The 461,373-nt window shown below is 61.5% G+C and carries 401 protein-coding genes, 3 pseudogenes and 3 riboswitches (2 of these 407 cut by a window edge); of the genes and pseudogenes, 227 read left to right on the top strand and 177 right to left on the bottom strand.

The window, feature by feature from the left end; genetic code table 11:
- Positions 1–173, bottom strand: partial view of an L-fuconate dehydratase gene (locus J2X43_RS01700; protein WP_310290388.1) — the 5' portion only. 1,105 nt of this gene lie to the left of the window's left edge; the window shows 173 of its 1,278 coding nt (coding positions 1–173); its start codon is at positions 171–173; the stop codon falls past the left edge of the window.
- A gap of 14 nt (positions 174–187) precedes the next feature.
- Positions 188–922 carry an SDR family oxidoreductase gene (locus J2X43_RS01705; RefSeq protein ID WP_310290389.1) on the bottom strand — a complete coding sequence of 245 codons (735 nt, stop codon included), beginning with the start codon at positions 920–922 and terminating at the stop codon, positions 188–190.
- Positions 923–1,233: 311 nt separating this feature from the next.
- Between J2X43_RS01705 and J2X43_RS01710 the strand changes: the two genes are divergently transcribed.
- Positions 1,234–1,563: a hypothetical protein gene (locus J2X43_RS01710; RefSeq protein ID WP_310290391.1), complete on the top strand. Its 330-nt coding sequence runs from the start codon at positions 1,234–1,236 to the stop codon at positions 1,561–1,563.
- Between the two features lie 16 nt (positions 1,564–1,579).
- On the opposite strand, the gene J2X43_RS01715 is transcribed toward J2X43_RS01710, so the two are convergent.
- Complete coding sequence (locus J2X43_RS01715; RefSeq protein WP_310290393.1) at positions 1,580–5,200, bottom strand: hydantoinase B/oxoprolinase family protein; 3,621 nt, start codon at positions 5,198–5,200, stop codon at positions 1,580–1,582.
- An 89-nt stretch (positions 5,201–5,289) separates the two neighbouring features.
- Here J2X43_RS01715 and J2X43_RS01720 point away from each other — a divergent pair, with 89 nt between their 5' ends.
- The 8 genes from J2X43_RS01720 to J2X43_RS01755 all read left to right on the top strand — a co-directional run bounded on the left by J2X43_RS01720 (position 5,290) and on the right by J2X43_RS01755 (position 13,883).
- Positions 5,290–5,847 (top strand): winged helix DNA-binding protein, encoded by a 558-nt coding sequence (locus tag J2X43_RS01720; protein ID WP_405049554.1) that lies wholly within the window; start codon positions 5,290–5,292, stop codon positions 5,845–5,847.
- 215 nt (positions 5,848–6,062) lie between these two features.
- On the top strand, positions 6,063–7,196 hold the full coding sequence (locus J2X43_RS01725; RefSeq protein WP_310290395.1) for a transporter substrate-binding protein: 1,134 nt from the start codon (positions 6,063–6,065) through the stop codon (positions 7,194–7,196).
- Positions 7,193–7,774 (top strand): ANTAR domain-containing protein, encoded by a 582-nt coding sequence (locus J2X43_RS01730; protein ID WP_112388867.1) that lies wholly within the window; start codon positions 7,193–7,195, stop codon positions 7,772–7,774. The genes J2X43_RS01725 and J2X43_RS01730 overlap by 4 nt, the downstream gene beginning before the upstream one ends.
- Positions 7,774–8,622, top strand: a complete 849-nt coding sequence (locus J2X43_RS01735) for an ABC transporter permease (protein ID WP_112388866.1) — start codon at positions 7,774–7,776, stop codon at positions 8,620–8,622. The genes J2X43_RS01730 and J2X43_RS01735 overlap by 1 nt, the downstream gene beginning before the upstream one ends.
- The gene (locus tag J2X43_RS01740; protein WP_112538741.1) at positions 8,619–9,539 is read left to right on the top strand and encodes an ABC transporter permease; all 921 of its coding nucleotides are present in this window, start codon (positions 8,619–8,621) and stop codon (positions 9,537–9,539) included. Before J2X43_RS01735 ends, J2X43_RS01740 begins: the two co-directional genes overlap by 4 nt.
- Before the next feature lie 25 nt (positions 9,540–9,564).
- Complete coding sequence (locus J2X43_RS01745) at positions 9,565–11,184, top strand: ABC transporter substrate-binding protein (protein WP_112388864.1); 1,620 nt, start codon at positions 9,565–9,567, stop codon at positions 11,182–11,184.
- 69 nt (positions 11,185–11,253) lie between these two features.
- Positions 11,254–12,198 carry an acetamidase/formamidase family protein gene (locus J2X43_RS01750; RefSeq protein WP_112388863.1) on the top strand — a complete coding sequence of 315 codons (945 nt, stop codon included), beginning with the start codon at positions 11,254–11,256 and terminating at the stop codon, positions 12,196–12,198.
- Complete coding sequence (locus tag J2X43_RS01755; protein ID WP_310290402.1) at positions 12,195–13,883, top strand: ABC transporter ATP-binding protein; 1,689 nt, start codon at positions 12,195–12,197, stop codon at positions 13,881–13,883. Before J2X43_RS01750 ends, J2X43_RS01755 begins: the two co-directional genes overlap by 4 nt.
- 43 nt (positions 13,884–13,926) lie before the next feature.
- Here J2X43_RS01755 and J2X43_RS01760 read toward each other — a convergent pair whose 3' ends face one another.
- The 9 genes from J2X43_RS01760 to J2X43_RS01800 form a co-directional block, all read right to left on the bottom strand.
- A complete protein-coding gene (locus tag J2X43_RS01760) occupies positions 13,927–14,724 on the bottom strand; it encodes a transporter substrate-binding domain-containing protein (RefSeq protein ID WP_310290404.1) in 798 nt (265 codons plus the stop codon).
- A 62-nt stretch (positions 14,725–14,786) separates the two neighbouring features.
- Complete coding sequence (locus J2X43_RS01765) at positions 14,787–15,515, bottom strand: amino acid ABC transporter ATP-binding protein (protein WP_112538745.1); 729 nt, start codon at positions 15,513–15,515, stop codon at positions 14,787–14,789.
- A complete protein-coding gene (locus tag J2X43_RS01770) occupies positions 15,499–16,152 on the bottom strand; it encodes an amino acid ABC transporter permease (RefSeq protein ID WP_112388859.1) in 654 nt (217 codons plus the stop codon). Before J2X43_RS01770 ends, J2X43_RS01765 begins: the two co-directional genes overlap by 17 nt.
- Positions 16,153–16,159: 7 nt before the next feature.
- A complete protein-coding gene (locus J2X43_RS01775) occupies positions 16,160–16,843 on the bottom strand; it encodes an amino acid ABC transporter permease (RefSeq protein WP_112516446.1) in 684 nt (227 codons plus the stop codon).
- Between the two features lie 48 nt (positions 16,844–16,891).
- Complete coding sequence (kduD, locus tag J2X43_RS01780) at positions 16,892–17,647, bottom strand: 2-dehydro-3-deoxy-D-gluconate 5-dehydrogenase KduD (protein ID WP_310290410.1); 756 nt, start codon at positions 17,645–17,647, stop codon at positions 16,892–16,894.
- Between the two features lie 4 nt (positions 17,648–17,651).
- A complete protein-coding gene (gene kduI, locus J2X43_RS01785) occupies positions 17,652–18,488 on the bottom strand; it encodes a 5-dehydro-4-deoxy-D-glucuronate isomerase (protein ID WP_310290413.1) in 837 nt (278 codons plus the stop codon).
- Positions 18,485–19,255 carry a GntR family transcriptional regulator gene (locus tag J2X43_RS01790; RefSeq protein ID WP_310290416.1) on the bottom strand — a complete coding sequence of 257 codons (771 nt, stop codon included), beginning with the start codon at positions 19,253–19,255 and terminating at the stop codon, positions 18,485–18,487. The genes kduI and J2X43_RS01790 overlap by 4 nt, the downstream gene beginning before the upstream one ends.
- Positions 19,256–19,451: 196 nt before the next feature.
- Positions 19,452–21,365 carry a DUF5054 domain-containing protein gene (locus J2X43_RS01795; RefSeq protein WP_310290418.1) on the bottom strand — a complete coding sequence of 638 codons (1,914 nt, stop codon included), beginning with the start codon at positions 21,363–21,365 and terminating at the stop codon, positions 19,452–19,454.
- 237 nt (positions 21,366–21,602) lie between these two features.
- Complete coding sequence (locus J2X43_RS01800) at positions 21,603–22,616, bottom strand: substrate-binding domain-containing protein (protein ID WP_112388853.1); 1,014 nt, start codon at positions 22,614–22,616, stop codon at positions 21,603–21,605.
- A gap of 180 nt (positions 22,617–22,796) precedes the next feature.
- Here J2X43_RS01800 and J2X43_RS01805 point away from each other — a divergent pair, with 180 nt between their 5' ends.
- The 17 genes from J2X43_RS01805 to J2X43_RS01885 all read left to right on the top strand — a co-directional run bounded on the left by J2X43_RS01805 (position 22,797) and on the right by J2X43_RS01885 (position 42,524).
- Positions 22,797–23,825 carry an ABC transporter substrate-binding protein gene (locus J2X43_RS01805; protein ID WP_112388852.1) on the top strand — a complete coding sequence of 343 codons (1,029 nt, stop codon included), beginning with the start codon at positions 22,797–22,799 and terminating at the stop codon, positions 23,823–23,825.
- Positions 23,826–23,903: 78 nt separating this feature from the next.
- On the top strand, positions 23,904–26,144 hold the full coding sequence (locus tag J2X43_RS01810; protein WP_310290425.1) for an iron ABC transporter permease: 2,241 nt from the start codon (positions 23,904–23,906) through the stop codon (positions 26,142–26,144).
- The gene (locus J2X43_RS01815; RefSeq protein ID WP_310290427.1) at positions 26,141–27,202 is read left to right on the top strand and encodes an ABC transporter ATP-binding protein; all 1,062 of its coding nucleotides are present in this window, start codon (positions 26,141–26,143) and stop codon (positions 27,200–27,202) included. Before J2X43_RS01810 ends, J2X43_RS01815 begins: the two co-directional genes overlap by 4 nt.
- Positions 27,203–27,231: 29 nt before the next feature.
- Entirely contained in the window at positions 27,232–28,032 is an 801-nt protein-coding gene (locus J2X43_RS01820) for an inositol monophosphatase family protein (RefSeq protein WP_310290429.1), read from the top strand.
- A gap of 172 nt (positions 28,033–28,204) precedes the next feature.
- Complete coding sequence (locus J2X43_RS01825) at positions 28,205–28,936, top strand: FadR/GntR family transcriptional regulator (protein ID WP_112538782.1); 732 nt, start codon at positions 28,205–28,207, stop codon at positions 28,934–28,936.
- 48 nt (positions 28,937–28,984) lie between these two features.
- On the top strand, positions 28,985–30,493 hold the full coding sequence (locus J2X43_RS01830; protein ID WP_310290432.1) for an ABC transporter substrate-binding protein: 1,509 nt from the start codon (positions 28,985–28,987) through the stop codon (positions 30,491–30,493).
- A 60-nt stretch (positions 30,494–30,553) separates the two neighbouring features.
- Positions 30,554–31,501 (top strand): ABC transporter permease, encoded by a 948-nt coding sequence (locus J2X43_RS01835; protein WP_112388847.1) that lies wholly within the window; start codon positions 30,554–30,556, stop codon positions 31,499–31,501.
- On the top strand, positions 31,498–32,370 hold the full coding sequence (locus J2X43_RS01840; RefSeq protein ID WP_112538753.1) for an ABC transporter permease: 873 nt from the start codon (positions 31,498–31,500) through the stop codon (positions 32,368–32,370). The genes J2X43_RS01835 and J2X43_RS01840 overlap by 4 nt, the downstream gene beginning before the upstream one ends.
- A 21-nt stretch (positions 32,371–32,391) precedes the next feature.
- Entirely contained in the window at positions 32,392–34,176 is a 1,785-nt protein-coding gene (locus tag J2X43_RS01845; RefSeq protein ID WP_310290438.1) for a gamma-glutamyltransferase family protein, read from the top strand.
- Between the two features lie 3 nt (positions 34,177–34,179).
- Entirely contained in the window at positions 34,180–34,935 is a 756-nt protein-coding gene (locus J2X43_RS01850) for a DUF1028 domain-containing protein (RefSeq protein ID WP_310290440.1), read from the top strand.
- A gap of 27 nt (positions 34,936–34,962) precedes the next feature.
- Positions 34,963–36,783: an ABC transporter ATP-binding protein gene (locus tag J2X43_RS01855; RefSeq protein WP_310290442.1), complete on the top strand. Its 1,821-nt coding sequence runs from the start codon at positions 34,963–34,965 to the stop codon at positions 36,781–36,783.
- 275 nt (positions 36,784–37,058) lie between these two features.
- Positions 37,059–38,555: a DegQ family serine endoprotease gene (locus tag J2X43_RS01860; protein ID WP_405049555.1), complete on the top strand. Its 1,497-nt coding sequence runs from the start codon at positions 37,059–37,061 to the stop codon at positions 38,553–38,555.
- 149 nt (positions 38,556–38,704) lie between these two features.
- A complete protein-coding gene (locus J2X43_RS01865) occupies positions 38,705–39,376 on the top strand; it encodes an amino acid ABC transporter permease (protein ID WP_310290447.1) in 672 nt (223 codons plus the stop codon).
- A complete protein-coding gene (locus J2X43_RS01870; RefSeq protein ID WP_310290448.1) occupies positions 39,376–40,047 on the top strand; it encodes an amino acid ABC transporter permease in 672 nt (223 codons plus the stop codon). Before J2X43_RS01865 ends, J2X43_RS01870 begins: the two co-directional genes overlap by 1 nt.
- 1 nt (position 40,048) lies before the next feature.
- Positions 40,049–40,783: an amino acid ABC transporter ATP-binding protein gene (locus tag J2X43_RS01875; protein ID WP_310290452.1), complete on the top strand. Its 735-nt coding sequence runs from the start codon at positions 40,049–40,051 to the stop codon at positions 40,781–40,783.
- A gap of 9 nt (positions 40,784–40,792) precedes the next feature.
- Complete coding sequence (locus J2X43_RS01880; protein ID WP_310290454.1) at positions 40,793–41,710, top strand: N(4)-(beta-N-acetylglucosaminyl)-L-asparaginase; 918 nt, start codon at positions 40,793–40,795, stop codon at positions 41,708–41,710.
- Between the two features lie 22 nt (positions 41,711–41,732).
- On the top strand, positions 41,733–42,524 hold the full coding sequence (locus tag J2X43_RS01885) for a transporter substrate-binding domain-containing protein (protein WP_310290456.1): 792 nt from the start codon (positions 41,733–41,735) through the stop codon (positions 42,522–42,524).
- Positions 42,525–42,557: 33 nt separating this feature from the next.
- Here J2X43_RS01885 and J2X43_RS01890 read toward each other — a convergent pair whose 3' ends face one another.
- The 4 genes from J2X43_RS01890 to J2X43_RS01905 all read right to left on the bottom strand — a co-directional run bounded on the left by J2X43_RS01890 (position 42,558) and on the right by J2X43_RS01905 (position 47,306).
- Complete coding sequence (locus J2X43_RS01890) at positions 42,558–43,559, bottom strand: LacI family DNA-binding transcriptional regulator (RefSeq protein WP_112389053.1); 1,002 nt, start codon at positions 43,557–43,559, stop codon at positions 42,558–42,560.
- Positions 43,560–43,830: 271 nt separating this feature from the next.
- Positions 43,831–44,409 carry a sugar transferase gene (locus J2X43_RS01895; protein WP_405049556.1) on the bottom strand — a complete coding sequence of 193 codons (579 nt, stop codon included), beginning with the start codon at positions 44,407–44,409 and terminating at the stop codon, positions 43,831–43,833.
- A gap of 1 nt (position 44,410) precedes the next feature.
- A complete protein-coding gene (locus tag J2X43_RS01900) occupies positions 44,411–45,346 on the bottom strand; it encodes an NAD-dependent epimerase/dehydratase family protein (RefSeq protein ID WP_310290461.1) in 936 nt (311 codons plus the stop codon).
- Positions 45,347–45,392: 46 nt separating this feature from the next.
- A complete protein-coding gene (locus tag J2X43_RS01905) occupies positions 45,393–47,306 on the bottom strand; it encodes a nucleoside-diphosphate sugar epimerase/dehydratase (RefSeq protein ID WP_310290464.1) in 1,914 nt (637 codons plus the stop codon).
- 728 nt (positions 47,307–48,034) lie between these two features.
- On the opposite strand from J2X43_RS01905, the gene J2X43_RS01910 reads away from it, so the two are divergent.
- The 30 genes from J2X43_RS01910 to J2X43_RS02055 all read left to right on the top strand — a co-directional run bounded on the left by J2X43_RS01910 (position 48,035) and on the right by J2X43_RS02055 (position 82,118).
- Positions 48,035–49,324, top strand: a complete 1,290-nt coding sequence (locus J2X43_RS01910) for a nucleotide sugar dehydrogenase (protein WP_310290467.1) — start codon at positions 48,035–48,037, stop codon at positions 49,322–49,324.
- 24 nt (positions 49,325–49,348) lie between these two features.
- Positions 49,349–50,404 carry a Gfo/Idh/MocA family oxidoreductase gene (locus J2X43_RS01915; RefSeq protein WP_310290468.1) on the top strand — a complete coding sequence of 352 codons (1,056 nt, stop codon included), beginning with the start codon at positions 49,349–49,351 and terminating at the stop codon, positions 50,402–50,404.
- Position 50,405: 1 nt separating this feature from the next.
- Positions 50,406–50,984, top strand: coding sequence for an acyltransferase (locus J2X43_RS01920; RefSeq protein WP_310290471.1), 579 nt, complete (start codon positions 50,406–50,408; stop codon positions 50,982–50,984).
- Between the two features lie 21 nt (positions 50,985–51,005).
- Positions 51,006–52,088 (top strand): DegT/DnrJ/EryC1/StrS family aminotransferase, encoded by a 1,083-nt coding sequence (locus J2X43_RS01925; RefSeq protein ID WP_310290473.1) that lies wholly within the window; start codon positions 51,006–51,008, stop codon positions 52,086–52,088.
- Between the two features lie 174 nt (positions 52,089–52,262).
- Complete coding sequence (locus J2X43_RS01930) at positions 52,263–55,196, top strand: PEP/pyruvate-binding domain-containing protein (RefSeq protein WP_310290476.1); 2,934 nt, start codon at positions 52,263–52,265, stop codon at positions 55,194–55,196.
- 3 nt (positions 55,197–55,199) lie between these two features.
- Positions 55,200–55,868 (top strand): gamma-glutamyl-gamma-aminobutyrate hydrolase family protein, encoded by a 669-nt coding sequence (locus J2X43_RS01935; protein ID WP_310290479.1) that lies wholly within the window; start codon positions 55,200–55,202, stop codon positions 55,866–55,868.
- Positions 55,865–56,752 carry a methyltransferase domain-containing protein gene (locus J2X43_RS01940; RefSeq protein WP_310290481.1) on the top strand — a complete coding sequence of 296 codons (888 nt, stop codon included), beginning with the start codon at positions 55,865–55,867 and terminating at the stop codon, positions 56,750–56,752. Before J2X43_RS01935 ends, J2X43_RS01940 begins: the two co-directional genes overlap by 4 nt.
- Positions 56,749–57,537, top strand: coding sequence for a phosphocholine cytidylyltransferase family protein (locus J2X43_RS01945; protein WP_310290485.1), 789 nt, complete (start codon positions 56,749–56,751; stop codon positions 57,535–57,537). Before J2X43_RS01940 ends, J2X43_RS01945 begins: the two co-directional genes overlap by 4 nt.
- Positions 57,534–58,493, top strand: a complete 960-nt coding sequence (locus tag J2X43_RS01950) for a methyltransferase domain-containing protein (protein ID WP_310290487.1) — start codon at positions 57,534–57,536, stop codon at positions 58,491–58,493. Before J2X43_RS01945 ends, J2X43_RS01950 begins: the two co-directional genes overlap by 4 nt.
- Positions 58,490–58,978, top strand: coding sequence for a hypothetical protein (locus J2X43_RS01955; RefSeq protein ID WP_310290490.1), 489 nt, complete (start codon positions 58,490–58,492; stop codon positions 58,976–58,978). Before J2X43_RS01950 ends, J2X43_RS01955 begins: the two co-directional genes overlap by 4 nt.
- A 101-nt stretch (positions 58,979–59,079) precedes the next feature.
- Complete coding sequence (locus J2X43_RS01960) at positions 59,080–59,805, top strand: hypothetical protein (RefSeq protein ID WP_310290493.1); 726 nt, start codon at positions 59,080–59,082, stop codon at positions 59,803–59,805.
- Between the two features lie 16 nt (positions 59,806–59,821).
- Positions 59,822–61,105, top strand: coding sequence for a hypothetical protein (locus J2X43_RS01965; RefSeq protein ID WP_310290496.1), 1,284 nt, complete (start codon positions 59,822–59,824; stop codon positions 61,103–61,105).
- On the top strand, positions 61,083–62,204 hold the full coding sequence (locus tag J2X43_RS01970; RefSeq protein ID WP_310290499.1) for a hypothetical protein: 1,122 nt from the start codon (positions 61,083–61,085) through the stop codon (positions 62,202–62,204). The genes J2X43_RS01965 and J2X43_RS01970 overlap by 23 nt, the downstream gene beginning before the upstream one ends.
- Positions 62,205–62,234: 30 nt before the next feature.
- Complete coding sequence (locus J2X43_RS01975) at positions 62,235–63,371, top strand: N-acetyl sugar amidotransferase (protein ID WP_310290502.1); 1,137 nt, start codon at positions 62,235–62,237, stop codon at positions 63,369–63,371.
- 30 nt (positions 63,372–63,401) lie between these two features.
- Positions 63,402–64,019, top strand: coding sequence for an imidazole glycerol phosphate synthase subunit HisH (gene hisH, locus J2X43_RS01980; RefSeq protein ID WP_310290504.1), 618 nt, complete (start codon positions 63,402–63,404; stop codon positions 64,017–64,019).
- A complete protein-coding gene (locus tag J2X43_RS01985) occupies positions 64,012–64,773 on the top strand; it encodes an AglZ/HisF2 family acetamidino modification protein (RefSeq protein ID WP_310290507.1) in 762 nt (253 codons plus the stop codon). Before hisH (J2X43_RS01980) ends, J2X43_RS01985 begins: the two co-directional genes overlap by 8 nt.
- A 1-nt stretch (position 64,774) precedes the next feature.
- A complete protein-coding gene (gene asnB / locus J2X43_RS01990; protein WP_310290510.1) occupies positions 64,775–66,622 on the top strand; it encodes an asparagine synthase (glutamine-hydrolyzing) in 1,848 nt (615 codons plus the stop codon).
- A 45-nt stretch (positions 66,623–66,667) separates the two neighbouring features.
- Positions 66,668–67,519 carry a hypothetical protein gene (locus J2X43_RS01995; RefSeq protein WP_310290513.1) on the top strand — a complete coding sequence of 284 codons (852 nt, stop codon included), beginning with the start codon at positions 66,668–66,670 and terminating at the stop codon, positions 67,517–67,519.
- Positions 67,520–67,675: 156 nt separating this feature from the next.
- Positions 67,676–69,031, top strand: coding sequence for a hypothetical protein (locus J2X43_RS02000; RefSeq protein WP_310290516.1), 1,356 nt, complete (start codon positions 67,676–67,678; stop codon positions 69,029–69,031).
- The gene (locus tag J2X43_RS02005; RefSeq protein ID WP_310290519.1) at positions 69,031–70,395 is read left to right on the top strand and encodes a lipopolysaccharide biosynthesis protein; all 1,365 of its coding nucleotides are present in this window, start codon (positions 69,031–69,033) and stop codon (positions 70,393–70,395) included. Before J2X43_RS02000 ends, J2X43_RS02005 begins: the two co-directional genes overlap by 1 nt.
- A gap of 13 nt (positions 70,396–70,408) precedes the next feature.
- On the top strand, positions 70,409–71,023 hold the full coding sequence (locus tag J2X43_RS02010; RefSeq protein WP_310290522.1) for a CatB-related O-acetyltransferase: 615 nt from the start codon (positions 70,409–70,411) through the stop codon (positions 71,021–71,023).
- Positions 71,020–72,165: a glycosyltransferase family 4 protein gene (locus J2X43_RS02015; RefSeq protein ID WP_310290525.1), complete on the top strand. Its 1,146-nt coding sequence runs from the start codon at positions 71,020–71,022 to the stop codon at positions 72,163–72,165. Before J2X43_RS02010 ends, J2X43_RS02015 begins: the two co-directional genes overlap by 4 nt.
- Before the next feature lie 6 nt (positions 72,166–72,171).
- On the top strand, positions 72,172–73,314 hold the full coding sequence (gene wecB, locus J2X43_RS02020) for a non-hydrolyzing UDP-N-acetylglucosamine 2-epimerase (RefSeq protein WP_310290528.1): 1,143 nt from the start codon (positions 72,172–72,174) through the stop codon (positions 73,312–73,314).
- Entirely contained in the window at positions 73,311–74,528 is a 1,218-nt protein-coding gene (gene wecC, locus J2X43_RS02025; protein WP_310290531.1) for a UDP-N-acetyl-D-mannosamine dehydrogenase, read from the top strand. Before wecB ends, wecC begins: the two co-directional genes overlap by 4 nt.
- 40 nt (positions 74,529–74,568) lie before the next feature.
- Complete coding sequence (locus tag J2X43_RS02030; RefSeq protein WP_310290534.1) at positions 74,569–75,705, top strand: N-acetyl sugar amidotransferase; 1,137 nt, start codon at positions 74,569–74,571, stop codon at positions 75,703–75,705.
- Complete coding sequence (gene hisH / locus J2X43_RS02035) at positions 75,702–76,316, top strand: imidazole glycerol phosphate synthase subunit HisH (protein ID WP_310290536.1); 615 nt, start codon at positions 75,702–75,704, stop codon at positions 76,314–76,316. The genes J2X43_RS02030 and hisH (J2X43_RS02035) overlap by 4 nt, the downstream gene beginning before the upstream one ends.
- 2 nt (positions 76,317–76,318) lie before the next feature.
- Positions 76,319–77,071, top strand: coding sequence for an AglZ/HisF2 family acetamidino modification protein (locus tag J2X43_RS02040; RefSeq protein WP_310290539.1), 753 nt, complete (start codon positions 76,319–76,321; stop codon positions 77,069–77,071).
- 15 nt (positions 77,072–77,086) lie between these two features.
- Complete coding sequence (locus tag J2X43_RS02045) at positions 77,087–79,225, top strand: bi-domain-containing oxidoreductase (protein WP_310290542.1); 2,139 nt, start codon at positions 77,087–77,089, stop codon at positions 79,223–79,225.
- Positions 79,226–79,290: 65 nt separating this feature from the next.
- On the top strand, positions 79,291–80,928 hold the full coding sequence (locus J2X43_RS02050) for an alginate lyase family protein (RefSeq protein WP_310290544.1): 1,638 nt from the start codon (positions 79,291–79,293) through the stop codon (positions 80,926–80,928).
- The gene (locus J2X43_RS02055) at positions 80,925–82,118 is read left to right on the top strand and encodes a glycosyltransferase family 4 protein (RefSeq protein WP_310290547.1); all 1,194 of its coding nucleotides are present in this window, start codon (positions 80,925–80,927) and stop codon (positions 82,116–82,118) included. The genes J2X43_RS02050 and J2X43_RS02055 overlap by 4 nt, the downstream gene beginning before the upstream one ends.
- Before the next feature lie 141 nt (positions 82,119–82,259).
- Here the strand turns inward: J2X43_RS02055 and J2X43_RS02060 are convergent, their stop codons facing one another.
- From J2X43_RS02060 to J2X43_RS02095, 8 genes are all read right to left on the bottom strand, one after another.
- On the bottom strand, positions 82,260–82,778 hold the full coding sequence (locus J2X43_RS02060; protein WP_310291258.1) for an RES domain-containing protein: 519 nt from the start codon (positions 82,776–82,778) through the stop codon (positions 82,260–82,262).
- Positions 82,771–83,142: an antitoxin Xre/MbcA/ParS toxin-binding domain-containing protein gene (locus J2X43_RS02065; RefSeq protein ID WP_112389052.1), complete on the bottom strand. Its 372-nt coding sequence runs from the start codon at positions 83,140–83,142 to the stop codon at positions 82,771–82,773. The genes J2X43_RS02060 and J2X43_RS02065 overlap by 8 nt, the downstream gene beginning before the upstream one ends.
- A gap of 78 nt (positions 83,143–83,220) precedes the next feature.
- Positions 83,221–84,000: a crotonase/enoyl-CoA hydratase family protein gene (locus J2X43_RS02070; RefSeq protein ID WP_405049563.1), complete on the bottom strand. Its 780-nt coding sequence runs from the start codon at positions 83,998–84,000 to the stop codon at positions 83,221–83,223.
- Between the two features lie 2 nt (positions 84,001–84,002).
- Positions 84,003–84,860 (bottom strand): hydroxymethylglutaryl-CoA lyase, encoded by an 858-nt coding sequence (locus tag J2X43_RS02075; protein ID WP_310290552.1) that lies wholly within the window; start codon positions 84,858–84,860, stop codon positions 84,003–84,005.
- Positions 84,857–86,836, bottom strand: a complete 1,980-nt coding sequence (locus J2X43_RS02080) for an acetyl/propionyl/methylcrotonyl-CoA carboxylase subunit alpha (RefSeq protein WP_310290554.1) — start codon at positions 86,834–86,836, stop codon at positions 84,857–84,859. Before J2X43_RS02080 ends, J2X43_RS02075 begins: the two co-directional genes overlap by 4 nt.
- Positions 86,837–86,843: 7 nt before the next feature.
- Positions 86,844–88,451 (bottom strand): carboxyl transferase domain-containing protein, encoded by a 1,608-nt coding sequence (locus tag J2X43_RS02085; RefSeq protein ID WP_310290557.1) that lies wholly within the window; start codon positions 88,449–88,451, stop codon positions 86,844–86,846.
- A complete protein-coding gene (locus J2X43_RS02090; protein WP_310290560.1) occupies positions 88,448–89,611 on the bottom strand; it encodes an isovaleryl-CoA dehydrogenase in 1,164 nt (387 codons plus the stop codon). The genes J2X43_RS02085 and J2X43_RS02090 overlap by 4 nt, the downstream gene beginning before the upstream one ends.
- Positions 89,612–89,695: 84 nt before the next feature.
- Complete coding sequence (locus J2X43_RS02095) at positions 89,696–93,166, bottom strand: indolepyruvate ferredoxin oxidoreductase family protein (protein WP_310290563.1); 3,471 nt, start codon at positions 93,164–93,166, stop codon at positions 89,696–89,698.
- A 260-nt stretch (positions 93,167–93,426) separates the two neighbouring features.
- On the opposite strand from J2X43_RS02095, the gene J2X43_RS02100 reads away from it, so the two are divergent.
- Positions 93,427–94,791, top strand: coding sequence for a Xaa-Pro aminopeptidase (locus J2X43_RS02100; RefSeq protein WP_310290566.1), 1,365 nt, complete (start codon positions 93,427–93,429; stop codon positions 94,789–94,791).
- Here J2X43_RS02100 and J2X43_RS02105 read toward each other — a convergent pair.
- The 4 genes from J2X43_RS02105 to J2X43_RS02120 all read right to left on the bottom strand — a co-directional run bounded on the left by J2X43_RS02105 (position 94,788) and on the right by J2X43_RS02120 (position 98,516).
- Positions 94,788–95,693, bottom strand: a complete 906-nt coding sequence (locus J2X43_RS02105; RefSeq protein WP_310290569.1) for a DMT family transporter — start codon at positions 95,691–95,693, stop codon at positions 94,788–94,790. The genes J2X43_RS02100 and J2X43_RS02105 overlap by 4 nt on opposite strands.
- A 93-nt stretch (positions 95,694–95,786) precedes the next feature.
- A complete protein-coding gene (locus tag J2X43_RS02110) occupies positions 95,787–96,818 on the bottom strand; it encodes a hydroxyacid dehydrogenase (protein ID WP_310290572.1) in 1,032 nt (343 codons plus the stop codon).
- A gap of 22 nt (positions 96,819–96,840) precedes the next feature.
- Entirely contained in the window at positions 96,841–97,269 is a 429-nt protein-coding gene (locus J2X43_RS02115) for an aconitase X swivel domain-containing protein (protein WP_310290574.1), read from the bottom strand.
- The gene (locus J2X43_RS02120) at positions 97,266–98,516 is read right to left on the bottom strand and encodes an aconitase X catalytic domain-containing protein (protein ID WP_310290576.1); all 1,251 of its coding nucleotides are present in this window, start codon (positions 98,514–98,516) and stop codon (positions 97,266–97,268) included. Before J2X43_RS02120 ends, J2X43_RS02115 begins: the two co-directional genes overlap by 4 nt.
- Positions 98,517–98,764: 248 nt before the next feature.
- Between J2X43_RS02120 and ugpB the strand changes: the two genes are divergently transcribed.
- The 7 genes from ugpB to J2X43_RS02155 all read left to right on the top strand — a co-directional run bounded on the left by ugpB (position 98,765) and on the right by J2X43_RS02155 (position 106,333).
- Positions 98,765–100,075, top strand: a complete 1,311-nt coding sequence (gene ugpB / locus J2X43_RS02125) for a sn-glycerol-3-phosphate ABC transporter substrate-binding protein UgpB (RefSeq protein ID WP_112388825.1) — start codon at positions 98,765–98,767, stop codon at positions 100,073–100,075.
- Between the two features lie 64 nt (positions 100,076–100,139).
- Positions 100,140–101,021, top strand: coding sequence for a sn-glycerol-3-phosphate ABC transporter permease UgpA (gene ugpA, locus J2X43_RS02130; RefSeq protein WP_310290580.1), 882 nt, complete (start codon positions 100,140–100,142; stop codon positions 101,019–101,021).
- Between the two features lie 9 nt (positions 101,022–101,030).
- Positions 101,031–101,879 (top strand): sn-glycerol-3-phosphate ABC transporter permease UgpE, encoded by an 849-nt coding sequence (gene ugpE, locus J2X43_RS02135; protein ID WP_112516416.1) that lies wholly within the window; start codon positions 101,031–101,033, stop codon positions 101,877–101,879.
- A complete protein-coding gene (locus J2X43_RS02140) occupies positions 101,879–102,925 on the top strand; it encodes a sn-glycerol-3-phosphate import ATP-binding protein UgpC (protein WP_310290584.1) in 1,047 nt (348 codons plus the stop codon). The genes ugpE and J2X43_RS02140 overlap by 1 nt, the downstream gene beginning before the upstream one ends.
- A gap of 179 nt (positions 102,926–103,104) precedes the next feature.
- A complete protein-coding gene (locus tag J2X43_RS02145; protein ID WP_310290586.1) occupies positions 103,105–103,638 on the top strand; it encodes a helix-turn-helix domain-containing protein in 534 nt (177 codons plus the stop codon).
- Positions 103,639–103,653: 15 nt separating this feature from the next.
- Positions 103,654–104,742 carry an HlyD family secretion protein gene (locus tag J2X43_RS02150; RefSeq protein WP_310290589.1) on the top strand — a complete coding sequence of 363 codons (1,089 nt, stop codon included), beginning with the start codon at positions 103,654–103,656 and terminating at the stop codon, positions 104,740–104,742.
- 13 nt (positions 104,743–104,755) lie between these two features.
- A complete protein-coding gene (locus J2X43_RS02155; RefSeq protein ID WP_310290592.1) occupies positions 104,756–106,333 on the top strand; it encodes a DHA2 family efflux MFS transporter permease subunit in 1,578 nt (525 codons plus the stop codon).
- A 45-nt stretch (positions 106,334–106,378) separates the two neighbouring features.
- On the opposite strand, the gene J2X43_RS02160 is transcribed toward J2X43_RS02155, so the two are convergent.
- Positions 106,379–106,954, bottom strand: a complete 576-nt coding sequence (locus tag J2X43_RS02160; RefSeq protein ID WP_310290594.1) for a TetR/AcrR family transcriptional regulator — start codon at positions 106,952–106,954, stop codon at positions 106,379–106,381.
- A 149-nt stretch (positions 106,955–107,103) separates the two neighbouring features.
- Here J2X43_RS02160 and J2X43_RS02165 point away from each other — a divergent pair, with 149 nt between their 5' ends.
- Both J2X43_RS02165 and J2X43_RS02170 read left to right on the top strand, forming a co-directional pair.
- Positions 107,104–107,823 (top strand): SDR family oxidoreductase, encoded by a 720-nt coding sequence (locus tag J2X43_RS02165; protein WP_310290598.1) that lies wholly within the window; start codon positions 107,104–107,106, stop codon positions 107,821–107,823.
- A 157-nt stretch (positions 107,824–107,980) separates the two neighbouring features.
- Positions 107,981–109,138: a metallophosphoesterase gene (locus J2X43_RS02170; protein WP_310290601.1), complete on the top strand. Its 1,158-nt coding sequence runs from the start codon at positions 107,981–107,983 to the stop codon at positions 109,136–109,138.
- Positions 109,139–109,170: 32 nt separating this feature from the next.
- Here J2X43_RS02170 and J2X43_RS02175 read toward each other — a convergent pair whose 3' ends face one another.
- Genes J2X43_RS02175 through J2X43_RS02205 form a run of 7 tightly spaced genes read right to left on the bottom strand, consistent with a single transcriptional unit; the run spans position 109,171 to position 116,294 of the window.
- A complete protein-coding gene (locus J2X43_RS02175) occupies positions 109,171–110,049 on the bottom strand; it encodes a hypothetical protein (protein WP_310290603.1) in 879 nt (292 codons plus the stop codon).
- 22 nt (positions 110,050–110,071) lie between these two features.
- Complete coding sequence (locus J2X43_RS02180; RefSeq protein ID WP_162708452.1) at positions 110,072–111,019, bottom strand: threonine/serine dehydratase; 948 nt, start codon at positions 111,017–111,019, stop codon at positions 110,072–110,074.
- Between the two features lie 20 nt (positions 111,020–111,039).
- On the bottom strand, positions 111,040–112,029 hold the full coding sequence (locus J2X43_RS02185; RefSeq protein ID WP_310290606.1) for an ornithine cyclodeaminase family protein: 990 nt from the start codon (positions 112,027–112,029) through the stop codon (positions 111,040–111,042).
- On the bottom strand, positions 112,026–113,150 hold the full coding sequence (locus J2X43_RS02190) for a DUF2817 domain-containing protein (protein WP_310290608.1): 1,125 nt from the start codon (positions 113,148–113,150) through the stop codon (positions 112,026–112,028). Before J2X43_RS02190 ends, J2X43_RS02185 begins: the two co-directional genes overlap by 4 nt.
- Before the next feature lie 39 nt (positions 113,151–113,189).
- Entirely contained in the window at positions 113,190–114,347 is a 1,158-nt protein-coding gene (locus J2X43_RS02195) for an amidohydrolase (RefSeq protein ID WP_310290610.1), read from the bottom strand.
- Between the two features lie 46 nt (positions 114,348–114,393).
- A complete protein-coding gene (locus J2X43_RS02200) occupies positions 114,394–115,347 on the bottom strand; it encodes an ornithine cyclodeaminase family protein (RefSeq protein ID WP_310290613.1) in 954 nt (317 codons plus the stop codon).
- The gene (locus tag J2X43_RS02205; RefSeq protein WP_112538306.1) at positions 115,344–116,294 is read right to left on the bottom strand and encodes a threonine/serine dehydratase; all 951 of its coding nucleotides are present in this window, start codon (positions 116,292–116,294) and stop codon (positions 115,344–115,346) included. Before J2X43_RS02205 ends, J2X43_RS02200 begins: the two co-directional genes overlap by 4 nt.
- A 271-nt stretch (positions 116,295–116,565) precedes the next feature.
- Here J2X43_RS02205 and J2X43_RS02210 point away from each other — a divergent pair, with 271 nt between their 5' ends.
- From J2X43_RS02210 to J2X43_RS02260, 11 genes are all read left to right on the top strand, one after another.
- Positions 116,566–117,228 (top strand): transcriptional regulator, encoded by a 663-nt coding sequence (locus tag J2X43_RS02210; protein WP_112388810.1) that lies wholly within the window; start codon positions 116,566–116,568, stop codon positions 117,226–117,228.
- 79 nt (positions 117,229–117,307) lie between these two features.
- The gene (locus J2X43_RS02215) at positions 117,308–118,081 is read left to right on the top strand and encodes a lysine/arginine/ornithine ABC transporter substrate-binding protein (protein WP_112538263.1); all 774 of its coding nucleotides are present in this window, start codon (positions 117,308–117,310) and stop codon (positions 118,079–118,081) included.
- 35 nt (positions 118,082–118,116) lie between these two features.
- Positions 118,117–118,821: an ABC transporter permease subunit gene (locus J2X43_RS02220; protein ID WP_310290619.1), complete on the top strand. Its 705-nt coding sequence runs from the start codon at positions 118,117–118,119 to the stop codon at positions 118,819–118,821.
- Entirely contained in the window at positions 118,818–119,504 is a 687-nt protein-coding gene (locus J2X43_RS02225; RefSeq protein WP_310290620.1) for an ABC transporter permease subunit, read from the top strand. Before J2X43_RS02220 ends, J2X43_RS02225 begins: the two co-directional genes overlap by 4 nt.
- 104 nt (positions 119,505–119,608) lie before the next feature.
- Entirely contained in the window at positions 119,609–119,839 is a 231-nt protein-coding gene (locus J2X43_RS02230) for a WGR domain-containing protein (RefSeq protein WP_310290625.1), read from the top strand.
- A 107-nt stretch (positions 119,840–119,946) separates the two neighbouring features.
- A complete protein-coding gene (locus J2X43_RS02235; protein ID WP_310290627.1) occupies positions 119,947–120,579 on the top strand; it encodes a hypothetical protein in 633 nt (210 codons plus the stop codon).
- 353 nt (positions 120,580–120,932) lie between these two features.
- Positions 120,933–122,090 carry a Gfo/Idh/MocA family oxidoreductase gene (locus J2X43_RS02240; protein ID WP_310290629.1) on the top strand — a complete coding sequence of 386 codons (1,158 nt, stop codon included), beginning with the start codon at positions 120,933–120,935 and terminating at the stop codon, positions 122,088–122,090.
- Between the two features lie 12 nt (positions 122,091–122,102).
- Positions 122,103–122,987: a sugar ABC transporter permease gene (locus tag J2X43_RS02245; protein WP_310290632.1), complete on the top strand. Its 885-nt coding sequence runs from the start codon at positions 122,103–122,105 to the stop codon at positions 122,985–122,987.
- On the top strand, positions 122,984–123,844 hold the full coding sequence (locus J2X43_RS02250) for a carbohydrate ABC transporter permease (protein ID WP_310290635.1): 861 nt from the start codon (positions 122,984–122,986) through the stop codon (positions 123,842–123,844). Before J2X43_RS02245 ends, J2X43_RS02250 begins: the two co-directional genes overlap by 4 nt.
- Positions 123,845–123,868: 24 nt before the next feature.
- On the top strand, positions 123,869–125,113 hold the full coding sequence (locus J2X43_RS02255; protein WP_405049557.1) for an ABC transporter substrate-binding protein: 1,245 nt from the start codon (positions 123,869–123,871) through the stop codon (positions 125,111–125,113).
- Positions 125,114–125,198: 85 nt separating this feature from the next.
- Positions 125,199–126,332, top strand: a complete 1,134-nt coding sequence (locus J2X43_RS02260; RefSeq protein ID WP_310290638.1) for a sn-glycerol-3-phosphate ABC transporter ATP-binding protein UgpC — start codon at positions 125,199–125,201, stop codon at positions 126,330–126,332.
- A 37-nt stretch (positions 126,333–126,369) separates the two neighbouring features.
- On the opposite strand, the gene J2X43_RS02265 is transcribed toward J2X43_RS02260, so the two are convergent.
- The 4 genes from J2X43_RS02265 to J2X43_RS02280 form a co-directional block, all read right to left on the bottom strand.
- Positions 126,370–126,579 carry a hypothetical protein gene (locus J2X43_RS02265; protein ID WP_112388800.1) on the bottom strand — a complete coding sequence of 70 codons (210 nt, stop codon included), beginning with the start codon at positions 126,577–126,579 and terminating at the stop codon, positions 126,370–126,372.
- Between the two features lie 73 nt (positions 126,580–126,652).
- Positions 126,653–127,753: a D-TA family PLP-dependent enzyme gene (locus tag J2X43_RS02270; protein ID WP_310290640.1), complete on the bottom strand. Its 1,101-nt coding sequence runs from the start codon at positions 127,751–127,753 to the stop codon at positions 126,653–126,655.
- 1 nt (position 127,754) lies between these two features.
- Positions 127,755–129,230 (bottom strand): M81 family metallopeptidase, encoded by a 1,476-nt coding sequence (locus J2X43_RS02275; protein ID WP_310290643.1) that lies wholly within the window; start codon positions 129,228–129,230, stop codon positions 127,755–127,757.
- A 30-nt stretch (positions 129,231–129,260) separates the two neighbouring features.
- Complete coding sequence (locus J2X43_RS02280) at positions 129,261–129,746, bottom strand: hypothetical protein (RefSeq protein WP_112538256.1); 486 nt, start codon at positions 129,744–129,746, stop codon at positions 129,261–129,263.
- Positions 129,747–129,857: 111 nt separating this feature from the next.
- Between J2X43_RS02280 and J2X43_RS02285 the strand changes: the two genes are divergently transcribed.
- The 6 genes from J2X43_RS02285 (at position 129,858) to J2X43_RS02310 (ending at position 136,605) form a co-directional block, all read left to right on the top strand.
- The gene (locus J2X43_RS02285) at positions 129,858–130,244 is read left to right on the top strand and encodes a RidA family protein (RefSeq protein WP_112388797.1); all 387 of its coding nucleotides are present in this window, start codon (positions 129,858–129,860) and stop codon (positions 130,242–130,244) included.
- A 25-nt stretch (positions 130,245–130,269) separates the two neighbouring features.
- Positions 130,270–131,136 (top strand): MurR/RpiR family transcriptional regulator, encoded by an 867-nt coding sequence (locus J2X43_RS02290; RefSeq protein WP_112514419.1) that lies wholly within the window; start codon positions 130,270–130,272, stop codon positions 131,134–131,136.
- Positions 131,137–131,158: 22 nt separating this feature from the next.
- On the top strand, positions 131,159–131,935 hold the full coding sequence (locus J2X43_RS02295; RefSeq protein ID WP_112538255.1) for an SDR family oxidoreductase: 777 nt from the start codon (positions 131,159–131,161) through the stop codon (positions 131,933–131,935).
- 31 nt (positions 131,936–131,966) lie between these two features.
- Positions 131,967–133,883, top strand: coding sequence for a beta-N-acetylhexosaminidase (locus J2X43_RS02300; protein ID WP_112538254.1), 1,917 nt, complete (start codon positions 131,967–131,969; stop codon positions 133,881–133,883).
- A 10-nt stretch (positions 133,884–133,893) separates the two neighbouring features.
- Positions 133,894–135,330, top strand: coding sequence for a M81 family metallopeptidase (locus J2X43_RS02305; RefSeq protein ID WP_310290652.1), 1,437 nt, complete (start codon positions 133,894–133,896; stop codon positions 135,328–135,330).
- A 78-nt stretch (positions 135,331–135,408) separates the two neighbouring features.
- Positions 135,409–136,605 (top strand): MFS transporter, encoded by a 1,197-nt coding sequence (locus J2X43_RS02310; protein ID WP_112538253.1) that lies wholly within the window; start codon positions 135,409–135,411, stop codon positions 136,603–136,605.
- 129 nt (positions 136,606–136,734) lie between these two features.
- Here J2X43_RS02310 and repC read toward each other — a convergent pair whose 3' ends face one another.
- The 4 genes from repC to J2X43_RS02330 all read right to left on the bottom strand — a co-directional run bounded on the left by repC (position 136,735) and on the right by J2X43_RS02330 (position 142,991).
- On the bottom strand, positions 136,735–138,003 hold the full coding sequence (gene repC / locus J2X43_RS02315; protein WP_112538252.1) for a plasmid replication protein RepC: 1,269 nt from the start codon (positions 138,001–138,003) through the stop codon (positions 136,735–136,737).
- A 151-nt stretch (positions 138,004–138,154) separates the two neighbouring features.
- On the bottom strand, positions 138,155–139,201 hold the full coding sequence (repB, locus tag J2X43_RS02320; protein ID WP_112388792.1) for a plasmid partitioning protein RepB: 1,047 nt from the start codon (positions 139,199–139,201) through the stop codon (positions 138,155–138,157).
- Positions 139,202–139,252: 51 nt separating this feature from the next.
- Positions 139,253–140,467 carry a plasmid partitioning protein RepA gene (gene repA, locus J2X43_RS02325; protein ID WP_112538251.1) on the bottom strand — a complete coding sequence of 405 codons (1,215 nt, stop codon included), beginning with the start codon at positions 140,465–140,467 and terminating at the stop codon, positions 139,253–139,255.
- 487 nt (positions 140,468–140,954) lie between these two features.
- On the bottom strand, positions 140,955–142,991 hold the full coding sequence (locus tag J2X43_RS02330; protein WP_310290658.1) for an NADH:flavin oxidoreductase: 2,037 nt from the start codon (positions 142,989–142,991) through the stop codon (positions 140,955–140,957).
- A gap of 145 nt (positions 142,992–143,136) precedes the next feature.
- On the opposite strand from J2X43_RS02330, the gene J2X43_RS02335 reads away from it, so the two are divergent.
- On the top strand, positions 143,137–143,766 hold the full coding sequence (locus J2X43_RS02335) for a TetR/AcrR family transcriptional regulator (protein ID WP_112388789.1): 630 nt from the start codon (positions 143,137–143,139) through the stop codon (positions 143,764–143,766).
- 9 nt (positions 143,767–143,775) lie between these two features.
- Here the strand turns inward: J2X43_RS02335 and J2X43_RS02340 are convergent, their stop codons facing one another.
- Positions 143,776–144,210 (bottom strand): ProQ/FINO family protein, encoded by a 435-nt coding sequence (locus J2X43_RS02340; protein WP_112388788.1) that lies wholly within the window; start codon positions 144,208–144,210, stop codon positions 143,776–143,778.
- Between the two features lie 140 nt (positions 144,211–144,350).
- Positions 144,351–144,554 carry a cold-shock protein gene (locus J2X43_RS02345; protein WP_112388787.1) on the bottom strand — a complete coding sequence of 68 codons (204 nt, stop codon included), beginning with the start codon at positions 144,552–144,554 and terminating at the stop codon, positions 144,351–144,353.
- 326 nt (positions 144,555–144,880) lie between these two features.
- Between J2X43_RS02345 and J2X43_RS02350 the strand changes: the two genes are divergently transcribed.
- A complete protein-coding gene (locus J2X43_RS02350; protein ID WP_310290665.1) occupies positions 144,881–147,223 on the top strand; it encodes a methyl-accepting chemotaxis protein in 2,343 nt (780 codons plus the stop codon).
- A 95-nt stretch (positions 147,224–147,318) separates the two neighbouring features.
- Here J2X43_RS02350 and J2X43_RS02355 read toward each other — a convergent pair whose 3' ends face one another.
- Both J2X43_RS02355 and J2X43_RS02360 read right to left on the bottom strand, forming a co-directional pair.
- Complete coding sequence (locus tag J2X43_RS02355) at positions 147,319–148,971, bottom strand: DapH/DapD/GlmU-related protein (RefSeq protein WP_112388785.1); 1,653 nt, start codon at positions 148,969–148,971, stop codon at positions 147,319–147,321.
- 19 nt (positions 148,972–148,990) lie between these two features.
- Positions 148,991–150,259, bottom strand: a complete 1,269-nt coding sequence (locus tag J2X43_RS02360; protein ID WP_112388784.1) for an ABC transporter substrate-binding protein — start codon at positions 150,257–150,259, stop codon at positions 148,991–148,993.
- 161 nt (positions 150,260–150,420) lie between these two features.
- Here J2X43_RS02360 and J2X43_RS02365 point away from each other — a divergent pair, with 161 nt between their 5' ends.
- Positions 150,421–151,464, top strand: coding sequence for a LacI family DNA-binding transcriptional regulator (locus tag J2X43_RS02365; RefSeq protein ID WP_112444394.1), 1,044 nt, complete (start codon positions 150,421–150,423; stop codon positions 151,462–151,464).
- A gap of 209 nt (positions 151,465–151,673) precedes the next feature.
- Positions 151,674–152,627 carry a sulfonate ABC transporter substrate-binding protein gene (locus J2X43_RS02370; protein ID WP_112388782.1) on the top strand — a complete coding sequence of 318 codons (954 nt, stop codon included), beginning with the start codon at positions 151,674–151,676 and terminating at the stop codon, positions 152,625–152,627.
- Positions 152,628–152,828: 201 nt separating this feature from the next.
- Here J2X43_RS02370 and J2X43_RS02375 read toward each other — a convergent pair whose 3' ends face one another.
- The 4 genes from J2X43_RS02375 to J2X43_RS02390 form a co-directional block, all read right to left on the bottom strand.
- Positions 152,829–153,071, bottom strand: coding sequence for a hypothetical protein (locus tag J2X43_RS02375; RefSeq protein WP_112388781.1), 243 nt, complete (start codon positions 153,069–153,071; stop codon positions 152,829–152,831).
- Positions 153,072–153,299: 228 nt separating this feature from the next.
- Positions 153,300–153,761 (bottom strand): helix-turn-helix domain-containing protein, encoded by a 462-nt coding sequence (locus J2X43_RS02380; protein WP_112388780.1) that lies wholly within the window; start codon positions 153,759–153,761, stop codon positions 153,300–153,302.
- 168 nt (positions 153,762–153,929) lie between these two features.
- A complete protein-coding gene (locus J2X43_RS02385; protein WP_310290675.1) occupies positions 153,930–154,949 on the bottom strand; it encodes a hypothetical protein in 1,020 nt (339 codons plus the stop codon).
- A gap of 4 nt (positions 154,950–154,953) precedes the next feature.
- Positions 154,954–155,994, bottom strand: coding sequence for an aldo/keto reductase (locus tag J2X43_RS02390; protein WP_112388778.1), 1,041 nt, complete (start codon positions 155,992–155,994; stop codon positions 154,954–154,956).
- 345 nt (positions 155,995–156,339) lie between these two features.
- Between J2X43_RS02390 and J2X43_RS02395 the strand changes: the two genes are divergently transcribed.
- The 5 genes from J2X43_RS02395 to J2X43_RS02415 are packed head-to-tail and all read left to right on the top strand — an operon-like array spanning position 156,340 to position 161,153.
- Positions 156,340–157,485, top strand: coding sequence for an extracellular solute-binding protein (locus J2X43_RS02395; protein WP_112388777.1), 1,146 nt, complete (start codon positions 156,340–156,342; stop codon positions 157,483–157,485).
- The gene (locus J2X43_RS02400; RefSeq protein WP_112388776.1) at positions 157,485–158,375 is read left to right on the top strand and encodes an ABC transporter permease subunit; all 891 of its coding nucleotides are present in this window, start codon (positions 157,485–157,487) and stop codon (positions 158,373–158,375) included. Before J2X43_RS02395 ends, J2X43_RS02400 begins: the two co-directional genes overlap by 1 nt.
- Positions 158,372–159,202 (top strand): ABC transporter permease subunit, encoded by an 831-nt coding sequence (locus J2X43_RS02405; protein WP_112388775.1) that lies wholly within the window; start codon positions 158,372–158,374, stop codon positions 159,200–159,202. Before J2X43_RS02400 ends, J2X43_RS02405 begins: the two co-directional genes overlap by 4 nt.
- 33 nt (positions 159,203–159,235) lie before the next feature.
- Positions 159,236–160,312, top strand: coding sequence for an ABC transporter ATP-binding protein (locus J2X43_RS02410; protein ID WP_112388774.1), 1,077 nt, complete (start codon positions 159,236–159,238; stop codon positions 160,310–160,312).
- Positions 160,305–161,153 (top strand): glycerophosphodiester phosphodiesterase, encoded by an 849-nt coding sequence (locus tag J2X43_RS02415; protein ID WP_112388773.1) that lies wholly within the window; start codon positions 160,305–160,307, stop codon positions 161,151–161,153. The genes J2X43_RS02410 and J2X43_RS02415 overlap by 8 nt, the downstream gene beginning before the upstream one ends.
- Here the strand turns inward: J2X43_RS02415 and J2X43_RS02420 are convergent.
- On the bottom strand, positions 161,150–161,980 hold the full coding sequence (locus J2X43_RS02420; protein ID WP_112388772.1) for an inositol monophosphatase family protein: 831 nt from the start codon (positions 161,978–161,980) through the stop codon (positions 161,150–161,152). The genes J2X43_RS02415 and J2X43_RS02420 overlap by 4 nt on opposite strands.
- A gap of 218 nt (positions 161,981–162,198) precedes the next feature.
- Positions 162,199–162,351: a hypothetical protein gene (locus tag J2X43_RS02425; RefSeq protein WP_162698700.1), complete on the bottom strand. Its 153-nt coding sequence runs from the start codon at positions 162,349–162,351 to the stop codon at positions 162,199–162,201.
- On the opposite strand from J2X43_RS02425, the gene J2X43_RS02430 reads away from it, so the two are divergent.
- From J2X43_RS02430 to J2X43_RS02460, 7 genes are read left to right on the top strand one after another with little or no spacing between them, the layout of a single operon-like run.
- A complete protein-coding gene (locus J2X43_RS02430) occupies positions 162,350–164,038 on the top strand; it encodes an ABC transporter substrate-binding protein (RefSeq protein ID WP_112388771.1) in 1,689 nt (562 codons plus the stop codon). The two genes, J2X43_RS02425 and J2X43_RS02430, sit on opposite strands and share 2 nt — an antisense overlap.
- Before the next feature lie 20 nt (positions 164,039–164,058).
- Positions 164,059–165,039 carry an ABC transporter permease gene (locus J2X43_RS02435; RefSeq protein ID WP_112388770.1) on the top strand — a complete coding sequence of 327 codons (981 nt, stop codon included), beginning with the start codon at positions 164,059–164,061 and terminating at the stop codon, positions 165,037–165,039.
- On the top strand, positions 165,039–165,941 hold the full coding sequence (locus J2X43_RS02440) for an ABC transporter permease (RefSeq protein ID WP_112388769.1): 903 nt from the start codon (positions 165,039–165,041) through the stop codon (positions 165,939–165,941). The genes J2X43_RS02435 and J2X43_RS02440 overlap by 1 nt, the downstream gene beginning before the upstream one ends.
- Positions 165,938–166,753 carry an ABC transporter ATP-binding protein gene (locus tag J2X43_RS02445; protein WP_112388768.1) on the top strand — a complete coding sequence of 272 codons (816 nt, stop codon included), beginning with the start codon at positions 165,938–165,940 and terminating at the stop codon, positions 166,751–166,753. The genes J2X43_RS02440 and J2X43_RS02445 overlap by 4 nt, the downstream gene beginning before the upstream one ends.
- Positions 166,750–167,682 (top strand): ABC transporter ATP-binding protein, encoded by a 933-nt coding sequence (locus J2X43_RS02450; protein WP_112388767.1) that lies wholly within the window; start codon positions 166,750–166,752, stop codon positions 167,680–167,682. Before J2X43_RS02445 ends, J2X43_RS02450 begins: the two co-directional genes overlap by 4 nt.
- A 12-nt stretch (positions 167,683–167,694) precedes the next feature.
- A complete protein-coding gene (locus J2X43_RS02455) occupies positions 167,695–168,171 on the top strand; it encodes a GNAT family N-acetyltransferase (protein ID WP_112388766.1) in 477 nt (158 codons plus the stop codon).
- A gap of 16 nt (positions 168,172–168,187) precedes the next feature.
- Positions 168,188–170,209, top strand: coding sequence for a beta-N-acetylhexosaminidase (locus J2X43_RS02460; RefSeq protein ID WP_112388765.1), 2,022 nt, complete (start codon positions 168,188–168,190; stop codon positions 170,207–170,209).
- Positions 170,210–170,214: 5 nt separating this feature from the next.
- On the opposite strand, the gene J2X43_RS02465 is transcribed toward J2X43_RS02460, so the two are convergent.
- From J2X43_RS02465 to J2X43_RS02475, 3 genes are all read right to left on the bottom strand, one after another.
- Entirely contained in the window at positions 170,215–171,417 is a 1,203-nt protein-coding gene (locus J2X43_RS02465; protein ID WP_112388764.1) for an ROK family transcriptional regulator, read from the bottom strand.
- A 136-nt stretch (positions 171,418–171,553) separates the two neighbouring features.
- The gene (locus tag J2X43_RS02470; protein ID WP_310290686.1) at positions 171,554–171,949 is read right to left on the bottom strand and encodes a hypothetical protein; all 396 of its coding nucleotides are present in this window, start codon (positions 171,947–171,949) and stop codon (positions 171,554–171,556) included.
- A 153-nt stretch (positions 171,950–172,102) separates the two neighbouring features.
- A complete protein-coding gene (locus J2X43_RS02475) occupies positions 172,103–172,591 on the bottom strand; it encodes an Lrp/AsnC family transcriptional regulator (protein ID WP_112388763.1) in 489 nt (162 codons plus the stop codon).
- Between the two features lie 84 nt (positions 172,592–172,675).
- Between J2X43_RS02475 and J2X43_RS02480 the strand changes: the two genes are divergently transcribed.
- The 3 genes and pseudogenes from J2X43_RS02480 (at position 172,676) to J2X43_RS02490 (ending at position 176,047) form a co-directional block, all read left to right on the top strand.
- Complete coding sequence (locus tag J2X43_RS02480) at positions 172,676–173,737, top strand: pyridoxal-phosphate dependent enzyme (protein ID WP_112388762.1); 1,062 nt, start codon at positions 172,676–172,678, stop codon at positions 173,735–173,737.
- 12 nt (positions 173,738–173,749) lie between these two features.
- Positions 173,750–174,850: a branched-chain amino acid ABC transporter substrate-binding protein gene (locus J2X43_RS02485; RefSeq protein ID WP_112388761.1), complete on the top strand. Its 1,101-nt coding sequence runs from the start codon at positions 173,750–173,752 to the stop codon at positions 174,848–174,850.
- A gap of 49 nt (positions 174,851–174,899) precedes the next feature.
- Positions 174,900–176,047: pseudogene (locus tag J2X43_RS02490) on the top strand (M20 aminoacylase family protein).
- 67 nt (positions 176,048–176,114) lie between these two features.
- Here J2X43_RS02490 and J2X43_RS02495 read toward each other — a convergent pair.
- Together J2X43_RS02495 and J2X43_RS02500 are read right to left on the bottom strand one after the other, a co-directional pair.
- A complete protein-coding gene (locus J2X43_RS02495; protein WP_310290692.1) occupies positions 176,115–176,585 on the bottom strand; it encodes a hypothetical protein in 471 nt (156 codons plus the stop codon).
- A gap of 63 nt (positions 176,586–176,648) precedes the next feature.
- Positions 176,649–177,644 (bottom strand): glyceraldehyde 3-phosphate dehydrogenase NAD-binding domain-containing protein, encoded by a 996-nt coding sequence (locus J2X43_RS02500; protein WP_112388759.1) that lies wholly within the window; start codon positions 177,642–177,644, stop codon positions 176,649–176,651.
- A gap of 218 nt (positions 177,645–177,862) precedes the next feature.
- Between J2X43_RS02500 and J2X43_RS02505 the strand changes: the two are divergent.
- From J2X43_RS02505 to J2X43_RS02520, 4 genes and pseudogenes are all read left to right on the top strand, one after another.
- Positions 177,863–178,522, top strand: a pseudogene (locus J2X43_RS02505) (amino acid ABC transporter ATP-binding protein); the annotation flags it as partial.
- A gap of 217 nt (positions 178,523–178,739) precedes the next feature.
- On the top strand, positions 178,740–180,470 hold the full coding sequence (locus tag J2X43_RS02510) for a PAS domain-containing methyl-accepting chemotaxis protein (protein ID WP_112388758.1): 1,731 nt from the start codon (positions 178,740–178,742) through the stop codon (positions 180,468–180,470).
- Between the two features lie 86 nt (positions 180,471–180,556).
- Positions 180,557–181,399 (top strand): alpha/beta fold hydrolase, encoded by an 843-nt coding sequence (locus tag J2X43_RS02515; RefSeq protein WP_112389043.1) that lies wholly within the window; start codon positions 180,557–180,559, stop codon positions 181,397–181,399.
- Positions 181,400–181,659: 260 nt separating this feature from the next.
- Complete coding sequence (locus tag J2X43_RS02520) at positions 181,660–182,577, top strand: GH25 family lysozyme (RefSeq protein ID WP_112388757.1); 918 nt, start codon at positions 181,660–181,662, stop codon at positions 182,575–182,577.
- A gap of 6 nt (positions 182,578–182,583) precedes the next feature.
- On the opposite strand, the gene J2X43_RS02525 is transcribed toward J2X43_RS02520, so the two are convergent.
- Entirely contained in the window at positions 182,584–183,177 is a 594-nt protein-coding gene (locus J2X43_RS02525; protein WP_112388756.1) for an amino acid synthesis family protein, read from the bottom strand.
- A gap of 168 nt (positions 183,178–183,345) precedes the next feature.
- Between J2X43_RS02525 and J2X43_RS02530 the strand changes: the two genes are divergently transcribed.
- The 9 genes from J2X43_RS02530 to J2X43_RS02570 all read left to right on the top strand — a co-directional run bounded on the left by J2X43_RS02530 (position 183,346) and on the right by J2X43_RS02570 (position 192,888).
- Entirely contained in the window at positions 183,346–185,148 is a 1,803-nt protein-coding gene (locus tag J2X43_RS02530; protein WP_112388755.1) for a helix-turn-helix domain-containing protein, read from the top strand.
- A 165-nt stretch (positions 185,149–185,313) separates the two neighbouring features.
- Positions 185,314–186,306, top strand: a complete 993-nt coding sequence (locus J2X43_RS02535; protein ID WP_112388754.1) for a flavin reductase — start codon at positions 185,314–185,316, stop codon at positions 186,304–186,306.
- Position 186,307: 1 nt separating this feature from the next.
- The gene (locus tag J2X43_RS02540) at positions 186,308–187,822 is read left to right on the top strand and encodes an aldehyde dehydrogenase (RefSeq protein ID WP_112388753.1); all 1,515 of its coding nucleotides are present in this window, start codon (positions 186,308–186,310) and stop codon (positions 187,820–187,822) included.
- A gap of 40 nt (positions 187,823–187,862) precedes the next feature.
- Positions 187,863–188,939 (top strand): LLM class flavin-dependent oxidoreductase, encoded by a 1,077-nt coding sequence (locus J2X43_RS02545; protein WP_112388752.1) that lies wholly within the window; start codon positions 187,863–187,865, stop codon positions 188,937–188,939.
- Between the two features lie 2 nt (positions 188,940–188,941).
- Entirely contained in the window at positions 188,942–189,751 is an 810-nt protein-coding gene (locus tag J2X43_RS02550; protein WP_112388751.1) for an alpha/beta fold hydrolase, read from the top strand.
- Positions 189,744–190,133, top strand: coding sequence for a carboxymuconolactone decarboxylase family protein (locus tag J2X43_RS02555; protein ID WP_112388750.1), 390 nt, complete (start codon positions 189,744–189,746; stop codon positions 190,131–190,133). Before J2X43_RS02550 ends, J2X43_RS02555 begins: the two co-directional genes overlap by 8 nt.
- Before the next feature lie 145 nt (positions 190,134–190,278).
- A complete protein-coding gene (locus J2X43_RS02560; RefSeq protein ID WP_112538246.1) occupies positions 190,279–191,112 on the top strand; it encodes a transporter substrate-binding domain-containing protein in 834 nt (277 codons plus the stop codon).
- A gap of 61 nt (positions 191,113–191,173) precedes the next feature.
- Positions 191,174–192,148: an amino acid ABC transporter permease gene (locus J2X43_RS02565; protein WP_310290707.1), complete on the top strand. Its 975-nt coding sequence runs from the start codon at positions 191,174–191,176 to the stop codon at positions 192,146–192,148.
- Positions 192,145–192,888 carry an amino acid ABC transporter ATP-binding protein gene (locus J2X43_RS02570; protein ID WP_112388747.1) on the top strand — a complete coding sequence of 248 codons (744 nt, stop codon included), beginning with the start codon at positions 192,145–192,147 and terminating at the stop codon, positions 192,886–192,888. Before J2X43_RS02565 ends, J2X43_RS02570 begins: the two co-directional genes overlap by 4 nt.
- A 9-nt stretch (positions 192,889–192,897) precedes the next feature.
- Here J2X43_RS02570 and J2X43_RS02575 read toward each other — a convergent pair whose 3' ends face one another.
- Genes J2X43_RS02575 through J2X43_RS02585 form a run of 3 tightly spaced genes read right to left on the bottom strand, consistent with a single transcriptional unit; the run spans position 192,898 to position 196,904 of the window.
- Positions 192,898–193,986 (bottom strand): lactonase family protein, encoded by a 1,089-nt coding sequence (locus J2X43_RS02575; protein ID WP_112388746.1) that lies wholly within the window; start codon positions 193,984–193,986, stop codon positions 192,898–192,900.
- Between the two features lie 12 nt (positions 193,987–193,998).
- Entirely contained in the window at positions 193,999–195,267 is a 1,269-nt protein-coding gene (locus J2X43_RS02580; RefSeq protein ID WP_112389042.1) for a glycerate kinase, read from the bottom strand.
- A 26-nt stretch (positions 195,268–195,293) separates the two neighbouring features.
- Positions 195,294–196,904 carry a GMC family oxidoreductase gene (locus J2X43_RS02585; protein WP_112388745.1) on the bottom strand — a complete coding sequence of 537 codons (1,611 nt, stop codon included), beginning with the start codon at positions 196,902–196,904 and terminating at the stop codon, positions 195,294–195,296.
- A 221-nt stretch (positions 196,905–197,125) separates the two neighbouring features.
- On the opposite strand from J2X43_RS02585, the gene J2X43_RS02590 reads away from it, so the two are divergent.
- The 4 genes from J2X43_RS02590 to J2X43_RS02605 all read left to right on the top strand — a co-directional run bounded on the left by J2X43_RS02590 (position 197,126) and on the right by J2X43_RS02605 (position 201,839).
- A complete protein-coding gene (locus J2X43_RS02590) occupies positions 197,126–198,205 on the top strand; it encodes a sugar ABC transporter substrate-binding protein (RefSeq protein ID WP_112388744.1) in 1,080 nt (359 codons plus the stop codon).
- A 106-nt stretch (positions 198,206–198,311) separates the two neighbouring features.
- Positions 198,312–199,352: an ABC transporter permease gene (locus J2X43_RS02595; protein ID WP_003592569.1), complete on the top strand. Its 1,041-nt coding sequence runs from the start codon at positions 198,312–198,314 to the stop codon at positions 199,350–199,352.
- 5 nt (positions 199,353–199,357) lie between these two features.
- The gene (locus J2X43_RS02600) at positions 199,358–200,860 is read left to right on the top strand and encodes a sugar ABC transporter ATP-binding protein (protein ID WP_112388743.1); all 1,503 of its coding nucleotides are present in this window, start codon (positions 199,358–199,360) and stop codon (positions 200,858–200,860) included.
- A 10-nt stretch (positions 200,861–200,870) separates the two neighbouring features.
- Positions 200,871–201,839 (top strand): ABC transporter permease, encoded by a 969-nt coding sequence (locus J2X43_RS02605; protein WP_112389041.1) that lies wholly within the window; start codon positions 200,871–200,873, stop codon positions 201,837–201,839.
- Positions 201,840–201,916: 77 nt separating this feature from the next.
- Here the strand turns inward: J2X43_RS02605 and gloA are convergent, their stop codons facing one another.
- The gene (gene gloA, locus J2X43_RS02610) at positions 201,917–202,330 is read right to left on the bottom strand and encodes a lactoylglutathione lyase (protein ID WP_003592575.1); all 414 of its coding nucleotides are present in this window, start codon (positions 202,328–202,330) and stop codon (positions 201,917–201,919) included.
- A gap of 161 nt (positions 202,331–202,491) precedes the next feature.
- On the opposite strand from gloA, the gene J2X43_RS02615 reads away from it, so the two are divergent.
- Genes J2X43_RS02615 through J2X43_RS02630 form a run of 4 tightly spaced genes read left to right on the top strand, consistent with a single transcriptional unit; the run spans position 202,492 to position 206,295 of the window.
- Complete coding sequence (locus tag J2X43_RS02615; protein ID WP_112388742.1) at positions 202,492–203,943, top strand: FAD-binding oxidoreductase; 1,452 nt, start codon at positions 202,492–202,494, stop codon at positions 203,941–203,943.
- On the top strand, positions 203,940–204,659 hold the full coding sequence (locus J2X43_RS02620; RefSeq protein ID WP_112388741.1) for a FadR/GntR family transcriptional regulator: 720 nt from the start codon (positions 203,940–203,942) through the stop codon (positions 204,657–204,659). Before J2X43_RS02615 ends, J2X43_RS02620 begins: the two co-directional genes overlap by 4 nt.
- A gap of 17 nt (positions 204,660–204,676) precedes the next feature.
- Entirely contained in the window at positions 204,677–205,420 is a 744-nt protein-coding gene (locus tag J2X43_RS02625; protein ID WP_112388740.1) for an SDR family oxidoreductase, read from the top strand.
- Positions 205,421–205,449: 29 nt separating this feature from the next.
- On the top strand, positions 205,450–206,295 hold the full coding sequence (locus tag J2X43_RS02630; protein WP_112388739.1) for a fumarylacetoacetate hydrolase family protein: 846 nt from the start codon (positions 205,450–205,452) through the stop codon (positions 206,293–206,295).
- Between the two features lie 34 nt (positions 206,296–206,329).
- On the opposite strand, the gene larB is transcribed toward J2X43_RS02630, so the two are convergent.
- From larB to J2X43_RS02650, 4 genes are read right to left on the bottom strand one after another with little or no spacing between them, the layout of a single operon-like run.
- Positions 206,330–206,992, bottom strand: a complete 663-nt coding sequence (gene larB, locus J2X43_RS02635; protein ID WP_112388738.1) for a nickel pincer cofactor biosynthesis protein LarB — start codon at positions 206,990–206,992, stop codon at positions 206,330–206,332.
- Positions 206,989–207,780 (bottom strand): adenine nucleotide alpha hydrolase, encoded by a 792-nt coding sequence (locus tag J2X43_RS02640; RefSeq protein WP_112388737.1) that lies wholly within the window; start codon positions 207,778–207,780, stop codon positions 206,989–206,991. The genes larB and J2X43_RS02640 overlap by 4 nt, the downstream gene beginning before the upstream one ends.
- On the bottom strand, positions 207,777–209,063 hold the full coding sequence (locus J2X43_RS02645) for a LarC family nickel insertion protein (protein ID WP_405049564.1): 1,287 nt from the start codon (positions 209,061–209,063) through the stop codon (positions 207,777–207,779). Before J2X43_RS02645 ends, J2X43_RS02640 begins: the two co-directional genes overlap by 4 nt.
- A gap of 2 nt (positions 209,064–209,065) precedes the next feature.
- The gene (locus tag J2X43_RS02650) at positions 209,066–210,010 is read right to left on the bottom strand and encodes an NAD(P)-dependent oxidoreductase (protein ID WP_310291263.1); all 945 of its coding nucleotides are present in this window, start codon (positions 210,008–210,010) and stop codon (positions 209,066–209,068) included.
- A gap of 98 nt (positions 210,011–210,108) precedes the next feature.
- Between J2X43_RS02650 and J2X43_RS02655 the strand changes: the two genes are divergently transcribed.
- Positions 210,109–210,855: a FadR/GntR family transcriptional regulator gene (locus tag J2X43_RS02655; protein ID WP_112388735.1), complete on the top strand. Its 747-nt coding sequence runs from the start codon at positions 210,109–210,111 to the stop codon at positions 210,853–210,855.
- 4 nt (positions 210,856–210,859) lie between these two features.
- Here the strand turns inward: J2X43_RS02655 and larA are convergent, their stop codons facing one another.
- From larA to J2X43_RS02685, 6 genes are all read right to left on the bottom strand, one after another.
- Entirely contained in the window at positions 210,860–212,146 is a 1,287-nt protein-coding gene (larA, locus tag J2X43_RS02660) for a nickel-dependent lactate racemase (protein WP_310290729.1), read from the bottom strand.
- Positions 212,147–212,148: 2 nt separating this feature from the next.
- Positions 212,149–212,877, bottom strand: a complete 729-nt coding sequence (locus J2X43_RS02665) for an ABC transporter ATP-binding protein (RefSeq protein WP_112388733.1) — start codon at positions 212,875–212,877, stop codon at positions 212,149–212,151.
- Complete coding sequence (locus J2X43_RS02670; RefSeq protein WP_112388732.1) at positions 212,874–213,596, bottom strand: ABC transporter ATP-binding protein; 723 nt, start codon at positions 213,594–213,596, stop codon at positions 212,874–212,876. Before J2X43_RS02670 ends, J2X43_RS02665 begins: the two co-directional genes overlap by 4 nt.
- A complete protein-coding gene (locus tag J2X43_RS02675) occupies positions 213,593–214,612 on the bottom strand; it encodes a branched-chain amino acid ABC transporter permease (RefSeq protein ID WP_112388731.1) in 1,020 nt (339 codons plus the stop codon). Before J2X43_RS02675 ends, J2X43_RS02670 begins: the two co-directional genes overlap by 4 nt.
- A gap of 19 nt (positions 214,613–214,631) precedes the next feature.
- Positions 214,632–215,501, bottom strand: coding sequence for a branched-chain amino acid ABC transporter permease (locus J2X43_RS02680; RefSeq protein ID WP_112388730.1), 870 nt, complete (start codon positions 215,499–215,501; stop codon positions 214,632–214,634).
- A 101-nt stretch (positions 215,502–215,602) separates the two neighbouring features.
- Positions 215,603–216,754, bottom strand: coding sequence for an ABC transporter substrate-binding protein (locus tag J2X43_RS02685; protein WP_310290735.1), 1,152 nt, complete (start codon positions 216,752–216,754; stop codon positions 215,603–215,605).
- A gap of 205 nt (positions 216,755–216,959) precedes the next feature.
- Here J2X43_RS02685 and J2X43_RS02690 point away from each other — a divergent pair, with 205 nt between their 5' ends.
- From J2X43_RS02690 to J2X43_RS02700, 3 genes are read left to right on the top strand one after another with little or no spacing between them, the layout of a single operon-like run.
- Positions 216,960–217,946, top strand: a complete 987-nt coding sequence (locus J2X43_RS02690) for an aldo/keto reductase (RefSeq protein ID WP_112388728.1) — start codon at positions 216,960–216,962, stop codon at positions 217,944–217,946.
- Between the two features lie 12 nt (positions 217,947–217,958).
- Positions 217,959–218,834 (top strand): amidohydrolase, encoded by an 876-nt coding sequence (locus J2X43_RS02695; protein ID WP_112388727.1) that lies wholly within the window; start codon positions 217,959–217,961, stop codon positions 218,832–218,834.
- Entirely contained in the window at positions 218,831–219,823 is a 993-nt protein-coding gene (locus J2X43_RS02700; RefSeq protein WP_162698699.1) for an aldo/keto reductase, read from the top strand. The genes J2X43_RS02695 and J2X43_RS02700 overlap by 4 nt, the downstream gene beginning before the upstream one ends.
- Positions 219,824–219,857: 34 nt before the next feature.
- Here the strand turns inward: J2X43_RS02700 and J2X43_RS02705 are convergent, their stop codons facing one another.
- The 3 genes from J2X43_RS02705 to J2X43_RS02715 all read right to left on the bottom strand — a co-directional run bounded on the left by J2X43_RS02705 (position 219,858) and on the right by J2X43_RS02715 (position 223,743).
- Positions 219,858–221,519 carry an iron ABC transporter permease gene (locus J2X43_RS02705; protein ID WP_112538245.1) on the bottom strand — a complete coding sequence of 554 codons (1,662 nt, stop codon included), beginning with the start codon at positions 221,517–221,519 and terminating at the stop codon, positions 219,858–219,860.
- Between the two features lie 52 nt (positions 221,520–221,571).
- The gene (locus J2X43_RS02710; protein WP_162698698.1) at positions 221,572–222,576 is read right to left on the bottom strand and encodes an extracellular solute-binding protein; all 1,005 of its coding nucleotides are present in this window, start codon (positions 222,574–222,576) and stop codon (positions 221,572–221,574) included.
- Positions 222,577–222,693: 117 nt separating this feature from the next.
- Positions 222,694–223,743, bottom strand: a complete 1,050-nt coding sequence (locus J2X43_RS02715; RefSeq protein WP_112388724.1) for an ABC transporter ATP-binding protein — start codon at positions 223,741–223,743, stop codon at positions 222,694–222,696.
- Between the two features lie 306 nt (positions 223,744–224,049).
- Between J2X43_RS02715 and J2X43_RS02720 the strand changes: the two genes are divergently transcribed.
- Positions 224,050–225,252, top strand: coding sequence for an MFS transporter (locus J2X43_RS02720; RefSeq protein WP_310290742.1), 1,203 nt, complete (start codon positions 224,050–224,052; stop codon positions 225,250–225,252).
- A gap of 112 nt (positions 225,253–225,364) precedes the next feature.
- Positions 225,365–227,503, top strand: coding sequence for a methylmalonyl-CoA mutase (scpA, locus tag J2X43_RS02725; protein WP_112388722.1), 2,139 nt, complete (start codon positions 225,365–225,367; stop codon positions 227,501–227,503).
- An 18-nt stretch (positions 227,504–227,521) separates the two neighbouring features.
- Here the strand turns inward: scpA and J2X43_RS02730 are convergent, their stop codons facing one another.
- The 6 genes from J2X43_RS02730 to J2X43_RS02755 all read right to left on the bottom strand — a co-directional run bounded on the left by J2X43_RS02730 (position 227,522) and on the right by J2X43_RS02755 (position 233,252).
- Positions 227,522–228,205, bottom strand: a complete 684-nt coding sequence (locus tag J2X43_RS02730; protein WP_112388721.1) for an ABC transporter permease — start codon at positions 228,203–228,205, stop codon at positions 227,522–227,524.
- A gap of 2 nt (positions 228,206–228,207) precedes the next feature.
- Positions 228,208–228,879: an ABC transporter permease subunit gene (locus J2X43_RS02735; RefSeq protein ID WP_112388720.1), complete on the bottom strand. Its 672-nt coding sequence runs from the start codon at positions 228,877–228,879 to the stop codon at positions 228,208–228,210.
- Positions 228,872–230,239, bottom strand: a complete 1,368-nt coding sequence (locus tag J2X43_RS02740) for a M20/M25/M40 family metallo-hydrolase (RefSeq protein ID WP_112388719.1) — start codon at positions 230,237–230,239, stop codon at positions 228,872–228,874. Before J2X43_RS02740 ends, J2X43_RS02735 begins: the two co-directional genes overlap by 8 nt.
- A 46-nt stretch (positions 230,240–230,285) precedes the next feature.
- Positions 230,286–231,065, bottom strand: a complete 780-nt coding sequence (locus J2X43_RS02745; protein ID WP_112388718.1) for a transporter substrate-binding domain-containing protein — start codon at positions 231,063–231,065, stop codon at positions 230,286–230,288.
- 81 nt (positions 231,066–231,146) lie between these two features.
- The gene (locus J2X43_RS02750; protein ID WP_112388717.1) at positions 231,147–232,280 is read right to left on the bottom strand and encodes an aminotransferase; all 1,134 of its coding nucleotides are present in this window, start codon (positions 232,278–232,280) and stop codon (positions 231,147–231,149) included.
- A gap of 27 nt (positions 232,281–232,307) precedes the next feature.
- The gene (locus J2X43_RS02755; protein WP_112388716.1) at positions 232,308–233,252 is read right to left on the bottom strand and encodes an ornithine cyclodeaminase family protein; all 945 of its coding nucleotides are present in this window, start codon (positions 233,250–233,252) and stop codon (positions 232,308–232,310) included.
- A 123-nt stretch (positions 233,253–233,375) separates the two neighbouring features.
- Here J2X43_RS02755 and J2X43_RS02760 point away from each other — a divergent pair, with 123 nt between their 5' ends.
- The gene (locus J2X43_RS02760) at positions 233,376–233,945 is read left to right on the top strand and encodes a helix-turn-helix domain-containing protein (RefSeq protein ID WP_112444400.1); all 570 of its coding nucleotides are present in this window, start codon (positions 233,376–233,378) and stop codon (positions 233,943–233,945) included.
- Between the two features lie 11 nt (positions 233,946–233,956).
- Here J2X43_RS02760 and J2X43_RS02765 read toward each other — a convergent pair whose 3' ends face one another.
- Both J2X43_RS02765 and J2X43_RS02770 read right to left on the bottom strand, forming a co-directional pair.
- Positions 233,957–234,325: a hypothetical protein gene (locus J2X43_RS02765; protein WP_310290747.1), complete on the bottom strand. Its 369-nt coding sequence runs from the start codon at positions 234,323–234,325 to the stop codon at positions 233,957–233,959.
- 171 nt (positions 234,326–234,496) lie between these two features.
- Positions 234,497–235,447, bottom strand: a complete 951-nt coding sequence (locus J2X43_RS02770) for a LysR substrate-binding domain-containing protein (RefSeq protein WP_112388714.1) — start codon at positions 235,445–235,447, stop codon at positions 234,497–234,499.
- 140 nt (positions 235,448–235,587) lie between these two features.
- Between J2X43_RS02770 and J2X43_RS02775 the strand changes: the two genes are divergently transcribed.
- Positions 235,588–237,756 (top strand): TonB-dependent siderophore receptor, encoded by a 2,169-nt coding sequence (locus tag J2X43_RS02775; RefSeq protein WP_112388713.1) that lies wholly within the window; start codon positions 235,588–235,590, stop codon positions 237,754–237,756.
- 27 nt (positions 237,757–237,783) lie between these two features.
- Here the strand turns inward: J2X43_RS02775 and J2X43_RS02780 are convergent, their stop codons facing one another.
- Positions 237,784–237,945, bottom strand: coding sequence for a hypothetical protein (locus J2X43_RS02780; protein ID WP_310290753.1), 162 nt, complete (start codon positions 237,943–237,945; stop codon positions 237,784–237,786).
- Positions 237,946–237,988: 43 nt separating this feature from the next.
- Positions 237,989–239,146: a fumarylacetoacetate hydrolase family protein gene (locus tag J2X43_RS02785; RefSeq protein WP_112388712.1), complete on the bottom strand. Its 1,158-nt coding sequence runs from the start codon at positions 239,144–239,146 to the stop codon at positions 237,989–237,991.
- Between the two features lie 234 nt (positions 239,147–239,380).
- On the opposite strand from J2X43_RS02785, the gene J2X43_RS02790 reads away from it, so the two are divergent.
- Positions 239,381–239,779, top strand: coding sequence for a VOC family protein (locus J2X43_RS02790; protein WP_112388711.1), 399 nt, complete (start codon positions 239,381–239,383; stop codon positions 239,777–239,779).
- A gap of 143 nt (positions 239,780–239,922) precedes the next feature.
- Positions 239,923–240,192: a DUF2934 domain-containing protein gene (locus J2X43_RS02795; protein ID WP_112388710.1), complete on the top strand. Its 270-nt coding sequence runs from the start codon at positions 239,923–239,925 to the stop codon at positions 240,190–240,192.
- Positions 240,193–240,194: 2 nt separating this feature from the next.
- Here the strand turns inward: J2X43_RS02795 and J2X43_RS02800 are convergent, their stop codons facing one another.
- From J2X43_RS02800 to J2X43_RS02810, 3 genes are all read right to left on the bottom strand, one after another.
- Positions 240,195–240,917 (bottom strand): metallophosphoesterase, encoded by a 723-nt coding sequence (locus tag J2X43_RS02800; RefSeq protein WP_112388709.1) that lies wholly within the window; start codon positions 240,915–240,917, stop codon positions 240,195–240,197.
- A complete protein-coding gene (locus J2X43_RS02805) occupies positions 240,910–241,689 on the bottom strand; it encodes a nucleotidyltransferase family protein (protein ID WP_112444412.1) in 780 nt (259 codons plus the stop codon). The genes J2X43_RS02800 and J2X43_RS02805 overlap by 8 nt, the downstream gene beginning before the upstream one ends.
- A gap of 109 nt (positions 241,690–241,798) precedes the next feature.
- Positions 241,799–242,002: a hypothetical protein gene (locus J2X43_RS02810; RefSeq protein ID WP_112388708.1), complete on the bottom strand. Its 204-nt coding sequence runs from the start codon at positions 242,000–242,002 to the stop codon at positions 241,799–241,801.
- A gap of 249 nt (positions 242,003–242,251) precedes the next feature.
- On the opposite strand from J2X43_RS02810, the gene J2X43_RS02815 reads away from it, so the two are divergent.
- The 5 genes from J2X43_RS02815 (at position 242,252) to J2X43_RS02835 (ending at position 246,283) form a co-directional block, all read left to right on the top strand.
- Complete coding sequence (locus J2X43_RS02815) at positions 242,252–243,553, top strand: hemolysin family protein (RefSeq protein WP_112388707.1); 1,302 nt, start codon at positions 242,252–242,254, stop codon at positions 243,551–243,553.
- Between the two features lie 108 nt (positions 243,554–243,661).
- Entirely contained in the window at positions 243,662–244,306 is a 645-nt protein-coding gene (locus tag J2X43_RS02820; RefSeq protein ID WP_112389036.1) for a lysophospholipid acyltransferase family protein, read from the top strand.
- The gene (locus tag J2X43_RS02825) at positions 244,303–245,253 is read left to right on the top strand and encodes a phosphatidate cytidylyltransferase (protein WP_112388706.1); all 951 of its coding nucleotides are present in this window, start codon (positions 244,303–244,305) and stop codon (positions 245,251–245,253) included. Before J2X43_RS02820 ends, J2X43_RS02825 begins: the two co-directional genes overlap by 4 nt.
- Complete coding sequence (locus tag J2X43_RS02830; RefSeq protein WP_112389035.1) at positions 245,250–245,642, top strand: hypothetical protein; 393 nt, start codon at positions 245,250–245,252, stop codon at positions 245,640–245,642. Before J2X43_RS02825 ends, J2X43_RS02830 begins: the two co-directional genes overlap by 4 nt.
- Entirely contained in the window at positions 245,639–246,283 is a 645-nt protein-coding gene (locus tag J2X43_RS02835; RefSeq protein ID WP_112388705.1) for a CDP-alcohol phosphatidyltransferase family protein, read from the top strand. Before J2X43_RS02830 ends, J2X43_RS02835 begins: the two co-directional genes overlap by 4 nt.
- A gap of 4 nt (positions 246,284–246,287) precedes the next feature.
- On the opposite strand, the pseudogene J2X43_RS02840 reads toward J2X43_RS02835, so the two are convergent.
- The 6 genes and pseudogenes from J2X43_RS02840 to J2X43_RS02865 all read right to left on the bottom strand — a co-directional run bounded on the left by J2X43_RS02840 (position 246,288) and on the right by J2X43_RS02865 (position 251,968).
- Positions 246,288–247,234: pseudogene (locus tag J2X43_RS02840) on the bottom strand (sugar kinase).
- Positions 247,235–247,256: 22 nt separating this feature from the next.
- Entirely contained in the window at positions 247,257–248,078 is an 822-nt protein-coding gene (locus J2X43_RS02845; protein WP_162698697.1) for a carbohydrate ABC transporter permease, read from the bottom strand.
- On the bottom strand, positions 248,078–249,016 hold the full coding sequence (locus J2X43_RS02850; protein ID WP_112388703.1) for a carbohydrate ABC transporter permease: 939 nt from the start codon (positions 249,014–249,016) through the stop codon (positions 248,078–248,080). Before J2X43_RS02850 ends, J2X43_RS02845 begins: the two co-directional genes overlap by 1 nt.
- Positions 249,016–250,347: an ABC transporter substrate-binding protein gene (locus tag J2X43_RS02855; RefSeq protein WP_112388702.1), complete on the bottom strand. Its 1,332-nt coding sequence runs from the start codon at positions 250,345–250,347 to the stop codon at positions 249,016–249,018. The genes J2X43_RS02850 and J2X43_RS02855 overlap by 1 nt, the downstream gene beginning before the upstream one ends.
- A 53-nt stretch (positions 250,348–250,400) precedes the next feature.
- Positions 250,401–251,060 (bottom strand): GntR family transcriptional regulator, encoded by a 660-nt coding sequence (locus tag J2X43_RS02860; protein ID WP_112388701.1) that lies wholly within the window; start codon positions 251,058–251,060, stop codon positions 250,401–250,403.
- A gap of 23 nt (positions 251,061–251,083) precedes the next feature.
- The gene (locus tag J2X43_RS02865) at positions 251,084–251,968 is read right to left on the bottom strand and encodes a dihydrodipicolinate synthase family protein (RefSeq protein ID WP_112388700.1); all 885 of its coding nucleotides are present in this window, start codon (positions 251,966–251,968) and stop codon (positions 251,084–251,086) included.
- A gap of 183 nt (positions 251,969–252,151) precedes the next feature.
- On the opposite strand from J2X43_RS02865, the gene J2X43_RS02870 reads away from it, so the two are divergent.
- Complete coding sequence (locus tag J2X43_RS02870) at positions 252,152–252,856, top strand: GntR family transcriptional regulator (RefSeq protein WP_112388699.1); 705 nt, start codon at positions 252,152–252,154, stop codon at positions 252,854–252,856.
- Between the two features lie 125 nt (positions 252,857–252,981).
- Entirely contained in the window at positions 252,982–253,944 is a 963-nt protein-coding gene (locus J2X43_RS02875; protein WP_112388698.1) for a dihydrodipicolinate synthase family protein, read from the top strand.
- Positions 253,945–254,211: 267 nt separating this feature from the next.
- On the opposite strand, the gene J2X43_RS02880 is transcribed toward J2X43_RS02875, so the two are convergent.
- Together J2X43_RS02880 and J2X43_RS02885 are read right to left on the bottom strand one after the other, a co-directional pair.
- Entirely contained in the window at positions 254,212–255,252 is a 1,041-nt protein-coding gene (locus J2X43_RS02880; RefSeq protein ID WP_112388697.1) for an Ldh family oxidoreductase, read from the bottom strand.
- Between the two features lie 12 nt (positions 255,253–255,264).
- Positions 255,265–256,440 (bottom strand): M20 aminoacylase family protein, encoded by a 1,176-nt coding sequence (locus J2X43_RS02885; RefSeq protein ID WP_112389033.1) that lies wholly within the window; start codon positions 256,438–256,440, stop codon positions 255,265–255,267.
- 132 nt (positions 256,441–256,572) lie between these two features.
- Between J2X43_RS02885 and J2X43_RS02890 the strand changes: the two genes are divergently transcribed.
- Both J2X43_RS02890 and J2X43_RS02895 read left to right on the top strand, forming a co-directional pair.
- A complete protein-coding gene (locus J2X43_RS02890) occupies positions 256,573–256,959 on the top strand; it encodes a hypothetical protein (protein ID WP_148194275.1) in 387 nt (128 codons plus the stop codon).
- A gap of 116 nt (positions 256,960–257,075) precedes the next feature.
- Positions 257,076–257,999 carry a DMT family transporter gene (locus J2X43_RS02895; protein WP_112388695.1) on the top strand — a complete coding sequence of 308 codons (924 nt, stop codon included), beginning with the start codon at positions 257,076–257,078 and terminating at the stop codon, positions 257,997–257,999.
- Positions 258,000–258,002: 3 nt separating this feature from the next.
- Here the strand turns inward: J2X43_RS02895 and J2X43_RS02900 are convergent, their stop codons facing one another.
- Positions 258,003–259,613, bottom strand: coding sequence for a DHA2 family efflux MFS transporter permease subunit (locus tag J2X43_RS02900; RefSeq protein WP_310290769.1), 1,611 nt, complete (start codon positions 259,611–259,613; stop codon positions 258,003–258,005).
- 1 nt (position 259,614) lies between these two features.
- Complete coding sequence (locus J2X43_RS02905; RefSeq protein ID WP_112388693.1) at positions 259,615–260,754, bottom strand: HlyD family secretion protein; 1,140 nt, start codon at positions 260,752–260,754, stop codon at positions 259,615–259,617.
- A gap of 234 nt (positions 260,755–260,988) precedes the next feature.
- Between J2X43_RS02905 and J2X43_RS02910 the strand changes: the two genes are divergently transcribed.
- Complete coding sequence (locus tag J2X43_RS02910; RefSeq protein WP_112388692.1) at positions 260,989–261,999, top strand: Gfo/Idh/MocA family protein; 1,011 nt, start codon at positions 260,989–260,991, stop codon at positions 261,997–261,999.
- 11 nt (positions 262,000–262,010) lie between these two features.
- Entirely contained in the window at positions 262,011–263,084 is a 1,074-nt protein-coding gene (locus J2X43_RS02915; RefSeq protein ID WP_112388691.1) for a Gfo/Idh/MocA family protein, read from the top strand.
- A 105-nt stretch (positions 263,085–263,189) separates the two neighbouring features.
- Here the strand turns inward: J2X43_RS02915 and uxuA are convergent, their stop codons facing one another.
- Together uxuA and J2X43_RS02925 are read right to left on the bottom strand one after the other, a co-directional pair.
- Complete coding sequence (gene uxuA / locus J2X43_RS02920; RefSeq protein ID WP_112388690.1) at positions 263,190–264,377, bottom strand: mannonate dehydratase; 1,188 nt, start codon at positions 264,375–264,377, stop codon at positions 263,190–263,192.
- A gap of 39 nt (positions 264,378–264,416) precedes the next feature.
- A complete protein-coding gene (locus J2X43_RS02925; protein ID WP_112388689.1) occupies positions 264,417–265,139 on the bottom strand; it encodes a GntR family transcriptional regulator in 723 nt (240 codons plus the stop codon).
- A 207-nt stretch (positions 265,140–265,346) separates the two neighbouring features.
- Here J2X43_RS02925 and J2X43_RS02930 point away from each other — a divergent pair, with 207 nt between their 5' ends.
- Genes J2X43_RS02930 through J2X43_RS02945 form a run of 4 tightly spaced genes read left to right on the top strand, consistent with a single transcriptional unit; the run spans position 265,347 to position 269,403 of the window.
- On the top strand, positions 265,347–266,522 hold the full coding sequence (locus tag J2X43_RS02930; RefSeq protein ID WP_112388688.1) for an extracellular solute-binding protein: 1,176 nt from the start codon (positions 265,347–265,349) through the stop codon (positions 266,520–266,522).
- Positions 266,523–266,575: 53 nt separating this feature from the next.
- Complete coding sequence (locus J2X43_RS02935) at positions 266,576–267,679, top strand: ABC transporter ATP-binding protein (RefSeq protein ID WP_112388687.1); 1,104 nt, start codon at positions 266,576–266,578, stop codon at positions 267,677–267,679.
- On the top strand, positions 267,676–268,557 hold the full coding sequence (locus J2X43_RS02940; RefSeq protein WP_112388686.1) for an ABC transporter permease: 882 nt from the start codon (positions 267,676–267,678) through the stop codon (positions 268,555–268,557). Before J2X43_RS02935 ends, J2X43_RS02940 begins: the two co-directional genes overlap by 4 nt.
- A gap of 3 nt (positions 268,558–268,560) precedes the next feature.
- Positions 268,561–269,403 carry an ABC transporter permease subunit gene (locus J2X43_RS02945; RefSeq protein WP_112388685.1) on the top strand — a complete coding sequence of 281 codons (843 nt, stop codon included), beginning with the start codon at positions 268,561–268,563 and terminating at the stop codon, positions 269,401–269,403.
- Here the strand turns inward: J2X43_RS02945 and J2X43_RS02950 are convergent.
- On the bottom strand, positions 269,400–270,761 hold the full coding sequence (locus J2X43_RS02950; protein WP_310290784.1) for an APC family permease: 1,362 nt from the start codon (positions 270,759–270,761) through the stop codon (positions 269,400–269,402). The genes J2X43_RS02945 and J2X43_RS02950 overlap by 4 nt on opposite strands.
- Before the next feature lie 147 nt (positions 270,762–270,908).
- Complete coding sequence (locus J2X43_RS02955; RefSeq protein WP_112388683.1) at positions 270,909–271,622, bottom strand: GntR family transcriptional regulator; 714 nt, start codon at positions 271,620–271,622, stop codon at positions 270,909–270,911.
- A gap of 269 nt (positions 271,623–271,891) precedes the next feature.
- Between J2X43_RS02955 and J2X43_RS02960 the strand changes: the two genes are divergently transcribed.
- The 7 genes from J2X43_RS02960 to J2X43_RS02990 all read left to right on the top strand — a co-directional run bounded on the left by J2X43_RS02960 (position 271,892) and on the right by J2X43_RS02990 (position 280,331).
- Complete coding sequence (locus J2X43_RS02960; RefSeq protein WP_112388682.1) at positions 271,892–272,974, top strand: ABC transporter ATP-binding protein; 1,083 nt, start codon at positions 271,892–271,894, stop codon at positions 272,972–272,974.
- 29 nt (positions 272,975–273,003) lie between these two features.
- The gene (locus J2X43_RS02965; RefSeq protein ID WP_112388681.1) at positions 273,004–274,302 is read left to right on the top strand and encodes a PotD/PotF family extracellular solute-binding protein; all 1,299 of its coding nucleotides are present in this window, start codon (positions 273,004–273,006) and stop codon (positions 274,300–274,302) included.
- 215 nt (positions 274,303–274,517) lie between these two features.
- Positions 274,518–275,432: an ABC transporter permease gene (locus J2X43_RS02970; RefSeq protein WP_112389032.1), complete on the top strand. Its 915-nt coding sequence runs from the start codon at positions 274,518–274,520 to the stop codon at positions 275,430–275,432.
- Between the two features lies 1 nt (position 275,433).
- On the top strand, positions 275,434–276,255 hold the full coding sequence (locus J2X43_RS02975) for an ABC transporter permease (RefSeq protein WP_112388680.1): 822 nt from the start codon (positions 275,434–275,436) through the stop codon (positions 276,253–276,255).
- Position 276,256: 1 nt separating this feature from the next.
- Positions 276,257–276,991 (top strand): aspartate/glutamate racemase family protein, encoded by a 735-nt coding sequence (locus J2X43_RS02980; RefSeq protein WP_112388679.1) that lies wholly within the window; start codon positions 276,257–276,259, stop codon positions 276,989–276,991.
- Positions 276,992–277,100: 109 nt separating this feature from the next.
- Positions 277,101–279,545 (top strand): glucan 1,4-alpha-glucosidase, encoded by a 2,445-nt coding sequence (locus tag J2X43_RS02985; RefSeq protein ID WP_112388678.1) that lies wholly within the window; start codon positions 277,101–277,103, stop codon positions 279,543–279,545.
- A gap of 63 nt (positions 279,546–279,608) precedes the next feature.
- Positions 279,609–280,331, top strand: a complete 723-nt coding sequence (locus J2X43_RS02990; RefSeq protein ID WP_112388677.1) for an ROK family protein — start codon at positions 279,609–279,611, stop codon at positions 280,329–280,331.
- Positions 280,332–280,410: 79 nt separating this feature from the next.
- Here J2X43_RS02990 and J2X43_RS02995 read toward each other — a convergent pair whose 3' ends face one another.
- From J2X43_RS02995 to J2X43_RS03030, 8 genes are all read right to left on the bottom strand, one after another.
- The gene (locus J2X43_RS02995) at positions 280,411–280,719 is read right to left on the bottom strand and encodes a hypothetical protein (protein ID WP_162706000.1); all 309 of its coding nucleotides are present in this window, start codon (positions 280,717–280,719) and stop codon (positions 280,411–280,413) included.
- A 94-nt stretch (positions 280,720–280,813) separates the two neighbouring features.
- Positions 280,814–281,284 carry a hypothetical protein gene (locus tag J2X43_RS03000; protein WP_112388675.1) on the bottom strand — a complete coding sequence of 157 codons (471 nt, stop codon included), beginning with the start codon at positions 281,282–281,284 and terminating at the stop codon, positions 280,814–280,816.
- A gap of 21 nt (positions 281,285–281,305) precedes the next feature.
- Complete coding sequence (locus J2X43_RS03005; RefSeq protein ID WP_112388674.1) at positions 281,306–282,514, bottom strand: hypothetical protein; 1,209 nt, start codon at positions 282,512–282,514, stop codon at positions 281,306–281,308.
- 48 nt (positions 282,515–282,562) lie between these two features.
- A complete protein-coding gene (locus J2X43_RS03010; RefSeq protein WP_112388673.1) occupies positions 282,563–283,333 on the bottom strand; it encodes a TfuA-like protein in 771 nt (256 codons plus the stop codon).
- Entirely contained in the window at positions 283,323–284,480 is a 1,158-nt protein-coding gene (locus J2X43_RS03015; protein WP_112388672.1) for a YcaO-like family protein, read from the bottom strand. The genes J2X43_RS03010 and J2X43_RS03015 overlap by 11 nt, the downstream gene beginning before the upstream one ends.
- Positions 284,481–284,483: 3 nt before the next feature.
- The gene (locus tag J2X43_RS03020) at positions 284,484–287,471 is read right to left on the bottom strand and encodes an AAA family ATPase (RefSeq protein WP_112389031.1); all 2,988 of its coding nucleotides are present in this window, start codon (positions 287,469–287,471) and stop codon (positions 284,484–284,486) included.
- Between the two features lie 224 nt (positions 287,472–287,695).
- Entirely contained in the window at positions 287,696–288,445 is a 750-nt protein-coding gene (locus J2X43_RS03025; RefSeq protein WP_112388671.1) for an SDR family oxidoreductase, read from the bottom strand.
- 185 nt (positions 288,446–288,630) lie between these two features.
- Complete coding sequence (locus tag J2X43_RS03030) at positions 288,631–291,462, bottom strand: pitrilysin family protein (protein ID WP_112444148.1); 2,832 nt, start codon at positions 291,460–291,462, stop codon at positions 288,631–288,633.
- Between the two features lie 240 nt (positions 291,463–291,702).
- On the opposite strand from J2X43_RS03030, the gene J2X43_RS03035 reads away from it, so the two are divergent.
- The 6 genes from J2X43_RS03035 (at position 291,703) to J2X43_RS03060 (ending at position 298,631) form a co-directional block, all read left to right on the top strand.
- The gene (locus tag J2X43_RS03035; protein WP_112388670.1) at positions 291,703–293,223 is read left to right on the top strand and encodes an alpha-N-arabinofuranosidase; all 1,521 of its coding nucleotides are present in this window, start codon (positions 291,703–291,705) and stop codon (positions 293,221–293,223) included.
- Positions 293,224–293,285: 62 nt separating this feature from the next.
- Positions 293,286–294,371: an ABC transporter ATP-binding protein gene (locus J2X43_RS03040; RefSeq protein ID WP_112388669.1), complete on the top strand. Its 1,086-nt coding sequence runs from the start codon at positions 293,286–293,288 to the stop codon at positions 294,369–294,371.
- Between the two features lie 139 nt (positions 294,372–294,510).
- Entirely contained in the window at positions 294,511–295,779 is a 1,269-nt protein-coding gene (locus J2X43_RS03045; protein WP_112444144.1) for an ABC transporter substrate-binding protein, read from the top strand.
- Between the two features lie 50 nt (positions 295,780–295,829).
- A complete protein-coding gene (locus tag J2X43_RS03050; protein WP_405049558.1) occupies positions 295,830–296,714 on the top strand; it encodes a carbohydrate ABC transporter permease in 885 nt (294 codons plus the stop codon).
- A gap of 1 nt (position 296,715) precedes the next feature.
- Positions 296,716–297,540 carry a carbohydrate ABC transporter permease gene (locus J2X43_RS03055; RefSeq protein ID WP_112388667.1) on the top strand — a complete coding sequence of 275 codons (825 nt, stop codon included), beginning with the start codon at positions 296,716–296,718 and terminating at the stop codon, positions 297,538–297,540.
- A 167-nt stretch (positions 297,541–297,707) separates the two neighbouring features.
- On the top strand, positions 297,708–298,631 hold the full coding sequence (locus J2X43_RS03060; RefSeq protein WP_112388666.1) for a transcriptional regulator: 924 nt from the start codon (positions 297,708–297,710) through the stop codon (positions 298,629–298,631).
- Positions 298,632–298,662: 31 nt separating this feature from the next.
- Here the strand turns inward: J2X43_RS03060 and J2X43_RS03065 are convergent, their stop codons facing one another.
- Together J2X43_RS03065 and J2X43_RS03070 are read right to left on the bottom strand one after the other, a co-directional pair.
- Positions 298,663–298,962, bottom strand: coding sequence for a YkgJ family cysteine cluster protein (locus J2X43_RS03065; protein WP_112444142.1), 300 nt, complete (start codon positions 298,960–298,962; stop codon positions 298,663–298,665).
- A gap of 67 nt (positions 298,963–299,029) precedes the next feature.
- Complete coding sequence (locus J2X43_RS03070) at positions 299,030–299,905, bottom strand: AraC family transcriptional regulator (RefSeq protein ID WP_112388664.1); 876 nt, start codon at positions 299,903–299,905, stop codon at positions 299,030–299,032.
- 213 nt (positions 299,906–300,118) lie between these two features.
- Here J2X43_RS03070 and J2X43_RS03075 point away from each other — a divergent pair, with 213 nt between their 5' ends.
- The 14 genes from J2X43_RS03075 to J2X43_RS03140 all read left to right on the top strand — a co-directional run bounded on the left by J2X43_RS03075 (position 300,119) and on the right by J2X43_RS03140 (position 316,954).
- Positions 300,119–301,585: an alpha-glucosidase/alpha-galactosidase gene (locus J2X43_RS03075; RefSeq protein ID WP_112538240.1), complete on the top strand. Its 1,467-nt coding sequence runs from the start codon at positions 300,119–300,121 to the stop codon at positions 301,583–301,585.
- Between the two features lie 124 nt (positions 301,586–301,709).
- Positions 301,710–303,797 (top strand): ABC transporter substrate-binding protein, encoded by a 2,088-nt coding sequence (locus J2X43_RS03080; protein WP_112388662.1) that lies wholly within the window; start codon positions 301,710–301,712, stop codon positions 303,795–303,797.
- Between the two features lie 118 nt (positions 303,798–303,915).
- On the top strand, positions 303,916–304,923 hold the full coding sequence (locus tag J2X43_RS03085; protein WP_112388661.1) for an ABC transporter permease: 1,008 nt from the start codon (positions 303,916–303,918) through the stop codon (positions 304,921–304,923).
- Between the two features lies 1 nt (position 304,924).
- Complete coding sequence (locus J2X43_RS03090; protein WP_112388660.1) at positions 304,925–306,055, top strand: ABC transporter permease; 1,131 nt, start codon at positions 304,925–304,927, stop codon at positions 306,053–306,055.
- A 10-nt stretch (positions 306,056–306,065) separates the two neighbouring features.
- On the top strand, positions 306,066–307,733 hold the full coding sequence (locus tag J2X43_RS03095) for an ABC transporter ATP-binding protein (protein ID WP_112389028.1): 1,668 nt from the start codon (positions 306,066–306,068) through the stop codon (positions 307,731–307,733).
- A 22-nt stretch (positions 307,734–307,755) separates the two neighbouring features.
- The gene (locus J2X43_RS03100) at positions 307,756–309,123 is read left to right on the top strand and encodes an alpha-glucosidase/alpha-galactosidase (RefSeq protein ID WP_112388659.1); all 1,368 of its coding nucleotides are present in this window, start codon (positions 307,756–307,758) and stop codon (positions 309,121–309,123) included.
- A gap of 215 nt (positions 309,124–309,338) precedes the next feature.
- Positions 309,339–310,199, top strand: coding sequence for a lytic transglycosylase domain-containing protein (locus J2X43_RS03105; RefSeq protein ID WP_310291272.1), 861 nt, complete (start codon positions 309,339–309,341; stop codon positions 310,197–310,199).
- Between the two features lie 226 nt (positions 310,200–310,425).
- The gene (gene msrB / locus J2X43_RS03110) at positions 310,426–310,917 is read left to right on the top strand and encodes a peptide-methionine (R)-S-oxide reductase MsrB (protein WP_112388657.1); all 492 of its coding nucleotides are present in this window, start codon (positions 310,426–310,428) and stop codon (positions 310,915–310,917) included.
- Positions 310,918–310,932: 15 nt separating this feature from the next.
- Entirely contained in the window at positions 310,933–312,789 is a 1,857-nt protein-coding gene (locus tag J2X43_RS03115; RefSeq protein WP_310290800.1) for a cytochrome c biogenesis protein DipZ, read from the top strand.
- A gap of 12 nt (positions 312,790–312,801) precedes the next feature.
- Positions 312,802–313,536, top strand: coding sequence for a peptide-methionine (S)-S-oxide reductase MsrA (msrA, locus tag J2X43_RS03120; protein WP_112388655.1), 735 nt, complete (start codon positions 312,802–312,804; stop codon positions 313,534–313,536).
- Positions 313,537–313,564: 28 nt separating this feature from the next.
- Entirely contained in the window at positions 313,565–314,014 is a 450-nt protein-coding gene (msrB, locus tag J2X43_RS03125; protein WP_112388654.1) for a peptide-methionine (R)-S-oxide reductase MsrB, read from the top strand.
- On the top strand, positions 314,011–314,517 hold the full coding sequence (msrA, locus tag J2X43_RS03130) for a peptide-methionine (S)-S-oxide reductase MsrA (protein WP_112388653.1): 507 nt from the start codon (positions 314,011–314,013) through the stop codon (positions 314,515–314,517). The genes msrB (J2X43_RS03125) and msrA (J2X43_RS03130) overlap by 4 nt, the downstream gene beginning before the upstream one ends.
- A gap of 142 nt (positions 314,518–314,659) precedes the next feature.
- Positions 314,660–314,956, top strand: coding sequence for a hypothetical protein (locus J2X43_RS03135; protein ID WP_112388652.1), 297 nt, complete (start codon positions 314,660–314,662; stop codon positions 314,954–314,956).
- Between the two features lie 198 nt (positions 314,957–315,154).
- Positions 315,155–316,954, top strand: a complete 1,800-nt coding sequence (locus J2X43_RS03140; protein ID WP_310290806.1) for a sensor domain-containing diguanylate cyclase — start codon at positions 315,155–315,157, stop codon at positions 316,952–316,954.
- A gap of 17 nt (positions 316,955–316,971) precedes the next feature.
- Here J2X43_RS03140 and J2X43_RS03145 read toward each other — a convergent pair whose 3' ends face one another.
- Entirely contained in the window at positions 316,972–318,147 is a 1,176-nt protein-coding gene (locus J2X43_RS03145) for a pilus assembly protein (protein ID WP_310290808.1), read from the bottom strand.
- A 204-nt stretch (positions 318,148–318,351) separates the two neighbouring features.
- On the opposite strand from J2X43_RS03145, the gene J2X43_RS03150 reads away from it, so the two are divergent.
- The gene (locus J2X43_RS03150; protein ID WP_112388649.1) at positions 318,352–319,128 is read left to right on the top strand and encodes a DUF1194 domain-containing protein; all 777 of its coding nucleotides are present in this window, start codon (positions 318,352–318,354) and stop codon (positions 319,126–319,128) included.
- A 3-nt stretch (positions 319,129–319,131) separates the two neighbouring features.
- Here the strand turns inward: J2X43_RS03150 and J2X43_RS03155 are convergent, their stop codons facing one another.
- The 5 genes from J2X43_RS03155 to J2X43_RS03175 form a co-directional block, all read right to left on the bottom strand.
- Positions 319,132–319,404 carry a hypothetical protein gene (locus J2X43_RS03155; RefSeq protein ID WP_112388648.1) on the bottom strand — a complete coding sequence of 91 codons (273 nt, stop codon included), beginning with the start codon at positions 319,402–319,404 and terminating at the stop codon, positions 319,132–319,134.
- 155 nt (positions 319,405–319,559) lie between these two features.
- Complete coding sequence (locus J2X43_RS03160; RefSeq protein WP_310290811.1) at positions 319,560–320,846, bottom strand: HlyD family type I secretion periplasmic adaptor subunit; 1,287 nt, start codon at positions 320,844–320,846, stop codon at positions 319,560–319,562.
- A 31-nt stretch (positions 320,847–320,877) separates the two neighbouring features.
- The gene (locus J2X43_RS03165) at positions 320,878–323,505 is read right to left on the bottom strand and encodes a cadherin-like domain-containing protein (protein WP_112444138.1); all 2,628 of its coding nucleotides are present in this window, start codon (positions 323,503–323,505) and stop codon (positions 320,878–320,880) included.
- A gap of 14 nt (positions 323,506–323,519) precedes the next feature.
- Positions 323,520–325,256: a type I secretion system permease/ATPase gene (locus J2X43_RS03170; protein WP_112388645.1), complete on the bottom strand. Its 1,737-nt coding sequence runs from the start codon at positions 325,254–325,256 to the stop codon at positions 323,520–323,522.
- 69 nt (positions 325,257–325,325) lie between these two features.
- Entirely contained in the window at positions 325,326–332,372 is a 7,047-nt protein-coding gene (locus J2X43_RS03175; protein ID WP_310290816.1) for a peroxidase family protein, read from the bottom strand.
- Between the two features lie 422 nt (positions 332,373–332,794).
- Between J2X43_RS03175 and J2X43_RS03180 the strand changes: the two genes are divergently transcribed.
- From J2X43_RS03180 to nrdF, 7 genes are all read left to right on the top strand, one after another.
- On the top strand, positions 332,795–334,210 hold the full coding sequence (locus tag J2X43_RS03180) for an ATP-binding protein (protein WP_310290819.1): 1,416 nt from the start codon (positions 332,795–332,797) through the stop codon (positions 334,208–334,210).
- 156 nt (positions 334,211–334,366) lie between these two features.
- Positions 334,367–335,041 (top strand): response regulator transcription factor, encoded by a 675-nt coding sequence (locus J2X43_RS03185; RefSeq protein WP_112388642.1) that lies wholly within the window; start codon positions 334,367–334,369, stop codon positions 335,039–335,041.
- A 75-nt stretch (positions 335,042–335,116) separates the two neighbouring features.
- Positions 335,117–335,313, top strand: a riboswitch (cobalamin riboswitch).
- A gap of 101 nt (positions 335,314–335,414) precedes the next feature.
- Positions 335,415–337,742 carry a 5-methyltetrahydropteroyltriglutamate--homocysteine S-methyltransferase gene (gene metE / locus J2X43_RS03190; RefSeq protein WP_112388641.1) on the top strand — a complete coding sequence of 776 codons (2,328 nt, stop codon included), beginning with the start codon at positions 335,415–335,417 and terminating at the stop codon, positions 337,740–337,742.
- A gap of 150 nt (positions 337,743–337,892) precedes the next feature.
- Positions 337,893–338,117: riboswitch (cobalamin riboswitch) on the top strand.
- Positions 338,118–338,368: 251 nt separating this feature from the next.
- Positions 338,369–338,590, top strand: coding sequence for a glutaredoxin-like protein NrdH (nrdH, locus tag J2X43_RS03195; RefSeq protein WP_310290822.1), 222 nt, complete (start codon positions 338,369–338,371; stop codon positions 338,588–338,590).
- Between the two features lie 12 nt (positions 338,591–338,602).
- Complete coding sequence (gene nrdI / locus J2X43_RS03200; RefSeq protein ID WP_112388639.1) at positions 338,603–339,013, top strand: class Ib ribonucleoside-diphosphate reductase assembly flavoprotein NrdI; 411 nt, start codon at positions 338,603–338,605, stop codon at positions 339,011–339,013.
- Positions 338,983–341,142 carry a class 1b ribonucleoside-diphosphate reductase subunit alpha gene (gene nrdE, locus J2X43_RS03205; protein WP_112388638.1) on the top strand — a complete coding sequence of 720 codons (2,160 nt, stop codon included), beginning with the start codon at positions 338,983–338,985 and terminating at the stop codon, positions 341,140–341,142. Before nrdI ends, nrdE begins: the two co-directional genes overlap by 31 nt.
- A gap of 193 nt (positions 341,143–341,335) precedes the next feature.
- Positions 341,336–342,310, top strand: a complete 975-nt coding sequence (gene nrdF, locus J2X43_RS03210) for a class 1b ribonucleoside-diphosphate reductase subunit beta (protein WP_112388637.1) — start codon at positions 341,336–341,338, stop codon at positions 342,308–342,310.
- Positions 342,311–342,316: 6 nt separating this feature from the next.
- On the opposite strand, the gene J2X43_RS03215 is transcribed toward nrdF, so the two are convergent.
- The 7 genes from J2X43_RS03215 to J2X43_RS03245 form a co-directional block, all read right to left on the bottom strand.
- A complete protein-coding gene (locus J2X43_RS03215) occupies positions 342,317–343,204 on the bottom strand; it encodes an HlyD family secretion protein (RefSeq protein WP_112388636.1) in 888 nt (295 codons plus the stop codon).
- Positions 343,201–343,410, bottom strand: coding sequence for a DUF1656 domain-containing protein (locus J2X43_RS03220; protein ID WP_112388635.1), 210 nt, complete (start codon positions 343,408–343,410; stop codon positions 343,201–343,203). The genes J2X43_RS03215 and J2X43_RS03220 overlap by 4 nt, the downstream gene beginning before the upstream one ends.
- 6 nt (positions 343,411–343,416) lie before the next feature.
- Positions 343,417–345,426: an FUSC family protein gene (locus tag J2X43_RS03225; RefSeq protein WP_405049565.1), complete on the bottom strand. Its 2,010-nt coding sequence runs from the start codon at positions 345,424–345,426 to the stop codon at positions 343,417–343,419.
- A 50-nt stretch (positions 345,427–345,476) separates the two neighbouring features.
- On the bottom strand, positions 345,477–345,953 hold the full coding sequence (locus tag J2X43_RS03230) for a MarR family transcriptional regulator (protein WP_112388633.1): 477 nt from the start codon (positions 345,951–345,953) through the stop codon (positions 345,477–345,479).
- Positions 345,954–346,047: 94 nt separating this feature from the next.
- On the bottom strand, positions 346,048–347,667 hold the full coding sequence (locus J2X43_RS03235; RefSeq protein WP_112388632.1) for a GMC family oxidoreductase: 1,620 nt from the start codon (positions 347,665–347,667) through the stop codon (positions 346,048–346,050).
- A gap of 34 nt (positions 347,668–347,701) precedes the next feature.
- The gene (locus J2X43_RS03240) at positions 347,702–348,469 is read right to left on the bottom strand and encodes an SDR family NAD(P)-dependent oxidoreductase (RefSeq protein ID WP_112388631.1); all 768 of its coding nucleotides are present in this window, start codon (positions 348,467–348,469) and stop codon (positions 347,702–347,704) included.
- A 40-nt stretch (positions 348,470–348,509) separates the two neighbouring features.
- Positions 348,510–349,415 (bottom strand): helix-turn-helix domain-containing protein, encoded by a 906-nt coding sequence (locus J2X43_RS03245; RefSeq protein ID WP_112388630.1) that lies wholly within the window; start codon positions 349,413–349,415, stop codon positions 348,510–348,512.
- Between the two features lie 86 nt (positions 349,416–349,501).
- Here J2X43_RS03245 and J2X43_RS03250 point away from each other — a divergent pair, with 86 nt between their 5' ends.
- The 5 genes from J2X43_RS03250 (at position 349,502) to J2X43_RS03270 (ending at position 355,687) form a co-directional block, all read left to right on the top strand.
- The gene (locus J2X43_RS03250) at positions 349,502–350,776 is read left to right on the top strand and encodes an ABC transporter substrate-binding protein (protein WP_112388629.1); all 1,275 of its coding nucleotides are present in this window, start codon (positions 349,502–349,504) and stop codon (positions 350,774–350,776) included.
- Between the two features lie 77 nt (positions 350,777–350,853).
- Positions 350,854–351,714: a carbohydrate ABC transporter permease gene (locus J2X43_RS03255; RefSeq protein ID WP_112388628.1), complete on the top strand. Its 861-nt coding sequence runs from the start codon at positions 350,854–350,856 to the stop codon at positions 351,712–351,714.
- Positions 351,711–352,547, top strand: a complete 837-nt coding sequence (locus tag J2X43_RS03260; RefSeq protein ID WP_112388627.1) for a carbohydrate ABC transporter permease — start codon at positions 351,711–351,713, stop codon at positions 352,545–352,547. Before J2X43_RS03255 ends, J2X43_RS03260 begins: the two co-directional genes overlap by 4 nt.
- A 12-nt stretch (positions 352,548–352,559) precedes the next feature.
- Positions 352,560–353,642: an ABC transporter ATP-binding protein gene (locus J2X43_RS03265; protein ID WP_112388626.1), complete on the top strand. Its 1,083-nt coding sequence runs from the start codon at positions 352,560–352,562 to the stop codon at positions 353,640–353,642.
- A gap of 41 nt (positions 353,643–353,683) precedes the next feature.
- Positions 353,684–355,687 (top strand): aldo/keto reductase, encoded by a 2,004-nt coding sequence (locus J2X43_RS03270; RefSeq protein WP_112388625.1) that lies wholly within the window; start codon positions 353,684–353,686, stop codon positions 355,685–355,687.
- Between the two features lie 49 nt (positions 355,688–355,736).
- Here J2X43_RS03270 and J2X43_RS03275 read toward each other — a convergent pair whose 3' ends face one another.
- The 4 genes from J2X43_RS03275 to J2X43_RS03290 form a co-directional block, all read right to left on the bottom strand.
- Positions 355,737–357,059 (bottom strand): HlyD family type I secretion periplasmic adaptor subunit, encoded by a 1,323-nt coding sequence (locus tag J2X43_RS03275; protein WP_112444132.1) that lies wholly within the window; start codon positions 357,057–357,059, stop codon positions 355,737–355,739.
- 11 nt (positions 357,060–357,070) lie between these two features.
- Complete coding sequence (locus J2X43_RS03280; RefSeq protein ID WP_112388623.1) at positions 357,071–359,572, bottom strand: calcium-binding protein; 2,502 nt, start codon at positions 359,570–359,572, stop codon at positions 357,071–357,073.
- A complete protein-coding gene (locus J2X43_RS03285; protein ID WP_112388622.1) occupies positions 359,569–361,332 on the bottom strand; it encodes a type I secretion system permease/ATPase in 1,764 nt (587 codons plus the stop codon). Before J2X43_RS03285 ends, J2X43_RS03280 begins: the two co-directional genes overlap by 4 nt.
- 72 nt (positions 361,333–361,404) lie before the next feature.
- Positions 361,405–370,350, bottom strand: coding sequence for a peroxidase family protein (locus J2X43_RS03290; protein ID WP_112538236.1), 8,946 nt, complete (start codon positions 370,348–370,350; stop codon positions 361,405–361,407).
- 318 nt (positions 370,351–370,668) lie between these two features.
- Between J2X43_RS03290 and J2X43_RS03295 the strand changes: the two genes are divergently transcribed.
- Entirely contained in the window at positions 370,669–372,075 is a 1,407-nt protein-coding gene (locus J2X43_RS03295) for a sensor histidine kinase (protein WP_112388620.1), read from the top strand.
- On the opposite strand, the gene J2X43_RS03300 is transcribed toward J2X43_RS03295, so the two are convergent.
- Together J2X43_RS03300 and putA are read right to left on the bottom strand one after the other, a co-directional pair.
- Positions 372,072–372,731 carry a response regulator transcription factor gene (locus J2X43_RS03300; protein WP_112388619.1) on the bottom strand — a complete coding sequence of 220 codons (660 nt, stop codon included), beginning with the start codon at positions 372,729–372,731 and terminating at the stop codon, positions 372,072–372,074. The genes J2X43_RS03295 and J2X43_RS03300 overlap by 4 nt on opposite strands.
- A 340-nt stretch (positions 372,732–373,071) precedes the next feature.
- The gene (gene putA / locus J2X43_RS03305; protein WP_112388618.1) at positions 373,072–376,770 is read right to left on the bottom strand and encodes a trifunctional transcriptional regulator/proline dehydrogenase/L-glutamate gamma-semialdehyde dehydrogenase; all 3,699 of its coding nucleotides are present in this window, start codon (positions 376,768–376,770) and stop codon (positions 373,072–373,074) included.
- A gap of 189 nt (positions 376,771–376,959) precedes the next feature.
- Between putA and J2X43_RS03310 the strand changes: the two genes are divergently transcribed.
- The gene (locus J2X43_RS03310; RefSeq protein WP_112389026.1) at positions 376,960–377,451 is read left to right on the top strand and encodes an Lrp/AsnC ligand binding domain-containing protein; all 492 of its coding nucleotides are present in this window, start codon (positions 376,960–376,962) and stop codon (positions 377,449–377,451) included.
- Between the two features lie 43 nt (positions 377,452–377,494).
- On the opposite strand, the gene J2X43_RS03315 is transcribed toward J2X43_RS03310, so the two are convergent.
- Positions 377,495–378,598 (bottom strand): saccharopine dehydrogenase family protein, encoded by a 1,104-nt coding sequence (locus J2X43_RS03315; protein ID WP_112388617.1) that lies wholly within the window; start codon positions 378,596–378,598, stop codon positions 377,495–377,497.
- A gap of 132 nt (positions 378,599–378,730) precedes the next feature.
- Between J2X43_RS03315 and J2X43_RS03320 the strand changes: the two genes are divergently transcribed.
- From J2X43_RS03320 to J2X43_RS03330, 3 genes are all read left to right on the top strand, one after another.
- Positions 378,731–379,162, top strand: coding sequence for an Lrp/AsnC family transcriptional regulator (locus J2X43_RS03320; protein WP_112388616.1), 432 nt, complete (start codon positions 378,731–378,733; stop codon positions 379,160–379,162).
- A 143-nt stretch (positions 379,163–379,305) separates the two neighbouring features.
- Positions 379,306–380,733 carry an aldehyde dehydrogenase family protein gene (locus J2X43_RS03325; protein ID WP_112388615.1) on the top strand — a complete coding sequence of 476 codons (1,428 nt, stop codon included), beginning with the start codon at positions 379,306–379,308 and terminating at the stop codon, positions 380,731–380,733.
- 50 nt (positions 380,734–380,783) lie between these two features.
- Entirely contained in the window at positions 380,784–381,587 is an 804-nt protein-coding gene (locus tag J2X43_RS03330; protein WP_112388614.1) for a PIG-L deacetylase family protein, read from the top strand.
- Positions 381,588–381,612: 25 nt separating this feature from the next.
- Here J2X43_RS03330 and J2X43_RS03335 read toward each other — a convergent pair whose 3' ends face one another.
- The 6 genes from J2X43_RS03335 to J2X43_RS03360 form a co-directional block, all read right to left on the bottom strand.
- The gene (locus J2X43_RS03335; protein ID WP_310291280.1) at positions 381,613–382,047 is read right to left on the bottom strand and encodes a response regulator; all 435 of its coding nucleotides are present in this window, start codon (positions 382,045–382,047) and stop codon (positions 381,613–381,615) included.
- 58 nt (positions 382,048–382,105) lie between these two features.
- A complete protein-coding gene (locus J2X43_RS03340) occupies positions 382,106–382,876 on the bottom strand; it encodes an SDR family NAD(P)-dependent oxidoreductase (protein ID WP_112388612.1) in 771 nt (256 codons plus the stop codon).
- The gene (locus J2X43_RS03345) at positions 382,873–383,868 is read right to left on the bottom strand and encodes an ABC transporter permease (protein WP_112389025.1); all 996 of its coding nucleotides are present in this window, start codon (positions 383,866–383,868) and stop codon (positions 382,873–382,875) included. The genes J2X43_RS03340 and J2X43_RS03345 overlap by 4 nt, the downstream gene beginning before the upstream one ends.
- 62 nt (positions 383,869–383,930) lie before the next feature.
- Entirely contained in the window at positions 383,931–384,971 is a 1,041-nt protein-coding gene (locus J2X43_RS03350) for a sugar ABC transporter substrate-binding protein (RefSeq protein ID WP_112388611.1), read from the bottom strand.
- 34 nt (positions 384,972–385,005) lie between these two features.
- Positions 385,006–385,773, bottom strand: coding sequence for an ATP-binding cassette domain-containing protein (locus J2X43_RS03355; protein ID WP_112388610.1), 768 nt, complete (start codon positions 385,771–385,773; stop codon positions 385,006–385,008).
- Positions 385,770–386,906: an ROK family transcriptional regulator gene (locus J2X43_RS03360; protein ID WP_112388609.1), complete on the bottom strand. Its 1,137-nt coding sequence runs from the start codon at positions 386,904–386,906 to the stop codon at positions 385,770–385,772. The genes J2X43_RS03355 and J2X43_RS03360 overlap by 4 nt, the downstream gene beginning before the upstream one ends.
- Before the next feature lie 206 nt (positions 386,907–387,112).
- Here J2X43_RS03360 and J2X43_RS03365 point away from each other — a divergent pair, with 206 nt between their 5' ends.
- From J2X43_RS03365 to J2X43_RS03375, 3 genes are read left to right on the top strand one after another with little or no spacing between them, the layout of a single operon-like run.
- The gene (locus J2X43_RS03365; RefSeq protein ID WP_112388608.1) at positions 387,113–387,427 is read left to right on the top strand and encodes a MocE family 2Fe-2S type ferredoxin; all 315 of its coding nucleotides are present in this window, start codon (positions 387,113–387,115) and stop codon (positions 387,425–387,427) included.
- A 5-nt stretch (positions 387,428–387,432) separates the two neighbouring features.
- Positions 387,433–388,656 carry an FAD-dependent oxidoreductase gene (locus J2X43_RS03370; protein WP_112389024.1) on the top strand — a complete coding sequence of 408 codons (1,224 nt, stop codon included), beginning with the start codon at positions 387,433–387,435 and terminating at the stop codon, positions 388,654–388,656.
- Positions 388,657–388,694: 38 nt separating this feature from the next.
- Positions 388,695–389,693, top strand: coding sequence for a Gfo/Idh/MocA family oxidoreductase (locus J2X43_RS03375; RefSeq protein WP_112388607.1), 999 nt, complete (start codon positions 388,695–388,697; stop codon positions 389,691–389,693).
- Here J2X43_RS03375 and J2X43_RS03380 read toward each other — a convergent pair whose 3' ends face one another.
- The gene (locus tag J2X43_RS03380) at positions 389,694–390,527 is read right to left on the bottom strand and encodes a sugar phosphate isomerase/epimerase (protein WP_112388606.1); all 834 of its coding nucleotides are present in this window, start codon (positions 390,525–390,527) and stop codon (positions 389,694–389,696) included.
- Between the two features lie 18 nt (positions 390,528–390,545).
- Positions 390,546–391,556 (bottom strand): LacI family DNA-binding transcriptional regulator, encoded by a 1,011-nt coding sequence (locus tag J2X43_RS03385; protein WP_112538233.1) that lies wholly within the window; start codon positions 391,554–391,556, stop codon positions 390,546–390,548.
- A 145-nt stretch (positions 391,557–391,701) separates the two neighbouring features.
- Here J2X43_RS03385 and J2X43_RS03390 point away from each other — a divergent pair, with 145 nt between their 5' ends.
- Both J2X43_RS03390 and J2X43_RS03395 read left to right on the top strand, forming a co-directional pair.
- Positions 391,702–392,736 carry a sterol desaturase family protein gene (locus J2X43_RS03390; RefSeq protein WP_112388604.1) on the top strand — a complete coding sequence of 345 codons (1,035 nt, stop codon included), beginning with the start codon at positions 391,702–391,704 and terminating at the stop codon, positions 392,734–392,736.
- A gap of 169 nt (positions 392,737–392,905) precedes the next feature.
- Positions 392,906–393,835, top strand: a complete 930-nt coding sequence (locus tag J2X43_RS03395) for a sugar ABC transporter substrate-binding protein (RefSeq protein ID WP_112388603.1) — start codon at positions 392,906–392,908, stop codon at positions 393,833–393,835.
- Between the two features lie 74 nt (positions 393,836–393,909).
- Here J2X43_RS03395 and J2X43_RS03400 read toward each other — a convergent pair whose 3' ends face one another.
- Together J2X43_RS03400 and J2X43_RS03405 are read right to left on the bottom strand one after the other, a co-directional pair.
- Entirely contained in the window at positions 393,910–394,155 is a 246-nt protein-coding gene (locus tag J2X43_RS03400; protein ID WP_112388602.1) for a hypothetical protein, read from the bottom strand.
- A gap of 180 nt (positions 394,156–394,335) precedes the next feature.
- Positions 394,336–394,968 carry an outer membrane protein gene (locus J2X43_RS03405; protein WP_112388601.1) on the bottom strand — a complete coding sequence of 211 codons (633 nt, stop codon included), beginning with the start codon at positions 394,966–394,968 and terminating at the stop codon, positions 394,336–394,338.
- Between the two features lie 141 nt (positions 394,969–395,109).
- Positions 395,110–395,212, top strand: a riboswitch (TPP riboswitch).
- A 112-nt stretch (positions 395,213–395,324) separates the two neighbouring features.
- Between J2X43_RS03405 and J2X43_RS03410 the strand changes: the two genes are divergently transcribed.
- The 5 genes from J2X43_RS03410 to minE all read left to right on the top strand — a co-directional run bounded on the left by J2X43_RS03410 (position 395,325) and on the right by minE (position 399,016).
- Positions 395,325–396,065, top strand: coding sequence for an ABC transporter permease (locus tag J2X43_RS03410; RefSeq protein ID WP_112388600.1), 741 nt, complete (start codon positions 395,325–395,327; stop codon positions 396,063–396,065).
- Between the two features lie 33 nt (positions 396,066–396,098).
- A complete protein-coding gene (locus tag J2X43_RS03415) occupies positions 396,099–397,037 on the top strand; it encodes an ABC transporter substrate-binding protein (protein WP_112388599.1) in 939 nt (312 codons plus the stop codon).
- A 131-nt stretch (positions 397,038–397,168) separates the two neighbouring features.
- The gene (gene minC / locus J2X43_RS03420; protein WP_112389023.1) at positions 397,169–397,915 is read left to right on the top strand and encodes a septum site-determining protein MinC; all 747 of its coding nucleotides are present in this window, start codon (positions 397,169–397,171) and stop codon (positions 397,913–397,915) included.
- 31 nt (positions 397,916–397,946) lie between these two features.
- Positions 397,947–398,762, top strand: a complete 816-nt coding sequence (gene minD, locus J2X43_RS03425) for a septum site-determining protein MinD (RefSeq protein ID WP_112388598.1) — start codon at positions 397,947–397,949, stop codon at positions 398,760–398,762.
- The gene (gene minE / locus J2X43_RS03430; RefSeq protein ID WP_112388597.1) at positions 398,759–399,016 is read left to right on the top strand and encodes a cell division topological specificity factor MinE; all 258 of its coding nucleotides are present in this window, start codon (positions 398,759–398,761) and stop codon (positions 399,014–399,016) included. The genes minD and minE overlap by 4 nt, the downstream gene beginning before the upstream one ends.
- On the opposite strand, the gene J2X43_RS03435 is transcribed toward minE, so the two are convergent.
- The 5 genes from J2X43_RS03435 to J2X43_RS03455 all read right to left on the bottom strand — a co-directional run bounded on the left by J2X43_RS03435 (position 399,013) and on the right by J2X43_RS03455 (position 406,623).
- Entirely contained in the window at positions 399,013–400,251 is a 1,239-nt protein-coding gene (locus J2X43_RS03435) for an amidohydrolase family protein (protein WP_112389021.1), read from the bottom strand. The two genes, minE and J2X43_RS03435, sit on opposite strands and share 4 nt — an antisense overlap.
- A gap of 2 nt (positions 400,252–400,253) precedes the next feature.
- Positions 400,254–401,834 carry a gamma-glutamyltransferase gene (locus J2X43_RS03440; protein WP_310290850.1) on the bottom strand — a complete coding sequence of 527 codons (1,581 nt, stop codon included), beginning with the start codon at positions 401,832–401,834 and terminating at the stop codon, positions 400,254–400,256.
- Positions 401,834–403,033 (bottom strand): amidohydrolase family protein, encoded by a 1,200-nt coding sequence (locus tag J2X43_RS03445; RefSeq protein WP_112388596.1) that lies wholly within the window; start codon positions 403,031–403,033, stop codon positions 401,834–401,836. The genes J2X43_RS03440 and J2X43_RS03445 overlap by 1 nt, the downstream gene beginning before the upstream one ends.
- 183 nt (positions 403,034–403,216) lie before the next feature.
- The gene (locus J2X43_RS03450) at positions 403,217–403,915 is read right to left on the bottom strand and encodes a GntR family transcriptional regulator (RefSeq protein ID WP_112389020.1); all 699 of its coding nucleotides are present in this window, start codon (positions 403,913–403,915) and stop codon (positions 403,217–403,219) included.
- A 146-nt stretch (positions 403,916–404,061) separates the two neighbouring features.
- Positions 404,062–406,623, bottom strand: a complete 2,562-nt coding sequence (locus J2X43_RS03455) for an FAD-dependent oxidoreductase (RefSeq protein ID WP_112388595.1) — start codon at positions 406,621–406,623, stop codon at positions 404,062–404,064.
- Between the two features lie 248 nt (positions 406,624–406,871).
- Here J2X43_RS03455 and J2X43_RS03460 point away from each other — a divergent pair, with 248 nt between their 5' ends.
- The gene (locus J2X43_RS03460; protein ID WP_310290857.1) at positions 406,872–408,059 is read left to right on the top strand and encodes an acetyl-CoA C-acyltransferase; all 1,188 of its coding nucleotides are present in this window, start codon (positions 406,872–406,874) and stop codon (positions 408,057–408,059) included.
- Positions 408,060–408,070: 11 nt separating this feature from the next.
- Positions 408,071–409,198 carry an acyl-CoA dehydrogenase family protein gene (locus tag J2X43_RS03465; RefSeq protein ID WP_112444129.1) on the top strand — a complete coding sequence of 376 codons (1,128 nt, stop codon included), beginning with the start codon at positions 408,071–408,073 and terminating at the stop codon, positions 409,196–409,198.
- A gap of 18 nt (positions 409,199–409,216) precedes the next feature.
- Here the strand turns inward: J2X43_RS03465 and J2X43_RS03470 are convergent, their stop codons facing one another.
- Positions 409,217–409,816, bottom strand: coding sequence for a YigZ family protein (locus J2X43_RS03470; RefSeq protein ID WP_112388593.1), 600 nt, complete (start codon positions 409,814–409,816; stop codon positions 409,217–409,219).
- 145 nt (positions 409,817–409,961) lie between these two features.
- Between J2X43_RS03470 and J2X43_RS03475 the strand changes: the two genes are divergently transcribed.
- From J2X43_RS03475 to J2X43_RS03530, 12 genes are all read left to right on the top strand, one after another.
- On the top strand, positions 409,962–410,861 hold the full coding sequence (locus tag J2X43_RS03475; protein ID WP_112388592.1) for an NrtR DNA-binding winged helix domain-containing protein: 900 nt from the start codon (positions 409,962–409,964) through the stop codon (positions 410,859–410,861).
- 67 nt (positions 410,862–410,928) lie between these two features.
- Positions 410,929–411,900, top strand: a complete 972-nt coding sequence (nadA, locus tag J2X43_RS03480) for a quinolinate synthase NadA (protein WP_112389018.1) — start codon at positions 410,929–410,931, stop codon at positions 411,898–411,900.
- Entirely contained in the window at positions 411,897–413,435 is a 1,539-nt protein-coding gene (locus J2X43_RS03485; RefSeq protein WP_112388591.1) for an L-aspartate oxidase, read from the top strand. The genes nadA and J2X43_RS03485 overlap by 4 nt, the downstream gene beginning before the upstream one ends.
- 1 nt (position 413,436) lies before the next feature.
- Positions 413,437–414,294: a carboxylating nicotinate-nucleotide diphosphorylase gene (gene nadC / locus J2X43_RS03490; RefSeq protein ID WP_112388590.1), complete on the top strand. Its 858-nt coding sequence runs from the start codon at positions 413,437–413,439 to the stop codon at positions 414,292–414,294.
- Between the two features lie 219 nt (positions 414,295–414,513).
- Positions 414,514–415,356, top strand: coding sequence for an alpha/beta fold hydrolase (locus J2X43_RS03495; protein ID WP_112388589.1), 843 nt, complete (start codon positions 414,514–414,516; stop codon positions 415,354–415,356).
- 227 nt (positions 415,357–415,583) lie between these two features.
- Complete coding sequence (locus tag J2X43_RS03500) at positions 415,584–415,736, top strand: hypothetical protein (RefSeq protein WP_310290866.1); 153 nt, start codon at positions 415,584–415,586, stop codon at positions 415,734–415,736.
- A 28-nt stretch (positions 415,737–415,764) separates the two neighbouring features.
- Positions 415,765–416,001 (top strand): 30S ribosomal protein S21, encoded by a 237-nt coding sequence (gene rpsU, locus J2X43_RS03505; RefSeq protein WP_112444127.1) that lies wholly within the window; start codon positions 415,765–415,767, stop codon positions 415,999–416,001.
- 53 nt (positions 416,002–416,054) lie between these two features.
- On the top strand, positions 416,055–416,249 hold the full coding sequence (locus J2X43_RS03510; protein ID WP_112388587.1) for a hypothetical protein: 195 nt from the start codon (positions 416,055–416,057) through the stop codon (positions 416,247–416,249).
- Between the two features lie 158 nt (positions 416,250–416,407).
- Positions 416,408–416,554 (top strand): DUF1127 domain-containing protein, encoded by a 147-nt coding sequence (locus tag J2X43_RS03515; protein ID WP_112388586.1) that lies wholly within the window; start codon positions 416,408–416,410, stop codon positions 416,552–416,554.
- A 245-nt stretch (positions 416,555–416,799) separates the two neighbouring features.
- Positions 416,800–417,822, top strand: coding sequence for an LLM class flavin-dependent oxidoreductase (locus tag J2X43_RS03520; protein ID WP_112388585.1), 1,023 nt, complete (start codon positions 416,800–416,802; stop codon positions 417,820–417,822).
- Between the two features lie 157 nt (positions 417,823–417,979).
- Entirely contained in the window at positions 417,980–419,383 is a 1,404-nt protein-coding gene (locus tag J2X43_RS03525; protein WP_112388584.1) for a PLP-dependent aminotransferase family protein, read from the top strand.
- A 199-nt stretch (positions 419,384–419,582) separates the two neighbouring features.
- The gene (locus J2X43_RS03530) at positions 419,583–419,975 is read left to right on the top strand and encodes a DUF983 domain-containing protein (protein WP_112389017.1); all 393 of its coding nucleotides are present in this window, start codon (positions 419,583–419,585) and stop codon (positions 419,973–419,975) included.
- 72 nt (positions 419,976–420,047) lie between these two features.
- Here the strand turns inward: J2X43_RS03530 and J2X43_RS03535 are convergent, their stop codons facing one another.
- The 23 genes from J2X43_RS03535 to J2X43_RS03645 form a co-directional block, all read right to left on the bottom strand.
- Positions 420,048–421,190 (bottom strand): Xaa-Pro peptidase family protein, encoded by a 1,143-nt coding sequence (locus J2X43_RS03535; protein WP_112389016.1) that lies wholly within the window; start codon positions 421,188–421,190, stop codon positions 420,048–420,050.
- 111 nt (positions 421,191–421,301) lie between these two features.
- A complete protein-coding gene (locus J2X43_RS03540; RefSeq protein ID WP_112388583.1) occupies positions 421,302–422,063 on the bottom strand; it encodes an ABC transporter ATP-binding protein in 762 nt (253 codons plus the stop codon).
- Positions 422,060–423,001, bottom strand: coding sequence for an iron chelate uptake ABC transporter family permease subunit (locus J2X43_RS03545; RefSeq protein WP_112388582.1), 942 nt, complete (start codon positions 422,999–423,001; stop codon positions 422,060–422,062). Before J2X43_RS03545 ends, J2X43_RS03540 begins: the two co-directional genes overlap by 4 nt.
- Positions 422,994–423,950, bottom strand: a complete 957-nt coding sequence (locus J2X43_RS03550; protein ID WP_112388581.1) for an iron chelate uptake ABC transporter family permease subunit — start codon at positions 423,948–423,950, stop codon at positions 422,994–422,996. Before J2X43_RS03550 ends, J2X43_RS03545 begins: the two co-directional genes overlap by 8 nt.
- Positions 423,947–424,852 carry a siderophore ABC transporter substrate-binding protein gene (locus J2X43_RS03555; protein WP_112388580.1) on the bottom strand — a complete coding sequence of 302 codons (906 nt, stop codon included), beginning with the start codon at positions 424,850–424,852 and terminating at the stop codon, positions 423,947–423,949. The genes J2X43_RS03550 and J2X43_RS03555 overlap by 4 nt, the downstream gene beginning before the upstream one ends.
- Before the next feature lie 15 nt (positions 424,853–424,867).
- Positions 424,868–425,713: a sugar phosphate isomerase/epimerase gene (locus J2X43_RS03560; protein ID WP_112388579.1), complete on the bottom strand. Its 846-nt coding sequence runs from the start codon at positions 425,711–425,713 to the stop codon at positions 424,868–424,870.
- Entirely contained in the window at positions 425,710–427,014 is a 1,305-nt protein-coding gene (locus tag J2X43_RS03565) for a DUF6005 family protein (protein WP_112388578.1), read from the bottom strand. Before J2X43_RS03565 ends, J2X43_RS03560 begins: the two co-directional genes overlap by 4 nt.
- Positions 427,011–428,288: an AMP-binding protein gene (locus J2X43_RS03570; protein WP_310290884.1), complete on the bottom strand. Its 1,278-nt coding sequence runs from the start codon at positions 428,286–428,288 to the stop codon at positions 427,011–427,013. Before J2X43_RS03570 ends, J2X43_RS03565 begins: the two co-directional genes overlap by 4 nt.
- Positions 428,289–428,303: 15 nt before the next feature.
- Positions 428,304–430,004 carry an IucA/IucC family protein gene (locus J2X43_RS03575; RefSeq protein WP_310290887.1) on the bottom strand — a complete coding sequence of 567 codons (1,701 nt, stop codon included), beginning with the start codon at positions 430,002–430,004 and terminating at the stop codon, positions 428,304–428,306.
- Positions 429,988–431,766 (bottom strand): IucA/IucC family protein, encoded by a 1,779-nt coding sequence (locus J2X43_RS03580; protein WP_112388577.1) that lies wholly within the window; start codon positions 431,764–431,766, stop codon positions 429,988–429,990. The genes J2X43_RS03575 and J2X43_RS03580 overlap by 17 nt, the downstream gene beginning before the upstream one ends.
- A gap of 70 nt (positions 431,767–431,836) precedes the next feature.
- Positions 431,837–432,136, bottom strand: coding sequence for a DUF2218 domain-containing protein (locus J2X43_RS03585; protein WP_112388576.1), 300 nt, complete (start codon positions 432,134–432,136; stop codon positions 431,837–431,839).
- Positions 432,137–432,179: 43 nt separating this feature from the next.
- Complete coding sequence (locus J2X43_RS03590) at positions 432,180–434,435, bottom strand: TonB-dependent receptor (RefSeq protein WP_310290894.1); 2,256 nt, start codon at positions 434,433–434,435, stop codon at positions 432,180–432,182.
- A gap of 194 nt (positions 434,436–434,629) precedes the next feature.
- Positions 434,630–435,616 carry a FecR family protein gene (locus J2X43_RS03595; RefSeq protein ID WP_112538230.1) on the bottom strand — a complete coding sequence of 329 codons (987 nt, stop codon included), beginning with the start codon at positions 435,614–435,616 and terminating at the stop codon, positions 434,630–434,632.
- A 102-nt stretch (positions 435,617–435,718) separates the two neighbouring features.
- Entirely contained in the window at positions 435,719–436,234 is a 516-nt protein-coding gene (locus tag J2X43_RS03600; RefSeq protein ID WP_112388573.1) for a sigma-70 family RNA polymerase sigma factor, read from the bottom strand.
- Between the two features lie 346 nt (positions 436,235–436,580).
- A complete protein-coding gene (locus J2X43_RS03605; protein WP_112388572.1) occupies positions 436,581–437,729 on the bottom strand; it encodes a serine hydrolase in 1,149 nt (382 codons plus the stop codon).
- Positions 437,726–438,613, bottom strand: a complete 888-nt coding sequence (gene aguB, locus J2X43_RS03610) for an N-carbamoylputrescine amidase (protein WP_112388571.1) — start codon at positions 438,611–438,613, stop codon at positions 437,726–437,728. Before aguB ends, J2X43_RS03605 begins: the two co-directional genes overlap by 4 nt.
- A gap of 2 nt (positions 438,614–438,615) precedes the next feature.
- On the bottom strand, positions 438,616–439,647 hold the full coding sequence (locus J2X43_RS03615) for a histone deacetylase family protein (protein ID WP_112388570.1): 1,032 nt from the start codon (positions 439,645–439,647) through the stop codon (positions 438,616–438,618).
- Positions 439,648–439,719: 72 nt separating this feature from the next.
- On the bottom strand, positions 439,720–440,754 hold the full coding sequence (locus J2X43_RS03620; protein WP_112388569.1) for an extracellular solute-binding protein: 1,035 nt from the start codon (positions 440,752–440,754) through the stop codon (positions 439,720–439,722).
- A 23-nt stretch (positions 440,755–440,777) separates the two neighbouring features.
- Positions 440,778–441,575: an ABC transporter permease gene (locus tag J2X43_RS03625; RefSeq protein WP_112388568.1), complete on the bottom strand. Its 798-nt coding sequence runs from the start codon at positions 441,573–441,575 to the stop codon at positions 440,778–440,780.
- Entirely contained in the window at positions 441,568–442,488 is a 921-nt protein-coding gene (locus tag J2X43_RS03630; RefSeq protein ID WP_112388567.1) for an ABC transporter permease, read from the bottom strand. Before J2X43_RS03630 ends, J2X43_RS03625 begins: the two co-directional genes overlap by 8 nt.
- Before the next feature lies 1 nt (position 442,489).
- Positions 442,490–443,599: an ABC transporter ATP-binding protein gene (locus tag J2X43_RS03635; protein ID WP_405049566.1), complete on the bottom strand. Its 1,110-nt coding sequence runs from the start codon at positions 443,597–443,599 to the stop codon at positions 442,490–442,492.
- A 109-nt stretch (positions 443,600–443,708) separates the two neighbouring features.
- Complete coding sequence (locus J2X43_RS03640) at positions 443,709–445,379, bottom strand: amidohydrolase (protein ID WP_310290903.1); 1,671 nt, start codon at positions 445,377–445,379, stop codon at positions 443,709–443,711.
- Between the two features lie 98 nt (positions 445,380–445,477).
- Positions 445,478–446,167 (bottom strand): FadR/GntR family transcriptional regulator, encoded by a 690-nt coding sequence (locus J2X43_RS03645; protein ID WP_112388564.1) that lies wholly within the window; start codon positions 446,165–446,167, stop codon positions 445,478–445,480.
- 164 nt (positions 446,168–446,331) lie between these two features.
- Here J2X43_RS03645 and J2X43_RS03650 point away from each other — a divergent pair, with 164 nt between their 5' ends.
- The 5 genes from J2X43_RS03650 to hydA all read left to right on the top strand — a co-directional run bounded on the left by J2X43_RS03650 (position 446,332) and on the right by hydA (position 451,301).
- Positions 446,332–447,126, top strand: coding sequence for a transporter substrate-binding domain-containing protein (locus J2X43_RS03650; RefSeq protein ID WP_112388563.1), 795 nt, complete (start codon positions 446,332–446,334; stop codon positions 447,124–447,126).
- A gap of 71 nt (positions 447,127–447,197) precedes the next feature.
- On the top strand, positions 447,198–447,872 hold the full coding sequence (locus J2X43_RS03655) for an amino acid ABC transporter permease (protein ID WP_112388562.1): 675 nt from the start codon (positions 447,198–447,200) through the stop codon (positions 447,870–447,872).
- Positions 447,869–448,606 carry an amino acid ABC transporter ATP-binding protein gene (locus J2X43_RS03660; RefSeq protein ID WP_112388561.1) on the top strand — a complete coding sequence of 246 codons (738 nt, stop codon included), beginning with the start codon at positions 447,869–447,871 and terminating at the stop codon, positions 448,604–448,606. The genes J2X43_RS03655 and J2X43_RS03660 overlap by 4 nt, the downstream gene beginning before the upstream one ends.
- A 28-nt stretch (positions 448,607–448,634) precedes the next feature.
- The gene (locus tag J2X43_RS03665) at positions 448,635–449,906 is read left to right on the top strand and encodes a cysteine desulfurase-like protein (protein WP_112388560.1); all 1,272 of its coding nucleotides are present in this window, start codon (positions 448,635–448,637) and stop codon (positions 449,904–449,906) included.
- Positions 449,907–451,301, top strand: a complete 1,395-nt coding sequence (gene hydA, locus J2X43_RS03670; protein WP_112388559.1) for a dihydropyrimidinase — start codon at positions 449,907–449,909, stop codon at positions 451,299–451,301.
- Positions 451,302–451,312: 11 nt separating this feature from the next.
- Here hydA and J2X43_RS03675 read toward each other — a convergent pair whose 3' ends face one another.
- Positions 451,313–451,663, bottom strand: a complete 351-nt coding sequence (locus J2X43_RS03675; protein ID WP_112388558.1) for a hypothetical protein — start codon at positions 451,661–451,663, stop codon at positions 451,313–451,315.
- Positions 451,664–451,810: 147 nt separating this feature from the next.
- On the opposite strand from J2X43_RS03675, the gene J2X43_RS03680 reads away from it, so the two are divergent.
- Together J2X43_RS03680 and J2X43_RS03685 are read left to right on the top strand one after the other, a co-directional pair.
- Positions 451,811–452,734: an MYG1 family protein gene (locus J2X43_RS03680; protein WP_112388557.1), complete on the top strand. Its 924-nt coding sequence runs from the start codon at positions 451,811–451,813 to the stop codon at positions 452,732–452,734.
- Positions 452,735–453,013: 279 nt separating this feature from the next.
- On the top strand, positions 453,014–453,796 hold the full coding sequence (locus tag J2X43_RS03685) for a phosphodiester glycosidase family protein (protein WP_112389015.1): 783 nt from the start codon (positions 453,014–453,016) through the stop codon (positions 453,794–453,796).
- 10 nt (positions 453,797–453,806) lie between these two features.
- On the opposite strand, the gene J2X43_RS03690 is transcribed toward J2X43_RS03685, so the two are convergent.
- The 3 genes from J2X43_RS03690 to J2X43_RS03700 form a co-directional block, all read right to left on the bottom strand.
- Positions 453,807–455,897, bottom strand: a complete 2,091-nt coding sequence (locus tag J2X43_RS03690) for an EAL domain-containing protein (protein ID WP_310290917.1) — start codon at positions 455,895–455,897, stop codon at positions 453,807–453,809.
- Positions 455,898–456,072: 175 nt separating this feature from the next.
- Complete coding sequence (locus J2X43_RS03695; RefSeq protein WP_112388556.1) at positions 456,073–457,245, bottom strand: MFS transporter; 1,173 nt, start codon at positions 457,243–457,245, stop codon at positions 456,073–456,075.
- 151 nt (positions 457,246–457,396) lie between these two features.
- On the bottom strand, positions 457,397–458,218 hold the full coding sequence (locus J2X43_RS03700) for a helix-turn-helix transcriptional regulator (RefSeq protein ID WP_112388555.1): 822 nt from the start codon (positions 458,216–458,218) through the stop codon (positions 457,397–457,399).
- A 192-nt stretch (positions 458,219–458,410) separates the two neighbouring features.
- On the opposite strand from J2X43_RS03700, the gene J2X43_RS03705 reads away from it, so the two are divergent.
- The 3 genes from J2X43_RS03705 to J2X43_RS03715 form a co-directional block, all read left to right on the top strand.
- The gene (locus tag J2X43_RS03705; protein ID WP_112388554.1) at positions 458,411–459,502 is read left to right on the top strand and encodes an ABC transporter ATP-binding protein; all 1,092 of its coding nucleotides are present in this window, start codon (positions 458,411–458,413) and stop codon (positions 459,500–459,502) included.
- A 22-nt stretch (positions 459,503–459,524) separates the two neighbouring features.
- Positions 459,525–460,688 carry a spermidine/putrescine ABC transporter substrate-binding protein gene (locus J2X43_RS03710; RefSeq protein ID WP_112388553.1) on the top strand — a complete coding sequence of 388 codons (1,164 nt, stop codon included), beginning with the start codon at positions 459,525–459,527 and terminating at the stop codon, positions 460,686–460,688.
- 86 nt (positions 460,689–460,774) lie between these two features.
- On the top strand, positions 460,775–461,373 hold the 5' portion of the coding sequence (locus tag J2X43_RS03715; RefSeq protein ID WP_112388552.1) for an ABC transporter permease. 268 nt of this gene lie beyond the right edge of the window; the window shows 599 of its 867 coding nt (coding positions 1–599); its start codon is at positions 460,775–460,777; its stop codon lies off the right edge, out of view.

Here is a 461,373-nt window from a genome sequence, read left to right on the forward strand (position 1 = left end):
CCGCGGCCGATGGTGAAGGTCAGGCCGTGACCGTTAAGACCCGGCTCATCGGTATCGAGGATGACATAGGCGGCGGAATAATCCGGATCGGGGTTCATCGCATCCGAGCCGTCGAGGCTCTGCGAGGTCGGGAAACGGAGATCGAAGACACGAAGGCCGGTGATGCGGGTCATGGTTCTCTTCCGGATTAAATGGTCCAGCCGCCATCGATGGCGTAGGCCTGACCTGAAGTGTAGGTGGCGCCGGCGAGATAGACGGCGAGTTCGGCGATCTCTTCGGGTGAGCCCAGACGGCCCATCGGCTGACGCGAGATGAAGGCGGCGCGCGCCGTCTCGTAATCGCCCTGCGCCTTCATGCGGTCCTGCAGCGATGGGCTCTCGACGGTACCGGGGCAGATGGCGTTGCAGCGGACACCCTGCGCCACGTAGTCGGCGGCAACCGATTTGGTGAGACCGATGACGGCGGCCTTGGTGACGCCATAGGCGAAACGGTTCGGCACGCCCTTGATGCTGGATGCGACGGAGGCCATGTTGATGATCGAGCCGTCCTTGCGCTCCAGCATGCCGGGCAGCACGGCCCGGATGGTGCGGATCATCGCCTTGACGTTGAGGTCGAGGGCGAACTCCAGATCGGCGTCCTTCATCTCAAGGATCGAGCCTGCATGGACGAAACCGGCGCAATTGAAGAGCACGTCGATCTGGCCGATCTCTGAGACCAGCGCATTGACCGCCGCTTCGTCGAGAACGTTCAACTTGTGGGTCGCAATCCCGGTTTCGGCCTTAAGCTGTGCCAGCGCATCGGTGTTGATGTCGGTGGCATGTACGGTTGCACCTGCCTGCTGGAAGGCGATCGCCGAAGCGCGGCCGATCCCCTGTCCTGCGGCGGTGATCAGAACGGTCTTGCCGGAAAGTGAAATGGTCATATGTCGGAGCCTCCCTTGATGTCGCGCATGGAAGGAGCGAAGGCGGTCTTTGCCGCTTCTTCGCTCACATTGTCATATTATCGATAAAAAACAGAACCGGAAAAAGCAATGCCGAAGTTTGCAATTGCTGGGCTTGACAGCGAGGCGCGTCCGGCCGGAGCGGCAGGCGATTTTTCCTGCGGCTATATATTCTATTAATTTAGACGCCTTATGATTGCGCCTACAAATATCCGTAACCCATTATTTAGACATCATTAAAAGACTTTCGCTTTCCTTATGAACGACCAAACGAACGACAAATTGAGCGCCCGATGAGCGAATATCAGAACCGAGCCGTCGAACTCATGCAAACGCTGATCGGCAACCAATCCACCGCGGACATCAACGACCGCCGCAACGCCTTCATCTTCAGGGCCATCGGGCTCTACCAGGCTCTGGGTGGCGACCCGGAAGCCGTGCAAGGCGTCGTCGAAAAGGTCTATGCCGTCCGCGCACCGCGGATCGACACCGCCGTCGGCGATCTCATGTACAATCTGGCAGGCGTCGGCCATGCCTCGGATCTCGACATCATCCAGGCTGCCTATAACAAGCTCGATCAGGCCACGCCTTCAGCCGTTCCGCTGAAGCGCGCCCGTACCTGATCTCCGATCGCCGGCCTCAAGCCTTCCCGTAGCCACCACCTGTCGGCGTGGTGACGATGAAGGCTTCGCCGGCTTCCAGCTGCTTGTGGGCACTGCCGATCAACACATCGAGCGCACCGGAATTCCGGCGCACGGCGTTGCGGCCAAGCTCGCCCGGCTCCCCACCTTCAAGCCCGAAGGGCGGCACGCGGCGATGGCCGGAAAGTATCGCAAATTCCAGCTTTTCGCGCGCCCGGATCGTCCTTTCCGTGCCGTCGCCCGCCGACCATTTTCCGCGGCCGCCGGAACCCTTGCGGATATGGAAATCCTCCAGAACGACAGGGAAGCGCGTTTCAAGAATCTCCGGATCGGTCAGCCGTGAATTGGTCATATGCGTGTGGACGGCGTCCGCGCCATTGAAACCCGGACCAGCGGGCGCGCCGGAGCAGATCGTCTCGTAATACTGATAGGTCGCGTTGCCGAAGGTCAGGTTGTTCATCGTGCCCTGCGCCGCTGCCATGGCGCCGACGGCGCCGAACAGGCAGTTGGTGACCGCCTGGCTGACCTCGACATTGCCGGCGACGACAGCCGCCGGATATTCCGGCGTCAGCATCGTGCCCTTGGGAACGATGATGCGGATCGGCCGCAGGCAACCGGCATTCATCGGGATATCGGCCTCGACGAGGACGCGGAAGACGTAGAGCACGGCAGCACGGGTAACAGGCTGTGGCGCGTTGAAATTGTCGGCGCGCTGCGGCGAGGTGCCGGTGAAATCGACGGTCGCCTCGCGCTTTTCCTTGTCGACGGTCACCTTGACGACGATCTTGCAGCCCTGGTCCATCTCATAGCTGAATTCGCCGTCCTTGAGACGGTCGAGCACACGGCGCACGCTCTCGGCGGCATTGTCCTGGACATGGCCCATATAGGCATCGACGACATCCTCACCGAACAACGCGATCATCTTGGCGAGCTCGGCGACACCCTTTTCGTTGGCTGCCACCTGCGCCTTCAGATCGTTAACGTTCTGCGCCAGCTGGCGAACCGGATAGCGGGCGCCGGTGAGCAGCGCCGCTAGTTCCTCTTCGCGGAAACGGCCGCGGTCGAGGAGCTTGAAATTGTCGATGTAGACGCCTTCCTCCTCGATATGGGTCGCGAGCGGCGACATCGATCCCGGCGCAATGCCGCCGATATCGGCGTGGTGGCCGCGGCTAGCCACCCAGAAGCGGATGCGGCTTCCTTCATTGTCGAAAACAGGCGTGCAGACCGTCAGGTCGGGCAGATGCGTGCCGCCATTATAGGGCGCGTTGATCAGGAACACATCACCCGGGTGAATGAGCGGATTCTCGCGGATCGCAGTCGCCACCGAAGCATCCATCGAACCCAGATGCACCGGCATATGCGGCGCGTTGGCGACCAGATTGCCTTCGGCATCGAAGACGGCGCAGGAGAAATCGAGACGTTCCTTGATATTCACCGAATAGGCGGTCTTCTGCAGCGTCACGCCCATCTGCTCGGCGATCGACATGAAGAGATTGTTGAAGATCTCCAGCATGACAGGGTCCGCCTTGGTGCCGATCGCTGTGCGCTCCGGCAGTGCCTTGATGCGGGTCAAGACGATATGGTCATGAACCGTCAGCTTCGCCTGCCAGCCGTCTTCGATGACGATCGTCTGGTTCGGCTCGATGACGATTGCCGGACCTGTCACGGTCTGCCCTGATTGCATCGCGGAGCGGAGAACGACAGCCGCGTCACGCGCTTCGCCCTGCGAATGGAAGCGCGTACGCCGCGCGGATTCAGCCTCCCCACCGGTGCTCTCCTGGTTGCTGACATCGATCTGCGCCGCGGCGCCGCCGATGGTCTCCACCTCGATCACCTCGACCACCAGCGGCTTGTCTTCGGCAACGAAACCGAAGCGGCGCTTGTGCAGCTTTTCGAACTCGACCCGCAGCCGCGCCGCATCGTCGGCTGCGGGAAACAGCGTTTCGACCGATATCAGCGTATCGGTACCGGCATAGCGGATATAGGCGCGCGCAATGGTTTCGATGGCAGACGCTGGAACGCCTTGTGCCTCAAGCTCTGGAGCGCATTCGCGCTGCAACTCACCTGAAAGCGCTGAGATTGCCGATGGTGCATTGGCATCGAGCGGAACGCCGAGCGCCTTCTGGCGGGTGGCGCGGATATCGGCAAGGCCCATGCCGTAGGCGGAGAGCAGGCCGGACATCGGATGCAGCAGGATGCTCTTCATGCCGAGCGCATCGGCCACCAGGCAGGCATGCTGGCCACCGGCGCCGCCGAAGCAGTTCAGCGCATAGCGGGTGACGTCGTATCCGCGCTGAACGGAGATCTTCTTGATCGCCTCGACCATGTTGGCGACGGCGATCCGGATGAAGCCATCGGCCACTTCCTCCGGGCTCCTGCCGTCACCGATCCGGGCTGCAAGCTCGGCGAACTTCGTGCGGACAGTCTCGACATCGAGCGGCTGATCCTGGTTCGGACCGAAGATCGCCGGGAAGAATTCCGGCAGCAGCTTGCCGGTCATGACATTGGCATCGGTGACCGCCAGCGGCCCGCCATTGCGATAGCAGGCCGGACCCGGATGAGCACCAGCCGAATCCGGACCGACGCGAAAACGATTATCCTCGAAATGCAGGATCGACCCGCCGCCAGCGGCAACGGTATGGATCAGCATCATCGGTGCGCGGACGCGCACACCGGCGACTTCGGTTTCGAAGGCCCGCTCATACTCGCCGTCGAAATGCGCGACGTCGGTGGAGGTGCCGCCCATATCGAAACCGATGACGCGGGAGAAGCCCGCCTGCTCGCCGGTCTTCGCGAGACCGACAACACCACCAGCCGGACCGGAGAGAATGGCGTCCTTGCCCTGGAACATATCGGCCGCGGTCAGGCCGCCCGAGGACATCATGAACATGACGCGGGCGCCGGTGCGCTTGATGTCGAGTTCATCGGAAACCTGCGCCACATAGCGGCCGAGCACCGGCGACAGATAGGCATCGACGACGGTCGTATCGCCACGGCCGACGAGCTTGATCAGCGGCGAGACCTCGTGGCTGACGGATACCTGCTGGAAGCCGAGCTCGCGGGCGATGCGCGCAACGGCTGCCTCGTGGGTCGGGAACTTGTAGGCATGCATGAAGACGATGGCGAGCGCCCGGTAGCCTTCGGCCCGCAATGCTTCGAGGGCGCGGCGGGCTTCGCCTTCATCGAGATCAAGTTCGACCGTGCCGTCGGCCAGCACGCGTTCGCCGATCTCTGCAACCGTATCGTACAGCGCATCGGGCTTGATGATCTCGGTGGCGAAGATCTTCTTGCGCTCCTGGTAGCCGATGCGCAGCGCATCGCGGAAACCCCTGGTCGTCACCAGCGCCAGCCGCTCGCCCTTTCGCTCCAGCAGCGCATTGGTCGCAACCGTCGTGCCCATTCGCACTTCGCCGATCAGCCCGGCCGGGATTGGCTCGCCCGCCGTCAACCCCAGATGCAGCCGGATGCCGTGGACTGCCGCATCGCGATAGGCGGCCGGATTTTCCGAGAGAACCTTGCGCGCATGCAGTTCGCCCTCGGGGTCGCGGGCGACGATATCGGTAAAGGTGCCGCCGCGATCGATCCAGAAATCCCAGCGCTTGGCGTCCGTCTCCTGCATTGAACCGTCCTCGAAATGGATTGCGGAATTGCACGTTGATAAAATATCGATAAAATGACGACATATTCTCGTCAAGACAGGAGAGCGAAATGGCTGACGGCAAAAACAGGGATATGAGTGCTGACGCCTTTCCCGGCATCACCTCGTTCGGCCCGATCGTCTCCTCCGCCCATCTCGCCGAAGGCGGCTCGCCTGCTTTGTCGGAGATCGAATACGGCCTCATCCTCGCCTCGCATGCCTTCGACAGATGGATCGTCCGCTGCATGGCGGCGGCCGGATTTCCGGGCCTGTCGCCGATGGAAATCCTCATCCTTCACTCGATCCGCCATCGCGACCGGGAAAAGAAGCTCGCCGATATCTGCCTGGTCCTCGATATCGAGGACACGCATGTGGTCACCTATGCGATCCGCAAGCTCCAGGCCGCAGGACTGCTGACAACCGGCCGCACCGGAAAAGAAAAAACGGTGAAGATCACCGACAAGGGCGCCGAAGCCTGCAACACCTATGCAGACGTCCGCAGACATCTGCTTGTCGATCCGACCGCCAACGCCCGCCCCGCGGAGCAGACGCTGTCCGAAACCGCCGCCATCCTGCGCTTCATTTCGGGCGCTTTCAACCAAGCGGCGCGGGCAGCCGCGACGCTTTAGGCACCGGCGGAAGCCGGCCCGAAAATTGTTGATCGCCACACGCCGTTTGTGGCCTTGACAAAGAACGGATGCCTGTATTTTATTCAAGCCTGCGGATTAGGCAGACGAGCCATACCGCATTCACATGACTCCGATAGTCGCTGGGCAGTTTCGCCCCATGACGCCCCATCGATGATGGGCCCGCGTCGTGGGGTTTTTGGTTTTTTGGGTTCCGCATGACCGACGCGCTGAAAATCGGCATTCTCTACTCGACCACGGGTCCTTACGGCTCGATGGGACGGGATGCGCGCGACGGCGCGGAATTCGCGCTGGCGGAAATTTCCGCCGCCCGGCAGGTGAGGATCGAGCCCGTCTTCTTCGACCCGCATGCCGATCTCGCCGCCTATCTGGAAGGCGCGCGTCAGCTGCTGCGCGCCGGCTGCCGTCATATCGTCGGCACGATCACCTCTGCCGCCCGCAAGGAAGTCATTCCGCTGGTCGAAAAACATGACGGGCTGCTGTGGTACATGTGCCCCTACGAGGGTTTCGAGGCCAACGAGAACGTCATCTATGTCGGCGGCTGCCCGAACCAGCACCTGATCCCGCTGTTCGAATATCTGATCCCGCGCTTCGGCGCCCGTCCCTATCTCGTCGGCGCCAACTATGTCTGGGGCTGGGAGATGAACCGGCTGGCCCGCGAACTGATCACCAATGCCGGCGGCGAGGTGCTTGGCGAACGCTATCTGCCGCTGGAGGAAACCGCGGTCGAGCGCATCGTTGCCGATATCGAGCAGCGCCGCCCGAGCTTCATCCTCAACAACCTGATTGGTCCGTCGAGCTACGCTTTCCTTGCCGCGATCGGCAAGCTTGCCGAGCGCTATCCGGCCTTCCGTCCGGAAAATTGCCCCGTCGTCAGCTGCGACCTGATGGAATGCGAACTTGCCGATATCGAACCCGGCAAGGCAATCGGCCAGCTCTGCGCCGCCTCCTATTTCGACAATCTCTCGACGCCCGAAAACCTCTCCTTCAAGATCCGTGTCGCGGCCCGCTATGGCGCAGGCCGCCGTGTCTCCAGCGTCTTTGCCAGCGCCTATACGGCGGTCAAACTCTGCGCCGATGCGATCATCGCCGCAGGCAGCGACGAACCGGCCGCCGTGCGCCGCGAACTCTACGACACACAGCGCCCGAGCTTGTTCGGCTCGATCGCCATCGACCGTGAAACCCATCATGCGCCGCTGCCCTTCCATCTCGGCCAGATCAATGCCGAAAACGGCTTCGACGTCGTGGCATCGCGGCCGCCGCTTGCTGCCGATCCCTATCTGACCGGCCGCAACAAGCCGGCCTCGCCGAAATTACGGGTGGTCTCATGAGAGAAACCCCGAATTTTACCGGCTGGCACGCTGCCATCATCCATCGCGAAGACAGCAATACAGAGAGACTGATCCGTCAGCTCCGGCTTCTCGGCATCCGTACCAGCCTGCAATGGGCCCCGCTTGCGGCGACCGACCTGCCCGATCTCGTCATCGTTGATGCAGACCAGGGCTGGGATGACCTGCTGCCCTGGAAGGATCCGGCTGCGGCCTGCCCCGTCGTCGCCCTTCTCGGCTCCGAAGCGCCGGGCCGCATTGCCTGGGCGCTGGAACAGGGCGCCGGTGCCATCATCGCCAAACCGATCGCCACGTCCGCCGTCTATCCGGCCCTCGTCATGGCCGTCTCTATTCATCAGGAACGCAAGAACAATGCCGAACGGCTGCAATATCTCGAAGAGCGTGTACGCCTTCGCCCTCTCGTCCATGCCGCGGTGGAAAAACTGATGGCCGCACACCGGGTCGATGAGGAACGCGCCTACGCTATCCTGCGCGATTGCGCCATGCGCCGCCGTCTGCCGATGGAACAGATCGCCGCCTTTATCGTCGGCGGTGCCGAGCCCCTGCCGGAGGCCGGTTGATGCGCGTGCTGAAAGAAATGCTGCGCCAGCCTGCGGCGCTGTTCGGCCTCGTGGTCGTCCTGCTCGTCGTCGTCATGGCGATCGCCGCGCCGTGGATTGCACCCTTCGACCCTGACAACCAGATGTTCGACGGGCTGTCGCTCGAAGGTGCGCCACTACCGCCCGGCGGGCAGTTCCTGCTCGGCACCGACACGCTCGGCCGAGACCTGTTCTCGCGCCTGCTCTACGGCGCTCGCACCTCGCTGGTCATCGGCCTGGTGGCAAACGGTATCGCGGTGGCGATCGGCCTCTTCGTCGGCATCATCGCCGGTTATGTGAAAGGTTTCGCCAGCAATGTGCTGATGCGCTTCACCGATCTGATGATGGCCTTCCCGGCGCTGCTGCTCGCCATCGTTCTCGCCGCCTTGCTGCGCCCCAGCCTCTGGATCGTCGCGATGGTTATCGCGCTGGTGAACTGGGTGCAGGTCGCCCGTATCGTCTATACCGAGACCCGCGGCCTCTCCGAGCGTGACTTCATCATGGCCGAACGCTCCCTCGGCGCCGGTCACATGCGCGTGCTCTTCATGCATATTCTGCCGCATCTGGTGCCGACGGCGATCGTCTGGGGCACGCTCGGCATCGCCACCACGGTGCTGCTCGAAGCAACGCTCTCCTTCCTCGGCATCGGCGTGCAGCCGCCGCAGGCTTCCTGGGGCAACATCATCTTCGAAAGCCAGAGCTACTTCCAGGCGGCTCCCTGGCTGGTGTTCTTCCCCGGCATCGTCATCCTGCTGACCGCGCTGTCCTTCAATCTCGTCGGTGACGCGCTGCGCGATATCCTCGACCCGACGCAGCGGGGGAGAAACTGATGTTCCTCGTTCTCCGCCGCCTCGCCCAGGCGTTTCTGATCCTGCTCGGCGTTGCCGCCATCACCTTCGTGCTGCTCTATGCGCTTCCCGCCGATCCGGCGCGGATGATCGCCGGGCGCAGCGCCACGGCACAGACGGTCGCCAACATCCGCCATGAGCTCGGCCTTGACCAGCCGCTCCTCGTGCAGTTCTGGCACTATCTGACCAACCTGCTCTCCGGCAATCTCGGCCGCTCCTATGCGCAGAAGACCGATGTCTGGACGCTGATCGTCGCCCGCCTGCCGGCGACGCTGACCCTGATGCTCGCCGGTATCGTCGTCGAAGTCATCCTCGGCTTGACGCTCGGCACCATCGCCGCCATCCGTCGCGGCGGCTTCGTCGACCGTCTGGTGATGATGGCCTCCTTCGTCGGCGTCTCGGCCCCGCAATTCGTCGTGGCGCTGCTGCTTCTCTACGTCTTCGCCGTCACGCTCGGCTGGTTTCCGATGAGCGGTTACGGCACGCTCGCCCATGTCGTGCTGCCGGCCACCACGCTCGGCGTGCTCGGCGCCGGCTGGTATGCCCGCATGGTGCGCTCGGCGATGATCGACGTGCTCAATCAGGATTATGTCCGCACCGCCCGCGCCAAGGGACTTTCCTCCCGCCGCATCATCTTCCGCCATGCGCTGCCCAACGCCATCCTGCCGATCATCGCGATGATCGGCATCGATATTGGCCAGTTCATGGGCGGCGTGGTCGTGGTCGAGGCCGTCTTTGGCTGGCCCGGCATCGGCCAGCTCGCCTGGCAGGCGATCCAGCAGGTCGATATCCCGATCATCATGGGCGTGACGCTGACATCGGCGCTCGCCATCGTCATCGGCAATCTGCTCGCCGACCTCATTGCGCCGGTCATCGACCCGCGTATCCGCACACGTTGACAGCAACCAAAGAAGGGGAACCAATATGTTCAAAAGCTGGCTTCGAATGACAACCATGGCATCGGTGGTGGCGCTGGCGCCGCTCTCGGTCATGGCACAGGATGCACCCAAGCAGGGCGGCGACATTATCGTCACCTACAAGGACGATATCGCCACCCTCGACCCGGCCATCGGTTACGACTGGGTCAACTGGTCGATGATCAAGAGCCTCTATTCGCGCCTGATGGACTATGAGCCGGGCACACCGAACCTCGTTCCGTCGCTGGCCGAAAGCTTCACCGTTTCGGATGACGGCCTCACCTACACGTTCAAGCTCCGCAAGGGCGTGAAATTCTCGAACGGCCGCGAAGTCGTCGCCTCCGACGTCAAGTATTCTATCGAACGCGCCGTCAACCCGAAGACGCAGGGCCCGGGCGCCGGCTTCTTCGGCGCCATCAAGGGCTTCGAAGACGTGACGGGCGGCAAGTCCGAAACGCTTTCCGGCATCGAGACGCCTGATGCAGGCACCGTCGTCTTCACGCTATCGCGTCCGGACGCCACCTTCCTGCACGTTCTCGCCATCAACTTCGCCTCCGTCGTTCCGAAGGAAGCTGTCGAGGCAGCAGGCGGCGATTTCGGCAAGAAGCCCGTCGGCTCCGGCACCTTCACCCTGAAGGACTGGACGATCGGCCAGAAGCTCGTGTTCGAGCGCAACAAGGACTACTTCGTCAAGGACGTCCCGCATGTCGACAGCTTCACGGTCGAAGTCGGCCAGGAGCCCCTGGTCGCACTGCTGCGCCTGCAGAAGGGCGAAGTCGATATCGCCGGCGATGGCATTCCGCCGGCCAAGTTCCTCGAGATCAAGAACTCCGCCGATGGCGCGAAGATGATCGTCGATGGTGCGCAGCTCCACACCGGCTACATCACGCTCAACACCAAGGTGAAGCCGTTCGACAACGTCAAGGTTCGCCAGGCTGTCAACATGGCCGTCAACAAGGACCGCATCACCCGCATCCTGAACGGCCGCGCAACGCCTGCCAACCAGCCGCTGCCGCCGCTGATGCCGGGCTATGACAAGTCCTTCACCGGCTATACCTACGACGTTGCCAAGGCCAAGGCGCTGCTCGCCGAAGCCGGTTTCCCGGATGGTTTCGAAACGACCCTCTACTCCACCAACACCGATCCGCAGCCGCGTATCGCCCAGGCGATCCAGCAGGATCTGGCCGCCGTCGGTATCAAGGCTGAGGTGCGTGCGCTGGCACAGGCCAACGTCATCTCGGCGGGTGGCACCGAAGGCGAAGCGCCGATGATCTGGTCGGGCGGCATGGCCTGGATCGCCGACTTCCCGGATCCGTCCAACTTCTACGGCCCGATCTTGGGTTGCTCGGGTGCGGTTGCCGGTGGCTGGAACTGGTCCTGGTATTGCAACAAGGATCTCGATGCCCGCGCTGTCGCGGCAGACTCGATGTCCGACCCGGCCAAGGGTGCTGAACGCACCGCTGCCTGGGGCAAGATCTTCACCGACATCATGGCCGATGCGCCGTGGGTTCCGGTGATCAACGAGCGCCGCGTCGTTGCCAAGTCGCTCCGCATGGGCGGCGCCGACAACGTCTATATCGATCCGACGCGCGTCATCAATTACGACGCGATCTACGTCAACCAATAAGCCCTGGCGGGTGAACGCCCTCCCGGCCCCGGCCGGGAGGGCGCCATAAGAACGAGGGAGACACACAAGATGTGCATTGCCTGCACCCACACCATTCACCGCGCCCAGCACAATTTCGGCTGGAACAAGGATTTTGCCCCGGCTGTCGTCGCCAAGCCGGGCGAGACGATCCATTTCGAATGCATGGATTCCTCGGGCGGCCAGCTCGGCCGCGATGCGACCCTCGATACGCTGCGCGATCTCGATTTCGGCAAGATCAACCCGGTTTCCGGCCCTGTCTATGTCGAGGGCGCGAAACCCGGCGATGCGCTGAAGGTGACGCTGCGCAAATTCATTCCGTCGGGCGTCGGCTGGACGGCCAATATTCCGGGCTTCGGCCTGCTCGCCGACCAGTTCAAGGAACCGGCGCTGCATGTCTGGTCCTATGACGCCAACAGCATGGTTCCGGCGCTCTTCGGCCCCGGCGGCCGTGTGCCGTTGAAGCCCTTTGCCGGTACGATCGGCGTAGCTCCGGCAGAGCCCGGCACCCATTCCGTCGTCCCGCCCCGCCGCGTCGGCGGCAATATGGACATCCGCGACCTGACCGCCGGCGTGACGCTTTACCTGCCCGTCGAAGTCGATGGCGCACTGTTCTCGATCGGCGATACGCACGCCGCCCAGGGCGACGGCGAAGTCTGCGGCACGGCGATCGAAAGCCAGATGAATGTCGAGGCGACGATCGAGCTCGTCAAGGACGCCCGGCTGCAGTCGCCGCGCTTCACCACGACGGAACCGGTCACCCGCCACCTCGACGGCATGGGCTACGAAGTCACGACCGGCATCGGCCCCGATCTGATGACCGGTGCACGCGAAGCCGTCATGCGGATGATCGATCTTCTGACGGTCGAACACGGCCTCAACCCTGTCGATGCCTATATGCTCTGCTCGGTCTGCGGCGACCTGCGCATCAGCGAAATCGTCGATATGCCGAACTGGGTGGTCTCCTTCTACTTCCCGAGGATCGTATTCTCGTGACATTGCCCACCACTACAGCGCCGGTCCTTTCCGTCCGCAATCTCAGCGTCGATGCGCGCACGCCCGAAGGGCTGAAGCCTGTCCTCAGGGATATCAGCTTCAGCCTCTCAAGCGGCGAAACGCTCTGTATCGCCGGCGAATCCGGCTCGGGCAAATCGGTGACCTCGCTTGCCATCATGGGACTGCTGCAGAAGGCGTCGCTGCGCGTCACCTCCGGCAGCATCCTGCTCGGCGAGCGTGACCTGCTGACGCTCTCGAACCGCGCCATGCGCAGCGTGCGCGGCGGCGATGTCGCCATGGTATTCCAGGAACCGATGACCTCGCTGAACCCGGTCATGTCGATCGGCGCACAGCTGACCGAGGCGATCCGCGAGCACCAGGGCAACGAGAATGCCGAGGCGACGGCGCTGAAGATGCTGGATGCGGTGCAGATAACCGATCCGGCGCGGCGGCTGAAGCAATACCCGCATGAGCTGTCAGGCGGCATGCGCCAGCGCGTGATGATCGCCATGGCGCTCTCCTGCCAGCCGAAGGTGCTGATCGCCGACGAGCCGACGACGGCGCTCGATGTCACGGTTCAGGCGCAGATCCTCAAGCTGATGCGCGAGTTGAAGGCCGAGTTCGGCACCTCGATCGTGCTCATCACCCATGACATGGGCGTGGTCGCCGAAATGGCCGATCGCGTGCTGATCATGCAGAACGGCCGGATCGTCGAGGAAGGTCCATCGCTCGCGATCTTCAACCGTCCCCAGGAAGACTACACCAAGCAGCTGCTCGCCGCCGTGCCGCGCCTCGGCGCACTTGCCGGCACCGATGGCCCGCCGCGCGTGACGCCACGCAAGATCGAGCCCGAGCGGACCGGTGCTGCACCCGTGATCGCCGTTCGCGATCTCGACGTTCACTATGGCAGCCCGGTGGGACGGTTCTTCAAGGGCAAGCCACAGGTGCAGGCCGTCAGCGGCGTCTCCTTCGACCTGATGCCGGGTCAAACGCTCGGCCTCGTCGGCGAAAGCGGGTCCGGCAAGTCAACGACGGGCAAGGCCGTGCTCGGCCTCATTCCCTTCACCGGCAGCGTGCTGATCGACGGCCAGAACATTGCCGGCCTGACGCAGCGCCAAATGCGCCCGGTTCGCCGCTCGGCGCAGATGATCTTCCAGGATCCTTATGCCTCGCTCGACAGCCGCATGGCCGTCGGCCCCGCCATCGCCGAACCGATGCTCATCCACGGCATCGGCAACAAGAGCGAGCGGCAGGATCGTGTCGCGGAACTGCTGCGCCGCGTCGGCCTGACGCCGGATGCGGCAACCCGCTATCCGCACGAATTCTCGGGTGGCCAGCGCCAGCGCATCTGCATCGCCCGGGCACTTGCCGTTGGCCCGAAGGTGATCGTTGCCGATGAAAGCGTGGCAGCACTCGACGTTTCCGTCCGCGCCAAGGTACTCGATCTCATGCTGGAGCTGCAGGAGACGATGGGGCTTGCCTATCTCTTCATCTCGCATGACATGGCTGTGATCGAGCGTATGTCGCATAACGTCGCCGTCATGCGCGGCGGCAAGATCGTCGAGACGGGAACGCGGCGGGAAATCTTCGAGAACCCGAAGGACGACTACACCAAGGCGCTGATCGCCGCGGTGCCAATCCCCGATCCCGAGGTCTATCAGAAGCGAGCGCAGGCGCTCGCTTGAAAACCCGCCGGGGCCGCAAAGCCCCGGCGTTTCTTTTTGATGCTTACTGACGCGAGGTCAGATCGTCAGGCAGTTCGGCATTGTGGAACTTTCGATAGATATCGCGCAGCACCTTGTTGTCGAAATTGGTCTTCACCCAACCATCGAGCCAGCCCTTCAGCGCCGTTTCGCCCTTGGGTATACCGATGCCGAGGTTGGTTTCCTTCTGGGTGAACTTTATCTGCAGCGGATTGGCGGTCATCTTCTTGTTGATGCCGTTGATGACGGCCGACTGGCTGGAGAGAATATCGACCTGGCCGGAGACGACGGAGGTGATCAGTGTTGCATCGTCTTCGAAGCGAACGATGTCGGCACCCTTAGCCTTGGCCGTGATGTCCTGGTCGTTGGTGGTGGCGCGCGTCACGCCGATGCGCTTGCCGTCGAGATCGGCATAGTCCTTGATCGCGGCGTCAGCCGGACCGGCAACGACGAGCGCCAGCGTTGCGTAGGGAACCGAGTAATCGATCGCCTTCTTGCGCTCTTCGGTGATGCCGAGCGAGGAGACGACCATGTCGGCCTTGCCCGTCTGGACCGAGGGAACGCGGGCAGCGTTGGTGATTTCCACCAGTTCCAGCTCGACGCCGAGATCCTTGGCGATCAGCTTTGCGGTTTCGACGTCGGAGCCTGTCGGCTTCAGGTTTTCGTCGACGAAGGAATATTCCGGAATACCCATCGCAACCGCGATGCGCACTTTTCCGGCCTTCTTGATGTTGTCGAGCACATCGGCATTAGCGGCCGATGCGAAGGCCAGCAGGCTTGCGCCTGCGATGAGTGCCAGTTTCGAAATCATTGTCGTCGGCATATGAGTCTCCTCTCTCGTTTACCCGACCCTGCGCGCATGCGTGCAGGTACTCCTCCTTGAATTCAGAGCTCTTCAGCCATGAATTCCTTCAGTTCCGGCGTTTGGGGATTGGAGAGGATGTCTGCCCCTCCCGTCTCCCAGACCTTGCCGGTATGCATGTAGATGACGCGGTTGGCGGCGCGTTTGGCGAAGCCCATCTCGTGGGTTACGACGATCATCGTCATGCCGCCGCGGGCGAGATCTTCCATGACGCGCAGCACTTCGCCCGTCAGTTTCGGATCGAGCGCCGAGGTCACCTCGTCGAACAGCATCACCTTCGGCTGCATGGCGAGCGAGCGGGCGATCGCCACGCGCTGCTGCTGTCCGCCGGAAAGCTGTTCCGGATAGTTGTCGATCTTTTCCGACAGGCCGACCTTGGCCAGAACCTCGGTGGCGATCTCGCGGGCCTGATCCTTGCGCATCGACTTCACGCGGCGCAGCGCCAGCATGATGTTTTCGGCCACCGTCATGTGCGGGAAGAGATTGTAGCTCTGGAACACCATGCCGATATCCCGGCGCAGCGAGCGCAGATCGAGCTTCGGATCCTCGACCCGGTGGCCGCAGACCTCGATGGTGCCGTCCTGGATCGTCTCCAGCCGGTTGATGCAGCGCAGCGCCGTGCTCTTGCCCGAACCGGACTGGCCGATCAGCGCCACGACTTCGCCGGCGTTGATTTCGAAGGAGACGCCCTTCAGCACCTCCAGGGCGCCGAAGCGCTTGACGACATTGGTGAGCTTAACGGCGGCCGACATTGAGTTTCCTCTCAAGCGAACGGCTCCAGACCGACAGCGGATAGCAGACGCAGAAGTAGAAGAGCGCTGCGACGCCGAAGACCAGGAACGGCTGGAACAGGGAGTTGTTGATGACCTGCGCCGCACGCGTCAGCTCCAGGAAGCCGACGACGGACGCAAGCGAGGTGTTCTTGACGAGCTGCACGAGGAAGCCGACCGTCGGCGGCGTGGCGATCTTCAGCGCCTGCGGCAGGATGACGTCGCGCAGCGCCTGCCAGCGGGTCAGACCCAGGCATTCGGCAGCTTCGAACTGGGTCTTGGCGATCGATTCCACCGAGCCACGCCAGATCTCGCCGAGATAGGAGCTCGAATAGACCATCATGCCGAGACCGGCCGCGGCTAGCGGCGGCACCGAGATGCCGAAAACGCCGAGACCGAAATAGAGCAGGAACATCTGGATCAAGAGCGGCGTGCCCTGGACGATCTGGATGTAGACGAGCGCGGTGCGCCGCAGCCAGCGGAAACGCGAGATGCGTGCCAGCATGACGAAGAAGCCGGCGATGCCACCGAGGATGAAGGCGAGCGCCGACAGCACGATCGTCCAGAGCAGGCCATCCAGCAGGTAGATCAGGTGATTGGTCGAGAAAGCTCCTAGCATCGTCACCTCACACGCCGAGCCCGAGCCGGCGGCGGCGCGGGAATGCAATGAGGCCGAGTCCGAAGAAGGCGGCACGCATCAGATAGGTGATGGCGATATAGAGAAGCGCCACGACGAAATAAGTCTCGAGCGACCGGAAGGTGTTCGACTGGATGTTGTTGGCAACGCCCGTCAGTTCCTCGGCCGAAATCTGCGAGCAGATCGAGGTCGAGAGCATCATCAGGATGAACTGGCTCGACAGCGCCGGATAGACGCGCTCGATCGCCGGCAGCAGGATGATGTCGCGATAGATCTGCAGTTTCGAAAGGCCAAGCGCTTCGGCCGCCTCGATCTGGCTCGGATGGATGGAATCCATCCCGGCGCGCACGATCTCTGCCGTATAGGCGCCCACATTGATCACCATCGCGAAGACGGAGGCGGCAAGGATCGGCAGGCGGAAACCGATGGACGACAGCCCGAAGAAGATGAAGAAGATCTGCACGATAAACGGCGTATTGCGCACCGCTTCGATATAGATGCCGACGACCGTGCGCAGCAGCGGCACATCGGACCGGCGCGCGATGGCACAGGCGATGCCGATCGCAAGCCCGATGATCACCGAAAACACGGTAATCTCGATCGTCGTCAGCGCGCCCGACAGGAAATCCTGCCAATAAGGCATCAGCGCCGCAAAATCGAACTGGTACTGCATGTCTCCTCCAGACGCGGCCCGCGAACGGACGCGAATTCACTCATTCGTTCAGCGCGCCAGCCAACCACCATCGACGGGGATCACGGTGCCGTGGACATAGTCGGATGCGGCCGATGCCAGGAACACGGCGGCCCCGCCAAGTTCGGCCGGCGTGCCCCAACGGCCTGCCGGAATACGCGCAAGGATCGCAGCGCTGCGATCCGGATCGTCGCGCAGCGCCGTGGTGTTGTTGGTGACGAAATAGCCGGGCGCGATCGCGTTCACGTTGACGCCCTTGCCCGCCCATTCGCAGGCGAGCAGCCGGGTAATGCCGGCAAGCCCGCTTTTCGAAGCGGTGTAAGACGGGATGCGGATGCCGCCCTGGAACGAGAGCAGCGACGCGATGTTGACGATCTTGCCGCGGCCCTTCTCGATCATGTGACGGCCGGCCGCCTGCGACAGGAAGAAGGCGGTCTTCAGATTGGTGTCGATGACCGCATCCCAGTCTTCTTCGGTGAAATCCACCGCATCGGCGCGGCGGATGATCCCGGCATTGTTGACCAGAATATCGAGGCTGCCGAAGGTCGAGACCGTCTCCGAGACAATATCCTTGACCGGCGCGATGCTGCCGAGATCGGCCTTGATGGCGTGGAAGCGGACACCCGCCTTGCTAACGAGCGCCTCGGTCTCGTCCATCGACGAGCGGCCGACAGCGACGATTGCGGCACCGGCCTCGGCCAGCGCCAGTGCAATGCCCTGGCCGATGCCGGTATTGGCGCCGGTGACGACGGCGGTGCGGCCCGAGAGATCGAAGGGATTGGCCATCGTCCTACCTCAGATCCGCAATGGCGATATGGTCCATATCGGTGAAGCTCTTGTTGTCACCGGCCATCGCCCAGATGAAGCTGTAGTTCTTGGTGCCGGCACCCGAATGGATCGACCAGGGCGGCGAGATGATCGCCTGCTCGCTGGCCACCAGCATGTGGCGGGTCTGCTGCGGCTCGCCCATGAAATGGAAGACGCGCTGATCGGCTTCGAGATCGAAATAGAGATAGGCTTCCATGCGCCGGTCGTGGGTATGTGACGGCATGGTGTTCCAGACGCTGCCCGCATCGATCATCGTGAAGCCCATCGTCAGCTGGCAGGACTGGCAGACTTCGGGGTGGATGAACTGGTAGATCGAGCGCTTGTTAGCGGTCGCTGCTTCCCCCGGGGTCAGATGACGCGCCTTGTCGCGGGTCAGGAGAACCGTCGGATGGGTCTGGTGCGCCGGCGTCGAGACCAGGTAGAACTTGGCCGGGCTTGCCGCATCGGCGCTTTCGAAGCTGACGTCCTTGGCGCCCTTGCCGACATACAGGCAATCATATTTGGCGAGATCGTGGCGCTTGCCGTCAACGGTGACGCTGCCTGCACCGCCGACATTGAGGGCGCCGAGTTCGCGCTCGGCAAGGAACGTCTCCTGACCGATTTCCTTCGGTGCACCAAGGACCAGCGCAGCAGCAAGGGGCGTGGCGCCACCGATCACCATACGATCATAATGCGAGTAGGTCAGCCTGATGTCACCGCCTTCGAAAACGGTCTCGATCAGGAAATGGCGGCGCAGCGTATCGGTGTCGTAACCACGGACGGCTTCCGGATGCGAAGCATGGCGGACGTCGATCTTCATTGAATTTTTCCCTTCTGATCAGCGGATGCCAAGGGAGATTTCGCATCCTCGATGAAATAGTTCGGATCCCAGATTTCGGCCTTCTCGACTTCGCCGAGCAGCTTGCCGAGATGGAAGCCCATTGCCGAGGCAGCACCCGCCTTGTCGCCTGCCTTCATGCAGTCGATGACGGTGGAGTGCTCTTCGATGACACGGGCGAGACGCCCTTCCTGAGGCAGGGTCAGCAGGCGGTAACGGTCGGAATGAACCTTGACCTGCTGGATGATCGCCCAGATGCCCGGAAAGCCAGCGATATCGCTGATCAGCTTGTGGAAATCGTTGTCGACCACATGGAAAGCGGCGACATCGTCGTCGCGCACGCAGGCGCTGAGATCGGCAAGATTACGCTCCAGCAGACGCAGACCGGCAGGGGTCATCTTCTCGACGGCGATCGAGACGGTGGTGTCCTCAAGCGCCTTGCGCACAAGGATCGCCTCGTAGAGCGCATGGCGCGGAATGCGGGATACGAAGGTTCCGGACTGCGGAAAGACATCGACCAGACCATCGTCCGACAGACGCAGGATCGCTTCGCGGATCGGCGTGCGGCTGACGCCGAACTGCGCCTCGAGTTCCTTCTCGTTCAGGAGATCCATCGGCTTGCGGCGGAGCGAGATGATGTCGTCGCGCAGCGCATTGTAGACGAGCGTCGCGGCACGTGGCGCGGCGGCTCGCTGATGCGAGAGATGGGTGACGCCGGCGAGCGAGCGCTTCTTGCGGGTCTCGCTCATCGCGTCCCGGCCCCAGTTTCAATCGTGATGCGCTGACCTGTTGTCCTCACCCGTCGCCACCTCCCGTTGGCTTGGCAAGAAGTAGTATATTAGTATCCAACTTAGTGCAAGCGGGCAAGGACAAAGACTTTTCCACAACGGAAAAGCCGCGGAGATCACTCTCCGCGGCTTACTTTTGCTATTATTTTTCAGGTACTTAAATTTCGGAAAGCCTGAAGCGCGCGACGATGTCGCCCTCGCACCACATCGGAAAATTCGTGCCCCACTTGTTGTTATGGAGATTGAACCGGATGCCGCCGGAGAAATCCGGACGCGCCTTGCAGAAGGTCATGAAGTCCCAGCTTGCGGGTGCTGCGAGCGGCGTATCCAGCGGTTCGATCTGCAGCGCACCGGTGCGCGCGGCGCTGACGACCTGCAGCTGCGCCCCGCCGCTTTCGGCGATCGCGCCCGACCTGTGCCAGAGCCCCATCTTGCGGAAACTCCACGCCGTATCCCCGGCAGGCGTGACGAAGAAGAAGCTCGCCTCCGGCATGCGATTGGCAGGTTTGGCATGCAGCGTCAGCTGAATGGAAAGCGCATCGCCTTCATCCAGGAACCGCAGCGAAACACGCTTGGGCACCCCATATGACGACGATGCGCGCTCGGGCAGCGAGAGCAGCATCATGTTGCCTGCAGCCGCCTCGAGAACCGGTGAAAACACTTGGGACAGAGCTGCGCCGGATTGGGCGAGGCCAGGCTTGTCATGATCGAGCACCGCCCATTCCTGGCGGTGCGTCAAATAGGTATCCATATGCCTGCCGACATCGGCTGCATCATAGCTTTCATAGCGATAGCCAAGAAGCGCGCCGCCGCGGCCCGAGATCACCGTCCCCGCCGGCGTTGCGATCGATGCAATGTCGCCGCTTTGACCGTCGAGCGTCACCGTCCAGCCACCGGTCTTGAGGACCGTTTCTCTACCCGCGATCACCGGAATTGCCGGAGCCGAAAGCGCGGAAACGGCGCTCGCCGCCAGTGCCGCGTCGTCAGGCTCGAGCATCGAGACCGCCTTATCGAGGTAATCGCGCTGCTCCTGCCAGGATTGTTCGGCATAGGCGAACCGGTAATCAGCCTTGCGCGCCGCCTCGAAATCTTGCCGCGACCATGCCTTGTTGTCGCGCAGATAGGACTTGATATCGACGCCGCAGGTATGTTCGGCGACCATCGCCAGCTCACGGCCAAAAGCCAGACGGCTGCGGCTCAACCCCTCGCCCGCGAAGCGGTCATAGAGCCGCTGCAGCGCCAAGAAACGGGCGGTTTTCTGCGGATCGGTGGCGCTGCCATGAATCCAGCTGTCGCCGAGTTCGATGTCGAGAACCGGAAAACGCTCGCGGGCTTCCCAAAGCAGCGCACCGTAATCTTCCAGCGTCGCCGCCCGGATCACCGCATCCGGCTCGCGATTGCGGATCTCGCGCAGCGCTTCGGCCGTCTGCGGCACGCTTTGCGGACCGATATTGTCGTTGGTATGGGCAAAGCTCAGCCCATCCGAGAAGCCTTCGGGGAAATAGGTCTCGCCATAGGAGCGCTGGTACATGACCACGACTTCGGCGCCATCGGGTGCCCGCCAGCGGAAAACATCCGGCACGTCGGGCGGCGGCGAGGCGGTGTTGACGCCGAGATGCAGGAAGCGGATCCCGGCTTCGGCGAGCAGCGGCACCATGCCGAGCGTATGGCCGGGCACATCCGTCATCTTCGCGGCGATCGTCGTCTTGCCGAAGCGGCGGTCGAGCTCCTGCGAATAGGACAGGCCGGCGCGGAAAAGATCCGGCGACATCAGCTCCGTATGCGTCGTGAACGGCAGGCCGTGCCAGCGGATCAGCCCGCGGTCGATCGCCTGCTCAAGGGCTGCGACTTCCGCGGGCGAGCGCGAATTCAGATGATCCCAAATCAGCCAGGCGCCCGTCGTCCAGATGAACTTCGGCTCATCGGCGTTCTCTGCATGGAAATGCGCCCCGGTTTCGATCGCCTGCGGAATGAACCGCTCGTGATACTGGCGGCGAACCTTTTCCGCGTGATCCGTGAAGCCGATATCCAGATGGGTCTTGAAGACCAGATGCACGCGCTTTTCTGACATGTCCATTCCGCTCGCTGGCCTCGGCAACCGCACCGGCCGCTTCGACATCTACGAGACAATGTAAACGTGTTCAAGGCGACTTTTGACGCAGGTTGCAAAGCGGAGAGGTCGGCGGATTGCGCGTCTGCCCGTTACAGACGTGAAATCAGAGCTTTATGCTGCAGAAGCAGCTTTGCGCGGAGAATCTGCAGCCTGTGAAAATCTGTGTAATCGTATGCACAGATCGACTCAACACCGTCATCCGCCGCGGATCGACCCTCGCCAGATGAGCTCCGCATGCAGCCTGATCGACCGGCCCTGCCCGTCGTCCTCCGCGCTTCCGGGTTCCGCCAGAAAAGCGACTGCCTCGCGAGCGATGGCTTCGACGGGCTGGGCGAAAGTGGTGAGATCGTAGGATGACCAGGAGGTCTGCTCGATATCGTCGAAGCCGGCGACGCAGAGCTGATCGGGGACCGACATCATGAATTGATGGCGGGCCGCGTCCATCACGCCGCAAGCGAGGAGGTCGTTGGCACAGAAGATCGCGTCGGGCCTTTCCTTGCGCGTCAGCAGCCGCTGGGCGACGACCTTGCCCGCCTCGTAGCCGGTCGGGCCGAAGCGCTCGACGGCGACCTCCATACCGAGTGCGGCGGCAGCGGCAACGAAACCGTGCTCGCGGGCCATCAGGCTGGGCGTCCCGACTTCCGAATTGGCGAAGGCAAGGCGACGGCAGCCGGCGCGCACAAAGGCGGTGAGGATGCGGCTTGCCGCTTCCTTGTCGTCGAGATTGATCCTGAACGGGCCCGGCTGCGCGTCGTCGCGGTTGATCAGCACCAGCCGCTGGCCGTTCTTCAGGCAGAGCTGGGTGATCGATTTGTCGGGTTGGCCTGACAGGATGATCGAGGCATCGGCGCGGTAGCGGATCGCCTGCCGCAACGCCCGGTCAACACTGCCGTCGGAGCGGTCGGTATTGATCAGCATGGCGATCTTGCCAGAGTTCTGCAGATGTTGCGTCACCGCCCTGATCAGCGACGAGCGGTAGGGTGTACCCATCTCCGAAACGATCAGGCAAACAATGCCGCTCTCGTTGCGCATCAGCCCGCGGGCGAGATGATTGACGTGATATCCGAGCGCCTCGGCCGCTTCCATCACCCGCTTGCGTGTCTCGGGCGCGACGCTGGCCCCTGGCGTAAACGTGCGCGACACAGCCGAACGGGAAACCCCCGCTTTTTCCGCGACTTCCTGCGCGCTGACAAAGACCTTCGTGACCAACTGAATCTCCCCTTGCACGCGACTGTGCACGATATTGCAATTGCGTGCAATATCCCCGCGAATGGATTTATGACAGTTTTGTGACAAAAACTGTTGACAGGCTTTCCTGGGTCATGCAGCATTTGCACACGCTTGCAAAGGCGATCGGCGTGGAGGCGCCGCCACATCCAGGAGGAAAGAATGCGTTCAGCTAAACTTGCCGCGGCAGCGCTTGCCGCGAGTGTGACTTTTGCTGCCTTTTCGGCTCATGCCGCTGGCAATCTCAATGTGATCTGCTCGGCAGACCAGGAAGTCTGCGACCTGATGAAGGGGCTGTTCGAAAAGCAGTCCGACATCAAGGTCAACATGGTGCGCCTCTCGGCCGGCGAGACCTATGCGAAGATTCGCGCCGAGGCCCGCAACCCGAAGACCGACATCTGGTGGGCCGGTACCGGCGATCCGCATCTGCAGGCCGCCGCCGAGAACCTGACGCTGGAATACAAGTCGCCGCTGTTCGACCAGCTGCAGGATTGGGCCAAGAAGCAGGCCGAAAGCGCCAAGTACCGCACCGTCGGCGTTTATGCCGGTGCGCTCGGCTGGGGCTACAACACCGACATCCTGAAGCAGAAGAACCTCAAGGAACCGAAGTGCTGGGCCGACCTGCTGGATCCGTCCTACAAGGGTGAAATCCAGATCGCCAACCCGAATTCCTCGGGCACGTCCTACAACACGCTGGCAACGCTGGTGCAGATCATGGGCGAGGACAAGGCTTTCGACTATCTGACGAAGCTGAACGCCAACGTTTCGCAATATACCAAGTCGGGTTCGGCACCGGTGAAGGCGGCCGCCCGCGGCGAGTCGACCATCGGCATCGTCTTCATGCATGACGCCGTGGCGCAGACCGTCGAAGGCTTCCCGATCAAGGCAGTCGCGCCTTGCGAAGGCACCGGTTACGAAATCGGCTCGATGTCGATCGTCAAGGGCGCCAAGAACCTCGAGAATGCTAAGAAATGGTATGACTGGGCACTCAGCGCCGATGCGCAGTCGCACATGAAGGACGCCAAGTCCTTCCAGCTACCGTCCAACAAGTCGGCCGAAATTCCGAAGGAAGCACCGAAGTTCGAGGACATCAAGCTCATCGACTACGACTTCGCCAAATACGGCAATCCCGATGTCCGCAAGGCGTTGCTCAGCCGCTGGGACAAGGAAATCGGCGCCAAGGCGAACTGATTTCAAGTGATCTCAATGGCCGGCTGCCGATGGCTGCCGGCCGCCAAGCATAATGCCGTGCTCAAGCGGGAGCGAACCATGAAGAACCACAATCGCAGACTGGATATCGCTCTCGTCTTCGCCATTGCCGCCCTGATACTGCTCCCGTGGTATCGGATCGAAGGCGGCTTCTTCGGCCTTGGATGGCTGTCTGATTTTCTGGGCGATCCCTCCACGGCGCCCGGCATCCTGCAGATCACCACCTATGGCCGATGGTGGCTCGCGATCGCCGTCTTCCTCGTATTGCTGGGCGGCATCGCGCGCTTCCTTCCCGATCCGAAACGCCGTGCCACGCTGCTGGCCTGGGCCGGCGGCCTGGGCGTGCTTTTCCTGACGATCGAGGGATTGGCGATCAATCTCTCCGGCTGGAGCTGGACATTCGCCGAAACCCTCTTCGGCGCGCTCCCTGACGGACAGCCGTCGATGGGCGCTGGCGCAGTGGTGACCGGCCTTGTCTTCGTGTTTCTCTTCGCCTTCGGCCTTGCCGAACGCGGCGTGATGAAAGGCGACGCCTTCGTGGTCGGCGCTATCGCCATGCTGGTGTTCCTCGTCGCCATCTTCGTCTTCTATCCCGTCGGCAGCATGTTCGTCGGCGCCTTTCAGGATTTCGACGGCTCCTTCAATCCGACCGGCTTTCTCACCAATATCCAGGATTCATCGGTCTGGAGCCTCGGCTGTGTCGTTGGCGGCGAGCGCTGCGGCGTTGCCTGGCGCACGCTCTGGCTGGCGATCATGACGGCGGCCGGATCGACGACGCTTGGCCTCTGCTTCGCGCTGGTCGCCACCCGCACCCGCTTTCCCTACAAGAAGGGTCTGCGGCTGCTGACCATCCTGCCGATCATCACGCCGCCCTTCGTCGTCGGCTTGGCGCTCACTCTGCTCTTCGGCCGCTCGGGCGTTGCGACACAGCTCGTATCTTCCCTGCTTGGCGTCGAGCCCGGCCGCTGGCTCTATGGCCTGACTGGCATCTGGATCGCTCAGGTTCTATCTTTCACACCGATTTCCTTCCTGGTGCTCATCGGCGTTGTCGAAGGCGTCAGCCCGTCGATGGAAGAGGCGTCGCAGACGCTCCGCGCCGATCGCTGGCGCACTTTCTGGCGCGTCTCGCTGCCACTGATGAAGCCCGGTCTCGCCAACGCCTTTCTGATCGGCTTCATCGAGAGCATGGCCGACTTCGGCAACCCGATGGTGCTCGGCGGCAGCCATGGCGTGCTGTCGACGGAAATCTTCTTTGCCGTCGTCGGCTCACAGAACGACCCGGCCCGCGCCGCCGTGCTCGCCATGATCCTGCTCGTCTTCACCATGTCGGCCTTCATCGCCCAGCGTTTCTGGCTACAGGGCAAGAGCTATGCGACCGTCACCGGCAAGGGCGATTCCGGTCAGCATATCGCCCTGCCGCGCGGCGTCTCGATTGCCGTTCACTCCCTCGTCATCCCATGGGCGATCTTCACCATCGTCGTCTATGCGATGATCCTGTTCGGCGGTTTCGTTCGCACCTGGGGTCTCGACAACACGCTCACCTTCGAGCACTACATTCGCGCCTTCTCGATCGGGTTCCGTGATGACGGCGGCCTGGCGTGGACGGGGGTCGCCTGGAATTCGTTCTGGACGACAATGGAGATCGCTCTGATCTCCGCCCCGCTCACGGCCGCTGTCGGCCTGCTGACGGCCTATATCATCGTCCGCCAGAAATTCGTCGGCCGCAATGTCTTCGAATTCGCGCTGATGCTGAGCTTCGCGATCCCCGGCACGGTCATCGGCATCAGCTACATCATGGCCTTCAACCTGCCGCCGCTGGAAATGACCGGCACGGCGATGATCCTCGTTGCCTGCTTCGTCTTCCGCAACATGCCGGTCGGCGTGCGTGGCGGCGTGGCGGCCATGAGCCAGCTCGACAAGAGCCTCGACGAGGCATCGCTGACGCTGCGCGCCAACAGCTTCCGGACGATCCGCAAAGTCATCCTGCCGCTGCTGCGCCCGGCGATCACGGCCGCCCTCGTCTATTCCTTCGTGCGTGCCATCACCTCGATCAGCGCCGTGATCTTCCTGGTCAGCGCCGAATACAACATGTCCACCGCCTATATCGTCGGCCTTGTCGAGAATGGCGAGTATGGCGTTGCCATCGCCTATTCCTCGGCCCTCATCGTCGTCATGGTCACGGTCATCGCCGGCTTCCAGTTCCTGGTCGGCGAACGCCGTCTGCGCCGCGAAAACCGCGTCGCCATGGCGGCACCGGCGGCCATAGCATCCGCACCTCTCGGTCAGGAGAAAACCGCATGAGCAGCAACAAACCCGGTTCCGTCGTCTTCGAGAACGTGCGCAAGACCTTCGGCGCCTTCACAGCGATCCCCGATCTGTCTCTGACCATCGAGCCCGGCACGCTGGTGACCCTGCTTGGCCCGTCCGGCTGCGGCAAGACGACGACGCTGCGCATGCTTGCGGGCCTCGAGCATCCCAGCGCTGGCCGCATCCTAATCGGCGGCAAGGACGTGACCATGCTGCCGGCCAACGAGCGCGATGTCTCGATGGTGTTCCAGTCCTATGCGCTGTTCCCGCACATGACCTCGCTCGACAATGTCGCCTACGGTCTGGAATCGTCGGGCATCAAGCGCAAGGAAGCACGCGAGCGCGCCGAGGAAGGCCTGAAGCTCGTCGGTCTTGGCGGCATGGGTCAACGCCTGCCTGCCGAACTCTCCGGTGGCCAGCAGCAGCGTGTCGCGGTTGCCCGGGCATTGGTGCTTGAGCCGCAGGTACTGCTGCTCGACGAGCCGTTGTCGAACCTCGACGCCCGGCTTCGGCGCCGCGTCCGCACCGAGATCCGCGAGCTGCAGCAGCGGCTTGGTTTCACCGCCGTCTACGTCACCCACGATCAGGACGAGGCGCTTGCGGTCTCCGACCAGATCATCGTCATGAAGGATGGCGAAGTCGCGCAGAAGGGCGCGCCGCGCGATCTCTACGACCAGCCTGTGTCGGCCTTCATCGCCGACTTCATGGGTGAGGCCAATGTGGTGCCCTGCAATGTCGTCGGCATCGATGGCGATCACGCGACGATCAATGTCGAGGGCCTGACGCATCGCATCTCCGGCCGCAACATGCGCCCCGGCCCGGCGCTGCTGGCGGTACGCCCGAACGCCATCACGCTGGCGCAGAAAAACGGCGGCGCCTTCAGCGGCCAGATCACCCATGCCGCCTATCTCGGCGACCATGTGGAATACGAAGTCAAAACCAGCAACGGCACGCTCTTCGTCGTCGATCCCGCAGTGGAAAGGGCCTTTGCGCCTTTGACAGAGGTGGAGATCGGCTTCAAGGATCGCGGCATTGCCATCATCGGCGGCTGAGCGCCGCATTTCATCAAGGGAAGATTTTCATGACGTCGCATGTCGTACCCGGGCTCGAAGCGCGCCTTGCGCTGGCCGAAGCCGTGGCCCGCGAGGCCGGAGCCGTGGCGCTCGATTATTTCAAGCGCCGCGAAACGCTTGTGATCGAAACCAAGCGCGATCCGCAGGACGTGGTCTCGATCGCCGACCGCGAGGTCGAAAACCTGATCCGCAAGCGCTTCAACGAAGCCCATCCCACCGATGGCGTTCTCGGCGAGGAATACGGCCTGGAGACCGGCACATCGGGCTTCACCTGGGTGGTCGATCCGATCGACGGCACCAGCCCCTTTGTCAACGGCATGCCGAACTGGTGCGTCTCGATCGGGCTCCTGCACGATGGCATCCCGGTCGTTGGTGTCATCTCGGCACCCTGCCACGACGAGCTCTATGCGGCGGCTCTCGGCATGGGCGCCACGCTGAACGGCAATAAGCTGTCGCTCGACCCGTCGCGTACCATCCGCAACGCCGTCACCGGCATCGGCGCCAACAACCATGTGACGCCGGCCTTCGTCGGCAAGATGGTGGAAAACCTTCTGGAAGCCGGCGGCAATTTCATCCGCAATGGCTCCGGCGCGCTGATGCTCGCCTATGTCGCGGCCGGCCGCCTGGTCGGCTATTACGAGCCCTACATGCATGCTTGGGATTGCATGGCGGGCTATTGCCTCGTCAAGGAAGCCGGCGGCTGGTACCACCCCTTCCCGACCGAAGGCGAGCGCCTGACCAAGGGATCGCCGGTTTTGGCCACCGCTCCCGGCGCCACCGACGACCTGCGCAAGATCGCGGGTATCTAAGGGATTTTCGCATCTTCGACCTGCCCAATCCGGCGTCATCGGCGCCGGATTTTTTGTGCATGGCGAAGATCGCAGCCTAATTTTTGTGCGCTGCAAAAATTGCACAAAAAACCGCTTGACGAGGTGGACCAATATGGTTTTGGATTGAACCAATAAGAAATTGGTTCGGACCATTCGCATGGATGAGACCACGGGGAACTCCAATTACGCACTCGACAAGCTGCGTGCGCTGCTGCGCTCGGACAGCCTCGATGCCGATGGCAAGCTGCCGACGGAGCGGGCACTTTCGGAGATGCTCGACGTCAGCCGCCGCGCCATCCGCCGCGCGCTCGAAGTTCTCGAAGCCGAGGGATTGATCTGGCGCCGCCAGGGATCCGGCACTTTTGCCGGAAGGCGCCCCGACGGCTGGAGCGAGCATGTGGATTCGATCGTCGCCGGCACCGACCTGATGGAAATCATGGAAGTGCGCCTGCGCATCGAGCCGCAGCTCGCTCAGCTTGCCGCCATCCGCGCCAAGAAGCACGACGTCGAGCGCATGTATGAGCTGGTCAAGAAGATCTACGAAAGCACCGATGCCGACGGCCGGGAACTGTGGGACGGCGCGCTGCACCGGCATATCGCGCAATCGGCCGGCAACCAGTTCTTCCTGACGATCTTCGACGTCATCAACCGTGTGCGCCAGGACGAAGCCTGGCAGACAATCCGCGAACGCGCCCGCGCCGCCAGCAAGACGCGCACCGTGACCTACGGACAGCATACCGCAATCGTCGATGCCATCGCTGCCCGTGATCCGGCGAGAGCCGGCGAAGCAATGCGCCAGCATCTGCTGACGCTGCAGGAGAGCCTGGTCCGCATGACCTCGCTCGACCATCAGATACCGGAGACCAAAGAAGAGCTCACCTGAAGAGCCACCGGCAATGAAGCAAATAAAAAAGAACCAGAGGAGAGTGAAATGAAGACCGCCAGTTTCGTGACGACCCTTCTAGCCGGGGCAATTGTTGCCCTTCCATCCTTTGCCGCCGAGCTTAAGATCGGCCTGCAGGACGATGCCGACGTGCTCGATCCCGCGCAGTCGCGCACCTTTGTCGGCCGCATCGTCTATACCGCGATGTGCGACAAGCTCGTCGACGTGACGCCCGACCTGAAAATCGTGCCGCAGCTCGCGACCGAATGGAAATGGTCCGACGACGGCAAGACGCTGACCATGAAGCTGCGCGAAGGCGTCAAGTTCCACGACGAAACGCCGATGAACGCGGCGGCCGTGGTCGCCACCATCGAACGCAACATGACGCTGCCGGAATCGCGCCGCAAGAGCGAGCTGACCTCGGTCGAGAAGGTCGAGGCCTCGGGCGAATACGAAGTGAAATTCATGCTGAAGAGCCCTGACGTGACGCTTCTCGCCCAGCTTTCCGACCGCGCCGGCATGATCGTCTCGCCGAAAGCTGCCAAGGAGCTCGGTGCCAATTTCGGCAATCACCCGGTCTGCGCCGGTCCCTTCAAGTTCGTCGAGCGCGTCCAGCAGGACCGCATCGTGCTCGAGAAGTTCCAGGATTACTGGAACAAGGACAATATCTTCGTCGACAAGGTCACCTACCTGCCGATCCCGGATACTACGGTGCGCCTCGCCAACCTGCGCTCCGGCGATCTCGACATGATCGAGCGCCTGGCACCGACCGACGCGGCATCTGTGAAGGAAGATACGAGCCTCACCTATGCCGACGCGATCGGCACCGGCTACATGGCGCTCTATGCCAATGTCGGCAACGGTGCGCGCGCCGACAATCCGTTCGGCAAGGACAAGCGCCTGCGCCAGGCCTTCTCGCTGGCACTCGACCGCGATGCGCTGAACCAGATCGTCTATGAAGGCACCTCGGTTGCCGGCAACCAGTCGTTCCCGCCGAACAGCCCATGGTTCGACAAGGATATCCCGGTTCCCGCCCGCGATCTCGACAAGGCCAAGGCGCTGATCAAGGAAGCCGGTTTCGACCGCGTGCCGATCGAGCTGCAGGTGCAGAACAACCCGGTCGCCTCGCAGATGATGCAGGTTGTCCAGTCGATGGTTGCCGAAGCAGGCTTCGACGTCACCATCCGCTCGACGGAATTCGCAACGCTGCTGTCTGAGCAGACGGCGGGCAACTATCAGCTCAGCCGCTCGGACTGGTCGGGCCGTATCGATCCCGATGGCAATATCCACCAGTTCATCACCTGCAAGGGCGGCATCAACGATACCAAGTACTGCAATGCCGAAGTCGACAAGCTGCTGAACGAGGCCCGCGCGTCCACTGACGATGCGGTGCGCAAGCAGAAGTATGACGCCGCGGCCGTGATCCTCAACGACGACATGCCGATCATCTATCTCGGCCATAACTCGTGGATCTGGGCGATGCACAAGAACGTCACCGGCTTCGTCGCCTCGCCTGACGGCATGATCCGTCTGACCGGCGTCAAGAAGGAAGGCTGAACCAGCCATCGCGGCGGCGGGTAATACTCGCCGCCTCTCTCCGCTCGCTCAGGATCGTTCATGTATACCTACATCGCCAAGCGGCTTCTCGTCGCCATTCCGACGCTGCTGATCATATCGGTCTTCGTCTTCTCGCTGCAGAAGCTGCTGCCGGGTGACCCCATCCTTGCCATGGCCGGTGAAGAGCGGGATCCGCAGGTGATCGAATATCTGCGCGAGAAATACCGGCTGAACGATCCGGTGCCTTACCAGTATGTTTCCTGGCTGGGCTCGGTGCTGCAGGGCGATCTCGGCATTTCGCTCAGAACCAATCAGCCGGTTCTGGAACTGGTGGCCGAGAAACTCCCAGTCACCATCCAGCTCGCCATCATGTCGATGATCTTCGCCTTCGTGATCGGCGTTCCCATGGGCATCCTGGCGGCGGTGAAGAAGAACACCGCATTCGACTACATCGCCAACCTGATCGCGCTTTCCGGGCTTTCGATCCCGAATTTCTGGCTCGGCATCATGCTGATCCTCCTGGTCTCGGTGAAACTCGGCTGGCTGCCCGCCTCCGGATACGAACCCTTCTTCAACGACCCGATCCGCTCGATCCAGACGATGCTGATGCCCTCCTTCGTGCTCGGCAATGCGCTGGCCGCGACGCTGATGCGGCACACGCGCTCGGCGATGCTGAGCGTGCTCAGCGCCGACTACATCCGCACCGCCCGCGCCAAGGGCCTTTCGGAGCGCTCGGTCGTGCTGGAACACAGCTTCCGTAATGCAGTTCTGCCGATCGTGACGCTGAGCGCCCTGCTCTTCGGCGAGCTTCTTGCGGGTGCCGTCCTTACCGAGCAGATCTTCACCATTCCGGGCTTCGGCAAGCTAATCGTCGATGCCGTCTTCAACCGCGACTATGCGGTCGTCCAGGGCGTCGTGCTCTGCACCGCGATCGGCTTCATCCTGATGAATCTCATCGCCGATATCCTCTACGTCCTTCTCAATCCGCGCATGAGGGCCTCGCTATGACCGCCATCGATCAGGTCGCTGTCACCACGGAACAGCGCGTGCCAAGCCGCGCCTGGCGCAAGCTGAAGGCCAACAAGGGCGCGCTTGCCGGTCTCTGCATCATCGCCTTCTTCGCGATCCTGGCGATTGCGGCACCTCTGCTGCCAATTCCCGATCCGAACGGCACCAGCTGGTCGGCGATCCGCAAGGCGCCATCAGCCGCCCACTGGCTCGGCACCGACGACCTCGGCCGCGACATCCTTTCGCGGATGATCTGGGGGGCCCAGGCCTCGCTGATGGCGGGCGTCTTCTCGGTAGCGATCGCCGTGATCGTCGGCGTGCCCTTCGGCCTGATGGCCGGCTATTTCGGCGGTTGGGTCGATCAGATCATCTCGCGTATCACCGAAGCCTTCCTTGCCATGCCGTTCCTGATCACCGCGATCGCGCTTGCCGCCTTCCTGGGCCCGAGCCTCACCAACGCGATGATCGCTATCGGCCTTTCGGCCATGCCCATCTTCATCCGCCTGACCCGTGGCCAGGTTCTGGCCGTGAAGACAGAGGAATATGTCGAGGGCGCCCGCTCGATCGGCCTCCGGCATTTCAGGATCATCACCCGCTACATCCTGCCGAATGTCGCCGCCCCCATTCTCGTGCAGGCGACGCTGACGATTGCAACGGCGATCATCGCCGAGGCCAGCCTCTCCTTCCTCGGTCTCGGCCAGCAGCCGCCCGCCGCCAGCTGGGGATCGATGCTGAACGTTGCCAAGAACTTCCTCTCCCAAGCCCCATGGATGGCGATGTGGCCGGGGGCGGCGATCTTCCTCGTCGTCATCGGCTTCAATCTCCTCGGCGACGGCCTGCGCGATGCGCTCGATCCGCGCGAAGCATGATTTCCTGAAAGGACATTCGAAATGACCGCATTCACGACCCGTCCCGAAATCCTCGGCACGTTCGGCGTCGTTACCTCCACCCACTGGATCGCCTCGGCGGTCGGCATGAGCATTCTCGAAAAGGGCGGCAACGCCTTCGATGCGGCTGTCGCGACCGGCTTCGTCCTGCAGATCGTCGAGCCGCATCTCTGCGGCCCGGGCGGCGATATGCCTGCGGTCCTCTATTCGAAGAAGAAGGACAAGGTCGAGGTCATCTGTGCGCAGGGCCCGGCCCCGGCAGGCGCGACTATCGAACATTACACATCAGAAGGCCTGAAGCTGATCCCGGGCGACGGTCTGCTTTCGACCGTCATTCCCGGCAGCTTCGACGGCTGGATGCTGATGCTGCGCGACTACGGCACGATGAGCGTTCGCGACGTGCTGGAACCGGCGATCTATTACGCTGAAAACGGCCATCCGATTCTGCCGCGCGTCTCCGCGACCATTGCAGGCCTCGCCTCTTTCTTCGAGAAGGAATGGCCGACATCCTACGAGACCTGGCTGCCCGGTGGCGCCGCACCCGAGCCGCTCTCCAACTTCAAGAACCCGGTTCTCGCCGGGACCTGGAAGCGGATCATCGCAGAGGCAGAAGCCAAGCGCGGCCGCGGGGAACAGGTCGAGGCTGCGCGCGATGCCTTCTACCGCGGCTTCGTTGCCGAGGCGATCGAGCGCTATGCTGGTTCGACCGAGGTGATGGATGCGAGTGGCATCAAGCATAAGGGCGTCATCACCGCCAATGACATGGCCAACTGGTCAGCCACGATCGAAGCGCCGCAGACCTACGGCTATCACGGCTGGACGGTCGCCAAGATCGGCCCGTGGGGTCAGGGACCGGTCTTCCTGCAGACGTTGGCGCTCCTGAAGGGCATCGATATCGCCTCGATGGATCCTGCCGGTGCCGATTTCGTCCATACCGTCACCGAAGCGATGAAGCTCGCCTTCGCCGACCGCGAAATCTACTACGGCGATCCCAATTTCTCGACGATCCCGATCGAGCATCTGCTGTCGGACGCCTATAGCGACGAGCGCCGCAAGCTCATCAAGCCAGAGGCATCGCTTGAGCTGCAGCCGGGTATCGTGCCGGGCTTCGAAGACCAGTATGCGCTGACGATGGAGATGCTCGGCGTCACCTCCAAGACCGGCGCGGTCTATGAGCCGACCATGGCGCATCTCTCCGAAAAGCGCGGCGACACGGTCCATATCGACGTCATCGACCGCGAGGGCAATATGGTGTCGATCACCCCGTCGGGCGGCTGGCTGCAGTCTTCGCCGACGGTGCCGGGCCTTGGCTTCTGCCTCAATTCCCGCGCCCAGATGTTCTGGCTGAAGCCCGGCCTGCCGACCTCGCTTGCCCCCGGCAAGCGCCCGCGCACAACGCTGACGCCGTCGATCGCGCTTCATGAAGGACGCCCGACCTTGTCCTTCGGCACGCCCGGCGGCGACCAGCAGGAGCAGTGGCAGCTCTCCTTCTTCCTGCGCTATGTCCATCACAAGATGAACCTGCAGGCGGCGATCGATCAGCCGCTGTTCCACACCTCGCATTTTCCGGGCTCCTTCTACCCCCGCACCCGCGAGCCGGGCAGCTTGATGGCCGAAGCGAATTTCGGCGAGGGCGTTCTCGAGGCCCTGCGCAAGAAGGGTCACAAGCTGACGGTTGCCGATCCATGGACCGTCGGCCGCCTGACCGCAGCACGCCGCGATGCCGACGGGTTGCTGCGGGCTGCGGCGACCCCGCGCCTGATGCAGGCCTATGCGGTGGGGAGATAGACCGTGACCTATTCGATCGTCGCCCGTGACCCGGACACCGGCCATCTCGGCATTGCCGTTGCCAGCCGCTTCTTCGCCGTTGGCGGTATCGTGCCGCATATCCGTGGCGGGATCGGTGCGGTCGCGACGCAAGCCTTCGTCAATCCGCTGAATGGCATCGACGGTTTGGCGATGCTTCGTGCCGGCCAGGCGCCGGAGGCGATCGTTGCGGAACTCGCCGCCCGCGACGAAGGCCGCAGTCAGCGGCAGTTTCATCTGATCGACTCAGCTGGACAGAATGCGGCCTTCACAGGCGAAAAATGCATCGACTGGGCCGGGCATCTGGTGGCCGAAAATGTCTCGGTGGCCGGCAACATGCTGGCCGGTCCCGAGGTGATCGCGGCAACGCTCGCCACCTATCAGAAGACCGCAGGCAAGCCGCTGGCCGAACGGCTGCTTGAAGCCATGCAGGCCGGTGAAAACGCCGGTGGCGACAAGCGCGGCAAGCAATCGGCCGCCCTCGTCATCTACCGCGACCAGGATTACGCTTGGCTCAATATCCGCGCCGACGATCATACCGATCCGCTGGCGGAGCTGCGCCGGCTCTATGCTGTCGCCAGCGAGCGCTACCTCTATGTCGCCGAGACGATGGCAACGCGCCAGAATCCGAGCGGCATGATCGACCGGCGCGAGATCGACGCGAAAATTGCCGCCGTCGAGGCTGCCCGCATCGCCGAAGGGCGGCCCTCGGCCTCCTTTGCCACACCGCTCAAGACCTGAGACCGAACCATGAAGCAGGAAAAAGACATGGGTGAAGCTGCAAATCCGGTGCTTTCGGTCAAGAACCTGACCACCTCGTTTCTGGTGGATGGCACCTGGAAGCCCGTCGTGCGCGACGTCTCCTTCGATGTCATGCCCGGCGAGACCGTGGCGATCGTCGGCGAATCCGGCTCGGGCAAGAGCGTTACCTCGCTGTCGATCATGAGGCTGCTCGCCAAGAAGCAGAGCAGCGTCGAAGGCAGCATCCTGCTGAACGGCAAGGACATTCTGGCGCTGTCCGACAAGGAGATGCGAAAGGTCCGCGGCAACGACGCTGCGATGATCTTCCAGGAGCCGATGACCTCGCTGAACCCGATCTTCACGATCGGCCGCCAGATCTCAGAGGCGCTGACCTGCCATGGGGAGATGACCAAATCCGAAGCCCGGGTCGAGACGATCCGGCTCCTTGAAAAGGTCCGTATCCCGAACGCATCCTCCCGCTTCGACGAATATCCGCACCAGTTTTCCGGCGGGATGCGCCAGCGCGTGATGATCGCAATGGCACTCGCCTCCCGGCCGAAGCTCTTGATCGCCGACGAGCCGACGACGGCGCTTGATGTGACGATCCAGGGCCAGATCCTCGACCTGATCAAGCTGCTGCAGGAAGAGGAAGGCATGTCCGTTCTCTTCATCACCCACGACATGGGCGTGGTCGCCGAAATCTCCGACCGCACCATCGTCATGTATCGCGGCGAAGCCGTCGAGGCCGGGCCGACCGACGATATTTTCCACCGCGGCAAGCACCCCTATACCCGCGCGCTGCTCTCGGCCGTTCCACGGCTGGGCTCGATGACCGGCCACCAGTGGCCGCTGCGCTTTCCTGTTGTCGACACCACCACCGGCGAGCGTACCGAGCCCGTGGCTGTCGCCGATACCGTCGATCGCGGCAAGACGCCGATCCTCGAGGTCAAGAACCTGACGACGCGCTTTGCAATCCGTGGCGGCGTTTTCGGTACGCGCACCGGCGCGATCCATGCGGTCGAGGATGTCTCCTTCGACCTTTTCCAGGGCGAGACGCTGTCGCTGGTCGGCGAATCCGGCTGCGGAAAATCGACGACCGGCCGATCGATCACCCGGCTGATCGAGCCGAACGCCGGCACGGTCAATCTCGACGGCTACGACGTGACAGGTCTGGATTCATCGCGCCTCCGGCACATGCGCCGCAGCATCCAGATGATCTTCCAGGACCCCTTCGCCAGCCTCAACCCGCGCATGACCATCGGCGCCACCGTGAGCGAGCCGATTGTCGCCCATGATCTCGGAACCCAGGCACAGGCGCGCGACAAGGCGGCCGATCTGCTGGAGCGCGTCGGGCTGAAACCCGACATGATGGAGCGCTATCCGCACGAATTTTCTGGCGGCCAGCGCCAGCGCATCTGTATCGCCCGCGCATTGGCGCTCGATCCGAAGGTCATCGTCGCCGACGAGAGCGTCTCGGCCCTCGACGTCTCGATCAAGGCGCAAGTCTGCAATCTCCTGATGGACCTGCAGCAGAGCCTCAAGCTGGCTTTCCTGTTCATCTCGCACGACATGGCCGTCGTCGAGCGCGTCAGCCATCGCGTCGCGGTGATGTATCTCGGCGAGATCGTCGAAATCGGCCCGCGCGAAGCTGTCTTCGGAAATCCGCAGCACCCCTATACCAAGAAGCTGATTGCCGCCGTTCCGGTTCCCGATCCGTCGCGCCGCGGCATCAAGCGCGGGCTCTCCACTGACGAATTGAAAAGCCCGCTACGCCCGCTCGGCTATGTGCCGCCAAAGCGCTGCTACAAGAGCCTCGGCAACGGCCATATGGTCCAAGTCGAGGCCTGAGACATAGACTCCAGCAGCGATGCGGGCCGCTCTCGATCCGAATATTAATTCCCTGTAATTCTTACCGTTTCGCAATGAAACGGTAATGAACATTTAATTTGTAAATGAACCCTGAGCGGCGCATATCAGTATCAAGCGCTAATTCTTCACGAACACCAGTAATCGCTAAGTAAAGCGGCGGTTTTTAATTTGAAGAGTTTGTGCATTTCGCCCGACGCCCGCGTTCCCCGGAACATCGACGCCGCTTAGCAACCATTTGCAAGGGACCACTCGCCATGTCCAATATCCTCCTCAAGCACCGCACTGCAGCGCTTCTCGGTGCCGCCCTGATTGCCGGCACTGCCGCGCTGCCCTTCACCATCAATGCCGCCTCCGCGGTTGCCGCGCCTGCCGAAGTCAGCGGCAAGTTTGCCCCCGGTGGCTCGTTCGCGCCGATCGTCGATGCCGACAAGCCGGCCGTCGTTACCGTAACGACGACGATGAAGGCCACCGACACCAGCGACCAGCAGTCCTCGCCGATGGATGAGCAGTTCCGCCAGTTCTTCGAGCAGCAGGGCATCCCCATGCCGCGCCAGGCCCCACAACATGACAGCGGCCAGCATGCGATGGCGCTCGGTTCCGGTTTCATCATCAGCCCCGATGGCGTGATCGTCACCAACAACCACGTCATCGACAATGCCATCGACATCAAGGTGACGCTGGATGACGGTACCGAACTGCCCGCCAAACTCGTCGGCACCGATCCGAAGTCGGATATCGCCGTTTTGAAGATCCAGGCTCCGAAGCCGCTGGCGACCGTCGCCTGGGGTGATTCCGACAAGCTGAAGCTCGGCGACCAGATTCTGGCCATCGGCAATCCGTTCGGCATCGGCACCACAGTGACCGCCGGTATCGTCTCGGCCCGTGGCCGCGACCTGCATAGTGGCCCGTATGACGACTTCATCCAGATCGACGCGCCGATCAACCACGGCAATTCCGGCGGCCCGCTTGTCGACCGTGACGGCCATGTCGTCGGCATCAACACCGCCATCTACTCGCCGAACGGCGGCAGCGTCGGCGTTGGCTTCGCCATTCCATCCGCCGAAGCCCGCACCATCGTCGCCAAGCTGCAGAAGAACGGCTCGATCGACCACGGCTATCTCGGCGTGCAGATCCAGGCCGTCACCAAGGATGTCGCCGATGCAGTTGGCCTGACCGATGCCCAGGGCGCTCTCGTCGCTGCCGTATCGGATGATACTCCGGCTGCCCATGCAGGCATCAAGACCGGTGACATTGTGACTGCGGTCGGCGGCGAAGCCGTCAAGACGCCGAAGGACCTGTCGCGCCTCGTTGCCGACATGTCGCCCGGCGCCAAGCAGACACTGACCGTCTGGCGCGATGGCAAGAGCGCCGAACTCAATGTCACCATCGGTGGCAATGACGACGGACAGAAGCAGGCATCTGCCGATGAAGGCGATGGCAAGGTCCAGACCGGCCCGAGCATCGGCGTCGGCCTCGCCGACCTGACGCCGGACACCCGCCAGGAACTGAACCTGCCGCGCGGCGTCACCGGTGCTGTCGTCGCCAGCGTAAACCCCGACAAGACGGCCGCTGCAGCCGGCATCCAGACCGGTGACGTGATCGTCTCGGTCAACGACAAGCCGGTGCATGGCGCAAGCGATGCCAAGACCGCTGTCGCCGAAGCCGCCAAATCCGGCCGCAAGTCGGTGCTGCTCCTGGTCGAGCGCGGTGGCAACAAAACCTTCGTGGCCGTGCCCTTCTCCGCCGCTTAGGGCCCCTCAACGGTCATGGAAGCGCCTCGCATCTCCGGATGCGGGGCGTTCTTGTCATATCTCCACAACTTCCCTGCCACGGCGCTTGACAGCATCCGCCGGTTTCAGCAATATGAAACCGGTTTCAATCGTGCTTGGGGAGAGCGATCGTGCGGTTCGACCTTTCGATCCTTTTGCCGCATATCGGCTTTCTCGCCAAAGGCGCCCTGCTGACGGCAGAGGCCTGCGCGCTGGCGCTGCTCGGCAGCGTCATCATGGGCGCCTTCGTGGCGATCGCCCGTACCTCGTCCTCCAAGGCGCTGCGGCGTGTTGCCTTCGTCTATGTCGATATCTTTCGCAACGTGCCGTTCATCGTGCAGCTGTTCTTCTTTTACTACGGCCTGCCGGAACTCGGCATCTATATCGATGCCTTTACCACCGGCGTCGTGGCGCTGTCGATTGCCGGCGGCGCCTATGCTTCCGATGTCATCCGAGCCGGGATCCTGGCGATCGACCCCGGCATCATCGAAGCGGCTGAGGTCAGCGGCCTGTCGCGCCGGGTGACTTTTACCAAGATCGTTCTGCCGATCGCGCTCAGGACGTCGATCCGGCCGCTCGGCTCGGTGCTGATCAACCTGATCCTCACATCGTCGATCCTCTCGACCATCACGCTGAACGAGCTCACCGGTTCGGCGCAGATCGTCGTGTCGCAGACCTACCGGCCCTTCGAAGTCTATGTCGTGCTGCTGGTTGCGTATGCCGTGCTCACCTATCTCGTGTCGCTTGGTGTCACGCTGCTTCACCGCCGCCTCAACCGTGACTTGATGGAGGCCGTCGGCTGATGCGCTATACCGATTTCACCTCTTACGATTTCGTGCTGCTCGCCCAGGGCCTCGGCGTCAGCGTCGCATTGTTTTTCAGCACGTCGCTGATCGGTCTGCTGATCGGCATTCTCTGGGCAGTCGTGCGCTTCTACCGCGTACCGGTGCTGCTGCAGATCGTTACCTTCGTCTCCGAGCTCCTGAAGAACTCGCCTGTTCTGGTGCAGCTCTTCCTGGTCTTCTTCGGCCTGCCGGCGCTCTTCCATATCCGCATCACGCCTGTTACGGCCGCGACGATCACGCTGTCGGCGAACACCGCCGCCTTCGTCTATGTCATCGCCGTCTCGGCGATCGAATCGATCGGCCGCGACCAGATCGAGGCAGCCCGCGTCTTCGGCCTGACCCGCTGGCAGGTGCTGCGCCATGTCGTGGCGCCACAGGCGATGGCCTTTGCGATCGGCCCGCTGATCGCGCTGCTCGTCAACCAGCTGCAGGTGACGTCGCTGATTTCGGTGATCGGCGTCGTCGATCTCACCAAGATCGGCAATATCCTGAATCTCAGGACGCTGAAGCCGTTCATCGTCTGGACCGCCGTCGGCCTGCTCTATTATGCGACCGCAAAGCTCGTCGCGCTTCTCGGCACCCGTTTCGAAAACCGCCTCAGGGCTCATAGCGCCTGGAGAGGGCTCTGACATGCTCAAAGTAGAAAACGTCAAGAAAGCGTTCGGCTCGACCACCGTCCTTGACGGCATCGACCTGACCATCAATCCCGGCGAGGTCGTCTCGATCCTGGGATCGTCAGGTTCCGGAAAATCGACGCTGATCCGCTGCATCAACGGCCTGGAAAAGCTGAATGGCGGCCGGATCCTTGTCGACGAATTCGACACCGGCAGGCCCAAGGAACTGGCCGAGGCGCGCAAGCGCTCCGCCACCGTCTTCCAGCTGTTCAATCTCTATCCGCACATGACGGTGCTCGGTAACATAACCCTGGCTCCGATCGAGGTTCTGAAGAAGCCGCGGGCCGAAGCCGAAGCAACCGCGCGCGCCCTTCTGGCTTCGGTCGGTCTTGGCGAACGTGCCGATGCCTATCCGGCACAGCTCTCGGGCGGCCAGCGCCAGCGTGTGGGTATCTGCCGGGCGCTTGCCATGCAGCCGCGCTATCTGCTGCTCGACGAAGTGACGAGCGCGCTCGATCCTGAAATGACGGCCGAGGTGCTGGCTATCCTCGCCAAGCTCGCCGAAGAGGGCACGACCATGCTCTTCGTCACCCACGAGATCGAATTCGCCCGACAGATTTCCGACCGGATCGTCTTCCTCGACAAGGGCAAGCTGCTTGTCGATCTGCCGACCGAACAGTTTTTCGCCGCCGATGGCGGCATGGCGCAGCCCCGCGTTGCCCAGTTCCTTTCCAAAATGCGTAAAGATTAGAGGTTTTTCATGCTGCTCATCGCCAACAAAGAAGCCTGGCCGGGTTTTGCTCATACGGTCGATATGCTGCGCAGCGGCGCCAACAGCCTCGACGCCATGGTTGCCGGCATCGGCAAGGTCGAGAGCGAAGTTAAGGTTCGCAGCGTCGGTTTCGGCGGCTGGCCAAACATGATCGGCGACATGGAACTGGATGCCGCTGTGATGGACGGCACTACCCGTGACGTCGGCGCTGTCGGGGCCGTACCCAATACGCTGCCGGTCGCGAAACTGGCCCACGAAGTCATGAAGCGACTGCCGCATGTGATGCTGACAGGCAATGGCGCGCGCCGCTTTGCCAGTGAAATCGGTTTCCCCGAGGACGACGTGCTGTTCGAAGACAGCAAGCGCGTCTGGTGGGAGCGGCTGGAAAAAGAACTGTCGGCCGAAGAACTGGCGAAGTTCCCGAACATTCCGCTGGCGCCGCTCAGCAAGGCGATCACCGATCCCGAGCGCGTCCGCGACACGACCGTGTTCCTCTCGGCCGATCCTACCCGCGGCATTCATGCGGCAACCTCCACGTCTGGCTGGGCGTGGAAATATCCGGGCCGTCTCGGCGACTCGCCGATCCCCGGCGCCGGCTTCTACGCCGACAGCCGCTATGGCGCGGCCGCCTGCACCCATACCGGCGAAATGACCATGCGCTGCTCGACCTCGCGCACCATCGTGCTCGCCATGAAGCTCGGCTATTCGCTCTCCGACGCGATCAAGCTTGCCGTCGAGGAGCTTAGCGAACTCAATACCGGTTTCCTTGCCGGCGTCGTCATTCATGCGGTTGACGCAAAAGGAAATCATGAGGTTGTGAATTTCAGATGCGAGGGCGAGATCAGCTACTGGCTCTGGGAGGATTCGATGTCCGAACCGGAATTGCGGACTGCGAAACAGGCATAATCAACGAAGAGGGAATGGAACAATGAAACGCTTACTCACCGCAATTGCTGCGATCGCTGTTGTCGCAGGCTCGGCTCTGCCGTCCTTTGCCGGCATGCTCGATGATATCCGTTCGCGCGGCACGATCCGCATCGGCGTGTCGCTCGGCGGCGAGCCGATCGGCTTCCGCGACGACCAGAACAATCCCGTCGGCTATGACGCCGATGTCGCCAAGCGCCTGGCTGAAAAGATCGGCGTGCCGGTCGAATTCACCGACGTTTCAGGCGACGCCCGCATTTCCATGCTGGTCTCCGGCCAGATCGACGTGGCGATCGCCAATACCTCGGCCACGCTCGAACGCGCCAAGGTCGTCAATTTCTCGATCCCCTATAACCGTGCCGGCCTGCGCATCATCGTGCAGAAGGATGCGGGCATCAAGGATCTGAAGGATCTCGCCGGCAAGAAGATCGTCGTCGGCCGCGGAACGACGGGCGAAACCTTCCTGAAGACCGCCGTTCCGGATGCGGAACTCGTCTATGTCGACCAGTTCGCGCCCGACGGCGTGCTGCAGCTGCAGCAGAAGCGCGTCGATGCGGCGATCGAGGACTCCTCGCTGCTCGACTATCTCGCGACCAAGAACCCGACGCTGGTGACGCTTGCCGGTCTCTATTCCAACGACCCGATCGGCATGGCCGTCGCCAAGGGCGACCCGGAATTCGTCCGCTGGCTCGACATGTTCGTGTCCGATTACATCCAGTCGGGCGCCTACGAGGCAAACTACAAGAAGTGGTGGGGCGCTGAAGCCAACCCGCCGGCTCTGAACCCGCAGTGGTGAGACAATAAAGGCCGCCTCCGGGCGGCCTTTTCTTTAGGAGGTGGCGCGCAGCACGAAGCGCGTCGGCACCATGATCGGCGGCTGTCCCGGCTTGAACGCCTCCGGATTGGCGATGAAATCGACGATATGCCGGACGTAATCGGACTTGTCGTAGCCGATCGACGAGATCGGATAGGCCTCGAAATCGGTCAGCGACAGGTTGTCGAAGCCATAAAGCCGGAAACGCGGCGGCCGGTTGCCCGGAAAATCCGAGCGGCAGACATCGAGAATGCCCATCGCCATGGCATCCGATGTGCAGAAGATCGCATCGGGACAATCATCACCGGCGAGCACAGCCGCAGCGGCATGTCCGCTGGCATAGGAATAGTCCCCCTGAACCGTGCGCTTCAATTCGATCCGGTGCTGTTCGAAAGCCTTGCGATAAAGACCGATACGCGCATGCTCGACCGGCGAAGAGGCGCGGCCGGTGACCAGACCCGCCGTGCGCACCCGCTTGCTGGCGGCATCCGCGACCGCCTCGAAAATACCGACGGCCTCGTCGGGCATCACGACGGGCGAGAGCTCGTCATGCAGCCCGTTCAGCATGACCACCAGATCGGAGCGGAACATCCGCCGCACGGTGGTCGCATCGGCGAAGTCCGAGAACACCAACCCCGCATCGACATGATAGGCGACACCGTTTCTAAGGAACTCTTCGACGCGTGCGACCGAACCGATGCGCACCAGGATGACCTGTTTGCCGATCGCCTGGATCTGATCGATCAGCCGGTCGAACAGGTCGAGGTCCGACAGATCGTGAATGTGGTTGACGACGACGGCGACGAGATTGACCGTCTTGGTGGTCAGGCTCTGGGCCAAAAGGTTCGGCTTGTAGCCGAGGGCATTGGCCGCATCGATGACACGCTCGCGCTTGTCGGCGGATACCGGCCGCGGCTCGGTCGAAAGGGCCCGGCTTGCGACAGCGCGGGAAACGCCGGCCAGCCGCGCAACATCGGCAATCGTCGGAGCGGCATCACGGCCGGTCGGTGCTTTCATCGTCAGTTGCTTCCCCACCTTCTTCCGGCCTGATACCGCAAGCTTGCCGTCATGGCCATGCTAAATACCAGCCATTTTCAGCCCAAACTGCCAGATTGCGCCGCGCTTCGCAATCTGGCCCAAATGGGTCAGCTCCTTAGGCGGCGAAATGCCTGCATCAAGCCCATTCACCGGAGCCAGATCACTACGGTGATAAGATAGACGAATGCTTCGAAGCGGATTGTGGTATGTGAAAGGCGGGCGGCCCCCGTAGACCGCAGCGCCAGTGGTCTCACCGGAGCGCAGCGTCGCCCTTCCCCTTGCCGAGGATTGAGCCTAGAATCATCGCGATGTCGCGCCATAGGCTGACGGTTTTGACGTACTCGGCATCGGCCGCCGCAAGCTTTTCCGGTGTCGACATGTCAATGCCAGCGATCTGGGCGAGCCCAGTAATGCCCGGCCGGACGGCGAACACGCCTTTGGCCCGGCGCGCCGAGATCACATCTGGCTGTGTCAGCAGGCAGGGGCGCGGCCCTACCAAACTCATGTCGCCGCGCAGCACATTGACGAGCTGCGGGAGCTCGTCCAGCTTGTAGGCACGCAACGTCCTGCCGATCGGCGTGATCCACGCCTCGGCGGCATCGTGAGAGCCGACACTGGGTGTACCGGCTGCCATCGTCCTGAACTTTATGCAGGTAAACGGAACCTCATACCGGCCCACACGCTTCTGCAGGAAAAGCGCGCCGCCGGGAGAAGACCGCCTCACGAGTATAACAAGCACGAGCAAGATTGGCGAAAGCACAATAAGGCCGCCCAGAGACGCGCAAAAATCAAAGAGCCGCTTGATCAGTTGGTTCATTGTCTGTGTCATTTCATGTCCGTAAAGGCACTCGTGAGTCCAGAGCGAGTGCCAGTCCCTCGCTCATACCGAAAGGCGGCGTCCAGCCCAACCGGCTACGGGTTGCGTCTATATCGACTTCCAGCGATCGCGTCAGCCGATACACAAGCTCCTGCTTGCCAAGCGCACGCCCGGCAACTTCGAGCAAAAAACCGGGGCACGGTAATAAGCGTACCGGCGAACCGACCGTTGAACCGATCAACCTCAACAGCTCCGGCGTCGATGGACTTTCACCGTCCCCGGCGAGGAAAGTGCCTCCGGCTGCTGCAGGATGTCCGCTGGCGAGGACGATCAGATCGATCAGGTTGCCAAGATAGACCATCGAGCGCCTGTTGCGAATGGATCTCAGAGGCAGCGGCAACCCACGCTGGACCAAGTTTACCAGCGCGTTGAAACTACCGCGCATATGCCGGCCGTAGACCAGTGGCGAACGAATGACGACCACCTCCATGCCCGTCTGGCCGGAGAGAGAGTGAAGTCCCTGCTCGGCCTCTAGCTTCGTAGCAGCATAGTCTGTCTGCGGATTCGGCGCGTCACCAGCTTTGAACGGCTGCCCGTCCGTGGTCCACTCACCATTCGCTTTAATGGTGCTGACGAACACAAACCTCTTCACGCCTGCGGCAGCGGCCCGTCGCGCAAGATTAAGCGTTCCATCGACATTCACCGCGCGATAGGTCTGAATAGCCGCCGGGTCGCCCTCAACTACGTTCTGATTGACCGATGCCAAATGGACGACGACATTGACGCCGGAAACAGCTGCCGACCAGTCCGTATGGCCGTTTATCTCGCCGACAGGAAATAGCCCTGGGTATGCATGCCGGCCAGCCGCCCGGAACGCAATCCCGCGCTGCCGCAGCGCCTCCTGCATTCCCTTGCCGACAAATCCCGTCGCTCCCGTCAGAAGGAACATTGAAAACCTCGTATACCGACTGGCGAATTCGCATTGCGAACGGCCATTAAACGACTTTCTTGCGCAGCGATACTAGATCGACAACCCGCTCCAAAGGGCTATATCCGGGCGCAAGCTCGGCCAAGGCGATCTTGATGCTCTGGGCATCACCTTCGCGGGCATAGTTAGCGAGCTTGTCGAGCTTCGTCGAAAGTTCGACCCATGGAAAGAATTGCTCGCGTGCGCGCCTGATCTTTGGATGGTCGGTCATCTCGGGATTGTCGCTTATCAGAAGCTCCTCGTAGAGCTTCTCGCCGGGCCTCAGGCCGGTTGTGACAATGCTGATATCACCGTCTGGATTCTGTTCATCTTGAACAGTCAGGCCAGAGAGTTCAACCATGCGGCGCGCGAGATCGATGATCTTGACTGGCTCGCCCATGTCGAGGACGTAAACGTCTCCCCCTGTGGCCATGGCGCCCGCCTGGATCACCAGCTGAGCCGCCTCGGGCACAGTCATAAAGAACCGGGTAATTTCCTCGTGCGTCAGCGTGATCGGGCCACCGCGGCTAATCTGCTGACGAAACAGGGGCACCACAGACCCGGACGATCCCAGCACGTTTCCGAAGCGAACCATCGAAAAGGTCGTGCGATCCTGGCCTTCGGACAGCGCCTGAAGGATCGTTTCAGCCAACCGCTTGGTTGCCCCCATGACATTCGTAGGCCGGACCGCCTTGTCGGTGCTGACCAGGATCATCCGATCGACTCCGGCTGCAAGAGCTGCCTTGGCAACAGAAAGCGTGCCGAAGACATTTGTCTTCACACCCTCGGCGGGGTTCTGCTCGACCAGCGGTACATGCTTGTAGGCCGCGGCATGGTAGACGGTCGATGGCCGCCACGTCGCAACAATACTGCTAATGCGATGCTCGTCGCAAACATCGGCTAGAAGCGGAACAACAGGAAACAGTTGCTCGCCGTCTGCTCCTTCCAGTTCGCTTTGAAGCGAGTAGATGCCGAACTCGTTCTGATCAAGCAGCAGCAGCGCCTTCGGACGAAGCTTTGCAATCTCCCGGCAGAGCTGGCCGCCGATGGATCCTGCCGCTCCGGTAACGAGCACGACGCGATCGCGGACATTGCGCTCCAGAAGTTCCGTGTTGGGAAGTACTGCGATCCGGCCGAGAAGATCCTCAACATCAAGATCGCGCAGGTCCGTCAATTGGGCCTGGCCGGTGGCCAATGCGGAAATATCCGGCACGGTGCGGACCGCAACTTTGGCCGAGCGCAGTCTTTCAAGAATCTCGTTGCGCCTGTTGCGATCGATTTGCGGCAGGGCAAGGAGGACCGTGCGGATCTGAAGATCGTCGCAGATCTGCTCGATTTTCTCCGGGCTATAAATCTTAACGCCGTTGAGCGACATCCCCCTCAGGCCTGTATCGTCATCCAGAAAACCAACAACCTTGAATTCGGCGGAATGACCAAGCGCGCTGACGAGCTGGCGTCCCTGTGATCCGGCTCCATAGACAAGCGTGCGGATGGGAGCCGCCATCCCGCGGATTTCGCTATATGCGTCATATAGAAAGTACCGCGCCACGAAACGTGAAAGACCCACGGCAAGCAGCAGCAACATCGGCTGCAGAATTCCGACGGTTCGCGGGATCGACGGCACGCTAATTATGCTGAAGATCAGCGTGTAGACCAAGCCATAGATCACGACGCACTTAATGACAGTGGCGAAGGCGGCCCACCCCATGAACCGGAAGATCGCTCGGTAGAGCCCAAAGGTTATGAACAACGGCAGCGCGATGACCAGCGACACCGGGATCGTCCAGAACTGTATGCCCGATAAGGCGTACCAGTCGTTGAACCGGAAGCAGAACGCGAGCCACACAGTGATAACGCAAAGGCAAGCATCGAACAGGAGCGCAATGACCCGCTTTGCCGGGCGCGGTAAAGCAAGGATATCTTGAAGGAATTTGTCAAACATGGAACAGGCTCAAGCTCAACACTTTGGGAAGCCGCGCGATAGGCGGATAACACGGATAATCGCAAACCACGTGACTACCCCTCTTCGCGCTCAGCGCGCAAACACCTCAAACGATGACTTGCGCGTTATGTCAACGCATCTTTGCGCATTCCCGAACGTAAACACACGAAAAAATGCGTTGGCCGGCATGAAATGGCACCAATTGCTAATTCTATCATTGGTGGAGTCATACTGCTCTGAGTCAGAGGGCAGCGGCTTCTCGCTCCTGGACGAAAATGACACTCTTCAGTGAAATGCGGCGCCGGAGGCTGGAGAAAGTCTGCCTTTCGCAAACGGCAATGTATTGAAATCTTATGAGTTCCGTCGTGTCCGGAGCACAATCGCGATCCACATTAACGTAGTTAGGCACCTGTCTGCGAATCGGCGATCAGCTCACACGCCATGCGGCAATACGCCAAGGAAAAATACATGGCTTTAGCCTGAACCCTTGCAGTGCTGTTTGGTTCAAGAGTATATAGCCGCGGATCTTGAGATCATGGCTTGGCTATCCGCTCCCGCCGTTCGCGAAACATCCTAGAGATGATTGTTATGGTGTGGAAAATTGCCCTTTCATGAGAGATGAAACTTTCTCCTGATACGAGGTCCCGGGGGACATCGCGTAATTACTAGGTGCCGGAGGCGCTGTGCTGAGAGCAGCAGCCATCGGGCCGCATTGACAGAAACGTGACATGGCAGAGAGCAAGATTTGTGTAATCGGTTTGGGGTATGTCGGGCTGCCACTGGCAGTGGAATTCGGCAAACAGCGACAGGTTATTGGCTTCGACATAAACGAAGCAAGAATCCAGGAATTGCGCGACGGCAAGGACTCCACGCTGGAAGTGACCGAGGAAGGTTTGCGGGAGGCCTCCCAGCTTATATTTGCTAGCGACGTGGATGCACTGAAAGATTGCGATATCTTCATCGTGACCGTACCGACGCCGGTTGATAAGACCAACCGTCCAAACCTCACCCCGCTGATCAGCGCAAGCATGATGGTCGGCTCGGTAATGCGACCGGGCGCTATCGTGATTTATGAGTCGACGGTATATCCGGGGTGCACAGAGGAAATCTGTGTTCCAGCGCTTGAGAAAGCGTCGGGCCTTACATTCAACAAGGACTTCTTTTGCGGGTACAGCCCGGAACGAATCAACCCTGGGGACAAGGTCAATACACTTACGACTATCAAGAAGATCACCAGCGGCAGTACTCCTGATGTAGCCACGGCGGTTGACCTTTTGTATCGATCCATCGTGACTGCAGGGACCTGGAAGGCGACCAGCCTGAAAGTTGCCGAGGCTGCGAAAGTAATCGAGAACAGCCAGCGCGACCTGAACATTGCGTTTGTAAACGAATTGTCCATCATCTTCGCTCGACTAGGCATTGACACGCTCGAAGTCCTGGAGGCCGCGGGCAGCAAGTGGAACTTCCTGCCGTTCCGTCCAGGCATGGTTGGCGGGCACTGCATCGGTGTTGATCCCTACTACCTCACGCACAAGGCTGAGGAAGTCGGCTATAACCCGCAGGTAATCCTGGCCGGACGACGTATCAACGATAACATGGCGCGTTACTCGGCTCGAAACGTGATCCGTCTTATGCTGAAGAACGGCATCGATGTTCCGCGGAGTACTATCGGTGTCATGGGTGTGACATTCAAGGAAAACTGCCCCGATATCCGTAACAGCAAGATTATTGACCTTGTCCGCGAACTGAATGAATGGGGCGCGAAGGTCGTTGTTGAAGACCCCTGGGCCGATCCCGGAGAAGTCGAACGGGAATACGGCATCAATCTCGCTGCGATATCGCCGGATAATCCGGTGGATTCGATCGTGGTTGCAGTGGGTCACCACGAATATCGCGCGAAATCAGCGGCTGATCTGCGCGCATTGTGCCGGGGCGATAAGCCGGTACTCGCCGACCTCAAATCCCTATTCGACCGTCACAAGGCCGCAGATGAGGGCTTTACCCTCTTCAGGCTCTAGTCTCTTTCTATAAAGGCAACTTAGGTGAACAAAATACAGCGGATAACGGGCCGGAAAATTAGGGTAGCGGTGGTTGGATGCGGTCGCATCGCCAAAAACCATTTCGGCTCAATCGAACAGCATTCTGAGGCGATAGAACTCGTTTCGGTCTGCGACATCGATCCGGAGGTGCTTGCCGCCCACGCTCAGCAATATGCAGTGCCTGGCTATGGTGACCTGGGTGAAATGCTGAAAGAGGTAACGCCCGACGTGGTCGCGCTTTGCACGCCAAGCGGCATACATGCCGATCAGGCAGTGCTGGCGGCCAGGCATGGCGCACATGTGATGACCGAAAAGCCGATGGCGACCCGGTGGTCAGACGGTGTCCGAATGGTCCGAGCCACCGATGAAGCCGGGGTTCATCTTTTTGTCGTCAAGCAAAACCGCCGGAATTCGACGTTGCAACTGCTTAAACGGGCGGTTGAAGAAAAGCGTTTTGGCAAGATCCACATGGTGCAGATCAACGTTTTTTGGGCTCGCCCGCAATCGTACTACGACCAAGCGAAATGGCGTGGCACATGGGAGCTCGACGGTGGCGCCTTCATGAACCAGGCAAGCCATTACGTCGATCTCCTCGACTGGCTCATCGGACCTGTCGAGAAGGTCCAGTGCATGACCAGCACGTATCGCGACATCGAAGTTGAAGACACCGGCGTGATGAACATCCGCTGGAGAAATGGTGCGCTAGGCTCGATGAGCGTGACGATGCTCGCCTATCCCAACAATATTGAAGGCAGCATCACGATCCTCGGAGAGAACGGGGCCGTCCGGATCGGCGGCGTCGCGGTCAACAAAATTGAGATGTGGCAATTTGCCGAACCCAAAGATTACGACACGGATATCGAAACCGCTAGCTACCAGACGACATCGGTGTACGGCTTCGGTCACCCGCTTTACTACAAGAATGTCGTGGATGTGTTGAAGCATGGCCACGAACCCGACACAGACGGCCGTGAGGGTCTGAAGTCGCTGGAACTGCTCATTGCAGCATACCGGTCGGCCCGGGACGGAAAGACGGTCTCGCTGCCGTTGGAACTCTGAAATGTCTATCACTATTCATCCGACCGCGATTGTTGATGAAGGGGCCGAAATCGGCGAGGGCAGCCGTATTTGGCATTGGGCGCATGTTTGCGGTGGTGCCAAGATTGGCGCGGGCGTATCCTTGGGCCAGAATGTTTTTGTGGGAAATAAAGTCACCATTGGCGACAAGTGCAAGATCCAGAACAATGTCTCCGTCTATGACAATGTCACGCTAGAGGAAGGCGTGTTCTGCGGCCCAAGCATGGTCTTCACGAATGTCTTTAATCCGCGCGCGCTCATCGAGCGCAAAAGCGAGTATCGGGAAACACGGGTCCGCCTTGGCGCCTCGCTCGGTGCCAATTGCACTATCGTCTGCGGTGTAACAGTCGGCGAATTCGCGTTTGTGGGCGCTGGAGCAGTGGTAAATCGCGATGTTCCAGACTACGCGCTGATGGTGGGAGTGCCGGCCAGGCAAATCGGCTGGATGAGCCAGTTTGGCGAGCGCCTCGACTTGCCGCTGACCGGTAATTCGCAAACAGTCTGTGAACATACCGGCCAAAGGTACGAGCTACGTGATGGCCGCTGCGTAGCTGTCAATTGAGTTGTCCTTCGAAGGTGAACAATGGAATTTATCGACCTCAGAAGCCAGTATAAACGCCTGAAGCCTCAGATGGATCTGGCAATCCAGCGGGTATTGGAGCATGGGCAGTTTATATTAGGGCCGGAGGTCGGTGAGCTTGAGGAGAAGCTTTGTGCCTTCACAGGCGCGCGCTACTGCATCAGCGTGGCGAATGGCACCGATGCCTTGCAAATTGCCCTGATGGCCTTGGGTGTCGGACCAGGTGATGAGATCATCACACCGGGCTTCACGTATATAGCGACTGCGGAGACTGCCGCGCTTCTTGGCGCCAAGCCTATTTATGTTGATGTCAAGGAAAACGACTTCAACCTAGATCCCGCTTTGCTCGAGGCGGCCATTACACCGAGAACACGCGCCATCATTCCGGTCAGCCTGTATGGTCAATGCGCTGATTTCGACGCAATCAACGCTATCGCGGAACGCCATGGCATTCCGGTAATCGAGGATGCCGCGCAGAGCTTCGGAGCGACCTACAAGCAGCGAAAAAGTTGCAATTTGTCCACTATTGGCTGCGCAAGCTTTTTCCCGAGCAAGCCTCTGGGCTGCTATGGCGACGGTGGTGCCATTTTTACCAATGATGAAGCACTGGCAACCGTGATGCGCCAGATTTCCCGCCATGGGCAGGACCGGCGCTACCATCACATACGCGTAGGTGTGAACAGCCGCCTCGACACACTTCAAGCCGCGATCCTTCTCCAGAAGCTTACTGTGTTCGAAGAGGAGATGGAGAAACGGCAGGAAGTTGCAGCACGCTATGGCGAGCTTCTCGCCGATGCGCACGTCAAGACTATCCCCTACATCGCGCCGCATAGCGTCAGTGCTTGGGCGCAGTACACGATCCGCGTCGCGGACCGGGCGCGTGCACAAGAAGTCCTGAAGGCTGCGGGAATTCCGACCGCTGTGCATTATCCGGCGCCGCTCAACAAGCAGCCCGCCGTAGCAAATCCCGATGCCTACCTACCGATCGGCGATCTTGTGGCAACCGAAGTCCTTAGCATTCCAATGAGTCCATATATAACGGCAGACGAACAGGCACGCGTTGCTGCCGCCCTCAGGACTGTTTAAACAAGTCTACCGTCGCCCGTGGCCCTTCGCTGCAGGCGAAGGACCAACATTTCGGAGATTTCGTTGAACAGGCCGCAAGTCATCATACTCGGAGCAGGGAAGCCGTATTCGGGGGCGTATCCTTCGGCTCTGGTACAGGCGCCAGGAAGCTCGCGTCGGGTTCTCGACTGGGTCATGGAGGCTTTCTCTGCGGTCAGGGATTCAGAGTTTCATTTCGTCGGCGGCTATCGGCTGCAGGACATCGTAGCTAAGTATCCCAACATCTATTTCTCGGTGAACCCCGATTGGAAGACCAATTCCGCGGCCGGCTCCCTGTTAGCCGCGCCTCTGGGAACCGGGCGTGACACCTATATCTGTTACTCGGACACGGTCTTCTCCCCCGAGATCGTAAATGACCTGGCCAACAGCGCGGCCAGCATAACGCTTTGCATCGATAGGCGCTGGCGCGAGAGGTATGATGGCCGTTCCCCCCAAGATATCGCCAGTGCCGAAAAGGTTCGCCTCCGAGGTGGCCAGGTCGCGCTCGGCCGTGAAATCGATGCGGCGGATGCCGACGGCGAGCTGATTGGGGTCTTAAAGTTTTCAGGCGATGCGATCGCCGCGGTCAAGGCGCTGGCTGCGAAGGAAGATCCAGAACAGTTCGCGCGGCTTGACATGCCCGGCTTGATAAACCGGCTCGTCGCGGCGGGGCTCGACATCGAGGTCGTTGAAAATCGCGGACGCTGGGCCGAACTGAATGCGCCGCAGGACCTGGCGCATTTCGTTCTCGGGACCAAGGCTGAGACCCTTGAACGGCTGCGCCCCCTGGTCAGAACAAGCATCATCGGTGAGCAGGTCTGCTTTACGGCTGGAGACTGGCAGGCAGGCAGGCAGGCTGTTCTTGATGCCGTGCGGGGGAAATTCGGCCGTATGGCCGTCATCGTCCGCAGCAGCGCCCATTCCGAGGATGGCTGGGTCACGTCGAATGCAGGGAGCTACGAGAGTATCCTGAACGTTCCCGCGGGCGACGCCGACAAGATTGCCGAAGCCGTCGAGCGCGTCATCGCAAGTTATGGAACGTCGTTGTCGACGGACCAGGTTCTGGTGCAGGAAATGCTGCACGACGTCGTGCTGAGCGGCGTGGCTTTCACACGCACGCTCACCCATCGGGCTCCCTACTGCGTGCTGAACTATGACGATAGCAGCTCCAGAACTGACAGCGTAACCGGTGGCGGGCTTCACGGTCTCAGAACCCTCTTCGTCCGCCGAAGCCGGCTCGGTTCGGCGGAGCGCCTCGATCCGCGCATTGCCAAGGTCATCAGCGCCATCTCGGAGCTTGAAGACCTCGTTGGGCATACGTCGCTGGACATCGAATTCGCGATGGACTCAAACCACGTTGTTCACATCCTGCAACTCCGGCCGTTGGCCGTCCGCCACAAGGCGAGCCATGCGGCCGATGAGGCGATCGACCTTGCCCTAGACGAGGCTGCGCGCTGGTTCGACAGCGCCAGCTCACGCGGTAGCAGACTGGTTGGCACCAAGCCGATCTTCGGCGTGATGACGGACTGGAACCCCGCGGAAATTGTCGGCACGAAGCCGCGCAATCTCGCGCTGTCCATCTATCGCCAATTGATCACCGACGACACCTGGGCGCGGCAACGCGCCGAATATGGGTACAGGGATGTTCGCCCCTGCCCTCTCATCGTCAGCTTTGCGGGACACCCCTATGTCGATATCCGTGCAAGCTTCAACTCTTTCATACCGGCGACGCTGAGCGAGTCCCTGGCCGGACGACTGGTCGATCACTATCTGGAGCGGCTTACACAGCACCCTGAACTGCATGACAAGGTGGAGTTCGACATCGCGTTCACCTGCCTGACTTTCGACTTCGAGACCATGGCGGCAGAACGGCTTGGCCCCAACGGCTTTTCAGCGAGCGACATCGCCACCTTGAAGCGCGCCCTGCTGGACATAACCAGTGAGGGGATCACACGCGTCGAGAGTGACTATGCGACGCTCGATATTCTCCAAGATCGCTATGATGCCTTGGTAGCGCGGGAGATGGCCCCGCTGGACCGTGCTTTCGAATTGCTGGAGGACTGCCGCCGCTTCGGTACTCTCGCTTTCGCCCATTTAGCAAGAAGCGCCTTTGTGGCGATGGCTCTGCTTCGTTCGCTTGAGCGGATTGGAATCACGACATCTCAGGACACAAGCCTCTTCCTGGCGTCACTGGAAACCGTCACCGGCATGTTTGAGAAGGACGGCGGAAATGTTCACGCGGGCCAGCTGTCCTTTGAGGCCTTCGTCGCCCGGTACGGACATCTAAGGCCGGGTACCTACGAAATCACCTCCGATGCCTACGCGGACGACCCGGAGCGCTACCTGAAGCCGATGGTCAAGGCGCGCAGCACGCAAAGCGTCAGCTATTCCTGGTCCCCAGCCGTTCGCACGCAGATCGGGGAACAGCTCCAGGCACTTGGGCTTGACACCAGTGTTGACGCTTTCGAACACTTCATCCGCCGGGCTATCGCCGGCCGCGAATATGCTAAATTCCTCTTTAGCCGCAACCTGAGCGCAGCACTAACGGCCATCGGCCAGATGGGCGGTCTCGACCGCGAGGCACTGTCTCACATCGATGTGAGCGACCTCAACAAACTGCGTGTTGGTGCGCACCCTGCGAATGCCACAGCGTGGCTTTCAGCGCGAGCAGAGGAAGGCGCCGGCGAGTATGAACTGCGTTGTGCCATCGAACTTCCACCGCTCGTGACCAGCATCGACGATTTTGATGCCTTTGAAAGGCCTTCGAGCGTGCCCAACTTTGTCGGGCAAACCAAGCTCCTGGCCGAGATCGTTGTGATGGCCGATGGTGAAGCCGGCACGACGGTACCGCTCACCGGCAAGATTGTGGTCATTCCACGCGCCGATCCTGGATATGATTGGCTATTTGCGCACGGCATCGGCGGTCTTGTCACCCAATATGGGGGCGCGAATTCGCACATGGCGATTCGATCGGCAGAACTTGGCCTGCCCGCCGCAATCGGCGTTGGAGAATCCTGCTTTGAGCAACTTTCCACCGCGCGCATGATTTTGCTCGACTGCGCGGCGCGGAAACTAGAGGTTCATACCTGAATCATGAAACGTATCGGCCTAACGCAGCGTGCGCATTCCATATCCGGCATCTCGGAGCGGCGCGACATGCTCGACCAACGCTGGACCGGGCTGATCGAGCGCTTGGGCGGGTGTCCGTTACCGCTGGCAAACACGGTTCAGAATCCCGAGATGTATCTTGAGGCGCTGGGCATCGACGGACTGGTTATGACGGGCGGCAACGACATCGCAACCCTTGCCGATGCGACGGACGGCGCCTCTGAACGCGACAAGTTCGAAGCTGCTGCCTACGCTTATTGCACAGAAAAGGGGATTCCGGTGCTCGGGGTCTGCCGTGGCGCACAGATGATCAACCAGCTCTCCGGCGGACGGATGGAGCGAATGCCAAACCATGTAGCACAGCGCCATGCCATTATCTGGAGCGACGTATTGCCGTCCTCGTGGCACTGCCCCCCTGCCGTTAACAGCTACCATGGCTGGGCGATCCCTGCGGACGGGCTTGCCCCTCGCTTGACCGCAGCGGCCTGGGCGAGCGACCGTTCGGTCGAGGCGTTCTACAGCACAGACGCCGCCGTAACCGGCATCATCTGGCATCCCGAGCGCGAGGATGCTTTGTCGAGCGAAGCCTTGGCCTTCCTGGCGCGGGCACTCGGCCTCGACGATAATCAGTTCAACGCGGAAAGACCGGAATGACCCAGCAGGTTTCGGGTGCAACGCCCACTCTTTCGAAGATCAAAAAGTTCGTTCGGCATTCGATGATTGTGGCAGCGTCGCTTCTGCACCAGTCTGGCATTTTCCTGATCGTTTCGGCGCGGAAACTAGTCCGTCTCACTGAGAGGCACACGATCGACCAGACCTCGGACCGGTTCATCATTGACCTGCCGACACTGCACAAGAAGGTTCGGCACGAGTTGGACCTGCAACGGCGCGAATATAACAGCTATTCGTATTTCCACGGTTATCCCTACCAGTCGCTAGGCATCCTTCAGATTTTCGGCGAACGGGGAACCGAGGAACGATTCGATGCCTACGAGCTCGCGGCCTTGATCAAGACGAGTGACCACGTCCTCGACATCGGTTGCAATTGCGGCTTTATGACACTTTATTCCGCTTTCAGGACGGGATGCAGCGCCGACGGAATCGACATCAATCCCTATATGATCCGTATCGGACAATATTGTAGCGAATACCTGCAGCTGAACGACCGCGTAAAACTCATTGCCCAGTCATTCCTCGATTACAGACCGGAACGGCTTTATTCGGTTGTCCTGTCGTTTGCGACCCATTGGACCGACGACAAGAATTATCGCGTGCAGCTGCAGGACCATCTGCTGCGAATCCACGCGATGATGGAGAGCGGAGGGCTTTTGGTCTTCGAGACTCACTCGGCCGATGTCGGCAATCCTGAGTTCTATTCGGCACTAGAAGAAATGCGCGGGCATTTCTCGTGGGATAGCTGCCGCTCGATGGCACGAGGAACACGCGAACTGTACTTGATGCGGCAACTCCCGCGACCGCCGCTTGAAGGCCAGATTGTAGACGCTGCAATTTCCGGAGTGATAGGAGACGACCATTGAAAGCTCTCGTTCTCGCGGCGGGTCAAGGTACGCGGTTGCGCCCTTTGACGGATGACCGGCCAAAATGCATGGTCGAGCTCGCTGGCATACCGCTGCTGAAGCGGCAGGCCACGACGCTACGCCGCCTCGGCATCAGCGACATAACCGTGGTTGCCGGTTACCGCGCAGACCAAATCGCCGCAGCCGGCTTTGCCACTTGCCTGAATCCGCGCTTCGCATCCACGAACATGGTTTCAACGCTCTTTTGCGCGGAACACCTGATGGACGAGAATCAGGACCTACTGATTTGCTATGGCGATATAGTCTACGAAACCCGCGTTCTCGCTGCACTGATGAAGGTGAATGCAGCGGCCACGGTTGCCATCGATAGCCAATGGCGACGGTATTGGGAGCTTCGGCTCGATGATCCGTTGAGCGACGCAGAGACCTTAAAGCTGGGCCCTGAAGGGCGGCTGGTTGAGCTGGGCAAAAAACCGAAAAGCTATGCGGACATTGAAGGTCAGTATATCGGCCTGATCAAGATCCGCGCGGATCAGGTGCGAGACCTGAAGCAGCTCTACAAAGCGATGGATCGGTCGGCGACCTACGACGGCAAAGATTTCGACAACATGTACATGACCAGCTTCATCCAGTATCAGATCGACCAGGGGTGGGACGTGCAGGTCTCGCCGGCGGACAACGGCTGGCTGGAAGTGGACAGTGTGACCGATCTGGAACTTTATCATCACATGGCGGCAAATGGGACGCTCAAGTCATTCTACGACATTCAGGAAACTCAGGCATGACAAATCTCCGGCCATCACCGGATACTACATGTGCGATATGTGGAAAGGCGGGATCTGTCCGCATCGTCGACACTTACAAGTCGATCTGGCATGACTGCGCCGAATGCGGCTGCTACTCACGTACTCAGAAAAACCACTATCCACACGAGGCTACTGCCCGTGTACTGCGCAGCATGCTGGGTGGAGTGCCAAAGCTCGGCGGCTTCCTGAAATCGTTGGCTCGCAAGGAACAGGGTGTCGATTTTTACCGCTACTATTCCGACCAGCTGACCTCACCAGATCGTGGGCCATGGGAAGGTCAATCCGACATGGTGACGGCAGAATTGCGCAGGGAAGGCTTGCTAGATGGCTGGCAGGGCAAACGCGTTCTCGAAATCAGCGGAGAGCCTGGCTACTTTGCGTTTGACCTAATGCAAGCTGGGGCAGATGTCTTGGTGTCGGCATTCGCCGATGACGTAGCGCGCGCGATGACCGACCATCTAAAGCTCAAGACTTTTACCTATGATTTCAATGCCGACGACATCACGTCCAAGGTCGAGACCCACGGAGGGGTCGAGCCCTACGATTTCATTTTTATCCGCTTTTCGATCGGGTTCTGCCTCGACGTGCCGACGCTGATGCGTAAGCTTTCGCCGCTCTTGAAGGACGGCGGCCTTCTTTATATCTCGTTCAGCCCGGCCTCGCGCGCGGTGCTGCTACGGTGGATGTTCGATGATTACACTTATCTACGCCAGTACACTGAGGAGCACCTTAACACATTCGCGACGAAAGCAGGGATGGCACTGCAGGCCCGCTTCGATGAGGGCTTCTTTCACTGGGATCAAGGACCGTTCAGCTTGCACTGGTCGCTAAGACCTGTCGCGCGCACATATTTCAAGGACTCGTCTTACTTCAGCGAGGCGAGCGAAGACGACAAAGTGCAACGCCGCGTTGCTCTGGTCTATGTAAAGGCATGATGAATTCCCGGGCCGAGATAGAGGAGACGAGCCGCGTCCAGGCACTGGTTGACCGGATCATTGACGTTGGCCAACCTATGCAGCGGGAGACGGACAGCGTTACTAACCTCGCTGCTTCCTCACTTTTCAATCTGGAGGCTTTGCTGACCCAGCAGGTCGAGCCCGCTTTGGAGCAATTGTCGAACGCACAGCTCGATAGGCTTCGACGAAAGATCGAGATAGCACGCAAACTCTATGCACGTTATGAAAGCGATCTTTCACGGCCTGCAACAACGGAGCCTCTCTCTGCCGCGGGCATCAACCAACTTTGCGCTATTATGCTGCTCGCAGCCTTGCGTCATCACGATGCGAGGTTCCTCAACTCGGCGCTTAAACTGATCGACGGCCTCATTGCGCCTGCCGGCGTACAGGTATCATCGGAACTGGTCTTGATCGCCGAGGCGACACTGGACGCCTTGGTCCCCTTGGAACGACACCAGTTATGAAGACAATACCTCTCGGCATCCTAGCGTTTCGCGGCGGCTGCCCGGTCACGGAAGCCTATCTTGCGACCTTGAAGAATCATGGGTTCCGCCCGTCCGTCATTTTGGCGATCGACTATGTTGGTGAAGGTGCGAGAGCGGCCAAACTTCAGCGCCTTCTCGGAACACGCCTCTCATCCATGCTTTTGAGGCACTGGCGAAACAGATCGGTACGCATTTCGAGCGAATTGAAGGAACGGCTTCAACGGGATTATCCTGTCAAGCTGCTGCCAGGGCGCGAACCCCGGTTTAAGAATTTTGCAGATCGTGTCGATTATCTGACCATCAAGGATTATGCCGATCCACGTTTGCGGGAGGCCATGCGCACTTGCGGCGCAGGCACCTTTCTATACTGCTCAGGCGGCCGGGTGCCTGCAGCGGTTTTTGAAGAGGGTTTCCGCATTCTGCACATCCATCCCGGAGTTGTCCCTCATGTGAAGGGATCGGATGGCCTGCTCTGGTCCATGCTGGCGCGCGAGAAACCGGGCGCAAGCTGTTTCTATATGGATGCAGGCATCGATACCGGCAATCTGATTGCGACGGCCGAGTATGCGATGCCTCGTTGGCCTGGCTTGAATGCAGCACCAGACGTGCTCTATGAGGCTCTGATCCACTGCTACGATCCACATCTCAGAGCCTCGCTGCTTGTCGATGTCCTGAAGGGACCAGGCCGAAATGGCGACGGCGACTTGGCCAGTCTCCCGGCAAGCACACAGGTGCATGGCGGCGGACACTACTACACCATGCACAGGCTGCTGCGCGACCGCGCGCTGTCCCGGTTGTGCCGCTGACGCCCGGAAGGCTGCTATGACCAAGTTCTCTATTGTCAGCGGATGGATCGCGCGCTTCAGAAAGTCCACGCTCTTGCAGCGGATAGGCGCTCTGATGACGGGTACCGTCATTGCCCAGGCCATCCAGCTTTTCAACTTGGTAATCCTCGCCAAGCTCTATCCGCTTTCGGATGTTGGTACCTACAGCATGTTTTTCGCCATTGCCAGCACGCTCGCGCCTGCCGCAATGTTGGGTTACGAGATGCTGATACCAGCCGTCCCCGACGACGAAATTAGGCCCTACCTGAAGGCAATAGGGTTGCTTCCGCTGCCAATGGCGCTTCTCGCCGCTGCGGCAGCGTTCCTGGCGGGATACGGTCACTGGGCGGCAATTGCATCGTGGATCAGTGGAGCGGCCATCCAGCGCCTAGGCGAGATGTATAACGTGCGACGCAACCGATTTCGCCATGTTGCCTCTGCACGGTTGCTTCAGGCGCTCCTGATGAGCGGCGTACTGGCAGGCTTCATTCTGAGCCAGCGGAGAGACATTGATGAAATGATCGCCGTGCAGGCGAGCCTGGTATTCGTACTCGGCGTCTCATATGCGGCGTTCAGCCTGCCATTGAGCGAACTTGCCGAAAGCTGCAGTTGGGCCGCCATGGCCAAAACATTGCGAAATGCGGCAAACGCGCCACTTTTCCTGCTGCCGTCGAACTTCCTCAACCTGATCGCCTACAACGTACCGGTTGTCGTCATCGGTAAATGGTTCGGCGCCGATCTTGCCGCACAATATGCCTATGTTCTTCGTTTCGGCTTTGGGCCAGTTAGCCTGATTGGCGGAACGCTATACCAAGTCTTTTATGGCTTGCTGACGGAAGCCGTCCGTAGCCAGAATGAAGCGTTGTTCAATCAGTTCGCCCGCGCACGCCGGATGATCTTCTTCGCAGCCGTCTCGGCGACACTGGGCATAGCACTCAGCTATCCGATCGGCTTCCGGCTCCTTCTGGGGCCGCAGTGGATGACAGCTGGCTGGATCTCGTTGATCTTCGCACCCTTTTTCGGAGCGATGATCTATCTCACGCCACTTTCCGTGGCGCTTAACACGTTCAATCGACAATATTTCGAGCTGAAGACACAGCTGCACTATCTTATCATATCCGCACTGTCGTTCGGCATCGCTATTGCATTGCACAATTCGTGGATCGGCTTCATGCTATTTTCATGGCTGGGCTGCCTGCGCTATGCTCTGCTACTCAAGGACATCAATGCAATTCTGATCGAGAGCGAGGTGATAGCCGATGGCAATCGGAAAGCTCCTTAGATACGCGTTGGGCGGACAAGGACTTCGCCAAGCCGTCGCGCTGATACGTCATCGTTTGGGTCGGACATACGACGTTGTCTTTGCCGCCGGTAGCCAAGTTGACCTTCAATGGGTGATTCCGGCCTATGCAGCGGCGCGGGCGCGCGGCCTCGCCTGTGCCCTCGCTGGCCCGGACCTCGTCACGTCTCAAGCGGGTGAATATATCAACGTCCCTGCACGCCTATTCAGGTTCCTGCGGACACGCGCCATCGTGACCGCAACAAGCGGACTAAAGGCGGAGCATATGCCGAGGCAGGCCACTCACCGTATCGCGATACCGCATTCGCTGGTGAGCCTGCATATGGTCTACCCGGCCGGTACGTTCGATCCCTACACGGATATTTTCTGCTGTGGCACGCATCACGTCGCGGAAGTTGAGGCGATGAACCAACTTGCCGGCAGAAGGGATCGACGCCCTATCCTCATCGGATATGGGAAGGCAGAACGACTGCTAGAAACCCGCCCTGGTCACGGCGTTTCCAACGACGGCAGAAAACATGTCCTCATCGGACCTTCATGGGGCAAGGGAAATATCATCGAGACCATGGGCGAGCCGCTGATCGCGCGGCTTATTGCGGAAGGCTATCGAGTGACGCTACGCCCGCATCCCTCGTTTTTCATCGCCGGGGATGCGCTGCTCGCCCCTCTGGTCGAGCGATGGCAAGGACATGAGGCCTTTACCCTGGAGAACTCCGTTGAGGAAAGCCGGGCAATTTGGACGGCGGACATGATGATTGCGGATTATTCCGGCTTCGCCATGGAGTTCGCCTTCATTCGGGAGCGGCCGGTGCTTTACATCGATGTTGCGTCAAAGGTCCTGAATCCTGACTGGAAAGCCGTCGGGACCGTTCCAATCGAACTCGCCATTCGTGACCGCATCGGGATCGTCGTTGGCGCTCAGATAGATTTGGTCATTGATGGATTGAGAAATCTCTCTCAACGCGATACGGAATGGCCCGGCAGAATCCGCGACGAGCGCGAGGCAGCCTGGGCGAATTTCGGCCATTTCGGGGATACCTGCGCCGCCGAACTTTCGAGAATGCTCGCCAAATCGGCTTAAACACTGAAATAACCTCGGATTCTGTACACCATGCAATATCAGATTTGTACTCGATGCATTATGGATACGAGCGATCCCGACATATCCTTTGATGCGGAAGGTGTGTGCAACCATTGTCGAGGGTTCGACAACAATATCCGGCTTAACTGGCATCCGGACGTCAACGGCCGGCAGAAACTTGACGAGATTGTTGCTACGATCAAGCGCCAGGGCGAAGGCAAGGCCTACGATTGCGCTATCGGTTTGAGCGGCGGCGTCGACAGCTCCTATCTAGCCTATGTCGCCCGGAAGGAATTGGGCCTGCGTCTTCTTGCCGTCCATGTCGATGGCGGCTGGAACTCGGAATTGGCGACCAAGAATATCGAGAATATCGTCCGCAAGCTTGATATCGACCTTCATACCTACGTCGTGGATTGGGAGGAGATGCGTGACTTGCAGCGCTCCTTCCTGCGTGCGGGTCTTGCCAATCAGGATGTCCCCCAAGACCATGCCTTTTTCGCTTCGCTTTATAGCAATGCGCAGGCCTACGGGCTGAGATATGTTCTCAGCGGCGGCAACATCGCCACAGAGTCAATCATGCCCGAAGAGTGGGCTTACAACGCGATGGACTTGAGGCATCTCGAGGCAGTGCATCGCCGCTTTGGCTCGATCAAGCTCAGCACGTTTCCGCGTGTTAGCTTCTTGCGTTACTACTTCTGGAATAGATATGTGAAGCGGATGCGCGTGATACGCCCGCTGAACTACATGCCCTATGTGAAGAACGATGCGATCACACTTTTGGAACGCGAGCTCGGCTTCCGTTACTACGGCGGCAAGCATTTTGAATCACGATTTACGAAATGGCAGCAGCTTTATTACCGGCCCCGGAAATTCGGCTATGACGAGCGGCGCTCTTACCTTTCCAGCATGATCCTATCTGGCCAAATGCAGCGCGACGAAGCGAAACAGGCTTTGGCCGACGATGTCGAGAACGAGCGCCAAGCTGAGGAGGAGACGGATTTTATCTTGAAAAAGCTGTCGATCAGCAAAGAGGAATTCAAGCAAATCATGGACTCGCCTCCGCGGACTTTCCGTGATTATCCTTCAAACTACATGCTCTTCAATTTCAAGACAGCGCTTCGGGAATGGTTGCGGTCCAAGGGAATGATAGTGCACCCGAACTCCTGATGCTTCAGGTCTCTTTCTGGGCGGAATGATATGATCGTGATCGTCGACTACGATGTCGGAAATCTGGCATCCGTTTGCAACATGTTGCGCAAGGCCGGGGCCGATGCAGTCATTTCACGAGACAAAAATGAAATTCTCATGGCGGACAAACTCATCCTGCCGGGGGTCGGACACTTCGACCATGGAATGAAGATGTTGCAGGGGTCCGGTTTGCGCGGCGCACTCGACGAGTTTGCCCTAGAGCTGCGCAAGCCTGTCCTCGGTATCTGCCTTGGCGCGCAGATGCTTGGTAAAAACAGCGCCGAAGGTGACCAACCAGGCCTCGGCTGGATAGACATGGAATGCCGGCGCTTTCCCGATGCTGAGGGCTTCAGAGTGCCGCATATGGGATGGGCCGAGATCCAACCCAAACATTCGTCAATGCTCTTCGACAACGCCCTAGCCGACGCGCGCTACTACTTTGTCCACGGTTACTACATGGCTTGCAACGACCCGCGCAATGTCCTTGCAACCTGCAATTATGGTATCGAATTCACGTGTTCGGTCCAGCGCGACAATATTTTCGGCGTGCAGTTCCATCCGGAAAAATCACTACGGCATGGCCTTGCCCTGATGCGGGCTTTCAATGAGTACAAATGCAATGACTAGAACCCGCGTCATTCCAGTTCTGTTGTTGCGCGGCCAAGGTCTCGTCAAGACGGTGAAATTCAAGGCCCCGAAATATGTCGGCGATCCCATCAACGCGGTGCGTATCTTCAATGAGAAGGAGGTCGATGAGCTCGTTTTCCTCGACATTGCAGCGACGCCAGAAAACCGAGAGCCGCCCTTCGATCTGTTGCGGGACATTGCCAGCGAAGCCTTCATGCCGATGGCCTATGGCGGCGGCCTGACAAATATCGAACAAATCCGCCGCGTCATCGGGCTCGGCTTTGAAAAGGTGATTATCAATAGCGCCGTCTATGGAAATCTCGAACTGATCCGCCAAGCAGCCTCAATTTACGGTTCGCAGGCGGTTGTATGCAGTATTGATGTCCGCAAGACGTGGATCGGGAGTTATGAGCTTGTCTCGCGGTCAGCAAGGAAGCGGGAACCGGTCAGTCTGCGCGACCACCTTGGCGCCGTTGAGAAAGCCGGAGCCGGCGAAATTCTTGTGAACGCTGTGGATCGCGATGGGACGATGTCCGGCTATGACCTCAAACTTATTCGCGCGGTCAGCGACGCGGTCTCCATACCGGTCATTGCCTGCGGTGGTGCCAGAAATATTGACGATTTTGTCGAAGCCGTTTCGGTTGGATCCGCTTCCGCAGTCGCCGCAGGAAGCATGTTTGTATTTTATGGCCGGCATCGGGCCGTCCTGATTAACTATCCCGAAAGGGCTCAATTGAGCAGCAGGTTGCCCTGATATGTGTGGAATCGCAGGCCTTATTGCAAACGCGGGAACTCAGCCGTTTCCGGACCTTATCCAGCAGATGACAGATGCCGTGGCCCATCGCGGACCTGACGGCCAGGGGATTTGGTCGCAGGGCAGCGTGGCCCTCGGACATCGACGCCTGTCAATTATCGATCTGTCCGAGCTCGGCAAGCAGCCGATGGCGGACGAGCAGACCGGCTGCGTCGTCACCTACAACGGCGAAATCTACAACTATATCGAATTACGCAACGAACTCATTGCGCTCGGCCGGCACTTCCGCTCCGGCTCCGACACTGAAGTCCTGTTGAGCGCTTATGAACAATGGGGGTCAGATTGCGTCCGCAAGTTCAACGGAATGTGGGCGTTCGCTATTTTCGATCCAAGGCGCAACATTGTCTTCTGTTCGCGCGACCGTTTTGGCGTCAAACCGTTTTATTATGCCGATACGGCTGCAGGTTTCGGCTTTGGATCAGAAATACGCCAGTTGCTGCCGTTGTTTCGCGAAATCAAGGCGAACGCGCGTGTCGCCATGAACTTCCTCGTGTCGCGTGTGGCGGAAGACATCGAAGGTTCTTTCTTCGCAGGCGTCAACAAGCTGCCCGGCGGGCATAACCTGATCTATCGCATCGATAGCCGCTCCTACACCGTTGAGCGTTTTTATGAGCTTACCTCCAATGCCGACGTCCTGCGCCTTGATGGGCGGCAGGCGCTTGAAGGCTTCGACTCGCTTTTTAAGGATGCCATCAGGCTGCGGCTAAGGTCCGATGTGAAGGTTGGCACATGCCTCAGCGGAGGTATGGACAGCTCCAGCATCGCAGCAATTGCCGGCGAGATGTATCGGACAGACAGCGACGGGCAGGCGTTCTCCGCCATCACTGCAATCAGCGAGGATCCGCTGACCGACGAGTCCGGCTTTGCCAAGCAGGTCGTAGACCGCGCTGGCCTGAACTGGATCACCGTCCGTCCCGATTACAATGACTTCGATAGTGCGATTGACGCTGTCGTGCGCACCCAGGAAGAGCCCTTCGCCAGTACATCGATCTTCATGCAGTATTTCGTCATGCAAGAGGCGCGCAGGGCCGGCATCACGGTGCTGCTGGATGGGCAGGGCGGGGATGAGATACTGCTGGGCTATGAGCGTTACTTCGCCGACCACTTCGCAGGGTCGCTGCTTTCGGCACGGTTCGGTAATGCGATAGGCGTTCTAGGCGGCCTTGGCCGCAACGGGCGGCCAGGCGCTCTCAAGGCACTTTTGTGGAACCTTGCTTATTTTCACGCGCCGGGGCTCAGACGCGCGGGCATCAGTATCCCAAGCAGCCTCTTTTCTGAGCAGGCCTTGGCTGCACAGAGCGTGGACCGGACGGGCGCTGATGGCACTGATCTTTTCGCTCTGCAGAAAAGAGAGATCGGGAAAACGAACCTGCCAGTTCTGCTCCGCTACGAAGATAAAAACTCGATGGCCCACGCTATCGAGACCCGGCTTCCGTTCCTCGATTACCGGTTGGTGGAATTTTCAACCTCGCTTGCAACCGAGTTGAAGTTGACTGATGGCTGGGGAAAACACCTTCTTCGCAAGGCTATGGAAACGCGGCTGCCCGCCGAGATTGTCTGGCGCAAGCATAAGTTCGGATTTGAATCGCCAGAAAGTCGCTGGATGCGCAGTCACGCCTCCGCGATAGACAGCACTCTTGCGTCTTCGGACTTGATAAGATACCTCTGCGCCCGCGATGCTCTCAAGAGAGAGGAGCTCGCGAAAATCAATCAAGGATTGCGCTGGCGGCTATACTCCCTGGCGAAATGGGCGGAGACTTTCGGCGTCGGTGGGCTGTCGTTCGACTGACAGATCAGATGCCTGAAGGCGACGTTTCAACGAGTGGAGAGGCCGATGGAGCAAGAAAAAGACCGTTTGAGCTTTTGCTGGAAGCTTTTTACTCTGGCGGTCCTGCTAATCATTGGCGTTGCGTCCAAACTTCTCCCGGGGTCAGGCGTCCACGCGCGGCTCGATGCCAGTGAAGGCACCAAAAGCGCCGCCTTCGAGGTGTCCCGGCAGTTTCGCTACGGCGAAATATCCGAACCACAGCTTGCAAAGTTGAAATGGGCCTTGCGTCAGTTGCCCGGAGATGAGCTGCAGCACCGGTACGGAGATCATCCAAGTATTCGGACCGTTGTGCTTGGCGAAATCATGCGCGCCGCCGACGCACAATTGATGGTTGCGAATTCCACTTTGGCAAAGCTTGATAAGATGGACTCCGCTGCAGTCAAAGCCAGCGCGGAAAAGTACAAGGCGGATATCGAAGAGCGAAAAAACAAGCTCCGCTCACTGATCAAGTATTGGCCCGTCATCACCAATGTGGTGCGCGAGCCGGCGCCGTGGGGCAACTTCATGTTGGTAAGCTATGAGATGAATTTGCCAGAGGGCATGAAGCTGAGCTTCTTGCCGTGCGCGCTGGAATATGGTGACGATTTCGAACCCAAGCGAGGCAAATTCGAATTTGACTGTCTTTTCATGCCGGTAAGGAACGGAAATTATCAAATTCGTCTTCCCGACCCGATTGGCTCAGATCTCGCGGATGTCAAACTCGATATCTCTGCCGACTATAGCCGAGCTACTGTTGAAGAGCGAAGCGACACCTTCGCTTTGATCGACAAGGTTCAACCGCTAATTCCAGAAACGGAAACGCTCGTCCAAGCCTATAGCCGAATGAAATCGATACTCGACGACAAGGCATATTTCTAGACGCAACCAGCCATATGCAGCAAGACAACGAAGGCAATCTTCAGTTTCTGCGCACTATGGACTTTAGTTGCGAATTTTAGAAACGCATGTGGCTGCATAAAACGCGAAAACGTCAGGCCGCTGCCAACACCAACTCACCGACCGGAGACCGAGGCAGTGTACAACATTTCACAGACTTGGATGCAATCGAAAAAGGGAGACCTTTTTCTGATCGTTGGTTTCCTTGTGTTTCGGCTCTTCCTGGACATTTCCTACGAGAAATTTCTTTATGTCATTTACTATTTCGACACGCCCATCAACTTCCTCTACGATGTTGATCTAACGCGCTACCTTTGCTCGCTGCTTATGTTCGTGTTGTTCACCACGGTCTTAAGCTCACGGCCACGGGATGTCAGCAATGTCTTTCTCGTCATGGCGACGTTCTTCCTCATCGGCCCCCTGACAAGCGAGTTCGGACTGAATGCCGCACGACCGATCGAACCGGTCATATATACAATGAGCGCGCTTTTGCTTGTGGACCTCGTTTCGAGGATGCCAATTCCTGATTTCATTTCGCGGATTCCCGTTCCGAAGGGTCCGCTGCTCGCTGTCGCGATTTCGGCAGTGGCTGTACTCTACCTCTTTGCCTGGGCCTATTTTTCGGGTGCTCTCGCCTATTTCAATCTTGACGTCCGCAAGATTTATACCTTCAGGGATAACGTTGCCGCGTTGCTGGACGTGGGCGCGCTGTCCTACCTAAATCTCTGGGTCTACAAAGTCTTCACGATCTTCCTGATCTGCGTTTGCCTGCTAAACCGGAAATTCGTCTGGCTGGGTCTCCTGCTCATTGCACAGTTCTTCTTCTTCGGGCTGACAAGCCATCGAATCGTTCTCTTCCTACCCTTCCTGGCCATAGCTGTCTGGTTCTATCTTGAACGCTTTGAGCATTTGACACCGATGCCCTACGCGGCGGCAGTCGGGATTCTTGTAGCACTCCTTCTTTTTGAGGTTCGCGACATCGAAAGCGTTGCCGAAATTGCCATCCGGCGCGCCTTTTTTGTGCCCTCGGGCATGACCTTTCAGTGGTTCGACTTCTTCACCTTCCACCCGCATGTCTACTGGGCTGACAAGGTACTAGCGTCGTTCTCCAGTGGTGAATATGTCGGGGTCAACATTCCGCGATTGCTTGGCGGATACTTCGTTCCGGGAGCAGACAGCGCTTCGAATATGGGCCTCGTTCCTGCTGGCTACGCTCAGGCAGGTATTTGGGGTGTCTTGCTTTATTCGGTAATTCTCGGCCTCGTGCTCAGCGTCTTGAACACCATCGTCCGTTCAGGTGCCCCGCTTTGGTTCGTGTCAGCGATGACTATCGGACCGTTGCGAACCGCCCTTGCCGACAGCGATCTGTTCACAACATTATTGAGTCACGGCCTTGGAATGGCCGTTATCTTGCTCTGGTTGTACCGCACGCGTTTCGTCGCTCCGGGAGTATCGAAGCAAATAGTTCCGGCTGGAAATCGGGAACAGGAATGATGCGAGTTCTGACGTGCCTGAAGCGTTACCTTGGCAGGGGACTTGAGTCGGTCGGCTTTGGTATGAAGTCCAAGATATCAAGCTATATGTTCCTGACGATCAGCTCCGCCATTGCACAGGGCTTTCTTCTGCTGATTTCGCCTGTGATTACGCGCCTCTACGGGCCGCAGGAAGTGGGTGCATTTGCGGTTATCCTCGGCTTTGGCGCGCTTGTCGGGTCAGTTGGAACGGGTCGTCTCGAACATGCGATCCCTATCGCACATGGGCCGATTGAGGCGATCCGCATCGCATTCCTTGGTGGTGTTCTCGTGACTGCCACGTCGTTGATCGTCCTCGTTGGGATCAACGTCATGCCAATGTCGATGTTGCCGGGCAGTGGTTCGTGGAAGGACTTGCCTTTTCTTGCTGTGCCCGTAATCGCAATCAGCTTTGCATTTTCGCAGTTGATCAACGCCCTCCTGCTACGCCAACGCGCCATAAGGAGCGTCGGCAAGAATAAGATTCTGCAGGGTATCGTTTCGGGATGCGGGCAGTTGGCCTTTGGGCTGGCGCATCATAGCGCCGCCGGCATGATCTGGGCACAGGCCATTGGCTACATGGTGGGCGCCATGAGTGGCCTGCGGCGGCTAAGCCTTCGCGGCGGCATGGTGCTCTGGCGAAGGGGTCCGCAACTCAAGGCGACTTTCCTTGATTACAAGCGATTTCCCTTGACGCTGGCGCCAGCCGCGCTCTTCAATCTCGCTGCCCAGCAGGTACCGGTTCTGGCTTTGAGCTACATGTACGGTCTTTATGAGGCCGGGCTTTTCGCGCTCATTATGCGTGCCTGCGGCGGCCCACTTGGTATGCTCGGGCAGGCTGTGGCCCAAGTCTACGCATCCGAGTTCCGAACCTTTCGTGACAAGCCCGAGGGTGCACTCGCCCGCGAATATCTGATGATGCTGTTTCGGCTTTCTATCGTGGGCGTATTTGCGGTAGGCTTCCTTGTCATCGTGATGAATGCCTGGGGCACAACCATCTTCGGCGCGCGCTGGGATAACATCGGCATCGTATCAACGCTTCTGTCATTGATGCTCTTTTCCGATTTCGTGACGACGCCAGTCTCGATGACACTAAGCTATCTCGGGCGCACACATGTGCAGTTGATCTGGGATGCGGCGCGATTGATTACATTGCTCATAGCGACGGCGCTGACTTATTGGCTTTCGCTGCGGTTTGGGCAGTTCATGGTTGTACTTGCAGCCGTTTGGTCCTTTAGTCTATTGATCCACGCTGTTCTGACCTGGCAGGCCTGCCGGACTTCAGGGCCTAAGAGCCAGTCGGGTGATGTCGCCTACTCGGCCGATGGTCTCAAGGATTTGCGATAATAGTCGAGTTGGTATGGTTTCCTTCGGTTACATTTTTTCAAGACTGCTAAAGAAGGCGCGCGGCAACGCGATCGCCGATAGTCTTGTTCATCCGACATCCAAGCTGGAGGCCGGCAGCACAATCATTCGTTCACGCTTCGATCGACATTCATTCTGTGGCTACGATTGCACGATCATAGATTGCGACGTGGGTGGATTTTGTTCGATCGCCGGGGGCGCCGTCATCGGAGGATCTCGTCACCCGATGGAATACGTCTCCACCAGCCCGGTCTTCTTGTCTCACCGCGACAGCGTGAAAGCCAAGTTCTCCAAGCATCCCTACCAATGGCGCGCCAGAACGACCATTGGGCATGACGTGTGGATCGGAGACAACGTTCTAATCAAGGGTGGAGTGACAATCGGTCACGGCGCAGTGATCGGAATGGGCAGCGTCGTAACCAAAGATGTCGAGCCCTATGCAATTGTTGCCGGCAATCCGGCTCGCCTCATTCGAATGCGGTTCAGCCCCGAAATTATCGAGGGGCTCCTGAAAATGAAATGGTGGGATATGCCCGATCATGAACTGAGGCGGATTGCCCCCCTGTTCCCCGACCCGGAGCAATTGCTGAGGCAAGAGGGATTTCTGTGAAGATTGTACATCTCTGCCTTTCCTGCTTCTATGTGGATGGCTTCGGCTACCAGGAGAATGAGCTGGTCCGCCAGCACGTGATCGATGGTCACGATGTAGTCGTCGTCGCGTCCACCGAGAATTTCGGTGCGGATCGACGGCTGACCTATGTCAAGCCGTCAGTATATATGGGCAAGGATGGCGCCAAAGTAATCCGATTGCCCTACCGAAAATTCCTGCCACAAAAGATCATGCGGAAGTTGCGTCCGCATCCCGGTGTATTTCGGCTGCTTGAGGAAATCGGCCCGGACGTTATCCTCTTTCACGGGCTTTGCGGCTGGGAGCTTTTTGCCGCAGCGAAATACAAACGCAGCTATCCGCGGGTGAAGCTTTACGTTGACAGCCACGAAGACCAGAATAACAGTTGCCGCAACTTTGTTTCGAAATATTTCCTGCATCGCCTTTATTACGCGTCCATCATCAAGTTATGCCGTCGGCATTTCGAGAAGGTTCTCTGCGTTTCGATCGAAACGATGGATTTCGTTGAAACGAGCTATGGGATTCCTCGGGCTGACCTGGAGTTCTATCCACTGGGCGGCCGGGTCTTCGATGAAGCGGAATATGCTGCTCGTAGGGAGCGTGGTCGCCTCAATGTCGGCATGGCGGATGGGCAAGTCATGCTGATGCAGTCCGGCAAAATGGGCCCACGCAAGAAGATACTGGAAAGTCTTCGTGCGTTCATCAAGACCGAAGGTGATCACCTTCGCTTCGTTGTCGCTGGCGCGTTCGATGAGAAAATACGCGAAGAGGCCGAGGCTCTGATCGCAACGGATACGCGAATTAGCTTTCTAGGCTGGAAGGGCGCTGACGAACTAGGCGACCTGCTCTGCGCAACAGATGTCTATGTCCAACCGGGAACACAGTCTGCAACAATGCAGATGTCCCTCTGCGCCCGTTGCCCGGTTGTATTGGACGATGTGCCGAGTCACGCACCCTTCGTAAATGGCAATGGCTGGCTGCTGAGGGAGCCCGACGACCTGCCTTCCGCCTTTCGAGCCATTGCCCGAGATCCAGATGTCTTGGCATCGATGTCCGCCCAGTCCCTAAAAATCGCATCGCGTCTCTTGGATTACCGAGCCCTCGCTGCGCGCATATTGAAGTAAGCTACCATGAAGAAAATACTCGTTGTTTTTGGGACCCGGCCTGAAGCGATCAAGATGGCGCCCCTATGCCATGCGCTTAGGGCGAAACACGGCGAATTCGATCTCCGCATCTGCGTCACTGGCCAGCATCGGGATATGCTTGATCAGGTGTTGGGCGTCTTCAACATCGTACCCGATATCGATCTGGATATCATGCGCCCGGGTCAGACCCTTTTCGACATCACAGCGCGGATACTGGTCGAAATGAAGGCTGTGATTGAGAGCGAGAAACCCGATATCGTATTGGTGCATGGCGACACGACGACGGCCTTTGCGTCCGCCCTTGCAGCCTTTTATTCCGGCGTTGCCGTCGGCCATGTGGAGGCCGGGCTACGTACGCATGACTTGCATGCTCCCTTCCCTGAGGAAATGAACAGGCAATTCGTCGGCCGTCTGGCAAGCGTCCATTTCGCCCCGACCGATAAGAGCGTTGCCAACTTGGCGGCCGAAGCCGTTCCCGCCCAAAAGATATTCAAGACCGGCAACACGGTGATCGACGCTCTGCAGTGGATACTGAAACGGTTGGCCAGCGAACCGGCGCGGGCAGATGCCATCCTTTTGAGGCTGGCCGAGCTCGTTCATTTCCCTCTGGTGTCGGAGCGGTATGTGCTCGTTACCGGCCATCGAAGGGAAAATTTCGGCCAGGGCTTCGAACAGATCACCGCGGCACTGGCAGAGTTGGCAGGCCGCTATCCGGGCGTCCACTTTGTTTATCCTGTGCATCTGAATCCGAACGTTGCTTCTCATGTACATGCTGCCCTCTCTGGCATCGAAAACATTCATCTCATATCTCCGCAGGAATACGAGCCGTTTGCTCTTTTGCTGCAACACTGCCATATCGTCTTGACGGACAGCGGTGGAATACAGGAAGAAGCACCGAGTTTGGGTAAGCCTGTTCTGGTGATGCGCGACGTGACGGAGCGGCCGGAAGCAGTCGATGCTGGCACCGTGCGCCTGGTGGGTGCTGACCAGGCTCGCATCGTCACGGAACTGTCCGCGCTACTAGACGACGCAGAGCACTATCAGGCGATGGCGCATGCGCATAATCCTTATGGCGATGGCAATGCATGTGAGCGCATCGTGACACATTTGAGGGAGATTTTGGTTTGAAGCAAAAAGTCTGTGTGGTCGGTCTCGGCTATATCGGCCTCCCTACGGCTGCCCTGCTGGCAAGCAAGGGGCATCAGGTCATTGGCGTGGATGTAAATCGCAAGGCCGTCGATACCATCAATTCGGGCCTTATCCACATCGTTGAACCCGACCTCGACGCATTCGTGCATTCAGCGGTATCGCAGGGAAATCTGCGAGCTGACATGACGCCGCACCCCGCCGATGTCTTCATCATTGCCGTTCCAACGCCATTTCATGAGGGTGGTCCCATCCCTCAACCGAACGTCGATATAGTTATGGCCGCGACGCGTAGCATAGCGCCCCACGTCAGACCTGGTAACCTTGTAATCTTGGAATCGACGTCGCCTGTAGGCACGACGCAGCAGGTCGCCGACGAACTTCGCGCTCATGGCGTCGATCCTGACGGATTGCACATCGCCTATTGCCCTGAACGCGTGTTGCCCGGGAAGATCATGACCGAGCTTGTCGAAAATGATCGCGTGGTCGGTGGCCTGACGCCGGAATCTTCACGGATCGTAGCGGAGTTCTATCGCGGCTTTGTACGCGGAGATGTTCTGGAGACGGAAGCGGCATGCGCTGAAATGTGCAAGCTCACCGAAAACAGCTTCCGCGACGTGAACATAGCATTTGCTAACGAATTGTCGATGATCTGCGACAAGAAGGGTATCGATGTCTGGAAGGTCATAGCATTTGCCAACCGGCATCCGCGTGTGAATATCCTGCAGCCCGGCGCGGGCGTTGGAGGTCATTGCATCGCCGTTGACCCATGGTTTATCGTCGCATCCGACCCGGAAAATTCCCGCCTGATCCGCACTGCGCGCGAAGTCAACAATCACAAGAGCCGGTGGGTCATTGAAAAGATCAAGGCGTCGGCACAAGGTTGGCGCGCCGCGCGCGGCGCAGAGCCGCGCATCATATGTCTCGGCCTGGCGTTCAAGCCTGACCTTGATGACCTCCGCGAGTCACCGGCGCTAGAGATCGCTCTGGATCTGAAGTCACAGGGCTACGACGTCTTGGCCGTCGAACCCAATATCGAAAGCCACGACACATTGGATCTTGTGGCAATCGAAGATGCGATCAAGCAAGACGCGTTGTTCGTTCTTCTGGTAAAGCACCGCCAGTTCCTGCGAGTGGAGATGGCTGCTGCTCTCAAGGCCAAAAACGCAATGGATTTTTGCGGCGCCTCGAACTGACCTAGAGAACACACGCGATAGAACCAAAGAGTATATTCACATGAGCCGCCCCTACAGAATATGCACGTGCTGCGTTATGGATACCAGCGACGCGCAGATTGCTTTCGATGCACAAGGTGTATGCGATCACTGCCGCGGGTTTCAACGTGATGTGAAGCCCAACTGGCATCCCGACGAGCGCGGAAAGCAACTCTTCCGCGAGATGGTGGAGAAGATCCGGCAGGACGGTAAGGGTAAGCCATTCGACTGCATCATAGGGATGAGCGGTGGTCTCGATAGTTCGTACCTGCTGCATCTCGCTGTCTCAGAGTTCGGACTGCGGCCGCTGGTATTCCATGTGGACGGCGGTTGGAACACTGACATTGCAGTCAACAATATCCAGGTGCTCGTCGACAAGCTGGGGCTGGACCTCTACACGGAGGTGATAAACTGGGAAGAGATGCGAGACTTCCAGCTCGCCTTCTTCAAGTCAGGCGTGCCGCACCTCGACATTCCTCAGGACCACGCCTTTATTGCAACGCTTTATCATTTCGCTAACAAGCACAATATCAAGTACATCTTGAACGGCGGCAATTTCGCCACCGAGTGCGTTCGCAACCCGCTGGAATGGCTCTATCATGGCACGGATATGGCGCAGATTCGCGACATCCAAAAGCGTTTCGGCACGCGAACGCTTAAGACGTATCCATTCAGCAGCATTTTGTTCCATAAGCTCTATCTGCCCTACGTGCGTGGCGTGCGTGTAGTGAAGCCGCTTAATTGGCTGCATTATACCAAGGAAATTGCGATCAAGACTTTGTCGGAACACTACGGATGGCGTCCGTACCCGCAGAAGCATTTCGAGTCGCGTTTTACCAAATTCTTCGAGGGCTATTGGCTACCAACGCGCTTCGGCTATGACACGCGCAGGGTGCAGTATTCGAGCCTGATCCTCACAGAACAGATGACCCGCGACGAGGCCCTCGAAAGGCTTAAGGAGCCTGCGGCTGATCCGGAAACGATCGACGAGGAGTTTGAATACATCGCTACAAAACTCGGCATCTCCGTCGAGGAATTGCGCCACTACCACTCAATGCCGAAAAAGACCTACCGCGACTATAAGAACCAGGAATGGATGTTTGAGATCGGCGCGAAGGTGCTGAGGTGGATAGGTGTTGAAAGATCGGTGAAGAGATGATCGCGATAATTGACTATGGCTCCGGGAACGTCGGCGCGATCGCAAATATCTACAAGCAGCTGAAGGTGCCGCACATTATCACTGGCGACCTCGCAGAGCTTGAAAAAGCCGACCGTTATATCCTGCCTGGCGTCGGTGCGTTTGACACGACGATGAAATATTTCAAGCAGTCTGGCATGGTCGATCTTCTAAACGATCAGGTTCTCGGTCGCGGGAAGAAAGTGCTCGGCATCTGCGTCGGCATGCAAATCCTTGCCGAATCGAGCGACGAGGGCGAACTTTCCGGCCTGGGCTGGATTAAGGGCCGGGTGCGGAAGATCGATGCTTCAAAGCTTTCGTCGGTGCCACATCTTCCGCATATGGGCTGGAATACCGTGACGACGCGGCCAGGCGCGCGTCTGTTCGAAGGTGTCGATACCGTCAAGGGATTTTACTTCCTTCACAGCTACTATTTCGATCCCTCAGAACAAGACGACATTGCGGCAACAGCTGAATATGGTGAGAAGATCACCTGTGCGGTTGCGCATGGCAACATATTCGGCATGCAATTTCATCCGGAAAAGAGCCATGCGAACGGTGTCGCAATTTTCCGAAATTTTGCGGAGCTGTGACCATGTTGCGATCCCGGATTATTCCCTGCCTTCTGATGCACGACGGCGGCTTGGTGAAGACGCAGCAGTTTAAGGACCCCAAGTATGTCGGGGATCCCCTGAACGCGGTTAAGATCTTCAACGAGAAGGCGGTCGATGAGCTGATGTTCCTCGACATCGATGCAAGCGTGCTGCAAAAGGCGCCGAATTTGATGTTGCTTCGAAGTCTCGCAGTGGAAAGCAGGATGCCGCTTGCCTATGGTGGAGGCATCAAGACCGCCGAGCAAGCCGCGCAGATCATCGCTATGGGATTTGAGAAAGTCTCCATCAGTTCTGCAGCGCTTGCCCGCCCTGCTTTGATCAGGGAGATGGCAGAGACCGTCGGTGGCCAGAGCGTGGCGGTGACGCTTGATGTCCGCAAAAACAGGCTGCTTGGCGGCTACACCATCTACACCAACAACGGGCGCGAGAAACACAAGACCAGCCTTGTGGAGTTCTGCCAACAGGCAGCTGAGTTGGGCGCGGGCGAAATCGTCATCAACTCGATTGACCGTGACGGCATGATGAACGGCTACGACCTCGACCTCGCTAGACAGGTCAGGGCTGCAATTTCCACACCGATGTCAATTCTCGGGGGAGCAAGCAGCGTTGATGACATGCAGAAGTTGATCGATACGGTTGGTATTGTCGGTGCGGCAGCCGGAAGCCTCTTCGTCTTCAAAGGCACCTTTCGCGCAGTTCTGATCAATTACGCCAGGCCGGCAAGGCTTGCCTGACATCGAGGCTTATGCATGAGACAGATCTTACAGGACATGGCAAATGGCGAGACCTATGTTGCCGACGCGCCGACGCCGCATGCCAGCGCCAATACGGTATTGATTCACAGTACGGTTAGCCTGATTTCGGCCGGTACAGAGCGAATGCTGGTAGATTTCGGCCGGGCATCCTATCTTCAAAAGGCGCGACAGCAGCCTGAGCGAGTCCGTATGCTGCTCGACAAGGTGCGCAACGACGGTTTGATGTCAACGATCGAAGCGGTCCAGTCTAAGCTAGCCCAGCCGCTACCTCTCGGTTACTGCAATGTCGGTGTCGTTCACGAGGCAGGCAAGAATGTCGAAGGCTTCAAGCCGGGTGACCGAGTGGTTTCCAACGGGCCTCATGCAGATGTCGTCCGGGTCGGAAAGAATCTCTGCGCTCGCATTCCAGACACCGTGGACGACGATTCTGCGGCTTTCGTGGTTGTTGCCAGCATTGGCTTGCAGGGAATTCGTCTAGCGCAGCCGACCCTCGGCGAGTGCGTTGTCGTAACCGGCGTTGGTCTGATTGGTCTCTTGACCGTGCAATTGCTGCGCGCCCAGGGATGCCGCGTTCTCGCGATCGATTTTGATGATACCAAGCTGGCGCTGGCGCGGCGTTTCGGCGCAACCACCTGCAATCCTTCGAGCGGAGAAGATCCGGTTGCCGCCGGCATGGCCTTCAGCGGAGGCGAAGGTGTCGACGCCGTGATTATTACGGCCTCCACCAAGTCAAACGAACCCGTACGGCAGGCCGCCCAGATGAGCCGCCAGCGTGGCCGGATCGTACTCGTCGGAGTGACGGGTCTCGAGCTAAACCGGGCTGATTTCTACACCAAGGAACTGAGCTTCCAGGTATCTTGCTCCTATGGTCCAGGTCGCTATGACCCGACCTACGAAGAGGACGGAGTCGACTATCCGCTCGGCTTCGTGCGGTGGACTGAACAGCGAAATTTCGAGGCAGTACTCAGCATGATGGCCTCGGGCCAGCTTGACGTGAAGCCGCTTATCACCCATCGCTTCGCATTTGACGATGCGCCCTCCGCCTACATGCTGCTTAGCGACGATAAACAGGCGCTTGGCATCATGCTGGATTACGAGCGCGACGCGAAAAATCGCGATGTGCGGAATGTGACGCTGGGCTCCCATCCTGAGAGCTTCAATCGCTCGCGCCCTGTTCTGGGCGTTATCGGTGCAGGCAACTACGCATCGCGGATGCTGATACCCGCGTTCAAGGCGGCTGGTGCGCAGCTCCACACAATCGTGACCTCCGGCGGCGTCAACGGTGTCATCCATGGCCGTCGCGCAGGTTTCGCTGAGGCTTCAACGGAAGCGAGCGCTATCTACGCAAACAGCGATGTCAACACAGCCGTCATCGTAACGCGGCACGACAGTCATGCACGCTTGATCAGGGACGCGTTGGCTGCAGGAAAGAATGTCTTCGTGGAGAAGCCGTTAGCACTATCACTCGACGAGCTGGCGGAGGTTCAGGGTGCCTATCAGAAGGCTCACGAGAGTGGAACGGGACCCCAGCTTATGGTTGGCTTCAACCGGCGCTTCGCTCCTCAACTACAGAAGATCAAATCACTTCTAGCGCCGATCTCGCAGCCCAAATCGTTCCTGATGATGATGAATGCAGGCGCAATTCCGGCCAACCACTGGACGCAAGACCGCGCCATGGGCGGCGGTCGAATCATAGGTGAGGCATGTCACATGATTGACCTCATGCGCTTTCTGGCCGACAGCCCGGTCGTGTCCGTACAGGCGCGTCGTATGGGCGACGCGCCTGGTGTCGACATTACCGAGGACAAGGCATCGATCACGCTCGGCTTCGCAGACGGTTCGTTCGGAACCATCATGTATCTGGCAAATGGCTCGCACAGTTTCCCGAAGGAGCGGGTCGAAGTCTTTGCAGCAGGCCGCGTGCTGCAACTCGACAACTTCCGCAAGCTTCGCGGTTTCGGTTGGCCCCAATTCAAGAAGATGAACCTCTGGAAACAGGACAAAGGGCAGCGGGCCTGCGCCGCCGCCTTCCTGGACGCTATCGGCGACGGAAAGAGCGCAATTCCAGTCAACGAGATTTTCGAGGTTGCTCGTGTCACAATCGAAGCGGCGGAATTGCTTCGCGCGCAATAAGGCTGCACGAAGCTAACGCTCAACTCGGTGAAAAATCGTCTCGGGATCGCCAAGAAGGACCCACAATGAATCTGGCTCGATTGGCAAGAACCGTCGTCCATCTCCAACCGGGACAGATCATCAATAGGATTGTTCGACGCGCGCCGACGCCGAGTCAACTGGAAGGTCCCGAGCTCTCCCGGCGTGAGCCGAAAGCGTTGTGGACGAACTTCACGCCGCATCCCGCAAGCATGCTGTCGCCAACGCGTTTCAAGTTCCTTGCGGAATCGTTTGAACTTGACGCTGGCGCGGGCTGGAACAATCCAGCATTGCCTCGCCTTTGGACCTATAACCTTCACTATTTCGACGATCTTCTTAGCTCAACCGACGAAGAACGCGCGCGCTGGCATCAAAGCGCCATGGCCCGCTGGATCAGGGAAAACCCGCCGGCTCAAGGCGCGGGTTGGGAAGCATATCCTCTATCGCGCCGGACAGTAAACTGGATTGCAGCTGCTTTGATGGGAGCGCCGCTTCCGGATGGTTTCGAGAAGAGCTTGACCGTGCAGGCGCGTGCCTTGAGAAGGCAGCTTGAGCATCACTTGCGTGGCAACCATCTTTTCATCAATGCCAAAGCGTTGATTTTTCTCGGCTGCTTCCTTGACGGCGAAGAAGCGGACGAGTTTAGAGCCTGTGGCCTTGACCTTATGGGGAAAGAACTTGCCGAACAGGTGCTTGCCGACGGCGCACATTTCGAGCGCAGTCCGATGTATCACGCGCTGCTGACCGAAGACATGCTGGATCTTGTTCAGCTTGGCCGAATTTATCCGGACGTTACCGCGTCATGGGCCGGGACTTGGAGTAGCGCTGCTCTTGCCATGCTCAAATGGCTGGGGGCCATGACTCATCCTGACGGTGAGATCGCGCTTTTCAATGATGCGGCGTTTCATGAGGCGCGAAACCACGCCGCTCTTGTCCACTACGCAAGAGGATTGGGCCTTGCGCCAGAGGCCGCAACGCCGGGATCTGTCTGGCTTAAGGACAGCGGGTACATTCGGCTTGTGGAGGCCCCATGGACAGTCATCTTTGACGCTGCGCCTGTTGGTCCCACCTATATTCCTGGCCACGGCCATGCCGACACGCTCTCTGTAGAGATTTCTGTTGGGTCGGAGCGGCTGGTGACCAACGGAGGAACCTCCACCTATCAGAACAATGCCCTGCGACACGTCGAGCGGAGCACGGCGTCTCACGCGACAGTGGAGATCGACGGTCAAAATTCATCGGAAGTCTGGTCGAGCTTCCGCGTCGGACGCCGAGCACGACCGAGCGACGTCTCCTTGTCCGCAAATGGCAAAGAAGCGCGCGCGTCTCATGATGGCTATCGCTTCCTGACCGGTAAGCCCATTCACCAGCGCGCGATATCGCTCGCCGGCAACGTGCTGCGAATTACCGATACGGTACATAGCTCTTCTGGGCATCACGTGACCGCACGCTTCCCATTGCATCCCTCCGTCAGGGTTGTGAAGACCCGCGACAACGGTTGGCTGCTACAAACAGCCAGCAACCGCTTGATCGAGGTTCATGTCGAGGGTTCGGCCAAGTGCTTAACCGTCGATGGACAGTTCGCATCCGAATTCGGGATTCGCTCGCCACGCAATGTTCTGGTGTGGGAGATGACCTCGCCACTGCAGCCGACCGTAACAAACTTCGAGCTGATTTCCCAATGACACGCCGTATTCTGCTTCTCACCTATTACTTCCCGCCAGATCTCTCCGCCGGATCATTCCGCGCGACCTCGCTGGTTAAGGCGCTGCTTGAGGAAAGCGGTGGTGATCTCGAGATTGAAGTCATCACCACCATGCCTAATCGCTATAATTCCGTTGTATCGGAGCGAGCCGCTCAGCGCGAGGTGAACGGTGAAACGACGATTACGCGCATTGCACTGCCGCCGCCGGGCTCCGGCCGTCTGAGCCAAGTCAAGCGCTTTATGGGATTTGCCCGCGCTGCGGCCCGTTTGGCAAAAGCGCAGAAGTACGATCTCGTAGTTGCCACCTCGAGCCGACTCATGACTGCGGTTCTGGGCACCTATATTGCACGCAAGTCCAGGTCGCCGCTCTATCTTGATATTCGAGATATTTTCGTTGAGACGATGCTGACTCTGTCAAAGGGTAAGATATCTGGTCAGCTTCTGCGTGTATTTGGCCTCTTGGAGCGCTGGGCCGTAAGGAGTGCAGACGGAGTGAACGTCGTTTCGGGTGGCTTCGTCCCTTATTTTCAGGAGAGGTATGGCCAGGACATCCGCCTGGATGTCTTCACCAACGGCGTCGACGAGTCGTTTCTAGCCGACTTCGCTCCGCTTAAGGCGAAGACGGATCCGGTCCTCGACATCGTCTACGCGGGCAATATTGGTGATGGCCAAGGTCTGGATTTGATAATTCCGGAGCTTGCTATGCGAACGGTCGGCAAAGCTCGCTTCCGCGTCGTGGGCGATGGTGGCCGGATCGACGCGCTGAAAAGCGCCTTGCAGGCCAAGGGCGTCAGCAACGTGATTCTCTTGCCACCTGTGGCGCGGGCTGAGGTCATCGACATCTACCGTGACGCCGATATCCTTTTTCTGCATCTAAATGACATTGCAGCGTTCGAGCGAGTGATCCCGTCAAAGCTGTTTGAATACGCAGCCACCGGGAAGCCGATCCTCGCTGGCGTTAGCGGCTTCAGTGCAAAATTCATCGCGGAAGAAATTGGCAACGCTGCTCTGTTCAATCCGTGCGATGTGGAAGGTGGGCTGAAGGCATTAGAGCAGCTTCAGCCAGGCACAACAAATCGTCAGGCCTTTCTCGATAAATATGACCGTAGGGCAATCATGTCTCGGATGGCCAAGCGGCTGCTGGAGGTATCGGCGAGAGGACGGAGTTAGCGCTCGGACTTTCCGCTGTCGCTCTCGCCTTGCTACTGCGATATCTCTCGCAATTTGATTTCCGCACCTTGCCAATACGCTTGAACGATAAAGTTACGGATAGTTCGCAAGACCGCTGACGAGCGCGTGTCCATATCGATGCTAGAGCCAGGACGCAGCGGTTTTCGGCAGGCGTCCTTCGGGATCGACGGCGCTAAGCTTCGGCGCGCCGGGTGTATTCCAACGCCAGAGCGCCACGCAGCGGCCGCCCGGCGACATGAAGGAGGGATAGATCACGCCATCGAAGCCTGCGGCGATCAACCGTTCCCGCAACTGGTGCGTCGCGGGAACGCGCCCGGCATCGAGTTCCAGCCGCCACTCGCAGCGGTGGATTGCGATCGTTTCCGCATGTGCTTCGAGAAATGCGGCATTGGTCGTGTCAGCAAGCCGTGCGCCTGTCAGTTCAAGCTTGGCGATGACGGCCGGATGCTGGACGAAGCCCTGATTATATTCGGCCCAAGCCGTCGAAAGTTCGCAGGCCGCATAGATGGTTGCCTCACCCACCGGGTTCCAGCGGCCGCCGAAGCGCGCTGCCCCTTCACCCGAGAGTGGCGCAAAGGCCCAGCGTGGCACGAAGGCCCGCCAGAGCTCAAGCGTGCCGGCCTCAAGGCCTTCAGGCATAGACGCCAGACCGGACGGCTTCCAGATAGGCAAGCACCTTGTCCGGCTTGCCTTCACCGACGAGATCGAAGGCGGTCTTGCCGGCCCAGCCCGGGATCGGCTGGTGCTTGAACCAGATCACGGCGCGATTGTCGTCACCCGCCATCTCGCTTGCCATGGAGAGGATGCGCACGACATTGCTGAGCGCGCCATCGACCTTCCGGGCACTCGATTTCGCCGTCAGCGTGTTGCGGGCAACACCGATCAGCCGGGCAAGTTCGGCAAGCGTAACGCCAAGCTGATCGGCAACGCGGCGCGCGGAGAGAAATGCCGACTGTCCGTCACCGTAACGGGCGGCTGCAACATCGAAGCTCAGAGCTGCCATTATCATCACCTTGGCGAAAATTGATCAACTGCTTATCAAAATAGGCTCAGCTTTCGATCAATTCAAGCGCAAAGCATGTCATGCCCGCCAAGGCGGATTGCGCTTTTCGAAGAAAGCCGCAATGCCTTCATGTGCTTCAGCCGTCTCCCAGGCATCGGCAAGCTGCCCGATCACGCTTTCGAGCAAAGCATCAGTAATCGGCGGTGCCAGCGACTTTGCCAGCGCCTTGGCGCGTGCTGCCGCTTCGGGCGAGGCCTGCAGGAAATGGCTGACCTCCACCTCGATGGTGCGGTCTAACTCCTCGACCGCAACGATGCGATCGACGAGACCGATAGCTCGCGCCTCCCCGGCATCGATCGGCTTGCCGGAGAGAAACAGCGGGCGTGCCGCAGCCGCGCCGATGCGCGCGACGACGAACGGGCTGATGGTCGCCGGAATGATGCCGAGCCGCACTTCGGGCAGGCCGAAACGCGCAGTACCGGCAGCGACGGCAAGATCGCAGACAGCCAGCAGCCCCACCCCGCCGCCGAAGCTGTTGCCATGAACCCGGGCGATCACCGGCTTCGGCAGATCGCTCAGTGTGCGATACATCGTTGCCAGGCGGCGGGCTTCGTCCATGCGCTGAGCCCGCGAAGCGGCAAACTGTTGCTGCATCCAGCCAAGGTCGCCACCGGCGCAAAAGCTCTTGCCCTCCGCAGCAAGCACGACGACGCGCACCGCCGGATCGGCTCCGATCTTCCTCGAAGCCGCGATCAATTCGTCCATCATGGCGGACGAAAGCGCATTGTGCTTCTCGCCCCGCGCCAGCGTGAGGCGCGCGATGCCATTCTCGATGGCGACTTTCAGCGTTTCAGGCATCGTCATTCACTCCTCAGGCTTCTGGCGAGGCTCGCAGCCTCCGCAAGCCGGTCCAGAAGCAGCCCCGTCTCTATTCCCTTCGCTTGGAGATGGCGGGCGACATCAAGCGTATCGACGTTGCCCTTGGCGCCCGGCGCATAGGGGCAGCCGCCGAGACCGCCGGCAGATGCATCGAACACCGCAATTCCCCGCTCCAGCGCCACATCGATATTGTCCAGCGCGCCGCCCGCCGTATCGTGGAAATGCCCAGCCAGCCGATCCGCCGGGATCTCCTCCAGCACCTCCGCCAGCATGCGGTCGACCGCCTCAGGCCGCCCCCGGCCGATCGTGTCACCGAGGCTGATCTCGAAGCAGCCAAGGTCGCGAAGCTGGCGCGCCACATCGGCCGCCGCCACAGGCTCAATCGTCCCTTCATACGGGCATTCGACAACGCAGCTGACATAGCCGCGCATGGGAATGCCATGCTCCCGGCTCGCTTCCGCGACGGGCCTAAAACGCGCTATGCTTTCGGCAATCGAACAGTTGATATTCCGCTGCGAAAAGCTCTCGGAGGCCGATGCGAAGATCGCGACCTCATCGGCTTTTGCCGCCAGCGCCGCTTCGAAGCCCTTGATATTTGGTGTCAGCGCCGCGTAGCGGATGCCGGGGCGGCGGGTGATGCGTGCCATCACATCGGACGCATCGGCAAGCTGCGGCACCCATTTCGGGCTGACGAAACTCGTCACCTCGATACGCTCGAAACCGCAGCCTGAGAGCAAATCGACGAGCGCGACCTTATCGCTGGTCTCGACGAAGCGCGCCTCGTTCTGCAGACCGTCGCGCGGCGACATTTCGACGATCGAGACGCGGCGCGGCCTCATTCCCCGAGCGCCTTCAGGCTGACCAGCACCGCACCCTCGGAAACCTGATGTCCCTCGCTGACCGCGACACTTTCCACCACGCCATCGCGGGCGGCAGTCAGCGTCAGCTCCATCTTCATCGCCTCCATGACGATCAGCGGCTGTCCCTTAGCAACGGACGCGCCTTCGGCAATACGGACCAGCTTGATGAATCCGGGCATCGGCGCCACCAGCCGGTCGCCGCCGGCGATCTCGGAGGCTGCGGTCTCAAGCGGATCGGGCAGTTCGAAAACGTGGGTCGCGCCATCGAGCCTGAGCGAAAGCTGCCGTCCATATCGCCGGGCTTCGACGAGAACCTGGCGTCCATCGGCTTCGGCATGAATGCGCCCATTGTCGCGGCTGACGATCCTGACCGGGACGACACGCTGGCCGTTATGGGCCGCGAACATGTCGAAGCCACGAGCGATAACCCGGAGGCTCAGCGTTTCACCTCCATGCTGCAGGGTGACGATGCGCTGCATCTCGCTCCAGAGCTGCCAGTGGCCAAGCGTCTCCCAGGGATCGCTTCCGCCACGCTGCATGTCGAGCGAAAGGACCGCCGCAAGCGCGATGGCCGATCCGCTTGGCGCCAGAACCGCTGTCAGGCTGTCGAGGTTCCTTTCGATCAGGCCGGTATCCGGATGACCGCTGACAAAATCCTCCTGGCGCGTCAGATTGGCGAGAAACGCCAGATTGCTGACGGTTCCCTCGATCCGCGATGCCTCAAGCGCGCTCCGCAGACCGGACAGCGCAGTCTGGCGATTGTCTCCATGAACGATCAGCTTTGCGATCAGCGGATCGTAATGCGCCGAAATCCGGTCTCCGGCCCTGATGCCTGCGTCGATCCTGGCTCCGCTTTCGGGAAATTGAAGGCGCTCGATCTTGCCGGTCGCGGGGAGGAAGCCTTTCGCTGCGTCCTCCGCATAGATGCGCGCCTCGAAGGCCCAACCGTTGATGCCAAGCTCGGCCTGCTTCTTCGGCAGCGGCTCACCCGCCGCCACTCTCAGCTGCCACTCGACGAGATCGACGCCCGAGATCGCCTCGGTCACGGGATGCTCCACCTGCAGACGAGTGTTCATTTCCATGAAGAAGAAGCGATCCGGCCAGAGACCGTCGGAAACGTCGGCGATGAACTCCACCGTTCCGGCGCCGCGGTAATCGATCGCCCTGGCGGCGCGGACCGCTGCCTCGCCCATCGCCCGGCGCATCTCCGCCGTCATCCCGGGGGCCGGCGCTTCCTCGATGACCTTCTGATGGCGGCGCTGCAGCGAGCAGTCGCGCTCGAAGAGATGCACGACATTGCCATGGCGGTCGCCGAACACCTGCATTTCGATATGGCGCGGCCGCAGGAGATATTTCTCGATCAGCACGGCATCGTCGCCGAATGCAGCCGCCGCCTCGCGCCGCGCCGCTTCCAGCGAGGCGGAAAAATCCTGTGCCTGATCGACGCGGCGCATGCCCTTGCCGCCACCGCCCGCCCGCGCCTTGATCAGCACTGGAAAGCCGATTTCGGCCGCCCTTGCCGCCAGGAAATCAGGATCCTGATTGTCACCGTGATAACCGGGCACAACAGGAACCCCGGACTGTTCCATCAGCCGTTTGGCCGCATCCTTGAGGCCCATGGCACGGATGGCGGAAGGCTGCGGGCCGATGAACACCATGCCGGCTGCTTCGACAGCTTCGGCGAATTCCGCATTCTCCGAGAGAAACCCATAGCCCGGATGGATCGCCTGAGCCCCGGAGCGGGTCGCAGCCGCAATGACGCGCTCGATCGACAGATAGCTCTCATGCGCCGCCGCGCCGCCGATGCGATAGGCCTCGTCGGCCATTTCCGCGTGAAGCGCGCCGGTATCGGCGTCGGAATAGACCGCGACCGTGCGAATGCCCATGCGCCTCGCGGTGCGGGTGATGCGGCAGGCGATCTCACCCCGGTTTGCGATCAGTATCTTGTCGAACATGGCAGCCTCACATCCTGAACAGGCCGAAGCGCGTGTCTTCGATCGGGGCATTCAGCGCCGCCGACAACGACAGGCCGAGCACATCGCGGCTCTTTGTGGGATCGACGATCCCGTCGTCCCAGAGCCGCGCCGAGGCATAGAGCGGATGGCTCTGGCTCTCGAAGCGGTCGAGCACCGGCTCCTTGAAGGCCGCTTCCTCTTCTGCGCTCCATGGCTTGCCGGCGCGTGTCAGCGCCTCGCCGCGCACGGTCGCCAGCACGCCCGCCGCCTGCTCGCCGCCCATGACGGAGATGCGGCTGTTCGGCCACGTCCAGAGAAAGCGCGGAGAGAAGGCGCGGCCGGCCATGCCGTAATTTCCAGCACCGAATGACCCACCGATCAGCATAGTAATCTTAGGAACCCTGGTCGTCGCCACTGCCGTGACGAGCTTGGCGCCGTGCTTGGCGATGCCTTCGGTCTCGTATTTCCGGCCGACCATGAAGCCGGTGATATTCTGCAGGAAGATCAGCGGGATCTTCCTCTGCGAGCAGAGCTCAACGAAATGTGCGCCCTTCAGCGCCGATTCCGAAAACAGCACGCCGTTATTGGCGATGATGCCGACGGGCATGCCGTGGATATGCGCGAAGCCGCAGACCAGTGTCGCACCATAGCGCGCCTTGAACTCGTCGAAGCGCGAGCCATCGACGATGCGGGCAATAACCTCTCTGATATCGTAGGGTGTGCGCAGATCGGCCGGCACGATCCCGGCGATCTCCGAGGGATCGTAGAGCGGCGGCTCCGGCGCCTGTAGCTCGATTTGCGTGCGCTTGGGACGGTTGAGCGCCGCAACGCTGCGGCGGGCCAGCGCCAGCGCATGGGCATCGTCGCGCGCGAGATGATCGGCAACACCCGACAGCCGCGTATGGACATCGCCGCCACCGAGATCTTCGGCCGTGACGATCTCGCCGGTCGCAGCCTTCACCAGCGGCGGACCGGCGAGGAAGATCGTCCCCTGCCCTTCGACAATGATCGTCTCGTCCGACATCGCGGGCACGTAGGCGCCGCCTGCGGTGCATGAGCCCATGACGACGGCGATCTGTGGAATGCCGGCGGCCGACATGTTTGCCTGATTGAAGAAGATACGGCCGAAATGATCGCGATCTGGAAAGACCTCGTCCTGGTTCGGCAGGTTGGCGCCACCGGAATCGACGAGATAGATGCAGGGCAGATTGTTCTCAGCGGCGATCTCCTGCGCCCGCAAATGCTTCTTCACCGTCATCGGATAATAGGTGCCGCCTTTGACCGTCGCATCGTTGCAGACGATCATGCATTCGCGGCCCATCACCCGGCCGATGCCGGTGATCAGCCCCGCCGACGGCGCATCGCCATCATACATCCCATGCGCCGCCGTCGCCGCGACCTCGAGGAACGGCGTCGCTGCATCGATCAGGCCCATGACGCGATCGCGCGGCAACATCTTGCCGCGCCCGACATGCCGCTCCCGCGCCACCTGCCCGCCGCCATTGGCAGCAACACGAACGGCCTCATCAACGAGCTTGCTCGCCTCCTGCATCGCTGCGCGGTTCGCCTTGAAGGCTTCGGAATTGGTGGAGATTTCGGATTTCAGTACGGTCATACAGTCTCCGCAAACAGTTCGCGGCCGATCAGCATACGGCGGATTTCGGAGGTTCCGGCGCCGATCTCGTAGAGCTTGGCATCCCTGAGCAGGCGGCCGGCGGCGTAGTCGTTGGTATAGCCGTTGCCGCCCAGCGCCTGGATCGCTTCCAGCGCCATGGCGGTTGCCTTTTCGGCGGCGTAGAGGATGCAGCCGGCGGCGTCCTTGCGGGTGGTCTCGCCGCGATCGCAGGCGGTGGCGACGGCATAGACATAAGCTCGCGCAGTGTTCATCGTCACATACATGTCGGCGAGTTTGCCCTGCATCAGCTGGAACTCGCCGATCGCCTGGCCGAACTGTTTGCGCTCGTGCAGGTAGGGCACGACGATATCCATGCAGGTGGCCATGATGCCGAGCGGGCCGGCGGAGAGCACGACGCGCTCGTAATCTAGGCCCGACATCAGCACCTTCACGCCGCCGCCGACCGTGCCGAGCACGTTTTCCTCGGGCACTTCGCAATCGGAAAAGATCAGCTCCGAGGTGTTGGAGCCGCGCATGCCGAGCTTGTCGAGCTTCTGGCCGGTCGAAAAGCCCTTGAAGCCCTTCTCGATCAGGAAGGCGGTGATGCCGCGCGGCCCGGCTTCCGGATCGGTCTTGGCATAGACAACGAGGACATCGGCATCCGGACCGTTGGTGATCCACATCTTGCTGCCGTTCAGCACGTAGCGGTCGCCGCGCCTCTCGGCCCTGAGCTTCATCGAGACGACGTCGGAACCGGCACCGGGCTCGGACATGGCGAGCGCGCCGACATGCTCGCCAGAAATCAGCTTTGGCAGATAGCGGCTTTTCTGTCCGGCATTGCCGTTGCGGTTGATCTGGTTGACGCAGAGATTGGAATGGGCGCCGTAGCTCAGCGCCACCGAGGCCGAGGCGCGGCTGATCTCCTCCATGGCGACGCAATGGGCGAGATAGCCGAGACCGGCGCCGCCATACTCTTCAGCGGCAGTGATGCCGAGAAGGCCCATGTCGCCGAGCTCGCGCCAGAGCGGCATCGGAAAGGCATTGTTGCGGTCGGTCTCGTCGGCGAGCGGGGCGATCCGTTCACTGGCGAAGCGTATCACGGCGTCGCGCAGCGCTTCGATTTCCTCGCCGAGCGCAAAACTCAAGCCACCTGAATACATCCGGCCTCTCTCCCCTAGACCCAGTCCACAATTCCGGACGCAAAAGCGCTTCGCACTTTTGCTGGAATTGCTCTTAGTCGCTAACTATGCGGCGTCCGGCATGCGCGCCGGCTCGCCCGTCGTCTCGTAAGCCTTCAGACGCTTGTCGATCTGCTCCATGATCGTGCGGGCGGCCGCCTCCTTGACCAGCCCGTAGCCACGAATCTCATCGAACAACGTCAGAATGGCAAGAGCTTCCGCTTCGTTGCTGCCGTTGAGTTTCGCGAGGACGCGGGCAGCGATCGCCTCGTAATCGGAGATCAACCGCCGCTCCATCTTGCGTTCATGCAGATAGCCGAAGGGATCGAGCGCCGTGCCGCGCAGGCGCTTGAAGCGTGCGAGACCGCGTAGCACCGGCAGAATCCAGGCGCCGAACTCACGCTTTTTCGGGCGGCCGTTCGGGTCCTTGCCCGAGAGGACCGGCGGCGCGAGATTGAAGACCAGACGGAAATCGCCGTCCATCTCGTTGCGCATCTTCTCCTCGAATGCCGGATCCGTCAGCAGCCGGGCCACCTCGTACTCGTCCTTGTAGGCGAGGACACGGGCATAGGTGACGGCGGCAGCGAAGGGGATCTTGTCCGAGAGGCCGACCTTTGCGGCAGCAGCCTTGGCGCGATCGACGAGAGCGCCGAAGCGGGCGGCAAGCCGCTCGTCCTGATAGGCCGTGAGATGCGCCTTGCGGTGGTTGACGACCTCGGCAAAGGACATGTCAGCAAGCGTCCTGCGCTCTTCCTTCTCGCCCATCGCGGCGCGGACCGCTTCCGGATCGTGCGCGAGAAGACGCCCCCAGTTGAACGAGGCGCGGCTGGCCTTGACGGCTACGCCGTTCATCTCGATCGCCTTTTCGATCGCTTCGAGCGACAGCGGCACCAGGCCGGATTGCCAGGCAAAGCCGGTGAGCAGGATGTTGGTATTGATGCCATTGCCGGTCAGCGCAGTCGCCGCGTGGCTGAAGTCGAGGAAGACGGAGCGGTCGCTGACGGTCTCGGCGATCGCATGCATCACCGAGCCAGTCTTGAAGTCGAAGTCGCGGTTGCGGACGAAATCGGCAACCGGCATCAGGCCGGTATTAACGATCGCCGTGGTGCGCTCGGTTTTGCAGAGCGTGATCGCGTCCTTTGAGGCACCAACGACATCATCAGCCGCCAGCAGCAGATCGGCGCCGCCATTGACGATCCGCGGCGAGGTCACGTCCTTCTGCTCGCGGCCGATGCGCAGATAGCTCATTACAGCGCCGCCCTTCTGGGCGAGACCGGCCATGTCGAGGATCATCGGCACCTTGCCGTCGAGATGGGCAGCCATGCCGAGCACGGCGCCGATCGTCAGGATGCCGGTGCCGCCGACGCCGGCGATGGCGATGTTCCAGGGGCGGTCACCGATTTCAGGAATGACCGGCATCGGAATATCTGCATCGACAGGCTCGACAGCCTTGCGCTTCTTGCGCTCGCCGCCCTTCACGGTGACGAAGGATGGGCAGAAGCCCTTCACGCAGGAGAAATCCTTGTTGCAGGTCGACTGGTTGATCTGGCGCTTGCGGCCAAACTCGGTTTCCAGCGGCTCGACGGAAATGCAGTTCGACTGCACCGAGCAATCGCCGCAGCCTTCGCAAACCGCTTCGTTGATGAAGACGCGCTTGGCCGGATCTTCCATCAGGCCGCGGCTGCGGCGGCGGCGCTTTTCGGCGGCACAGGTCTGTACGTAGACGATCGCCGAGCAACCCGGCGTTTCGCGCAGCTTCAGCATGACGGGATCGAGATGATCGCGGTGCAGGACGGTGACGCCGGGCGCAAGCTCAGGCGCCACATAGGCATCCGGATTGTCCGAGAGCAGATAGATCGGCGAGACGCCTTCATTGTAGAGCTGCTTGGTCATCAGCTGCGGCGTCATATAGCCGTCGATCTGCTGGCCGCCGGTCATGGCGACGGCATCGTTATAGAGCAGCTTGTAGGTAACGTTGACCTTGGCGGCGACCGACTGGCGCACCGCCAGAATACCGGAGTGGAAATAGGTGCCGTCACCGAGGTTGACGAACATATGCTTCTCGTCGGTATAGCGCGAAATCGCCGTCCACGGCACGCCTTCGCCGCCCATCTGCGTGAAGGTCTCGGTATTCCGGTCCATCCAGGTGACCATGTAATGGCAGCCGATACCGGCGGTGGCGCGGCTGCCTTCGGGCACGCGCGTCGAGGTATTGTGCGGACAGCCGGAACAGAAGAACGGCGTGCGCTGCAGCGGCGGCACATGGCTGCGGCTGATCTGGCCGCGCTCGGAGAGATAGGCAAGCTTCTCGGAAATCCGCCGGTGCAGCGCCGGGTCCATGTCGAGCTTCAGGATGCGCCCGGCGATGGCACGCGCAACGGCACCCACCGTCAGCGCCGCCGAGAGGCTGAGATAGGGTTTGTCATGCTCGTCGAACTTGCCGACGATGCGTGGGCGCACGTCGGAACGCCAGTTGAAGAGCTGCTGCTTGATCTGGTTCTCGATGATCTCGCGGCGTTCCTCGATGACGAGCACCTCGTCCAGACCCTCGGAGAAATGCCGGACGGCCTCAGGCTCCAGCGGCCAGGGCATGCGGATCTTCAGGATGCGGATGCCGATCGCTTCCATCTCCGCGCGGCCGAGCTCCAGCTCGCGCAGCGCCTGCAGCACATCCTCATAGGCCTTGCCCGAGGAGATGATGCCGAAGCGGGCATGCGGCGCATCATGGGTGATTTCATCGACCCGGTTGGCACGGGCAAAGGCGATTGCCGCATAGGCCTTGTAGGTCTGCAGCCGGTCGTCCTGGATCAGCGGCGGGTCCGGCCAACGGATGTTGAGCCCGCCAGGCGGCAGCTCGAAATCGGTCGGCATCACGAATTGCCGCTTCTCGCCCGAAAGATCGACGGCCGCCGTCGTCTCGACGGTATCGGCTATGAACTTCATGCCGACCCAGCACCCGGAATAGCGCGACATGGCGATGCCGAGCAGGCCGTATTCGATGAATTCGTGGATCGAGGATGGGTAGAGAACGGGAATGACCGCCGACATGAAATCATGGTCGGTCTGGTGCGGAACGGTGGAGGACTTGGCCGCATGGTCGTCACCGGCAAAACAGAGCACACCGCCGTGCTTGGAAGTGCCCGCCGCATTGGCATGTTTCAGCACGTCGCCGGAACGATCCACGCCCGGGCCCTTGCCGTACCAGATGCCGAGAACGCCGTCCTTGTTGGCTCCCGGCGAAAGACCTGCCTGCTGGCTGCCCCAAACAGCGGTAGCGGCAAGATCCTCGTTGATCCCGGGCTGGAAGGTGACCTGGTGCTGGTCGAGATAGCGCTGCGCCTTCATCAGCTGCTGATCGTAACCGCCGAGCGGCGAGCCGCGATAGCCTGATATGAAGGCCGCGGTGTTCAACCCGGCGGCATGGTCGCGCCGCATCTGGGTCATCGGCAGGCGAACCAGCGCCTGCAGTCCGGACATGAAGACCCGGCCCTCTTCGGCCGTATATTTATCGTCGAGCGATACACTCGTCGCCAGCATCTGCTCTCCTCCCGAGATCGCAGTGGTGAACCATGACGCCTAGGGAGGGCTCCTCTTCCGCTCCCTTGGCATGTAACGCGATAGTAGCACTGCGGTTGCGGAATTTCCGGGCCAAGAATGGCGCGGCCGCGCATCATTCGAAAATTAGAATGTGCCATCACGACATTTTTGCAATGGGTGGCCTTTGCCGATTGACCTTGCGGCCGCCATCTCGCCATATCCGTCGAGCCCGGTTTGGAGCGGGCGCATCGGAGGAAAACATGACCATTTCGCTCGCACCCGTCGCCCTGCCGGATTTCGGTCCGCTCGGCGAACAGCCACAGATTCCCGCCGCCACCTATGCCGCGCGCGCCGACGCAGCGCTGAAGAATGCCGGGACGGACTGGCTCGTCGTCTATGCCGACCGGGAGCATTTCGGAAACATCATGTTCCTCTCCGGATTCGAGCCGCGTTTCGAGGAGGCGCTGTTGATGCTCGGCAAAGGCGGCAAGCGCGTCATCATCACCGGCAACGAATCCGAGAGCTATACGGCGCTCGCCCGGCTGCCCGGCATCGAAGTGTTGCGCGCGCAGAGCTTCAGCCTGATGGGTCAGGACCGCTCGCAAGACCCGCGCCTCGCCTACCGTCTCAAGGATGCCGGTATCATGCCCGGAGACAGCATCGGACTGATTGGCTGGAAATATCTTTCTGCCGAGGAAGATGACGACTATGCGGAAAGCTTCTTCGTCCCGGATTTCATCGTCAAGATGCTCAGTCGCGCCATCGGCAGCGGTGGCAAGCTCCTCGATCGCACCGAGGTACTGATGCATCCGGAAAAGGGGCTGCGTTCGGTCGTCGATGTCGATCAGCTCGCTGCCTTCGAATGGGCCGCCGCACGCTGCTCGACGGCACTCTGGCGCGTTGTCTCGGGCGTGCGTGAAGGCGATACGGAATTCGAGGCGCTGGGGCGACTCGGTTATGAAGGCGATCCGCTCAACGTCCACACGATGTTTACCTCAGTCAGCAAGGGCGAACACATCATCGGCCTGCGCAGCCCGACGGCGCGAAAGCTGAAGCGCGGCGACGGCGTCACCACGGCGCTCGGCTACTGGGGTGCACTGTCATCGCGCGCCGGATTGCTTGCTGACCACGACCACGACTTCCTGAAGCCGGCGAAAGCCTATTTCGAGGCGCTGATCACCTGGTACGAAACATCGGATATCGGCGTCACCGGCGGCGCGCTCTTCGAGGCGGTGACCGGCAAGCTGAAGTCGGCGGGGCTCAACTCCGCGCTCAACCCCGGCCATCTCGGCAGCCACGAGGAATGGCTCCATTCGCCGGTACAGCCGGGATCGACGGATCGGCTCCGCTCCGGCATGCCGTTTCAGGTCGACGTGATCCCGGTGCCGATGCCCGCGGGCTGGGCGCTCAATAGCGAGGATGCCGTAGCATTTGCCGACGCCACGCTCCGGGAAGAAATCCGCCAGCGCTATCCGGCGATGCATGCGCGCATCGCCGCGCGCCGCAGCTTCATGGCGGACAAGCTGGGTGTCGCGGTCAAGGACAGCATCCTGCCGCTGTCCTCGACGCCGCTCTATCTCCCGCCATTCTGGCTGAAGTCAGGGCATGTGCTGGTTCGCGATTAAGCCGTCAGGCGGCGCCGCGAGATGATCACGAGGCGCCGTTCCCACCAGATCAATACCAGGCTGGAGCCGACGATCAGCAGGGCCCCGGCAACGACATTCAGCGTCGGGATCTCGGCCCAGATCAGGTAGCCATAGAGGAAAGCCCAGATCAGGCCGCTATATTCGATCGGCGCCAGCGTCGAGGCCGGCGCATAGCGGAAACCTTCGTAGAGGATGTACTGTCCGGCCGCGCTGATGCAGCCAAGGCCGATCATCAGCACCCATCCGAAGGCATCGGGGGTCTTCCAGACGAAGGGCAGTGCCGCGCCGCAGACGATGACGAACAGCACGCCTGTTGCCAGCATCTGGTTGACGGTGCTTTCCGTGCGGCTGACGAGACGCACGAGGATGGTGCTCCAGGCCCAGCAGAAGCCGGCGAAAAACACCATGCCGGCCGGAATAAGGCTCGGCGCTTCGGCAGGATTGGCGGCCAGGACGACGCCAATGAAGCCACCGATGCAGGCCAGCCAGCGGATCGGGCCGACATTTTCGCGCAGGATGAAGATCGACAGCACGACGGTGATGACGGGTGCCGAGAAATACATCGTGGTGATTTCGGCGAGCCCGAGATGGCGGGCCGCGGAGTAGTAGGCAAGCCAGGCGCCCAGCATCAAAACGGCGCGCAGCAGAACGGAACTTCTGTGCTGGCTTTTCAGGATCGACGGATGCCGATTCCGGTGGATGAAGAAGGCCGAGAAGCCGACGATCATCACGCTGCGGATGAACAGGATCTGCGGCACGGCATAGTCGGCGACCAGCCATTTGACGACGGCGTCCTGGATGGCAAACAGCGAATAGCCGATGCAGGCAAGGGCAATTCCCACCAGCGGGGAAGGCGCCTCATCGGTCGATCTGGAGAACATGAAAGCCTGCGATGGGAATGCGTTGAGGTGCCCCGGCCTAGCAAGACCGGGCGCCGTTGACAATGCGAGGAATAGCCCTCCGCGAAGATTTGATCAGTTGATCTTCACGCCCTTCGACCGCATGCGTGAAACCGTTTCCCGTTCGGCGCGCTTGCAGCGCATCGGCGGCAGGCCGCGGTCCATCAGGTCCATGTCCTCGAGCACCATGTCGCCCATCTTCTTGAAGGCGCTGTCGAGCGCTCCGGCGCGGTGGGCCGAGCGGATAAAGCCCTTGAGCTTGCGCACCGGATGATCGGATGGCAGCGGCTCTTCGGGATAGACATCGCTTGCCGCCACGATATGGCCTGAGGCAACAGCGGCCATCAGCGCATCGAAATCGACGACATCGGCGCGGCTGAGCAGGATGAAGGCCGCTCCCTTGCGCATGCTGGCGAAGGCCTCGGCTCCGAGAAAGCCCTTGTTCTCGCTGGTAACGGCGGCAACGACGAAGACGAAGTCGCTCTTCGTCAGCACATCCTCCAGGCTTGCCGCCTCGACATTGTTTTCCTCGATGATCGACTTCGGCTGCCAGGGATCGAAAACGCGCACCTTGGCGCGGAAGCCCGACAACAGGCGGCGCAGTGCCTTGCCGAGATCGCCGAAGCCGACGATGCCGATCTCCGATCCGGCGATCAGCCGGGCGCTGGCATTGCCCTCGCCGCCCCAGAGCTCGTTGCCGTCGCGAAAGGCAACATCGGCATCGACGATGCCGCGGGCGAGCGACAGGGCGAAGCCGAGACCGATTTCGGCCACCGGCTCGGCGAAGACCTGGCCCGTCGTCACCACATGGATGCCGCGCTGGAAGAGCACGTCATAGGGCATGTTGTTGATGAGATTGCTCTCGACATTCAGCACGCAGCGCAGCGACGTCATCCGCGCCAGCGTTTCCTCCGACAGCGGTGGCTGTCCGATGACATAGCGCGCCTTGCCGAGCACCTCGTCGCCGAGACCGGCGATATTGTCAGGATCGGCCTCGACGATCTCGTATGTGTCGCGAAGCACCCGGCGCGCTTCATCGCTGAAGATCAGATCGAGCGTGCGCGGTTCAGGCGCGCTGATCGCCAGGGGCTTTTCGGTCTTCGTCATCATGTCCTCCTCCTGCAGCCGCCTAAGGCTGCACAATCCTTATCTCAGCGCCACGCTGACCGGCATCGATCGACAGATAGGCTGCCGCCGAAATCAGCGGCCAGTCCTGCGGCCTTGCAAGCGCCACCGGACAGCCGATCCCGTAGAGTGCCTCCGCAACCATTGCGCCGGTGACGACGATCGCATCGCGCTTCAACAGGATGATCCCCGCAGGGGCTGTCTTCAGCCGGATGGCTTCGGCCAGCACCGAGCTTCCCGAGCTCGATCCCCTGCCTGCCTCCATGACAAGGATCGCGCCGGTGATCGACTGGCCGCTTTGCGGATGCCACTGGTCAATGATCCTGCCGGTCGCCGAATCGACGCCACCCCAGAAACTGAGCGGCTCGGCGAGCACGAAGGCTGCCGCCGCAGCCTTGCCTTCCATCAGTGTCGTCGCGGAAAATGCCGTCACAGCCGCACCACCTTGCCCGAACGCGCCGAGGCCATGCATTCGGCGAGCGAACCAAAGGCAACGTCGACGCCGATATTGCCGGGTGCGTAATAGGCCCACTTGCCCGAGTTGGTCATCACCGCACCCGACATGTCGCGGATGATCGCCGTGACATAGGTGCAGGTATCGATGACGAGCGTCACACCCGCAGCTTCCAGCGCCACGCGCCAGCCGCGATTTTCAAGCTCCGCCAGAACCTCGCGATTGGTGTTGATGTAGATATCGACAGCAGCCTTCCCGCCCGTGAGCAGCGGCATCAGCCGCTCGAACTCGCCGATCGAGAAATGCGGCGTTCCCATGCTGACGGCTGCAAGCGGCGTCCCTTCCGCCACGGTCGAGAGATTGCGGATGGTGTCGCGGATATCGTTGCGGCTGAGCCGGATCGTCTCCTGCGGTTCGACCCCGCCACAGGCCGCCTCCAGCGTCGGCGCCTCCGGCGTCAGACCGACGGCGTGAAACAGCGCGACGGCGCCCGCCGAGGCGGCAACGGCACCGAGCGCCTTCAGGTCGTCCTCTGAACTCTCCTCTGGCAGCCCGCGGATGACGGGGATGCGATCGCCGCAGCGGCGGCCGATGGCGTGACCGGCAGCGACACAGATCGACCCGGCATCCCGCTCACCCTCGGCAAACTCCTCGATATCGACAAGCACGGTCGCCCGCCGGTTTTCGGTGACATGAAGTCCATAATAGGGCGCCCGTCCCGCCAGCGCGCAACAGAGATCGATGAAATCGCCATAGCGGTTTGTGCGGGCGCCGAGCACCGAATTGGCAAAGACGATCGCATTCGATTCCGCCCAGGCGATCTGCGCCCCGAAGCGCGGCCGGAAGATCGTCTGGTAGGGCGCACAGGTGAAGGTCGGGACGCAGCCGAGCTCCTCATGCGCCTTCATCAGCCGCGCACCGTTGCGGCCAAGCGCCTCGTCGCCGCGGAAAAGTTCGGGATGGATGAGATCGACCGAACCGACATTCAGCGTCGTCGGCACGCGAACACGGCCGCCCCAGGACACCATCCGCTCGACGAAATCGAGGCTGACCTCGCCGAGATAGAGACAGCCGTCGATATGGGAAGCCTCAATATCCACCAGTTTTGTGGCGCCGACAGCCTCGGCGAAACGAACGAGAAGCCGCATGGCAAAAGCCGCCGCCTCACCATGGCGGCCGTCGAGCAGGGCTTTGTCATCAGGGGAAAGCTGAAGAGAGGAATGCATGGCGGCGACGCTATCAGGTCGTCTTGCGGGAGAGAAGATGGCTTGCGAATTCGACCAAAGGCGCACTCGACAAAACTGTCACAAACACTATGTCACAAAACCTTCACAATTTCATTTGCCAGTTCGTTTCTTTTCGTTTTGTATGCGGAAAGTTTCGTAACGAAACCGGCCGGTGGGATCGAGGAGGATCTACGCCGGCAGGCCGTGCTCCGTTCAAAACGGCACGGCAGGACACATAGGGAGGAACCATGTCCATTCGTTTCATGGCCGCATCCGCGGCAACCATCACCTTGTCGCTCTCGTTCGCTTCGAGTGCCTTTGCAGTGACCGAACTGCAGTGGTGGCACGCCATGGCGGGCGCCAACAACGAAGTGGTCAACCAGCTCTCCAAGGAATTCAACGAAAGCCAGAAGGACTACAAGATCGTCCCGGTTTTCAAGGGCACCTATCCGGAAGCGCTGAATGCCGGCATCGCCGCCTTCCGCGCCAAGCAGCCGCCCGCGATCCTGCAGGTCTTCGACGCCGGCAGCGGCGTGATGATGGGCGCCGAGGGCGCGATCATGCCGGCAGCCCAGGTTCTCGAAAAGGGCGGCTTCAAGTTCGACAAGTCGGAATACCTGCCCGGCATCGCCGCCTATTATTCGAAGCCCGACGGCACGATGCTGTCCTTCCCCTATAATTCGTCTTCGCCGATCCTCTATTACAACAAGGACACCTTCAAGAAGGCCGGTCTCGACCCGGAAAGCCCGCCGAAGACCTGGCCCGAAGTGTTCGAAGCGGCCAAGAAGATCAAGTCGAGCGGCGCGTCTGCCTGCGGCCTGACCTCGACCTGGCTCACCTGGATCCAGACCGAGAACCTCGCCGCATGGAACAACGTGTCCTACGGCTCCAACGAGAACGGCCTTGCAGGCACCGACGTGAAGCTCGCCTTCAACTCACCGCTCTTCGTCCAGCATTTCCAGGCGATTGCCGATCTCGCCAAGGACGGCACCTTCCGCTACGGCGGCCGCACCTCGGAAGCCAAGCAGCTCTTCACCTCCGGTGAATGCGGCATCATGACGGAATCGTCAGGCGGTCTCGGCGACATCATCAAGACGGGCATGAACTACGGTATCGGCCAGCTGCCCTACTATGAAGGCGAAGGACGTCCGCAGAACACCATCCCCGGCGGCGCCAGCCTCTGGGTCTTCGCCGGCAAGAGCGACGAAGAATACAAGGGCATCGCCCAGTTCTTCCACTTCCTGTCGCAGACCAAGATCCAGGCCCGCCTGCATCAGGTATCCGGCTACATGCCGGTGACCATGGCCGCCTATGAGGACACCAAGAAGTCCGGCTTCTATGAAAAGAACCCGGGCCGCGAAACGCCGATCCTGCAGATGATGGGCAAGGCGCCGACCGAAAACTCCAAGGGTGTGCGTCTCGTCAATCTGCCGCAAGTGCGTGACATCATGAATGAGGAGTTCGAGGCGATGCTGGCCGGCAAGCAGGATGCCAAGGCAGCGCTCGACAAGGCCGTCGAACGCGGCAATGCCGCAATCCAGCAGGCGATCGGCCAGTAAATACCGGCGTTCCCGCCCGCATCCCTTGTGGCTGCGGGCGGCCCTTCATGTCAAGGAGATCGCCGTGCAGCGCGTCGTCTTTCCGAACAAGATCCTTCCCTATTTCCTGGTCGCTCCGCAGATCATCCTCACCGTGGTTTTCTTCTTCTGGCCGGCAAGCCAGGCGCTCTATCAATCGATGCAGCGTGAAGATCCGTTCGGGCTGAAGAGCGGCTTTGTCGGCCTTGCAAACTTTCGCGACGTCTTCGCCGATCCGAATTACCTGAACTCGCTCTATGTCACCGTCGTCTTCAGCGTGCTGACGGCGCTGCTCTCGATGGTCGTGGCGCTGGCCCTGGCGACGGCGGCCGACAAGGTGGTGCGCGGGCAGACCTTCTACCGGACTCTTCTGATCTGGCCCTACGCCGTGGCGCCTGCCGTCGCCGGCATGCTCTGGCTCTTCATGTTCAATCCTGCCATGGGCACCTTCGCCTACATCCTGCGGCGCAACGGCTTCATGTGGGATCCGCTTCTGAACGGCAACCAGGCGATGACGCTGGTCATCGTCGCAGCCGCCTGGAAGCAGATCAGCTACAATTTCCTGTTCTTCGTCGCCGGGCTGCAGGCGATCCCGAAAGCGCTGATCGAGGCCGCCGCCATCGACGGCGCCCGCGGCAGCCGCCGCTTCTGGACCATCGTCTTCCCGCTGCTGGCGCCGACCACCTTCTTCCTGCTCGTTGTCAACACCGTCTATGCCTTCTTCGACACCTTCGGCATCATCCATTCGGTGACCGGCGGCGGCCCGGCCAAGGCGACGGAAACGCTGGTCTACAAGGTCTATAACGACGGCTTCGTGAACCTCAATCTCGGCTCGTCCGCCGCACAATCGGTGATCCTGATGATCATCGTCATCGCGCTGACGGCCTTCCAGCTCCGCTTCGTCGAGAAGCGGGTGCATTATGCGTGAGGGCCTGAAATGATCGAAAAACGCCCCATCGCCAGCCTCATCGGCCATTTGATGCTGATCATCGGCATCATCATCGTCGCCTTCCCGATCTATTACACCTTCATCGCCTCGACGATGACGTCGGCGGAGATCATCAAGCCGCCGATCTCGTTGCTGCCGGGCAGCCACTTCACCGAGAATTACAGCGAGGCGCTGTTTGGCGGTGTCGAGCGCGCCGTCGGCGTCAGCCTCGAACGGCTGCTCTTCAACACCTTCGTGGTGGCGATCCTCATTGCCGTCGGCAAGATCCTGATCTCCTTCCTGTCGGCCTTCGCGGTGGTGTTCTTCCGCTTCCCGCTGCGCATGGTGTTCTTCTGGATGATCTTCGTGACGCTGATGCTGCCGGTCGAGGTGCGCATCCTGCCGACCTACAAGGTGATCGTCGATCTCGGCCTGATCGATACCTACGCGGGGCTGACCCTGCCGCTGATGGCCTCGGCGACCGCGACCTTCCTGTTCCGCCAGTTCTTCCTGACGATCCCAGGCGAATTGCTGGAGGCCGCGCGCATCGACAATGCCGGACCGTTCCGCTTCATGCGCGATATCCTGCTACCGCTGTCGCGCACCAATATCGCGGCCCTCTTCGTCATCCTGTTCATCTATGGCTGGACGCAGTATCTCTGGCCGCTGCTCGTCACCAACGACGCGCAGATGAACACGATCATCATCGGGCTCAGGAAGATGGTGGATTTCACCGACGCGGCAACGCCCTGGAATTTCGTGATGGTGACGGCGATCCTTGCGATCATTCCGCCCATCCTCGTCGTGGTGCTGATGCAGCGCTGGTTTGTCAAAGGTCTTGTGGAGACGGAGAAGTAATGGCCAGGATCACCCTCAACGATGTCCGCAAGACCTATGGCGGCGGCGTCGAAGTCATCAAGGGCGTCTCGCTCGAGATCGCCGACGGCGAACTCCTGGTGCTCGTCGGCCCCTCCGGTTGCGGCAAGTCCACGCTGCTCAGAATGATCGCCGGCCTGGAAGGCATCAGTTCCGGGGAGATCAGCATCGGCGATCGCGTCGTCAACGATCTCGAGCCCTCCGAGCGCGATATCGCCATGGTCTTCCAGAACTATGCGCTCTATCCGCATATGACGGTGCGCCAGAACCTCGCCTACGGCCTGAAGAACCGGAACACGCCAAAGGACGAAATCGAGCGGCGGATCGTCAAGGCGGCGAAATCGCTGGAGATCGAACCCTTCCTGGAGCGCAAGCCGCGCCAGCTTTCGGGCGGCCAGCGCCAGCGCGTCGCCATGGGCCGCGCGATCGTGCGCGAACCGGCAGCCTTCCTGTTCGACGAGCCGCTCTCCAATCTCGATGCGAAACTGCGCGTGCAGATGCGCGTCGAGATCAAGCGGCTGCAGCGGGCATTGGCGACCACCAGCGTTTATGTCACCCACGACCAGATGGAGGCGATGACGCTTGCCGACCGGCTCGTCGTCCTGAACGGCGGCCATATCGAACAGGTCGGGACACCGATCGAGCTCTACGAGAAGCCGGCTACCACCTTCGTCGCCACTTTCATCGGCTCGCCATCGATGAACCTGCTGGAGACCAGCGGCAGCGGCTTTGCGCTCGGCAACGGCGCGACACCCCTGCCCTCCGGCACCGCGACACTCGGCATCCGCCCTGAAGACCTGCATCTCGCCGAACCCGGCAAGCCCGATGCCTTCACGGCCGATGTCCGCGTCGGCGCGGTGGAGCTCGTCGGCGCCGAAAGCTATGTCCACGGCACGCTGCCGAACACCCAGGACATCGTCTTCCGCGTCCCGGGCCGGTCGCAGATCGCCATCGACGCCCGCGTGACGATCGGCGCGGCGCAATCAGCGCTGCATTTCTTCGACGCTGCAGGCAAAAGGATCGGTTGATCCTTCCATCTGATTTTTCTGCGATCCGCGAAGGGCCAGCCGACACCACGGCTGGCCCTTCGCGTTTCGGCCATGCCGGCGCGCCGGAGCTCTGTATTTCGCAACACAAGCAAACGGCTTGCAAAGTGCAATCGGTCGGCGTATTGTAACTTTCATAATGAAAGCTACTAGGTGCCGTCATGCAGAATAAAAGCTTCAAATCCATGCAGTGCCCTATCGCCCGCAGTCTCGACCGCGTCGGCGAATGGTGGAGCATTCTGATCCTGCGCGATGCGCTGCGCGGCGTGACGCGGTTCGACGATTTTCAGAAGAACCTCGGCATTGCCACCGCGACACTGACGCGGCGCCTCGACAATCTGGTCAAGGCAGGGCTGCTGGAACGGCGAGCGTATCAGGAGCGGCCGCAACGTTTCGAATATGTGCTGACGGCCTGCGGCGAGGACTTCCGCCCGGTCATCTGGTCGATGATCGCCTGGAGCAACCGGCATTTCGCACCTGAAGGGCCGAGCCTTGTCATCGTCGACAAGCAAAGCGGCGCCTGGGCCGATCCCGTGCTTGTCGACCGCAAGACCGGAAATCCGCTCGCCAAGCCGCAATATGACGTCGCGGCCGGACCCGCGGCCAGCGAGACGCTGCGATTGCGCTATCCATTTCGCTCCGAAGCGTCCGGTACGGCGCTGATCGAGCGCCCCGCCCCCAACCAAGAACAATAAGACTGGAGCATGGCCATGAACAAGGTCGTGACTGAATCCGAACTCACCCAGGGAGCCATTTCCCTGAAGCCGAAGAGAAGCCCCAAGCGCCCGCTCGGCATTCTTGCAGTCATTGCCATCGCCGGCGGCGCCGGATGGTACGGTTATTACTGGTCGCAGACCGGCCGCTATCTCGAGACCACCGACGACGCCTATATCGGCGGCAACACCACGGCGCTCTCGCCGCGGGTTTCCGGCCATGTCGAGGCTGTTCTGGTCGATGACAATCAGCGGGTGACGGCAGGTCAGTTGCTGGTGCGCCTCGACAGCCGCACATTCAAGACGGCAGTCGATCGCGCCGAGGCGGCAGTGCGCGAACAGCAGGCGAGCCTCGACAATCTTCACGCCCAGTCGGCGCTTCAGGCCTCGCTGGTGAAACAGGCGGAAGCCGACCTTGCTGCCAAGAAGGCGGCATCCGATTTCACCGAGATCGACGCGGTGCGCTATCGCAATCTGGCAACACAGAGCACGGGAACCGAGCAGAACGCCCAGAAGGCGGTTCTGGCCGATACGCAGGCGAAGGCCGCAGTCGCCGCCTCCGACGCCGGACTGACGGCGGCGCGACAGCAGATACAGGTTCTGAATACGCAGATCGCCCAGGCGCAATCGGCGCTCGACGGCGCCAGGCTCGATGCCGAGACAGCGCGGCTCAATCTCAGCTACACGGAGGTCCGCTCGCCTGTTGATGGCTATGTCGGCAACCGGGCAGCCCAGATCGGCGCTTTCGTTTCCGATGGCAGCTATCTCCTGAGCGTGATCCCCGAAAAGGGCCTTTGGATCGACGCCAATTTCAAGGAAGATCAGCTCGCGGTCATCAAGCCCGGACAGAAGGTGACCGTGGTCGCCGACATCTATCCCGGCCACGATCTGACCGGGAAGATCAGCAGCATCGCACCGGCCACCGGCGCCACCTTCAGCGTCATTCCACCTGAAAACGCCACCGGCAATTTCACCAAGATCGTCCAGCGCGTGCCCGTCCGCGTGGCGCTCGATGACACCGCCGTCAAGGATCAGGCGCTGCGGCCCGGCCTCTCGACAACGGTGACCGTCGACACCCGTCCCTGATCAGGAATAGACCATGACAGCCCCCGTCACGCCTGCCCAGCCAAGCTGGGTTCGCAGTCTGCTGCCCTTCGTGGTGATGTGCTTCGGCATGTTCATCGCGCTGCTCGACATCCAGATCGTCGCCTCCTCGCTCCAGGATATCGGCGGCGGCCTGTCGGCCTCGCAGGATGAGATCAGCTGGGTACAGACCGCCTACCTGATCGCCGAAATCATCGTCATCCCGCTGTCGGGATGGCTGACCCGCGTGTTCTCGACGCGCTGGCTGTTCACGGCATCCGCCGCCGGTTTCACGCTGACCAGCATGCTCTGCGGCCTTGCCTGGAACATCGACAGCATGATCGTCTTTCGCGCCCTGCAGGGTCTGCTCGGCGCCTCGATGATCCCGACGGTCTTTACCTCGTCCTTCCACTATTTCCAGGGACCGCGGCGCGTCTATGCGGCAGCGGTCGTCGGCACCATCGCCTCGGTCGCGCCGACGCTCGGCCCGGTTATCGGCGGCTGGATTACCGATACCTGGAACTGGCACTGGCTGTTTTACATCAACGTTGTGCCCGGCGCCCTGATCGCCGTGCTCGTCGCCATCCTGGTGAAGATCGACGAGCCCGATATCAAGCTTCTCAAGGAAGCAGACTATCCCGGCATCCTGCTGATGGCGGTGGCACTCGGGACACTGGAATATACGCTGGAAGAAGGCACGCGCGCCAACTGGTTCGACGACCAGACGATCCGCACCACCGCGACGATCGCGGCCATCTCCAGTCTGCTGTTCTTCATCCGCAGCCTGACCTATTCGAAACCGGTCGTCGATCTGCGCGCCTTCGGAAACCGCAACTTCGCCATCGGCTGTCTGCTTTCCTTCGTGACAGGGATCGGCATCTTTTCGACCATCTACCTGACGCCGCTGTTTCTCGGCTACGTCCGCGGCTTCAATGCCTGGGAAACCGGACTTGCCGTCTTTTCCACCGGGGCTGCGTCGATGCTCGGCGTTCCCTTCTACATCATGCTCGCCAAGCGCTACGATATCCGCTGGCTGATGATGTTCGGGCTTGCCTCCTTCGGCATCTCGATGTGGGGCTTCAGCGCCATCACCCACGACTGGGGCGGCGACCAGCTTTTCTGGCCACAGGTGTTCCGCGGCTTTCCGCAGGTCTTTGCCGTCGCGCCCGCCGTGACGCTCGGGCTCGGCAGCCTGCCACCCGAACGGCTGAAATATGCGAGCGGTCTGTTCAACATGATGCGCAATCTCGGCGGTGCCGTCGGCATCGCCGTCAGCGCGGCAATCCTCAACAACCGCACCAACATGCATTTCAACGCCATCGCCTCCAACCTGACGCCTGCGAATGGTGCGATGGAGCGGCTGACGGCCGGTGTTGCGCGGCGCTATTCGGAGATCGCCGGAAGCATCAACGACGGGCAGACGGCCGCCTTGAAGCAACTTTTCAGGCTCGCCTACCGCGAGGCCTCGACCATGGCCTATGCCGATGCCTTCCGGGTGATCATGGCCGCCTTCGTCGTCGCCACGGCGCTGGTGCCGCTACTGCGCAATGTCACGCCACCGAAGAGCCCACAACCCGGCGGCGGCGGCCACTGAGAGGGAAGCGTAGTGCGACGGCGGCACGTGCCCCAAGCGATCAGCTCAACGCTTTGCGCTTTGAAGTAGTGTCTCGACCGCCGCCTTGGCGGAAGCAAAGGGTGCGGGATTGCGGCACACCTGTGACATCAGCAATGCGCCCTGGAAGAGAATGGCGATCTGTTTTCCGAGGCCTTCGGGATCGGCCACGCCGAGACGCCCGCACATGCCAATGAACCGCTGCTCGACATGGAGGCCGAGACGTTCACCGCGCGCCGCGATGCCTTCATGCTTGCCGGCATATTCCTGCGAAGCCTTGATCCCCAGGCAGCCCCGGCGGTCTGCCTCCAGCTGCATGCGCCGGCTGTCGAAACAGGCGAGGATCTGCTGGCGCGGATCGCCATCCGTGGCCATTGCGGGGGCAAAATAAGCGTCCGCGATGCCCTCGCCGTAATAATCGAGCACCGCTTCGATCAGGTCCTCTTTCGAGGCGAAATACTTGTAAAGCGTGCGCTTGGAGATGCCGCTCTCGGCCATGACGGTGTCGATGCCGGTGGCATGAAACCCGCCATCGTAAAAGCGGTCGAAGGCCAGCTTCAGGATCTCAAGCTTCTTGGCCGGGATCGGCGCGGCATCGGGCATGTCTCAATTCCTCGCGGGGCGTCTGACGACAGCTTTAGCAAACTGCGTTGACACGGTAAACAGATCTGTTTATCCATTCGCGATGTAAACAGATCTGTTTACTATATTTTCGAACCTTTGGCCGCAGCGATGGCCTGGAAGGAAAGCAAATGTCACTGAGAGATAAGACCGTCCTGGTTTCGGGCGCCAACCGCGGCATCGGCGCAGCCACCGTCAAGGAATTGCTCGGCGCTGGCGTCAAGAAGATCTACGCCACGGCCCGCAACGTCGCGTCGCTTCCCGATTTCGCCGATGCCCGCGTCGTGCCCCTGCAGCTCGACGTGACCGACGATGCCTCGGTCAGGCAGGCGCTTGCCGCCGCGCCCGATGTCGATGTGCTGCTCAACAATGCCGGGAGCCTGGCGTTCAACGATTTCATCAGCAGCACGCATGAAGAACTGAACGGCGACATGGAGACCAATTATTACGGAACGCTGCGGGTCATCCGCGCCTTCGTGCCCGGTTTCGTCGCCCGCGGCTCCGGCACGATCGTCAATGTCGTCAGCATTGTCGGCCTGGTTTCCGCCCCGCCGCTCGGCGGATATTCGGCCTCGAAGGCCGCGCTGCAGTCGCTGACGCAGACTTTGCGCGGCACATTGAAAGCATCCGGCATCGATGTCATCGGCATCTATCCCGGCCCCGTCGATACCGATCTCGCCCGGCATATCCCGCTCGAAAAGGCGACGGCGGAGCATGTCGCGGTCAATATCGTCCGCGGCATCGAAAACGGCGATGCCTATATCTTCCCGGATCCGACCGCCCTGCAGATCGAGCATCTGTGGGCGAATGACGGCCGCAGCCTGGAAGCCGCGATGGCCGCCGCCGGCTGATTGCGCCTGCGGGTTCGACGGCGTGCCGCTTCCGCAAGAGGCGCGCCGCCGAGATGGCCGAGCAGCATGGCCTCTTTTACTGGCGTGCCACAGTTCCTATTTGCTCTGGCACGCCGCTCTCGCATCATCGCGGCCGGCTTCCACTGACGGATTTTTCGTGCGCCCTTCCGCCTTCTTCGTCCGCGTCATGGCCATCGGCCTTCTGATGCATCTCTATGTCGGCATCCGGCTGATACCCGCAGCACCCGTCGATGGTGCGCTGAAGTGGCTGGCGGTCATCGCCCTTGCCGCTTCCGTGACCCTGATACCGCTTGGCATGGCAGCCCGGATGATCAGCCGCCAGCCTCTGTCCGATCTGCTGGCATGGGCCGGTCTTTCCGCCATGGGCTTCTTCTCGTCTCTGCTCGTTCTCACGGTCCTGCGCGACATCGCGCTGACCGCGCTCGCCATCGCCGGATGGGTATCGGGGGCGGGTACGCCCGTCCGGTCCTTTGCGGAATTCACCGCACTCGGCGTCCCCGCGCTTGCGCTGCTTCTCAGCCTTCTCGGCCTCTATTTCGCACGCCGCCGCGCGCCGGTGAAAACGGTTGATGTACCGGTCGCCGGACTTGATGCGGCGCTCGACGGCTTCACCATCGTCCAGGTCAGCGACATTCACATCGGCCCGACGATCAAGCGCGGCTATGTCGAAAAGATCGTCGCGACGGTCAACGCGCTGAAGCCTGACCTCATCGCCGTGACGGGCGACGCCGTCGATGGCTCGGTGCCGCAGCTGCAGGAGCACACGCAGCCGCTGGCGGACCTGGCGGCTCCCCATGGCACGTTTTTCGTCACCGGCAATCATGAATATTATTCGGGTGCCGATCCGTGGATCAGCGAGTTTCGCCGGCTAGGGCTGACGGTGCTGATGAACGAGCATGTGGTCATCGATCACCGCGGCGCGCAGGCCGTCATTGCCGGCGTCACCGATTATGGCGGCGGTCATTTCGACCCGCGGCATCAGAGCGATCCGGCCAAGGCCGCCAAGGGCGCACCCGGCGATGCGTCCTTCCGGCTGCTTTTGGCCCATCAGCCGCGCAGCGCCCCCGAGGCGTCGAAAGCGGGTTTCACGTTGCAGCTCTCCGGCCACACACATGGCGGCCAGTTTCTGCCGTGGATGTTCTTCGTGCGAATGCAGCAGCCATTCGTTCACGGGCTGGCGAAGCTTGGCGATCTCTGGGTCTATACCAGCCGGGGAACCGGCTATTGGGGACCGCCCATCAGACTCTTTGCGCCTTCCGAGATCACGCGGCTGCGCCTTGTGCAAGGCGGTTGAGGCCGCCGCCTTGCAGGTTTTTTAAGATCCGCTCAGCGTGCTGCCGTGTGCATGACGACGCCACCATCGACCGGCTCGATCGACACGGTGATCGCGGCGATGTCCTGGAGGCTCGCCACGTGGGTTCCGGCGCAATACATCTGCGCCTGCTTGCCATCGAGAACGCATTCCCAGAGGCGCCGCGTATCGAGCGTCGAGGGAACTGGCGTCAGCGAGATGGCTGTGGGCTCAGAAAGCCAGCCGCGCAGCGTCCCGTTGATTGCCTCGATGACGGCCGGCAGGTCGGCGACGAAGCGGTCGAGTTCGAAGCCCTTTTTGCGCAGCGTCTTGCCGACGCGATAGGTATCGACCGACGCCTGCTCCGACAGCAGCGCGCTGACGATCGCTTCCTTGTCGAAATCGGGATTTCCGAGCGTATCGAGCGCGGCGCCCTCCTTTGTCCAGTAGCTTTTGGCGGCGCGGTTGAGCGCAAAGGCCGAGAGGTGAGCTGCCGTGTGGGCCAGGCTGAGCTTGCGGCGGCGGTCGGCATCGACCTCGATGCTGACGGTCTCGCCAGCAGCAGGCGCATCACCTGTGATCACATGGATGACGACGCTCTTCCATTCGTCCCCGGTGCGGCCGAGCGCCCGGGCGTCTTCGCCGAAAACGAGCTCGCCGGTTTCGGCATTGGCCATGCCGGTCCAGGCATCGGTGATCTCCAGGCGCTGTCCGCCCGCCGTGATCATAACGCCGCGATCGGCGGGCTGGTCCGGCCAGCGGAAGCTCACGGGATGAACCGGCGTCTCGTCGCATATGACGAGCGTGTTGCCGTCAGGCTCTTCAGCCGCAAACAGCACCTTGCCGCTGCCGCTCACATCGCCACTGGCAAAGCCAATCCGTGTGCTGTCCCTGACATCTGTTTGAAAACGCATAATGCTATCCTTGGTAAATTGGTCAAAGCCACTGCTTGAGCAGCGCGAGATCGACATTGCCGCCGGAAACGACGCAGACGACCGGTCCCTTGCCGCGCACCCGCTCGCGATTGGCAAGGAGACCCGCCAGCGCCGCGGCACCTGCGGGCTCGGGGGTGAGCTTGCAACGCTGCATCAGAAGCTTCATTGCGCCGACGATTGCTTCGTCGTCAACAAGCAACACGTCCTCGAACCGCTGGCGGACAAGCTCGAAGCACCTCACGCCGGCGCTGGGCGCGGCCAGGCCATCGGCGATCGTCTTGACGACGGGCAGCCGTACAGCGCTTCCGGTCTTCAGGCTCTCGTACATTGCCGGCGCCCCCTCGGGCTCGATGCCAAACAGCGAAACGGGATGGTCATGGGCGATCGCAGCCTTGGCAAGCCCACCCGCCATGCCGCCGCCGCCCATGCCGAGGAAGATCGTCGCGACGTCAGGAAGATCCTCGAAGATCTCGCAGCCGAGCGAGGCATGGCCGGTCATCAGCGCATCGTCGTCATAGGAGGAGATATAGGTGAGGCCACGTTCCCGCGCTGTATCGAGGCAGAACTGCGCCGCTTCCTGCGGCGTGCCGTGCAGGATCACCTCTGCGCCGTAATCCTTGGTCGCCTGCACCTTGGTCGGGTTGGCGGTCGCGGCCATGACGACGACGGTCTTCACGCCGAGCGCCGTTCCTGCGTAGGCGAGCCCCTGCGCCGCGTTGCCGGCCGAAAAGGTGATGGCGCCGGCCGCCCGCTCAGCATCGGAGAGCGACATCAGCGCCCAGATCATGCCGCGCGGCTTGTAGGAGCCGGTTTTCTGGAAGAGCTCCGCCTTCAGATAAACGTCTTCCCCGACAAGCTTGGAAAGCGTCGAAGAGTGCCAAAGCGGCGTGCGATGGATATTCGGCTGGACGGCGGCCCGGGCGCGTTCGATATCGTCAAGCAGGCTCATATGATCCATCTCCGTCCGTTTCAGGAAAAATCGACGCTGGCGCCGAGCCCGTGCTCGGTGGCAGCCGTGTAGAGAAAATGCGCGCAGACGAGATCCTCGGCGGGAATCCCAAGCGACTTGTAGATGGTAATCTCATCGGCCGTCTGGCGCCCGGTCTTGCGGCCGATCAGGATCTCGCCGATCTCGCCGACGATGTGATCGTCGCTCACGCGGCCCTCGCGTTTCGCGGCCAGAAACTCTCCGCCCTGCAGCAGCGTCGAGGGTTTGTAATCGACGAAGAAGCGCGAGCGCGCGACGGCATCGACGTCGATCTCGCGGGCCGCGGCAACGCTTGAGCCGACCACGTTGAGATGCGCACCCGGGCTGATCATCCGGCCGGCAAGAATAGGTTCGGCCGCACCCGTCACCGTGCAGATCAGGCTTGCACCGGCAACGGCTGCTTCCACCGATCGGGAAACTTCGATGGCGCAATCGACGAGCGTCCGGCCCTCGCGGGCAAAATGTTCGGCGCGTTCCTGCGAACGGCCCCAGACACGGACGCGGTTGAGCGTGCGGACAGCCGCCATCGCCTTCAGATGCTGAAGCGCCTGTTCGCCATAGCCGAGGATCGCCAGATCACTGGCGTCGGGGCGTGCCAACAGGCGCGTTGCGAGCGCGCTGGCGGCTGCCGTTCTGATGGCGGTGACCTCGCCGCCATGGACGATTGCCACCGGCGCACCGGTCTCCGTGTCGAAAAGCGCGATAATGCCGCGATGCGATTGCAGTCCCTTGGCGCCGTTCTCGGGATAGACGGCCGTCAGCTTGGCGCCGAAGCCCGCCGGTTCTTTCATAGCCCCCGGCATCAGCCCGAAGCCCCGGCCGCGGTCTCCCGGCAGCCCCATGATCCAGCGCGGCGGCTGCAGCGTTTCACCCTGGGCGGTCTGCTGCATCGCTTGCTCCATCAGATCGATGCAGACGGGCATGGTGAGGAGTTGGCGAACAACGGGTTGGTCGATGATGCGTAAGGTCATGCTTTGTTCATTTCGGGCATAGAGGTTTCGTCATCGAGCCGGATGCGCTCGACCATTTCACGGAAGACCTGGCGGCCGCGGAACCAGACCATCTCGCGCCAGTCGTCGCTGTCGGGGCAATGCAGATCGCGCCAGCGGCGGCGCGCGGCGCGCGCTTCGGCCGAGAGGCGGTCGCCATCACGCCACAGCAGCGCATCGCTGCGTTCCAGCCGCGCCCTCTGTCCGTCCGCCAGCCATTCGCCGCCGAATTCCAGGCACATGGCGATGACATCGGCCTTGGCGATCTGGCGTTCGCAATAGCCGTAGAAATGGCCGTGCTGGATGAATTCCTCATGGGCACGATCGCCGGCCAGCGGCGCCTCGATGGTCGGGCCGAAAAGGGTGCGCGCCTTCTCAAGCTGCGGCCCGCCGGGCATGTGCCAGAGTGGAATGCCGTAGCCATAGGGGCCGTAGCCCGTGTGGATATCGACGACGGCGACGCGCCTGGCCTTGCCGCAATAGCGAGCGAAGATTTCATCGATCATCCGGCGGCTCCAGACTGGTGCCGACCCGCCATAGGATGGCGCATCCGGGAAAGAATACTGGCCGCCCTGCAGGGTCATGCCGGAGGTCAGACGGCCATGCTTCTCGCGATAGGCGGCGAGCGCCGCATTGGCCGCGCTGCGCCGGTTGGTATCGTCCTCAGGGCACATCACGTGCTCGTAGAGTTTCGCATAATCGGGATTGGCCGGAACGCAGGCGAAATCGACATAGTGACGGTTGAGGTCAACATTGTCTTCCTGCTGACGCCGGTCCCAGGCCATGCCCCAAGGATTGATGGCATGGATATGCAGCATTGCGACGTCATCGGGCAGCGCCAAGTCGCGGTGCGCCCAGCCCGTCTGGCAGGCAGAACCCGCCCAGCCCTCGACACCATGGGTGCCCGAAACCGAGACGATCAGATATGGCGCATCGATGCGGCCGAAATAGGCGATATCGGTTGCGAGCTCTTCGCCGTCTGGACCTTTGAGCGGATGAGGAAAGGTTTCGAGAATTGCCGCATCCCGGCACGCATCGAGAAATTTCTGGCGCGCCGCGGGAAAGGTCACCGAAAAATCCTCCAGAAAGCTGCGATCATACATGGCTGCATCTCCCTGATATCGTCGCAGGCATAGCGGACATCACGCCAGCGCCCCTTCCGCCGTCGCGGCAAGCAGGCTTGCGCCACGCACGAGAATGTCGTCGTTGAAGTCGTAGTTCGGCAGATGCAGCCCGGCACTTTCATCGGCGGTGCCGTTGCCGATCCAGATATAGGCACCGGGCAGATGCTGCAGGAACACGCCGAAATCATCACCCGCCATCGTCGGCGGCAGGGTTTCGACCTCGCTTTCGCCGAAAAGCTCGGTGGCCGCATCGCGCATCAGCCTGGCTTCCGCCCGCGTATTGACCACTGGCGGACACAGACCATCGTCGAAACGGATCGCACCCTCCGTTCCGGCAATTGCCGCGGCTGAGCGGACGATCTCTTCGAGGCGGCGCTGGATCAGCTGCAGCACGTCGAGGCCGAAGGCGCGGAAGGTCCCCGTGAGGACCGACTTCTTGGAAATGATATTCTGCGCGTGTCCACCCTGGAAGGAACCGATGGTGACGACCGAGGCGCTGAGCGGATCGATGGCGCGTGCGGCAATCTGCTGGACACCGGTGACGAAATGCGACCCGGCCAGGATCGGATCACCGGTCAGATGCGGCATGGCCGCATGCGCGCCGGCGGCCGTGAACGTGACCTCGAATTCCCCGGTTCCGGCCATGACGGGCCCGTCGTGGACGACGATGGCGCCGGCCCTGAGGCCCGGCCAGTTGTGCAGGCCGAAGACGCGCTCTGCCGGAAAGCGGGCGAGCAGCCCGTCATCGATCATGTGCTGGGCGCCGCCATAGCGCTCCTCGGCCGGCTGGAAGAACAGATAGACCGTTCCACGGAAACGACGCGTGCGGGCAAGGTGCATCGCCGCGCCGATCAGGATCGCCACATGGCCGTCATGGCCGCAAGCATGCATCTTGCCGGGAATCTCCGACGCATAGGGACGGCCGCTCTGTTCCTCTATCGCCAGCGCATCCATATCGGCGCGCAAGGCAATAGCTGGTCCAGGGGCCGATCCGTGAATGACGCCGACAACACCGTGGCCACCGATTCCGGTGTGAACCTCGATCCCGAGCTCGCGCAGCCGCTCCGCGACATAGGCTGCGGTCCACGCTTCCTCGAGCGACAGCTCCGGATGCACATGCATGGTGCGGCGCATGTCCCTCAACTGGGGGAAGGCATCCACTATCGTCTGAAACATGACGTCACCTCGTTGAATACGAACACCGCACGCGGCGCGGCAGGCATCAGATATCTCCGGCGATAACCGCCGATGCGATCGCCACGTCCTGCACGGCAAGACCCGTGAGCGCTGCAACGGTCACCTGACCGGCGCTGGAACGCCCCTTCGCTGTACCGGCGATGATCTGACCCAGTTCGCTGACGCGATCGAGCTCGACAGTCCGGGCATCCAGCGCACCCTTCAGGTCACCGCGCAGCGCGCCCTGGACGCGGCTATCGACGGCAACCAGATCGGCAGCGGCGAAAATATCGGCATGCAGCTCGCGCTTGTCGGGCGTATCGGCGCCCATCGCGGTCACATGCGTTCCCGGGCGGATCATGGCGCCATGGAGATGCGGCTCGTGGCTTGCGGTGGTCGTGACGATGATCCGGCAGCGCTCCGCCACATCCTCGACGCTCGATGCGACTGCGACCGTGTAGCCGTCCTTGCGCATCCGCTCGGCATAGCTTTCGGCAGCTTCCGCCCGCCGGCCCCAGACGAGGATGTTCTTGCAGGGCCTGACGGACTGCAGGAATTTCACCTGGAGCTCGGCTTGCAGACCGGTGCCGATGACACCGATCGTCTCGACGTTTTCGGGGGCCAGATATTTTGCCGCGACGGCGCCTGCCGCAGCGGTGCGGATATCCGTCAGATGGCCGCGATCGTCGAGAATGGCCGCAAGCGCGCCCGTCCGGCGATCGAAGGCCAGCATCACGCCGTTGCTGCTCGGCAGACCATGGCGCGGGTTCTCGTAGAAACCGGAGGCGATCTTGACGACATAGAACGCGCCGCCGCCGATATAGCCATACTTGATATGCACATCGCCCGGCGGGTTGTCGAAGATCAACTCGCCCGGTGGCGGGACGATGGCTTCGCCGCGCGAGAAGGAGCGAAATGCCTCTTCCACGCAAAGGACGGGATCCACCGTCTCGAGGCGCTTTTTGATTTCCTCGGGAGAAAACAGCCGTGGCGCGCTCAAATCACGCTCCTCAGAACATCGCGGCTGATATTCGCGCCACAGATGACGGCGACCGAGCGGCCGCGGGTCCACTCGGCACCGGCCTTGCACAGGCCCGCGAGTGCGACACCGGCCGCACCTTCGAGCAGCATGTGATGGCCGTCGATGAAGGTACGCATCGCCTCGGCGATCTCTTCTTCTGAAACGTCGATCCAGTGATCGACGAGATCGCGGCAGAAGGGGAAGGTGATCGTATCGGATTCGAGGCCACCGGCCGTGCCATCGGAAAGCGTATCGTCAGACGGAAGATCGAGAACCGAACCGGCCTCGACCGAGCGCGCCATCACGCAGGATGCCGCAGGCGAGCAGCCGATGATACGGGTGTTCGGCGAGACGGCCTTGATATAGGCAGCAATGCCGCCGATCAGGCCGCCGCCGCCGACGGAGATGAAGAGGTTGTCGATCGGCTGGCTCTGACGCATCAGCTCGACGCCGATGGTGCCCTGGCCGCGCATGACCTCATAGTCGTTGTAAGGCGGAACATAGAGGCAGCCATGTTCCGCAGCATAGGCGCGGGCGTGGATTTCGGTATCGATGCTGTCGTCACCGAAGAATTCCACCTCGGCGCCGAGGTTCCGGATATTGGCGACCTTCGAGGGCGATGCACCCTCGGGGACGAACACCAGACCCTTGCCGCCGATGACGCGCAAAGCATAGGCAACGGCAGCGCCGTGATTTCCGGATGAGGCGGTGACCACCTTGGTCTTCGTCGCCTCGCTGCCCATCGCCAGAATCTTGTTCAGCGCGCCGCGCAGCTTGAAGGATCCGGTATGCTGCAGGTTTTCAAGCTTGAGGAGAACCTCCTGGCCCACCCGGCTTGAAAACACCGGCGACGGCTCCAGCAGGGTTTCCCGCGCGTATGGCCGGATACGGCGCTCTGCCGCTTCGATGGTCTCGGAAATGCTCATGTAAAACTCCATTCTTGAAGGCCGGCGCAGGATCGTCTCGGCGGACAGAAGATTAGACAGAAAATCCATCGGGAGACACTGCGTCTGCATCCACAACCTCGGCTTGAGAAATTCGGTGCCGATACAGAAGCGATAAAAACCAGCGCTGAAATGCTGGTCCATGCCTCTATTACGCACTCCACTTCCTCCCTTCCAATCTCCTATACCCGGATCTCGTTTGAGACAATATGTCTGAATTGACAAAATGTCTCATCAGCCGTAACTGTTGCTTATGAAGGAAGTTCTGAAACCCTACGTCCCCGTTTGCCAGGCGATCGCAACGCTGCTGCAGCCGCATGCCGAAGTGGTTCTGCATGACCTCGCAACCGGCAACATCGCCTATATCGCCAACGCCTTTTCGAAGCGCCGGCCGGGCGACTCGTCGATGACCGATCTCGATGTGGCGATCTCGATCGACTCCTCGGTGATCGGGCCGTACCGCAAGACCAATTGGGATCGGCGCCAGCTTCGCTCCGTCACCGCGGTGCTGCGCGATCACGCCGAGCGGCCGGTCGGACTTCTCTGCGTCAACCTCGATATCTCCGCCTTCGAAGGTGCCGTCGAATTCATCCGCAACCTCATTCAGTTCTCGCCGCCGTCCGATCCGCCGGCAGCGCTCTTCAAGAGTGACTGGAAAGAGGTGGTAAGCGCCACGATCGACGCCTATCTGCGCGAGAAGCGGCTGACCGAGGCAGGCCTCAGCAAGGACGATCTGAGCGAACTGGTCGGCATTCTCGATCGCCAGGGCATTTTCTCGATCCGCAACGCGACGCCTTACATCGCCGAGGTGCTGAAGATGTCGCGCGCGACGCTCTACAAGCACCTGAAAGACCTGAGGCAGAAAAAGAGCGGCAGCAATTCTTCCGAGAACTACGGATCCTTGGAGGAAATTTAGGCCGCCCGGCGCGGAACGGCATCAGCGTTCCAAGGGCGGCTTCCGGCAAGCAACCACCATAATGATAAAGGGAACTGAGATGAACAGGACTATTGCAGCTGCAGCACTGACGGCATTCGGCCTTCTCGGACTGTCGGCAACCGCCGCCAGCGCCCAGGACACGCTGACCATCGCCACCGAAGGCGCCTACCCTCCCTTCAATTTCAAGCAGGCCGATGGCACGCTGGCCGGTTTCGACGTCGATATCGCCAAGGCGCTCTGCGACAACATGAAGGCCGACTGCAAGATCGTGGCGCAGGATTGGGACGGCATCATTCCTGGCCTTCTCGCTCACCACTACGATGCGATCGTCGCTTCGATGTCGATCACCGACGAGCGCAAGAAGAAGATCGCTTTCACCAACCCCTACTACCACACGGCTGGTGCGATGGCGGTTCTGAAGTCGGCGCCGCTGCCGGGCAACACGCCTGACGACCTGAAGGGCAAGACGCTCGGTGTTCAGTCCTCCTCGACCTTCTCGACGCTGATCGAAGACAAGTACAAGGACGCCGAAGTCCGCCAGTATGGCACCGTTGACGAAGCGCTTCTCGACCTCGTCGCCGGCCGCGTCGATGCCGTCATGGCCGACAAGATCACGCTGACCGAGTGGTTCAAGAAGTCGGGCAACGATTGCTGCGAGCTGACCGGCAACGACATCAAGGACTCGCACTACCTGGGTGACGGCGTCGGCATCGGCATCCGCCAGGCCGAACCGGAGCTGCAGGAAAAGCTGAACAAGGCTCTGGCCGCGATCGTCGCCGACGGCACCTACAAGACGATCAACGCGAAGTATTTCCCCTTCTCGATCTACTAAGCCCGCTCTGCCGAGCCCTGGAGACGAAGAGGCATATGGAAACTCTCGGATTTGGCGCGAATGGCTGGGGCGGTCAGCTGCTCGCCGGCACTCTGCTGACGGTAGAGCTGGCGCTGACGACCCTGCCCTTCGGTTTCGCGCTGGGGCTCGCACTCGCCTTGATGAAGAATGCCCGCAGCAAAGCGCTGCGGGCATTTGGCGAAGCATTCACCACCGCTTTCCGCGGCCTGCCGGAATTGCTGACGCTTCTCCTGATCTATTACGGCTCCTCCATCGCCATCCGGACGATCGGCGAATGGATGGGCTACAGCGTCAATCTCGAACTCAGCCCGTTCATCGCCGGCGTCATTGCGCTCGGCGCCGTTTTCGCCGCCTATTCCAGCGAAATCCTGCTCGGCGCGCTGCGCGGCATCGACCGCGGCCAGATCGAGGCCGGGCTGAGCCTCGGTCTCAAGCCCTTTCCGCTGTTCCTGAAGGTGATCTTTCCACAGCTTTTGCGCCCTGCCCTGCCCGGGCTCGGCAATTGCTGGCTGGCGCTTCTCAAGGAAACATCGCTGGTTTCGGTCATCGCCCTGGATGATATCCTGCGCCAAGCCTATCTGGCATCCGGCCAGACCAAGCAGCCTTTCCTGTTCTACGCCGCCGCCTGCGGCATCTACCTGCTGCTGACGATGATCTCCAGCACGGTGCTCTCGGCACTCGAGCGCTACGCCAATCGCAGTTGGGGGCATGCCCGATGATCGATCTCGACGTTTTCCAGCAATATGGCGGGCGGCTGTTCTCGGGCCTGCTCATCACCATCGAGCTGACTGTGATCTCCATTGCTCTCGGGGCGATCCTCGCCGCACTCCTCACTTGGGCACGCTTGTCTGGTCCCAAGGTGGTGAGGGCTGCAGCCTATGCCTATTCCTATGCCGTGCGCGGCACGCCGCTGCTCGCCCAAGTGTTCCTGGTCTATTACGGCTCCGGACAATTCCGGCCGGAACTGCAGGCGCTCGGCCTCTGGCCGCTGTTCCGCGAGCCGCAGTTCTGCGTGCTTCTGACCTTCAGTCTCAACACCGCGGCCTATCAATCCGAGATCTTCCGCGGCGCGGTGCTTGCCGTTCCGCGCGGTCAGATGGAGGCCGCCAAGGCTCTCGCTCTGAAACCGTGGCTGGCGATGCTGATGATCGTCGCGCCGCAGGCGGCGCGTCATGGCCTGCGCGGTTTCGGCAACGAAGTCGTGCTTGTCCTCAAAGGCAGCGCCGTGGCGAGCGTCGTCACGGTCTACGACCTGCTCGGGGCCACGCGTTTCGCCTTTCAGCGCACCTACGACTTCCAGCTCTATGTCGCCGCTGCGGTCGTCTACATCATCATCGTCGAGATTCTGAGACGCAGCTGGAACCACCTCGAGGCCCGCTTCCGCCTGAAAGGCGCCCGCTGAACGCTTCCCGGGGCCTGTATTCATCACCAACATGAATCGATCCAGCCGCACCGATTCCTATTCGTCGTTGGACGCCGGCACCGCGCGAATGCGAATCTCGGGGTATGGATGTCGTCCTCCTCACACGCCGCGATCCGGCCCGCAACATGGCCCGGTTCTATCTCGTATCGATCGAACGAAGCCTGTTCGGCGATCATGCCGTCCTGCGCTGCTGGGGCCGCCTCGGCACGAAAGGACGCAGCCGGATCGATCTCTACGCCGGGGCTGAGCAGGCCGCTTCGCGCATGACCCGCCTCGTCCGCGCCAAGCTCAAGCGTGGCTATGTTACAGGCTGATGCCTGTTCGTGACGGAACGTGCTTGTCCACAGCTGCGTTTGGCTGACGGTGGCAATCGCGCGCTTGTCATGCGATTGACTGAAACGGAATCGCTGACGAGGACATGATGGCTTTCGATTTCGGCATGCTTCCGATTGCGCTTGCGGCGGCAATCGTCACCCCATCGGCCGCGCCGCAGGACACGTCTCCGCCGATGCTGCCCTTCGGTATCGCCCAGGATATGCGTCCTTCGGCGCTTGGCTGCGAGGCGATCGATGGCGGCAGCAGCAGCGCGGACGCGACTGGACAATATGTCTGCAAGGGGGCCCCGGAAGCTAGCAGTCTCTTCAACGAGTATATTCTCGCCTATGTGAAGGGCACCGGGATCTGCAACATTTCGGCGGTCTCGCCTTATATCGCCGGCGACGAAGATGGCCGCAAGACGCGCGCCTTGTTCGCCAAGGCCTACCAGCTGATGAGCCGCCAGCTCGGAAAGCCCGACGAGACCGTCGACCATGCCGAAGAAGGCGAGCTGCGCGACAACAGTCAGTTCGAGGCCGCGATCATCAACGAAGATAGACAGATCTTCGACCAGTGGAACGATCTGTCGCTGCGTTTCGGCAACGCGGAATCTGCCAGCCTGACGATATCGGGCAGCGAGGATCTCGGTCTTGCAGTCTATGGCATCTTCCGTTTCGCCGGCAACGACGACTGCCTGCGCAAGCTGGAACTCGCCACCGGCCGTTCGGCCGGAGAGTGATCGCAGCCACCTCTGGGCTCTGCAACACGCCATCGCCGCGTTTCGGGGCGCCGCTTCTGCATGGCTTGCCGAACGCCAACCGCGGGCGTAGTCTGAGTTGAACGGGCATTTCCCTGAAAACTGTTTTCGGGCGCAACTGGTGCCGGAAATAGAAACCAGTTTCACTTATTGCACAGCGGCCGCCCCACCGGCCGCAAGTGGCGCTTGCGTTTAAACCGCAAAAACTGCGCCTAGATCGTATATGATGAAAATAAATTTCATCAATGCGCTTTCAGGCCCGTTTTCTGTTGACGGCCTCTGATTTTTGTCCCAACTTGAAGAAAATAAATTACTAAATTGGGAACGTCATCGGGATGAAAGTGGGAATCATAGGGCTGGGATTCCGGCTCGGCTACCTCGGCCATGTCTTCACGGCAATCGACAGCAGCTTCGAAATCGTCGGCTATGTCGATCCGGAACCCGCGGGCCTTCCCGGGCTGCAGGAGAAGGGCATTTCTGTTGGCAAGGCCTATGGCACGCCGCAGGAACTCCTCGCTTCCGAAAAGCTCGATCTCTTGATGATCGGCTCTCCCAATCACATGCATCTCGATCACATCCGCCTCGGCCTTGAATCCGGCCTCAAGGTTTTCTGCGAAAAGCCGATCGTCACCACCATCGCCGAAAGCATCGAACTTGCTCACCTGATGGCCAAGTTTGGTCACGAGCGGCTCATGGTCGGCCTCGTTCTGCGTTATTCGCCGCTCTACAAGGACCTTCGCGCCGTTCAGGCCGAAGGCAAGCTCGGCCACATCGTTTCCATCGAGGCCTCCGAGCATATCGAGCCCTATCACGGCGCCTTCTTCATGCGCGACTGGCGCCGCTACGAGCGCTATTCCGGCAGCTTCATGCTGGAAAAATGCTGCCACGATCTCGACCTCTATAATGGTGTCGTCGGCGCCCGGCCGGAGCGCGTCGCCAGCTTCGGCGGCCGCAAGAGCTTCACGCCCGCCAACGATCCGGCCCGCGAAGGCATCAACGACCTCGAACTCTTCCATCGCAAGCCGAGCGGCTGGATGGGATCCGACAAGGTGTTCGACAGCGACGCCGATATCATCGACTATCAAGTGGCGATCGTCGAATATGCCAATGGCGTCGGCATGAATTTCCATACCAACCTCAATGTCCCCGACCAGTTCCGCCGTTTCGCGATCATGGGATCGCGCGGTATGGCGGAAGGCGATTTCGTGCGCGGCTATCTCGATGTTCACGAGCAGTTGACCGGCAAGAAGGTCTTCGAGACCAAATATGCAGCCACCGAACTCTCGCAGCATTACGGCGCCGACGAACAGATGGCCGCCGATATTCTCGAAAGCGTGCGCACCGGCCTCGAGCTTCCTGTCTCGACATTGAACGCATTGGAAGCCGGCATTCTGGCGCTTGCCATGGATGAGGCGCGAATGAAAAAGACGATCGTCGACTTGCGTCCCGTCTGGGACCGCTTCGACGAAGCCCTTCACGCAAGAGCGGCTTGAGGAGGGCTGGAGATGGGTGTTCAACGCAGCACAGTCATCTTCGCCTGGCTCCTTCTCTTTCCGGCCGTCCTTTATGTGACAGTCATTGTCGCCTATCCGCTGCTTGACACGTTCATCCTGTCATTCACCGATGCCTCGCTGAAGAAGACCACCAATTGGGTGGGCTGGGTCAATTATAGCAAGATCTTCAACTCGACCTTCGCCGAGGTCATCATCCGGACCTTTATCTGGACGTTCTTTTCGGTGTCGATCAAGATGATCATCGGCGTCTTCGGCGCCACGATGCTGAACTCCGCCGTGCCCGGACGAGCGCTGTTTCGCGTGCTGACCATGCCGCCCTGGATCGTTCCGATGGCGATCGGCATCTTCATGTGGGGCTGGATGTATAACGGCCAGTTCGGCATGATCTCCGGCATGCTGCAGCGCTTCGGGCTCGCCTCCGGCCCCGTGGCCTTCCTTGCCGAGGGATCGACGGCCTTCTGGGCGACCATCATCACCGACGTCTGGATCGGCGTGCCGATGGTGACGCTCTATATGCTGGCGGCCATGCAGGCGATCCCGCAGGATCTCTATGAAGCGGCCTGGACAGACGGCGCCGGACGTTTCTATCGCTTCCGCCGCATCACCCTGCCGCTGATCGTGCCTTCGATGATCACCATGTCGATGCTGTCGCTGATCTCGACCTTCAATTCCTTCGACATCATCTGGATCCTGACGCGCGGTGGCCCGAGCGGCGAGACCACGACGATGATCATCGACACCTACAAGACGGCGATCGGCTCCAACAAATATGGCGAGGGTGCTGCCCGCGCCGTGCTGATCTGCATCTTCCTGTCGATCTTCTGCGTCTGCTACTTCCGCATCACCAGCCGTCTTTCTTCCGGAGACAAGCGATGAGAACGCCGCATCTGCTGATCAACCGCTACAAATGGTACGAGATCGTCGGCATCTATGCCGGTATCCTGGTGTTCCTCACCTTCGTTCTCGCTCCCTTCGGCGAGGGTTTCCTCGTCTCGCTTAAGCCGCTCAGCCAGCTGTTTTCGTCCCCCTATCGCTTCATTCCCGAAAACGGCTCGTTCGAAGCCTACCGGACCATGTGGGTGAGCGTACCGGGCTTTGCGCGCTACATCTTCAACTCCTTCTTCATCTCGACGATCGTCACGACGGTGGTGCTGATCCTCGTCGTCCCGGCCTCCTATGCCTTCGCGCGCTTCGAATTCCGAGGCGCCGGACTTCTGCTCGGCGCGTTCCTGGCGGTCAACATGTTCTCGGGCGCCGTGCTGCTCATCCCGCTCTTCCGGCTGATGCGCTCGTTTGGGCTGCTGAACACCTATTTCGCCATCATGGTTCCCGGCATCGCCTTCCTGATCCCGTCGGCGATCTGGCTGCTGCGCACCTATATGATGCGCATTCCGAGAGAGCTCGACGAAGCGGCCTTCGTCGATGGCGCCAGCCATTTCTATACGCTTCGCCGGGTCATCCTGCCGATCGCCATGCCGGGGATCACCGTCGTTGCCATCACCACTTTCATCGGTTCATACGCCCAGCAATTCATCTACGCCCTGACCTTCAACTCCAAGACGGAATACGCGCCTCTGCCGGTCGGCCTGTTTGCCTATTTCGGCCGCCAGGAAGTCGTCTGGAACGAGTTGATGGCGGCAAGTTTCGTCGGCATCGCGCCGGCGATGATCGTGATTTTCTTCCTTCAACGGTATCTCGTCAGCGGTCTGACCGCGGGCGCGGTGAAACAGTAAGACAAAACTAAACCACCAGAGAAAATGGGAGCTAAAAAAGTGACGATTCAATTCAAGACCGGCCTCATGGCCCTTGCCCTGCTCGGCTCCACCGCGCTTGGTACCATGACCGCCCATGCCGCTGACCAGGAAATCAGCTGGATCTATTGCGGCGACAAGATTGACCCCATCCATGAAAAATACATCAAGGAATGGGAAGGCAAGAACCCGGGCTGGACCGTCAAGCCTGAAGTCGTCGGTTGGGAACAGTGCCAGGACAAGGCAACGACGCTGGCTGCTGCCGGCACGCCGGTCGGCATGGCTTATGTCGGCTCGCGCACCCTGAAGGAATTCGCACAGAACGACCTGATCGTTCCGGTGCCGATGACCGACGAAGAGAAGAAGAGCTACTACCCGAACATCGTCGATACCGTCACCTTCGACGGCAACCAGTGGGGCGTGCCGGTCGCTTTCTCGACCAAGGCCCTCTACTGGAACAAGGACCTCTTCAAGCAGGCCGGTCTCGATCCGGAAACCCCGCCGAAGACCTGGGCTGAGGAAATTGCCGACGCCAAGGCGATCAAGGAAAAGACCGGTATTGCCGGCTACGGTCTGCCTGCCAAGACCTTCGACAACACGATGCACCAGTTCATGCATTGGGTTTACACCAACAACGGCAAGGTCATCGACGGCGACAAGATCGTCATCGACAGCCCGGAGGTTCTCGCAGCTCTTCAGGCCTACAAGGACATCACGCCCTACTCCGTCGAAGGCGCAACCGCCTACGAACAGAACGAAATCCGCGCCATCTTCCTCGATGGCAAGGTCGGCATGATCCAGGCAGGTTCGGGTGCTGCCGCCCGCCTGAAGGACACCAAGATCAACTGGGGCGTTGCGCCGCTGCCGCTCGGTCCTTCGGCCAAGGGTGAAGGCACGCTGCTGATCACCGACAGCCTGGCCGTATTCAAGGGCACCGGCGTCGAGGAAAAGGCAGCCGAGTTCGCCAAGTACATCACTTCGCCTGGTCCGCAGGGTGAGTACGAACTTCAGGGCGGTGCGGGCCTGACCCCGCTGCGTCCGTCGGCGAAGGTCGACGAATTCGTCAAGGCCGATCCGTCGTGGAAGCCGTTCATCGACGGTATCGCCTTCGGTGGTCCCGAGCCGCTCTTCACCGATTACAAGGGCTTTCAGAACTCGATCATCGAGATGGTACAGTCCGTCGTGACGGGCAAGGCCGAACCGGAAGCCGCTCTGAAGAAGGCTGCCGGCGAGATCGAAGCCTTCAAGTAAGCCGTATCAGGGGATCGCGGTCACTCGGCCGCGATCCTCACCGACCAACCTCATGCGCGTTCAGGCCGGGACCGGAGACAGATTTTTGGGACAGCTTCAGCTCAATAAAGTTCAAAAATTCTATGGCGACTACGAAGTTCTGAAAGGCGTCGAGCTCGACGTGAAGAACGGCGAGTTCGTTGTCTTCGTCGGACCGTCAGGCTGCGGCAAGTCTACGCTATTGCGGATGATTGCCGGTCTCGATGCCACGACCAAGGGCGACATCGTCATCGATGGCGTCCGCGTCAACGAGCTGCCGCCCGTCAAGCGCGGCATCGCCATGGTGTTCCAGTCCTACGCGCTCTATCCGCATATGACGGTGTTTGAAAACATCGCCTTTCCGCTGCGTGTCGAGAAGATGGAAGAGGAAAAGCTCAAGGCGCGCGTCGAAAACGCTGCCCGCATCCTCCACCTCGAAACCCGCCTGCAGCAGAAGCCCGGCATGCTTTCGGGCGGCCAGCGCCAGCGTGTCGCCATCGGCCGCGCGATCGTTCGCGAACCGAAAATCTTCCTCTTCGACGAACCACTGTCCAACCTCGACGCGGCATTGCGCGCCGACATGCGCATCGAGCTTGCCAAGCTGCACCGGCAGCTGAAGGCCACGATGATCTATGTTACCCACGACCAGGTGGAGGCCATGACCATGGCCGACCGCATCGTCGTGCTCGATTCCGGCAATATCTCGCAGACGGGCGCGCCGCTGGAGCTCTATCACAAGCCGGCAAACCAGTTTGTGGCTGGCTTTATCGGCAATCCGAAAATGAATTTCCTGCAGGTGACCTGCAAATCCGTCAGCGATGCCGGCGTGACTGTCGATTACCGCGGCCAGACGGCGACATTGCCGGTCGCCCCGCGTGACGGGATGGCAGGGAAAACGCTGACGCTCGGCATCCGGCCGGAGCATGTGCAGCTTGCCAATGGCGACATCTCGCTGACGGTGACGCCGAGCGTCATCGAGCGGCTGGGCGCCAATACGGTTGCCTATGCCGCGCTCGGCAGCGAAACGGAAAACTTCTGCGCCATGCTGCCCGGCAGCGTCGGCATCCGCGCCGATATACCGGTGACCGTCGGCATCAATGCCGTGGACTGCCATCTGTTCGACGAAGACGGTATCGCCTTCGAACGCCGGGTGGAACTCACCGAAATCGATATGAACCTGCTGTCTCCGGCGACAGTCTGAGGATCGCAATCGGACCGCAACAGCGGTCCGATCCCCGCTATTCCTCGATCAGGCCGTCATAGACTTCCATCAGGGCGTCGGTGATCGCCTGCCCGAGTGCGGCGCCGGCGGCCCGGACATCATCCTCGCTGCCTTCACGAGCAGCCTTTGCGAGCTCGAAACCCTGGTCGCTGACGATCAGTTTGGCGACCTCGATTGCCCACTGGCCGAAATCACCGCGATTTCCAATCTGGACTTGCTCTTCCACGCCACTCTCCTTCGCTCGATGAACCTCATCTAGCGAATGCGGCAGCGTGCGCAAGCAGCAATTGACCGATCAGTTACCAGACGAGGCCGCGCGCAGCGACTTCCTCGACGCGCGTGACGACGCCGTTACGGTGGAAGACCATCGTGTCGAAGAGGTTCGAGACCACGCAGGTGTGGTTGGGGATGATGAAGATCTTCTCGCCGATCTGCGGCCGCGGCCCTGTGCAAGCCGAGAGGTCGATGACGCCATGCTCTTCCGAGAGGCTTGAAATTTTCGCCTCCGGATACCCGACGACAAGCCCGAAGTCGTTGAAACCCTGCAGATCGGAGGTCAGTGCCTTCGAACCGGCGTCGATGACGGCACGGTCGCCATTCGGACGCGACACCACGGTCGCGACGATATGCATGGCGCAATCGTCTTCGCTGCAGTGGCCCATGCTGATCATCTGACGGTCGTTATAGATATAGGTTCCGGCGCGATGCTCCGTCGCCGACTTGACGAGATGCGCATCGAACAGGCTTGGCGTGCCGCCGTTGCTGACGATCGGGCACTCGATGCCTTGCGCCAAGAGGAGCGACAGGGTCGACTGGATGAAAGCCTCGACGGCATCGGCCGATTGCGGTTTCGGATAAGTGAGAATGCCGCCGAAGGTCAGCCCGTCGGCCGCAGCGATCCGCTTGCCAAGCGATGCCGCCTCCTCCGGCGTCTGGACCCCACAGCGGCCCGCGCCCGTGTCACATTCGACCAGCACGGTCAGCGGCCGGTGGCCGGAGAAATGGGCTGCCAGTCCGTCGATCGTCACGTCGCTATCGGCAACCACCTTCAGGCCGGAGATCCGCTCGTTGAGAGCACTAAGCCGCTCGAGCTTCTGCGGCCCGAGGATGTTGAAGGTGATGAGGATGTCCTCGAAACCTGCTGCGGCGAAGACTTCGGCCTCTGTCACCTTCTGGCAATTGATGCCCTTGGCGCCGGCCGCCACCTGGGCGACGGCGAGTGCCGGGATCTTGTGGGTCTTGATATGCGGGCGGAAGTTCAGCCCGTGCTCGTCCATATAGGACTGAACCCTGTGGATGTTAGCGGCCAGCTTGTCTTCGTCGATAACAGGTTGGGGGGTCGAGAGATCCGCGATCCTGTCACCAGCCTTGGCGACGACGGCAAACTGGTTGTCATGCATCTCAGGCGGCTCCGCGTTCGGTTCCATGTGGGTCGGCCACGATCGGCCAGATGTTTTTCGGCGCCCGGCGATAGGCCGTCGTCGCCGGATTATTGGGATAGGGCGTTCCCGCCGAGCAGTAAAGAATCTCGGCCGCGATCTTCGAGAAGGACGCGAAGAAGTGGTTGGTAGATTTGATCACCAGGATCTTCTGTTTAGCCGGATCGATGCCCATCACCGAAAACAGGCTGGGGTCGAAGCTCTGGGCCCGCGTCGAATTGAGGATGATGTCGATGCCGTCGAGCACGATATGGGCGGAATCGCCGAAGGGCGCCAGGCTCTCGCCAAACTGCATCTCGGCATTCTTCACCAGCTTGACGATCTTGACTGTGCCATCGACGGGATTGCCGGTACCGGGTGCCGACTTGGCGCCGAAGCGGAGCGGGATCTCGGCCCCCTCGCCTGCCGCAAAACAGATCTGCACGGCAACCGGATCCCAGATCGTGCCGATGGCAGCACTCTTGACGCCGCGGGCGATCAGCTCTTCGAGAATGACCGTCGCATCGCCGGCCGTACCGCCGCCCGGATTGTCCCACACATCGGCGATCACGACCGGCCAGGCGGTTGCGGCAAGCGCGCGGGATACCGCTTCCTTCTCCTCGATCTGCGGCACCATGAAGGTTCCGCGCTTGGAAAACAGCTCCATGCCGAGTTCGCGCGCCAAGGCGGCGCCCTTTTCCGGCTTGTTGTTGGTCACGACCAGAAGCTTGGTGCCCATCTCGGGCACGTCGCCGACCATGAAACCATGGACGACCGAGATTGACAGGACATCCGGGTCGTCCCTTTCGATCTTCATGATCTTGTCGACGAAGGAGCGCATCGGATCGCGCGAGGTCGGGAAAACATCGATCATCCGGCAATCGAACACCGAATTGACAGGCTTCACCCGGCCCTCCAGCGCATCGACGGCGATCCGCCAGAGATCTTCGGCGCGGTCGACGAAATCGGTATGCGGGAATTCCTTGAAATAGACGGCGAAGTTGAGCGCTTCGATACGCTTCTTCGTGAGGTGGCTGTGCGGATCGAGCTCGGCACAGATCAGCACGTCAGGCCCGACCATTTCACGCATGCGGGAAAGCAGATCGCCTTCCGTATCCTCGTATCCGGCCGCGACCATCGCACCGTGCAGGCCCATGACGATGGCATCGACGGGCAGCGCTGCCTTCAGCTGGCCGAGGATTTCGTCGCGTAGTTCCTCATAGGTGTTGCGATTGACGAGGCCGGCCGGGTCTGCCCAGGTGGCGGTGCCCTCGATCAGCTCCCAGCCTTTTTCGGCGGCGACACGGCGGCCGACGGTGATCGGGGCGGTGCAGAGCGTCGGCGTTTCGGGATGCTGGCCGGGCGGCGCATAAAGCGAAGCCTCGAAAGCGCGGCGGTCCACGCAGATCGGTGAGAAGGTATTGGTCTCGGTCGCCAGTGCTGCCGTGAAAATGCGCAAGTGATTAGGCCTTTTAATGTCGGCCCCGCGTCAACCCATCGGGTTCGGCAGGTAGCCGGTGAAACCGCAGATCTTCCACTGTCCTTCGTGGAGCCTGCAATAATAGAGTGTCTGCCACTGCATGATGTCGCGGCTGCCATCGCTCTTCGTCAGGCCGCCGTCGAACTTCTTGCGGACAAGCGCCATGTCGCCCTCGATCTCGATATCTTCGAGCGTCGTGGTGGTGAAGATCGCGGTGCGGGTATCCTCGGCAAAGCTTTGCGTGGCGAAATCCTTCGCCTGCTTCAGCCACTCGTCGCGATAGGCTTTCAGCGTCGGAAAAGCGAGGCGCCATTTGTCCGGGCTGACTTCCTTGCGGCCATCGATGCCGATGAAGCCTTCCTCGACGAAATCATGCTCGACAGCAGACCAGTCTGCAGCCAGAAAAGCGTCGATATCGCGGGGAACAAGCATCTCCCAGATGCTGTGCCTGGCGGTATCCGAGGACGGGAAAGGATTCTGAAAAGGATCACGCATGGCCGCCCCCGATTTAAATAGTTTTCATAAATGGCGTTTTTCGCTGGTCAAATTCTGCTTTCTATGGTCACTTGTCAACTTATCAAGAAAATAATTTGCAAGGAACCGGGCATGTCCATCAAACGCTATGGCACTGTTCAAACCGGCGCCGGTGGCAAGGCGCTGCCGTTCGCACGCGCTGTGGAAGCCGACGGCTGGCTCTATGTTTCCGGCCAGGTGGCGATGGAAAATGGCGAGATCATCGACGGCAATATCATTGCCCAGACCCACAAGACGATCGCCAATGTGCTCGCCATTCTCAAGGAAGCCGATTACGGCGTCGAGGACATCGTTCGCGTCGGCGTCTGGCTTGATGACCCGCGCGATTTCTGGACCTTCAACAAGATCTATCAGGAATATTTCGGCGAGCACCCTCCGGCCCGCGCCTGCGTCCAATCGTCCATGATGGTGGATTGCAAGGTCGAGATCGATTGCGTCGCTTATAAGAAAAAAGACTGAGAGCGGCGATTACGGGGGGACCGGCTTGGATATCTTTTCCACATTGCAGGAAGACAAGAGCCGGCTCTCAGCCTCCGAGGGTCGCATCGCCGAGATCATTGTCAATGATTTCGAGTTTGCGGTAAACGCGTCGATCATCGAGCTCGCCGAGCGAGCCCAGGTTTCCCCGCCGACCGTCACCCGTTTCTGCCGGCGGCTTGGCTGCGAAAGCTTCTCCGACTTCAAGGTTCAGCTCGCCCGCACCGCCCATATCGGCGTGCGCTATCTCAAGCCGGAATCGAAAAGCAGCGATCCGGCTGATGTTGCCCAGGATATCATTACCAAGGCGCAGAACGCGCTGTTCCTGCTGCACCGCTCGCTCGACCTGACGGCGATAGAGGCGGCCGTCGGGCTGATCTCCAAGGCTGAAATGATCTACGCCTTCGGCTCCGGCGGCAATTCCTCGATGATCGCCGACGAGCTGCAGAACCGTCTCTTCCGTCTTGGCCTGCGGATTACCGCCAGCTCCGACCACAGCATGCAGATGATGATGGCGGCAGCGGCAAAATCCGGCGACGTGATCATCGGCTCCTCCTTCTCCGGCCGCAATGCCGAGCTGGTCCGCTCCTTTGCTCTGGCACGCGAGGCCAAGGTGAAGACCATCGCGCTGACACAGACCGGCAGCCCCGTCGCCAAAGCCGCCGAGATCGTCGTTCCGATCGACCTGCCCGAAGGCACCAATATCTACCGGCCGACATCGACCCGCATCGCCTATATCGCGACGGTCGATATTCTTGCGAGCCTCGTCGCCTATGCCATCCAGCCGAAGGCAACGACGACGCTCCGCCGCATCAAGCAGCAACTCGTCGCCCACCGTGACGGCACCGACGACCGGCAGCTGCTTGGAGACTGATTGACATGAGAGGACAGCAGCAATGACGCAATCGGCGGCCATCGTGACGGGAGCAGCAGGCGACATCGGCGCGGCGATCGCCGCGAGACTGGCCGACGATCACGACATTGTTCTGCTGGCCGATATCGATCCGAAAGCTGCGGCAGCAACCGCGGCGAAACTCGGCAGCGCCGATCGTTTCATCCCGGTCGAATGCGACGTCACCAGCGAGAGCAGCGTTGCAGCGCTCGCCAGGCGGGCAGCGCAGATCGGAACGGTCCGCACGCTGGTCAACAATGCAGGCGCCGCCCGCGCCGTCAGTCTGCATGACACGACGCCGGAGATCTGGCGGGCGGACAATGCGCTCAATCTCGAAGCGGCCTTCCTGACCTTCCGGGCCGTCGAGGACCAGCTGAAGGCGAGCAAAGGCTCGGTCGTCAACATCGCTTCGGTCAACGGCATGAATGTTTTCGGGCATCCGGCCTATAGTGCCGCCAAGGCGGGGCTTCTGCATTTCACCCGGCTGGTGGCCGTCGAATACGGCAAGTTCGGTATCCGCTCGAATGCGGTGGCTCCGGGTACGGTCAAGACCCAGGCCTGGGAAGTCCGCGCCGCGGCCAATCCCAATGTCTTCGAGGATGCCCGCCGCTGGTATCCGCTGCAGCGTGTCGTCGATCCGAAGGATGTCGCCAATGCCGTCGGCTTTCTCGCCGGACCGCTGGCGGCGGCGATCACCGGCGTCTGCCTGCCTGTCGATTGCGGCCTGACGGCCGGTCAGGCAGAGCTCGCCCGCACCTTCTCCCAATCCGAGCACTATTGAAAAATCATAAGAGAAAACGAGAGGAACAGAAATGAAACCGGTTTACTACCGCCTGGAAAACAGCTGGAACCCGGATGGCGGCCCGAACGGTGCATTCACCTTCACGCTCTTCAATCTGTCCGGCGAGCCGCTTTCCGGTTTCAAGCTCGTCTATACCTCGCTCACCCGCGTCATCGATGCGGCAGCTTGCGGCAACGCCACCTTCCTGCGCCGCAACGCCAATTTCCATGAGTTCGGTCCGCCCGCCGGTCTCACGCTCGCACCCGGCGAAAGCTGGAGTTTCACAGTCGCCGGCCTGCACCGCAGGGCGCAGCATTGCACCGACGGCGCCAAGTCCGCCTACCTGACTCTCTCCTCGGGCAAGCATGTGCCGGTCGCCGTGTCGGACCTCTTGCTGGAAGGCCGCACCAGCGAGCCGCCGCCGGAGCTTCTGCCGGAAGGCCGTCTCGATCTCCCCTTTGCGCTTCAGCCATGGCCGGCCGAGATCAGTGCCACACCGGGCGACGGCTTTCCAGTCGTGCTCTTTCCACAGGACGCAAGCGTCGAGGAACTCGCTGCCATCTCGACGGTGATCTCGCTGACGCGGCGCCTGTTCGAAAGCGATCACTCGGTCTTCAATCTTGCCGCCTCGCCGCAGGGCCGCCCGCTGATCTTCAAGACGGATGCCGCCCTTGAGGCAGAAGCCTATCGCCTGGATTTCGCATCCGGCAGCGTGACGCTCAGCTATTCCGGTGCTGCCGGACGCCAATATGGCCTGACTTCGCTCGCCCAATTGCTGAACGGCGCTCGCGTCACCAAAGACAAATTCCGCTTCCCCCTTTCAGGGACGATATCGGACAAGCCGCGGTACGGCTGGCGCGGCTGCCATCTCGACGTCTCGCGCCAGTTCTATCCGGTTGCCGACGTCAAGCGGCTGATCGATATCCTCGCCTGGTTCAAGCTCAACATCTTCCATTGGCACCTGACCGATGACGAGGCCTGGCGTCTGGAGATCAAGGCCTACCCGCAGCTGACGGCGGCGGGCGTTCTGCGCGGGCCCGACGAACCGCTGCTTCCACAGCTCGGCAATGGTGCGGAGCCCGCCGGCGGCTTTTATTCGCAGGACGACATCCGCGAGATTGTCGCCCATGCCGGTTCGCTGAGTGTCGAAGTCATTCCCGAGATCGACATTCCCGGTCACAATGCGGCAACGCTCGTTGCACTGCCCGAACTCACCGACGGTCAGGAAGCGCCCGACAGCTATCATTCCGTTCAGGGCTATCCCAACAATGCGCTGAACCCCGCCATACCGATGACCTATGAATTCCTGGAGAAAGTTTTCGACGAGATGGTCGAGCTTTTCCCCTCCTCCTACATCCATATCGGCGGTGACGAAGTGGCAAACGGCTCGTGGCTTGCCTCGCCGCTTGCCAAGAAGGTGATGGAGAAGGAAGGCATCTCAGGCACGTTCGGGCTGCAGTCCTATTTCCTGAAGCAGGTGAAGGCGATGCTCGACAAGCGTGGCCGCAAGCTCGCCGGCTGGAACGAGGTGGCCCATGGCGGCGGCGTTGCGGCAAAGAACAGCCTGCTGATGGCCTGGGAAAATCCGCAGGTCGGTATTGAGCTCGCCAGGGAAGGCTATGACGTCGTGATGACGCCGGGCCAAGCCTATTATCTCGACATGGTTCAGGCGACGGCTTTTCAGGAACCGGGCGCCAGCTGGGCCGGAACGGTGCCGCCCGCCCATACCTACGCCTATGAGGCGGCAGGCGAATTCCCGGAAGAGCTCAAGGATCGGCTGAAGGGTGTTCAGGCCTGTATCTGGTCTGAGCATTTCCTGTCGCGCGGCTATTTCAACCGTCTCGTCTTCCCGCGCCTGCCGGCTATCGCGGAGGCGGCATGGACGCCGAAGGCCGCGAAGGATTGGCATCGCTTCGCTGCCATCGTTCCGCTGAGCCCGATGCTCTAGGATGACAGCGATGCGGATTGCGATCGGTGGAATTCACACAGAATGCAGCACCTACTCGCCGGTGCTGATGACCGTGGATGATTTTAAGGTGCTGCGGGGGGAAGAGCTCCTCGGCGCGGCCTATTTCGACTTCGTCCACGAGAGCGGTGCTGACCTGCTGCCGCTGCTTCACGCCCGCGCCGTACCCGGAGGCCCGGTGTCGCGCGTCGCTTACGAAGCCTTCAAGTCCGAGTTCATCGAGAGGCTGAAAGCGGCGCTGCCGCTCGACGGCCTCTACCTCGCCATGCACGGCGCGGTGAATGTCAAGGGCATGGACGATGCCGAGGGCGACTGGATTTCGGCAGCCCGCGCTGTCGTCGGCGATGCCTGCATTGTCGCGGCGAGCTACGATCTGCATGGCAATGTCAGCCAGACGATCGTCGACCAGCTGGATATCTTTGCCGCCTACCGCACAGCGCCGCATATCGATGTACGCCAGACGATGGTCCGTGCCTGGGCAATGCTCGTTGATGCGTTGAAGATCGGCGAGCGGCCGGGTGTCGCTTGGGCGCCGGTCCCGGTTCTCTGGCCCGGCGAGCGCACCTCGACTGAGGACGAGCCGGCAAAGGGGCTCTATGCCAGGCTGCCCGAATTCGACGCCCGCGACGGAATTCTCGATGCCAACCTTATGATCGGTTACGTCTGGGCTGATGAGCCGCGCGCGACGGCCTGCGCCGTCGTGACGGGCAAAGACAAGGCTGCGGCTATAGCGGCGGCAGAGGCGATTGCTCTCTCCTATTGGGATGCACGCGCCGATTTTCGTTTCGGCCCGGTCACCCGTCCATTGGACGAAGTCCTTGATATCGCTCAGAATTTATCGTCACGTCCGGTTATTCTTGCCGATTCTGCGGACAATCCGACCGGTGGCGGCGTCGGTGACCGCGCGGACGTTCTGCGAGCCGTTCTGAGCCGCAATCTGACCGGCGTTCTCTTTGCCGGCATCACGGATCGCCCGACGGTTGACGCATGTTTTACTGCAGTAAACTCTGCAAGGGTAACGCTATCGATCGGCGGCAGCCTGGATCCGTCGAGCCAACCGGTCGATGTGGAAGCGGAAATCCTGACCCTCGACGACCCCGGCATTCCTGCCGACCGGCAGGCCGTTGTGAGGATCGGCGGCGTGACTGTCATTCTTGCTGCGCGCCGGCGCCCCTACCACAATATCGCGGATTTCACCCGCCTCGGCCTTGATCCCAAATCCGTAGGACTTCTCGTCGTCAAATCCGGCTATCTCTCGCCGGAGCTGGCCCCGATCGCAAACCCCAACCTGATGGCTTTGACGGATGGCGTGGTTGGACAGGATATCGAAAACCTTGTCAGCCTGCGCCGGCAGCGTCCAGCCTTTCCATTCGATCGCGATTTCGCCTATACGCCGGAGGCGCGTCTTTCCGCTTCTTGGAAAGATTGACAACAACATACGGCGACTGTCCATATCGGGTGGCTTCATCCCCGCCCGGCCTGTATTCGCCAGTCTTCGATGAAGAACATGAAACGCCTTATCCCCGACGTCTTCCGCAACCCGGTCATCCGGGTGAGCATGCTTGCGATTTTCACCTTCGGCTTTGCCGGCGCGACGACCTCGCCCTACCAATCCGTCGTCGGTATTCGAGAGCTGGGTCTTTCGAACGCGCTTTATTCCGCACTGATCTTCGCGGCCGCAACCGTCAATGTCGTCGTCAGCATCCTGCTGGGCAATCTTGCCGACCGGCTGGGCGAATACCGGACGATGATGCTGATCGCCGCGATCTTCGGCGTTGCCGGTTACGGCGCCATCTATCTCATTCCGACCGAACAGGTCTTCGTGTTGAGCGCTCTTCTTATCCTGCCCGTCTATAGTTCGCTGAGCTCGCTGTTGTTCGCCAATGTCAGAGCGGCGACCGGAGACATGAACAGAAGCGATGTCGCGACCGTCAATTCGGGCGTGCGGGCGATGATCTCCCTCTCCTGGGTTCTCGTCCCGGGGCTGACCGGCATTCTGCTCTCCGGTTCGCCGACCATGCTGCCCGCCTATCTCTTTGCCTGTATTTCCTGTGTCGTCTGTCTGGCGTTGATCGGGCTGTTTCTGCCACGGCAGAGCGGCACCGACCATGCGGCCACCCATCATCTGTCCTATCTCGCTGCGCTCGGACAGGTCGTCTCGCCGAAGATCCTGAGTCGCGTGGTGGCTATCGCTTTGATCAGCAGCACGCTTCACGTCAACGGCGCGATCCTGCCGCTGGTGGTCACCGGTGCTGCGCATGGGACCGTTGCCGATGTCGGTGTCCTCGTCGGCATCGTTGCCTTCCTCGAGGTCATCTTCATCATTCTCTGGTCGCGGCTGCTGCGGGTGATCAGCCAGCTGACGGCTCTGGCCGCGGGAACGATCATCTACGCCGTCTATCTCGTGCTGCTCGCCCTCGCCTCCGCGCCCTGGCAGGTCTACGCCCTCACCCTTATCAGCGGGATTGGCGCAGCCGCCCTGATCAGTGTTCCGATCACCTATCTGCAGGATCTGATCGCCGAGCGTCCGGGCCTCGGCAGCGCGTTGATCTCGGTCAACATATTCCTCAGCGCCGGATTGAGCGCCTTGCTCTTTGCTGCGGGGACGGCTCTGACAACCTATTCCGGGACGGCATTCGTCGGTGCGATCTCGGGGATGGCCGGGCTCGCTCTGCTGCTCTTTCTCGATGGACGCCGACGTTAGGCTAAACGACTGGATTCGCTTGGATTTCAGTCCATATGGCGCTCTCATGGCCTGATTTCCCGACGTTCCAATCGTTGTTTATCCGATGTTTTCCTAGCGCAACGGAACTCAATGAATAGTTTGCTTCCATCATTGGGTAACAGGTTTTGGCGGGCCTGCCGCAGGCTCCGATATGTTCGCCCGTCGCAAAGCGGCAAGCATTGGCCATGTGTTGAACCGCCCCTCCCCGGCGCGGCGCGATAATGTCCGCAAATAGCCGCCTGGAGACGCAATCGTACTACCCTTCTGGAATATGCAGGCGATCGCGACAGCCGTATTCTGCACGCCCATCCTGCTGACGGCCTGATGATAGGCGGATGGATCGATTTGCAGCATGGTGCTGACGATGGTGCTGGCGCTGATCAGATCGCTCCACGTTCGAACACTTCCTCCCGGTCCGTAAAGAGCGATATCGGGGCAGGTTTCGGTCACTGTGGTGATCGGATAGGTAATCGACGCCTTCCCGGGTAGCAGCCTTTGTCCTTCTAAAGCGTTGTCGCCGAGATCAGCGGAGTTTACTGCGGTCAACCCATCCCCGGCATTCGTAACCGGATGTTCAGATTCAGAAATAGATTCAGATTCTGATATCTGTATGTGCCGCTCATTCTGTAAGGCATTGGCGCTCGAATTTTCGGTTTTAATCTGTGTTTCCAGTTGCTTGACGATTTCGGCGCGAAATTCCTCGAGCTCGGCCAGAACCGAGGCGATCAGATGCGGGGTTGCAACGCGTGGCAGCTTGTTGAGGATGGAATGAAACGCCTCATCGATCGCCCACCAGTCGCCATCGGCCGACTCGGCGATCGCAGCTGTGATCAGCTTCGAGATATCGCGCCTGCAAAGGGTGAGCTGTTCCTTGATGGTCTGCAGATGCAATTTCTCGGCAGCGACCTTGGCTGCGAGACGTGCGATTTCCTCAGCGCGGGCAAGCAGCGGCGCTAACGAGAAACCATAGGCATCCCGGATTTCGCCCTGACGGTCCTTGCGCGCATAACGCTTACCATTCGGACTGTCCTTGCGGAGCACCAGGCCGGAGGCGATGAGAGATGCCATATGCCGCCGCACCGTCTGCTCGGCCATGCCGTGGCATCGGATTGAAAGCTGGTTGTTAGATGGGAACACGACAAGGCTGCGCTCGGCAGAGAGTTCGCCATGTGGATAGAAGCTCAGAAGCGCATTCAGCACCGCGAGCGCCCGGTCGGAAATATCGAGCAGAGGTTTGGCTTCGCAGAGCGCGCGATAAATTTTCCACTTGTCGACCGAGGCACTGCTCTCGATCTTTTGGGCCCTGACCTGGCTTGCAAGCATGCCAAGCGTCATCGGCCGCCGCCCAAAGGGCGTCGTCACACTTCCACCATCCATTTTCTTCGCCTTCTTCAAGGCAAAAGATGTCAGCTCACCAAAAATAGGTGCCGGGGACTCTTGACTATGTGGAGTGGAAATGTGATTCTCTGGGTGTCTAGATCAGAGAGGGCTTCCACTACGGCAACGTTTTGGGGGCCTTTTCTTTTGCTTATTGATCTCCATTCTTCGATGAAATCATGTCCTTCTCGAACGCCTCGTAGAGACGATCCAGATTGTCTGCGATATAGGCGCCGAAGGCCGATCCCTTGGCTGCCTTCAGCGCGATCGTGAACTGTTTGCCGTTATCCTTGATCTTCGCCTTGACCGAACCGTCGCGTCGCTGCCATTGGCTGATGGATGCCGGCTGCGCCTGGTTTTGAGCGGTGGAAACCGGTTTGCCGTTCAGAAACTGCACAAGCATATCGAAACGCACGTCCGGTTCGGCAGCAACGAAATCGGGCGTCTCAACGAAGAGAGTTGCCCGCTCGGCGGAATTTTCTTCTTCGAACTTGACCGAAAGATCGTGCCAGCGGTCGCGGCCGGTGGCGCGCGCAGCGCCGATTGCCGAGAGAACCTCGGCCGGGATGCGGCGGGTGACCGACAGCATCTTGGAGACCGTCGTCTTATCGGCACTCAGCGCCGACATGATGGTCTCGCGGTCGAAACCGAGCGTATCGAGCTTGTCGGCAAACATCGTGCGCTCGATGAAGGAGAGGTCGGCACGCGCCGAGTTTTCCTGACCCTGGGCGATGACGTGGTCACGGTCGTCGAGCTTCTTGACCACGGCGCGAACCGGACGGCCGAGCTCCTTAGCAACGCGCGCACGGCGATGACCGAAGGCGATTTGATACTTGCCATCCTTTTGCGGATGCGGACGCACCAGAATAGGGGAGTCCTGACCGCGCGAGCGGATCGCTTCAAGCAATTCCTGAAACTGCTCGTCGGTTTGAACCAGACGATCGCTGACGAAGGACTCCTCGATGAGAGCGGTATCGAGATCGATAACCGTTTCGCCATGAGCGAGCTTTTCTTCGATATCGCGCGCCGCATCCGCCCTCGCCGCCAGCGCGTCGATGCTGCGGGTGACGGCGCCAAGCGCCCCGATTCCCTTGAAGGCAATCTGCTGCTTTTCGGCACCGGAATCGCCTTCGATATTTACCGCGGTAAACTTCTTGGAATCGTCCATCAGGCCGGAGAGGATATTCTTACGTGCCATATGTCTCCCTCCGGACGGTCGATTGGTTTCCCGTGGCGAAGCCGTGAGTTATCATTTGCGGCCCCAGGCTTTGTGGATGAGATCGGCGATCTCGCCGTTGACTGAATCCATCGCTTCCATTGCGCGGTCATAGGTGGCGCGCGTAAAGGCGCTGCGCTCGACCTCGTAAAGCGTCTGGTTGGTCATGGCCGCATCCGATATCGCGACGCTTCGCAGCATCGGATTTGTCAGAACGTGATTGCGGAACATCGAGCGCATGAAGGCGACCATCTGCGTCTGCGGCCCGTCCTGCGGGTCGTAGCGGGTCACCAGATAGCGCAGCCAGTCGAGGTTCATGTTGCCGCCGGCGCCCTTCAGGGTGTTCAGCACCTCGCCGAGCATCTGCAGGAACTGGCACATCGACATGACGTCGAGCATCTGCGGATGAACGGTGATCAGCACCGCGGTCGCGCTGCAGATCGCGCTCATCGTCAGGAAGCCGAGCTGGGGAGGGCAGTCGATGACGACGACGTCGTAATCATCTGATACCGAAGACAGCGCCTCGTCGAGACGGGCAAAGAAGATCCGGCCGTAATCGCTGGTCTTGCCCTGAGCGAGAATGCGCGGCGTGTCGTGCTCGAATTCCATGAGCTCGAGATTGCCGGGGACGAGGTCGAGGTTGGGGAAATTGGTCTTGCGGATGATTTCCTTCAGCGGCCGGCGCTCGTCGTCGTAGCGGATCGCCGCGTAAAGCGTCTCGTTTTCATCGACGTCGAATTCCGGCTGGAAGCCATGGATGGCGGACAGTGAGGCCTGAGGGTCGAGATCGACAGCCAGGACCCGGTGGCCGGTGAGGGCCAGGTGCTGGGCAAGATGGGCTGCGCTCGTGGTCTTGCCGCTGCCGCCCTTGAAGTTGACGACGGCGACGACTTGAAGATGCTCGTGGCCTTTGCGATGCGGAACGTAGCGCGTGCCGCCACGGGCGTTCTGGTCGAGAAACTGGCGCATCTCGTTCATCTGAACGGCGGTGTAGGAACGGCGCCCGGACGAGGTGACCTGGGGGAGGGGGCCTTTGCCCTCCAGCGACAGGTTCCTGAGATAGCCGCTGGTGACGCCGAGAAAGTGCGCAGCCTCCGCCAGCTGGAACTCGCGCAGATCTTTCATGGCCCGCGGCGGAAACATTTCCAGCCGGTGCTGCTTCAGCTTCTCGGACAGTTCCTGTGCCTGAGCGATGATCAACTGATCGACGTCAGAAATTGCCTTATCAATTGTCGGTGCCATATTCATGGAAATCTCGAAAATGCGATTTAAACACCCTGCGGGCCTTGAAAGCGCATTTAGCTCCGATTCTCCTTTTCTTGCAAGGCAATTAGGATTAACAGGGAGTTAACCGGATTTCTTCGAGAAGCCTTGAACAGATTGGCGGCTGAAAAGAGCGGTTTTCCGCGCCGGATAATCCTATGTATAGGCAGCGGAAGCGAACAGCGTTTCTACTTCCGTTCAGGGGAGAACATTAACCATATCACGGCATTAGCCACTGTCGGTTTTGGGTCTCGGAGGCCGCGAATCGAATCGCAATTCGTTTGCCACTGCCTATCTTGAGCCCATTTCGGCTCGCCGATCAACGGTTTACGGACCGATCTGCTGTGAACAATCCGACCGATATGAGCCGCAAAAGCGCTGGTTGCGACAAACGCCCGGCCTTGCCTCAGGCCGGGTGCCGCCTGTCTCTGCTGCGACTCGGGGACGACGCGGCTGCATTCCCGCGCCGGGATCAAAGGCGGCTTGCGATCCGCAAGCCGTCATAGATGGCGGCATGGGTGTTTCGCGCCGCCACTGCATCTCCGATCCGGAACAGCTGGAATTTGCCATCGGCATTGCGGGTGACGGTCTGCGGCTCCCCGGCCAGCAGCTGATCGTGCGATAGCTCTCCGAGATTGCTGGAGAGCGGCTTCAGTTCGAAATAGAGGTCATCAAACGGGATTGTGCCGTGATTGACGACGATCTGGTCGACGATTCGCTGCTTGGAAACGCCGCCGTAATCGCTGCCAACATGCGCCAGCAGTTGATTGCCTGTTCTCTCTGCCTGGTCCAGACGTAAGGTGACGGTGAAGATGACGTCGAGCTTTTGCAGCGTGCGCATATAGGGAACGAGGTTCATCGCCATGACCTCGGGCGCAAAGGACCGGTCCGGCGTCATGATCTCGACCTTCGCGCCTGTCCTCGCGATAATCTCCGCCGCCTGCAGGCCGGCATGATCGCCGGCATCGTCATAGATCAGCACATTGGTGCCGGGCTTCACGTCGCCCGAGATGATATCCCAGGCGGAGACAACGAGCTCGTTGCCCTTCGACAGGACATCGGTATGCGGTAGGCCACCGGTGGCGATGATCACAACATCAGGGTTTTCGGCGGCGATAGTGTCAGCCTCGGCCCAGCTGTTGAAATGGAAGGTCACACCCCGTTTCTCGCACTGGCTCATGCGCCAGTCGATGATGCTGATCATTTCCTTGCGGCGTTCGCTTTGTGCCGTCAGGCGGATCTGCCCGCCGGGATTGTTGGCGGCCTCGAAGACGACGACCTCGTGGCCGCGCTCGGCGGCGACGCGCGCCGCCTCGAGCCCGGCCGGGCCGGCACCGACGATGACGATCTTCCGGCGGGCATCCGCCTTTTCCACCACATGCGGCATCGTCTCTTCGCGCCCGGTAGCGGCGTTGTGAATGCAGAAGGCCATGCCGCCCTGGTAGATCCGGTCGAGACAGTAATTGGCGCCGACGCAGGGGCGGATATCCTCCTCCCGCTTCTCGATGATCTTTCGAACGATGTGTGGATCGGTCATGTGGGCCCGTGTCATGCCGACCATATCGACCTTACCGGAGGCGATGGCGTGGCGGGCGGTCGCAACGTCGGGGATCTTCGCGGCATGGAAGGTCGGAAAATTGGTCGCGGCGCGGATTTCGCCGGCGAAATCCAGATGCGGCGAGTTCGCCATGCCCTGAATGGGGATGACGTCGGTCAGGCCCGGATCGGTGTCGATATGCCCGCGGATGACGTTGAGATAGTCGATCAGCCCGCTGTCGCGCAGCCGTTTCGAAATCTCGATGCCGTCATTGCGATCGGTACCGCCGGGAAGACACTCGTCGGCGGTATAGCGGACGCCGAGAATGAAATCGTCGCCCACTCTTTCTCGCATCGCCCTGAACACGTCGAAACAGAAGCGCATGCGGTTTTCCAGCGAACCGCCATAGGGGCCGTCGAGTTCATTGGTCAGCGGTGAGGCGAACTGATCGATCAGGTGGCCATAGGCTTCCAGCTCGACGCCATCCATGCCGCCCGCCTTCATCCGCTCCGCGGCATCCGCGAAATCCTTGATGATGCGCTCGATATCCCAGTCTTCAAGTTTCTTCGGAAAAGCCCGGTGCGCGGCCTCGCGCTGGTGCGAGGGTGCAAGAACGGGCAGCCAGTCGCCCTTGTCCCAGCGGGTGCGCCGTCCAAGATGGGTCAGCTGGATCATGATCGCGGCACCCTGTTCGTGGACGGCATCGGTCATGTCGCGGATCCACGGGACGATCTCGTCCTTGTAGGCAAGCAGGTTGTTGAAGACGGGAGGACTGTCGCGTGAGACTGCGGCCGAGCCCGCGGTCATCGTCATTGCCACACCACCTTTGGCCCGCTCGACCGTGTAGGCGCGGTACCGCTCCTTCGGCATGCCGTCGTCGGGATAGGCAGGCTCGTGGGAGGTGACGATGATCCGGTTGCGAAGCGTCAGGTGCTTGAGCTTGTAGGGTTGCAGGAGGGGATCGTTCGACATCGCGGTGCTCCAGTGTTCATGACTGGGATCGAAGGTTATCCAGAAATGTACACCTATGTCAATTTAGAAGGCATTGCTGTTTTGCTGACAGACAGCGATGCACAAACCCGTTGTTGCCGCGATGGGAGTTTGGTACCTCTGCGCCATGGAGCGATTACAGAATGATAGCGGCTGGCGGGGCTCGCCGGATGTGTGGCTTGAGGCGGCCTATGCCTCGCTGCTCGAATCGGGCGTCGATAGCGTGCGTATCCTGCCGCTCGCGAAGAAGCTCACGCTGTCGCGCACCAGCTTCTACTGGTTCTTCAAGGATCGCGAGGAGTTGCTCGGCGCGCTGGTCGCCAGATGGCGGGACAAGAATACCGGAAATCTGGTCAGGCGTTCGGAAGCCTATGCGGAAACGGTGGCCGAGGCGATGCTGAACGTTTTCGACTGCTGGATCGATCCTGCACTGTTCGACGCCAAATTCGAGTTCGCCATCCGAAGCTGGGCGCTGCAATCGGCGGAAACGCTTGCGGAAGTGCAGGAAGCCGATCAGCTTCGGATTTCCGCCCTGACGAAAATGCTGCACCGCTTCGGTGAAGACGAAGCCAGGGCCGATGTCCGGGCCCGCACCGTTTATCTGGTGCAGATCGGTTATATCTCCATGCAGTCGCAGGAAGATCTTGCGGTACGCATGAAGCGCATCCCGGAATACGTGGAAATCTTCACTGGCCGGTCGCCGGAAAACCGCGAACTCGACAGATTCTATTCACGCCACGGCTACGTGCCGGGCTGAAAGGGCCCGCTAGTGTCCGGCGCGCGCTTCATCGATGTGTGCCTTGTTGGCCTGCTGTCTTTCGATGCTCGTGCGCATCAGTTGCCGCTTCACGTCGAGAAAGCTTTTCTGCGCCGCAAGGCGGTCTGCAGCGCTGAGCGGTTCGACCGGTCTGCCGTCGATGTCGTGGCGCATCGAATCGGGCTGGGCGCTGGCGAAATAATAGCGCTTGGAGAAAATGTGGAACGCCGTCGCCCGGCGCAGGCTGCTCACGCCATGCTCCGGCTTCAGCAGCGCCTTGATCTCGTTGAAGAGGCCGACCGCGAAGGGCAGGATGGGGTCACCGGGATTTTCGGGCAGAATTCCAATCGAACGGGTCAGCATGGCGTTGATCGCCCGGGCTTTCTCGACATCCGCTTCGGTTGCCGCAATCGGTCCGCGGCTGACAGTCCAGGCTTTGCGCATGATTTACTCCACATGGCTTCCATACGTTGCCATTGTGAAAAAACCGCGACATCCGCTGATGTTCCCGTGACGGGGACCTGATCATCGGCATCGAATGAAGGCCCAGCCGGCACACGCGTGCGGCTGGGCCTTGCAAAATATTAGAGAACTGCGACGTTTTCGGCCTTGGACTTGCCGGTCTTGCGGTCCTGTCCGACTTCGAAGCTCACCTTGTCGCCTTCGCGAAGCGAGCCGCCGCGCTGCAGAGCAGACACGTGCACGAATACGTCAGCGCCACCGCTTTCCGGGGTAATGAAGCCAAAGCCCTTGTCATCGTTGAAGAATTTTACAGTACCAGTAGCCATCAGAGTTCCTTTTACTTCTCTTAGCCGTTTTCAATCGCCGCCGGAGCCTATCGCTCGCGCGCCGGCTTATCAACGGTTTACGCCTTTTTACAGGGTGTAGTTCTTTCGCAGAAGAACGGCGTTTGGTCCAGCAATCGTTTTGCGATCGGCATCGCAAAAGCAATTTTGACGCCAAAGGCGCCTCGTGACGCCCGTCTGATTGCTTTCCAAGATATCTGTCAATCAAACATTCCTTAATCATGAATAGCTAAAATTGTAAGTCTAAAGCCAAGAATATCGGCGGCGGGTTCAACGTAAAACAATCATGACGGGAACGAGTTATTAATATGCTCTTCAAAACAACGACAGGTCGTAATCTATTCTCGATTGGCGCTTGCGGCGTCGTTGCCGTTATTGCCGCATCCGGCGTCCTTTTCTTCAGATCCTACACGGAAATACGCACAGAAAGCATGGATCAGATGCGCCAGATCGCCCGGTCCGAGGCGTTTGCTGTCGAGCGCGATATTGGCGGTACCGTCCATATCGTCGATAGCCTGGATGCCGTTTTGCAGACTTTGAAGCAGACCGGCGATGCCGATCGCACCAAGGCCGACAAGATTCTCTTGAACATGCTGCAGGCCAATCCGGCAATCCTGGCGACCTGGACCGGCTGGGAGCCGGATGCCTTCGACGGCAAGGACAAGGATTTCGCCAACAAGGAAGGTTATGACCAGACCGGCCGCTATGTGCCCTACTGGGTTCGCAGCGGCACGCAGATCACCCATACCGCATTGACCGACTATGCGACGCCGGGTCCGGGCGATTATTATCAGGTTCCATTCACGACGCGCAAGACGACCGTCGTCGAGCCCTATCCCTACACGATCGATGGCAAGGAAGTGCTGATGACCTCGGTCACCAAACCGATCATCATCGACGGAAAGCCGGCGGGCGTCGCAGGGCTCGATCTTTCGCTTCAGGATACCAGCAAGGCGCTGTCACAGATCCAGCCAATGGGGACAGGCTTTATCGGGCTCGTCAGCGGCGGCGGTAAGATTGTCAGCCATCCGAATATTGCATTGATCGGAAAGAGCCTCAGCCAGGCAGGCGATGAGACGGCGGGATGGGACGGCCTGATTGCCAAACTCGGTGCCGAGCAGCAGCTGATGGCGAGCGATGGCACTGCTTCTCTGGCGGTCGCCGTTCCCGTCAAGCTCGGCGAGGGGCCGGACTGGTATGCGGTGATATCCGTACCGAAGGCAACGCTTTTTGCCGAGCTGAATGCAATGATCCGCGATGCGCTGATCTCGACCGGCGTTGCCGCCTTGATGCTCGGCCTCGCCGGCTGGCTGATCGCACGCCGTTTTATCGGCCGGATCTCCAATGTGATTTCCGAGACGGCCGAGATCGCCGCCGGCAAGCTCGACGTGCAGATCAAGGACGCCGGTTCGAAGGATGAGATCGGCGATCTCTCCCGCTCGCTGAGCCGGCTGCTGGAGAGCAATCGACAGAAGTCCGATCTTGAAAATCAGGCTGCTGCCACGCATGCGCAGCAGGAGAAGGAGCGGGCAGAGCGCGCACGGCTGAACACGGCGCAGGAAGCCGACGTCAAATTCGCCGTCGGCGAGCTGGCGCGCGGACTTTCCAGGCTTGCAGAAGGCGACATGACGACGGTGCTCGAGCAGCCCTTCACCGCTGCTCTCGATGAGACCCGCGTCAATTTCAACGACTCGATCGTCAAGCTTCGCTCGGCGATGGTCTCCTTCTCGCAGAATGCCAATGTGATCCAGAGCGGCGCCGGCGAGGTTCGCTCCGCCGCCGATGATCTGGCGCGGCGCACGGAGCAGCAGGCAGCGTCCGTCGAGGAAACCGCAGCAGCGCTCGAACAGATCACCACTTCCGTCAAGGATTCGACCGTCCGTGCCGAGGAGGCCGGATCGATGGTCGCTCGCACCAAGGGCGATGCCGAGCGCTCGGGCGAGATCGTCCGGCGCGCTGTCGATGCCATGCATGCGATCGAGCAATCGTCGCGGTCGATCTCCAATATCATCGGCGTCATCGACGACATCGCCTTCCAGACCAATCTGCTGGCTCTCAACGCCGGCGTCGAAGCGGCGAGGGCAGGGGAGGCCGGCAAGGGCTTCGCGGTCGTCGCGCAGGAGGTTCGCGAGCTTGCCCAGCGCTCGGCTGGTGCCGCCAAAGAAATCAAGACGCTGATCGTCTCCTCGGGATCGCAGGTCAAGACTGGCGTTGATTTGGTCACCGAGACCGGCAACGCGCTATCGGCCATCGTCGGTCAGGTGCAGCAGATCGACCAGAATGTCGACGCGATCGTCAAGTCCGCGAGGGAGCAGTCGACGGGCCTTCAGGAGATCAATACCGCGGTGAACCAGATGGACCAGGCAACGCAAAAGAATGCCGCCATGGTCGAAGAATCCAATGCCGCCTGCCACACACTGGCGACCGAAGTCGCGGCGCTGGCGGAACGTCTTGCGCAGTTCAAGCTGGACGACGGCGCTAACGGAAACCGGCCTTACGACGTCTCGGGCAATACCCATAGAACGGCAAACGGCAGCAGGCTTCACGCGGTCGCCTCGCCGGCACGCACGCTCTCGACAAAGCTCGCCGTTGCCTTCGGCGGATCGGGCGGGACGACGCATTCGGCCAGCAACGACTGGAAAGAGTTCTAACGCTCGGCTGCGGCGGCAGCGAGAGTGACGGAAGGGCCGCAGCGATGGATTTCGTTGCGGCCTTTTCCGTTCTGCGGGCGCGGTCGGAGTTCTCGCTATAAACCGAGACCGACGGCGGCCGTGCGATGCACGCCCTTTGGCAAAAAGGAGAATGCGTTCGCCAGGCCAAGATACCGGGCTGCCAGATGAACGACCGACAGCCACATTTCGGTTCCCTTCAGGCTGGCCGGGCTGCCATCGGCAAAGGCGAAACCTTCGCCGTCCTGCCAGCGGTCCACCGCTCTGGCGATGATCTTCCTGGCGATGTCTTCGGCGTCGCCACGCCGGTAGTCACTCTGGCGCGCGATGAGCAGGAGAGGATGGATCGTATCGAGAAGATTGCACGCGGTGTATTTGGAGCCGGTGAAGCCCTGATGGTTCCGGTAGTTCAGCAGCACCGTTTCAAACGCTTCATGCGGCTTCGGTAGGGGCACGCCGAATTGTGCATAGGTTCCACGCGTCAGGCGGTAGAAGCCGTTGACAGGCTGCAGCCAGCCTTCCGCCGCCGTCGGTTCGCCCCATACACCTGTCGCCACGTTGACATGCCGCGTCAGCCATTCGAACAGCGCCTGGCGTGGCTGGTCCACGTTGAAATATCTCGCGTTGAAATACATGGCGGTGCCGATCGCATCGATGACGCTGCCCGCGCTCCAGGCTGCGGTTGTCCAGGGCAATCCCAGGAGCCAGCGATCTAGTTCGGCGAGATCGATCTGCACGGCCTGGATTGCCTGCTGCGGATGGGAGCCCAGGACTTCGAGTGCGTAGCCGGCAGAGAGCACATTATAGAGCGCTTTCGGGTCCTGCCGGAGCTCGGTGCCGGCGGATTGCGTTCCAGCTTCGGGGAAAAGACCTGTCTCACGGTCCTGAAGGCTCCGGAGCCGCTCGATGGTCTCAGCCACATTCAGTCCGGGCGGCAGTTCGCCGAAGCCTGCAGCAATCTCGATGGCATCGCAGAGATGGCGGGTAGCCGGGCGGGCGACGCCATCAGCTTCAAGTGACAGATAGGCATCGGCAGTTTTCCAGCGCTGAAGGATCTCCGGCCACTGATCCCGCGCCTTCTGTCCAAGCGCCTGAAGATTGCCCTCGATGCTACCGGGCCGGGATGACCGGGGCGGCTGGCCTCTCATGCGGATGACTCGCGCCGGTACGCCGCCGGCGATCGCCATCGGCGGAATTTCGCCGGAAACGACAGCACCCGCCGCAATGACCGCCCCGCTGCCGATGACGGCGCCGTCAAGCACGACGGCATTGGCGCCGATCCAGACGTCGTCTCCGATGGTGATGCCAGTCGTGGTCACCTTCTGCCGGTGGATCGGCACGCCGGGATCGTCGAAACCGTGATTAAAGCCGACGATCGACGCATGCGATGCGATCCGCACGCCATTGCCACAGGTCACCTTTCCGGAGACGCAGGCGAAGGGGTTGATGGTGCAGTCATCGCCAAGCACGACTGCACCGCGGACCAGCGCATGACCCGCGATCCATGACCGCTCGCCCATCTTCAGGCTTTCAGTGAAGACCGCCGCGTGCTCGGCGATGTAGGACGTATCGGAAAATTCCGCGCCGCAGGACTCCTGCAGCGCAGTCTTTCGTTCGATATGGTCAGGATGGTCGAGGTCGGCAGCGGCACGCTCCCACGGCAGGAACTGCAGTCTGCGCGCTTCCTTGTGCTCGTCCAACGGCTGCTGCGGACTATTGCGCTGATCCATCATGCTTCCCCGGTGCTGCTCATCCGCCGAATATGCGCTTGCCTTCCGACATGAGTTGCTTGCCCGCGTCGGATGGCGTTATCTGCTCGAAGGCGACGCTGTCGGCAGTCGCAGTCAAAACCTGCTGCGAGAACTCGGCAGCGCCGATCGGGATTGCAGGCGGATAGGGGCCGACCCTATCCTTCAACGAGACGATGTAATCGATCGTCTGCTTCGAAACCTTGTCGCCGGTGGCAGCGACGTCGCCCTGGATCTTCGCATTCACGGGAACGCCGCGTTCGGTTCCAAGAGCATGCCCGGCATTGGTGTCGTTGACGAAGAAGTTGATGAACTTCGCAGCCGTCTCCGGCGACTTCGACCAGGGCGATATCGACCATAGCGTCGAGGGCCGGTAAAACAACCCCGAGGGACCGGACGCCTCCTGCACCGGCAGCGAGCCGATCGACATTTCCGATTTTGCCAATGCACCGTAACCGGCAAGCTGATTGGAATAGGCAAATGCCATCACGGCATTGCCGCTGGCGATCGGGTTGGTTTCGATATTGCCCTTGTCGAGGGCCTGAATATCGGCGGTCACGCAACCGCCAGCCTTCGCCAGCTGATCCCAGTAATCGAACCACTCGATCGCGTCGGCTTCCTGGAAGCCCAGCTGTCCGTCCTGCGTGAACAGTGTCTTGCCGCGCTGGCGCAGCCAGACTTCGAAGACGAAGCTGTATCTCGCGCCGTTGCCGACGGCAAAGAGGCTTGCGGAACCAGCGGCCTTCTTGAAGTCGGTGCAGATCGTCTTGAACTGCTCCCAGGTCGTGGACGCCGCCGGCACCGGAACTCCGGCTTTCTCCAGCGCTGCCTTGTCGACGATCAGGGCCGCGGCGTTGAGCGATGTCGGAATGCCGGTCAATTTTCCATCGACCGTGCCGAGATCCAGTGCGCCGGAGGCGAAATCCGTCGATTTGATGATGCTGTCGCGAAACGGCGTGAGATCCAGCGTCGCGCCGCGGCGGGAATAGTCGGCAAAGGTGACTGGCTCGAGTGCGAAGACATCGGGCACATTGCGGCCCGCGACCATGGTGCTCAGTTTCACCCAATAGTCGGATGTGGCGACCTGCCCGGTAAATTTTGCGCCAGGCGCGGCGGCTTCGAACTGCTTGATGACCTCGCCAGTCCGTTTTGCCCGGTCCGGGTTGCCCCACCAGAACACTCTCAGCGATTCGTCCGCGGCGAGTGCCGCGGGAATGTCGATCAAGGCGGCGGCAATTGCACTTGCGATGAATTCTCGACGTCTCAGCATCTTCCCCTCCCAGGTCAATGCCGCCCGCTTGATGCGGCGACTGTGCAACGATAAACGAAAAAATAGATAGGGAAAGAAAAATTTCGTTGATGGAGAAAATTTCTCGAACAGTGGCGAGGTTCAACCGGCCGTGCTAATCAAGGTCCGAGGAGAATCCCTGGATGACACGCAGATCACGTATCTCTGATATTGCCGAAGCCGCAGGCGTTTCAATTGCCTCGGTGTCGAAGGCGCTGAACAACCGGTCAGGGGTCGGGATCGAGAGCCGGGAGCGGATCCTGGAGGCGGCTGCGCGTCTCGATTATCGCCACAAGACGACGGAGTTAACGGAAGCCTTTCCATCCGGTCTGGCGGTTGTGACCACAGCGGCACTTTATCTGAATTCGAAATTCTATGAGGGCGTCATTCAGGGTGCGCTCGATGCCGCAAGGGAGGGCGGCGTCGATGCCAAGGTCCATCTGCTCACGCCGGATATCGAAACCGGCAGCGTCAACGTCGAAAATCTGCTCGGTGCAGACGGCGCCTGTCTGCTTCTCGTCGGTCTCGACCATCCTGTCCTGATCGAGCAGGTGGCCAGAAGTCATGCGCCGGCGGTGATCGTCAACGGCATCGACCGGACGATGCGGCTTTCCTGCGTGCTGCCCGACAACAGATCCGCCGGCTGGCTGGCGACCACAAGGCTGCTGTCGGAAGGCCATACTGAAATCGTGCATGTAAGCCGGCTGTTCCGGACGTCGCTCAAGGAACGCTTCGATGGCTTTCGCGATGCCATGCAGGAGGCCGGAATTGCCATTGACCCCGACAGGCACCTGTTTGACCTGACGGCTGCGGGGATCCTCGAGCCTGATCTCTCGAATGCCCTGATAGACGCGATGCAGAAGGGCCGGTTCGCCAAGGCGACGGCATTCGTCTGCAGCAACGACATCATGGCGCTCGGCGTCATCGATGCCTTGCGCGCCCGCGGCAACATCCTCCCGCGTGATTATTCGGTGATCGGCATGGACGATATCTCGATCGCGCAGCACAGCACCCCGGCACTGACGACGCTTCGCATCGAGCGCGAAGAGCTCGGCCGCGTCGGCTGGGATATGCTGAAGGAGAGAGCGCTGAACGCCGAGGCGCGGGTGCGCCGCGTCGGCATGTCGGTCCGGCTGATCGAACGGGGAACCGTTGGCCCGCCGCGCCACTATCTTCGTGCGCAATAGACGCTGCGCGGGTCGCCGTCTGGCGATGAAAATGCGCCCGTATCACTTGGATTCCAGGCGGTTGAACGCTCTTTCGAGCACCCATTTTGCGAATGACGCAAAAATCAAAAATGGAATCCTTGGACTGCTCCGAAAACAGCACGATTAGTCTAGTAAAGCTGTAGACATAATTTAATTTTGGCCCAACCAATTCAACGGAGGGGCTCACTATGAAAATCTCGAGACGCGCATTTACCGTGGCCATGGCCGGCGCAATCGCCGCTCCCCTGGTCGGGGTTCGGACCGCTATTGCAGCCGACAAGGTCGTTCGCATCGGCTACCAGAAATACGGCACCCTGGTGCTGCTCAAGGGCAAGGGTATCCTGGAGAAGAAGTTCGAGACGATCGGCTATTCGGTCGAATGGACTGAATTCCCAGGTGGCCCGCAGCTTCTCGAGGCGCTGAACGCCGGAGCCGTCGATTTCGGCTCGACCGGCGAGACGCCGCCGATCTTCGCACAGGCGGCCAATGCGCCGCTCGTCTATATCGCACACGAGCCGCCGGCCCCGCGCGGCGAAGCGATCCTCGTTCCCAAGGATAGCCCGATCAAGTCGGTTGCCGATCTGAAGGGCAAGAAGGTCGCCTTCAACAAGGGCTCGAATGTTCACTATCTGCTCGTTAAGGCGCTCGAAGAAGCGGGCCTGACCTATGCCGACGTCGAGCCGTCCTTCCTCGCTCCGGCCGATGGCCGCGCCGCTTTCGAAAAGGGCGCCGTCGATGCCTGGGTTATCTGGGATCCCTTCCAGGCGGCGGCAGAGATCGCGATCGAAGCGCGCGAGCTCAGAAACGGCGAGGGTATCGTCCCGAACCATCAGTTCTATCTCGGGACCAAAACTCTGGTCGATGGCCACAGCGTGGCTATCGATGTGGTCATCGAAGCGATTTCCGAAATCGACGACTGGACCAAATCCGGCGTTGCGGCAGCAGCTGCCGAACTGTCGCCGTCCGTGGGTATTCCGGAACCGGTCCTCGTCCGCGCGCTGGAACGTCAGTCCTATGGCGTGAAGAGCCTGGATGCTTCTGTCGTCGCTCAGCAGCAGGCGATCGCCGACACCTTCTACGAGCTCAAGCTCATTCCGAAGAAGGTCACGATCGCCGACGCGGTGCGCGGCGGCAAAGCCTGACGGCTCATGAAAGCATGTGTGGCCTCAGCCGGTGGAGTTCTCGAGCATCATCGGCTGAAGGCAAATCGGACTATCGCGATTATCACCGCGAACATGGCTACCGGCAGGCTGCGCGCAGTTTGCTGTAACGTTTAAGCAGTTGAAGCAAGCATGCGAGCTATCATCTTGCCCCGGCTTTTCCGGAGCAAGAAAATGGCTCAGTCAGTGGCGAACCGCGAAAGCCGCTTCGAGCCGCTGCCCTTCCTCGGCGATCGCGGGCGCTGCGCTGCCCTGCAGATCCTGAAGCAGGGCATTCAGCGCCATATCCAGGCAATGGGCCGGGAATTCTGCATTGAGCTCCCTGGCATTCTCACGCGCGAAGGCAATCAGTCTTGCAAGGGAGGCCAGCTCCTTCAGCTGCTCTTCGCCCTTCGCGTTCCTGATGTCGATGACCGCATCTTCCATTGATACACCCCATGAGATCGTTGCCGCTGCAAACGGCCACATGACGAGGCTAGTTGAACTTCCCGCAGGACGCGCGTGACACAAGCGTGACACACGTCTAGGCGTCGGAATGCGCTTCGGAATTCAACCTGGAATCCGGATGCAACCATGCGGGTCATAGGCTGCGGAAATCAAAAGGCGCGGTCCGGATGGCCGCGCCTCGATGTCATCGTTTTGCTGGATCAGCGGTCAGCCGTTCAGCGGGACGCTGGAATCCGAAGCGACCGTGTCGGCGGCAACCTCGCGGTGGCCTTCGGCCTGTGCCATCGCCTTGACGAGTGAAACGATCTTTTCGCGGATCTGCGGATCGTTGATCTTCAGAAAGGCGCGGTTGAGAGCGAGGCCCTCTTTGGAGCGGAGGAATTCTGAAACCGGATCAGCCTTCTGCGGCATCTCCAGGCCCTCGAGCGTCAGCGGCTGGTTGTCGTCCTGCTGGAAGAAATAGCTCGGCTGTGCAGACAGCACTTCGGCGATCTTCTGCAGGCGGCTGGCGCCGATGCGGTTCATGCCTTTTTCATACTTCTGGACCTGCTGGAACGTCACGCCGATCTGATCGGCCAACCTTTCCTGGCTAAGGCCGAGAAGGAGCCGGCGCATTCTTACTCGGGAGCCGACATAGACGTCGATTGCATTCGGGGCCTTGGCGTTCATTTCTTTTTTCCGTTTACCGCGAGGGTCGATTGGCGTCCTTGCGGAGGACCGATCAATAGGGGGGGCGCGAATAGATAGTGTATGAGCAGAGTGAAAAATTCAATCGCTACTTCTGGGGATGGACCATTCGCCGCTACGCGCTTGTGTATATAGTACCAATGGGTGGCACTAGCCCCCGTCTGAAGCGCATTCGCTGCCTCTGAGCCAGGCCTCGATCGCTTCGGCAGCAGGGCTTCCAAGGCTCAAGAGATCACAGAGGACGATCAGTGGATTGGCAAGATCGAGCCCGTGGGCGCGCCTGGCGTGGAGCCAGCTGGCGGCATCCGCCGAAATCACGATCGCGAGATTGCCGGGCGCTTTGACCGGCGCGGCCCTGAGATGGGCGAGCAGGTCGGCGATGTCGACCGAGGGCGAAAGCCTGATCTGCAACTCCGGCACATCGCCGCGCCTGCCGAGATAGTAGCTCGCAGCGTAGCGCCCGGTAATCGCATAGCCGATATCATGCGTCCGGCAGAATCCATCGAGCCGCTGCGGCAGAGATGTGAGGGCATCGGCGGGAACGGCGTAGTGCTGCCAGCGCGGGCTTGCCGCCGCCGCCGTTGTTTTCACCGTATCGATGATCGCCTGCGAATTAGCGACGGCGTAGCGGTGGCTGCGGCCACGGGCCTGCGGAACGAGCCAGCCCAGCTGCACGGCATCGGAAATGGCGCTGCGCGCCGCGGTCGCCGAAACGCCGGCGGCAGCGCCGAGTTGCGACGCTTCGAAGCTTTCGTTTCGCAGATGCCAAAGGGCGCAGAGAAGGGTGAGCTTCCGGCTTCCGAAACCCTGAATTTTCCGGTCTGCCATGTCCGCTGGAGGGCCGCCCGGTACAATCTCGTTGCTGCCTTCACGCAGGATGGCCCATCCCGCATCCTGTAATACCGCGGCAAGCGGAGATGCGGCAAGCGTGGTGACCAGAACGGGCGTCGCATCCACCCGCGCAAGCGCGGTGGCAACGCGCCGCGCTTTCGCCTTGAGCGCCGGCCAGTCGGTGATCGCCGCCTGCGCCTCGCGCACGAAGAACAGCCTGATCCGGCGGCCGGATATCTCTAGTTCGGGAAAGCCAGCAGCCGCCGTCAGGTCGGCTTTCGTCGACGACAGGATCGTCTCCAATTCGCCGATGGGTGCAATCGCCGGCCGCGGAGGCATCATGTCACTGCGTGTCGCCGGGTAGCGGCGCTGCCGGATCGATCAGCCCCTGATCGCGCAAATCCGACCATAGGCCCGCCGGGATCGGCCACGCGAGATAGTCGAGATTCTGTTCGAGTTCTGCGACCGAACGGGCGCCGGGTATGACGCTGACGACAAGCTTGTGGGCCAGCGGAAACTGGAGAGCGGCAGCGGCCAGCGGCACTTTGTGGCTTTCGCAGACGGAGCTCAGCCGGGCAACGCGATCCAGCACCTCCTGCGGCGCATTGCGCGTATTGAAGGTCGCGCCGTTGACGGCGCCGGTTGCCAGAATTCCCGAATTGTAGGGGCCGCCGATGACGAGCTTCGTGCCCTTGCGCTCGCAGGCGGGAAACAGTGTGGCAAGCGGCTCCTGTTCCAGAAGCGTGTAGCGGCCGGCCAGCAGGAAGTAGTCGAACTGACCCGCCTCGACGAAATCGGACAGCATCTGCCACTGGTTGATGCCGACGCCGATCGCCTTGATGACACCCTGCGATCTGAGCTCGTCGAGTGCCGGATAGGCGCCGTCCATCGCTTCCCTGAAGCGGCTGCGGGCGCGCGGATCCTCACCCTTGGCGAAGTGGATCGCCTCGTCCGGATCGTGGATCGCCAGCATGTCGATATAATCAGTGCCGAGGCGCTTCAGTGAGCCCTCGATCGACCGGAAGACGGCATCGCGTGAATAGTCGAAATCGGCGCGAAAAGGCGGCGCCTCGTCCCAGAGAACAGGTTTGACCTCGCTGTCGGGGATCGGCACCAGATCGTAGCCGACTTTGGACGAGATGACGATTTCGCTCCGCAGCAGCGTGCGGATCGCTTCGCCAAGCCGGGTCTCCGCCAGGCCAAAGCCATAGACCGGCGCCGTATCGAAATAGCGCAAGCCCTTCTCGAAAGCAGCGTGAACGGTGTCATGCGCCACTTTCGGGTCAGTCGCGCGGTACATGTTGCCTAGGCCGGTTCCGCCCAGGCCCATGACGGTAACCTCAGGCCCATTCGCGTTGACGCTTCTCTTCTCCAGTTTTGGCATTTATTTTCCTGACACTTCTTCGCTCGATCGTCTGATGTGATGCGGGGCTTCGCGCCTTCCTGCGTTACCTCGCCATCACATACTGGCATATAATTTGTCGTACAACAATGTAACCGGACGAATGAAATCTTGCGGGTGAATTGGGATAGCGCGGCGACGCCTGGTTTGCCGGTCATGATGGTGATGTCGCGATATTATCGGTAACTGAGCCGCAATCCAAATCCCTCAAGCCAATTGATGCACAGGCGTGCAAAAAGTGGGTTTTTGTCATTGGGGTGTCATCCACCACGGATAGCTAGGCTTTCGAAGGCCTCTTGGAATGAGGCCCAGGAAGAGGAGAAGGTCATGAACAGACGCGAATTTCTAGTCACTTCGTCGGCGGTGGTGGGCCTTCTGGCGATGCCGCGCTTTGCGTTTGCAGCTGGAGAGACGATTGATCTCTACAGTGGCTCTGACGCCAACATTATCGATTTCTGGAGCAACATCGTCGTTCCGGCGTTTTCGAAGGCCCATCCGGAGCTGGCCATCAAGGTCACCGACGCCGGCGACAACACCGGTCTGCGCGCTATCGCCGATCGCGGTCTCGCCGCGCTGAAGACCAAGACCGATCCGCAGGCAGACATTTTCGAACATTTCGACCCACGCCTTCCGGCAGGCGGCATCGACGCCGGTCTCTGGGTGAAGTTCTCGGCCGAGAACATCGAAGGCTTCGACCACGTCAACCCGCTGAGCGTCGATAGCGAATACTCGCTTCCCTATCGCGGCTCGCAGGTTCTGCTGGCCTATGACACCACCAAGCTCGACCCGAAGAACGCGCCGAAGACCTGGGAACAGCTGACGGCCTGGATCAAGGCCAACCCCGGCCAGTTCATCTACAACCGTCCCGACAAGGGCGGTTCTGGCGGTAACTTCGTCCGCCGCGCCATTCATGAAGCCAATGGCCGCGACCCCAGCAAGTTCACCGTCGACAACTTCACCGCAGACTACGCCAACCAGACGCTGACTCCGGCCTGGAAGCTTCTCACTGATCTCGCTCCCTCGCTCTACGAAAAGGGCGCCTACACCGCCGGCAACACGCAGTCGATCCAGCTGCTCGCACAGGGCGTCGTCACCATGACGCCTGTCTGGTCGGATCAGATTCTGCAGGCAATCTCGCAGGGCGTGCTGCCCGAGACGACCGGCCTCGTCCAGCTAAGCGATCTCGCGCTCTGCGGTGGTTTCTCGCGCATGACTGTCCTCTCGAACGGCGCCCATAAGGATGCCGCTCTCAAGCTCGCCTCGTTCCTGCTCAGCAAGGAAATCCAGGAATCCATCATCACTGAGATCGGCGGCTTCCCGGGCGTCTCCTGGGACCACATTTCGGACGACCTTCGCAAGAAGTATGCCGACGTCATTCCGAAGACCATTCCGACCTTCCCGAGTGGCGATTGGGAAACCAACATCAACGACGGCTGGTACCGTAACGTAGCGCCGAACATCAGCCGTACCTGATGCGCAGACGGATACCCGTTCAATCGCCGGCGCGTGATGGCGCGCCGGCCAAGAGTGCCTCGGCGGGGCTGCTTCTGGTCGCCCTGCCGATTCTCCTGCTCGGCTGGCTTATCGTCTATCCGATCATCTCGGCCGTCATGGGTACGATCTTCGTGCGCCGGGCGGATGGAACTTCGCAGTTCTCGCTGGCTTCCTACCAGTTCTTCTTCACCGACAGCTACAGCCTTGCCAATCTCTGGGTAACGCTCTGGACGACCTTTGTCTGCGGCGTGCTGCTTGTCGTCATCGGATTGCCGATTGCGCTTTATCTTCGCTTCTCCCAGGGCCGCCTTGCCGGCTATGTGCAGGGGCTTGCAATCTTCCCGATGTTCGTGCCGTCGATCATTCTTTCCTACGCGCTGATCCGCACCATCGGCCCGAATGGTACCGTCGATATCCTGCTCAACGCCGTCGGTCTGCCGAAGCTGCCATCGCCCTATCTGACACCCTGGGGGCCGGTGATCGGCCTCGTCTGGGACAACCTGCCGCTGACCGTGCTGATGTTGACGGCCGGGCTCAGCAGCATCTCGAAAAGCTCGATCGAGGCCGCGCGTGATGTCGGCGCCAAGCCCTTGCGCGTCTTCATCTCGATCATCATGCCGCGCATGGGCAACTCCCTCCTGGTGACCGCATCTTTCGCCGTTCTCGGCATCTTCTCGTCCTTCACGCTGCCCTATGTTCTCGGTCCCGCTTCGCCCGAGATGATGGGGCCGTTCATGCAGCGCACCTTCTCCGACATGAACGATCCGCTGAACGCGTTGACGCAGGCGGTTATCTCCTTCGCCTTCTGCCTGGTCTTCGGCATTTTCTACGTGCGCTCGATCGCCAGAAACCGGGAGGGCCGCCGATGACGCCGGTTGAAAACACCGCTTCACGCGCCAGGATCGATTGGACCGGGATCTGCTTCGCAGTCCTTCTGACGCTGTTCATCGCATTGCCGCTGGTCGTTGTCGGCACCTGGGCCTTTACCGAGGTCTGGCGCTATCCCTCCGTCATTCCGCAGCAGTTCGGCCTGCGCTTCTGGCATCAGACGCTGTCGCGTGCGGATGTCTGGGATGCGCTGACGCTGAGCCTGCGGCTGACGGCAACCGTCACCATCCTTTCGGCGATCATCTGCCTTCCGGCGGCCTATGCCTTTGCGCGGATGAAATTTCCGGGCCGCAACATCCTCTTCCTGTCCTTGCTCGCATCGCATGCCTTTCCGAAATTTGGCCTGCTGGTGGCGATCGCCGGCATCTTCCTGCAGTTGGGGCTAATCAGCACCTTCTGGGGTGTCGTGCTGATCCAGCTCGTCGGCACACTGATGCTGATGATCTGGATTCCGGTCGCGGCCTTTCAGAATGTCGATCGCCGCATGGAAGAGGCGGCGCGGGACGCAGGTGCGGCACCACTGCGCGTCTTCTGGTCGATCACCCTGCCGCAGGCCGGGCCGACGATCGCCGCCGCCCTGCTTTTGACCTTCGTCGGCACCTTCTACGAAACCGAAGGCGCCTGGCTGATCGGTGCGCCTGAAATCCGCACCATGCCGGTGCTGATGATCACCTTCATCAACAACCAGATCGTCGTTCAGTACGGCGCTGTGCTTTCTGTGATGCTGTGGGTGCCGTCCTTCATTGCCTTGATGTTTGCCCGCCGCGTCATCGGCACGGGTGCATTCGCCCGGGGCTTCGGTGCATAATATGATCGGGTTCCGCCCGAAGAGAGGCTTTCAATGGCTCGTTTGACGATCAACGGCGTTTCGAAGAGCTTCGGCACGTCCTTCGCCGTACGCGATTTCTCGCTCGATGTCGAAGATGGCGAGCTGGTCTGCCTTCTCGGCCCCTCCGGCTCCGGCAAGTCGACGCTGCTTCGCATGATCGGCGGCTTCGAGCGCCCGACGGGCGGTTCGATCCTGATCGACGCCAAGGACGTGACCGGCCTGCCGCCGGAGAAGCGGCCGACCGGCATGGTGTTTCAGAGCCACGCCTTGTGGACGCATATGGATGTCTTCAACAACATCGCTTTCGGCCTGAAGCTGCGGCATCTGCAGAAGGCGGAGATCCGCGACCGCGTCGAAGGCGCCCTTCAGCTTGTCGGCCTGTCCAACTACGGCAAGCGCCAGACCACGCAGCTTTCCGGCGGCCAGCAGCAGCGTGTCGCGCTGGCCCGTTCGCTGGTGCTGGAGCCGAAGATCCTGCTGCTCGACGAACCCTTCGCCAGCCTCGACCAGCATCTGCGCGAGCGTCTGCGTGAAGAGGTCAAGGACATCCAGCAGCGTCTCGGCATCACCACGCTGTTCGTCACCCACGGTCAGGACGAGGCGCTAGCGCTTGCCGACCGCATCGTCGTCATGCGAGACGGCGGCACCGAGCAGATCGCACCGCCAGACGTCATCTATCGCGAGCCGCAGACGGCCTTCGTCGCCGGGTTTATCGGCTCGATGAATTTCGTCCGCACGACTGTCAAGAACGGCGTCAGCGAGCACCCGGCCTTTCCGCTCGCCGTACCGGTCGGCGATGGCGAGGTGGAGATCGCCTTCCGGCCCGAGGCGCTTTCGCTTTCTCTCTCAGAGAAGAAAGCAGCGTCGGTTCACCGCACCATCGATTTCGGGACGCATAAGCTTGTCGATATCGATCTCATCGACGGTAGCCGGCTGAAATCGATGACCGCGCCGGATGCCAACTGGGCGAAGGGCAGTCTGGTCGAGCCCAAGGTTGCAGCCTACTTCGCATTCCGCGATAACGGCCTCGTCTATCAATCGCCGCAAGCCGGCCATCAGGGACAGAAGCAGGTGTTCGGTCATGTCTGATACAACGGGCGTCGCAATCAAGACGGATGGCCATCTCACCTGGCTGAAATGGCATCGCGGCCACCGGCAGGCCGGCGACATTTCCTTTACGCGCCAGCGGATTGCCGAGGGCATGGCGCTCGGTGCAAGCGTCGAGATCGATCTCGTCTGTTTCGCGGGTGATGGCTTTGCTGTCCTGCACGACGACGTGCTGCATCCGGCGACGACGGGCGAGGGCGCTGTCGCCGATGCCTCGGCCGACTATCTCCACAGCCTCTATCTCCGCGACCACGAAGGCCAGCCGACCGGTCATCCGGTCATGCTGATCGATGATCTCGGCCGTCTGCTGCAGGAGATCGATTGCCATCCGGATGCGGTCCTGCAACTGGATCTGAAGGAATATTCTGTCCGCATCAGCGAAGCCGACGTTGCTGCCTTTGCGAGGGCGATCGCGCCGGTGGCTAAATCCGTCATTCTGTCAGGCGGCGACGCCGTGGCCGTGGAGCGCCTGTCGCGCGCTGTCCCCGATATGCCTGTCGGCTACGACCCATGCCATGACGGCGCAATCGAGCGGCTGATGGAAAACCGCGATTTCGCGGGCTTCGTCGCTGGCGCGCTTGCGGCCTCGCCAAAGGCCACGATGATCTATCTGCATCACAAGCTGGTGCTGTTTGCCGATGCAGCGGGTTTCGACATGATCGGCGCATTTCATCAGGAAGGCCGGACGATCGACGCCTATACGATCAATCGCGCCATCCCCGATGTCTTGCCCGATGTTCGCCGCCTGTTGGCGCTGAAGGCCGACCAGATCACCACCGATGACCCGGTTGGCCTTGAGACGCTGATCACCTCCGGCCACTAGCCTTCGCGGAAGCCGTCAACCAGCCAGGCGTGGACCGCGGCGTTGGCCGCAAGGATATCGCCATTCGCCGTTACCGGGCCACCCGAGAAGGCGGAGACATTGCCGCCTGCCTCTTCGACAAGCAATGCCGAGGCGCCGTAGTCGTGCAGCGACAGGCCATCCTCGAAGAAGCCATCGAGGCGGCCGCAGGCCACATAGGCGATCGAGAGCGCCGCCGAGCCGAGCCGCCTCACGCCGGCCGTCTCATCCATCAGCCGCTGCAATGCCGAGAGATAGGTTTCCTTCCTGACCGCCTTGACCTGGCCGGGAACGGGAAGGCCGGCTCCGATCAGGACATTCTCGATATCGCCATTGTTGATGCAGCTGATCTTCTCGCCGTTGAGATAGGCACCCTGTCCGGCTTCGGCGCTGAAGAGCTCGTCCAGCATCGCGTCGTAGACGACGCCGGCGACGACCTTGCCATGTTCGGCAATCGAGATGGTCATGCCGAAATGGGGTATTCCCCACGCATAATTCGTCGTGCCATCGATCGGATCGATGTAGATCACTGGCGTATCCGGGCCGGCGTCGCGATTGCCGACGGCCTCTTCGCCCTGGATGGCGTAATCCGGAAATGCCCTGACCATCTCGTCGACAATGATCCGCTCAACCGCGACGTCGATCTCCGTCTGATAGTCTCTGGGAGCCTTCGCCAGCATCTCGTTGACACGGCGGCGTTTCAGGGAGGAACGGGCGAGCGTGCCGGCCTTGAAAACGGCTTCTGCCAAGAGCCTGAGACGGCTGGATGCCGCGGGATGGAGTCGGTCGGCAACGTCGGGAATTGTCATGGAAACCTGGAAAGTGATTCACATTTGGAGACCTGAGGCATCGCAAAGGCACATTACGCTTTTATGACGAAACGCCTGCGATGTCGCCCGTGAAGGAACTTGGCGACCTTGAACTATTCGGTTCTGATGGACGATCGGCAATGACGCGGAAATTGCCTTCGCGATCCACATTCTGTGCGCAGACGACGCCGGCGTCCGGGCAGCCCACACCTCCGCCTCTATGCCGTTTCGTGAAAGAAATGAAGGCTTTCCGGCGGGCGCATTTTCAAACCCAAATTTCTGATTTTCACAGATTGACCGGCATCGCCAAGATCGATATCCATTATTAAATCAATTTGATTGAGTGCAAATAAAAAAGAGGGAACCTTCATGAACATCACTGGAATTGGGTATCGCAATTTTATCGCGAAGGCGGGCTGGGCGACGACGGCTGCCTATATCGCCTTGTTCGGCGCCTCGAGTGCATTCAGCGCCGAGGCGGTCCTGACAATGCACATTGAAGAGCAGACGAGCTGGGTGCAGAATTTCAATCCGTTCGACCTCGCCGGGCGCCGGCAGAGCACGATGGATTTCATCTATGAGCCACTTGTCATTTTCAACGCCGAGGACGGTGGCAAGCCGGTATGGCGGCTGGCGACGAGCTTCAAATTCTCAGATGACCTCAAGTCTATCACCTATGAACTGCGTCCTGGGCTGAAATGGTCGGACGGTCAGCCGCTGACCTCGTCTGATGTCAAGTATACGATCGATCTGATGCTGAAGAACGCGGCTCTCGATACGGTCGGTGTCGGCGAGACTGTCGCATCCGTTGAGGCGCCATCACCGACCGAAGTCCGCATCAATCTGAAGGACGTCAACTCCGATTTCCCTGAGTCGCTGGCAGATCTGGCCGTCGTTCCTGAGCATGTCTGGAAGGATGTTTCCGACCCGGTCGCATTCAAGAATGAAAAGCCGATCGGATCCGGGCCTCTCACCGAGCTGCGCCGGTTCACGCCGCAGGTTTACGAGCAATGCCGCAATCCGAATTACTGGGATGCGGCGTCCCTTCATGTGGATTGCATCCGGCTACCGCAGATCTCCGGCAACGATCAGATGCTGGCGATCCTGCCGGAAGGCAATATGGACTGGATTGGATCGTTCATTCCGGAAATCAAGAAAACCTTCGTAGCACTCGATCCGGATCATAACGGCTATTGGCAGCCGCCGGCCGAGACGGTCGCCTTCCAGATGAACTTCAAGAGCGCCAACGAGGGCAATCTCGAGGCTTACAAGGACATCAATTTCCGTCACGCATTCAGCCTCGCCATGGATCGGCCGTCGATGGTGGATATCGCCGGGTTCGGCTATCCGGTGGTAAACCTTCATGCCAGCGGCCTGCCGCCGCGCTTCGAAAGCTGGCGCAACAAGGCCGCGGAAGGCGATAAGGACGCCTTCATGGGCTTCGACACGGAGAAGGCCAACAAGGTCCTTGATGACGCGGGCTTCAAGAAGGGCGCCGATGGCTTCCGGACGACGCCAACAGGCAAGGCGATCGCGTTTCCGGTCATCGTTCCAAACGGCTGGACCGATTGGATTGACGCGGTCCAGATCGCCGTCGAGGGACTTCGCGCCATCGGCATCAATGCGTCCGTCGCCACGCCCGAATACGAGCAGTGGCGCAAGCAGATCCTTGACGGAAGTTTCGAGGTGGTCATGAACTCGCGTGCCGACGGGGCGACGCCGTTCCGCGGCTACTATCAAAGCCTCTCGACAGCCTATGCCGGACGCATCACCGGCGCGCCTTCCCGCTATTCGAATCCGAAGCTGGACGCGCTCTTCAGTCAGTATCTGAAGGCCACGACCGATGATGACCACAAGAAGATTTTCAACGACATCCAGCTTCTGGTCGCCGATGACTTCCCGGTCGTACCTGTGTTCAACGGTCCCACCTGGTATCAGTTCTCCAGCAAGCGCTTTACCGGCTGGGTGACGGACAAGGATCCGGTCATGAACCCGGAAGATCATGACAACAACCGGATGCGTCTGATGCATCTCCTGCGTCTCAAGCCGGTTCAATAAGCCGGCCAGGGATAGAGGATATGCGCATTTCGAGCCGGCGCCTCGGCGTCTATGCGGTCGCTCTGGCGTTCGCCGTGTTGATGAACTTCATCCTTCCCCGGCTTATGCCGGGGAGCCCCGTCGACGCCATGGTGGCCCAGCTGGGGCCACGCGCCACGCCGGCAGCCGTGGCAGCGATCAAGGCTCGCTTTGGCGCGGTCGATGCCCCGATGATGAGCCAGTTCGCCGACTATCTGAAGGGGTTGGCCACGCTGGATCTTGGCGTGTCGGTCAAATACTATCCGCAAACGGTTGTTCAGGTTTTGGGCAGAGCCACCATCTGGACAATCTTTCTGGTCGTCACCGCCATTCTCTTTTCGCTATGTGTGGGGGTGGTTCTCGGCGCTGTCGCCGCATGGCGGCGCGGCGGCCGGTTTGACACGATCGTCTCGCCCCTTTCGGTCGTGATGATCTCCGTCCCTCCCGTCATCATCGCATTGACCACGCTTTTCATCTTTGGTGTTTCGCTTCGCTGGTTTCCGGTTGGCTATGCCTATGATCCGAACCTGGATCCGGGTTTCGACTTCACCTTTGCAGGCAGCGTGCTCGTTCACGCCATTCTGCCGGTACTGACGCTGTCGCCGTTTCTCATCGGTGAATTTCAGACGACGATGCGTTCGGCGATGATCTCGGTGCTTGGCGAAGACTACGTCACGATGGGGCGTGCCAAGGGCCTCAGCCACCGTGCCGTGATGTTCGGATACGGCGCCCGCAACGCGATGCTTCCCGTTCTTACCAATCTGGCACTGATGATCGGCGCGGTCTTCGGTGGATCGATCGTCACTGAGATCGTCTTCAACTACCCGGGGCTCGGATTGACCCTCTACACCGCGAGTATCGCGCGTGACTATCCGGTCATTCAGGGCCAGCTGCTCCTGATGACGCTTGCCACTCTCGGCGCCAATTTTCTCGTCGACATTCTCTATGGATCGATCGACCCACGACTGCGGGAGGCAAACTAATGAGCTTCACCCTTGGGGCCATCCTTCGCCAGCGCAAGGCCGTTGCCGGATTGATTATCGTCGCGGCCATCTGGGCGATCGCGCTGCTTGCTCCGCTTATTGCGCCGGGCGAACCCGGCGCGCGTGTCGGCCGCTCCCATCAGCCCCCGTCGATGGAACACGTTCTTGGCACCACGAAGATGGGGCGCGATGTCTATCGCCAGTTTGTCTGGGGTGCGCGAAGCTCGCTTTCGGTCGGGTTTGCCACCGGCATCGCGATCACCGTCATCGGCACCGGTATCGGTCTTGTTGCCGGATATGCCGGCGGAAAAACCGACGCCGCCCTCGATCTTGCAACCAATGCCGTTCTCGTCGTCCCGAACATGCCGTTGCTGATCCTGCTTGCCTCATTCGCGGGAACGGTCGGTCCGATGACGATCATGATGATCATCGCTCTGACATCGTGGCCATGGGGTGCAAGAATGACGCGGTCGCAGACCATGTCGATCAGAAACCGTGATTTCGTGACAGCGTCGAAAATGATCGGCGAGCCGGCATGGCGGATCATCTTCGTCGAGATCCTGCCCAATCTGGCGCCCCTCATCGGTATCAATCTGGTCGGGAGCATCATCTATGCTGTCGTCGCACAGACGACGCTGGAATATCTGGGTTTCGGCGATCCCCTGAAGGTCTCCTGGGGCACGATGCTCTACAACGCGCAGAACGCGTCGGCGATCATGGTGGGTGCGTGGTGGGACGTCGGCGTTCCGGCGGCCGGGATTGCGCTGACCGGTCTCGGACTGGCGCTTCTCAACTTCACATTCGATGAGATCGCGAATCCGCAACTGCGCTCAGGCCCCGCCCTTGCTCGGTGGTTCCGCCTCAATCGTGCCCGCAATCGCGAACTGGAGGCACGCCGATGAGCGACAATCTGCTGGAAATCGAGCATCTCAACATCGACTATCTGGTCGACAAAGGCGAGTTCCGCGCCGTCAACGACGTCTCTTTCAACATCGGCAAGGGAGAGATCTTTGGGCTTGCTGGCGAGTCCGGGTGCGGCAAGAGCACGATTGCCTATGCGATCACCCGGCTCTCCAAGGCGCCTGCGTGGATCACAAGCGGCAGCATCAGGCTGGGTGGAGAAGATCTGTTGCGCCTGAGCGAGCGCGAGCTCCAGAAGATCCGCTGGAAGCGCGTCGGTATGGTGTTCCAGAGTGCGATGAACTCGCTTAACCCCCTGATGCGGGTCGAAGCGCAGTTTCATGACGTGCTCTTCAGGCATACCGGATGTTCGCGCGACCAGTCGAGGGCACGCGGCGAGGAGATGTTCCGGCTGGTGGGCATACCGCCCCATCGCATTGCCGACTATCCGCATCAGTTTTCAGGCGGCATGCGTCAGCGCATCGTCATCGCCATATGTCTGGCCCTCCAGCCCGAACTGATCATTATGGATGAGCCGACGACAGCGCTCGATGTCGTCGTCCAGCGCGAGATCCTCGAGCAGGTCGTCGATCTGCAGAGAACTCATGGTTTCTCGGTGCTGTTCATCACGCACGACCTGCATTTGATGGCGCAGCTGTGTCAGCGCATCGGAGTGATGCTGAAAGGCGAGCTGGTCGAGGTCGGCGATGTCCATCAGGTCAGCACGGCGCCGAAGCACGAATACACGCGCAAGCTATGGAACGCGATCCCGCAGCTTCCCGTCCATGACCTGTCTTCCGGAGTTACAGCATGAGAGCCGAGCCGAGCATATCCACCGCAGCTTTGCCGCATATCCGGCTTGAAAGCATCAACAGGCATTTCGGCCCGATCCAGGCTTTGAGGGACATCAGTTTCTCCCTCTATCCGGGACGGGCTCTGGCGCTTGTCGGCGAATCCGGATGCGGCAAGACCACCTGCGCGCGGATCATCGCCCGCCTGGACAGACCCTCTGGCGGCAAGCTGCTCTTTCGGGGGCAGGATCTGACGCTTCGCGGTACCCCGAAGGAGGAGCGGCGCTACCGCAAGGATGTCCAGATGGTGTTTCAGGATCCGTTTTCCTCCCTGAATCCCGCCTTCAGCGTGAACCATCATCTGTCGCGGCCGCTCGAACTTCACCAGCACGGTCTTTCAAAGCAGGTGCTGGACGAGCGTATCGGGGCACTGCTTGAAAGCGTCGGGCTCGACCCGGCAGTCTCGCGCCGGAAGTTTCCGCACGAGCTTTCGGGCGGTCAGCGCCAGCGCGTCAACATCGCCCGGGCGCTTGCCGTTCAACCGAGCGTGCTCGTTGCCGATGAACCGACGTCGATGCTCGATGTCTCTATTCGCAAGGACATTCTCGACCTCCTGGCGCGCGTCAAAAAGCAAAATGATCTGGCCCTGCTTTACATCACCCATGATATCGCCACCGCGGCCAGCGTTGCCGAGGAAATCGTCGTGATGTTTGCGGGGCAGATGGTTGAATGGGGCGATACGGCAGCTGTGCTTGGCCAGCCGCATCATCCCTACACCCGGCTGCTGCTTTCTGCCGTGCCCGATGGCGGCAGGCCGTTCGTGACCGGCGGAAGTGCGCGCTTTCTTGAACAGGCGGAAAAGGTCCGCAGCCTCAGCCGCCCAGCGTCGGCAGCGATCGATCAGGTGGGCGCGAACCACTTTGTCCGAATGCCCGGCAACACAGCTCAGTAAGGCCAAACTAGAATGGATTATCTCGTCAACCTGTCGGCCTTGCCTGCCGACAACACGTCACAAACCGCCATGACGGAGGCCAAGGTGACAATCAGGCGCGCCTTGCCGCCCGAGCTCAAGCTGATCACAGGCTGGATCGAGGACAAATTTGGAGCGGGCTGGGCCAGCGAAGCAACAGTCGCCATGACCCGCCAGCCGCCCACCTGCTTTATCGCGACGCGCGACGGCGCGCTGATCGGCTTTGCCTGCCACGAGGCCACGGCCCGCGGCTTTTTCGGCCCAACCGGCGTTGATGAAAATGCGCGCGGTCTTGGAATCGGCCGTGCTCTCCTGTTTGCCAGCCTGACCGACCTTAAGTCGCTGGGATATGCCTATGCGATCATCGGCGACGTCGGGCCGTCCGCGTTTTACGAGAAGGCCGTTGCGGCAACGCCGATCCCGAATTCCGAGCCCGGCATTTATGCCGGCATGCTCAAAACTGACCACTGAACCCAAAGGAATAGCCATGTCCGCACCTCAACGCTCCGCCCTGCGGCTGGAGACCATATGGAATCCGCCTTCCGGCAACGCAGAGTTCTCCTATGCACTTCGCCTGAAGCACATGGGAGGCGAACCGCTGACCAACTTCGCCCTCTGTGTCAGCGGGCCGGGACGTGTCGATCCGGCTGGCCGGGTCGAAGGTGCGGTGGTTTCCAAACGTCTCTCGAACTTTACGGAATTCCGTCCGCCTGAAGGCTTCGTGCTTGCCCAGGGAGACACCTGGTCGATCTCTGTTTTTGCGCTGAGCTGGCAATTCCAGCACTGGACGGACGGTGCGACCAACGCCTATCTGGCTCTTGATGACGGGCGCATCATCACGCTTGAATGCGAACCGACACGGTCGTCGGCCAGCAACGCGCCGCTCAAGCGTGGCGCAGAGATCTTTCCGGTGCCTGCCCAGGTGTCTGTTCCCGTTTCCATTATTCCGTGGCCCAGCAAAGTCTCGGTTGGCGCCCGCATGCCGTTGCCTGCAGGCTTTGCCCTGCAGGCTTCCAATGCCGAAGCAGAGGCCGCGGCAGAAAATTTCACGGCGCTGGTGGAGCGGCTGTTTGCCGTCGAGGGGATGGTGAGACCGGCTGCCGAGGGAGGCATGCCTGTCTTGCTGACAGCAGCAGATCTCCCGGGGCCGGAAAGCTACCGTATCCGCTTTCGGGGCAGCAGCGTCGAGGTCGAGGCGGCCGGCCGGACCGGTTTTCTCTACGGCCTCATCACGCTTGGTCAGATTTGGCGGGGCGCAAGGCTGCATCCGCAGGTCTTCCATTTTCCGGGGTCCGGCGAAATCACCGACGAGCCGCAAATGGCCTGGCGCGGGTTGCATCTCGATGTTGCCAGACAATTCTACGGCGCTGCAGAAATCAAAAAGCTGCTCGCGGTGCTGGCGTGGAACAAGCTCAACCATTTCCACTGGCATTTGTCGGATGATGAAGCGTGGCGCGTGGAGATCGACGCCTATCCGGCTCTGACGGAGATTGGCGCCTGGCGCGGCCACGGGCTGGCAATTCCGCCGCTCCTCGGCTCCAGCCCGGCTCGAACGGGCGGGTTCTACACCAAGGCTGCGGTACGAGAGATCGTTTCGCTCGCCTCGTCGTTCGGCATAACCGTCGTTCCGGAGATCGACATGCCGGGCCATTGCTATGCGATGCAGCTTGCCATTCCGGAACTGCGCGATCCGGACGAGATGGGCAGCTACTATTCCGTCCAGGGCTTTCCGGACAATTGCCTCAATCCGGCAAGGGAAGAGACCTACGAGATCGTTGAGACCATTCTCTCCGAACTCATCGACCTGTTCCCTTCGAAGATCATCCACATCGGTGCCGACGAGGTTCCGCTCGGCGCCTGGTCCGGTTCTCCGCAGGCACTGGCAAGGTTGCGTTCACTCGCCGGTGACGAGATCGCCGACAGGCATGCGGAACGGCTGAACGTCATTACCAACGACCATGGCGCCGACGATATTTCTGGGTCGGGTACCGCGGTGCTGCAGGCCGAATTTCTGCAGCGGGCGCAGCGCTTCCTGGCCGCCAACGGATGCACCACCGGGGGCTGGGAAGAAGCAGCCCATGGAGACGTCATCGACAAATCGCGCAGCTATCTCTGCAGCTGGAGAAATGTCGAAGTGGCGGCTGAACTCGCCGCGCAAGGCTACGAAATCGTGGTTTGCCCCGGCCAGGTCTACTATCTCGATATGGCACTCAGGCCAGATTGGGACGAGCCGGGCGCCAACTGGGCGGGGACGTCCGACGCTGAAAAGCTGTACCAGTTCGATCCGGTCGAGGGATGGACGGACGCGCAAAGGAACATGCTTCGCGGGATACAGGCCTGCATCTGGTCTGAACCGATGACCGACCGGGCCGTCTTCGATCGCCTGGTCTTTCCAAGGCTTTCGGCCCTCGCTGAAAACGGCTGGACGAGACCGGAGGCGAAATCCTGGGAGCGGTTCCGGGCGCTCGCGGGATTGATGCCGCTTCTCTACGGCATCCAGCAAGCCTGAAGCCGCTAGCCCAGCGGCTTCTGCAGCACGTCGAAACGGGGGTTCGTTTCGGAAAAGATCGGGAGGGCTGCGGCGCCGAGAATGGCCGTATCCTTCCCGGTCGTGCCGATGGTGACGCGCGGCACGGTCCTTATCTCATCGGGATCGATCGGCACGGGTAGGGGCGCCAGGCAGTCGGCCAGCCGCTGCATCATCAGCGTCGATATGCTGCCGCCGAGAACGATCGTCTGCGGGTCGAAGGCAAGCTCAAGAAAGTCGATTGTCTGCCGCAAGGGCTCGACCGCCAGCGCCAGCCAGTCCTCAAGACCTTTGCCGCCGGCTCTCACCCGTTCGTCGAGTTCGTCGGTCGAAAGCTCGCCTGCATTGCCGATGCCCATGAATTCATAGGCGACCGACGGCGACACATAGCGGTCGAGGCAACCACGTTTGCCGCAGGGGCAGGGCCTGCCGTTGCGTTCGACGACGATATGGCCGATTTCGCCTGCATTGTAGCGGCTGCCCTTGTAGAGATGGCCGTCGAGAAACATGCCGGCACCGATGCCACCGTCGCGGGCAAGGTAGAGATAGACGAAACTGTTGAAGCCGCGGGCGACGCCGTGAAGGCGCTCGCCGATCGCCGCTGCCGCCGCATCGTTCTCGATGAGCACCGGCAAGCCCAGACGGTCTTCAAGCTCGCGTCCAACGGGGAAGCGCTGCCACCCCGGCAGATTTTGCGGGCTGAGCGTGGTCACCCCTCCGTCGGCATAGCGCCCGGGAAGTGCCATGCCGATCCCGAGAAGGCGGCGGCGGTCAAACGCGAATGCTCCCTGAAGCTCGGCGACGACGCCCTCAAGGACAGGAATTGCCTTCTCCGGATCGGCATGGTCGATGTTGTGCTCGACGCGGGCGCAGATGGCCCCGGAGAGATCGGTCAGAATGCCGCTGGCGCGCTGGCTTCCGAGCTCAAGGCCGATCGAATAGGCGCCCTGCGGATTGATCGAGTACGGAATGATCGGCTGTCCGCGCGCTGTCTTCTGCGGCTCGCCGGAAATCAAAAGGTGAGAGCGCGCCAGTTCCTCGACAATGTTGGACACCGTTTGCGTGGTCAGCGCGGTCATCCGCGCGATCGCCGCCCGGGACAGCGGTCCACTGCTGCGGATCGCCTCGATCACAACCCGGCGGTTATGGAATTTCGCTTGCTCAAGGTTGGTGCCCGATATTGTTTTCATGGATCTTTCGTCGCAAATGCAGCGTTACCTTTCCCATGAGACAAGCCCCGGGGAAAGCGCTTTTTTGAGCTTGGACGCGACTTAAAGTATGGGTTTGGGACCGCCGAATTGACCCGGCGGTCCGCTTTCGACGTGACTACTGCTTGTCATTCAGCTTTGCGACGAGAGCGTCGCCGAATTCTGGCGCCGACATCGGCTGCTGGCCGGTGATCAGTTCGCGATCGACGACGACGTTGCTATGCCAGTTGGCGATCGGTTCCACGCGTGCGCTGGCTTCGGCCAGAGCATTGACCAGGTAGAACTGAACGTTGCCACCGAGGCCGTTCGGGCCTTCGAGCGCCTGCTCTTCGCCGGTCAAGAAGATCGTCGCGCGATAACCGGCATAAGGCCAGCCGGTGGTGAGCGAGCTTGCCTTGCCGTCACCTGTGATCATCGAGGCGATGAAGGCATCCGGATGCGGGAGTGCCGAAAGCAGAACGATCGGACCGTGGCAGATGATCCCGGTGGGACGGCCGGTCTCATGGAAGCTCACCAGGATCTTGCCGGGTTCTTATCGTGCATATTGGCCGCGTATCACTACACCGCCGAAACCGCCTCTAGATCCGCCTTTTGGCGAGCAGGTGAGTGGCAGTGGTCCGCGGAGTTATACTTCGAGGGGGCACCGCGGTGTGAGCGGCGCCTTGATTTAACGGTCGATGCCTCGAGCAAGGACCGCATCCATAGGGTTGACGACATCGCGGATCGTAACCAGCGTCGTGAACGATTTCACGTTGCCGTCTTCGTGGAACACTTCCCGCGTGAAGACGTCGTATTGCTCCATGCCGGAAAGCTGCAGCATCAGAATGAAATCAGCCTCACCGGTCACGTAGTTGGCCTGCCGAACCTCCGGCCGCTTTTTGATCTTCCTGATGAACGCCTCGAGTTCGCTACCGGCCTCGCGCTCCAGCGAAACGAGAACGTGAATTGTCAGTGGAAATCCCATCGACGCCGGCCGTACGATCGCGACATCGGCGGCAATCGTCCCATTCGCCCGCATCTGGCGAAGCCTGCGCAACACCGCGCTTTCCGAAAGGCCAACTTTTTCGGCGAGCATGCGGGCCGGCATCAGGTTGTTGACCTGCACCAGCTTCAGCAAAGAGAGATCGAATGAATCGAGGGTAGCGGTTTCCGTCATGAATAGGGAGAATATCGCCTGAAACCGGTAAGGTGCAAGGAATTTCGGCGAAACTCAGCGCGCATAACGCAGTAGCATTTCCGCATGACAAAGAACCTGCCGATCGAAGACGCTCACATTATCCAGACCCGCCTGCATGCCCTTGCGCCGGGATATGCCGCGACACCGCTGATTGCCTTGCCGGAGCTCGCAGCTGCCCATGGGCTGGGTGCGGTCTTCCTCAAGGACGAGGGAGCTAGAACACTCGGCAGCTTCAAATCACTTGGAGGAACCTATGCGGCATTGCGGGCGCTGTCGCGGGCTACCGGTGAGGATTTCGCCGCGATTGCTTCGGGCAAAGTGCCGGCCGGCCGCCTGCCTCAGCTGTTGACTGCGAGTGCTGGAAACCATGGCCTGGCCGTTGCCGCCGCCGCTCGTTTTGCTGGCAGCCGCGCCCGCATCTTCCTCTACCCCGACGTCTCTCGCGCCCGCCGTGATCGCATCGTTGAGATGGGTGCGGAGATCGTCGACATCGATGGAACCTATGACGACGCTGTCGACGCGGCAAAGAAGGCGGCCAAAGACGGTGCCGGCATTCTGGTGGCCGACACCTCCTCCGATCCCGATGACCCGATCGTGAGCGACGTGATCGCAGGCTATGGCGTGATCCCCCAGGAAATCAAAGAGCAGATTGGGGAAGGGCTGCGTCCGACGCATCTTTTTATCCAGGCCGGTGTCGGCGGTCTCGCGGCGGCAATGACGACAGGCCTCAAGGACTGGCTCGCGCAACCGGCAAGGATTGTCGTCGTAGAACCCGCGACAGCGGCATGTGTCGATGTGGCAATCCGCACAGGCAATGTCGAGCGGGTGCCTGGCGATCTGACAACGTCCGCAACGATGCTTGCCTGCGGCGAGGCAAGCCGGCCGGCATTGAAACTGATGGCCGGGTTTATCGACGTTGTGACCGTTGAAGAGGATCGTCTCACCAACGAACCACTCTTGCTGGAAGCCGCTGGCGGCCCCCCGACCACGCCGTCGGGCGCAGCCGGTCTCGCCGGGCTTCGCCGAGCCATTGCAAATCCCGAAATGGCAGTCCGCCTTGAACTCGACGCTTCGAGCCGCGTGCTGTTGTTCGTGACCGAAGGACCTCTCAACGAAGAAACCTAAAAGGGGAATGACATGAAAAGCATAATAATTGCCGCGACGATTGCGGGCGTGCTGGCCACGCCGGCATTGGCGGATATGACCATCGGCTGGGCCGGCCCGGTCACAGGCGGCAGCGCCGCTGTTGGCGAACAGAACCTCAATGGCGTCAAGCAGGCGATCGAGGATATCAATGCCGCGGGTGGAATTCTCGGCGAAAAGATCTTGCTGCAGACGGAAGATGACGGTGGCGATCCCAAGCAGGCCGTCTCGGTCGCCAATCGGCTTGCGGCATCCGGCATAAAATTCGTCATCGGGCATCAGAATTCCGGTGCCTCAATCCCTGCCTCGGATGTCTATGCCGAGAACGGCATGTTCCAGATCACTCCGGCATCCACAAATCCCAAGCTCACGGAACGCGGGCTCTGGAACACCTTTCGCACCTGTGGGCGTGACGACCAGCAAGGGACCGTCGCAGGGAACTATCTGATCAAGAATTTCACCGGCAAGAATGTCTTCATCGTTCACGACAAGACGCCCTACGGTCAGGGTCTTGCCGAAGAGGTAAAGAAATCGATCAATGCCGGCGGCCTGACCGAGACTGGCTACGAGGGTATCACTGTCGGCGACAAGGATTTCTCGGCCCTGATCGCCAAGATCAAAGAGACCAAGGCTGATGTCGTCTATTTCGGCGGCGTCTACACCGAGGGAGGTCTCATTCTTCGTCAATTGCGTGATCAAGGGGTCAAGACCCCGATGATCGGCGGAGACGCGATGTTCTCGGGTGAATTCGCGGCTATCGCCGGGCCGGAAGCCGACGGCACATTGATTACCTTCGGCCCCGATGCACGTCAAAACCCCGCGGCTGCGGAGGTTGTGAAGCGCTTTGCCGGGAAGAAGATCGATCCGGAAGGCTTCACGCTCTATGGCTACGTGGCGATGCAGGTCATTGCAGCCGGCATCAAGGAAGCCGGAAGCGCCGATCCACAGATTGTCGCAGACAAGCTGCACGGCGGGCTGAAAGTCGATACCGTCATAGGCCCTCTCTCCTACAACGAGAAGGGCGATATCACGCGGCTGGACTTCGTCTTCTACGAACTGAAGGGTGGCAAGTTCGAGCAAAAGAATGCCGAATGATCTTGTCCGGGCGCCGCTCCAGCGGCGCCCTCTTGCTCGGGAGTGGACTATGAACAGGTTCGAGACAATCGAGAGGGAGATGATCGAATGGCGGCATCACCTGCACCGCAATCCCGAATTCGGCTTTGAAGAAATCAACACGGCAGCGTTCGTCGCCGAGAAACTTCGTTCATGGGGCATCCAGGTCATAGAAGGCGTTGGAAAAACCGGCGTTGTCGGCAGTTTGACGCTGGGAACCGGAAAGCGCGCCATCGCGCTTCGTGCCGACATGGATGCGCTTCGGATCAGCGAGAGGAGCGACCTTCCCTACCGGTCGCAAGCCTTAGGCACGATGCACGCCTGTGGCCATGACGGACATGTCGCAATGCTACTTGGTGCTGCCCGTATCCTGGCAGAAGAGGGTGGCTTCGACGGCACGGTTCGCTTCGTCTTTCAGCCGGCTGAGGAATGGGGCAGGGGCGCTCTTTCAATGCTGGACGACGGCCTCATGGCCCGGTTCCCTTTTTCCGAAGTCTACGGCATCCACAACATGCCGGGTATGCCGGTGGGCCGGTTCGCGACGCGAATTGGCTCAATCATGGCCGCCGAGGACATATTCGAGATAAGGCTGGACGGAACAGGCGGCCACGCGGCGCGACCGCACCATACCAATGAAGTGCTGGTTGCAGCCTGTGCGCTCGTTGTGAACCTGCAGACGATCGTTTCTCGACGGCTCGACCCCGCAGATATGGCGGTTGTATCGGTCACTGAACTTATTGCCGACGGTACACGTAACGCTCTCCCGGGTACCGCAACCATACTCGGCGACGCGCGTAGCATGCGGTCTGAGGTCAGCGCGGAGATTGAGCGCCGTATGCGCCAGATCGTTGATGGGACTGCTTCGGCCTATGGTTGTTCGGCATCGATCGCTACGGCCGTGAGTTCGTTCCACTCGTCAACACATCCGAGCAAACGCGCGTTGCACTGGAGGCTGCCGCCTCCGTTTTCGGACCTGGGGCGGTGGAAGACGATATTGCGCCTATCGCCGCCTCCGAAGATTTCGCCAGGCTCCTGGAGAAAGTTCCCGGTAACTTCGCCTTCATCGGCAATGGAGAGACGTCAGCTCCCCTGCACAATCCCAGCTATGACTTCAACGACAATGTGCTTCGGCAAGGGGCTGAATATTTCGTTGCCGTCGCGAGACAACGGCTGCGATAACGCTCACAATTCTTGCCGCAAATCGCGTTCTCATCGACAGGGTCGATGCCGGCGCCGAAACGAATGGTCATTCCACCTGCATATCGAGTTGCTGGGCAATGTTTTCATAGTGGCGGGATGAGGCGGCGTTGCCCTGCTTGGCATATTGCGAGCCGACCGCTCGCGCTGCCTTTGCCGCCGCGCGGAACGCATCGATCCGAACCTGCGGTTTGAGATTGGCATCGCCACCGATATCGCCATCGTTGAAGCGGCCAACGCGATAACCATCATGATCGATCACACCGATGACAGGCACGCCTGCTTTCATTTCGCCATAGAAGGCAGGACCGGCGCGATCGCCGTCGCGCCGTCGCAGCATGCCAAGTCCGGATGCCTTGTTCGCGGTGCATAGTCCTGTCCAGTAGGTGGGACCTGCAGTCAGAGAGATGGGGGAAATGAATTCGCAGCGGCTGGTCGGGTCCTTGGACCAGTTCGAACCGGACGATGCCTCCTGCGCCAACAGCGCTGGTGCCCACAACAGGGACAGGGTCGCGGCCACTGCGGATATGGCCCTGAATGACCTCGGATACGGCATTGCTATCGTCTCTCTCATTTCGCCGCGCTACGACCGTGCCATTAGGGCCGCAACGTCGAGCATCCGGTTGGCAAAGCCCCATTCATTGTCGTACCAGCCAAAAACCCGCAGAAGGCCGCCAGCGGAAACCGAGAGTTCCGGTCCTGAGACGACCAGCGATTCCGGCCGGGCGCGCAGATCGACGGATACGAGCGGCTTTTCGATCCAGCCGATGACGGGCGACGTGGCGATTGCGCCCTTGAAGCGTTCGCGGGCTTCGGCTAGGGTCGGCGCCTTCTCCAGCGACACCGTCAGGTCGATCGCCGAGACGCTTGCGGTCGGAACGCGGATGGCCCGGGCTTCGATCTTTCCGGCGAGGGATGGCAGGACTTTGCCAACCAGCTTGTGGGCGCTGGTGCTCGTCGGCACCATAGAGAGGGCTGCCGCGCGGCTGCGTGCAAAATCGTCCCGCGGCTGGTCGACGGTCGGCTGGCTTCCGGTATAGCAATGAACCGTCGTCATCTGCCCGCCAGTGATGCCGAAGAGGTCATCGACAGTCTTCAGCAGGGGTGCCAGCGCGTTCGTGGTGCATGATGCATTGGATATGATCTTGTGGCCGGCAATCATCTCTTCGTTGGCGCCAAGCACCACCGTCGCGTCGGCAGATTCCGCCGGACCCGAAATCAGGACACGCTTTGCGCCGGCCTCTAGCGCCCGGGAGACGTAATCGCGGGTATAAGGCTGGCCGGTGCATTCGAGGAAAATATCGACGTGCGATAGATCGAGGGCGCGAATATCCCGCTCGTTGTGGAAAGGTATCGAACGCTCGCCGATCCGCAACGCGCGAGCCTCGGCCACCACGTCCTCCGGCCATGGGCCGAAGACGCTGTCATACTGGAACAGGTAGGCGCAGCTTTCCAGCGGAGCGATGTCGTTGACGAGGACGACCTCGATATCGCGGCGCTCTTTCAGCAGGATGCGAAGAACAGAGCGGCCGATGCGGCCAAAGCCATTGATAGCAATTTTCGGCTTCTGTTTCGTCACGCGCTGGGCTCCTGCGATTATGTGATGAGGCCTATGACAACCGTGAGCGATGCGCAATATCAAGGCGGTCGCTGCTACTGCTTCCAAGCGCGGCGGCGATCGCTTGGACGGGTGAGGAGCCGCCGCCTGACCGATCAGAGGCAGGTCCTATTTTTCGTAACGATCGCATAAGCTTAAGATGTTTCTGGTTTTTTATCGACAAAAAACACTTGCTATACAGGGTTATGCGTGGCGAGCGCATCGTCATCGCCGGCCCGTCTGGCTCCGGCAAGTCGACGATGATCCGTTGCATCAACCGTCTGGAAGAGCACCAGAAGGGTCAGATCGTCGTCGATGGCACCGAGCTTACCAACGACCTGAAGAAGATCGACGAAGTGCGCCGCGAAGTCGGCATGGTGTTCCAGCACTTTAACCTCTTCCCGCACCTGACGATCCTGGAAAACTGCACGCTGGCGCCGATCTGGGTGCGCAAGATGCCGAAGAAGCAGGCGGAAGAAGTCGCCATGCACTTCCTGAAGCGCGTCAAGATTCCGTAACAGGCCAACAAATATCCGGGCCAGCTCTCCGGCGGCCAGCAGCAGCGCGTGGCGATCGCCCGTTCGCTCTGCATGAATCCGAAGATCATGCTGTTCGGCGAGCCGACCTCGGCGCTCGATCCTGAGATGGTCAAGGAAGTGTTGGCTACGATGGTCAGTCAGGCCGAAGAAGGCATGACCATGCTCTGCGTAACCCACGAAATGGGCTTTTCCCGCCAGGTCGCCAACCGCGTCATCTTCATGGACCAGGGCCAGATCGTCGAACAGAATTCGCCGGCTGAGTTCTTCGACAATCCGCAGCACGAGCGTACCAAGCTGTTCCTCAGCCAGATCCTGCATTAGACGAGTGTGCGGCGCAGGTCACGTATGAGGTCATCGGGCACACCGGCTCCGCAACCCTGACGCGGATCGGCGCCCGGCGCGGGATAGCCGCCCGTAAAAATCACCACTTCAGATATGCTTAATATCTAATTAACGGTGTCCGGATAGTGTTTCGCGAGGGCGCAAGGCGGGCGGTTCAGGATCGTCCCGATGCCGGTAATCGTGGGGTCACTGAAACATGTCCAGCTTTCCGAAACTCGGTTTTGATGCGTCGTCCGTGCTTGAGGCGCTGAGCCGCTCGCAAGCCATCATCGAGTTCGATCTTTCTGGCAACATCCTGACTGCCAACGAGAATTTTTGCAAAGCTGTCGGTTACCCGCGCTCCGAGATCGTCGGCCGCCATCACAGCATGTTCGTGCTGCGCGATGAGGCAGCATCGACGGAATACAAGGCGTTCTGGGCAAAGCTGGCGCGCGGAGAGTATGATCAGGGCCAGTACCGGCGTCTGGCGAAGAATGGCCAGGAAATCTGGATCGAAGCCTCCTACAATCCGGTCTTCCGCCGCGGCAAGCCCTACAAGGTGGTGAAGATCGCCACCGATATCACCGCGATCAAGCGCAAGAGCGCCGAAGACGAAGGAAAGCTGGCGGCGCTGTCGCGTGCGCAGGCCGTCATCGAGTTCACACCCGATGGCACGATCCTGAAGGCCAACGAGAATTTCCTCGGCGCGCTTGGCTACGAGGCGTCCGAGATCATCGGCAAGCATCATGCGATGTTCTGTGAGGCGGGCTACGCCCAATCGCAGGAATACCGGGATTTCTGGGCCGAACTGCGCTCGGGTAAATTCTCCACCGGGCAGTTCATGCGGCTTGGCAAGGATGGCAAGCGCGTCTTCATTCAGGCGTCCTACAATCCGATCATCGACCACAAGGGCGAGGTCTTCAAGGTCGTCAAGTTTGCGATCGACGTGACTGACCGGATGGATGCGGTGGAAGAGCTTGGCGCGGCGCTCGAACGGCTGTCGCAGTGCAATATCCGCGTTACGCTCGACAAGCCCTTCGTTGGTGAATTCGAACGGCTGCGCCGCGACTTCAACAAGTCGATCGGCGAGTTCCAGAAGACGCTGGTCAATGTTCTCGGCCAGACCGGTGATCTCAGCAAGAGCAGCCAGGAGGTGCGCGAGGCTTCCGAGCATCTTGCCGAACGCTCCCGTGAGCAGGCAGCAGCCCTTGAGGAGACGACGGCGGCACTCGGCGAGATCACTGCCACCGTCCGCTCGTCATCGGAAAACACCAAGGAGACCCGGCAGCTTGTTCAAAGTGCACGGGCTTCGACCGCAGCCTCGACCAAAGTTGTGGAGCAGACCGTCAACGCGATGCAGCGCATCGAGGCGGCCTCCCGTGAGATCAGCCAGATCATCGGCGTGATTGACGAGATCGCCTTCCAGACGAACCTTCTGGCGCTGAACGCCGGTGTAGAAGCGGCGCGCGCCGGCGAGGCCGGCAAGGGCTTTGCCGTCGTTGCTCAAGAAGTGCGCGAGCTTGCCCAGCGCTCGGCGAATGCGGCGAAGGAAATCAAGGCACTGATCAACAATTCCGGCACCGAGGTGCTCGAAGGCGTCCGGCTGGTCGGTGAGACCGGCGAGGCACTGAAGCAGATCGACGTTCTCGTCAAACGGATCGACGGCAATGTCGACAGAATTGCCCATGCGGCCGACGAGCAGACGGCGGGGCTTGGCGATATCAGCAAGGCAGTCGAGCGGCTCGACCAGATGACGCGCGAAAATGCGGCGATGAGTGCGCGCACGACGGCGATCAGCAGCACCTTGGCGCTCGGCGCCGATGCGCTGTCGCAGCTCGTCAGCCTCTTCAAGCTGAACCGCCGTGCGGTGATGCGCGACGACGGCTCTTCGGTCAAATCGAACTATCAGGGGCCCCGGAACCCGCAGACCAGCCGTTCGGCCGCCTGACCCGCCTTCGATTGGATGACTTGCCAGCTGGCTGGATAGGCCTAATCTCCGCGGCGTGTTTCGCTCGGAGATCAGCTGTGTCTGCAATCAAAGCTGCTGCCATTGCCCTATTGACCGCACTCGCCCTGACCACGGCGGCAAAAGCCGCCGAGCGCTGGGAAACGCTACCCAGTTTTCCACCGATGCCGCCCGCCAAGGCCAGCGGCATGGCACCGGTCAACGATATCAAGATGTACTACGCTGAGTATGGGGAGGGCGACCCTATCCTCTTCATTCACGGCGGTCTCGGCAGCGCCGATGTCTGGGGCAATCAGGTCGCGGATTTTGCCCGGGATCATCGGGTGATCGTTGCCGACAGCCGCGGCCACGGCCGCTCGACGCGCAGCGCCCAGCCCTTCGGCTACGACCTGATGACGTCCGACTACGTGGCGCTGCTCGACTATCTGAAGCTGGACAAGGTCACGCTCGTTGGCTGGTCCGACGGCGGCATTATTGGCATCGACATGGCGATGACGCATCCGGAGAAGCTGACGCGGGTCATTGCCCAGGCGGCGAATGTCACGACCGATGGCGTCAAGGCCGACGTGATGACCAACAAGACCTTCAGCGACTATATCAATGCCGCGGGCGAATCCTACAACAAGCTGTCGCCGACGCCGAACGAATATGACGCGTTCGTCAACCAGATCTCGGCGATGTGGGCGAGCCAGCCGGCCTGGACTGCTGCGAATCTCGCCAAGATCGCCGTGCCGGTGACGCTGGCGATCGGCGACCACGACGAGGCCGTCAAACTTGATCATACTGAGATGATGGCAAAGGAAATTCCGGGCGCCAAACTGGTGATCCTCAAGGATGCCAGCCATTTTGCGATGCTGCAGGATCCGGAAGGCTACGACGCGATGATCCGCAATGCGATTGCCGGGAAGTAGGGATTCTGCCTGAAGAAAAGGAGGCCCGCCGAATTCCGGTTCAGCGGGCCCCGCATTGGTGTCGGTCATCTGTCCTTTTCACCATAGCCAAATGGATATGGGAGACGGCTGCCGCTTCGGCAATTCGTCCGAAAGGCGTAGCACCGTTTACCCCCTGCCGCTCCGGCGCAGTTTCGCGCAAGCATGATCTAATATAATTGCCCGGCACGAACAGAGGGCGGTCGATGCGGCGATCCCTTAGATGGGTGTTTGCATACCTCATGGCGGCCGGTCTCTCACTGGCCGGTCCTTCCGCTGGCGCGCGCGACGCGGCCCCCTGGAACCGCCAGGATGCGGCGCTTATCGTCGATGCCTATGAGATGAACGCGATCGACTGGGATGCTCTGCTCACCGACAAGCGGATCGCCGGGATGATTTCCAAGGCCTCGGACGGGCTTCCGGAAGTGTTTGATTGCAGCGGCGAGCATCGCGGCGATACCGTCGCGCATTGCAAGACGATGTGGCGCAAATATGCGGTCAGCCGCGAGCTCTATCAGACCCGGAAATTCATTGCCAAGCAGAGCGGGCTGCTATGGGGCGCCTATCATGTCGCCAGACCCGGCAACCCGGTTGATCAGGCCAACCACTTTCTGGACTACGCAGAGCCCGGCCCCGACGACCTGATGGTCCTCGATCTCGAGGGGCTCGACACCGATCAGTTCATGTCGCTGTCTGATGCGCAGATCTTTGCCGGGCATATCCGAACCCGCACCGGCCGCTATCCGATCCTTTACGTCAACCACGCGACCGCCCGCTATATCGCCGCCTACCGGCAGATCTATCCGGTGCTGGCACGGCTGCCGATCTGGTATGCGCGCTACAAGCCTGATGTCGGCGGCACATTTCCGATGGGCAACTGGCAGCAATATTTCCTGTGGCAATTCTCCTCGGCGTCGAACTGCTCGACGAGACGCTGCCCCTACCGGGTGCCGGGAACGCTGACGGATATCGATGTCAACCTCGCCTCAGTAAACCGGGAGGAGCTGAAAGCCATCTGGCCGCAGGGCCGTCTGCTGCCGCCCGGAGATCCCGATCCGCCGCTGATCCTGGCAAAGATCGAGCTCCCCGGCGTGTTCGACCGCTTGATTGCGGCCGACACGATCATCACCGCGGCAATTCCCGGCGACGGGGGCCGGTAGCCCGGGTTAGCCCTTGGCTGCCTTTTCGGCTTCCATCTCGGCAATATCCTGGAACCGGTCGGCGATGCGCGCATGCGGCCGGCCGCCGTCGGCCGCGCCGATCGCGACGATGATTTCATCAGCGCCCGGGGCATCGGCAATCATGAAGTTGGCGGTCAGGAAGTGTGAGCGCTTGCCGCTCTCGCTCTTGTGCATCATCGGCAGCGATAGCAGGGCGCCGGGGCCGTTGCGGGTATTGGCGAATTCCAGATAGTTGGTGCCGCCGATCGCCTCGCGGAACGGGTTGCCAAAGCGCAGCGTATGGATCATCGCCGAGGCATGTTCGATCTCGCCGTTGATGCCGACCGCTGCCGCCTTGCCGCAGGCCTCGATCTTCTCGGCATCCATCTGCCGCAACAGGCGGCTGGTCATCTCGTGGCTGAGTTCGCCGGCAATTCGGATGATCTCCGGCCGCAGGTTCTCGACGAAGCCGCGCCCGGCCCAGGGGTTCTGGATCACTGCTGCCACCACGACCATGGTCACCGGCCGAGGCGCTGCCTTGCCGCCTTCGACATGCGTTTCTTCGAGGAAGGTGGAAATCTTTCTGATGCCGAGTGTCATGCCTTGCGCCGATACGAAATGTTGAAACTGGCTAGAAGCCTAGCGGCTAAACGGCGAACGTCTTCCTTTGATCGGCGGAAGCGGATGGCTTCAGCTTCCATCGAAACGGAGTAGATTTCTATTGAGGCCGCGCGCATGATACGCGCCAGCCGGGGGGAGCGAGGCAGGTTGGATCAGAAGTCTCAGATATTGGCGCTCCGCGACGTCGCGAGCCAGATCAACAGCGGCGGCGACCTTCAGACCGTGCTGCAGCACCTGATCGCGGCCGCCTGCCGTCACGCCCATTGGTCGCTTGGTTCGATCATGGGCATCGATGCGGCGCACGGCTATGCCTATGTCATCGTCCGCTACGATCCGACGCTGATCGAACGCCAGCTGCCGGACCGATGGGAACTGGCGACAAGCCCGTCGCTGATTGCCCTGCAGCGCAACGAGCCCGTCTATATCCGCGACGCGCGCGAGACGGCCGAGTTTCCGGGTTATCGCAAGGAAGCCTTCGAGCGCGACTACCGCACGGTCGTCGTGATGCCGATGAACTGCCGGGATGCCGAGGGCCGGCCGATGGTGCTGAGCGTCATCTCCCGGCAGATCACCGATGTCACCGAAGACGACCTCGCCTTTCTCGGCACCATCATTCACATGGGCGCCATCGCCGTCGAGCGCGAGCACCGGCTTGAGGCAGAGAAGCGCGCGGCGCAGCGGCTGGAGCGGGCGCTGCAGGCGCATACCTCGCTGCTCGAACATGTGCTTAGTGACGGTGCGGTTGCGCCGCTGTCCGCGATGGTCGGCATGATGCTGCCGAACCCGACTGTGGTTGTCGATTTCACCGCCAATCAGGTGATCGCGGGGCGGCCGCCAAATGGGCTTTATGACGAGGCCTCGTGGCAGGAGGCCGCGTCCACCGTCTTTGCCCGGCCGCTAATGAAGGCGGCGCGCGAGGCGATCGATCGTGGCACGACCGATGCCGCGAGCCTGTTTCTCGATGATGGCACGCAGCGCTTCAAGATCTCGGCCCGCATCGAGGCACTGATGGTCGATAACCAGCTGGTGGGGGCCTTGATCATCTTCCCCACCTCGCGCGAGTTCAGCGATCTCGATCTCCTGATGCTCGACAGCGCCAAGTTCGCGCTCAGCGTCCAGATGATGCGCAGTTTCATCCGCTTCCGGTTTGAGACCCGCACACAGACCGAGCTGTTCTTCGAGATCGTCGAGGCCAGATGGCGCAATGCCGGAGATGTCGCCCAGCGCGCCCAAAGGCTGGGGCTCAATTTCGCGACGCCGCAGCAGATGATCGTCATCGATTTTCCCGACAAGACGAAGGCGTTCGGCGGGGCTTCCGTCGATGTAGAACACACCCTTGCACGCATCATGCAGCAGGCATCGCTGCAGGCGAGCCTGATCGCGATTGATGGCGGCGTCGTGTGCCTGGTTCCGCATGATCCGAGCAAGCGGCAGGAACGCACGGCCAAGCTGACACGGCGGATTGCCGAGGAGCTCGGCCGCTATTTCGACGAGCCGCCCGTGGTCGTCGCGGGTAACCGCTGTGCCGCGCTTTCCGATTATCCCGCCGCCTGGGAACGCTGCAGCCGGATGATCCGCATCGGCCGCTCCTTCGGGCTGACAGGCGCCGTTTCCGCTCAGGATTTCGGGCCGCTGCCGATGCTGGTTGCGGCGTCCGAAGCCGGCGACGTGCGCAGCTTCGTGCAGGAAAGCGTCGGCGCCATTGCCGAGCATGACCGCGAGAACGGCACGCCCTATCTCGAGACGCTGTCTACCTACCTGCAGGAAGGCTGCCGCAGCCAGGCCTGCGCCGATACGATGGGCCTGCATGTGACGACGTTGCGCTATCGGCTGTCGCGCATCCAGGAACTCTTCGGCGTCGATGTCGAGATGCCGGAAAAGCGCTTTGCGGTCGAACTGGCGATCCGCCTGCATGGCGTCATCGACAACCGCGCAACGGCCGGAAAGTAATCTCCCACAGCCCCGTTATCCTCGCTTGCAGTGCTTTCGCGCGGCCACTTTCCCTCTCCTATGGATCGCAGCAGAAGTTTTCCTGCCTTTCCTTTGAAGGCGCGGAAGAACCACCGGACAGGCAGCGATAGCCTCCTCTTCAACAAACGGAGGAGGCACGAAAGCATGGCGGAGATAGCGGCAAAGACGGATGCGCCGATCGATCCGATCGCACTGCGCCGGGCCTTCGGAACCTTCGTGACGGGCGTCACCGTCATCACCACCCGCGATGAGGACGGCACGCCGCGCGGCATGACCGCGAATTCCTTCACCTCGGTTTCGCTGGATCCGCCGCTGCTTCTGGTCTGCATCGCCAAGTCCGCGTCCAGCTATCAGGCCTTTACGGGTGCCGGTTGCTTTGCAGTCAATATCCTCCATGAAGGCCAGGTCGATGTATCGGGTACCTTCGCCTCGAAGTCGCCGGACAAGTTCCAGTCCGTCACCCACGACCATATCCATACCGGTGCGCCTGTTCTGACGGATAGTCTCACCTGGTTCGACTGCACGACCTTCAGCTCGGTTGATGCCGGCGATCACACGGTTCTGATCGGCCAGGTCAGGGCTTTCGGCACCAGCCCGACCGCGCCACTCGGCTTCTGCCGCGGCCGCTATGCCAGCGTCAAGGATCCGCTGCCATCCGGCTGGCTCGCTTCTCATGGCATGATCATCGGCTACCTGATCGAAGCCGGCGATGGCCTGCTGCTGCGGGCTGACGGAAAGGGCAGCTGGGTGCTTCCCTCGGCGCGCCGCCGCAAGGCTGACAGCCAGCTGGTCGTCGAAGGCGGCGATGCACTGCGGCTGATGCCGGACGAGACCTTCCTCTACTCTGTCTTCGACGTTGCCGACAGCGATCCAGGCTATCTCGTCTATCGTGCGCGGCTGGCGGGCGAGGGGGAGGGCGTCAATCTGCCCGCCGATCTCCGTTTCTTTGCGATCGACGATCTTCCCTACGAGACGATCGCCACCCACGAACTGCGTTCGATGCTGCGCCGCTATGTGCGCGAGCGGCAGGCAGGCCGGTTCGGCATCTACATGGATTCCGACGATGGCGGCCGCGTCGCGATGATCGACGGCGAAGCCCGTGCCTGGATCCAAGCCTCCCAAGACCAAGGACAGTGACATGAAGACGACAGTCAGCTCCATCGAAGGTTCGCGCCAGGGCCTGTTCATCAACGGCGAATTCGTAGCGCCGAAGAACGGCAACTATATCGCAAGCTATGATCCGACGACCGGCGAGCGCTGGTGCGATCTGGCGGAGGCCGATGCCGATGATGTCGCGGCTGCCGTTGCCGCAGCAAATGCTGCCTTCCGCAACCCCGCCTGGCGCCGCATGACGCAGACCGATCGTGGCGCGCTGGTGCGCCGTCTTGCCGAGCTTGTCCGGGCCAATGCCGATACGCTGGCCGAGATCGAGACGCGCGACAATGGCAAGCTGCTGAAGGAAACGCGGGCGCAGATGCGCTCGATGCCGGATAGCTATCACTATTTCGCCGGCATGGCTGACAAGCTGCAGGGCGACACCATCCCGATCAACCGGGTCGATACGCTGAACCTCAACCTGCGCGAGCCGCTCGGCGTCGTCGGCATGATCACGCCCTGGAATTCGCCGCTTATGCTGCTCACCGGCACGCTGGCGCCGTGCCTGGCGATCGGCAACACCGTCGTCATCAAGCCCTCCGAACATGCAAGTGCCTCGACGCTGGCGCTGGCCGAGCTGATCCATGAAGCGGGCTTTCCCGCAGGCGTCGTCAATGTCGTCACTGGTACCGGTAAGAGTGCGGGCGAGGCGCTGACACGCCATCCGGGTGTCTCGAAGTATGTCTTCACCGGCAGCACCGCGACCGGCCGCCGCATCGCCGGCAATGCGGCGCAGAACCTCGTGCCCTGCTCGATAGAGCTTGGCGGCAAGTCTCCGCATGTCGTGTTCGGCGATGTTGAGATCGAGCATGCGGTCAACGGTGTCGTGTCCGGCGTCTTTGCCGCGGCGGGCCAGACCTGCGTTGCCGGTTCGCGCTGCTTCGTCGAGGCCAGTATCTACGACAAGTTCATCGATGCACTGGTTGCCCGCACCGCCCGCATCCGTGTCGGCCTGCCGACGGTCGAGGAGACGGATATCGGTCCGCTGGCGCTCGCCGACCAGCTCACCAAGGTCGAGGGCTACGTGGCATCCGGCGTCAAGGAAGGCGCGAAGATCGCAGCCGGTGGCCGCCGTCCCCAGAAGGAAGGCCTGTCGAGCGGCGGCTGGTATTTCGAGCCGACCGTCATGGTCGATGCGCAGAACGACATGAGCTTCATGCGCGACGAGATCTTTGGCCCGGTGGTCGGCGTCATGCCGTTCCGCGACGAGGCGGAGATGATCGCGCTCGCCAATGACAGCCATTACGGCCTCGCCTCCGGCATCTGGACCAAGGATATCGACCGGGCACTTCGCTTCGCCAATCAGATCGAGGCTGGAACGGTCTGGGTCAATACCTACCGTTCCGCCTCCTTCATGTCCGCCAATGGCGGCTTCAAGGAGAGCGGCTATGGCCGCCGCGGCGGTTTCGAGGTGATGCACGAATTCTCGCGGTTGAAGAACGTCATCATCGATTACTCCGGGGCAATGCAGGACCCCTTCGTCATCCGTCTGAAGTGACGGCACAGAAGAAAATTCAGCCCGAACGGGAGGCTAGCAGATGAAATTCGCAGTATCGCTGACCATGGAGCGCTTCTCGCCCGATGTTTCGATGTCGACGGCCAAGAACAACCTTCTTCATCTTGCCCGGATGGCCGACGAAGGTGGCTTCGAGGCGCTGTGGACGGCCGAACATCACACGATCGAATGCACGATCTCTCCCAATCCTTTCCAGACGCTCGTCTGGCTGGCACAGCATACACAGCAGATCCGCCTGGGCACCTCGACGCTCGTCGCTCCCTACTGGAGCCCGATCCGGCTCGCCGGTGAATCGGCGCTCTGCGATCACCTGACGAATGGGCGCCTGGAATTCGGCATCGCCCGCGGCTCCTACCAGTACGAGTTCGACCGGATGGCGGGCGGCATGCCGCAGCAGGAAGGCGTCGCCTATATGAAGGAGATCGTTCCTGCGGTGAAGAAGCTGTGGGCCGGCGACTATGCCCATGACGGCCACTACTGGAAATTCCCGACGGCGACGTCTGTGCCGAAGCCGCTGCAACAGCCGCATCCGCCGATCTGGGTGGCGGCGCGCGATCCCGGCTCGTTCGACTGGGCGATCGCCAACGGCGCCAGCATCCTCTCCACACCGCTCTCCCAGCCTGCCGCAGAAATCCAGGTTCTGGCCGACAAGTTCAACAAGGCCGTTGCCGACCATCCGGAAGTCCCGCGCCCGCGCTTCATGATGCAGCGCCGCACCTGCGTCTACGACAAGGCGGACGGCTGGGAAACCGCTGTCCAGCACAGCATGGATTACGGCCGCACCTTCGAAAACCTGATGCAGAATATCGGCAATGTGCGCGAAGGGTTTCCGGAAGCGGTTCCCTATGAGGCGGTCAAGGGCAAGGACAACTACAACCCGGACAACATCCGCAAGAACCTGATGTTCGGCACGCCGGATGAGGCGATCGAAAAGCTGCTGGTCTATGAGGCAGCCGGCGTCGATCAGTATTGTCTCGGGCTCACCTTCAATCTGCCCTTCGAGCTGCAGAAACGGACGATCGAGCTGTTCGTCAAGGAAATCATGCCCTTCTTCGCGGCACGCGAAAAAGACAAGCAGCGCAAGGCGGCGGCGGGCTGATCATGGCAGAGGCACAGCGCCATACCGTCGCAGACGTGACGCTCAACTACCGGATCGACGGCAGCGGCGATCCGCTGGTCTGCATCCACGGCGTCGGCTCCTATCTTGAGGCATGGTCGGGCGTGGTCGAGCGTCTGAAGGACAGGTTCACGATCCTGACCTTCGATTTGCGCGGCCATGGCCATTCGAGCCGGGCCAAGGGCCGCTATGAGATCGACGATTTCGTCAATGAAGCTTTGGCGCTGGCCGACAAGGCAGGTTTCTCGACTTTCAATCTCGCCGGCTTCTCGCTCGGCGGATTGATTGCACAACGCCTGGCGTTGACCCATCTCGAGCGCTTGCGCAAGCTGGTGCTGCTATCGACTGTCGCTGGCCGGACGCCGGAGGAGCGGACGCGGGTTCTCGAACGGCTGTCGGCGCTGCGCGCCGGCACGCCTGCCGACCATCACAATGCATCGCTGTCCCGGTGGCTGACCGAAGAATTCCAGGACAACAATCCGGAGGTAATCGCGACGCTTAGACAGCGCGATGCCGAGAATGATCCGGAATGCTATGCGGCGGCCTACCGCGTGCTGGCGGAAACCGACTTCGGCGGATTCCTCGATCAGATCCGCTGCCCGGCGCTGATTGCGACGGGCGAAGACGATGCCGGGTCGAACCCGCGCATGGCCCGCTACATGCACGAGCGCATTCCAGGCTCGAAGCTCGCGATCCTGCCGGGCCTCCGCCACTCGATCCTGATCGAGGCGCCGCAGACGGTTGCCGATCTGATGCGCGAGTTCCTCACAACCGGGGAGTCGAACCATGGATGAAGCGCTCAGAAAGAGTGGTGAGGCCGTCCGGCGCAAGGTTCTCGGCGACGACTACGTCGATCGCGCCATCAACGGCGCCGACAGTTTCTCGGCCCCGTTCCAGGATGTGCTCAACGAATATTGCTGGGGCACGGCCTGGACCGATGACGGTCTCGATCTCAAGCAGCGCAGCCTTTTGAACCTCGGCATGCTGGCGGCGCTCAATCGCATGCATGAATTCGGCATCCATTTCCGCGGCGCCATCCGCAATGGGCTGACCGATGACGAGCTCAGGGCGGCACTCACGCAGATCGCGGTTTATTGCGGCATTCCGGCCGGCGTCGAAGCCTTCCGGGTCGCACGCTCTATCCGCGACGAGATGCGCCAGAAAGGAGAGCTCTGACTTCCATCGATTCAAGGAAGCGACCGGCCTGCGGCTGCTTCAGATCGCCGGAAGACGAAAAGGTCTCTTCGACTTCAAGATCGCATGACGGTACGGGAATGAGCCCGGGCCAAAAACCAAGAATGACAATAAAGGGAACCATCGCATGAACAGACTGACAAAGATGACCGCCGCTGCTGCGTCGCTCGCCGTCGCGCTGGCTGCCGTGCCGGCGAATGCCGGTGCTGTGCTCGACCGCGTGCTGGCGGCCAAGGACCTGAAGGTTGCGACCGACGCCAACTGGGCGCCGCAATCCTTCATGAACGAGAAGAACGAACTCGATGGCTTCGACATCGACGTTGCCAAGGATATCGGCAAGCGTCTTGGCGTGAAGGTCGAATTCGTCACGCCGGGCTGGGACATCATCACCGCCGGCAACTGGGCGGGCCGCTGGGACATGCATGTCGGCTCGATGACGCCGACCAAGAAGCGCGCCGAAATCTTCGATTTCCCGGCCGTCTATTATTACACCCCTGCCGCCGTTGCCGTTCACAAGGACAGCAAGGCGACCAAGCTTTCCGATCTCGACGGCAAGGTGGTCGGCACTACGGCGACCTCGACTTTTGAGGCCTATGCCAAGGGCGACCTGAGGCTCGACGCTGCCGGCGCGCCTCCGTTCAAATACGAGTTCAAGCCGAAGGACGTGAAGTCCTACGCCAACTCGACCACGGCTTTCGACGACCTGCGTCTCGGTGACGGCACCCGTCTCGATGCCGTCGTGTCCTCGCTGCCGAGCATTCTCGACGCGGTCAAGGCCGGCTATCCGATCAAGCAGATCGGCGACCCGGTCTTCTACGAGCCGCTCGCCATTGCCATCGAGCATGGCGACAAGGAGTTCAACGACAAGATCGCCGAGGCCGTGAAGGGCATGCAGGCGGACGGTACGCTGAGCAAGCTTTCGGTAAAGTGGTACGGCGTGGATTATACGGTCGTAAAGTAACCGCCGCCAGAACCAGACGGTCCGGACCCCCGGACCGTCGATTTGCCGCAAGGGACAAGAGATGCTTTATCCCGATACAGTCGAGTCTGAAGTACTCGTCCATAAGCCGTGGTTCGTGGCGACACTGTTTGCCGTCGTGCTCGCCTTCTTCCTGATGTTCAATATGAGCGGCACCGCGATGGGCGAATTGATGCGCCCTGTGATCGGCGATCCCGCATCCAGCGGCATCTACGGACGTTTTGCGATCGCCTTCGTTATCGCCGTCATCTTCGTGCTCAATGTCGTGCTCATCGGTTTTGCGCCGCTGAGGGTGCAGATCGCCATCGTCTGGCTGGAACTGCTCGCTCTGTTCCTGGCCTTCTTCGCCACCTTTCATCTCAGCCTGCCGTTCATTGCCGAGAAATTGCCCTTCATGATCACGCAGGGTCTGGTGACGACGATCTACGTCTCTGCGATATCGATCGTCATCGCCTCTGCGATCGCCATTCTGGGTGCCGTCGCCAAGCTGTCGACCAACGGCTTTGCCTATGCGATCGCCAGTTTCTACACCTCGTTCTTCCGCGGCCTGCCGCTCTTGATGCAGGTCTATCTGATTTATCTCGGCCTGCCGCAGCTCGGCTTCGTCATCGACGCGGTGCCGGCCGGTATCCTGGCGCTGTCGCTTTGCTACGGCGCCTATATGACGGAGATTTTCCGGTCGGGCATCCAGAGCATCGATCGCGGCCAATGGGAAGCCTCGCGCTCGATCGGCTTCGGTTTCGGCGTCACGATGAGCAAGATCATCCTGCCGCAGGCCCTACCTGTGATCATTCCGCCGACCGGAAACCAGTTCATCTCGATGCTGAAGGATAGCTCGCTGGTCTCGGTGATCGGTGTCTGGGAACTGATGTTCCTTGCCCGCACGCTGGGACAGAAGACCTTCCAGCACATGGAAATGCTGATCTCCGCCGCCATGCTCTACTGGATCATGTCGATCTGCCTGGAGCTCATCCAATCCCGCATCGAGCGTCACTACGCCAGGAGCAAAGTCCGATGAACGGCGACAAGATCATCGAAGCGAAGAATGTGTCCAAGTGGTACGGCGCCTTCCAGGTGCTGAAGGATATCAACCTGACGGTCACCAAGGGCGAGCGCATCGTCGTCTGCGGTCCTTCAGGATCCGGCAAATCGACGCTGATCCGCTGCTTCAACCGGCTGGAAGCGCATCAGGAAGGCGATATCACCGTCAACGGCATCACCCTGCACAACAGGATGCGCAATGTCGGCGACGTCCGCAAGAATGTCGGCATGGTGTTCCAGCACTTCAATCTCTTCCCGCATATGACGGTGCTGATGAACTGCATGGTGGGGCCGATGTGGATCAAGGGCGTGCCGGCGGCGGAAGCGAAGAAGACGGCGCTGCGTTTTCTCGAGCGCGTACGCATTCCGGAACAGGCCAACAAATACCCGATCCAGCTCTCCGGCGGCCAGCAGCAGCGCGTCGCGATTGCTCGCTCGCTCTGCATGGAGCCGGCCGTGATGCTCTTCGACGAGCCGACCTCGGCGCTCGATCCAGAGATGGTCTCGGAGGTTCTGGAAACCATGACCGGTCTGGCGAAGGATGGCATGACGATGGTCTGCGTCACCCACGAAATGGGCTTTGCCCGGGCCGTTGCCGACCGGGTGATCTTCATGAATTCGGGCCAGATCGTCGAGGAGGGCAAGCCTCACGACTTCTTCACCAATCCGCAGCATGAGCGGACGAAGCTGTTCCTTAGCCAGATCCTCAAGCACTGAGGGCGGGCGTCAAGCCCGGGCGAAGCGCAGGCACATCGGCGTGCCGATGTGGATCGTCTTGCCGCTGTCGCGGAGCGCTCCGGTCTCCCGGTCACGGGTGAAAATGGTCACGACGTCGCTATCCTGATTGGCGCAAAGAAGGTGACCGCCCTGCGGGGCGATTGCCAAATTGCGCGGCGTGCGGCCACCGCAGGGCACCTGACCCTTCGGCGAAAGCCTGCCGGTTTCCGGGTCGATATCGAAGACCGCGATACTGTCATGCCCGCGATTGGCGCCGTAGAGAAACCGGCCGTCCGGCGAGATCTGCAGGTCCGACGCATAGTTGGTGCCCGTGGTCTGCGGCCGCAGCGTCGAGTGAATCTCGATCTCATGCAGCGTCCGGCGGGCAGCATCGAAGCGATAGCTCGCCACCGTGGAATCAAGCTCGTTGATGACGAAGACGAAGCGGCCGGAGGGGTGGAGCGCAACGTGGCGCGGTCCTGCACCAGGCCTTGCCGCGGTCTCGCTCACCTTCTCGAACCGGTCCCCTTCGAGAGCGTAGATCGTCAGCCGATCCGTGCCGAGATCGGCAACCAAGATCAGGTTCGGGGCGATCTCGGTGACGCTGTGCGGATGGCTGCGTTCCTGGCGGGCGGGGTTCGGGCCGGTTCCGGATTGCGCCACGCTGATCTTGCCCGGCGCCAGCGAGCCGTCGGTCCGGCGCTCGAAGGCGACAAGCGCCTGATCCGGGCCACCGTCTCCCATCGCATAGTTGACGGCGAAGAGGTGCCTGCCGTCATGCGAGATGGCGTTATGCGCCGTGGTAGCGCCCAGCGACGGCTGCATGTTCAGATGGCGGAGGCGCCCGGCCTGCCTGTCGAACGAAAGGGCGGTGACGAGGCCCTCGTACCAGCCTTCGATCTCCGAATTCGCATAGACGAGGCTGCCGTCTGCTGATGGCGTGAGGAAGGTCGGATTGACGATCTGCGGCGCTGTAGCCAGCCGCTCGGCACTCAGCGTCTCGTCGTCGAAGAGATGAACCGAAAGTCCATCGCCATTGGCACCTTCGAAATAGGAGGTCGGCTGGTTGAGCGTGCCGATGAAGAGCAGGTGTTGCATGATCGGTTCCGGCTAGAGGATCAGGATCGCCCTGAAATCGTTGACATTGGTGCCGGTCGGGCCTGTTTCGAAAAGGTCGCCGGTCGCCTTGAAGCCGGTATAGCTGTCATTGGCATCGAGAACGCGGCGCGGGTCGAGACCGGCTGCGCGCAGCCGTTTCACCGTCGCACCGTCTGCAAAGGCTCCGGCATTGTTTTCCGAGCCGTCGATGCCGTCCGTGTCGGCGGCGATGAGATGGATGTCGTGCCCGTCAAGGGCAAGGGCTGCTGCCAGCGCGAACTCGCCGTTGCGCCCGCCCTTGCCGCCTTTCGCACGCAGCGTCACCGTCGTCTCGCCGCCGGAAAGGACGACGACGGGTTTGGCGAACGGCCGGTTGCGGCCGAGCACTTCCCTGGCGATAGCCGCGTGCACCTGCGCCACGTCGCGGGATTCGCCCTCGATCGCATCCGAGAGGATCGCCGCCTCGATGCCTCCTGCACGCGCCAGTGCGGCAGCGGCCTCCAGCGAAACACCGGCCGAGGCGATGATATGGTGGCTGTTGCGGACAAAGGCCGGATCATCCGGGAGCGGCGCGTCGGCTGCCGCCGAATTGAGGTGATCGATTGCCGCCTGCGGCAATTTGAGGCCGTACTGGGCAATGATCTCAAGCGCCTCATGCCGGGTCGAGTGATCGGGCACCGTCGGGCCGGATGCGACATGGGCAGGATTGTCGCCGGGAATGTCGGAGACGATGAGGCTGACGACGCGGGCCCTGGTCGCTGCCGCCAGCCGTCCGCCCTTGATGGTCGACAGATGCTTGCGCACGACATTCATCGCCGAGATCGGCGCGCCCGAGGCAAGCAGCATCTCGTTGAGCGCAATCTCGTCCTCGAGCGTCAGCCCTTTCGGCGGAGAGGGCAGCAGCGCCGAGCCGCCGCCGCAGACAAGAGCGATGACGAGATCATCGGCGGATAGATCCTTCACCGTCTCGATCAGCCGCTTCGATGCGGCGAGACCAGCAGCATCCGGCACCGGATGCGAGGCTTCGATGATCTCGACATGTTCGGTCTCGCAGCCATAGCCGTAGCGGGTGACGACGACGCCTTCCAGCGGCCCGTCCCAGAGGCTTTCAAGTGCCCGCGCCATCTGCGCCGCCCCTTTGCCGGCGCCGATGACGACGGTCTTGCCCTTCGGCTTTTCCGGCAGGTGCGCCGCAATCCCCGTCAGGGGATCGGCGGCCTTGACGGCGGCGTGGAAGAGCGAGGCCAGGAATTCGCGGGGAGACGGGATGGAATAGGTCATGGAATGATCTGCGCTGGAAAGGATCGTCATGCGTAATCGTGCTGTGGCTGCCGTTGCAAGACGCCCTTGAGAATATCGGCCGCCTTTTCGGCGATCATCACCGTTGCCGCATTGGTGTTCGAGGAAATCAGCCGCGGCATCACCGAGCTGTCGCAGACCCTGAGGCGATCGATGCCGCGCACCTTGAGGTCCGGATCGACGACGGCGTCTTCGCCGCCACCCATGCGGCAGGTGCCAACAGGATGATAGGCAGAACGGCCGTATTGGCGGGCGAACTGGCGGTATTCCTCCTGCGTGCGGATGTTACCGTCGGGCAGATGCAGCCGTTTGACGAAGGGCCGGAAGGCCGGTTGCGAGAGGATTTCCTGGCAGATCTTGATGCCGTCGACAGCACGCTCGAGATCGTAAGGCTCTGCAAAGGCGTTGGGGTCGATCTCAGGCGGAACGGCCGGGTCCTTGGAGCGCAGCGTCACCGTCCCACGCGAGCGCGGGCGGACGTGATAGGAATTCAGCGTGCAGCCATTGCCGCCGGGTACGCCGCCGATGCCTTCCTCGACACCGGCGCCGGGCAAGAAGTGGAATTGCAGATCCGGCGTCGCCTCGGCGCGGTCGCCCCACCAGAAGCCGCCGCCTTCGACGATGTTGGATGCGACCGGACCCTTGCCGAACAGCGCGTATTCGATGCCCGCCGCCACCTGCCAATGCCGCTTCTTGTAGCGGTCGATGCCGTGTGATCCGGTGAGTTCGGCGAGAACATCGACATCCATATGGTCCTGCAGGTTCTTGCCCACCTGCGGCAGATCCCTGACAACGTCGATATCGAGCGCCCGCAATTCGTCTGCAGGGCCGAGGCCGGAGAGCATCAGCATCTTCGGGGAGCCGATGGCGCCCGATGTCAAAATGACCTCGCGCTCGGCACGCAGCAGCACCGGGCGGCCGTTTTCGATGATCTCGATGCCGACGGCGCAGCCATTTTCGATGACGATGCGGTTGACGGCCGTATCGGTGCGGACCGTCAGGTTCTTGCGGTGCGCTGCGGGTTTCAGGTAGCCGACGGCCGTGCTGCTGCGGCGCCCATTGCGGGTCGTCGTCTGGTAGAAGCCGGCTCCGGCCTGCGATCCACCATTGAAGTCGGGATTGAAGGGGAGACCCGCTTCCTGGGCGGCGCGGACGAAAACCCGCGTGAGGGCATGCGGCGTCTGCGAGCTGACGCCGAGCGGTCCTTCGGTGCCGTGATGGGCGCCGCCGAACGTGTCGTTGCCTTCGGACTTGCGGAAATAGGGCCTGACATCGTCATAGCCCCAGCCGGTGCATCCTTCGAGGTCGCGCCATCCGTCGTAATCTTCGGGGCAGCCTCGGGTGAAGACCTGGGCATTGATCGAGCTGCCGCCGCCGAGCACGCGCGCCTGCGGATAGACCATCTTGCGTCCGGCAATCTCGCGCCCGGCGACCGTCTCATAGCCCCAGATCAGCGGCCCCGCGGTCATCTTGAAGAAGCCGACGGGTAGATGGATATACATATTGCTGTCGCGCGGGCCAGCCTCCAGCAGGGTCACGGATACGTCCGGATCCTCGCTCAGGCGCGCAGCAAGCACGCATCCCGCCGAGCCGCCCCCGACGATGATGTAATCGGGCATTCTTTCCTCCGTAAAATCCAGATGAAACCGGTCGCTCCTCGTTGTCCCGGCATCAATTCGCGATCACAATCTCAAGTCTCTTGCCCCTCGTCAAGAGAAAGGGTACGGTTATCGTCTTGAAGGGTTGTCGTACAAATGTTATGACGACGTCGCTTCAGATGGAGATGCCGGGGAAACAAGGACGGCATCGCTATCTTCGTCATTCAACGGGAGGTTTTCGAATGAACGATAAGATGAATTCGCGTTTCGGCAGCATGAACCGCAGATCGTTTCTGGCGACGGTCGCAGCGGGTGCGACGGTCGCCGCCTTGCCACGGCAGCTCTTCGCCGCTGACAAGCCGACGCTTGTCACGTCCATCCGCTCTCTCTCCAACCCCTATCATGCCGTCTGGAAGACGGGTGCCGAGGCCTTCGCCTCCGCCATCGGCCTTGACCACGTCACGCTGGTTTCCGAGGGCAACAGCGAAAAGGGTATTGCTGACATCAAGGCGATGCTCGCCAAGACCGGCGGCAACATGGTGCTGAACTCCGACCCGAACGATACGCCGGATGCACGACCGATCGTCGAGGCCTGCGCCAAGGCGGGCGCTTATGTCGTGACGCAGTGGAACAAGCCGGCGGACCTTCATCCGAAGGATTTCAATCCGAACTACGTCTCGCACATCGAATTCGACGGCATCTCCAGCGGCAAGCAGATTGCCGAAATCCTCTTCAAGACGATCGGCGGCTCCGGCGGCATCATCGCGCTTGGCGGACAGATTTCCAACACGGCGGCGATCGAGCGCAAGAAGGGTCTGGAAGACGCGCTGGCTGCCAACACCAACATCAAGCTCCTGGATTTCCAGGTCGCCAACTGGAAGTCGTCGGAAGCCTACGACCTGACCAGCAACCTGCTCACGCGCTTCGGCGATGACGTGAAGGGCATCTGGGCTGCCAATGACGACATGGGCACCGGTGCACTCGAAGCGCTCCGCGCCGAAAACCTCGCTGGCAAGGTTCCCGTCGTCGGCGTTGACGGCATCAAGGCTGCGGTTGACGCGGTGCGCAAGGGCGAATTTGCCTGCACGGTCACCTCGGATCCGTTCTGGCAGGGCGGCATGGGCCTCGCCATTGGTCTGGCTGCACTCCAGAAGAAGTTCGACCCGGCCAAGGAACCGGCCGACCATCGCGAATTCTACGGCAAGGCCGTGCTGATCGCGAAGGACAATGTCGAGGAATATTACAAGACCAACATCGACTCGCATCCGACGCTGGACTGGAACGACCTTTGGGGTCGTGTGACAGGCGCCATCCGCACCTAGCGGCACCGTCTCTCCCGCAGCATCGGCTCCTCCCGAGGCTGCCTCGTCGCTGGCGGGCGCTACGGCGCCTGCCAGCTCCTCCGCATGACGCATGAGGTGCCGTCTGTTGACCATCAATGCCGAAAACATCAAGACTATGACAAAAAGCGAACAGGCAGGTGCCATGCCGACTGTTGGAAGCCGCCTGTTCAGCGGGCCGAACCTCAAGCGCTTGCGCGCCTACGCTCCGGCGCTGGTGCTGATCGCGCTCTGCATTCTCATCACCATCGCCAATCCCAATTTTATCGAGCCTCGCAACCTGGTGCGCGTTGCCAATTCCGCCGCGGTTCCGCTGACGCTCGCCATGGGCCTGACCTTCATCATCCTGCTCGGCAGTATAGACCTCTCGGTCGAGGGCTCGCTTTCGGTCGCGGCCATGGTGACCGTGCTGCTCGCCACCAATGATGCCAATGCCAATGCCTACGGCTGGCTTGCCGTCATCGCCGCGATCGCCGCCAGCACCGTCATGGGCCTGACGACCGGCATCATCCAGACCTATCTCCGAATCCCGTCCTTCATGGCGACGCTCGGTGTCTGGTTCATCGGGCTCGGCATCTCCGTCTATATGCTCGGTGGTTCCGCCGTGCGCCTGATGGATCCGTCGATCCGCGATCTGGCGCTTGCCCGCTTTCTCGGATTGCCTTTCGCCGTCTGGGTGGCGCTCGCCGCATTCCTGATTGCCTGCACCGTTCAATATTATACCCGTCTCGGCCGCCATATCATGGCGATCGGCGGGGGCGAGGATGTCGCCGAACTCTCGGGCATCAATCTCCGCCGCGTCCGCATCATGGCGTTCGGGCTGGCGGGCTTCTTCTTCGGCATTGCCGGTGTTCTTGCCGCGGCCCAGCTCGGCCGCTCCGATGCCGTCATCGCCGATGGCCGATTGTTTGCGGCGGTGACTGCCGTGGTGGTCGGCGGTACGGCGCTGACCGGCGGTGAAGGCGGCGTCATCAATACGCTGGTCGGCGTCCTGATCGTCACCGTTCTCAGCAACGGCATGATCCTGCTCGGCGTCTCGCCCTATGTGCAGCAGACCGTTCAGGGCCTGATGATCATCGCTGCCGTCGCGCTGTCGCTCGACCGCCTGCGTCTCCAGATCGTGAAGTGACCGCCATGTTTTCAGCCAACGATATCAGCAAATCCTTCGCCGGCGTTCACGCATTGAAGAACGTCTCGCTCGAAATCCGGCCGAACGAGGTCGTCGGCCTCATCGGCGAAAACGGTGCCGGCAAATCGACATTGATGCGCATCCTTGCAGGCACACATCAGCCTGACAGCGGCACGCTGATGCTCGACGGCCAGCCGCTGAAGCTGCGTAATGCGCGCGATGGCGCCGCCAACGGCATCGGCATGGTGTTCCAGGAGCAGTCGCTGCTGCTCAACATCTCCGTTGCCGAGAACATCTATCTCGGCCAGGAAAGCCAGTTCGTCCGCTTCGGCATCGTCGACTGGAAAGCGATGCGGGCAGCGGCAAAGCGCCAGCTCGACAAGATCGGCGTCGACATCGACGTGACCGCGCGCACCTCGGAACTGACTTTTGCCGCGCGCCAGATGGTCGAACTCGCCAAGGCCCTGACGCTGGAAGAAACCGTCTCGCGCCCGCTGGTCATCCTGCTCGACGAGCCGACCTCGGTTCTGAGCGGCAGCGATATCGACGTGCTGTTCAAGCGCGTGCGCTCGCTGAAATCGCGGGCAAGCTTCGTTTTCGTCTCGCACCGCCTGGACGAGGTGCTGCGCATCTCCGACCGCGTCTACACGATGAAGGACGGGCAGGTGGTGGCCGAGCATCGGGCTGCCGATGTCACCGGACCCGAACTGCACGAGATTATGGTCGGCCGCGGGCTGCAGTCTACCTATTACAAGGAAGACAAGCAGCTGCCGCCGAAGAGCGAAATCGTCGTCGATGCCAGCCGGCTGGCAATCGATGGCGCCTTTCACGATGTCGATCTGCAGATCCATGCCGGCGAGATCGTCGGTATTGCCGGCGTCGTCGGTTCCGGCCGCGAGGAAGTGACCCGCACCATCGGCGGCTTCATGACCCATACCGGCGGCACCTTGAAGATCAACGGCGAGCCGGTGCATTTCCGTACGCCGCAGCAGGCCGTCCGCAAGAGCATCGGCTATATCCCGCGCGAGCGCCGCGTCGAGGGGCTGGTGATGTTCCTGTCGATCGCCGAAAACATCACCCTTGCCGATCTCTCCTCGGTAATGCGCAACGGCGCAATCGATTATCGCCGCGAGCGGCGGCTGGCAGCCGACTGGATCAAGCGGCTGCGCATCAAGGCGCCGGGACCCGATATCGCCTGCCGGAAACTCTCCGGCGGCAACCAGCAGAAGGTGGTTCTGGCGCGCTGGATGACGGCGGGCTCACGGATCCTGATCCTCGATCACCCGACGCGCGGTCTCGATGTCGGCGCCAAGGAGGAAGTCTATGAACTGGTGCGCGATCTGTCCTCGCAGGGTGTCGCGATCCTTTTGATCTCCGACACGCTGGAGGAAACAATTGGCCTGTCGCATCGGGTGCTGGTGATGCGCGATGGCGCCGTCACGGCGCATTTCGATGCGGCGCCCGGAAACAAGCCGGATCAGGTCGATCTTGTCCGGGCGATGGTGTGAGGAGGCGATGATGGAACGTTTCAAGGATATGAAATCCCTTCTCGCCGCAGGCTGGATGCAGGGCGCCATTCCGCCCGCACTCCTCGTCGTGCTGGTCCTTGTCATCGAGGTCGCGGCTCCCGGATTCCTGACCGGCGATACGCTGATCCTTCTGCTGTCGAACACGGCGGTGCTCTTCATTCTCGCTGCCGGTGTGACCTTCGTCATCCTGATCGGCGGCATCGACCTGTCGATCCAGTCGGTGGCGTCGCTGTCGAGCGTTATCCTGGCGCAGCTTCTGCCGCAGATCGGCATGCTCGCCTTTCCGGTGGCGATCCTGTCCGGCCTGGTCTTCGGCGCGTTGAGTGGCTACGTCCATGTCCGCCTCAAGGTGCCGTCCTTCGTGGCGACGCTGGCGACAGGCGGCGTCGTCGCCGGTATCGCGTTGTGGGCCGCGGCCGGGCGGGCAATTACCATCGAGGAAGCCGGCCGTCTGAACACAGCCTGGATCAACGACAACTTTGCGGGCCTGCCGACGGTCATCTGGATTGCCGCGATCATCGGCATCCTGGCATTTTTCGGCCTCAGATATACGCGCTTCGGCCGCCACAGCCTGGCGATCGGTGCCGGTGAACCTGCGGCGATCGCTGCTGGTATCAATGTCGAGCGGACCAAGATCGTCGCCTTTGCAATCTCGGGCATGCTGGCGGCGATTGCCGGCGTGATCCTGGCTGCGCGTCTGTCGAGCGGCTCGCCCAACCTGGCCAACCAGCTGCTGCTGCCGGCAATCGCTGCCGTCATCGTCGGCGGCACGGCGATCACCGGCGGTCTCGGCGGGGTCGCCCGCACGGCTGTCGGCGCGCTGATCATCTCGATCGTGCGCATCGGCATGACTTTCATCGGCATCAACATCTTTGCCGAAAACGTCGTCTTCGGCTCGGTGCTGATCCTCGCCGTCGCCATTACCATCGACCGCAGCAAGATTGCGATCATCAAATGATGGGCCGCACGCAGACGGCGTCAGCAAACAAAAAAGGCCGCGCTCTGCAGCGCGGCCTCCGGAAGACGAAGCGGGTCTTACATCGTGTCGAGGCCGATCAGCTCGATCTTGTAGCCATCAGGATCTTCGATGAAGGCGATATGCGTGGTGCCGTGCAGCATCGGACCCGGCGGGCGCGGGATCTTGGCGCCCTGCTTCTCAAGCGCGGCGCAGACGGCATAGATGTCGTTGACGCCGAGTGCCAGATGGCCAAAGCCGGTGCCGAGTTCGTAGGGTTCTTCGCGGCCCCAGTTGTAGGTCAGCTCGATGACGGTATCGGTCTCCTCGGGACCATAGCCGACGAAGGCATTGGTGAACTTTCCGCCCGGATAGTCATCCTTGCGAAGAAGCTTCATGCCGAGCAGTTCCGTGTAGAATTTGATCGACCTATCGAGGTCGAACACACGGATCATGACGTGCATATTTCGAAATTGGCCGGACGCTGCGGTCATAGTACGGATCCTCCTGCAAGTTATCGTTTTTACACTGGTTTTTAGCGAAAGGCGAGCATTGGAAAAGATCGCCGCACTTGATGTTCGAAACCAGTGTTGTATGATAACCATGTAAGTGACCCAGTTGTCCAGATGTTTTCCCGCTTAACCGGAGCAACCGAATGAATGCCCTTCCGCCCCTCCAGGAAAGAGCGCTTGCCGCCCTCTCTGCCGCTATGCCGGCAGACCTGCTCCTGACGGAAGGCGAGGCGCTGGAGCGCTACAGCCGCGATTGGTCCGGAGAGCATTACGGCCGGCCGCTGGCCGTGGCGCGGCCGCGCTCGGCCGCTGAGCTCAGCCGCCTGATGGCGTTTTGCCATGAAGAGAAGATCCATGTCGTTCCGCAGGGCGGGCTGACCGGGCTGGTTGGCGCGGCAGTGCCGAGCTATCCGGGCGGCGAGGTGGTCGTTTCGCTGGAGCGGATGAACAAGGTACGCTCCGTCAATCCGATCGATTTCGCCATGGTCGTCGAGGCCGGCTGCATTCTCGAAGATGCCAAGCGCCACGCCGAAGCGGCCGACTGTATTTTGCCGATCACCTTTGGGGCGCAGGGCACCTGCCGGATCGGCGGCAACGTTTCGACCAATGCCGGTGGTTTCAACGTACTGCGCTATGGCATGACCCGCGACCTGGTGCTCGGCCTCGAGGTCGTGCTTGCCGACGGCCGGATCTGGAACGGTCTGCGCACGCTGCGCAAAGACAACCGTGGCTATGACCTGAAACAGCTTTTCATCGGCAGCGAAGGCACGCTCGGCATCGTCACCGCCGTGGCGCTCAAGGTGTTTCCGAAGCCGGAACAGGTGGAAACGGCGCTGGTCGGGCTGGCCTCGGTGGATGATGCCATGCAGCTTTATGCGCGGGCGCGCCGCCAGTGCAGCGACCTGCTGACGGCATTCGAGCTCATCTTGCGCGGCGGCATCGAGATTGCCATCAACGCCCGCGACGATCTTCCCGATCCCCTAAGCGAGGCCTATCCCGTTTATGTGCTGATCGAGGCTTCGGCAGCCGGACGCGTTGATCTTCGCGCCTTGCTCGAAGGATTTCTCGGCGACGCCTCCGATCTGGTTCTCGACGGCGTCATTGCCAGCAGCAAGGCGCAGGGCGACCGGCTCTGGCTGCTGCGCGAGATGATGGTCGAGGCGCAGGGCCGCGGCGGACGATATCTGAGGACCGATGTCTCGGTTTCGATCTCGAGCCTGGCGGCCTTCGTCGGCGACACGCTCGAAGCGCTGTCGCAGAAGCATCCCGAGGCGATCGCCGTCACCTATGGCCATGTCGGCGACGGCAATATCCATCTGAATATCGTTCCGCCTGTCGGCATGCCCGATGATCAGTTCGATGGCCTGTTTCATGCCACAGAAGAGGTGATCTTCGATGTCGTCGACAAGCATGGCGGCTCGATCAGCGCCGAACATGGCATCGGCCGCGTCAAGCAGGACGCCTTCCTGAAACGTGCCGACCCCTTGACGCTGGAGCTCTCGCGCCGGATCAAGGATGCATTCGACCCACGGCATCTCTTGAGCGAGGGGCGGATATTGGCAAGTGCAGATGGCATGGCAGGGGGTAGGGAATGACGCTGAAACTCGACAAGGTCAATCGGGGCCCGCATCTGTCGACGCTGGTCGCAAGTTCGATCTCGCGCGAAATCGCCCAGGGGCGTTTGAGGCCGGGTGATCAGCTGCCGACCGAGCAGCAGCTTGCGCAGACATTCGGTGTCAGTCGCAACGTCGTGCGCGAGGCGATCGCGCGGCTGCGGTCCGAGGGCCGGATCTGGTCGCAGCAGGGCCGCGGCGCTTTCGTCGCCGACCAGCCGAATGCCACGACATTGACGATCGACTACGAAGCCCTGCAGCAGGCTGCGGCCTTCCAGTCGCTGTTCGAACTGCGCGGCATTCTCGAAGTCGAGGCGGCGGCCCTTGCCGCCAAGCGCCGGACCGGCGACGACCTGACGGCGATGAAGGATGCGCTGGTGACGATGCGTGATGCACCCTACGGCAGCGTCATGTGGCTTAAGACCGATCTCGAATTCCATAAAACCGTCGCTGCGGCGACGGGCAATCTCTACATGGTCCAATTCCTGATGTTCGTTTCCGAGCGGGTGCGCGAAAGCATTCTGGCCTCCGGCAACCAGCAGCGTTCCGAAGATCTGGCGGCCGTGACCCTCGGCGAGCATCAACGCATTCTCGATGCCATCGAAGCGGGCGACGGCGACGAAGCCCGTGATGCCATGCGGGCGCACCTCCATGGTGCCGCAAACCGCGTCGGGCTGGCCGGAGAACAACCCGAATAATCTGTTGAGGACATGACATGACTGGAAGACTTGAGGGAAAAACCGCTGTCGTGACGGCAGCCGGGCAGGGGATGGGACGTGCCACGGTGCTCGCCTTCCTGCGTGAAGGCGCGCGCGTCTGCGCCACCGATATCGATGCCGCAAAGCTCGATACGCTGCGCGATCAGGCGGGCGTTAGCGCACGCAAACTCGATGTGCTGAACCCGGCGGAGATCAGCGCCTTCGCCAAGGAGATCGATGCGCCGGACATTCTCTTCAACTGCGCCGGTTTCGTGCATCACGGCTCGATACTCGATTGCGACGAGGATGCCTTCGACTTTTCCGTCAACCTGAACATCCGCGCCATGTACCGGATGATCCGCGCCTTCCTGCCGGGCATGATCGCCCGCGGCGGCGGCTCGATCGTCAACATGGCGTCTGTTGCCTCGACCGTCATCGCTGCGCCGAACCGGTTCATCTACGGCACCACCAAGGCTGCGGTGATCGGGCTGACGAAATCGGTGGCGCTCGATTATGTCGGCCAGGGCATCCGCGCCAACGCGATCTGCCCCGGCACCGTCGAAAGCCCGTCGCTGCAGGACCGCATGCGGGCGCTCGGCGATTACGATCAGGCCCGCGCCAGCTTCATCGCCCGCCAGCCGATGGGACGCCTCGGTACGCCCGAGGAAGTCGCCGACCTCGTCGTCTACCTCGCCAGCAAGGAATCGGCCTTCATGACCGGCAATGCCATCGTCATCGATGGCGGCTGGGCGAACGCCTGAAGACACATCTTGAAAAACGGACAATCGATATGAAGCTTCTGAGATACGGTGAGCGCGGCGCCGAAAAGCCCGGCATTCTCGACAGGAACGGCAAGGTCAGGGACCTCAGCGGTCATGTCGGCGACATATCAGGTGACAGCCTGACGGCTGCGGGTCTGGCAAAAATCGCCGCGATCGACATCGAGAGCCTGCCCCTCGCTGCCGAGACCGGCCGGTATGGCCCCTGCGTCTCGCGCACCGGCAAGTTCATCTGCGTCGGCCTGAACTATGCAGACCACGCTGCCGAGACCGGTGCGGCCATTCCCGAAGAGCCGATCCTGTTCATGAAGGCCACCAGCGCCATCACCGGCCCGAACGACAACGTCATCATCCCGCGCAAGTCGAAGAAGACCGACTGGGAAGTCGAGCTCGGCATCGTCATCGGCGACGAGGCCCGCTATGTTTCGGAAGCCGACGCGATGAAACATGTTGCCGGCTACTGCCTGATCAACGACGTTTCGGAGCGCGAATTTCAGGCCGAGCGCGGCGGGCAGTGGACCAAGGGGAAGTCGGCCGACAGCTTTGGCCCAATCGGCCCATGGATGGTAACGCGCGACGAGATCGCCGATCCGCAAGACCTGAAGATGTGGCTGTCCGTCGATGGCACGATGCGCCAGAACGGCTCGACGAAGACGATGATCTTCGGCGTCTCCTTCCTCGTTCACTACATCTCGCAGTTCATGAGCCTGCAGCCGGGCGATATCATCTCGACGGGCACGCCGCCGGGCGTCGGCCTCGGCATGAAGCCGCCGCTGTTCCTGAAGGCCGGGCAGACGATAAAGCTCGGCATCGACGGTCTCGGCGAGCAGACGCAGCTGACTGTGGACGCTGCCTGAGAAAGCCTCGGGGAGCCGCTCGACGGCTCCCTGATCAGCGAAGCTTCATGACACCAAGCATGCGGAGCACCGCGCAGGCGGCGCCGTAGCCGTTGTCGATATTGGTGACGACGATGCCCGGCGCGCAGCTGGCCAGCATGGCGTTGAGTGCGGTGCGGCCCTCTTCGGCCGCGCCATAGCCGACCGAGGTCGGCACGCAGATCAGGCTGCCGCCGTACAGACCGCCGAGAACGCTTGCGAGCGCCGCGTCCATGCCGGCAACGGCGATGACCACGGGAAAGCGGCGGATCTCCTCGATCCTGTCCATCAGCCGCCAGAGCCCGGCAACCCCGACATCGATGATGACGGATGCCTCGACGCCTGCGTGGCGAAGGGTCCGCTCGGCTTCCCGGGCGGCCGGTGCGTCCGAGGTTCCGGCTGCGACGATCGCGACGGTTTGGGTCAAGGATACCGGCGGAACCGGGCCGAAAAATGCGGTTTGCGACAGCGGGCACCAGTCCGTGGCGGGCTTCAATTCACTCGGGAGCGCCGCGAACTTCTGGTCGTCGAGGCGCGTGAGCAGCAGACCGGCATCCCGCTCGCTGGCGCTTCGAAGGATCGCCGCAATCTGCTGCGGCGTCTTGCCCGCACAGAATACGGCTTCGCTGAGGCCGATGCGCTCGGCCCGGGCGAAATCGAAGACGGCATCGCCGGTCATGGCCTGGCACCGACGAAAGCGCTGCCATTGCGGTATGGCTCGAAGGTCAGCGGACCGTTCCTGTAGGCGCCGGGCAGCATGCCGCGCAGGTCGTTGCCGACGTCGTTCATTGCCGTTGCCAGTGCCAGCGCATCGCGATCAAGCTCGATGGCGATGCCGCTGCGCCTGATGCGGCAGCGGACGGTTTGAGGTCTGAGCGTCTCGGTCAGGAACGTCTCGATCCGGTGCACGGCCTCCAGCATTTCCGGCTCGATGGCGATCGTGGTTTCGATCCGGCTGGAGAGGCAGGGGGAGGCCGGCAGCTCCGACAGCGCGCCGAGGCCCGCGTCGCGCGCCAGCTGGCGCACAGCCTGCTTGCCGATACCGGCCTCGACGAAGGGATGGCGGACGGAGAAATTCTTGGCCGCCTCAAGCCCCGGCCGGTACTCGCCGAGATCGTCGAGATTGGTCCCCGACAGCAGCTGACGGTTCGACCGGGCGGCGATGGCACCGTAGAGATTGCCCTTGCAGAAGAAGCAGCGGTTGACGGGGTTCCGGAGATAATCCGGATCGGATAATTCGCCGGCATCGATAATCTCGAGGTCAAAGCCCTCGCTGTCCGCCAGCATCCTGACGCGTTCGGTGGCCTCTCCGGGGACCGCCGCCGAGACCGCGTGCATGATGTTGACGCGTGCGGGTCCGAGAAGCCGGGTTGCAATGACCGCCAGCGTCAGCGAATCGATACCGCCGCTGACCGCGATCGAGACGTCGCCGAGCGAGGCGAGACATTCCTCCAGAGCCTTTCTCACAACAGGTCTCCTCTCTTTTGTTTCAACAGCCCCTCCAGAAGACTCCTCAGGCTGTTGCGTGCCGCGACACCCGGGGTGGATGTCAGGTTGTCGGCTTCGAGCTTGGCGGTGCGGCCCGAGGGGCGGTCGACGAGCTTGAAGGCGTAGATCTTTCCTGCGTGCTCGACCGTTTCCTGCTCGCGGCTCAGCGTCATCCGCTCAGCCGTCGTGGCGCGCACGCCGATGGTTGTCGTTTCGTCGAGCATGGCGGCGGCGACATCCCTGCTTTTCGATGGGTCGGCAAGCACCCGGAGATGGGTCATCATCCGGCCCTTCTTGCCGAAGACCGGCATCTGGACGACGTCGCGCACATCCGGCCGGTTACGCAGCCGGTCGACGGCCTGGGCGATGTCTTCGCCAGTCTGGTCGTCGATCTCGCATTCGAGCACCGCCACCGTGCCGTTGAAGCCTGATACCTCGTCGCGGCGCTCGAAGGCCAGGAGCCGCAGGCAGTTGCTGATGCCGGGGAGCGGCTTGGTGCCGAAGCCATGGCTTGATGCCTTCAGGACCCTTCGGCCGGGTGCGGTCTTTGTCCCGCAAAGATAAGCAAGGATAGCGGCACCCGTTGGCGTCACGCGCTCGCCGCCGATCCCGTCATCGATGACATCGAAATCCTTTAGCAGGTGCACGGTCGCCGGCGCCGGAACCGGGAGCAGTCCATGCGAGGTCTTCACCCGGCCGCTTCCGAGCGGGACCGGACCAACGCTCCAATGCGCTGCGCCGAGTTGCGTTATCAGCCAGGCGGCAGAGACGATGTCGGCGATCGAATCCCAGGCGCCAACCTCGTGAAAGGCAATGTCTTCGGGTGTCGTGCCGTGGACCTTGGCTTCGGCTTCCGCCAGCTTTTCGAAGATGCCGGTCGCGTGGCGGATGGTGTCTCCGCCGAGCGCCGAACGGCTCAGGGCATCGCGGATGTCCCGCCAGGCGACGTGATGGTGATGCCCTGCATGGCTGTGATCGTGCTCCGCATGACCGTGATCATGATGATGGTGGCCGTGATGGTCATGATGATGGTGATCATGCGGGTGATCCGTCCCATGCTCAGTATGATGCACCTTGAAGCGGCTGCCGGTCAGCACGCCGTCGTGATGCGCCACAAGTTCGCACCCGACGTCTTCGATCAGCGGGCAGCGTTTCAGCGCCGCCTGCAAGCCGGTATTCAGGTCCGGCCTGAGATCGAGCAGGGCTGCGACGAACATGTCGCCTGCAATGCCGCCGACGGGGTCGAGGTGAATTTCCAGCACGGTCATCCGCCCTGTTTTCCGTCCGCTGCTTCAGTCAGCGAGACACCGTTTGCAGCCGCGATGACATCCGAAAGGGCCGGCACGAAGGATTGGCCATGGCCAGCGGCGACCGCCGTCGCAAAGCTGTTGCGCACGGCTGCGCCGACCGGATTTACCGCCTGAAGCGCTTGGGCCAGCGATGCCAGATAGGACATGTCCTTCAATGCGTTGGCCATGGCAAAGCGCTGAGCGTTTTCGTTGCGGTTCAACACGAATTCGAAGAAGGCCTGGTAGAAACCGCAATCCATGCGGCTGCCGCGCAGCACGCTGTCGAATACCTGAGGCGTCAACCCGGCCTTCGCGGCGATCATCAATGCTTCCGAATAGATCGCCGAGTAACCCATCGACACGAAGTTGTTGAGCAGCTTCATCGTGTGCCCGGTGCCAGCAGGGCCGGTCTCGATGATGCGGGCGGCGAAGGCTTCGAGGATCGGCCGGGCGCGGGCAATGCCATCGGCAGAGCCTCCCGCCATCACATCCAGCTTGCCTTCGGCTGCTTCCTTCGGCGTTCTGGCGAGTGGCGCATCGACGAGCGTGATGCCCTGCTCGGAAAGTTCGGCAGCGAGCTTGATCGTCACGGCGGGGTTGGAGGTCGAGCAGTCGATCAAAAGCATCCGCCTTCCGGAGGCGAGCAGGCCATCTGGACCGGACAGGAGTTGCTGAACTTCCTCGGAACCGGTGACGCAGAGCACCACCACATCCGATGCCAGCGCCAGTGCCTTGGGCGTCGCCGCTTCGCTGGCGCCCTGCGCCTTCAACTGCTCGACGGCCTCGCGCTTTCTGTGGGCCATGACGGTCAGCGGCCAGCCTTTCGACAGCAGATTGGCCGCCATGCCTGATCCCATTGCACCGAGACCGATGAAGCCGATTTTCTCTTTCATTCTTTCCTCCCCGTTCGTTCTGGTTATCCCCGCCGGGCGGGCTTTTGCTTTTTGTGCTGGTATGCGGTAGCAACGGCATTATTCCCCGGCCGCCGCCTGACGGCGAGAATGGACGTCGCGACAGCATGAAGGACAGGGACAACGCCGTTTTCAACACCATCCCGCAGACGCCGAATCTGCGCAGCGGGCTGGCTGACAGCCTGATCGCCCAGATCGAGTCCGGCGATCTGAAGCCCGGCCAGCGGCTGCCGACCGAGCAGGCGATCATGGAAGCGACGGGCGTCAGCCGCACGATCGTGCGTGAGGCGCTTGCGACGTTGCGTGCGAAAGGCTTGATTACGACCCGCCAGGGGCTCGGCGCCTTCGTTTCCAACGATCCGACGCCGCGTTCCTTTTCGATCATCCCCAACGATCTGGAATCGATCGACGAGGTGCTGCGGGTTCTCGAATTGCGCCTCGGCATCGAATATGAGGCTGCCGGTCTCGCGGCGCTCCGGCGCACGCCGGAGGATATCGTCCGCATGCAGGACCGGCTCGATGCGCTGGACCGGGCGATAGCCGAAGGCGGCTATGGCGCCGAGGAAGACTTTGCCTTCCATCGCTCGATCCTCGTTGCGACGCAGAATTCCTATTACGGACGGCTGTTCGACACGTTCGGCAATGCGATGGTGCCGCGCCAGTGGGCCCGGCTCGACAAGATGACGGCGGCCGGGCGCGAGCAGCATGCCGAGCGGATGCGCAAGGAGCACCATGCGATTTTCGCCGCGATCCGCGACGGCAACGAAGCGGCCGCCCGCAAGGCGCTGCGCAATCACCTGTCGAAGAGCACCGCGCGCTTCGAAGAGTTGCGCGACGCCAACCTTCATCGTTAAGCACTCACGCCGCATATCGAGGCACGACATAAGGCCCCTCCGGGATGATGGCGACATCGGCATCGCCGTTGGCGCTGATGCTGCGGGCGATTGCCGTCTCGATATCGTCGATCATGCCGACGCCTGTCAGCGTCCGGTCGTCGCCCGAAAGACCGGTCGTATAGAGCTCGACGCTGCCGAGCCGCATCGGCTTCAACTGCATCTCCGTCTGCCACTCGTCGATCTCTGCTAGGCTCTTTGCCGTCAGCGTCGCCAGGAACCGATCGGGTCCGAGCTCGACCAGTCTTGCCTGCGCCTCGCGGAATTCCGGTGAACCGAAGCCTTCCGAACATTCCGACGCGATGATCAGCGTGCCGCCGGGCTTCAGGATATCGAGCGGCGTCACCATGCCCTTGATGGTCTGATAGTAGGTCTTGTCGAGCGGATAGCCGGCCGAAGAGGTGATGACGGTGGAGAACTTCCGGTCGAGAGGGATCTGTGTCGCGCCGCTGACGAAATCGACCGCCGCCTGATGGCTGGCGATGATCTCGCCGAAGGTGACGCAGACGAGATCGCGATCCTCATCCAGCACGGTATTCAACGCATAGACCTCACCGAGCATCCGGACGATTTCCAGCTGCTCCTCGTGCAGTGGATTGCCGATCAGATTGCATTGGACGGCCAGCGGGTCTTCCATGAAGCGTGCCGAGTGGAATGTCCGGATCGTCTCGTGATGGGCAACGCCCGGGGCAATGACCTTTCGTCCGCCCGACCAGCCTGCCATGAAATGCGGCTCGACAAGGCCGGTGGCGATCCTGAGATCGGCCTCGGCAAACAGCCGATCGAGCTTGACCGGCGTGTTCCGCGTCTTGGTGAAGCCGAAATCGATATGGGCGTCCTCGTCTCTGGCATAGTGGTTTTCGACGCGGACATTTTCGAGCACCCAGGGATCGCCGACCAGTTCGGCCAGCTCATCGCCGAGATTCGGCCGGTGCAGGCCGGTGGCGACCAGCACCGAAATCTTCTCCTGCGGAATGCCCGACGCGATCATCGTCTCGATCATCGGGCGCAGAAACAGCCGGTTCGGCACCGGCCGGGTGATGTCGCAGATCAGAATGCAGGCGCTTTGGCGGTTCTTTGCAAGGTCAGCAAGAGGTTTGGAGGCAACCGGATGGCGCAGCGCCTCGATCACCGCCGCCTTGCCATCGGCGAGTTTCGGCAGTTGCTGCTTGCGGATCACCGTCGGCCGGGCGCCCGGCGGAAGCGTGATGTCGAGATGGCCGCGGCCGTAGGAAAGAGCGATCGTGTCCATCGTCACACCTGCTCCGCCACGCCGCCGAGATAGAGCTCGCGCATCAGCGACATGTCCTTGAGTTCTGCGATCGGCCCCGACGTCGCGATGCGGCCGTTCTGCATCAGATAGCCGCGGGTGGCGACGGAAAGCGCCAGGCCGGCATTCTGCTCGACCAGTAGAACGGAGGCGTTGAAGGTCTTGCCGATGTCGAGAATGATCGTCTGGATTTCCTTGACGAGCAGCGGGGAAAGCCCGAGCGACGGCTCGTCGAGCAGCAGCACGCGGGGTCTCGCCATCAGGCCGCGGGCGATCGCCAGCATCTGCTGCTGGCCGCCGCTCAGCGAGCCGCCCTTCTGCTGCCGCTTGGTGGCAAGGATCGGGAAGAAGCGCTCCATCGTCTTGACGTCGGCTTCGACAGCGTCGGTGTCACGCCGCGCATAGGCGCCAAGACGCAGGTTTTCCTCGACGGTCATGTCGCCGAAGATCCGCCGTCCTTCCGGCACGAGAACCACACCGCGCTTGGCCATGATATCGGGCGTACGGCCCGTCACGTTTTCGCCGGCGAAGCTGATCGTTCCCGCGCGCGGTTTGACGAGGCCGACGATGGTGCGCAGCAAAGTCGATTTGCCAGCGCCGTTCGGGCCGAGAATGGTGATCACCTCGTTCTCGCCGAGCGTGACGGAGACATCGCGGTTGACGACCGTTGGGCCATACCCTGTTGTTACATTGGAAACATCGAGCAGGTTCACAGCGCACCTCCGAGATAGACTTCGAGCACCTTCGGATTGGAAAGAACGTCCTGTGTCGGCCCGTCGGCGATCTTCGAGCCGAAATCGAGGACGACCAGCCGCTTGCAGAGCATCTGCATCAGCTTCATGTCGTGATCGATGACGCAGACGCTGATGCCGTGGGCCGGGAACTGCTTGACCAGCCCGACCAGCGTTGCGGTTTCCTTGTCGTTCAGGCCTGCCGCCGGCTCATCAAGCAGGATTAGCGAGGGCCGCGTGGCGAGCGCCAGCGCGATGCCGAGGAGACGCAGATTGCCGAAGGGCAAAACGCCGGCGCGCTCATTTGCGAGCGCCGTCAGTCCGACGAAATCGAGCAGGGCGGCGGGCGTTGTCCAGGGATAGGGTCGGCTCGTCTTGCGCGCATGCTCGCAGGCGATCTGGACGTTTTCCCAGACGGTGAGGCCCGGAAAGGCCATGGCCTGCTGGAAGGTGTAGCCGATACCGGCGCCCGACACTTCATGGGCGGCGAGACTGGTGATATCCCGCCCGCGCCAGCGGACATGCCCCTCGGTCGGCCGGTAGACGCCGGTGATGACGTTGAAGAGCGTCGTCTTGCCGGAACCGTTCGGGCCGACGATGCCGAGGATCTCGCCCTCTTCGATCGACAGGTCGACACCGGATAGTGCTGTGACGCCGCCGAACTGCTTCTTCAGTCCGCTGATCTCAAGAATGGCGTTCATCGGCCTGCCTCCGAAGCATGCGTGGCAGTTGCCGCCTGGCGCGACGCCTGCTTTTGCGCCGGGCCGCGAACGAGCCTGTTCCAGCCGTCGATGAGGCCGGCGATCAGGCCGTTCGGGAGCAGCAGGATGACGGCGATCAGGCAGACGCCGTAGAGGATTCGGGATTCGACGGGATCGAGGTTCAGGACCTCAGGCAGGAAGGAGACGAGAATGCCGCCGGCGATCGGCCCGAGCAGCAGGCGCGCGCCGCCGATCATCACCATCAGCGCCAAATAGATGCTCGGGAAGGAGGAGAACTGGCTGGGCGAGATGTGCCGCAGGAAATAGGCGAGCAGCACGCCCGAGACACCGGCAAAGACGCCGCTGACGATGAAGGCGCCGATCTTGTGGCGGCCGACATTGATGCCGAGCGAGGCGGCCAGTTTCTCGTTTTCGCGGATGGCGCGCAGCGTCCGGCCATAGGGCGAGTTGATGATCCCCCAGCTGGCGATGGCGCTGAGTGCCACGAAGGCCAGCACGACGAAATAATAGGGGACGAGATCATCGAGACGCATGCCGAAGAAGCTGACCGGCAATTGCAGGTCGAGCCCAGTCGCGGCACCGGTGAAATCACCGCCATTTGTCAGAACGATGGTCAGCAGCTGGCCGAAGGCGAAGGTCATGATGACGAAGTGGTGGCCGGAGACGCGCAGCGAGGGGACGCCGATGATGGCCGCGAAGGCGGCAGCGGCGATGCCGCCAAGCGGCAGTGCCACCCAGAAGCTGATGCCGGTATCGCGGGCAAGCAGCGCCGCCGCATAGGCGCCGACGCCGACAAGGGCCGCATGGCCCATGGAGAGGATACCGGTCTGGCCGAACAGCACCGAGAGGCCATAGAGCGCGACGATGTTGATGCCGGCCGAGATCGCCAGCGACAGCATACGGTTGCTGGCGCCAAGCGTCGGGACGAAGGCAAGGATCGCCAGCACGACCAGAGCCGGTATCAGTGAGCGGAGCGACGAAAGTGAATTGTTCATAGCATGTGCCTTTCGCGCGTCAGGCCATTTTCGGGCCGCTCGTGCCGCCGAACAGTCCATTCGGGCGGAAGAGCAGAACCAGGATCATCAGGGCGAAGGAATAGGCGTCTGTCCAGGCGGAGAAGCCGTAGCCGGCGCTGAAGCCTTCGACGATGCCGAGAATCAGGCCGGCGACGACAGCACCGGTCAGGTTTCCGAGGCCGCCGATCAGCGCCACGGCAAAACCCTTCATCACCATGGTGCCGCCGGTGAACGGCGTGATCGGGAAGAGGGCGATGAGCAACGCGCCGCCGAGACCGGCAAGGGCGCTGCCGAGCACGAAGACACCGGTGATGTAGCGACGGACCGGGATGCCCATCAGTGCAGCCGTATCGCGATCATCGACGGCGGCGCGCAGCGCGCGTCCATAGCGGCTGCGGGTGACCATGGCGAAGGTCAGTGCCACGACCGCGATGGTGACGAGAATGACCATGACGCGAACCGAGGCGATGCGGACGCCGCCGATATCCCAGATGCCGGTCAGCGGGCGTGGAATGCTCTTCTGGTTCGGATCGTAGAAGAAGATGACGATGTGCTGCAGCACGACGATCAGCCCGAGCGAGACGATGAAGCCATTGGTCGGCCGCGTCAGCGTGAAGCGAAACAGCCCGCGTTCAAGCACGAAGCCCATGACGCCGACGGCAAGGACGGCGAGCACGAGAGCGATGAAGAATCCGAGGCCGGCTTGCACGGCAAGCCAAGTGACGATGCTGCCGACCATCAGGAATTCGCCATGCGCGAAATTGATGATGCCGGTCAGGCCGAAGATCAAGGTGACCCCGACGGCGATCAGCGTGATGACGCTCGCGATCGACAGGCCGTTGAGGATTTGCTGAATGAGAATGTCCACAGCTCTGTTCCGCTGTTACGGGGACTGCGCGTCAGGCGCGTCCGCTTTCAATGACGAAAGTCCCGCCGGCGCAGGGGGCCGGCGGGAGGCGCATCGGCAGTTTATTCCGCGGGGGCTTCGGCGGGTGGCTGCTGCATCGCGCAGGAGATGTCGCCGCCCGGTGCTGCAGCGCAGACCTCGGTTGCGTGCGTCACCTGATGGCTCTTGTTGAAGGAGAGGTCATCGGAAACCACGCCCTTGTGATGGAGCGATTCCAGGGCTGCGACGGTCTTGTCCGGATCGAGCGAACCGGCCTTGGTCCAGGCTTCGGCGAGCATATGGACATAGTCGTAGTAGAGCAGCGAGACCGAGGAAGTTACGCCCTTCGGTGCGCCGGCAGCGAAGTAGGCCTTGAAATAGGTCTTCGCATTGGCGTTGGAAGATTCACCCCAGCAGATCGGCACGCAGCTCATGGCGACCGGCACGTCGGCGGTCAGGCCTCGTTCCTTCCAGATGCCCGGGTCGACGCCGAACAGGAAGTAGCTGGGGGCAACGCCGAGTTCGAGCGCCTGCGGCAGGGCCGTCAGCGTCGAGTCGCCGTTGTACCAGAAGTGCACGACGTCAGGGTTCAGGCTCTTGGCGCGCGTCAGGAACGGCGAGAAGTCGGTGGTGTCGGGCGGATAGGAGATGACTTCAGGCACTTCCTGTCCTTCGGCCTTCAGTGCCTTGACGTAATAGGAGGTCAGGAACTGGCCGGTCGCGTCATTGCCGACGATGACCACAGACTTTTTCAGCGGGTGGCCGACGAGCGGGGTCAGCAGGCTGAGAACGCCGCGGGCCGTTGAGCCGGAGCGCTGGAATTCCTGCGGCTCGGACTGGAAGAGGTAATGGTCTTCGGCGCCGGGGGCGACGGACTGCGGGTTCAGGATTTTTGCCAGCGTGCTGTTGCCGGCAAACTGGATCACCTTGGCAGGCTGGGTGATCTTGGTCATCGCCAATGTAAAGTCGTGGGTTTCCGAACCGAAGATCGCCGAAACCTTTTCATCGCGAACCAGTTCCTGGGTCGCGGCAATGGCGGTGGAGATGTCTGTGCGGTCGTCGCGCTTCACCATCTCGACCTTGTAGGTCTTGTCACCAACCTTGACGCCTCCCGCGTCGTTGATTTCCTTGACCGCTAGGCCAACGCCCGCCGGCAAGGTGTGACCGGCCGAGACGAAAGCGCCGGATTCTGCGGCCACGACACCGATCTTGATCGTGTCTTCAGCCGATGCCATTTGCAGTGACGCGCCGAGGCTAAGCGCTAGAGAAATGCCTCCCAAAACAAGTGATCGCACGGTCTCATCCTCCCGATGCAGATTTTGCGTACTTACCGGGTTGTCGTACAACCCTGTTTTCTGATAATTGGGTTGACGGAGAATGTCAAGCAAGTCTAACCAGACAGTACCGGCCCGCCGGTCACCGCAAATCAGGGAGTGAGAGATGCGAACGAAGGAGTTCGGCCGGACAGGCCGCAAGGTCAGCGAGATCGGATTTGGCGCGTGGGCGATTGGCGCCGCATGGGGAGAGGTCAACGATACGGAGGCGCTCGCCGCCCTGCACGCCGCTCTCGACACCGGCGTCACCTTTATCGACACGGCCGATGTCTATGGCGACGGCCATTCGGAACGCCTGATCGCCAAGGTGATGAAGGAACGCGGCGGCGAACGCCCGTTCATCGCTACCAAGGCCGGTCGCCGCCTGCCCGAACAGTCCGTCGAAGGCTATAGCGCGGAGAACCTGAACGGCTGGATCGATCGCAGCCTCAAGAACCTTGAGACCGATTGCCTCGATCTCGTCCAGCTGCATTGCCCGCCGACGGATCTCTACTATCACCCTGAAGTTTTCGGACGTCTGGACCGGCTGGTGGAGCAGGGCAAGATCCGCAATTACGGCGTCAGCGTCGAGCGCGTCGAGGAAGCGCTGAAGGCGATCGAATATTCCGGCGTCGTCAGTGTCCAGATCATTTTCAACGCCTTCCGCCAGCGCCCGATCGAGCATTTCTTCAAGCAGGCGGAGGAAAAGAAGGTGGCGATCATCGCCCGCGTGCCGCTGGCAAGCGGGCTGCTGTCGGGCAAGTTCAAGAAGGACACCAAGTTCGAGAGCAATGACCACCGGCTCTTCAACCGCAACGGCGAAGCCTTCGATGTCGGCGAGACCTTCTCCGGCGTACCCTATGAGGTCGGTCTGGAGGCGGTCGAAAAGGTTCGTCCCCTGGTCTCCGGCGATACGACCATGGCGAAATTCGCGCTCCGCTGGATCCTGATGTTCGACGCCGTCACGCTCCCCATTCCGGGCGCCCGCAATCCGGCGCAGGCGAGCTCCAATGCCGAGGCCGCCAGCTTGCCGGCGATTTCCGACAGCGCGATGCGGGAGATCAGGTCGATCTACGACACCTACATCAAGCAATATGTTCATCAGCGCTGGTAGGGAGCGTCAACCATGACAAGCCCGATCATCGATTCCCATCATCACTTCTGGGATCCCAAAAGCGGTGGCGATTATGGCTGGCTGAGCGGCCCCTTCGAACCGATCAACCGCGTGTTCGAGCCGGACGACCTGCGCCCGGCTCTACAGAAGAATGGCGTCAACGGAACCGTTCTGGTGCAGACCTGGAACGATCTCGGCGAGACCTGGGATTTCATCAGGACGGCGGAGGCGACGGATTTCGTCGCCGGCGTCGTCGGCTGGGTGGATCTGACCGATCCGAAACTCGTCCAGACGCTTGCCGAACTGCAATCGTCGCCTCAGGGCAAGTGGCTGGTCGGCGTCCGGCACCTTATCCAGACGGAAAGTGACCCGAACTGGCTGCTGCGCGATGACGTGAAGAAGGGCCTGGAAGCTGTCGAGGCTGCCGGGCTCGTCTATGACCTCGTGCCGAACCTGCCGCAACTGCCCTCCTGCATCGCGACAGTGGAAGCCTTCCCTGAAACGCGCTTCGTGCTCGACCACATCTCGAAGCCAGAAATCCGCAATGGCGGTTTCGACGAATGGGCGGTGCTGATCCGCCAGTTCAAAGGGCAACGTGACCACGTCTGGTGCAAGGTCTCCGGCATGGTGACGGAAGCCAACTGGCAGAGCTGGACGCCTGAGGACCTGAAGCCCTACGTCCATGAAGTGCTCGATGTCTTCGGCACCGATCGCTGCATGTTCGGCACCGACTGGCCGGTTTGCCTGGTAGCGGCAAGCTACGACCGTGTCGTCGAGGCGCTGCAGGAATGCCTCAAGGATCTGTCGAGCGCCGAGCGGGAGCGGATCTTCGGACTGAACGCGATCGAGGTCTACCGGCTTCCAGGCTTTGGGGAGGACCGGGCATGACGGCGGTTATGACTTCGAGCAAGATCGGCTTTGCCTCCCGCCTCGGCTTCGGCGCGAGCGGCATCGGAACGCTCTACCGGGATGTGACCGAGGCGCAGGCGGCCGATGTTCTGGCTGCCGCCTTTGACGGCGGGATGCGCTATTTCGACACCGCGCCGCTCTATGGCCACGGTCTCAGCGAATTGCGCCTTGGCACCTTCCTGCGAACCATCGATCGCAAGACCGTCACGGTCTCCACCAAGGCCGGCCGCTATATGGCGCCGCCCTATGGCGAGAAGGTCGATTACGGTCTGTGGGCCTCGCCGCTGCGCCTCAAGCCGTTCTTCGACTACAGCTATGCCGGAACGATGCGTTCGCTCGAGCAATCGGCAAACCGGCTCGGCATTGCCGATTTCGATCTGGTCTATATCCATGATGTCGATCGCTTCACCCATGGGGATGCCTATGAGCGGCGTTTCAACGAGGCCGTCGAAGGCTGCTACCGGGCGCTCGACGATCTCAGAAAGGCCGGTCACATCAAGGCGATCGGCGTCGGCGTCAATGAGAGCGATGTTGCAACACGGTTCATGAAGGCCTGCGCGCTCGACGCTGTCATGATGGCCGGGCGCTATACCCTGCTCGACCGGGCGGCTGAAGCCGACCTGCTGCCGGAAGCTGCTCATCGGGGTGTCGAGATTGTCGTCGCCGGGGTGTTCAATTCGGGCATTCTCGCCACGGGTCCGGGCAATTCAGGCACGACCTTCGATTACGGTGCTCCGCCGGAGGAAGTCGTCGCCCGGGCCAAGCGGATCGAGGCGATCTGCGAGCGTCACGGCGTCCCCCTGCAGGCGGCAGCGATCCAGTTCGCCTTCCGCAATCCACACGTCTCCGCCGCCGTTCTCGGCATGAGCCGGCCGGAGCGCATTGCGCAGAATCTCGATTGGGCGAAGCTGCCGATCCCTGATGCCCTGTGGCAGGAAACCGACGCGCTGTTCGAGCGCGAACGCTAGGACAGAGCGCCCGCGCAAACCGCGCGGGTGCCTTTCAGCGCCTTGTGGTGCCGACCCGCGAGAGCAGGATGACGGGCAGGAGGCTGACGAGGACGATTGCGAGAGCGGCGATCGATGCCTCCTCGTATGTTCCCCTCGCTGCCTCGCCGTAGAGATGCGTGGCGAAAGTCTCGACATTCAGCGGGCGCAGCAGCAGGGTCGCCGGCAGTTCCTTGACGCAATCCACGAAGACCAGCAGCGCAGCGGCGGCAATCGCCGTCTTCGACAGCGGCAGATGCACGAGGCGGAAGGTGCCTGATGGTGTCTGGCCAAGTGTGCGCGAGGCGTGGTCGAGCGTGACAGGAATGCGCGCCAGTCCGGCGTCGATGCCGCCCGCCGAAATCGCCAGGAAGCGAACCGCCAGCGCATAGACGAGGGCCGCTCCCGATCCCATGAAGAACAATCCGGTGACGACGCCCAACCATTGAGTACCGGCATGAAAGATCATCCTGTCCGCACTGCCGAGGACGATCAGCACGCCGATCGCCACGACTGTTCCCGGTGCGGCATAGCCGGTTTCCGCAATCCGCATCAGCAAGGATGAGCCTGCACCCGGCCATAGACGGCCGGCATAGGCAAGCAGAAGGCCGAGAAGGATGACCGCGGCGGTGGCGACCGAGGCGAAGAGCACTGTGTATCCGGCTTCACTGAGGAAATTGGCGGAAACCCCGGCGAAGCGGAAGCGCTTCCAGGCCTCCGAGGCCAGATAGACAGCCGGCGCCGCGAAGCCGAGGATAACAGGCAGGAAGCCGAGAGCAGAGAGAAGGAGACCCTTGGACGGAGAGACCTTTTGCGGCTGCAGGCCGCGGCTGCGGCGGCTGTCGGTTGCGTAGCGCTGATTGCGCCGGGCCCAGCGCTCGATGGCAATCAGGGCTACGACGATGAAAAACAGTGCCAGCGCGATCTGCGATGCGCCGGGCAGGTCGGTGCGGGTGATCCAGGTCGTGTAGATCGAGACCGTCAGGGTCCGCACGCCCAGAAATTCGGCGGCGCCGACGTCGTTCAGTGTTTCCATCAATGCCAGGCTGACGCCGACGGCAACGGCCGGGCGGGCAAGCGGCAGGGCGATATGCCAGAAGACGCCGCGCCTGCTAATGCCGAGCATCCGTCCCGCTTCGATGAGATTGGCCGACTGCGTCAGGAACATCGCCCGGACAGGAATATAGACATAGGGATAAAGCACCATGCCGAGCAGCAGGATGCAGCCCGTCATCGAACGGATATCGGGCAAGCGGAACTGCCGTGGGCTCTCATAGCCGAGCAGCCAGCGGATCGCGCCCTGCACGGAGCCGATCGGATGCAGGATATCGAGATAGGCGTAGGCGATGATATAGGTCGGCACCGCGAGCGGTAGCAGCAGCGCCCATTCCAGCACGCGGCGGCCGGGAAAGTCGTAGGCTGTCACCAGCCAAGCCGTCAGCGTACCAATTGCCGCCGTCATCAGGCCGACCCCGCCGAGCAGGATCACCGTATCCGCAAGGGCGACCGGCAGGATCGTCGAAAACAGATGGCTCCAGAGCGACGGCGAGCCTTTGAACGCTTCGAAGGCGAGGCCGCCGAAGGGCAGGATGACGAGAAACGCAACAAGCCCGGCTCCGGAAAGCCAGGCGCTGACCGGCCGCCTTGCGGGGCGATCTGCCACTGATGTCAGGGACATGCAATCATCCGAACGGAAAGGGGCGCCCGCAGGTGCAGCCGCCCCGATCGCCTTAGTTGTCGAAACCGACCTTGTCGACGAGCGCGCTCGCCTCCTTGCGGTAGCCGACAATTTCGGCCAGCGGCTTGCTGTCGATCTTCAATTCGCCGAAGGAGGCGATGATCGGATCGACAGAGGCGCCGGCCTTGACCGGATACTCGTAATTGGCTTCGGCATAGATCTTCTGGGCCTCGTCGGAGACGAGATATTCCAGAAGCTTCACGGCTTCTTCCTTGTTTGGCGCATGCTTGGCAACGGCCGCACCGGAGATGTTGACCTGCGTGCCGCCGTTCTTGAAGGTCGGCAGGACCACCTTGATCGCCTCACCCCACTTGACCTGGTCTTCGCCGCCCTTTCCGGAGCGCATCAGACCGACATAGTAGGAGTTGGCAATGGCGATGTCGCAGACGCCGCCGAGGATATCCTTTGCGCCGTCGCGGTCACCACCGGCCGCCTTGCGGGCGAGGTTGTCCTTGATGCCGGAAAGCCACTTTTCGGTTTCGGCTTCGCCGTAATGGGCGATATAATCCGCAAACAGCGCCGTGTTGTACGGATGCTGGCCAGAGCGGATGCAGATCTTGCCCTTCCACTTGGGATCGGCGAGATCCTCGTAGTTGAAGGCCGTCAGATCGACATCCTTGGCGGCATAGAGCACGCGGGCGCGCATCGACAGGCCGAACCAGTAGCCCTTCGCATCGCGAAGCTGTTCTGGAATGGCGGCGTTGAGCGTTGCGGACTCGATCGGCTGGGTGACGCCCTTTTCGGCGAGATCCACCAGATTGCCGGCATCGACGGCCATCAGGATATCTGCCGGAGAGGCAGCACCTTCGCTTGCCACACGTTCGGCAAGACCGTCCTTGAGAAACACGGTGTTGACCTTGGTGCCGGTCTTCGCCGTGTAGGCTTCCAGAAGCGGCGCGATCAGCGCCGGCTCACGTGTCGTGTAGAGATTGAGCTCGGCGGCCGAAACGGTGACCGGAAGAGCGCACAGAGAAAAAGCGGCGAATGCCGCGGACATTTTGGTTTGCATCATACTACCCCCGTAAATGACTGCGCTCCGTAGCTGCAGTTCTTGAGGGGGATAGTCAAGTTTAAGTCGCCGCCATCACGGCTTCGTGATGGCGTTCTCACCCGTTCAGGCGAAGGCGAGCACCCGTTCGGGAGCGATCGAGATTCGCACGCTCTGCGCATCGTCCGGCAGGCGCCGCATGGTGCGGGTCCGGATCGGAGCCTGGAGACCCTCGACATCGAGCGTCAGTTCCTCGATTTCCCCCTGGAAGGAGCGCCTGATGATGCGGGCCGGCAGGTCACCTTCATCGACCGAGACCGTGATATCCTGGAAGCGCACATAGACGGTGCCGCTTTCCTCGTCGCGCAGGTCGAGCCCATGCGCGAAGCTGCCGATTGCCGTTTCCATGCGGCCGTTCCTGCTGATGCCGGGAATCTTGTTCGCCAGCGAAAAGAATTCGGCGGCATAGGCGCAGTTCGGCCGGTCGTGGAGATCGTAGCCGGTTCCCACCTGAACGATCTCACCCGCCCGCATCAGCACCACCCGGTCGCCCGCCGACAGCGCCTCCTGCGGATCATGGGTGACGATGATGGCGGTGGTGCCGAGTGTTCTCAGAAGTGCGATCGTCTCGGTGCGGACCTGCTCGCGCAGCCCCTGGTCGAGGTTGGAGAATGGCTCGTCCATCAGCAGGATGCGCGGCCGCGGCGCCAGCGCCCGGGCAAGTGCCACGCGCTGCTGCTCGCCGCCAGAGAGCATATGCGGGTAGCGGTCCGTCAGATGGCCGATCCCGGCAATGCTGATGACTTCCGCCGCCATCGCTGCCGCTTCGGCCTTTGGCCGCCTGCGCAGACCGAAGAGAATGTTCTGCATCGCCGTCAGATGCGGAAAGAGGGCATAGTCCTGGAAGACGAAACCGATCTTGCGTTCTTCCGGCTCGACGAAGCGGTCCGGCCCGGACACCATCTCGCCCTCCAGCACCACTGCTCCGCCATCCGGCCGCTCGATGCCTGCGATCACCCGGAGAAGCGTGGACTTGCCGCAGCCGGAATGGCCGACCAGGGTGACGATCTCGCCACGGGCGACGGTCAGCGACAGGCCGGCAAGTGCTGCCTGGGCGCCGAAGCTGCGGCGGATCGCTGATATCTCGAGCGCGGGTGAAGAGGCCTTGTCCTGCATGCGGGTCCTTGGAAGCTTGGTTCGAACCGCCTTACTTTAGGGAGCCCAAGGCCCGCGTACAACCACCGCCCGAAATCCCGCGTTCAACGCCAGTCTTCGGAGGCGCAGCAAAAATGGCGCAGGCGCGCAAATTTTAGGCATTGGCGTACCGCTCTTGGCCAAAGCGGGCTGTGCCGGACGCAGAAGTTGCGATAGATGCTGTGCTAGCGAACGCCACCGGGAGGATTTCACCCGGTCCCGAACGCTTCCATTTCTTCATCACATGACCGCAGCAGGCAAGGAATCCTGTTGCAGGAGGATATATTCATGGCCGTAGTGAGCGAAACCGCGCCGCGTTTCCAGAAGACGACAATGTCGATCCTGATGGCAGTCAGCTTCTGCCACATGCTGAACGATATCATGCAGTCGCTTCTTGCGTCGCTATATCCGCTCTTCAAGGCCAATTATAACCTCGACTTCGTACAGATCGGCCTGCTGACGATGACCTTCCAGGTCACCGCGTCGCTGCTGCAGCCTTTCGTCGGCATCTTCACCGACCGCTGGCCGATGCCCTATTCGCTGCCAGTCGGCATGGCCAGCACCTTCTGCGGCCTGATCCTGCTGGGCAATGCCGGCAGTTTCGAGCTGCTGCTCGTTGCGGCAAGCCTCATCGGCTTCGGCTCCGCCGTCTTCCATCCGGAGTCCTCGCGCGTCGCGCGGCTGGCCTCCGGCGGCCGTCACGGCTTTGCACAGTCCTTCTTCCAGGTGGGCGGCAATGCCGGTCAGGCGATCGGCCCGCTGATCGCCGCGTTCATCGTCTTCCCGCTCGGCCAGCACAGCGTTTCCTGGCTATCGGGCATCGCGCTGATCGGCATGATCGTGCTCGGCTGGGTCGGCAACTGGTACATGAGCCACCGCCGCCAGAATGCCGGCAAGCCGGCCGTCAGCCGCACCCTGCCGTTGCCGCAGAACAAGGTGGTGATCGCGCTGCTGATCCTCGTGCTTCTGACCGCGACGAAGAACGTCTACATGGCAAGTATCTCGAGCTACTTCACCTTCTATGTCATCGTCCGTTTCCAGCTCGGCGTGCAGCAGGCGCAGCTGATGCTATTCCTGTTCCTGGGCTCGGTTGCCGTCGGCACCTTCCTCGGCGGCCCGATCGGCGATCGTCTCGGCGCCCGTTTCGTCATCTGGTTCTCGATCCTCGGCGTCATTCCCTTCGCGCTGATGCTGCCCTATGCCAACCTCTTCTGGACATGCGTTCTCAGCGTCGTCATCGGCCTGATCTTCGCTTCGGCCTTCTCGGCGATCGTCGTCTTCGCGCAGGAGCTGGTGCCGGGCCGCGTCGGGCTGATTGCCGGGGTGTTCTTCGGCTTCGCCTTCGGCGCCGGTGGTCTCGGCGCCGCCTTCCTCGGCGATTTCGCCGATAGCCACGGCATCGAGTTCATCTACAAGATCTGCTCCTATCTGCCGCTGCTCGGCCTGCTGACGATCTTCCTGCCGAAGATCCCCAGACACGCGCACGGGTGACCGGGCACGCGGAAGCGTGACGGGAAGGCTCGTGTAAATTATCCTAAGGCCCTATCGCGCCGCATGCATTCCTGGTGATAGCGTGCGGCGCAATGACATGCCGGAGGATGACATGACGAAGAAGACCGTGGCCGATTGGCAGGCGCTTGCCGCGAAGGAGCTGAAGGCTTCTCCGGATGTGCTTGTCTGGCACACGCCTGAGGGCATCGACGTCAAGCCGCTCTATACGGCCGAGGATATCGCGGGCGCCGGTCATCTGGACAGCATTCCGGGCTTTGCTCCCTTCACCCGCGGACCGCGGGCGACGATGTATGCCGGACGCCCCTGGACCATCCGCCAATATGCCGGCTTCTCGACCGCCGAAGCCTCCAATGCCTTCTACCGCAAGGCGCTTGCCGCCGGTCAGCAGGGCGTCTCGGTTGCCTTCGATCTGGCCACCCATCGCGGCTATGACAGCGATCATCCGCGCGTCGAAGGAGATGTCGGCAAGGCCGGCGTGGCGATCGACAGCGTCGAGGACATGAAGATCCTGTTCGACGGCATCCCGCTGGAGAAGATCTCGGTGTCGATGACGATGAACGGCGCCGTCATCCCGATCCTCGCCTCCTTCATCGTCGCCGGGGAAGAGCAGGGTGTTTCGCGCGCGGCTCTGTCCGGCACCATCCAGAACGACATCCTCAAGGAGTTCATGGTCCGCAACACCTATATCTATCCGCCCGAGCCCTCGATGCGGATCGTTGCCGATATCATCGAGTATACAGCGCGCGAGATGCCGAAGTTCAATTCGATCTCGATCTCCGGCTATCACATGCAGGAGGCCGGTGCGACGCTGGTGCAGGAGCTTGCCTTCACGCTGGCCGATGGCCGCGAATATGTGCGGGCGGCCATCGCCAAGGGTCTCGACGTCGACGAATTCGCCGGACGCCTCTCCTTCTTCTTCGCCATCGGCATGAACTTCTTCATGGAGGCGGCAAAGCTGCGTGCCGCCCGTCTGCTATGGACGAAGATCATGGAGGAGTTCCAGCCGAAGAAGGCCTCGTCGCTGATGCTGCGCACCCATTGCCAGACGTCGGGTGTCTCGCTGCAGGAGCAGGATCCCTATAACAACATCATCAGGACCGCCTTCGAGGCGATGTCGGCCGTGCTCGGCGGCACGCAGTCGCTGCACACCAATTCCTTCGACGAGGCGATCGCCCTGCCGACGGAATTCTCGGCCCGCATCGCCCGCAACACCCAGCTGATCCTGCAGCACGAGACGGGGGTGACCAAGGTCGTCGATCCCCTGGCTGGTTCCTATTATGTCGAGAGCCTCACAAAGGAATTGGCCGACAAGGCCTGGGCGCTGATCGAGGAGGTCGAGGCGCTCGGCGGCATGACCAAGGCCGTCAACGAAGGCCTGCCGAAGCGGCTGATCGAGGAAGCCGCGACGCGCCGTCAGGCCGCTGTCGACAAGGGCGACGAAGTGATCGTCGGCGTCAACAAATACCGGCTCGAGACCGAGGAAGAGCTCGACATCCTGGCGATCGACAATGCGGCTGTGCGGACCGCGCAGGTCAAGCGCATCGAGGACACGCGCCGCCGCCGTGATGGCGTCAAGGTTGCCGAAACCCTGAAAGCCCTTGCAGACATCGCCCGCACCGGAGAGGGAAACCTGCTTGCCGCCGCAGTCGAGGCAGCGCGGGCGCGCGCCACCGTCGGTGAAATCTCCGATGCGATGCGCGCGTCCTTCGGCGATCATGCGGCGGTACCCGAGGTGATCAGGGACGTCTATGGCGAGGCCTATCGCGATCAGCCGGAGCTTGCCGTGCTGAAGGGCCGCATGGCGGATGTGACGGAGAGCCTCGGGCGCAAGCCGAAGATCATGGTCGCCAAGCTCGGCCAGGACGGCCATGACCGCGGTGCGAAAGTCATCTCTTCGGCCTTCGGCGATGTCGGCTTCGACGTGCTGGCCGGGCCGCTGTTCCAGACGCCCGATGAGGCGGCCGGGATGGCGATCGGCGAGAAGGTCAACGTCATCGGCGTCTCGTCGCTGGCGGCTGGTCACAAGACGCTGCTGCCGCAGCTGGTCGAGGCGCTGAAGGCAAAGGGTGGCGGCGATGTCATCGTCGTCTGCGGCGGGGTCATTCCGCGCCAGGACTATCAGTTCCTCACCGACCACGGCGTCGCCGCCGTCTTCGGGCCGGGGACGAATGTGCTCGATGCCGCAAACTCCGTGCTGGATCTGCTGCAGGGCATCAGGCGAAATACCTGATGCTACCGGCCGGGGCCGTTACCGCCCCGGAATCGCCACCCGCATTTCGATGAAGCGGAAGATCCGGCCGAAGACCGCACCCATCAACAGATAGAGCGTACCGGCGATCAGGAAGGTTTCGAAGGGCGCGTAGGTGCGGGCGACGAAGACGCGGGCGGCACCGGTCATTTCCATCACGGTCACGGCGCTGGCGAGCGTCGAGCCCTTCATGACCAGCACCAGTTCGTTGGCGATCGCCGGAAGGATGGCACGGTAGGCCTGCGGCAGGATGATCTTCAGCAATAGCACCACGCGATGCAGCCCGAGCGCCTGTCCTGCCTCCCACTGACCTGCCGGGAGTTGGCGGATCGCACCGGCCAGCAGCTCGGCGGAATAGGCGGCCGAATTCAGGCCGATTGCGAAGATGGCGCAATAGATGGGGCTGCGCAGCACCGGCCACAGGAAGCCGTGGCGGATCAGATCGATCTGGCCGAGGCCGTAATAGACGATGAACAGCTGGACCAGCAGCGGGCTGCCGCGGATCAGGAACGTATAGGTCGAGACCGGCACGCGCAGAGAACGGCGCGAGGAGGTCACCGCCAAAGCCAGCGGCAGGGCCAGAACCTGGCCGAGCGCGAAGCTCGCCACGGTGATCAGGACGGTGAGGATGAAGCCGTCCTTGACGGTCAGAAACGCCGGAAGAAACAGATCGAAGGAGAGCATGGTCACCTCATATGCGGCGTGAGGCGCAGCTCATACGCCTTCAGGAGAAGGGACGAGATGCCGGTGATGGCAACATAGAGGCCGGCAGCGGCCAGATAGAAGGCGAGTGGTTGATGCGTCGCGCCGGCGGCGACCACCGATTTGCGCATCAGCTCCTCAAGGCCGACGACCGAGACGAGGGCACTTTCCTTGAGGATCACCAGCCACTGGTTTCCAAGGCCGGGAAGGGCGCGCACCATCATCTGCGGCAGGATGACGAGAAGGAAGGCGCGGGGCTTGCGCAGCCCGAGCGACAGTGCTGCCTCCCACTGTCCCTGCGAGACGCTGAGCAGAGCGCCGCGCAGGATTTCGGTTAGGTATGCGGCGGCAACGACCGACAGCGACACGACACCCGCGGTCAACGCATCGACTTCGACATAGCGGCCGATCATCTTGGTCAGCAGCACCGTGCCGCCATAGAAGACCAGGAAGATGACCAGCAGTTCGGGTAGGCCGCGGATCAGCCCGACATAGCCCATAATGATCTTGCGCGTCAGCGGACTGCCATAGACGGCGAGCGGCGCAAGGGCTGCGGCGATGACGAAGCCCGCGACGAAGCTGGCGACGCCAACGATCAGGGTGGTCAACAGCCCCTGCAGAAGCTGTCCGTGATATTGGACGAGGGCATCAAGCATCTGCGGCAGCCTCCCGGGTCACTGCGCTCTCGCAAAGGGCCGCGAAAAACTCGGCGGAAAAGCCGATCATGTTCTCGAAATGGGAGACTAGGATATTCTCGTCCGGAGAGTGCAGCATCGCGCCGTGATGCGTCAGGCCGGCGCCGAACAGGGTGGCGCCGAATTTGTGGACGAAAGGATGCGCAAGCCCCGAGGCGGCCGAACTCGGCTGGATCACCGCTGGCCGCCCGAACCATTTTTCCAGCAGTGCCGCCCCCAGATCGACGGCGGGATGCGACGGGTCGCTTCTGACGCCGAGAACCTCGGCATCGAGGATTTTCATCTCGACGTCGTCAAATCCCTTCGCGTCCAGGTGACGGCGCAGCAATGCGGCGATCTCTACCGGGTGCTGGCCCGGTGCCAGCCGGAAATCGAGCTTGGCCATTCCGGTGCAGGGCAGAACGGTCTTTGCCCCTTCGCCGTCATAGCCGCCGTGAAAGCCGTTGACGTTCAGGCAGGGTTCGAAATTCAGGTGCTCGTAGAACGTATCAGCATCGACGCCATCGAGCAGGCGCTGTCCGCCGGTTTCGGCCTGCAGGCTTTCGAGCGGGAAAGGCGGGGTCGCGGCAAGCGCGCGGCTGCGGACATCCGGCGCCATAACGTCGTCATAAAAGCCGTCGATCAGGATGCGGCCGGAAGCGTCTCGCAGCGAGGCAATGGCGGCCGCAAGGCGCCAGAGCGGATTATCGAAGATAGCGCCAAGGCTCGAATGCAGGTCGGCCCGCGCCGTGCGGCATTCGAGCTCGACCGCGAGGATGCCCTTGAAGCCCATAAGAATGATCGGGCGGCCTGACTTGTCGACTTCGCCGAATTCCCACCAGCAGAGGTCGGCCCTGGTGTCCGGGAAGCGGCTGTCGAGGAAGCGGGTCAGCGACGGGCTGCCGATCTCCTCTTCGCCTTCGACGATCCAGATCAGCTTGAACGGCAGGGCGCCGGGATGGGCTTGGCGGAAAAGATTCCAACCGGCTATGCGGCTGATGAACTCGCCCTTGTCGTCGGCCGATCCCCGGCCGTAGAGGCGGCCATCGCGCTCGGTGAGCACGAAGGGCGGATCAGTCCAGAGGGCGACCGGGTCTTCCGGCTGCACGTCGTAGTGATTGTAGATGACAAGCGTGAACGGTCCATCGCCGGTCTCGCCGACGACGAACGGGCCGACATCGCCCTTGTGCTGCCCTGTGCTGAAACCGGCTTCGGCAAGAAGGCGCTCGACCTCGTCCGCGCAGGCCTCCATGCCTTCGCCACGGGCGCTGACGGATGGAATGGCCACCAGGGCGGACAGATCGTTCCTGGCTGCCGCCAGGATGTCGGGTGAAATGCGCATGGTCTCTCCTGGAAGGGGAGGCGGGCATGCCGCCTCCCGCATGCCATTATTTCTTGGAGGCGTCGTAGCCGAACCACTTCTCGGAAATGGTCTTGACCGTACCGTCCTTCAGCATCGCTTCGACGGCGCCGTCGACCTTGGTCTTCAGCTCGGCCTTGCCCTTGCCCATGGCAACGCCCTGGCCCTTGCCGAATTCGGCAAAGTCGGCGCTGGTCAGCAGCGGACCTGCATAGGCGAGCTTGTCGGCGCCGCGATCCTTGATGAGCGGCTCCCAGGCGGAACGCTCCATCAGGCCGGCATCGATGCGGCCAGCGACGAGGTCGTCGGCAACTTGGTCGGGACGGTCGTAGACCCGTACGTCGGCATCCGGGAAATGGGCGCGGATCACCTGCTCGTGGGTCGAGCCGGACTGAACGCCGATCGAAGCCTTGGCGAGGGCCTTGGTGAGATCGGCGGCAGACTTGGCCGAGGCTGCATCGCTGCCTGGCGCGGTGACGATCGCGTTCGGAGCGTCGGCATAGGCGGCCGAGAAATCGACCTTCTGCGAGCGTTCGTCGTTGATCGACACGCCCGAGATGACGAGGTCGAACTTGCCGACCTGAAGACCCGGCAGCAGGCCGTCATAGGCCTGGTTCTGCCAGTTGCAGGTGGCGGCGATGCGCTTGCAGATCTCGTCACCGACATCCTTGTCGAAGCCGATGATGTTGCCGCTGGCATCGACCGATTCCCACGGCGGGTAATCGGCGCTGGTGCCGATGCGAAGCTCGTCGGCAAAGGCGGTGCCCGCGAGAAGCGAAAGCGAGAGCACTGTCAAAAGTCGTTTCATGGAAATTCCCCTTTTGTTTGGAAACGGACTCAATCCGCCGCCCGCAACCGGGCGGCTGGAATTCTTGGGTTTTCGAGGAGATCAGGCGGCCGAAACGGCGGCCTCCTTCAGGAATTGCGAAATGCGCTTCAGGCCCTCGTGGAGTACCGCTTCGCCATTCGTGTAGCCGATGCGCAGGTAGCCCTCCATGTCCATGGCGCTGCCCGGCGTCAGCATGACGCCCTTCTGTTCGAGAAGGCGAAGGCAGAAGTCCTCGGAGGAGATCGGCAGATCGTATTTCAGCAGGGCCGTGGTGCCGGATTTCGGCTTGATCCAAGAAATCAGCGGCTCGGCATCGACCCAGTCCGAGAGGATGGAGAGACCGCTGCGGGTGATATGATGGCTACGCTTCAGGATCTTGTCGCGATTTTCGAGCGCGATCGCCGCAAAGTGGTCGTCGAGGCGGCCGACGCTGATCGTGTTGTAGTCGCGATGAACGGAAACCGCATGTATCAAATCTTCCGGACCGGCAATCCAGCCGAGACGCAATCCGGCCAGCGAATAGGTCTTCGACATGCTGCCGGTGCTGATGCCCTTTTCGTAGAGATCGGCGATCGAGGCGGTCATGCCGTCTGCGCCTTCCTGATCCGTGCCGCGATAGACTTCGTCGCAGAGGATCCAGGCGCCGCAAGCACGGGCAATCTCGACGATCTTTTCGAGATAGGCGCGGTCCATCAGCGAACCGGTCGGGTTGTTCGGGTTGTTGATGGCGATCAGCTTGGTGCCCGGGGTCGCCAGCTTCTTCAGCTCTTCGAGATCGGGCAGGAAGCCGGTCTTTTCGGTGAGCTTTAGGATCTGGATGTCGGCGCCGATGCTCTCGGGGATCGAGTAGTGCTGCTGGTAGGTCGGCAGCACGGAGATGACGCGATCGCCCTTTTCGACGAGGGTCAGGTGAACGAGTGCGTTGGCGCCTATCGCGCCGTGGGTGATTACGGTATTCTCGAGCTTCTGGCGCTCGTAGAGGCCGGCAACCAGGTTGCGCAGCCGCACGCTGCCTTCGATCTCGCCATAGGTGAGCTTCAGCGGCAGCAATTCGGCGGCGATATCCGTCTTGCCTGCCATGTCGAGCAATTCGCCGACGGTCAGCGATTCGACGCAGGTCTCGGCGAGGTTCAGCTCGCAGACGTTCTCGTATTTGTTCATCCAAATCTCGACGCCGAAATTGCGGATCTTCATGTCATTCTCCTGGCTATTGCTTGTGTCTTAGGCGCGGGCGGCGGCGAGCAGGGCGACGGCGGCCGCAACGTCTTCGAGGCCAAGGCCGATCGAGCGGAAGAAGGCCGGGCGTTCGCAGCTCGGAGCCTTGGCTCTGCCAGCCAGCAGTTCGGGCAGGTCGCCGCAAAGCGCGTCAGCACTCCATTGTCCGGCGGCGGCAGCCAGTTTCATTTCGCCTGCTGATGCCGGTGTCGTCGCGCGGTAATCGCAATAGACGTCGAAGCCCTGTAGGGCCGCGGGATCGACCTCGTGGGCATTGGCGGCATTGGTGCTGATCGAGGTCACGACGGCCGATTTCGACAGCGACTTAACGTCTATGACGGGCTTGCCCGAGGAAGTGCAAAGCAGCACCACGTCGGCGCCCGCTACGGCGGCATTGGCATCGGCGTATTGGCTGACCGCAACGCCACTGGCGATCGTCGCAGGAATGTCCTTGCGGCTGGCGACGTTCGGTGATGCGATGCGCACCTCTTTCCAGGCGCGGATCGTTTCCGCATAGCGTAGATGGGCAAGCGCCACCGGGCCGGAGCCGACGATGGTGAGCACCGACGCATCTGAAGGCGCCAGGACATCGGCGGCGATGACCGATGTCGCCGCGGTGCGCTCGGTGGTCAGCTTCTTGGAATCGCAGAGCAGTACCGGCGTGCCCGTTTCCATCGACATCAGCAGCGTCCAGGCCGTGACCAGCGCCTTGCCGTCGCCGGGGATGTAGGGGGAAAGCTTGGCGCCGAAGACCTTCTCGCCCGAGAGCACGCCGAGATAGGTGATGAAGTCGCCGGCATCGCGCGGGAAAAGGCTGAGCGTCTGCGGCGGCTGAACGGCATCGCCATCTGCCAGCGAGCGGAACATGCGCTCCAGCACCGAGCGGACGTCCACTTTCGGAAGAAGAGCGGTGATATCGGCTTCGTGGAGAACGATTGGCTGTTGCGACATGAATGACCTCGCCTTTAAATGCGGGGCAGACGGCCGCGCGCAAACATCCGTTCCCGCGTAGGTGCCCCACGCACGGCTGAAATCGCTGTTGAATAGTCTGCCCATCAAGAGTAAAAGGAGCCTATGAGCAATATATTGCACAGTCAAGTGCGTCGCGATGTCCTAGCGCATGTTTCCGGCAATCTTCGCAGGCATCGTCAGGCCTCCGGCATGAGCCAGGTGGCGCTGGCTGAAGCATCGGGGATCAGCAGGCGGATGATCGTCGCCGTCGAAGCCGGTGATGCGAATATCAGTCTCTCCAGCCTCGACAAGCTGGCGGCGGCAATGGGCGTCGGGTTCGTCGATCTGGTGCGTGATCCCGACCGCAGCTCCTCTGCCGATATCAACGAGGTGACCTGGCGCGGAAACGGCCCGGCAAGCGCCGGCGTTCTGCTCGGCACTGCGCCTGCGGCCCACGAGACACAGATGTGGCTCTGGTCGCTCGAAGGCGGCGAGCGCTATGACGCGGAACCGGACCCGCAGGGCTGGCACGAAATGATCTTCGTCACGGAAGGCGTGCTGACTCTTACCGTCGGCGGCGCCGAGAAGGACTACCCGGCAGGGACTTTTGCGATTTACAGCTCGGCCCAGGACTATTCCTACGCGAACCGGCAGACCGGGATCGTGAAGTTCATCCGCAACGTGGTGTCATAGACCCTCACCGGCTAGAATTCTTCGACGATGACGCCATCGCGAACGCCCAAGCATCTGCATTTTTGGTGTTGCGGCGAACGGTCGATGATGCCCCAAGCAGGTTGCCCCTCGGCGGTCATAAAGGAAGCAACGTAAAGTCCATTGGCGAAAGAAATCGATAGTTCTGGAAGCCGTCCGTAGATCGAGATGTCTTGAACCGTCTGTCCGATCAGCGTCTGAAATATCTCCTTCCAATTATCTTCATCGCTCCAGCTTCCGCACAGGATGGACTCCTCGTTCTCAATTCGCCAACTCCACTCGATTATGACCGTATAGTCGCCCTGTGGATTGGCAGCAGACCCATCTCGTTTCACCTTTGGCGATAAGCGGCCAAACTCCAAAAAATAGCAGAGCCATGCCCCCGCCAAAGCGCAGACAAGGGCTGTGAGACAAGCGTGGAGCGATACGTCTCAAAAATTGCTGACGGCAGCGTCAAAGTATCCTCCAGCCTTATGGAGCGTGAAAGCTTCCCGGCGAAAATGAACTTTGTCAACAAGACTAGGCGGCGGCAATCAGAAGCTCTCGTCGGCAACGTCATCGCGAAGACCGTCCTGATCGCGTACCAGGTTTTTCTTGAAATGGGCGATGAAGCCCTTGATGACCGGCGATGGCTCGACCTTGCGGTAGGCGATCGCCAGATCCGATGTCACCGAGCATCCTTTCAGCCTGGTGTAGGTAATGCCCGGAAGCTGGACGCATTGGAACGAGCGCGGCACCAGCGCAACGCCGACGCCGAGCACGACCATGCTGGCGATCGTTATGAAATCCCGGCCGGAACTGTTGATGTGAGGCTCGAAACCGGCTTCGCGGCAGGCGGCGATCGTGTTGCGGTGAAAGCCGGTATCGGCAGGTTGGCGCGGCGTGATGAACACTTCCGGGGAGAGTGATTTCAGGGAAACGGATGCGGCACTCGCGTGTCGATGGCCGGCAGGCAGGGCCACGACGAAATCTTCGCGCACCGCGACTTCGGCTGCCAAACCCGGCGGAAGCGAGATCGGTGGCCGGATGAAGCCGAGATCGAGCGTCTTGTCGGCGATCTTTTCGAGTTGCTGGCGCATCTCGATCTCGATCAGCTGGAATTCGACACCGGGGCTCGCGGCCTTGAACTTCGAAAGCGCATCGCCGAGCACGCCGGAATAGGCAGCCGAGGCGACATAGCCGACCGAGACCCGCTCCAGATCGCCGCGCGCGGCGCGGTGAACGGCGTCAATCGCGTTCTCCGCCTGACCGAGAACGCGGCGGCCCTGTTCGGCGAGCTCAAGTCCCGGCCGCGTCAGCCGCACCGCGCGGCGGCTGCGATCGAGCAGGGCTACGCCGAGCAGGGCTTCGAGCTTGATGATCTGCTGGCTGAGGCCGGGCTGGGCAATACCCAGCCGGGCCGCCGCACGCTCGAAATTCTGCTCTTCGGCAAGCGCAACGAAATATCGGAGATGCCTGAGCTCGAGCGCGGAGCTATTCGCCAATTGCCACCTGTTTTCAGAACCAGCGCTTATGAAAAACGCTCATTGCCTTATTGGATCAAAAAAACGAAAGCGTCTAGTAACGTGACTGAAATTGTCAAGTTTTAGGCGGGTCGTCCCGTCCTCGTCTCCATGAGGTTGCCGTGCGCGTGAAGAATCTATCGCTTGTCCTGCTGTCCACCGTTTGCGGGGCAGCGCTCCTTCCGGCAGCCGCGGTCGCGCAGGATGCGCAGACCGTGACCGAGCTCGCGCCGATCACCGTCCAGGGCCGGGCGAAGCAGGACCCGAATGCGCCGGTGAAGGGTTTCGTTGCAAGGACGAGTTCGACGGCGACCAAGACCGGAACGCCGATTCTCGAAACCCAGCAGTCGATCTCCGTCATCACCGCGGACCAGCTGAAGGCGCAGGATGCCGAAACCGTAAGCCAGGCTCTCGACTACATGCCCGGTGTCGTCAGCCAGCCGGGCGGGTCCGATCCGCGTTTCGATGCGCCGCGCATCCGTGGGTTCGATGGCCGTCAGTCGCAATATCTGAACGGCCTGAGACTGATGCGGACGGCAGGCGCGCCGGCGATCGATCCCTATCAGCTCGAGCGTATCGAAGTGCTGCGCGGCCCGGCCTCCGTGATGTTCGGCCAGGGCAATCCGGGCGGCATCATCAACCTGATCAGCAAGCGGCCGACCTTCGACCGCTTTGGCGAGGTGGGCCTGCAGATCGGCAGCTACGATACCTATGGCACCTATTTCGATGCCGGCGGCCCGGTCAGCGACGCGTCGGATTTCGCCTACCGTGTAACTGGCCTGGCAAGAACCGCGAGCGCCCAGGTCGATCAGCTCGACAACGACCGTTATTTCATCGCCCCTGCCGTCACCTGGCAGCCCGATGAAGACACCAAGCTGACGATCCTGACCAGCGTGCAGCACGACAATCCGAGCACGCCGTCGGGCGTGCCTGCGCTGTTTGCCAACACGCTCAGCCCGGACTTCTATGTCGGCGACAAGAGCTTCGACCATTCCAACCGGACGCTGACCAATCTCGGCTATGAGTTCGAGCACAAGCTGAACGACACCTGGACCTTCCGCCAGAATGTCCGCTACTCGAATTTCGATTGGGATTATCAGGCGCTGGGGATGTCAACGACCGTCGCGAACGTAGCCTATGGTCCGGGTGTGGGCGCCGATGGTCACTCAATCCTGCGCAATGCGACTTTCCAGGACGAACTGCTTAACACTTTCAATGTGGACAATAGTCTGCTGGGAGAGTTCGAGACCGGTGATCTGGAGCACAAGCTTCTGATCGGCTTGGACTATCGCTATTTCAGCAACAATGCGCGCACCCGGTTCTTCCGGGCAACGCCGCTCGATATCCTGAATCCCACTTATGGTGGACCGATCAGCCTGCTGTCCCGTACGACGGACACGCTGGTGGACACGGACCTCAGTCAAGTCGGTATCTATGTTCAGGACGAGATGGCCTACAACAATTGGCGGGCGACATTTGGCCTGAGACAGGATTGGGCAAGTACGGATGGCACCACGACGAATTTCCTGCCTGCAACGCGGGCGGTCAGATCTCTCGATCGCGATGACCAAAAGCTGACGGGACGCGTCGGGCTGGGCTATGTCTTCGACAATGGTATCGCACCATATGTCAGCTACAGCACTTCGTTTGAGCCGGTTGCGCCCACGTCAACCTTTTCCGATGTCCGTCCCACGGAAGGCAAGCAGGTCGAAATCGGCGTGAAGTATCAGCCCGAAGGCTGGGACGGATTTTTCTCTGCGGCGGTCTACGATCTGCGTCAGCAAAATGTCCTGCAGACGGTTGGCGGCGTCACCAGTCAGATCGGTGAAGTTCATGCCAAAGGCGTCGAGCTCGAAGGAGTGACGAGCTTGGCGGATGGCCTCAATCTCCGAGCGGCCTACACCTATACGGATACAGACACGATCGCCCCCGGAATGCTGACGAACCGCCTCCCACTGGACGGTGTTCCGGAGCATGCCGCCAGCATCTGGATGGATTACAGCTTTGCAGAAGGCTCCCCGCTTGAAGGCGTCGGCATCGGCGCGGGTGTTCGCTATGTAGGCCAGCGCTATGGATATGCAAGCTACGGTACCCCCGCAGTCCTGCACACCTACGACCTCGACGGAGTCACCCTCTTCGATGCGGCACTCACCTACAAGAAAGAAGGCGTCACCGCCTCGCTTAACCTTCGAAATCTGGCTGACAAGGAATATATCGCCAGCTGCAGCTCGTTTGGCTGCACCTATGGCGATGGCCGGACGGTGATGGGCAAGCTGACCTTCAACTGGTGAGGAAACGGCGAAGCCGCGCCCGCACGCTTACGGCGTTGGCTGGCCGCCGAAGAAGTTGAAATAGCCCCAGGCGGCCGCAAAGAGCACCAGGATGGTCAGGACCACGATGAGCTTGCGCAGCGCCGGATTGATCTGGCGCGGCGGCTTCGGCTTGTTCGGTTTCTTAAACTTGATGACGTTGTCGTTCATGCTGCTCTTCTAACCCGATTGCGGCGCCAAGCACAATTGCCGCTCACAACAAGCCGCGCCTTGCGAGACTTTTGAAGAGGGCCGAGATGCCGAATGTCCAGGGCGGGCATTGCGTCGACAGGCGCACGGTGTTGCTAAGTGTTCCAAGCCCGGCCGAAGAGATCTCCACCACATCGCCGAGCTTGTGGGTGAAGCCCTGGTTCTTGGCGTCGCGGTCCTGGGTCGGGGCAAAGAGGGTTCCGAGAAACAGCATGAAGCCATCGGGATACTGGTGGTGCGCGCCGCAGGTCTGCTTGACGAGATCAGTCGGATCGCGGCTGATCTTCGACATCGAGCTCTTGCCGTGCAGAACGAAGCCGTCCTCGCCTGTTACCTTGAGGTCAAGCTCGGCCTTGCGCATGTCGTCGATTGTGTAACTGTCGTCGAACAGGCGGATGAAAGGGCCGATCGAGCAGGATGCGTTGTTGTCCTTCGCCTTGCCGAGCAGCAGCGCCGAGCGGCCCTCGACATCGCGCAGGTTGACGTCGTTGCCGAGTGTCGCGCCTTTGATCTCGGCGCGGCTGTTGACCGCCAGCACGATCTCGGGCTCCGGATTGTTCCAGGTGGAGATCGGGTGCAAACCGACATCGGCGCCCCAGCCGACCGACGACAGAACCGGTGCCTTGGTGAACACCTCGGCATCGGGACCAATGCCGACTTCGAGATATTGTGACCACATGCCTTCATCGATCAGCGCCTGCTTGACCTTGGCGGCCTCGGGCGAGCCCGCCTTGATATTCGCAAGGCTGCCGCCGATCAGCGCGCCAACGCGATCGCGGATCGAAGCGGCGCGGTCAGGGTTGCCGGCCGCCTTCTCCTCGATGACGCGCTCGATCATCGACTGGGCGAAAGTGACGCCGCAGGCCTTGATCGCCTGAAGATCGGCAGGCGCCAGCAGATAGGGCTTGCTCGTATCCGGAGCGCCGGTGCTGTTTGCGGCGATTGCCTCCAGCGTCCCGGCAGGCGTCCCGGCGGCCGCGCGGACGAAACCTGCAGGATCGGCCAGTTCCAGCAGCGCGCTCAGCGTCGGCACGTCTTTGGAAGTGATATCGATGAGCTGCCCGTCGCGGATCGTCACGATCGACGGGCCACCGGCCTCAAGGTTCCAGATGCGGCCGACGAAGAGGCCGTTTGCGGAAGCGGCGTCGAGAAGCTGGGACATGGTAACCCCTCCAATGCTGATGAGCGATTGCTCATGGAAATTGCGGAAAATTGCCGCCCTCCAGCAGCGCCGGAAATCGATCATATTCGGCCAGCGCGGGCAAGGCTGATCACCGGAAAAACTGACTGCACGTTTCGTTGAAGGCTAGATTTCGGACTTGCGGCCCGGTTGCAGAGGCGTAGGTTCGGCAGCGATTTTTCATCCGCCTGCCGGGGAGAGGAGGCCCCGCCTGCAATGCTGAAATCCTTCGAACACGTCGGCATGACGGTCAGCGACATGGATCGCACCGTCGATTTCTACTGTAGCCTGCTAGGCCTCAGACTTCATCTTCGGAAAAAGCAGCCGGATGGCTCCGATCTCGTATTTCTGGATGCAGGCGGCGGCATGCTGGAGATCGTCGCGCCGCCAGGCGGCGCAGCCAGAGCCGCGGATGTGCCTGACGGCACCGCGGGTATGCGCCATCTGACCTTCCTGTTCGACAGCGTCGACGAGACTTTCGCAAAGCTTGAAGCCGCCGGCGTCGAGGTGAAGGAGCGGCCGCGTCTCGCCTTCAATTCCGAGGTGCTGCACAAGATCGCCTTCTTGCGCGACCCCGACGGCATCATCATCGAGCTTGCCGAGCGCAAGGAGTAGAACACGCACATTCTTTCGGCCTGATCTTGCTGCTGATAGTGCAAGTAAATCCGCTCAAATTTCGTCCGCGCAAGTAACGACTCTGTAAGCCCGCTCTGGCAGTCTTCCCGGAGATTATTTTGCTTATTTCAGTTGGACATATCATGAGCCGTACGAAGGACGATTGGATCAATCAGCGTGCCTATGCCATCTGGGAGGAAGAGGGCCGCCCGCACGATCGGGGCGGTGCTCACTGGCAGCAGGCGATGGCGGAATACGAGCAGCTCGAACGAACGCGCGCATCGACCGACGGCAGTGAGCTGATCGACATGTTGCGCCGCACCGGCCGCCTGATGCGGGCTGCTGAAAACGACGCGTTTCGTGTCGTCCGGCCGGAACAGAAGCCGGTCCGGAAGATCGGCAAACGCGCCTAGATTTACAGCTCCAGCAGCGCATAGGTCTTGCCGGTCGGTTTTTCGATATGGGCGGCAACATTATAGACCGGCGCTCCGCCAGGTGTGCGGCCCTCGTATGTGCCGCGATGGGCATGGCCGTGGACGACCGCATTGACCTTGAAGCGGTCGATGGTTTCCGCCAGACGCGAAGATCCGAGAAACGGGTAGATCTCCAGCGGCTCGCCGACGACGGTCTCGGCGATCGGCGCATAGTGGAGGATCACCATCGATCTGTCGGCGCGCACCTGGCGCATGGCATTTTCAAGCCGCATCGATTCCTCGACGCTTTCGGCGACCATCGCCTTGATGGCGTTCTCGCCGAAGGAGCCGAGCATATGCCGGCCGAAGCCGCCGGCAAAACCTTTGACGCCGACGAAGCCGACGCCCGCTATCTCCGCCGCCTGGCCGTTCAGCAGTTTCACCCCGGCATCGGTCAGGATCTGGGTCACGTCCTCGACAGACCCGCTCTCGTGGTCATGGTTGCCGAGAACGGCAACGACGGGAACCGTGCAGCTGCGCAGATCGGCAGCGAGAAGCTCAGCTTCCTTGGGCTTGCCGAGATCGGTGAGGTCTCCTGCCATGACGAGAACATCGGCAACACCGGAGACCTCGGCAAAAAGCTCCTTGTAGGATTTGGCGCCGTCTTCCTTCACATGCAGGTCGGCGACGGCGGCGACGCGGATCTTCCTTCTCGTCTCAGCCATCGGCTTCCTCCCATTCGCCGCGCGGCTGTCCCTCGCCGCCCACATCGGCAAAACCCCATTCCTTGACGTCGATCTCGAAATCGACGCGCGAATACATCCGTCCGCGGCAGATGCGCATCTGCGGCAGCGGCAGCTCGCGCTGGGCCGCAAGGCGCTCCAGCAGCTCGTCGATCAGCCATTGCGGGATCTTGTCGCGCTCGGTTGGGTAGATCCACCGGAAGTTCAGGATCGCAATCAGCAGCACTTCCCAGTGCACTTCCATATAGCCGAGCAGCTTGCGCCAATCGATCTTGTCGTGGGCGCGCAGGATCACATGGGCAATATCTGCGCCGTCATAGCGGTGGCGCAGCTGTACGAAGAATTTCGACCAAAGCAGCTCTGTCGGGCTGATGATCCAGACCGGACAACCGCACATCTCCACCTGACGCGCATCCTTGAACCAGTCGTCGCCGACAGGCATCGTGCCGTTGGACGACGCAAAAATGACATCGAAGAAATGCTTGCCCTTGAAGACCTTGCCGAGCCAGCGCTCATCCTCGACTTCGACGGCGTAACCCTTGTCTTTGAAATGCCCAAGGATGCGGCCGTAGTCACCGGCCTTGCAGAAGATGTCGAAATCCTTCGTCTGCCGCTGGATGCCGGTGTAGGCGCAGACAGCATAGGTACCGGCGACCAGAAACGGGATCTTGCAATCGACAAGCTCACGCACGGCTTCGGCGACGAACGGTTCCGCATCCGGGTCGATCAGCTGCGGAACCGCCCGCGCTTTCATCATCGCGGCATTCGGCTTGGTTTTCTTGCTGGCTGCGGTCGTGGCGTTCATCGTCCATTCTTTCGTCAGAGACTGCCGTTCGCAAGCCGCATGGTCGGGTCGGGATCGATTACATTACCTGTTCGAGACGCACAGGCGGACGGCGCTTCGCAGCCATCAGCAGATCGAGTTCGATCGAGGAGGGGCCGAAGCGCACGAAGAGGTCTTCAGCCTGATCGTCTTCGAGGCCGTATTTCTTGGCAAATTCCGGAAGGCTATACGGGCGGCCGCGCAAAGTACGGCCACGGCGCTCGGTTTCTCGGATCTGTGTCATAAGGTATTCTCCCCAGGCTCGTTGAGCATGAAGAACCGATAGAACGCTTAAAAGTTCCGCTTTTCGGAAACGTGAAGGTTTTGGTTGTGCCGCGGAGACGATGGCCTGCGGCGTTCCGAAACATGCCAGATATCGGTATGGAGACGCTCCGGTCACGAAAAAATATCCGCCATTCAACGGATCGTTTGCTTTCAATGTCAGCGCTTTACCCTTATCTTGGGACATCCTTGTCGATATCATAGGCTCCTTTTGTTAGTCGAAATCACTATCGTGGTCCTGCTTACCGTTCTGAACGGTGTGCTCGCCATGTCCGAACTTGCTGTCGTTTCTTCCCGCCCCGCCCGTCTTAAAGTTCTCGCCGATCACGGCAGCCTGGGGGCAACCCAGGCCATCAGACTTGCCGAAAATCCCGGACGCTTCCTGTCCACCGTGCAGATCGGCATCACGCTGGTCGGCGTGCTCTCGGGCGCCTTTTCCGGCGCCACGCTCGGCGGACGCCTGACGCAGTGGCTGTCGGAGCAGGGCGTTGGCCCGGCGCTGTCGGATGCGCTCGGCGTTGGCACCGTGGTCGTCGCCATCACCTACCTGTCGCTGATCGTCGGCGAGCTCGTGCCGAAGCAGATTGCGCTGCGCGAACCGGAAGCGGTTGCAGCCAAGGTGGCGCCTGCGATGGTCGTGCTCTCCAAATTTGCGCTGCCGCTCGTCTGGCTGCTCGATGCATCGGGCAAGCTGGTGCTGAAGCTGCTTGGCCAGTCCGGCAAGGTCAGCGACGGCGTGACCGACGAAGAGATCAAGACGGTCCTCGCCGAAGCGCAGAGCGCCGGCGTGATCGAAAGCGAAGAATCGGCGATGATTTCGGGCGTCATGCGCCTTGCCGACCGCACGGCCCGCGCCCTGATGACGCCGCGCCGCGATGTCGAGGTCGTCGATGTCGATGATACCCCGGAAGAGATCCGCACCCTGCTGCATGCGACGCGCCGCTCGCGTCTGCCGGTTCGCCGCGGCAGCTCCGACGAAGTCTTTGGTGTCCTGTTCGTCAAGGACTATTACGACGCCATGAATGCCAACGGCCATGCCGATATCCAGGCGCTGGCCCATGAAGTTCCGGTCATTTCGGATCTATCGACCGCAACGCATGCGATCCAGGCGATCCGCAAATCGCCCGTTCACATGGTTCTCGTCTATGACGAGTATGGCCATTTCGAAGGCGTCATCTCGTCCGGCGACATCATGGAAGCGATCATGGGCGCGTTGCTGGAAGGTCCTTCGGAAGAACAGGCAATCGTTCGCCGCACCGATGGCTCCTATCTGGTATCCGGCTGGACGCCGATCGACGAATTCGCCGAGTTCATGAGCTTCAAGCTCGACGACGACATCGAGTTCCAGACTGTCGCCGGTCTCATTCTCGAAGAGCTGAAGCACCTGCCGGAGCTCGGTGAGAGCTTCGTCAAGAATGGCTGGCGCTTCGAGGTCGTCGATCTCGATGGCCGCCGCGTCGATAAGATTCTCGTGTCGGCCGAGGCCGATGAGGGAGAAGCACGGTCGGCGTGATGCCGGCCGCCTGTGGAAATCTTACCCGGCTTACGGCGCTGCTTCCCGTCTGCGCAAAAGGCAGCTAGGTTCCTGCAACCCTGAATGCAGGAAGCCTTGATGCAGGACATGCGGACATTGATTGCAAAGCCTGCCGCGGTGGCGATCGTGCTGTTTGCGCGCGCCATCACCGCGGTGCGTGCCATCTGGTCGGGCGAAGGCCTGCCGCCGCGGCGCTGCGTCTATTTTGCCAATCACTCCAGCCATGGCGATTTCATTCTCGTCTGGGCGGTGCTGCCGCCCAGAATGCGCGCCGAAACACGGCCGGTGGCCGGTGCCGAATATTGGCTGAAATCCAGGCTCAGTACCTTCATCGGCCGCGATGTCTTCAATTCGGTGCTGATCCAGCGGGACCGCGAGAACCGGACGCAGGATCCGATTGCGCAGATGGCCGACGCCATCGACAGCGGCTCGTCGCTGATCGTCTTCCCCGAGGGCACGCGAAATCAGACAGAAGAGCCGTTGCTGCCGTTCAAGAGCGGCATCTTTCATCTGGCCGAAGCGCGGCCGGATATCGATTTCGTGCCTGTCTGGATCAACAATCTGAACCGCGTCATGCCGAAGGGAGAAATCGTGCCGATACCGCTGATCTGCACCGTGACGTTCGGCAGCCCGATGCAGCTGGAGAGAGGCGAGACGAAGGAAGATTTTCTTGAGCGTCTGCGCGCCGCGATGCTGGCGCTGTCGCCGAAAACGGCCGGAGCTGGCGAATGAACGGGGCGCAACACGATCTGATCACCCTGGTTCTCGGCATTTTCGGTGTGCTGATCCTGGCATCCGCCATCGGCTATGTGCTGCACCGGAAGCTGTCGCCCGACGGTTCCAACAGCGCCATCGAAAACCTGAACGCCCGCATCAAGGCCTGGTGGATCATGGTGATCTTCATCGGCATCGCCTTTCTGGCCGGGCGGGCAGGGGTCATCATTCTCTTCGCCTTTTGCTCCTTTGCGGCGCTGCGCGAATTCATCACACTGACCAATACCAAGCGGGCCGATCACTGGGCGCTCGCCTCGGCCTTCTTCGTCGTTCTGCCGATCCAGTATTATCTGCTCTGGGCCGAGGAATACGGCATCTATTCGATCTTCGTGCCTGTTTACGCTTTCCTGCTGATGCCGATTATTTCGGTGTTGCGCGGCGATACCGAGCGCTTCCTGATCCGAATCGCCGAAGTCCAATGGGCGCTGATGATCTGCGTCTTCTGCGCCTCGCACGTGCCGGCGCTGCTGACACTGACGATCCCCGGATATGAGGGCCGCAACGTCCTGCTGATCGCCTTCCTCGTCATCGTCGTGCAGCTGTCCGACGTGCTGCAATATGTCTGGGGCAAGCTCTTCGGCCGCACCAAGATTGCTCCGAAACTCTCGCCCTCAAAGACTGTCGAAGGCTTCATCGGCGGCATTGCCAGCGCCACGCTGATCGGTGCTTCGCTCTGGTGGATCACCCCGTTCACGCCCTTCCAGGCGGGCCTCCTGGCGCTCATCATCACCCTGATGGGCTTCTTCGGCGGGCTCGTCATGTCGGCGATCAAGCGCGACCGCGGCGTCAAGGATTGGGGCCACATCATCGAGGGCCACGGTGGCCTGATCGACCGGCTCGATTCCGTCGTCTTCTCGGCGCCGATCTTCTTCCATCTCGTTCGTTACTGGTGGTCGCTGACATGAGCGGCCTCGTCGCGCGGCTTGGCCGAAGCAGCGCCGTGCATGTAGCCTTTGCCTTTCTCGCCATGGGAGGCTGGGCGCTTTTCGCCAACCGTGCCTATCCGCTGCCAGCCATGCTGATGGCGGGCGCCGTGCAGGGCACGCTCTCTGCCTGTCTGACGCTGTTTCTGAAACGGGCGGTCGAGGCGCTGTCCAACCTGTTTTCCGGTGGCGTCCGTCTCGTCGCGCCGCCGCTGATTGCTTGCCTGGGGTCGGCGACCATCCTCGTCGCCTTCCATATGCTGAGCGGCACGCCCGAAATCCTGAAGACCATCGCCGTGCCGCTTGCCGTTTCCACCAGCTATGCGGCGATCTACAATTATTCGATCTCAAGAGGGAGAACTGCGCCGTGACCGAGGCCGGAGACCGCCGTCCGCTGACGAGCCGCAATACACGGTGGGCGCAGGCGATCGCCCGCTGGCTGGCGCAAAAGTCAGTCACGCCGAACCAGATCTCGCAGGCGAGCATTGCGGCCGCGGCGCTGGCCGGACTGTTCTTCTATTTCGCGGGACAGGATACCGGCACCCAGCGGATCGTCTTCCTGCTCCTCGCAGCACTGTCCTGCCAGCTTCGTCTGCTTTGCAATCTGTTCGACGGCATGGTCGCGGTCGAGGGCGGCAAGGCTGCGGCCGATGGCCCCTTCTGGAACGAGTTTCCGGATCGCGCCGCCGATATCCTGATTTTCGCGGGTGTCGGCCTCGGCATCGGCTTTGCCGGCCTTGGCTGGGCGGCGGCCGCCTTTGCGGTTCTCACCGCCTATGTCCGCGAGCTTGGCCGTGCCTGCGGGCAAGGCGCCGATTTCTCTGGCCCGATGGCCAAGCAGCACCGCATGGCAACCGTCACGGCGGCAGCCGTCCTGTCGGTCTTCGAACCACTGCTCGGCCTGCACAACGATGTTCTGTGTGCCGCGCTCTGGATCGTGGCCGTCGGCGCGGCCATCACCGCGTTGCGGCGCGGCCGCAACCTCGTTCAGGCAATGAAGCGCGGCGGCTGACGCGTCAGTCCTTTGACAGCAAGGCCATGACGGCAGCGCGATCAGGTGCGCCGAGGCGACCGCCGAAGACCGTGCATTTGAGCGCGGCGGCAGCCGAACCCAGCCGGATTGCATCTTCGGGTCCGGCGCCCTCGGCAATCGCCAGGGCATAGCTTCCGTGGAAAACATCGCCCGCCGCCAGCGTATCGACGGCCTTCACCCGAAAGGCTGGAACATGAGCGACGGCGTCTTCCTGCCGGTTCCACCAATAGCAGCCGCGTTCTCCTGCAGTCACGGCGACCAGGGCATTCGGATAGCGCTCGCGAAGGATCGGCACCATTGCAGCAGGGTCGTCGCATGCGCAGAGCAGACGCGCGGCGGGTTCCGAAAAAAGCAGATGATCGCCCTCTTTCGCCAGCATATCCAGTGTCTCTGCAGGCGCGACGTCGCCGTCGAAGATGGCGGGTTTGCCAGCCTGGCGGGCTGCCTGCAGTACCTTTTTGGCCAGCCCGGGCCAACGCACATCCACCATAACCGCATCGAAGATTGAGAGATCGGCGGGCGTCACATCCCGCACTACGTCGTGCAGCTGCTTGTCGTAGAAGGGAACGATGAGCCGCTCGCCATCATCGTCGATGAGAATACTTGAGACTGCTGAGCGTGCGCCCGGTACGAGCGTCATCCCTTCCACGTCTATGCCTGCCTGCTGCAGATCGGAGATGATCTGATGCCCGGCGGGGTCATCGCCGGTGGCGGCCCAAGGCTTGCCATGCCGCCCAGCCTGACAATCGCATAGGCGGCGCTCGAGGCCATACCCTCGGCAACCTGCAGCATTTCGTAGGGAAGCACCTTGCCCGGCTTTTCCGGGATCGATCGCACCCTGAACAGCGTGTCGAGCACGGCTGCGCCAACGCAAAGCACATGGCGGCGGCCGGTGGATGGAGGAGATGACAGGTTCAAGGCTGCGGTCACTCGTTTGGTTGAATTGTCCTGCCTAGCCACCCTTGACCGCGCCTGAGGTCAATCCGGCAACGATCTGTCTCTGCGCAAACATCGTCAGCACCAGCACCGGCAAGGTGACGATCAGCGCGGCAGCGGCCAGCGGCCCCCAGCTCACCTGCTCGAAGGACAGCATGTTATAGACCGCAACCGGCAGCGTTCTCGTTTCGCGGCTTGCGAGCACGATACCGAAGACGAAGTTGTTCCACGAGAAGATCACGGACAGGATGAAGGCGACGACGATGCCGGGCCTGGCGATCGGCAGCGCCACCAGGCGGAACACCTGCCAGGCCGTCGCGCCATCGATGCTGGCTGCCTCCTCCAGCTCCTTTGGCGTCGTCTCGAAATAGCCGATCATGATCCAGACAACGATCGGCACGGTGACCACGAGATGGATGATGATCTGCGGCCAGAGCGTCCCGAGCAGGTTCAGCCATTGAAACAACAGGAACAGTGGGATGAGGAAGGAAAGACCCGGCGTCATGCGGGCGATCATGATCACCATCGCCGAGCGCTCCGCCTTCAGCCGGGCGATGCCGTAGCCGGCGGGTACGCCGATCAGAAGGGCCAGCAATGTCGCGCCGCCGGTGACCAGGATCGAATTCCAGAAATATAGGAAGAAATTGTTTTCCTGAAACACCTGGAGATAGTTCGACCAGGCGAAGCGTTCCGGGATCAGGATCGGCGGATAGGCGCCGTTGTCGATTTCGTATTTCAGCGATAGCGAGATCATCCAGAGGAAGAACAGGATGACCGGCGAGACCATCACCAGGGCGACGAAGAAAAGGCCGATGCGGTCGAGCGTCTTGCGCTTCATCATCGTGTCTCCGTATCCGACCAGTTGGCGCGCTGACGGACCATCATCAAAACGAAGGACAGGACGACGATGATGACGAAGAAGATCACGGCCATCGCCGAAGCGTATCCGATGTCGTAGTAGGAGAAGGCGGTGTTGTAGAGATAGATGTTGATCGTCTCCGACGCCGTGCCGGGCCCACCCTGCGTCATCGCATAGATGATGTCGAAGCTCTTGACGGCGTCGATCGAGCGGATGATGACGCCGATCATCAGGAAGGGCGCAATCATCGGAAGCGTCAGATAGCGGAATTTCTGCCAGACATTGGCGCCGTCGATCTCGGCACTTTCATATGGTTCGCGCGGCACGGCGGCCAGACCACCAAGCACGATCAGCATGATCAGCGGCGTCCACTGCCAGGTCTCGACCAGCACCAGCGAAGGAATGACGCTCTTCTGGTTGTAGATCCATTCCTGCGGGCCGATGCCAGCGAGCGACAGAAGATAATTGAGCACACCGAGCTGCGGATGGAACATCATGGTCCAGACGAGCGCAATGGCAACAGGCGTCGCCATCATCGGCATGACGAAAATGCCGCGCAGCAGGCCTCGGAGCGGAAATTGCGCGTCGAAGATCAGTGCGGCCAGTGTTCCGAAGAACAGGGGGGCGACGACGGCAAGCAGCGTGTAAACAGCCGTGTGCCAGAGCGACTCCCAGAAACGGAAGTCGGTGAACAGCCGGATATAATTGTCCAGGCCGGCAAAGACGACGGCCTGGCCAAGTGTCCAGCTATTCACGCTCATCCACAGCGTGAAAACCCACGGAAAGACGATGACCGCGGCAATAACGATCAGTGCCGGGATCACGAAGGGCCAATAGTTCGGAGCAAGCCTGTTCGGCTTGCTCCTCGCTTTTGCGTCACGTCCGCTCCGCGCGGTTTCCATGCTCACGGATGCCATTATCCCTCGCTTCGTGCCAGGACCGGTTCGAACTGAGCGGTTGCCGTCTTCAGCTCGGCCGCCGGATCGGCGCCGCCGATCATGTTGGTGAGGCCGACGCCATAGATGTCGCGGAACTCCGTGACCGGAATGATGACCGGCAGGGCGAGCTGCGAAACCTTGGCGGAGCCTGCAACGGCATCGACCCAGGCGCTCGGCATCTTGACGCCTTCGCGAACCTTCGGATCCTCGAGCACGGAGTTGCGAAACGGAACGCCGGCACCAGCCTGGAGCAGGCGGGCACCCATTTCCTTGGAGATCACCCACTGGCAGAAGAGGTAGGCGGCTTCCTTGTTCTTGCTTGCGGCAACAACACCGATGCCGTCTCCCGTCGTCGCCGCTGCCTGCGCCTTCGGGCCTTTCGGCATGACGCCATAGCCGACCTTGCCGACGACGCGGGACTTTTCCGGGTTTTCGATCGGCGGTGCGAAGCCGACGCCATCGAGCCACATGCCGATCTTGCCCTGCAGGAAGGCAGACTGCGCTTCGGCCCAGTTGAAGCCCGAGACGCCGACCGGCGCTGCGTTCGTCATCAGCTGCTGGTACATCTTGGCGGCAGCCACGGCATCATCGGAGGTCGTCCGCAGCTTGCCGTCCGGGCCGAGCGGCGTCGTGCCGTAGCCCAGCATCAGCGTCGTCCAGACCGGTACGTTGGCATTCTTCAGGCCGCGGGCGACGAAACCATAAGTGTTGCTGCTCTTGTCGGTCAGGGCCTCGGCAGCGCTGACCATCTCCTCGAAGGTCGCCGGGTAGGATAGGCCCTTCTTCTCGAAAAGTTCCTTGTTCCAGTAGACGATCCAGTAGTCGACCGAGAAGGGAAGCGAGCGCAGCTTACCCTCGGAATCCTTGGCGAAGGTCATGCCGGCCTCGGCAAAATCGCTTTCCACCAGCGATGGGTCGGTAAGCGAGGGATCATTGAGGAAGCCGCTGATATCGGCCAGCCAGCCGCCCTTTTCGAACTGGCGCTTCTGGACATGGTAGCTGAGGTGCACGACGTCAAAGCTCGGCTTGCCGGAGCTGAGTTCGATGGTGGTCTTCTGGCGTTGCTGCTGTTCGGGCGTCGCCTCGGCATTGACCTTGATGCCGGTCAGTGTCTCGAATTCGCTGAGGTATTTGAGGATCGTTTCGCTGCGCGGGCTCTTGACTAGGTTGACCTCGAGCGTCGTTCCCGCGAAGCGCTTCCAGTCGACCGCCGCCGAGGCCGGCTTGACGCCCAGGATGCCGGCCGCGCCGACTGCGGCAGATCCCGCCAGAAAGCTGCGGCGGGTGGGATTGATGAATGAAGATGCCATGCTGTTACTCCTCCTCCTTTGTGCCCTGCGATCTCCTCACCGCGGGCGGTCGTCTATAGTCTCAGCGCACGGCTTCGCGCGTGATTGATATGTGCTGCGAGGGCATTGACCGCCTCGTCCACATTGCGCCGTTCGATGGCCTCCAGCACCTTGAGGTGCTCGCCCATGACAGGACCGACGCGGCCGTCGATGCGGAAGCGCTCCTGGCTGATCAAGCGCATCTTGATCGAGTTGACGCGGTAGGCGTTGGAAATGATCGTGTTGCCGAGCGCGTCGATAAAGGCGTCGTGCATGCCCCAGTCGACCGCCTGGGCATGGACTTCGAGCTCATGCGTTGCGTTGCCGCTCTCGATCGCCGCGACAATGTCGCGATGCTCGGCGAGCATGGCCGCAACGGTCGCGTCGGAGGCCGTCTGCGTGAACAGGGCGACGGCCTCCTTCTCGAGAAACAGGCGAAGCTGGAACGCTTCGCGGATCAGGTTGAGGTCGATATGGGCAATCTGCAGGCCGCGCTGCGGCACCGTCTTGATCAGCCCCTCCGCCTCCAGACGCGGGATGAGCTCCCTGATGGCGCCGAGCGTCAGTCCTGTGAGTTCGACCAGCCGGCGTTGGGAGACGAATTGCCCGGGACGGACGTCGCGCGCCAGCAGATGCCGGGTAAAGCTCTCATAGGCTTTCTCCCGTAGCGTCGGCTGCTCGTCGGCTCCATCCATAGGCTTCTCCTCGTACATTTCGCTCAGGCCGCCTTGGTGCGAAACAGGCTTTCGAAGGCAGAAGCGAGTTCGCGTCTGCCGCCGGCGGAAATTGACGTCAAAGGCGGACGGACTGCAAGCCATGTTTCATCGTTTGTCATGGTTGCCACCATGACTTTTACGGCGGGTGTCACGGGATGCTTCAGGAGCTCTGCAACGAAACGTTCGACGCGCGTATCGTCCTTGCCATCGACCGCCATGGCGCGGACCTCGAGCGGCGCGAAATTCGCCATGCCCGAAATCGCTCCCTGGCCGCCCAGCCGCACGCCCTTGGCGAGATGGCGCTCGTCGCCGATCAGGATGATCAGGTCGCCATGGGTCTTCAGCAGCGTTTCGGTGTAGGGCCAGTCGCCGGAGGAATCCTTGACGCCGGTGACGATCGCCGGGAAGGCAGTCCTGAGGCGGCCGATCAGATCGATGCTGAGGGCAACCATCGTCACCGAGGGAATGTTGTAGACCAGCACATCGCGCGCTTTGTCGCCCACCTGCGCGAAGACGTCGGCATACCAGGCAAAAAGCCCATCGTCGCTGACGTTCTTGAAGTAGGACGGCGGGGCAAGCAGGATGTTGCGCACGCCTTTCGAGAGTGCCTGCGCCATCTGATGGGCGGCATCCTCGGCGGCATCGACAAGCACACCGGCAACGATCTGCGACGGTTCGATCCCTGCTTCCATGAAGGCATCGAGGATCCGTGCGCGCTCTTGGGTGCCGATCGAGGCGCCTTCGCCGGTCGTGCCGAACAGCGTGACGCTGGCGCAGCCGTCTGCGAGACTCCGCCTTGCCTGCTTCACCATGACATCGGCCGCAATCGCGCCACTGCTTTTGAAAGGCGTCGCCAGAGCGACCGACAAACCAAATCCCGCCACCATTTTCTCTCCTGAAGTCAGTAATTAGAGAGCTAACATGTTAGTAATTTACTGTAAACCTGTTTGTTGTAAATGAGTGTCGGGCGTGAAGCGGCTTTTGACGGGCCGATAGGGCGCCTGCGGAAAAAAGATTGATCCGGTGCGCGTGCCCCCTTACTCGATAGGTGAGAGACAAGGATTTCCGCGATGACCGAAACAGACCCGGCCTCCGTTCCCGAGCGCAAGCGCGGCTCAGGCGTGAAGATGGTCTACGAACTGCTGCGCGACGAGATCCTCGATCTGGTCCTGCCGCCGGGTAGTCCCATCGATGAAGTGCAGTTGGCCGAGCGTTTCAAGATGTCGCGCACGCCGATTCGCGAGGCGCTTGTCCGGCTCTCGGGAGAGGGGTTGATCGATACGCTGCCGAACCGCTCGACGATGGTGGCGAATATCGACTTCCTCAATCTACACACCTTCTTCGATGCGCTTGTCTTGATGTACCGGGTGACGACGCGGCTCGCGGCTCAATATCAACGCCCCGAGGACCTTGTGGCGATCCGCGCCGCGCAGGCCCGCTTTACCGCCGCCGCCGAGGCTGGCGATGCGCTGGCGATGATCGCCACCAATGCGGCGTTGCATGCGGCAATCGCCGAGGCTGGACGCAACCCCTATTATATCAGCCTGTTCAACCGGCTGCTCGACGAGGGCCGACGTATCCTCAGGCTCTATTATCAATCCTACGGCGACCGTCTGCCGCAGCAGTTCGTCGACGAGCACGAGGATATGATTGCTGCGATCGAGGCGCGGGATATCGATGCCGCCGACAGGCTGGCCAAGGCGCATGCCGAGCAGATCGTGGCGCAGATCCAGGCGTTGTTTTCGCGAAACCAGCGGCACGATATCGATTTGTGAGACGTCGGCGATTTCTTGTCGACAAATAAAATACAAAGTGCTAGATGATATATCAGAGCTTGAGGCGCTGATACGTCCGCGCCCGTGCTGCCCCGATCATTCGCTATCCGCTGAAGGAGTTTGACATGAAGGCCAAGATCTTTTCCGGCGTCATCCCGGCGCTCATGACCCCCTGCAAGAAGGACCGGACCCCGGACTTCGACGCGCTGGTGCGCAAGGGCAAGCAGCTGATCGCCGACGGCATGTCGGCCGTCGTCTATTGCGGCTCTATGGGTGACTGGCCGCTGCTCAGCGACGCGCAGCGCATGGAAGGCGTCGAGCGCTTGGTCAAGGCCGGCATTCCCGTCATCGTCGGCACGGGTGCGGTGAACACCGCCTCGGCCGTTGCCCATGCGGCGCACGCCCAGAAGGTCGGCGCCCACGGCCTGATGGTCATCCCGCGCGTGCTCTCGCGCGGCTCGGTCATCGCCGCCCAGAAGGCGCACTTCAAGGCGATCCTGTCGGCAGCCCCGGATCTTCCGGCTGTCATCTACAACAGCCCCTATTATGGCTTCGCCACCCGCGCCGACCTGTTCTTCGCGCTGCGCGCCGAACATTCCAACCTCGTCGGCTTCAAGGAATTCGGCGGCCCGGCAGACATGCGCTACGCGGCCGAGAACATCACCAGCCGTGACGACGGCGTTTCGCTGATGATCGGTGTCGACACTGCCGTCTTCCACGGCTTCGTCAATTGCGGCGCCACCGGCGCCATCACCGGCATCGGCAACGTCCTGCCAAAGGAAGTCATCACGCTCTGCAACCTGTCGCAGGCCGCGGCGAAGGGCGACGTCGATGCGCGTCAGCGGGCTCTGGAGCTGGAACAGGCTCTCGCCGTCCTCTCCTCCTTCGATGAAGGTCCGGATCTCGTCTTGTTCTTCAAGCACATGATGGTGCTGAAGGGCGACGAGGAATACACGCTGCATTTCAACGAGAGCGACACCCTCAACGACAGCCAGCGCGGCTATGTCGAGAGCCAGTTCAAGCTGTTCAACAGCTGGTACGGCGAGTGGAGCAAGCTTCCGGGCGCGGTTGCAAAGTATAAGGCTTGAGACTTTTCTAGGTCTGAGTTTTGAGGCGGCTGGAGGCAACTCCGGCCGCTTTTGTTTTGAGCGGTTGTCTTTACGTCTCCCTCATTCCTCTGCTCGTCACAGGAATCCAGTCACCGCGCGTCTGCGCGGTGGGAAGAGTCTTTTCGGCCCAAGGGCTTGGGCGGGCTGGATCCCTGTGACAAGCACAGGGATGAGGGGAGTTTGCGGAGCGCTGCCCGCTTCAATATGCCAAGTCGGCGTTGGCGCTGAAGTGCAGGCGTCGCCTACTTAACCAACCGAATCCAACCCAAGCGCAAGCTGCCGGTCGAGCTGCTCTATCTCCGCCTTCGTCAACACAATCCCCTCAGCAAGCGACTTAACCCGCGCCGTATAGCGGCGTTGCGAGGGAAGGCGAGCGCCCTGGCCAGCGATGGCCTCGAAGAGAACTTCGGCGCGGGCGAACGGGTCTCCGGCGCGACCTGATGCAAAGGCCTGTGGCGAGAAGGCAAGCACCAGTTCGCCGTGGCGCGGCGCCAGGGTCGTGGTGCCAAGATAGTCGAGCACTTCGGGGCTGGTGAGGTCGCCGATCATGATACCGGCCAGCAGTTCGACCATTGTGCTGATCGCCGAACCCTTATGGCCGCCGAAGGGCAGCATGGCGCCGGCGAGTGCGGCTTCAGGCTCGATCGTCGGTTCGCCATCGGCGTCGATCGCCCATCCCTCCGGCAGTTTCTTGCCGGCGCGGCGGTGAAGCTCGATCTCGCCACGGGCGGCGACCGAGGTGGCGAAATCATAGACGTAGGGCGTCTTGTCCGGGCGCGGCCAGCCGAAGGCGAGCGGATTGGTGCCGAGCAGCGGCTTGTTGCCGCCAGCCGGCGCCACCGTTGCGTAGCTTGGGCACATGACGATTGCTGCGAGGCCTTCGGCTGCGACAGCCTCGACCTCCGGCCAGAGAGCCGAGAAATGCGTGCAGTCGTTGATAACGAGCGCCGCGAGGCCGGAGGCGCGGGCACGTTCTGCCAGCAGCGGCAGACCAAGCTCGAAGGCCGGATTGGCAAAGCCGCCCTTGGCGTCCACCTTGACGATTGCCGAGCCATCACGCTGGGCGAGTACCTCAGGCACGGCATCGGGTGTCACCTTGCCGGCCTTGATGGTGCGCAGCACGCCCTCGATACGGTAGATTCCGTGCGACTTGCAGGCATCACGTTCGCCGGCGGTGATGACGCGGGTGACCGCCTCGGCCTGGACGCCGTTCATGCCGGCCTTCCTGAAAATGGCGACGACGCGTGCCTGCAGTTCGCCGGCCGTGAAAATCGAAGTGTCAGTCATCAATGCGGCTCCTCAGCCCTTGGCCCCGAGTTGCTGATCGACCAGCGCCAGCCAATAGTTGACCCCGTGGATGATCGCCTCGTCGTTGAAATCATAGGCGGGGTTGTGCAGGTCCGCACTATCGCCGTTGCCGAGCCAGATGAAGGCGCCGGGGCGCTTCTCCAGCATGTAGGAGAAATCTTCCGAGCCCATGGTCTGCGGGTAGTCGTCGTTCACGCGCCCCTTGCCGGCCACGCGTTCGGCTGCGGCGACCGCGACCCTGGTCTTTGCCACATCGTTGACGGTGACCGGGTAGCCGGGGCGCCAGTCGATCTGGGCCTCGGCGGAAAACACCTTGGCGGTCATCGTCACCACCTCGCGGAAGCGCGCTTCGACGGCCTTGCGCGTCTCCGGCTGCATCGTGCGGATGGTGCCGCCGATCTGGACGGCCGCCGGGATGACGTTGAGCGCCCGGTCATTGCCGCCGTTGACATAGGTGATCGAAAGAACCACCGGATCGAAGGGATCGATGAAGCGCGACGTGATCGACTGCAGCGCGGTGATCATATGCGCCATGACGATGACCGGGTCGTGGCTGAGATGTGGCGAGGCTGCGTGGCCACCTTTGCCGTTGATGGTGATGATGAAACGGTCGCCGCCTGCCATGATCGGGCCGCTGCGGATGGCAAAGGAGCCGACAGCAAGGCCGGGCTCGTTATGCATGCCATAGACTTCCTCGATGCCGAAGCGTTCGAGCACGCCTTCCTCGATCATTACCCGGCCGCCGCCGCCGCCCTCTTCTGCCGGCTGGAAGATGAGCACGGCCTTGCCGGCGAAGTTGCGGTTGGCGGCGAGATGTTTGGCAGTGGCGAGCAGCATGGCGGTGTGGCCGTCGTGGCCGCAGGCATGCATCATGTTCTCGACCTTGGAGGCATGCGGCAGGTTGGTCTGTTCCGACATCGGCAGCGCATCCATGTCGCAGCGCAACGCAATCGTCTTGCCGGCGCCGAGCTTGCCGTTGATGACCGCGACAACGCCGGATTTCGCCAGGCCGCTGACCACCTCGTCGCAGCCGAAGGATGTCAGCTTGCCGATGACGAGCGCTGATGTCACGGGCAGATCGAAAAGCAGTTCCGGATGCTGATGAATGGTACGGCGCCAGCCCTTTGCCTCTTCGGCAAGGGCGGCGAGGGACGGATCGGATGTCATGGAGCCTCCAGGAAACGCATTCGCTTGACTGTCAGCAAGGGCATAGCCCGGCATCAGGCCGTTTTCCAGAACGCAGTCAATTAAAGCTGGACTTTTTCGCCATCTCACCCAATTGGGGGCGGCAGAATCGTTATGAATAATCAATTCTATTCTGATCGGCGGATGGGACAATCGATGTATCGCGAAGAAACAATTCCTGGACTTGTCATAAAGCTCGTCTCGGTTGCTAATAAAGTGACGGATCTTTCAGATGTGGGAAAGAGAGATCTGGTGAAGGATACCGTCTCCCGGGTTGAGACCATCTGCGAATTGCTTGATGATGACAAAGACAATCTCCGCGTGATCGCGGATGAGTTGTGGGATGCTGTGGTCGATCTTGGTGCCGGCAAGAGCACAAACGCCCAGCTGCGCGCAGCACTCCTTGGTCTGGCGGCCGCTGCCGCGGATCTGCATGGCGCCTCCAGGGATGGCGCTGCGCTATCACCCGCGCAGGATGTGCCGGTTCGCATCATTCATTAGTCCTGTCTGCGCTCGCCTGCATAAATTAGCGCCACCGAACGCTTGACATCGCGGCCGTTAAGGCCGAAGCCGCCTGCGGCATCGATCATGCCGCAGGCGCGAGGAAATACCCGATAATGAAACCGAATTCAGCCACGGCGGCCGCCGGCAATATCGTCATGACCGGCATCGTCTTCATGCTGATCGGCGATCTGCTTTTCGCGCTCAATGACGCGATGGGCAAATGGCTGGTGGCGAGCTTTGCCGTCGGGCAGGTCTTGGTCATCCGCTCGCTCGGCGCTTTCTTCGTGCTCGGCCCGATGATCGTCCGCCAGGGTCCGCGGGCGCTTTTCAATGTGGAGCAGAAACGCCTGCAGCTGATGCGCGTCTGCATGGCCACATTTGACGTCGGGCTGTTCTATGCGGCCGTTGCCTATCTGCCGCTGGCCGACGTCATGACCTTCTATATGGCCGGGCCGATCTATGTTGCCGCACTTTCGCATTTCTTCCTCGGCGAGAAGATCGGCTGGCGGCGCTGGCTTGCCGTTTTCATCGGTTTCGTTGGTGTCGTAATCGCGCTACGGCCATCGACGGCGATGCTCTCACTGCCATCAATCTTCGGCCTCGTCGGCAGCTTCGCCTTCGCGCTGACCCTTGTTATGAACCGCTATCTGCGCTCCACCAGCGATACGACCCTGGTGACGTGGCAGACGATCGCCGCCCTTGCAACCGGCATCGTGCTGGTCGTGCTAACCGGTGACTGGCGAAACGTGACGCTTATCGATCTCGGCGGCATGCTGCTTCTCGGCGTTGTCGCCACCTGCGCGCATCTGCTGATCACCCGCGCGTTGAAGCTGGCGCCCGCCTCGCTGCTGGCGCCGCTGCAATACACGCTGCTACTCTGGGCGATCGTGCTCGGCTACGTCTTTTTCAACGATGTGCCGGATACGCAGATTATTGTCGGCGCCGCCATCATCGTCTTCGCCGGGCTGTTCATCTTCCACCGCAAGAATATCAAGGGCACCGTGCCTGCCGAAGCCGTGCCGCCGGATGGCCACTAGCTCTCAGTGCCCTCCAGGTGCCGCATCCTGCTTGAGATCGATGCGCCGAAGGATCAGCGCTAGCGGCACCATCAGCGCTGAGATCACCATCAGGACGTGGAAGACGTCGATATAGGCAAGATAGCTCGCTTGGGTCTGCACTTGATGGCCGATCCAGCCCATCGCCTGCGACTGCGCATCGAGCAGGCTTGAGCCGCGACCGGCGAAGAATTGCGTCGCTTGATTGAACGCGTTCGTATAGCCGGGTTCCGACGGAATGACATGCTCGACCAGCCGGCTCTGGTGCCATTGCTCGCGGTGGGCCAGCACATTGGAGGCGATCGAGACGCCGATCGAGCCGCCGGTATTGCGCGCCGCGTTGATCAGCGCGGAGGCCTGGTCAGTCTGATCGGGCCGCAGACCGTCATAGGATGCGGCGGTGATCGGAATGAAGATCAGCGGCAGGCCGAGGCCGAGATAAAGCCGCGACCATACGAAGAAGCCGAAGTTCAGATCGGCATTCAGCCGCGACATGTCCCACATCGCCAGCGCGATGATCGCCATGCCGATGGCGATCAGATATTTCGGCTGGACCATCGATGTCAGGCGTCCGGCGGCAAACATCATCATCATCGTCACAAGGCCGCCGGGCGACAGGGCAAAGCCGGCCCAGGTCGCGGTGTAACCGAAATTGGTCTGCAGCACCTGCGGCACGAATTGCGTCGTGGCAATCAGGATCGCGCCGGTTGCCAGCATGACGATGACGCAGGCGCCGAACTGGCGGCTGGCAAGCAGCCGGACATCGATCACAGGATTTCGATGGGTCATCAGCCACGGGATGGCAAAGGCAAGGGCCAGCAGGCAGACTGCGGCCGTGGCGATGATGAAGTTCGAGCCGAACCAATCCTCCGTCTGCCCGCGGTCGAGCGCCAGTTCCAGCGCGCCGAGGAATGTTGCGACCAGTAGGAAGCCGGTAATGTCAAAACGCGTGCCTTTGCTGCGCATCTCCGCGCGCTCCCTGCGAAGCGATTCCGGCTCCTGCACCAGCATGTACACGAGGATGAAGGCGAAGACGCCGACCGGTCCGTTGATCAGGAAGCACCAGCGCCAGGAGAAATTGTCGGAGAGATAGCCGCCGAGCGTCGGGCCGATCACCGGGGCGACGACGACGGCGACGCCGAACATCGCGAAGGCTTGGCCGCGCTTGGAGGGCGGGAAGGAGTCGGCGAGGATCGACTGCGATATCGGCACCATGCCACCACCGGCAAAGCCCTGGATCATCCGGAAAACCAGCAGCGACTCGAGATTCCAAGCAAGGCCGCAGCAGATCGAGGCGACGGTGAAGGTGGCAAGGCAGAGCAGATAGAAGCGCCTGCGGCCATAGCGCTTGGCGATGAAGCTGGAGGCGACCAGAATGATGGCATTGGAAACCAGATAGGTGGTGACCACCCAGGACGCTTCATCCGCGCTGACCGCGAGGCCGCCGGAGATGTAGCGCAGCGCCACGTTGGCGATCGTCGTGTCAAGCACTTCCATGAAGGTCGCGAGCGATACGACCATCGCGATCAGCCATGGGTTCGATGCCCCGAACGCGGCTGTGGGCGCGCTTCCGGCCGTCGTTGCGGCGCTGCTCATCTCAATGCCTCGGCCGGACCGTCACCGTCGGCACGACCGACATGCCGGGGCCGATGGCGATATCCTTCGGCCAGTCGTCGGCGACGATCTTCACCGGCACACGCTGGGTGACCTTTACATAGTTGCCGGTGGCATTTTCAGCCGGCAGCAGCGAGAAGGCGGTGCCTGAGCCGGGCTGCACGGAATCCACCTTGCCCCTCAGCAGATGATCCGGATAGGCGTCGATCGTCACATCGACGGGCTGGCCGGGACGCATGTCGGTGAGCTGCGTTTCCTTGAAATTGGCGGTGATCCAGATCTCGTCGGGAACGAACATGGCTATTGCCTGACCCGCCTGCACATACTGGCCCTTCGAGCCGCTGAGCTTGACGACCCGGCCCGGCTGAGCCGCAGTGATGGTCGTGTAGTCGAGGTTCTGCTGCGCCGCTTCCACCTCCGCCTCAGCTTGGTGAAGGGTGGCGATCGCGCTCGCCTTCTGCGCTTCGGCGGCGGCCTGGTTCTTCACCGCGGAGGTGACGCTTGCCTGCGACTGGACGAAATTCGCCTGGTTCTGCCGTAACGTCGATGCGGCCTGCTGGGCGGACTGTTCGGAACCGGCGCCGCTCTTGACCAATTGCTGCTGCCGGCTGTTTTCATCATTGGCATATTGGAGGGCTGCGGCGGCCGAGGTCTGCTGCGCCTTCGCTTCGTCGATCGCCGCACCGGCGGCGGCGATCTGCGCTTCGGCACTCGATATTGCCGCTTTCGCGACGCCGATCTGGCCGTTCGATTGATCGAGGGCAATCTGGTAGTCGCGTGGATCGATCTTGACGATGACGGCGCCGGCATCGACATGCTGGTTGTCGGAGACGGGAACATCGGCAACATAGCCGGAAATCTTGGCAGCGACCGAGAAACTGCGCGCATCGATGAAGGCGTCATCGGTGCTCTCATAGGGATGGAAATAAACCAGCCAGACCACATACCCGATGACCGCGACGGCCGCGATCGCAACGGCGATGAAGAGCGCCGCCAGCGGATGGCGCCGGATAATCGACGGTTTCTTTTCCTCTTTGCCGGTGGGCTCAGCGTCTGCGCTGTCCTTCGGTTCCTCGCGTTGATCTTCGTCCAGTTGCGGTGCGGTGCGCTGTTTCTGGTCCACGGCGGATCTCGGTCGTTGATGGAGGAATAGCGCCAGAACGCATCAACCGGGCTTTCAGTTCCTGGCCGCCGACTGCCGTCCCTGCGGCTTTTTGGGCACTGCAATTGCGCCGGAGAATTTGTCGCATTCTGCGGCTAAACATCGCTTGACACAGAATTGGCGCAAGTATCTGAATGGTTACAAGAGGAGCGGGCGGGTCGCGGCGCGCCGTGCAAGCAGGAGGATTATTTCGAGATGTTGAGATTTGCGGTCATCGGGATCGATCATGGGCACACGTTCGATCACGTCAAAGGATTGCTTGCGGCCGGCGGAGAATTCGTTGGCTACTGCCCGAAAACCTCGGTTCCGGCGCTGCGCGAAAACTTCGAGAAAACCTACCCGGATACCCCGCAGATCGATCGCGAGCAGCTGTTTGCCGATCCGTCGATCGATGTCATCTGCATCGCCGCCATCCCGCGTGACCGTGCAGGCCTTGCGATCCGCGCCATGAAGGCGGGGAAGGACGTGATGACCGACAAGCCGGGCGTCACCACCTTCGCCCAGCTTGAAGAGGTGAAGAAGACGGTTGCCGAGACCGGCCGCATCTTCTCGATCTGCTTTTCCGAGCGCCATTGCGTTCGCTCCGCCGTCAAGGCGGGAAAGCTGGTCAAGGAAGGCCGGATCGGCAAGGTCATTCAGACGATTGGCATGGGACCGCACAAGCTGCAGCTGCCGACACGGCCGGACTGGTTCTTCGATCCGGAAGCCTTTGGCGGCATCATTGTCGATATCGCTTCGCATCAGGTCGACCAGTTCCTGTTTTACACAGGCTCGACCACGGGCGAGGTCGTGGCCAGCTCGATCGGTAATTTCGGCATGCCCGATAAGCCGAAATTCGAGGATTTCGGCGAAGTGCTGCTGCGCTCCGACCGGGGGTCAGGCTATGTCCGCGTCGATTGGTTCACACCCGAAGGGCTTGGCACCTGGGGCGATGGCCGTCTGACCATCCTCGGCACCGAAGGCTATATGGAGCTGCGCAAGTACATCGATATTTCCGGGCGTCCCGGCAAGGACCATCTCTTCCTGGTCAACGGCAAGGAAAACATCCACATCGACTGCAGCGATGAGAAACTCGACTATTTCGACGCCTTCAGCGCCGATGTGCGCGATCGCAGCGAGACCGCGATGCTGCAGACCCATGTCTATGAAGTCTGCCGGCTGTCGCTGGAGGCGCAGACCAATGCCGTCAGGCTCGGCGGACGATAGGAGAGCCTGCCATGACACAGAAATTGCGCGTCGGCGTGATCGGAGCCGGTATCGCTGCCCGGCATCTTGCGGGCTTCGACTGGAACAAGGATTTGTTCGAAGTGCCTGTCCTCTGCTCGCTGGACGAGGAGCGCGGGCGCGAACTCTGCGCGACCCACGGCATCGGCGAATATACGCAGGATGCCGATACGCTTTTTGCCCGCGATGACCTCGATGTCATCGACATCTGCACGCCGCCGGACACGCATTTCGCGCTCTGCAAGAAGGCAATAGAGTCAGGCAAGCATGTGATCTGCGAGAAGCCGCTGTTCGGTTCGATCGCCGAGGTCGACGAGATGACCGGGATCGTCGCGCGCGCCGGCGGCAAGATGCTGATGCCGATCTTCCAGTATCGCTACGGTTCCGGCCTGCAGAAGCTGAAGCGGCTGATCGAACTCGGCCTTACCGGACGCCCGTTCCTGACGACGATTGAAACGCATTGGTGGCGCGGCCCGGATTATTATGCCGTTCCATGGCGCGGCAAATGGAAGAGCGAGCTCGGCGGCGGGCTTCTCGGCCACGCCATCCACGCGCACGATATGCTGAACTATGTGCACGGCGCTTGCGCCGAGGTGTTTTCCTATGGCGCGACGCTGGTCAATCCGATCGAGGTCGAGGACACGTCGGCCATTTCGGTGAAGATGCAGAACGGCTCGCTGGCGGCGCTGTCGATGACGCTGGGGTCGCGCAAGGAAATCTCGCGGCTGCGCTTCTGCTTCCACGATGTCGTCGCCGAAAGCATTCTGGAGCCCTATACGATGGGCCGCGATCCCTGGACTTTCATCGCCGGGACCGAGGAACATCAGAAGCGTGTCGATGACGCCCTTGCAGGTTACGAGGTCAAGGAAGACGGCTATACCCGCCAGTTCGAGCTGTTCCATCAGGCAATCACTGATGGCACGGAGCCGCCGGTGACGCTGCAGGACGCGCGCAATTCTCTGGAACTGGTGACAGCAGCCTATGACTCGCAACGAACCGGTAAGCCGACTCCGCTGCCGATCACGGCGGAGCATCCGCTTTATCGTTCCTGGCTGCCGGAAGGGTAGTTCGATCCACCCCCATCTCTGTGACATCCCGTGGGCGCAGCCCTGAGGGCAAAAAGATGAGGGTATTGGCGAGGGCAAGATCGCAAGATGCGGCCCTCGCAAGTCCTACGACGGGATAGACCCCAGCGCGTAGAGGATCCCGCGCAGCTCTGCCAGGCCGCGCATGCGGCCGATCGCCGGATAGCCGGGCGTGACGGTCTTGTTGAGGTCGTCGAGCATGCGGTGGCCGTGGTCGGAGCGGAAGACGATCTCGTCCTTGGCGCTACGCTTGCTGTCTTCGGCAACGAGTTCCTTCAGCACTGCGACCATGTCGACATCGCCCTCCAGATGGGCGCTTTCGTGGAAAGTGCGGCCGTCTCCTTCGCGCTTGGTGGCGCGCAGGTGGGCGAAATAGATGCGCGAGGCGAAACGCCTTGCGATCGCGGGCATATCGTTTTCGGCGCGGACGCCAAGGCTGCCGGTGCAATAGCACATACCGTTTGCAGGCGAGGGCACGGCGTCGAAGAGCGCCGCATAATCCTCGGCATTCGAGGCGATACGCGGCAGGCCGAAGAGCGAGCGTGGCGGATCGTCCGGATGCAGCGTCAGCTTGACGCCACGCGCTTCGGCAGCCGGCGTCACGGCCTGCAGGAATTCGATCAGATGCTGGCGAAGCTTCGCGGCATCGATGCCGGCATAGCTCGATAGCTTGTCGCGAAAGCCGGGGATGGTCAGCGGCTCGGTCGTGGAGCCCGGCAGGGCGGAGGTGATGATGCGGGTGATCTCGGAGATCTCTTCCTCGCTCATCTCGTCATAGACCTCGCGTGCCCGCTGCTGGTCTTCAGCCGAGTAATCGTTTCCGGCGCTCTGGCGCTGCAGCACGAAGAGATCGAAAGCTGCAAAGCGCTCGTGGTCGAAGCGCATGGCGGTGGCGCCTGTCGGCGTGATGTAGTCGAGTTCGGTACGGGTCCAGTCGACGACCGGCATAAAATTGTAGCAGACGATCGGGATATCGTTGGCTGCGACCGCTTCGAGGCTGGCGATCCAGGCCTCGATCTCGGCCTTCGCCTTGCCGCCCTTGCGCTTGACGGCATCGGGGATCGGGATGCTTTCGACGACGGACCAGACGAGCGGCGAACGCCCGGCGGGTGTCGTCTCGATCATCGACTTGCGCTCGGAGACTTCCTTTTCCGTCCAGGCGCGGCCGATTGGGACCTGGTGCAGCGAAGAGACAATGTTGGTGGCGCCGGTCTGGCGCACCTCGTCCAGTGTCACCGGGGCTTCGGGCCCAAACCATCTCCATCCTTGCCGCATCGATTTCCTCCTCGTCAGTCGCTTCTATATTTTTGGCTTCTAGCAGAAATAATCGGGATAGCGGGTGCGCAGCTCCACCACATCTGGGATGACGGCGCTGAGGTGATGCAGGATCGCCTCGCGGGCAGCATCGACGTCATGACTGGCGATCGCATCGCGGATGACGATATGCTCGCGCACCACATTGTCCATGCGCCCCAGCGCCGGCAGCGTCAGGCGGCGGGCGCGGTCGATCTGCACTTTCACGGTCTTCAGGATCGTCCAGATACCGGGATAGCCGGCAATCCGGGTGATCGCCTCATGGAAGGCTTCGTCTTCCTCGTGAAAGCCTGATGTGTCGCCCAGCGAAGCCAGCGATTTCTGCCTGCTGATGATCATATCGAGCCGCTCGATATCGGCGGGTGTTGCGTTGCGCGTCGCGGCTTCGATGGTCGTCGTTTCCAGCGCCTTGCGCACGACAACGGCTTCGGGAATGGCCGAAACGGGAACCCGGGAAACGACAGTGCCCGACTGCGGGTAGATATCGACGAGCCCGCCTTCGGCAAGCCGCAGCAGTGCCTCGCGCACCGGGGTACGGCTGACACCGAATTCTTCGGCGATCTTCTTTTCCTGGAGGGCCATGCCGGGCGGCATGCGCAGTGAGACGATGTCGGCGTAGAGCTGGTTGAAAATGGCATCGGCCGTTGTCACACGGCGTAGCTTCGCCGGTCTTTCCACTGCGGGCGGAAAGTCGATCGCTTCGGAGCCGGATGCCTGCCGCATGCTATTTCCTGCACGTTGACTCTGTTGTGCATACTAGTATATCAATCCTCATCCATTGCCAAGGCTTGCCGATGAGGAGCGGTCGCTTTGCAAGGCTTTCAACCGCTTTTCGGCGGTTGGCCGGCGTTTTGATCTCGCCTGGCAGATCACGGGAGAGCAGGCTGTCTGGGCTCGTCCGCAGACGCCGCACAAGAGGAGGAGACACCCATGAACATTACGCGCAGAACATTCGTGAGTACCGCCGCGGGCGTTGCCGTTGCCGGCATGCTGCCCAGCCATCTGTTTGCCCAGGCGAAGAAGCCGGCGAGCCCGGTGACGATCACCATCGCCGACGTTGCCGGCAATCTTGCGCTGACGCAGGGCATGTTCGAAGCCTATGCCGCCGAAAAGGCCGACTGGGTGTCGAGCTTCGCCTTCACCAAGGCGCCGGCCCCGGAACTGCCCGGCAAGATCAAGGCGCAGCAGGCGGCAGGCAAGGTCGATATCGATCTTGTGCTGACCGGCACCGACGCGCTTTCGGCTGGTGTCGACCAGGGTCTCTGGATCGATCTCGGCGCGCATAAATCCGAGCTTCCCAATCTTGAAAGCACCCTGCAGCCGCAGGCCTTCAAGATGCAGGGCCTTGCCAAGGATCAGGGTGTCGTCATCACCTACTACCCGTCCGGCCCGCTGATCGAATACATGCCGGACAAGGTGGCGACGCCGCCAAAGACGGCGCAGGAGCTGCTCGACTGGACGAAGCAGAACAAGAACAAGTTCCTCTACGCCCGCCCTGCCAATTCCGGCCCCGGCCGCACGCTGCTGATGGGTCTTCCGTACCTTCTCGGCGACAGCGATCCGCGTGATCCCGCCAAGGGCTGGACGAAGACCTGGGAATATCTGGCCGCTCTCGGCGAGAACATCGAATACTACCCGACCGGCACCGCCGTGGTGTTCAAGGAACTCGGCGAAGGTACCCGTGACATCGTGGCCACGACGACGGGCTGGGACATCAACCCGCGCGCCCTCGGCATCGTTCCCGCCGAAGCCAAGGTGCAGAAGCTCGACGGCTTCCATTGGGTCACCGACGCGCATTATGCGGTCATCCCGAAGGGCGTATCGGACGAGAAGATCGCGGTGCTGATGGATGTGCTGAACTACATCCTGCAGCCGAAGCAGCAGGCGATCGCCTATGACGCCGGCTATTTCTATCCGGGTCCGGCCGTCAAGGATGTCACCATCGACATGGCGCCGCAGGAAAGCCAGGACGTGATCAAGGAATTCGGCCGTCCTGAATATGCCGACTGGATCGCCAGCAACCCGCTGGAAGTGCCGCTCGAGCCCAAGCAGCTCGTCGAAGCCTTCCGCATCTGGGACGAAAAGATCGGCGCCAAGAAGGGCTGATCGCAATCCATGGCGCCGGTCATAGGGCCGGCGCCCTCATTGCCTCGATATATATGGAGTTTCGATTGAACGCGCCCGCCCAGAACGCAGCGCCGTCGTCGCGCAACAAAGCCCGTCTCGAGCTTGATGGTCTCCGCCGCTCGTTCGGCGCCTATAACGCGCTCGACGGTATCGATCTTGCGATCGAACCCGGCGAGTTCATCGCACTGCTCGGCCCGTCGGGCTGCGGCAAGTCGACGGCGCTCAACTGTATCGCCGGGCTGCTGGCACTCTCGGGCGGTGAAATCCGTCTCGGCGGCGGCCGTATCGACCAGCTGGAGCCCGAAAAGCGCGGCTTCGGCATGGTGTTCCAGAGCTACGCGCTCTTCCCGCATATGAGCGTGCGCAAGAATGTCGGCTTCGGTCTGGCGATGCAGGGCATCAAGGGGCCGGAAGCGGACAAGCGGATCAACGATGCGCTGGCGCTCGTCCGGCTCGAAAGCCAGGCAGACAAGCTGCCCGGCCAGCTCTCCGGCGGCCAGCAGCAGCGTGTTGCGATTGCGCGTGCCGTCGTCATCCGTCCGCCGATCGTCTTGATGGACGAGCCGCTATCCAATCTCGACGCCAAGCTCCGTCTTGAAATGCGCGCCGAAATCCGCGGCATTCACGACCAGATCGGCTCGACGACAATTTACGTGACGCACGACCAGGACGAGGCGCTATCGCTGGCCGATCGCATCGTCGTCATGAGCCAGGGCCATATCGAGCAGATCGGCACGCCGCAGGATCTCTACCAGCGCCCGGTCAATCTGAACGTCGCCGATTTCATGGGCTTCCGCACCCGTATCCGCGGCCGCGTCACCTCGGTGTCGGGTGACGAGGCGCAGATCGAGGTTGGCCCGGCGCGGCTGACCGGCACGATGCGCACGCCGCTTCAGGTGGGCGATGCCGCGGTGCTTTCCGTGCGCCCCGAAGATCTGGTCGCGGTCGCCGGCGATGGCATTCCCGCCACCGTCAGCAGCATGGAATATCGCGGCCGCGCCTTCTTCGGCCTGGCTAAATCCGCTGACGGCTCCGATCTTTATTTCCGCTCCGACGATGTGCTGCCGCGCGGTGCTGCGACCTTCCTGCAGCCGGCTGCAGGGCGGGCGCTACTCTTCAAGGAAACGGCTGCATGAGCGGGCCATCGCTTCGCACCCGGCTTGCGGTCCGCGGGCTCGACGGCACGACGATGCTGGTGCTGCCGGGCCTGATCTTCATGCTCGCGTTGTTCGTCTATCCCTTCTTCTATGGCGTGGTGGATTCGCTGACGCCGAAGGATGGCGGCGCGTGGTATGCGAATTACGCCAAGTTCTTCAGCGATCCCTTCCAGTACAACACCATCGGCGCTACGATGTGGCTGGCGTTGCCTGTCACCATCCTCAATCTGGCGCTCGCCGTGCCAATCGCGTTCCGCGTCCGGCTGATGCGGCGCCAGCGCCTGCTGACGACGATCCTGGTGCTGCCGATCACGCTTGGAACGGTCTTCGTCGCCGATGGCCTGCTGACGTTCCTCGGCCCGCGCGGCTGGTTCAATCAGACGCTGCTGCTGATCGGCATCCTTGATGCGCCGGTCAAGCTGACCAACAACTACTGGGGCGTCTTCGCCTCGCTGCTGATCACCGGCTTTCCCTTCGCCTTCCTGCTGACGCTCTCCTACATCACCGGCATCGATCCGGCGATCGAGCAGGCGGCGGCAACGCTGGGGGCCGGTCCGCGCAAGCGCTTCTTCCGCGTCTTCCTGCCGCTTCTGGTGCCGGGCCTCGCCGTCACCTTTTGCCTGGCATTTGTGCAGGCCTTTGCCGTCTTCCCCTCGGCGGTTCTGCTCGGTGCGCCGGCCGGGCCGACGCGCGTCATCTCGATCGCGGCCTATCAGGCTGCCTTCGAGCAATATGACCATTCACTGGGCTCGGCGATCGCGCTCATCATGGGGGCTGTCGAGCTTGTCGTCGTGGTGGCGGTTCTCGCCTGCCGCTCGTTCTTCTATCGCGGCCCTGCCGGCGGCACGAAAGGCTGAGCCATGATCCGTGACCAGGGCCTCACATCGAAAATCTGGCGCTTCGCCGTCTGGGCCGTTGCAGGACTGTTCATCCTCAACCTCTTGGCCGTCATCGCCGTCGTCATCATCAATTCCTTCTCGACGCGCTGGCTCGGCACATGGCTGCCGGCGGGCTGGACGACGCGCTGGTATTTCAGCGCCTGGAAGGAATTCCAGCTATCGAGCGTCGTGCTCGTCACCTTCCAGATCGTCTTCACGGTCACGGTGATCTCGGGCATTCTCGGGGTGCTGACGGCCTATGCGCTGGCCCGTCGCGACTTCCCCGGCAAGAAGCTGATCGTTCTGCTCTTCCTGCTGCCGCTGCTGATCCCGCCTTTGACCTACGGCATTCCGCTTGCGACCGTGCTCTATCAGCTCGGCCTCGGCGGTACGTTCTGGGGCCTCGTGCTGATCAACCTCGTGCCGTCTTTCCCCTTCGTCGTGCTGGTGATGATCCCGTTCATCGAACAGATCGATCCGCGCATCGAAGCAGCGGCCCGGGTGTTCGGGGCGGGGACCACGAGCCTCTTCATCCGCATCCTGCTGCCGCTGCTTCTGCCCGGCATGCTGGCGGCGCTGCTTCTGGTTCTGGTTCGCACCATCGCGATGTTCGAGCTGACCTTCCTGATCTCGGGGCCGACGACGCAGACGCTGGTCGTCTCGCTCTATTACGCAGTGTTTGCCTCCGGCGTTCGTGCCGCGCAGTCGATCGATGCGATGGCGGTGATCTACATGATCACGACGCTCTTCTGGCTCATCATCGCCCTGCAGTTCGTCAATCCGACGCAGATCGTCGCCCGCGCCAAGCAACAGTCGTCGCATTAGGCATTCTGGTTCGCGCTTCGCATGAAGCCGATCGTCGCGAACCAGAGGACCGCACCGATGCCGATCAGGCAGGCGGCGATCACGTACTGGACCGGATCACGGCCGGTCCAGGGGCCGACGAGGAACAGGCAGGTCGCCGCGCCGAGGACCGGCACGATGGTCGGCGTGCGGAAATGCGGGTGATCGACCTTGTCGCGGCGTAGCACCAGCACGGCGATATTGACGACGGCAAAGACGCCGAGCAGCAGCAGAGCCGTGGTTCCGCCGAGCGCCGGCACGCCGCCGGCAAACAGGATCAGGCCGACGGCCAGCAGTGACGTAAAGCCAATGGCGATATAGGGCGTCTGGCGCGCGGCATGAACCTTGCCGAGAGCGGCCGGAAGGACCTCTTCGCGGCTCATACCGTAGATCAGCCGGCTCGCCATCATCATGTTGATCAGCGCCGAATTGGCGACGGCGAACATGGTGATGATGCCGAAAATACCGATCGGGAAGTTCGGCGCGCCCGCCTGCACCACCTTCAGCAGTGGCGTCTCGCCTTCACCGAGCTCGGCCGCAGGCACCAGCGTGATCGCCGAGATGGCAACCAGCACGTAGATAACGCCTGTGATCAACAGGCCGCCGAGCAGCACCTTCGGGAAGATCCGGCTCGGCTCCTTGCATTCCTCGGCCATGTTGACGGAATCCTCGAAGCCGACCATGGCGAAGAAGGCGAGCGTCGTGGCGGCGATGACCGACCAGAACACGCCGTGCTCGCTCCTCGGCTGAAAGGTCCAGGCGCGTGATACGTCGCCCTCACCACCGGCAATCGCCCAGAATCCGATGCCGATAATGATCAGCAGGCCGGTCAGTTCGACCATCGTCAGGACAACGTTGAGCTTCACGCTTTCGCCGACGCCGCGGAAGTTGATGGCGGCGATTAGCGCGATGAAGGCGACGGCAATAAAGGTGACGCCATAGTCGCCGAATTCAAAGCCGAAGGCCTCGGAAAAATTGGCGGCAAAGGCGCGCGATGCTGTCGATGCCGAGGTGATGCCGGAGGACATGACGGCAAAGGCGATCAGGAATGTCAGGAAGTGGACGCCGAAGGCCTTGTGCGTGTAGAGCGCCGCGCCGGCCGCCCGCGGATATTTCGTCACCAGCTCGAGATAGCTGAGCGCCGTCAGCAGCGCCACCACAAAAGCAATCAGGAAAGGCAGCCAGACGACCCCGCCGACTTCGGCTGCGACCTGGCCGGTCAGCGCGTAGATGCCGGTGCCGAGAATATCGCCGACGATGAAGAGCAGCAGCAGGCCCGGTCCCATCACCCGTTGCAGTTCCGGCTGCTCCGGCAAGCTTTTCAACGGCGCTCCGCTCATCAGTTGCTCCTCGTCATCCCCGCCGCAAGCGGCTCCTCTTTTTGGAACTAGAGCGGGAATTCCGGAAGAAAAGCAGGGATTTGCTCGGGGAGCGTGCTGCATCCGCCCGGCCGGGTAGAGCGACCGACGGCGCCGAAGGGCGTTTGGCTAGATCGAAAAAGCTTCCTTCAGGCCGAAGCTCTTGCGCTCGCGAAGATCGAGGTCGGCCTCGATATGGGAGATGTGATGCACCATCAGATGGCAGGCACGGTCGAGATCGCCGGCCTCGATGGCGGTGACGATGTCGCCATGCTCGGAATGGCCGCAGCTGGAAACGGCGGACTGGCCGTAGAGGGCGATGACCAGGGATGAGCGGGCCACCAGCTCTTCCATGAAGCGCTGCATGATGGCGTTGCCCGATATCGATGCCAGCGTCAGGTGGAAGTCGCCGGAAGCCTTGATTTCGGCCCGGCGCGCTGTCTGTCCGCGCTCGCTGATCAGGCGTCCTTCTTCCTGCAGCAGCTGGCGGAGGTGCTGGATCTGCGATGGCGTGATGCGGGCGGCTGCCTCGCGCAGGATGCCCGGTTCGACGAGACGGCGGGCCGCGAAGATCTGCTTCGCTTCATCTGGCGAGGGATAGGCAACGAAGGCGCCGCGGTTTTTCTCGACGCTGACGAGCCCCTCGTAAGAGAGCGCCTGAAGCGCAGCGCGGGCCAGCGTGCGGCTGACATTGAAGAGATTGCCGACATCGGCTTCCGACAGTTTCGTTCCAGGCGCGAGCCGGCGTTCGACGATCGCGTCGCGGATTGCATCGCGGATCTGCTGGGTGCCGGTGTCGGCTGAATCGTCTGCCTGCAAAAGCGCGTTGGCTGAAGGAGTCATGAAAACGGGTACCTGATTACAGCCGCAATGATAGCCAGCTTTGCATCAGAAGTTAAACGAATTTTGCGCGCAAAATGGCGATCAAATTGTATACGATATACTGCGTAAATTGCAGACGAAAGCCTATTTCCTGTGCAGAATTTTCACTGCCTCTAATTTGCGCTTAAGCCAGTCTAATCCTGTTTTCCGTTGAATCCCATGGCTTTGACGCAGTGCAGCAGAAACTGGCACGGCAGATGCATTGTCTTACTCGAACAGGGGAAGACATGATGTCGAAAGCGGCAGAGATCGATATTGCATCCGTTTCCAAGGTCTATGGCAGCACGACGGCCGTGCATGCCATCAGCCTCAAGATCCCGGCGGGATCCTACTGCTGCTTCCTTGGTCCATCCGGTTGCGGCAAGACCTCGACATTGCGGATGATCGCCGGTCACGAGAGCATATCCTCCGGCGATGTCCGCCTCGGCAATACCGTCGTCACCGACTTTCCGCCCGCCAAGCGCGGCACGGCGATGATGTTCCAGTCCTACGCGCTGTTTCCGCATCTCGACCTGATCGACAACGTCGCCTTCAGCCTGAAGATGAAGGGCGTCGAGAAGGACGAGCGCCGGGCCAAGGCGCTCGAGATGCTGAAGCTGATGCAGATGGAGGCCTATGCGACGCGCCGGCCGGCGCAGCTCTCCGGTGGCCAGCAGCAGCGTGTGGCGCTTGCCCGCGCCCTGATTACCGATCCGGAAGCATTGCTGCTCGACGAGCCGCTATCGGCGCTCGACCCGTTTCTGAAGATCCGCATGCGCGCTGAACTCAAGAAGCTGCAGAAGACGCTCGGCATCACCTTCGTGCATGTGACGCACAGCCAGGAAGAGGCGATGGCGCTCGCCGATGTGATCGTCATCATGAACGACGGCAAGATCGAGCAGGCGGCGCCTCCGCGCGAGGTCTTCGAGCGTCCGGCGACGGCTTTCGTCGCCCGCTTCATGGGCGACCACAATGTTCTCTCGGGCCGCGTGACCTCCGTCAAGGACGACATGCTGGTGCTCGAGGCGCCGGAGGGGCAGACCTTCTCGGTGCGCGGCGACGGCAGGCTTGTGGGCGAAGCCGTCGATATCGGCATCCGTACCGATCGCGTCCGTCTTGAGGCGGCCAGCGACAAGACGCTCGGCTTCGGCGGCGTCGTTTCCAACATCGAATATCGCGGCGCGACGGTGAAACTCACCGTCATCGGTGCGGGCAGTGACGACTTCACGGTCATCGCGAGCGACGGCGATTATTTCGCCAAACCCGTATCGGTCGGCGATGCGGTGTCTCTGAGTTGGGCCCTCGAGGACGCCGTCCTCCTTGGCCGTGCATGAACCTTGCCATCAAAAAAAGGGGAACTGACATGACGACTGAAAAGACGACAACCAACACGGAGGCCGGGATTTCCCGCCGTTCGCTTCTGAAGACCGGCGCTGCGGCGATCGGTGCTGCCGCAGGCTCGGGCCTGATCACCGGCTTCCCGACGATCTGGGCGCAGTCCAACATCACGCTACGCCAGTTCGGCACAGGCGTTTCGAACCTCAACGACATCGCCGAGAAGTGCAAGGCCGACCTCGGCATCACGCTCGAGATGACGGCGACCGATTCCGATGCCGCAGCGCAGCGCGCCGTTACCCAGCCTGACAGCTACGACATCGCCGACATCGAATACTGGATCCTGAAGAAGGTCTATCCGACCGGCGTCATCCAGCCGATGGAAACCAAGAAGCTGAAATATTACGATCAGGTCGTACCGCTCTTCAAGACCGGCAAGCTGAAGGCTGACAGCGTCATCGCGCAGGGCACGGCGCCGCACACCGTCGGCTATGTCGAGGCCAAGGACGCCAAGACCTTTGCCAAGAGCGAGACCGAATTCTTCACGATGATGCCGACGATCTACAATGCCGATACGCTCGGCATCCGTCCCGATCTCGTCGGCCGCGATATCACCAGCTGGGCCGACATTCTCGATCCTGCTTTCAAGGGCAAGACCTCGATCCTCAACATTCCGTCGATCGGCATCATGGATGCGGCGATGATCATGGAAGCGGCCGGCAACATCAAATATGCCGACAAGGGCAACATGACCAAGGAAGAGATCGACAAGACGATCGACTTCCTGATCAAGACCAAGGGCGACGGCCAGTTCCGCGCCTTCTGGAAGAGCTTCGACGAGTCCGTCAACCTGATGGCATCGGGCGAAGTCGTCATCCAGTCGATGTGGTCGCCGGCCGTCGCCGCCGTCCGCTCCAAGGGCATCGCCTGCAAGTTCCAGCCGCTCAAGGAAGGCTACCGCTCGTGGGGCGGCGGTCTCGGCCTTGCCTCGCACCTCAAGGGCAAGGAACTCGACGCCGCCTACGAATACATCAACTGGTACACGTCCGGTTGGGTCGGCGGCTACCTCAACCGCCAGGGCTACTATTCCGCCTGCATGGACACCGCCAAGAAGTTCATGTCGGAAGACGAATGGGGCTACTGGATCGAGGGCAAGGCTGCAAAGGGCGACATCAAGGGCCCGGACGGCAAGGTCATGGAAAAGGCCGGTGCGGTGCGCGATGGCGGCTCCTTCGAGGAGCGCATGGGCCACGTCGCCTGCTGGAACTCGGTCATGGACGAAGACCGCTACATGGTCCGCCGCTGGAACGAGTTCATCGCTGCCTAAGGCGATTGCAAATGCCCTTCTCCCTTTGACGGGGAGAGGGGCTACCGATGTCCCTCATTCCTGTGCTCGTCACAGGAATCCAGCCAGCCCAAGTCCTTGGGCTGAAAGATTCTTCTCGCCGCGCAGACGCGCGTCGGCTGGATCCCTGTGACAAGCACAGGGATGAGGGCCGTGGGGATGCAGCCCACCGGCCAGATCAGATGGAGACCGAAGACATGGCGACGATCGCTTCTGCAGAGACAAACGAGAAAATCGGCCGCGTCCGCAGCACCGGCTTCCGCATGCCGCTTGCCGCCATCTCCTATCTCCAGGCGGTGCCACTCTTCGTCATCCTCGGCATCTTCTTCATCCTGCCGATCGCCATGATCGGTGTCGTCAGCTTCTGGGACTACGACTTCGCCGGGCTCTATCCGGCCTTCCTGACCATGAACTACACCGATACGCTCGGCTCGTGGGTCACCTGGAAGACCTATCTCAACACCCTCAAATTCACCGTTATCGTCTGGGCGCTGACGCTGTTCATCGGCTTCTGGGTCGCCTATTTCCTGGCCTTTCACATCCGCAAGACCTCGACGCAGATGATCCTCTTCCTCGTCTGCACCGTGCCGTTCATGACGTCCAACATCATCCGCATGATCTCGTGGATCCCGGTGCTCGGCCGCAACGGTCTCGTTAATTCCGCCCTCGTCTCATCAGGCATCGTGCCGCAGCCGATCGAATGGCTGCTCTATTCCGATTTCGCCGTGGTGCTTGCAATGGTCCATCTCTACACGCTGTTCATGGTGACCCCGATCTTCAACACGCTGATGCGCATCGACCGCTCGCTGTTCGAAGCGGCGCGCGATGCCGGCGCATCCGGCTGGCAGGTCCTCTGGAACGTCGTCATTCCGCTGGCAAAGCCCGGCATCGCCATCGGCTCGATCTTCGTGGTGACGCTGGTCATGGCCGATTTCTCGACGGTTCAGGTCATGTCCGGCGGCCAGAGCGCCTCGGTGGCGCTGATGATGAAGAACCAGATGTCGCTGCTGCAATATCCGGCCGCCGCCGCCAACGCCGTCGTGCTGCTGGTCGTCGTGCTGCTCATGGTCGCCGCGATCCTGCGTGTCGTCGATATCCGCAAGGAGCTTTGAGATGAACGGTGAAAGACGCGGCCTCGAATTCTACGCGCTGACGGCATTCTTCATCGTCTTCGTGCTTTTCCTCTACGGGCCGCTTTCGGCGATCCTGATCCTGTCCTTCCAGGGGCCGGACGGCGGCCTGACCTTCCCGCTGAACGGCGTTTCGCTGCACTGGTTCGCCAATCTGTTCGAGAGGCAGGCGGTCGGCGATTTCGGGGCGTCGTTCAAGCGCTCCTTCACGCTCGGCCTGATGGTGATGATCGTCACGGTGGTCGTCTCGCTGCTGGCGGGCCTTGCCTTCCGCAGAAAATTCCGCGGCGCGACGGCGCTGTTCTACGCAACGGTCGCCAGCCTCGTTGTGCCCTCGATCATCATCTCGCTCGGCATCGGCGTGGTCTTCCAGCAGAGCGGCCTGAAGCCCGCCTGGTATTCCTCGGCCTTCGGCGCCCATCTGACCTGGACCCTGCCCTTCGGCGTGCTGATCATGTTTGCCGTCTTCAACCGCTTCTCGCCGGCCTATGAAGAGGCGGCTCGCGATCTTGGCGCCACCTCCTGGCAGACCTTCCGCCATGTGGTTCTGCCGATGATCCTGCCGAGCCTGATCGGCGTCGGCCTGTTCGGTTTCACGCTCTCCTATGACGAATTCGCCCGCACGCTGATGACGTCGGGCAGCTACAACACGCTGCCGCTCGAAATCTACGGGATGACCACCAATGTCACGACGCCGGTGCTCTATGCGCTGGGCACGGTCACCACGGTCTTCTCCTTCACCATCATCCTCGGCACGCTCGGCATCATGATGATGCTTGGCCGCCGGCAGGCAAAGATCAGGTAACATGCGCATACTATTGGTAAACCCGAATACCACGGCCTCGATGACAGAGAAGGCCGCGGTTGCAGCCCGCGCGGTCGCTGCTGCAGGCACGGAGATCATCACCGCGACGTCGCGCATGGGGCCCGTTTCGATCGAGGGCCACTATGACGGCGCCATGGCGCTGCCGGGGCTGCTCGCGGAGCTGAAGGACAGGCAGGCGGAAGGCTATGATGCGGCCATCATCGCGTGCTTCGACGATACCGGGCTGGAGGCGGCTCGCAGCTTCTGCGACGTCCCGGTGCTCGGCCTTTGCGAATCCGCTGTTGCCACCGCCGGCTTTCTGGCCCAGCGCTTCACTGTGGTCACCACGCTGGAGCGTTCGCGGGTGCTGATCGACAATCTGGTTCGCCGCTATGGCATGGGCGACCGTGCCAAGGTGCGGGCCTCCGACATTCCGGTTCTCGAACTGGAGAACGAGGCATCCGGGGCGATCGGCAAGCTGCGGGCCGAGATTGAACGCGCCCTTGTAGAGGACGGCGCCGAGGCGATCGTGCTTGGCTGCGCCGGCATGACCGATCTCGCCCGCGAGCTGCAGGCGCATTACGGCGTGCCCGTCGTCGATGGCGTCGCGGCTGCGGTCAAGCAGGCGGAGGCGCTGGTATCGCTTGGTTTGTCGACCAGCAAGCGCGGCTCCTATGCCTCACCGCTTCCCAAACCCTATCTCGGCGCCATGAGCCAATTCGCTCCTGCCGGCTGACATTCGCCGCGTCACCTTGCCGCCATCACGGCTTCGCCGTTCACTCTGTCCTCGACAGGTTCCGTTTCAGGTGCTTTGCTGAGCCTGCACTCGCGCGTCCTTTCCCAGAATGCGGAGCGGTTCTCGCATAAGGCGCGAACGAAGGATCAGACCATTGACGCAGCCGACCACGCCGCCGGGGGCACCCGGAATTCTGCCGCGCTGGACATCGAGCGACAAGTCCGCCGTTGGGCGCGCGCCCGGGGAAGCCGGTCAGGTCTGGTTCACCGCCAGCCACGGTATCCTCAACGAGGTCTACGCGCCGCGGCTCGATCAGGCGAGCATCCGCGATTTCGGCTTCGCCGTCACCGCGAAGGACTATTTCTCCGAGGAAAAGCGTGACGCCGATCATGTCGTCGAGACGCTGGAGGACGGCGTTCCGGCATTCCGGCTGATCAACACGGCGAAGGACGGGCGCTACCGGATCACCAAAACGATCCTTTCGGATCCCGACCGCGAAGTCGTGCTGCAGGAGATCCAGTTCGAGGCGCTGATTGGGGCGCTCTCCGACTACCAGCTTCACGCAATCATATCGCCGCATCTCGTCAATGGCGGCGCCAACAACACCGGCTGGTACGACGATTTCAAGGGGCATCCGATGCTCTTCGCCTATGGGACAGGCCGGTCGCTGGCCGTTGCCTCGTCGGTGCCGTGGCTTGCCCGTTCGGCCGGTTTCGTCGGCTTTTCCGATGCCTGGCAGACATTGTCGCGCGGCGAGGGGCTGCGGCAGGAGTATCAACGCGCCGAAGACGGCAATGTGGCGCTCGGCGGCACGCTCGATCTGTCGCAGACCGGGGGCCGGGCGCTGATCGCGCTCGGCTTCGGAACGCAGCCGGAAGAGGCGGCCTTCCGTGTGTTGCTCAGCCTGCAGCAGGGCATCGAGCCCGCACTCAAAGCCTACAAGTCCGGATGGCGTACATGGCAGAGCGGGCTGCTTCCCCTCGATGAGCCGCATGATCCGCGCGAACTCAACCGCTATCGCGTCAGCACCGCCGTCCTCGCCACCCATCGTGACGATGCCTCGGGCGCAATCATTGCCAGCCTCTCCATTCCCTGGGGCTCGTCGAAGGGCGATGATGATCTTGGCGGCTATCATCTTGTCTGGACGCGCGATCTCGTCGAAACGGCAGGCGGGCTGCTCGCGGCCGGAGCACATGCCGATGCGCTCGAGGTTCTCGACTATCTGGTCGCGACCCAGGAGGCCGACGGCCATTGGGTGCAGAATTCCTGGCTCGACGGGCGGCCCTACTGGAAGGGCATCCAGATGGACGAGACCGCTTTTCCGATGCTGCTCTATGACATGCTGCTCAGAGCCAAGGTCATTGGTCCATCCGATGCCGGGCGCTATCAGGGCATGGTCAGGGCCGCGGCCCGATACGTCGTCCGTAACGGCCCGGCAACCCAGCAGGACCGGTGGGAGGAAGATGGCGGCTTCTCGCCTTTCACGCTCGCGGTCGAGATCGCCGGGCTGCTGGCCGCTGCGGACGCTATGGACGCTGTATCGGACCGCGATCTGGCGCGCTATCTGAGGGAAGTCGCAGACAGCTGGAACGAGCAGATCGAAAGCTGGACCTATGCGAGGAATACGGCGCTGTCGCAAAGCCTCGGCATCGACGGCTATTACATGCGGATCGGCAGTTTCACCGGCGAAGGCCATGCGCGGTCACCCGCACTGGTGCCGATCAAGAACCGCGACAATGCCGGTATGACGCTGGAATCCGGCCTGCTCGTCAGCCCCGATGCGCTGGCGCTGGTGCGTTTCGGTTTGCGGGCGGCGGACGATCCGCGGATCGTCAACACGGTCAAGGCGATCGACTCGCTGCTAAAGCGGGATCTTCCCGCCGGGCCCTACTGGTATCGCTATAACGAGGATGGCTACGGTGAGAAGGAAGACGGCTCGCCGTTTGATGGCGCGGGTATCGGCCGCCTCTGGCCGCTTCTGACAGGCGAGCGGGCGCATTTCGAAATTGCGGCCGGAAGAAAAGATGAGGCGGCGCGGTTGCTCGCAACGCTGGAAGCATCGGCAAGCGATGGCGGATTGCTGCCGGAGCAGATCTGGGACGAGGCGGACATTGCCGACAAGGAGCTATTCCTCGGCCGTCCCTCGGGAAGCGCCATGCCGCTCGTCTGGGCGCATGCCGAACATATCAAGCTGTTGCGATCGCTGAAGGATGGGGCGGTGTTCGACATGCCGCCGCAGACGCTGAAGCGCTATGTGCAGGGTAAGCCGGTACCGGCGCCTTGGGTCTGGCGCACGAATTCGACGACGGACTATGTGCCATCTGGCCGGTTGCTACGCTTCGAACTGTTCGAGCCCGCTTTGATCCATTGGTCTGCCGATGGCTGGAAAACGACGCAGGATATCGATACGGCCGATAGTTCGATGGGCACCCACCTCGCCGACGTGCCGACCGCCGCTTTCCCAGCGGGATCGGCGATCTCCTTCACGATTTTCTGGAAGGACCGCAACAGCTGGGAGGGCCGTGATTTCAGGATCGAGGTCACCACGCACTAGCCCGAACGCGGAAGTGCCCGCGCCTTTTCAAATCAACTCCGTCGGAAGAAGCAGGATTTCCTCATGGACACGCCCAACAACGCCGCCGAAACGCATCAGACAACGCAAACGGTGCTCGCCATCGATCTCGGCGGCTCACATGTGAAAGTCCACCTGAGCACCGGCGGCGAAAAGCGCGCCGTCGTTTCGGGGCCAGACATGTCGCCCGACAAGATGGTGAAGGCGGTGCGCGAGATGGCGGAGGGCTGGAATTACGATGTCATCGGCATGGGCTATCCGGGTCCTGTCTCGGACAACAAGCCTTCGCTTGATCCGCACAATCTTGCGGCCGGATGGAAGGACTACGATTTCGAAAAGGCCTTCGGCAAGCCGCTGAAGCTGGTCAACGACGCCTTGATGCAGGCGATCGGCAGCTACGAGGGCGGGCGCATGCTGTTTCTCGGGTTGGGCACCGGGCTGGGCGCGGCGATGGTCGCCGACAGCGTCTGTCTGCCGATGGAACTGGCGCATCTTCCCTACAAAAAGAAAAAGACCTTCGAGGACTATGTCGGCCTCCGCGGGCTGGAGGCGGATGGAAAGGCCAAATGGCGGAAGTCCGTGGCGGATGTCGCCGAGCGCCTGCGCGCTGCCCTGCAGCCCGACTATATCGTCATCGGTGGCGGCAATGTCGACAAGATCAAGGACCTGCCGGACAATTGCCGCCTCGGCGACAACGAAAACGCTTTCAAAGGCGGCTTCCGGATATGGCAGGATCCGGCCTTGAGGCTCCGCAGCAGTCTAGCGTGAACTTGGGGTCAGGCATTGTATAAGTTCATGTGCCTCACTAGCTGCAGCAGCGTCATCGGATGGCGGTCGCCTTTTGCCGCTAACGTGGAGCGCCGTCCGCCTTGATCGTCAGTTTCAACTGGCCAACGTCCTTCTCAAGTTGGCTAAGCTTGTCTCCAAGGGCCGCGCCGTTCTTCGGATAGTAAAGAACACCCGCCGCACCACTTTCGGCAGGCACATTATAGCTACTAGGGGTATTTTCTTCACAGATCACAACCACACCGGAGGTGCCGCTGAGCTCCACAACGATCTGATAGCCATCACCCGCGTCCGGATTGAGATTCTGAAGCGTGACCTCAGAATCAATTGGCTTACCGCACTCATCCACTTTCACACCTTTGTAGGGCACGGAACCGTCCCAAACTGTGATTGCTCTGAGATCTTCTGTAAACCTGACGATTACTTTGCACGGCATAACCGAACTCCTATTCTCGCAAGGTGAATTAGTCGTTGCTCAAACGGCCGCCGCGATGCGCCATTCTGAGCGTTATCGCGTATGAGCTCGGTGATCTCTTGCCGGGCAACTGGGCCTCCAGAATGAGCGCCCGCGCGTCGGCAAAGGCCGTCGAGATTTCCAGGATTTGCGTGGACGCCGTGATCCGCCACATCTGGTATTTCTCTTGCTTATCAAAGCCGCAACCGACAGCAGGTCGTGCTATCGGCCCAGTGATTATGAAGATGCGAGTGGTATCAAGCCTGTAGCAGTGCCCTTCGAAGGCGTATCCATAAGCAAGCACTGTGTAAGCTGTGATGCCGACATTGCTGGCGAGCTTAAGCTGAAGATCCGTGCCTTTCGCAAATCCAACGTCAATATGGGCTGTATCATTCGTGTCATTCAGATCGATCCCGTAGAGGATGATCTCATCCGCCACGTAGCGGGGTCCAGAAGGTGCTGGAATGCTCTCATATGTCATCGATGCGTCCCCCTCAGGTTGTCAAAGGATTTCACGCCACCTCATGCAATCTTCCAGTTGGTCGATATAGGCGGAGCCGCGGCCCTGCCATGCGGTCTCGAGAAATGCCCCGGCAGCATTTGGGAATGTCACGCTGTCGGGTTCGAGATCGTGCCACGAGCCGACAAGAGCCTCGCCGACGATGTCGCGAGCCTCCTGCAGGGCGGCTTTGGTGGCAAAATGGTTCAGATCGGCGGATCGCCTTGAGTTGCGCAGCGCTTCTTCGATCAGAGCCGGCGCCATCTGCTGGCGAAGGTCGCTGTAGCGGCGCGGATCGATCTTCGACAATCCGCGCTCAAAGAGCAGCGATTGATAGACCTCGATCAGACAGTCGAAAATGCCGGCGGCAAACGGCTTCGACCTGTCGTGCACCTCGCTGCTGACATCGCTGAGGCGAAGCGCGTTGTTGAAGGATCGCAGCTGCTTTTCGGCGCTGAGCTCGGCGAAACGGTCGAGCTCGTTGTGCACGAGCAGGTTTCCGCCGGTCCGGCGCAGCAGGCGATCGACCGCCGTATCGAATTGCAGCAGGCCGAGCAGTGATATCAGGTCGGCGACCGCTTCATGATAGGAGAAGAAATCGCTGCCACGCCCGTCGCTCTGGAGAATGCCGAGTTCACTGAGCAGCACGAGATGCCCCATTTCATGGGCAACGGCGTCGAAATTCAGCGCGAAGCAGGATGCCGGGGTCTCCGGTTGTTCTTCTCCCAATTCCAGGAAGCCGAAGCCGGATTGTGCGTTTTCCCAATGGGCGATGCGCGGGACGATCTCTAGCCGCTCAAGCGTCGGCTCGAAGAACCAGCCGATGGCATGCCCGGCATAACTCTCGCAGATATCGAGAACGCGGCGGGCACAGGCATAGCTGTGCGTCGAGAGGAATTGCGGTGAATCCGGACCGATATGATCAAAATGTCCGTCGGGTCCAGGCTCAACCGGCGGCAGCAAAAGCCCGGGATAGGGAGGAATATCCGGCGCGAGATACGGGATCTTCTCCTCGGCCGGGCTGACTACATACATGCGCTTGTCGGAAGGCCCCGCGAGAACGGGACCGGCGGACGGTCCGATCCACACGACTTCGGGCTTCTCATACCCAAGGATGTAGGGAGGCTGCGGAAAAATGAGGAAGCGTGTCCCCAATGGCTGCGCTACAGCTGCCAGATGATCTGCGCTCTTCGGGTGAGTAACGGCATCCAAGGCTGCCTCCGTCGCTTCTGTTCAAAGCAAGCAACAGGCGGCCTTATATCAGAGAAACTGTACTTTCGGCAAGAGATTGTCGAGTAAGTTGCATGACTCCATATCGTAAGCGAAGGCTTCCGTAAGCTCAAAATGGCAATGAATGGGTGTTTCGAAACCTATTCTTCTCCGGTATTTCAAATAGTTCAGGAGAGAGATCGCGTCCGTTTTCTTCCGGCTGATCGCTCCAGTCTTTAGCCAATTCTTCAAGGACATTATTTCGTTCGTCAGCGCCAAATGGCTTTCTGCAGCCGAGATGAAGCTCGAGAAGGACCGGTTGCGGAAATGAAGCGTGCGCGCGACCGCTTCAAGCCGGCGCCGGAGGGATGCGCCGATCACACCCTCCCGTTGCGCCTGCTTCAGCGTCAGTCTGATATCGATCATGGCCTCGCCCAGCCTTCGCGATCCAAATTCCACTGGTGCCATCGGCACGGCGACATCGGCATCGTCGGCAAGCGGAAACCGCCGGTACCAGCGATAGATCATGCCATGCCCGATCATGCCTTCGCCTGCGAGTTCGGCCGCGCGCAGCGCGCCAATACTGGCCGCGCCGTAGACGTGCACGCCTTTCGACATCGCCCACAGGATCTCCTGATGGCGTACGCCGGGCGCCTGCGCAAAGACGCCGTCGATGATCGCGATCGTTGCCGGAGCGTGCGTGATCACGGCTCTGATGATGTCGCCGCCGCCTGCCGGAGGTTCGTAGACTGCATCGAGATGTGTTTGCGCCTCGATCGCATCCAATGATGGGCCGAGGAATACAACGATATCAGCGCCCAACATCGGCCTCCGGGTTCGTCTGTAGCGGTGGCGTGATGACCCGGACCACATGAAGAGGGATCGTCTCATCCACATGAAGGCTGACCAGGATGGCTGCTCTTGCACCGGCGTGCCGAAGGGCGCGCCCGATCCGCCGGAGCGGGCGATCTTGTTCAGGCCTGCCGGTTTCGGCAAAAGCGCTCCCGCCACGGGAAAGCTGCGCGCGCCACTCCCAGAGCTCTGATTCATCAGGATAGCGGTAGAGTTCAGCGCTGATATCGTCCCGTGCGGCGGAGATGACGCCAAGCCGCGACTGGCAGGCCTCGAGCAGGGCGGATGTCAGGGCCGCGTCGTCGGTAAGCGCGCATCCGAAGCCCTCTGCGGGTAACGGCGCGAATGGAGCTCTACCGGCGTCCTCCATCACATGACACCAATAGACAGGCAGATCGTGCGGCGCCGGAATTTTCCAGATGCCGATGATGAAGCCGGTCCCGGACAGGCGGCGCAGAACTTCCGAAGCCTTGCCGGCTTGAACGGAGCGCGCGTCGACCTGATAGCGATCGAAGAAATGCGGCGTGGCCATCGCCTCGCATCGCGCGTGACGCTCGAGACATTCGAGGCACGCATGCGCAACGGCACCTTCGAGGCTTGTCCCGGCTGCAAGGCCCGTCGTGTCCCGAGGCATCCAGGCCGGATGCGGCGATGGAAAGGTATAGGCGGAATCGGCGAGGCCAAGCGGAACCGGCATTGCCTGTCCCGAAAACAGATCGACGCCATTGATCCAGGATAGTGCGGTGTCCTTTGTTCCTTGAAGATGGGTCCAAAATCCTTGAGGGTCCAGCCCTCCAAGCGTTCCCTCGAAGACGCGCGCGGGGTCGATCCTTTCCGACGCCCAGCCTTCGAGAGATTCCATCAGCCCCGAAATCGCCGCCAGTGGAACGGTCAACCCCTTGCCTTGGCTGACCGCGACGGAGAGCGAGCGCGGCCGCACCACCTGGACCACCGGGATGCCGATCCAGTCGAGTTCGGTCACCGAACCCAGCCTGGTGATCCCGTAGTCACGTTTTCGTTCAAGGATGCGCCGGACGGTCCCGGCAGGATCGGGCGGGGAGGGTATCCGCCCGTTCTCAAGCATGGCCGAAAACGCTTCGCCCGCGATCTCGTCCATGGCTCAAAGCCCTGCCAATTCATCGAGATCGCGTTTTGCCCGCCCGGCGAGCCAGACAGCTTTTTGCGTTTCCGCGATGCGGACTGCCTTTGCGAAATCCCTGATGACTTCGGGCGCCTTGTGCTGCAGCTGGCGCTTGAGATTGGCGCGCCGCCGGTAGAGCTCCGCGAGCCAGAACAGCTGGCCGCTTGCGCTTCCTGCCGCGATTGCAGTTTGCAGCGCTTCCATGGCCTCGGCAGGTCTGCCGGTGAGTTGCAGCACCTGCGCATGCATGTCGCTATGCATGGAGAGATTGTCGTCGGTGCCCAGCTGTTGCTGAAGCGTCAGCCCGTCTTGGAAGCGGTCTGCCCCGCGGCGCCCTGCAGAGCGCATCAGCTCGGCCCAGCCACAATACATGTTGGCACGGGCCTGGCTGGCCGAGAGACCGTGTCGGCCGGCCAGCGCATACATCTGCTCGCCAAGGGCATGAACGTCGTCAAAGCGGTCCTGGCATCGCCTGAGGACGATCGCATAATAGAGCGCGTGCACCATGGTGCCGGCATGATTGGTTGCTTCAGCCCAGTCGAGGCAGGTGGCGATCGCATTCTCGCTATCGTCAGGACGGCCGAGAAGCAGATAGGAAAGCGCGCTCTCGCCCAGTCCGCACACCTTCGCATCGTGTCCGCCGAAGAAGGCACGATTCCTGACCGCCCGCTCGGGGTCGTAGAGATGAAGTCCCCTGGAGACACAGTCGAGACAGAATTCGTGCTCACCGGCATGGAAGCTCGTCGCCCACCCGCAGTGAAAAGACTGAAGTCTTGTCTCGTCATCCTCGACGCTCTGCATGTCGGCAACGAGAATCCGGGCGCGGGTCTGCTGCTCCAGCACGGTAGGCGCGGTGAACCACCATCCCCAATAAACCGGGAAATGCCTCGCGCGGACCGGCGGCGGCTGCGTCCGCAACAGCTGCATGGCGCGCGAATAGACCCGCTGGGCGGCTTTCGAGCCCTCTCCTTCGAGCGCGGTCGCGACAACACCTTGAACTTCCAGCAGTCTGAGCCGCAGGTCGGCCCGGCCGTTGCGTGCCGCGGTCACGCGCCTGAGCTCCTCTGCGCAGAGTGCGATCGAAATGCCAGCTTCATTCATGGCGGAGCGCGAGACGCTGGCCTCGGCTGCTTCCAGGGCGAACCTGGCCGCATCTTCGTGCAATCCCGCCTCGGCGCATTGCCAGGCGGCGATTGCGGCAGGCAGGCTTGGCACCTCCTCGCCGATCAACCGTTCTGCGATCAGCCGGTGGATGCGGCGCCTGTCGGTTTTCAGGAGGCTGCCATAAGCGGCCTCCTGCATCAGCACATGCCGGAACCGGAAAGTGTCGCGGGCCTCGGGCACGAGCTCGATAATCCCCTCAGCGATAAGCCGCGCGACCGGATGGTCGGGCGGCTGCCGGGCAATACTGTCGAGAAGATGCATCAGCAGCGGGAGGCTGAACTCACGGCCGATGACGCTGGCGATCTGGGCTGTCAGCCTGGCAGACCCGCTTCCGGCAAGCCGGGCGGCCAGCAGATCGTTGAGCGACGTCACACCGCCTTCCGTCAGCTGTCTTTTCCACTCTGCGGGCGATCCGGCCAGCGCATTGCGCGAGCGGAAAAAGCTGGCCAGCTCCTCGCCGTAAAGCGGCATGCCATCGCTCTGATCCAGAATGAAATCCGATAGTCCAGGCGGCGCCGGCTTGCCCCAGATCGAGGTTACGAGGTCCCGCACCGCATCGGATGCCAGACCGGACAGGGTGATTTCGGTGGCGCCCGCCGGTGCGCCTGCCAGCCTCGACGTTTGGATCACGAGGATCGGCTGCTCGGCGGCCAGCGCCCGGAGACGCTCCAGAAGCCCCAGCGTCATGCCATCGGCCCAATGAACATCCTCAAAGACGATCAGCGCCGGAGAGGCCGGTGCATTGCAGGTGAGAACATGCGCGGCGGCTTCGATGACGGACTGCCTGAACGCGCGCCCGGATAGATCGGATGTGCGGAGACTGCCAGACATCGCGGTCGTCGCGCTGGCCGTGAAATTGGCGAGCGGCTCGATCAGCTTCCTATCGACAGGCCGCCCCGACAGAACCAGGGCGTCGTTGAATGCCGCTATCCCGCCATCCCTGAGAGCGGGCGAAGCGCCAAGCCGGTCGATGAAGGCCGTGAATGGAAAGAGCGGCTGCCCCTCCAGACGGCGGCCGCATTGCAGGATGGCAAGGTCCTGCGGCCGTGTCTTTGTCCTGCTGATGAACTCATCGACGACGCGTGATTTGCCGATGCCGGCCTCACCGGTCAGCGCGATCGAGCTGCCCCTCCCATCAAGGGCCGAACGCCACGCATCGGAAAGAATGGCAAGCTCGCTGGTCCTGCCGCGGAGCGGCGGCCGCTCGCTTGCGATGGACTGTTCGTTGGCCGCCGCCGGATGCCGGTCCTTGGGACGCCAGAGCGCGACCGGTTCGTCGAAACCCTTGAGATTGGCCTCCCGGATGAAGGAATAGTCGAAAGCCCCTTGCGTCAAGCGGACAGTCGAGTCGGCCACAAGCACCGAATTCGGGTCTGCCTCGCCCTGGAGGCGGGCCGCCAGTATCGGCGCAGCGCCAACGATTTCGTCGCCCTCCGCGGAGAAGACGACGAAACTGGTGGCGATCCCGATTCTGAGTTTCAGCGGCCGCCCTGTCCGGCCCTTCGGCTTGGTCAGGGATCCGACCAGTTCCAGTGATGCCCGAACCGCGCTTTCGGCGGCGTCTTCGGATTGATTGGGAAAGCCGAAATAGCAACAGCCGCCATCACCAAGCCGCTGATGAACGAAGCCGCCATGCTTGGCGATGATCGCATCCGCGCTTTGGTGGAGTGCTGAAACGGAGCGGAAGAACTGTTCGGGCTCGGTTCGCAGCAACAGCTCGGTAGAGCCGACAATATCGTAGAAAAGTGCCGTCACCTGACGGCGCTCGCCCGCAAATCGAAATCGCGCTTGAATCTTCTTCATGGCGAGCTTGCCCACATTCACGGCATCGCCAAGGACAACCGATTTACGGCCGTGATGCAAGCATTTCATGCCTAATCGCTAATATAAAGCGCGGCATTCCCGGCTAATCGCTGATTGTTTCCTGCCTTGCATAGAATAACCGCAACCGAAGCGTGATCATTGCCGCCGCGCTACTCGAAAGCGCCCGCTTCATTCACCGCGGGCGCTTCGAACGAGTTCGGTCTTCAGAGATTGCTCATGCCGCCGTCGATGATCAGCTCGCTGCCGACGATATAGGACGCTTCGTCGGAAGCGAGGAAAATGACGGTCTTGGCAACTTCGCTGGCGTCGCCGAAGCGGCCGACCGGGATCTGGCTCTGAACCTGCGACGCCATCGCCTTCGAGTCCGCTTCCGACATGCCGAGCTTGCCGTAGAGCGGCGTGGCGATGGGGCCGGGGCTGACGGCGTTGACGCGGATGCCGCGGCCGACAAGCTCGCCCGATATGGTCTTGGCAAGCGTCAGAAGCGCGCCCTTGGTCAGCGAGTAGACGCTCGAGTTCGGCATGCCGATATGGGCGTTGATCGAGGTGTTCAAAACAATGGCTGCGCCCTTGGCGAAGATCGGCAGCAGCGCCTGTATCAGGAAGTAGGGGCCTTTGACATTCGTCGCGATCGACTTGTCGAAGGCGGCTTCCGACCAGCCTTCGATAGGACCGAACTGGGCAACGCCGGCATTGACGAAGAGAATGTCGAGATGGCCGAATGTTTCCTCGATCTGCTGCACGACCTTTTTCTGGCCCTCGACGTCTCCGGCGTCGGACTGGATCACGAGCGCCTTGTCGCCCAGTTCCTTGCGGGCATTTTCGACGCCGGCCGCGCTGCTGCCGGTCACGGCAACGCGCGCGCCCTCGGCGATGAACTGGCGGGCCGTCTCCAGGCCGATGCCGCTGGTGCCGCCGGTGATGAGAGCGGTCTTGTTTGCAAGTCTGGACATGACGAAATCCTTTCGGTTGATCGATTGCCCGGCGTATCGCCGGGGTTGATGACAATGATGTAGCCGAAAAGCAGTGTCCGGATTTGACGGCAGATTCCAATTCTTAAGTTCGGGAATTCCGAACGCGCAAGGCTGGGCGCTGTGGTTTGCCACAGCGCCCAGCCAAGCCGTTCGACCGGACGCGTTTACTGTCCCGCCGCCGGCAGCACCTCGAATTTCCAGAATGTTTCCGGCTTCAGGTAGGCGATCGCGAACTGGCGGATGTCTTCGGTGGTGACATTGTCATAGCCGCTGAGGTTTTCGCGCACGCGCTGCAGTCCGCGGGGATCCGTCTGGGCGTCCTGCAGGTGCTCGATCCAGTATTCGTTGCTTTGCTGCTGGTGCTTCATTGTTTCGATGACGGGGGCGCGGGCGCGGCTGAGCTCGTCGGCAGAGATAGTGTTCTTCCGCAGATCGGCCGTGACCTGGTCGACGAGTTCATAGAACCGCGCGAGCTTCCCTGGCGTCGTGTCGACATAGATATAGGCATAGCCGAAACCCGGAATGTCTTTCGATAGATCGACATCGGCCTGCACGCCGTAGCTTGCGCCCTCGGCGATGCGGAACTGGGCAATCAGCCGGTTCTGGATGACCTGGCCGGTGAGGTTGGCGGTGAACGACCGTTTCAGGCCCGAGAGCATGTCGCCGACCGGCACTCCGACGATGGCTGCAGCATTGTCGGGCCTGCCGCTATGCGTCTCGGTGATAGGCGACGCGGTCGGAGCGGGGAAGCTGACCTTGAGCGGCGCAGTGCTTGGAGCCGTATCCGGGCGTGGCGGCAGGGCGCCGAATGTCCGTGCGGTCAGAGCGATGGCTTCATCTGCCGTGACATCGCCGACTATGGTGATGTTGACCGGGCCGCTGGCAACCGCCGGTCTGAAAAGCTTTTCGAACTCGGCTGACTGGGCGGAGCCGAGTTCGGCCTTGCCGGGGAAAGTCCAGCGGGGGTCGCCGCCATGCGCAAATCCTGCAAAATCGCGGCTGATGACGCCGCCAGGGGTCGCGGCATACTGATTGAGATTGTTCAGGTAGGCCTGCTTCACCCGGTCGAAAACCTCCGGCCGGTATGCCGGATCTGAGGTATAGGCGGCCATCAGCTGCAACTGCGTCTGCAGATCGCTGCTCCGCGTCTGCCCGTTGAAGCGGAACGAGCTGTCGCCGACGGAGAAATCGATGCCGACGACATTCGCCGCCAGCACTCTTTGAATATCGGGATAATCCATGGCCCTGACGCCGGAGAGGATGACGGCGGGCGAGGCCCAGAGCACCGAGGCCTGATCCTTGGGTAGGCCGATACGGCCGTGGCCGATATCTTCGCGCACCAGAACCTCGTCGGCCCGCAGCTTCGTCGGTTTGACGGTGAGCCGCACGCCGTTGGCGAATTTCACCATCGTCAGGCCGAGATCGTCAACGACGCGGCGTTCGACGACTGTGCCCGGCGCGCCGAAATCCGTATAGGGCCAGGCGATATCGGCCGCCGCCACCGGAGCCGTCACGGCGATGTCGCGCGATGCGTCATAGGTCTTGCGCAGCTCATCTGTGCCGCCCTTCGGAGCGGCAGGCGTCAGCAGCATCACCTGCGGGCCATTGCCTGAGAAGGTGACCGGCAGGGCCTTGTTGATCTTCCCGGCCTGGATGTCCTTCGTCATGCGTTCGAAGAGAGCCAGGTCTTCGGATGGCGAGGTATAGACCTGATCGGTATCGACGGTGTAGGCGAGGGTCGAGGCGATCCCGGTGCTCGTCCGGGTCGCTGCGCCCGATGCTGCTGATTGAAGCAGGGCGCGATATTCGGTGATCTCGCGGTCTAGCTCCGGCTGGGAGACGCCGAACTGCAGCAGCCGGCGCTGTTCCTGGTCGATACTGCTCAACGCCGCCTGCCATTTTTCCGGATCGCCGTTTGCGGCGATCATCACTGCATGGGCGGATTCGAGCAGATCCTGCGAGCCGGCGTCGGCGCTGGTGAAGGGCGCGTTCGGCTTGCTGGCAATGGTCGAAAGGCGCCGCCGCAGCACCAGAAGACCGAGGTCCTCGACCAGTTGCTGGCGCCGCTTGGCATAGGTGTCAAGAGACGTATCGAAGGGGCGTGTCCAGATGATCTGAACATTGGTCGCGCTGCCCGGCACCGTGATCACATCGGCGCTTTCGGTCTTTGCCTTCAACGCACCGAGATCCGGTTCGGCAACCGCAGCGCCGCGCTGCCAGTCACTGAAGCGCTTGCGGATGTCGGCCTCCAGTGCAGCCGGATCGACGTCACCAACCACCATCAATGTCGCACGGTCAGGACGATAATTGGCATTGTAGAAGTCGCGGACACGGTCGACAGGCGCATTCTTGATGATGTCGATCTTGCCGATTGGTGAGCGGAGGGTGGCGCGCTGGCCCTCGAGCAGCAGGTTGGTGACGCCGATCGACGCCCGGTATTGTGGCGTGTCGCGCAACCGCTCTTCCGAAAGGATGACGCCGCGCTCGCGATCGAAGGCGCCGGCGTCGAGCGTCAGCTCGCTCGCCGTTTCGCGCATCAGCATCAGACCGGTCGAGAGCGTGTCGGCATCGACCTCGGGAAGATCGAGCGAATAGACGGTTTCGTCATAGGCGGTATTGGCGTTGGTATCCGGGCCGAAAGCCAGACCCTTGCGCTGCAGGATGCGGATCATCTCACCTTCGGGGACATGGGCCGAACCCTTGAATGCCATGTGCTCAAGAAAATGCGCCAGCCCCTGCTGCTCGTCGTTCTCGTCAAGCGAACCGGCGCCGATCCGGAAGCGGATCGCCGCCTGCCCCGGCGGAGTGGCGTTGTGCATGATGGCAAAGCGCATGCCATTGGGGAGGATGCCGAAGCGTATATCGGGATCTGCCGGAATGTCGCTGCGGATCTGCGGCCAACTCTGCGGCTCCTGTGCGTGGAGGGTATTCCCTGATGCGGCGATGCAGCCGACGGCGACTGCTGCGATGAACCGCAGGCAGGTGAGATAACGCATATGGTTCGAATCCTGCAAATGAGAGGCGACAGGGTGTTTCTATCAGGAGTCTTTCATAGGTTGCGGCTTCCAGCAATCTCTTCTGCCGCAGTTGAGCGATGCAGGCGTTTTGTCGCAACAGAGGTCGCGTTCGCCGCTCTTCAAATCTGATTTTTTGATATAAAACAAAATGCTTGATTTAAAAAATCTCTCAGAATAGCGTGGCAAAAAATCAGATTCAATAAACTTTGAGGAACACCGATGCGGGCTAAAGCCACCCTAAACAGGGAATTCACGATCTCGACCGTCGACAAGCGCGTCTATGGCTCATTCCTGGAGCATATGGGCCGGGCGGTTTACACCGGCATTTATGAGCCGGGTCATGAAAAAGCGGATAAAGATGGCTTCCGTACCGATGTTCTTGATATGGTGCGTGAGCTCGATATGCCGATCGTGCGATATCCGGGTGGCAACTTCGTCTCGGCCTATCATTGGGAAGACGGCATCGGCCCGCGCGACCAGCGCCCGACGCGCCTCGATCTCGCCTGGCGCACCCGCGAAACCAACCAGATGGGCGTCAATGAATTCGCCGACTGGTCGAAGCTCGCCAAGACCGAGATGATGCTGGCGATGAACCTCGGCTCGCGCGGCCTGAACGACGCCCGCAACTTCCTCGAATATTGCAATCATCCGGGCGGCACCTATTGGAGCGACCTGCGCGCCAAGCACGGCTACAAGGATCCGCACAACGTCCGCATCTGGTGCCTCGGCAACGAGATCGATGGCCCCTGGCAGGTCGGCCACAAGACGGCGGCTGAATATGGCCATCTCGCCAACGAAGTTTCCAAGGCCTTCAAATATTTCGACAAGACGCTCGAAACGGTGGTCTGCGGCTCGTCCAACGACAAGATGAAGTCCTATCCCGAATGGGAGGCGACGGTTCTCGAAGCCAGCTACGACAGCGTTGATTATATCTCGCTGCACAAATATTTCGGCAACGAAGAGAACGACACGCTGAACTATTACGCCAAGGCGATAGAGCTCGACCGCTACATTGTCACGATCGGCGGCGTCATCGATTACATCAAGGCGAAGAAGCGCTCGAAGCGCGATGTGAAAATCTGCTTCGACGAGTGGAACGTCTGGTATCACGACCGCAAGGAAGATGACCAGCGCTACAAGAACTGGGACTGGCCGGAAGCACCGCCGCTGCTCGAAGAGCTCTACAATCTCGAGGACGCGATCTTCGTCGCCTCGCTGATCAACGTCTTCATCCGCCGCTCCGACCGCGTCAAGATCGCCTGCATGGCGCAGCTGGTGAATGTCATCGCCCCGATCCTGACCAAGGCAGGCGGCCCGGCCTGGCGCCAGTCGATCTACTACCCGCTGCAGTTCGCCTCGAAATACGGCCGCGGCACGGCGCTGAACGTTTCTGCGTCAGGCCCGACTTACGATTGCGAAGTGGCGCAGGATGTTCCCTATCTCGACCTCTCGGCCGTGCTGCAGGAAGACGGCAAGACGATCGCCGTCTTCGCCATCAACCGCAGCCTCGACGAGGCGATGGATCTCGATGTCGATCTGCAGGGTTTCAAGGGCGCGAAAATCCTCCAGCATCACACCATGGTCGGCGACGACCTGAAGGCGCGCAACTCGGTCGAAGATCAGAACCGCATCGTTCCCAAGGCCGGTTCCGGGCTGCAGGTCACGGATGAAGGCAAGCTCAGCGGTTCGCTGCCGGCCAAGTCCTATCACTTCATCCTGCTCTCCGTCGCCGCGGCGTGAGCTGATTGTCATCCGGGCGGCGGAGGAGGCCGCCCAGATGGGAATGCCAATCGGGAGGATGCATGTCTGGAATCAAACTGACTGACGTCAGCAAGTCGTTCGGCTCGTTCAAGGTCATCCATGGCGTTGATATCGAGATCGAACAGGGCGAGTTCGCGGTCTTCGTCGGCCCGTCGGGCTGCGGAAAGTCGACGCTGCTCAGGATGATCGCCGGTCTGGAGGAAACCAGCGGCGGCAAGATCAGCATCGAAGACGAGGACGTCACGCATACCGAAGCGTCGAAGCGCGGCGTCGCCATGGTCTTCCAGTCCTATGCGCTTTATCCACATCTCTCCGTCTTCGAAAACATGGGGTTCAGCCTGTCGATCGCCAAGCGACCGAAGGCGGAGATCCAGCAGAAGGTGAAGGCTGCGGCCGATATCCTGCGGCTCGAGGACTATCTCAATCACAAGCCAAGCCAGCTTTCCGGCGGCCAGCGCCAGCGCGTCGCCATCGGCCGGGCGATCGTGCGTGAGCCGCGCGTCTTCCTGTTCGACGAGCCGCTCTCCAATCTGGATGCGGAACTGCGCGTGAAGATGCGCATGGAGATCGCCCGACTGCACCGGCAGATCGGCGCGACGATGGTCTATGTCACCCATGACCAGGTCGAGGCGATGACGCTGGCCGACAAGATTGTCGTGCTCAAGGCCGGTGTCGTGCAGCAGGTCGGCGCGCCGCTCGATCTCTACCGCGATCCCGCCAATATGTTCGTTGCCGGCTTCATCGGCTCGCCGGGCATGAACTTCCTGAAGGGCAAGGTCATCGTTTCAGGCCAAAATTCGGCGACGATCGAACTCGACGACGCACCGGGCAAGACCTTCGATCTGCCGACACGGGCGCCTGTCGCGAACGGCGCCGTCGTCCATGTCGGCGTGCGGCCAGAGCATATCGGGCTCGGCGCGACGGAAGGCGGATTGCCGCTACCTGTAACGGCCGAGTTTACCGAGGAACTGGGCGGCACCGGCTATCTGCATGTGCTGACGGCAACGGGTGCCGAAATGACGGTGGAGTGCCGGGAAAGCCGGCCGCAGCCCAAGGAAAAGATCACCCTCTCGCTGAGGGTGCCTGAAATGCTGGCCTTCGATGCCGAAGGCGGAAGGCTCAGCTGATACCGAAATCCGGACGGAATCCGGAACTCGGCGAAGACATGCGGGAGGGGGGACGTAGGCCTTGGAGGAGGTCTGCGGCCACGGATGTCCCGTGCCGTGAGATGCCCATGAATAACACTTTTATTGAGGAGGAACCGACGTGAGAAAACTGGTGAAACTTGCCGTTTCGGCGGCCATAGCCTTGCTGCCCTCGGCAGCCGCATTCGCGCAAACAGACGTGACCTGGTGGGACTTCCTGAGCGGCGGCGACGGCGTTCGCATGAAGGCGCTGATCAAGGAATTCAACGACACCCACCCCGATATCAAGATCAACGCGACGACGCTGGAATGGGGCGTGCCCTTCTATACGAAGGTGCAGACGGCGGCCGCCGTCGGCCAGCAGCCCGATATCATGACCTATCACATGTCGCGCTATCCGCTGGCGGTGCCGACCGGCATCCTGCGGCCGTTCACCGACGAGGAACTGGCCTCTGCCGGCATCAAGAAGGAAAATTACGTCGATGCGGCCTGGAAGCAGGGCACTTTCGACAACAAGGTCTACGGCATCCCCTTCGACGTCCACTCGATCGTTCTCTACTACAACAAGAACATCCTGAAGGAAGCCGGGCTGCTGGGCGACGATGGGTTGCCGAAGGGGCTCGATGGCCTCGACAATTTCAATGCCGCGCTCGAGAAGATCAAGGCAACCGGCAAGGTCGAATATCCGCTGTCGCTGCATACGGACGAAGGCGGCTCGATGTGGCGCGTCTTCTATACGCTGATTGCCCAGCAGGGCGCCAAGTTCATGGATGGCAACGAGATTCTGCCCGGTGACGCCGGCGTCAAGGCACTGCAGACCATGGCGAACTGGGTTTCGACCGGCTATTCGCCGAAGCTGATCTCCTACGAAGCCTCGATCGCGCTGTTCACCTCCGGCAAGGCTGCGATGCATGTCAACGGCGTCTGGGAAGTGCCGACCATGACCGACCTCGCCAAGAAGGGCGAACTCGGCTTCGAATGGGGTGCGATCGAGATCCCGAACCTGATGGGCACGCAGGCGACCTGGGCGGACTCGCACTCCTTCGCGGTACCGAACAGCGACAGCAAGCCGATCACGCCTGAGAAACTCAAGGCCGTGCTGCAGATCATCGCCTGGATGAACGAGCACAGCATCTCCTGGGCCAGCGCCGGTCATATCCCCGCCTTCAAGCCGGTGACCGACAGCAAGGAATTCAAGGAAATGCAACCGAACGCCACCTATGCGAAGCTTGCCGATACCGCCGTGTTCGACCCGGTCTCGAAGCTCGCCGGTGTCGCCGGTCCGATCTACGAGGCAACGCAGAACTTCGTGGTTCCCGCGCTCAACGGCCAGCTCGATCCGGCCGATGCCATCGATCAGATGCGCGAAGAGCTGAAGAGCCAGGAATAAGCCGTTGCTGGCCGGAGATTTTTCTCCGGCCAGCCTTCGCTTCGAAGGAGATGCCTGTGATCAACAATGAGAAGCGGCGCAAGACGCTGACGGCGGTGGCAATGATCGCGCCGTTCCTGATCGCCTATGCGACGGTCTTTGCCTATCCTGTCTATAAGATGTTTGCGCTCAGCTTCACGGACGCTCCGTTGATCGGCGAGGGCCAGTGGGTGGGCTTCGACAATTACGTCAAGCTGTTCCATCAGAAGCTGTTCTTCACCTCGGTCTGGAACACCGGCTATTTCGTTGTGCTGACCGTCATTCCGAACACGCTGATCGGGCTTGGTCTGGCGCTGATGGTCGTGCGTCTCAAGGGCTGGGTGCAGAGCCTGATCCTGATACTCTTCTTCATTCCCTATATCCTGCCCGTTTCCGTCGTCACCCAGATCTGGAAATGGGTTCTCGACCAGCAGTTCGGTATCGCGCAGTTCGTCATCGAAGCCGTGACCGGCAAGCGCGTCAGCGTCTTCCGCGATCCCATCTGGGCGATGCCGATGGTGGCGTTGGTGACGGTCTGGTGGACCAACGGCTTCAACCTGCTGCTGTTCATCGCCGGGTTGCGCAACATTCCGCACGATTATTACGAGGCGGCGATGCTGGATGGCGCGACGCGCTGGCAGTGCTTCAAGCGCATCACCTGGCCGCTGATCTGGCCGGTCACGGCGCTGGTGCTGACCCTGCAGCTCATCCTGCAGCTGAAGATCTTCGACCAGGTCTACCTGCTGACCGAGGGCGGCCCTTTCAATTCCACCTATGTGCTGTTGCAGCTCGTCTACCGCGAGGCCTTCCGTTCTAACCACGGCGGCACGGGTTCTGCCGTCGCCGTCATTCTCTTCGCGATCATCGTCGTCGTCTCGGTGCTGCAGTACCAGCTGCTACGTGTGAGGGAGCGCTAGGATGCCCGGAAAAACAATCGGCAACGTGCTGCTCCTTGTCCTCACGCTCCTGATCGCCTGCATGTGGGCCTTCCCGATCTATTGGGCGGTCGTCACCTCGATCAAGCCGGAGCAGGAGGTCGTGGCGAAGACGACCTTCATCCCCGATGTGCTCAACTTTTCGGGCTATTATTACGCGCTGTTCGAAACCAAGCTGCCGACCTGGTATCTGAATTCGATCGTCACCTCGGTAACGGTGACCATCGTCGTCATCCTGATCAGCGTCATGTGCGCGTATGCGCTGTCGCAGATCGTTTTCCCCGGCCGCAAGCTGCTTTACGGCATCATCCTCGCGAGCTTCATGGTGCCGTCGCAGGCGCTGGTGATTTCGCAATTCGTGCTGATGCACAAGCTGAACCTGATCAACACCTGGGGCGGCATCATCCTGCCGCAGCTGATCGTTCCCGTCGTCGTCATCGTCTACAAGCAGTTCTTCGATTCCGTGCCGAAGGAGCTGCGCGAGGCTGCCAAGCTCGATGGCTGCGGCGAATTCCAGATCCTCTTCAAGCTCTATCTGCCCCTGAACTGGGGGATCACCACGGCGCTGGCGATCATCACCTACATCATGGCCTGGAACGCCTTCCTCTGGCCGTTCTTGGTCACCAACTCTGACGACATGATGACGATCACCGTCGGCATTACCCAGACCCGCGATGCCTTCGGCGTCAAATATGCGCGCGACATGGCGGTCGCCATTCTCGCCGCGATGCCCGTCGCACTTGCCTACCTTCTGTTCCAGAAACGCGTGACGCAGGCGCTGATGCTTTCGTCCGGCATCAAGGGATGACGTGCATGAGATTGCTTCAGGGCCGAGGTGAGAAGGCCCCTGCCGGTCCGCGAGAGTTCTCCCGAGGCGCGGACCGGCCCCTAGTAAAATTTGAGCAGCGACACAGTGCCTGCGCCCATGATATCAGCTGAAACCAACAAGAAAGACTGGAGAACCAGTATTATCATATGGAGACTAAGCTTCTAACCGTCGATCCGATGCGGGACGCCGATGTCGTCCAGGCACTCGGGTCTCCGACGCGGATCGAGATCCTCAACCTGTTGCGCCAGAAGGGGCCGCTGAATGTCAACGACATCGCGGCGCAGATGGGCTTGCCGCAATCGACGACGGCAACCAACCTGAAGGCGCTGGAGCAGGCGGGCCTGATCCAGACGCAGACGATGAAGGCGAGCAAGGGCAACCAGAAGGTCTGCTCCAGCATCTATGACGAGATCCTGATCCGCTTTGGCGCCAATGGCACAAAGGCGAGCGAGGACGTCGTCACCGTCAGCATGCCGATCGGCCTCTTCACCGAGTTCGAGGTGGGTGCGCCCTGCGGCCTCTGTTCGGTCAACAATGTCATCGGCATGCTCGATGTGCAGGAAGTTTTCCTCGACCCGCAGCGCATGCAGGCAGCACTTCTCTGGTTCACCCGCGGCTATGTCGAATACAAGTTTCCGAACAACGCCAAGGTCTCCGGCAAGAAGATCCGCAAGGTGGAGTTCTCAGCCGAACTCAGCTCCGAGACGCCGGCCACCAACGCCAACTGGCCGTCCGACATCTCGATCTGGGTCAACGGCATCAAGGCCGGACACTGGACCTCGCCCGGCGATTTCGGCGACCGCCGCGGCATGTATTCACCGGCCTGGTGGAAGCTGTCGGGGTCTCAATATGGCAAGCTGAAAACCTGGACGATCGACGAGACCGGCACCTGGATCGACGGCGCCATGGTCTCGACCCAGACCATTGCCTCGCTTGGTATCGCCGATCATCACTCGATCCGCTTCCGCATCGGCATCGACGAAAAGGCCGACAATCCGGGCGGCATGAACATTTTCGGCAAGGGTTTTGGCGATTTCGATCAGGACCTGATCATGTCGATCTATTTCTAGCAGCTTGCGCCAGCGCCGGCGGCTTTCAAGCTCAGTTGCCGATGCCGAAAAATTCGCGGGCGGAGAGACATTCGAAGTCTCCGGGGCTGCAGGTGCGGCAGACATGCGGCCGCACGGCGTAGATCGCGCAGGATGTCTTCGACCGTATCTCGCCGACCAGGGCGGAGCACCGGTTGCCTTCGCAGCGCATTCCCGCTTCATCGGCTGCGACATATTTCAGCGGTATCAGATCGAGCTCGGCATCCGACTCGGTCGAGAAGCGCGGCCAGTCGGCCGAGAACGAGCAGCAAGCGCCGCAAGTCTGGCAGTCGAAGTCTGTTTGTGTGTCCATGGGCAGGGCATATCACAAACCGGGTGCGGATCGACAGCGGTTTGGCGATCACATCCGAGATAGCGCCCTACCGGCTGCGGCCGATGCTGGCATACATGCCGGTGGTGCGGAACTCCGTGGGCGTGATGCCGTAGACGCGGCGGAAGACCTTGGCGAAGTAGTTGGCATCCTCGAAGCCGCACATGATCGACACTTCCTTGACCGGCAGGAAGTCAGCCTTGGTCAGCAGCTTGGCGGCGCGCTGCAGCCGTTGCTGCAGGACATACTCCGCGGGTGGTATGCCCTCGCTTTCGGAAAAGCTGCGGGAGAAATGGGCGCGGCTGAGGCCGACGATGGCGGCGAGCTCGCTGACCGGGAGCGGTTTTTCCAGATACAGGTTGATATGGTCGATCACCGGCTGCATCAGGCTCTGCTCGGCCATGAAGGCGGGCGAACCGAAGACGTCGTCATAGAGCGCCATTGCCGCCTCGTAGGCGATGGCCGAAGCCGAGCCGGGGGTCGTTGCACCCTTGACCAGGCGCAGGCTGCAATCGGCAAGATGATCGATGGTGGATTGCTGCAGTTTGAGCACCGGGCCGGCAAGCGCCAGCACCATCTTGTGGATGCGTAGCGTCTCGTCGCCATTCATCGAGATCCAGAAATACTCCCAGCGCTCGCCCTTTTCGAGCCAGTAGCGGTGATTGTGCGGGACCAGCACCATCATCGTGTCGCCGCCCTGGAGCTTGTAGTTGCGGTTCAGATAACGCAGGTGGCCGCTGCCGCTGATCGTGTGCTGCAGCACCGTAAACGGCGTCTGGCCGCGCTTGCGGCCGTCCCAGTCATAGGTCTCGTTCTCGCGAACTTCGTAGCCCGCACTGGTCGGCATGGCGTGCAGCCTCTGGCGTCCGCGAGGCAGCGAAACGGTCCGCATGGCCTGTCCGTTGGCGATCAAATCGTGCAGCACAAAATTACCCTCGAAAGCATAATCCTTCTCTGGCCGCCCTGCCGAATATGCGCATAATCCCTTCGCATAAGAGGAAGAGATCGCGGCCGGACGAACGGCCGGGAGGAATACAGGTTTTAATTCCAGTGGTTTTCACCTGCATGTGCAAACATGCGGCCTGGTTCTCCCTTGTCTTCTCTCTACGTAACATTCGATCGGACCGAGGTGAAGGACATGAGTTTCAAAATCGCTATCATCGGAGCAGGCAGCGTCGGCTTCACCAAGAAGCTGTTTACCGATATCCTGTGCGTGCCTGAATTCAAGGACATCGAATTCGCGCTGACCGATCTCAGCGAACATAACCTGCAGATGATCAAGGCGATCCTCGACAAGATCGTCGAATCCAACAAGCTGCCGACCAAGGTGACGGCGACGACCGACCGCCGCGAGGCGATCTCCGGTGCGCGCTATGTCATTAGCTGCGTGCGCGTCGGCGGCCTGGAAGCCTATGCCGACGATATCCGCATCCCGCTGAAATACGGCATCGACCAGTGCGTCGGCGATACGATCTGCGCTGGCGGCATTCTCTATGGCCAGCGCAACATCCCCGTCATTCTCGACTTCTGCAAGGATATCCGCGAGCTGGCCGAGCCGGGCGCAAAGTTCCTGAATTATGCCAACCCGATGGCGATGAACACCTGGGCGGCGATCGAGTATGGCAAGGTCGACACGGTCGGTCTTTGCCACGGCGTACAGCACGGTGCCGAACAGATCGCCGAAGTACTCGGCGCCAAGTCGCTCTCCGAGCTCGATTACATCTGCTCCGGCATCAATCACCAGACCTGGTTCGTCGATCTGAAGCTCAACGGCCGCAAGATTGGCAAGGACGAGCTGGTTGCCGCCTTCGAGGCGCATCCGGTGTTCTCGCAGCAGGAAAAGCTGCGCATTGACGTGCTCAAGCGTTTCGGCGTCTATTCGACCGAAAGCAACGGCCACCTGTCGGAATACCTGCCCTGGTACCGCAAGCGGCCGGAAGAAATCACCAAGTGGATCGACATGTCCGACTGGATCCACGGCGAGACCGGGGGTTACCTGCGCCACTCGACCGAGACCCGCAACTGGTTCGAGACCGAGTTTCCGCAGTTCCTCGCCTCGGCCGAAAAGCCGATCGATCCGGCCAGGCGCTCCAACGAGCATGCCAGCCATATTCTTGAAGCGCTGGAGACCGGCCGGGTCTATCGTGGCCACTTCAACGTCAAGAACAATGGCGTCATCACCAACCTGCCATCCGACGCGATCATCGAGTCGCCCGGCTTCGTCGACCGCTTTGGCATCAACATGGTCTCGGGCATCACCATTCCGGAAGCCTGCGCTGCGACCTGCATGGCATCGATCAATGTCCAGCGCATGTCGGTTCATGCAGCCGTGACCGGCGATATCGATCTCTTGAAGCTTGCCGTGCTGCACGATCCGCTGGTCGGCGCCGTCTCGACGCCGGAAGAGGTGTGGCAGATGGTTGACGAGATGGTGGTCGCCCAGGCCCGCTGGCTGCCGCAATATGCGCATGCCGTGCCTGCCGCCAAGGAACGTCTGGCCAACAGCAAGGTCAAGACCAAGGAATGGGCAGGGGCTGCGCGCCGCAACGTCCGCTCGATCGAAGAGCTTCGGGCCGAAAAGGCGGCGCTGAAGCAGGCGGTCTGATTTTCCGGTGAAGCAAGCCGCGGCGGTCCTTCGGGAGGAAGGCCGCCGCGCCAAGGCTTGCTTCATCATTCCTAGAGGAGAAGCGGAGACGCCTGCAAGCGCTCCGGAACAAGAGGGAGAGACGATGACGAATTTCCGTAAGATCGGCATCCTGGCCGGACTGGCGCTTGGCGTTTCAGTCGCGGCCTTGAATGCCTACGCTTCCGAGCCGACCACTCCGCCAGCGCCGCCGCCGTTTCCGGCGGAAGGCAAGATAAAATACGTGTCGCGAGACTCCATCGAGGAGTTCAAGGCGCTTCCTTCCTATAACGAGCCGGATTGGGTCAAAAAGAACTTTGTCGATACCGGTAAGCTCCCGGCCGTCAAGGATCGCCTCCCGAAGGAGCCGTTGGTCTTCAAGACCGCGAACATGCCTGACGGCATCGGCGTCTATGGCGATACGATGCGTCATGTCATCGGTGGCCGTCCGGAAGGCTGGAACTATGGCGCCGGCCAGACGCAGGGCTGGGGCGGCATCGATATCGGCCTCTCCGAGTGCCTGACGCGCACCGCGCCGCTCTTCCAGGTGGAAGCCAAGGATACCGAGCCGTTGCCGAATCTGGCCAAGGGCTGGGAATGGTCGGCCGATGGTCACAAGCTGACCATGCATCTGGTCGAAGGCGCCAAGTGGTCCGACGGCGCGCCGTTCAATGCCGATGACATCATGTTCTACTGGGAAGACGAAGTCGTCGACCCGAACGTCTCGCCGCTGGGCGGCGGCGCATCGCCGGAAGCCTTCGGCGAGGGAACGACGCTCACCAAGGTAGATGACTACACGGTGGAATGGACCTTCAAGGAGGCCTTCCCGAAGCAGTATCTTTACACGATGGCCTACCCGAACTTCTGCCCGGGCCCGTCGCACATCCTGAAGCCGCAGCATCCGAAATATTCGAAGAACACCTACGACCAGTTCAAGAACGCCTTCCCGCCGGAATATATGAACATGCCGGTGATGGGGGCCTGGGTGCCGGTCGAGTATCGCCCTGACGATATCATCGTCATGCGCCGCAATCCTTACTACTGGAAGGTCGATGAGAAGGGCAATCAGCTGCCTTACCTCAACGAGCTGCACTACAAGCTCTCGACCTGGGCAGACCGTGACGTTCAGGCGGTTGCCGGTTCCGGCGACTTCTCGAACCTCGAACAGCCTGAGAATTTCGTGGCATCGCTGAAGCGTGCTGCTGAAAAGACCGCTCCGGCGCGTCTCGCTTTCGGTCCGCGCCTGATCGGCTATAACCTGCGCATGAACCTCTCCGCCAACGGCTGGGGCGATCCCGATGCGCGTGGCGAAGCGATCCGCGAGCTGAACCGCAACGAGGACTTCCGCAAGGCAGTCACCATGGCGGTCGATCGCAAGGCCATCGGCGACTCGCTGGTCAAGGGTCCGTTCACGGCGATCTATCCGGGTGGCCTGTCCTCGGGCACGAGCTTCTACGATCGCAATTCCACGGTCTACTATCCCTACGATCTGGCCGGTGCCAAGGCGCTGCTCGCCAAGGCCGGCCTGAAGGATACGGATGGCGACGGCTTCGTGAACTTCCCGGCCGGAACGGCCGACGGCAAGGATGTCGAGGTCGTGCTGCTGGTCAACAACGGCTACGCCACCGACAAGAGCCTTGCAGAAGGCGTCGTCGGGCAGATGGAAAAGCTCGGTATCAAGGTCATCATCAATGCCCTCGACGGTCCGAAGCGTGACGATGCCCATTACGGCGGCCGCTTCGACTGGCTGATCCAGCGCAACACGCCGGAACTGGCTTCCGTGGTGCAGAACACCGAGCAGCTGGCTCCGATCGGTCCACGCACCAGCTGGCAGCATCGCGCCGGCAAGGATGGCAAGGTCGATCTGATGCCTTACGAAGAAAAGCTGGTCGATCTCGTCACCAAGTTCCAGGCGAGCCAGAACAACGACGAGCGCGTCGATCTGATGAAGCAGTATCAGAAGGTCGCGACCGAGAATGTCGATACCGTTGGTCTGACGGAATATCCGGGCGCCTTGATCGTCAACAAGCGCTTCTCCAACGTCCCGCAGGGTACGCCGATCTTCATGTTCAACTGGGCTGAAGACTCCGTCATCCGCGAGCGTCTGTGGGTGGCCGCCGACAAGCAGGGCAAATACGAGCTGTTCCCGCAGCAGTTGCCCGGCAAGCCCGGAGACAAGGGTCCGATCAACTAAGAGCTCCCTCCCAACCGAATGAGCTTCCGGCCGCGCGTGCTGCGCGCGGCCGGGCATAATCAACAAGCCGGCCGCGCTAGAGACGAGCGACTGGCGGCAAGGAGAAGCGAACCGTCCGATGCTACGATTCCTGCTCATGCGCATCGCCTCGGCGATCCCCGTCCTCTTCATTCTGAGTGTGGTGACATTTGCGATCATTCAGGCGCCGCCCGGCGACTACGCAGATTACATCCGCTCGCAGCTGATCAATCAGAGCGGCGCTTCCTTCGCACAAGCCGATGCACAGGCCCAGGCCTACCGCGTCGAACACGGCCTCGATAAGCCGATGGTCATCCAGTATGTGAACTGGATGAAGGGCATCATCACCGAAGGCGATTTCGGCTACAGCATGTTCTACAACAAGCCGGTCGCCGATGTCGTCGCCGAGCGCCTGCCGCGCACCCTGGCGCTGGCCCTGGTCTGCCACATCTTCGCATCGATCCTCGGCATCAGCTTCGGCATATGGGCGGCAACGCGCCAGTACACCTGGATCGACAGCCTCCTGTCCGGCATCTCGTTCCTCGGCATGACCGTGCCGCGCTTTCTGATGGCGCTGATCATCGTCTATCTCCTGGTCTTCCAGTTCAACGTCAGCGAGATCGGCAGCTTCTTCTCGCCGCAATATGGCGGGGCGCCGTGGTCCTGGGCGAAATTCATGGATCTCGTCAGCCATGTCTGGCCTGTCGTTGCCATCGCCACCTTCGGCGGCCTCGCCTACAACATGCGCGTCATGCGCGGCAATCTGCTGGATACGCTGAACGCCCAATATGTCGAAACCGCGCGCGCCAAGGGATTGTCCGGCAGCGCCGTCGTGTTGCGCCACGCCGTTCCGAATGCGCTGCATCCGCTTGTCATGTATCAGGGTGTCGTTCTCCCCTACATGCTGACCGGCGAAATCGAGACGGCGATCATCTTCTCGCTGCCGACTGTCGGCCCCGCGATTGTCGGTTCCATGGCGATCGGCGACGTCTATGTCACCGCCACCTTCATGCTGGTTCTCTCGGCAACGCTGATCGTCGGCAACATCATCGCCGACATGCTGCTGGCGCTGCTTGATCCCCGCGTCCGTCAATATGGAGGAGCCTGAGATGCTGGCATTCGACTCTTCCCCGCCGCCTCCGCACGAGGAAACCGTCAAGCACGCGCCGCATGGCAACGAGAGCTACCTAGCGCTCGTCTGGCGCCGCCTGCGCCGGTCCTGGACCGGAATGATGGGCCTGATCCTGGTCGGCCTGCTGATCATCATGGCGATCTTCGCGGATTTCTTCGCGCCGATGGACCCGAAGGCGACGGATGTCGGCTTTGCGCCGCCGCAGATGATGAGCGCCCACGACAAGGACGGAAATCTCGTCTGGCCGCGGGTCTATGCGCTCGGCGATTCCGAGGAGCTTGATCCCGTCACCTTCCAGCCGATCGTCGGCCCCGACTACGACAATCCCCGTGTTCTCGGCTTCTTCGTCAAGGGTGCGGAATACCGCCTGCTCGGGCTGATCCCGGCCAACCGGCATTTCTTCGGCACTGTCGGCGGCGAGCCGGTGCATTTCCTCGGCACCGACAAGTTCGGCCGTGATGTGCTGTCGCGCGCCATTATCGGCTCGCGCATCTCGCTGATGATCGCGCTGACGGTGGTGTTCATCGTCACCATCGTCGGGACGACCGTCGGCATGGTCTCCGGTTACTTCGGCGGCAGCTTCGATGTCTGGGTCCAGCGCTTCGTCGAGCTGGTCCTCGCCTTCCCGCAATTGCCGCTCTATCTGGCGCTGACCTCGCTGATCCCGATCACCGCGCCGACGAACGTCTTCCTCGCCTTCGTGATCTTCGTCATGTCGGCGCTCGGCTGGGCGCAGATGTCGCGCGAGGTGCGCGGCAAGACGCTGGCGCTGGCCCGTATCGACTATGTGCGTGCGGCGATGGCCGTCGGCGCCACCGACCGGCGCATCATCTTCCAGCACATTTTCCCGAATGTGATGAGCCACGTCATCGTTGCCGTGACGTTGCATATTCCAAGCGTCGTGCTGCTCGAATCCTTCCTCGGCTTCCTGGGCTTTGCCGTGAAGCCGCCGCTGATATCCTGGGGCCTGATGCTGCAGGACACGGCAAACTACTCCGTCATCGGGACCTATCCCTGGATCCTTGCCCCCGTCGGCTTCGTGCTCGTCACCGTCTTCGCGTTCAACGCGCTGGGTGATGGTCTGCGCGACGCGGTCGATCCTTATTGAGGTGATGCAGATGGCTCTCGCTCTCGTCAGTTCCTTCGCTCCACCCGTCCGCCACGACCATGATGGCCGCGACGAAACACCGATCATCGATGCGCGCAATATCGGCGTGAATTTCAAGGTCGAACACGGCACCGTGGAAGCGGTGAAGGACATTTCCTTCCAGCTCTATCGCGGCGAAACGATCGCCATCGTCGGCGAATCCGGTTCCGGCAAATCGGTGACGGCGCGCACCGTCATGGGGCTGTTGTCCAAGCGCGCCGTCGTCGCCCCGCAGTCCTCGGTCGATTACGACGGCAAGAACATTTTGAAATTCTCGGAGCCTGCCCGGCGCAAGCTGCGCGGCAACCGGATCTCCATGATCTTCCAGGAGCCGATGAGCTCGCTGAACCCGATCTATACGATCGGCAGCCAGATCGTCGAAGCCATTCGCGTCCACAACAGGGTCAGCCGCAAGCAGGCCGAGGCGCGGGCGCTGGAGCTTCTGAAGCAGGTTCAGATCCCCGATCCGGAAATCCGCCTGCAGCAATATCCGCACCAGCTTTCCGGGGGGCAGCGCCAGCGCGTGATGATCGCCATGGCGCTCTCCAACAATCCCGATGTGCTGATCGCCGATGAGCCGACGACGGCGCTCGACGTCACCGTACAGGCGCAGATCCTCAATCTCATCCGCAACCTGCAGAAGGAATTGCGGATGGCGGTGATCCTGATCACCCACGACCTGACGGTCGTCCGCCAGTTCTCCGACTATGTCTATGTGATGCAGCATGGCGAAATGCGCGAGCACAACACGACCGAGCAGCTCTTCGCCAATCCGCAGCATCCCTACACCAAGCATCTCCTGGCATCGGAGCCGCGCGGCCAGGCCAATCCGCTGCCTGAGGGATCGGATATCATTCTCGACGCCCGCGGCGTGCGCGTCTCGTTCATGATGCGCCATGGCGGCTTCTTCAAGCCGGAGCTGAAGGAGCTGGTTGCGGTCGACAGCCTCAACCTGACGCTTCGCCGGCACGAGACGCTTGGTCTCGTCGGCGAATCCGGTTCGGGCAAGACGACCTTCGGCCAGGCCCTGGTGCGCCTCAACGACCCGGATACCGGCGAGATCTATTTCGACCGGCAGCCGATCCACGGCAAATCGCGATCCGAAATGCGTCCACTGCGCTCGCGCATGCAGATCGTCTTCCAGGATCCGTTCTCGTCGCTCAATCCGCGCATGACGATCGGCCAGATCATCGAGGAAGGCCTTGTCGTCAACAAGCTCGGCGCCACCAGGGCCGAACGTCTCGACCGCGTGCGCGAAGCGCTCCTTGCCGCCGGCATGCCGGGCAATATTCTCTCGCGTTTCCCGCATGAATTCTCGGGCGGCCAACGCCAGCGCATCGCCATTGCCCGTGCCATCGCGCTCGAGCCTGAGTTCATCCTGCTCGACGAGCCGACCTCGGCGCTCGATCTCTCCGTCCAGGCGCAGATCATCGAGCTCCTACGCAAGCTGCAGGACGAGCGCGGCCTGAGTTACCTGTTCATTTCGCACGATCTCAAGGTCGTGCGTGCCCTCTGCCATCGTGTGATCGTCATGCAGCATGGCCGGATCATGGAAGAGGGTCCCGTCAACGAAGTTCTCACCAATCCCAAGACCGCCTACACCGAACGGCTCGTGAAAGCCGCTTTCGAGGTAGCCTGACTGCCTGACGCCGGAGGTTCATATGGCAAATCCCAGAATTACGTTCATCGGAGCTGGCTCCACCGTTTTCATGAAGAATATCGTCGGCGATATCCTGCAGCGCCCGGCGCTGTCTGGCGCCACGATCGCGCTGATGGACATCAATCCGCAGCGGCTTGAAGAAAGCGCCATCGTCGTCAACAAGCTGATCTCGACGCTCGGCGTCAACGCCAAGGCGGAGACCTATTCGGACCAGCGCAAGGCCCTGGCCGGCGCCAACTTCGTCGTCGTCGCCTTCCAGATCGGTGGCTACGAGCCCTGCACGGTGACCGATTTCGAAGTGCCGAAGAAATACGGCCTGCGCCAGACGATCGCCGATACACTTGGCGTCGGCGGCATCATGCGCGGCCTGCGGACTGTCCCGCATCTCTGGAAGATCTGCGAAGACATGCTCGCCGTCTGCCCCGAGGCGATCATGCTGCAATATGTCAACCCGATGGCGATCAACACCTGGGCGATCTCGGAAAAATATCCGACGATCAAGCAGGTCGGCCTCTGCCACTCGGTTCAGGGCACCGCGATGGAGCTGGCCCACGACCTCGACATTCCCTACGAGGAGATCCGCTACCGCTCGGCCGGCATCAACCACATGGCCTTCTATCTGAAATTCGAGCACCGGCAGCCGGACGGCTCCTATCGCGATCTCTATCCGGATCTCGTGCGTGGCTACCGCGAAGGCCGGGCGCCGAAGCCCGGCTGGAACCCGCGCTGCCCGAACAAGGTGCGCTACGAGATGCTGACCCGCCTCGGCTATTTCGTCACCGAAAGTTCGGAGCATTTCGCCGAATACACGCCCTATTTCATCAAGGAAGGCCGCGAGGACCTGATCGAGAAATTCGGCATCCCGCTCGACGAATATCCGAAGCGCTGCATCGAGCAGATCGAGCGCTGGAAGGGCCAGGCCGAAACCTACCGGACGGCCAACACGATCGAGGTCAAGCAGTCGAAGGAATATGCCTCCTCGATCATCAACTCGGTCTGGACCGGCGAGCCCTCGGTCATCTACGGCAACGTCCGCAACAACGGCTGCATCACCTCGCTGCCGGAAAATTGCGCCGCTGAAGTTCCCTGCCTCGTCGATGCCTCCGGCATCCAGCCGACCTATATCGGCGCCCTGCCGCCGCAGCTGACGGCGCTGATGCGGACCAACATCAACGTCCAGGAACTGACCGTTCAGGCGCTGATGACCGAAAATCGCGAGCATATCTATCATGCCGCGATGATGGACCCGCATACGGCCGCCGAACTCGATCTTGATCAGATCTGGTCGCTGGTCGACGATCTCCTGGTCGCCCACGGCGACTGGCTCCCGGAATGGGCACGCGGCAGCCGCAAGGTCCGCGCTGCTTAAGAGTGATGCCGTTATCGGCGCCGGCGGAGACGCTGGCGCCGGTTATCGCTTGACTGCGGCCGTCAAAGCATTTGGTATGGCTACATTAGCCACCTATGGCGGCGCGGGCTCTTCCGCACCGGAACCACATGACGGCCGCAAAGCATTCGGTGCGAAGGACTTTGACAGCATGGGCGGCGGGTATCCTGCTCGCCACGCCATTCGCACATCCCGCAATGGCGGTGGAAGACGTGCAGGGACCGGCGCCCGCCGGCTGCCTCTATACGCGCTCGGCTGAGGGCGCGGGCGAGACGCTCTGCATTCGCAAGGACAGCTTCAATCGCGATCTCTGCAGCGCCATCGAGCGATCGGCGGCGGATTTCCAATTGCCGCCGGATTTCTTCGCGCGGCTAATCTGGCGCGAAAGCCGCTTCCGGGCAGACGCCCTGAGTTACAAGGGTGCCGAGGGCATAGCCCAGTTCATGCCGGGAACGGCAAAGCTGCGGGGTCTCAGAAACAGTTACGACGTTCTGGAGGCCCTGCACAAATCGGCGGAATATCTCGGCGAGCTGCGCGACCGGTTCGGCAATCTCGGCTTCGCCGCCGCTGCCTACAATGCCGGTGAAAACGGGCTGTCGAACTATCTCTCCGGCGGCAGCCTGCCATCCGAGACCCGCGCCTATGTGATCGGCATCACCTCCTACAGCGTCGACGACTGGAAGAGCAGCGCGCCCGAAATCGCGGCACCCGCGCTCGACAAGACCAAGACCTTCCTCGACAGCTGTGTTGCCCTTGCCGAACGCCGCAAGCTGCGTGAGCCCGCCTGGCAGAGCGAGGGCACGTGGATGCCCTGGGGCGTGCAGATCGCCGCCCATGCCAATCCGGACGCTGCCCGCCGCCTGTTCTTTGCCGCCGTCGGCAGGCTGCCGGCGCCGCTCAATGCCGAGCAGCCGCTGGTCATGCGTCAGCGTGACCGCAGCTTCGGCTTCCGGCCGCGTTATGTGACGCGTATTGCCCGTCAGACCCGGGACGAGGCCAATCAGCTCTGCGCCCAGATCCGGAAAAGCAACGGCACCTGCCTCGTCTTCAGGAACTGAACGAAGGGCTTCACGGCCGCTCGCGATAATATGACCGGCGGTCTGCTTGCCGTCCACGAAAGGGCGGGATAGCGTCGTATTTCAAAAGATATAACGTCCCAGTGATATCCGCGAAATCAATTGCCCAGAGTGTCCAGCACTTTTCCTGTCTCGCCGTGTAACAAAATGCGCGCCGCGCCCGTACTTATCTGCAGACAGGACCAATTTCGGACAAGGAGGTCTGAAGATGTTGAATAGACGCATGCTGCTCCTGAATACGGGACTGGCCGCCATCGGCTTGCGGCTGGCGCTATCGGCGACAAGCGCGAACGCCGACGAGACATTTGCTGTCACGCATTCGGATGCCGAATGGCAGTCGCTGCTGTCATCCGACCAATATGCGGTTCTTCGCAAAGAGGCGACCGAACGGCCATTCACCAGCCCGCTTCTCAACGAACACCGCAAGGGCAATTTTGCCTGCGCCGGGTGCGACCTGGAATCCTTTGCATCGACGACGAAGTTCGACAGCGGTACCGGCTGGCCGAGCTTCTGGGCGCCGATCGACAACAAGGTCGTGGGCACGACGCGTGACTCATCCTTCGGCATGGTCCGCGAGGCTGTCCATTGCGGGCGCTGCGGCGGTCACCTCGGGCATGTCTTCGACGACGGTCCGAAGCCGACAGGCCTGCGCTACTGCCTGAACGGCATCGCATTGAAATTTCATCCGGCCTCGGCCTGATAAGCGGAAAATATCATGATCCTCTTTGTCCTCGCCTATCTGGGCGGCGTGCTGACGATCGTCAGCCCCTGTATCCTGCCGGTCCTGCCTTTCGTCTTCGCGCGGGCGGGCCAGCCTTTCATGCGCTCGACGCTGCCGATGCTGGCGGGCATGGCCGCAACCTTCGCAGCCGTCGCCAGTCTCGCCGCGATCGGCGGCGGCTGGGCGGTGCAGGCGAACGAGTATGGCCGTTACGCCGCGCTCGTCCTGCTTGCCGTTTTCGGTATCGTTCTGCTGTTTCCGGCGCTCTCGGATCGCCTGACACGGCCGCTTGTTTCGCTCGGCGCCCGCCTGTCGCAGTCTGCCGACAAGGAGAGCCGCAGCGGCGGCTCGACGGTTGTCGCTTCTCTGCTTCTCGGCGTTGCCACCGGATTGCTCTGGGCGCCCTGCGCTGGTCCGGTCCTGGGTCTGATCCTGACCGGGGCTGCCTTGCAGGGCGCAAGTGTCGGCACGACCTTGCTGCTGCTCGCCTATGCGCTCGGCGCTGCGACGTCGCTGGCGTTGGCGCTGCTCGTCGGTGGTCGCGTTTACCAGGTGATGAAGCGGTCGCTCGGCGCCGGCGAGTGGGTTCGCCGCGGCGTTGGCTTTGCCGTTCTCGTCGCGGTGGTGGCGATCGGGCTCGGGGCCGATACCGGCTTCCTGACGCAGGCATCGCTTGCCAGCACCGGCACTCTGGAGCAGGGTCTGATCGACAAGCTGCACCCCCAGCAACAGCAGGCTGACAACTCCGGTTCCTCTGTCCTGATGCAGGGCGGTGACGCGATGATGAGCGGCAACAATCAGATGATGATGAGCGGCAATCCGGCCATGAGCGGCTCGAACGCCATGATGATGAAAGGCGCCCCGAAAGCAGGTGGCGCCGAGGCGCTTCCGGTCGAAGCGACCATGCCTTCGCTCGATGGCGCCGTGCAGTGGCTGAACTCGCCGCCGCTTTCCATGCAGGCGCTGAAGGGCAAGGTGGTGCTCGTCGATTTCTGGACCTATTCGTGCATCAACTGCATCCGCGCCATTCCCTATGTCAAAGCCTGGGCCGAAAAGTACAAGGATCAGGGCCTCGTCGTCATCGGCGTCCACGCCCCCGAATTCGCTTTCGAGAAGAATGTCGACAACGTCAAGAAGGCGATCGGCGATCTCGGAATCACCTACCCAGTCGCCATCGACAACGATTATGCGATCTGGCGGGCCTTCGACAATCAGTACTGGCCGGCGCATTATTTCATCGACGCGGAGGGCCGGGTGCGTCACCATCATTTCGGCGAGGGCGATTACGACGGCTCGGAACGTATCGTCCAGCAGCTGCTTGCCGAGGCCGGCAAGGCGAACGTCTCGTCCGATATCGTCGATGTGAAGGCAACGGGCGCCGAAGCCGCATCGAACCAGGCGGACGTGCAATCGCCGGAGACCTGTGTCGGCTGGCAGCGCTCGCAGAATTTCGTCGATGACAAGGGTACCGTCAACGATGCCGCGCATAGCTATGTTGCCGCCACGCCGCGTCTCAACGAATGGGGCCTGACGGGCAACTGGACTGTCGGCGCCGAACAGGCGAAGCTCAACGACAAGGACGGTAGCATCTATTACCGGTTCCATGCCCGCGACCTGCATCTCGTGCTCGGGCCGGGCGAAGACGGCAAGCCGGTGCGTTTCCAGGTGACGGTCGATGGCAAGCCGCCCGGCGATGGGCATGGCTTCGATACCGATGCCGATGGCAATGGCACGGTCACCGGCCAGCGTCTCTACCAGCTGGTTCGCGAGACCGGCGCGGTCGGCGATCATACGTTCGAGATCCGCTTCCTCGATCCCGGCGTCCAGGCATTCGCATTCACCTTCGGCTGAAAGGAGCAAACCATGACCAGCCAACAGGACAAGAACAGATCCAGCGGTGCGATCCGCACCATCGCGCTCGGCGCCGCAGCGCTGCTGATGACCGGCGCCGCCTTCTATTTCACGCCGTCATCGGCTGAAGAGGCGCGCGTCATCCCGGCGCCTGCCGTCGATGAGCAGGCGACATTAGGCACGGAAACGGCGACATTTGCCGGCGGCTGTTTCTGGGGCGTGCAGGGCGTGTTCCAGCATGTGAACGGCGTCGTCAGCGCCACGTCGGGTTATGCCGGCGGCAGCAAGAGCACGGCGCAGTATGAAACGGTGAGCGGCGGCGATACCGGCCATGCGGAGTCCGTGCAGGTCGTCTTCGATCCGAAGAAGGTCAGCTATGGGCATCTGCTGCAGATCTATTTCTCCGTCGCCCACGATCCGACGCAGCTGAACCGCCAGGGGCCGGATACCGGCACGCAGTACCGCTCGGCAATCTTCCCCGCCGGCAACGAGCAGGCCAAGGTCGCCAAGGCCTATATCAGCCAGCTCAACCACGCCCGGGTCTTCGATGCGGCGATCGTCACCACCATCGAGCCGGGAAAGAATTTCTATCCGGCCGAGAATTATCACCAGGACTTCCTGACAAATAACCCGACCTATCCCTATATAGTGATCAACGATCTGCCGAAGATCGCAAGCCTCAAGCAGATGTTCCCTTCGGACTATCGCGACAAGCCCGTTCTCGTCGCGTCAGCCGGAGGCAATTGAGGCGGCAGGTCATTGCTAGGAGAAAATCATGCAGCACTATAAGAAAAGTGCCGAAGCCATTGCCAAGCTCACGCCCGAGCAATACCGCGTGACGCAGCAATCGGGAACCGAGCGGCCCGGCACCGGCGAATATCTCGATAACAAGCAGCCTGGCGTCTACGTCGATATCGTTTCGGGCGAACCGCTTTTTGCTTCTGCCGACAAGTTCGAATCCGGCTGCGGCTGGCCGAGCTTTACCAAGCCGATCGAGCCCGCCAATGTCAGCGAGCTCACCGATATCTCGCATGGCATGGTGCGCACCGAGGTGCGCTCCAGCCATGGCGACAGTCATCTCGGGCATGTCTTCCCCGACGGCCCGCGTGACCGCGGCGGCTTGCGCTATTGCATCAACTCGGCGTCGCTCCGTTTCGTCCACCGCGACCGGATGGAAGCGGAAGGATATGGCGCCTATCTCGACCAGGTGGAGGAAGTTCAATGACGACCGAACGCGCAGTTCTCGCAGGTGGCTGCTTCTGGGGCATGCAGGATCTGATCCGCCGCTACAACGGCGTGATCTCGACCCGTGTCGGCTATACCGGCGGCGAAGTGGCGAATGCCACCTATCGCAATCACGGCAACCACGCCGAGGCGATCGAGATCATCTTCGATCCCGCCAAGATCAGCTATCGCGAGCTTCTGGAATTTTTCTTTCAGATCCATGATCCATCGACCCTGAACCGCCAGGGCAATGACCGGGGCGCCAGCTACCGCTCGGCGATCTTCTACACGAGCGACGAGCAGAAGCGCGTCGCCGAGGATACGATCGCCGATGTCGATGCCTCAGGTCTGTGGCCGGACAAGGTCGTCACCGAAGTGACAGCCGACAGCGATTTCTGGGAAGCAGAGCCCGAGCACCAGGACTATCTGGAGCGGATTCCGAATGGCTATACCTGCCATTTCGTCCGTCCGGGCTGGAAGCTGCCGAAGCGCAACGCTGCCTGATCGCAGCGGCGATCGATGTTTGAGAGGAGGGGCGGCCGGCAGGCTGCCCCTTTTCATATGATCACAAATATTAGCGAAGCCGCTTTTTCGTTGGCGCGAATATTCGGTTCGGGTTATTCGGATTCCAAACGGGATTCGATTCATGGCCAACAAAGATCAAGTTCTCGTCACGCTGCGCACCTACATGCAGGTCAAGCGCGCGCATGACCGGAACCAGGCCGAATATCTCGCGATCCTTCAGGAGAAATCCAGGGAAGAACCGATCGATACCGCCGCGATTGCCGAGTTGACCGCCGCGCATCATGAGCTGCAGCGGCCGCTGATCGAAGAAATGAGCTACCGCTGGCAGGTTCTCGAAGCCTGGTATGATGACATCGAGGTCGATCTCGTTAGCTGGGCGATCCGCAATCCAAAATTTGCAAGCACCGCCCGGGGCTAGGCGGTTCTGTCTCTCCAGCCGGAGGATTTTGGTATTGTTGCGCCTGAAGCAGTTGTGGTATCGCCCTGCTGTGTTCCGGTCTAGCCGCTCAACTTTCACGCTTATTATTAAATACTCATTTAATGCTCGATCGATAAGATCGGCACATCAACGTACGATCCAGAACGCTGACTTCCATCGTGCAGACGAGATTTCGACATGCGGATTAGCACCATCACGAATTGGGCCTATGGCGTCACCGTCGGCCTGACGCTGCTAGCCGGCGGCGCCTTCATCCTGTCCGCACGCAGCGCAGATTTCGAGCGCCGGGCCGTAGTCGAAAGCCAGGTTTTCAACGAGTTGTCCGAGCAACTGGCGATGGCAGCCGAGCAGACGAGCGAGGATGCACGCCTGTTCGTCATGCGGGGCGAAGACCGCCATCTTCAGGCTTTCAGGGGCGATGAAAAGGGCGAGCGGGATCGCGAGCAGGCGATAAAGTCTCTCAAGTCGGCGGCGCTGTCTTCGCGGGAAGCAGCCTTGATCCAGGAAGTGGAACAGGATGGCGAGGCTCTGGACGCGCTCGAGGAGCGTGCCGTTGCCGCCTATACTGGCGGCGACCAGGAAGGCGCGCGGCAAACGCTGTTCGGGCCGGAGCACGAGCGCATCCAGGGCGATCTTCTCACCAGCGTTCGCCAGTTCACCGATCTCGTTGCGACCCGCACCAGCGATGCGCTCGCGGAGGCCAAGGAGTGGAGCGATTTCTGGGGCGCGGTGGCCAAGAGCCTGCTCGGGCTGACCGCGGCGGTTTTCCTCGGTGTGCTCTATTTCGTCCTCAGACGCCGTGTTGCCATGCCGCTGATGCGGATGACTGGCATCGTCAACCGCCTCGCAAAGCAGGATTATGCCGTCGAGGTGCTGCCAGATAGCAGGCGGGACGAGATCGGCGAGATGAATGATGCGATCCAGATCTTCCGCGACAATGGCCTTGAGCGCGAGCGGCTGGACGCCGAGCGGCGCGAGGACCAGCGCACCAAGGATCTCATCCTGCAGATGATGCACCGGCTGCAGGCCTGCCAGCGCCAGGAAGAGCTCGCAGAGGTCGTATCGCTGTTTGCGCCGCAGATCTTCCCGAATTTCGCCGGGCACCTCTATGTCATGAACGATAGCCGCACCGCCTTGAGCTCGATCGGCAGCTGGCGCGAGCCGCGCCGCGCCGGGCCGGCGCTGACCTCGGCGGAATGCTGGGCGCTGCGCCGCGGCCGGCCGCATGTCAGCGATGCCGCTGCGGGCGATATCCCATGCCAGCATCTTTCCCATGCAGAAGAGATGGGGATCTGTGTTCCGCTCTCGGCTCAGGGCGATACCGTCGGCCTGCTTTATTTCGAGGGCGCATCCGACGGCCAGGCTATCGCTGCGGCGCGTCTCTATTTCGAACTGATCGCCGAGAATATCGGTCTCGGCGTTGCCAATCTCCAGCTGCGCGACCGGCTGATGGGGCTGGCGATAAGGGATGGCCTGACCGGGCTTCTGAATCGCCGCTCGCTGGACGAGGCGCTGAACCGCATCGCCCGGGACGGGGCAGGTGATGCGATCGCCATCATGGCGGATATCGATCATTTCAAGCGCTTCAACGACGAATTCGGCCATGACGCCGGAGACGAAGTCATGCGCCGGGTTTCCGCCATCCTCTCGGGAGCGGTCGGTGATGCCGGTATCGTCTATCGCTTCGGCGGCGAGGAGTTCGCAATCCTGCTGACGGGGGCTTCCGAAGACAGCGCACTCGATCTGGCGGAAAAACTGCGGACGCTGATTGCGGCAACGCCGGTGACCTATCATGGCCGCCTGCTTGGCGCCGTCACGATCTCGGTCGGCGCTGCATCGACTGCGCGCGATGCGCCATCCGCGGACTTGCTGCTGCGTGCCGATGCGGCCCTGCTCAACGCCAAATCGAAAGGGCGAAACAGGACGATCGCCGACTGGGTGGAGCGCGCCGCATCCGACAGGCGCCGGGCGGTCTGACGGCTTTAGCTGCACCGCTAATTGGTCAGGCGGCTTACGGATTTGGTGGCGGTCTGGGCAATAGACGAAAAGGCGGCGACCAGTCCATCCATGGTTTCCGGCTCATAGTAATTCGCCGTCGTTGATGCGCAATATTTGAGAAGGTTTTTGCCGTTGGCAGGGGCCATGAAGGCGACGGTGTAGATCGTGATGCCGGCGCTCTTGGCGGCAGCGCATTCATCGCGCACCGACTGGTCGAGCGCCTTGCTCCACTGGTCAGTCATGCCGGTCATTTCACCGTCGGTCATCAGAACGATCACCCTGTCGGAGTTGGCATTGTCCTTCTTCTTCTGTTCGACACTTTCAGTGTCCGTGCCATAAATGTTCTTCTTGATGGTTGTGGTCGCTGTATTCACGGCCGCGGTCGCGTCGGTTCCGCTGAGCGGAGCGACCACGATATTCGAAACGTAGCGCCGCGAATCCGTTGTTCCCCAGGCCATCGCCGATTTCCCCTTGATGCCTGCAGTATAGGAGATCACGCCTGTACGAACGTATTTTGCAGAAGGATCGGATTTGTCGAAGGCATCGAAGAGCGCGGTTGCGGCCTGCTTGAGGGCCTCGATCTTTGTGACATAGACCGGCGGGCCGTAAAGCAGGCAGCCATTGAAGATCGGGATGATGCATGTTGCGCTTTTCAGCGTCGTGGTGTTCTGCGACATCGAGGTGGATTCGTCGACGAGCACTTCCATCGACAGACCGCTTTTGGTGCTGCCGGATCCGCTGGTTGTGTTGCTCGCTGCCGCGATCGTCTTGCTGCTACCGGCAAGGAACGCGATCAGCGGCGTCAACGTCACTGTCGCGGAAGAATTCACTGCAACGGTGAAGGACTTTCCGGTCGCGCTCGTTGTCGTCGTGATCGTCGCATTGGTGGCGTTCTTGATCGCGGTTGCTGACGTGGAACTGACATAATTGGCCATCTGGCCGCCGACGAAGTCTTTCGCCAGAGCCTTTCCGGAAGTCTCGTCGGCCTTGCCATCGGCAAGTGCTGTCGAGACCGCGAGCGCGGCGGAATCGGTTGCTTCCTGCAACTGGCGTTGAGAGAGCATGATGTTGCCGAGATCGATCGCCAGCCCTGCGGCGCCGATGAGCACAGGCAGGACGATCGCGGTCATCATCGCGAAGTTGCCATTGCGGCTGGTGCGTAGCTGCCGCATGTTTTGCAGAAAGCCAGACATCCGGTTGTAACGGCTTATATCCAGGATTGTGCCGTGCGATCTATCCGGGTGCTTAACACAAGCAAAACGTGTTCAAAGAAGCGACCGTCTTTGAGACACGACAATCTTTCGAAGCCGCATTGGCGGATGCACGGTTCGGACTATATCCTTCGGCAGGGTCCATAGCCGGTGATTGGATTGCCGATGTTCGAGACGCTTGCGATACTCATGACGCTCTCCGGAAGTGCGGCCATGCCGGTACAGGCAGGCGCCGGCGAGGTCGACGTCAAGCTCGTGCTGGCCGTCGATACGTCCCGGTCGATGGACTTCGAAGAGGTGCGCATCCAGCGAGAGGGCTATGTCGAGGCGCTCAAGCACAAGGAATTCATCGACGCCGTCAAAGGCGGACTGACGGGGCGCATCGCCATCAGCTATTTCGAATGGGCCGGCTTCGTGGTGCCGGGCTCCGTGCTCGACTGGCATTTGATCGAGACCGAAAGCGATGCGATCGCATTTGCCGATAAACTGGAACAGCGGCCGCTGAACACCCAGAGGCGGACATCGATATCGACGGCGATCACTCAGGGAGCGTCGATGATCGTTTCGAGCCCCTATACAGCGATGCGGCAGGTGATCGATGTTTCGGGCGACGGCACAAACAATGCCGGCAACCCTGTTGCGCCAACCCGCGACAAGGCGGTGGAGGCGGGGCTCATCATCAACGGGTTGGCGCTGATGCTAAGGCCATCAGGGGCGCCGGGCGGCCTCGACAATTATTATGCCGACTGCGTCATCGGCGGCCCGGGCGCTTTCGTGCTGCCGGTCTACAAGATCGAAGATTTCGGCATCGCTGTCCGCCGCAAGCTGGTGCTTGAGGTCAGCGGCCTCAGCCCGGTTCCGGACATCCAGAAGGCCGCTGCACCGCCGAAGAGCGATTGCATGGCCGGCGAAAAGCAGTGGCAGGATTTCTTCGATCGCTGAGGATCAATGCAGGCGTCCGCCGCTATTGACCGTGAGATCGGCCGACGTGATCCAGACACGGCCGTCGAAGGCGACTTCGCCTCTGTCGGTTTTGCCGCTGGCGATCCGCTCGATCAGCCCGAGATGCTGACGCACGGCGTCAATACGCTGCGGATTTGCCGCCTTCAGCGCTTCATCGAGCACGCAGACGGCCTGGCGCGCCGCGCCGTCGCCCATGATGATCAGCGTATGATTTGCCTTGGCGAGAATCTTGCCGGGAAGAGTGACGAGCCGCATCTTACCACCTCGATCTGTTTGCAAATGCCGCCTCAAGAAGAGGCCGCGACTGCCGCCAAGGCTGGTCCAATATGGTTAACGATTGGTTAACGCGTTGGAGCCGACGGGTGCGCGAACAGGTCGCGTCCCATCGGCTTCCAGTGGATTTCCGGGCTCTAGTCCTCGCGGAATGCCCGCATCATCTGGTCGGTGAATGGCTTTGCCAGATAGGACAGCGCGCTGCGCTCGTCGGTCTGGACATAGACTTCCACAGGCATGCCGGGAACGAGCTTGCGGTTGCCGAGCTGCAGCAGATCGGAAGGCTTGATGGTGGCGAGATAGTACGGCCGCCCGGTGGTGCGGTCGGTTGCCGTGGCCGCGGCCACCACGTCAACGGCGCCGTGAAATTCGGGCGTCGTGCGCTGATTGAAGGCCGTAAAGCGCATGCGTGTCGGCTGGCCGGGGGCGATGCGGTCGATGTCGGCAGGCGGCACCTGGATTTCGACGGTCATCTCTTCGCTATCGGGAACGACGGACATCACCGTCGCACCGGCGCCGACGATGCCGCCGATCGTGTGGATCTGCATGTCGTAGATCAGGCCGTCGACCGGCGCGCGCACTTCCATCCGTGACAGGCGGTCACCGGCGGCGACTTCCCGTTCCGTGAGTTCGGCAATCTTGGCCTCCAGCCCGACGATCTCCGTCTGCGCCTCCTTACGGCGGTTCTGATCGAGCGACAGGAGCTTCATCCTGACTTCGCTGATCTCGTTTTCAGTTTCGGCCATGCGGGCGATCAGCTCGCCGCGGGCGCCTTCGATTCGCGCCTTCTGCCGGGCGGCGTCGCGCTGCTGGGTGATCTGAATCAGGCCTCTTGCCAGCAGTTGGTTGGTCTTTTGCAGTTCCAGATCGATGATTGCCTTTTCTTCGTCGTTCGACTGCTGCTGGGCGCGATAGCCCTCCACCTGCTGCTGCAGCTGCGCGGCCTGCAGGCGCAGCTGTTCCTTCTGATTGGCGAGCATGCCGAGGTTTTCGGTAAACAGCTTGGTCTCGCTCCTGGCGAGCGCGACAGGGACGTCGAGCCCTGCGAAGCTGACGGTTTCGGCCCCGTCGCGTTCGGCGGAAAGTCGCGCCATCATCGCCTGCAGTTGCTGCAGCTGGCTGCGGACGATCGTCAGTTCGACACGGGTTTGAGTTTCGTCGAGGCGGAAAAGTACGGAACCCTTGCGGACGGCGTCGCCGTTGCGCACCAGGATTTCCGAAACGATGCCGCCATCGCGGTGCTGGATGACCTTGACCTGTTGCGAAACGGCAACCTGCCCCTGCGCGATGACGGCACCCGAGAGCTTCGCCTGTGCGGCCCAGCCGCCAATGCCGAAGACCAGCGCCCCGGCGAGAAACGCCGAGAGATAGATGCGGCCCGAAATGCCGAACTGCTTTTGTGTTTCTTTCTTTGCCGGCTGCATGTGCTTTCCCCTAGCTTTTCTTTGATTGTGATCAGGCTTGATGCGGAGCGGTGCCATCCGCGCCGGTATCGCGTGCCGCCAGGATGAAGTCCTGTTCGGTCAGTTCGTGGCGGCCGTAGAGAAGGATCTCGAAATCCTCGTCGCGCTCGAAGTCGATGATCGCCTTGACGATGGTCCGGTCGCCGTCCTCGAAGCTCTCGTGATAGAGCATGATCCGGTTCATCGGCTGCTGCGGGCCGTCTGTATCGGGCGCTCCGAACACCAGTCCGCCGATGCTGGCGGCAATCCCGGAAAAATCGATCCGGTCGCCGACGGCGAAGTCGCGGATCTGGTCACGGCCGTCGCCATCGTTGGCGATCGATGCCAGCGAACGGAAGACGAAGACGTCGTCTCCGGCGCCACCGGCCAGGAAGTTGAGGCCATCTCCGGCGATGATGAAGTCCGCGCCGCTGCCGCCGATCGCGGCCTCGAAGCCTGCCAATGTGTCGTTGCCGATATCGATGCCGGTGGCAGTGCCCTGATCTAGGTCAATGATGACGGCATGCACGGCCCCGGCAGCACTGTAGGTGTCGAAGCCGTCACCGCCCTGATAGCTGTCGTCGCCGTCGCTCCGTCCGTTGCGGCCGTCATCGGCGGCGTGGACGGCAACGAGAACGATATCATCGCCACTATCGCCGGAGACGATGTCATTGCCATCTCCACCGGTCAGCACATCATCGCCGGCGCGGCCGGAGAGGCGGTCGTTGCCGTTGCCGCCGACCAGAATATTGGCCGCCGAATTGCCGGAAAGGCGATCGTCACCGGCGCCGCCGATCACGGCCTCGAAGCCTTCGATCGTATCGCGGCCGATCTCCTGACCCTCGGCCAGCTGCGCTTCGAGATCGGCGATGACCTCCTGGACCAGCGCAGCGAGATCGAGCGTATCGAAGCCATCGTCTCCGGAATAGTGATCATCCCCGTCGTCGTCATCATCGCGATCGCCGCTCCGGGCAAGCACGACGAAGGTGTCGTCGCCGTTTCCGCCGGAAATCGTGTCGTCGCCATCCTTGCCGCAAAGGGTGTCGTCGCCGTCGGCACCGGCCAGGATATTGGCGGCATCGCTGCCGGTGAGCGTATCGTCGCCCGCGCCGCCGGTGAGATTTTCGATATCGACGAGCCTGTCGCTGCCGATCTCTTCGCCGCTGGCGGTCCCAAGAGAAAGGTCGGCGGCGACGGACTTGCGGGCGCTGCTCATGTCATAGGTGTCGATGCCCTCGCCACCGGAATAGCTGTCATTTCCATCATGCGCCGTGGCCACTGCCATTCGCGCTTCCTCGCCCGCGAGCCCGGCCTTGATCGTGTCGTTACCCTTGCCGGCGATAACGACGTCGTTGCCGCTGCCGCCGGTCATGGCGTCGTCGCCATCGCCGCCGTCGAGATAGTCGTCGCCGGCCTCTCCGAGCAGGCTGTCATCGCCATCTTCGCCGAACAGCCGGTCCGCGCCGGTGCCGCCGCTCAGCGCGTCGTTGCCGTGTCCGGCGATCAGCGTGTCGTTGCCTGCCTCGCCGAACAAACGATCATCGCCGTCGCCGCCGAAGAGAACGTCGTTGCCGGCACCACCGAAGAGCGTGTCGTTCCCTGCGCCGCCGTAGAGCGTATCGGCGCCGTCGCCGCCGAGGATCAGGTCGTCGCCGCCGTCGCCGGAGATAATGTCGTCGCCTTCGCGCCCATAGATCACGTCGCTGCCGCCGAGGCCGGATATCAGGTCTTCGCCGGGCGTCCCGGTCAGCGTGTCGGCGCCTTCCGTTCCCTGGATTTCATGGGGCGGCGCCTTGCGCAGGTTGAACAGCGCGCCGGTGCGGATTTCGGCCTGACCATCGGACACGTCATAGGTGAAGGTGACGTCACCGATATAGCCGCGCTGCGGCGTATAGAGCCACATGTCCTGCCCGTAGGCGCGGATCTGGCCACTCGATACCGAGATGTCGTTGATGCTGAGCTTGTCGCCATCCGGGTCGTACATATGGGCGAGCAGGTCGTCGAGCATGACCAGCGCCGAAAGGTTCACGAAGCCGCTGGAGAATGTGTAGCGTCCGAGGCTGACCGGCGCCCGGTTCGGGTCCGGGTCGTCCTGGTCATCGGGATTGCGATTGCCACTGGAGGGCGCGCCGCTGGCGGAAGTGCTGCGCGTTGCGCGGGACGGCAGGTCGAGGTGAACGGGCGGGCGCAGCGCTGGAAACTCGAAGCCTTCGCCGGCGTCGATGATGCTGCGCAGATTGTCGTTGGCCGTGCCGCTCAGGACGGTGCGCTCAAGACGCGGCGGCATGTCCGTGACGTAGAACGTGCTGGTGCGGAAACTCAGCCGGACGGCAGGCTGCTGTTCACCTGCTTCCGGAGCGGCGGCCTCGCTCGCGAGCGTCTGGAGAAAGGCGGTGACGTCCTCGATGATCCCGTAATCGTCGTTGGAGGGTTGTTCCGGCTCCTGCTCCTTGGCCTCGGGCTGCTGGTTGCGTGCGCCGGGCTCGGTCTTTGCAAACATCATCGCCAGCGCCGAGAAGGCCGTCAGCGGCATGAAGAACTTGCGCGGTCCGCTCTTGCTCTCTTCCTTCTCGCGGTACTTGTTGATCGGCGCGATCGCTGCCTGCGCATCCGGCAGGCCAAGGGTGAGCTTCTCCTCCATGACAGCGCGCTCCCTTATTCCGCGGCCGTCGAGCGCGGCGATCGGCTGTCGCCGAACGACTTCTCGACGGCGAGCGGCTTGGCCTTGGTCTGCAGCAGCGTTTCCTTGGGGCCGAAGGAGGTGAGCTTTCCGCCCTGCATCAGCCCGACCATGTCGACGGCCTGCAGAGCGCTGGGGCGGTGGGCGATGATGACGACGATGCCGCCGCGGCGCCGGACCGAGAGAATGGCCGTCGTCAGGGCTTCTTCACCCTCGGCGTCGAGATTGGAATTCGGCTCGTCGAGTACCACCAGGAAGGGGTCGCCATAGAGCGCGCGGGCCAGCGCCACACGCTGCCGCTGACCGGCCGAAAGTGCAGTCCCGTTCGGGCCGAGTTCGGTCTGGTAGCCTTCGCGCAGGTGGACGATCATGTCGTGGATGCCGGCCGCCTTGGCCGCGAGAATGATCTTGCGTGGATCCGGCTCCTCGGCAAAGCGGCAGATGTTATCGGAGATCGTGCCGTCCATCAGTGCAACGTCCTGCGGCAGGTAGCCGACGTGATCGCGGAAGAAATCGGCATTCCACTGGCCGAGATCGGCGCCATCGATGCGCACCGAACCGCGCAGCGCCGGCCAGATGCCGAGCAGGCTCCTGACCAATGTCGTCTTGCCGCCGCCGCTCGGGCCGATGAGGCCGAGTGCCTGGCCGGCCTTCAGTTCGAAACCGACCTCGCTGAGCAGCACAGCGCCGGTGCTGGGCGCAACGGTTGTCAGCCCCTCGATCCTCAGGCTTTCCTTTGGTTCGGGAAGCGGGATGAACTCTTCCTTCCCGTTCAGGACAGCCAGCGTTTCCTGGATGCGGTTGTAACTGCGGCGTGCCGAGACGACGCTCTTCCACTGCGCGATCGCCAGATCGACGGGGGCGAGCGCGCGGCTGGTGACGATCGAGGCAGCGACGATGGCGCCGGCCGAGAGTTCGCCGCCGATCGCCAGATAGGCGCCGAGACCGAGGATAGCCGACTGCAGCATCATGCGCAGCACCTTGGAGAGACCCGACAGCGTGCCGCCGATATCGGAGGTCTTTGTCTGGTGCTCGAGGTGATAGCGATTGGCCCGCTCGAAGCGATCAACGGCGCGCTGAGTCATGCCCATGGCATGCAGGACTTCGCTGTTGCGGGTGTTGGAATCGAGCACGGCGTTGCGGGTGACGGCGGCCTTGATCATCGTATGGGCGTGACGCCGCGTCAGCACTTCGGCGAGGATCGTCAGACAGGCGAGGACTGCTGCGCCGCCCAGCGTCAGCATGCCAAGCACCGGATGCAGCAGCCAGACGAAGACGAGATAGATCGGGATCCAGGGCAGGTCGAAAAGCGCGATCGGGCCCTGGCCACCGAGGAAGCTGCGCAGCGTATCGACGTCGCGGCCACGCTCGGCCGCCTCTGCCGTCGAGTAGCCGTAGCGTGGCATTTCGACGACAACCTGGTGGGTTAGCGGCGCCAGCGTTGTGTCCATCTTGGCGCCGAGACGCACGAGGATCTGCGAGCGCAGGATGTCGAAGACGCCTTGGAAGAGGTAAAGGCCGATTGCCAGAACCGAGAGCGCGATCAGCGTCGAGATGCTGCCGCTGGCGAGCGCCCGGTCGTAGATCTGCAGCATGTAGAAGGCGCCGGTGAGCGCCAGGATGTTGATGAGCCCGGACAGGCCGAACAGATAGGTCAGGACGCCGCGCGCCTTGTCGATCTTGTACTGCGGCTCTTTCTTCTTCGTTGCCATGATTTTCCCCTCCGGCAATTCATTCGGCATGCCCCATGGCCGTCAGCGGCCATGGGGCAGAGCCATCGATCAGGAGACACCGTTGAAGTCCGATGCCTTCAAATTGTGGGTGCCCGCGATCATCAGTTCGAAGTCTTCTTCCGGATCGGCGTTGACGTTGCCGCGCAGCACCGTGAAGGCCTCGCCATCGATGGTTTCGTGGCTGACGGCGATCTGGCCGGCGGCGGTAATCGAGCCCGCTTTCAGCGCGAAGCCCTGGACACCGGCGACAGACGTGTTGGCGTCGATGGCCGAGAAGTCGATCTTGTCTCCCGGCTGGAAGCCATAGATCTTGTCGCCGTTGGCCGCTGCCGCCGAGGTGAAGCGGAAGACGTCTTCGCCAGCCCCGCCATCGATGATGTTGACGGCGAGCGACGCGGTGATCGTGTCGTGGCCGGACCCACCGATGAAGTTTTCGAAGCCGTAGACGGTATCGGTTCCTGTGCTCGACCCGGCGACACTGCCTCTGCCCATGAAGCCGTTGCCGAGATCGACGGTGAGGTTGGTGGTGGCCGCTGCATAGTCCAGCGTGTCGTTGCCATCTCCACCCCAGTAGGTGTCGGAGCCGTCGTTGAGCTTGGCGAGGATGAGGTCGTTGCCGGCGCCCGCCCAGACCTGGTCGTCGCCCGCCCCGCCTTCGATGACGTCGTTGCCATCGTCGCCATAGAGCCGGTCTGCCCCTGCGTCGCCGAAGATATGGTCGGCATCGGCGCCGCCGTGCACTTCGTCATCGCCATCACCGCCCGACATCACATCGGCGCCTGCGCCGCCGGTGATCAGGTCGTGGCCGCCTTCACCGCGCAGGATATCGCTGCCGGCTTCACCGACGAGGATGTCGTTGCCATCGCCTGCCAGGATGATGTCGGCTGCGGCTGCACCCAAAAGGGCCTCGCCGGCACCGGTGCCAACAAGCGTGCGGGGCGTGGCCGGAGCCGGGCCTTCGCCGCCGGACGGCTGTTCGCCGTCGTCGTCATCATCGTCGCAGCTGCCGCTGCCTTCCTGCTCTTCTTCCTCCTCCTCGTGGTCGTCGTCGCCGGGACCAACCGGCGGCTCGGAACCATTGGGGCCGACGAAGGTGATCGAGCTGCCGTCACGGGTCATGACCGTGCGTCCCTCGTCATCGACAGTCGTTTCGAAATCGGCCGCAGTCAGTCCCTCAGGAAGTTCGATGACATCCTGCGGGCGCAGCGTGCCGACGATCGTGTCGTGACCGCCATTCGAGCGGAAGACGATGCGGTGTGCCGATTGCAGCGCCGAGATGTCGATGACGTCGTCGCCATTAGTGCCGTCGATGGTGATCGTGTTCAGCGCCAGGCTGGTCTGCGAGAAGTCGCCGATGACGGTGATGGTGTCGCCACCCGTTGTCCCGCCAGTCGGCGTGCCGTCATCCAGCGTGATGTTGCCGACGGTTATCTCCTCGATATTGTCGAGTTCAGCGATCACCGAGGCATTGTCGGTACCGTTGCGGGTGATGACGATTTCCGTCGTCGCCATCAGGCCGGTGATGCCGGCAAGCTCGGCTGCCTGCCGCGTATAGATGCGGAAGGTTTCGTTGCCGCCCTGGCCGGTGCGGCCATTGAGGTCGAATGTGTCGGTGCCGGCCCCGCCATCGACGATGTCGCGTCCATCCGTTGCGCCTGTGTTATTGGCGTTCCAGACGATGGTGTCGTTGCCGCCACCGGCGAGGATGATGTCGTTGCCGGTGCCGCCGTCGAACGTATCACCGGAGTTGTCGCCGATCAGGATGTTGTTGCCTGCCGTGCCGCTGACGTCGTTGGTGTCGCGGGTGACGGTAACGGTCGCCGTATCGGTCGCAGCACCGTCGCTCACCGTGTAGGTGAAGTTGCGCTGCTGTGTGGTCGAGTGCGTGACCGTGACGTCGCCTGCGGGGTTCACTGCGACCGCGAAGTTGGTCTGGTTCTCGGTTGCGCCGGTGATATTGAGAAGGCTGTCGACATCCGTGTCATTGGCGAGCAGTGCCCATTCGGGAATGACGAAGCTGCCAGTCTCTACATTGGTGATGACGCTATCGTCACCGGCGACAGGTGCATCGTTGACGGCCGTAACCGCGATCGTTGCGGTCGACGGATTGCTGTTCATCAGGCCGTCGTTGACGGTGACGGTGATGACGCGTGCCACCGTTCCCGGCTGGTCCGAGCTGTTGCCGAAGGTGATCGCCTGGATTGCGGCCTGGTAGGCGGCAAGCGTGGCAGTCCCCGTCAGTGTGATGGCGATCTGGCCGGCAACCAAAGTGTCGGTCTGGGCGGTGATGCCTGCAGGAAGAGCGCCTACATTTAGCTGGTCACCGTTCTGGGCATTGGTCAGAACGATCCGTGCGGAGACGATCTGGCCATCCTCATCGGTAATCGCAGGACCGGAGGCGATCGCAACCGGATCGCCATTCTCGACGAAGGTCGTCGCATAGTTGATCGATGGCGCCGCCGCAGGGCGGGTGAAGTCGATCGTGACATTGTCGATATCGACGATGTCATTATTGCCGAGTGCGGTGGATGTGAGGCGAACAATGGCCCCGGCGGTAAAAGGACCGGTCAGATCGATGCTCCGTTCTGCAACGTTTGTTGCAAAGTTGATAGTGTCGATCTGGATGAAATTGACGCCATTGGCCGCAAACCAGACGGTCACGGTATCGCCCTGATCGAGTCCGCTTTCGTTCACATCGTAGGTGAGACGGGCCGTCGTCGCGCCTGCAAGGTTGGCGGCGCGCTGCACGCTGGCGCCATTGCCGTTATCGTCGAAGCGCAACGTGCCGCCGGTGACGAGAACATCGCCGCTGGTGGCGCTGTTGTTGTCGCTAGACTCCGTCCAAGGTGTCGTCCAGGGCGTGGTGCCATCGGTACCCGTGTAGTTGGACGGGCTGAAGTCGTCGCGGTATTGGCCACGATCGAGCGTGTAGAGCTGGAGCTGCGGCGGGCTCAGCGCATATTCGCCGTCCGCAAAACGCAGCCGCTCGATGTTGAACAGGCGGTCGGTGCCGTCGGAAACCGGATTGGCAACCGTTTCCTCATCTCCGTCGGGCCCCCCGTCTTCGTCGAAGCCGGTATGAGCGACGGTGATGCTGCCATCCGCATTCTGCGTGATCGTATAGTTGGCGCGGACGTCGGTATAGACGGCCGTATCGATATCGCCCTCTACCTCGCCGTCGATGATCTCGCGGACGATTTCGAGCTGGCTCGGGTTCAGCGTGCGGTCGAACATCAGGTCGCTGAGTGTGCGGCCGTTGAACATTGCGGCGCCGCTGGGCGCAAAGACGCCCTTCGACAGGCCGTCGGACGAGCCGATCTCATTGCCGTTGAGGTCGTTGATGCGGATCCGGACGTTCAGCCAGCGGTCGCCGTCGATGATGTCGTCCCCGGCGAGGCCGGTGATGATGTCATCACCGCCGCCGCCGAGCAGGATGTCGGAAGCGTCAGCGGTATCCATGACGATTGTTTCGGTGACGCCGTTGACCGTGACAGAGGTACGGGCACGGTGGGCGACGAGCTGCGAGAGACCGGCGATCAGGCTGAGGTTCTTTTCGAGCAGCGCGTTCGAATAGCTTTCGAGCGGGCTGCCGGTACCCGGAATGGCTGCGGTATTTTGCAGCTCGGCCCGGGCATTGGTCGGGGCGACGCGTCCGGTCAGGATATCGTCATGGACCCAGCCGGAGAGACCTTCGACAAGATCGAAGCGGTCGCGCAGGATGAAGGCTTCCTGGGTGGCGAAGAGCGGGATGCCGAGATCGGAATTGGCTGCGGTATTGTCGCCCTTGTGGATTGCCCAGTCGAAACCAGCCATGCCGTTGCTGCGCTGGATGCCATCGCCCTGGAACATGATGTCGTCGCCGGATTCGGCGTCGTAATCGGTGTCGCTGCCATCGCCGTTCAGAACGTCATGGCCGATGATCGAGGAATTGAAGAACAGCTCGGAGTTTTCGCCCGACAGTGTGTCGAAACGTCCGCCGCCTTCGATCCAGTCGTTGCCCTCGTTGCCCATCAGGAAGTCGCCGCCGTCGCCGCCGCGGATGAAGTCGTCGCCGAGGCCGCCGAGCACGTGCTTGCCGTCAGGGCCTGCGATGATGAAGTCCTTGCCGTCATTGCCGAAGATCAGCGCCAGGCCGCTGCCGCCATGGATGACGTCGTTGCCGCCTTCGCCATGCAGGAAGTCGGCCGCGCCGATATCCGTGCCGGCATTGGTGATGATGTCGTCACCCTCGCCACCGTGGACGTGGTCGACGCCGTAGCCGGCTTCAAGCGTGTCGTTGCCGCCATAGCCCCAGATCGTGTCATCGCCTTCGCCGGCGATGATCGTATCGTCGTCCTCGGTGCCGCCCATGACGACGTGGTCGCCGCCGTGATAGGCCATGTAGTCGAGGTCGCCGTCACCATCGGTGTCGCGGCGCACGACCAGCGGCGTCAGCGCCTGCAGGATCGCATCGGTGAAGATCGGATCGGCGCCGACCTGCTTCGAGATGTCCATCTCAAGCGTATGGTCAGGCGTCGAGAAGATGTCGCCCGGCAGCGCCGTCGAACCTTCGCCCAGATCGGTATTGCGCATGATGATCTTGCTCAGCGAGTTGTTTTCCAGCTCGTTGAGAAGGTTCAGACCCTGGACGCGGGAGAGATAATAGAAGCGGTCCGATTCCTGCAGGTTCTCCATCTGCAATTCGAAGACGAAGGAGAAGGTGGAGCCGAGCATGCCGCCGAAATCCATCTTCTTCTCGGCAAGGCCGCCGATCCACAGATCGATGTCGTTGAGACCCGTCTCAGCCGTCGCCCAGGCGCCGGTCGAATTCAGGAATTCCAGGCGGTCGGCAGGTGCACCGGCCGTGCCGAGCACGATCGAGGCGGCCGCAGCGCGCTTGGCGTCGAGGGTCGCCGCGCTGGTGATCGAGGAGTGCGTGCCGTAGGCAGCGATGAAGTTGACGATCGACGCGGTGTTCTGCAGGTTCAGCGCGAAATCGGTCCAGCTGACATAGGGCTTCAGCTGCGTGTCCTGACCGGCTGCCTGGTAGAACTGGGCACGTGCCTCGTTCAGCGTCGGCAGGCCGACGTCGCGGCCACGGGCGATATTGAGCGCTGCAAGATCGAGCGGGATGCCGACAAGCTGGTTGCGCAAAACGTCGGTGACGAATTCGTCGATTTCGTTGCCGCCCTGTCGGGACATGCCGCGGATGATGGCACCGGCTGCCTGGTCGTGATTGACGAGCACATTACCGTTGGCATCGACCGCGCCGAGTTCCAGCGGGTTCAGGAAGCCGTCGAACAATGTGATGTTATCGAAGCTGAAAGTACCGTCGGCATTTTCCACGAGACGGTCGATATCCTGGTTCAGCATCGAGTGGCCGAAGCGGTAGACCGCGTGGGCGAACTCGGCGAAGATCGCCGGATTGATGTCGGTCGATGGCTCGAAGACGAAGGCATCGATATCCGGCTGCATCTTGCGGCCGAATTCCTCGAAGACGAGGTGCTGATACTGCATTTCGGTGGTGAAGCGGCCGGCCTGGAACAGACGCTCGCCGTTCCAGACGAGTCCCTCAAGTTCTGCCTCGGTTGTCGGCAGCGTGGTAATCGGCTCAAGCAGCCACTGGTTGATAAAGACCAGGTCGGCGCTGTCGAGGACGACCTGCTTGGTCTGCTCGACGACGCTGTTGTGCTCCGAGTGGAAGATGTGGTGGATCGACGTCAGGCCGATATTCTCGTTACCGCGGCCGTCGCCGGTGATGTAGTGCGCGTCGAGCAACTCATCATCGTAGGCAGTCTGCTGACCGCGGGTGTTGAAGCCGCCGGAATAGCCTACGGCGTCGTCACTGTCGGCCTGCAGTACGCCACCGGCGATGACCGGTACTGCGGCATGGGCGATGTCATCGAGGAAGGCGTGGCCGATTCGGACGGCTCCAGCGGTGCTGACAGGAGCGCCCGGCGTGCCTGAGACAACGATGTCGTCGGCGGTGTTCGGAATGCCGTCGGCGCCGATGCCGGTGATGACCTGCGCGAAGCCGTTGGCATCGGGGATGAAGCGGCCATAGGGATCGGTGCGCAGCAGCGGAATGTTGGTGACATCGGCGTCGGTCAGGTCGATGCCGAGCATCTCGCGAGCCTGTTCCTTGATGTCGGCCCAGGTCGGCAGGCCGCGCGCGCCGTCAAGCAGATGGCCGGTCGCGACAGGCTTGCCCTCATGCATGACATATTCGCGCAGGAAGACCTGATGCGATGCATGCGAGGTATATGTCTGGTTCTGGTCGACCCACGGCGTCGTGGTGTTGGCAGCCACTTCGCCATCGGCATCGCGGCTGGCGCGGGTCAGGACCATGAAATTGGTGTGCGGCGTTGCCGGATTGTAGAGTGGGTCATCCGGTGACAGCGGAATATAGACCGTTCCGGCACCGCCCTTGGCCACGAGGTCGAGGCCATGGTCGAAGAACTGGCCGAACAGCGTGAACATCGAGTTGTAAGGCGCGGAGTCGCCGATATCGGGCGAGACGTTCTCGAAAGTGTAGACGTAGACGGGACTGCCCGCGGCGGCGAGAACGGTGCCATCGGGGCCGACGACATTGGTTGCATGGACGATGGGCGCGCCATTGGCGTCCTGCATCGGTACGCGCGTCGCTGTCTTGCCCTCGTCGATCATGGCCTGGTAGACCATGATGGCTGCCGGGTTGTTGCTGGTCTGATCGACAATCAGATTGGAGATGATGCGTGGATCGGCGTCGACGACGGTGCCCGGGCCGACGGCGCTGGGGGTACCCGGCGCATAGTTACCGTTCGTGAGAACCGTTCCCGGGCCGAATGCCAGCGAGTCGTCATTTTCGTTGACGTAGTTCGGCTGCACCAGCGGCGTGAACGGCTGGTCGGCTGCGCCCCAGGTTTCATTGCCATCGAGCAGGTTGTTGTAGCTGCCGTCGACGGTTCGGAGGCCGTAGGGCAGGAGATGCGCCTGCGGTGCACCGGTGCCGGTCGCGCCGGCTGCTTCGCCGGCTTCGGCGACGAGCGCGGCAAGGTCACCACCGGCCGCATGCTGTTCGGCGATGGCGATCTGCTTCAGGATGAACTCGAGATCGTGTCTTACAAGCGTAACCATTTTCCCCTCCGTCGGCGCGCTGTCCTGGCGCCTGGTTTTTCGCAAACTTGTCCTGTCCGCCGGATCGCGCTGCGAGCCCGGCGGTTTGAATTGCCCCTGATGTCTTCAAAGCCCGCCTTGCAGGGCTGGCTTGGGATGATGCGATCTTGCGGAAAGTTGCCGGGGTTTTGAACGGCGCATGGTCGGACGATGTTTTCGATGTTCGTCCACGGCAAAAGCAGGTCTTCGGTCCTTATCCTTCCGGGAGTAAGGTCCTATGATGAATTGGCCTTTGGTCTGATAGAATTCATACGGGCCTATAGTACAAAAATGGTCTTTTATTTCCTTGGGTAATATTGCAAGGATGATAGCGCTATCGGCCTTGGGGGGACGTTTTGCCGGACGAATACTTAGGCGCCAGAAATGCTGGCGTAGATGAAAGCGTGGAAGCGCCGCGACTGTTTAACCGTATCCTTCGATGGGGCGCCGAGCGGACCCTTTCCACGCAGTTCCTGATCGCCAGCAGCTTGGTTATTCTGATCGCCACGGTTTCTGCGGGCTATCTTACGACGCGGCTGGTTGCCGACAAAGCGCTCAGCGGAAAGGCCGGCACGACGGCCTTGCTGGTTCAGAGCCTGACTGAGGCTGAGGTGCAGGAACTGGGCGCCTCGACGCGCCTTAAGGCCGCCAGCATCGCTCATCTCGACGCGCTTTTCGGCGATGCGGATCTCCAGGCGCGTTTCCCGCATATCGAGATATGGGCGCCCGACGGGACTGTTGCCTATTCCCGGACCAAGCAGATGATCGGCCACCGCTTCAGTTTCCCCGAGGGCCTACAGCGCGCCTTGAAAGGCGAAATTGTTGCCGTCTATGCGGATCTTCATGCCGACGAGCATACGTTCCGCAACATCAATACCGAATATCTCGAAATCTACAGCCCGCTGCATGACCAGGCTTCGGGGCGGATCATCGGTGTGGCCGAGATCCATGAGGATCCGAGCGGTTTTGTCGATGAGCTCGCGCGGCTGAGGGTGGTCACCTGGACGACGGTGGCGCTGTTCTCCTTCGTCGTCATGCTCGGGCTGTTCCTGATCGTCAGGCGCGGCAGCCGGACGATCGAGCATCAGCGGCAGGTTCTGAGCCACCGCGCCGAGGAGGCAGAGTCCGCCTCGAAGGAATTGATGGAGCTGAGGGACACGGCGCGCCGGGCCTCCATGGAATTCGCCAACCTCAACGAGACCTTCATCCGCCGCATCGGCGCCGACCTGCATGACGGCCCGGTACAGCTGATGACACTGGCGATCCTGCAGCTCGACGAGCTGCGCGACCTGACCAAGAAGGATGAGCGCGCAAGGCTCCTCGACGAGACCAGCAAGACACTGGGTGAAGCGCTGATCGAGGCTCGGACGGTCACCAAATCGCTGCTCTTGCCGGAGATACTGCATCTCTGGGCAAAGGACGTGGTGGCCGAAGCGATCAGGCAGCATGAGGCGCGGACCAAGACCAAGGTCGCGTTTGTCTCCAGCGGCACCAATGCCGACCTGCCGCCGGCGCTGAAGACCTGCATCTACCGCTTCGTTCAGGAAGGGCTCAACAATGCCTACCGCCACGCTGGTGGCAACGGCCAGCGTGTCCGATGTCGGATCGACATGCCCGTCATCGCGATTTCGGTCGAGGATGACGGTTTGCCTTCCGGGACCGTGCCGTTTGCGGCGCGCGAGGGCGGAATGGGGCTCTATGGCCTCCGGCAGAGGATCGAGAGCTTCGGCGGCAAGCTTGCTGTCACCAAGCGGCCGGGGGGCGGCATGATCCTGGAGATGGTGCTGGAGCTGCAGCAGGCCGACGCAACTGGCCTATAAGGTGACGGACTATCCGAATTGATAACTGGCTGAAAGCATAGAGATCGAATAGACAGAAATCCGATGAAGTTAACCAAGCATTAAAATCCGTCTTTATGTTTGGCTCTGTTTACTTTAGAGCTATCGGAAAGAAGACGAGGGGGTTTATTCGTCATTATGTCTATCTCGGTCGCATTCGTTGATGATCATCCAATATTGTTGGATGGACTCGTTAATCTTTACTCGGCGAAGGAAGGTCTTCGGGTGACTGCCCGCGGGCAGAACGCCATCGACGCGCTGAAGATCGTCGAGGAGCACCGGCCCGACGTTCTTGTCACCGATCTCAGCATGCCGGGCGATACGCTGGCAGCACTCGAGCTGATCCAGAAGAATTACGAAGGCACCAAGGTCGTGGTCTTCACCGCCACCGCCAATATCGACACGGCGATTCAGGTCCTCAATCTCGGCGTCTGCGGCTATGTGCTGAAGGGTAGCACGGCGCGCGATCTGTATGAGGCGATCAAGACCGTGCATGACGGCAGCACCTTCATCACGCCGGGTTTCGCCACCAAGGTGATCCTGTCGATGAAGACGGCCGAGGTGCGCCGCAAGGCGCAGATGCAGAAGCGCCTGAGCGCCCGCGAGCAGCAGATCGTCAACTACCTGTTGCAGGGCAAGACCAACCGCGAAATCGCCAGCATGCTCGATATCAGCGAGAAGACCGTCAAGCACTACATGACGATCCTGATGCAGAAGCTCGATGCCCGCAATCGCGTCGAAGTGGTGCTTGCTGCCCAGAAGCTGCAGGCTCCCGTGGAGACCGGCGCGCCGTCCTCGATGCTGTTGTCGTAGTCGGCGAGTACAGCTAGCCAAGAAACAAAGACATAAACATATCTTTATGTCTATTGACGTGAGATCCGCGATGCGACATGCTCGTGTCATCGTGGTTCTGCGGACCTTTGGTCCGGAGCTAAGAGGGAATCCGGTGAAAATGCCGGAGCTGCCCCCGCAACTGTAAGCGGCGAGCGGCCGTCCACTCATGTCACTGGGGAAGACGCCCCGGGAAGACGGACGGCAGCGTTGACCCGCAAGCCAGGAGACCTGCCGCGATCGATAACGTCCACGGGCGGGGTGTCCGGTGTGCCGCTTTTGCGACCGGCACGCCTGTGTCCGCGCGCCGATGCGTCATCCCAAGCCTTGCCCACAACCCTCGGGGTAAGGAAACATGAGCATCAAGACTGCAAATCTCGGATTCCCGCGTATCGGAAAGCACCGCGAACTGAAGTTCGCGCTGGAAAGCTATTGGGCCGGAAAGTTTGATAGGGCAGCACTTCTCGACGTCGCCAAGGCATTGCGGGCCGAACATTGGGCCCTGCAGAAGGCCAAGGGAATCGATATCATTCCGTCCAACGACTTCTCCCTCTACGACCATGTGCTCGACACGGCGGTGATGGTCGGCGCCGTACCGGCCGAATATGGCTGGAAGGGCGGTCCCGTCGATCTCGACATCTATTTCGCCATGGCGCGCGGCTCAGTGGGCGCTGAGCACGGCGATTGCGGCCATGCGCATCATCATGAGGGCGTTCCGGCGCTCGAAATGACCAAGTGGTTCGATACCAACTACCACTACATGGTGCCGGAATTCACCCGCGACCAGCGCTTCGCGCTGACCGAAAACAAACCGCTGCAGATGTTCCGGGAGGCAAAGGCGCTCGGCATCCACACGCGCCCGGTCATTCTCGGCCCGGTGACGTTCCTGAAGCTCGGCAAGGCGACGCAGCCAGGCTTCGATCCGATCGAACTGCTCGACCGGTTGCTGCCTGTCTATGCGGGCATCCTCGCGGAGCTCAGCACTGCGGGCGCCGATTGGGTGCAGATCGACGAGCCAGCCCTGGTGCTCGATCTCGCAGACGCTGAGCGGTACGCGCTGACCACGGCCTACAGCGCGCTTCACCAGCTGGTTCCGAACCTGAAGATCATGATCGCCAGCTATTTCGGGGCATTGGGCGACAATCTCAAGACAGCAGCGGCGCTGCCGGTTGCCGGTCTGCACGTCGATCTGGTGCGCGCGCCCGAGCAGCTTGATGCGGTCGTATCGGCGGTGCCTGATGACCGGGTATTATCTCTCGGCGTCATCGATGGCCGCAACATCTGGCGCGCTGATCTTGAGAAACTGCTGGATCGGGTCGAGGCGCTTTCCAAAACGCGTCCAATCGAAATCGCGCCATCTTGCTCGCTTCTGCATGTGCCGATCGATCTTGCTCTCGAAACCGCTGTTGATGCCGAGGTCAGGGGATGGCTGGCTTTTGCCACGCAGAAGCTGGATGAGCTGGCGGTCCTCGGCCAGGCACTTTCGCAGGGGCGCGATTGCGTGACGGATGCCATCGGCAGCTCTTCGAGGGCCGCGGCCGCCCGCGCGGCATCGCCGAAGGTCAATGATCCCGCGGTCAGGCAGCGGATTGCAGCGATCGACGAGACCATGAAGCGCCGCAAGGCCGGCTTCGCCGAGCGCAAGGCGATCCAGCAGACGGATATCCGCTTGCCGCTGTTCCCAACGACGACGATCGGGTCCTTCCCGCAGACGTCTGAAGTCCGCAAGGCGCGTTCGGCACATGCGAAGGGAACGCTCAGCAATGCGGACTATGAGGCTTTCCTGCGCAAAGAGACCGAAGCAGCCATCCGCTGGCAGGAGGAAATCGGCCTTGATGTGCTCGTCCATGGCGAGTTCGAGCGCAACGACATGGTGCAGTATTTTGGCGAGCAGCTGTCGGGCTTTGCCTTCACGCAGCATGCGTGGGTACAGAGCTATGGCTCGCGCTATGTCCGTCCGCCGATCATCTTCGGCGATATCGCGCGGCCGAAGCCGATGACGACTGGCTGGTGGCAATATGCCCAGTCTCTGACGGACCGGCCGGTCAAGGGTATGCTGACTGGACCGGTGACGATCCTCAATTGGTCCTTCGTGCGCGACGATATCGCCCGAAGCGAATCATGCCGGCAGATCGCGCTGGCGATTCGCGACGAGGTCGGTGATCTCGAAAAGGCGGGTGCCAGGATGATCCAGATCGACGAGGCAGCACTTCGGGAAGGCTTGCCGCTGCGGCGCTCGCAGTGGAAGACCTATCTCGACTGGGCCGTCGAAAGCTTCCGCCTGTGCTCGACCGGTGTCGGCAACGCGACACAGATCCACACGCATATGTGCTATTCGGAGTTTAACGACATCATCGATGCGATCGCCGCCATGGATGCGGACGTGATCTCGATCGAGACATCGCGTTCGAAGATGGAGCTGCTGGAGGCATTCCGCAGCTTCGACTATCCGAACGAGATCGGCCCGGGTGTCTACGACATCCACTCGCCGCGCGTTCCCGATATTGCCGATATGACCGGTCTGCTTCTTTTGGCGCGCGAGCGGCTTGGCGATTCGCAGCTCTGGATCAATCCGGATTGCGGCTTGAAGACCCGCAAATGGGAGGAAGTGAAGCCGGCGCTAGTCAATATGGTGGCGGCGGCGCGGTCTTTGCGCGAACGCGTTGCCACGGCAACGGCCTGATCGTCATCGTATTCGAGGAGCCGGCTTTTGCCGGCTTCTCTTTTCCACAGCCAATCCGCATTAATCTTCCGTTATCCACATCACATTCATTTTTTCGGCTTGCGGCACCCGAAACATGAACCATCCATTGACGTACAAATAGACTCGCGTACTATATCTAGTGTTCGAGGTTCCCTCGATTCGCAAGAATCGCGGGCTAAGACGGGAATTCGGTGAGATCTGCCGCAAGGTGGAGCAATGCCGGAGCTGCCCCCGCAACTGTAAGCGGCGAGCATCTGTCCCATTTCGGGTCACTGGGTCATGAAGACCTGGGAAGACCGGGATGAATGTGATGATCCGCAAGCCAGGAGACCTGCCTTGAGCGAAAACGTCCACGGGCGGGGTGTCCGGCTGGCGAGCGATGAGATGTGGGCATGATGCCGCTCTTCGCTTCCTCCGGTGTGTCCCGCATGAGCCACTTCGGGGTGAAGTCTTATGTCTTTGAGTTTCAGATCATACCGGCGCGAATGACGGGCTGCTGACGCCCGGCAACCGGCAACGGCTGTCTTCCTTTTCGATCTTCCCAAGCGCGGACATCGGCGGATGTCCGAACGATATCCCATGCCTTCTAGTCACGAGGTTTTCCCATGAGCATCACCGTCTACAGCAAGCCCGCCTGCGTTCAATGCACCGCAACCACCCGCGCGCTCGATCGCCAGGGCATCGACTACACGATCATCGACGTTTCCACCGATAGCGCCGCTTATGATCTGGTGCAGGGTCTCGGCTACCGCCAGGTTCCCGTCGTCATCGCCGGCGAGCAGCATTGGGCTGGCTTCCGCCCCGACATCATCAGCGCGCTCGCCTGAGCGGCGGCTGCGATGGGCGAGATCGTCTATTTTTCCAGCCGGTCGGAAAACACCCATCGCTTCGTCGAAAAGCTTGGCCTTCCCGCCCGGCGCATCCCCATCACTGGCGCGACGCTCGAAGCTGTCTCGCCCTACGTGTTGATCCTCCCGACTTATAGCGGCGAGGGCGGCAAGGGAGCCGTGCCCAAGCAGGTGATCCGTTTCCTGAACGATGCGGCAAACCGTTCGAACCTCCGCGGCGTGATTGCCGCGGGCAACAGCAACTTCGGCGAGACCTTCGGGCTCGCCGGCGACATCATCGCGAAGAAATGCCAGGTGCCGTACCTCTACAGGTTCGAACTCTTGGGTACGGCTGATGATGTTGCCAACGTCAAACACGGATTGGAACGATTTTGGACACGGCAGTTCTCGAGCGCCCTGTAAAGGCGCAGGCCGCGGAAACAGGGCTGGATTACCACGCGCTGAACGCGATGCTGAACCTCTATGACGAGGACGGCAAGATCCAGCTGGACAAGGACCGGCAGGCGGCGAAGCAGTATTTCCTGCAGCACGTCAACCAGAACACCGTGTTCTTCCATAATCTCCGGGAGAAGCTCGATTACCTCGTGACTGAGGGCTATTACGAGCAGGAGGTGCTGGATCAGTATTCGTTCAATTTCGTGCGCGATCTCTTCGATCACGCCTATGACAAGAAATTCCGGTTCCCGACCTTCCTCGGCGCCTTCAAATACTACACCAGCTACACGCTGAAGACCTTTGACGGAAAGCGCTATCTGGAGCGCTACGAAGACCGCATCTGCATGGTGGCACTTGCCTTGGCGCAGGGCAACGAGGCCTTAGCGCGCGACATGGTCGATGAGATCATCTCCGGCCGCTTCCAGCCGGCGACGCCGACCTTCCTCAATGCCGGCAAGAAGCAGCGCGGCGAGCTGGTCTCCTGCTTCCTGATGCGCGTTGAAGACAATATGGAATCGATCGGCCGCTCGATCAATTCGGCGCTGCAGTTGTCAAAGCGGGGCGGTGGCGTGGCACTGTCGCTGACCAACATTCGCGAAATGGGCGCGCCGATCAAGCATATCGAGAACCAGTCGTCGGGCATCATCCCGGTGATGAAGCTGCTCGAGGATGCCTTCTCCTATGCCAACCAGCTCGGCGCGCGCCAGGGGGCCGGTGCCGTCTATCTCAACGCTCACCACCCCGACATCATGCGCTTCCTCGATACCAAACGCGAAAATGCCGATGAGAAGATCCGCATCAAGACGCTGTCGCTGGGTGTCGTCATTCCTGACATCACCTTCGAGCTCGCCAAGAACAACGAGGACATGTACCTGTTCTCGCCCTATGACGTGGAACGCGTCTACGGCGTGCCGTTCACCGAGATCTCGGTGACCGAAAAATACCGCGAGATGGTGGCCGACAGCCGCATCAAGAAGAAGAAGATCAAGGCCCGCGATTTCTTCCAGATCGTCGCCGAGATCCAGTTCGAAAGCGGCTATCCCTACATCATGTTCGAGGACACGGTGAATAAGGCGAACCCGATCGCCGGACGCATCACCATGAGCAATCTGTGCTCCGAGATCCTGCAGGTCAGCGAAGCCAGCGAGTATAACGACGACCTGTCCTACAAGGTGATGGGCAAGGACATTTCCTGCAATCTCGGCTCGCTGAATATCGCTGCCGCCATGGACTCATCCGATTTCGGCAAGACGATCGAAACATCGATCCGGGCGCTGACGGCAGTTTCCGACATGAGCCACATCTCTTCGGTCCCTTCGATCGAGAAGGGCAACGACGAGAGCCACGCGATCGGCCTCGGTCAGATGAACCTGCACGGCTATCTGGCCCGCGAGCGGATCCAGTACGGCTCCGAAGAGGGCGTCGATTTCACCAACATCTACTTCTACACGGTGACCTATCACGCCATCCGCGCCTCGAACCGTCTCGCCGTCGAGCGCGGTCAGAGCTTCAAGGGCTTCGAGAATTCGAAATACGCCTCGGGCGAATATTTCGACAAGTATACCGAAACCGAGTGGAAACCGGCTACGCAGACGGTTGCCGACCTGTTCAGCAATGCCGGTATCGAAATTCCCACCCAGGAAGATTGGCTGGCACTGAAGAAGGCCGTCATGGAGGGCGGGCTCTATAACCAGAACCTGCAGGCGGTGCCGCCGACGGGGTCGATCTCCTACATCAATCACTCGACGTCATCGATCCATCCGATCGTCTCCAAGATCGAGATCCGCAAGGAAGGCAAGATCGGCCGCGTCTACTATCCCGCCGCCTTCATGACCAACGACAATCTCGACTATTACCAGGACGCCTATGAGATCGGGCCGGAGAAGATCATCGACACCTATGCGGCTGCTACCCAGCATGTCGATCAGGGCCTGTCGCTGACACTGTTCTTCCGCGACACGGCGACGACGCGCGATATCAACAAGGCGCAGATCTATGCCTGGAAGAAGGGCATCAAGACCATCTACTACATCCGCCTGCGCCAGATGGCGCTGGAGGGTACGCAGGTGGAGGGATGTGTGTCGTGTACGCTGTGAGTTTTAGCTGCTGACGTTTGAGTAAGCGGCCCCCTCACCCTAGCCCTCTCCCCGAGGGGAGAGGGGATGTAGAGCGATACGCCGCCGCGGTTTCCCTTCTCCCCTCGGGGAGAAGGTGCCGGCAGGTCAGGCGCAACTCGTTGCACCGGGGATGAGGGGGCTACCAGATGAATTCGGTCCAAAGGACACACCCATGAACATGCACGCCAAGCCCGTATCCCGCGTCCGCGCCATCAACTGGAACCGCATCGAGGACGACAAGGACCTCGAAGTCTGGAACCGCCTGACCGGCAATTTCTGGCTGCCGGAAAAGGTGCCGCTGTCGAACGACATTCCCTCCTGGGCGACGCTGAAACCGGAAGAGCAGCAACTGACGATCCGGGTCTTTACCGGGCTGACGCTGCTCGACACGATCCAGAACGGCGTCGGCTCGGTGACGCTGATGGCCGATGCTTCGACCCAGCATGAAGAGGCGGTGCTTTCCAACATCTCCTTCATGGAAGCTGTGCACGCGCGCTCCTACTCGTCGATCTTCTCGACGCTGTGCTCGACACCTGACGTTGACGACGCCTATCGCTGGTCCGACGAGAACGAGTTTCTGCAAAGGAAGTCGGCGCTGATCATGGAGCAATATGCTTCCGGCGATCCCCTGAAGAAGAAGGTTGCCAGCGTCTTCCTCGAGAGCTTCCTGTTCTATTCCGGCTTCTATCTGCCGATGTACTGGTCGAGCCGCGCAAAGCTCACCAACACCGCCGACATGATCCGCCTGATCATTCGCGACGAGGCGGTGCATGGCTATTACATCGGCTACAAGTTCCAGCGCGCCGTAGAGCGCCTGCCGGAGGCCCGCCGTCAGGAGATCAAGGATTTCGCCTTCGATCTGCTGCTGGAGCTCTACGACAACGAAGCCAAGTACACCGAGGCGCTTTATGACGGTGTCGGGCTCACCGAAGACGTCAAGAAGTTCCTGCACTACAACGCCAACAAGGCGCTGATGAACCTCGGTTACGAGGCACTGTTCCCGCCGGAGGCCTGCAAGGTCAATCCGGCAATCCTCTCGGCGCTCTCGCCGAATGCCGACGAGAACCACGACTTCTTCTCTGGCTCCGGCTCGTCTTACGTCATCGGTAAGGCCGTGGCGACGGAAGACGAGGACTGGAACTTCTAGGCAACGTCAGTCGAGCGAGGCGAGGGCGGAGCTTTGGCCTCCGACTTCGACCGTCGCCGTTAGACCGGCAATCAGTTGTACTCCGTCAGGCACTTTGTCGAGATTGATGCGGACGGGAACGCGCTGCGCCAGCCGTACCCAGCTGAAGGTTGGGTTGATATTGGCCAGCAGCCCGGTTCCCGACGTGCGTTCGCGGTCCTCGATGCCGGTGGCGATGCTGTCGACATGGCCTTCCAGTGTCTGGCGATGGCCCATTAGATGGATCGTGACGCTGTCGCCGACATGGATGCGCGGCAGCTTGGTTTCTTCGAAATAGCCTTCGACGCGCAGGGAGTCGGTATCGACGAGCGCGACCTTGGCGGTGCCGGCGGTGACATAGTCGCCTGGGCGCAGGCTGAGGTTCGAAACCGTGCCGTTGACCGTTGCCTTGACGGCTGAGCGGTCAAGATTGAGCTGCGCCAGATCGCGGTTGGCGACGGCCTGCAGATAGGTGGCTTCGGCCTGGTCGGCGGCGGTGCGCGCCTGTTCCTTCTGCTGCACGGAGGCGGCGTCGCCGAGGCGCTGCTGGCGGTCGGTTTCGCGGCGGGCCTGTTCCAGCATCGCCTTTGCACCTTCCAGCGCGGCTTCGGTCTGCGCCAGAGCAATCTTGAAGCGCTCGCCATCGACGCGGAACAGCACATCACCCTTCTTGACCGATTGGTTGTCCTTGACGGCGACGTCGCTGACGAGGCCGGAAACGTCCGGTGCGATGCCGACGACGTCGGCGCGCAGACGCGCGTCGCGCGTCCAGGGTTCGTCCATGTAATGCACCCAGAGGCCGTGGCCGGCATAGGCAGCGGCGGCAACGAAGGCGAGGGTGACGATCAGGCGGGAGATTGATTTCAGCGTGTTCATGCGAAGTACCAGCGTGTCAGGGAGGAGACTGCTCCGAGAAGCAGCACATAGAGGGAGAGATCGAAGAGGCCGCGGTGCCAGACGAGCGAATAGGCGCCCAGCCAGCTCAGCCCGCGGCGGACGATCATCACGAGAAGAAGGGAAAGCACCATGAGAACGAGAAGGCGCGGCACATAGACGCCATAGAGATCGAATTCGGCAGGCATGACGGTTTACTCGGCTGCAATCTGAAGCGGGGTTGAGAGGGTTTCGGGCGTGGGCCAGTCCGGCGGCGACGCCTCAGGGAAGAGCGCCCTGCGCAGGCCGACCAGCGCATCGATATTGTCCCGGGTTTCCGTCCGTTCATGGGCAATGGTTCCGAGGCTGTCATCGATCGCGGCACGCAGTTCGTCGGGCGGATCGATTGCCTGGCCGGCATCGAGCCGGGCACGGTAGAAATCGGAGACGCCCGACAGCACGCGGCCGACGGAAAGGGCGCTTGCGCCACTGAGCTCCTTGCGCCGGGTCTGCAGCATCAGCACGTTGAAGCCGAGGCGGACGTCGGCAAAGCCATCGACCTTTTTTAGTTCGCGATCCTCGACGGCGGCGAGGCGCGGCACCAGCTGGCCGAGGCGATCGAGGATGCGGCCGGAGAGCCGCTCGTGGTCAGTGCGGCGTTCACCGGCTGCGGTCTCGGCCAGATCCCTCCAGCCGGCACGCACCAGCCGCCAGGCAGCGAGTTCGGCGCCGAAAGGGCGGGCGATCAGCGTCCACACGAGGGCAAAGCCGATTCCGGCAAGGGCCGCGACCGCCTCATTGGTGAAGGTGGTGAAGTCGGATGTGTAGCGATCCTGGAGAGCGATGAAGCTCGCGCTGTTCACCGATAGCAGCATCGCCAGCATGTTGAACTGCGGGCGGGTGATCAGCAGTCCGAGCAGCAGGAATGGCGGTGCGAAGACAACCACCAGCAGCTCATAGGAATTGACCGCCGGCAGGATCGCGAAGATGTAGATGAACGAAATGACGAGGCTCAGAGCCGACCAGATGAACATCGACCGGATGAAGGGCGCGGGCCGGTCCATCGCGGCGAAGAACGAGCAGGCGACGGCGGCCATCGTCACGAAGCCTGCACCATTCTGCCAGCCGGTGAAGATCCAGAAGAAGCAAGCGACAGCGATCCCGGCAACGACGGAACCGGCAGCGAAGGCAATCAGCGCATAGTCATAATGCCTGACGCGGCCGACCACTTGGCGGTGGCGGAAAACCGGATGCCACGGACCGGCATGGCGGCCGCTGGCGATCTCATCGCGCAGGGTCAGGCAATCGTGCCAGAGGTCGACGATCTCGCCGAGGCGGGCAAGCGCGCTGCGATAAAGCAGGGCGTTCCAGCCGGTTTCGTGGCTCTCCGAGGTCTGGACGTCATCGATGCGGCGGCGCAGGTTTGCGCCCGTGCCGTCCGGCTTGCCTTTGCCCCCCTGCTGCAACCAAGCGGCGGCATCGTTGAGCAGCGTGGAAAGCGCCGGCGGCAGCTCCTGTCCGGACGATTTCAGCGCGTGAAGACGGTCGGCAAGCGAAGAAAACAGCGGCAGCAGCATCAGCAGGCGGCCGCGCAATTCGCGTGAATGACGGACGATATCGCGGCCATTCGCATCATGGCCGAGCTGGCTGATGACGAGGTCGAGGCCTGTGACATCGGAGGCGAGCTTCTGGCGCTTCAGCGGCGTGGCGGGCGAGGCGCCTTCGCCGCGCAGGATCTCGTCGGCCCAGCTTCCGGCATCATCGAGCCAGGTGGTGATGCGCTGGCCGAGCAGCGAACTGACGCTGGCGGGGAAGATGACGGCGCTGACGATGCTGGCGCAGACGATGCCGATGATGATTTCTTCCGAACGGGCAAGTGCGGTATCGAAGACTGTCTCGGGCGAGCCGACAGAGGGCAGGGCGATCATCGGCAGCGAATAGCCGGCGAGCATGAAGACATAGCTTCGGGCACTGCGATCGAGCATCGAGATGAAGAGCAGCGTGCCGGTCCAGAGGGCGACGACCAGCGACAGAAATTCCGGAGCGTTGACGAACAGGGGAACGAAAAACACGGCTGCCGAAGCGCCGAGCAGTGTGCCGAGCGCGCGGTAGAGGCCCTTGGAGCTCGTGGCACCGGCCAGCGGATTGGCGACCACATAGACAGCCGCCATCGCCCAGTAGGGACGGGGCAGGTCGAGCGACAGCGCCACGAACAGCGCCAGCATCGATGCAAGGAAGGCCTTGCCCGAGAATAACCAGTCACGCCATCCCAATGTCACGACGCCGCCTCGATTTCCTTTTCGAGGGCGCCGGTCTGCGTCACGTCGATATTGTCGAAGGCCTGCAGCACGCGCACGGCAGCTTCAAGGTCGGCCTTGCTGACATCCTGGAGAATGCGCTCGCGAAGCTCGTCGAGCACCGCTTCCATGCGCGCCGCAAGGGCACTGCCCTCATCGGTCAGATAAAGACCCTTGGCGCGGCGATCGGCAGGATCGTCCTTGCGGACGACAAGGCCAAGTGTTTCGAGCTGATCGAGCAGCCGCACCAGCGACGGCCCCTCGATGCCGACATGGCCGGCCAGCACCACCTGGCGGACACCGCCGCCGAGGCGGCCGATCCAGAGAAGCGGGGCGGCGCAGGCCTCGGAGATTCCGTGGCTGCTGAGCGCCAAATCGACGGCGCGGCGCCACTGGCGGCCGGTCGAAAGCAGGTTGGCGGTAAAGACCCGCTGAAGGCTGTTGTAGGTATCCATGCGCCGGATATAGCATCGAATTAGATAGGATTCAAATTATTCGCTATCTATTTTATTGGCTGCGGCAATCTGGCCATGCTGGTCGGCCTTCAGCTCAGGCGTGGCTAACGGCGATCATCTCGGCAGCCTTCGAGCCGATCGCCATCGCCGGAGCGTTGGTGTTGCCCGAAGGAATGAAGGGAATGATCGAGCAATCGATGACCCGAAGGCCTTCGATGCCCCGCACACGAAGGTCGCTGCCGACGACCGCCATGGGGTCGCTGTCCGGCCCCATGCGCAGGCTACCGGAGGGATGGTAGTTGGTCTTGACCGTCTGCCCGGCAAATTTCGTCAGGGCCTCTTCATCCTGGATGGCGCGGCCGGGAAGGATCTCCATGTCGATCTTGGACAGGAAAGGCTCGGTTTCCAGCAACCGGCGCGCTGTCTTCAGCGATGCCAGTGTCAGCCTCAGATCATCGGGATCGCCGAAGAAGTTGCAATCGATCAGCGGCTGGTCGGCAGGATTGGCGGAGCGCAGCCGGACGCTGCCACGCGCCTTCGGCCTGAGAAGGCATGAGGTGAAGGTCACGCCCCAGGTGGGTTTGGCCGAGGAGACGTCGCGGTCGAGATAGACGATCGGAGCACAATAGAGCTGGATCGTCGGCCGCTCGCCACCATCCGGATCATAGAACAGGCAGGATTCGATCCCCGTTGTCGTCACCGGCCCGGAATCGAAGAACAGATATTGCAGGCCGTTGCGGATCATCGGCCAGCCCTTGTCCTCGCCGAAATATCCGGATTTGCCCCTGGTCGTCGCGATCACCGGGACTTCGTGATGATCCTGAAGATTGGCGCCGACGCCTGGAATGTCGGCTGCAACGGCAATCCCGTGCTGGCGAAGGTGATCGGCCGGACCGAGGCCCGACAGCATCATCAGCTTGGCACTGTTATAGGTACCGGCCGCAACCAGCACCTCCCGGCCTGCCATCGCCGTCTGCGTCTCGCCACCCCTGGTGTAGACGATGCCGCGGGCGCGGCCGTTTTCGATGAGGATGCGGTCGACCCGCGCGCCGGTGATGATCTGCAGCCGCTCGTCCTTTGCCAGGGGATCGAGGAATGCCTTCTTGGCGTCGGAGCGCTCGGTACGCCGGCCCCATTTGGCGAATGTGTGCTGCATGATGCCGACGCCGTTCTGGCGCTCGCCATTGAAATCCGGATTGTAGGAATGGCCGAGCCCCTGGGCGGCCCGGATGAAATCCTCGGTCGTATCCGAAATATGCTTCGGCTCGGAAACGCGAAGCTCACCCGATATGCCGTGATAGGCGTTGTTGAAGCGGCTATTGGCCTCGATGCCGGTAAAGTGTGGCAGCATGTCTGCGTAGGACCACTCGCTGCCATTGCCGAGATAGCGCGCCCAGCCGTCATAGTCTTCCTTCTGGCCCCGCATGTAGACCATCGCATTGACCGCGCTGCCGCCACCGAGTGCCTTGGCGACAGGCACGATCGGCCCGCGGCCGCCAAGCTGCGGCTGGGGAACGGTATGATGCATTTCAAGAAAATCGTCGCGGGCGAGGTATTTCATGTAGCCCGCCGGAAAGGACATCAGCTTCGCCGTCTGGCTTGGGCCACGCTCGACGATCAGGACCGAAAAGCCGAAATCGCGCACCAGCCGCACGGCCGCCACCGATGCCGCCGATCCGCCGCCGGCGATGATGAAATCGAATTCGCGCGCCATCTGTCCTCCCGGTGGGCCTGCCCGTCTTGTCTCTTCAGATCGCGGTGAAGCCGTTGTCGACGAAGAGGTGGACGCCGTTGACGAAATTGGAGTCGTCGCTGGCCAGATAGAGTGCAGCACGCGCCACGTCTTCGGGCTCACCGATGCGCCCCTGCTGGGCGGCGATTGCCTCGTCCGACACATCGACGCCGAGCGCCTGCAGTTCCTTGACCTCGCGCAACCCATGCGGCGTGCGGATGAAGCCCGGGCAGACGGCATTGCAGCGGATGTTGCGGTCGCGGAACTCGACGGCAATGGCCCGGGCAAACATGTGCACGGCGCCCTTGGTCGTGTCGTAGAGTACTTCCATCGGCGTTGCCGCGACGGCGGAGATCGACGAGGTGCAGACGATCGAGCCGCCGCCTGCTGCGATCATCTTCGGCAGGACCGCCTTGGTCATCAGGAACATCGAGCGCACGTTGACGCCGTGCAGCCACTCCCATTCCTCGAGCGTGGTTTCGAGGAACGGCTTGATGACGATCGTTCCGGCATGATTGAAGAGGACGGTGACGGCGCCGAACTTGTCTTCCACACCTCTGACGGCATCGTTGACGGCCGTCTCATTGGAGACGTCGGCCACCCAGTAGTCGGCGACACCGCCGGCGTCGCGGATCGCCTTTGCGGTTTCTGCGGCTGCCTCCTCGTTCCGGTCGATGATCGCCACCTTGGCGCCCTCGGCGGCAAAGAGTTTCGAGGCTGCTCCGCCCATGCCTGTCGCCCCGCCGGAAATGATCGCAATCTTGCCTGCCAGTCTTCCAGCCATGGTGAGGTCTCCTCGATGGGGTGTGAATAACGGTTGGGGATCAGTTTGCCGTGGAAATTCCCGATGAGCGCAGGTCACGGCGGAAATCGGATGGCGACATGCCGGCGATGTGACGGAAGGATTTGTTAAAGGCGCTGATCGAGCCAAAGCCGCTATCCATGGCCACCTGCAGCACGTTCGCCTCCTCGCTCATCAGCATCGCCTGGGCGCGCGAGAGCCGCAGCAGGTTGACGTATTTGCTGAGCGTCATGCCGGTCGACTTCTTGAAGAGGTTCATCGCATATTTCGGATGGAGATCGGCGGCGCGGGCGATGTCGATCGTGTCGATGTCTTCCATGAAATTGGCGGCGATGAAATCGCACATGCGCGCCACGTTGCGCGACGACTGGGCGTAGGGCGGATCGTTTTCGGCCAGCTGCGTGCTGAGCCCGATCATCGAATAGGGTTCCAGCAGGATGCGCTCGATGCGCAGCAGCAGTTCGTCCACCGCATGCTGCGACTTTGCCGCATCGCCTGATGTCGCATAGCGGTGCCAGCGCGCGAAATTCTCGCTGTCGGCGGCGTCTGTCGCCGAGGTCAGCATGGTGGCGCCGCGCATCAGCTGGCTGGAAATGGTGACCGGCAGGCGCATGCGGAAGAAATAGACGAGCGGCAGGTGGGCGCCCGCATAAATCGAATCATCGGACGATTCGTCCATCTGATGCGGCTGGCCGCCCCAGAACAGGCACATCTCGCCGGCGTTGAGCGAAAATTCGTGGTCGTTCATGCGATAATGCACGCTGCCATGCATCACGAAATTGACCTCGACCTGCGCGTGCCAGTGCGGCATGGCCATGACGGGCGGATGGGCGTGGAACATTTGAAGCGCGGTGGGCAGCCCCTCGATGCTGCTCGCACCGGGCTGATAGATGGCTCTTTGCGCAACCTTACTTTCCGCCAAATCCATATTCCCTTTTTAGGAGACAGCCGGTGCCTTCCGGTTAGTGTAGGCACGTTCGCTAAGGGACGGCAATTGAAAAGGGAGGATTTTCAATGCGCTTCAATCTTATCGGTGCGACGGCTGCTGTCGCGCTGCTTGCTTCCGGCTCCGCATATGCAGAGCAGGGCACGCTCACCATCTGGAGCTGGAACGTCGCCGCATCGGCGCTGAAATCCACTGTGGAAGGCTTCAACAAGAAATACCCTGACGTCAAAGTCGATGTGCAGGATCTCGGCAACCAGCAGGTCTTCGACAAGATGCTGGCAGCCTGCGCCGCCGGAGGAGACGGCCTGCCTGACATCGTCACGGTCGAGAATTTCGAAGCGGAAATCTTCTGGAACCGCTTCCCCGACTGCTTCACCAACCTGAAGGACCTCGGCTACAACGCCGACATCCAAGCCAAATTCCCCGACTTCAAGCGTACCGAACTCGAAGTGGGCGATGTGGCCTATGCCATGCCGTGGGACTCCGGCCCGGTTGCGGTGTTCTACCGCCGCGACTTCTATGAAAAGGCTGGCGTCGATCCGACGACGATCAAGACATGGGACGATTTCATCGCCGCCGGCAAGAAGATCTCGGCCGCCAATCCTGGCGTCGTCATGGCGCAGGCCGACTTCAACGGCGACAGCGAATGGTTCCGGATGATTTCCAACGAGCAGGGCTGCGGCTACTTCTCCGAGGATGGTCAATCGATCACCATCAACAAGCCTGCCTGCGTCGCGACTTTGGACAAGGTCAAGCAGATGAAGGATGCCGGCACGCTGACGGCCGCCATCTGGGACGAAAAGATCCAGGCGAATACCGCTGGCAAGGTGGCCAGCCAGATGTATGGCGGCTGGTATGAAGGCACGATCCGCTCCGGCTCGCCCGATCTGTCCGGCAAGTGGGGCGTCTACATGATGCCGAGCCTGACGGCGGACGGCCCGCATGCGGCCAATCTCGGCGGTTCGTCGCTCGCGATCGCCGCCAATTCCGAAAACAAGGAAGCGGCCTGGAACTACATCAACTACTCGCTTGGCACCAATGAGGGCCAGGTGACGATGCTGAAGTCCTTCGGCCTCGTACCGTCGCTTCTCTCGGCCGTGCAGGATCCGTTCGTCAACGAACCGCAGCCCTATTGGGGCGGTCAGAAGGTCTGGGCCGATATTCTCTCGACCCTGCCGAAGATCGTGCCGAGCCGCGGCACGCAGTACCAGACGGATGCGGATGCCATCTACAAGGCAGCGCAGACCAAATACTTCGCCGGTGGTTTCCCGGATGCCAAGGCGGCGCTTGACGACGCTGCCAAGCAGATCGCCACCGCGACGGGTCTTCCGATCGCAGAATAAGTGACGAAGCCGGGCGCTTTGCGGCGCCCGGTTCTCCATCCCCCGGGATGGCTCGTTGCGTCTGTGAGGAGGAAAACATGCCGATCCGCAACCGGAGCGCTTATGCGTTCCTCGCGCCCTATCTCATCGTCTTCGCCACCTTCTGGGTGTGGCCGATCATCAGTTCGTTTCTGATCTCGTTTCAGAACACGCGCGTCAATCCGTGGAAATTCAGCCTCTCGGCCAATTGGGGGCGCCTGTTCGGCGACCCGGCTTTCTACAACGCGCTCTACAACACGCTGATCATCCTGGTCATCCAGGTGCCGGTGATGATCGCGATCGCCACCGTCATGGCGGTGCTCCTGAATTCGCCGCTCCTGAAGCTGCGGCCGCTCTTCCGTTTTGCTTTCTTTGCGCCCGTCGTCGTCGGCGAAGTCGCCTATGCGGCGGTCTTCCGGCTGATGTTCAGCATCGATTTCGGCATCGTCAACAAGCTGATCACCTCGGTCGGCCTGCCGGCGGTCTCCTGGTTCGACAATGCCAATGCCGCGATGGCGCTCGTCATCATCGCCGTGACCTGGCGCTGGGCAGGCTATAACGCCATCATCATTCTCGCCGGGCTACAATCGATCCCTGAGGATGTCTACGAGGCTGCGACGCTCGACCGGGTCAGCAAGACGCAGCAGTTCTTCCACATCACACTGCCGCTCTTGAAGCCGATCATTCTGTTCTGCGTCGTTCTCTCGGTCATCGGCACGATGCAGCTCTTCACCGAACCGTTCTTGATCACCAATCGCGGCGGTCCGGGTGGCGGCACCGAGACACTCGGCCTGCTGCTCTACCGCCAGGGATTCCTGTCGCTGAATTTCGGTTATGCGTCAGCCGTGGCTTACACAATAGCGGCACTGGCGGTTGCGATCTCGTTGCTCAACCTGTGGGTCGGGAGGGAAGCGAAATGAAATCCAAGTCGCAATCGCTGCTGTTGAGGCGGATCGCGCTGCATGCGGTGCTGACACCGCTGGCGATCATCTGGCTGTTCCCGCTGTGGATGATGTTCATCTTCTCGACCATGCCCGACTACGGCATCTTCAGCCCCGAGATCGTGCTGCTTCCGTCGACGAACTTCATTGCCAACTTCCAGGATCTGGAAGCGCAGACCGGCTTCACCCGGGCGATGTTCACCTCGATCTCGGTGGCTATCATCTACACCATTCTGTCGGTGCTGCTGACCTCGATGGCGGGCTGGGCGCTGGCGCGCTACCGCTTCGCCGGGCGTTCCGTCGTCGTCGCCATCATTCTCGGCACCATCACGCTGCCCTTCGCGGTCGTGGTCATTCCGCAGTTCATCATGGTGGCGCGAGAGTTCAAGCTGGCGAATACCTGGGTGGCGCTGATCGTTCCGCCGCTCTTTAACTCGCTCGGCGTGCTCTTCATGCGCCAGTCTTTCTCGATGATGCCGAACGAGCTTTTCGATGCGGCACGCGTCGAAGGCGTCAAGGAATGGCAGATCTTCCTGCGCATTGCCCTGCCGCTGGCGCGGCCGACCATGGCGGCGCTGTCGATCATCCTCTTCCTGGTCTCGTGGAACAATTATCTCTGGCCGCTGCTGATCAACTCCAGGCCGGCGATGATGACCGCACCCGTGGCGCTCGGCACGCTGATCGGCCTGACCAAGGTCTCCTGGGGCGGCATCATGGCGGGGGCAACGATGCTCACCGCGCCGATCCTCGTCATCTTCGTGCTCCTGCAGCGCCACTTCATCGCTGGCATTGCTGCCGGCGCAATCAAATAATCGGGGAGCCGCATGGCAGAGCTTTCACTCAGAAACGTCGTCAAACGCTATGGTGCGCTGGAGATCATCCATGGCGCCAATCTGGAGGTCAAGGACGGCGAGTTTGTCGTCTTCGTCGGACCATCGGGCTGCGGCAAGTCCACGCTGTTGCGCATGATCGCCGGGCTGGAGGACATCTCCGGTGGCGAGATCGATATCGGCGGCAAGGTGGTCAATGACGTCGAGCCCGCCGACCGCGGCATCGCCATGGTCTTCCAGTCCTACGCGCTCTATCCGCATATGACGGTGGCCGAAAACCTCTCCTTCGGCCTGCGGATGAATGGCAATCCGAAGGAAGATACCGAGAAACGCGTCCGCCACGCAGCCGGGATCCTGCAGATCAACGAGCTGATGCAGCGCCGCCCCAAGCAGCTTTCCGGCGGCCAGCGCCAGCGCGTGGCGATCGGCCGGGCGATCGTGCGAGAGCCCAAGGTATTCCTGTTCGACGAGCCACTGTCCAACCTCGATGCCGAGCTGCGTGTGCAGATGCGCGTCGAGATTTCGAGGCTGCACAAGCAGCTCGGCACGACGATGATCTACGTCACACACGACCAGACCGAAGCGATGACACTGGCCGACAAGATCGTCGTGCTCAGGGCTGGCAATATCGAGCAGGTCGGCGCGCCGCTCGATCTCTACGACGATCCGGCAAACCAGTTCGTCGCCGGTTTCGTCGGCTCCCCGAAGATGAACTTTTTGAAGGCCATCGTGACGGGCAGGGACGCCGCGGGACTGACCATCGCGCTTGCCGCAGACCGGACCGTCCGTTTGACCTTGCCGCTGACTGCGGCGCTATCTGACGGAACCGACGTGACGCTCGGCGTCCGCCCCGAGCATTTCGGTGATTCCGGCAAGGGTGACGCCGATATGACCGTCAGCGTCGATGTCGCCGAGCATCTCGGCAATACCAGCTACATTTACGCGACGCTCGGCGGCGAGCAGCTGATCATCGAGCGGCCGGAATCCCGCACCACCGGCAATCGCGACAGCCTGGCCGTCTCGTTGTCGGCCAAACGCACATTTCTGTTCGACAGCGCGGGCCAACGTCTGCGCTGACATTGCAATCCCAAGACGACCACATCGAAAGAGGAATAGTCATGAGTTCAGAGCAAACGATCCGCTGGGGCATCATCGGCCCCGGCACCATCGCCCGTACCTTTGCGGATGGCATCGCGCATTCGCGGACCGGCAAGCTTGTGGCGATCGCGACGCGCAATCCCGACAAGCCGGGCCTCGGCGACGGCTTCCCGGGCGCGCGTATCGTCAAGGGCTATGACGCGCTGCTCACCGATCCCGAGATTGATGCGATCTATATCGCCACGCCGCATACCGGCCATGCCGAGTGGGCGATCAAGGCGATCCGCGCGGGCAAGCACGTGCTCGTTGAAAAGCCGATCGCGCTCTCCGCTTACGATGCGGACGCGATCTATCACGAGGCGAAGAAGGCCGGCGTCTTTGCCGGTGAAGCCTTCATGTACCGCGTCCATCCGCAGACGGCGAAGATCGTCGAGCTGGTGAAGAGCGGCGTCATCGGCACGGTCCGCATCATCCGCTCCAGCTTCGGTTTCAACATGGGAAGCTTCAAGCCCGAGCACCGGCTGTTTTCCAACGATACCGCAGGCGGCGGCATTCTCGATGTCGGCGGATATCCGGTCTCCATGGCGCGGCTGATTGCCGGTGCTGCCGAAGGCAAGCCGTTCCTTGAGCCCGAGAAGGTCTCGGGCGTCGCCCATCTCGGCCAGTCCGGTGTCGATGAGTGGGCCTCGGCGGTGCTGAAATTCCCGAACTCGATCATCGCCGAAGTGTCCTGCTCGATCATGGCGAACCAGGACAACACGCTGCGCATTATCGGCTCGGACGGCCGTATCGAGGTCAAGGATTTCTGGTTCGCGTCTGGCCACAAGGGCGGCACCGGCAAGATCGAGATCTTCAAGGGCAACGAGCAGGAGACGATCGAGGTCAAGGAAGACCGCTGGCTCTATTCGTTCGAGGTGGATGCCGCCGGCGATGCGATCCGCGCTGGACAGCATGAGTTCACCTCGCCGGGCATGAGCTGGGCGGATTCCGTCGGCAATCTCCGGGTTCTTGATCAGTGGCGCGCGTCGGTCGGCCTGGAATACGGGGTCGAGAAGGCAACGAAGCGGACGCTCAATCTCGCAGGCGCTCCGGTCAAGCTCGGCAACAGCATTCCGAAGCGCGAAATCCCGGGCATCCTGAAACCGGCTTCGGTGGTGACGCTCGGCTTCGAGTTCTTCCCGAACTTCGCTTCGGCATCGCTGACGCTGGACGCCTTCTACGAGGCAGGCGGCAATGCGTTCGATACGGCTTACGTTTATGGCGGCGGCAAGACCGAAAGCATTTTCGGCGACTGGCACACCAGCCGCGATGTATCGCGCGACGAGATCGTGCTGATCGGCAAGGGCGCGCACTCGCCGCTTTGCTATCCAGATATGATCGCCAAGCAGCTCGACCAGTCGCTCGATCGTCTCAAGACAGACTATGTCGACATCTACTTCATGCATCGCGACAACACCGCCGTTCCGGTCGGCGAGTTCGTCGATGCGATGGATGCCGAGGTGAAGCGTGGCCGCATCCGCGGCATTTTCGGCGGATCGAACTGGACGCGCGCCCGCATGGAAGAGGCGATCGCCTATGCCGACAAGAACCGCAAGACGGCACCGGCTGCTCTTTCCAACAACTTCTCGCTGGCCGAGATGCTGGATCCGATCTGGGCCGGTTGTGTTACGTCTTCCGACGACGAGTGGAAGGCGTGGCTGAACAAGAAGCAGATCCCGAACTTCGCCTGGTCGAGCCAGGGCCGCGGCTTCTTCACCGACCGTGCGGGACGCGACAAGCATGACGACGAGGAAATCGTCCGTTGCTGGTATTCGGACCGCAATTTCGAGCGCCGCGACCGGGCAATCGAGCTTGCAAACAAGCTTGGCCGCAGCCCGATCCACATCGCGCTCGCCTATGTCATCGCCCAGCCATTCCCGGTCATTCCGCTGATCGGGCCGCGGACGATCGCCGAGCTGGAGGACAGCCTCTCCGCGCTCGATATCAAGTTGACGCCAGAGCAGGTGAAGTGGCTGGAAGGCTGATCTGAGTTGGCGAGGCGCGCTATAATGGCGCGCCCCGCAATTTTCCAAACTACTCCTCGCGGAACGCCCGGTTGAACTGATCCGTCAGTGGCTTGGCGAGGAAAGACATTGCCGTGCGCTCTTCAGTCGAGACGAAGACTTCGACAGGCATGCCCGGCAAAAGCCTGTTGGCACCGAGCTTTGCCATTTCTGCCGGAGGCACGGCAACATCGGCGAGATAGAAGATCTGACCCGTGGCAGGATCGGTGCTGGTTGCCGCCGAGACATAGGCGATGTTACCCTTCAACTCCGGCGTTGCGCGCTGATTGAAGGCGGAGAAACGCATTCTCGCGTCCTGGCCGACCGAAATCTGATCGATATCGGTGGGCGCAAGTCTCGCCTGTATCTTAAGCGCCGCGTCGGCGGGCACCAGGGTCAGAAGCTTTTCTGCCGGGGTGATGACGCCGCCGATCGTGTGGACGAAAAGCTCGTTGACGGTTCCCGAGAGCGGTGCGCGGATATCGGTCCTCGACAGCCGATCCTCGACGGCGACCCGACGCTCCCTCAATTCCGACAGCTTCGGCTCGACGACGCTCAGTTCGCGCTGCGCCTCTGTCCGGGCCGCCTCGTCGATGGCGATGATCTGCACCTGGATCTCGCTCATGCGTGCCCGCGACCGGGCGATATTGGCCTGAATCTCCCCGCTCTCGCCAGTCAGTTTCGCGAGTTCACGGTCGATGAAATATTTGCGGGATGTATCGATCAGCTTCTTGTCGGCGAGGCCCTTGATCTTGGTGTGTTCGGTTTTCACCAGTTCGAGCTCGCCGGTCTTGGCGTCATGCTGGGCGACCAGGCCTTTCAACTCCTCCTCGAGTTGCGAAATGCCATACTGAAGCTGCTGCTTCTGGTTCTGCCGGTTCTTGCGGTTACCATCGAAGAGACGGCGTTCGCCCGCCGCAATGGCAGGAAACTCCGTCCCGAAATCGGCCGGGAAGGTGATGGCCTCCTCATTGTCGCGCTCGCCGATCAGCCGCGCCTGGCGCGCCGTCAGTTCGATCAGCTGCGCCTTGACGATCGAGAGCTCCGCGCGAGTCTGGGCGTCATCGAGGCGCAGCATGATCTGTCCCTTGGTAACGACATCGCCCTCCTTGATGGCAATTTCGCTGACGATGCCGCCATCGCGATGCTGGATCGACTTCAGGTTCCGGTCCACCATGATGACGCCCGGGGCGATGATCGCGCCCCTGAGCTGCGTCGTCGCCGCCCATCCTCCAGCCCCGGCAAACAGCAGCACGCCAAGCGCCATGCCGGCGAGAACGCGGGCAGTCACAGGAAATGTATTGTTGTCCTCAGGTGAAAGTGCGGCCTGGGATCTTTGCTGGTTTCTAGACATGTCTTACCTTCCTAGGCCGCGGGATTTTCAACGATGACAAGCAGATGATGCCCCGTCAGGTTGATCGTCATTTCGTAGTGCTCGTCCTTGTCCATATCGACCTCGATGAAGGTCCGGCTCATCTCGTCGGTCCCCTCGTGGCGGACGCGGATCGGCAGCGGCTCGTCATCCGCCTTGTCGCCATAGATCTCCTCGAAACGATCCTCGAGGCCGTCCAGAACCTCCTCGAAGATCTTGTATTTGGAGATGTCGATGCGGTCCCCGACCATGAAATCAAGGATCTGGTGGACGACATCGGCACTGCTTTCACCAGCGGGCACAGTGAATTCGAACGTGTCTTCGCCCGCACCACCCTCGATGACGACAGCCAGCGGTCCGGCGCGGACCGTGTCGTCTCCCGCGCCGCCGATGACCTTTTCGAAACCCTCGATTACGTCGTGGCCGACATCAAAGCCGGTAGCGGTGCCGGTGTTCAGGTCAATCAGCACGCCGTGCGCTGCCTGCGAATAATCGATCGTGTCGAACCCGCCTTCACCGCGATACTCGTCATCGGATGCACCGGCTGCCGCGACCACGATATCGTCGCCGTCTCCGGTGCAGAGAAGATCGGCGCCCTCATTATCATTCAGGGTGTCATCGCCGTCCCCGGTCTTGATGATCTCGAAATTGCTGATGCTGTCGTTGCCGATCTCTTCACCCGTCGCATCAGCGGCCGCGAGATCGACGACGATCGACATGACCGCTGCGGAATAGTCGAGCGTGTCGATGCCGCTTCCGCCATCGTAGCGGTCGGCCACGGCATCGATGTCGCCTTCGACAACATCATCGCCGTCACCGCCTTCGACCAAGTCGGTTCCGCCGCCGCCGCTCAGATAGTCGTCGCCGGCATTGCCGTGTATCGCTTCGTCGGCAAGGCTGCCGGTCACCTCGTCGTCATTCGCCCCGGCGCGGACGATCTCGAAATTCGAGACGGCGTCATTGCCGATCTCCACTCCGGTGGCGGTGCCATCGGCGAGGTCGATCTCGACCGCCTCGGCCAGCGCCGAATAGTCGAGGGTATCGATCCCGGCGCCGCCATCGTAGATGTCGTCGGCCCCGTCGGCGTCTCCTGCGACCGTATCGCCGCCATCTTCGCCCTTCGCCGTGTCCCGGCCGCTGCCGCCGCTCAGGAAATCGTTGCCAGTGCCGCCCTTCAGTGTGTCGGTGCCCGCCTGTCCGAAGAGAACATCGTCGCCGTCGCCTCCATCAAGGTCGTCATCACCATCTTCACCGTCCAGGACGTCGTTGCCGGCATCGCCGCTCATTCTGTCGTGACCGTCGCCGCCACGAAGGATATCGGCATCCGCGCCGCCACTGATGAGATCGTCGCCTTCCTCACCGTAGATCGTGTCGCGGCCTTCCTCGCCATAGAGGCGGTCATTGCCACGGCCACCCCATATGTGATCGTCGCCAAGACCGCCGAGAACGATATCATTGCCGTCGCCTGCGCGGATCGTATCGTTGCCGCTGCCGCCAACGATATTGTCGTCTCCATCACCGCCGTCCACGGTGTCGTTGCCGTCTCTGGCGTCGATATTATCGTTTCCGGCCAGCCCGCCGATCTCGTCGGCGCATTGCGTCCCCGAAAGCAGATCGTCTCCAGCCGTGCCGATGACGGGTGCTGCCTTGACCACCGAGAAATGTGCGGTCTGCAACACGGAGGCGGTGCCGTCGCTAATCTGGTAGGTGATGGTCACCGGACCGAGACCCGCTGCATCGTAGCTCCACCCGCCCGCCGTCTGCACCAGCTTGCCCGATGAGACCGTCAGATCCCGCACGGACAAGGCATCGCCATCGGGATCGAGCGCGCCGCGCAACAGGTCGGCAAGGCCGATCAAGGCAATGGCGCAACCGGAGACGTCAGCGAGGGTGACCGGGCTGGTGATACGCGGGGCGCGGTTTTGCGGTTTTTCGTTTCCTGTTTGAGGGGCGGGTGAGGAGACTCTCTCGTTGCTGCTGCCGGTGCCGGTGCTCGTTTGCGGCCCCGCCACGGATGCTTTCGAAGCCTTCCATGCATTGTCGTTCGAGGCGTGGAAGGAAACCGAAATCCCGCCTGAGCTTTTCAACAGCGCGAGGCTGGGCAGATTGAGCCTGTTGAATTCGATCGCCGGAGAATCGGTCAGCGCGTAGCTCACGCTGTTCTTGTGGTTCGAGAGCGTCACGCCCGAGGCCTTCTTTCCGGCCAGCGCGGCTTCGTCCTCCTCGTCCTCGATCCCTGCCGCCGCAAGAGCCGTGACAGCGTCGGCCGCCGGCAATGGTTCTTCGCCGTCCAGCGCCGGCCGGGCGTCTGCTTCTTCAGCGGGCGGGTTTGGCTGCTGATGAGATAGCGCTGTCTTCAGATAGAGAGCGAAACCTGTGAGAAACAACGTCATGAACATCGGCACTTTCGACTGCTTGTCCTCGTTCTTCAGGACATAGCGATCGTGCGGGTCTTCTTCCGTCTTTGCGGTTTTGGTTCCTTTGACCTCGATCATTCTGACATCCTCGCTGTGATGCGTGATCCGATCTGTGCCGCTGCTGCCGGCCGGCTGACCGGTTCGGCTGCCGTTGGCTTCAGGATCTCGTCCTTGGGTCCGAAGGCGACCATCTTTCCGTTCTGAATGACGGCAACCATATCGACGGCTGCAAGCGCACTTGGCCGGTGCGCGATGACGACGGCGATGCCGCCGCGGGCGCGTACCGCTTTGATCGTCTGCGTCAGCGCCATTTCACCCTCGCCATCGAGGTTGGAATTCGGCTCATCCATGATGACGATGAAGGGGTTACGGTAAAGCGCCCGTGCAAGGCCAATGCGCTGCCGCTGTCCGGCCGAAAGCGAGACGCCCTGCGGGCCGAGTGCCGTGCGGTAGCCATCCGGCATCCGCACGATCATTTCGTGGATGCCTGTCGTCTGCGCTGCATCGACGATCGCCCGGGCGTCGACCTGCGGCTCCAGCCGCGCGATGTTCTCCTCGATCGTCGCATCGAGCAGCGCCACATCCTGTGGCAGATAGCCGACATGCTGGCCGAGGTCGTCATCCGACCATTGCGTCAGTTCGGCGTCGTCGAGACGAACACTGCCGCGAAGGGTCGGCCAGACCCCGGTCAGGGCGCGCGCCAGCGTGGTCTTGCCGCCGCCGCTCGGGCCGATGATGCCGAGCGCCTGGCCGGCGGCGATCTCAAAGCTCACTTCGCTGAGAAGCACCCGTCCGGAACCCGGAGCAGCGACCGTTATCTTCTCGACCTTCAGCGTGCGGGCCGGTGCCGGCAGCGCCATCGGCGGCACGGCGCCGGCAAGTGCGATGACCGTCTCCTTCAGCCGAATGAAGGCGGTTCGGGCGGCGACAAAGCCCTTCCAGTTGCCGATCGCCAGATCGACGGGCGCAAGTGCCCGGGCCGAGGCGACCGAGGCGGCAATGATGGCGCCTGCCGACAATTCTCCCTGGATCGTCAGCCATGCCCCAAGACCGAGGACGGCCGACTGCAGGATCATGCGCAGCACGCGCGAGATCGCCCCAAACGTGCCGCTGATGTCGTTGGTGCGGGTCTGCAGTTCCAGGTGATCCTGGTTGGCGCGGTTGAAGCGGTCCACCGCGCGCCCGGCAAAACCCATGGCCTTCAGGATATCGGCATTGCGCGCGTTGGAATCCGCGATCGCATTGCGCTCGATGCCCGATTTGTGCGTGGCACTGGCGAGCCGCCGCGTCATCAGCTCGGTCGCGATGGTCAGCATCGACAGCACGAAGGCGCCGGCGAAAGTCAGCGCGCCGAGATAGGGATGCAGCATATAGACGAAGACGAGGTAGAGCGGCACCCACGGCAGGTCGAACAGGGCAACAGGACCCTGACTGCCGAGAAAGCTGCGAACGGTATCGACATCGCGCCCGCGCTCGAGCGCCTCTGCGGTTGAGAACCCGAACCGCGGCATGTCGATTGCCACCTGATGGGCCATGGGCGCGATCCGGCTGTCGAGCCGGGCGCCCATCCGCACCAGGATTTGCGAGCGGATGATGTCGAAGAAACCCTGGAACAGGTAGAGGCCGATCGCCAGGGCCGAAAGCCCGAGCAGTGTCGGAACGCTGCCGCTGGTCAGGGCGCGATCATAGATCTGCAGCATGTAGAAGGAGCCGGTCAGTGCCAGAATATTGATGACCCCTGATGTAAAGAACAGGAAGACGAATATTCCGCGCAGTCCGTGAGTCAGTTTCTCGACCTGCTTGCGCTTGTTACCGGTCAATGGAGTCTTGGGGCGCATGTCTTTCACCACTTCGTTCTGTTGTTGGGCTGTCAGGCGTGCCGGGAAAGTCGGCACGCCTGATGTCGCGGGTTACAGGTTGAAGTCGGAAGCGGTGAGGTTGTGGTTCCCCTTGATGTTGAGCCGGAGTTCGGCCGTGCTGTCGGCATCGACGCTGCCTTGGACGACCGTGTAGTCGCCATCGGCCCGGACCTCATGCGTGACGATCAGCTGGGCGGCACCTGTCAGCGCCGAACCGTTGACCAGCGTGAAGGCCTGGTTGCCGGCAACGCCGCCATTGGCGTCGGTGCCGCTGAGATCGATCTTGTCGCCCGGCTGGAAGCCGATGATCGTGTCGCCGTCGGCATCCTTTTCGGAGAGGAAGACGAACTTGTCGTTTCCGGCCCCGCCATCGATGATATTGACGGCAGCATTGGCGGTGATCGTGTCGGCCCCGGAACCGGTGACGACATTCTCGATACCCCACAGCGTATCGTTGCCCGAGAGGCTGCTCGATGCACTTCCTCGGCCCATGAAGCCGCTGCCGAGATCGACGGTCAGGTTTGCAGTGATCGCCGCCATATCCAGCGTGTCGCTACCGTCATCCCCATAGTAGGTGTCGTCGCCATCGCTTGCTTCGGCGACGAACATGTCGTTGCCGCTGCCGCCATGGGCGGTGTCGTTGCCGGCACCGGTGCGGATCATGTCGTCGCCGGCATCGCCGAAGACGCGGTCGGATCCGGCATCGCCATAGAGCATGTCGTTGCCTTCGCCACCCAGCAGGTCGTCATTTCCGGCGCCGCCGAAGACCATGTCGTTTCCGCCTTCCCCATTGAGGAAGTCGTCGCCGTCATCGCCGCGGATGATGTCGGCCCCGGCGCCGCCGGTTGCCACGTCATTGCCGGCAAAGCCGACGATCGTTTCACCACTGGCCGTACCAAGAAGCACGTCGGCGGCTGCAGTGCCTGCTATCGTCGCCCCTGCCGTTGCGGCTGGTGGCGTCGGGGCAGGCGGGTTCGGTGCCGGCGTATCTTCTTCCTCGGCCGTGGTGCCATCGCCATTGAACTGCGGCAGCCCGCCTTCGCTGGTGAACTGGATGCTGTGCTCGCCGTTGGTCATCGTCGTCACGCCGTTGGCACCGGTCGTGATCTCATAGTCGTCGACTGTGGTGCCTTCGGCCAGTTCGATGACGTCCTGCGGCCGCAACGTGCCGATGATCGTGTCGTTGCCGCCATTGGAGCGGAAGACGATACGGTGCGCAGAGCCGAGCGCCGAGATATCGATCGTGTCATTTCCGGCATCGCCGTCGATGGTGATCGTGTTGAGGCGCAGGCTGGTGGTCGAGAAGTCGCCGACGATGCTGAAGTTGTCATTCCCGGCCATTCCCGCCCCCGAAGGATCGACACCGTTGAGGCGGATTTCCTCGATCTCGTTGAGCTCCGCGATGACGGACGCATTGTTGCTGCCGTTGCGGGTGACGACGATTTCGGTCGCGGCATTGAGGTTCGCCGCGACGTTACCGGTGATCGCCAGCCAGGCTGCCCTGGTGTAGATCGTGTAGGCTTCGGCCGCGGCGTTGCCATTGATCACGAAGGTGTCGCCAGCGGCCCCTTCCGTGCCGCCATTGACGATGTCGCGGCCATCGGTGGCGCCGGAGGCATTGGCATTCCAGATAACAGTATCGTCACCGGCATCGCCATTGATGGTGTCGACACCGAAGTTACCCGTCGCATTGATCGTAAGGCTTTCGATGTTGACGCTTTCGTTGAGTTCGAGGCTGGTCGTCACGAAGCGAATGGCGGCGTTCGCGGTAAACGGTCCGGTGCCAAACAGGCTGAGATCGATGTTGCGGGGAAGGGTGTTCGCGGCGGTGTTGATCACGTCGACCTGCACGAAGTTCGTGCCGTCCCGAGAAAAGAGCACCGTTACCGCGTCGTTATCCGTTCCCGCGTCCAGTCCAGTGGCGACGAACGAGTAGCTGAGGGCGGCAGTGGTGGCCCCCGCGAGATCGACACTGCGCTGGATTTGCGCTCCGTTGAAATCGTTGCCATTGCCACCGAGAAATTGGAGGACGTTGTTGTTGCCAGCGTCGATGCGGATTTGACCCGTAGCGACAGCACCGCTGTCCCCACTCTCGATCCAATCGGGATCCCAAGTGGTCGTGCCGTTGGAGTTGCCCTGGTTCTGCGTGTCGAAACTGTCGACATAGTTCAGATTGGTGATCCCTAGGCCGCCGCTAAGTGTGTCGTTGCCGTCGCCACCATTGAGGGTATCCGCACCCGAACCACCGTTGACTACGTCGTTGCCGCCGTTTGCGTTGACGGTGTCATTGCCGCCAAGCGCGTTGATCGTCTCGGATGTGGTCCCCACTCCGTTGAGGGTGTTAGCGGCTTCGGTCCCTGTGATCGTGCTGGTCGGGGCTGCTGCCGCCAGTGTGAAGTCGGTGGCGTCGATGGCCCCCGTGTTGCTGCCATTGATCAGGATCGTACCTTGGATAGTCGAAGACGCTCCGTTTTCCCGGATAGTAATGAGCGTGTTGGCGCCTGAGCCGGATTCGAAGACGCGGTTGGCGAAGTTTGCCGCCGTGATCCCGAGCCCGCTGAGGTCGATCTTGTCCTGGTTGGCTGCTGTTCCTCCGGCGCTGTCGAAGCTGTTGATGGTGTCCTCGCCGAAGCCGGGCGCGTTGTAGACAATGGTATTGAAGCCACCGCCGACATCGATGGTGTCGTTGCCGGCCCCGCCAATGATCGTATCGTTGTCGTCGCCTCCGCTGATCGTGTCGTTACCATCGCCGCCATCGAGCAGGTCGTTGCCGTCGTCACCATTGAGCGTATCGTTGCCCCCCGCGCCGAACAGCTGGTTGGTCCCACCATTGCCGTTGATGACATTGTTGAGGGTGTTGCCGGTGCCCCTGACAGCGGCGCCGTTGAGGTCCAGATTCTCGAGATTTGCGCCGAGCGTGTAGTCGATGTCGGATTCGACGCGATCGGTACCGCCGATGAGGGCATCTGCCGAGGTTTCGGTCACAAGGTCACCAGCCTCATCGACCTCGTAGACGTCATTGCCGTCACCGCCGATCATGGTGTCAGCACCGAGCCCGCCTTGCAGCGTATCGTTGCCGCCAAGGCCGCTCAGGGTATCGGCGAGATCGCCACCGGAGATAACGTTGTTGCCCGCATTGCCGGTGCCGACGAACTGGCTGGCATCGGCGCCGAGGAAGGCGAGGTTTTCGACATTGGCCATGGCCACGATCGACAGGTCGGCGAGGAAGGTCTCGACCGTATCCGTGCCTTCGCCCGCAACTTCCACCACGACGTCAAGCAGATCGTCGACGCCGTAGGTGTCGTTGCCTGCGCCGCCGACCATGGTGTCGGCGCCGATCGCGCCTTCGAAGTCGTCGAGAGCTGCGTTGAGACGGTTGTCGAGGTCGTCATTGCCCGCGCCGCCGACCAGGAGGTCGTCGCCGAGGCCGCCGACGAGATCGTCGTTGTCACCGCCGCCGAAGATCAAGTCGTTGCCGCTGCCGCCGGTGATTGCGTCATTGTCGCCATCTTCGCCGGCGATCAGGTTGTTGATAGCCGAGGCCGCCAGATTGACGGTACGCGTACCGCCCGCCGGGTCTGCCCGGCTGATGGCATAGTCGCCGACCAGCTGGTAGCCGTTGAAGAAGGCGCCGTTGAAGTTGATTAGCTCGACGCCGGTTTCTGCAACGTTGCCGGTGTAGTGACCGTTCACGGTGATGGACTGCTGCACGCCTGTCGGCAGCGTATAGTTGATCACCAGGTTGCCGTTCTCAGTGCCCGTATTACTGTCGAAGGCATTGAGGGCGTTGATGGTCAGGATCGGCAGGCCATCTACATCGACGCCCGTGCTCGGGGCTAGGATCGAGATCTTGTCTGCCGTTCCCGCGCCCGCGCCACCGGCTTCGATGATGACGTCGTTGCCGTCGCCAAGGCTGAAGGAGTAGGTGTCGTTGCCGAGGCCACCATTGAGCGTGTCGCCGGCAACCGCACCAGTGCCGACCGTGGTGCGGGTAATAGCAAGGGTGTCTATCGAGACAAACTCGCCCCCTTCCAGCGCGCTGGTGACAAAGCGGATCGCAGCATTCGCCGTGAAGGGACCCGCAAGGTTGATATTGCGCGCCGCTGTTGACGATGTGCTGTTGATGGTGTCGACCAAGACGAAGTCGGCCTCAGAACCGCTCCGCGAGAAATAAACCCTGACGGCGTCGTCGTCTGGTGCGGCGTCAAGGCTGTTGTTGCCGGTGCTGCGGCCAACGGTGTAAGCCAGAGTGGCAGCAGTTGCATCGGCGAGGTTCACAGTGCGCTGGATCTGGCCGCCATCCCCGGCATTGAACCGTAGATTGTCCTGACCATTATCGAGGCGAATCTGGCCCGTCGTTGGACTGCCTGTCGCTGGGTCGCCGGGTGTGCTGTCGCCAGTTTCTGTCCAGGGCGTCGTCCACGCGGGATTGCCGTTGGGTCCGTTGGAGTTGGTAAAACTGCTGGTGTTGAAGTTATCCTGGAAGGTCACAGTCGTCAGAGCCGCGACGGCCCCATCGGCGCCGCCAACCAGGATGTCGTTGCCGCCATTGCCGTTGAGCACATCGGAGCCGGCAAGGCCGAGGATCAGGTCGTCCGTTGCCGTGCCGTTCAGTACCGGCTGGTTGAGCGGAGCCGCCCCCTGTGGGGCAAGGCCATTGTCGCTGTAAGGCGTGCCGACGATGATGTTGAGCGCACCACCTCCGGCAAACTCCACCTTCTCGATGTTGCGCAGGCGGTCGCTGCCATCGATTGCGTCTTCGACAGCATGGGTGACGATGACCTGCCCGTCCGTGGTGGCCGAGAAGGCGTATTCGCCGCGGTCGCCGCGGAAGACGGCGGTGTCGGTATCGGCGATGTTGTCCGCACCAGCCGTGGTGATTTCACGAATGATCTGTAGCTGGCCGGGGTTGATCCGGCCTTCGAACATCCAGGCCGCGAGCGTCTTGGTAACAGAGGCGCCGTTGACGACAAGCGTGACGAGGCTCGTCATGCTCTTGATATTCGGATTGCCGGCAATTTCCGTGCCGGTGGGACCGTTATCATCGAACCCGCTCATGATGCCAATGCGGACGTTCAGCCACTTGTCGCCATCGATGATGTCGTCGCCGCCGTTACCCTGGATGCGGTCGTCACCATCGCCGCCGAGGATGATGTCGCCGCCGGCAAAGGAGGTGACACCCGCGCCGAGTACAGCCTGCAGGCCGGCGATCAGGGCGATGCCCTGCGCGTCGAGCGTGCTGCCGAGATAGCCGCTCGTGCCGCCATTGGCGAGGCTGGCGCGGTCGGCCGCCACGTCTTCGGTGCCGCCAAGCACGTCAGCGAAGCGGGTGCCGGAGAGGCCTTCCATCGACTCATACTCGTCGAGTGCCGCGTTCTGCGGTAGGGTCGGGGCCTCGTCGAAGACAATCGGGCGGGAGAGGTCGGCATTCACGCCAAGCGTATTGTCTTTGTAGGTCGCCCAGTCAAAGCCGGACATGCCGGCCATCTTGCCGCGGCCGGCGCTGCCGACCATGATGTCGTCGCCGCCTTCGCCGATGAACTCGTCGAAGCCGCCATCGCCGAGGAACACGTCGTTTCCGTCGATGCCGTCATGGGCGAAGATTTCGTCGAAGTTGTCGCCGGGCGCGCCGTCAAAGGTACCGGTCTCGATCCAGTCGTCACCCTCGTTGCCGAGAATGCGTTCGGCATTCTTGTTGCCGTAGATGAAGTCGTTGCCGGTGCCGGCGAAGACTTCCGAGCCCATGTCTGTGCCGAGGAAGATGAAGTCCTGGCCGTCATTGCCCATGACGAGGTCGAGGCCGGGGCCTGCATGTACGACGTCATGGCCCTTGCCGGCCTTGATGTTGTCGTCGCCGCCGCTGTCGACGATGATATCGTTGCCGTCGCCGCCATTGATGATGTCGTTGCCGAAGCCGCCTTCCAGCCGGTCGTTGCCGCCGTCGCCGAAGAGCGTGTCGTCGCCGATGCCGGCGATCAGGGTGTCGTTGCCCCCGGTGCCGCCGAGGACGACGTGGTCGCCACCGGTGTAGCGGAGATAGTTGGTATCAGGGCCCGCTGTGGCCGGGTTGTCGCGAATGACGAGCGGTGTCAGCAGGCTGGTACCGAGAGGATCGATGCCGCGGTTGTCGGCGCTTTCATTGATCACCGTATTCGGATCGTCCTCCAGGATGCCGTCGGCGCCGGCATCCTCGCCCAGGCCGGGATTGTATTGCTTGGTGCGGTCGATCTCCAGGATGAGGCCGGGCGTCGAGAAGACGTCGGACGGCAGATGCGTGGCGTCGGTGTTGCGCATGATCATCGCGGCGAAGGAGTTGTTCTCCATCTCGCCGAAGAGGTGAAGACCGTCGAGGCGCTGCAGATAGTAGAAGCGGTCGCCGTTCTGCAGCTTTTCCATCTGCACTTCGAAGACGAAGTTGAAGGTCGAGCCCAGCATACCGCCGAAGGGCATGATCTGTTCGGCAAGGCCGCCGATCCAGAGATCGACGTTTTCGAGGCCACCGAGCAACGCTGCATAGGTGCCGGTGCCGTTCAGGAAGTCGAAACGATCAGTATAGTTCACGCCGCCAATGGTTACTCCATCGACATCGTTGCCGTCGCCAATGATGAGGGCCAGGGCCGCGTCGCGCTTGCCTACAAGTGTGGTCGCGGTGGTGATCGCAGCATGTGTGCCGTAAGCCGCGATGAAGTTGATGATCGACGCTTCATGCTTGAGGTGACCGGCGAAATCGACCCAGCTCTCGTAGGGCTTGAGCAGCGCGTCCTCGTTGGTGGCCTCGTAGAAGGTCCGCCGCGCCTCGTTCAGTGATGGCACGCCGGTGTCGCGGCCGCGGGCGAGGTTAATCGTCGCGAGGTCGAGCGGCAGGCCGAGCAGATTGTTGCGCAGCGCCGTCGTCACGAACTCGTCGATCTCGTTGCCGACCTGCCGGGTCATGCCGCGGATGATCGCACCCGCCGCAACGTCGTCGCCGATCGAATGGGCAACGCCGGTATCGCCGCCATCGAAGGCGAGCGGATTGAGGAAGCCCTCGATCAGGCCGATATGGTCTTCGTTGAATGACGGGTCGAAGCGGTCGATCGACTCGGTCAGCATCGAGTGGCCGAAGCGATAGACCACATGGGCGAATTCGGCGACGATCGACGGGTCGATGGTCGTGTCGAAGCCATCAGGCACCAGGAACACGTTGATATTCGGCTGGATCTTGCGGGCGAATTCTTCGAAGACGAGATGCTGGTACTGCATCTCGGTGCCGAATTTGGCCGCCTGGAAGAGGCGCTCGCCATCCCAGACCAGCGATGCGATCTGCCCGGCCGTCGGCAGAGCAACCAGATCGACTTCCAGCCACTCGTTGATGAAGGTGAGGTCGTTGCTTGCGAGCACCGTGTCCTTCGTATGCTGCACAAGCCGGTTATGCTCGGCATGGAAGACGTGGTGGACGGCGGTCAGGCCGATATTCTCGTTGACGCGGCCGTCGCCGGCAATGAAGTGCGCGTCCAGCAGTTCGTTGTCATATTCCGTATCGCCGTTGCCCGGGTTGCCGAGACCGATGGTGATGTCACCATCGGCGATCTTGCCGATCGGCACGGCCTCATGGGCGATGTCGGCGAGGAACGCGCTGGCGGTGCGGATAGCGCCGGTCGTCGAGGCGCCCAGCCCCCCATTGGCGGTCGGGTCGCCTTCCCGCACAATGTCGTCGGCCGTGTTGGGGATACCGTCCGCGCCGATCCCGAGGATGATCTGCGGGAAGCCGTTCGCGCCGGGTATGAAGTTGCCGTAGGGGTCAGTACGCAGCAGCGGGACGGCGCCGACGTCGGCATCCGTCAGGTTGATGCCGAGCAGTGTCTTCGCCTGAGCCTTGACCTCGCCCCAGGTCGCCATGCCGCCGTTGCCGCCTTCGATCAGCTTGCCCGTTGCAACCGGATCGCCTGCCGTATTGAGCTGATACTGGCGCAGGAAGACCTGGTGCGACGCATGCGAGGCGTAGGTCTGATTCTGGTCGACATAGGAGGTTGTCGTGTTAACGGGGCGGACGTCGTCAGTGGTGCCCATGATACCATCTGCGCCAGCCGAAACCGTCGCACGGGTCAGCACCATGAAGTTCGTATGGCTGCCTGGGACATAGAGCGGATCGTCCTCCGCCAGGGGGATGAACACCGTTCCGCTGCCACCCTTGTTGATCAGATCGAGGCCGTGATCGAAGAACTGGCCGAACAGGGTGAACCAGGAATTGAACGGCGCCGAAAGACCTTCATCCGGTGCGACGGCAGGAAGATAGACGTTGTCGCCCTGCATGGTGATGCCGAAGGGCTCAAGCGCCGCATCGCGCACCTCGCGCGCAGCTTCCAGATCGGTCACTGTCGCGGCATGCGCTGCCGTGGCATTCGCCAATGTATCGAGCGCGGTCTGTTCCGCAGGCGTCGGCGGCGTGTTGGGATCGCCATCACCAAGCGCATCGGCTGCGGTCTTGGCGTTCTGCATGACGACGCGTGCCTGGTACTCGGCGTCTGAAGCCGGCTTGAATGTCTGGTAGATCGCCGTGACTGCGGGAAGATCGGTCATCGGGCTTGCCGCGCCGGCTCGCTCAAGTGCGGTCAGGATAGCGGCCGGATTGCCGAGCGTCTGATCGACGAGCAGATTCGAGATGGTGCGGAGGCTTGAATCGAAAACGAGGGAACCGGGATTGTTCGACGGGTTGTAGTTGGGAGCCGTCGGCATTGCAGGCGCTCCGCCCGGACCATCTGGATCGAAGAGCGTGCCATCGGCGGGCCGGTAGATCGGAGACATCAGCTCGGGAAACTCTGCGCCGGCGGCGCCCCACATTTCCTGGCCGGGCAGGAGGTGGTTGTAGGATCCATCGACCGTCCGCAACCCCCAGGCCACGTTGTAAGCGGGGATCAGGCCACCTGGTCCATAAAGCGGCGTTCCAGCAGCATGCGCCTCTGCAATCTTGATCTGCGCCAGGATGAAATCGAGATCCGAACGGATATAGGTGACCATGGTACTCTCCCCTCTGATTGCACGGGAAACGATTATCGTTTCGGCAATGCTTGCTCCCCACAAAGAATTCGCAGGATCGAGCCGGGCGGCGGGATTTTTTACTCGGAGCGCAAAGTTGCGCCCCGAAAGAATCCAGTAGAAACCGATCGGCATTATCTGCGATGATCGGATGATGTCTCGGGGGGAGGCCACGGAATAGTTCCATAGGTCCGGGGACATCTAGAGACTTTGGTCTTTGAGGGGGGCGGGACTTTTGACCCGCAAATAAATGTGACTTACGTCCCTGGCAGTAAGAATGCCGAAGGCGGAGGGCCGGGCATGTCCGGCATCTGGCAAGGCCTTGATGTCACCCGGCAATTTCTCATTGTTGCGGGTATCGTCGTCTGTGGTTCGATGGCGCTGCTGGGGGAATGGCTGAGTGGACAGATCGCCGCCAACCAGCTGAGGAGCCGGGCCGAATCCGGCGCCCTCTACATGGAGGGTTTTCTGGCTCGCCATATCGAGGGAAATGCCGATGATCCTCAGGTGTCTCCGGCCCGCCAGGAGGAATTGGATGAGTTGCTGATCGGCACGGATCTCGCACGGCGCGTCGAAGGCTTCCGGATATGGCGCCACGATGGTCTCGTCATCTACAGCACCAACAAATCGCTGATTGGAAAGACTTTTCCCTCGCAGGATATCGAGCACGCTTTCAAGGGGCGGGTCGTCGCCCAGCTTGAGGATAGCCACGACGACGGAGAGGACGATGGTCCCGCGGCAACCCACCGGCCGCTCATCGAAATCTATGCCCCGATCTACCGGCCGGGCACGCGGGATATCATCGCCGTCGGAGAGCTTTATGAGGAGGCGGGCGAATTTGTCGTTCAGCGCAACAGGGTGCAGCGCCATACATGGGTGATTGTCGGAGCCACCTCGCTGGCGATCATGGCGCTCTTGTTTCTGATCGTCCGGCGGGCCAGCAGGACGATTGCCGGTCAGCGGGCGGTATTGAAGACGCAGCTCGCTCAGGCGCGGGCACTGGCGGAGCAGAATACGGAGCTTCGAAAGGCGGCGGACCGGTCCCGCATGGATGCCACCCAATCGAACGAGCAGCTTCTCAACCGGATTGGCGCCGATCTGCACGATGGTCCGGTTCAGCTGCTCAGTCTGCTGATCCTCAAGCTGAGCGGATCTGCGGCAAGCGCCAATTTGCCGAAGGTGGCGCTTGAACGCGTGCCGGAGATCAAGGGGGGCGAGCTCGCACCCGTTCATATTGCGCGTCTGGTGTTGACCGAATTGCGGGAGCTATCGACCGATCTTGTCGTGCCCGAGATCGAGCACATGCCGCTGGAGGCCGCCTTGCAGATGGCGGTCGAGCAGCATGAGTATGCGACGGGATCAAAGGTCTTATCGGCCTACGGGAAACTTCCCGAGCGCGTCGCGCATCCGCTGAAAATCTGTCTTTATCGCGTGGTGCAGGAAGGGCTCAACAACGCATTCCGACACGGCGGCGGCCGAGGTCAGCGCGTGTCTGCATCATCCGATATGTCCGAGATCGTCGTGACCATTGCCGATGAAGGTCCAGGGATTGCGCCAGAGAGCAGCATAGATCGGCACCGTCCGCTCGGCCTCCAGGGCATTCGCAACCGTGTCGCTGCATTCAGGGGGCACGTCGATATCCGGCCGGGGCCGGTTTCCGGCACGGAGCTTCGGGTGACGGTGCCGATGGAGGGCAACAGTCTCTAGTGCCGCGGAATGGAATCGCCGGCACCCTCCAGCTTTTGTGCGGCGATCAGCACTTCCAGCCGGTTTCGGGCATTCAGCTTCTGCATCAGGATCGTCATGTAATTCTTGACGGTCTTCTCGCCGATCTTGAGGCCGATTGCGATCTGCCGGTTGGTGAAGCCCCGCAGAAGCATGCCGATGATTTGCCCCTCGCGGATGCTGAGCTTCAAATCCGCTCCGGCCTTTTTGCGCAGCGAAGCGATCTTGAGTTCTTCGATGACCTTGCAGGCAAAGGCCGGCGTGATGAACATGTCGCCGCGATGCACGGCGCTGATTGCCTGGACGAGCTCCTGAATGCTGCTGCCTTTGAGAACATAGCCGCTCGCGCCGGCATTGAGCGCACGCACCGCGTAATCGCTGCCCGTGTTCGCTGTAAAAACCAGTATTTTGGTGCGGATTTTTTCGACCAGTTTCGTGATCACGTCGAAGATGTTGCCGGGCATCATCAGATCGACGACAAACACATCCGGCGCCAGTCTTAGGCCGATATCCAATGCATCGTCGGCGCATGTGCCAGTCGCTGCGATAGTAAATTCCGGATTCTTTCCAAGAATTTCCGTCAGTCCGGCCACCATTAACGGGTGGTCGTCAATAACTACTACCGAGATCGGACTCATGATACGCGTCCTGTTCATAGTATCTGTGCAATTAGTATTCGTAAAATAATTCTATGTCCATCTAAGTCATTCTGACTATTTCCATAGTCGTAGCTAATTTGGATTAATCATCCGATTTATTATTCAAGTAAATAAGGTTGTATTTGTAGAATTTTAGGAAATATTGAACGTATTGCTGTCGGCTGTAGGACATCGGTGACGTGTGTGGGCGTCGTCTCGCGCGTTGCAGCCGTGGAAAACGATCATGTCGAGGCGGACGGCCCGGAGCGATGCTGCGCGCGAAACCGTTGGAATAGATCAACTTGCCCGGGCAGGTGTCCGGGCAAGTATTCTATCCCATTCAGCCGATGGTCATCAGGCTGGCGTTACCGCCGGCGGCGGCCGTGTTGATCGAGGTCGAGACCTCTTCGATTAGCCAGTTCAGGCAATAAGCTTCGATATCGCTCTCGATTTCGGCGGCCGTCGCCGATTGCACCAGGACAAGCGGTCCATCGAGTGCGGCGATCGCCTTGTTGAGCGTCCGGATGCGCTCTGCGCGGCCCTCCAAAAGGGCTGCGGCAAAGGGACCGTCCTTGTTCCAGTCCGAAGTCCAGGAGACGCGCGCCGCGACGCTTGCGGGAATGTCCTTCAGTGCGGCGCGAAGGCCGGTGGCTTCGTCGATAACGGCCTGGTTTCCGGTGGCGAGCGCAGCGGCCAGCTGGCGATAGAGGCCACGTTCGCTCTCGGGAGCGAGCAGAACCCGTCCGCGCGGATGAAGCGCATAGATGTTGCGCTCGCCGACAGGACCGGCAAGTTCCTTCTCAAGGCCAACGGCGGAGAGGCTTCCGAGCTCGCGTGCGGCCTCGGCGTCGTCAGCCCGTCCCTTGCCCGATAGCCAGACTGCGAAGTCGGCAAGAGCCGGGTCGGTGTGAACGGAGCTGTGCTGCGGCGGCACCGGTGCCTTCTGGACCAGGCGGCCGATATAGAGCGGACCGCCCGCCTTCGGGCCGGTGCCCGACAGGCCACGGCCGCCGAACGGCTGGACGCCGACGACCGCGCCGATGATGTTGCGGTTGACATAGAGATTACCCGCCTGGATGCGGCTGGTGACGTGAGCGATCGTCTCGTCGAGACGCGTGTGAAGCCCGAATGTCAGGCCGTAGCCGGAGCCGTTGATATCATCGATCAGGCGATCGAGATCTTCGCGGCGGTAGCGGATAACGTGAAGAACCGGCCCGAAGATTTCCTTTTCCAGATCGGACAGCTTCTTGAGTTCGATGATGGTCGGCGGCACGAAGGTGCCGAGGCCCGCAGTCTCAGGCAGAGGCAGCTGCTCGACCTTGCAGCCGAGCGCCTTCATCTTCTCGATATGGGCGTCGATATCGCCTTTTGCGGTCGCCGTGATGACCGGGCCGACATCGATGCTGAGGCGATCGGTACGGCCGATCGTCAGCTCCTGGAGGGCGCCCTTCAGCATCGTCAGGGTGCGGTCAGCGACGTCCTGCTGCAGGCAGAGCACGCGCAATGCCGAGCAGCGCTGACCGGCGCTGTCGAAAGCCGAAGCGATGACATCGCCGACGACCTGTTCGGCAAGTGCGGAGGAATCGACGATCATGCCGTTCTGGCCGCCTGTCTCGGCGATCAGCGGGATCGGTTTGCCCAACGCCGAGAGACGGTTGGCAAGCTGTGCCTGAATCATCCGGGCGACGCCGGTGGAACCCGTAAACATCACGCCGGCCGTCTCTTCCGCGTCGATCAGCGCGGCGCCGAGGCGGCCGCTGCCCGGGGTGAACTGAAGCGCTGCGCGCGGAACGCCGGCCTCATGCAGGATCCTGACGCTTTCGAAGGCGATGATCGGGGTGACGCCCGCAGGCTTGGCAATAACTGGGTTGCCCGCCACCAGCGCTGCGGCGACCTGTCCGGTGAAGATCGCCAGCGGGAAGTTCCAGGGGCTGATGCAGACGATCGGGCCGAGAGGCACATGCGACGGGCCGAGTGTGCGGCGAGCCTGTTCCGCATAGTAGCGCAGGAAGTCGATTGCCTCGCGTACCTCGCCAATGGCGTTGGCGGCGGATTTGCCGGCCTCGCGGATGATGATGCCCATCAGCGGCTCGATCCGCGACTGCATGATATCGGCGGCGCGATCGAGGCAGGCTGCCCTGTCTGCCGGCGGGACTGCCGCCCATTGCTTGGCGCCGTCAGCCGCGAACCTGGCGATCCTGGCGGCGGCGTCGATCTCCACTTCGGTCACCTGACCGACAACGTCTCCATGATCGGCCGGATTGAGAACCGGGCTTGTCGTGCCATCCACCGAGCCGTCTGCCATAAGCGGCGTGGCATGCCAGCATTTCGTGGTTGTCTGAAGCAGGTTGCCGGCAAGGCGGGCCAGTTCCATTTCGTTCGAAAGGTCGATGCCCGAGGAATTGTTGCGTTCGGCGCCATAGAGGTTCTGCGGCAGGGAGATGAGATCGTGCGGCTTGCCGATGGGCGTGGCGGCTTCGACGAGATCGACCGGATCGGTGGTCAGGTCATCCACCGAAACCTTGGGGTCCGAGATGCGGTTGACGAAGGAGGAGTTCGCGCCATTCTCGAGCAGGCGGCGGACGAGATAGGCGAGCAGCGTTTCATGCGTGCCGACGGGCGCGTAGATGCGGCAGGGCCGGTCGAGATTCTGCTTGCCGACGACCTCGTCATAAAGAGGCTCGCCCATACCATGCAAGCACTGGAACTCGTACTTGCCGATCTGGAAGTCCGGGCCTGCGAGCTGATAGATGGTCGCCAGCGTCTGGGCATTATGCGTTGCGAATTGCGGGAACACGGCGTCAGTGGCGGCCAGCAGCTTGCGGGCGCAGGCGACATAGGCAACGTCGGTGTGGATCTTGCGCGTATAGACGGGGAAGTCAGGCAGGCCGTCGAGCTGGGCGCGCTTGATCTCGGCGTCCCAATAGGCGCCCTTGACGAGGCGCACCATCATCCGGCGGCCGGAGCGGCGGGCGAGATCGATGATGTAGTCGAGCACGAAGGGGCAGCGCTTGCCATAGGCCTGAACGACGAAGCCGAGACCGTTCCAGCCTTTCAGCCCGGCGTCGAGGCTGAGTTCTTCGAGGAGGTCGAGCGACAGTTCGAGGCGATCGGCTTCCTCGGCGTCGATATTGAGGCCGATGTCATATGTGCGGGCAAGCAGTGCCAGTTCGCGAACGCGGGGCAGAAGCTCGGTCATCACCCGTTTCGACTGGGCGCGGACATAGCGGGGGTGAAGAGCCGACAGCTTGATCGAGATGCCCGGCCCGGCATAGACGCCGCGGCCATCCGATGCCTTGCCGATCGCGTGGATCGCCTTCTCGTAGTCGCGGTAGTAGCGGTCGGCATCCTTTGCCGTCGTCGCTGCCTCGCCCAGCATGTCGTAGGAGTAACCAAAGCCGCGTGCTTCGAGCGGACGGGCGCGCTTCAGCGCCTCGTCGATCGTCTCACCGGTGACGAACTGCTCGCCCATCATGCGCATCGCCATATCGACGCCGCGACGGATCACCGGTTCGCCGCAGCGGGCAATCAGCCGGGTCAGCGCGGCGGCAAGGCTGCGGTCGTTGACGGTCGATGTCAGCTTGCCGGTGACCACAAGTCCCCAGGTCGCCGCGTTGACGAACAGCGAGCGTCCGCCACCGACGTGCGACTTCCAGTCACCCTCGGAAATCTTGTCGCGGATCAGCGCATCGCGCGTGGCCGTATCGGGGATACGCAGCAGCGCTTCGGCGAGGCACATGAGCGCAACGCCTTCCTGGCTCGACAGTGAATATTCCTGCACCAGGCCCTCGACGCCGGTTCCCTTGTGCTTGGCACGCAGCGCCTCGATCAGCTTGCGCGCGGTATCGCGGGCGGCGGCCTTCATATCCGCAGGCACGCGGGCTGCTTCCACGAGGGGCGGCAGGCATTCCGTTTCCGGGCGCCGGTAGGCGGCGGTGATGGCCTTGCGCAGGTCCGATTGCTCGCGGATCGGCGGCGCAAACTCGGCAAATGGCGAATTGGAATCCGGACCTGGTGCGTTATCGGCGGCGTTGAGCATTGCGGGATCCTAGCAGCGGGACTTGTTTGAACGGCAACTGCCGGCGTCTGTTCGATACGCAAGGCGCATGCGCCCATGCCCCAAACCACCGGCAGCGGCAATCTAGCATAAATGTGCCTGGTCGATCCAACTTGATTGAGGGCGATTTCAATGGCAATTATCTATAGATATCGCGATTGGGATGCTAATATGCCTAAAGAGACCGCCTTGTTTAGTGAACTCGACCAACTGGACAGGAAGATACTGGAGGCCCTGTCGGAAGATGGGCGGATCTCCATTACAGACCTGGCAGCGCGCGTCGGCCTGTCGAATACTCCATGCCAGATCCGCTTCAAGCGGCTGATCGCCGAAGGCTATATCGAGGGTTTCCGGGCGGTGCTCAATCCGGCGAAGATGGAACTCGATCATATCGCCTTCGTCGAGGTCAAGCTCTCGAACACGACCGAGGGCGCGCTGAAGAGCTTCAACGATGCGGTCAAGAAGATCAAGGAGGTCGAACAGTGCCACATGATCGCCGGGCGCTTCGACTATTTGCTGAAGGTTCGCACCCGCGACATCGCCAAATACCGCCGTGTTCTCGGCGAGAAGATTTCGACGCTGCCGCATGTCTCGAGCACATCGACCAATCCGGCGATGGAAACGGTCAAGGAAGGCTGGGACAAGTTCAATCCCAGCCTTTGAAACTGCGGCCCGATCGGCCGCAGTTCGATTTCTGAGGGCTGGTTCAGCTGGCTGCCTTGAGGCGCGCGGCTTCGGGGCTGTAGAACTGGCCGAAGCGGTTGTCGAGGAAGTCGGCAAGAGCGATTTCTTCCTGTCGTACGAAGCCCTTGGTCGGAAGCTTGCCGTTGGCAAGAAGATCGAGCACGCCGGTGATGCCTGCCGCGGTGGTGATCTGGATCGCGCTCATCTTGCGGCCGGCAACGACGCCGGAATACACCTTGTTGGCGTAGGTTTCCTGCAGGTAGTGATCGTCCTTCCAGCCGCAGACGGTCACGAAGACGATGACCACGTCCTGCATGGTGGCGGGCAACGCATGCTCGAACAGGTCCTTCAGCACGTCGCGGCGGTTTTTCAGGTTGAGATCGTTCAGGAGTGCCTTGATGATCGCCTGATGGCCGGGATAGCGGATCGTGCGGTAGTTCATCGTCCGCACGCGGCCTTCCAGCGACTTGGCAAGCGTGCCCAGTCCGCCAGAGGTGTTGAACGCCTCATAGGTTACGCCGTCGAGCGAGAACTCTTCGCGTTCTTCCATCGCCGGAACGGTGATGAACTTGCCTTCGACGATCGCCTCGCAGGGCTCGATATATTCGTTGATCAGGCCGTCGGTGCTCCAGGTGAGGTTATAGTTCAGAGCGTTGGACGGATATTGCGGCAGCGCGCCGACACGCATCCGCACGCTGTCGAGCTTGTCGAAGCGCTTGGCCAGATCGTTGGCGACGATCGAGATGAAGCCCGGCGCCAGGCCGCACTGGGGAATGAAGGCGCTTTCGGCATTCTCTGCCAGCGCTTCGACCTTCTTGGTCGTCGCAACGTCTTCCGTGAGGTCGAGATAGTGCACGCCGGCGGCAAGGGCCGCCTCGGCGATCAGGCCGGTCAGATTGAACGGCGCTGCCGACAGGACGGCGAACTTGCCCTTGAGCGTGGCCACCAGATCCGCATGGCTGGAAATATCAAGCACGGCGGTCGAAATCGCCGGATGCCGCTCGACCCGTTCGGTCTGTTCAGCGCTGCGGTCCAAGACCAGCACCTTGTACGCGCCCGTATCGGCCAGCATCAAGGCGATGGCGCCACCGATCTTGCCTGCGCCTGCAACAACAACTTCTTTCATATCAGCCCTCGATGACGTTTATAGGATTTTTATAAGCCTAGCAGTGGACTTCACATAAAATAGCGGCAGAATGCGCAAAACGACGGACATATTAAATCAGTTTGCTGATCAATCTTTGCGGAGTGTAGAGCGATGGATCTGAGCGTGAAAGACCGGGAGCTGTTGGCGCTGCTCGGCGAAAATGCCCGTCTGCCGGTTGCCACCTTGGCCAAGAAACTGTCGCTATCGCGAACGACGGTGCAGGCGAGGCTGGAACGGCTCGAGCGCGAGGGCGTGATCGCCGGATATGGCGTCAGGCTGTCGGATGCCTATGCCTCGGGGCTGATCCGGGCGCATATCCTGATCACCATCGCGCCCAAGGCGCTGGCGCAGGTGACATCGGCCCTCGACAAGATGCAGACGGTGACGGCGCTGCATTCCGTCAGCGGATCGTTTGACCTGATCGCGCTGATCGCTGCGCCGTCGATATCGGAGCTCGACCAGGTGATCGACAGGATCGGGGCGATCGATGGCGTCGACCGCACGCTGTCCTCGATCATTCTCTCGACACGGTTTGCCCGGTGAGAAACACCGCCGCGTGGCGGCGGCAGAGATTGCCTCGCAATTGCTATTTCACATTTGCAAAGTTCGGCTAGTGTCCGTCAATGACACCGGTCGAGCGCCATCGCGCTGCCCGCGCCTGAGCTACCAACGGCATTGGAGAACACATGAATAACCACCTGAAATTCTTCATCGACGGCGCCTGGGTCGATCCTGTGATGCCGAAGACGATCGAGGTGATCGATCCATCGACCGAAGAAACCTATACCTCGATCTCCGGTGGCTCTGCAGCCGATGTTGACAAGGCTGTTGCAGCTGCGAAGCAGGCGTTCGAAACGTTCTCGCTGACCTCGAAAGAGGAGCGTCTGGCGCTGCTGAAGCGGATTCTCGAATGCTATAATGAGCGCTTCGAAGATATCGCCCAGGCCGTCAGCCAGGAAATGGGTGCGCCGCTGCCATTCGCCCGCGATTCGCAGGCCGGGGTGGGGCGCGCTCACATGGAAGCGACGATCGCCGCGTTCGAGGAATACACATTCAGCGAAAAGCGCGGCACGACCACCGTCGTCAAGGAGCCGATCGGCGTCTGCGCGCTGATCACCCCCTGGAACTGGCCGCTGAACCAGATCGTCTGCAAGGTGGCTCCGGCGATCGCCGCAGGCTGCACGGTCGTTCTCAAGCCATCGGAAATCGCGCCGATCAGCGGCATCATCTTCGCCGAGGTGATGGCGGCCGCGGGAACGCCGAAGGGCGTGTTCAATCTGGTGAATGGCACCGGTCCCGATGTCGGCCAGGTCATGGCCGGACATGCTGATGTCGATATGGTCTCGTTCACCGGTTCGACGCGGGCCGGGATCATCGTTGCGAAGACCGCCGCCGATACGGTCAAGCGCGTGGCGCAGGAGCTCGGCGGCAAGTCGGCAAACATCATTCTCGACGACGCTGATTTCGAAACGGCCGTCGCCAAGGGTGTCGAGGGCTGCTTCGGCAACTCTGGCCAGTCCTGCGATGCGCCGACCCGGATGCTGGTACCGGCAGGCCGCCACGACGAGGTGCTTGCCATCGCCAAAAAGGCGGCCGAAGCCTTCAAGACCGGCGATCCGCGCGCCGAAGGCGTCGATCTCGGCCCCGTCGTCAGCCAGATCCAATATGACAAGATCCAGCGCCTGATCGAGAGCGGCATCAGCGAAGGTGCGACGCTGGTCACCGGCGGTCCCGGCAGGCCGGAGGGGCTGAACCGCGGCTATTATATCCGTCCGACAGTCTTCGGCCATGTCACGCCCGGCATGACGATTGCGCGCGAGGAGATCTTCGGGCCGGTTCTCTCGATCATCTCCTACGAGAACGACGAGGATGCCGTTCGCATCGCCAACGATACGGTCTACGGTCTCGCCGCCTATATCCAGTCGACCGATATCGAGCATGCCCGCGCCGTGGCCAAGCGCATGCGCGCCGGTTCGGTCTATCTCAACTATCCGGACTGGGACACATTCGCACCCTTCGGCGGCTACAAGCAGTCCGGCAACGGCCGCGAGTACGCCGATTGGGCGATCCATGATTTCCTTGAAATCAAGGGTGTTGTCGGCTGGGGTGAATAATCCGGCGTCTTTTGTCTGCAAGGAAAATCGCCACACGAACGGATGCCGTAATGCTCGACAAGCTCACCGGGGACGACCGCGTCCTGATCCTCTCGCCGCACCTCGACGACGCGGTTCTCAGTGCCGGCGGGCTAATGGACAGGGCGGTGAAAGATGGTGCCCATGTCGTCGCGGCGACGATTTTTACCGGCGATGCCGATCTGCAGGGTGAGCCGTCACCGCTGGTTCGCGAGCTGCATGAATGGTGGGGGCTCGGCGCAAATCCGTATGCCGTCAGGCGCGAGGAGGATATCGCCTCGATCGCGCGCCTCGGCGCCGATTACATTCATGGCGGCATGACGGATTCAATCTATCGCAAAGACCGCGATGGCATCCCCCTTTACGCGACCCGGGAGGCGGTCTTCTCGCCGCCATCGGATCGGGATCCGGCCTGGGCGCCGCTGGAGGATTTGCTGGCGGAATGGTTCGCCGCGGTGCGCCCGACGATCGTCCTCTGCCCAATGGCGGTCGGCCGCCATCTGGATCATGTCGTGACCACCGAGACTTTCCGCAAATGCAGTGCTGCCTGGAACGCCGATATTTATCTCTATGAGGACATTCCCTATGCCGCCGGCTTCTTCCCGCCCGGCCATCCGGACAGCGTGCCGGCTGCACTGGAGCGGACCAATTGGACGGTCAGGGATCATGTTGATATCGACGTCGACTTCGAGCGCAAGTTCGCGGCGATCTTGAAATATGAATCGCAGATCGCCGAAATCTTCCCCGGCCTCGATGCCGAGAGAGAGCTAAGGAATTACATGAGGGACGCGTCCGGAACCGGATTCAGGGAACGGTTCTGGCGGGCGGAAAACTGACGGCCTTCCGCTGCAGCGAACTACATCAGGCAGCCGTCGCGCCGCTGGACCTGGCATCCCGTTTGCGGGTTCTGGCAGCCAGCGCATCCATCAGCGCCGACTTGACCTTGTCGAGGTGATGCGGCTTGGTGACGACGCCGACGGCGCCCTCGAAGCCCGCGACAATTTCGGGATTGCCAGTCATGAAGACGACCTCGATGCCATAGAGATCGATCAGCGTGCGGGCGATCTGCGGACCGGTCGGGCCGTCCGCCAGCTGTACGTCGACGAGCGCGATATCGGCTCGCCGTGCCAGCGAGAGCGCCTCAATTTCCGTCCTTGCGAGTCCCGCAACCTCGAACCCGTTGTCGAGCACCATGCTTTCGAGGTCCCAGGCAATGATGCCCTCGTCCTCAACGATCAATACCTTCATGTCATTCCCAACTTCTTCGCCCGAGTTGCGAAGTAGGGAAGCAGTCACGAAGGTCAAGAGACGGGCGGCCGACTTCGCTCACGAGACCGTGAGGACCGCCGCCAGCTCACGGAGGCAAGAGCCTGAAATCGCTTCCCTCAGGCAGAAGCTGCCCGCCATCGACGACGATCGTCGTGCCGGTGATGTAGCTTGCATCGTCGGAGGCGAGAAACAGGAAGGCATTGGCGACATCGCGCGGGCTGCCGAGCCTGCCGAGCGGAATGGCATCCTCCATGTTTTTGATGAAGGCCGGGCCACGGTGAAGCTGCATCGCCTCGGTCATGATGTTGCCCGGCTCGACGCCGTTGACGGTGATGCCATAGGAGGAGAATTCGAGCGCTGCGGCGCGGATGAAGCCGTTGATCCCGGCCTTGGTCGCCGAATAATGGCCGTGGCCCGGGCTGGTGACACGCGGCCCCGTGATAGACGAGGTGAAGAGGATGCGTCCATAGCCTTGCTTCCGCATCGGGTCGAGTGCTGCGCGCGCCGCGTTGAAGGAGCCGCGCAGATTGACGGCGATGACGTTGTCCCAGTCCTCGGGGCTGGTATCCTCGATCAGCTGCCAGGGATAGACGCCGGCATTCTGGACGATGATATCGATCCTGCCATAGGTCTCGACTGCGAAGGCGATGACAGCCTTGGCGTCCTCCATCTTCGAGATATCGGTCTTGAAGAAGGTGACGCCGAGATCCGCGGCGGCGGCGCGGCCGCCTTCCTCTTCGTAGTCGGCGAGGACGATCGTGGCGCCTTCTTCCTGAAAGCGCTTGGCCGTCGCCTTGCCGATGCCGCGGGCGGCGCCGATGACAACCGCTATTTTTCCGTCCAGTCTTCCAGTCATGCGAGCCTCTGACGCAGTTTTTGCTTGAATGTATCGAGAAGGACCGCCGCCAGCACCAGGAAGCCGTGGATAACCTGGGTGAAATTGGCGGGCAGGCCCATGAGATTGATGGCGGTGTTGATCGACGACAGCAGCAGCACGCCAGCATAGACGCCGGGCAGGGCGCCGACGCCGCCCTTCAGGCTGACGCCGCCGATGACGACGGCCGCAAAGGCGTTGAACAGCAGGCCGACGCCAAGATTGGCTGTCGCGCCCGAGGTGCGGATGGCGAGTAGCCAGCCGGCGAGACCGGCGATCGCGCCTGCCATGACGAAGGCGATGATCAGGTTGCGCTGGACGGGAATGCCGGCGCGGAACGTTGCCGTCTCATTGCCGCCGATCATCGTCAGATGACGGCCGAACGGGGTCTTGGCCATGATCACCGAAAACAGCACGAAGCAGAAGATGGCGATCCAGGCCGTCAGTGGCAGGCCGATCAGTCTCTGAATACCGAACCAGCGGATGGCGGGTGCCAGATCCTGCGCGGAGCGGCCGCCCGAGACGGCAAGCACGATGCCGCGCACCCAGATATAGGAGGCCAGCGTGATGATGAAGGCATTCATCTTCACCTTGACGATCAGGAAGCCGTTGAGCAGCCCGATCAGGCCGCCGACGGCAAGGGCGATCAGCAGCGAGACCGGCACCATCAGCCATTCCGGGCTGAGCGTGAAGCCGATGCCGATGCCGGCCGAGCAGAACAGGATGCCGACTGCCATGGCCGACAGCGCCGCGACTGACTCCACCGAAAGGTCCATATGCCCGGCGATGATTACCAGCGACAGGCCGATCGACATGACGCCGAGGACGCTGGAGGCTTCGATGATATTGGCGAAGATGCCAAGCTGGAAATAGTTCGGGACGAACGCCGAAAAGACGGCGAGCACGAAGATGAGCATGAACCAGACGAGATTATCGAGGACGAGCTCAAAGAATTGACGCGTGCGAGGTGTCATCAGGCCGTTCCGGTTGCTGGGGAGGGAGCCCGGGCTGTGAAGCCCGGGCGCTTGGATGTCGCTCATTCGACCGATTTGACCTGTGCGGTCGGTGCTTTCTGGTTGCCCCAGAAGGCCGGATCGTCGACATTCTCCTTGGTGATGGCAGCGCCGGGGATCTTGATGTTCGGACCCCATGCTTCCTTGGTGACGACGCCCTTCAGGCCGAGCACGTCATATTCGCCGGGCTTGATCTCTTCCTTCTTGGCGATCTTGTCCATGAAGATGGCGACGGCCGCGGCCTGCGCATAAAGCGGCTGCTCGACTTCGACGTTCAGCCAGCCCTTGCGGATCAGGTCGAGACCGACAGGAGCGCCGTTGGAGCTCATCAGCATGACATCACCCGGCTTCTTGCCTGCGGCTTCGAGCGAAGCGACGGCGGCGACCGAGAGATGCGCGGCATGACTGAAGATCAGGTCGATATCAGGGTTGGCAAGCATCTGGTCGGACACGATCGTTCCGGCGTTGCTGGCTTCCCACTGCATGGCAGGCACCGAGATGATCTTCACGCCCGGGAAGGCCTTCATCTTCTCTTCGAAGCCCTTCTGGATGTCGAGCGTGTAGGGATCGCCGGGATCGCCCAGAACCTGGAGAACCTTGCCCTTCACGTCGCCATTCTTTGCCTTCAGCAGCTTTTCTGCCTGTTCGGCCGCCACATAGCCGATCTCGATCGTTCCGGCGACCGATGTGAAGTCCGACTGCGTCGAGGTGATCTGCCGGTCGAACTCGACGACCGGGATACCGGCGGCGCGTGCGGCCTCGATCGATGGTTTCAGCGCGTTGAAATCGACGGCGGCCAGAATGATCGCCGAGGGCTTCAAGGCAATGACATCGTTCATCTGCGACTGCTGCGCATCCGTCTTGTTGTCGGCGTTCAGCGTCTTCATTTCGTAGCCGGTCTGCTTGAGAAACATCTCAAGCGCGCTGACCGAGCCGGTCTGGAATTCATCGAGCAAGGTCGGGACGAGGTAATAGACCGTTCCCTTCGATTGCGCGAAGGCGGTCGTCATCAATGAGATGCCGAGCGCCAGAACGGTCAGCGCGGCTAAGGCTATTCGCTTCATGTCGTTCTCTCCTTTTGTGCCGGACCCTCAATTTTTATGGTCTCACCGGTCCGGCACCGGCGAGGCTTTGTCCGGTGATCATTTCAATCACCGCGTCTGCATTTGTCTTTGATGTCTCGACGTCGCCCGCGACGACGCCCTGGCGGATCACCACGATCCGGTCGGCGACCTGGAAGGCCTGCTGCATGATGTGGGTAATGATGACGACGCCGATGCCCTGGTTGGCCACATGGCGGATCATCTCGAGGCCGCGGCGCGTCTGCTCGACACCGAGCGCTGCAAAGGGTTCGTCGAGCAGCACCAGCTTGCCGCCCCAATGGACGAAGCGGTTGAGCTCGATCGCCTGGCGCTGGCCGCCGGAGAGATGCTCGACCTTGGTGCGGAGCGACGGGATGCGGGTGCCGGCATTGGCAAGCGCATCTCCGACGACCTTTTCCATCGCCCGCTCGTCGAGGAAGGGAATGCCGAGCACCTTGCGGGTGATTTCGCGGCCCATGAAGAAATTGGCGACGACATCGACATTGGTGGCGAGAGACAGGTCCTGATAGACCGTCTCGACACCGGCGGCCTTCGCCTCGGCCGGGGTCTTGGCCACATAGTCGCGACCTTCGAAGAGCATCCGGCCGGACGATGGTTCCAGCCCGCCGGAAATGATCTTCACCAACGTCGACTTGCCGGCGCCATTATCGCCCAGCAGTGCCACGACCTCGCCCTTGCCGATCGAGAAGCTGACCCCCTTCAGCGCTTCGATAGCGCCGAAATTCTTGCGGATATTGTCGAGCACCAGCAGCGGTTCGCTCATGCGGCGATCCCTTTCTCGTCGGGGGTGGAAAACATCTGGCCGAAGCGCGGCGACAGCAGGCTGGAGACGGCAAGCGCTGCCGCGCCGCGGAGCACCGAGTTCTGGCAATCGCTCGCCATGACCAGCCGCGGATGCTTTCGATCCTTGCGGGCGGCGACGGAATTCGGCAGGCCGGCCGAGGCCACCAGCTTTTCGATGAGGTCGGGTGGCGCCAGCCCGCCGAGCACGATCGTCTGCGGGTCGAGCAGGTTCTCGATGGTGCGGACGGCGTTGTGGAAGATCGGCCGGATTTCCTCGGCCCACATTTGCTGCGACACGCCGCGGCGATTGAAGGCGTCGAGAGAAAGATAGCGTTCCAGGCAGCCGCTGTTGCCGCAGGGGCAGGGCTCGCCATCCGGTACCGCCGGGATATGGCCGATTTCGCCGGCATTGCCCCAGCCGCCGCGCATCACTGCGCCGTCGTGAACCATGGCGCCGCCGAGGCCGACGCCGAAATAGAGATAGTAGTAGTTGGAGAATTGCGAGCCAATTCCGTAGAGCTGTTCGCCGAGTGCCGCGCAGGCCATGTCCGTGTCGATGAAAGCAGGCAGATCGGCGGCTTCCGCCAGCCGCTCCTTGAGCGGCACGTCCTTCCAGCCTGCCATTGTCGTCGCACCGATGAAGCTCATGGAATCGATGCCGAAGGGACCCGGCAGCGCCATGCCGGCTCCCAGGATGCGCTTGCTGCCACCGGCGCGAAGTTCTGAGACCAGTTCGCCGATCAGCTGGAACGCAAGATCGGGCGCTACATTCGGCGCGGTGCGATAGGCGCTCTCGACGATATTGCCGTTGAGATCGACCAGTGCCGCGTCGATACCGAGCGGGGTTAGGTGGATGCCCGCGACATAGCCGCCCTGCGGATTGATCGTCAGCACCGATGGCGGAATACCGCGCCCCCTCGGCTCTTCTCGGACCGAGAGGATGTAGCCCTGCTCTTCGAGTTCGCGAACGATGGTCGAGACTGTCTGCACCGTCAGGCTGACGCGCTTGGCGATGTCTGCGCGCGTCACCGGACCGTTCAACCGGATCGCTTCGAGAACGATACGCCGGTTATACGGACGCCCTGATTCCTGATTGGTACCACGCAATGTCATGCCACAGCCCTCAGAATGTCATCAGCTTGGCACCGAGTTTTTATTTAGTCAAATGGTTTTCATAAATAGCTCCCGCATGCTGTTTTGGTCCTGTCGAGATGCTATTCCCGCCGTTCGAATTGATGGGTTTTGATCAAGAATCTGACCGCGATTTTCCGGCCGATCGCCTAGGTTCTGATCAAACGCGATGAATTCGGGAGGATCGGATGAGCAACTGGGTGAAGGCCTGCGAGATCGATGATGTCGAGAACGAGGACGTGATCCGTTTTGATCACGGCGGAAAGACCTTCGCCGTCTACCGCAGCCCCGATGACAGCTTTTATGCGACGGATGGGATGTGCACCCACGAGAAGGTTCATCTCGCCGATGGTCTGGTCATGGACCACATCGTCGAATGTCCGAAACACAACGGACGCTTCGACTATCGCACCGGCGAGGCAAGGGGCGCGCCCGTCTGCGTCAACCTCCGGATCTATCCCGTCAAGGTCGAAGACGGCGCTGTGTTTCTCGGACTGGAATGACGCCGATGCAGCATTTCGTCATCATCGGCGGCGGCCAGTGCGGCGCGCGCGCTGCCTTCGCGCTACGCGATCAGGGCTTCGATGGATCGATCACGCTTATTGGCGACGAGCGGCATCTGCCCTACGAACGGCCACCGCTTTCCAAGCAGCATATGCTGGCGCCCGATGGCGCTGAGCCGCCGTTTATCGCAGGGCGGTCGCAATATGACGAACACGGAATCGTGGTCATCGCCGGCGATGCCGCCACTGCGATCGATCGCGAGCGCCGCGCCGTCGAATTGGCAAGCGGCCGGCGAATCCCCTACGACAGGCTGCTGATCGCAACCGGTGCGGCCCCGCGGCGCCTGCCCGCGGCCGAGGGGCTCGAGCATGTTTTCTATCTGCGAACCCACGACGATGCGGCGGGCCTTGCTGCGCGGCTGTCGGCGGGCGGCCACGTCGCGATCATCGGCGCGGGCTTTATCGGCCTCGAACTAGCGGCGGCTGCCCGCCAGCGCGGGCTTGAGGTCACTGTCATCGAGGCATTGCCGCGCATTCTGATGCGGGGCGTGCCTGTGGAGATCGCCGCAAAGGTCCAGGCGCTTCACGAAGGCAATGGCGTGCGGATCGTGTGCGGCGCCGGTATCGAGCGGCTATCCGGTGACAGCGATGGTGTCGTCCTGGCCCTCATCACCGGTGAAATCCTGAAAGCCGGTACGCTGGTGGTGGGCATCGGCGCTCAACCTCGCTCCGAACTGGCTGTGAAGGCCGGTCTCACCGTCGAGAACGGCATTGCCGTCGATACCAGCCTGCAAACCTCGGATCCGGCAATTTTTGCGGCTGGAGACTGCTGTTCATTTCCCTATGACGCGAGGCGAATCCGGCTGGAGGCCTGGCGGAATGCGCAGGATCAGGGCGCGCATGCGGCCGCCGGCATGCTGGGTGCTGTCAGCCCCTACGAGGCCGTCCCGTGGTTCTGGTCGGATCAATATGATTGCACGCTGCAGATCGCCGGTCTCGCCGACGGCGCGGTTACGAGCGTGCGCCGGGAAATCGAGCCCGGGACATTCATTCTCTTCCACCTCGGCGAAGACGGGCGCCTGCTTGCCGCCAGCGGCTTTGGACCCGGCAATCGCATCGCCAAGGATATCCGCCTCGCCGAAATGCTGATCGCCAAGCGGGCAAAACCCGATGCCACAGACCTTTCGCAGGTGTCGGTGAACTTGAAATCGCTGTTGCCGCGCGCTTAGCTTGAATTCCCTAAAGCGGAATCCCGAAAGGAACATCGATGACAGAGGTCAGGATAGGCATCATCGGCACCGGCGTGATGGGGAGTGACCATGCGGCGATCCTTGCTGAAGGTGTAGCCAATGCGCGGCTCACCGCTGTTCAGGATTTCAGCCGGGAGCGCGCGATCGCAGTTGGCGAGGCCTCAGGTGCCCGTGTCTTTGCCGGTGCGGATGAGCTGATCGCCGACCCGGATGTCGACGCCGTCATGGTTTGCTCGCCCGATGAAACGCATGCTGCGCTGGCGCTGAAGGCGATTGCCACCGGTAAGCCGGTCCTGGTGGAAAAGCCGCTTGCGGCTGGCATCGAGGATGCCGAGGCGATCATCAGTGCCGAAACCAATGCCAGGCGCCGTCTGGTGCAGGTCGGTTTCATGCGCCGCTTCGATCCCGGCTATCGCGAGATGAAGCATACGCTGCAATCGGGCGAACTCGGCCGTGCGCTGTTTCTCCACTGCATTCACCGCAACGCAGTGGCGCCCGATTATCTGACCTCGGATCTGGTGATTGCCAATTCGGCAGGCCACGAATTCGATATTGCCCGCTTCCTGCTGGACGAAGAGATTGCCTCGGCCTTCGTCACCAGCCCGCCGCCGACGCGGAATGCGCCGAACCGCCAGCCGCAATTCATCCTGCTGCAGACCGCATCGGGCGTCGTCATCGACATCGAGGTCTTCACTGACGCCCAATACGGATATGACGTGCGCGCCGAGCTCGTCTGCGAGGACGGAACCGTATCGCTGGATCCGTCCCCGCATACGATGCTTCGCGCAAAGGGCCATGACGGTTTCCGCACCCCGCCCGATTGGCGGCCGCGGTTCCGGCAGGCCTACCGGGCACAGCTGGAAGCCTGGACGTCCGGGATACTCACCGGGCAGCCAACCGGCGCCAGCGCCTGGGATGGCTTCATGGCGATGCAGGTCACCAAGGCCTGCCTTCAGGCCTGGAAGTCGGGCGAGCGGGTGGCGGTCCCGCAACACGAAAAGCCCGATTTCTACTGATCACGCGGCAGTCCGGGCCCAGAGCGCCCGGATCTCGTCCTTCAGAAACAGCGCCTCCTGCCAGCGGTCGGTGCTGTCTTCGCCGTCGCGGCCGGTTATGGCATAGGGTTTCGGGCCGAGCTCGCAGGTGAAGGCGAGGGTGTCGCTGGCGCCTGCCCGCTGCCGCCAGCTGCGGAAACCGTAGTCCCACCAGCCCATGAACAGATCGACCCACGGCCGGTGATGCGGGAAGGAGATCTCGATCTGCACCTGCTCGCGCGAGGCAACGCGGCCATGAAAGGCCCAGGAGCTGTCGAGAACGCGCTGCATCATTTCGTGGTTCTCATCGGAGACCGGCCAGGCGAACTCGCGGCCAACGAGAAAATGCGAGAGATCGCCGAGCAGTTTCAGATCCGGAAGCCGGTCCATCAGGTCGAGGGTGAAGAACAGGTCGGTGGTCATCCGGTCGCGATGTGTCTCGATAAAGACCGGAATGCCGGCCTCTTCTGAAAGCCGATGCCAACCCTCCAGCAGCGGCAGGCAATCCTCGATCCGGCGCAGCCGGACGTCCGGCTGCAGGCAAAGATGGGCGACGCCAAATTCTGCGGCATTTTCCAGCGCCGGTTTCAGCTCGTCGATCGTCTTCGGAAAGCATTGCCCCTCCGCCTTCAAGCCGTGGTCCTTCAGCAAAGCGGCAAGTGGCCGGACATAGGCGCGGTCATACCAATGCGCGCTCACGCCGTCGAAACCGGCCTCGGATATCAGGCCGATATTCTCCTCGAGCGCGCGCTCCGGGGTGAGTGCGCTTCGAAGCTCCATGGCCCAAAGGGATTGGAAGACGGTGAGGGATTGCATTGCTGGCCTCGTCGTTAGTTAGAGGTTCTGGGCGCTGACGGTCATGAAGCGCACCGGATCGGTGATGACCTCGGTGCGGATGATGTCGAGCTTGCGCAGGATGAGATCGACGGAGCGCCGCGCCTGCACTTCGGGCGCCTGGTCGAGACAGATGTCCAGCAGGCCGGTTTCCAGATAGCGCTTCTTCTTCTCGGTCAGCTCGTGTCCGACCCAGAAGATATCACGCTGCCTGGCCCATTGCTGCAGGACGATGGCGACACCTTCGTCGCCGCCGCCGGCCGAATAGACGCCGATGATTTCAGGATCGCGGCGGAGCGCCTCGCCGAGCAGTTCGGCGCATTGCAGATCATCGTCGCGTCCCATCATCACCAGCGATACCGCGTGGCCATTGGCACCCTTCTCGGTGAGGTAATCGGAAAAGCCCTGGATGCGCTGGCGATGGTTCGAATAGGCCCCGCTATGACAGATCGCGGCGAAGTTTCCGCGCCGGGCAGCCAGCATGCCGGACATGTAATAGGCGGCGCTGCGCCCGGCGGCATAATTGTCGATGCCGAGATAGGGAACCTCGGGGTCGTCGCAGCGGGTGACGACCTGGGCGACCTCGACGCCAGCGGCGCGCACACGCCGCAGGCTCTCGATGACCTTCGGGTGATCCTGCGCGCAGATGATCAGCCCGGAGCGGCGAAAGCTCGGATTGGCGATGTGATGGGCCATGCCGATCGGATCGCTTTCCTTGATGAAGGTGCGATGCAGGATGACGGCGCGGTCGAGCGATGCGGCAATGCGCTCGAAGGCCTGGTTCAAGCGGGCGAAGAAGCTGGTTTCAGGGCGCACCAGAATGACCTCGATGCGGATGGCGCCGCGATGCGTTTCCGTCGAGCGCTCGCCGTAGCCAAGTTTCTTGGCCGCACGGATCACCTTTTCTGCCGTCTTCTCGGTGACGCCGCCGCGGCCGTTGATGACGCGCTCGACGGTGGCGATGCCAAGCCGGGCCTCTGTGGCGACATCCTGCAGTGTCGTCTTTTTCATCAAAACCTCCCCAAAACTCCGCTCGACAGTCAAGCATTGCAGCGCCTCTGGCGAAATCGCTCAGTTGATCAAAACACATCAAGACAGCGATGGGAAACGGCACTATTGCTGCGGTAATTTTCCGGCACGAGTTGGAGGATATCAGATGGACGACACACTTTACGGGAAGCGCAACAAACGCGGCGACTGGGCGCCTTCCAAGCTTATTCAGTATCCGCCTGTGTTCATCTGGCCAGTGCAGCCGCTCCGTTTCCTGAAATGGGTGTTCGGCTATCCGGGCTATCTGATGCCGTGGAACGTGCTTTATGCGGCGATCGGCACGCTGCTCTGGCTCTATGCAACGCCGTCGCTCGAGACGGCAAAGACCTTCTCGATCGGCTGGATTGCCTATCTGCTGGTGCGCAACGCCGCAATCGTCTTCGTCTTCTTCGGCGCGTTCCACCTGCGCCTCTACATGCAGAAGAAGCAGGGAACGAGCTTCAAGTTCAATGCCAAATGGCCCTCCGTCGGCAATGATGCCTTTCTGTTCGGCAATCAGACGGTCGATAATGTCATCTGGACTTTCGCCAGCGCCGTGCCGCTCTGGACGGCTTTCGAAGTGCTCACATTGTGGGCCTTTGCCAATGGCATCATTCCCTATGTCTCATTCGCCGAGCAACCGGTCTATTGCGCCGTGGTCATGCTCTTGATCCCGACATTCCGCGACCTGCATTTCTATCTGGTCCACCGGCTGATCCACTGGCCGCCGCTCTATCATGCCGTCCACAAGCTGCATCATAACAACGTCAATCCCGGCCCCTGGTCAGGTCTTGCCATGCACCCGATCGAGCACCTGCTGTATTTCTCCGGCGTGCTGATCCATTGGATCGTTCCGTCGAACCCGGTTCATGCGATCTTTCATCTGGCGCATGCCGGCCTTGCACCGGCGCCCGGCCATGCCGGTTTCGACAAGATCGTCGTCGGCGAGGAAAGCGCCATCGATACGCACAGCTACGACCACTACCTTCACCACAAGTATTTCGAGTGCAACTACGCCGATGGCGTGATCCCGCTCGACAAGTGGTTCGGCACATTCCACGATGGTTCATCCGAAGCGCAGGAGCGCATGGACAAGCGGTTCATGGAGCAGGCCAGGCGCCGCGCAGAAAAGAAGGCGCGCCGCGAACAGCAGGCTGGCTGATCCTCCCAGGTGAACGACCCGCAGGCCCGGCTTCTCCGCCGGGCCTTTTGCTGTCCGGATCCCTGCAAATGAGGGATTTTCATCAATTTTTCCGCGGACCGCGCGATCTTCCCCGGCTAACGTTTTCCTGCGGCCGGCTGGCGCCGCCTTATCTCTGGGAGGAGAGAAAATGCTGAAATTGCTGACCACCAGCGCGGTTGCCCTGGTGCTTGCTGGGCAGGCGCACGCGGCCGATCGTATCGGTGTTTCGATGGGGACGCTCACCAACAATTTTCAGACGCTGATCGTCAACGGCATGCAGGATTATGCCAAGTCCGTCGGTGTCGAGCTGCAGATCGAGGATGCGACGACGGACGTCAACAAGCAGCTCGACCAGGTCAAGAATTTCGCTGCCGGCGGCGTCTCGGCCATCATCGTCGATCCCGTCGATTCAGATGGCACGCCGGCTCTCAGCAAGGTTGCCGAGGATGCCGGCATCCCGCTGATCTACGTCAACGTTCAGCCGACCGATCTTTCGACACTCGGCAAGCAACAGGCTTTCGTCGGTTCAAACGAGGCCGAATCCGGCACGCTGCAGACCAAGGAAGTCTGTCGCATTCTGGGCGGCAAAGGCAATGTCGTCATCATGATCGGCGACCTGACGAGCCAGGCCGCGCGTCAGCGCACTCAGGACGTCCATGACGTCATCGCGACGCCTGAATGCAGCGGCCTGAAGGTCGCTCAGGAGCAGGTCGGTAACTGGAGCCGCGTCAACGGCGCCGATCTGGTCTCCAACTGGCTGACATCGGGCTTGGAGTTCGATGCCGTTCTTGCCAACAACGACGAGATGGCGCTCGGCGCCATCGCCGCATTGAAGAATGGCGGCGCATCCACGGAGAAGATCATCGTCGCCGGTATCGACGCCACGCCGGAAGCCCTGCAGGCGATGAAGGCGGGCGACCTGAAGGTCACGGTCTTCCAGGATGCCAAGGGTCAGGGCAAGGGTTCGATCGATGCGGCTTTGAAGGCGATCAAGGGCGAAAAGATCGACCGCGAGGTCTGGATCCCGTTCCAACTGGTGACGGAGAAGAACATGGCGGACTTCGAACATCTGAACTGAGGCGCGGCTCGCCTCACGGGCCGCGTCATGAAGGCCACGCAGCGCTGACCCGCTCGTGGCCTTTTCACGCGCTCTCAGGTGGCAGGAAGCGGTTCGCTGATGACGACGAAATTGGCGCAGGAATGCTCGACATTGGCAATGCGGATGCGCAACTCGCGCCGCGATGTCAGCAGGAAGAGAAACACCTTCTTGGCGCGCTGTGCCCGCCGCAGGATCTCTTCGCCGCCAAACAGCAGGCCGTCACGCTCACCGAGTTCGAAGGCCACGTGCTCGCTGTAATTCTCGTCCGTAATGGTGATTGTCCCGAGACCCGACAGCATTGTGAGCATTCCTCATCATGAGGAATGACTTTTGTCGAAGTCCTAATTTAGTGCAACACGGTGTTCCGGTTTTCCACGGGGATGTTGGAACACCTAGAGCGGACTTTTGGAAAACGGCTAGCTTCGCGTCACGCCGTGTGAAGGCGTGCCGTCCGCGATCGCGCATTTCATTCCGTCTCCTCAGAACTTGACGCCGACGCCGATCATGATCGTGTTCTGGTTCAGATCGAAATCACCGCCCGCCGCACCGCCGAAGTTGCCGCTGCCGTAGTCGGTATAGCGATACTCGCCGCGGGCAAAGATGTTCTGGGTGAAGGCGTAGTCGATACCTGCGCCGATCGTCCAGCCGTTCAGCGTGTCGGAAACATCTGAAGCCCCGGTCGGATGACCTTCTGCCCGTGCGATCGCCCAGCCGGCGGTTCCGTAGAGCAGGGCGTTGTCGAAGGCATAGCCGACGCGGGCGCGGACCGAGCCCTGCCATGTCGTCTCGACGGAGCCAAAGGCCGTGTCCTCTTCGTTCCAGTTATGGAGGACATCGCCTTCGACGCCGATCACCCAGTTATTGTCGAACTGGTAGTTGTAGCCGGCAAAGCCGCCCAGGATCCCGCCGTTGGCGTCGACATTGGATGCACCGTCAGGATCGAACGTCGTCCAGCTATAGCCACCCTCGGCACCGATATAAGGGCCCGACCAGGTGAAAACCGGCGTTATTGCCTCCGGTTCAACCGGCGCAGGCGGTGGTGTCAGGTCCGCGGCCTGGGCTGATATTCCCGCCAGCGAAGCAGCAAGAACGGTGAGAATAGCGAATTTCATATTCGGTCTCCCTAAATTGCATGACACTTAGATAGGTAGCCCTGGGCCAAAAGTCTCTAGCCCTTTCGATCACAAATGCCTGGGCGCTGCGCAGGCGGCGGATCCACCATTGACAGTCCTTTGAAAACGCGACAGTTTCCCGCCCATTCCGAGGGGAGCATCTGACGATGCTGAGATGGCGCTGAGCCGGACCCTTGAACCTGATCCGGGTCATGCCGGCGTAGGAACGGAACAAGATGCCGCCGGTATCTCCCTTCGTCTTCGCTTTGCCTGGATCTCCATTGCCGTCTGGAGATCGCTTCGCAATGTCTGTTCTGCTGCGCTCACGCCCCTCAGTTTCCACTGACACCTGAACGATGCGCCCTCTCAACGCTCTCTATGGTGCAGTTTTGCTGCTTGCGATCTGGCAGGTGGTCATCTGGCTGTTTGCGCCGGCGCATTTCATCCTGCCTTCACCGCTGTCGGTCGCTTCGGTCTTTGTGCGGCAGCCGCTGTTCCTGCTGGAGCAGAGCCTGACGACGGCGCTTGAGATCGTGCTGGGATACGTCTGCGGAGCAATCTCAGGTGCGGCGGCGGCCTTCGTGCTGTCGGCCTTTCCGGCCGCCGGGGCGCTGGTCTGGCCGCTGGTGCTGATCCTGCAGGCCTTCCCGGTCTTTGTGCTGGCGCCGATCCTGGTCATTTGGCTCGGCTTCGGCATGGCTTCCAAGGTCGCCATGGCAACGATCATCATCTTTTTTCCCGTCGCTTCGGCTTTTGCCGACGGGCTGCGCAGGACCGAGCGCGATATCCTCGATGCCGTATCGCTGACAAATGCCAGCCACTGGCAGACGCTGGTCCGCATCCGGATGCCGCTTGCCGTTCCGGCACTCGTTTCAGGTCTGAGGATCGCTGCGCCGCTGGCGCCGCTCGGCGCCGTGATCGGCGAATGGGTCGGCGCGTCGGCAGGCCTCGGCTTCGTCATGGTCCAGGCCAATGCGCGCATGCAGACCGACATGGTCTTTGCCGCCATGGCGGTGCTGGCGGCGATGACGCTGATCTGCCGGGTGGTGGTCGACAGGCTCACCTCCGGCTGGACGCCGTGGGCAACCACGCGCTGAACGATTTTCAAACTGCACATTCATGGAGCAAACATGCTGCGTCTGATATCCGCCACCTTCCTTGCCCTTGTGGCGCTCGCTTCGCCGTCGCTTGCCAACCACAAGCTGACAGTGATGCTGGAATGGTTCGTCAACCCCGACCACGCACCGCTGGTCATCGCCGGGCAGAAGGGCCTGTTTGCCGCGCAAGGGCTGGATGTCGAGCTCATCCCGCCTGCCGATCCCTCGGCGGTGCCGCGGCTGATTTCCGCCAAGCAGGCTGATATCGGCATCCATTACCAGCCCAACCTCTACCTCGACCACGAAGCCGGACTGCCGCTGGTGCGGGTCGGCACGCTGGTCGAGACGCCGCTCAACACCGTCACCGTGCTTGCCGATGGACCGATCAAGAGTCTTGCCGATCTGAAGGGCAAGAAGGTCGGCTTTTCCGTCACCGGCTTTGAAGACGCGATGCTGAAGCGGATGCTGGAAAACGCCGGTCTCACGAAAGAAGACGTAGAGCTGGTCAACGTCAATTTCGCCCTGTCGCCATCGCTGATCGCAGGCAAGGTCGATGCCAATGTCGGCGGCTTCCGCAATTTCGAGCTGACGCAGATGAAGCTCGAAGGACATGAGGGCAAGGCGTTCTTTCCAGAAGAAAACGGCGTGCCGCCCTATGACGAGCTGATCTTCGTCACCCATCGCGATTCGATCGCCGATCCGCGGCTGCCACGTTTCCTCGCGGCCGTCGAACAGGCCTCGATCTTCATCACCAACCACCCCAAGGAAGCCTGGCAGCTGTTCGTCAAGGCCTACCCCAATCTCGACGACGAGCTGAACCGCACAGCATTCTTCGACACGCTGCCGCGCTTCGCCAAGCGTCCTGCGGCGCTCGATACCGGCCGCTACCAGCGGTTCGGGACCTTCATGCAGGAGATGGGTCTGGTGAAGACCGCGCCCGATGTTGCGGACCTTGCCGTCGAGGTAAAATAGCCCTGTGGCGGCCCTGCCACGGCGCCGTGCAAATGTCCCCGGCCGTTAACTGAACGTTGTGGCCGGGGCCACGCGTTAACTATTTGTTAACCACGAAGCAGGTACACCGAAGCAATCAAAAATTAACCAAGATTGCTAATGTGTTAACCGACGCGCGCTCCATCCGTATCAAAGGCCGTTCGTTCCTGGCGGTCGTTTTGACGCCCGATCTGCCCTTCGATGAATGGCTGGTCCGGCTCGACGATCTGGCCAAGCGTTCGGCAGGCTTTTTCCTGGGAAGGCCGGTTGTCCTCGATGTCGCCGACCTCCAGGCGGACCGGGCTCAGCTGAAGTCGATGATCGCTTCGCTTGGCGAACGCGGCGTCCGGATCATGGGCATCGAAGGCGCGCGGCCATCGCAGCTCGACGCTACCATGCCGCCGGGCATGAGCGGCGGCCGCCCGGCACCGGATGTCGATGTCGCCGACGTGCCGCAGGCGAAGGAGCCGGCGCCGAAGGCTGAGACGCAGGTGCAGGCCACTGCGCCCGTTCAGGTAACGCGCGCCACATTGTCGTCGATGGTTCTGCACGAGCCGGTGCGCTCGGGCCAGTCGATCATCTTCCCGGAAGGCGACGTGACGATCATCGGATCGGTCGCTTCGGGCGCCGAGATTATCGCCGGCGGCTCCATCCACATCTACGGCGCGCTTCGCGGCCGGGCGCTGGCAGGTTCGGTCGGCAACTCGTCGGCCCGGATTTTCTGCCGCAAGCTGGAAGCAGAATTGCTGGCGATCGACGGCATCTACAAGACGGCAGACGATCTGCCTGCCGAACTGCGCGGCCAGCCTGCGCAGCTCTGGCTCGAAAACGACGCGATCCTCGCATCGCGGCTGATTTAACGGACGAATGGTTTAGGACAGGAGAGGGGATATGGGTAAAGTCATAGTTGTTACCTCGGGCAAGGGTGGCGTTGGCAAGACGACCTCTACGGCCGCACTCGGCGCCGCTCTGGCGCAGCGCAACGAAAAGGTCGTCGTCGTCGATTTCGACGTCGGCCTGCGCAATCTCGATCTCGTCATGGGTGCCGAACGCCGGGTCGTCTACGATCTGGTCAACGTCATCCAGGGCGATGCCAAGCTCTCGCAGGCGCTGATCCGCGACAAGCGGCTGGAAACGCTGTTCCTGCTGCCGGCCTCGCAGACGCGCGACAAGGATTGCCTGACCGCCGAGGGCGTCGAGCAGGTCATCAACGATCTGAAGCGCAATTTCGACTGGATCATCTGCGACAGCCCGGCCGGCATCGAACGCGGCGCGACGCTCGCCATGCGCCATGCCGATATCGCCGTCGTCGTCACCAACCCCGAGGTCTCCTCGGTTCGCGACTCCGACCGCATCATCGGCCTGCTCGACTCCAAAACGGCCAAGGCCGAAAACGGCGAGCGGATCGAAAAGCACTTGCTGCTCACCCGCTACGACGTGACGCGCGCCGAGCGTGGCGACATGCTGAAGGTCGATGACGTGCTGGAAATCCTCTCGATTCCGCTGCTCGGCATCATTCCGGAGAGCATGGACGTCCTGCGCGCGTCCAATATCGGTGCACCGGTGACGCTCGCCGATCAGAACACGGCGCCGGCCAAGGCCTACTTCGAGGCTGCCCGCCGCCTGGCAGGCGAAGTGGTGCCGGTTACGGTACCTGGCGAGAAGCGCGGCCTGTTCGGCAAGATTTTCGGACGGAGGGCAGCATGAACGTGTTCAACTTCTTCCAGAAGAAAAAGTCCGCGCCTGTTGCCCGCGAGCGGCTGCAGCTTCTGCTCGCCCATGAGCGCATCACGCCCGGGGCCGACCTGGTCTCGATCCTGCGGGAGGAAATCCTCGCCGTGATCGCCAGGCACGTGGAAATCGACGGCGACCGGCTGCAGGTGAAAATCGACCGCGGCGAGCATGTCTCGGTGCTGGAGATCGACGTCGAAATTCCGGCGAAGGCAGCGCAGGCGGCTTAAGCCCGCAAGATGCTCGGCCTTGGTGCCTCGAAAGTCCTGCGCCCGCGTTTGCATCCAAAGATGACGCGGGCGTTTTCGCGGATCGCCTGTTCCCGGTCTATGCAATCGATCAGGATGATATCGGCAGGCGAGCCGACCTCGATCGGCTGCTCATCCCTGCCCATGATCCGCGCTGCCGAGGTGCTGATCATCTCGAAGGCCAGTTGCATGTCGCTGCGCCGCGAAAGCTGCGCGACATTGGCATAGAGATTGGCCATTCTCAGCAGCGATGCATCGCCATACGGCGTGAAGGGATTGAGGATATTGTTGCTGGCGATCGAGGTCAGCACCCCTTCGAATGCCAGCAGATGGGCTGGTGCCACGCCGCGCGGCACCAGCCGGTCATGATCGCGGCCATTCAGGAACAGATCAGTGGAGGGCAGTGTCGTGACGGCGATGCCCGCCGCTTTCAACTGACGTGCGAGCGACTGAACTTCGTCCGGCGCCATCGCGGAGAGGCTGGTCATGTGGCCGAGCGAGACGCGGTCCTGATGGCGGCGGCGCACCGTCTCCTCGATGACCGCAGGCAGATTGGTCTTCTCCGGCGAAAGATCGAAATCGAGATGGAAATCGATGGCGGTGCCATGCTTCTCCGCCAGATCGAAGATCATCCGGATCTGGCCCCGCGGATCGAGATCGATATAGGGCGCTCCGCCGACGAGGTTGGCTCCATCCGCGAGCGCCGCGTCGAGCATTTCAAACGTCTGCGGCTCGTTTGTCAGTCCGTCCTGTGCGAAGGCGCAGATCTCGATATCGATCGCGAAGGCATAGTCTTGGCGGATCTGCTTGATCGCCTCGAAGGAGCGCATGCCGGCGCGCGGATCGATCTCGACGAAGGTGCGCATGCGCATTGTGCCGTTGACGATCGCTTTTTCGACGACGCGCGCCGCGCGGGCATAGACGTCCTGCTCGGTGAAATCGGCCTTGGCTTTCGCCGTCTCACTGATGGCCTCGGCCAGCGTTCCCTCGCATATGCTGCAACGATCGAGGATGCAGGCCTTGTCGAGATGAACGTGGCTGTCGGTAAAACCACGGCTGGCAAAGGCGCCCTGAGCATCCGTCGTCTCGATGGCCTCGCAGACGAGGTTCGCACCGATCGCCGCGATGCGCTCTCCGGCGATGCCGATATCGACAGGCCCATCGAAAGGCTCGAGGCGCGCATCGCGGATCAGCAGATCGAAAACCGGCGTGCTCATCATCAGAGACCGATCGCCCCGCCATCGCTGCGCGGATCGTGGGCGCCGGTGATCGCCTTGTCATCACCGATGCAGATGATCCCGGCCTGGCCGCCGAGCTGGCTGAAGGCATCGATGCTGCTGACCTGATGGCCGAACGCCCCCAAGCCTTCCAGCACCGAAGCGCCGGCATTGGCTTCGATCTTCAGACTGTCCCTGGTGTCCGAGAAGGTTCGCCCGAGCAGGAAGCGCGGCTGCGACAGGGCAGCCAGCGGGTCGAGCCCGTGGTCGATGAGCAGCGAAAGCAGCAGCGCCAACGTCTGCGGCTGGCCGTCGGCGCCTTGCGTGCCATAAAGCAGATGCGGGCGCCCATTTTTCAACGCCATGCCGGGGTTCAGCGTATAGAATGGCCGCTTGCCGGGTCTCACATGGTTCGGGCTTGCCGGATCGAGGCTGAAAGCCGCACCGCGGTTCTGCCAGAGAATCCCGGTGTCACCGGCAACCACGCCGCTTCCCCAATCGAAATAGATACTCTGCAGCATCGAAACGCTGCGCCCTTCGGCATCGACGGCAGCCAGGAACGCCGTGTCGCCATGCTTGTATGGGTGCGGCCATGGCATCGCATGGCCGGGGTTGATCGTCCGGGCTTTTGCCGACAGCCGCCCGGGCGCCAGCAGCCGTTGCGTGTCGATGGCGGCGAAGAGCGGATCGGCAATCGCTGGCCGGTCGAGGAAGGCCTGTTTCACCGCCTCGACGAGATGATGATAGAAACCGGCCTCCCGATAATCGAAGCCGGCCATCGCGAACTCGCCAAGCACGCCCATGATGCCGAGCGTCGTGACACCTTGCGTCGGCGGTGGCGGGGCGAGAAGCGTCAGGCCGCGGTAGGGGAGAGACAGAGGCTCCCCGGCGATCGTCCGGGTCCTGGCGAGATCGCTGGCTCTTACCGGCGACCCCGCTTCGGCGAGGCCCAAGGCGATACGGCGGGCGAGGGCGCCTTCATAGAACTCGCGTGGACCGTTCTCTGCGATGGCGCGCAGCGTTGCCGCCAGGGCCGGTTGGCGCTGGATGCCGTCATCAGCAAAGAGCGCCGAAAATCCGGGCCACGACGCCAGTTCGCCCTTGCGGAATTGGTGCCAGAAGCGCTGTGAAGCGCTGACCGGAAAGCCGTTCTCGGCGAGCGCGATGGCATCGTCCAGAAGCGCGGCAAGCGTTTCGTGCCCGCCCCATGCCGCATTCGAATGAGCGAGCAGGTGTCCCCAGCTGTCGACCAGGCAGGCGCTGGTCAGCGCCGACAACGGACCGCGGAGCGGCATATCGGTCAGCGCCGGCAGATGTTCGGCCGCCTGCCCGATGCCAAGAAAGGTCGTGGCCTTGCCCGAGGCGTCGGCGATCATCCAGATCGCATCGCCGCCAAGGCCGCAGAAATGCGGATAGACGACGGACAGCGCAGCGCCTGCGGCGATGATCGCCTCGATCGCGTTGCCGCCGCGCTTCAGAACCTTTTCTCCCGCCTCCGCCGCAAGCCAGTGCGGTGCCGTCACCATCGCCGTCTGCGATGTGGCGTTGAAGCTCTGGCTCTGGCGGCGTCCGGCGGCTGACATCAGCGGATCACCGCCCCGCCCTGGGCCACCAGCCGGCCCGCCTTGAACACCTTGCGGTTCTTCGGCACGCTAACGACGGCTTGCGGTATGTGTGGCGTGTCCAACGTCACGAAATCTGCTTTGGCGCCGATCTCAAGCCCGTAGCCTTCAAGGCGGAGCGCCTTGGCACCCGCTGCGGTGACGACGTCGAAGGCCGCGGCGAGTTCGTCGTCGGTGTAGAAGCCGGACCGGTAACCGATGATCTCGGCACGGCGCAGCATGTCGCCATCGCCATAGGGCCACCAGCTGTCGCGGATGTTGTCGCTGCCGCTGAAAACCGTCACGCCAGCCTTGCGCAGCAGCGCGACCGGCGGAAAATTGTGATTGCCCGGCGCATTGGTCATGATCGAGACGCCGCTTGCGGCAATCAGATCGGCAGCCTTGTTCGCGGCGTCCTGCTGCAGGTCGCCGAGCCCATAAGCGTGGCTGACAGTCACGTGGCCGCCCATGCCGAGCGCCCTCGTGCGGGCGCAGATTTCCTCGATTGTGAAAAGTCCGAGCGTGCCGGCGTCATGCAGATGGATATCGATATCAACGCCGCGTTTCTCGGCAATGCCGAAGACGACGGCGAGGTGGGCGGTGACGTCGCGGTCGAAGCTTGCCGGATCGAGGCCTCCGATCAGGTCGGCGCCGAGGCCGATCGCGGCATCGAGCAGCTCGGGGGTCCCAGGGCTTTTCAGGATGCCGCTCTGCGGGAAGGCGACGAGCTGGATATCGATCAGATCGCGGTACTCCTCGCGAACCTTCAGAATGGTCTCCAGCGACCTCAGGCCGACCGAGCCATCGACCATGACATGGCTGCGCATCGCCGTCGCGCCATTGGCGATGCAGAGATCGAGCTGGTTGCGCGCCCGCTCCGCCATCGGCGCGGCCTGCGCCATGTTTTCGGCCTGAAAGGCGACACGCTGGTGGACATCGAAGCCATTGGTGCAGGGCTTGTGCGGGATCCAGGCATCGCCATAGAAGCTGGTATCGAGATGGATATGGCCTTCGACAAAGCCGGGCACGACGAGGGCGCCTTCGAGATCGACAGCCTCCACCGGTCCGGCCGCCTTTCCGGCAGGCTCCAGTGAAACGATCCTGCCGGCGGCGACGCCAATGTTCTTCAGCGAACCGTCCGGCAGCCGGGCGTTGGTAAAGACGGTTTCGATATCAGCCATCGCGTTCTTCCTTGAATCTTGAGCGCCGCATCATTCCTTGCAAGCCGAGTGCCAGATGCAGCGAGCATGCGAATGACGCGGCTTCGCAGGGCGTGGCCTGCATTAGGTCCTGGATGCAGCCTCTACAGCATGTCTACAGAAAAGGCAAAATCATGTATACATGACTGCAAAATAGGCAGTGGCCTAAGGGCTGGTATCGCCGCTGTAGCGCGCGAGAATGCTGCCGAGATCCGGGCGGTCGTCGCTCTCGTCCGCAATCAGCGCCCGGGTCTCGACCGAGATCAGATGCTCGTCCATCAGGCGTTCGGCGGCCGTCGCATCGCCGGTCTTCAGCGCGGCGATCAGGGCGGAATGTTCGCTGATGGCGCATTCGCTGGAATGCGGGCGGCTGTACATCGCCAGGATCAGCGAACAGCGCGAGACGAGTTCGAACAGGTAGCGTTCGAGAAGAGCGTTGCCGGAAAGCGTGGCGAGCTTCAGGTGAAATTCGCCAGCAAGCCGGGTGGAAAGGCGGGCGTCGCCCTTGGCATGCGCCTCTTCCTCCTCGCTCACATGGCTTCTGAGCGCTTTCTCGATGGCCGGAGACCAGCGCTTGATGACCGCCTTCATCGCCTCGCGCTCGAGCGCCCGGCGCACGGCAAACACATCGCGAGCCTCTTCAAGGCTGGGCTGGGCAACGGTCGCGGTGCGCTTGTGATAGGTATCGACAAGCCCCTGCGTCTGCAGCTTCGCCAGCACCGCACGAACCAGCGTCCGGCTCATCGAAAAGTGCCTGCCGATCTCATCTTCCGGCAGCTTGGTACCGGCTTTCAGCGCCTGTTCGACGATGGCACGGCGCAGCGCAAGAGTGGCGGTTTCGACGCGATCGGAATTGGAAGACATGAGGGCCTGCTGGTTGCGGATTCCTGTATACATTACTGCGCCTCTACGGATACGGCAATCGGCTGAACGGGCCGATGCCGAAACGCAAAACCCGCCGCGTCATGAGACACGGCGGGTTCGGATGTCTGCCTGAAAATGCGCCGTTGTTAGCTGCGCGGCTTCAGATTTTCGGCGTCGTAGAGCGGCTTGTAGCCGACGCCAGCCACTTCGACCGGATAGGTTTCGGCGAAATATTCGACATTCAGCTTGCGCCCGACCTGGCAATATTCCCAGGGCAGGTAGGCGAGCGCAATGTTCTTGCCGATCGTCGGGCCGAAGGCGACCGAGGTCGTGTAGGAGCGGCGGCCGAGTTCGTCGATCAGCACGGCACCGGTTTCCGGATCCATGACCGGCATGGAACCGACCGGATAGCGCTTGACGCCCGACTTGTCGGTATTTTCGGTCATGACAAGGGTGCAGAGCATCGCCGGCTGGTGTTCGCGGGCCTTGTATTCCAGGTGCTTGGCCTTGCCGCGGAAATCGGCTTCCTTGACCTTCGGACGCGCCAGATCGCTTTCGATCAGGTTGTACTGGGTCAGAAGGTCGGCATTCTGCAGGCGCAGGCTCTTTTCCATGCGGCGTGAGTTTGCATAGGTTTCGACGCCGAAGGCCATGACGCCCGTCGAGCGCAGGGCATCCCAGACGGCGAGGCCGTCCTCGTATTTCATGTGCAGTTCCCAGCCCTGTTCGCCGACATAGGAGATGCGGAATGCGGTCACCGTCTTGCCGGCGATTTCGATCGGCTTGATGGCGGCGAAGGCGAAGTTTTCGGCATCGAGGCCCGAGGGATCGGCAACCACCTTCTTCAGCGTCTCGCGGGCATTCGGGCCCCAGATGCCGACGGTGATGTACTTCTCCGCGACGTCGGTGATGGTGACATCGAGGCCGCGGTCCTGCGCAACGCGCTTCATGTAGTGGAAGTCGCGCGGGCCGGCATCGGCGCCGTTGATCAGACGGCAGCGGTCGGCCATGCGGATGACGGTGAAGTCGGCGCGAACCATGCCCTCGTCGTCGAGGAAGTGGGTGTAGATGCCCTTGCCGATATTGGCGTCGCCACCGATCTTGGCGGCGCAGAGCCATTCGAGGAGCTCGACATGATCAGGCCCTTCGATGTCGACCATGTGAAAATGGCTGAGATTGACGATGCCGCAATCCTCGCTCATCGCCAGATGCTCGGCATTCGAGACGCGCCAGAAGTGGCGGTTGTCCCATTCGTTTTCGCGAACCGGCACGCGGTCGGCGTATTTTTCCAGGAGGTGTTCGTTGGCGGCGTAGCCATGGGCGCGCTCCCAGCCGCCGAGCTCCATGAAGTAGCCGCCGAGTTCCTTTTCGCGCTCGTAGAAGGGTGAGCGCTTGGCGTTGCGGCCGGATGCATAGGGTTCGCGGGTATGAACGGCCGGGAAGTAGATCTTCTGGGCGGCTTCGTAGCAGCGTCCCTCGATGAACTCTTCCGTCAGTTGATGCGGATAGAAGCGCGCGTAATCGATCGAGTTGTGGTCGATCTCGGTGCGGCCGTCGGTCATCCAGTCGGCGATCAGCTTGCCGTAGCCCGGGCCGTCCTTGACCCAGATGGCGACGCAATACCAAAGACCGCGAACCTTCTGGCTCTCGCCGCAGGAGGCGCCGCCGCCGGCCGAAACCTGTAGCAGACCGTTGAAGGAGTGGCCTTCGTTGTAGCCGAGTTCGCCCAGGATCGGCGTCAGTTCCATGGCGCGCTCGAGCGGCTCGATGATCTGTTCCATTTCCAGGTCGCGCTGCGAGGGCGAGAGGCGTGCTTCGTGCTTTTCGAGCAGGTCGCGCGGATGGCACATGCGCGGATTGGTGGTCTCGTAATAGCCCCACTCGATCTGGCCGCCTTCGGTGGTCGCCGGGTCGCCGGTGTCGCGCATATAGGCGGAGTTGCCCTGGTCGCGCAGCAGCGGGAAGCCGATTTCCTTGCCGGTGCCTTCGAATTCGTTATAGGGGCCGAAAAAGGTCAGCGGGTGATCGACCGGCATCACCGGCAGGTCTTCGCCGACCATTTCTGCGATCAGGCGGCCCCAGAGGCCGGCGCAGACGATGACGTGATCGGCCATGATGGTGCCGCGATGGGTGACAACGCCCTTGATGCGGCCGCCTTCAACGATCAGCGACTTCGCCGGCGTATTGCCGAACATCTTCAGCTTGCCGGACTTTTCGGCCGCATCGACCAGCTTGCCGGCAACCGTCTGCGAGCGCGGGATGACGAGGCCGGCATCGGGGTCGAACATGCCGCCCTGAACCTGATCTTCCTCGATCAGCGGGAACATTTCCTTGATCTCGGAGGGCGAGACGTAGCGGGCGTTGGTGCCGAAGGCCTTGGCGGAGCTCAGCTTGCGCTTGATCTCTTCCATCCAGGTGTCGTCGCCAGTGCGGGCAACTTCCAGACCGCCGATACGGGCGTAGTGGCCCATCTTCTCGTAGAAATCGATCGAATACTGCGTCGTCCAGACGCTGAGATAGTCGTGGCTGGTGGTGTAACAGAAGTCGGAGGCGTGCGCCGTCGATCCGATATCGGTCGGGATCCCCGATTTGTCGATGCCGACAATGTCGTCCCAGCCGCGCTCGATCAGGTGATGAGCGATCGAGGCGCCGACGATGCCGCCGAGACCGATGATTACGACTTTAGCCTTGCTTGGAAATTCCGCCATCACTTGAACCCTTGAATCTTGGTGCGCCGAATCTAGTACAGGCCGAAACGGCACTACAGTCGATCCACGACAATAAGATGTAGCGATCCGCCAAGGGGCTTGTCTATTCGAGACGCGAACCCGCTGGCTCTTTTGCGACATCTCTGCACGATGCAATGGCATTTGTTTCGAAGAGCGATATGTTGAACGAAGCGCCGCCCGGCGGGCGGCGCGTGATGCATGAGTTCAGGCAGGGAGGAGCCCTTCTCATGAAATCCGATGATCCGGTCGTCGTCGTCAGCATGGCGCGCACGCCGATGGGTGCCTTTCAGGGCGACTTCAAAGATGTCAGTGCAAGCGAGCTTGGCTCGGCGGCCATCCGTGCCGCGATCGCGCGCGGCGGCGTACAGCCAGACGGTATCGGCGAGGCGCTGATGGGCTGTGTGCTACCTGCCGGGCAGGGGCAGGCGCCGGCGCGTCAGGCCGCACTTGGCGCCGGTCTGCCCTATGCCTGTGGCGCGGTGACTGTCAACAAGGTCTGCGGCTCGGGCATGAAGGCGGCGATGATCGGCCACGATGAGATTGTCTCCGGGAGCCAGAGCGTCGTCATCGCGGGCGGCATGGAGAGCATGACCAATGCTCCCTATCTGCTGAAGCGCGCCAGAAGCGGCTATCGCATGGGGCACGGCACGATCCTCGACCACATGTTTCTCGATGGGCTCGAGGACGCCTACGACAAGGGCCGGTCGATGGGCACCTTTGCCGAGGAATGTGCCGAGGCCTATCAATTCACCCGCGCGGCGCAGGACGCCTACGCCGTTTCCTCGCTCGACAAGGCGAAGCGGGCCGTCGATGGCGGGCTCTTCGATGCCGAGACGGTGACGGTGGAGGTGAAGTCAGGAAAGGTGAGCCGCGACGTCCATCGCGACGAACAACCGGGCAAGGCCGATCCGGCGCGTATTCCCTCTCTGAAGCCCGCTTTTCGCGACGACGGAACGGTGACCGCGGCAAGCTCGGCCTCGATCTCGGATGGCGCCGCCGCATTGCTGCTGATGCGCCGCTCGGAAGCCGAACGGCGCGGGCTTTCGCCGATTGCCGTGATTGCGGGGCACGCAACGCATTCGCAGGCACCGCGCCTGTTTACCACCGCACCTGTCGGCGCGCTGCAACAGCTTTCGGAGCGGACCGGCTGGGCGCTCTCCAGCGTCGATCTCTTCGAGATCAACGAAGCCTTCGCCGTCGTGCCGATGGCGGCCATGCACGATCTCGAATTGCCGGCTGAAAAGATCAATATCCATGGCGGCGCCTGCGCGCTCGGTCATCCGATCGGCGCCTCCGGCGCGCGCATCATCGTCACGCTGTTGGCAGCGATGCAGCGCCACGATCTGAAGCGCGGCATGGCCTCTCTCTGTCTCGGCGGTGGCGAGGCGACAGCCATGGCTTTCGAGCGGATCTGAGGGAGAAGCCCATGCTGCTCAACGAGACACAGATCCAGATCCGCGACATGGCGCGTGCCTTCGCGCAGGAGCGGCTGGCGCCGGGCGCTGCCCGCCGCGACAAGGAGCATCTTTTCCCTCGTGATGAACTGCGCGAGATGGGCGAGCTCGGTCTGCTCGGCATGCTGGTTTCCGAGGACTATGGCGGTTCGGATACCGGTGCGGTGGCCTATGCGCTGGCGATCGAGGAAATCGCTGCCGCCGATGGCGCCTGTTCGACGATCACAAGCGTGCACAGTTCAGTCGGCTGCGTCCCGATCCTGCGGTTTGGCAGCGATGCGCAGAAGCGTGCCTTCCTGCCGACGCTCGCATCGGGCGAATGGATCGGCGGATTCGCGCTGACCGAGCCACAGGCGGGCACCGATGCCGCAAACCTGAGAACAAAGGCGGTGCGCGATGGAGACTTCTATGTTCTCGACGGCACCAAGCAGTTCATCACCTCAGGCAAGAATGGCAATCTGATCATCGTCTTCGCGGTCACCGATCCTTCGGCGGGAAAGAAGGGCATCACTGCCTTCATCGTGCCGACGGATACGCCGGGATACGAAGTGGTGCGCGTCGAGGAAAAGCTCGGGCTGCATGCCTCCGATACCTGCCAGATCGCCTTTACCGGCATGCGGGTACCAGCGGACCAGCGACTGGGTGAGGAAGGCGAGGGATACCGGATCGCGCTTGCCAATCTCGAAGGCGGACGGATCGGCATTGCCGCCCAGGCCGTCGGCATGGCGCGCGCGGCGCTCGAAGCGGCACAGGCCTATGCCCGCGAACGCATCACCTTTGGCAAGCCGATCGCCGAGCATCAGGCCATTGCCTTCCGGCTGGCGGAAATGGCGACCAAGATCGAAGCGGCGCGTCAGCTGGTGCTGCATGCCGCAGCGCTCAAGGAAGCCGGCGAGCCCTGTCTCTCCGAAGCGTCGATGGCCAAGCTCTTTGCATCCGAGATGGCTGAGAGCGTCTGCTCCGCGGCGCTGCAGATCCATGGTGGCTATGGCTATATGTCCGACTATCCGGTCGAGCGGATCTATCGCGATGTCCGCATCTGCCAGATCTACGAGGGGACCAGCGACGTGCAGAAGATGGTGATCGCCAGAAACCTGTGACGGCTGCTGCCGCGCAAGCTAAGCCTGGCCGCCGTCGTCGAGCTTCAGGACTGCGCGGCCGCGGGTCAGATTGGTGACCAGCAGGATGGCTTCGGCGGCGTGTATTTCTGGGATTTCGAGTAGCAGCAGGCATCCCTCGTGATCGAACTGCTCGCCTGTAATCCGCGCCATGACCTGCGACGTCAGTTTCGAGCGAACCATCTCCAATTCCTGGAAATTCAGGTGCACGGTGCCGGTGACGGCAGGAATTGTCTCTTCCAACGCCGCTTCTCTGAGGCAGGCTGCGGCCGTGCCGCCATAGGCGCGCACCAGACCGCCGGCGCCAAGCAGCACGCCGCCGAACCAGCGGGTGACGATGACGAGCGTCCTGTCGAGCTGGCGCCCTTCCATCACCTGGAAGATCGGCTTTCCGGCGGTGCCCGAGGGCTCGCCGTCGTCGCTGAAGCGATAGACGTTGCCGATCCGCCAGGCGTAGCAATTGTGGTTTGCCGAGGGATCGGAATGTTCGGTGAGTGCAGCCTTGACGGCGGCTTCGCTATCGACAGGAATGGCGACAGCGCGAAACCGGCTCTTCTTGACCACCTGCTCGGTGGCGATCTGGTCTTTCAGGACGAACATGCTGGCTGCCGGATCTGGTGCGTTGGACAGTCCGCCTCATAGCGCAAATGCGTTGCCGTCTCCAGCGTTGCGCAGCTTGCGGTTGGCGAAGCGGCGCGGCTGTGCCACAAGGGCTGACGGTGGCTGATAATCCAGGGGAATCAACGTGACGATCGGGCTCGCTCATGCCGAACTCATGGCCGTGGTGACGGCTGTGACAAAGGACGAGCCGCGCGTCATGACCGTGCGCGCCGGCGAGGCGTTGCCGTCCGGCCCTTTCGAGCTCGGACACCGGACGCTCCAAAGCGGCCTGCGCGAATGGATCCAAGAGCAAACCGGCCACCCGATCGGCTATCTGGAGCAGCTTTATACATTTGCGGATCGTGACCGGAACAACGAGATCCTTGGCGGTCGGACGATATCGATCAGCTATCTCGGCCTGGTGCGCGAACAGGACGCGCCGGGTGGGGGACGTCCGGCCTGGCATGGATGGTACGAATATCTTCCCTGGGAGGACCATCGCCAGGGGCGGCCGGAGGTGCTGGCCGAGGTGATGCAGAAGCTGCGGCTGTGGGCCGATGCCGATCCGATCAGACGCGATCAGCGCCACAAGCGGGCCGACTTCACCTTCGGGCTCGATGGCGGCGGCTGGAACGAGGATCTGACGCTGCAGCGCTACGAGCTGCTCTACGAAGCCGGCTTGCTGGCCGAGGCCGGTGTCGAAGGGGTGAATTTCGGGCGCCCGATGTTTGCTGATCACCGGCGGATTCTGGCGACCGGCATTGCCCGGTTGCGCGCCAAGATCAAATACCGTCCTGTCGTCTTCGAGCTGATGCCCGAAAGCTTCACGCTGCTTCAGCTGCAGCGCACCGTCGAGGCGCTGGCCGGGCTAGGTCTTCACAAACAGAATTTCCGCCGGTTGATCGAACAGCAGGAACTGGTCGAGGAAACCGGCGAAATGACCAGCGAAACCGGTGGACGTCCGGCCAAGCTCTTCCGCTTCCGTCCGACCGTCGTCGAAGAACGCGCTCTCTCCGGAACGAAACTGCCTCTCTCCCGCAATTGACATATGCTCAGTATGAGAATATCTATTTGCTCCGTTAATGCTCAATTTGAGCATAAAGGAGACCGCCATGAACCGTCCCGTATCAGCCGCGTCCCTCTATGATCGCGTCAGTCGCGTCATTCCCAAAGCCGAATGGATGTCGTTCGAAGACGATGTCGAGGCCATCCTCGAACTCAAGCGCAAGCGCAATGCCGTCATCCTGGCGCATAACTACCAGACGCCGGAGATCTTTCACGGCGTTGCCGATATCGTCGGCGACAGTCTGGCGCTGGCGCGCAAGGCCATCGATGTGGATGCCGACGTCATCGTTCTGGCCGGGGTGCATTTCATGGCGGAGACGGCGAAGCTGCTCAATCCGGCAAAAACTGTGCTCATCCCCGACATGGCGGCAGGCTGCTCGCTGGCGGATTCGATCTCGCCTGAAGACATCGCCCTGCTGCGTCAGGCCCATCCTGGCGTCCCCGTCATCACCTATGTGAACACCTCAGCCGCGGTGAAGGCGGCGTCCGATATCTGCTGCACGTCGGGCAACGCCAAGCAGGTGGTGGAGTCGCTTGGCGTCCCCCGGGTGCTGATGATCCCCGACGAATACCTGGCGCGCAACGTCGCCCGGGAAACCAATGTCGAGATCATCGCCTGGCACGGGCATTGCGAAGTGCACGAGCTGTTTTCGGCCGATGACGTCAGGCAGTTGCGCGAAAATCATCCTGGCGTCACCGTCCTTGCGCATCCCGAATGCCCGCCCGATGTGGTGGCGGAAGCGGATTTTGCCGGATCGACGGCGGTGATGTCCGACTACGTCAGCGCAAAGAAGCCGACGCGCGTGGTTCTGCTAACAGAATGCTCGATGAGCGACAACGTCGCGGTGCATCATCCCGATGTCGAATTCATCCGCCCCTGCAATCTCTGCCCGCATATGAAGCGGATCACGCTCTCCAATATCCGCACCGCGCTGGAAGAAAACCGCCATGAGGTGATCGTGGATGCCGGCGTTGCCGTCGCGGCGCGGCGGGCGGTGGAGAGGATGCTGGCGATATGATCGAGATCCTCGACCATCTCTCTGGCCGTCCCGTGATCGTCGGCAGCGGTCTTGCCGGGCTGATCGCCGCCTTAACGCTGTCGCCGGAGCCCTCCGTTCTCGTCACCCGCAGTATGCTGGGGGCCGAAACATCGAGCGCCTGGGCGCAGGGCGGCATTGCCGCCAGCGTCGGCGCCGATGACAGCCCGAGCCTGCATCTTGCCGATACGCTGGCTGCCGGTGACGGTCTGTGTGACGCCGAGGCCGCTGCGGACATTCTCGGCGACGCATCCGAGGTCATCCGGGTTCTGCAACGCCTTGGCGTCGTCTTCGACAGGAACGGCGATGGTGCGCTTTCCCTTGGCCTGGAGGCTGCCCATTCCCGCCGCCGCATCGTCCATGCCGGTGGCGACGGATCGGGAGCGGCGATCATCCGCGCACTCACGGCTGCCGTCCGCGCCGATCCGGCAATCACGGTGATCGAAGGCGCCGAAGCGCGCCGGGTTCTCACAGAAGACGGAGTCGTCTGCGGCCTCCTTTGTGCGGGACCGGCTGGCGGCATTGTCCTGTCCTCGTCGCGCGTCCTGCTGTCGACCGGCGGGATCGGCGGGCTTTACGAGGCGACCACCAATCCGACCGGAAACTTTGGCCAGGGCGTTGCGCTTGCGGCGCGCGCCGGGGCGGTTCTTGCCGATATGGAATTCGTGCAGTTCCATCCGACGGCGCTCGACAGCCGCCGCCGCCCGCTGGCGCTCGTCAGCGAAGCTGTGCGCGGCGAGGGGGCCGAGCTTGTCAACGAGCGCGGTGAGCGGTTCATGGCCAGCGTGCCGGGTGCCGAGCTGGCGCCGCGCGATGTCGTCGCCCGCGCCATCAGCGCCGAGATCGCCCGCGGCGGACGCGTGTTCCTCGATGCCCGCCGAGCGCTCGGAACGCGGTTCGGCGCGCGCTTTCCCGCGATCGCCGCCCTTTGCCACGAAGCAGGTATCGATCCGGGCAGCGCGCCGATCCCGGTTCGTCCGGCAGTTCACTATCATATGGGCGGCATTGCCACTGATCGCGGCGGCCGCACCAGCGTGCCCGGACTTTGGGTGGCAGGCGAGGCTGCATCGACAGGCCTTCACGGCGCCAACCGGCTGGCAAGCAACTCGCTGCTCGAAGCGGCGGTGATGGGCATGCGTGCCGCCCGCGATATGGCTTCATCGGCAATCAAGGCGAGCCTCGGGGCGGTTCCCGCCTTGCCGCCGGGCCCCGAAACAAGCTTCGTCCGGCCGATCGTCTCTCGCCATCTCGGCGTGCTGCGCAATGCTGGCGCCATCCATGGTGCGATCTCTGCGCTCTTGCCGCTGGCAGAAAGCGAAGGTCCGGCCTCCGATCCCGCGATCGTGGCGCTTTCCATTTCCGTCTTTGCCAGCCTGCGCCAGGAATCACGCGGGGCGCATGCGCGGACCGATTTCCCGCTGCGTCAGGGCGTTGCACGCAGGCGGATGATGACGCTTGCCGAGGTGCTGGAGATTGCCCGCGCCGCCGCCTCTCAAGATTTTGCAAGGAGTGCCTGATATGAGCCTTGTTCCCCTGTCGCGCCTTGTGATCGAGCCTCTTGTCCGGGCAGCCCTTGCCGAAGATCTCGGTCTTGCCGGTGATATCACCTCGGCTGCCGTCATTCCCGCGGACCACCGCTCCACGGTCGTCATGGCTGCGCGGCAGCCGGGTATCATTGCCGGTCTGGATGCGGCCGAGCTTTCCTTTCAGCTCGTCGATCCCGCGATCGTCATGGAGCGGCACCTGCAGGACGGCATGGCGGTCAAGTCCGGTGACGTGATCGCAACGATATCAGGCCCGTCGCGGGGACTTTTGACCGGCGAGCGCACGGCGCTGAATTTTCTCTCGCATCTCTCGGGGATCGCCACGGTAACCGCTTCGATTGCTGAGGCGATCTCCGGAACGAAGGCGTCGGTTGCCTGCACGCGCAAGACGACTCCGGGGCTTCGGGCGCTGGAAAAATATGCGGTGAGGGCAGGCGGCGGCATGAACCATCGCTTCGCGCTCTATGATGCCGTGCTGATCAAGGACAACCATATTGCCATCGCAGGCAGCATCCGCGAGGCGTTGCGCCGAGCCAAATCTGCTGCCGGGCACATGGTCAAGATCGAGATCGAGGTGGATACGCTCGATCAGCTCCGGGAGGTGATGGACGAGGGCGTGGATGCCGTGCTTCTCGACAACATGCACCCGGTCATGCTGCGCCAGGCCGTCGATATCGTTGCCGGCCGGGCGATCACCGAAGCCTCGGGGCGCATTACGCCTACGACCGCGCCTGACATCGCTGCATCCGGCGTCGATCTGATCTCCGTCGGCTGGATAACGCATAGCGCGCCGATCCTCGATATCGGTCTCGATTTCAAAAGCGCGAACTGACCGCCAGGCCGCATCCCGTCTCGATTGACCCGCCCAGAGAGCTGCCCGGCCAGCCTCGCTGCCGTTCGCGAAATCCAACCTTGATGTCTTCGCAGTCATCCGGGATGATGGCGCCGCGCGCGGGTAGGGACATTCGTTTGCGCGACATTTTCAGCTGCCATAACTCCATTTCGCTTGCCCTTTCGACAATCAACCCCGAACGACAGAGGACGACCGATCATGACCAATCATTTCGTCACGACCAAAGACGGCGTGCAGATTTTCTACAAGGACTGGGGTCCGAAGGATGCCCAGCCGATCGTGTTCCATCACGGCTGGCCGCTTTCGGCCGATGACTGGGACAACCAGATGCTGTTCTTCCTTCATCACGGCTATCGCGTCATCGCCCATGACCGGCGCGGCCACGGCCGCTCCGCGCAGGTGAGCGAAGGTCACGACATGGACCACTACGCGGCCGACGCGTCCGCCGTGGTCGAACATCTCGATCTGAAGAATTCCGTTCATATCGGCCATTCCACCGGAGGCGGACAGGTCGCGCGCTATGTCGCCAAGTTCGGCGAGCCGCAGGGCCGCGTCGCCAAGGCGGTGCTTGTCAGCGCCGTCCCGCCGCTGATGCTGAAAACGGACGCCAATCCGGGCGGCCTGCCGATCGATGCGTTTGACGGTTTGCGCAAGGCGCTTGCCGACAACCGCGCCCAGTTCTTCCTCGACGTTCCGGCTGGCCCGTTCTACGGGTACAACCGTCCGGGCGCGACGGTTTCGGATGGCGTGATCCGCAACTGGTGGCGTCAGGGCATGATGGGCAGCGCCAAGGCGCATTACGAAGGTATCAAGGCCTTCTCGGAAACGGACCAGACCGAAGACCTGAAAAACATTTCGGTGCCGACTTTGGTGCTGCATGGCGACGACGACCAGATCGTGCCGATCGGCGCATCCGCGTATGAATCGATCAAGCTTCTGAAGAACGGCACCCTGAAAGTCTACAAGGGCTTTCCGCATGGCATGCTGACAACCCATGCCGACATCCTGAATGCCGATCTGCTGGCCTTCATCAAAGGCTGATCGCTGAAAAACCATAGCCGCTGCGGCCGCTTTTGTGCCGCAGCGGTCTTTCCGCGGTGGGTGCCGATGCTCTGCCCGGTCGCTGGCCCGCCTTGCAATGCGGCGCCTCTCACCCTATCTTTCGGCCATCACTCACATAACAAACCGCGCATGACCGGCTCGAAAGCCGGTCGCCCGGCGTTTTTGCCGGGCTGTGCCGGCCGCCAAGAGGCGGCAAAGGATTTCATTTGAACAAGACGAATACCGCGATTGCGCCTGCCGCGGCAGCGCCGCGCAAGCGCGAAGAGGCCGTGAAACGGCCCACCAAGAATTGGAAGCCCGATCCCTGCCTGCTGACGCGGCGGGAACTGAAGGCGATCATCGCCAGGCAGCTGGGCTGAGACATCACAAACGAAGAAGGAGAAGACCATGCAGGTTCTGGTCAGAGACAACAATGTCGAGCAGGCGCTTCGTGTGCTGAAGAAGAAATTGCAGAAGGAAGGCGTCTTTCGCGAGATGAAGGAACGCCGCGCCTATGAAAAGCCCTCGGAACGACGGGTTCGCGAGCACGCGCAGGCCGTGTCCCGCCATCGCAAGGCTGCCCGCAAGCAGCTGCAGCGCGAAGGCCTCCTGCCTGCTGCAAAACGCAAAGTATCGGCACGGTAACGATCGCGCCGCCGGACTGCGGTCCGGCGGACGGGACATGAAAGGGTTGTGCGATGGAAGAACTTTACAGCTTGAATGTTTCGGACGAGAGGCTTGAGGATTGCCGCGATGTGATCGAACCGGATCTCCAGGATTTGATCCGCGCGGCGATCGCCTCGGGGTTCACGGCGGAAGAGGTGCTGATTTCGATCAGCGAACTCGTGGCGGAAGACTTCGCCTTTGCAGTCAGGACACCAAGTGTTCATTAATTGCCCGCAAGATGGGCAAGCTATGCACTCTGCGCAATGCTGTCCAGATGTCTTAGCGCTGCAAATCCCGGCTGGCTTAGATTATATATTTCTCATCGAAGCGAACGGAGCGCCGATTGGGGCAGCAGGGTTCGCAAAGCCCACGGAAGGGGACCGAGATGAACGTAGCACGCTCTTTCAATAACTGGCGCAAGTACCGTCAGACCGTTGCAGAACTGGGTCGCATGACGAACCGCGAACTGTACGACCTCGGCATCGACCGCGGTGATATCCGCTCGGTCGCACGCTCTGCAGCCGGCCGCTAATCGGCCCGCGAAGTCTTCAGAATTTCTATCGGAAACGCCGGTTCATTCGAGCCGGCGTTTTTGTTTTTACGTTTTTCCAGCGTCCCGCCTCATGCATGGCAGATCTGCGATTGCTGCCAATGCTCATAACAGAGGCATGATGCGAGGCGCGCCGGAAGCGACACTCTGTTCAATGGGGCGCGGCTATATTCCGGCGCGGCGGCGTGGCAAGACAGCGGCAACGAAACCTTGCGGATGACAGCATCATGAAAAAGATCGGTTTTCTCTCGTTCGGGCACTGGACGCCCTCCCCGCAATCGCAAACCCGCACGGCGGGCGACACGTTGCTGCAGTCGATCGACCTGGCGGTGGCCGCCGAGGAGCTCGGCGCCGACGGCGCCTATTTCCGCGTACACCACTTTGCCCGCCAGCTGGCATCGCCATTTCCGCTTCTGGCGGCAGTCGGCGCGAAGACCAGGCGGATCGAGATCGGTACCGCGGTCATCGACATGCGCTACGAAAACCCGCTCTACATGGCCGAAGATGCCGGAGCGGCGGACCTGATCTCCGGCGGCCGCCTGCAGCTCGGCATCAGCCGTGGTTCGCCGGAGCAGGTCATCGATGGCTACCGCTATTTCGGCTACGCCCCAGCCGACGGTGAGAGCGATGCCGATATGGGCCGCCGCCACACAGAGGTGTTTCTGGACGTGCTGCGCGGAGAGGGCTTTGCCGAGCCCAATCCGCGGCCGATGTTTCCGAACCCGCCGGGCCTGCTGCGCCTCGAACCGCATTCCGAGGGCCTGCGTGAGCGTATCTGGTGGGGATCGAGCTCCAATGCGACCTCCATCTGGGCTGCCAAGCTCGGCATGAACCTGCAGAGCTCGACGCTGAAGACCGACGAGAGCGGCAAGCCGTTCCATATCCAGCAGGCCGAACAGATACGTATCTATCGCGAGGCCTGGAAGGAAGCCGGGCATGCGCGCGAGCCGCGGGTCTCCGTCAGCCGCAGCATCTTCGCGCTTATGAACGATATGGACCGCGCCTATTTCGGCGCCAGCGGCAACAGCCAGGACCAGATCGGCAACATCGATCCGCAGACGCAGGCGATTTTCGGTCGTTCCTATGCAGCAGAACCCGACCGGCTGATTGCTCAGCTGAAGCAGGACGAGGCGATCGCCGAGGCCGACACGCTGCTGCTGACCGTGCCGAACCAGCTGGGTGTCGACTACAACGCGCATGTGATCGAGAGCATCCTCAAGCACGTCGCCCCGGCGCTCGGCTGGCGGTAAACGCCCCAGAAGGGCATCCCCGTATCTGCGGGGATGCCAAAGCTTCCCTGGAATCCGATGTTGCGACAATGTTTCCGCGTGACAGAAACTCGATGCAACAATATACAGTCAATGCGGGAGCTACTTCCCGCGTTGGCCCGGTATCGACGGATCACAGATGAAAGACTGGCACCCAGATCTCAACCGCTCTTCCAGCCCACGCTATATGGCGATTGCCGATCTGATCGAGATGGATCTCAGAAGCGGTGTGCTTGCTGCCGGCGACCGGTTGCCGCCGCAGCGCGAGCTCGCCAAACGCCTCAATATCGATTTCACCACGGTCGCCCGTGGCTATGTTGAGGCGCGCAAGCGCGGGCTTGTCGGCTCGCATGTCGGCCGTGGCACCTTCGTAACCGGTGGTCAGGAAAAAGAGCGCCGAGGGTTTGCTGCCGAAGCCGTTGCCGATCCGCGGCGCGAAGCCGTCGCCGATTTCTCGATGAACCTTCCGCCCGAGCCCGATGGCGTCGAGCTTCTGGAGCGAATGCGCGATGGCATGGCAACCGTCGCCGCCAATCTGATCCCGCTGCTGCGCTATCAGGGATTTGGCGGTTCGGCGATGGACAAGGAGGCGGCCGGCGTCTGGCTTGGCCGCCGTGGTCTGGCGCCGTCGCAGGAGCGCATCTTCGTCACGCCCGGCGCGCATCCGGCGCTGCTGGCTATTTTCGGCATGCTGGCGCGGCCGGGCGATGCCGTTCTCTCCGAAAACATCACCTATCCCGGCATGCGCTCGATCGCTGCTCAGCTGCGGCTCAATCTGTCGGGGCTCCCGATGGATGAAGAGGGTATTCTCCCGGATGCGCTGGCCGATGCCTGCGAAAGGCTGAAGCCGAAGGCGCTCTATCTCAACCCGACCCTGCAGAACCCGCTGACGCTGACCATTCCGCTTCAGCGCCGCGAAGCGATCGCGGCGGTCGCCCGCAAATACAATCTGCCCGTCGTCGAAGACGATGCCTATGGCTTCATTCCTGCCGATGGCCCCCCGCCGCTGGCGGCGATTGCGCCGGAGCTCACCTGGCATATCGGCGGTCTGGCGAAATGCATCGGCGCCGGCTTGCGGCTGGCCTTCGTCGTGGCGCCCGATACCAAGGCGATCTGGCCGTTTATCAGCGCCATGCGCACTGGCAATGTCATGGCCTCGCCGCTCAATCTGGCGCTGGCGACCCAGTGGATCGAAGACGGTACCGCCGATTCCATCCTCCACTTCATCCGCACCGAGGCAGCGGCCCGCCAAGAGATGGTGGCAAGGATCCTGCCTGCGGGCAGCTATAACGCGGATGCGATCAGCTTCAATATCTGGCTGCCGCTGACGAATGGCTGGACCCGATCGACCTTCAGCAGCCATATGCGCAGTTCGGGTATCGGTGTCGTCGCAAGCGATGCCTTCACCGTCGATGGCCAGGCGCCGGAGGCTGTGCGCGTCTGCATTGGCGGGCCGATTACGAGAGAGCGTCTGCAGGGCGCGCTGGATTTCATGGCGCATGCACTGGAAGGCTCGCCCGAGATGACGGCGTCGTTTTTCTGATCCCGTCCAGTCTTTGCCGCGCTGGCGGAAGCGGCGCGTGACGGCGCTGGAGATGGCTTCTTAACTTTACGATCAAGTCACTGCGGCATTGTGCCTAATAGACTGGCAATTCGCCTTCAATGTAATTATATTGTATGCATACATTCAGAGGCATTGAATGCATATAAAAATGCCTCGCAACCTGAAAAGCGAGATAACCGTGGATACCGAATATCCTCCTCTTCCTCCCATGCAGACCGGCATTCGCGGCCGTTGTCCGCGATGCGGGCAGGGGCACATGTTCAAGGGCTTCTTGACGCTTCGGACGGAGTGCGAGGCTTGCGGACTGGATTACTCCTTCGCCGATCCGGCCGACGGCCCGGCCTTCTTCGTCATCTGCTTTGCCTGCGTCCCGAGCGTGCTGCTCGGCGTGTGGCTGGAGGTCGCCTTCTCGGCGCCGCTCTGGGTGCAGTTCCTGGTGACAGGTCCGTTCATGCTGGCGACCTGTATTCCGCCGCTGAGGCCGCTGAAAGGCTGGCTCGTCGCCAGCCAGTATTTCTACAAGGCCGAGGAAGGCAAACTTGCGCGGCGGGAGATCAGTCCCGCAAGCTGATTGATTTTCGTCCATATGGCCCGGCCATTCTCCTGTCGGAGGATGGCCGGGTTTTGCATCTTGCGGTTCGCGTCAGACCGACGACGGGCCGGTTGACGGCTCGGTAAACCAGTTGGCGCCGGTCTCCGACATGTAGATATGGTCTTCCAGGCGAACCCCGAACTGGCCGGGAAAGACGATCATAGGCTCGTTGGAAAAGCACATGCCAGGCGCCAGAGGCGTCTTGTTGCCGCGGACGATGAACGGTCCTTCGTGGATTTCGAGCCCCAGTCCGTGGCCCGCGCGGTGCGGCAAACCGGGCAGCTGATAGTCCGGGCCTAGCCCATGGTTGGCAAAAGTCTTGCGGGCTGCTGCATCCAGCGTCTCGCAGGCAGCACCAAGCGTTGCCGCACCGAAAACCGCCAGCTGTCCCTCGCGCTCGATCGACCAGGCGCGCTCGAATTCGCTGGTGGGATCAAGCATATAGGTCCGGGTCAGATCGGAATGGTAGCCGTCGATCCGGCAACCCGTATCGACGAGAATGACGTCGCCATCCTGAAGGATCTGCTCGCCATCGGCGCCATGCGGCAGCGCCGTGGCGGTGCCGAAAGAGACGATGCAGAAGCTCGAGCCGTTGTCAGCGTCTGCCGCACGGTGCTGCTGATCGATGAACCGGACCACTTCCGATGCGGCGATGCCGGGCTTGATCATCTCGCGGACCTTGCCGTGAATGCCGAGCGTCAGCTTCATCGCATATTGAATGATGGCGATCTCGGCTGGCGATTTGGTGAGGCGCAACGCATTGATCATCGGCCCGGCATCGACGAGCCTTGCGGCGCCGATCTTTTCGGCGAAGGCATGGTAGAAGGCGAGCGGCAACGCATCGTCGAGCGCCAGCTTGCCTGAGGCGCCTGCAAGCTGCGCGACGATGGCCGAGGGGCTTTCCTCTTCCTGCCAGACCAGCAGATCGCCCGGAAGATGCGGCAGAGTCTCGACGCGGCTAAGCTCGAAACCCGGCACGATATAGGTGAGCCTGTCTTCGGTGACGACAGCGCCGAGCAGGCGCTCGCTCAGATGCCAGACGAGACCGGTGAAGTAGCGCAGGCTTTCCGTCGGACCGAGAAGCGTGGCGGCAATGCCGCGTTCCCGCATGCTCTGGCGAAGCCGGTCCAGGCGGGCGGCCCGCTCGTTTTCAGTGATGGCGGCTACGGGGTGGTTCCATGCCTGCTGCGTCATGCTCATATCCACTTTTGATCATAGATCCCGCCGTCATACCGCCGGGTGGGCGAAGACATGCATCCGATCGGCGCCGAAGGAAAGTGGTATTTTTTATCATTGCCCGGCGTTCTACCGGCAAAAATGCAGCGCGACCCGCATGCCCTCGGCTTCGTGTACCGGCATCGCGTAGCCGAAGACGGCTTCCAGCACATCGGTCTTCAGGACCTCTTCAGGCGCGCCGGCGGCGATGATCCGCCCGTCCTTCATGGCAACGATCCGGTCGGCATAGGCGGCCGCCTGGTTGATGTCGTGGATAACGATGACGATGGTGCGGCCGTTCTCGTCGGCGATCCGGCGCAGTGTCTGCATCAGCTGGCGGGCGTAGAACATGTCGAGATTGTTCAGCGGCTCGTCGAGCAGCAGGTAGTCGGTGCCCTGACAGAACGTCATCGCCACCATGGCGCGTTGTCTTTGGCCACCGGAAAGCGTGTCGATGAATCGGCTTGCGAGATCGTTGAGATCGAAACCCGCCAACGCCTCGTCGATCAGCTTCTCGTCCGCGGCCGTCAGGCGGCCGCGGTGGTGGGGGAAGCGGCCGAAGCCGACCAGTTCGCGCACCCTGAGCCTGCTTGCCGTTGCCGTGTCCTGGCGCAGGATCGCCAGCACCTTGGCAAGCTCCCGGCCGCTGGTGGTGCCGACGGGAAGCCCGTCAACGGAGATCGAGCCATGCTGCAGCGGCTGGAGCCGCGCGATCAGCGACAGAAGCGTGGACTTGCCGGCGCCATTCGGCCCGACGAGTGCCGTGATGCCGCCCTTGGGGATCGTCAGCTCGACGGATTTGAGGATTTCTGCCTTGGCGATTGACAGCGAGACATTTTCGATACGGATCATTTTCTGCTCCCGGTAATCAGCATCAGAAGGAAGACAAGGCCGCCGGCGAATTCGATGACGATGCCGAGCGTGGAGGCGCTGCCCAACAGATGCTGCAGCAGGGTCTGGCCGCCGACGAGAAGGATGATGGCGACCACTATGGCGGTGGGGATCAGCGCGCCGTGTCTGCTGCTCCCGCCGATCTTTTCCGCAAGGGCCGTGACAAGCAGGCCGAGAAAGGCAACGGGGCCGACAAGGGCGGTCGAGACCGAGACCAGGGCCGAGACCAGCAGAAGAATGGCGGCCACCGTCTTCAGCCAGTCGATGCCGAGGCCGGTGGCGCTCTCGCGCCCGAGCAGCAGAACGTCGAGCACATGCCGCAGGCGCCAGGCGGCGATGACGGCGGCAAGCGTCAGGACCGCCGCGATCCCGAGCAGACCTGTTTCAACGTTGCTGAAATTGGCGAAGCTCACCGTCTGCGCGACGGCAAACTCGTTTGGGTCGATGAGGCGAGCGAGGAGCGAGGTGAGGCTGCGGAAGAGAATGCCGGCAACGACGCCTGCCAGCAGCATCAGCCCGATATCCGTCCGAGTCTTCAGCATCGGAAAGAGCAGCGCGCAGGACATCAGCATCAGAAGCAGCACTTCCATGCCGAACTTCGCTTCCGCATTCAGCGCGGAGAATCCGGCGCCGCCGACGGCGAAGACCAGCGCGATCTGGCCGAAGACGTAGAGGGCATCGAGGCCCATGATCGATGGCGTCAGGATGCGATTGCCGGTGACGGTCTGAAACAGCACCGTCGAGACGGCGATGGATGCTGCCACGACTATGAGGGCCGCGAGCCTTACAGCGCGCAGCTCCAGTGCAAAGGCGATGTTGCCGCGAAGGCCGATCGACATGAAGGCGATAAGGCTGGCGACCGCGAGAGCGGCGAGGATGAGCAGGCGCGTCTTATGCATCTCTTCGCCGCCCGAATAGCAGCACAAGGAAAAGCAGTGCGCCTGTAACCCCCATGACGGTTCCGACGGGTATTTCATAGGGGTAACGGATGAGGCGGCCGATAATATCGCAGCCGAGCACCAGGATTGCGCCGCCTGCGGCCACCCATCCGATCGAGCTGCGGATATTGTCGCCGAGCAGACGGGAGGCGACATTCGGCACGACAAGCCCGGCGAAGGGGATCATGCCGACGACGGTGACCGTCAGCGCCGTGATGACCGAGACGATGACCAGCCCGGCCTGCAGCATCCGCCCATAGCTGATGCCAAGCCCGATCGAGGCATCGCGCCCGAGCGTCATGATCGTCAGCCGGTCGGCAATCCACCAGGCGGCGCCGACCAGCGGTACGGCGAGCCACAGCAGTTCGTAGCGCCCGCGCAGGATGCCGGAGAACTCGCCGTTCATCCAGATTTCCACATATTGCAGCAGATCGGTCTGCCATGCGGCGAAGGTCACCGCCGCGCCGATCACCCCGCCATAGACGAGGCCGAACAGCGGCACCAGATAGGGCTGCTCCGGCGGCAGGCGATGGGCCGTCGCCAGGAAGACCGTGGTTCCGGCAAGGGAGGTCGCGGTGGCGACCAGCGTCTTTAGGGCAAGCGAGGCTGTCGGATAGAAGATGGTGGCGATGAGGATGCCGAGCGCCGCGCTCTGCGCCGCTCCGGCCGTCGCCGGTTCGACGAAGCGGTTTCTGGCGATGGTCTGCATGATCAGGCCGGCGATGGCGAGGCCCGCACCCGCCAGAACGGCGGCAAGCGTGCGCGGCAGGCGGCTGACGAACAGCAGCTGCTGCGCCGCCGGATCGAACGGCCCGGTCCCCGTGCTGCCAGCGCCGACACACAGGCTGACGGCAAAAAGCGCCGCGAGCAAAGGCGGCGCAATCCACTTGCAGGACAGGCGACAGTTCATCGCTTCGCGGCGGCAAAAGCGGTGGTGATCTGGTCCAGGACGCGAAGCGTCGATTGAACCCCGCCCGCGGCAATGTAGAAGTCGGCGGCGGGCAGGTAGATCACCTGTCCCTTTTTCCAGGCGGCCGTCTCGGCGACAAGGGCGTTGTCGAGCGTCGCCTTGGCGTTCTGGTCGCTGGAGCCGATTGCCACTGCCCGGTCGAGCACCAACAGCCAGTCGGGATTGGCCTCTCGGATGAATTCGAAGGAAACAGCCTCGCCATGCGTCGCGGCGGTGACGTCCTTTACAGCGGATGGAAGCGCCAGCGCGTTATGCACCCAGCCGAAGCGGGAACCGGCGCCATAGGCCGAGATCTTCGGGCCATTGGTCATGACGATCAGCGCCTTGCCCTTGCCGGCGATCGCTTGGCGGGCCTTTTCCACGGCCTGGTCGAGTTCCGCAGACGCGGCCTGCGCCTCCGCCACTTTGCCGAACAATGCGCCGTAAGCCGAGAGCCGTTGCTTCGCCTGCAGCAGCAGATCGTCGCCATCCATCGTCATGTCGATCGACGGAGCGACCTTCGAGACGGACGAGAGCTTTGGCGAGGAACGGCCGCCGACGATGATGAGATCGGGGGAAAGCGCACTCAACGCTTCAAGATCGGGCTCGAAAATATCGCCGACCGGCTTGGCCGTCCCGTTCAGGCGATCGAGTTCGGGGACGTAGAGTTTCGACGGCAGGCCGTCGATCCTGACGCCGAGCTTGTCGAGCGTATCGACCGCCGCGATGTCGTAAACCGCAACAGTTTTCGGCGCCGCATCGATGGTCACGACGCCTTGCGCCGTCTCGATCTCCAGCGCCTGCGCGGCAACGCCCGGGACCAGCAGAAAGAGGGTGGTGAGAAATGTCTTGAACACATGCATGGTCGATATCCGAAGTTAGAAATTGGCCGAGCGTTGAAGCGGGACCGTGTTGTCGAGTGTGTCGGCAAGACGTCCGCGGTCGTTTTTCAACACCTCGAAGCAGTCGGAGCCGAACCATTCCAGCGATGCATCGGCGCTAAGCTCGCCGGAAAGCTCCGACAGGAAGCGATCATAGTCGAAGGCACCGGCAAAAAGCGGCGTCATCGCATCGCGCCGGCCGGCGGCTGAATAGACATTCGCCGGTTCGAAAATATCGAGATCATCGCGCGAGGCGACGTTCTTCAGGTGGTAGTGTCGGATATGCGGGCGCAAAGCGCGGTGCATGGCGACGGGATCGTCGCCGCCTTCCCAGACATGCAGAACATCGAAGTTGATCTTGAAGGCCGGGTGGCGAACTTCGTCGATCAGCCGGAGCGTCGAAGGGCCGGTGTCGGCGAGGGTATTCGGATGGGTTTCTACCAGTAGCAGCAGGCCATGCGCTTCGGCAATCACCGCGATCTCCCGCAGCCGCGCGATGATCCGGCGCCGGTCTTCGATCGAGGTCGCGGCACTGGCACGACTGCCTGCAAAGATGCGGATCTTCCGCGCGCCCCAGCGGTTCGCGTGACCGCAGAGCTCCAGCGCCAGCCGCCGAAGCGTGGCGGCTTCCGCTTCAAGCGGCAGATAGTGACTGATCATCGGCACGCCGAGCCCGAAGCCCGCGAGCCAGCTGCCATCCAGCTCCGGCCTGGCGGCAAGATTGCGCGCATGCGCCCCCCAGAGTTCGATCCCCTGAAAGCCGTTGCAGCGCGCCCAGTTGGCGATGTCTTCGATCGACAGAAGATGGTGGCGGAAGGTGATGGTGCAGAGAGAGACCTTCATCGTGATACTCCTCTCGCCAACGGCGCAGCGGAAGCGGCAATGCCGCGGCTTTCGCACCAGAGGCCGAAGACCTCCTGCAACTTGTTCTTGATCCTGCCCTCAATGCGTTCGGCGTTGTCGAGGCGTTTGAAGACGTCGGCTGCGAAGTTGTGGTCGCGCGTCTGGCTGAGTTTCATGCAGGCGTAATGCAGCGACTTGAGCTCCTGGAATAGAGCCTCGATCTCGTCGCACCAGATGTCGAATTCCGCCGATGGCAGCTTGAGGGCGCGCCAGAAGAACGCGAAGCCGTGCTCATAGGCATACTTGCGGATCGAGATCACCGGGAGTTCGCGCACCGCCGAAGCCAGCGCCGGGAGCTGCAGGCGCGGCGGGCCGTCGAGATGCGCCGCAACGATCCTGCGGACCGCATCGACGAGCGGATTGCCGCGTGGATGGAAGCTGGCGTGGAAATAGTCGCGCAGGTCTTCGTCAACAGGCGCACGCGCTTCGGAGCGGTCGAAAACGTAACCGCCTGCGACGCTGGGCTGCATCATCGCATTGATGATCTTGGCGCGCTCGATCTGGCCCTGCCAGCGGTAGTCGGGGTCGAGAACATTCCAGATCTCGGGATCGCCGCTCGTCTCGATCATCAGGTAGTGCGGGAAGGGGTTCTGGTTGAACTTGTTTTCCCGTTCCGGCAGGTGGAAAAGATCGACCATCACCATGACATAGCCGGTTTCGCCGCGGCGCTCGATCAGATCGAGCATCGTCGAAAGGTTCTCTTCCTTAGACCTGCCGTGGTCGTACCACTCTCGCACTTCGGCGCCGTAGAGCGTTTCGAACCACGAGCGGAAGAATTCCTGGCTGATTGCAGGCGTGTGATAGAGCAGTTCGAACTGCTCGCTGACAGCGAAATCGGCGTCCCATACGCCGAAATAGAAGGGCCGGTGGTCAAGCCCCGCCTTCTTCAGGCCCTCGCAGACGCAGCTGACGAAGCAGTGAACCTTGATGTCGTAATAAGCTTCGCCGTGCACGCCATCGCCTTCAGGCACAGCAGCAGGAGATATTGGCTCTGCCGGCGCATCGGCAAAGAGACCGGCGAGATCCTCGACCGTGACGATATCCTGGCGGTTGATGATCTCATCGACGGCGGGAAGCCCGTATTCCAGTTCGAGGTTGAGGAAGATCTGCAGGATCAGCACGGAATCCAGATAGAGATCCTCGTTGAGCCGCGCCGTCGGCGCAAAGGCGCCGGCATGTGGAAGCTGCATCGTATCGCGCAGGATCGAGCCGATGGCGGAGATGATCTCGCCGCGGTTCATTGTGCCGCCTCCATGGCTGGGGCCGCGAAGGCACCGGCCTGGTGCATTTCGGCCACCTGCCTCCGGCTGATCTTGCCATTTGCCTGCCGCGGCACGGCGCCGACCTGCAGGATCTCCATCGGCAGCTGATGGCTGGCAAGATTGCGGCTGCACCATTCGCGGACGGAGAGCGGGTTGATCGCCTCTGCAGCGCTGAAAATCAGCGTCACGCGCTCGCCGGCAAAACGATCCGGCTTGCGAAACGCGACGGCATCGGAAATGCCGGGCATCAGCATCACTGCGTCCTCGACATCCTTCGGATAAACGTTGAGACCCGAGACGTTGATCGTGTCGTCCATGCGCGAGACGAAGACCAGCATGCCGTCCTCGCGCAGATAGCCGAGATCCTGGGTGCGAACGGCCGTAGTCGCATTGCTGACGACGATTTCACCGGGAGCGGTGGCGCCTTGCCCGGCTTCGGCACGATGGTGCGGCAGGACATAGCCCATATCGGCGGCGCTGCGGACATCCGGGTTGATGGCGATGCATCCGGCTTCGGAGCAGCCATATTGCTGGAACATGTGCTCCGCCCTGGTCCGGATATCGGCAAACCAGGGCTCTGGCAGAACGGTTCCCGATGTCATGACAGCATGGATCTTTTCGCCTGAAGGCAGAAGCCTTGCCAGCGTGTGGAGAATCGCCGGCGACGAATAGAGCAACGGGCGGTCGATCTCCTTAAGCTTTCGCAGCAGGTATTTCGGATTGGCGGTGTTGAGGATCACCGGCGTCTGGCCGCGGCGAAGCGCAACGAGAATGCCGCAGATCAGCCCGTAGGAATGGGTCGTGGGGCAGGCGACAACAGGGGTCATTGCCTCAGGGGCGCGAAACGCCGTGACATAGCTTTCGATCTCGCGATCGATCTCGCTCCAGTTCCGCGCGATGCATTTCGGCGTTCCCGTCGTGCCGGAGCTCATCTGCAGCAGCTGTCCTTCGCCGGCGGCGGCTTCCTGTTCCGAGAGCAATTCCGCCTGTAGGCTGTTGTAGAAGAGCGTGCCGCAACCGGCGCTGACCGCAAGACGGCGGGCAGCGGGATAGGGCGTGCCCGGAAAAATCGGCAGGACGTTGGCCCCGATCGAGCGGATGGCGAAGAACAGCTCCAGCCAGTCGACGGTGTTGGCAAAGCAGACCGCATAGCGGGCGGGCTGGCGCCGGTCGAGCCCGGATTCCTTTATGCATCGCTCTGTGGCGCTGTCGAAATGGGCCCGGTCGTAAAGCGTATCGTCTATGGTGATCATCGGGTTATCCTCTGTTCAGCCGGTGACGGCAAAGATGTTGGGGATGAGGTGATGATATTCCGGCTGGGCTGCGAGCAGCTTCCGGGTCATCAGGGATTCGGTGAGGATCGACGGAGCGCTGTGGCCGAGCGCGGCCTGCCTCTCTCCGAGATCATGCCGTTTCGCGTAAGCCGCGAGGCAGGCTGTGGTCTTCTGCCAGAAGGCGGTTTCGCTGTAGCCGTAATGTTCTTCGAGAAGATGCGAAACCTCAGTGAGATTGTAGATGAACAGCGTGTCCATCACCAATTCCCGCAGCGAATCCAGCGAGTCCGTCGAATAGAAATCGCCGGGCCTGGCATCCCGGTAGACGGCGTCCAGTTGCGCGAAATCGGGCGCGTTTTGGCGGTCGGCGAGGAAATCCGTGGAGAATTCGATACTCTCATGGAAATCGCGCAGCATGATCCTGACCGGCCAGCCGTCCTTGTGGACGAGAACCATGTTCTGCCCATGTGCCTCGACGGCGATGCCGTGGGCCACAAGCAGATGCCAGACGGGCAGCACGGCGATGTCGAGAAGCCGGTCCATCCAGGCGTCAAGGCCATAGCGCCGAACGAAAGGATCGATGAATGGCGCGCCGTCCGCCTCGATCATCATCAGGGCGTTGAACGGGATCGCCGCTTCGCCGGCACCAAGGCTGGCTTCAGGGCTCTCCCGCCAGATGGCACCGAGATGGCCGGAAAGCTCTGTCGAGCGGCCGGCGATCATGCCCGCATATTCGCGCAGGATCGTCAGTGGGTAGCGGGTGGCAAACAGGCTGTCCGAGCGCACGACGCTATCAATCCACGCCGAGATGATGGGGGCGGTGCAGACAGAATGCGGCTCCAATATTCGCTCGGCCGAGGTGTTGACCATCGCCAGCGGCAGTTTGAGATGGGCGCGGCGGGGTTCTTCCGCGTCGAGCAGCGTTCGGACGGACTGGCTGGCCGTATAGAACGGGCCGGCGGTGCCAAGGCAATGTACGAGCCCTTCCGTGATCCAGTTTTTCAGGCGATCCTGGCTCAGGGTGCGCCATTGCCAGGGATGAACAGGCAGCAGCGCGAAATCCTCACCAAGGCCGGGTGCATCCCGGCGCCCCGACAGCTCGTCGTAAACGTCGGTTCCGAGCTCATGCTGCCAGAACTCGTCTTCGCCGCAGGGCAGCCGCTGTTCCAGCAGCGAGCGGGAGACGGCAAGCCAGATGAGCTGAAAGCGGCGTCCGGCCTCAGGTCCATAGCTGGCGTGATCGGCTTCGGAAAATCCGGTCCGCGCCTTGTAGCAGGGATGATAGGGATGCCCCTCGTCCAGCAGCGCTTCCAGCGATGCGTAGGCCGACGAACGGCGGCAGCGCCGATCAAGGTTGGCAGCGTTCCAGCGCGACAGCGTCACCGTCTGCTCCATCTCGTTGAGCAGTCTGGCGCGGTTGCGCGCATTGCCGGGCAGATGCGGCACCACTGCGGCGAGCGTCGCCTCGCACCATTGCCCATCGTGAGTCATTTCGATCGAGCCGGGCACGATCCTCACCCGGCCAAATGCGCCTCTTGTCGCACTGCAGCGGAACTCAACCGCTCCGAGGCTCCACAGCGTCTGGCCGGAGGCCGCGATCTCGTGAGGCACGATGCCTTCGAAGAGCAGCGCTGCAATGAGCTGGCGCAGGACACGCTCTTCGGGCCGTCCGTGAAGCTCAAGAGGCAATGGCATGATTGCCCTCCCGGAAGCCCGAGGCCGCGACCGCGAATAGCGGGTTGGGCAGGTCGCTATACAGCGAGACGCCGCCTTCCGACTGAAGCTCGTCGATGTCGAGAAGCCGGGCCATCAGGTTTGTCTTCGTGGCGATGACGGGCCGGTCGAGCAGATGCCGCGCAAAGTCGCGGCCTGCGCCGCTCAAAGTGGCCGCGAGCTGCTCGAGGCGGTTTCGCAGCACCAGGAGCAGGGCACTTTCATCCTGCAGCCCGTCGTGGCCCATGCGGCTGATCAGCGAGAAGATCTGATTGACCGTCAGATAATAGGCGAAGCGGTTGCGGATTTCCGCATCGTCGAAATAGAGCGAGGCGATCCCTGCCGTCTCCGGCACATGCCGCATCAAGAGCGGCCGGTAGCGATTGGAGAGATAGAAGCCCTGATTGTCGCGATAGTAGAAGCCGCCGGGATAGCCTGCCGAGACGTCGAGAATGCTGTTTTGCTGATGCGCCTCGAGCGCGATGCCGAACTCGTCGTAGAGTTTGACGAGCGGAACGAGCGCGTGATCGAGATAGCGCTCGAACCAGGTGAGAGCCACGCAGGAGCGCGCCTTGCCGCTACGCGTGGCAAGACCGGTGATGATCCGGTCGAGTCGAGAGGGCTGCCCGGGAAGCGGATCGGCGGTGAGCGCAGCGACTGTCACCATGCCTTCGTCGTGCCCCTCGACGAACGGGTTTTCCCGGAGGATGACTTCGAATCCGCTTTCGCTGAGGCCCGGGATATCGAGCGTAATGTAAGCCGGGTCGTGAATGATCCGGAAATTTGGGTAGCGTTCCGAAATGCCGGTCCTGTCGAACAGTTTTGCAATGGCGATCCCGGCATCCAGCTCATGGCGCCGGTTGCGGCGCAAGGAGTTGGTTATCTGTACCGGCAACGAGAATTTCAGCATCCAGGGCTGGCTGCGGCTATAGACCGTGCGTACCGACGAGGTTGCGGTGAATGGTGCATCGCGGGCACCGAGATCGCGAAGCAGGCCGCTGCGCAGCATCGACTGCACATCGGCGTCGAGCCTGAGAGCCTCGGCCTGTAGCGGATGCATGGGTATCAGCGTCTCGCCGTCGCGCAGGAGCCCCGCAGCCTCCCTTGCCATGCTCTCGATGATCTCGACGGCGCTTTCGGCACGTGCCGAGGCATGCCTGACACAATCGGTGCGAGCCGCGAAGAAATGCAGCTGGAACTCGCCGGCGAATTCGGGTGCATAGCTTGGCTGCTGCCAGGCGGACATGCCCTGCAGGCTCTTCGGCGTCGGGTGCATCCAGTGACCGAAGACCAGCGATTGCTCGGCATCGATGAAACGGTCGCTCGACGTCCGCGCCTCGCCCCCGGCATCCAGATAGCTCATCGTCTGGCGGTAGCTCTGCAGCACGCGCAGAAGGAGCTCGAGTTCCAGGCCTTGCAGGGTATCGGCAGGCAGGTCATGACCGCGCCTGTACATTTCATGGACGAGGAACTGCAGCGCGGTGACGAGCGCGACCGGCCGCCAGGCGATTTCGGATGTGCCCTTGCACCAGGCGCGGCCGAAGCGGTGCGGACCGCAGAGCGACCGCGAAGTTATTTCAGCGCGCAGAAAGAGATGCTGGCTGGGCAGCGCCCATTCGATGCAATCGACACCGGAAGCACCGCCATGTCTTGCAGACAGACCGGCATCGATTTCACGCATGTAGCAGTTTACAAAGCTCTGGAACGTAGCCCGTTCGGCAATCTGACGGGAAGACTGGCTCATGGTTCACCTTTATCGACGGCAGGAAGTGCCGCGCGAAAACGCGCAGCGCTCCCGTGTCTCAATGCTGTGCTCACGCGTCCTGGTGCTGCTTCGTCCAGAGCAGTGGCTCCGGTTTCTCCTTGAAGGCGAAGCGAAGGAGATGGTCCTCCATCACCGCCCGGGTCTCGGCAAATTCCGCTTCGCTTTCGGCGCTGACCCTGAGAAGCAGGGCGTCTCGCCCCGCCTCCAGTTTGCCGATGCCGCAGGAGAAGCGGTATTCGGCATGCCCGTCCGCCTCGATGACCTCGACCTTATGGGCAAAGTGCTTGCACATCTGCTCGAGATATTTCTGGCCGTTTCCCGTTTCGAACCTGGCTGTCGCCTCGATCATCGGATCAATTCCCTGCTTTGCGCATGTTCATCGGCCGGCGTTCTCAGAACGTCGCCTTGGCGGTGATCATGAAGGCGCGGCCTTCCTGGTGGAGCGGCTTCACGGTGCCGAATTCCTGTCCGTAAGACGCCCTTTCGGCATAGGTTTCGTCGAAGAGATTTTTGACGTCGGCGCGGAAGGTCAGATTGGAGTGGCTCGGCGGCTTGTACTCGGCGAAGACATTGACGACTTCGTAGGCCTTGTAGGCAGGAGCTCCGGACGCCACCCGGTCATATTCCGGCGCAATCTCAACATCCCCGCCGATTGTCAGGCCCCATTCGCTAAACGTGTGGGCGGCGGTGATCGTGATGATATCGCCAACAGGAGCTGCGAGATAATTGCCGGTATCAGAATCGGCTGGCTTGCCGTCCACATCGACATCGATATGGGCGTACTTGACCTTGATGAAGCCGTCGAGCCACTCGTAACCCGCGCCGATTTCAAAGCCACGCGATTGCATGTCGTGCGCCAGCAGCGCGCCCGTTGCGGTCGCGTATCTGGCGACGCGCGCATCGTAGATATCGGTCCCGAAGACGGTGCCTTCGAGTGTAAAACCGTTATGGTGTGCTTCGAGGCCAAACGTGAAGTTGTTGGACGTGACCGGCTCCGGACCGTCGCCATAGTTCCAGATCGGATTCATGATGAAGCTCTCGGCCAGCGGGATGCCTGCCCAGACATGCGAGAAACCGGTTTTGGCCGTGAGGAAATCCGTCAGGTCGTATTCGAGCGACACGTTGCCGCTCAGGCCTGCATTGTCCCACTTGTCGCCGCTGGTGCCGGTAAACCATTGCTGGTCGGCTCTGCCGCCGAACGACAGGCGGGTATGGTCCCAGGGCTCCAGCCGCGCCTGCGCGTAAAGGCCCACATTGGTTGCCTTTTCGCGCGAGGAGTCCGAGAAGCCAAGCAACGTGCTGGCGGCGTCGAGATCGACCTTGTCATTGTAAAAATCGAGACCGGCAGTGATGTCGCCAATTCCGACGTCGAAGCGGTTTTCGAATTTGCCGTTGAAGCTGGTGGTCTCGCCGATCGTCGGGAAGGTCGTCGGGATCGTGCAGCCTCGACCAGGGCAGGCGTAGCCCAGGGTGCCGACCTCGTTCTTGGCATAAGCCAGAACAAAGGTCGGATCCCACAGGCCTTCGGGCGTTTCGTCCGTGTAGGTGAATACCGTATTCTGGCGGGTCAGCGTGTAGTCGCGAACCTTTGGCTCCCAAGGGCGCGCGTTGGTGATGAGCTCCATGTTCGCGCGGAACGGCCGGGGCGCATCATCCCTGACGCTCTCATGGCTGAGCTCGACGCGATCGCCGCTGTCGAACTCATAGGCGACCTTGCCGATGCCGCTGATGATGTTGGTGCTCGTGCCGAGCACCTCGTCGCCGTTGCCGGCCGTGAATTCGTCGCCGCGGCCGTAGTTGAGGTAACCGAGAAATTCCAGCCCGTCCTTCATGCCGTAGCCGGACACGCCGTTGGTGAAGGTGTTGCTGTTGAAATTATAGGACGAGGTGACGAAGGCGCCGACGCCATCGCCCTGCAGGAGGTCGCGGGCATCCTTGGTTTCGTAGGCGATCGCGCCGGCAAGTGCGCCCGGACCTGCATCGGCGGGCGCGATACCGGCGTCAACGTCAACGAGCTTCAGGAGGCCCGGGTCGATCAGGGTCGTTGCGTTGTGATGGAACACCTTGTTGCCCTGGCGGCCGCCGTCGATGGTGACCGCGAGATTGGTTTCCTCGACGCCGTGGACATAGACCTTCTGCGACATCGGCAGCGAGCTGCCGACCTGGATGCCCGGTTCGCCGCGGAAGACGTCGGCAAGGCTCGTCGGGTTGTTGCGCTCGATCTCCCGCTCGCCGATGATGATCTCACCTGCGCCGCCGCGTCCGCCTGCAACACCCTGGACCTGGATCGGTTGCAGCACGGTCGAACCGTCGGCGGCCGCCGCGCCGCCGGCGGTTCCTGCCGTGGTTGCCGTGCCTACAACGACGGTGCCGTTCTGGATGCGGTAGGAAATGCCGGTGCCGGACAGCAGGCGGGCGAGCGCCTGTTCAGGCGTCATCTCGCCGGTCACGCTTGCTGAGCTGACGCCGCGCGACGTTTCGGATGCCAGCGTCACCTGCAGGCCGGCTTGTCTGCCGAAGACATTGAGGGCGCCGGAGAGCGGCTGGGACGGGATGTTGAATTCTTTTACGGCAGCCGCAGCGGTGTTCTGCGCAAATGCGGGCGTGGTCACTGCCGGTGCCAGCGCGCTGATTGCGACCACAGCCACTGTTGCCCGCAGCCATGCTGCACGATTCAGTCTAAGCCCCCGCCCGGTACGGCACGCCACTACGCTCATCTCGACTCTGTCTCCGTTCTGACGCAGAGCCCCCCGGCCTACGTTTCAGCAGCAAAGACGATCGACCTTCCGGGTTTTTTCAGCAGCGATGACGATTTTTGAAAATAAATCGCATTTGCATCTGGCTAGAGAAGCGAGAGGACACGGAGATAGGGAGAGAGGCGGTGCACCTTGCCGCCGAACGGCTCGACCAGCGCTTCGAGCGCATGATCTGGATCCTTGAGATCATAGAGACCGGTGACGCGCTGCGACGCAAGCGTGCCGCTCGGTATCCGGATCCAGGCCGGGTGATAGCGCTGCAGGGTCGCGACCACGGAGGCGATGGTGGCGTCGTTGACGAAGAGCTTTCCGTCCCGCCATGCGCCGATTTCGGCGATGTCGATGCTATCGACGGTCAGCGTGCCGCTGGCGCGGTCTGCCCGGGCAATCTGGCCGGGCGAAAGCTCGGTGTCGGCTTTTCCGCCTGTGGCGGAGACATCGACGATGCCGCGGGCGAGCGCCACGGAGGCGTGCTCGCTGGTCATCGACACGTCGAAGGCGGTGCCGATGACGCCGACCTTCATGCCGCCGGCATCAACGATGAAGGGGCGTTTGGCGTCATGTGCAACATCGAAAAACGCCTGGCCCGCGAGAAGCGTCACATGGCGGGTGGCGCCCTCCATCTCTGTCTTGATGGCACTGCGCGCTGCCATCTCAACGATACTGCCATCGTCAAGCGTCAGGGTCATCGTCTGCGCCGTGCCGGTCGTGTAGTCGGCGGTGAACAGGATCAGCAGCGAGGGCGCGAACAGCGCCAGGATGATGCAGGCGGCGGCGAGAAGCGTGCCGGTGGCCCAAAGCCGCAAGGATGTACGGCGCTTCCGCGAGCGCGCAGTGGCGAAATCGATGATATCGGGTGTGGTGGCACCGGCCTGCTGACGCGGCATCGCTTCCCCGAGCAGAGCCCAGCTGCGGCAGGCGGCATCCCAGGCCTTGGCATGTTCCGGCGAACAGTGCAGCCATTGCTGGAAAGCGGCATCGGTGGCCGGATCCGCGCTGCTTTCCCGAAGGCGCAGAAACCAGTCCATGGCCTCTTCGAGAATGTCTTCGGATCGATTGCTATGCTGTGTCAAATGTCGCCCCAGTGGGATACGGCCTCTCCGGCTCGTTATCCGCTTTTCCCTTTCGATCCTATAGACGATCGAACGGGCCGATTTTTTCACGCCAGTTGTGCGTCATGACACGGGTGCGTCAAGGGCGAGCGCAATTTTCATCATCGCACTTTTGACGTGGCGGTGCACGGTGGCAACCGAGACGTCGAGATGCCGGGCGACCTCTTCCAGCGTGTGGCCGCCAAACCGGTACATTTCCACCGCCGTCCGCGCATCGTCGGGCAGGCTCGCCAGCGCCTCGGAGGCGACGCGAACCTGGTCACAGAACATCAGCGCCTGTTCCGGATTTTCGGTCTCGACCGGGATCGTCCAGTGCAGCGGCTCGCCCTCCTGCTGTCTCGCCTCCACCTTGCGACGCTTGAGCACGTCGAAGGACAGGTTGCGAACGACGCGATAGAGATAGGCAACGGTCTGGCGGGGTGAGCCGATCGGCGACTGGCCGGGCGTGAAACGCAGATAAGCGTCCTGCACGATGTCTTCGGCCGCCTCCCGCGAACCGAGAATTCGCGCGGCATAGTCGATCAAAGCCGTCCGGTGCTCGATATACAGGCCATGCCGGATTTCCGCTTCTGTCGTCATCCAAAACTACCGATGAAATTGTAGAACCGTCGAGCGCTGCGGCTTCCGGTTAGACGAAAAGAAACGTGGTGTCAAAAAAACTTGTTAAAAGCACTCATGTTTTATGGCCGAAGAATATACATCGGGCTGCGGTGCGATGTCTGGTCCACCGGTCAGGTGCTTCCGCGCATCTCAACATGCGGCTCGACGAGGATATGCCGGGCTTCCTGGCGCCCCTCGATCCTGCTCAGCAGCATCTCCGCTGCCGTCCGGCGCCGACACCGTCGTCCCTCTCGACGTGGCCGAACTACAGACGCAGTTCGCCTCTCCGGTTCCATCCAAGGAGCACCGGTTTTCCTGATCCTGGCTACGCGGACGCCCGGCAGATGCTGCGCAGCGAGCCGATGATCGCCTGGTCGAGCGGCGGATCGACAGGCAGGGTTTGCGATGACAGCTTGACGACGACGGTTTTCGTTTCCGGATGGATCCATATCCACTGGCCGTGGATTCCGATCGCTGCGAGTTCCCCGTGCCCGGTCTCGTACCAGTAGTTCCGGTAACTCCCTTGCGGAAACAGCTCCCGCTGATCGCCGCTCTCCCAGGCGGCGCGGCGCTTTCGCGACCAGAGGTCCGCCACGAATTCCGGTTCGACAAGACCGGCGCCGTGCGCCCTGATAACCTCGCCAACGAGGCCAAGATCGCGCGCCGTCGCCGAAATGCCGCCGGCGGCGCGTGCCGTACCGATGCGGTCAACCGTCACCATCGCGTCCGCACCGGCGCTCAGCGGTTTCCAGATGTGGTCACTCATCAAGGATGCGAAACGCGCGCCGGCCGCCCGCTCCAGAACAATGCCGGCAAGATCGGTGTTCGGCGAGCGGTAGGCGTGATGTTCGCCGTGCTCCTGCCCACCTTTCGCGATGCTGCAGATGAAGCTCCTGAGATCGGGAGCCGGGGCCTCGGGCCTGTCTGGATTCCAGCCGGTGGCGCGCCTGTAGCGCTCGAAGCCACCCGACGTGTCGAGATAGTCCTCGATGAAGGCAACGCTGATCTCCATATCGAACAGCTGCTGCACCGTCGCATCCGCATAAGCGGAGCCTGCGGTCTCGGGCACGTAGTCGATGATCGGCCTGTCGAGCGTAAGGAAACCCTTACCGGCCAGTATCCCGGCAAGCAGCCCGGTCAGCGATTTGGAGACGGAGAATATGATGTGCGGGCGTGCCGGATCGGAATGCGGTGCCGACCATTCGGCAACAATCTGCCCGTCGCGCATCACCAGCAGCTCGTCGGTCTGGCTCGCCGTCAGAAAGCTTTCGAGCGGCATCCGTGTCCCGTCGGAAGCGGCAACGTCGAGCTTTGCGAACGAGCCGAGGGGCTTGCGACCCTGTGGTGCCCTGCCGCCTCCGGCGGAAATGACGGCAGATGGGACGATCTCGCTGACATTCTGAAACGACCAGCGGCTATAGGGTGCGGTCCGCCAGTTGGAGAGCGAAACGTCGGCGCGGGAAAATTCCGTCATGGGCGTTGAGTTCCGTCGGCTGTTGCGAGTGTGCCGTAAAGGTCCGGGCGCCGATCGCGAAACAGACCCCAGGCGGCGCGGTTGGCGGCAAGGGCCGAGCGGTCGAAGCTGGCGATCAGCACCTGTTCCTGGTCTCGTGACGCGCTGGCAACGAGCTGGCCGTCGGGTCCCGAGATGAAGGAGGAGCCGTAGTAGGATTGAGATAGCCCGGCGATTGTTTCCGAACCGATGCGATTGGCTGCCGCAACCGGAACCATATTGGCGGCAGCGTGCCCGCGCATGACCATCCGCCAGTGCTCCATCGTGTCGAGGGCGGGATTGGCGGGTTCCGAGCCGATTGCCGTGGGGTAAAGGATGAGCTCGGCGCCCATCAAGGCCATGGCGCGGGCGGCCTCGGGAAACCATTGGTCCCAGCAGATGCCGACGCCGATGGTTCCGAAACGCGTGTGCCAGACCTTGAAGCCGGTATCGCCGGGGCGGAAGTAGAATTTCTCGCTATAGCCCGGACCATCCGGAATGTGCGATTTGCGATAGACACCGAGAATGCCGCCGCTATCGTCGATCATCGCCATGCTGTTGTAGAAGGCCTGGTTCTTCCGCTCGAAGAAGGAGACGGGCAAGACGATGCCGAGGTCGCGGGCGAGCGCGCGCATCGGCTCGATAACCGGGTGTTCTTCGACAGGATGGGCGCGGGCGAAGTGAACCGGATCCTGCGTCTGGCAGAAATACAGACCCTCGAACAGCTCCTGAACCAGCACGATATTCGCGCCGCCGGCGGCCGCCTCCCGGATCAGCCGTGAGGCCGTTGCGATATTCTCCGCAATATCATCCGAGCAGGCGAACTGGACGACGCCGAGCGTGATGGTCGATCCTGCCGTTATCATGATCAGGCGCCTTCGAAACCGGTGAGAACGCTGACGGCGTTTACGCCAATTTCAGCGACCGCATAGCCGCCCTCCATCACGAACAGGGTCGGCAGGCCGAGTGCGGCGATCTTCTCGCCGATCTTCGGAAAGTCTTCGGTCTTCAGTTTGAATTTGCTGATCGGGTCTTTCTCGAACGTATCGACGCCGAGAGAGACGACCACAACGTCAGGCGCGTAGGCGAGCAGCTTGGCGCAGGCGTCATCGAGCGATTGGCTCCAGCGGTCCCAGGCCGTTCCGAAACGCATGGGGTAATTGAGATTGAAACCCTCGCCATCGCCCGCGCCGCGCTCGTCGGCATGACCGAGAAAATAGGGATATTCCTGCATCGGGTCGGCGTGCAGATTGATGACCTGCACGTCGGCGCGCGCATAGAAGATTTCCTGCGTGCCGTTGCCATGGTGATAGTCGACATCGAGGATCGACACGCGTTTTGCGCCGCCGTCGCGCAGCGACTGTGCCGCAACAGCAGCGTTGTTGATGTAGCAATAGCCGCCCATGAAGCCCGCGCCCGCGTGGTGGCCGGGCGGACGGCAGAGCGCGAAGGCGGAGCGCGCGCCGCCTTGCACCATCGCGGCGGCGGTGAGCGCCGTATCATGCGAAGACTTGATCGCATCCCAGGATCCTTCGACGATACCGCAGCCGGCATCGAAGGAATAATAGCCGAGCAGGCCGTCGATGAATTCGGGTCTGACGTCGCCGCGCAACCCCCGGGTCGGCCAGGTGAATGGCAGAGCAGTGCCCGAGCGGCCCTCGGCGGTCCAGCGGTCCCAGATCGTCGGCAGGAAATCCAGGTAGTCCTGATGATGAATGCGGGCCGCCGTCGTGAGGTCATGTTCGGTTGGCTCGAGGATCTCGCCCAGCCCGACTGCCTTGATGCGCGCCGCGACATATTCGGCGCGCGATGTCAGCTCGAAGCCGGGCACGATGGCGCCTGCGACAAGTTCCAATTGCTCGGCATGCCCGCGATGGCGGGGCGAAAAAACGGTCTTCATGAAAAGCGTCCATCAACGGCAAGGTCAACAGCACCCCGCCGTTTCGGGCGGGGCGCGATGAGATGGGAGGGTCTACTTCTGGAGTTCGGTCCAGATCTTCGTGTAGAGCGCCTGAACCTCCGGCGGGCAGGTCATCGAGGGCACGCCGACCGAGGCGAATTCGGCCGGAATGTTGATTTCAGGCGCACCCTTCATGTCGGCAGGCATGTATTTGTCGGAACCGGCGATGCCGTTCGCATAGCGATGGAAGCCCGAGTTCATGCCGGCGTTTTCAGGATCCATCATGAAGTTCTGGAAGAGCTTTGCGTTCTCGACATTCTTGGCGTCTTTCAGCACCGAGAGATTGTCGCTCCAGTTGACAAAGCCTTCCTTCGGATAGCCGAACTTGATGGCCGGGTTCTTCAGGCGCTGGCGGAATGCGGAGCCGTTCCAGTCGCTGGAGGCGGCGAAGTCGCCTGAGCCCATCTTCTCGATCGTGCCGTATTCCATCGCCACCCAGTTGGGCTTCGCCTTCAGCAGCGTGTCGCGCACCTTCTTGAGGATCGTCAGGTCGCCGGTGCATTTCTTGCCGCCGTTGTAGAGGACGGCCGCGTCGATGACATCGGTCATTTCCGGGACGACGTTTACCTTCCCCTTCAGCTCGTCCGGCGTATCGAAGATGATGCCCCAGGTGTTGATGTCACCCTTGTAGACATCGGTGTTGACCACCGTGCCGACGATGCCCATCGCCCACGGCACGGTGTATTTGCGGCCGGGGTCGAAATCGGGATTGGCCCATTCCTTGGCGACGTTCTTGAAGTTCTCCATCTTGCCCGGATCGGTTTCAAGAAGCAGGCCTTCGGAGATCCAGATCGGGATGTAGTTCTGCGACGGCACGACCATGTCGAAACCGGAGCCGCCCTGGCGAACCTTGGCCAGCGCCGTATCGTTGGAATCGTAGTCGGTGATGGTCACCTTGACCTTGTACTTGTCCTCGAACTTCTTGATCATCTCGGGGCTGGTATAGTTGCCCCAGTTGTAGATGTTCAGCACGCCTTCCGCCCGGGCAAGGCCGGTGGACGCAAGAAGCGCTGCCGTCATGGCAATGGTCGCAGTCATCCGTTTCATGCTTATGTTCCCTCTCTTGTTGTTCAGGCACGATTTCGATTGACGATGAAGAACACGGTGACGACGCAGATCGACAGGCCGAGAAACAGCGTCGAAATCGCGTTCATTTCAGGGGTGATGGAACGGCGGATCTGTCCGAGCATGTAGGTCGGCAGCGTATCCTGGCCGGCCGATTTGACGAATTCGGTGATCACCACGTCATCGAGCGAAATGACGAAAGCCAGCATGAAACCGGCGAGGATACCCGGCCAGAGCAGCGGCAGCGTCACATATCTGAAGGCATTCCAGGGTGTCGCATAAAGATCCGCCGCGGCTTTCTCCAGCGTCAGATCCATATTCTCCAGCCTGGCGCGGATCGGCAGATAGGCGAAGGGAATACAGAAGGCGGTGTGGGCGGCGATCAGGTAGCCAAGCCCGGAATAGCCGGTCCAGATCTTGATGCGCGCAAAGAAAATGAGCAGCGCGACGGCCGTCACGATTTCCGGAATCATCAGCGGCTGGTTGATGAAGGCGTATTTCACCGTCAGGCCGCGATAGGGTTCGGTCCGGGTGGTCGCCAATGCCGCCATGGTTGCGGCGATCGTCGCGACGACTGCGGCAACGCTGGCGATCTGCAGGGAGCGTATCGAGGCATCGATGACCTGCTGGTTCTCGAAGGCTTTCGCAAACCAGCGAAGCGACAGGCCGTCGAAGGAGGCGAGCGATTCACCCGCGTTGAACGAATAGAAGACCAGCACCGCGATCGGCAGATAGAGCGCGGCGAAGCAAAGCAGCGCGATGGTCGTGAAGCCACGCTGGCGGCGGACGGAAAAGCTAGCCATGCCTCGTCTCCTGCGAGCCTGCATTGCGGACGTAAAACAGCAAGGCGACCATGACGATCAGCATCAGCGAGATCGACAGGGCGGAGCCGAGCGGCCAGTTCCGGCCCTGCCCGAATTGCAGTTCGATGAGATTGCCGAGCATCAGGTTCTTGCCGCCGCCGAGGATGCTCGGCGTCACATAGGCGCCGAGCGCCGGAATGAAGACGAGGATCGAGCCCGCGATGATGCCGGGCTTGACGAGAGGAATGATGATGCGGCGGAGAACCTTGAAAGGCGTCGCATAGAGATCGTAGCCGGCCTCGACCAGGCGGAAGTCCAGCTTTTCCATACTGGCATAGAGTGGCAAAACCATCAGCGGCAGGTAGACATAGACCATGCCGGTCAGGATGGCGCCATCCGTGAACAGCATCTGGATCGGCTTGGCGATCAGGTCGAATTTCAGCAGCAGGCCGTTGATCAGGCCGTCGTTGCGAATGATTTCGAGGATGGCGAAGGTGCGGATCAGAAGATTGGTCCAGAAGGGAATGGTGATCAGCAGCAGCCAGAGTTCACGTGTCGACTGCGGCCGTGTGGCAATGAAATAGGCCGTCGGAAAGCCGACGAGCAGCGTCAGGACCGTGGTGACGAGCGACAGCACGGTGGAGCGCAGAAAGATCGAGATATGCGCGTCGGCAAGCGACAGCGTGTCGTCGAAGATATCCTTCTGCAGCACCACATTGATCCAGCCATCGATGGACGGCGTCCAGACGACATCGCCGTAAGGACCGGGCGTCAGGAAGGAATAGACGACGACGATAAGAAGCGGGCCGGTGGCGGCGATCAGGATGATCAGCAGGGCTGGGAGCGAGAGAAGCCAGCGTTTCCGGATGTCCCGGCTCTTTTCCGCTTCGATCGTTCCAACCGCGTCTGCCATATCAGTTCCTCAAGATCCTGGCTGCGTTGGGCTCGATCGCAATGCCGACCCTGTCACCCTCGGCAAACCTGGCGCCCTGCAACGGTTTGTTCTGCTCGCGCAGGGTGAACACGGTCTCATGGTCTGCGAGCCGCACGTGGTAATGCGTATCGGTTCCGAAATAGACGACGTTCTCGAGCGTGCCCATCATCTGGCAGTCCGGGCGTTCGGCAGGCGCGCAGAGCACTGCATGCTCGGGCCTGAGCACCAGCGTCACATCGCCGTCCGCGTGGAAATCCTTGGGCATCGTTGCAGAGATGCGCCCGGCCGCAGGTGTCTCGACTTCGGCTATTCCAGCGGTGACTGAGCGGATACGCCCCTTCAGGAAATTGGTCTCGCCGATAAAGTCGGCGACGAAACGGTCGGCGGGTGCGTCGTAGATTTCGCGCGGGCCGCCGACCTGCAAGATCTTGCCCGCCGACATCACGGCGATGCGGTCAGACATGGTCAGGGCTTCTTCCTGGTCATGGGTGACGAAGATGAAGGTGATGCCGGTTTCCGATTGCAGGCGCTTGAGCTCGATCTGCATGTCCTTGCGCAGCTTGTAATCGAGTGCAGAAAGGGGCTCGTCGAGCAGGAGCACCTTCGGCTGCGGCGCCAATGCGCGTGCGAGCGCCACACGCTGTTGCTGGCCGCCGGATATCTGGCTCGTCCGCCGGGCTGCCAATGCCTCCATGCGCACCAGCTTCAGCATCGTCGAGACGCGGTCCTTGATCTCCTGCTTGGGTCTGCCGAGCATGGTCAGGCCAAAGCCGATATTCTCGGCGACAGTCATGTGCGGAAAGAGGGCGTAGCTCTGGAACACGGTGTTGATCGGCCGTTTGAAGGGCGGCATCGCGGCGATGTCTTCGCCGTTCAGCATGATCTCGCCGGAGGTTGGAAATTCGAAGCCGGCGATCAGCCGCAGCAGCGTCGTCTTTCCGCATCCCGACGGGCCGAGAAGCGTGAAGAATTCGTTTTGCCGGATGGAAACCGATGCGTTGTCGACTGCGGAAAAGGCGAACTCGCCAAACCCGAATACCTTGGAAACACTGCGAATTTCAATCGCGTTCAATTCCGCCATATGCGGCACACTCACCGTTGCAAAGCTGCTGTTCCCCGCCTTTTTAGGCTTTTGTTAAGGTGATCACACGGCCCGCGCGTTGACAACCGCTTTCTCTTTCCGAAGTGGAAAATATTTATCATACGGAAAAACTTATGTGTCCGCCGCAGATCGTTGTGATGGGCCTGACGCTGTCCAGATGCTCGGGATCGACGGTTTCGATATCGCGGTCGAGGATGACGACGTCGGCGACATAGCCGCTCTTCAGCATGCCTTTCCTGTCTTCCTTGAACTCGGCAAACGCACCCTCGACGCAATAGGCCGAAAGTGCCTCGATCAGCGAGAAGGACTGGTCGGGATCGCTTTCGCTCCAGCGTTTGCGGGTCACCGCCGCCTTCAGGCCGACAAGCGGATCGATTGGCGAGACCGGCCAATCCGAAGCGAAGCAGATGTGTGCGCCGGCATTCTTCAGCGTGCGCCAGGCATAGCTGACCGGCCAGCGATCGCGGCCGATGCGCGAGATCGTCGGTTCCAGCGGCAGACCTGCACAACCCGGCGGGTGCGGTGGCTGCATCGACGCGATGACGCCGAGTTCGGCAAAGCGGGCGATATCGTCGGGGTGGACCACTTCGATATGTTCGATGCGGTGGCGGCTGTCGCGGGCGCCATTCTCCCGCCGCGCCGCTTCGTATCCGTCGAGCACGGCGCGCACGGCGCCGTCGCCGATTGCATGCACCGCGATCTGCAGCCCGCGCCGGTCTGCCTCGACCGCGACAGCGCGAAAGCTCTCGGGCGTGAATAGGCCTTCGCCGCGATCGCCCGGCTTGTCGGCATAGGGCTCGACCATAACAGCCGTGCCGCTCTCTATCACGCCGTCATAGAAGAGCTTGACGATGCCCGACGACAGCCAGTCGCTGTTGAACCGGGCGGCAAGGCTGGAGGCCTTTTCCAGCATCTCGAGCTGCATGAAGTTCTTGAAATGGAAGGGGATCTGCACGCGGCAGGGCAGGTGGCCATCTTCCTGTTCGATGGCTTGAAGCAATTGCAGCTGGTAGAGATTCCCATCCATGTTCTGGACGGTGGTGATGCCATGGCGGGCGCAATAGGCGAGGCCGCGGCGCATGACGGCGATATCCTGCGCCCACTGCGCTGCATCGGGATAGGGATCGGGTTCGCCGCCGGTCGAAAGGCCGAGACGATAGCGATCGAAGCCCCCGGCAGCCTGCAACGGGCTAAAGGCTTCCATTTCCCTGAGCTCGCCGGTCGCCAGCCCGTCTGCGCCCATCACCACCTCGTTGCCGGGGCCAAGGTTCGCGCCGTGCAGGATGCCGACCAGCTCGAGCGCGCTGGTGTTGGCCCATGCGGTGTGATGATCCGGGGCGAAGACGACAAGGGGCTGATCGGGCAGGATCTCATCGAGATGCCGGCGGGTCAGCCCCTCGCCATGGCCGAGGATCTCATAGTCGGTGCCCTGTCCGAACAGCACTTTCTGCGTCTTGCGGCTGGCAGCATAGGTGCGAACCGTCTCGGTCAGGGCGGCAAGGCCCTTCACGCCGGTCAGCTGCAGATGGTCCAGTTCCGCAGCCCCCGAAAAGAGATGCATGTGATTTTCGGAAAAGCCCGGCAGGACGGAGCCGTTCTGCGCGTCGATCACGCGGGTGTGCGGGCCGCGCAGGCGCTGGATGTCAGCGTTCGATCCGGCGGCGATGATCTTGCCACCAGAGAGAGCCACGGCCTCGGCCGGCGGAGCGTCCGGGTCCAAAGTCAGAACCCGTCCGTTGCTGATGATGATGTCGGCCGTCTCTGTCATCTGATGCTCACCGGTTGCGCTTCGATACGCGCAACGTAAGCCGGTATGGGCAGCAAATTCAATCGGTAAGACGCGATCCGATCGCGTCACGGATGACGTCAGGGATTGAGCCCGGCGCAGCGCGCGGTGTTTAGCACATGGTTTTCCATTTCCTGCCGGGCGCGGGCTGCATCGTTGTCGCGAAGGGCGGCGATGATGCGGCGGTGTTCCGAAATCGAGGCTTTCATGCGGGCCGGTTCGGTGATCGGGATCGGCTGGCGCTGGGTCTCGGTCAGCTGTTCGCGCACGACCTGATAGAGCGCCCGCATCATCGTGTTGCTGCAGGCCGATGCGATGATGCCGTGGAATTCGAGATCGGCCTCGACATTGGCCAGAAGATCCTGCTTTGCCCAGCAATCCTCCATCTGCTTGGTCGCGGCTTCCATCGCCTGAAGCTGGTTCCCCGTCAGCCGGCCGGCGGCCAGACCGGCAATGTTGCCCTCCAGCATGATGCGTGTCTGGAAGACGTCGAACACCGAGTAGCTGTCGGAGTAGCGCCATGGCGCCATGCCGGTATTTGCGGCGCTGCCGCGCTCGGCGACGAAGGTGCCACGCCCGGCCTCGGTCTTGATGAGGCCCAGCGTCTCCAGGGTCAGCAGTGCCTCACGCAAGGAGGCGCGGCTGATGCCGAGTTTCGTCGAAAAGTCGCGTTGAGACGGAATTTTCTGGCCGGCGGCAAGTTCGCCGCTCTGGATCATGTCCTGTATCAGGCGCGCTGCGGATTGCGGTACCAAGGTCCTGTTCAGCATTCTTTCCATTCTCTTGGCGCGCCGGTTCGGCGCTTACATTGCCCGTAACATTTAAATCCATCAGTCGCTTGCAAATGACAAGAGACCATGCTTGATTTGGCCTGACTGGTCAGACCGGTTAGACCAATAGCAAAAATGCGCACCATAAAACAAGGGGAACCTAAATGCGTCGTTTTTCAATTCTGAAAACAGCCTTGCTCTCGGGCGTTCTGGCATTCGCCGGAGTGGCCGCCCATGCAGCCGATCTCGCCGTCGGCGCCAATATCGGCAACGTCCCGTGGGAGTTCCAGGACGAGACCGGCAAGACAGTCGGTTTCGAGGTTGATCTCGTCACCGAGGTTGCCAAGCGCCTCAACAAGTCAGTCGAATTCGTCAACATCCCGTTCAACGGTCTGTTTTCGGCCGTACAGTCCGGCCGTATCAACATGGCCGTCTCGTCGATCACCATCACTGAAAAGCGCCTGGAATCCGTCAGCTTCGCCCAGCCCTATTATGATAGCGACCAGTCGCTGACCGTGATGGCCGCAAGTGGCATCAAGGACCTGAAGGGCATGAGCGGCAAGATCGTCGGCGTCGATACCGGCTCGACCGGCGACATGTGGGCCACCAACAACACGGCCAAATACGGTCTCGGCGAAATCCGCCGCTTCGAGGGCCTGCAGCCTGCCATGCTCGATCTGGCCGCCGGCCGCATCGACGGCTATATCAGCGATATCCCGGCGCTGCAGTATTACGTCAAGGACAAGCCGGAGATCAAAGTCGTCGAGCGCATTCCGACCGGCGAAAAATACTCGATCATGTTCAACAAGGGCGATCCGCTTGCCAAGCAGGTCAACGACGTGATCACCACGCTGAAGGGCGAAGGCTTCATCGCCAAGCTGCATGAGACCTGGTTCGGCGCCAAGGCCGAGGACACGACCTCGACCGTCAAGGTCGCCGACATGCCTGCCGCAAAATAAGACCGGATGGTCCAGGTTACGGATGGCGGGTTCGCCCGTCATCCGCCCCGTAACGACTGACCGGTGCCTCAATGGATATATTCACGACCTTCTTCAATCTGGCGGTGCTGGAGCGATCGTTTCCGCTTCTGCTGTCAGGCCTCTGGATCACGCTTGAACTCGGCGTCGTCAGCATCGTCGGCGGCCTGATCGGCGGCCTCGTCCTTGCGCTGCTGCGGCTCTACGGCCATCCGGTGGTGCAGGCGATTGCCAAGATCTATATCGACATCTTCCGTTCGATCCCGCTGCTCGTTCTCTTGATCGTCATCTACTATGCCCTGCCATTCGTCGGCATCCGGCTTTCGCCGTTCCTTTCCGCGGTCAGCGCGCTGACGCTGGTCTCGACCGCCTATACGGCCGAGATCTTTCGTGCCGGGATCGAGGCCATCCCGCGCGGGCAGTTCGAGGCTTCGGAAGCACTTGGCCTCTCCTATCGGCACATGATGGCGGAGATCATCCTGCCGCAGGCGATCAAGATCGTCATTCCGCCGCTCACCAACAATTGCATCAACGTCATGAAGGATACGGCGCTCGCATCCGTCGTGGCGATGCCCGATCTTCTCAAGCAGGCGACCCAGGCCCAGGCGCTGACCGCCAACCCGTCGCCGCTGATCGGCGCTGCCATCATCTACGTCGCCTTCCTGTGGCCGATGGTCGTCATCGTTGCCCGTCTCGAAAAACGCTTCAGTGCGGGGAGGCGCAGATGAAAACCATCGTCAGCATCCAGAATCTCAACAAGTCCTATGGCGACTTCCAGGTGCTGCACGGCATCGACCTGGCGATTGCCGAAGGGGAAGTGGTCTGCGTCATCGGCCCGTCCGGTTCCGGCAAATCCACGCTGATCCGCTGCATCAATCACCTCGAGAGCTTCCCCAGCGAAAGCCGTATCGAAGTGGATGGCATCAAGGTCGAGCGCGGCAGGAACCTGGCGCAGGTGCGGGCCGAAGTCGGCATGGTCTTCCAGTCGTTCAATCTGTTTCCGCATCTGAGCGTGCTGAAGAACATCATGATCGCGCCAATGCGGGTGCGCGGCACGCCGCAGGGCGAAGCCGCACGAAAGGCGAAAGAGCTTCTGGCCCGCGTCGGTATCACCGAACAGGCCGAAAAATATCCCGAGCAGCTGTCCGGCGGCCAGCAGCAGCGCGTGGCGATCGCCCGGGCACTGGCCATGGAACCGCGCGTGCTGCTCTTCGACGAACCGACATCGGCGCTCGACCCGGAAATGGTCGGCGAAGTTCTGGATGTCATGCGCAAGCTCGCCGGCACCGGCGTGACGATGATCGTCGTCACCCATGAGATGGGCTTTGCCCGCCAGGTCGCCGACCGCGTCATCTTCATGGACAGCGGCCGCATCGTAGAAGCCGGAACGCCAGCCGAGATTTTCGACAACCCGCAGGAAGAACGTACCAGGAGCTTCCTGCGCGCCGTTCTCAATCACTGACAAGAAAGACAAGGTTCCGGAGGACCCCATGGAAACGCAACGCCAACTCGACATCGATTTCGTCCGGAGCCAATTCCCGGGACTGGATCACGGCTGGGTGTTTTTCGACAATGCCGGCGGCTCGCAGATCCTGACGCGCACGGTCGATCGGATCACCACGTTCCTTTATGATAAGAACGTGCAGATCGGCGGCAGCTATGATGTCTCGCAACAGGCGGCCAAGGCGCTGATGGACAGCCGTATTGCGGCGACGCATCTCGTCAATGCGGCGCGGCCGGAAGAGATCATTTTCGGCAGCTCGACCACCGTTTTGCTGCAAAACCTCGCCCGCGCCATGCGCAGCCAGCTATCGGCGGGCGACGAGATCATCGTGACGATCTCGGATCACGAATCGAATATCGGACCCTGGGACGGTCTGCGCGACATGGGCATCGTCATCAAGTTCTGGCCGCTGGATACGACGACCTATGAACTCGATATCGCCGAGCTAAAGCCGCTTCTGACGGAGAAGACCAAGCTCGTCTGCGTCACCCATGTGTCGAATATTCTGGGCGCCATCAATCCGATCGCCGAGATCGCAGCCGTTGCGCATGCGCATGGCGCGCGCATTTGTGTCGATGCCGTCGCCTATGCGCCGCACCGTGCCGTCGATGTTCAGGCCATGGATGTCGATTACTACGTCTTCAGCTTCTACAAGACTTACGGCCCGCATTACGCGATGATGTACGGGAAATACGATCACCTTCTGGAGCTCGATCCGCTTTACCATTTCTTCTATGGCCGCGATAAGGTTCCGGGAAAGCTGGAACCCGGCAATCCGAACTATGAACTTGCCTATTCGGTGACCGGGATCGTCGATTACCTCTGCGAACTCGGCACCAGGTCGGGCGGATCAGGTTCGCCGCGCGAGCTGATCCTTGCGGCCTTCGAGGCGATCACCATCCAGGAAAATGCCCTGACCGAGCGCCTGCTTTCCTATCTGCGCAGCCGCAACGATTGCCGCATCATCGGCGAGACCGCGAACCGCAACGGCCGCCGTATTCCGACGATCAGCTTCGTCTTCGAGGGGCAGAATTCAGAGGATATCTGCAAGGCGATGGACGCTTACAAGATCGCCATCCGTTTCGGCGATTTCCATGCGCGCCGGCTGGGTGATCATGTCGGCCTGCCGCAATATAACGGCGCCGTCCGCGTCTCGATGGTCCATTACAACACGATCGAGGAAGTCGATCGCCTGACCGCTGCGCTCGACCAGATACTCGGCAGCAACGGTGCGCTTCAAAACAGGGGTGCCGCCTAGATGCAGTTCGACACGATCATCAAGAACGGCACGGTCGTCACGGCCAGCGACACGTTTCGAAGCGATGTCGGTATCCGCAATGGCAAGATTGCGGCGCTCGCTGACGATCTTGGTGATGCTGGCGAGATCATCGATGCCACCGGCCTCTATGTCATGCCCGGCGGTATCGACAGCCATGTCCATCTCGCCCAGCCGTCCGGCGACAGTATCGTCATGGCCGACGATTTCGCCAGCGGCACGCTGTCTGCAGCCTTTGGCGGCAACACGACCGTGCTGACCTTCTGCATGCAGGAGAAGGGAACGACGCTGCGCGAATCCCTGAAGGACTACCATGCAAAGGCCGACGGCGAGTGCTATGTCGACGTGTCCTTCCATCTGGTGGTCACCGACCCGACTTCCTACGTGCTCGGCCAGGAGCTGCCGGCACTGGTAGAGGACGGCTACACCTCCATCAAGGTCTTCATGACCTACGAGAACCTGCGTCTTCGCGACGACCAGATTCTCGATACGCTGGACAGTGCCCGGCGTTCGGGCGCGATCGTCATGGTTCACTGCGAGAATGAAGACGCGATCCGCTATCTGATCGGCAGGCACGAGGAGAAAGGCGAGCTTGCACCGAAATTCCATGCGCTGAGCAGGCCGGTCGCGGCCGAGCGGGAAGCGACGCATCGGGCGCTATCGCTTGCCGAAATCACCGATACGCCTGTGGTCATCGTCCACGTTTCGAACCGTCAGGCGATGGAAGAGATCGAGCGCGCCCGCAAGCGCGGCAGCAAGGTGGCGGGCGAAACCTGCCCGCAATACCTGCTGCTGACAGCCGACGATCTCGATGCCGCCGAACTTGAGGGCGCGAAATTCGTCTGCTCGCCGCCGCCAAGGGATAAGGAGAGCCAGATTGCCTGTTGGGAAGGCTTGCAGAACGGCACGTTCGAGCTGTTCTCGTCCGACCACTGCCCATTCCGCTATGATGACGACAGCGGCAAGCTGAACGAGAGGGGAAAGCGGAATTTCCGCTGGATCCCGAACGGGATACCCGGCGTCGAGACGCGGCTTCCGATCCTGTTTTCCGAAGGTGTCAGCAAGAAAAGGATCGACATCAACCGCTTCGTCGCGCTGTCATCGACCAATCATGCCAAGCAGTATGGGCTCTATCCGCAGAAGGGGACGATCGCCATCGGTTCGGACGCCGATATCGCGCTCTGGGATCCGCAGAAGACGATGACGATCACCAACGACATCCTGCATCACGGCGCCGACTACACGCCCTATGAGGGGCTTGATGTCACCGGCTGGCCGGTGCGCGTTCTGCTGCGCGGAAAGACCATCGTCGATGGCGCTGCAACAACGGGTAAAATGGGCCAGGGCAATTATCTCAGGCGCAAATCGCTGGTCTGACCAGCGCTGTCCTAGATATAGCCCGCGTGATCGCCGAAGGGCACATCCTCATCCAGATTGCCGGTGCCTATGCGCTCGCTCTCGCCGGAAAGACGTTCCTCATCGGACTCATCACCTGTGGCGCTTTGCTCTGTCGCGTGAAGATCCAGGTGGCGGCTGGCGTTGCCGCCATCCTCTTCCGTCTCTTCGGCGGGCGAGGGCCGGTGGCCGCCGGATCCATGGCGGCGATGCAGCGCCTCGTCGATTGCCGCCTGGCGATCGGCGGCCCAGGCGACATCGGGCTCCGCGACGGAAGTACTGTGCTGGATCTGTGTTGCCGCGGTCGCTGCCGTCGCTGAAACCCTGGAAATCTTGTCGACCACGTTTCCGCTCCCTGCTGCTGATGAATATGTAGGAAAGCGCGGCCCACAAAGCCATAGTCCGCGAAGCATCGGCGCCTGCGTCTTGAGATATTCATCGATCGCGGCTATTCGCTCGATCGCGATCTCCCCGTCTAGAAAGACCTTGAAGTGAAAATTGAATTTCTGGTGACCCATTCCGGCGGCTTCCATGCCGATGAGCTGCTGTCGAGCGTGGTGCTAACGCAGCTATTTCCCGCTGCCAAGCTGATCCGGACGCGAGATGCCGAATGGATAGCGCCGGCTGCGGGCCGCATCATCTATGACGTCGGTGGACGCTACGAACCCGAAAACACCATCTTCGACCATCACCAGCGCGGCGCGCCGGTGCGTGAAGACGGTCGGCCCTACAGCTCCTTCGGACTGATCTGGAAGCACTACGGCGCCGATTATCTGGCGGCGGCCGGTGTGCCGGAGGCGCATGTCGCGCGGGTGCATGCGGCCTTCGACAAGAAGTTCGTGCTGCCTGTGGATCTGGTCGATAACGGCGCGCTCGACCCGTCCGTTGCCGGAGAGTTGGCCGGGCTGACGCTTCCGGCACTGCTGGAAACGCTGAAGCCGCCGTTCGACGCGAAGGGTGCCGATGCCACCGATCAGGCGTTCCATTCGGCGCTGGCGATCGCCCGCCGCTTCGTCGAGGCGGGCATCGCCGTGCAGGATGCCAAGCTGCGGGCTGAGGCCATGGTTCTCGACGCGATCGTTGCGGCCGGTGATAACAAGGTGCTGGAGCTGCCGATGGGCATGCCGTTCCGGCCGGCGATCGTGAAGGCGAAGGCCGAGCATCTGCTGTTCGTCGTCCATCCGCGCGACAATGACTGGTGCGTTACGGGCATTCGCCGAGGCGATGAAGGATTTGAACTGCGGGCCGATCTGCCGCTGGAATGGGCGGGCCTGAGCGGCGGCGATCTGGAACGCGCCTCCGGTGTGGCGGGCGCAAGCTTCTGCCACAAAGGCCGTTTCATCGCCGCTGCAGCAACCCGCGAAGCGGCGCTGGAACTGGCGCGGATCGCTGTTGCAGCGGTTGCAGCGGAGTAACATTCAAGCCGTGGCCAAAAAAATGGGCCATCAACCGATGGCCCAAATTTGGAGAGTTCAAAAAACCTCCAGAGGGGAACCGCCGACGAAAGACCGGGAGGACTGGCCTTCATGTTCATCGGCAACACCATAATCGCCCGATCGCGCAATTATTGAAAATGCTTTCAGCCCAATCGAGCGGTCAGACGAGGTATATTCTCTTGCTGAATGCGGTGATCGTGGAACGGTGTGCTATGGAGGTCTAACCCTCCTCTCTGACGTCACGGAGCTGCTTTGAAAATCGATCGTTGGGCCGCATTGCTCTGGGCCGCATTGGTTTCTGCCGCGGGAAGTGCCGCGGCGCAGCCTGCGCCTGCACAAGTTTGCGAGCGGAAGGTCTTTGAAAATTCAGGCTATATCGTCTGCTCTGTCACGCCGGGAAAAGATGACCTCAGGCTATTCTGGAGGGGCGCCGACGGGCAGCCGTTTCGAACATTCTCGAATCTGGCGGATGCGCTGAAGGAGGACGGGCAGGTCCTTGTCTTCGCGATGAATGCCGGCATGTACCGAGACGATTTCACGCCGATTGGTCTTTATATCGAGCACGGCGCGGAACTCCGTCCTGCCGACACCACCGAGATCAAGGGCTCTCCGGGCAAGGTGCCGAATTTCTACAAGAAGCCCAACGGTGTCTTCCTGCTTGGCGATAACGGTGCAGAGATCCTGACGACCGACGAATTTCTGAAACGCCGCCTCAAGGCGGCATTCGCGACGCAATCCGGACCGATGCTGGTCATCGAAGGCAAGCTGCATCCTGCATTGATTCCCGGATCGACGGACCGGACGCGGCGGAGCGGGGTGGGGGTCTGCGGCAGCGGGATCGTTCGCTTCGCCATCAGCGATGGCGACGTCAATTTCCACGATTTCGCCCGTCTGTTTCGCGACGAGTTGGGGTGCCCGAATGCGTTATTCCTGGATGGCGGTCATGGCACCGGCATCTATCAGCCGGCGCTCGGGATGAACGACTTCTCGTGGCATGGCGGGTTTGGCCCGATCGTGGGCCTCGTGCAGAGCGGCGGATGACGCCGTATCGCTATGCGGATGCTGAGAGGCTGTTGGCTTGCAGCATGCCGGCGATCTCGGCTGCCGGTAGCGGCTTGGCGAAAAGATAGCCCTGGAACATCTCGCATCCCGTCTCCGCCAGGAAGCGCGCCTGCTCTTCGGTCTCGACGCCCTCGGCAATCACTTCCAGATCGAGCGTCTGCCCGAGCGCGACGATCGCCGCGGTGATCGCCATGTCGCCCGACTGGCCGGGAATATCGGCGATGAAAGACCGGTCGATCTTCAGCCGGGATAACGGGAATAGCTTCAGCGTGCTGAGGCTGGAATAGCCGGTGCCGAAATCGTCGATGGAAAGACTGACGCCGAGTGCCTTCAGCTCCAGCATGCGCGATATCGCACCTTCGACATCCTCCATGATCAGGCTCTCGGTGACCTCAAGTTCGAGCAGCGCGGGGTCGAGCCCCGCAGCCGAGAGGGCGGCCGAAACCTTGTCACAGAGCGACGGCTCGCGGAACTGCCGCGCCGAGACATTCACCGCAACACGAATGGCCGGAATGCCCTGGTCGAGCCAGGCGCGCATCTGCCTGCAGGCTTTGCCGAGCACCACTTCGCCGAGTTCGACGATGAGCCCGGTTTCTTCAGCAAGCGGGATGAACTCCGCCGGCGCAAGCAGGCCCGCCTGTGGATGCTGCCATCGGACCAAAGCCTCGACGCCGGAAATTCTTCCGGTCGCGATGTCCTTCTGCGGCTGGAAATGCAGCACGAATTCGTCCTGTGCCAGCGCCCGGCGAAGCTCCTCGATCCGCAGCAGCTTGTGGCGGGCTTCCTCGGCCATCGACGGGGTAAACATCTGTATGCCGTTGCGGCCGGCTGCCTTGACGCGATAGAGCGCCATGTCGGCATTGGCGATCAGTTCTCCGGCGATCGAACCATGGGCCTGCGAGGAGGCGACGCCGACGCTGCAGGTCACCTGCATATCGACGCCGTCGATACTGCAGGGGCGGGCGATATGCGCCGAGATTGCCTGCAGACGGTTCAGCGCGTCGTCGATCCCGGCCTCAAGCACGATGATGAACTCATCGCCGCCGATCCGCGAGACGATGCCGCTTTCGCCGATTTCACTGAGGATGCGCGAAGCCACGACCTTGAGAAGCTCGTCGCCGGCGGCATGGCCGAGGCTGTCATTGACGAGCTTGAAATGATCGAGGTCGAGAAAGGCAACCGCCACCGCGCGGGTCCTGGCAGCCAATAGCGTGCCGAGTTTGCGGTCGAGCAGCGTCCGGTTCGGAAGGCCGGTCAGCGCGTCGTGTTCGGCCAGATAGGCGATCCGGGCGATGTCGCGGTTCCGGTCGATCGCGATGCCGATGGTCTGCGCCACGCCTGTCAGGAATTCGGCAAGCCCGGCATCGATCTCGCCCGGCTGCAGCGACACGGCAAGCGCGCCCTGCCGGCTGCCGTCGCGGCAGTTGATCGAAAAGTCCTTCCGCGGCGCTTCGATGTGGCTTCGCGCCGGGCCGTCCAGGTCGAAGCCGGCGGCGCGGCCGGGCAGAAGCCGTTCGAGGATTTGCCCGGCATCCTTCAGAAGCGAATTGAGTTCAACGCCGCGGGCGACATCGTGGAGCAGCTTCGTCTGCGCTGCCATCAGCTCTTCTGCGCGCTTGCGCGCGGTGATGTCGCGTGAGGCGCCGACGACGCCGATCACCGCGCCGGTCCGGTCGCGCAACGCGACGCGTGACATCATCAGCCAGCCTTCGCCCTTCAAGCGAGGCTCCTCGACTCCGAGATCGGGCCGGCCGGTTTCCATGACCCGCTGTTCCGTTTCGTCGATGCCATGCGCATCAGCTTCGAGATGGATCTCGCCATCCGTCAGGCCGATGAGGTCGTCGACCTTGGCGAAGCCGTTGTTGGCGACTACCGCCCGGTTGGCGAACAGAAAGCGGCCCTGCAGATCCTTCGCGTAGATGAAATCGGGCACATGATTGATCATCGCCTCCAGCCACTCGTAGCGTTCGGCGAGATTGGCGTGCTGGACGCGCAGGAGATCGATCATTTTTTGAAGGTCGCGCGCGTCATCAGAGGGGATGACGATCTCTGCCGGAGAGGGTGCCGCTTGCTCTGTCATTGCCGTGTTCTCGCTCATTTTGCGGGAACAATATCCGCAACCTCTTATGCAACCATGAAGGAAAAACGGGCTTTTTCGCGCGCATGAACGCGCCGCGTGCAAAGCCTGCTTGCGATTGCCGCCGGTGGTCGAGACGTCAGGTCAATATGGGGATAAGCGGCGTCTAAAGCCTGTCCTATTCCGCCGCCCTTTGCTTTTCCGCGTCCATGGCGATGCGTTTCGGGGCAAGCGCCCGGGTGGAGAAGAGAGCCGCAAGGATGATCGGCAGGCAGACGAGATAGGACATGCGGATACCGGCATGCTCAGCCACGAAACCAAGCAGTGGCGGTGCCAGGAAGAAGACGACGAAAGACATCTGGGCGAGGGCGGCCACGTTGACATGCGCACTGCGGTCATCACGCTGCGCGGCGGCGGAAACCGCCAGCGGATAGACTGCGCTGCATCCTGCGCCCATCATGGCAAAACCGGCAAGCGCGATCTCCGGGACCGGCGCCAGCCAGACGCAGGCGATGCCGATCGCCGCAAGAGCAAGCGAGACCAGCGCCACGATCCGCGAGCCATAGCGGTCGACGAAGCGGTCGGCGAAAAGCCGGACCAGCGCCATGAAGAATGCAAAGAGCGTGAGACCCATTCCGCCGACGAAAGGCTCGACCGCAAAGACGTCGCGCATATAGATCGCCGACCAGTCGATCCCGGCACCTTCGACGAGGAAGGCGCCGACGCCGATGACACAAAGCGGCAGCATCCCCAATGTCGGCAACGCCATATGGGCGCCTTCCGTCTGAGAAGGCGCGGGGGCGGAGGCATTCTGCATTCCCCTGATGGCGATCGTTCCGGCCACCACGACGATGGCGAAGGTTACGGCCAGATGCAGTTGGATTGAGATGCCCGCCTGCCGGATGAATGACGATGCCAGCGCCGTGACGAAAAAGCCGAGGCTCCAGAAGCCATGAGCGCGATTCATCACGCCGCGGCCGAGCTGCGCCTCGATACGGTCGATCTCGACGTTCAGGTTGATTTCAAGCGCACCGGCGAGCAGTCCCTCGCAAAACAGCACACAGAACACCAGTGGCGCATAGCCGAGCCAGGGAACGAGCGCGATCATCAGAGAGGTTCCGAGAACGGTGGCGAAGGCGGTATTCCGGGCGCCGAGCTTCATGATCAGCGGCGACGAGAAGGTCAGCGAGATCAGCGCGCCGACGGCTGCGCCGATCAGTGTCAGCCCAAGCTCGGATTTGTTGATCCCGAGCGACACCTGGAGATCGGGAAGCCGCGACAGTAGCGCGCCCATCGATACCGCAAATAGAAAGAAGCATATGTAAATGCGCTGTTGCGGCTCTATGCGCATCTCTGATCCCCCAACCTTATGCTGCTTGTCTCATGCGTTCGGCTGGGTTGGTTGCACGACCCGGCGGGGGATAGCAAGGAACCGTTGTACCCGGATGGCCCTGGCGCCGCTTCAATCCCATCCGGTGTCTCTAATCAGCCACGGCGGCCCGCTATCCTGACGATAGCAGGTTGTTGAAATAGATCGACAAAAGCTGCGTCTGCGAGGAGATGCCGAGCTTGCGGTAGACGTTGCGGCGGTGGACCTTCACGGTGCCGGTCGAAATGTTGAGCTTCAGCCCGATCGACTCGGACGAATGGCCCTGCAGCACCAAATCGACGATCGCGGTTTCGCGACCCGTCAGGTTGAGGTCCCGCCAGACAGTGTCGGCGGCGGGAAGATTGCCGCTCTGGCCCTGCTTCCGGCGGCTTTTGCTGCCGGCGGTCAATTGCGCGTCGAAACGCGGCGCCAGCCCGGCCCAATAGTGGCGGACCATGCTGGCCACCAGCGGCTCGACCTTCTTCAGCGTGGCGAATTCGGCCGCCGGAAACGGTCCGGTCTTTTCCCTCCGCATCAGCGAAAGAACGACGGTGATCTCTTCATCGGTGTTGATGAAAAAGCCCACCTCTTCCGCAAGCCCGGTCTGAACGTAGTAGGTGCGGTAATATTCGCTGGAGAAGAACCGGTCGGGCGCCAGTTCCCGCATTCGGAGCACGCCTTCGCGGCGCTCGCGGGCGGTATGATAGAACGGGTCGAGCAGGTATGGTCCCGCCTGGTAGAGAGTGACGAAGACGACGTTCTCTTCCGGGTCGAAGGTGCTGTAGAGGTCGATCGGCCGTTCCTTGCCGCGATAGGCGAAAACGACCACGTAGTCGAAGCGCACCAGCGCCGCCATCATCTGACGGAAGGTCTCGCCGAATTCGGCATCAGTCATCTTCGGACAGCCGATCGTGGCGTTGAATGCACCAAACAGCGCTTCCAGGTCGGTGCTCATCTGACGGGCTCCCTCTTCCGCCCCACGCCATTCCGCGTGGCCCTATATACACCTTCCACGAAGCATCGTGCGCTAAAATACCTCTCTCGGGGTATATACCGTGCGGGAAGCTCAGGCTTACTCTTTCCTTAACGACGGTGGCAATAAGGCGGCGATAGACTGCCAATTCCAAACCAACCGCAGGGAACAGACGTGGCATCCGCTTCGACGAACGATATCGAATTCCGTTCGGTCACCAAGAATTATGGCGCGGTGACCGCCGTGACGGACATCAATCTCAATGTGCCCAAGGGCGCGTTTCTGGCGCTGCTCGGCCCTTCGGGCTGTGGCAAGACCACATGCCTGCGCATGATCGGCGGCTTCGAGCAGCCGAGCGAGGGCACGGTGCTGATCGACGGGTGCGAGATGAACGGCGTTCCCGCCTATCGCCGCCCCGTCAACATGGTGTTCCAGCACTACGCGCTGTTTCCGCATTTCAACGTCGAGCAGAATGTCGCCTACGGCCTGCGGCAGATGCGCCCGAAAATCGGCGCTGCAGAAATCAACCGGCGAGCCGCCGAGGCGCTGGAAATGGTTCGTCTGGACGGTTTCGCCAAACGGCGGATCCATGAAATGTCGGGCGGCCAGCAGCAGCGCGTGGCGCTGGCGCGCGCCATCGTCAATCGACCATCCGTCCTGCTGCTGGATGAGCCGCTGGCGGCGCTCGACAAGAAACTGCGCTCGGCTATGCAGATCGAGCTGCAAACGCTGCAGCGCGAACTCGGCATCACCTTCGTGCTCGTCACCCATGACCAGGAAGAGGCGCTGTCGATGGCCGATGCCGTCTGCGTCATGAGTGCCGGGCGTATCCGCCAGCTCGGAACGCCGCAGGAGGTCTATGACCGCCCGGCCGATCTCTTCGTCGCCGATTTCGTCGGCAAGACGAACCGGATTGCTGCGACCATGGAAGCCGACGGGGTGACGCTTCGCCTGGCAGATGGTTCCGCCGTTTCGTCGAGCAAGCGGCTGTCGCCGGGAGAGGTGATTGCCGCCCTGCGCCCGGAAGCGATCCGCATGACACGCAGCCAGCCGGCTTCGGGTTCATCGTTCAAGGGCACGGTCACGCATCGCATCTTCCTGGGCTCGTCGGCGGAATATGCGGTGAACGTGCCGGGCCTCGGCGATTTCCTGATCACCGCCGACCGCCGCAGCATGAGCGAGAGTGATCTGGTCGAGCCTGGCGAAGCGGTTTTCCTCTGCTTCGACCCGTCAGCAATACATGTCTTTCCAGCATCGAATGCATAAACCAAAACAAGGGAACAGCATCATGAGCAAGGATTACAAGGACAATCTCCCCATCTCCGCCGAAGGCTTCATGGACGAATTCATGCGCCTGAAGCGCGGCTCCGTCAGCCGCCGCCATTTCCTCGGCATCACCGGCCTCGGTCTGGCAACGGCGGTGATGTCGCGCTTCCCGGGCGCGCTGTCGACGCCCGCCTATGCCGCCGAGGATCTGGGCACGCAGATGTCGATCGCCACTTGGCCGAACTACCATGATCCTGCGACCTTCGAAAACTTCAAGGCCGCGACCGGCGTCGCCGTCGAAGTCAACGTCTTCGGCTCGAACGAAGAGATGCTCGCCAAGCTGCAGGCCGGCGCTTCCGGCTGGTCGCTGTTCGTGCCGACCAATTATACGATCTCGACCCATCACAAGCTCGGCCTGATCGACGAGCTGGATCTCTCGAAGATCCCGAATTTCAGCCAGGCGACTGAAAGCCCGCGCTTCACCAAGGAAGGCCAGATCGACGGCAAGACATATGCTGTGCCGAAGAACTGGGGCACGACCGGCTTCTCGGTCAACACCTCGAAGATCAAGACGAAGCTCTCGAGCTGGAAGGATTTCTTCGAGATCGCCCAGACCGAAGGCGACGGCCGCACCATGGTGCACGACTACCAGCTGACGACGATCGGCAGCGCGCTCGTCTCGCTCGGCTACGGCTTCAATTCGATCAAGCCCGATGAACTTGCCAAGGCCGAGGAACTGCTGATCAAGGTCAAGCCGCATCTCTTCGCCATCAATTCCGACTACCAGCCGTCGATGCGCTCCACCGATGCGTGGCTGACGATGTGCTGGACGAATGACGGCGCGCAGCTGAACCGCGATATGCCGGAGCTTGCCTATGTGCTCGGCACCGATGGCGGCGAGATCTGGACCGACTATTACGCGATCCCGAAGGATGCGCCGAACAAGGCTGCCGGCTACGCGCTGCTCAACTACCTGATGGATCCGCAGAATGCGGTGAAGGAGCATATCGCCAACGGCGCGCCGACCACCGACAGCCGCGTTATCGCGCTGCTGCCGAAGGAAGTCACCTCGAACAAGATCGTCTATCCGGATGAAGCCGCACTGACACCGCTCGAATTCGGCGCCGCCGTGACGCTGACCGATCCGGGCCGTGCCGAGCTGATGGCACGCTTCAAGTCTGCCTAACCTGCCGTCATGCAATTCCGGTCCCGGCTGCCTCGGCAGTCAGGGACCGGTCTAGTGCTCAGAACCGCCGGATAAAGAACGTTTCGATGCCCCTGACCCTTGCCACAAAACGGCGCCTTGTCACTGCCGCCCTTGTCGGGCCGGCCAGCATCTGGCTGTTCGTGTTTCTGGTGCTGCCCTTCATCGCCATCATCGTCTTCGCCTTCGGCGAGCGGGCACCCGAAGGCGGCTATCAGGCGGCGTTCACCTTCGCGCAGTTCGCCAATTTGGGCTCGCGATCGGCGGCCTTCGTCAACACGCTGATCCTGGCGCCGATTGGTGCGGCGGCCTGCCTGCTGGTTGCCTATCCGGTCGCCTATTATCTCGCCGTGAAGGCCAGCCCGAAACGCCGGCTGCTGCTGGTTTCGCTCGTCGTCGTTCCCTTCTGGACGAGCCTGCTGGTGCGCACCTATGCTTGGATGTATCTGCTGGGTGCCCGCGGTATTCCGCATTTGCTCGAAATCTTCGGCATCGAGAATGTCAGGCTGATCAACACCCCCGGCGCTGTGCTGCTCGGTATCGTCTATGGCTATCTGCCGCTGATGATCATGCCGATCTATGTCAGCCTCGAAAAGCTCGACCGGCGGCTTCTCGAAGCCTCCGCCGATCTGGGCGCCAAGCCGGTCTCGACCTTCTTCGGCATTAC

The organism is Rhizobium sp. BE258, from assembly GCF_031457345.1.
Lineage (GTDB): Bacteria > Pseudomonadota > Alphaproteobacteria > Rhizobiales > Rhizobiaceae > Rhizobium.

Excerpts from the sequence above, each read along its gene's own strand:
- J2X43_RS01705 (WP_310290389.1), bottom strand. The coding sequence starts at position 922 with ATGACCATTTCACTTTCCGGCAAGACCGTTCTGATCACCGCCGCAGGA.
- J2X43_RS01710 (WP_310290391.1), top strand. The coding sequence starts at position 1,234 with ATGAGCGAATATCAGAACCGAGCCGTCGAACTCATGCAAACGCTGATC.
- J2X43_RS01715 (WP_310290393.1), bottom strand. The coding sequence starts at position 5,200 with ATGCAGGAGACGGACGCCAAGCGCTGGGATTTCTGGATCGATCGCGGC.
- J2X43_RS01720 (WP_405049554.1), top strand. The coding sequence starts at position 5,290 with ATGGCTGACGGCAAAAACAGGGATATGAGTGCTGACGCCTTTCCCGGC.
- J2X43_RS01725 (WP_310290395.1), top strand. The coding sequence starts at position 6,063 with ATGACCGACGCGCTGAAAATCGGCATTCTCTACTCGACCACGGGTCCT.
- J2X43_RS01730 (WP_112388867.1), top strand. The coding sequence starts at position 7,193 with ATGAGAGAAACCCCGAATTTTACCGGCTGGCACGCTGCCATCATCCAT.
- J2X43_RS01735 (WP_112388866.1), top strand. The coding sequence starts at position 7,774 with ATGCGCGTGCTGAAAGAAATGCTGCGCCAGCCTGCGGCGCTGTTCGGC.
- J2X43_RS01745 (WP_112388864.1), top strand. The coding sequence starts at position 9,565 with ATGTTCAAAAGCTGGCTTCGAATGACAACCATGGCATCGGTGGTGGCG.
- J2X43_RS01750 (WP_112388863.1), top strand. The coding sequence starts at position 11,254 with ATGTGCATTGCCTGCACCCACACCATTCACCGCGCCCAGCACAATTTC.
- J2X43_RS01760 (WP_310290404.1), bottom strand. The coding sequence starts at position 14,724 with ATGCCGACGACAATGATTTCGAAACTGGCACTCATCGCAGGCGCAAGC.
- J2X43_RS01765 (WP_112538745.1), bottom strand. The coding sequence starts at position 15,515 with ATGTCGGCCGCCGTTAAGCTCACCAATGTCGTCAAGCGCTTCGGCGCC.
- J2X43_RS01770 (WP_112388859.1), bottom strand. The coding sequence starts at position 16,152 with ATGCTAGGAGCTTTCTCGACCAATCACCTGATCTACCTGCTGGATGGC.
- J2X43_RS01775 (WP_112516446.1), bottom strand. The coding sequence starts at position 16,843 with ATGCAGTACCAGTTCGATTTTGCGGCGCTGATGCCTTATTGGCAGGAT.
- kduD (WP_310290410.1), bottom strand. The coding sequence starts at position 17,647 with ATGGCCAATCCCTTCGATCTCTCGGGCCGCACCGCCGTCGTCACCGGC.
- kduI (WP_310290413.1), bottom strand. The coding sequence starts at position 18,488 with ATGAAGATCGACGTCCGCCATGCTTCGCATCCGGAAGCCGTCCGTGGT.
- J2X43_RS01790 (WP_310290416.1), bottom strand. The coding sequence starts at position 19,255 with ATGAGCGAGACCCGCAAGAAGCGCTCGCTCGCCGGCGTCACCCATCTC.
- J2X43_RS01795 (WP_310290418.1), bottom strand. The coding sequence starts at position 21,365 with ATGTCAGAAAAGCGCGTGCATCTGGTCTTCAAGACCCATCTGGATATC.
- J2X43_RS01805 (WP_112388852.1), top strand. The coding sequence starts at position 22,797 with ATGCGTTCAGCTAAACTTGCCGCGGCAGCGCTTGCCGCGAGTGTGACT.
- J2X43_RS01810 (WP_310290425.1), top strand. The coding sequence starts at position 23,904 with ATGAAGAACCACAATCGCAGACTGGATATCGCTCTCGTCTTCGCCATT.
- J2X43_RS01815 (WP_310290427.1), top strand. The coding sequence starts at position 26,141 with ATGAGCAGCAACAAACCCGGTTCCGTCGTCTTCGAGAACGTGCGCAAG.
- J2X43_RS01820 (WP_310290429.1), top strand. The coding sequence starts at position 27,232 with ATGACGTCGCATGTCGTACCCGGGCTCGAAGCGCGCCTTGCGCTGGCC.
- J2X43_RS01830 (WP_310290432.1), top strand. The coding sequence starts at position 28,985 with ATGAAGACCGCCAGTTTCGTGACGACCCTTCTAGCCGGGGCAATTGTT.
- J2X43_RS01835 (WP_112388847.1), top strand. The coding sequence starts at position 30,554 with ATGTATACCTACATCGCCAAGCGGCTTCTCGTCGCCATTCCGACGCTG.
- J2X43_RS01840 (WP_112538753.1), top strand. The coding sequence starts at position 31,498 with ATGACCGCCATCGATCAGGTCGCTGTCACCACGGAACAGCGCGTGCCA.
- J2X43_RS01845 (WP_310290438.1), top strand. The coding sequence starts at position 32,392 with ATGACCGCATTCACGACCCGTCCCGAAATCCTCGGCACGTTCGGCGTC.
- J2X43_RS01855 (WP_310290442.1), top strand. The coding sequence starts at position 34,963 with ATGGGTGAAGCTGCAAATCCGGTGCTTTCGGTCAAGAACCTGACCACC.
- J2X43_RS01860 (WP_405049555.1), top strand. The coding sequence starts at position 37,059 with ATGTCCAATATCCTCCTCAAGCACCGCACTGCAGCGCTTCTCGGTGCC.
- J2X43_RS01870 (WP_310290448.1), top strand. The coding sequence starts at position 39,376 with ATGCGCTATACCGATTTCACCTCTTACGATTTCGTGCTGCTCGCCCAG.
- J2X43_RS01875 (WP_310290452.1), top strand. The coding sequence starts at position 40,049 with ATGCTCAAAGTAGAAAACGTCAAGAAAGCGTTCGGCTCGACCACCGTC.
- J2X43_RS01880 (WP_310290454.1), top strand. The coding sequence starts at position 40,793 with ATGCTGCTCATCGCCAACAAAGAAGCCTGGCCGGGTTTTGCTCATACG.
- J2X43_RS01885 (WP_310290456.1), top strand. The coding sequence starts at position 41,733 with ATGAAACGCTTACTCACCGCAATTGCTGCGATCGCTGTTGTCGCAGGC.
- J2X43_RS01890 (WP_112389053.1), bottom strand. The coding sequence starts at position 43,559 with ATGAAAGCACCGACCGGCCGTGATGCCGCTCCGACGATTGCCGATGTT.
- J2X43_RS01895 (WP_405049556.1), bottom strand. The coding sequence starts at position 44,409 with ATGACACAGACAATGAACCAACTGATCAAGCGGCTCTTTGATTTTTGC.
- J2X43_RS01900 (WP_310290461.1), bottom strand. The coding sequence starts at position 45,346 with ATGTTCCTTCTGACGGGAGCGACGGGATTTGTCGGCAAGGGAATGCAG.
- J2X43_RS01905 (WP_310290464.1), bottom strand. The coding sequence starts at position 47,306 with ATGTTTGACAAATTCCTTCAAGATATCCTTGCTTTACCGCGCCCGGCA.
- J2X43_RS01910 (WP_310290467.1), top strand. The coding sequence starts at position 48,035 with ATGGCAGAGAGCAAGATTTGTGTAATCGGTTTGGGGTATGTCGGGCTG.
- J2X43_RS01920 (WP_310290471.1), top strand. The coding sequence starts at position 50,406 with ATGTCTATCACTATTCATCCGACCGCGATTGTTGATGAAGGGGCCGAA.
- J2X43_RS01925 (WP_310290473.1), top strand. The coding sequence starts at position 51,006 with ATGGAATTTATCGACCTCAGAAGCCAGTATAAACGCCTGAAGCCTCAG.
- J2X43_RS01930 (WP_310290476.1), top strand. The coding sequence starts at position 52,263 with ATGGAGGCTTTCTCTGCGGTCAGGGATTCAGAGTTTCATTTCGTCGGC.
- J2X43_RS01935 (WP_310290479.1), top strand. The coding sequence starts at position 55,200 with ATGAAACGTATCGGCCTAACGCAGCGTGCGCATTCCATATCCGGCATC.
- J2X43_RS01940 (WP_310290481.1), top strand. The coding sequence starts at position 55,865 with ATGACCCAGCAGGTTTCGGGTGCAACGCCCACTCTTTCGAAGATCAAA.
- J2X43_RS01950 (WP_310290487.1), top strand. The coding sequence starts at position 57,534 with ATGACAAATCTCCGGCCATCACCGGATACTACATGTGCGATATGTGGA.
- J2X43_RS01955 (WP_310290490.1), top strand. The coding sequence starts at position 58,490 with ATGATGAATTCCCGGGCCGAGATAGAGGAGACGAGCCGCGTCCAGGCA.
- J2X43_RS01965 (WP_310290496.1), top strand. The coding sequence starts at position 59,822 with ATGACCAAGTTCTCTATTGTCAGCGGATGGATCGCGCGCTTCAGAAAG.
- J2X43_RS01970 (WP_310290499.1), top strand. The coding sequence starts at position 61,083 with ATGGCAATCGGAAAGCTCCTTAGATACGCGTTGGGCGGACAAGGACTT.
- J2X43_RS01975 (WP_310290502.1), top strand. The coding sequence starts at position 62,235 with ATGCAATATCAGATTTGTACTCGATGCATTATGGATACGAGCGATCCC.
- hisH (WP_310290504.1), top strand. The coding sequence starts at position 63,402 with ATGATCGTGATCGTCGACTACGATGTCGGAAATCTGGCATCCGTTTGC.
- J2X43_RS01985 (WP_310290507.1), top strand. The coding sequence starts at position 64,012 with ATGACTAGAACCCGCGTCATTCCAGTTCTGTTGTTGCGCGGCCAAGGT.
- asnB (WP_310290510.1), top strand. The coding sequence starts at position 64,775 with ATGTGTGGAATCGCAGGCCTTATTGCAAACGCGGGAACTCAGCCGTTT.
- J2X43_RS01995 (WP_310290513.1), top strand. The coding sequence starts at position 66,668 with ATGGAGCAAGAAAAAGACCGTTTGAGCTTTTGCTGGAAGCTTTTTACT.
- J2X43_RS02005 (WP_310290519.1), top strand. The coding sequence starts at position 69,031 with ATGCGAGTTCTGACGTGCCTGAAGCGTTACCTTGGCAGGGGACTTGAG.
- J2X43_RS02010 (WP_310290522.1), top strand. The coding sequence starts at position 70,409 with ATGGTTTCCTTCGGTTACATTTTTTCAAGACTGCTAAAGAAGGCGCGC.
- wecB (WP_310290528.1), top strand. The coding sequence starts at position 72,172 with ATGAAGAAAATACTCGTTGTTTTTGGGACCCGGCCTGAAGCGATCAAG.
- J2X43_RS02030 (WP_310290534.1), top strand. The coding sequence starts at position 74,569 with ATGAGCCGCCCCTACAGAATATGCACGTGCTGCGTTATGGATACCAGC.
- hisH (WP_310290536.1), top strand. The coding sequence starts at position 75,702 with ATGATCGCGATAATTGACTATGGCTCCGGGAACGTCGGCGCGATCGCA.
- J2X43_RS02040 (WP_310290539.1), top strand. The coding sequence starts at position 76,319 with ATGTTGCGATCCCGGATTATTCCCTGCCTTCTGATGCACGACGGCGGC.
- J2X43_RS02045 (WP_310290542.1), top strand. The coding sequence starts at position 77,087 with ATGAGACAGATCTTACAGGACATGGCAAATGGCGAGACCTATGTTGCC.
- J2X43_RS02050 (WP_310290544.1), top strand. The coding sequence starts at position 79,291 with ATGAATCTGGCTCGATTGGCAAGAACCGTCGTCCATCTCCAACCGGGA.
- J2X43_RS02055 (WP_310290547.1), top strand. The coding sequence starts at position 80,925 with ATGACACGCCGTATTCTGCTTCTCACCTATTACTTCCCGCCAGATCTC.
- J2X43_RS02060 (WP_310291258.1), bottom strand. The coding sequence starts at position 82,778 with ATGCCTGAAGGCCTTGAGGCCGGCACGCTTGAGCTCTGGCGGGCCTTC.
- J2X43_RS02065 (WP_112389052.1), bottom strand. The coding sequence starts at position 83,142 with ATGGCAGCTCTGAGCTTCGATGTTGCAGCCGCCCGTTACGGTGACGGA.
- J2X43_RS02070 (WP_405049563.1), bottom strand. The coding sequence starts at position 84,000 with ATGCCTGAAACGCTGAAAGTCGCCATCGAGAATGGCATCGCGCGCCTC.
- J2X43_RS02075 (WP_310290552.1), bottom strand. The coding sequence starts at position 84,860 with ATGAGGCCGCGCCGCGTCTCGATCGTCGAAATGTCGCCGCGCGACGGT.
- J2X43_RS02080 (WP_310290554.1), bottom strand. The coding sequence starts at position 86,836 with ATGTTCGACAAGATACTGATCGCAAACCGGGGTGAGATCGCCTGCCGC.
- J2X43_RS02085 (WP_310290557.1), bottom strand. The coding sequence starts at position 88,451 with ATGACCGTACTGAAATCCGAAATCTCCACCAATTCCGAAGCCTTCAAG.
- J2X43_RS02090 (WP_310290560.1), bottom strand. The coding sequence starts at position 89,611 with ATGTATTCAGGTGGCTTGAGTTTTGCGCTCGGCGAGGAAATCGAAGCG.
- J2X43_RS02095 (WP_310290563.1), bottom strand. The coding sequence starts at position 93,166 with ATGCTGGCGACGAGTGTATCGCTCGACGATAAATATACGGCCGAAGAG.
- J2X43_RS02100 (WP_310290566.1), top strand. The coding sequence starts at position 93,427 with ATGACCATTTCGCTCGCACCCGTCGCCCTGCCGGATTTCGGTCCGCTC.
- J2X43_RS02105 (WP_310290569.1), bottom strand. The coding sequence starts at position 95,693 with ATGTTCTCCAGATCGACCGATGAGGCGCCTTCCCCGCTGGTGGGAATT.
- J2X43_RS02110 (WP_310290572.1), bottom strand. The coding sequence starts at position 96,818 with ATGACGAAGACCGAAAAGCCCCTGGCGATCAGCGCGCCTGAACCGCGC.
- J2X43_RS02120 (WP_310290576.1), bottom strand. The coding sequence starts at position 98,516 with ATGCATTCCTCTCTTCAGCTTTCCCCTGATGACAAAGCCCTGCTCGAC.
- ugpB (WP_112388825.1), top strand. The coding sequence starts at position 98,765 with ATGTCCATTCGTTTCATGGCCGCATCCGCGGCAACCATCACCTTGTCG.
- ugpE (WP_112516416.1), top strand. The coding sequence starts at position 101,031 with ATGATCGAAAAACGCCCCATCGCCAGCCTCATCGGCCATTTGATGCTG.
- J2X43_RS02140 (WP_310290584.1), top strand. The coding sequence starts at position 101,879 with ATGGCCAGGATCACCCTCAACGATGTCCGCAAGACCTATGGCGGCGGC.
- J2X43_RS02145 (WP_310290586.1), top strand. The coding sequence starts at position 103,105 with ATGCAGAATAAAAGCTTCAAATCCATGCAGTGCCCTATCGCCCGCAGT.
- J2X43_RS02150 (WP_310290589.1), top strand. The coding sequence starts at position 103,654 with ATGAACAAGGTCGTGACTGAATCCGAACTCACCCAGGGAGCCATTTCC.
- J2X43_RS02155 (WP_310290592.1), top strand. The coding sequence starts at position 104,756 with ATGACAGCCCCCGTCACGCCTGCCCAGCCAAGCTGGGTTCGCAGTCTG.
- J2X43_RS02160 (WP_310290594.1), bottom strand. The coding sequence starts at position 106,954 with ATGCCCGATGCCGCGCCGATCCCGGCCAAGAAGCTTGAGATCCTGAAG.
- J2X43_RS02165 (WP_310290598.1), top strand. The coding sequence starts at position 107,104 with ATGTCACTGAGAGATAAGACCGTCCTGGTTTCGGGCGCCAACCGCGGC.
- J2X43_RS02175 (WP_310290603.1), bottom strand. The coding sequence starts at position 110,049 with ATGCGTTTTCAAACAGATGTCAGGGACAGCACACGGATTGGCTTTGCC.
- J2X43_RS02180 (WP_162708452.1), bottom strand. The coding sequence starts at position 111,019 with ATGAGCCTGCTTGACGATATCGAACGCGCCCGGGCCGCCGTCCAGCCG.
- J2X43_RS02185 (WP_310290606.1), bottom strand. The coding sequence starts at position 112,029 with ATGACCTTACGCATCATCGACCAACCCGTTGTTCGCCAACTCCTCACC.
- J2X43_RS02190 (WP_310290608.1), bottom strand. The coding sequence starts at position 113,150 with ATGTATGATCGCAGCTTTCTGGAGGATTTTTCGGTGACCTTTCCCGCG.
- J2X43_RS02195 (WP_310290610.1), bottom strand. The coding sequence starts at position 114,347 with ATGTTTCAGACGATAGTGGATGCCTTCCCCCAGTTGAGGGACATGCGC.
- J2X43_RS02205 (WP_112538306.1), bottom strand. The coding sequence starts at position 116,294 with ATGAGCATTTCCGAGACCATCGAAGCGGCAGAGCGCCGTATCCGGCCA.
- J2X43_RS02210 (WP_112388810.1), top strand. The coding sequence starts at position 116,566 with ATGAAGGAAGTTCTGAAACCCTACGTCCCCGTTTGCCAGGCGATCGCA.
- J2X43_RS02215 (WP_112538263.1), top strand. The coding sequence starts at position 117,308 with ATGAACAGGACTATTGCAGCTGCAGCACTGACGGCATTCGGCCTTCTC.
- J2X43_RS02220 (WP_310290619.1), top strand. The coding sequence starts at position 118,117 with ATGGAAACTCTCGGATTTGGCGCGAATGGCTGGGGCGGTCAGCTGCTC.
- J2X43_RS02225 (WP_310290620.1), top strand. The coding sequence starts at position 118,818 with ATGATCGATCTCGACGTTTTCCAGCAATATGGCGGGCGGCTGTTCTCG.
- J2X43_RS02230 (WP_310290625.1), top strand. The coding sequence starts at position 119,609 with ATGGATGTCGTCCTCCTCACACGCCGCGATCCGGCCCGCAACATGGCC.
- J2X43_RS02235 (WP_310290627.1), top strand. The coding sequence starts at position 119,947 with ATGGCTTTCGATTTCGGCATGCTTCCGATTGCGCTTGCGGCGGCAATC.
- J2X43_RS02240 (WP_310290629.1), top strand. The coding sequence starts at position 120,933 with ATGAAAGTGGGAATCATAGGGCTGGGATTCCGGCTCGGCTACCTCGGC.
- J2X43_RS02245 (WP_310290632.1), top strand. The coding sequence starts at position 122,103 with ATGGGTGTTCAACGCAGCACAGTCATCTTCGCCTGGCTCCTTCTCTTT.
- J2X43_RS02250 (WP_310290635.1), top strand. The coding sequence starts at position 122,984 with ATGAGAACGCCGCATCTGCTGATCAACCGCTACAAATGGTACGAGATC.
- J2X43_RS02255 (WP_405049557.1), top strand. The coding sequence starts at position 123,869 with ATGGGAGCTAAAAAAGTGACGATTCAATTCAAGACCGGCCTCATGGCC.
- J2X43_RS02270 (WP_310290640.1), bottom strand. The coding sequence starts at position 127,753 with ATGCATGACAACCAGTTTGCCGTCGTCGCCAAGGCTGGTGACAGGATC.
- J2X43_RS02280 (WP_112538256.1), bottom strand. The coding sequence starts at position 129,746 with ATGCGTGATCCTTTTCAGAATCCTTTCCCGTCCTCGGATACCGCCAGG.
- J2X43_RS02285 (WP_112388797.1), top strand. The coding sequence starts at position 129,858 with ATGTCCATCAAACGCTATGGCACTGTTCAAACCGGCGCCGGTGGCAAG.
- J2X43_RS02295 (WP_112538255.1), top strand. The coding sequence starts at position 131,159 with ATGACGCAATCGGCGGCCATCGTGACGGGAGCAGCAGGCGACATCGGC.
- J2X43_RS02300 (WP_112538254.1), top strand. The coding sequence starts at position 131,967 with ATGAAACCGGTTTACTACCGCCTGGAAAACAGCTGGAACCCGGATGGC.
- J2X43_RS02305 (WP_310290652.1), top strand. The coding sequence starts at position 133,894 with ATGCGGATTGCGATCGGTGGAATTCACACAGAATGCAGCACCTACTCG.
- J2X43_RS02310 (WP_112538253.1), top strand. The coding sequence starts at position 135,409 with ATGAAACGCCTTATCCCCGACGTCTTCCGCAACCCGGTCATCCGGGTG.
- repC (WP_112538252.1), bottom strand. The coding sequence starts at position 138,003 with ATGGATGGTGGAAGTGTGACGACGCCCTTTGGGCGGCGGCCGATGACG.
- repB (WP_112388792.1), bottom strand. The coding sequence starts at position 139,201 with ATGGCACGTAAGAATATCCTCTCCGGCCTGATGGACGATTCCAAGAAG.
- repA (WP_112538251.1), bottom strand. The coding sequence starts at position 140,467 with ATGAATATGGCACCGACAATTGATAAGGCAATTTCTGACGTCGATCAG.
- J2X43_RS02330 (WP_310290658.1), bottom strand. The coding sequence starts at position 142,991 with ATGTCGAACGATCCCCTCCTGCAACCCTACAAGCTCAAGCACCTGACG.
- J2X43_RS02335 (WP_112388789.1), top strand. The coding sequence starts at position 143,137 with ATGGAGCGATTACAGAATGATAGCGGCTGGCGGGGCTCGCCGGATGTG.
- J2X43_RS02340 (WP_112388788.1), bottom strand. The coding sequence starts at position 144,210 with ATGCGCAAAGCCTGGACTGTCAGCCGCGGACCGATTGCGGCAACCGAA.
- J2X43_RS02345 (WP_112388787.1), bottom strand. The coding sequence starts at position 144,554 with ATGGCTACTGGTACTGTAAAATTCTTCAACGATGACAAGGGCTTTGGC.
- J2X43_RS02350 (WP_310290665.1), top strand. The coding sequence starts at position 144,881 with ATGCTCTTCAAAACAACGACAGGTCGTAATCTATTCTCGATTGGCGCT.
- J2X43_RS02355 (WP_112388785.1), bottom strand. The coding sequence starts at position 148,971 with ATGGATCAGCGCAATAGTCCGCAGCAGCCGTTGGACGAGCACAAGGAA.
- J2X43_RS02360 (WP_112388784.1), bottom strand. The coding sequence starts at position 150,259 with ATGCTGAGACGTCGAGAATTCATCGCAAGTGCAATTGCCGCCGCCTTG.
- J2X43_RS02365 (WP_112444394.1), top strand. The coding sequence starts at position 150,421 with ATGACACGCAGATCACGTATCTCTGATATTGCCGAAGCCGCAGGCGTT.
- J2X43_RS02370 (WP_112388782.1), top strand. The coding sequence starts at position 151,674 with ATGAAAATCTCGAGACGCGCATTTACCGTGGCCATGGCCGGCGCAATC.
- J2X43_RS02375 (WP_112388781.1), bottom strand. The coding sequence starts at position 153,071 with ATGGAAGATGCGGTCATCGACATCAGGAACGCGAAGGGCGAAGAGCAG.
- J2X43_RS02380 (WP_112388780.1), bottom strand. The coding sequence starts at position 153,761 with ATGAACGCCAAGGCCCCGAATGCAATCGACGTCTATGTCGGCTCCCGA.
- J2X43_RS02385 (WP_310290675.1), bottom strand. The coding sequence starts at position 154,949 with ATGCCTCCGCGGCCGGCGATTGCACCCATCGGCGAATTGGAGACGATC.
- J2X43_RS02390 (WP_112388778.1), bottom strand. The coding sequence starts at position 155,994 with ATGCCAAAACTGGAGAAGAGAAGCGTCAACGCGAATGGGCCTGAGGTT.
- J2X43_RS02395 (WP_112388777.1), top strand. The coding sequence starts at position 156,340 with ATGAACAGACGCGAATTTCTAGTCACTTCGTCGGCGGTGGTGGGCCTT.
- J2X43_RS02400 (WP_112388776.1), top strand. The coding sequence starts at position 157,485 with ATGCGCAGACGGATACCCGTTCAATCGCCGGCGCGTGATGGCGCGCCG.
- J2X43_RS02405 (WP_112388775.1), top strand. The coding sequence starts at position 158,372 with ATGACGCCGGTTGAAAACACCGCTTCACGCGCCAGGATCGATTGGACC.
- J2X43_RS02410 (WP_112388774.1), top strand. The coding sequence starts at position 159,236 with ATGGCTCGTTTGACGATCAACGGCGTTTCGAAGAGCTTCGGCACGTCC.
- J2X43_RS02415 (WP_112388773.1), top strand. The coding sequence starts at position 160,305 with ATGTCTGATACAACGGGCGTCGCAATCAAGACGGATGGCCATCTCACC.
- J2X43_RS02420 (WP_112388772.1), bottom strand. The coding sequence starts at position 161,980 with ATGACAATTCCCGACGTTGCCGACCGACTCCATCCCGCGGCATCCAGC.
- J2X43_RS02430 (WP_112388771.1), top strand. The coding sequence starts at position 162,350 with ATGAACATCACTGGAATTGGGTATCGCAATTTTATCGCGAAGGCGGGC.
- J2X43_RS02425 (WP_162698700.1), bottom strand. The coding sequence starts at position 162,351 with ATGAAGGTTCCCTCTTTTTTATTTGCACTCAATCAAATTGATTTAATA.
- J2X43_RS02435 (WP_112388770.1), top strand. The coding sequence starts at position 164,059 with ATGCGCATTTCGAGCCGGCGCCTCGGCGTCTATGCGGTCGCTCTGGCG.
- J2X43_RS02440 (WP_112388769.1), top strand. The coding sequence starts at position 165,039 with ATGAGCTTCACCCTTGGGGCCATCCTTCGCCAGCGCAAGGCCGTTGCC.
- J2X43_RS02445 (WP_112388768.1), top strand. The coding sequence starts at position 165,938 with ATGAGCGACAATCTGCTGGAAATCGAGCATCTCAACATCGACTATCTG.
- J2X43_RS02450 (WP_112388767.1), top strand. The coding sequence starts at position 166,750 with ATGAGAGCCGAGCCGAGCATATCCACCGCAGCTTTGCCGCATATCCGG.
- J2X43_RS02455 (WP_112388766.1), top strand. The coding sequence starts at position 167,695 with ATGGATTATCTCGTCAACCTGTCGGCCTTGCCTGCCGACAACACGTCA.
- J2X43_RS02460 (WP_112388765.1), top strand. The coding sequence starts at position 168,188 with ATGTCCGCACCTCAACGCTCCGCCCTGCGGCTGGAGACCATATGGAAT.
- J2X43_RS02465 (WP_112388764.1), bottom strand. The coding sequence starts at position 171,417 with ATGAAAACAATATCGGGCACCAACCTTGAGCAAGCGAAATTCCATAAC.
- J2X43_RS02475 (WP_112388763.1), bottom strand. The coding sequence starts at position 172,591 with ATGACGGAAACCGCTACCCTCGATTCATTCGATCTCTCTTTGCTGAAG.
- J2X43_RS02480 (WP_112388762.1), top strand. The coding sequence starts at position 172,676 with ATGACAAAGAACCTGCCGATCGAAGACGCTCACATTATCCAGACCCGC.
- J2X43_RS02485 (WP_112388761.1), top strand. The coding sequence starts at position 173,750 with ATGAAAAGCATAATAATTGCCGCGACGATTGCGGGCGTGCTGGCCACG.
- J2X43_RS02510 (WP_112388758.1), top strand. The coding sequence starts at position 178,740 with ATGTCCAGCTTTCCGAAACTCGGTTTTGATGCGTCGTCCGTGCTTGAG.
- J2X43_RS02520 (WP_112388757.1), top strand. The coding sequence starts at position 181,660 with ATGGCGGCCGGTCTCTCACTGGCCGGTCCTTCCGCTGGCGCGCGCGAC.
- J2X43_RS02525 (WP_112388756.1), bottom strand. The coding sequence starts at position 183,177 with ATGACACTCGGCATCAGAAAGATTTCCACCTTCCTCGAAGAAACGCAT.
- J2X43_RS02535 (WP_112388754.1), top strand. The coding sequence starts at position 185,314 with ATGGCGGAGATAGCGGCAAAGACGGATGCGCCGATCGATCCGATCGCA.
- J2X43_RS02540 (WP_112388753.1), top strand. The coding sequence starts at position 186,308 with ATGAAGACGACAGTCAGCTCCATCGAAGGTTCGCGCCAGGGCCTGTTC.
- J2X43_RS02545 (WP_112388752.1), top strand. The coding sequence starts at position 187,863 with ATGAAATTCGCAGTATCGCTGACCATGGAGCGCTTCTCGCCCGATGTT.
- J2X43_RS02550 (WP_112388751.1), top strand. The coding sequence starts at position 188,942 with ATGGCAGAGGCACAGCGCCATACCGTCGCAGACGTGACGCTCAACTAC.
- J2X43_RS02555 (WP_112388750.1), top strand. The coding sequence starts at position 189,744 with ATGGATGAAGCGCTCAGAAAGAGTGGTGAGGCCGTCCGGCGCAAGGTT.
- J2X43_RS02560 (WP_112538246.1), top strand. The coding sequence starts at position 190,279 with ATGAACAGACTGACAAAGATGACCGCCGCTGCTGCGTCGCTCGCCGTC.
- J2X43_RS02565 (WP_310290707.1), top strand. The coding sequence starts at position 191,174 with ATGCTTTATCCCGATACAGTCGAGTCTGAAGTACTCGTCCATAAGCCG.
- J2X43_RS02570 (WP_112388747.1), top strand. The coding sequence starts at position 192,145 with ATGAACGGCGACAAGATCATCGAAGCGAAGAATGTGTCCAAGTGGTAC.
- J2X43_RS02575 (WP_112388746.1), bottom strand. The coding sequence starts at position 193,986 with ATGCAACACCTGCTCTTCATCGGCACGCTCAACCAGCCGACCTCCTAT.
- J2X43_RS02580 (WP_112389042.1), bottom strand. The coding sequence starts at position 195,267 with ATGACCTATTCCATCCCGTCTCCCCGCGAATTCCTGGCCTCGCTCTTC.
- J2X43_RS02585 (WP_112388745.1), bottom strand. The coding sequence starts at position 196,904 with ATGCCCGATTACATCATCGTCGGGGGCGGCTCGGCGGGATGCGTGCTT.
- J2X43_RS02590 (WP_112388744.1), top strand. The coding sequence starts at position 197,126 with ATGAACGATAAGATGAATTCGCGTTTCGGCAGCATGAACCGCAGATCG.
- J2X43_RS02600 (WP_112388743.1), top strand. The coding sequence starts at position 199,358 with ATGTTTTCAGCCAACGATATCAGCAAATCCTTCGCCGGCGTTCACGCA.
- J2X43_RS02605 (WP_112389041.1), top strand. The coding sequence starts at position 200,871 with ATGGAACGTTTCAAGGATATGAAATCCCTTCTCGCCGCAGGCTGGATG.
- gloA (WP_003592575.1), bottom strand. The coding sequence starts at position 202,330 with ATGACCGCAGCGTCCGGCCAATTTCGAAATATGCACGTCATGATCCGT.
- J2X43_RS02615 (WP_112388742.1), top strand. The coding sequence starts at position 202,492 with ATGAATGCCCTTCCGCCCCTCCAGGAAAGAGCGCTTGCCGCCCTCTCT.
- J2X43_RS02620 (WP_112388741.1), top strand. The coding sequence starts at position 203,940 with ATGACGCTGAAACTCGACAAGGTCAATCGGGGCCCGCATCTGTCGACG.
- J2X43_RS02625 (WP_112388740.1), top strand. The coding sequence starts at position 204,677 with ATGACTGGAAGACTTGAGGGAAAAACCGCTGTCGTGACGGCAGCCGGG.
- J2X43_RS02630 (WP_112388739.1), top strand. The coding sequence starts at position 205,450 with ATGAAGCTTCTGAGATACGGTGAGCGCGGCGCCGAAAAGCCCGGCATT.
- larB (WP_112388738.1), bottom strand. The coding sequence starts at position 206,992 with ATGACCGGCGATGCCGTCTTCGATTTCGCCCGGGCCGAGCGCATCGGC.
- J2X43_RS02655 (WP_112388735.1), top strand. The coding sequence starts at position 210,109 with ATGAAGGACAGGGACAACGCCGTTTTCAACACCATCCCGCAGACGCCG.
- larA (WP_310290729.1), bottom strand. The coding sequence starts at position 212,146 with ATGGACACGATCGCTCTTTCCTACGGCCGCGGCCATCTCGACATCACG.
- J2X43_RS02670 (WP_112388732.1), bottom strand. The coding sequence starts at position 213,596 with ATGAACGCCATTCTTGAGATCAGCGGACTGAAGAAGCAGTTCGGCGGC.
- J2X43_RS02675 (WP_112388731.1), bottom strand. The coding sequence starts at position 214,612 with ATGAACAATTCACTTTCGTCGCTCCGCTCACTGATACCGGCTCTGGTC.
- J2X43_RS02685 (WP_310290735.1), bottom strand. The coding sequence starts at position 216,754 with ATGGCATCGGCTGAAGACACGATCAAGATCGGTGTCGTGGCCGCAGAA.
- J2X43_RS02690 (WP_112388728.1), top strand. The coding sequence starts at position 216,960 with ATGCGAACGAAGGAGTTCGGCCGGACAGGCCGCAAGGTCAGCGAGATC.
- J2X43_RS02695 (WP_112388727.1), top strand. The coding sequence starts at position 217,959 with ATGACAAGCCCGATCATCGATTCCCATCATCACTTCTGGGATCCCAAA.
- J2X43_RS02700 (WP_162698699.1), top strand. The coding sequence starts at position 218,831 with ATGACGGCGGTTATGACTTCGAGCAAGATCGGCTTTGCCTCCCGCCTC.
- J2X43_RS02705 (WP_112538245.1), bottom strand. The coding sequence starts at position 221,519 with ATGTCCCTGACATCAGTGGCAGATCGCCCCGCAAGGCGGCCGGTCAGC.
- J2X43_RS02710 (WP_162698698.1), bottom strand. The coding sequence starts at position 222,576 with ATGTCCGCGGCATTCGCCGCTTTTTCTCTGTGCGCTCTTCCGGTCACC.
- J2X43_RS02715 (WP_112388724.1), bottom strand. The coding sequence starts at position 223,743 with ATGCAGGACAAGGCCTCTTCACCCGCGCTCGAGATATCAGCGATCCGC.
- J2X43_RS02720 (WP_310290742.1), top strand. The coding sequence starts at position 224,050 with ATGGCCGTAGTGAGCGAAACCGCGCCGCGTTTCCAGAAGACGACAATG.
- scpA (WP_112388722.1), top strand. The coding sequence starts at position 225,365 with ATGACGAAGAAGACCGTGGCCGATTGGCAGGCGCTTGCCGCGAAGGAG.
- J2X43_RS02730 (WP_112388721.1), bottom strand. The coding sequence starts at position 228,205 with ATGCTCTCCTTCGATCTGTTTCTTCCGGCGTTTCTGACCGTCAAGGAC.
- J2X43_RS02735 (WP_112388720.1), bottom strand. The coding sequence starts at position 228,879 with ATGCTTGATGCCCTCGTCCAATATCACGGACAGCTTCTGCAGGGGCTG.
- J2X43_RS02740 (WP_112388719.1), bottom strand. The coding sequence starts at position 230,239 with ATGCGCATTTCACCCGACATCCTGGCGGCAGCCAGGAACGATCTGTCC.
- J2X43_RS02745 (WP_112388718.1), bottom strand. The coding sequence starts at position 231,065 with ATGAAACGACTTTTGACAGTGCTCTCGCTTTCGCTTCTCGCGGGCACC.
- J2X43_RS02750 (WP_112388717.1), bottom strand. The coding sequence starts at position 232,280 with ATGAAGATCCGCAATTTCGGCGTCGAGATTTGGATGAACAAATACGAG.
- J2X43_RS02755 (WP_112388716.1), bottom strand. The coding sequence starts at position 233,252 with ATGTCGCAACAGCCAATCGTTCTCCACGAAGCCGATATCACCGCTCTT.
- J2X43_RS02760 (WP_112444400.1), top strand. The coding sequence starts at position 233,376 with ATGAGCAATATATTGCACAGTCAAGTGCGTCGCGATGTCCTAGCGCAT.
- J2X43_RS02780 (WP_310290753.1), bottom strand. The coding sequence starts at position 237,945 with ATGAACGACAACGTCATCAAGTTTAAGAAACCGAACAAGCCGAAGCCG.
- J2X43_RS02785 (WP_112388712.1), bottom strand. The coding sequence starts at position 239,146 with ATGTCCCAGCTTCTCGACGCCGCTTCCGCAAACGGCCTCTTCGTCGGC.
- J2X43_RS02790 (WP_112388711.1), top strand. The coding sequence starts at position 239,381 with ATGCTGAAATCCTTCGAACACGTCGGCATGACGGTCAGCGACATGGAT.
- J2X43_RS02795 (WP_112388710.1), top strand. The coding sequence starts at position 239,923 with ATGAGCCGTACGAAGGACGATTGGATCAATCAGCGTGCCTATGCCATC.
- J2X43_RS02800 (WP_112388709.1), bottom strand. The coding sequence starts at position 240,917 with ATGGCTGAGACGAGAAGGAAGATCCGCGTCGCCGCCGTCGCCGACCTG.
- J2X43_RS02805 (WP_112444412.1), bottom strand. The coding sequence starts at position 241,689 with ATGAAAGCGCGGGCGGTTCCGCAGCTGATCGACCCGGATGCGGAACCG.
- J2X43_RS02810 (WP_112388708.1), bottom strand. The coding sequence starts at position 242,002 with ATGACACAGATCCGAGAAACCGAGCGCCGTGGCCGTACTTTGCGCGGC.
- J2X43_RS02820 (WP_112389036.1), top strand. The coding sequence starts at position 243,662 with ATGCGGACATTGATTGCAAAGCCTGCCGCGGTGGCGATCGTGCTGTTT.
- J2X43_RS02825 (WP_112388706.1), top strand. The coding sequence starts at position 244,303 with ATGAACGGGGCGCAACACGATCTGATCACCCTGGTTCTCGGCATTTTC.
- J2X43_RS02830 (WP_112389035.1), top strand. The coding sequence starts at position 245,250 with ATGAGCGGCCTCGTCGCGCGGCTTGGCCGAAGCAGCGCCGTGCATGTA.
- J2X43_RS02845 (WP_162698697.1), bottom strand. The coding sequence starts at position 248,078 with ATGAAGCGCAAGACGCTCGACCGCATCGGCCTTTTCTTCGTCGCCCTG.
- J2X43_RS02850 (WP_112388703.1), bottom strand. The coding sequence starts at position 249,016 with ATGGCATCCGTGAGCATGGAAACCGCGCGGAGCGGACGTGACGCAAAA.
- J2X43_RS02855 (WP_112388702.1), bottom strand. The coding sequence starts at position 250,347 with ATGGCATCTTCATTCATCAATCCCACCCGCCGCAGCTTTCTGGCGGGA.
- J2X43_RS02860 (WP_112388701.1), bottom strand. The coding sequence starts at position 251,060 with ATGGATGGAGCCGACGAGCAGCCGACGCTACGGGAGAAAGCCTATGAG.
- J2X43_RS02865 (WP_112388700.1), bottom strand. The coding sequence starts at position 251,968 with ATGGTGGCGGGATTTGGTTTGTCGGTCGCTCTGGCGACGCCTTTCAAA.
- J2X43_RS02870 (WP_112388699.1), top strand. The coding sequence starts at position 252,152 with ATGACCGAAACAGACCCGGCCTCCGTTCCCGAGCGCAAGCGCGGCTCA.
- J2X43_RS02875 (WP_112388698.1), top strand. The coding sequence starts at position 252,982 with ATGAAGGCCAAGATCTTTTCCGGCGTCATCCCGGCGCTCATGACCCCC.
- J2X43_RS02880 (WP_112388697.1), bottom strand. The coding sequence starts at position 255,252 with ATGACTGACACTTCGATTTTCACGGCCGGCGAACTGCAGGCACGCGTC.
- J2X43_RS02885 (WP_112389033.1), bottom strand. The coding sequence starts at position 256,440 with ATGACATCCGATCCGTCCCTCGCCGCCCTTGCCGAAGAGGCAAAGGGC.
- J2X43_RS02890 (WP_148194275.1), top strand. The coding sequence starts at position 256,573 with ATGAATAATCAATTCTATTCTGATCGGCGGATGGGACAATCGATGTAT.
- J2X43_RS02895 (WP_112388695.1), top strand. The coding sequence starts at position 257,076 with ATGAAACCGAATTCAGCCACGGCGGCCGCCGGCAATATCGTCATGACC.
- J2X43_RS02900 (WP_310290769.1), bottom strand. The coding sequence starts at position 259,613 with ATGAGCAGCGCCGCAACGACGGCCGGAAGCGCGCCCACAGCCGCGTTC.
- J2X43_RS02910 (WP_112388692.1), top strand. The coding sequence starts at position 260,989 with ATGTTGAGATTTGCGGTCATCGGGATCGATCATGGGCACACGTTCGAT.
- J2X43_RS02915 (WP_112388691.1), top strand. The coding sequence starts at position 262,011 with ATGACACAGAAATTGCGCGTCGGCGTGATCGGAGCCGGTATCGCTGCC.
- uxuA (WP_112388690.1), bottom strand. The coding sequence starts at position 264,377 with ATGCGGCAAGGATGGAGATGGTTTGGGCCCGAAGCCCCGGTGACACTG.
- J2X43_RS02925 (WP_112388689.1), bottom strand. The coding sequence starts at position 265,139 with ATGCGGCAGGCATCCGGCTCCGAAGCGATCGACTTTCCGCCCGCAGTG.
- J2X43_RS02930 (WP_112388688.1), top strand. The coding sequence starts at position 265,347 with ATGAACATTACGCGCAGAACATTCGTGAGTACCGCCGCGGGCGTTGCC.
- J2X43_RS02935 (WP_112388687.1), top strand. The coding sequence starts at position 266,576 with ATGGAGTTTCGATTGAACGCGCCCGCCCAGAACGCAGCGCCGTCGTCG.
- J2X43_RS02940 (WP_112388686.1), top strand. The coding sequence starts at position 267,676 with ATGAGCGGGCCATCGCTTCGCACCCGGCTTGCGGTCCGCGGGCTCGAC.
- J2X43_RS02945 (WP_112388685.1), top strand. The coding sequence starts at position 268,561 with ATGATCCGTGACCAGGGCCTCACATCGAAAATCTGGCGCTTCGCCGTC.
- J2X43_RS02950 (WP_310290784.1), bottom strand. The coding sequence starts at position 270,761 with ATGAGCGGAGCGCCGTTGAAAAGCTTGCCGGAGCAGCCGGAACTGCAA.
- J2X43_RS02955 (WP_112388683.1), bottom strand. The coding sequence starts at position 271,622 with ATGACTCCTTCAGCCAACGCGCTTTTGCAGGCAGACGATTCAGCCGAC.
- J2X43_RS02960 (WP_112388682.1), top strand. The coding sequence starts at position 271,892 with ATGTCGAAAGCGGCAGAGATCGATATTGCATCCGTTTCCAAGGTCTAT.
- J2X43_RS02965 (WP_112388681.1), top strand. The coding sequence starts at position 273,004 with ATGACGACTGAAAAGACGACAACCAACACGGAGGCCGGGATTTCCCGC.
- J2X43_RS02970 (WP_112389032.1), top strand. The coding sequence starts at position 274,518 with ATGGCGACGATCGCTTCTGCAGAGACAAACGAGAAAATCGGCCGCGTC.
- J2X43_RS02975 (WP_112388680.1), top strand. The coding sequence starts at position 275,434 with ATGAACGGTGAAAGACGCGGCCTCGAATTCTACGCGCTGACGGCATTC.
- J2X43_RS02980 (WP_112388679.1), top strand. The coding sequence starts at position 276,257 with ATGCGCATACTATTGGTAAACCCGAATACCACGGCCTCGATGACAGAG.
- J2X43_RS02985 (WP_112388678.1), top strand. The coding sequence starts at position 277,101 with ATGCGGAGCGGTTCTCGCATAAGGCGCGAACGAAGGATCAGACCATTG.
- J2X43_RS02990 (WP_112388677.1), top strand. The coding sequence starts at position 279,609 with ATGGACACGCCCAACAACGCCGCCGAAACGCATCAGACAACGCAAACG.
- J2X43_RS03000 (WP_112388675.1), bottom strand. The coding sequence starts at position 281,284 with ATGACATATGAGAGCATTCCAGCACCTTCTGGACCCCGCTACGTGGCG.
- J2X43_RS03015 (WP_112388672.1), bottom strand. The coding sequence starts at position 284,480 with ATGGACGAGATCGCGGGCGAAGCGTTTTCGGCCATGCTTGAGAACGGG.
- J2X43_RS03020 (WP_112389031.1), bottom strand. The coding sequence starts at position 287,471 with ATGAAGAAGATTCAAGCGCGATTTCGATTTGCGGGCGAGCGCCGTCAG.
- J2X43_RS03025 (WP_112388671.1), bottom strand. The coding sequence starts at position 288,445 with ATGTCCAGACTTGCAAACAAGACCGCTCTCATCACCGGCGGCACCAGC.
- J2X43_RS03030 (WP_112444148.1), bottom strand. The coding sequence starts at position 291,462 with ATGCGTTATCTCACCTGCCTGCGGTTCATCGCAGCAGTCGCCGTCGGC.
- J2X43_RS03035 (WP_112388670.1), top strand. The coding sequence starts at position 291,703 with ATGCGGGCTAAAGCCACCCTAAACAGGGAATTCACGATCTCGACCGTC.
- J2X43_RS03040 (WP_112388669.1), top strand. The coding sequence starts at position 293,286 with ATGTCTGGAATCAAACTGACTGACGTCAGCAAGTCGTTCGGCTCGTTC.
- J2X43_RS03050 (WP_405049558.1), top strand. The coding sequence starts at position 295,830 with ATGCCTGTGATCAACAATGAGAAGCGGCGCAAGACGCTGACGGCGGTG.
- J2X43_RS03055 (WP_112388667.1), top strand. The coding sequence starts at position 296,716 with ATGCCCGGAAAAACAATCGGCAACGTGCTGCTCCTTGTCCTCACGCTC.
- J2X43_RS03060 (WP_112388666.1), top strand. The coding sequence starts at position 297,708 with ATGGAGACTAAGCTTCTAACCGTCGATCCGATGCGGGACGCCGATGTC.
- J2X43_RS03065 (WP_112444142.1), bottom strand. The coding sequence starts at position 298,962 with ATGGACACACAAACAGACTTCGACTGCCAGACTTGCGGCGCTTGCTGC.
- J2X43_RS03075 (WP_112538240.1), top strand. The coding sequence starts at position 300,119 with ATGAGTTTCAAAATCGCTATCATCGGAGCAGGCAGCGTCGGCTTCACC.
- J2X43_RS03080 (WP_112388662.1), top strand. The coding sequence starts at position 301,710 with ATGACGAATTTCCGTAAGATCGGCATCCTGGCCGGACTGGCGCTTGGC.
- J2X43_RS03085 (WP_112388661.1), top strand. The coding sequence starts at position 303,916 with ATGCTACGATTCCTGCTCATGCGCATCGCCTCGGCGATCCCCGTCCTC.
- J2X43_RS03090 (WP_112388660.1), top strand. The coding sequence starts at position 304,925 with ATGCTGGCATTCGACTCTTCCCCGCCGCCTCCGCACGAGGAAACCGTC.
- J2X43_RS03095 (WP_112389028.1), top strand. The coding sequence starts at position 306,066 with ATGGCTCTCGCTCTCGTCAGTTCCTTCGCTCCACCCGTCCGCCACGAC.
- J2X43_RS03100 (WP_112388659.1), top strand. The coding sequence starts at position 307,756 with ATGGCAAATCCCAGAATTACGTTCATCGGAGCTGGCTCCACCGTTTTC.
- J2X43_RS03105 (WP_310291272.1), top strand. The coding sequence starts at position 309,339 with ATGGCGGTGGAAGACGTGCAGGGACCGGCGCCCGCCGGCTGCCTCTAT.
- msrB (WP_112388657.1), top strand. The coding sequence starts at position 310,426 with ATGTTGAATAGACGCATGCTGCTCCTGAATACGGGACTGGCCGCCATC.
- J2X43_RS03115 (WP_310290800.1), top strand. The coding sequence starts at position 310,933 with ATGATCCTCTTTGTCCTCGCCTATCTGGGCGGCGTGCTGACGATCGTC.
- msrA (WP_112388655.1), top strand. The coding sequence starts at position 312,802 with ATGACCAGCCAACAGGACAAGAACAGATCCAGCGGTGCGATCCGCACC.
- msrB (WP_112388654.1), top strand. The coding sequence starts at position 313,565 with ATGCAGCACTATAAGAAAAGTGCCGAAGCCATTGCCAAGCTCACGCCC.
- msrA (WP_112388653.1), top strand. The coding sequence starts at position 314,011 with ATGACGACCGAACGCGCAGTTCTCGCAGGTGGCTGCTTCTGGGGCATG.
- J2X43_RS03135 (WP_112388652.1), top strand. The coding sequence starts at position 314,660 with ATGGCCAACAAAGATCAAGTTCTCGTCACGCTGCGCACCTACATGCAG.
- J2X43_RS03140 (WP_310290806.1), top strand. The coding sequence starts at position 315,155 with ATGCGGATTAGCACCATCACGAATTGGGCCTATGGCGTCACCGTCGGC.
- J2X43_RS03145 (WP_310290808.1), bottom strand. The coding sequence starts at position 318,147 with ATGCGGCAGCTACGCACCAGCCGCAATGGCAACTTCGCGATGATGACC.
- J2X43_RS03150 (WP_112388649.1), top strand. The coding sequence starts at position 318,352 with ATGTTCGAGACGCTTGCGATACTCATGACGCTCTCCGGAAGTGCGGCC.
- J2X43_RS03155 (WP_112388648.1), bottom strand. The coding sequence starts at position 319,404 with ATGCGGCTCGTCACTCTTCCCGGCAAGATTCTCGCCAAGGCAAATCAT.
- J2X43_RS03160 (WP_310290811.1), bottom strand. The coding sequence starts at position 320,846 with ATGCAGCCGGCAAAGAAAGAAACACAAAAGCAGTTCGGCATTTCGGGC.
- J2X43_RS03165 (WP_112444138.1), bottom strand. The coding sequence starts at position 323,505 with ATGGAGGAGAAGCTCACCCTTGGCCTGCCGGATGCGCAGGCAGCGATC.
- J2X43_RS03170 (WP_112388645.1), bottom strand. The coding sequence starts at position 325,256 with ATGGCAACGAAGAAGAAAGAGCCGCAGTACAAGATCGACAAGGCGCGC.
- J2X43_RS03175 (WP_310290816.1), bottom strand. The coding sequence starts at position 332,372 with ATGGTTACGCTTGTAAGACACGATCTCGAGTTCATCCTGAAGCAGATC.
- J2X43_RS03185 (WP_112388642.1), top strand. The coding sequence starts at position 334,367 with ATGTCTATCTCGGTCGCATTCGTTGATGATCATCCAATATTGTTGGAT.
- metE (WP_112388641.1), top strand. The coding sequence starts at position 335,415 with ATGAGCATCAAGACTGCAAATCTCGGATTCCCGCGTATCGGAAAGCAC.
- nrdH (WP_310290822.1), top strand. The coding sequence starts at position 338,369 with ATGAGCATCACCGTCTACAGCAAGCCCGCCTGCGTTCAATGCACCGCA.
- nrdI (WP_112388639.1), top strand. The coding sequence starts at position 338,603 with ATGGGCGAGATCGTCTATTTTTCCAGCCGGTCGGAAAACACCCATCGC.
- nrdF (WP_112388637.1), top strand. The coding sequence starts at position 341,336 with ATGAACATGCACGCCAAGCCCGTATCCCGCGTCCGCGCCATCAACTGG.
- J2X43_RS03215 (WP_112388636.1), bottom strand. The coding sequence starts at position 343,204 with ATGAACACGCTGAAATCAATCTCCCGCCTGATCGTCACCCTCGCCTTC.
- J2X43_RS03220 (WP_112388635.1), bottom strand. The coding sequence starts at position 343,410 with ATGCCTGCCGAATTCGATCTCTATGGCGTCTATGTGCCGCGCCTTCTC.
- J2X43_RS03225 (WP_405049565.1), bottom strand. The coding sequence starts at position 345,426 with ATGCTGGCGCTGTTCGTGGCGCTGTCGCTCGACCTGCCCCGTCCCTAC.
- J2X43_RS03230 (WP_112388633.1), bottom strand. The coding sequence starts at position 345,953 with ATGGATACCTACAACAGCCTTCAGCGGGTCTTTACCGCCAACCTGCTT.
- J2X43_RS03235 (WP_112388632.1), bottom strand. The coding sequence starts at position 347,667 with ATGGCGCGCGAATTCGATTTCATCATCGCCGGCGGCGGATCGGCGGCA.
- J2X43_RS03240 (WP_112388631.1), bottom strand. The coding sequence starts at position 348,469 with ATGGCTGGAAGACTGGCAGGCAAGATTGCGATCATTTCCGGCGGGGCG.
- J2X43_RS03245 (WP_112388630.1), bottom strand. The coding sequence starts at position 349,415 with ATGGATTTGGCGGAAAGTAAGGTTGCGCAAAGAGCCATCTATCAGCCC.
- J2X43_RS03250 (WP_112388629.1), top strand. The coding sequence starts at position 349,502 with ATGCGCTTCAATCTTATCGGTGCGACGGCTGCTGTCGCGCTGCTTGCT.
- J2X43_RS03255 (WP_112388628.1), top strand. The coding sequence starts at position 350,854 with ATGCCGATCCGCAACCGGAGCGCTTATGCGTTCCTCGCGCCCTATCTC.
- J2X43_RS03260 (WP_112388627.1), top strand. The coding sequence starts at position 351,711 with ATGAAATCCAAGTCGCAATCGCTGCTGTTGAGGCGGATCGCGCTGCAT.
- J2X43_RS03265 (WP_112388626.1), top strand. The coding sequence starts at position 352,560 with ATGGCAGAGCTTTCACTCAGAAACGTCGTCAAACGCTATGGTGCGCTG.
- J2X43_RS03270 (WP_112388625.1), top strand. The coding sequence starts at position 353,684 with ATGAGTTCAGAGCAAACGATCCGCTGGGGCATCATCGGCCCCGGCACC.
- J2X43_RS03275 (WP_112444132.1), bottom strand. The coding sequence starts at position 357,059 with ATGTCTAGAAACCAGCAAAGATCCCAGGCCGCACTTTCACCTGAGGAC.
- J2X43_RS03280 (WP_112388623.1), bottom strand. The coding sequence starts at position 359,572 with ATGATCGAGGTCAAAGGAACCAAAACCGCAAAGACGGAAGAAGACCCG.
- J2X43_RS03285 (WP_112388622.1), bottom strand. The coding sequence starts at position 361,332 with ATGCGCCCCAAGACTCCATTGACCGGTAACAAGCGCAAGCAGGTCGAG.
- J2X43_RS03290 (WP_112538236.1), bottom strand. The coding sequence starts at position 370,350 with ATGGTCACCTATATCCGTTCGGATCTCGATTTCATCCTGGCGCAGATC.
- J2X43_RS03295 (WP_112388620.1), top strand. The coding sequence starts at position 370,669 with ATGTCCGGCATCTGGCAAGGCCTTGATGTCACCCGGCAATTTCTCATT.
- J2X43_RS03300 (WP_112388619.1), bottom strand. The coding sequence starts at position 372,731 with ATGAGTCCGATCTCGGTAGTAGTTATTGACGACCACCCGTTAATGGTG.
- putA (WP_112388618.1), bottom strand. The coding sequence starts at position 376,770 with ATGCTCAACGCCGCCGATAACGCACCAGGTCCGGATTCCAATTCGCCA.
- J2X43_RS03310 (WP_112389026.1), top strand. The coding sequence starts at position 376,960 with ATGCCTAAAGAGACCGCCTTGTTTAGTGAACTCGACCAACTGGACAGG.
- J2X43_RS03315 (WP_112388617.1), bottom strand. The coding sequence starts at position 378,598 with ATGAAAGAAGTTGTTGTTGCAGGCGCAGGCAAGATCGGTGGCGCCATC.
- J2X43_RS03320 (WP_112388616.1), top strand. The coding sequence starts at position 378,731 with ATGGATCTGAGCGTGAAAGACCGGGAGCTGTTGGCGCTGCTCGGCGAA.
- J2X43_RS03325 (WP_112388615.1), top strand. The coding sequence starts at position 379,306 with ATGAATAACCACCTGAAATTCTTCATCGACGGCGCCTGGGTCGATCCT.
- J2X43_RS03330 (WP_112388614.1), top strand. The coding sequence starts at position 380,784 with ATGCTCGACAAGCTCACCGGGGACGACCGCGTCCTGATCCTCTCGCCG.
- J2X43_RS03340 (WP_112388612.1), bottom strand. The coding sequence starts at position 382,876 with ATGACTGGAAGACTGGACGGAAAAATAGCGGTTGTCATCGGCGCCGCC.
- J2X43_RS03345 (WP_112389025.1), bottom strand. The coding sequence starts at position 383,868 with ATGACACCTCGCACGCGTCAATTCTTTGAGCTCGTCCTCGATAATCTC.
- J2X43_RS03350 (WP_112388611.1), bottom strand. The coding sequence starts at position 384,971 with ATGAAGCGAATAGCCTTAGCCGCGCTGACCGTTCTGGCGCTCGGCATC.
- J2X43_RS03355 (WP_112388610.1), bottom strand. The coding sequence starts at position 385,773 with ATGAGCGAACCGCTGCTGGTGCTCGACAATATCCGCAAGAATTTCGGC.
- J2X43_RS03360 (WP_112388609.1), bottom strand. The coding sequence starts at position 386,906 with ATGACATTGCGTGGTACCAATCAGGAATCAGGGCGTCCGTATAACCGG.
- J2X43_RS03365 (WP_112388608.1), top strand. The coding sequence starts at position 387,113 with ATGAGCAACTGGGTGAAGGCCTGCGAGATCGATGATGTCGAGAACGAG.
- J2X43_RS03370 (WP_112389024.1), top strand. The coding sequence starts at position 387,433 with ATGCAGCATTTCGTCATCATCGGCGGCGGCCAGTGCGGCGCGCGCGCT.
- J2X43_RS03375 (WP_112388607.1), top strand. The coding sequence starts at position 388,695 with ATGACAGAGGTCAGGATAGGCATCATCGGCACCGGCGTGATGGGGAGT.
- J2X43_RS03380 (WP_112388606.1), bottom strand. The coding sequence starts at position 390,527 with ATGCAATCCCTCACCGTCTTCCAATCCCTTTGGGCCATGGAGCTTCGA.
- J2X43_RS03385 (WP_112538233.1), bottom strand. The coding sequence starts at position 391,556 with ATGAAAAAGACGACACTGCAGGATGTCGCCACAGAGGCCCGGCTTGGC.
- J2X43_RS03390 (WP_112388604.1), top strand. The coding sequence starts at position 391,702 with ATGGACGACACACTTTACGGGAAGCGCAACAAACGCGGCGACTGGGCG.
- J2X43_RS03395 (WP_112388603.1), top strand. The coding sequence starts at position 392,906 with ATGCTGAAATTGCTGACCACCAGCGCGGTTGCCCTGGTGCTTGCTGGG.
- J2X43_RS03400 (WP_112388602.1), bottom strand. The coding sequence starts at position 394,155 with ATGCTGTCGGGTCTCGGGACAATCACCATTACGGACGAGAATTACAGC.
- J2X43_RS03405 (WP_112388601.1), bottom strand. The coding sequence starts at position 394,968 with ATGAAATTCGCTATTCTCACCGTTCTTGCTGCTTCGCTGGCGGGAATA.
- J2X43_RS03410 (WP_112388600.1), top strand. The coding sequence starts at position 395,325 with ATGCGCCCTCTCAACGCTCTCTATGGTGCAGTTTTGCTGCTTGCGATC.
- J2X43_RS03415 (WP_112388599.1), top strand. The coding sequence starts at position 396,099 with ATGCTGCGTCTGATATCCGCCACCTTCCTTGCCCTTGTGGCGCTCGCT.
- minD (WP_112388598.1), top strand. The coding sequence starts at position 397,947 with ATGGGTAAAGTCATAGTTGTTACCTCGGGCAAGGGTGGCGTTGGCAAG.
- minE (WP_112388597.1), top strand. The coding sequence starts at position 398,759 with ATGAACGTGTTCAACTTCTTCCAGAAGAAAAAGTCCGCGCCTGTTGCC.
- J2X43_RS03435 (WP_112389021.1), bottom strand. The coding sequence starts at position 400,251 with ATGAGCACGCCGGTTTTCGATCTGCTGATCCGCGATGCGCGCCTCGAG.
- J2X43_RS03440 (WP_310290850.1), bottom strand. The coding sequence starts at position 401,834 with ATGTCAGCCGCCGGACGCCGCCAGAGCCAGAGCTTCAACGCCACATCG.
- J2X43_RS03445 (WP_112388596.1), bottom strand. The coding sequence starts at position 403,033 with ATGGCTGATATCGAAACCGTCTTTACCAACGCCCGGCTGCCGGACGGT.
- J2X43_RS03450 (WP_112389020.1), bottom strand. The coding sequence starts at position 403,915 with ATGTCTTCCAATTCCGATCGCGTCGAAACCGCCACTCTTGCGCTGCGC.
- J2X43_RS03455 (WP_112388595.1), bottom strand. The coding sequence starts at position 406,623 with ATGGCGGAATTTCCAAGCAAGGCTAAAGTCGTAATCATCGGTCTCGGC.
- J2X43_RS03460 (WP_310290857.1), top strand. The coding sequence starts at position 406,872 with ATGAAATCCGATGATCCGGTCGTCGTCGTCAGCATGGCGCGCACGCCG.
- J2X43_RS03465 (WP_112444129.1), top strand. The coding sequence starts at position 408,071 with ATGCTGCTCAACGAGACACAGATCCAGATCCGCGACATGGCGCGTGCC.
- J2X43_RS03470 (WP_112388593.1), bottom strand. The coding sequence starts at position 409,816 with ATGTTCGTCCTGAAAGACCAGATCGCCACCGAGCAGGTGGTCAAGAAG.
- nadA (WP_112389018.1), top strand. The coding sequence starts at position 410,929 with ATGAACCGTCCCGTATCAGCCGCGTCCCTCTATGATCGCGTCAGTCGC.
- J2X43_RS03485 (WP_112388591.1), top strand. The coding sequence starts at position 411,897 with ATGATCGAGATCCTCGACCATCTCTCTGGCCGTCCCGTGATCGTCGGC.
- nadC (WP_112388590.1), top strand. The coding sequence starts at position 413,437 with ATGAGCCTTGTTCCCCTGTCGCGCCTTGTGATCGAGCCTCTTGTCCGG.
- J2X43_RS03495 (WP_112388589.1), top strand. The coding sequence starts at position 414,514 with ATGACCAATCATTTCGTCACGACCAAAGACGGCGTGCAGATTTTCTAC.
- rpsU (WP_112444127.1), top strand. The coding sequence starts at position 415,765 with ATGCAGGTTCTGGTCAGAGACAACAATGTCGAGCAGGCGCTTCGTGTG.
- J2X43_RS03510 (WP_112388587.1), top strand. The coding sequence starts at position 416,055 with ATGGAAGAACTTTACAGCTTGAATGTTTCGGACGAGAGGCTTGAGGAT.
- J2X43_RS03515 (WP_112388586.1), top strand. The coding sequence starts at position 416,408 with ATGAACGTAGCACGCTCTTTCAATAACTGGCGCAAGTACCGTCAGACC.
- J2X43_RS03520 (WP_112388585.1), top strand. The coding sequence starts at position 416,800 with ATGAAAAAGATCGGTTTTCTCTCGTTCGGGCACTGGACGCCCTCCCCG.
- J2X43_RS03525 (WP_112388584.1), top strand. The coding sequence starts at position 417,980 with ATGAAAGACTGGCACCCAGATCTCAACCGCTCTTCCAGCCCACGCTAT.
- J2X43_RS03535 (WP_112389016.1), bottom strand. The coding sequence starts at position 421,190 with ATGACGCAGCAGGCATGGAACCACCCCGTAGCCGCCATCACTGAAAAC.
- J2X43_RS03540 (WP_112388583.1), bottom strand. The coding sequence starts at position 422,063 with ATGATCCGTATCGAAAATGTCTCGCTGTCAATCGCCAAGGCAGAAATC.
- J2X43_RS03545 (WP_112388582.1), bottom strand. The coding sequence starts at position 423,001 with ATGCATAAGACGCGCCTGCTCATCCTCGCCGCTCTCGCGGTCGCCAGC.
- J2X43_RS03550 (WP_112388581.1), bottom strand. The coding sequence starts at position 423,950 with ATGAACTGTCGCCTGTCCTGCAAGTGGATTGCGCCGCCTTTGCTCGCG.
- J2X43_RS03555 (WP_112388580.1), bottom strand. The coding sequence starts at position 424,852 with ATGCATGTGTTCAAGACATTTCTCACCACCCTCTTTCTGCTGGTCCCG.
- J2X43_RS03560 (WP_112388579.1), bottom strand. The coding sequence starts at position 425,713 with ATGAAGGTCTCTCTCTGCACCATCACCTTCCGCCACCATCTTCTGTCG.
- J2X43_RS03565 (WP_112388578.1), bottom strand. The coding sequence starts at position 427,014 with ATGAACCGCGGCGAGATCATCTCCGCCATCGGCTCGATCCTGCGCGAT.
- J2X43_RS03570 (WP_310290884.1), bottom strand. The coding sequence starts at position 428,288 with ATGATCACCATAGACGATACGCTTTACGACCGGGCCCATTTCGACAGC.
- J2X43_RS03575 (WP_310290887.1), bottom strand. The coding sequence starts at position 430,004 with ATGCCATTGCCTCTTGAGCTTCACGGACGGCCCGAAGAGCGTGTCCTG.
- J2X43_RS03580 (WP_112388577.1), bottom strand. The coding sequence starts at position 431,766 with ATGAGCCAGTCTTCCCGTCAGATTGCCGAACGGGCTACGTTCCAGAGC.
- J2X43_RS03585 (WP_112388576.1), bottom strand. The coding sequence starts at position 432,136 with ATGATCGAGGCGACAGCCAGGTTCGAAACGGGAAACGGCCAGAAATAT.
- J2X43_RS03600 (WP_112388573.1), bottom strand. The coding sequence starts at position 436,234 with ATGACGACAGAAGCGGAAATCCGGCATGGCCTGTATATCGAGCACCGG.
- J2X43_RS03605 (WP_112388572.1), bottom strand. The coding sequence starts at position 437,729 with ATGACGGAATTTTCCCGCGCCGACGTTTCGCTCTCCAACTGGCGGACC.
- aguB (WP_112388571.1), bottom strand. The coding sequence starts at position 438,613 with ATGATAACGGCAGGATCGACCATCACGCTCGGCGTCGTCCAGTTCGCC.
- J2X43_RS03615 (WP_112388570.1), bottom strand. The coding sequence starts at position 439,647 with ATGAAGACCGTTTTTTCGCCCCGCCATCGCGGGCATGCCGAGCAATTG.
- J2X43_RS03620 (WP_112388569.1), bottom strand. The coding sequence starts at position 440,754 with ATGAAACGGATGACTGCGACCATTGCCATGACGGCAGCGCTTCTTGCG.
- J2X43_RS03625 (WP_112388568.1), bottom strand. The coding sequence starts at position 441,575 with ATGGCTAGCTTTTCCGTCCGCCGCCAGCGTGGCTTCACGACCATCGCG.
- J2X43_RS03630 (WP_112388567.1), bottom strand. The coding sequence starts at position 442,488 with ATGGCAGACGCGGTTGGAACGATCGAAGCGGAAAAGAGCCGGGACATC.
- J2X43_RS03640 (WP_310290903.1), bottom strand. The coding sequence starts at position 445,379 with ATGACAGAGACGGCCGACATCATCATCAGCAACGGACGGGTTCTGACT.
- J2X43_RS03645 (WP_112388564.1), bottom strand. The coding sequence starts at position 446,167 with ATGCTGAACAGGACCTTGGTACCGCAATCCGCAGCGCGCCTGATACAG.
- J2X43_RS03650 (WP_112388563.1), top strand. The coding sequence starts at position 446,332 with ATGCGTCGTTTTTCAATTCTGAAAACAGCCTTGCTCTCGGGCGTTCTG.
- J2X43_RS03655 (WP_112388562.1), top strand. The coding sequence starts at position 447,198 with ATGGATATATTCACGACCTTCTTCAATCTGGCGGTGCTGGAGCGATCG.
- J2X43_RS03660 (WP_112388561.1), top strand. The coding sequence starts at position 447,869 with ATGAAAACCATCGTCAGCATCCAGAATCTCAACAAGTCCTATGGCGAC.
- J2X43_RS03665 (WP_112388560.1), top strand. The coding sequence starts at position 448,635 with ATGGAAACGCAACGCCAACTCGACATCGATTTCGTCCGGAGCCAATTC.
- hydA (WP_112388559.1), top strand. The coding sequence starts at position 449,907 with ATGCAGTTCGACACGATCATCAAGAACGGCACGGTCGTCACGGCCAGC.
- J2X43_RS03690 (WP_310290917.1), bottom strand. The coding sequence starts at position 455,897 with ATGACAGAGCAAGCGGCACCCTCTCCGGCAGAGATCGTCATCCCCTCT.
- J2X43_RS03695 (WP_112388556.1), bottom strand. The coding sequence starts at position 457,245 with ATGCGCATAGAGCCGCAACAGCGCATTTACATATGCTTCTTTCTATTT.
- J2X43_RS03700 (WP_112388555.1), bottom strand. The coding sequence starts at position 458,218 with ATGAGCACCGACCTGGAAGCGCTGTTTGGTGCATTCAACGCCACGATC.
- J2X43_RS03710 (WP_112388553.1), top strand. The coding sequence starts at position 459,525 with ATGAGCAAGGATTACAAGGACAATCTCCCCATCTCCGCCGAAGGCTTC.